At 70.5% G+C, this 452,693-nt stretch carries 443 protein-coding genes and 3 pseudogenes (1 of these 446 running past the window's edge); 281 read left to right on the top strand and 165 right to left on the bottom strand.

The annotated features are described in order from the left end of the window. Positions 1-24: 24 nt before the first annotated feature. From ACIP6U_RS15955 to ACIP6U_RS15980, 6 genes are all read left to right on the top strand, one after another. Positions 25-888, top strand: a complete 864-nt coding sequence (locus ACIP6U_RS15955) for a TIGR03619 family F420-dependent LLM class oxidoreductase (RefSeq protein ID WP_401717258.1) — start codon at positions 25-27, stop codon at positions 886-888. 201 nt (positions 889-1,089) lie between these two features. Further along, positions 1,090-3,291: a germacradienol/geosmin synthase Cyc2 gene (cyc2, locus tag ACIP6U_RS15960; RefSeq protein WP_401717261.1), complete on the top strand. Its 2,202-nt coding sequence runs from the start codon at positions 1,090-1,092 to the stop codon at positions 3,289-3,291. 105 nt (positions 3,292-3,396) lie between these two features. Continuing rightward, entirely contained in the window at positions 3,397-4,011 is a 615-nt protein-coding gene (locus ACIP6U_RS15965; RefSeq protein ID WP_401717264.1) for a PDZ domain-containing protein, read from the top strand. A gap of 98 nt (positions 4,012-4,109) precedes the next feature. Then, entirely contained in the window at positions 4,110-4,745 is a 636-nt protein-coding gene (locus ACIP6U_RS15970; RefSeq protein WP_401717266.1) for a LysE family translocator, read from the top strand. 117 nt (positions 4,746-4,862) lie between these two features. Beyond that, positions 4,863-5,990, top strand: a complete 1,128-nt coding sequence (locus ACIP6U_RS15975) for an aminopeptidase P family protein (protein ID WP_401717269.1) — start codon at positions 4,863-4,865, stop codon at positions 5,988-5,990. Between the two features lie 50 nt (positions 5,991-6,040). After that, a complete protein-coding gene (locus ACIP6U_RS15980; RefSeq protein ID WP_401718513.1) occupies positions 6,041-6,988 on the top strand; it encodes an aminoglycoside phosphotransferase family protein in 948 nt (315 codons plus the stop codon). Positions 6,989-7,032: 44 nt separating this feature from the next. Here ACIP6U_RS15980 and treZ read toward each other — a convergent pair whose 3' ends face one another. Continuing rightward, complete coding sequence (gene treZ / locus ACIP6U_RS15985; RefSeq protein ID WP_401717271.1) at positions 7,033-8,778, bottom strand: malto-oligosyltrehalose trehalohydrolase; 1,746 nt, start codon at positions 8,776-8,778, stop codon at positions 7,033-7,035. Positions 8,779-8,951: 173 nt separating this feature from the next. On the opposite strand from treZ, the gene ACIP6U_RS15990 reads away from it, so the two are divergent. From ACIP6U_RS15990 to ACIP6U_RS16000, 3 genes are all read left to right on the top strand, one after another. Further along, positions 8,952-9,503: an FHA domain-containing protein gene (locus tag ACIP6U_RS15990; protein WP_123996929.1), complete on the top strand. Its 552-nt coding sequence runs from the start codon at positions 8,952-8,954 to the stop codon at positions 9,501-9,503. A 214-nt stretch (positions 9,504-9,717) separates the two neighbouring features. Then, a complete protein-coding gene (locus tag ACIP6U_RS15995; protein WP_401717274.1) occupies positions 9,718-11,082 on the top strand; it encodes a M14 family zinc carboxypeptidase in 1,365 nt (454 codons plus the stop codon). Further along, entirely contained in the window at positions 11,079-11,495 is a 417-nt protein-coding gene (locus tag ACIP6U_RS16000; protein WP_401717276.1) for an SSI family serine proteinase inhibitor, read from the top strand. The genes ACIP6U_RS15995 and ACIP6U_RS16000 overlap by 4 nt, the downstream gene beginning before the upstream one ends. 45 nt (positions 11,496-11,540) lie before the next feature. On the opposite strand, the gene ACIP6U_RS16005 is transcribed toward ACIP6U_RS16000, so the two are convergent. The 3 genes from ACIP6U_RS16005 to glgX all read right to left on the bottom strand — a co-directional run bounded on the left by ACIP6U_RS16005 (position 11,541) and on the right by glgX (position 17,888). Beyond that, the gene (locus tag ACIP6U_RS16005) at positions 11,541-12,791 is read right to left on the bottom strand and encodes a M14 family zinc carboxypeptidase (RefSeq protein WP_401717279.1); all 1,251 of its coding nucleotides are present in this window, start codon (positions 12,789-12,791) and stop codon (positions 11,541-11,543) included. A 518-nt stretch (positions 12,792-13,309) separates the two neighbouring features. Next, complete coding sequence (gene treY, locus ACIP6U_RS16010; RefSeq protein ID WP_401717281.1) at positions 13,310-15,664, bottom strand: malto-oligosyltrehalose synthase; 2,355 nt, start codon at positions 15,662-15,664, stop codon at positions 13,310-13,312. 115 nt (positions 15,665-15,779) lie between these two features. Further along, complete coding sequence (gene glgX, locus ACIP6U_RS16015; protein ID WP_401717284.1) at positions 15,780-17,888, bottom strand: glycogen debranching protein GlgX; 2,109 nt, start codon at positions 17,886-17,888, stop codon at positions 15,780-15,782. Positions 17,889-18,071: 183 nt separating this feature from the next. Between glgX and ACIP6U_RS16020 the strand changes: the two genes are divergently transcribed. From ACIP6U_RS16020 to ACIP6U_RS16035, 4 genes are all read left to right on the top strand, one after another. Further along, complete coding sequence (locus ACIP6U_RS16020; RefSeq protein ID WP_401717287.1) at positions 18,072-18,887, top strand: Tat pathway signal sequence domain protein; 816 nt, start codon at positions 18,072-18,074, stop codon at positions 18,885-18,887. Positions 18,888-18,953: 66 nt separating this feature from the next. Further along, positions 18,954-20,273 (top strand): copper amine oxidase, encoded by a 1,320-nt coding sequence (locus tag ACIP6U_RS16025; protein WP_401717290.1) that lies wholly within the window; start codon positions 18,954-18,956, stop codon positions 20,271-20,273. A gap of 103 nt (positions 20,274-20,376) precedes the next feature. Further along, on the top strand, positions 20,377-21,615 hold the full coding sequence (locus tag ACIP6U_RS16030; RefSeq protein WP_401717293.1) for an SAV2148 family HEPN domain-containing protein: 1,239 nt from the start codon (positions 20,377-20,379) through the stop codon (positions 21,613-21,615). A gap of 111 nt (positions 21,616-21,726) precedes the next feature. Beyond that, on the top strand, positions 21,727-22,449 hold the full coding sequence (locus tag ACIP6U_RS16035) for a 3'-5' exonuclease (protein ID WP_401717296.1): 723 nt from the start codon (positions 21,727-21,729) through the stop codon (positions 22,447-22,449). A 42-nt stretch (positions 22,450-22,491) separates the two neighbouring features. Here the strand turns inward: ACIP6U_RS16035 and ACIP6U_RS16040 are convergent, their stop codons facing one another. Then, a complete protein-coding gene (locus ACIP6U_RS16040; protein WP_401717299.1) occupies positions 22,492-23,391 on the bottom strand; it encodes a phosphotransferase enzyme family protein in 900 nt (299 codons plus the stop codon). 186 nt (positions 23,392-23,577) lie between these two features. Between ACIP6U_RS16040 and ACIP6U_RS16045 the strand changes: the two genes are divergently transcribed. From ACIP6U_RS16045 to mgt, 5 genes are all read left to right on the top strand, one after another. After that, positions 23,578-24,486: a carbohydrate ABC transporter permease gene (locus ACIP6U_RS16045; RefSeq protein ID WP_123996918.1), complete on the top strand. Its 909-nt coding sequence runs from the start codon at positions 23,578-23,580 to the stop codon at positions 24,484-24,486. Further along, positions 24,483-25,316 (top strand): carbohydrate ABC transporter permease, encoded by an 834-nt coding sequence (locus tag ACIP6U_RS16050; RefSeq protein ID WP_401717302.1) that lies wholly within the window; start codon positions 24,483-24,485, stop codon positions 25,314-25,316. The genes ACIP6U_RS16045 and ACIP6U_RS16050 overlap by 4 nt, the downstream gene beginning before the upstream one ends. After that, the gene (locus tag ACIP6U_RS16055) at positions 25,316-26,620 is read left to right on the top strand and encodes an ABC transporter substrate-binding protein (protein WP_401717305.1); all 1,305 of its coding nucleotides are present in this window, start codon (positions 25,316-25,318) and stop codon (positions 26,618-26,620) included. The genes ACIP6U_RS16050 and ACIP6U_RS16055 overlap by 1 nt, the downstream gene beginning before the upstream one ends. A gap of 302 nt (positions 26,621-26,922) precedes the next feature. Then, the gene (erm, locus tag ACIP6U_RS16060; protein ID WP_401717307.1) at positions 26,923-27,702 is read left to right on the top strand and encodes an ErmE/ErmH/ErmO/ErmR family 23S rRNA (adenine(2058)-N(6))-methyltransferase; all 780 of its coding nucleotides are present in this window, start codon (positions 26,923-26,925) and stop codon (positions 27,700-27,702) included. An 88-nt stretch (positions 27,703-27,790) separates the two neighbouring features. Further along, entirely contained in the window at positions 27,791-29,029 is a 1,239-nt protein-coding gene (mgt, locus tag ACIP6U_RS16065) for a macrolide-inactivating glycosyltransferase (RefSeq protein ID WP_401717310.1), read from the top strand. Positions 29,030-29,050: 21 nt separating this feature from the next. On the opposite strand, the gene ACIP6U_RS16070 is transcribed toward mgt, so the two are convergent. Together ACIP6U_RS16070 and ACIP6U_RS16075 are read right to left on the bottom strand one after the other, a co-directional pair. Then, positions 29,051-29,911 (bottom strand): DUF1963 domain-containing protein, encoded by an 861-nt coding sequence (locus ACIP6U_RS16070; protein ID WP_401717313.1) that lies wholly within the window; start codon positions 29,909-29,911, stop codon positions 29,051-29,053. A 108-nt stretch (positions 29,912-30,019) separates the two neighbouring features. Further along, positions 30,020-32,281, bottom strand: coding sequence for an MMPL family transporter (locus tag ACIP6U_RS16075; RefSeq protein WP_401717315.1), 2,262 nt, complete (start codon positions 32,279-32,281; stop codon positions 30,020-30,022). Positions 32,282-32,702: 421 nt separating this feature from the next. Between ACIP6U_RS16075 and ACIP6U_RS16080 the strand changes: the two genes are divergently transcribed. From ACIP6U_RS16080 to ACIP6U_RS16095, 4 genes are all read left to right on the top strand, one after another. Then, positions 32,703-33,257, top strand: coding sequence for a DUF1697 domain-containing protein (locus ACIP6U_RS16080; RefSeq protein ID WP_401717318.1), 555 nt, complete (start codon positions 32,703-32,705; stop codon positions 33,255-33,257). A gap of 56 nt (positions 33,258-33,313) precedes the next feature. Continuing rightward, on the top strand, positions 33,314-34,336 hold the full coding sequence (locus tag ACIP6U_RS16085) for a ketopantoate reductase family protein (RefSeq protein ID WP_401717321.1): 1,023 nt from the start codon (positions 33,314-33,316) through the stop codon (positions 34,334-34,336). A 67-nt stretch (positions 34,337-34,403) separates the two neighbouring features. Then, positions 34,404-35,033 carry a DsbA family protein gene (locus ACIP6U_RS16090; RefSeq protein ID WP_401717324.1) on the top strand — a complete coding sequence of 210 codons (630 nt, stop codon included), beginning with the start codon at positions 34,404-34,406 and terminating at the stop codon, positions 35,031-35,033. Between the two features lie 124 nt (positions 35,034-35,157). Continuing rightward, entirely contained in the window at positions 35,158-37,764 is a 2,607-nt protein-coding gene (locus ACIP6U_RS16095) for a right-handed parallel beta-helix repeat-containing protein (protein WP_401717327.1), read from the top strand. A 129-nt stretch (positions 37,765-37,893) separates the two neighbouring features. Here the strand turns inward: ACIP6U_RS16095 and ACIP6U_RS16100 are convergent, their stop codons facing one another. The 21 genes from ACIP6U_RS16100 to ACIP6U_RS16200 form a co-directional block, all read right to left on the bottom strand. After that, complete coding sequence (locus tag ACIP6U_RS16100) at positions 37,894-38,631, bottom strand: sirohydrochlorin chelatase (protein ID WP_401717330.1); 738 nt, start codon at positions 38,629-38,631, stop codon at positions 37,894-37,896. Between the two features lie 8 nt (positions 38,632-38,639). Beyond that, positions 38,640-39,530: an ABC transporter permease gene (locus ACIP6U_RS16105; RefSeq protein WP_401717333.1), complete on the bottom strand. Its 891-nt coding sequence runs from the start codon at positions 39,528-39,530 to the stop codon at positions 38,640-38,642. Further along, positions 39,517-40,302 (bottom strand): ABC transporter ATP-binding protein, encoded by a 786-nt coding sequence (locus ACIP6U_RS16110; protein WP_401717336.1) that lies wholly within the window; start codon positions 40,300-40,302, stop codon positions 39,517-39,519. Before ACIP6U_RS16110 ends, ACIP6U_RS16105 begins: the two co-directional genes overlap by 14 nt. Before the next feature lie 31 nt (positions 40,303-40,333). After that, complete coding sequence (locus ACIP6U_RS16115) at positions 40,334-41,446, bottom strand: aliphatic sulfonate ABC transporter substrate-binding protein (RefSeq protein WP_401717338.1); 1,113 nt, start codon at positions 41,444-41,446, stop codon at positions 40,334-40,336. Between the two features lie 235 nt (positions 41,447-41,681). Further along, positions 41,682-43,019, bottom strand: coding sequence for a sulfate adenylyltransferase subunit 1 (locus tag ACIP6U_RS16120; protein WP_401717342.1), 1,338 nt, complete (start codon positions 43,017-43,019; stop codon positions 41,682-41,684). 2 nt (positions 43,020-43,021) lie between these two features. Then, positions 43,022-43,957 carry a sulfate adenylyltransferase subunit CysD gene (gene cysD / locus ACIP6U_RS16125; RefSeq protein WP_123996901.1) on the bottom strand — a complete coding sequence of 312 codons (936 nt, stop codon included), beginning with the start codon at positions 43,955-43,957 and terminating at the stop codon, positions 43,022-43,024. Further along, the gene (gene cysC, locus ACIP6U_RS16130) at positions 43,954-44,490 is read right to left on the bottom strand and encodes an adenylyl-sulfate kinase (RefSeq protein ID WP_401717345.1); all 537 of its coding nucleotides are present in this window, start codon (positions 44,488-44,490) and stop codon (positions 43,954-43,956) included. The genes cysD and cysC overlap by 4 nt, the downstream gene beginning before the upstream one ends. Positions 44,491-44,525: 35 nt before the next feature. Then, a complete protein-coding gene (locus ACIP6U_RS16135; RefSeq protein WP_401717348.1) occupies positions 44,526-45,236 on the bottom strand; it encodes a phosphoadenylyl-sulfate reductase in 711 nt (236 codons plus the stop codon). Beyond that, positions 45,233-45,412, bottom strand: coding sequence for a hypothetical protein (locus tag ACIP6U_RS16140; protein ID WP_123996898.1), 180 nt, complete (start codon positions 45,410-45,412; stop codon positions 45,233-45,235). Before ACIP6U_RS16140 ends, ACIP6U_RS16135 begins: the two co-directional genes overlap by 4 nt. After that, complete coding sequence (locus tag ACIP6U_RS16145) at positions 45,409-47,106, bottom strand: nitrite/sulfite reductase (protein WP_401717351.1); 1,698 nt, start codon at positions 47,104-47,106, stop codon at positions 45,409-45,411. The genes ACIP6U_RS16140 and ACIP6U_RS16145 overlap by 4 nt, the downstream gene beginning before the upstream one ends. A gap of 122 nt (positions 47,107-47,228) precedes the next feature. Further along, positions 47,229-47,312 (bottom strand): putative leader peptide, encoded by an 84-nt coding sequence (locus ACIP6U_RS16150; RefSeq protein ID WP_309486338.1) that lies wholly within the window; start codon positions 47,310-47,312, stop codon positions 47,229-47,231. A gap of 127 nt (positions 47,313-47,439) precedes the next feature. Further along, positions 47,440-48,012 carry a GNAT family N-acetyltransferase gene (locus ACIP6U_RS16155; protein ID WP_401717354.1) on the bottom strand — a complete coding sequence of 191 codons (573 nt, stop codon included), beginning with the start codon at positions 48,010-48,012 and terminating at the stop codon, positions 47,440-47,442. Between the two features lie 37 nt (positions 48,013-48,049). Continuing rightward, complete coding sequence (locus ACIP6U_RS16160; protein ID WP_401717357.1) at positions 48,050-49,327, bottom strand: hypothetical protein; 1,278 nt, start codon at positions 49,325-49,327, stop codon at positions 48,050-48,052. Positions 49,328-49,500: 173 nt separating this feature from the next. After that, positions 49,501-50,790: a GAF domain-containing protein gene (locus ACIP6U_RS16165; RefSeq protein WP_401717360.1), complete on the bottom strand. Its 1,290-nt coding sequence runs from the start codon at positions 50,788-50,790 to the stop codon at positions 49,501-49,503. Between the two features lie 297 nt (positions 50,791-51,087). After that, on the bottom strand, positions 51,088-52,722 hold the full coding sequence (locus ACIP6U_RS16170; RefSeq protein WP_401717363.1) for an acyl-CoA dehydrogenase family protein: 1,635 nt from the start codon (positions 52,720-52,722) through the stop codon (positions 51,088-51,090). Positions 52,723-52,787: 65 nt separating this feature from the next. Beyond that, positions 52,788-53,777, bottom strand: coding sequence for a 2,3-diaminopropionate biosynthesis protein SbnA (gene sbnA, locus ACIP6U_RS16175; protein WP_401717366.1), 990 nt, complete (start codon positions 53,775-53,777; stop codon positions 52,788-52,790). Positions 53,778-53,812: 35 nt separating this feature from the next. Beyond that, positions 53,813-54,841, bottom strand: a complete 1,029-nt coding sequence (gene sbnB, locus ACIP6U_RS16180; protein WP_401717369.1) for a 2,3-diaminopropionate biosynthesis protein SbnB — start codon at positions 54,839-54,841, stop codon at positions 53,813-53,815. Continuing rightward, positions 54,838-55,830, bottom strand: coding sequence for a TauD/TfdA family dioxygenase (locus ACIP6U_RS16185; protein WP_401717372.1), 993 nt, complete (start codon positions 55,828-55,830; stop codon positions 54,838-54,840). The genes sbnB and ACIP6U_RS16185 overlap by 4 nt, the downstream gene beginning before the upstream one ends. A gap of 15 nt (positions 55,831-55,845) precedes the next feature. Next, positions 55,846-57,927, bottom strand: a complete 2,082-nt coding sequence (locus ACIP6U_RS16190) for an amino acid adenylation domain-containing protein (RefSeq protein ID WP_401717375.1) — start codon at positions 57,925-57,927, stop codon at positions 55,846-55,848. Then, complete coding sequence (locus ACIP6U_RS16195; RefSeq protein WP_401717378.1) at positions 57,924-60,443, bottom strand: Pls/PosA family non-ribosomal peptide synthetase; 2,520 nt, start codon at positions 60,441-60,443, stop codon at positions 57,924-57,926. The genes ACIP6U_RS16190 and ACIP6U_RS16195 overlap by 4 nt, the downstream gene beginning before the upstream one ends. 30 nt (positions 60,444-60,473) lie before the next feature. Continuing rightward, positions 60,474-61,715 carry a heparan-alpha-glucosaminide N-acetyltransferase domain-containing protein gene (locus ACIP6U_RS16200; RefSeq protein ID WP_401717381.1) on the bottom strand — a complete coding sequence of 414 codons (1,242 nt, stop codon included), beginning with the start codon at positions 61,713-61,715 and terminating at the stop codon, positions 60,474-60,476. A gap of 498 nt (positions 61,716-62,213) precedes the next feature. Here ACIP6U_RS16200 and ACIP6U_RS16205 point away from each other — a divergent pair, with 498 nt between their 5' ends. Next, positions 62,214-63,368: a YihY/virulence factor BrkB family protein gene (locus tag ACIP6U_RS16205; protein WP_401717384.1), complete on the top strand. Its 1,155-nt coding sequence runs from the start codon at positions 62,214-62,216 to the stop codon at positions 63,366-63,368. Between the two features lie 61 nt (positions 63,369-63,429). Here ACIP6U_RS16205 and ACIP6U_RS16210 read toward each other — a convergent pair whose 3' ends face one another. Then, entirely contained in the window at positions 63,430-64,275 is an 846-nt protein-coding gene (locus ACIP6U_RS16210) for an NAD(P)H-binding protein (protein ID WP_401717387.1), read from the bottom strand. A gap of 80 nt (positions 64,276-64,355) precedes the next feature. On the opposite strand from ACIP6U_RS16210, the gene ACIP6U_RS16215 reads away from it, so the two are divergent. Both ACIP6U_RS16215 and ACIP6U_RS16220 read left to right on the top strand, forming a co-directional pair. Further along, complete coding sequence (locus ACIP6U_RS16215; protein ID WP_401717390.1) at positions 64,356-65,321, top strand: cupin domain-containing protein; 966 nt, start codon at positions 64,356-64,358, stop codon at positions 65,319-65,321. A gap of 55 nt (positions 65,322-65,376) precedes the next feature. Next, the gene (locus tag ACIP6U_RS16220; RefSeq protein ID WP_401717393.1) at positions 65,377-66,057 is read left to right on the top strand and encodes a helix-turn-helix domain-containing protein; all 681 of its coding nucleotides are present in this window, start codon (positions 65,377-65,379) and stop codon (positions 66,055-66,057) included. Between the two features lie 15 nt (positions 66,058-66,072). Here the strand turns inward: ACIP6U_RS16220 and ACIP6U_RS16225 are convergent, their stop codons facing one another. The 11 genes and pseudogenes from ACIP6U_RS16225 to ACIP6U_RS16275 form a co-directional block, all read right to left on the bottom strand. Continuing rightward, positions 66,073-66,468, bottom strand: coding sequence for a VOC family protein (locus tag ACIP6U_RS16225; RefSeq protein WP_401717396.1), 396 nt, complete (start codon positions 66,466-66,468; stop codon positions 66,073-66,075). Positions 66,469-66,544: 76 nt separating this feature from the next. Next, positions 66,545-67,174 (bottom strand): VOC family protein, encoded by a 630-nt coding sequence (locus tag ACIP6U_RS16230; protein ID WP_401717398.1) that lies wholly within the window; start codon positions 67,172-67,174, stop codon positions 66,545-66,547. Positions 67,175-67,281: 107 nt separating this feature from the next. Further along, a complete protein-coding gene (locus ACIP6U_RS16235; RefSeq protein ID WP_401717402.1) occupies positions 67,282-68,307 on the bottom strand; it encodes a DUF5954 family protein in 1,026 nt (341 codons plus the stop codon). A 144-nt stretch (positions 68,308-68,451) separates the two neighbouring features. After that, complete coding sequence (locus ACIP6U_RS16240; protein WP_401718516.1) at positions 68,452-69,471, bottom strand: LacI family DNA-binding transcriptional regulator; 1,020 nt, start codon at positions 69,469-69,471, stop codon at positions 68,452-68,454. A 184-nt stretch (positions 69,472-69,655) separates the two neighbouring features. Further along, positions 69,656-71,311 carry a family 43 glycosylhydrolase gene (locus ACIP6U_RS16245; protein WP_401717404.1) on the bottom strand — a complete coding sequence of 552 codons (1,656 nt, stop codon included), beginning with the start codon at positions 71,309-71,311 and terminating at the stop codon, positions 69,656-69,658. A gap of 32 nt (positions 71,312-71,343) precedes the next feature. Beyond that, positions 71,344-72,252, bottom strand: coding sequence for a carbohydrate ABC transporter permease (locus tag ACIP6U_RS16250; protein ID WP_401717407.1), 909 nt, complete (start codon positions 72,250-72,252; stop codon positions 71,344-71,346). Next, complete coding sequence (locus ACIP6U_RS16255; RefSeq protein ID WP_401717409.1) at positions 72,252-73,136, bottom strand: carbohydrate ABC transporter permease; 885 nt, start codon at positions 73,134-73,136, stop codon at positions 72,252-72,254. The genes ACIP6U_RS16250 and ACIP6U_RS16255 overlap by 1 nt, the downstream gene beginning before the upstream one ends. A 19-nt stretch (positions 73,137-73,155) precedes the next feature. Then, the gene (locus ACIP6U_RS16260; RefSeq protein WP_401717412.1) at positions 73,156-74,490 is read right to left on the bottom strand and encodes an ABC transporter substrate-binding protein; all 1,335 of its coding nucleotides are present in this window, start codon (positions 74,488-74,490) and stop codon (positions 73,156-73,158) included. Positions 74,491-74,741: 251 nt separating this feature from the next. Beyond that, positions 74,742-74,942, bottom strand: a pseudogene (locus ACIP6U_RS16265) (transcriptional regulator); the annotation flags it as partial. Between the two features lie 175 nt (positions 74,943-75,117). Further along, entirely contained in the window at positions 75,118-76,200 is a 1,083-nt protein-coding gene (locus ACIP6U_RS16270; protein ID WP_401717415.1) for a LacI family DNA-binding transcriptional regulator, read from the bottom strand. Between the two features lie 417 nt (positions 76,201-76,617). After that, on the bottom strand, positions 76,618-77,628 hold the full coding sequence (locus ACIP6U_RS16275; protein ID WP_401717418.1) for a hydroxyacid dehydrogenase: 1,011 nt from the start codon (positions 77,626-77,628) through the stop codon (positions 76,618-76,620). A 295-nt stretch (positions 77,629-77,923) separates the two neighbouring features. On the opposite strand from ACIP6U_RS16275, the gene ACIP6U_RS16280 reads away from it, so the two are divergent. The 7 genes from ACIP6U_RS16280 to ACIP6U_RS16310 all read left to right on the top strand — a co-directional run bounded on the left by ACIP6U_RS16280 (position 77,924) and on the right by ACIP6U_RS16310 (position 89,172). Further along, positions 77,924-79,273 carry an extracellular solute-binding protein gene (locus ACIP6U_RS16280; RefSeq protein ID WP_401717420.1) on the top strand — a complete coding sequence of 450 codons (1,350 nt, stop codon included), beginning with the start codon at positions 77,924-77,926 and terminating at the stop codon, positions 79,271-79,273. Next, positions 79,270-80,313: a carbohydrate ABC transporter permease gene (locus ACIP6U_RS16285; RefSeq protein ID WP_401717423.1), complete on the top strand. Its 1,044-nt coding sequence runs from the start codon at positions 79,270-79,272 to the stop codon at positions 80,311-80,313. Before ACIP6U_RS16280 ends, ACIP6U_RS16285 begins: the two co-directional genes overlap by 4 nt. Next, the gene (locus tag ACIP6U_RS16290; RefSeq protein WP_401717426.1) at positions 80,310-81,224 is read left to right on the top strand and encodes a carbohydrate ABC transporter permease; all 915 of its coding nucleotides are present in this window, start codon (positions 80,310-80,312) and stop codon (positions 81,222-81,224) included. Before ACIP6U_RS16285 ends, ACIP6U_RS16290 begins: the two co-directional genes overlap by 4 nt. Before the next feature lie 56 nt (positions 81,225-81,280). After that, a complete protein-coding gene (locus ACIP6U_RS16295) occupies positions 81,281-82,816 on the top strand; it encodes a glycosyl hydrolase family 28 protein (protein WP_401717429.1) in 1,536 nt (511 codons plus the stop codon). Then, the gene (locus ACIP6U_RS16300) at positions 82,813-86,172 is read left to right on the top strand and encodes an alginate lyase family protein (protein ID WP_401717432.1); all 3,360 of its coding nucleotides are present in this window, start codon (positions 82,813-82,815) and stop codon (positions 86,170-86,172) included. The genes ACIP6U_RS16295 and ACIP6U_RS16300 overlap by 4 nt, the downstream gene beginning before the upstream one ends. A 27-nt stretch (positions 86,173-86,199) precedes the next feature. After that, a complete protein-coding gene (locus ACIP6U_RS16305) occupies positions 86,200-87,450 on the top strand; it encodes an alginate lyase family protein (RefSeq protein ID WP_401717435.1) in 1,251 nt (416 codons plus the stop codon). 129 nt (positions 87,451-87,579) lie between these two features. Continuing rightward, positions 87,580-89,172 (top strand): carboxylesterase/lipase family protein, encoded by a 1,593-nt coding sequence (locus ACIP6U_RS16310; protein WP_401717438.1) that lies wholly within the window; start codon positions 87,580-87,582, stop codon positions 89,170-89,172. Here the strand turns inward: ACIP6U_RS16310 and ACIP6U_RS16315 are convergent. From ACIP6U_RS16315 to ACIP6U_RS16330, 4 genes are all read right to left on the bottom strand, one after another. Beyond that, complete coding sequence (locus ACIP6U_RS16315; RefSeq protein WP_401717441.1) at positions 89,054-90,928, bottom strand: glycoside hydrolase family 127 protein; 1,875 nt, start codon at positions 90,926-90,928, stop codon at positions 89,054-89,056. The two genes, ACIP6U_RS16310 and ACIP6U_RS16315, sit on opposite strands and share 119 nt — an antisense overlap. Before the next feature lie 128 nt (positions 90,929-91,056). Next, positions 91,057-92,112, bottom strand: coding sequence for a LacI family DNA-binding transcriptional regulator (locus tag ACIP6U_RS16320; protein WP_401717443.1), 1,056 nt, complete (start codon positions 92,110-92,112; stop codon positions 91,057-91,059). Positions 92,113-92,326: 214 nt separating this feature from the next. Beyond that, a complete protein-coding gene (gene mmuM / locus ACIP6U_RS16325; protein ID WP_401717446.1) occupies positions 92,327-93,274 on the bottom strand; it encodes a homocysteine S-methyltransferase in 948 nt (315 codons plus the stop codon). A gap of 99 nt (positions 93,275-93,373) precedes the next feature. Continuing rightward, positions 93,374-95,497 (bottom strand): autotransporter, encoded by a 2,124-nt coding sequence (locus ACIP6U_RS16330; protein WP_401717449.1) that lies wholly within the window; start codon positions 95,495-95,497, stop codon positions 93,374-93,376. A gap of 197 nt (positions 95,498-95,694) precedes the next feature. Between ACIP6U_RS16330 and ACIP6U_RS16335 the strand changes: the two genes are divergently transcribed. Both ACIP6U_RS16335 and ACIP6U_RS16340 read left to right on the top strand, forming a co-directional pair. Continuing rightward, a complete protein-coding gene (locus ACIP6U_RS16335) occupies positions 95,695-96,789 on the top strand; it encodes a family 43 glycosylhydrolase (protein ID WP_401717452.1) in 1,095 nt (364 codons plus the stop codon). Between the two features lies 1 nt (position 96,790). Continuing rightward, complete coding sequence (locus tag ACIP6U_RS16340) at positions 96,791-98,200, top strand: RICIN domain-containing protein (protein ID WP_401717454.1); 1,410 nt, start codon at positions 96,791-96,793, stop codon at positions 98,198-98,200. Between the two features lie 12 nt (positions 98,201-98,212). On the opposite strand, the gene ACIP6U_RS16345 is transcribed toward ACIP6U_RS16340, so the two are convergent. Continuing rightward, on the bottom strand, positions 98,213-99,880 hold the full coding sequence (locus tag ACIP6U_RS16345; RefSeq protein ID WP_401717457.1) for a rhamnogalacturonan lyase B N-terminal domain-containing protein: 1,668 nt from the start codon (positions 99,878-99,880) through the stop codon (positions 98,213-98,215). A 187-nt stretch (positions 99,881-100,067) separates the two neighbouring features. On the opposite strand from ACIP6U_RS16345, the gene ACIP6U_RS16350 reads away from it, so the two are divergent. The 4 genes from ACIP6U_RS16350 (at position 100,068) to ACIP6U_RS16365 (ending at position 103,918) form a co-directional block, all read left to right on the top strand. Further along, complete coding sequence (locus ACIP6U_RS16350) at positions 100,068-101,111, top strand: rhamnogalacturonan acetylesterase (RefSeq protein ID WP_401717459.1); 1,044 nt, start codon at positions 100,068-100,070, stop codon at positions 101,109-101,111. 194 nt (positions 101,112-101,305) lie between these two features. Beyond that, positions 101,306-103,018, top strand: coding sequence for a DUF2264 domain-containing protein (locus ACIP6U_RS16355; protein WP_401717462.1), 1,713 nt, complete (start codon positions 101,306-101,308; stop codon positions 103,016-103,018). Continuing rightward, positions 103,015-103,383 carry a VOC family protein gene (locus ACIP6U_RS16360; protein ID WP_401717465.1) on the top strand — a complete coding sequence of 123 codons (369 nt, stop codon included), beginning with the start codon at positions 103,015-103,017 and terminating at the stop codon, positions 103,381-103,383. Before ACIP6U_RS16355 ends, ACIP6U_RS16360 begins: the two co-directional genes overlap by 4 nt. Before the next feature lie 106 nt (positions 103,384-103,489). Next, a complete protein-coding gene (locus ACIP6U_RS16365; RefSeq protein WP_401717468.1) occupies positions 103,490-103,918 on the top strand; it encodes an NUDIX hydrolase in 429 nt (142 codons plus the stop codon). A 39-nt stretch (positions 103,919-103,957) separates the two neighbouring features. Here the strand turns inward: ACIP6U_RS16365 and ACIP6U_RS16370 are convergent, their stop codons facing one another. The 3 genes from ACIP6U_RS16370 to ACIP6U_RS16380 form a co-directional block, all read right to left on the bottom strand. After that, positions 103,958-104,689 carry a hypothetical protein gene (locus tag ACIP6U_RS16370; RefSeq protein WP_401717471.1) on the bottom strand — a complete coding sequence of 244 codons (732 nt, stop codon included), beginning with the start codon at positions 104,687-104,689 and terminating at the stop codon, positions 103,958-103,960. 40 nt (positions 104,690-104,729) lie between these two features. Continuing rightward, positions 104,730-106,082 (bottom strand): hypothetical protein, encoded by a 1,353-nt coding sequence (locus ACIP6U_RS16375; RefSeq protein ID WP_401717474.1) that lies wholly within the window; start codon positions 106,080-106,082, stop codon positions 104,730-104,732. Between the two features lie 141 nt (positions 106,083-106,223). Further along, positions 106,224-106,805, bottom strand: coding sequence for a TetR-like C-terminal domain-containing protein (locus ACIP6U_RS16380; RefSeq protein ID WP_401717477.1), 582 nt, complete (start codon positions 106,803-106,805; stop codon positions 106,224-106,226). A gap of 272 nt (positions 106,806-107,077) precedes the next feature. On the opposite strand from ACIP6U_RS16380, the gene ACIP6U_RS16385 reads away from it, so the two are divergent. After that, the gene (locus ACIP6U_RS16385) at positions 107,078-108,832 is read left to right on the top strand and encodes a PHP domain-containing protein (protein ID WP_401717480.1); all 1,755 of its coding nucleotides are present in this window, start codon (positions 107,078-107,080) and stop codon (positions 108,830-108,832) included. Then, on the top strand, positions 108,829-109,344 hold the full coding sequence (locus ACIP6U_RS16390; RefSeq protein ID WP_401717483.1) for a hypothetical protein: 516 nt from the start codon (positions 108,829-108,831) through the stop codon (positions 109,342-109,344). The genes ACIP6U_RS16385 and ACIP6U_RS16390 overlap by 4 nt, the downstream gene beginning before the upstream one ends. Before the next feature lie 29 nt (positions 109,345-109,373). Here the strand turns inward: ACIP6U_RS16390 and ACIP6U_RS16395 are convergent, their stop codons facing one another. The 11 genes from ACIP6U_RS16395 to ACIP6U_RS16445 form a co-directional block, all read right to left on the bottom strand. Continuing rightward, positions 109,374-110,174, bottom strand: coding sequence for an ABC transporter permease (locus tag ACIP6U_RS16395; protein ID WP_401717486.1), 801 nt, complete (start codon positions 110,172-110,174; stop codon positions 109,374-109,376). A 5-nt stretch (positions 110,175-110,179) separates the two neighbouring features. After that, positions 110,180-110,983: an ABC transporter permease gene (locus ACIP6U_RS16400; RefSeq protein WP_401717489.1), complete on the bottom strand. Its 804-nt coding sequence runs from the start codon at positions 110,981-110,983 to the stop codon at positions 110,180-110,182. A 1-nt stretch (position 110,984) separates the two neighbouring features. Continuing rightward, positions 110,985-111,986 (bottom strand): ATP-binding cassette domain-containing protein, encoded by a 1,002-nt coding sequence (locus tag ACIP6U_RS16405; RefSeq protein WP_401717492.1) that lies wholly within the window; start codon positions 111,984-111,986, stop codon positions 110,985-110,987. Beyond that, positions 111,983-113,170 carry an MFS transporter gene (locus ACIP6U_RS16410; protein WP_401717495.1) on the bottom strand — a complete coding sequence of 396 codons (1,188 nt, stop codon included), beginning with the start codon at positions 113,168-113,170 and terminating at the stop codon, positions 111,983-111,985. Before ACIP6U_RS16410 ends, ACIP6U_RS16405 begins: the two co-directional genes overlap by 4 nt. Further along, the gene (locus tag ACIP6U_RS16415; protein ID WP_401717498.1) at positions 113,167-116,043 is read right to left on the bottom strand and encodes a glycoside hydrolase family 2 TIM barrel-domain containing protein; all 2,877 of its coding nucleotides are present in this window, start codon (positions 116,041-116,043) and stop codon (positions 113,167-113,169) included. The genes ACIP6U_RS16410 and ACIP6U_RS16415 overlap by 4 nt, the downstream gene beginning before the upstream one ends. 34 nt (positions 116,044-116,077) lie before the next feature. After that, complete coding sequence (locus ACIP6U_RS16420; protein WP_401717501.1) at positions 116,078-116,944, bottom strand: carbohydrate ABC transporter permease; 867 nt, start codon at positions 116,942-116,944, stop codon at positions 116,078-116,080. After that, a complete protein-coding gene (locus ACIP6U_RS16425; protein WP_401717503.1) occupies positions 116,941-117,909 on the bottom strand; it encodes a carbohydrate ABC transporter permease in 969 nt (322 codons plus the stop codon). The genes ACIP6U_RS16420 and ACIP6U_RS16425 overlap by 4 nt, the downstream gene beginning before the upstream one ends. A 20-nt stretch (positions 117,910-117,929) precedes the next feature. Then, positions 117,930-119,195, bottom strand: coding sequence for an ABC transporter substrate-binding protein (locus tag ACIP6U_RS16430; protein WP_401717506.1), 1,266 nt, complete (start codon positions 119,193-119,195; stop codon positions 117,930-117,932). 258 nt (positions 119,196-119,453) lie between these two features. Next, on the bottom strand, positions 119,454-121,313 hold the full coding sequence (locus tag ACIP6U_RS16435) for a glycoside hydrolase (protein ID WP_401717508.1): 1,860 nt from the start codon (positions 121,311-121,313) through the stop codon (positions 119,454-119,456). A gap of 11 nt (positions 121,314-121,324) precedes the next feature. Continuing rightward, positions 121,325-122,572 (bottom strand): ROK family transcriptional regulator, encoded by a 1,248-nt coding sequence (locus ACIP6U_RS16440; protein WP_401717511.1) that lies wholly within the window; start codon positions 122,570-122,572, stop codon positions 121,325-121,327. A 184-nt stretch (positions 122,573-122,756) separates the two neighbouring features. Then, positions 122,757-124,001, bottom strand: a complete 1,245-nt coding sequence (locus ACIP6U_RS16445) for an FAD-binding protein (protein WP_401717514.1) — start codon at positions 123,999-124,001, stop codon at positions 122,757-122,759. 187 nt (positions 124,002-124,188) lie between these two features. Between ACIP6U_RS16445 and ACIP6U_RS16450 the strand changes: the two genes are divergently transcribed. From ACIP6U_RS16450 to ACIP6U_RS16465, 4 genes are all read left to right on the top strand, one after another. Next, on the top strand, positions 124,189-124,908 hold the full coding sequence (locus ACIP6U_RS16450) for a pyridoxamine 5'-phosphate oxidase family protein (protein WP_401717517.1): 720 nt from the start codon (positions 124,189-124,191) through the stop codon (positions 124,906-124,908). A gap of 69 nt (positions 124,909-124,977) precedes the next feature. Then, the gene (locus ACIP6U_RS16455; RefSeq protein ID WP_401717520.1) at positions 124,978-126,318 is read left to right on the top strand and encodes a radical SAM protein; all 1,341 of its coding nucleotides are present in this window, start codon (positions 124,978-124,980) and stop codon (positions 126,316-126,318) included. A gap of 63 nt (positions 126,319-126,381) precedes the next feature. After that, positions 126,382-126,819, top strand: coding sequence for an RNA polymerase sigma factor (locus ACIP6U_RS16460; protein WP_401717523.1), 438 nt, complete (start codon positions 126,382-126,384; stop codon positions 126,817-126,819). A 263-nt stretch (positions 126,820-127,082) separates the two neighbouring features. Then, entirely contained in the window at positions 127,083-128,576 is a 1,494-nt protein-coding gene (locus ACIP6U_RS16465) for a cellulose binding domain-containing protein (protein ID WP_401717526.1), read from the top strand. A gap of 28 nt (positions 128,577-128,604) precedes the next feature. Here the strand turns inward: ACIP6U_RS16465 and ACIP6U_RS16470 are convergent, their stop codons facing one another. Then, on the bottom strand, positions 128,605-131,577 hold the full coding sequence (locus ACIP6U_RS16470; protein WP_401717529.1) for a SpoIIE family protein phosphatase: 2,973 nt from the start codon (positions 131,575-131,577) through the stop codon (positions 128,605-128,607). A gap of 354 nt (positions 131,578-131,931) precedes the next feature. Between ACIP6U_RS16470 and rutA the strand changes: the two genes are divergently transcribed. The 6 genes from rutA (at position 131,932) to ACIP6U_RS16500 (ending at position 138,626) form a co-directional block, all read left to right on the top strand. Then, positions 131,932-133,005, top strand: coding sequence for a pyrimidine utilization protein A (gene rutA / locus ACIP6U_RS16475; protein WP_401717531.1), 1,074 nt, complete (start codon positions 131,932-131,934; stop codon positions 133,003-133,005). Between the two features lie 31 nt (positions 133,006-133,036). After that, the gene (locus tag ACIP6U_RS16480; protein ID WP_401717534.1) at positions 133,037-134,593 is read left to right on the top strand and encodes an MFS transporter; all 1,557 of its coding nucleotides are present in this window, start codon (positions 133,037-133,039) and stop codon (positions 134,591-134,593) included. Continuing rightward, a complete protein-coding gene (locus tag ACIP6U_RS16485) occupies positions 134,590-135,216 on the top strand; it encodes an isochorismatase family protein (protein WP_401717537.1) in 627 nt (208 codons plus the stop codon). The genes ACIP6U_RS16480 and ACIP6U_RS16485 overlap by 4 nt, the downstream gene beginning before the upstream one ends. Positions 135,217-135,449: 233 nt before the next feature. Beyond that, the gene (rsgA, locus tag ACIP6U_RS16490; protein WP_401717539.1) at positions 135,450-136,559 is read left to right on the top strand and encodes a ribosome small subunit-dependent GTPase A; all 1,110 of its coding nucleotides are present in this window, start codon (positions 135,450-135,452) and stop codon (positions 136,557-136,559) included. Positions 136,560-136,734: 175 nt separating this feature from the next. Beyond that, complete coding sequence (locus tag ACIP6U_RS16495; protein WP_401718522.1) at positions 136,735-138,135, top strand: bifunctional transcriptional activator/DNA repair enzyme AdaA; 1,401 nt, start codon at positions 136,735-136,737, stop codon at positions 138,133-138,135. Continuing rightward, positions 138,135-138,626: a methylated-DNA--[protein]-cysteine S-methyltransferase gene (locus ACIP6U_RS16500; protein WP_401717542.1), complete on the top strand. Its 492-nt coding sequence runs from the start codon at positions 138,135-138,137 to the stop codon at positions 138,624-138,626. Before ACIP6U_RS16495 ends, ACIP6U_RS16500 begins: the two co-directional genes overlap by 1 nt. On the opposite strand, the gene ACIP6U_RS16505 is transcribed toward ACIP6U_RS16500, so the two are convergent. From ACIP6U_RS16505 to ACIP6U_RS16515, 3 genes are all read right to left on the bottom strand, one after another. Beyond that, positions 138,623-139,006 carry a PPOX class F420-dependent oxidoreductase gene (locus tag ACIP6U_RS16505; protein ID WP_401717545.1) on the bottom strand — a complete coding sequence of 128 codons (384 nt, stop codon included), beginning with the start codon at positions 139,004-139,006 and terminating at the stop codon, positions 138,623-138,625. The genes ACIP6U_RS16500 and ACIP6U_RS16505 overlap by 4 nt on opposite strands. A gap of 93 nt (positions 139,007-139,099) precedes the next feature. Then, positions 139,100-139,582 (bottom strand): DUF456 domain-containing protein, encoded by a 483-nt coding sequence (locus ACIP6U_RS16510; protein WP_401717548.1) that lies wholly within the window; start codon positions 139,580-139,582, stop codon positions 139,100-139,102. A gap of 139 nt (positions 139,583-139,721) precedes the next feature. Further along, complete coding sequence (locus tag ACIP6U_RS16515; protein ID WP_401717551.1) at positions 139,722-140,711, bottom strand: helix-turn-helix domain-containing protein; 990 nt, start codon at positions 140,709-140,711, stop codon at positions 139,722-139,724. 459 nt (positions 140,712-141,170) lie between these two features. Here ACIP6U_RS16515 and ACIP6U_RS16520 point away from each other — a divergent pair, with 459 nt between their 5' ends. Together ACIP6U_RS16520 and ACIP6U_RS16525 are read left to right on the top strand one after the other, a co-directional pair. Continuing rightward, complete coding sequence (locus tag ACIP6U_RS16520; protein WP_401717554.1) at positions 141,171-142,643, top strand: protein phosphatase 2C domain-containing protein; 1,473 nt, start codon at positions 141,171-141,173, stop codon at positions 142,641-142,643. 83 nt (positions 142,644-142,726) lie between these two features. Then, positions 142,727-144,469, top strand: coding sequence for a pyruvate dehydrogenase (locus ACIP6U_RS16525; RefSeq protein WP_401717557.1), 1,743 nt, complete (start codon positions 142,727-142,729; stop codon positions 144,467-144,469). 18 nt (positions 144,470-144,487) lie between these two features. On the opposite strand, the gene ACIP6U_RS16530 is transcribed toward ACIP6U_RS16525, so the two are convergent. After that, positions 144,488-145,786, bottom strand: a complete 1,299-nt coding sequence (locus tag ACIP6U_RS16530; protein ID WP_401717559.1) for a helix-turn-helix domain-containing protein — start codon at positions 145,784-145,786, stop codon at positions 144,488-144,490. Positions 145,787-146,017: 231 nt separating this feature from the next. Between ACIP6U_RS16530 and ACIP6U_RS16535 the strand changes: the two genes are divergently transcribed. Next, positions 146,018-146,632, top strand: coding sequence for a hypothetical protein (locus ACIP6U_RS16535; protein WP_401717562.1), 615 nt, complete (start codon positions 146,018-146,020; stop codon positions 146,630-146,632). Positions 146,633-146,760: 128 nt separating this feature from the next. Continuing rightward, positions 146,761-147,231: a hypothetical protein gene (locus ACIP6U_RS16540; protein ID WP_401717564.1), complete on the top strand. Its 471-nt coding sequence runs from the start codon at positions 146,761-146,763 to the stop codon at positions 147,229-147,231. A 12-nt stretch (positions 147,232-147,243) separates the two neighbouring features. Here the strand turns inward: ACIP6U_RS16540 and ACIP6U_RS16545 are convergent, their stop codons facing one another. Continuing rightward, positions 147,244-150,279 (bottom strand): alpha-mannosidase, encoded by a 3,036-nt coding sequence (locus ACIP6U_RS16545; RefSeq protein WP_401717566.1) that lies wholly within the window; start codon positions 150,277-150,279, stop codon positions 147,244-147,246. Between the two features lie 271 nt (positions 150,280-150,550). Here ACIP6U_RS16545 and ACIP6U_RS16550 point away from each other — a divergent pair, with 271 nt between their 5' ends. Beyond that, positions 150,551-150,952 carry an ATP-binding protein gene (locus ACIP6U_RS16550; RefSeq protein WP_401718525.1) on the top strand — a complete coding sequence of 134 codons (402 nt, stop codon included), beginning with the start codon at positions 150,551-150,553 and terminating at the stop codon, positions 150,950-150,952. Between the two features lie 95 nt (positions 150,953-151,047). Here ACIP6U_RS16550 and ACIP6U_RS16555 read toward each other — a convergent pair whose 3' ends face one another. Further along, complete coding sequence (locus ACIP6U_RS16555; protein WP_401717568.1) at positions 151,048-152,094, bottom strand: DUF2637 domain-containing protein; 1,047 nt, start codon at positions 152,092-152,094, stop codon at positions 151,048-151,050. 304 nt (positions 152,095-152,398) lie between these two features. Then, positions 152,399-153,244: a (2Fe-2S)-binding protein gene (locus ACIP6U_RS16560; protein WP_401717571.1), complete on the bottom strand. Its 846-nt coding sequence runs from the start codon at positions 153,242-153,244 to the stop codon at positions 152,399-152,401. A gap of 157 nt (positions 153,245-153,401) precedes the next feature. Here ACIP6U_RS16560 and ACIP6U_RS16565 point away from each other — a divergent pair, with 157 nt between their 5' ends. After that, positions 153,402-154,199, top strand: a complete 798-nt coding sequence (locus tag ACIP6U_RS16565; RefSeq protein WP_401717574.1) for a GntR family transcriptional regulator — start codon at positions 153,402-153,404, stop codon at positions 154,197-154,199. Between the two features lie 127 nt (positions 154,200-154,326). On the opposite strand, the gene ACIP6U_RS16570 is transcribed toward ACIP6U_RS16565, so the two are convergent. Continuing rightward, positions 154,327-155,109 (bottom strand): hypothetical protein, encoded by a 783-nt coding sequence (locus ACIP6U_RS16570; protein ID WP_401717577.1) that lies wholly within the window; start codon positions 155,107-155,109, stop codon positions 154,327-154,329. A 137-nt stretch (positions 155,110-155,246) separates the two neighbouring features. After that, positions 155,247-156,917 carry a PucR family transcriptional regulator gene (locus ACIP6U_RS16575; RefSeq protein WP_401717579.1) on the bottom strand — a complete coding sequence of 557 codons (1,671 nt, stop codon included), beginning with the start codon at positions 156,915-156,917 and terminating at the stop codon, positions 155,247-155,249. A gap of 319 nt (positions 156,918-157,236) precedes the next feature. Here ACIP6U_RS16575 and ACIP6U_RS16580 point away from each other — a divergent pair, with 319 nt between their 5' ends. The 5 genes from ACIP6U_RS16580 (at position 157,237) to ACIP6U_RS16600 (ending at position 163,986) form a co-directional block, all read left to right on the top strand. Beyond that, the gene (locus ACIP6U_RS16580) at positions 157,237-158,127 is read left to right on the top strand and encodes an FAD binding domain-containing protein (RefSeq protein WP_401717582.1); all 891 of its coding nucleotides are present in this window, start codon (positions 157,237-157,239) and stop codon (positions 158,125-158,127) included. Continuing rightward, positions 158,127-158,711: a (2Fe-2S)-binding protein gene (locus ACIP6U_RS16585; protein ID WP_401717585.1), complete on the top strand. Its 585-nt coding sequence runs from the start codon at positions 158,127-158,129 to the stop codon at positions 158,709-158,711. The genes ACIP6U_RS16580 and ACIP6U_RS16585 overlap by 1 nt, the downstream gene beginning before the upstream one ends. Position 158,712: 1 nt before the next feature. Beyond that, positions 158,713-161,121 (top strand): xanthine dehydrogenase family protein molybdopterin-binding subunit, encoded by a 2,409-nt coding sequence (locus ACIP6U_RS16590; RefSeq protein ID WP_401717588.1) that lies wholly within the window; start codon positions 158,713-158,715, stop codon positions 161,119-161,121. A gap of 207 nt (positions 161,122-161,328) precedes the next feature. Then, positions 161,329-162,786, top strand: a complete 1,458-nt coding sequence (locus ACIP6U_RS16595) for an NCS2 family permease (protein WP_401717591.1) — start codon at positions 161,329-161,331, stop codon at positions 162,784-162,786. A 48-nt stretch (positions 162,787-162,834) separates the two neighbouring features. Further along, positions 162,835-163,986, top strand: a complete 1,152-nt coding sequence (locus ACIP6U_RS16600) for an XdhC family protein (protein ID WP_401717594.1) — start codon at positions 162,835-162,837, stop codon at positions 163,984-163,986. A 36-nt stretch (positions 163,987-164,022) separates the two neighbouring features. On the opposite strand, the gene ACIP6U_RS16605 is transcribed toward ACIP6U_RS16600, so the two are convergent. Then, a complete protein-coding gene (locus tag ACIP6U_RS16605; RefSeq protein WP_401717597.1) occupies positions 164,023-166,278 on the bottom strand; it encodes a PQQ-binding-like beta-propeller repeat protein in 2,256 nt (751 codons plus the stop codon). A gap of 118 nt (positions 166,279-166,396) precedes the next feature. Then, on the bottom strand, positions 166,397-166,837 hold the full coding sequence (locus ACIP6U_RS16610; protein ID WP_401717600.1) for an SRPBCC family protein: 441 nt from the start codon (positions 166,835-166,837) through the stop codon (positions 166,397-166,399). Between the two features lie 379 nt (positions 166,838-167,216). On the opposite strand from ACIP6U_RS16610, the gene urtA reads away from it, so the two are divergent. The 5 genes from urtA to urtE all read left to right on the top strand — a co-directional run bounded on the left by urtA (position 167,217) and on the right by urtE (position 172,029). After that, entirely contained in the window at positions 167,217-168,470 is a 1,254-nt protein-coding gene (gene urtA, locus ACIP6U_RS16615) for an urea ABC transporter substrate-binding protein (RefSeq protein WP_401717603.1), read from the top strand. Between the two features lie 74 nt (positions 168,471-168,544). After that, complete coding sequence (gene urtB / locus ACIP6U_RS16620) at positions 168,545-169,429, top strand: urea ABC transporter permease subunit UrtB (protein WP_124001598.1); 885 nt, start codon at positions 168,545-168,547, stop codon at positions 169,427-169,429. Then, on the top strand, positions 169,426-170,532 hold the full coding sequence (urtC, locus tag ACIP6U_RS16625; RefSeq protein ID WP_401717607.1) for an urea ABC transporter permease subunit UrtC: 1,107 nt from the start codon (positions 169,426-169,428) through the stop codon (positions 170,530-170,532). The genes urtB and urtC overlap by 4 nt, the downstream gene beginning before the upstream one ends. 26 nt (positions 170,533-170,558) lie before the next feature. Further along, positions 170,559-171,332, top strand: coding sequence for an urea ABC transporter ATP-binding protein UrtD (urtD, locus tag ACIP6U_RS16630; protein ID WP_401718528.1), 774 nt, complete (start codon positions 170,559-170,561; stop codon positions 171,330-171,332). Between the two features lie 4 nt (positions 171,333-171,336). After that, the gene (gene urtE / locus ACIP6U_RS16635) at positions 171,337-172,029 is read left to right on the top strand and encodes an urea ABC transporter ATP-binding subunit UrtE (RefSeq protein ID WP_401717609.1); all 693 of its coding nucleotides are present in this window, start codon (positions 171,337-171,339) and stop codon (positions 172,027-172,029) included. Positions 172,030-172,055: 26 nt separating this feature from the next. On the opposite strand, the gene ACIP6U_RS16640 is transcribed toward urtE, so the two are convergent. Further along, entirely contained in the window at positions 172,056-172,535 is a 480-nt protein-coding gene (locus tag ACIP6U_RS16640) for an Lrp/AsnC family transcriptional regulator (protein WP_401717611.1), read from the bottom strand. A gap of 79 nt (positions 172,536-172,614) precedes the next feature. Here ACIP6U_RS16640 and ACIP6U_RS16645 point away from each other — a divergent pair, with 79 nt between their 5' ends. Then, positions 172,615-173,682, top strand: a complete 1,068-nt coding sequence (locus tag ACIP6U_RS16645; RefSeq protein WP_401717614.1) for a Glu/Leu/Phe/Val dehydrogenase dimerization domain-containing protein — start codon at positions 172,615-172,617, stop codon at positions 173,680-173,682. A 45-nt stretch (positions 173,683-173,727) separates the two neighbouring features. On the opposite strand, the gene ACIP6U_RS16650 is transcribed toward ACIP6U_RS16645, so the two are convergent. From ACIP6U_RS16650 to ACIP6U_RS16660, 3 genes are all read right to left on the bottom strand, one after another. Then, the gene (locus ACIP6U_RS16650) at positions 173,728-175,062 is read right to left on the bottom strand and encodes an FAD-dependent oxidoreductase (RefSeq protein WP_401717617.1); all 1,335 of its coding nucleotides are present in this window, start codon (positions 175,060-175,062) and stop codon (positions 173,728-173,730) included. Positions 175,063-175,162: 100 nt separating this feature from the next. After that, positions 175,163-176,197, bottom strand: coding sequence for an amidohydrolase family protein (locus ACIP6U_RS16655; protein ID WP_401717619.1), 1,035 nt, complete (start codon positions 176,195-176,197; stop codon positions 175,163-175,165). After that, the gene (locus ACIP6U_RS16660; protein WP_401717622.1) at positions 176,194-176,862 is read right to left on the bottom strand and encodes a TetR/AcrR family transcriptional regulator; all 669 of its coding nucleotides are present in this window, start codon (positions 176,860-176,862) and stop codon (positions 176,194-176,196) included. Before ACIP6U_RS16660 ends, ACIP6U_RS16655 begins: the two co-directional genes overlap by 4 nt. A 144-nt stretch (positions 176,863-177,006) precedes the next feature. Between ACIP6U_RS16660 and ACIP6U_RS16665 the strand changes: the two genes are divergently transcribed. The 3 genes from ACIP6U_RS16665 to ACIP6U_RS16675 are packed head-to-tail and all read left to right on the top strand — an operon-like array spanning position 177,007 to position 180,466. After that, positions 177,007-178,575: a bifunctional 3-(3-hydroxy-phenyl)propionate/3-hydroxycinnamic acid hydroxylase gene (locus ACIP6U_RS16665; RefSeq protein ID WP_401717625.1), complete on the top strand. Its 1,569-nt coding sequence runs from the start codon at positions 177,007-177,009 to the stop codon at positions 178,573-178,575. Between the two features lie 8 nt (positions 178,576-178,583). Continuing rightward, a complete protein-coding gene (locus tag ACIP6U_RS16670) occupies positions 178,584-179,456 on the top strand; it encodes an alpha/beta fold hydrolase (protein ID WP_401717627.1) in 873 nt (290 codons plus the stop codon). Beyond that, entirely contained in the window at positions 179,453-180,466 is a 1,014-nt protein-coding gene (locus tag ACIP6U_RS16675; protein ID WP_401717630.1) for a VOC family protein, read from the top strand. The genes ACIP6U_RS16670 and ACIP6U_RS16675 overlap by 4 nt, the downstream gene beginning before the upstream one ends. Before the next feature lie 20 nt (positions 180,467-180,486). Here ACIP6U_RS16675 and ACIP6U_RS16680 read toward each other — a convergent pair whose 3' ends face one another. The 6 genes from ACIP6U_RS16680 to ACIP6U_RS16705 all read right to left on the bottom strand — a co-directional run bounded on the left by ACIP6U_RS16680 (position 180,487) and on the right by ACIP6U_RS16705 (position 186,641). Continuing rightward, positions 180,487-181,083: a helix-turn-helix domain-containing protein gene (locus tag ACIP6U_RS16680; protein ID WP_401717633.1), complete on the bottom strand. Its 597-nt coding sequence runs from the start codon at positions 181,081-181,083 to the stop codon at positions 180,487-180,489. 84 nt (positions 181,084-181,167) lie between these two features. Continuing rightward, positions 181,168-181,875, bottom strand: a complete 708-nt coding sequence (locus tag ACIP6U_RS16685) for an alpha/beta fold hydrolase (protein ID WP_401717636.1) — start codon at positions 181,873-181,875, stop codon at positions 181,168-181,170. A 155-nt stretch (positions 181,876-182,030) separates the two neighbouring features. After that, positions 182,031-183,290 (bottom strand): dihydrolipoamide acetyltransferase family protein, encoded by a 1,260-nt coding sequence (locus ACIP6U_RS16690; RefSeq protein WP_401717639.1) that lies wholly within the window; start codon positions 183,288-183,290, stop codon positions 182,031-182,033. A 15-nt stretch (positions 183,291-183,305) separates the two neighbouring features. After that, positions 183,306-184,262, bottom strand: coding sequence for an alpha-ketoacid dehydrogenase subunit beta (locus ACIP6U_RS16695; protein WP_401718531.1), 957 nt, complete (start codon positions 184,260-184,262; stop codon positions 183,306-183,308). An 8-nt stretch (positions 184,263-184,270) separates the two neighbouring features. After that, positions 184,271-185,407 carry a thiamine pyrophosphate-dependent dehydrogenase E1 component subunit alpha gene (locus ACIP6U_RS16700; RefSeq protein WP_401717640.1) on the bottom strand — a complete coding sequence of 379 codons (1,137 nt, stop codon included), beginning with the start codon at positions 185,405-185,407 and terminating at the stop codon, positions 184,271-184,273. An 82-nt stretch (positions 185,408-185,489) separates the two neighbouring features. Then, the gene (locus ACIP6U_RS16705; RefSeq protein WP_401717643.1) at positions 185,490-186,641 is read right to left on the bottom strand and encodes an acyl-CoA dehydrogenase family protein; all 1,152 of its coding nucleotides are present in this window, start codon (positions 186,639-186,641) and stop codon (positions 185,490-185,492) included. A 181-nt stretch (positions 186,642-186,822) separates the two neighbouring features. On the opposite strand from ACIP6U_RS16705, the gene ACIP6U_RS16710 reads away from it, so the two are divergent. From ACIP6U_RS16710 to ACIP6U_RS16720, 3 genes are all read left to right on the top strand, one after another. Next, positions 186,823-187,272: an Lrp/AsnC family transcriptional regulator gene (locus ACIP6U_RS16710; RefSeq protein ID WP_401717645.1), complete on the top strand. Its 450-nt coding sequence runs from the start codon at positions 186,823-186,825 to the stop codon at positions 187,270-187,272. A gap of 147 nt (positions 187,273-187,419) precedes the next feature. Continuing rightward, complete coding sequence (locus tag ACIP6U_RS16715; RefSeq protein ID WP_401717648.1) at positions 187,420-188,220, top strand: class II aldolase/adducin family protein; 801 nt, start codon at positions 187,420-187,422, stop codon at positions 188,218-188,220. 227 nt (positions 188,221-188,447) lie between these two features. After that, entirely contained in the window at positions 188,448-190,067 is a 1,620-nt protein-coding gene (locus ACIP6U_RS16720; RefSeq protein ID WP_401717650.1) for a purple acid phosphatase family protein, read from the top strand. 4 nt (positions 190,068-190,071) lie between these two features. On the opposite strand, the gene ACIP6U_RS16725 is transcribed toward ACIP6U_RS16720, so the two are convergent. After that, the gene (locus ACIP6U_RS16725) at positions 190,072-190,923 is read right to left on the bottom strand and encodes a helix-turn-helix domain-containing protein (protein WP_401717653.1); all 852 of its coding nucleotides are present in this window, start codon (positions 190,921-190,923) and stop codon (positions 190,072-190,074) included. A 217-nt stretch (positions 190,924-191,140) separates the two neighbouring features. Between ACIP6U_RS16725 and ACIP6U_RS16730 the strand changes: the two genes are divergently transcribed. Beyond that, positions 191,141-191,866 carry an alpha/beta fold hydrolase gene (locus ACIP6U_RS16730; protein ID WP_401717656.1) on the top strand — a complete coding sequence of 242 codons (726 nt, stop codon included), beginning with the start codon at positions 191,141-191,143 and terminating at the stop codon, positions 191,864-191,866. A gap of 33 nt (positions 191,867-191,899) precedes the next feature. On the opposite strand, the gene ACIP6U_RS16735 is transcribed toward ACIP6U_RS16730, so the two are convergent. Next, positions 191,900-192,901 (bottom strand): LacI family DNA-binding transcriptional regulator, encoded by a 1,002-nt coding sequence (locus tag ACIP6U_RS16735; protein WP_401717658.1) that lies wholly within the window; start codon positions 192,899-192,901, stop codon positions 191,900-191,902. A gap of 72 nt (positions 192,902-192,973) precedes the next feature. After that, entirely contained in the window at positions 192,974-194,371 is a 1,398-nt protein-coding gene (locus ACIP6U_RS16740; RefSeq protein ID WP_401717661.1) for a GH1 family beta-glucosidase, read from the bottom strand. A 260-nt stretch (positions 194,372-194,631) separates the two neighbouring features. On the opposite strand from ACIP6U_RS16740, the gene ACIP6U_RS16745 reads away from it, so the two are divergent. Beyond that, positions 194,632-196,884, top strand: a complete 2,253-nt coding sequence (locus tag ACIP6U_RS16745; protein WP_401717664.1) for a glycoside hydrolase family 9 protein — start codon at positions 194,632-194,634, stop codon at positions 196,882-196,884. Between the two features lie 16 nt (positions 196,885-196,900). Beyond that, positions 196,901-197,905, top strand: coding sequence for a glycoside hydrolase family 6 protein (locus ACIP6U_RS16750; protein WP_401717667.1), 1,005 nt, complete (start codon positions 196,901-196,903; stop codon positions 197,903-197,905). 34 nt (positions 197,906-197,939) lie between these two features. Here the strand turns inward: ACIP6U_RS16750 and ACIP6U_RS16755 are convergent, their stop codons facing one another. Both ACIP6U_RS16755 and ACIP6U_RS16760 read right to left on the bottom strand, forming a co-directional pair. After that, positions 197,940-199,898, bottom strand: a complete 1,959-nt coding sequence (locus ACIP6U_RS16755; RefSeq protein ID WP_401717670.1) for a DUF2264 domain-containing protein — start codon at positions 199,896-199,898, stop codon at positions 197,940-197,942. Beyond that, complete coding sequence (locus tag ACIP6U_RS16760; RefSeq protein WP_401717673.1) at positions 199,895-200,929, bottom strand: LacI family DNA-binding transcriptional regulator; 1,035 nt, start codon at positions 200,927-200,929, stop codon at positions 199,895-199,897. Before ACIP6U_RS16760 ends, ACIP6U_RS16755 begins: the two co-directional genes overlap by 4 nt. A gap of 257 nt (positions 200,930-201,186) precedes the next feature. On the opposite strand from ACIP6U_RS16760, the gene ACIP6U_RS16765 reads away from it, so the two are divergent. The 3 genes from ACIP6U_RS16765 to ACIP6U_RS16775 are packed head-to-tail and all read left to right on the top strand — an operon-like array spanning position 201,187 to position 204,561. Beyond that, entirely contained in the window at positions 201,187-202,674 is a 1,488-nt protein-coding gene (locus ACIP6U_RS16765; RefSeq protein ID WP_401717676.1) for an ABC transporter substrate-binding protein, read from the top strand. 9 nt (positions 202,675-202,683) lie between these two features. Continuing rightward, positions 202,684-203,679 carry a carbohydrate ABC transporter permease gene (locus ACIP6U_RS16770; RefSeq protein ID WP_401717679.1) on the top strand — a complete coding sequence of 332 codons (996 nt, stop codon included), beginning with the start codon at positions 202,684-202,686 and terminating at the stop codon, positions 203,677-203,679. Between the two features lie 12 nt (positions 203,680-203,691). Further along, positions 203,692-204,561 carry a carbohydrate ABC transporter permease gene (locus ACIP6U_RS16775; RefSeq protein WP_401717681.1) on the top strand — a complete coding sequence of 290 codons (870 nt, stop codon included), beginning with the start codon at positions 203,692-203,694 and terminating at the stop codon, positions 204,559-204,561. 60 nt (positions 204,562-204,621) lie between these two features. Here ACIP6U_RS16775 and ACIP6U_RS16780 read toward each other — a convergent pair. Then, positions 204,622-205,464 (bottom strand): annotated as a pseudogene (locus ACIP6U_RS16780) (MFS transporter); the annotation flags it as partial. Between ACIP6U_RS16780 and ACIP6U_RS16785 the strand changes: the two are divergent. Together ACIP6U_RS16785 and ACIP6U_RS16790 are read left to right on the top strand one after the other, a co-directional pair. Continuing rightward, positions 205,382-205,750: a hypothetical protein gene (locus ACIP6U_RS16785; RefSeq protein ID WP_401717682.1), complete on the top strand. Its 369-nt coding sequence runs from the start codon at positions 205,382-205,384 to the stop codon at positions 205,748-205,750. The pseudogene ACIP6U_RS16780 and the gene ACIP6U_RS16785 sit on opposite strands and share 83 nt — an antisense overlap. A gap of 119 nt (positions 205,751-205,869) precedes the next feature. Further along, a complete protein-coding gene (locus ACIP6U_RS16790; protein ID WP_401717685.1) occupies positions 205,870-206,949 on the top strand; it encodes an AraC family transcriptional regulator in 1,080 nt (359 codons plus the stop codon). A 34-nt stretch (positions 206,950-206,983) separates the two neighbouring features. Here the strand turns inward: ACIP6U_RS16790 and ACIP6U_RS16795 are convergent, their stop codons facing one another. The 3 genes from ACIP6U_RS16795 to ACIP6U_RS16805 are packed head-to-tail and all read right to left on the bottom strand — an operon-like array spanning position 206,984 to position 210,587. Further along, the gene (locus ACIP6U_RS16795) at positions 206,984-208,396 is read right to left on the bottom strand and encodes an aldehyde dehydrogenase family protein (protein ID WP_401717688.1); all 1,413 of its coding nucleotides are present in this window, start codon (positions 208,394-208,396) and stop codon (positions 206,984-206,986) included. Then, on the bottom strand, positions 208,393-209,271 hold the full coding sequence (locus tag ACIP6U_RS16800) for an SDR family NAD(P)-dependent oxidoreductase (protein ID WP_401717690.1): 879 nt from the start codon (positions 209,269-209,271) through the stop codon (positions 208,393-208,395). The genes ACIP6U_RS16795 and ACIP6U_RS16800 overlap by 4 nt, the downstream gene beginning before the upstream one ends. Then, the gene (locus ACIP6U_RS16805) at positions 209,268-210,587 is read right to left on the bottom strand and encodes a flavin-containing monooxygenase (protein WP_401718534.1); all 1,320 of its coding nucleotides are present in this window, start codon (positions 210,585-210,587) and stop codon (positions 209,268-209,270) included. Before ACIP6U_RS16805 ends, ACIP6U_RS16800 begins: the two co-directional genes overlap by 4 nt. 258 nt (positions 210,588-210,845) lie before the next feature. Between ACIP6U_RS16805 and ACIP6U_RS16810 the strand changes: the two genes are divergently transcribed. The 3 genes from ACIP6U_RS16810 to ACIP6U_RS16820 all read left to right on the top strand — a co-directional run bounded on the left by ACIP6U_RS16810 (position 210,846) and on the right by ACIP6U_RS16820 (position 214,667). Next, on the top strand, positions 210,846-211,475 hold the full coding sequence (locus tag ACIP6U_RS16810) for a TetR/AcrR family transcriptional regulator (RefSeq protein WP_401717692.1): 630 nt from the start codon (positions 210,846-210,848) through the stop codon (positions 211,473-211,475). 154 nt (positions 211,476-211,629) lie between these two features. Beyond that, the gene (locus ACIP6U_RS16815) at positions 211,630-213,870 is read left to right on the top strand and encodes an MMPL family transporter (protein ID WP_401717694.1); all 2,241 of its coding nucleotides are present in this window, start codon (positions 211,630-211,632) and stop codon (positions 213,868-213,870) included. Between the two features lie 2 nt (positions 213,871-213,872). Continuing rightward, entirely contained in the window at positions 213,873-214,667 is a 795-nt protein-coding gene (locus ACIP6U_RS16820; protein ID WP_401717697.1) for a class I SAM-dependent methyltransferase, read from the top strand. 41 nt (positions 214,668-214,708) lie between these two features. On the opposite strand, the gene ACIP6U_RS16825 is transcribed toward ACIP6U_RS16820, so the two are convergent. From ACIP6U_RS16825 to ACIP6U_RS16840, 4 genes are all read right to left on the bottom strand, one after another. Further along, entirely contained in the window at positions 214,709-215,899 is a 1,191-nt protein-coding gene (locus ACIP6U_RS16825; protein ID WP_401718537.1) for a hypothetical protein, read from the bottom strand. Positions 215,900-215,973: 74 nt separating this feature from the next. Further along, complete coding sequence (locus ACIP6U_RS16830; RefSeq protein WP_401717699.1) at positions 215,974-217,197, bottom strand: glycosyltransferase; 1,224 nt, start codon at positions 217,195-217,197, stop codon at positions 215,974-215,976. Positions 217,198-217,374: 177 nt separating this feature from the next. After that, positions 217,375-217,917, bottom strand: coding sequence for a hypothetical protein (locus tag ACIP6U_RS16835; protein WP_401717702.1), 543 nt, complete (start codon positions 217,915-217,917; stop codon positions 217,375-217,377). Positions 217,918-217,927: 10 nt separating this feature from the next. Beyond that, positions 217,928-218,434 carry a SigE family RNA polymerase sigma factor gene (locus tag ACIP6U_RS16840; RefSeq protein ID WP_401717704.1) on the bottom strand — a complete coding sequence of 169 codons (507 nt, stop codon included), beginning with the start codon at positions 218,432-218,434 and terminating at the stop codon, positions 217,928-217,930. 272 nt (positions 218,435-218,706) lie between these two features. On the opposite strand from ACIP6U_RS16840, the gene ACIP6U_RS16845 reads away from it, so the two are divergent. The 3 genes from ACIP6U_RS16845 (at position 218,707) to ACIP6U_RS16855 (ending at position 227,336) form a co-directional block, all read left to right on the top strand. Continuing rightward, on the top strand, positions 218,707-221,493 hold the full coding sequence (locus tag ACIP6U_RS16845) for a carbohydrate-binding protein (protein ID WP_401717707.1): 2,787 nt from the start codon (positions 218,707-218,709) through the stop codon (positions 221,491-221,493). Positions 221,494-221,729: 236 nt separating this feature from the next. Further along, positions 221,730-225,290, top strand: coding sequence for a choice-of-anchor D domain-containing protein (locus ACIP6U_RS16850; protein WP_401717710.1), 3,561 nt, complete (start codon positions 221,730-221,732; stop codon positions 225,288-225,290). Positions 225,291-225,362: 72 nt separating this feature from the next. Next, on the top strand, positions 225,363-227,336 hold the full coding sequence (locus tag ACIP6U_RS16855) for a discoidin domain-containing protein (protein WP_401717713.1): 1,974 nt from the start codon (positions 225,363-225,365) through the stop codon (positions 227,334-227,336). A gap of 27 nt (positions 227,337-227,363) precedes the next feature. On the opposite strand, the gene ACIP6U_RS16860 is transcribed toward ACIP6U_RS16855, so the two are convergent. After that, complete coding sequence (locus ACIP6U_RS16860; RefSeq protein ID WP_401717716.1) at positions 227,364-227,978, bottom strand: TetR-like C-terminal domain-containing protein; 615 nt, start codon at positions 227,976-227,978, stop codon at positions 227,364-227,366. Between the two features lie 144 nt (positions 227,979-228,122). Here ACIP6U_RS16860 and ACIP6U_RS16865 point away from each other — a divergent pair, with 144 nt between their 5' ends. Then, positions 228,123-229,193: an alpha/beta hydrolase gene (locus ACIP6U_RS16865; RefSeq protein WP_401717718.1), complete on the top strand. Its 1,071-nt coding sequence runs from the start codon at positions 228,123-228,125 to the stop codon at positions 229,191-229,193. Positions 229,194-229,238: 45 nt separating this feature from the next. Here the strand turns inward: ACIP6U_RS16865 and ACIP6U_RS16870 are convergent, their stop codons facing one another. Beyond that, complete coding sequence (locus ACIP6U_RS16870) at positions 229,239-230,399, bottom strand: magnesium and cobalt transport protein CorA (protein WP_401717721.1); 1,161 nt, start codon at positions 230,397-230,399, stop codon at positions 229,239-229,241. Positions 230,400-230,627: 228 nt separating this feature from the next. Here ACIP6U_RS16870 and ACIP6U_RS16875 point away from each other — a divergent pair, with 228 nt between their 5' ends. Then, positions 230,628-231,746: a winged helix DNA-binding domain-containing protein gene (locus tag ACIP6U_RS16875; protein ID WP_401717723.1), complete on the top strand. Its 1,119-nt coding sequence runs from the start codon at positions 230,628-230,630 to the stop codon at positions 231,744-231,746. Positions 231,747-231,762: 16 nt separating this feature from the next. On the opposite strand, the gene ACIP6U_RS16880 is transcribed toward ACIP6U_RS16875, so the two are convergent. From ACIP6U_RS16880 to ACIP6U_RS16895, 4 genes are all read right to left on the bottom strand, one after another. Next, positions 231,763-232,410 carry a LysE family translocator gene (locus tag ACIP6U_RS16880; protein ID WP_401717725.1) on the bottom strand — a complete coding sequence of 216 codons (648 nt, stop codon included), beginning with the start codon at positions 232,408-232,410 and terminating at the stop codon, positions 231,763-231,765. Between the two features lie 184 nt (positions 232,411-232,594). Beyond that, positions 232,595-233,386, bottom strand: a complete 792-nt coding sequence (locus tag ACIP6U_RS16885; RefSeq protein WP_401717726.1) for a S1 family peptidase — start codon at positions 233,384-233,386, stop codon at positions 232,595-232,597. A gap of 204 nt (positions 233,387-233,590) precedes the next feature. After that, entirely contained in the window at positions 233,591-236,473 is a 2,883-nt protein-coding gene (locus ACIP6U_RS16890) for an AAA family ATPase (RefSeq protein ID WP_401717729.1), read from the bottom strand. Positions 236,474-236,707: 234 nt separating this feature from the next. Next, complete coding sequence (locus ACIP6U_RS16895) at positions 236,708-237,544, bottom strand: response regulator transcription factor (protein WP_401717732.1); 837 nt, start codon at positions 237,542-237,544, stop codon at positions 236,708-236,710. A gap of 116 nt (positions 237,545-237,660) precedes the next feature. Here ACIP6U_RS16895 and ACIP6U_RS16900 point away from each other — a divergent pair, with 116 nt between their 5' ends. Together ACIP6U_RS16900 and ACIP6U_RS16905 are read left to right on the top strand one after the other, a co-directional pair. Continuing rightward, positions 237,661-239,334 (top strand): AMP-binding protein, encoded by a 1,674-nt coding sequence (locus tag ACIP6U_RS16900; RefSeq protein WP_401717735.1) that lies wholly within the window; start codon positions 237,661-237,663, stop codon positions 239,332-239,334. Next, positions 239,331-240,929 carry an AMP-binding protein gene (locus ACIP6U_RS16905; protein ID WP_401717738.1) on the top strand — a complete coding sequence of 533 codons (1,599 nt, stop codon included), beginning with the start codon at positions 239,331-239,333 and terminating at the stop codon, positions 240,927-240,929. Before ACIP6U_RS16900 ends, ACIP6U_RS16905 begins: the two co-directional genes overlap by 4 nt. A gap of 39 nt (positions 240,930-240,968) precedes the next feature. Here the strand turns inward: ACIP6U_RS16905 and ACIP6U_RS16910 are convergent, their stop codons facing one another. After that, a complete protein-coding gene (locus ACIP6U_RS16910; protein ID WP_401717741.1) occupies positions 240,969-241,685 on the bottom strand; it encodes a hypothetical protein in 717 nt (238 codons plus the stop codon). Positions 241,686-241,926: 241 nt separating this feature from the next. Here ACIP6U_RS16910 and gcl point away from each other — a divergent pair, with 241 nt between their 5' ends. Continuing rightward, entirely contained in the window at positions 241,927-243,711 is a 1,785-nt protein-coding gene (gene gcl, locus ACIP6U_RS16915; RefSeq protein WP_401717744.1) for a glyoxylate carboligase, read from the top strand. A 234-nt stretch (positions 243,712-243,945) separates the two neighbouring features. On the opposite strand, the gene ACIP6U_RS16920 is transcribed toward gcl, so the two are convergent. The 4 genes from ACIP6U_RS16920 to ACIP6U_RS16935 all read right to left on the bottom strand — a co-directional run bounded on the left by ACIP6U_RS16920 (position 243,946) and on the right by ACIP6U_RS16935 (position 247,372). Beyond that, entirely contained in the window at positions 243,946-244,185 is a 240-nt protein-coding gene (locus ACIP6U_RS16920; protein WP_401717747.1) for a hypothetical protein, read from the bottom strand. Between the two features lie 395 nt (positions 244,186-244,580). Further along, positions 244,581-245,474: a 2-hydroxy-3-oxopropionate reductase gene (locus tag ACIP6U_RS16925; RefSeq protein ID WP_401717750.1), complete on the bottom strand. Its 894-nt coding sequence runs from the start codon at positions 245,472-245,474 to the stop codon at positions 244,581-244,583. Positions 245,475-245,499: 25 nt separating this feature from the next. Next, positions 245,500-246,321, bottom strand: a complete 822-nt coding sequence (locus tag ACIP6U_RS16930) for a TIM barrel protein (protein ID WP_401717753.1) — start codon at positions 246,319-246,321, stop codon at positions 245,500-245,502. 169 nt (positions 246,322-246,490) lie between these two features. After that, positions 246,491-247,372: a helix-turn-helix transcriptional regulator gene (locus tag ACIP6U_RS16935; protein ID WP_401717756.1), complete on the bottom strand. Its 882-nt coding sequence runs from the start codon at positions 247,370-247,372 to the stop codon at positions 246,491-246,493. 203 nt (positions 247,373-247,575) lie between these two features. Between ACIP6U_RS16935 and ACIP6U_RS16940 the strand changes: the two genes are divergently transcribed. From ACIP6U_RS16940 to ACIP6U_RS16950, 3 genes are all read left to right on the top strand, one after another. After that, complete coding sequence (locus ACIP6U_RS16940; protein ID WP_401717758.1) at positions 247,576-249,015, top strand: MFS transporter; 1,440 nt, start codon at positions 247,576-247,578, stop codon at positions 249,013-249,015. 91 nt (positions 249,016-249,106) lie between these two features. After that, on the top strand, positions 249,107-249,358 hold the full coding sequence (locus tag ACIP6U_RS16945; protein ID WP_124001641.1) for a hypothetical protein: 252 nt from the start codon (positions 249,107-249,109) through the stop codon (positions 249,356-249,358). Then, on the top strand, positions 249,355-249,720 hold the full coding sequence (locus ACIP6U_RS16950; RefSeq protein WP_401717762.1) for a helix-turn-helix domain-containing protein: 366 nt from the start codon (positions 249,355-249,357) through the stop codon (positions 249,718-249,720). The genes ACIP6U_RS16945 and ACIP6U_RS16950 overlap by 4 nt, the downstream gene beginning before the upstream one ends. A gap of 148 nt (positions 249,721-249,868) precedes the next feature. Here the strand turns inward: ACIP6U_RS16950 and ACIP6U_RS16955 are convergent, their stop codons facing one another. Together ACIP6U_RS16955 and ACIP6U_RS16960 are read right to left on the bottom strand one after the other, a co-directional pair. After that, on the bottom strand, positions 249,869-251,152 hold the full coding sequence (locus ACIP6U_RS16955) for a tyrosine-type recombinase/integrase (protein ID WP_401717765.1): 1,284 nt from the start codon (positions 251,150-251,152) through the stop codon (positions 249,869-249,871). A 421-nt stretch (positions 251,153-251,573) separates the two neighbouring features. After that, positions 251,574-251,927: a helix-turn-helix domain-containing protein gene (locus ACIP6U_RS16960; protein WP_401717767.1), complete on the bottom strand. Its 354-nt coding sequence runs from the start codon at positions 251,925-251,927 to the stop codon at positions 251,574-251,576. A gap of 237 nt (positions 251,928-252,164) precedes the next feature. Here ACIP6U_RS16960 and ACIP6U_RS16965 point away from each other — a divergent pair, with 237 nt between their 5' ends. The 27 genes from ACIP6U_RS16965 to ACIP6U_RS17095 all read left to right on the top strand — a co-directional run bounded on the left by ACIP6U_RS16965 (position 252,165) and on the right by ACIP6U_RS17095 (position 265,125). After that, entirely contained in the window at positions 252,165-252,410 is a 246-nt protein-coding gene (locus ACIP6U_RS16965) for a helix-turn-helix transcriptional regulator (RefSeq protein WP_401717770.1), read from the top strand. Between the two features lie 65 nt (positions 252,411-252,475). After that, the gene (locus ACIP6U_RS16970) at positions 252,476-252,745 is read left to right on the top strand and encodes a hypothetical protein (protein WP_401717772.1); all 270 of its coding nucleotides are present in this window, start codon (positions 252,476-252,478) and stop codon (positions 252,743-252,745) included. 89 nt (positions 252,746-252,834) lie between these two features. Then, positions 252,835-253,389 (top strand): hypothetical protein, encoded by a 555-nt coding sequence (locus tag ACIP6U_RS16975; RefSeq protein ID WP_401717775.1) that lies wholly within the window; start codon positions 252,835-252,837, stop codon positions 253,387-253,389. Positions 253,390-254,009: 620 nt separating this feature from the next. Continuing rightward, positions 254,010-254,681, top strand: a complete 672-nt coding sequence (locus ACIP6U_RS16980; RefSeq protein WP_401717778.1) for a hypothetical protein — start codon at positions 254,010-254,012, stop codon at positions 254,679-254,681. Beyond that, positions 254,678-254,917: a hypothetical protein gene (locus ACIP6U_RS16985; protein ID WP_401717781.1), complete on the top strand. Its 240-nt coding sequence runs from the start codon at positions 254,678-254,680 to the stop codon at positions 254,915-254,917. The genes ACIP6U_RS16980 and ACIP6U_RS16985 overlap by 4 nt, the downstream gene beginning before the upstream one ends. Then, a complete protein-coding gene (locus ACIP6U_RS16990) occupies positions 254,914-255,345 on the top strand; it encodes a hypothetical protein (RefSeq protein WP_401717783.1) in 432 nt (143 codons plus the stop codon). Before ACIP6U_RS16985 ends, ACIP6U_RS16990 begins: the two co-directional genes overlap by 4 nt. 133 nt (positions 255,346-255,478) lie before the next feature. After that, complete coding sequence (locus ACIP6U_RS16995; RefSeq protein WP_401717786.1) at positions 255,479-256,006, top strand: hypothetical protein; 528 nt, start codon at positions 255,479-255,481, stop codon at positions 256,004-256,006. Further along, positions 256,003-256,170, top strand: coding sequence for a hypothetical protein (locus ACIP6U_RS17000; protein WP_401717789.1), 168 nt, complete (start codon positions 256,003-256,005; stop codon positions 256,168-256,170). The genes ACIP6U_RS16995 and ACIP6U_RS17000 overlap by 4 nt, the downstream gene beginning before the upstream one ends. A 2-nt stretch (positions 256,171-256,172) precedes the next feature. Continuing rightward, entirely contained in the window at positions 256,173-256,559 is a 387-nt protein-coding gene (locus ACIP6U_RS17005) for a hypothetical protein (RefSeq protein WP_401717791.1), read from the top strand. Then, positions 256,556-256,900, top strand: coding sequence for a hypothetical protein (locus ACIP6U_RS17010; RefSeq protein WP_401717794.1), 345 nt, complete (start codon positions 256,556-256,558; stop codon positions 256,898-256,900). The genes ACIP6U_RS17005 and ACIP6U_RS17010 overlap by 4 nt, the downstream gene beginning before the upstream one ends. Beyond that, a complete protein-coding gene (locus ACIP6U_RS17015; protein WP_401717797.1) occupies positions 256,900-257,106 on the top strand; it encodes a hypothetical protein in 207 nt (68 codons plus the stop codon). The genes ACIP6U_RS17010 and ACIP6U_RS17015 overlap by 1 nt, the downstream gene beginning before the upstream one ends. Continuing rightward, positions 257,106-257,279 (top strand): hypothetical protein, encoded by a 174-nt coding sequence (locus ACIP6U_RS17020; protein WP_401717800.1) that lies wholly within the window; start codon positions 257,106-257,108, stop codon positions 257,277-257,279. The genes ACIP6U_RS17015 and ACIP6U_RS17020 overlap by 1 nt, the downstream gene beginning before the upstream one ends. Then, on the top strand, positions 257,279-257,581 hold the full coding sequence (locus ACIP6U_RS17025; RefSeq protein WP_401717803.1) for a hypothetical protein: 303 nt from the start codon (positions 257,279-257,281) through the stop codon (positions 257,579-257,581). The genes ACIP6U_RS17020 and ACIP6U_RS17025 overlap by 1 nt, the downstream gene beginning before the upstream one ends. Further along, positions 257,581-257,880, top strand: a complete 300-nt coding sequence (locus ACIP6U_RS17030) for a hypothetical protein (RefSeq protein WP_401717805.1) — start codon at positions 257,581-257,583, stop codon at positions 257,878-257,880. Before ACIP6U_RS17025 ends, ACIP6U_RS17030 begins: the two co-directional genes overlap by 1 nt. Further along, entirely contained in the window at positions 257,877-258,032 is a 156-nt protein-coding gene (locus tag ACIP6U_RS17035; protein WP_401717807.1) for a hypothetical protein, read from the top strand. Before ACIP6U_RS17030 ends, ACIP6U_RS17035 begins: the two co-directional genes overlap by 4 nt. Next, the gene (locus ACIP6U_RS17040; RefSeq protein ID WP_401717809.1) at positions 258,029-258,397 is read left to right on the top strand and encodes a hypothetical protein; all 369 of its coding nucleotides are present in this window, start codon (positions 258,029-258,031) and stop codon (positions 258,395-258,397) included. The genes ACIP6U_RS17035 and ACIP6U_RS17040 overlap by 4 nt, the downstream gene beginning before the upstream one ends. Further along, positions 258,394-258,858, top strand: a complete 465-nt coding sequence (locus tag ACIP6U_RS17045; protein WP_401717812.1) for a hypothetical protein — start codon at positions 258,394-258,396, stop codon at positions 258,856-258,858. Before ACIP6U_RS17040 ends, ACIP6U_RS17045 begins: the two co-directional genes overlap by 4 nt. A gap of 110 nt (positions 258,859-258,968) precedes the next feature. Beyond that, complete coding sequence (locus tag ACIP6U_RS17050; protein WP_401717814.1) at positions 258,969-259,640, top strand: hypothetical protein; 672 nt, start codon at positions 258,969-258,971, stop codon at positions 259,638-259,640. 271 nt (positions 259,641-259,911) lie between these two features. After that, positions 259,912-260,748: a PD-(D/E)XK nuclease-like domain-containing protein gene (locus ACIP6U_RS17055; protein ID WP_401717816.1), complete on the top strand. Its 837-nt coding sequence runs from the start codon at positions 259,912-259,914 to the stop codon at positions 260,746-260,748. Positions 260,749-260,758: 10 nt separating this feature from the next. Next, a complete protein-coding gene (locus tag ACIP6U_RS17060; protein ID WP_401717818.1) occupies positions 260,759-261,736 on the top strand; it encodes an ATP-binding protein in 978 nt (325 codons plus the stop codon). A gap of 66 nt (positions 261,737-261,802) precedes the next feature. After that, positions 261,803-262,024, top strand: a complete 222-nt coding sequence (locus ACIP6U_RS17065) for a hypothetical protein (protein ID WP_401717821.1) — start codon at positions 261,803-261,805, stop codon at positions 262,022-262,024. Then, on the top strand, positions 262,021-262,479 hold the full coding sequence (locus ACIP6U_RS17070) for a hypothetical protein (protein WP_401717823.1): 459 nt from the start codon (positions 262,021-262,023) through the stop codon (positions 262,477-262,479). The genes ACIP6U_RS17065 and ACIP6U_RS17070 overlap by 4 nt, the downstream gene beginning before the upstream one ends. Next, the gene (locus tag ACIP6U_RS17075; RefSeq protein WP_401717826.1) at positions 262,476-263,237 is read left to right on the top strand and encodes a hypothetical protein; all 762 of its coding nucleotides are present in this window, start codon (positions 262,476-262,478) and stop codon (positions 263,235-263,237) included. The genes ACIP6U_RS17070 and ACIP6U_RS17075 overlap by 4 nt, the downstream gene beginning before the upstream one ends. Further along, positions 263,234-263,596, top strand: a complete 363-nt coding sequence (locus ACIP6U_RS17080; protein WP_401717829.1) for a hypothetical protein — start codon at positions 263,234-263,236, stop codon at positions 263,594-263,596. The genes ACIP6U_RS17075 and ACIP6U_RS17080 overlap by 4 nt, the downstream gene beginning before the upstream one ends. A gap of 103 nt (positions 263,597-263,699) precedes the next feature. Beyond that, positions 263,700-264,032 carry a hypothetical protein gene (locus ACIP6U_RS17085; RefSeq protein WP_401717832.1) on the top strand — a complete coding sequence of 111 codons (333 nt, stop codon included), beginning with the start codon at positions 263,700-263,702 and terminating at the stop codon, positions 264,030-264,032. Further along, positions 264,029-264,880 (top strand): hypothetical protein, encoded by an 852-nt coding sequence (locus tag ACIP6U_RS17090; RefSeq protein WP_401717835.1) that lies wholly within the window; start codon positions 264,029-264,031, stop codon positions 264,878-264,880. The genes ACIP6U_RS17085 and ACIP6U_RS17090 overlap by 4 nt, the downstream gene beginning before the upstream one ends. Further along, a complete protein-coding gene (locus ACIP6U_RS17095) occupies positions 264,877-265,125 on the top strand; it encodes a WhiB family transcriptional regulator (RefSeq protein ID WP_401717837.1) in 249 nt (82 codons plus the stop codon). The genes ACIP6U_RS17090 and ACIP6U_RS17095 overlap by 4 nt, the downstream gene beginning before the upstream one ends. Positions 265,126-265,184: 59 nt before the next feature. Here the strand turns inward: ACIP6U_RS17095 and ACIP6U_RS17100 are convergent, their stop codons facing one another. Beyond that, on the bottom strand, positions 265,185-265,358 hold the full coding sequence (locus tag ACIP6U_RS17100; RefSeq protein WP_401717840.1) for a hypothetical protein: 174 nt from the start codon (positions 265,356-265,358) through the stop codon (positions 265,185-265,187). A gap of 271 nt (positions 265,359-265,629) precedes the next feature. Here ACIP6U_RS17100 and ACIP6U_RS17105 point away from each other — a divergent pair, with 271 nt between their 5' ends. The 18 genes from ACIP6U_RS17105 (at position 265,630) to ACIP6U_RS17190 (ending at position 276,537) form a co-directional block, all read left to right on the top strand. After that, positions 265,630-266,553: a hypothetical protein gene (locus tag ACIP6U_RS17105; RefSeq protein WP_401717843.1), complete on the top strand. Its 924-nt coding sequence runs from the start codon at positions 265,630-265,632 to the stop codon at positions 266,551-266,553. An 18-nt stretch (positions 266,554-266,571) separates the two neighbouring features. Further along, a complete protein-coding gene (gene dnaB / locus ACIP6U_RS17110; RefSeq protein ID WP_401717846.1) occupies positions 266,572-267,909 on the top strand; it encodes a replicative DNA helicase in 1,338 nt (445 codons plus the stop codon). Beyond that, on the top strand, positions 267,906-268,157 hold the full coding sequence (locus ACIP6U_RS17115; protein WP_401717849.1) for a hypothetical protein: 252 nt from the start codon (positions 267,906-267,908) through the stop codon (positions 268,155-268,157). Before dnaB ends, ACIP6U_RS17115 begins: the two co-directional genes overlap by 4 nt. Further along, the gene (locus tag ACIP6U_RS17120; protein WP_401717852.1) at positions 268,154-268,984 is read left to right on the top strand and encodes a DUF5131 family protein; all 831 of its coding nucleotides are present in this window, start codon (positions 268,154-268,156) and stop codon (positions 268,982-268,984) included. The genes ACIP6U_RS17115 and ACIP6U_RS17120 overlap by 4 nt, the downstream gene beginning before the upstream one ends. Before the next feature lie 103 nt (positions 268,985-269,087). Beyond that, positions 269,088-269,789, top strand: a complete 702-nt coding sequence (locus ACIP6U_RS17125) for a DNA methylase (RefSeq protein WP_401717855.1) — start codon at positions 269,088-269,090, stop codon at positions 269,787-269,789. Continuing rightward, a complete protein-coding gene (locus ACIP6U_RS17130; protein ID WP_401717858.1) occupies positions 269,786-269,995 on the top strand; it encodes a hypothetical protein in 210 nt (69 codons plus the stop codon). Before ACIP6U_RS17125 ends, ACIP6U_RS17130 begins: the two co-directional genes overlap by 4 nt. A gap of 73 nt (positions 269,996-270,068) precedes the next feature. Then, positions 270,069-270,533 (top strand): hypothetical protein, encoded by a 465-nt coding sequence (locus ACIP6U_RS17135; RefSeq protein ID WP_401717860.1) that lies wholly within the window; start codon positions 270,069-270,071, stop codon positions 270,531-270,533. After that, positions 270,530-271,093: a hypothetical protein gene (locus ACIP6U_RS17140; protein WP_401717862.1), complete on the top strand. Its 564-nt coding sequence runs from the start codon at positions 270,530-270,532 to the stop codon at positions 271,091-271,093. The genes ACIP6U_RS17135 and ACIP6U_RS17140 overlap by 4 nt, the downstream gene beginning before the upstream one ends. Next, positions 271,093-271,302, top strand: coding sequence for a hypothetical protein (locus tag ACIP6U_RS17145; protein ID WP_401717864.1), 210 nt, complete (start codon positions 271,093-271,095; stop codon positions 271,300-271,302). The genes ACIP6U_RS17140 and ACIP6U_RS17145 overlap by 1 nt, the downstream gene beginning before the upstream one ends. A 472-nt stretch (positions 271,303-271,774) precedes the next feature. After that, positions 271,775-272,149, top strand: a complete 375-nt coding sequence (locus ACIP6U_RS17150) for a VVA0879 family protein (protein WP_401717866.1) — start codon at positions 271,775-271,777, stop codon at positions 272,147-272,149. 41 nt (positions 272,150-272,190) lie between these two features. Beyond that, positions 272,191-272,475: a hypothetical protein gene (locus tag ACIP6U_RS17155; protein ID WP_401717868.1), complete on the top strand. Its 285-nt coding sequence runs from the start codon at positions 272,191-272,193 to the stop codon at positions 272,473-272,475. A 77-nt stretch (positions 272,476-272,552) separates the two neighbouring features. Beyond that, the gene (locus tag ACIP6U_RS17160; RefSeq protein WP_401717870.1) at positions 272,553-273,746 is read left to right on the top strand and encodes a hypothetical protein; all 1,194 of its coding nucleotides are present in this window, start codon (positions 272,553-272,555) and stop codon (positions 273,744-273,746) included. Beyond that, positions 273,739-273,978 (top strand): hypothetical protein, encoded by a 240-nt coding sequence (locus ACIP6U_RS17165; RefSeq protein ID WP_401717872.1) that lies wholly within the window; start codon positions 273,739-273,741, stop codon positions 273,976-273,978. Before ACIP6U_RS17160 ends, ACIP6U_RS17165 begins: the two co-directional genes overlap by 8 nt. A gap of 232 nt (positions 273,979-274,210) precedes the next feature. After that, entirely contained in the window at positions 274,211-274,816 is a 606-nt protein-coding gene (locus ACIP6U_RS17170; RefSeq protein ID WP_401717875.1) for a hypothetical protein, read from the top strand. Between the two features lie 74 nt (positions 274,817-274,890). Next, complete coding sequence (locus ACIP6U_RS17175; protein WP_401717876.1) at positions 274,891-275,151, top strand: hypothetical protein; 261 nt, start codon at positions 274,891-274,893, stop codon at positions 275,149-275,151. Further along, the gene (locus tag ACIP6U_RS17180) at positions 275,136-275,321 is read left to right on the top strand and encodes a hypothetical protein (protein WP_401717878.1); all 186 of its coding nucleotides are present in this window, start codon (positions 275,136-275,138) and stop codon (positions 275,319-275,321) included. The genes ACIP6U_RS17175 and ACIP6U_RS17180 overlap by 16 nt, the downstream gene beginning before the upstream one ends. After that, positions 275,318-275,620 (top strand): hypothetical protein, encoded by a 303-nt coding sequence (locus ACIP6U_RS17185; protein ID WP_401717881.1) that lies wholly within the window; start codon positions 275,318-275,320, stop codon positions 275,618-275,620. Before ACIP6U_RS17180 ends, ACIP6U_RS17185 begins: the two co-directional genes overlap by 4 nt. Further along, entirely contained in the window at positions 275,617-276,537 is a 921-nt protein-coding gene (locus ACIP6U_RS17190; protein ID WP_401717883.1) for a hypothetical protein, read from the top strand. The genes ACIP6U_RS17185 and ACIP6U_RS17190 overlap by 4 nt, the downstream gene beginning before the upstream one ends. A gap of 143 nt (positions 276,538-276,680) precedes the next feature. On the opposite strand, the gene ACIP6U_RS17195 is transcribed toward ACIP6U_RS17190, so the two are convergent. From ACIP6U_RS17195 to ACIP6U_RS17225, 7 genes are all read right to left on the bottom strand, one after another. Next, positions 276,681-276,935: a hypothetical protein gene (locus ACIP6U_RS17195; protein WP_401717886.1), complete on the bottom strand. Its 255-nt coding sequence runs from the start codon at positions 276,933-276,935 to the stop codon at positions 276,681-276,683. A 218-nt stretch (positions 276,936-277,153) separates the two neighbouring features. Beyond that, entirely contained in the window at positions 277,154-277,438 is a 285-nt protein-coding gene (locus tag ACIP6U_RS17200; RefSeq protein ID WP_401717888.1) for a hypothetical protein, read from the bottom strand. A gap of 191 nt (positions 277,439-277,629) precedes the next feature. Continuing rightward, entirely contained in the window at positions 277,630-277,974 is a 345-nt protein-coding gene (locus tag ACIP6U_RS17205; RefSeq protein ID WP_401717890.1) for a hypothetical protein, read from the bottom strand. A 223-nt stretch (positions 277,975-278,197) separates the two neighbouring features. Beyond that, positions 278,198-278,512, bottom strand: coding sequence for a hypothetical protein (locus ACIP6U_RS17210; protein ID WP_401717892.1), 315 nt, complete (start codon positions 278,510-278,512; stop codon positions 278,198-278,200). Positions 278,513-278,792: 280 nt separating this feature from the next. Then, complete coding sequence (locus ACIP6U_RS17215; protein WP_401717895.1) at positions 278,793-279,203, bottom strand: NUDIX hydrolase; 411 nt, start codon at positions 279,201-279,203, stop codon at positions 278,793-278,795. Further along, the gene (locus ACIP6U_RS17220; protein ID WP_401717898.1) at positions 279,200-279,784 is read right to left on the bottom strand and encodes an NUDIX hydrolase; all 585 of its coding nucleotides are present in this window, start codon (positions 279,782-279,784) and stop codon (positions 279,200-279,202) included. The genes ACIP6U_RS17215 and ACIP6U_RS17220 overlap by 4 nt, the downstream gene beginning before the upstream one ends. A 129-nt stretch (positions 279,785-279,913) precedes the next feature. Then, positions 279,914-280,255, bottom strand: coding sequence for a hypothetical protein (locus ACIP6U_RS17225; protein WP_401717901.1), 342 nt, complete (start codon positions 280,253-280,255; stop codon positions 279,914-279,916). A 216-nt stretch (positions 280,256-280,471) separates the two neighbouring features. Here ACIP6U_RS17225 and ACIP6U_RS17230 point away from each other — a divergent pair, with 216 nt between their 5' ends. The 8 genes from ACIP6U_RS17230 (at position 280,472) to ACIP6U_RS17265 (ending at position 282,598) form a co-directional block, all read left to right on the top strand. Next, positions 280,472-280,924 carry a hypothetical protein gene (locus tag ACIP6U_RS17230; protein WP_401717903.1) on the top strand — a complete coding sequence of 151 codons (453 nt, stop codon included), beginning with the start codon at positions 280,472-280,474 and terminating at the stop codon, positions 280,922-280,924. An 8-nt stretch (positions 280,925-280,932) separates the two neighbouring features. Then, positions 280,933-281,172, top strand: a complete 240-nt coding sequence (locus tag ACIP6U_RS17235) for a hypothetical protein (protein ID WP_401717906.1) — start codon at positions 280,933-280,935, stop codon at positions 281,170-281,172. Further along, a complete protein-coding gene (locus ACIP6U_RS17240; protein WP_401717909.1) occupies positions 281,169-281,339 on the top strand; it encodes a hypothetical protein in 171 nt (56 codons plus the stop codon). The genes ACIP6U_RS17235 and ACIP6U_RS17240 overlap by 4 nt, the downstream gene beginning before the upstream one ends. Next, entirely contained in the window at positions 281,336-281,680 is a 345-nt protein-coding gene (locus ACIP6U_RS17245; protein ID WP_401717911.1) for a hypothetical protein, read from the top strand. Before ACIP6U_RS17240 ends, ACIP6U_RS17245 begins: the two co-directional genes overlap by 4 nt. Before the next feature lie 2 nt (positions 281,681-281,682). Further along, complete coding sequence (locus tag ACIP6U_RS17250) at positions 281,683-281,820, top strand: hypothetical protein (RefSeq protein ID WP_401717914.1); 138 nt, start codon at positions 281,683-281,685, stop codon at positions 281,818-281,820. A gap of 105 nt (positions 281,821-281,925) precedes the next feature. Then, the gene (locus tag ACIP6U_RS17255) at positions 281,926-282,135 is read left to right on the top strand and encodes a hypothetical protein (protein ID WP_401717916.1); all 210 of its coding nucleotides are present in this window, start codon (positions 281,926-281,928) and stop codon (positions 282,133-282,135) included. Further along, positions 282,135-282,332, top strand: coding sequence for a hypothetical protein (locus tag ACIP6U_RS17260; protein ID WP_401717919.1), 198 nt, complete (start codon positions 282,135-282,137; stop codon positions 282,330-282,332). Before ACIP6U_RS17255 ends, ACIP6U_RS17260 begins: the two co-directional genes overlap by 1 nt. 11 nt (positions 282,333-282,343) lie before the next feature. Next, positions 282,344-282,598, top strand: a complete 255-nt coding sequence (locus tag ACIP6U_RS17265) for a hypothetical protein (RefSeq protein WP_401717922.1) — start codon at positions 282,344-282,346, stop codon at positions 282,596-282,598. On the opposite strand, the gene ACIP6U_RS17270 is transcribed toward ACIP6U_RS17265, so the two are convergent. Continuing rightward, a complete protein-coding gene (locus ACIP6U_RS17270) occupies positions 282,559-282,834 on the bottom strand; it encodes a hypothetical protein (RefSeq protein WP_401717925.1) in 276 nt (91 codons plus the stop codon). The two genes, ACIP6U_RS17265 and ACIP6U_RS17270, sit on opposite strands and share 40 nt — an antisense overlap. A gap of 108 nt (positions 282,835-282,942) precedes the next feature. Between ACIP6U_RS17270 and ACIP6U_RS17275 the strand changes: the two genes are divergently transcribed. The 40 genes from ACIP6U_RS17275 (at position 282,943) to ACIP6U_RS17470 (ending at position 314,049) form a co-directional block, all read left to right on the top strand. After that, complete coding sequence (locus ACIP6U_RS17275) at positions 282,943-283,140, top strand: hypothetical protein (protein ID WP_401717928.1); 198 nt, start codon at positions 282,943-282,945, stop codon at positions 283,138-283,140. Positions 283,141-283,233: 93 nt separating this feature from the next. Further along, positions 283,234-283,440 (top strand): hypothetical protein, encoded by a 207-nt coding sequence (locus ACIP6U_RS17280; RefSeq protein WP_401717930.1) that lies wholly within the window; start codon positions 283,234-283,236, stop codon positions 283,438-283,440. A 22-nt stretch (positions 283,441-283,462) separates the two neighbouring features. After that, complete coding sequence (locus ACIP6U_RS17285; protein ID WP_401717933.1) at positions 283,463-284,758, top strand: hypothetical protein; 1,296 nt, start codon at positions 283,463-283,465, stop codon at positions 284,756-284,758. Positions 284,759-285,268: 510 nt separating this feature from the next. After that, complete coding sequence (locus ACIP6U_RS17290) at positions 285,269-285,856, top strand: hypothetical protein (RefSeq protein ID WP_401717935.1); 588 nt, start codon at positions 285,269-285,271, stop codon at positions 285,854-285,856. Between the two features lie 61 nt (positions 285,857-285,917). Beyond that, complete coding sequence (locus ACIP6U_RS17295) at positions 285,918-288,125, top strand: hypothetical protein (RefSeq protein WP_401717938.1); 2,208 nt, start codon at positions 285,918-285,920, stop codon at positions 288,123-288,125. A 206-nt stretch (positions 288,126-288,331) separates the two neighbouring features. Further along, the gene (locus ACIP6U_RS17300) at positions 288,332-288,733 is read left to right on the top strand and encodes a hypothetical protein (RefSeq protein ID WP_401717940.1); all 402 of its coding nucleotides are present in this window, start codon (positions 288,332-288,334) and stop codon (positions 288,731-288,733) included. Positions 288,734-288,757: 24 nt separating this feature from the next. Beyond that, the gene (locus ACIP6U_RS17305; RefSeq protein WP_401717943.1) at positions 288,758-288,925 is read left to right on the top strand and encodes a hypothetical protein; all 168 of its coding nucleotides are present in this window, start codon (positions 288,758-288,760) and stop codon (positions 288,923-288,925) included. An 88-nt stretch (positions 288,926-289,013) separates the two neighbouring features. Then, entirely contained in the window at positions 289,014-289,523 is a 510-nt protein-coding gene (locus ACIP6U_RS17310) for a hypothetical protein (RefSeq protein ID WP_401717946.1), read from the top strand. A 13-nt stretch (positions 289,524-289,536) separates the two neighbouring features. After that, positions 289,537-289,743, top strand: coding sequence for a hypothetical protein (locus ACIP6U_RS17315; protein WP_401717949.1), 207 nt, complete (start codon positions 289,537-289,539; stop codon positions 289,741-289,743). 432 nt (positions 289,744-290,175) lie between these two features. Further along, complete coding sequence (locus ACIP6U_RS17320; RefSeq protein ID WP_401717952.1) at positions 290,176-290,883, top strand: hypothetical protein; 708 nt, start codon at positions 290,176-290,178, stop codon at positions 290,881-290,883. Then, positions 290,880-291,266, top strand: coding sequence for a hypothetical protein (locus tag ACIP6U_RS17325; protein WP_401717955.1), 387 nt, complete (start codon positions 290,880-290,882; stop codon positions 291,264-291,266). The genes ACIP6U_RS17320 and ACIP6U_RS17325 overlap by 4 nt, the downstream gene beginning before the upstream one ends. Beyond that, a complete protein-coding gene (locus tag ACIP6U_RS17330; RefSeq protein WP_401717956.1) occupies positions 291,263-291,790 on the top strand; it encodes a hypothetical protein in 528 nt (175 codons plus the stop codon). The genes ACIP6U_RS17325 and ACIP6U_RS17330 overlap by 4 nt, the downstream gene beginning before the upstream one ends. Before the next feature lie 116 nt (positions 291,791-291,906). Further along, complete coding sequence (locus ACIP6U_RS17335) at positions 291,907-292,518, top strand: GIY-YIG nuclease family protein (protein WP_401717959.1); 612 nt, start codon at positions 291,907-291,909, stop codon at positions 292,516-292,518. Positions 292,519-292,646: 128 nt separating this feature from the next. After that, positions 292,647-292,952 carry a hypothetical protein gene (locus ACIP6U_RS17340; RefSeq protein WP_401717961.1) on the top strand — a complete coding sequence of 102 codons (306 nt, stop codon included), beginning with the start codon at positions 292,647-292,649 and terminating at the stop codon, positions 292,950-292,952. A gap of 118 nt (positions 292,953-293,070) precedes the next feature. Then, positions 293,071-293,361: a hypothetical protein gene (locus ACIP6U_RS17345; RefSeq protein ID WP_401717963.1), complete on the top strand. Its 291-nt coding sequence runs from the start codon at positions 293,071-293,073 to the stop codon at positions 293,359-293,361. Between the two features lie 88 nt (positions 293,362-293,449). Then, on the top strand, positions 293,450-293,575 hold the full coding sequence (locus tag ACIP6U_RS17350; protein ID WP_401717966.1) for a hypothetical protein: 126 nt from the start codon (positions 293,450-293,452) through the stop codon (positions 293,573-293,575). 126 nt (positions 293,576-293,701) lie between these two features. Then, complete coding sequence (locus tag ACIP6U_RS17355; RefSeq protein WP_401717969.1) at positions 293,702-294,109, top strand: hypothetical protein; 408 nt, start codon at positions 293,702-293,704, stop codon at positions 294,107-294,109. Between the two features lie 28 nt (positions 294,110-294,137). Beyond that, the gene (locus tag ACIP6U_RS17360) at positions 294,138-295,640 is read left to right on the top strand and encodes a hypothetical protein (RefSeq protein WP_401717972.1); all 1,503 of its coding nucleotides are present in this window, start codon (positions 294,138-294,140) and stop codon (positions 295,638-295,640) included. Further along, complete coding sequence (locus ACIP6U_RS17365; RefSeq protein WP_401717975.1) at positions 295,634-295,921, top strand: hypothetical protein; 288 nt, start codon at positions 295,634-295,636, stop codon at positions 295,919-295,921. The genes ACIP6U_RS17360 and ACIP6U_RS17365 overlap by 7 nt, the downstream gene beginning before the upstream one ends. Before the next feature lie 26 nt (positions 295,922-295,947). After that, positions 295,948-296,322, top strand: a complete 375-nt coding sequence (locus ACIP6U_RS17370; protein WP_401717978.1) for a hypothetical protein — start codon at positions 295,948-295,950, stop codon at positions 296,320-296,322. A gap of 11 nt (positions 296,323-296,333) precedes the next feature. Beyond that, positions 296,334-297,467: a hypothetical protein gene (locus ACIP6U_RS17375; protein ID WP_401717979.1), complete on the top strand. Its 1,134-nt coding sequence runs from the start codon at positions 296,334-296,336 to the stop codon at positions 297,465-297,467. Beyond that, complete coding sequence (locus ACIP6U_RS17380) at positions 297,464-300,430, top strand: glycosyl hydrolase family 28-related protein (protein ID WP_401717982.1); 2,967 nt, start codon at positions 297,464-297,466, stop codon at positions 300,428-300,430. The genes ACIP6U_RS17375 and ACIP6U_RS17380 overlap by 4 nt, the downstream gene beginning before the upstream one ends. Before the next feature lie 13 nt (positions 300,431-300,443). Then, complete coding sequence (locus ACIP6U_RS17385; protein ID WP_401717985.1) at positions 300,444-301,154, top strand: glycosyltransferase family A protein; 711 nt, start codon at positions 300,444-300,446, stop codon at positions 301,152-301,154. After that, complete coding sequence (locus ACIP6U_RS17390) at positions 301,151-301,744, top strand: class I SAM-dependent methyltransferase (RefSeq protein ID WP_401717988.1); 594 nt, start codon at positions 301,151-301,153, stop codon at positions 301,742-301,744. The genes ACIP6U_RS17385 and ACIP6U_RS17390 overlap by 4 nt, the downstream gene beginning before the upstream one ends. Continuing rightward, a complete protein-coding gene (locus ACIP6U_RS17395) occupies positions 301,741-301,980 on the top strand; it encodes a hypothetical protein (RefSeq protein ID WP_401717991.1) in 240 nt (79 codons plus the stop codon). The genes ACIP6U_RS17390 and ACIP6U_RS17395 overlap by 4 nt, the downstream gene beginning before the upstream one ends. 17 nt (positions 301,981-301,997) lie before the next feature. After that, on the top strand, positions 301,998-302,270 hold the full coding sequence (locus ACIP6U_RS17400; protein WP_401717992.1) for a hypothetical protein: 273 nt from the start codon (positions 301,998-302,000) through the stop codon (positions 302,268-302,270). A 19-nt stretch (positions 302,271-302,289) separates the two neighbouring features. Beyond that, entirely contained in the window at positions 302,290-303,156 is an 867-nt protein-coding gene (locus ACIP6U_RS17405; protein ID WP_401717994.1) for an NAD-dependent epimerase/dehydratase family protein, read from the top strand. A 21-nt stretch (positions 303,157-303,177) separates the two neighbouring features. After that, a complete protein-coding gene (locus ACIP6U_RS17410) occupies positions 303,178-303,405 on the top strand; it encodes a hypothetical protein (protein WP_401717997.1) in 228 nt (75 codons plus the stop codon). Positions 303,406-303,409: 4 nt separating this feature from the next. Further along, a complete protein-coding gene (locus ACIP6U_RS17415) occupies positions 303,410-303,607 on the top strand; it encodes a hypothetical protein (RefSeq protein ID WP_401718000.1) in 198 nt (65 codons plus the stop codon). Positions 303,608-303,884: 277 nt separating this feature from the next. Beyond that, positions 303,885-304,196 (top strand): HNH endonuclease, encoded by a 312-nt coding sequence (locus tag ACIP6U_RS17420; protein WP_401718003.1) that lies wholly within the window; start codon positions 303,885-303,887, stop codon positions 304,194-304,196. Positions 304,197-304,607: 411 nt separating this feature from the next. Then, a complete protein-coding gene (locus tag ACIP6U_RS17425) occupies positions 304,608-305,210 on the top strand; it encodes a DNA primase (protein WP_401718006.1) in 603 nt (200 codons plus the stop codon). Positions 305,211-305,238: 28 nt separating this feature from the next. Then, positions 305,239-305,682 (top strand): hypothetical protein, encoded by a 444-nt coding sequence (locus tag ACIP6U_RS17430; RefSeq protein ID WP_401718009.1) that lies wholly within the window; start codon positions 305,239-305,241, stop codon positions 305,680-305,682. 8 nt (positions 305,683-305,690) lie between these two features. After that, entirely contained in the window at positions 305,691-307,340 is a 1,650-nt protein-coding gene (locus ACIP6U_RS17435; protein ID WP_401718011.1) for a Terminase, read from the top strand. A 24-nt stretch (positions 307,341-307,364) separates the two neighbouring features. Beyond that, positions 307,365-308,753 carry a phage portal protein gene (locus ACIP6U_RS17440; protein ID WP_401718015.1) on the top strand — a complete coding sequence of 463 codons (1,389 nt, stop codon included), beginning with the start codon at positions 307,365-307,367 and terminating at the stop codon, positions 308,751-308,753. Between the two features lie 2 nt (positions 308,754-308,755). Then, entirely contained in the window at positions 308,756-309,559 is an 804-nt protein-coding gene (locus ACIP6U_RS17445; RefSeq protein ID WP_401718018.1) for a hypothetical protein, read from the top strand. 134 nt (positions 309,560-309,693) lie between these two features. Next, positions 309,694-310,320: a hypothetical protein gene (locus ACIP6U_RS17450; protein ID WP_401718020.1), complete on the top strand. Its 627-nt coding sequence runs from the start codon at positions 309,694-309,696 to the stop codon at positions 310,318-310,320. Positions 310,321-310,395: 75 nt separating this feature from the next. Continuing rightward, on the top strand, positions 310,396-311,346 hold the full coding sequence (locus ACIP6U_RS17455; protein WP_401718023.1) for a phage major capsid protein: 951 nt from the start codon (positions 310,396-310,398) through the stop codon (positions 311,344-311,346). Positions 311,347-311,418: 72 nt separating this feature from the next. Then, the gene (locus ACIP6U_RS17460) at positions 311,419-312,417 is read left to right on the top strand and encodes a glycosyltransferase family 4 protein (RefSeq protein ID WP_401718026.1); all 999 of its coding nucleotides are present in this window, start codon (positions 311,419-311,421) and stop codon (positions 312,415-312,417) included. Between the two features lies 1 nt (position 312,418). Beyond that, complete coding sequence (locus ACIP6U_RS17465; protein WP_401718029.1) at positions 312,419-313,033, top strand: hypothetical protein; 615 nt, start codon at positions 312,419-312,421, stop codon at positions 313,031-313,033. Further along, positions 313,030-314,049 carry a glycosyltransferase family 4 protein gene (locus tag ACIP6U_RS17470; RefSeq protein ID WP_401718032.1) on the top strand — a complete coding sequence of 340 codons (1,020 nt, stop codon included), beginning with the start codon at positions 313,030-313,032 and terminating at the stop codon, positions 314,047-314,049. The genes ACIP6U_RS17465 and ACIP6U_RS17470 overlap by 4 nt, the downstream gene beginning before the upstream one ends. Before the next feature lie 327 nt (positions 314,050-314,376). On the opposite strand, the gene ACIP6U_RS17475 is transcribed toward ACIP6U_RS17470, so the two are convergent. Next, positions 314,377-314,697: a DUF4429 domain-containing protein gene (locus ACIP6U_RS17475; protein ID WP_401718035.1), complete on the bottom strand. Its 321-nt coding sequence runs from the start codon at positions 314,695-314,697 to the stop codon at positions 314,377-314,379. Between the two features lie 32 nt (positions 314,698-314,729). Between ACIP6U_RS17475 and ACIP6U_RS17480 the strand changes: the two genes are divergently transcribed. The 16 genes from ACIP6U_RS17480 (at position 314,730) to ACIP6U_RS17555 (ending at position 328,820) form a co-directional block, all read left to right on the top strand. Then, positions 314,730-315,056 (top strand): HK97 gp10 family phage protein, encoded by a 327-nt coding sequence (locus ACIP6U_RS17480; protein ID WP_401718038.1) that lies wholly within the window; start codon positions 314,730-314,732, stop codon positions 315,054-315,056. Continuing rightward, the gene (locus ACIP6U_RS17485; RefSeq protein ID WP_401718041.1) at positions 315,056-315,436 is read left to right on the top strand and encodes a hypothetical protein; all 381 of its coding nucleotides are present in this window, start codon (positions 315,056-315,058) and stop codon (positions 315,434-315,436) included. Before ACIP6U_RS17480 ends, ACIP6U_RS17485 begins: the two co-directional genes overlap by 1 nt. A gap of 53 nt (positions 315,437-315,489) precedes the next feature. Further along, positions 315,490-316,092: a phage tail protein gene (locus ACIP6U_RS17490; protein ID WP_401718044.1), complete on the top strand. Its 603-nt coding sequence runs from the start codon at positions 315,490-315,492 to the stop codon at positions 316,090-316,092. Between the two features lie 207 nt (positions 316,093-316,299). Continuing rightward, complete coding sequence (locus ACIP6U_RS17495) at positions 316,300-316,611, top strand: hypothetical protein (RefSeq protein WP_401718047.1); 312 nt, start codon at positions 316,300-316,302, stop codon at positions 316,609-316,611. 59 nt (positions 316,612-316,670) lie between these two features. Continuing rightward, on the top strand, positions 316,671-317,018 hold the full coding sequence (locus ACIP6U_RS17500) for a hypothetical protein (protein WP_401718050.1): 348 nt from the start codon (positions 316,671-316,673) through the stop codon (positions 317,016-317,018). A gap of 22 nt (positions 317,019-317,040) precedes the next feature. Further along, entirely contained in the window at positions 317,041-321,450 is a 4,410-nt protein-coding gene (locus ACIP6U_RS17505) for a hypothetical protein (protein WP_401718053.1), read from the top strand. Positions 321,451-321,462: 12 nt separating this feature from the next. Continuing rightward, positions 321,463-323,688 (top strand): hypothetical protein, encoded by a 2,226-nt coding sequence (locus ACIP6U_RS17510; RefSeq protein WP_401718056.1) that lies wholly within the window; start codon positions 321,463-321,465, stop codon positions 323,686-323,688. Further along, positions 323,685-324,782: a DUF5047 domain-containing protein gene (locus ACIP6U_RS17515; RefSeq protein ID WP_401718059.1), complete on the top strand. Its 1,098-nt coding sequence runs from the start codon at positions 323,685-323,687 to the stop codon at positions 324,780-324,782. The genes ACIP6U_RS17510 and ACIP6U_RS17515 overlap by 4 nt, the downstream gene beginning before the upstream one ends. Continuing rightward, a complete protein-coding gene (locus ACIP6U_RS17520) occupies positions 324,779-325,417 on the top strand; it encodes a hypothetical protein (protein WP_401718062.1) in 639 nt (212 codons plus the stop codon). Before ACIP6U_RS17515 ends, ACIP6U_RS17520 begins: the two co-directional genes overlap by 4 nt. Positions 325,418-325,425: 8 nt before the next feature. Further along, positions 325,426-326,022: a hypothetical protein gene (locus ACIP6U_RS17525; RefSeq protein ID WP_401718064.1), complete on the top strand. Its 597-nt coding sequence runs from the start codon at positions 325,426-325,428 to the stop codon at positions 326,020-326,022. Between the two features lie 67 nt (positions 326,023-326,089). Next, a complete protein-coding gene (locus ACIP6U_RS17530; RefSeq protein WP_401718067.1) occupies positions 326,090-326,947 on the top strand; it encodes a peptidoglycan recognition family protein in 858 nt (285 codons plus the stop codon). After that, on the top strand, positions 326,944-327,522 hold the full coding sequence (locus ACIP6U_RS17535) for a 3'-5' exoribonuclease domain-containing protein (RefSeq protein WP_401718070.1): 579 nt from the start codon (positions 326,944-326,946) through the stop codon (positions 327,520-327,522). The genes ACIP6U_RS17530 and ACIP6U_RS17535 overlap by 4 nt, the downstream gene beginning before the upstream one ends. Beyond that, positions 327,519-327,860, top strand: coding sequence for a hypothetical protein (locus ACIP6U_RS17540; protein WP_401718073.1), 342 nt, complete (start codon positions 327,519-327,521; stop codon positions 327,858-327,860). The genes ACIP6U_RS17535 and ACIP6U_RS17540 overlap by 4 nt, the downstream gene beginning before the upstream one ends. After that, a complete protein-coding gene (locus ACIP6U_RS17545; protein WP_401718076.1) occupies positions 327,861-328,295 on the top strand; it encodes a hypothetical protein in 435 nt (144 codons plus the stop codon). After that, a complete protein-coding gene (locus ACIP6U_RS17550; protein ID WP_401718079.1) occupies positions 328,285-328,644 on the top strand; it encodes a hypothetical protein in 360 nt (119 codons plus the stop codon). The genes ACIP6U_RS17545 and ACIP6U_RS17550 overlap by 11 nt, the downstream gene beginning before the upstream one ends. A gap of 14 nt (positions 328,645-328,658) precedes the next feature. Further along, positions 328,659-328,820: a hypothetical protein gene (locus ACIP6U_RS17555; protein WP_401718082.1), complete on the top strand. Its 162-nt coding sequence runs from the start codon at positions 328,659-328,661 to the stop codon at positions 328,818-328,820. A gap of 75 nt (positions 328,821-328,895) precedes the next feature. On the opposite strand, the gene ACIP6U_RS17560 is transcribed toward ACIP6U_RS17555, so the two are convergent. The 3 genes from ACIP6U_RS17560 to ACIP6U_RS17570 all read right to left on the bottom strand — a co-directional run bounded on the left by ACIP6U_RS17560 (position 328,896) and on the right by ACIP6U_RS17570 (position 330,321). After that, complete coding sequence (locus tag ACIP6U_RS17560) at positions 328,896-329,384, bottom strand: hypothetical protein (protein ID WP_401718085.1); 489 nt, start codon at positions 329,382-329,384, stop codon at positions 328,896-328,898. 245 nt (positions 329,385-329,629) lie between these two features. Continuing rightward, on the bottom strand, positions 329,630-329,989 hold the full coding sequence (locus ACIP6U_RS17565; protein ID WP_401718088.1) for a hypothetical protein: 360 nt from the start codon (positions 329,987-329,989) through the stop codon (positions 329,630-329,632). Continuing rightward, the gene (locus tag ACIP6U_RS17570) at positions 329,986-330,321 is read right to left on the bottom strand and encodes a DUF6233 domain-containing protein (protein ID WP_401718091.1); all 336 of its coding nucleotides are present in this window, start codon (positions 330,319-330,321) and stop codon (positions 329,986-329,988) included. Before ACIP6U_RS17570 ends, ACIP6U_RS17565 begins: the two co-directional genes overlap by 4 nt. A 45-nt stretch (positions 330,322-330,366) precedes the next feature. Between ACIP6U_RS17570 and ACIP6U_RS17575 the strand changes: the two genes are divergently transcribed. The 4 genes from ACIP6U_RS17575 to ACIP6U_RS17590 all read left to right on the top strand — a co-directional run bounded on the left by ACIP6U_RS17575 (position 330,367) and on the right by ACIP6U_RS17590 (position 331,639). Beyond that, positions 330,367-330,558, top strand: coding sequence for a hypothetical protein (locus tag ACIP6U_RS17575; RefSeq protein WP_401718094.1), 192 nt, complete (start codon positions 330,367-330,369; stop codon positions 330,556-330,558). Next, positions 330,555-330,842 carry a hypothetical protein gene (locus ACIP6U_RS17580; protein WP_401718097.1) on the top strand — a complete coding sequence of 96 codons (288 nt, stop codon included), beginning with the start codon at positions 330,555-330,557 and terminating at the stop codon, positions 330,840-330,842. Before ACIP6U_RS17575 ends, ACIP6U_RS17580 begins: the two co-directional genes overlap by 4 nt. Positions 330,843-330,944: 102 nt before the next feature. Continuing rightward, positions 330,945-331,385, top strand: a complete 441-nt coding sequence (locus ACIP6U_RS17585) for a DUF6221 family protein (RefSeq protein WP_401718099.1) — start codon at positions 330,945-330,947, stop codon at positions 331,383-331,385. Further along, positions 331,385-331,639 (top strand): hypothetical protein, encoded by a 255-nt coding sequence (locus ACIP6U_RS17590; RefSeq protein ID WP_401718102.1) that lies wholly within the window; start codon positions 331,385-331,387, stop codon positions 331,637-331,639. Before ACIP6U_RS17585 ends, ACIP6U_RS17590 begins: the two co-directional genes overlap by 1 nt. A 199-nt stretch (positions 331,640-331,838) precedes the next feature. Here ACIP6U_RS17590 and ACIP6U_RS17595 read toward each other — a convergent pair whose 3' ends face one another. The 3 genes from ACIP6U_RS17595 to ACIP6U_RS17605 all read right to left on the bottom strand — a co-directional run bounded on the left by ACIP6U_RS17595 (position 331,839) and on the right by ACIP6U_RS17605 (position 332,937). After that, positions 331,839-332,042 carry a hypothetical protein gene (locus tag ACIP6U_RS17595; RefSeq protein ID WP_401718104.1) on the bottom strand — a complete coding sequence of 68 codons (204 nt, stop codon included), beginning with the start codon at positions 332,040-332,042 and terminating at the stop codon, positions 331,839-331,841. Between the two features lie 143 nt (positions 332,043-332,185). Then, entirely contained in the window at positions 332,186-332,329 is a 144-nt protein-coding gene (locus ACIP6U_RS17600; RefSeq protein ID WP_401718107.1) for a hypothetical protein, read from the bottom strand. A gap of 359 nt (positions 332,330-332,688) precedes the next feature. Then, complete coding sequence (locus ACIP6U_RS17605) at positions 332,689-332,937, bottom strand: winged helix-turn-helix domain-containing protein (RefSeq protein ID WP_401718110.1); 249 nt, start codon at positions 332,935-332,937, stop codon at positions 332,689-332,691. Between the two features lie 163 nt (positions 332,938-333,100). Here ACIP6U_RS17605 and ACIP6U_RS17610 point away from each other — a divergent pair, with 163 nt between their 5' ends. Beyond that, the gene (locus ACIP6U_RS17610; protein WP_401718113.1) at positions 333,101-333,448 is read left to right on the top strand and encodes a DUF6415 family natural product biosynthesis protein; all 348 of its coding nucleotides are present in this window, start codon (positions 333,101-333,103) and stop codon (positions 333,446-333,448) included. A 249-nt stretch (positions 333,449-333,697) separates the two neighbouring features. On the opposite strand, the gene ACIP6U_RS17615 is transcribed toward ACIP6U_RS17610, so the two are convergent. Beyond that, on the bottom strand, positions 333,698-334,216 hold the full coding sequence (locus ACIP6U_RS17615; RefSeq protein ID WP_401718116.1) for a helix-turn-helix transcriptional regulator: 519 nt from the start codon (positions 334,214-334,216) through the stop codon (positions 333,698-333,700). 490 nt (positions 334,217-334,706) lie between these two features. Between ACIP6U_RS17615 and uraD the strand changes: the two genes are divergently transcribed. The 5 genes from uraD (at position 334,707) to ACIP6U_RS17640 (ending at position 339,558) form a co-directional block, all read left to right on the top strand. Further along, a complete protein-coding gene (gene uraD / locus ACIP6U_RS17620) occupies positions 334,707-335,222 on the top strand; it encodes a 2-oxo-4-hydroxy-4-carboxy-5-ureidoimidazoline decarboxylase (RefSeq protein ID WP_401718119.1) in 516 nt (171 codons plus the stop codon). Further along, a complete protein-coding gene (gene uraH / locus ACIP6U_RS17625; RefSeq protein WP_401718122.1) occupies positions 335,219-335,620 on the top strand; it encodes a hydroxyisourate hydrolase in 402 nt (133 codons plus the stop codon). Before uraD ends, uraH begins: the two co-directional genes overlap by 4 nt. A gap of 2 nt (positions 335,621-335,622) precedes the next feature. Continuing rightward, a complete protein-coding gene (gene pucL / locus ACIP6U_RS17630; RefSeq protein WP_401718125.1) occupies positions 335,623-336,507 on the top strand; it encodes a factor-independent urate hydroxylase in 885 nt (294 codons plus the stop codon). A 48-nt stretch (positions 336,508-336,555) separates the two neighbouring features. Beyond that, entirely contained in the window at positions 336,556-337,929 is a 1,374-nt protein-coding gene (locus ACIP6U_RS17635) for an 8-oxoguanine deaminase (protein ID WP_401718127.1), read from the top strand. A gap of 225 nt (positions 337,930-338,154) precedes the next feature. Further along, complete coding sequence (locus ACIP6U_RS17640) at positions 338,155-339,558, top strand: nucleobase:cation symporter-2 family protein (RefSeq protein WP_401718130.1); 1,404 nt, start codon at positions 338,155-338,157, stop codon at positions 339,556-339,558. 49 nt (positions 339,559-339,607) lie between these two features. On the opposite strand, the gene ACIP6U_RS17645 is transcribed toward ACIP6U_RS17640, so the two are convergent. Both ACIP6U_RS17645 and ACIP6U_RS17650 read right to left on the bottom strand, forming a co-directional pair. Next, positions 339,608-340,222: a 3'-5' exoribonuclease domain-containing protein gene (locus ACIP6U_RS17645; RefSeq protein WP_401718133.1), complete on the bottom strand. Its 615-nt coding sequence runs from the start codon at positions 340,220-340,222 to the stop codon at positions 339,608-339,610. Between the two features lie 44 nt (positions 340,223-340,266). Continuing rightward, positions 340,267-341,064 carry a helix-turn-helix domain-containing protein gene (locus tag ACIP6U_RS17650; RefSeq protein ID WP_401718134.1) on the bottom strand — a complete coding sequence of 266 codons (798 nt, stop codon included), beginning with the start codon at positions 341,062-341,064 and terminating at the stop codon, positions 340,267-340,269. A gap of 96 nt (positions 341,065-341,160) precedes the next feature. On the opposite strand from ACIP6U_RS17650, the gene ACIP6U_RS17655 reads away from it, so the two are divergent. Further along, positions 341,161-342,105 (top strand): NAD(P)H-binding protein, encoded by a 945-nt coding sequence (locus ACIP6U_RS17655; protein WP_401718136.1) that lies wholly within the window; start codon positions 341,161-341,163, stop codon positions 342,103-342,105. A 92-nt stretch (positions 342,106-342,197) separates the two neighbouring features. On the opposite strand, the gene ACIP6U_RS17660 is transcribed toward ACIP6U_RS17655, so the two are convergent. Next, positions 342,198-343,628 (bottom strand): MFS transporter, encoded by a 1,431-nt coding sequence (locus tag ACIP6U_RS17660; RefSeq protein WP_401718138.1) that lies wholly within the window; start codon positions 343,626-343,628, stop codon positions 342,198-342,200. A 96-nt stretch (positions 343,629-343,724) separates the two neighbouring features. Between ACIP6U_RS17660 and ACIP6U_RS17665 the strand changes: the two genes are divergently transcribed. Next, complete coding sequence (locus ACIP6U_RS17665; protein WP_401718141.1) at positions 343,725-344,126, top strand: winged helix-turn-helix transcriptional regulator; 402 nt, start codon at positions 343,725-343,727, stop codon at positions 344,124-344,126. A gap of 110 nt (positions 344,127-344,236) precedes the next feature. On the opposite strand, the gene ACIP6U_RS17670 is transcribed toward ACIP6U_RS17665, so the two are convergent. The 6 genes from ACIP6U_RS17670 to ACIP6U_RS17695 all read right to left on the bottom strand — a co-directional run bounded on the left by ACIP6U_RS17670 (position 344,237) and on the right by ACIP6U_RS17695 (position 350,264). Next, complete coding sequence (locus ACIP6U_RS17670; protein WP_401718144.1) at positions 344,237-344,659, bottom strand: acyl-CoA thioesterase; 423 nt, start codon at positions 344,657-344,659, stop codon at positions 344,237-344,239. Between the two features lie 64 nt (positions 344,660-344,723). Further along, positions 344,724-345,362 carry a hypothetical protein gene (locus ACIP6U_RS17675; protein ID WP_401718147.1) on the bottom strand — a complete coding sequence of 213 codons (639 nt, stop codon included), beginning with the start codon at positions 345,360-345,362 and terminating at the stop codon, positions 344,724-344,726. 96 nt (positions 345,363-345,458) lie between these two features. Further along, the gene (locus ACIP6U_RS17680) at positions 345,459-346,058 is read right to left on the bottom strand and encodes a histidine phosphatase family protein (protein WP_401718150.1); all 600 of its coding nucleotides are present in this window, start codon (positions 346,056-346,058) and stop codon (positions 345,459-345,461) included. A 104-nt stretch (positions 346,059-346,162) separates the two neighbouring features. After that, positions 346,163-346,573, bottom strand: coding sequence for a hypothetical protein (locus ACIP6U_RS17685; protein ID WP_401718153.1), 411 nt, complete (start codon positions 346,571-346,573; stop codon positions 346,163-346,165). Positions 346,574-346,585: 12 nt separating this feature from the next. After that, positions 346,586-348,976 (bottom strand): hypothetical protein, encoded by a 2,391-nt coding sequence (locus ACIP6U_RS17690; protein WP_401718156.1) that lies wholly within the window; start codon positions 348,974-348,976, stop codon positions 346,586-346,588. Positions 348,977-349,055: 79 nt separating this feature from the next. Beyond that, a complete protein-coding gene (locus tag ACIP6U_RS17695; RefSeq protein WP_124001654.1) occupies positions 349,056-350,264 on the bottom strand; it encodes a pyridoxal phosphate-dependent aminotransferase in 1,209 nt (402 codons plus the stop codon). An 87-nt stretch (positions 350,265-350,351) separates the two neighbouring features. Here ACIP6U_RS17695 and ACIP6U_RS17700 point away from each other — a divergent pair, with 87 nt between their 5' ends. Next, positions 350,352-350,993 carry a winged helix-turn-helix transcriptional regulator gene (locus ACIP6U_RS17700; RefSeq protein ID WP_401718159.1) on the top strand — a complete coding sequence of 214 codons (642 nt, stop codon included), beginning with the start codon at positions 350,352-350,354 and terminating at the stop codon, positions 350,991-350,993. 88 nt (positions 350,994-351,081) lie between these two features. Here the strand turns inward: ACIP6U_RS17700 and ACIP6U_RS17705 are convergent, their stop codons facing one another. The 3 genes from ACIP6U_RS17705 to ACIP6U_RS17715 are packed head-to-tail and all read right to left on the bottom strand — an operon-like array spanning position 351,082 to position 354,700. Beyond that, positions 351,082-351,891: a hypothetical protein gene (locus tag ACIP6U_RS17705; RefSeq protein WP_401718162.1), complete on the bottom strand. Its 810-nt coding sequence runs from the start codon at positions 351,889-351,891 to the stop codon at positions 351,082-351,084. Further along, positions 351,891-353,156 carry a VWA domain-containing protein gene (locus ACIP6U_RS17710; RefSeq protein ID WP_401718165.1) on the bottom strand — a complete coding sequence of 422 codons (1,266 nt, stop codon included), beginning with the start codon at positions 353,154-353,156 and terminating at the stop codon, positions 351,891-351,893. The genes ACIP6U_RS17705 and ACIP6U_RS17710 overlap by 1 nt, the downstream gene beginning before the upstream one ends. A 44-nt stretch (positions 353,157-353,200) precedes the next feature. After that, positions 353,201-354,700 (bottom strand): IucA/IucC family protein, encoded by a 1,500-nt coding sequence (locus ACIP6U_RS17715; RefSeq protein WP_401718168.1) that lies wholly within the window; start codon positions 354,698-354,700, stop codon positions 353,201-353,203. A 102-nt stretch (positions 354,701-354,802) separates the two neighbouring features. On the opposite strand from ACIP6U_RS17715, the gene ACIP6U_RS17720 reads away from it, so the two are divergent. Further along, positions 354,803-356,401 (top strand): IucA/IucC family protein, encoded by a 1,599-nt coding sequence (locus ACIP6U_RS17720; RefSeq protein ID WP_401718171.1) that lies wholly within the window; start codon positions 354,803-354,805, stop codon positions 356,399-356,401. On the opposite strand, the gene ACIP6U_RS17725 is transcribed toward ACIP6U_RS17720, so the two are convergent. The 5 genes from ACIP6U_RS17725 to ACIP6U_RS17745 form a co-directional block, all read right to left on the bottom strand. Beyond that, on the bottom strand, positions 356,391-357,221 hold the full coding sequence (locus tag ACIP6U_RS17725; protein ID WP_401718174.1) for an SDR family oxidoreductase: 831 nt from the start codon (positions 357,219-357,221) through the stop codon (positions 356,391-356,393). The genes ACIP6U_RS17720 and ACIP6U_RS17725 overlap by 11 nt on opposite strands. A 44-nt stretch (positions 357,222-357,265) precedes the next feature. Then, a complete protein-coding gene (locus ACIP6U_RS17730) occupies positions 357,266-358,066 on the bottom strand; it encodes an alpha/beta fold hydrolase (RefSeq protein WP_401718177.1) in 801 nt (266 codons plus the stop codon). Beyond that, the gene (locus tag ACIP6U_RS17735; protein WP_401718180.1) at positions 358,063-358,653 is read right to left on the bottom strand and encodes an NAD(P)H-dependent oxidoreductase; all 591 of its coding nucleotides are present in this window, start codon (positions 358,651-358,653) and stop codon (positions 358,063-358,065) included. The genes ACIP6U_RS17730 and ACIP6U_RS17735 overlap by 4 nt, the downstream gene beginning before the upstream one ends. Positions 358,654-358,689: 36 nt before the next feature. Next, positions 358,690-360,093, bottom strand: a complete 1,404-nt coding sequence (locus ACIP6U_RS17740; RefSeq protein WP_401718183.1) for an ABC transporter permease — start codon at positions 360,091-360,093, stop codon at positions 358,690-358,692. A 79-nt stretch (positions 360,094-360,172) separates the two neighbouring features. After that, positions 360,173-360,889 (bottom strand): thioesterase II family protein, encoded by a 717-nt coding sequence (locus tag ACIP6U_RS17745; RefSeq protein WP_401718185.1) that lies wholly within the window; start codon positions 360,887-360,889, stop codon positions 360,173-360,175. A gap of 183 nt (positions 360,890-361,072) precedes the next feature. Between ACIP6U_RS17745 and ACIP6U_RS17750 the strand changes: the two genes are divergently transcribed. Continuing rightward, on the top strand, positions 361,073-361,756 hold the full coding sequence (locus ACIP6U_RS17750) for a TetR/AcrR family transcriptional regulator (protein ID WP_401718188.1): 684 nt from the start codon (positions 361,073-361,075) through the stop codon (positions 361,754-361,756). On the opposite strand, the gene ACIP6U_RS17755 is transcribed toward ACIP6U_RS17750, so the two are convergent. Both ACIP6U_RS17755 and ACIP6U_RS17760 read right to left on the bottom strand, forming a co-directional pair. Then, positions 361,680-362,735 carry a fatty acid desaturase family protein gene (locus tag ACIP6U_RS17755; RefSeq protein ID WP_401718191.1) on the bottom strand — a complete coding sequence of 352 codons (1,056 nt, stop codon included), beginning with the start codon at positions 362,733-362,735 and terminating at the stop codon, positions 361,680-361,682. The two genes, ACIP6U_RS17750 and ACIP6U_RS17755, sit on opposite strands and share 77 nt — an antisense overlap. 50 nt (positions 362,736-362,785) lie before the next feature. Continuing rightward, a complete protein-coding gene (locus tag ACIP6U_RS17760; RefSeq protein WP_401718193.1) occupies positions 362,786-363,427 on the bottom strand; it encodes an SRPBCC family protein in 642 nt (213 codons plus the stop codon). Between the two features lie 472 nt (positions 363,428-363,899). Here ACIP6U_RS17760 and ACIP6U_RS17765 point away from each other — a divergent pair, with 472 nt between their 5' ends. From ACIP6U_RS17765 to ACIP6U_RS17800, 8 genes are all read left to right on the top strand, one after another. Further along, positions 363,900-365,096 carry an aminotransferase class I/II-fold pyridoxal phosphate-dependent enzyme gene (locus ACIP6U_RS17765; RefSeq protein WP_401718195.1) on the top strand — a complete coding sequence of 399 codons (1,197 nt, stop codon included), beginning with the start codon at positions 363,900-363,902 and terminating at the stop codon, positions 365,094-365,096. A gap of 107 nt (positions 365,097-365,203) precedes the next feature. After that, positions 365,204-368,314, top strand: a complete 3,111-nt coding sequence (locus tag ACIP6U_RS17770) for an amino acid adenylation domain-containing protein (protein WP_401718198.1) — start codon at positions 365,204-365,206, stop codon at positions 368,312-368,314. Beyond that, entirely contained in the window at positions 368,307-371,054 is a 2,748-nt protein-coding gene (locus ACIP6U_RS17775) for a beta-ketoacyl synthase N-terminal-like domain-containing protein (protein ID WP_401718200.1), read from the top strand. The genes ACIP6U_RS17770 and ACIP6U_RS17775 overlap by 8 nt, the downstream gene beginning before the upstream one ends. Positions 371,055-371,058: 4 nt before the next feature. Then, positions 371,059-372,744 carry an aldehyde dehydrogenase family protein gene (locus tag ACIP6U_RS17780; protein ID WP_401718203.1) on the top strand — a complete coding sequence of 562 codons (1,686 nt, stop codon included), beginning with the start codon at positions 371,059-371,061 and terminating at the stop codon, positions 372,742-372,744. Next, a complete protein-coding gene (locus ACIP6U_RS17785; protein WP_401718206.1) occupies positions 372,744-373,880 on the top strand; it encodes an acyl-CoA dehydrogenase in 1,137 nt (378 codons plus the stop codon). The genes ACIP6U_RS17780 and ACIP6U_RS17785 overlap by 1 nt, the downstream gene beginning before the upstream one ends. Positions 373,881-373,908: 28 nt before the next feature. After that, positions 373,909-375,213, top strand: a complete 1,305-nt coding sequence (locus tag ACIP6U_RS17790) for an aspartate aminotransferase family protein (protein ID WP_401718209.1) — start codon at positions 373,909-373,911, stop codon at positions 375,211-375,213. A gap of 1 nt (position 375,214) precedes the next feature. Beyond that, the gene (locus tag ACIP6U_RS17795; RefSeq protein ID WP_401718210.1) at positions 375,215-375,679 is read left to right on the top strand and encodes a type II toxin-antitoxin system RatA family toxin; all 465 of its coding nucleotides are present in this window, start codon (positions 375,215-375,217) and stop codon (positions 375,677-375,679) included. Continuing rightward, positions 375,679-376,320, top strand: coding sequence for a hypothetical protein (locus ACIP6U_RS17800; RefSeq protein ID WP_401718212.1), 642 nt, complete (start codon positions 375,679-375,681; stop codon positions 376,318-376,320). Before ACIP6U_RS17795 ends, ACIP6U_RS17800 begins: the two co-directional genes overlap by 1 nt. Here the strand turns inward: ACIP6U_RS17800 and ACIP6U_RS17805 are convergent. Beyond that, entirely contained in the window at positions 376,301-376,603 is a 303-nt protein-coding gene (locus ACIP6U_RS17805; protein WP_401718553.1) for a hypothetical protein, read from the bottom strand. The two genes, ACIP6U_RS17800 and ACIP6U_RS17805, sit on opposite strands and share 20 nt — an antisense overlap. A gap of 31 nt (positions 376,604-376,634) precedes the next feature. Here ACIP6U_RS17805 and ACIP6U_RS17810 point away from each other — a divergent pair. From ACIP6U_RS17810 to ACIP6U_RS17835, 6 genes and pseudogenes are all read left to right on the top strand, one after another. Further along, positions 376,635-377,576 (top strand): annotated as a pseudogene (locus ACIP6U_RS17810) (phosphatidylglycerol lysyltransferase domain-containing protein); the annotation flags it as partial. Positions 377,577-377,647: 71 nt separating this feature from the next. Further along, entirely contained in the window at positions 377,648-378,601 is a 954-nt protein-coding gene (locus tag ACIP6U_RS17815; protein ID WP_401718215.1) for a VlmB-like protein, read from the top strand. After that, on the top strand, positions 378,601-379,485 hold the full coding sequence (locus ACIP6U_RS17820) for an alpha/beta fold hydrolase (RefSeq protein ID WP_401718217.1): 885 nt from the start codon (positions 378,601-378,603) through the stop codon (positions 379,483-379,485). The genes ACIP6U_RS17815 and ACIP6U_RS17820 overlap by 1 nt, the downstream gene beginning before the upstream one ends. 294 nt (positions 379,486-379,779) lie before the next feature. Then, on the top strand, positions 379,780-380,358 hold the full coding sequence (locus tag ACIP6U_RS17825) for a TetR/AcrR family transcriptional regulator (protein ID WP_401718220.1): 579 nt from the start codon (positions 379,780-379,782) through the stop codon (positions 380,356-380,358). A gap of 80 nt (positions 380,359-380,438) precedes the next feature. Next, positions 380,439-381,344, top strand: coding sequence for a HipA family kinase (locus ACIP6U_RS17830; protein ID WP_401718223.1), 906 nt, complete (start codon positions 380,439-380,441; stop codon positions 381,342-381,344). Then, positions 381,341-381,619, top strand: a complete 279-nt coding sequence (locus ACIP6U_RS17835) for a SelT/SelW/SelH family protein (RefSeq protein WP_124001663.1) — start codon at positions 381,341-381,343, stop codon at positions 381,617-381,619. The genes ACIP6U_RS17830 and ACIP6U_RS17835 overlap by 4 nt, the downstream gene beginning before the upstream one ends. Positions 381,620-381,640: 21 nt before the next feature. Here ACIP6U_RS17835 and aceB read toward each other — a convergent pair whose 3' ends face one another. Continuing rightward, positions 381,641-383,263, bottom strand: coding sequence for a malate synthase A (gene aceB / locus ACIP6U_RS17840; RefSeq protein ID WP_401718226.1), 1,623 nt, complete (start codon positions 383,261-383,263; stop codon positions 381,641-381,643). 146 nt (positions 383,264-383,409) lie between these two features. Beyond that, positions 383,410-384,009, bottom strand: a complete 600-nt coding sequence (locus ACIP6U_RS17845; RefSeq protein ID WP_401718227.1) for an NTP transferase domain-containing protein — start codon at positions 384,007-384,009, stop codon at positions 383,410-383,412. A 240-nt stretch (positions 384,010-384,249) separates the two neighbouring features. Here ACIP6U_RS17845 and ACIP6U_RS17850 point away from each other — a divergent pair, with 240 nt between their 5' ends. Further along, positions 384,250-384,543 carry a DUF5955 family protein gene (locus tag ACIP6U_RS17850; protein WP_401718540.1) on the top strand — a complete coding sequence of 98 codons (294 nt, stop codon included), beginning with the start codon at positions 384,250-384,252 and terminating at the stop codon, positions 384,541-384,543. Between the two features lie 55 nt (positions 384,544-384,598). Here the strand turns inward: ACIP6U_RS17850 and ACIP6U_RS17855 are convergent, their stop codons facing one another. Next, positions 384,599-385,432, bottom strand: a complete 834-nt coding sequence (locus tag ACIP6U_RS17855; RefSeq protein WP_401718229.1) for a helix-turn-helix transcriptional regulator — start codon at positions 385,430-385,432, stop codon at positions 384,599-384,601. 115 nt (positions 385,433-385,547) lie between these two features. Between ACIP6U_RS17855 and ACIP6U_RS17860 the strand changes: the two genes are divergently transcribed. Continuing rightward, the gene (locus tag ACIP6U_RS17860; RefSeq protein ID WP_401718231.1) at positions 385,548-386,612 is read left to right on the top strand and encodes an aldo/keto reductase; all 1,065 of its coding nucleotides are present in this window, start codon (positions 385,548-385,550) and stop codon (positions 386,610-386,612) included. A gap of 18 nt (positions 386,613-386,630) precedes the next feature. Here the strand turns inward: ACIP6U_RS17860 and ACIP6U_RS17865 are convergent, their stop codons facing one another. Further along, complete coding sequence (locus tag ACIP6U_RS17865; RefSeq protein WP_401718234.1) at positions 386,631-387,326, bottom strand: DUF6304 family protein; 696 nt, start codon at positions 387,324-387,326, stop codon at positions 386,631-386,633. Beyond that, positions 387,323-388,117: an IclR family transcriptional regulator gene (locus ACIP6U_RS17870; RefSeq protein WP_401718237.1), complete on the bottom strand. Its 795-nt coding sequence runs from the start codon at positions 388,115-388,117 to the stop codon at positions 387,323-387,325. The genes ACIP6U_RS17865 and ACIP6U_RS17870 overlap by 4 nt, the downstream gene beginning before the upstream one ends. Positions 388,118-388,367: 250 nt before the next feature. On the opposite strand from ACIP6U_RS17870, the gene allB reads away from it, so the two are divergent. Together allB and alc are read left to right on the top strand one after the other, a co-directional pair. Next, a complete protein-coding gene (gene allB, locus ACIP6U_RS17875; RefSeq protein ID WP_401718240.1) occupies positions 388,368-389,705 on the top strand; it encodes an allantoinase AllB in 1,338 nt (445 codons plus the stop codon). Between the two features lie 47 nt (positions 389,706-389,752). Beyond that, positions 389,753-390,910 (top strand): allantoicase, encoded by a 1,158-nt coding sequence (alc, locus tag ACIP6U_RS17880; RefSeq protein ID WP_401718243.1) that lies wholly within the window; start codon positions 389,753-389,755, stop codon positions 390,908-390,910. A gap of 149 nt (positions 390,911-391,059) precedes the next feature. On the opposite strand, the gene ACIP6U_RS17885 is transcribed toward alc, so the two are convergent. Then, a complete protein-coding gene (locus ACIP6U_RS17885; protein ID WP_401718245.1) occupies positions 391,060-391,818 on the bottom strand; it encodes an SDR family oxidoreductase in 759 nt (252 codons plus the stop codon). Positions 391,819-391,961: 143 nt separating this feature from the next. Here ACIP6U_RS17885 and ACIP6U_RS17890 point away from each other — a divergent pair, with 143 nt between their 5' ends. After that, on the top strand, positions 391,962-392,777 hold the full coding sequence (locus ACIP6U_RS17890; protein ID WP_401718247.1) for an AIM24 family protein: 816 nt from the start codon (positions 391,962-391,964) through the stop codon (positions 392,775-392,777). Positions 392,778-392,851: 74 nt separating this feature from the next. Beyond that, positions 392,852-393,478, top strand: coding sequence for a dihydrofolate reductase family protein (locus tag ACIP6U_RS17895; RefSeq protein WP_401718249.1), 627 nt, complete (start codon positions 392,852-392,854; stop codon positions 393,476-393,478). Between the two features lie 31 nt (positions 393,479-393,509). On the opposite strand, the gene ACIP6U_RS17900 is transcribed toward ACIP6U_RS17895, so the two are convergent. Next, positions 393,510-394,112, bottom strand: coding sequence for a hypothetical protein (locus tag ACIP6U_RS17900; protein WP_401718252.1), 603 nt, complete (start codon positions 394,110-394,112; stop codon positions 393,510-393,512). Between the two features lie 265 nt (positions 394,113-394,377). Between ACIP6U_RS17900 and ACIP6U_RS17905 the strand changes: the two genes are divergently transcribed. Next, the gene (locus tag ACIP6U_RS17905; protein ID WP_401718255.1) at positions 394,378-394,773 is read left to right on the top strand and encodes a ribonuclease domain-containing protein; all 396 of its coding nucleotides are present in this window, start codon (positions 394,378-394,380) and stop codon (positions 394,771-394,773) included. 64 nt (positions 394,774-394,837) lie between these two features. Here the strand turns inward: ACIP6U_RS17905 and ACIP6U_RS17910 are convergent, their stop codons facing one another. Continuing rightward, positions 394,838-395,038: a hypothetical protein gene (locus ACIP6U_RS17910; protein WP_401718258.1), complete on the bottom strand. Its 201-nt coding sequence runs from the start codon at positions 395,036-395,038 to the stop codon at positions 394,838-394,840. A 169-nt stretch (positions 395,039-395,207) separates the two neighbouring features. Here ACIP6U_RS17910 and ACIP6U_RS17915 point away from each other — a divergent pair, with 169 nt between their 5' ends. The 3 genes from ACIP6U_RS17915 (at position 395,208) to ACIP6U_RS17925 (ending at position 398,658) form a co-directional block, all read left to right on the top strand. Further along, positions 395,208-396,467: a sensor histidine kinase gene (locus ACIP6U_RS17915; RefSeq protein WP_401718260.1), complete on the top strand. Its 1,260-nt coding sequence runs from the start codon at positions 395,208-395,210 to the stop codon at positions 396,465-396,467. Between the two features lie 253 nt (positions 396,468-396,720). Next, on the top strand, positions 396,721-397,401 hold the full coding sequence (locus tag ACIP6U_RS17920; protein WP_401718263.1) for a response regulator: 681 nt from the start codon (positions 396,721-396,723) through the stop codon (positions 397,399-397,401). A gap of 72 nt (positions 397,402-397,473) precedes the next feature. Continuing rightward, entirely contained in the window at positions 397,474-398,658 is a 1,185-nt protein-coding gene (locus ACIP6U_RS17925) for a cytochrome P450 (protein WP_401718266.1), read from the top strand. A 69-nt stretch (positions 398,659-398,727) separates the two neighbouring features. On the opposite strand, the gene ACIP6U_RS17930 is transcribed toward ACIP6U_RS17925, so the two are convergent. After that, positions 398,728-399,750, bottom strand: a complete 1,023-nt coding sequence (locus ACIP6U_RS17930) for a Gfo/Idh/MocA family oxidoreductase (RefSeq protein WP_401718269.1) — start codon at positions 399,748-399,750, stop codon at positions 398,728-398,730. Between the two features lie 130 nt (positions 399,751-399,880). Between ACIP6U_RS17930 and ACIP6U_RS17935 the strand changes: the two genes are divergently transcribed. The 10 genes from ACIP6U_RS17935 (at position 399,881) to ACIP6U_RS17980 (ending at position 411,439) form a co-directional block, all read left to right on the top strand. Continuing rightward, entirely contained in the window at positions 399,881-400,618 is a 738-nt protein-coding gene (locus tag ACIP6U_RS17935; protein WP_124002276.1) for a GntR family transcriptional regulator, read from the top strand. Between the two features lie 186 nt (positions 400,619-400,804). Beyond that, on the top strand, positions 400,805-401,953 hold the full coding sequence (locus tag ACIP6U_RS17940; RefSeq protein WP_124001679.1) for an ROK family glucokinase: 1,149 nt from the start codon (positions 400,805-400,807) through the stop codon (positions 401,951-401,953). Further along, positions 401,950-402,543 (top strand): sugar kinase, encoded by a 594-nt coding sequence (locus ACIP6U_RS17945; RefSeq protein ID WP_401718272.1) that lies wholly within the window; start codon positions 401,950-401,952, stop codon positions 402,541-402,543. Before ACIP6U_RS17940 ends, ACIP6U_RS17945 begins: the two co-directional genes overlap by 4 nt. 98 nt (positions 402,544-402,641) lie before the next feature. Further along, entirely contained in the window at positions 402,642-405,458 is a 2,817-nt protein-coding gene (locus ACIP6U_RS17950) for an SNF2-related protein (protein WP_401718275.1), read from the top strand. Beyond that, a complete protein-coding gene (locus tag ACIP6U_RS17955) occupies positions 405,455-407,518 on the top strand; it encodes an SWIM zinc finger family protein (RefSeq protein ID WP_401718278.1) in 2,064 nt (687 codons plus the stop codon). The genes ACIP6U_RS17950 and ACIP6U_RS17955 overlap by 4 nt, the downstream gene beginning before the upstream one ends. Positions 407,519-407,579: 61 nt before the next feature. Next, positions 407,580-407,735 carry a hypothetical protein gene (locus tag ACIP6U_RS17960; RefSeq protein ID WP_401718281.1) on the top strand — a complete coding sequence of 52 codons (156 nt, stop codon included), beginning with the start codon at positions 407,580-407,582 and terminating at the stop codon, positions 407,733-407,735. A gap of 243 nt (positions 407,736-407,978) precedes the next feature. Continuing rightward, a complete protein-coding gene (locus tag ACIP6U_RS17965) occupies positions 407,979-408,452 on the top strand; it encodes a CAP domain-containing protein (protein ID WP_401718283.1) in 474 nt (157 codons plus the stop codon). Positions 408,453-408,686: 234 nt separating this feature from the next. Then, positions 408,687-409,892, top strand: coding sequence for a 4-carboxymuconolactone decarboxylase (pcaC, locus tag ACIP6U_RS17970; RefSeq protein WP_401718286.1), 1,206 nt, complete (start codon positions 408,687-408,689; stop codon positions 409,890-409,892). Between the two features lie 91 nt (positions 409,893-409,983). After that, complete coding sequence (locus tag ACIP6U_RS17975; RefSeq protein ID WP_401718288.1) at positions 409,984-410,619, top strand: MBL fold metallo-hydrolase; 636 nt, start codon at positions 409,984-409,986, stop codon at positions 410,617-410,619. Positions 410,620-410,656: 37 nt separating this feature from the next. Further along, positions 410,657-411,439, top strand: coding sequence for an exodeoxyribonuclease III (locus tag ACIP6U_RS17980; protein ID WP_401718291.1), 783 nt, complete (start codon positions 410,657-410,659; stop codon positions 411,437-411,439). 19 nt (positions 411,440-411,458) lie between these two features. On the opposite strand, the gene ACIP6U_RS17985 is transcribed toward ACIP6U_RS17980, so the two are convergent. After that, positions 411,459-413,246 (bottom strand): GDSL-type esterase/lipase family protein, encoded by a 1,788-nt coding sequence (locus ACIP6U_RS17985; RefSeq protein WP_401718294.1) that lies wholly within the window; start codon positions 413,244-413,246, stop codon positions 411,459-411,461. Between the two features lie 176 nt (positions 413,247-413,422). Between ACIP6U_RS17985 and ACIP6U_RS17990 the strand changes: the two genes are divergently transcribed. The 5 genes from ACIP6U_RS17990 to ACIP6U_RS18010 all read left to right on the top strand — a co-directional run bounded on the left by ACIP6U_RS17990 (position 413,423) and on the right by ACIP6U_RS18010 (position 417,148). Beyond that, positions 413,423-413,830: a DUF6278 family protein gene (locus ACIP6U_RS17990; protein ID WP_124001689.1), complete on the top strand. Its 408-nt coding sequence runs from the start codon at positions 413,423-413,425 to the stop codon at positions 413,828-413,830. Between the two features lie 126 nt (positions 413,831-413,956). Beyond that, a complete protein-coding gene (locus ACIP6U_RS17995; RefSeq protein WP_401718297.1) occupies positions 413,957-414,700 on the top strand; it encodes an amino acid ABC transporter ATP-binding protein in 744 nt (247 codons plus the stop codon). A gap of 17 nt (positions 414,701-414,717) precedes the next feature. Next, the gene (locus ACIP6U_RS18000; protein WP_401718300.1) at positions 414,718-415,632 is read left to right on the top strand and encodes a glutamate ABC transporter substrate-binding protein; all 915 of its coding nucleotides are present in this window, start codon (positions 414,718-414,720) and stop codon (positions 415,630-415,632) included. Further along, entirely contained in the window at positions 415,629-416,273 is a 645-nt protein-coding gene (locus ACIP6U_RS18005) for an amino acid ABC transporter permease (protein ID WP_401718303.1), read from the top strand. The genes ACIP6U_RS18000 and ACIP6U_RS18005 overlap by 4 nt, the downstream gene beginning before the upstream one ends. Further along, positions 416,270-417,148 (top strand): amino acid ABC transporter permease, encoded by an 879-nt coding sequence (locus ACIP6U_RS18010; RefSeq protein ID WP_401718306.1) that lies wholly within the window; start codon positions 416,270-416,272, stop codon positions 417,146-417,148. Before ACIP6U_RS18005 ends, ACIP6U_RS18010 begins: the two co-directional genes overlap by 4 nt. Positions 417,149-417,194: 46 nt before the next feature. On the opposite strand, the gene ACIP6U_RS18015 is transcribed toward ACIP6U_RS18010, so the two are convergent. Beyond that, positions 417,195-418,760, bottom strand: coding sequence for an alpha/beta fold hydrolase (locus ACIP6U_RS18015; protein WP_401718308.1), 1,566 nt, complete (start codon positions 418,758-418,760; stop codon positions 417,195-417,197). Positions 418,761-418,876: 116 nt separating this feature from the next. After that, complete coding sequence (locus ACIP6U_RS18020) at positions 418,877-419,635, bottom strand: hypothetical protein (protein WP_401718311.1); 759 nt, start codon at positions 419,633-419,635, stop codon at positions 418,877-418,879. Positions 419,636-419,764: 129 nt separating this feature from the next. Between ACIP6U_RS18020 and ggt the strand changes: the two genes are divergently transcribed. Next, positions 419,765-421,564 (top strand): gamma-glutamyltransferase, encoded by a 1,800-nt coding sequence (gene ggt, locus ACIP6U_RS18025; RefSeq protein WP_401718314.1) that lies wholly within the window; start codon positions 419,765-419,767, stop codon positions 421,562-421,564. A gap of 174 nt (positions 421,565-421,738) precedes the next feature. Here the strand turns inward: ggt and map are convergent, their stop codons facing one another. Further along, on the bottom strand, positions 421,739-422,506 hold the full coding sequence (gene map / locus ACIP6U_RS18030; RefSeq protein WP_401718317.1) for a type I methionyl aminopeptidase: 768 nt from the start codon (positions 422,504-422,506) through the stop codon (positions 421,739-421,741). Positions 422,507-422,538: 32 nt separating this feature from the next. On the opposite strand from map, the gene ACIP6U_RS18035 reads away from it, so the two are divergent. The 9 genes from ACIP6U_RS18035 (at position 422,539) to ACIP6U_RS18075 (ending at position 433,824) form a co-directional block, all read left to right on the top strand. Continuing rightward, positions 422,539-422,790, top strand: a complete 252-nt coding sequence (locus ACIP6U_RS18035; protein WP_124001697.1) for a helix-turn-helix transcriptional regulator — start codon at positions 422,539-422,541, stop codon at positions 422,788-422,790. A 169-nt stretch (positions 422,791-422,959) separates the two neighbouring features. Further along, a complete protein-coding gene (locus ACIP6U_RS18040) occupies positions 422,960-424,660 on the top strand; it encodes a hypothetical protein (protein ID WP_401718321.1) in 1,701 nt (566 codons plus the stop codon). Positions 424,661-424,839: 179 nt separating this feature from the next. Beyond that, positions 424,840-425,682 (top strand): nitrilase-related carbon-nitrogen hydrolase, encoded by an 843-nt coding sequence (locus ACIP6U_RS18045; RefSeq protein ID WP_401718324.1) that lies wholly within the window; start codon positions 424,840-424,842, stop codon positions 425,680-425,682. Next, on the top strand, positions 425,679-426,965 hold the full coding sequence (locus ACIP6U_RS18050; RefSeq protein WP_401718327.1) for an aspartate aminotransferase family protein: 1,287 nt from the start codon (positions 425,679-425,681) through the stop codon (positions 426,963-426,965). The genes ACIP6U_RS18045 and ACIP6U_RS18050 overlap by 4 nt, the downstream gene beginning before the upstream one ends. Positions 426,966-426,992: 27 nt before the next feature. After that, positions 426,993-428,558 carry a PucR family transcriptional regulator gene (locus ACIP6U_RS18055; protein ID WP_401718330.1) on the top strand — a complete coding sequence of 522 codons (1,566 nt, stop codon included), beginning with the start codon at positions 426,993-426,995 and terminating at the stop codon, positions 428,556-428,558. A gap of 155 nt (positions 428,559-428,713) precedes the next feature. After that, positions 428,714-429,556, top strand: a complete 843-nt coding sequence (locus ACIP6U_RS18060) for a nitrilase-related carbon-nitrogen hydrolase (RefSeq protein WP_124001702.1) — start codon at positions 428,714-428,716, stop codon at positions 429,554-429,556. 123 nt (positions 429,557-429,679) lie between these two features. Next, positions 429,680-431,083, top strand: coding sequence for a dihydropyrimidinase (gene hydA / locus ACIP6U_RS18065; protein ID WP_401718334.1), 1,404 nt, complete (start codon positions 429,680-429,682; stop codon positions 431,081-431,083). Between the two features lie 11 nt (positions 431,084-431,094). Beyond that, complete coding sequence (locus ACIP6U_RS18070) at positions 431,095-432,114, top strand: TIGR03842 family LLM class F420-dependent oxidoreductase (RefSeq protein ID WP_401718337.1); 1,020 nt, start codon at positions 431,095-431,097, stop codon at positions 432,112-432,114. A 165-nt stretch (positions 432,115-432,279) separates the two neighbouring features. Beyond that, on the top strand, positions 432,280-433,824 hold the full coding sequence (locus ACIP6U_RS18075; RefSeq protein ID WP_401718340.1) for an NCS1 family nucleobase:cation symporter-1: 1,545 nt from the start codon (positions 432,280-432,282) through the stop codon (positions 433,822-433,824). A gap of 28 nt (positions 433,825-433,852) precedes the next feature. On the opposite strand, the gene ACIP6U_RS18080 is transcribed toward ACIP6U_RS18075, so the two are convergent. The 3 genes from ACIP6U_RS18080 to ACIP6U_RS18090 form a co-directional block, all read right to left on the bottom strand. After that, entirely contained in the window at positions 433,853-434,530 is a 678-nt protein-coding gene (locus tag ACIP6U_RS18080) for a hypothetical protein (protein ID WP_401718343.1), read from the bottom strand. 143 nt (positions 434,531-434,673) lie between these two features. Further along, positions 434,674-435,270 carry a class I SAM-dependent methyltransferase gene (locus ACIP6U_RS18085; protein ID WP_401718346.1) on the bottom strand — a complete coding sequence of 199 codons (597 nt, stop codon included), beginning with the start codon at positions 435,268-435,270 and terminating at the stop codon, positions 434,674-434,676. Next, positions 435,270-436,268, bottom strand: coding sequence for a carboxymuconolactone decarboxylase family protein (locus ACIP6U_RS18090; protein WP_401718349.1), 999 nt, complete (start codon positions 436,266-436,268; stop codon positions 435,270-435,272). Before ACIP6U_RS18090 ends, ACIP6U_RS18085 begins: the two co-directional genes overlap by 1 nt. 166 nt (positions 436,269-436,434) lie before the next feature. Here ACIP6U_RS18090 and ACIP6U_RS18095 point away from each other — a divergent pair, with 166 nt between their 5' ends. The 3 genes from ACIP6U_RS18095 to ACIP6U_RS18105 are packed head-to-tail and all read left to right on the top strand — an operon-like array spanning position 436,435 to position 439,077. After that, positions 436,435-437,541, top strand: a complete 1,107-nt coding sequence (locus ACIP6U_RS18095; protein ID WP_401718352.1) for a sensor histidine kinase — start codon at positions 436,435-436,437, stop codon at positions 437,539-437,541. Beyond that, complete coding sequence (locus tag ACIP6U_RS18100; protein ID WP_401718355.1) at positions 437,538-438,200, top strand: response regulator; 663 nt, start codon at positions 437,538-437,540, stop codon at positions 438,198-438,200. Before ACIP6U_RS18095 ends, ACIP6U_RS18100 begins: the two co-directional genes overlap by 4 nt. A 40-nt stretch (positions 438,201-438,240) precedes the next feature. Further along, on the top strand, positions 438,241-439,077 hold the full coding sequence (locus ACIP6U_RS18105) for a class I SAM-dependent methyltransferase (protein ID WP_401718358.1): 837 nt from the start codon (positions 438,241-438,243) through the stop codon (positions 439,075-439,077). Positions 439,078-439,104: 27 nt separating this feature from the next. On the opposite strand, the gene ACIP6U_RS18110 is transcribed toward ACIP6U_RS18105, so the two are convergent. Continuing rightward, a complete protein-coding gene (locus ACIP6U_RS18110; RefSeq protein WP_401718361.1) occupies positions 439,105-440,097 on the bottom strand; it encodes a phospholipase D-like domain-containing protein in 993 nt (330 codons plus the stop codon). Positions 440,098-440,397: 300 nt separating this feature from the next. Between ACIP6U_RS18110 and ACIP6U_RS18115 the strand changes: the two genes are divergently transcribed. The 8 genes from ACIP6U_RS18115 to ACIP6U_RS18150 all read left to right on the top strand — a co-directional run bounded on the left by ACIP6U_RS18115 (position 440,398) and on the right by ACIP6U_RS18150 (position 448,947). Then, positions 440,398-442,230: a gamma-glutamyltransferase family protein gene (locus ACIP6U_RS18115; protein ID WP_401718363.1), complete on the top strand. Its 1,833-nt coding sequence runs from the start codon at positions 440,398-440,400 to the stop codon at positions 442,228-442,230. 120 nt (positions 442,231-442,350) lie between these two features. Next, positions 442,351-443,196 (top strand): inositol monophosphatase family protein, encoded by an 846-nt coding sequence (locus ACIP6U_RS18120; protein WP_401718366.1) that lies wholly within the window; start codon positions 442,351-442,353, stop codon positions 443,194-443,196. Positions 443,197-443,371: 175 nt separating this feature from the next. After that, the gene (locus tag ACIP6U_RS18125) at positions 443,372-444,784 is read left to right on the top strand and encodes a phytoene desaturase family protein (RefSeq protein ID WP_401718369.1); all 1,413 of its coding nucleotides are present in this window, start codon (positions 443,372-443,374) and stop codon (positions 444,782-444,784) included. A gap of 20 nt (positions 444,785-444,804) precedes the next feature. Beyond that, on the top strand, positions 444,805-445,341 hold the full coding sequence (locus ACIP6U_RS18130) for an O-acetyl-ADP-ribose deacetylase (RefSeq protein WP_401718372.1): 537 nt from the start codon (positions 444,805-444,807) through the stop codon (positions 445,339-445,341). Between the two features lie 14 nt (positions 445,342-445,355). Next, entirely contained in the window at positions 445,356-446,180 is an 825-nt protein-coding gene (locus ACIP6U_RS18135) for an alpha/beta fold hydrolase (protein WP_401718375.1), read from the top strand. Positions 446,181-446,345: 165 nt separating this feature from the next. Next, positions 446,346-446,816: a hypothetical protein gene (locus ACIP6U_RS18140; RefSeq protein WP_401718378.1), complete on the top strand. Its 471-nt coding sequence runs from the start codon at positions 446,346-446,348 to the stop codon at positions 446,814-446,816. Positions 446,817-446,934: 118 nt separating this feature from the next. Beyond that, a complete protein-coding gene (locus tag ACIP6U_RS18145) occupies positions 446,935-448,419 on the top strand; it encodes an AlkA N-terminal domain-containing protein (protein WP_401718381.1) in 1,485 nt (494 codons plus the stop codon). Between the two features lie 33 nt (positions 448,420-448,452). Next, positions 448,453-448,947, top strand: coding sequence for a methylated-DNA--[protein]-cysteine S-methyltransferase (locus tag ACIP6U_RS18150; protein WP_401718384.1), 495 nt, complete (start codon positions 448,453-448,455; stop codon positions 448,945-448,947). Between the two features lie 253 nt (positions 448,948-449,200). Here the strand turns inward: ACIP6U_RS18150 and ACIP6U_RS18155 are convergent, their stop codons facing one another. Then, on the bottom strand, positions 449,201-450,133 hold the full coding sequence (locus ACIP6U_RS18155; protein WP_401718387.1) for a LysR family transcriptional regulator: 933 nt from the start codon (positions 450,131-450,133) through the stop codon (positions 449,201-449,203). Between the two features lie 130 nt (positions 450,134-450,263). Here ACIP6U_RS18155 and ACIP6U_RS18160 point away from each other — a divergent pair, with 130 nt between their 5' ends. Next, positions 450,264-450,911 carry a dihydrofolate reductase family protein gene (locus ACIP6U_RS18160; protein WP_401718389.1) on the top strand — a complete coding sequence of 216 codons (648 nt, stop codon included), beginning with the start codon at positions 450,264-450,266 and terminating at the stop codon, positions 450,909-450,911. Positions 450,912-450,932: 21 nt separating this feature from the next. Here the strand turns inward: ACIP6U_RS18160 and ACIP6U_RS18165 are convergent, their stop codons facing one another. Beyond that, on the bottom strand, positions 450,933-451,667 hold the full coding sequence (locus ACIP6U_RS18165; RefSeq protein ID WP_401718392.1) for an SIR2 family NAD-dependent protein deacylase: 735 nt from the start codon (positions 451,665-451,667) through the stop codon (positions 450,933-450,935). A gap of 78 nt (positions 451,668-451,745) precedes the next feature. On the opposite strand from ACIP6U_RS18165, the gene ACIP6U_RS18170 reads away from it, so the two are divergent. Continuing rightward, positions 451,746-451,946, top strand: a complete 201-nt coding sequence (locus tag ACIP6U_RS18170) for a type II toxin-antitoxin system VapB family antitoxin (protein ID WP_401718395.1) — start codon at positions 451,746-451,748, stop codon at positions 451,944-451,946. Between the two features lie 91 nt (positions 451,947-452,037). On the opposite strand, the gene ACIP6U_RS18175 is transcribed toward ACIP6U_RS18170, so the two are convergent. After that, positions 452,038-452,532, bottom strand: a complete 495-nt coding sequence (locus tag ACIP6U_RS18175) for an NUDIX domain-containing protein (protein ID WP_401718398.1) — start codon at positions 452,530-452,532, stop codon at positions 452,038-452,040. A gap of 89 nt (positions 452,533-452,621) precedes the next feature. Further along, positions 452,622-452,693: the end of an ADP-ribosylglycohydrolase family protein gene (locus ACIP6U_RS18180; RefSeq protein WP_401718401.1), read on the bottom strand. The gene runs 1,002 nt beyond the window's last position; the window shows 72 of its 1,074 coding nt (coding positions 1,003-1,074); its start codon lies beyond the right edge, outside the window; its stop codon occupies positions 452,622-452,624.

Genomic DNA, 452,693 nt, shown 5'->3' on the forward strand with positions numbered 1-452,693 from the left:
CGCACCGAGGGAGTACCGAACGACATGCTGCGTATCGGAGTGGCACCGCACCGCCTGTGGCCCGCGCGGGAGGAGGAGGTCGACGGGGTCCTGGCGACCGCCCGCACGGCCGAGGAACTGGGCTTCGACCACGTCTTCGCGAGCGGCCACGCACTGGCGGGCGACTCCGGCGTGACCCCGGACCCGTTGGTGACGCTGGCCGCCGTGGCCGGGGCCACCGAGCGCATCGGCCTGGTCACCAGCATCCTCGTCCTGCCGCTCTACAACACGATCGTCCTCGCCCACCAGGCCGCCACCCTCGACCGGCTCTCCGGCGGCCGGTTCACCCTGGGCGTCGGCACCGGCTGGGACGCGTCCGAGTTCGCGGCCGTCGGCGTCCCGTTCGCCGGACGGGGCCGCCGCATGGACGAACAGCTGGGCACCGTACGGAAGTTGTGGCGCGGTGAGGGCGAGCCGCGGCTCGGGGTGCTGCCGCGCACCGAGGGCGGGCCGCAGGTGTGGGTCGGCGGAGGAAGCGACGCGGCGCTGCGCAGGGCGCTGCGGTACGGCGACGCCTGGCACGGGGCCGGGCTCGACGCCGCCGGACTGACCGCCGTACGGGAGCGTCTCGACGGCCTCGCCAAGGGGACCGGGCGCGATCCGGGGACGCTCGCGCTGACCACGGGCGCCTTCCTGGTGCCGCCGGGCTTCGCGCCGGCCGTCCCGATGCCCGGCCGGCCGCTGGGCGGCGCGGACCCGAGCGCCGAGAGCGTGCGCGACGAACTCGGCGCGCTGGCCGAGGCCGGGCTCGCCGCCTGCTCGCTGTGGCTGCTGGTCGCCACCGACGAACTGCCGGACGCGCTCGGCTGGGTGGCCGACGAGATCCTTCCGCACTTCGCCAAGGACTGACGTCACCGCAGAAGCGGCACGCGCGCGTGGAGGCCGCACGCGCGCGTGAAGGTGGACGTGCGCGTGAAGGCGGACGCGCGCGTGAACGTGACCGCCACAAGAGGGCACCACCGCACCGGACTTCGCCCCTGATTCACGCGATGGTGTGATCATGTGCCGCCGTGCGGATGCCCCCGGAGGGGCGCGGGTAGGGCCCCGGCCATGACGCAGCAGCCCTTTGAACTCCCGCACTTCTACATGCCGTATCCCGCGCGGCTCAACCCGCATGTCGACGAGGCGCGCGCTCACTCGACCGCGTGGGCGCGCGAGATGGGCATGCTGGAGGGGTCCGGGGTCTGGGAACAGTCCGACCTCGACGCGCACGACTACGGCCTGCTGTGCGCCTACACCCATCCCGAGTGCGACGGTCCCGCCCTTTCGCTGATCACCGACTGGTACGTGTGGGTCTTCTTCTTCGACGACCACTTCCTGGAGATCTTCAAGCGCACCCAGGACCGCGCCGGCGGCAAGGCCTACCTGGACCGGCTCCCGCTGTTCATGCCGATGGACCTGTCGACGCCGATGCCCGAGCCGCAGAACCCGGTCGAGGCCGGCCTCGCCGACCTGTGGACGCGGACGGTGCCGGCCATGTCCGAGGAGTGGCGGCGCCGTTTCTCGATCGCCACCGAGCACCTCCTCAACGAGTCCCTGTGGGAGCTGTCCAACATCAACGAGGGCCGGATCGCCAACCCGGTCGAGTACATCGAGATGCGCCGCAAGGTGGGCGGGGCGCCCTGGTCGGCGGGGCTGGTGGAGTACGCGACCGCCGAGGTGCCCGCCGCCGTCGCCGGAGCCAGGCCGCTGCGGGTGCTGATGGAGACGTTCTCCGACGCGGTGCACCTGCGCAACGACCTGTTCTCCTACCAGCGCGAGGTCGAGGACGAGGGCGAGCTGAGCAACGGCGTGCTCGTCCTGGAGACGTTCTTCGGCTGCACCACCCAGGAGGCCGCCGAGATCGTCAACGACGTACTGACCTCACGTCTGCACCAGTTCGAGCACACCGCGCTCACCGAGGTGCCCGCCGTGGCCCTGGAGAAAGGTCTCACCCCGGTCGAGGTGGCCGCGGTCGCCAAGTACACGCAGGGCCTTCAGGACTGGCAGTCCGGCGGCCACGAATGGCACATGCGCTCCAGCCGCTACATGAACGCACGCGCGCGTGCCACCACCCCCTGGCAGGCCCCGACCGGCCCCGGCACCTCCGCCGTCGACGTCGGCGCGCTGCTCGCGTCGGCCGGCGCCGAGCGGCTGCGCGCGTACACGCACCTGCCGTACCAGAAGGTCGGCCCGTCCCTGCTGCCCGACTTCCACATGCCCTTCGAGGTCGAGCTGAACCCGCACCTGGACGCCGCCCGGCCCCGGCTCACCGCGTGGATGCACGCCATGGGCATGCTGGAGGAGGGCGTGTGGGACGAGGACCGGCTCGCCGCCGCCGACCTGCCGTTGTGCGCGGCGGGCCTCGACCCGGACGCCTCGGCCGACTCCCTCGACCTCAGCTCGGGCTGGCTCGCCTGGGGGACCTACGGCGACGACTACTACCCGCTCGTCTTCGGCCACCGCCGTGACCTGGCCGCCGCCCGGCTGACCACCCTGCGCCTGTCGGACTGCATGCCCGTCGACGGGGAGGCGGTCCCGGTCCCGCTGAACGGCATGGAGCGCGGTCTGATCGACCTGTGGGCGCGCACCACGGCACAGATGTCTCCCGCGCAGCGGCGCACCGTCAAGGACGCGGTCGACAAGATGACCGAGAGCTGGGTGTGGGAGCTGTCCAACCAGATCCAGAACCGCATCCCCGACCCGGTCGACTACCTGGAGATGCGCCGCTCCACCTTCGGCTCCGACCTCACCGCGGGCCTGTGCCGCATGGGCCACGGCCCCGCCGTGCCGCCCGAGGTCTACCTCAGCGGGCCCGTCCGGTCCCTGGAGAACGCGGCCTTCGACTACGCGTGCCTGGTCAACGACGTCTTCTCGTACCAGAAGGAGATCGAGTACGAGGGCGAGATCCACAACGCGATCCTCGTCGTGCAGAACTTCTTCGGCATCGACTACCCGACCGCGCTCTCCGTCGTCCACGACCTGATGACCCAGCGCATGGAACAGTTCCAGCACGTCGCCGAGCACGAACTGCCGGTCATGTACGACGACTTCGACCTCACCGAGGAAGCGCGCGAGGTCATGGAGGGCTATGTGGCGGACCTGCGGAACTGGCTCGCCGGGATCCTCAACTGGCATCGGAAGGTGGACCGTTACAAGGCGGAGTACCTGGCCCGGCGCACGCACACCTTCCTGCCGGACCAGGTGCCGGCGCCGGTGTCGACGGTGATGTCGACGGGAGTGCCGACGGGGGTGTCGCTGCCGGTCGGCTGATGACACCGACCCGTCTTTCCCGGGTCAGTCTCACTCTTTCGTGGCATGTCGGGCGCCGGTGCCCCGGGTAGATCCCTTCCGGAGGCCGAACCACGGAGGCGATCCATGGCACAGACCGCGTTGCGTCCCAAGCCCATGCCCGGCCAGGAGCCAGGCGGCGGCGCCCCGACCGACCCCGCCCGGCGCCCGCATGCCGCGCGCCGGCGCGGGCGACGGGTCAGGGCCCTGCTGTTCGCCCTGTTCGTCGGCACGGTCCTGGTGCTGTCCGGGGTCGGCCTCGGCACCGTCGGCGCCACGGTGATCGGCATGAGCAAACTCGCCGACATGCAGCGCGAGGCGGCCCAGCAGGGGCCGAGGTCCCAGGCGGGCGCGGCCCCTTCCCACCCTGCGTCGAAGGCGACGCCGGGCTCCTCGGCCGCCTCGGGCTCGTCGTCGACCCCGGCACCGGCCACCCCTGCCGCCACCCTCGGCGTCGAGGCCGTGGACGCCGAGAAGACCGGCGCCCTGGTCGTCGGCGTCCACGTGCCGGGCCCCGGCTACACGGCGGGCCTGGTCCGCGGCGACGTACTCCTCAACCTCGACAAGACCCGCATCGACTCGGCGGCCGACCTCGCCCGCGCCGTCGCCGACGCCCGTCCCGGCCATGAGGTGACTCTGACGGTCCGTCATCAGAGCGGCAACTACCAGCAGTTGACGGCCGTACCCGGCATCGTGACCTGACCGCCCGGCGGCGGGAAACAGGAGGGGCCGGGCCGCCGGGCACGGCCGGCCGGGAAATCCGGTGGCCCAACCCCCGGACGCGGGCCACGATGAGCGCCATGCTGAGCACCCTTCTCGCCTTCCTCGGCGCCTGCACGCTCATCGCGGCCTCACCGGGCCCCAGCACCGTGCTGATCATCAAGCAGTCCCTGCGCAGCCGACGCTCCGGCTTCCTCACCGTGCTCGGGAACGAGACCGGCGTCTTCGTCTGGGGCGTCGTCGCCGCCTTCGGCCTGAGCGCCCTGCTCGCGGCCTCCCAGATGGCCTACGACGTGATGCGGATCGTCGGCGCGGTCGTCCTGGTCGGCTTCGGCGTCCAGGCCCTTCGCCAGGCGCGCCGGGCGAAGGGAACGGCACAGGGGACGACGGAGGACGAGTCGTCGGACGCGGCGGGGGAGAGCGGCCGGGCCGCCTACCGGCGCGGGCTGCTGCTCAACCTCGCCAACCCCAAGGCGGCCGTCTTCGCCCTCTCCTTCCTGCCGCAGTTCGTGCCCCAGGGCGCCCCGCACCTGCTCACGACGGTCGGCCTGGCCGCGCTCTGGGCGGTCTACGAGGTCGGCTACTACGGCCTGTACGTGTGGTTCGTGGGGCGCCTGCGGACCGTCCTGTCGCGTGCGGGAGTGCGCCGGCGTCTGGAGCAGGTCTCCGGCGGTGTGCTGGTGCTCCTCGGCGTCCGCCTCGCCCTGGAAGGCTGACGGCGGGTCCGTCGGGCGGGTACGAGACCCGCGAACCGGCTCGCGCGACCCCTTGTGTCCGGGCAGGATGCTCCCCGTAGGCCCCAGTGGTTCCCGCATCCGTCCAGGGAGGCCCGGATGACCGGCAGTACGCCCGCGCCCTTCACCGCCGACGACTACCGAGCCCGCATGGAGCGCGCCGCCCGGGCCGCGGCCGAGGCCGGTCTCGCCGGGCTCCTGGTGGCCCCCGGGCCCGACCTCGTGTGGCTCACCGGTTACGCGCCCACGGCGATCACGGAACGCCTCACGCTGCTGGTCCTCGCCCCGGGCCGGGCCCCCGTCCTCGTCGTGCCCACCCTGGAGGCCCCGGACGCCGCCAACGCCCCGGGCGCGCCCGCGCTGAACCTGCGCGACTGGACCGACGGCAAGGACCCTTACGCCGCCACCGCAGCCCTGCTCGACTCCACCGGCCGCTTCGGCGTCAGCGACAACGCCTGGGCGCTGCACCTGCTCGGCCTCCAGCGGACCCTGCCCGGCACCGCGTACGCCGCCCTCAGCGAGGCCCTGCCGATGCTGCGGGCCGTCAAGGACGCGGCGGAGCTGGACCTGATGGCAGCCGCGGGCGCGGCTGCGGACGCAACGTTCGAGGAGATCCGGAAGGTTCCCTTCGGCGGCCGCAAGGAGTCCGAGGTCAGTGCCGACCTCGCGGACCTGCTGCGCCGCTTCGGCCACTCCCAGGTCGACTTCACCATCGTCGCCTCGGGCCCCAACGGCGCCAACCCGCACCACGAGGTCGGCGAGCGCGTCATCGAGCGGGGCGACATGGTCGTCCTCGACTTCGGCGGCCTCAAGGACGGCTACGGCTCCGACACCTCCCGCACGGTCCACGTCGGCGAACCCACCGAGGAGGAGCGCCGGGTGCACGACCTCGTGCGCGCGGCCCAGGAGGCGGGCTTCCGGGCGGTGCGTCCCGGCGTCGCCTGCCAGGAGGTCGACCGGGCGGCCCGCGCGGTCATCGTGGACGCCGGGTACGGCGAGTACTTCATCCACCGCACCGGGCACGGCATCGGCGTCACCACGCACGAGCCGCCGTACATGATCGAGGGCGAACAGCAGCCCCTCGTACCCGGGATGTGCTTCTCCGTGGAGCCCGGCGTCTATCTGCCGGGCCGGTTCGGCGTGCGCATCGAGGACATCGTCACGGTCACCGAGGACGGCGGCCGTCGGCTCAACAACACCGATCGCGAACTGGTCGTGGTGGACTGACCGGCCGCATGGACACCCCCAGCACACCCCCGAGCGACAACGGCGCGACCATGACCCAGGCACCGACACCCACCGCGGACACCGTCCGCCGACTGGTCCGTTCCCTGCTCAAGGACGGCACCGACAGCGGCACGGGCCCCGCCGTGCGGCCCGTCGCCGAGAGCGGCGAGCACTCCACCTGGTGGGTCGGCACCCGCCATGTGCTGCGGCTGGCCCCCGACCGCGAGGCCACCGTCCGCCAGCGCCGCGAACTGCGCCTGCGCGACCTCGTACGCCCGCATCTGCCCGTGGCGGTGCCGACCAGCGTGGCGCACGGTGAGTGGTCGCCCGGGCTGACGTACACGCTCGACACCCTGGTACCCGGCGGCACGGCGGGCGAGCACGACGTGTCCGCCGTCGGCGAGGCCGACCTCGCTGGGCTGCTGACGGGGCTGCGTGAGGTGCCCGCGCGGCAGGCCGAGGTGTTCGGGGTGCCGAGGGTCGCGCCGCGTTCCCTGGAGGCGCTGCGCCGGATGGCGGTGCAGGACGCCGAACGCCTGGGCGCCGCCGACGAGTTCGACCCGGCACGGCTGCACCAGCTGCCCTCGCAGGCCGCCGTCCAGCTGGCCGCGGCCCAGCACGGCGGAGCGGTCCTCGTGCACCACGCCCTCAAGGGCGAGCACCTCGTGGTCAGCGCCGACGGCCGGGTGCGCGGTGTCCTCGACTGGACCGACGCGGCCCTCGGCGACCCCGCCGAGGACATCGCCGGACTCGCCGTCGCCGTCGGCTCACCCGCCGCCGTCCGCGCCGCCACCCTCGCCGGCTACGGCGCCCGCCCCTGTCTGCGCGGTCTGTGGCTCGCCCGCTGCGACACGGTGATCCGCCTCGCCGCCGCCCTGAAGGCGCACGACACCGACTCCCTGCCCCTGCTCGCGCTGCAACTCCGGCACGCCTGGGAGGCGATCCTGCTGGAGCGGGTCACGGAGCTGCGGGAGGACGGCTCGGACGGCGAGCTCTGAGGCCCCGGCACCCGGCCCTGCGGCCTCCCGGCGTCTCGCCGCCGCTACCCCTGGAGCAGCACCACGGCCGACTCCCCGGGCACGTTCAGCACCCCGTCCGCGCCCGGTGCCTCCACCGGCTCCCACGCGGCGAGCACGCGCGCCTGGCGTGGGCCCAGGGGGATCGCGGCGGGCTCCTTGGCGAGGTTCACGGCCACCCGGACGTCCCCGCGCCGGAAGGCGAGCCAGCGCTCGCCCTCGTCGTACGCGACCTTGGTGTCGGCGAGGTCGGGGTCGGTGAGGTCGGGCTGCTCCCGGCGCAGCGCGAGCAGGCGGCGGTACCAGGCAAGTACGCGCGCGTGGGGCTCGTCGTCGAGTTCGCTCCAGTCGAGGACGGAGCGGTCGCGGGTCGCCGGGTCCTGCGGGTCGGGCACGTCCTCCTCGGCCCACCCGTGCGGTGTGAACTCCCGCCGCCTGCCCCGCCGTACGGCGTCCGCGAGCTCGGGGTCGGTGTGGTCGGTGAAGAACTGCCAGGGCGTGCCGGCCGCCCACTCCTCACCCATGAACAGCATCGGTGTGAAGGGCGCCGTCAGCGTGAGTGCGGCCGCGCAGGCCAGCAGGCCGGGGGAGAGGCCGGCGGACAGGCGGTCGCCCTGGGCGCGGTTGCCGACCTGGTCGTGCGTCTGGCTGTAGCCCAGCAGGCGGTGCGCCGCCACGCGCACGCGGTCCAGGGGGCGGCCGTGGTGGCGGCCGCGGAAGCTGGACCAGGTGTTGTCGTGGAAGTAGCCGCCGGTGAGCGTCTTGGCCACCGCGGCCAGCGGGGCGCGCGCGAAGTCGGCGTAGTAGCCCTGCGATTCACCGGTCAGCGCGGTGTGCAGGGAGTGGTGGAAGTCGTCGTTCCACTGCGCGTGCAGCCCGAGGCCGCCCTCCGCGCGCGAAGTGATCAGCCGCGGGTCGTTCAGGTCGGTCTCGGCGATCAGGAACAGCGGCCGGCCGAGGTCGACGGCGAGGGCGTCGACGGCCGTGGACAGCTCCTCCAGGAAGTGCAGCGCGCGCGTGTCCGCCAGCGCGTGCACCGCGTCCAGGCGCAGCCCGTCGATGCGGTGGTCGCGCAGCCAGGACAGGGCGCTGCCCAGCAGATAGGCCCGCACCTCGTCGGAGCCCGGCGCGTCCAGGTTCACGGCCGAACCCCACGGTGTGTGGTGGGTGTCCGTGAAGTACGGCCCGAACGCCGGCAGGTAGTTGCCGGAAGGGCCGAGGTGATTGTGCACGACGTCCAGGACGACGCCCAGGCCCAGATCGTGCGCCCGGTCGACGAACCGTTTCAGCGCCTCGGGTCCGCCGTACGGCTCGTGCACCGCCCACAGCGAGACGCCCTCGTAGCCCCAGCCGTGTCTGCCGGGGAAGGGGCACAGGGGCATCAACTCGACGTGGGTGACGCCGAGTTCGGCGAGATGCCCGAGACGCTCGGCCGCCGCGTCCAGGGTGCCCTCGGGCGTGTACGTGCCCACGTGCAGCTCGTACAGGACCGCGCCCGGCAGCGGCCGTCCGGCCCACTCGACGCGCCACTCGTAGCGCCCCTGGTCGACGACCGCGCTCAGCCCGTCGGGGCCGTCCGGCTGCCGGCGCGAACGCGGGTCCGGCAGCACCGGGCCGTCGTCAAGGGCGAATCCGTAGCGCGTGCCGTCCCGCGCCTCCGCCTCACCCCGCCACCAGCCCTCGCGCCCCGGATCGCGCTCCAACGCGCGCGTGGTGTCGTCGCAATGGAGCGTCACACGGTCGGCCTGCGGTGCCCACACCTCGAACTGCACGGACGGTTCCCCTTCGTCTGCTCACCGGGATGTAGCCACACCATCGTGCTTCAAACGCGATCAATCCGCTTTTGGATCCGCCCTTTTGTGGTGGGTGTCGTCAGGTACGCACGCGTGGTGACCGTTTTCTCGTTTTCTGGACACCCGGAGTTCGCTGCCCGACAATCACGAACGTGACGTCGTCCTTCGAGTTCAACACGTACCCCGCGCGGCTGTCCGACGCGGAGCGCGACAAGGCGCTGAAGGTGCTCCGTGACGGCGTCGCCATGGGACGGCTGTCGCACGACACGTTCATCCGCCGGATGGAGGTGGCGCTGGCCGCCCGCCGCTCCGACGAACTGGCCGCGCTCACCGCCGACCTGCCCACCGAGAGCCGGGTCTCGCGCCTGGTGTTCGGCACCGTGGAGGCCGTCTCCGGCTTCACCGTACGGCTGCGCAGGGCCTGGCAGGCCGAGCGGCTGCCCAAGCTGCTGCTGCCCCACCCGGCGAGCGGCTACCCGCTGCGCATCGGCCGCGACCCGGCGAACGGGCTGCGCCTGACCCACGAGACGGTCTCCCGGGTGCACGCCGAACTGAGCCGGCAGGGCGGCATGTGGGTGCTGCGGGACCTCGGCTCGACCAACGGCACGACGGTGAACGGACGGCGCGTCATCGGCGCGGCCGTCGTCCGCGAGGGCGACCAGATCGGGTTCGGACGGATGACGTACCGGCTCGCCGTCGACTGAACGCTTCCGCGCCGCTTCGACGAGCTTCGGCCGCGGACGCCCGGCCGTGGACTTCCCGACCGCCGACTTCCGGCCATCATTGGCCTGAGCATGACAGGCTGTTGATCTGTTGCGGAGGGCCGAATCCCTTTCCCGGCAGCGGTGTTGACGTACCTCCCCGGCCGTGACTGACTGTGCGTACACCATGCACATCCGGTGAATCGGCGGTACCACTATGTGGAGGTGTGCCCTGGTACCCCTCCTCCGCTACCCGACCGTCGACGAACTCGGCGCGCGGGCGGCGGCTCTGGTCGCCCGGCGTCCCCAGGACGCCCGGCTGCGCAGGGTAGGCACCTCGCGCGCGGGCACCCCCCTGTGGCTCCTTTCCGTCGGACACGGCGTCAGACAGGCCCTCGTCGTCGCCGGACCGCACGCCAACGAACCCGTCGGCGGCGCCACCGTGCTGCGGCTCGCCGAACGCGCCCTCGCCGACCCCCGGCTCACCGAGGGCGCCGACGCCACCTGGAACCTGCTGCTCTGCCTCGACCCCGACGGACTACGCCGCAACGAGGGCTGGCTGCCGGGCCCGTACACGCTGGGCCGGTACTTCCGGAACTTCTTCCGGCCCGGCTTCATGGAACAGCCCGAATGGCTGCCCGACGGCGCGGCCGGCGCCGTACTGCCGGAGACCCGCACCCTCCTCGACCTCCAGGACGAACTGCGGCCCTTTCTGCAGTGCTCCCTGCACGGCGTCGACGTCGGCGGCGGCTTCGTCGAGCTCACCCACGACCTGCCCGGCCTCGCCCGCCGCGTCGCCCACACCGCGGCCCGCCTCGGCGTACCGCGCGAACTGGGCCCGTACGACACCCTGTACTGGCCCAGCCTCGGGCCGGCCGTCTACCGCATCCCGCCGCCGCAGCGCGGCGACCTGGCCGCGGCCATCACCGAGGCGGCCGTCGAGTCGACCTGGTTCCACCCCTACCGGCACGGGACCGTGACGGCGGTCGTCGAGGCGCCCATGTGGGCCGTCGACGCCGTGGCCGACGGTTCGCCGCCCGCCGACGGGGCCGCCGTCCTGCGCACGGTCAGCCACACCCTGCGCCACGACGCCCGGCGCCTCGCCGACCTCCTCGCACGCATCCGCCCGCACCTCGCGGGCGTGCCGGACGCGGCGCGCCTGCTCGCCCCGGTGGACGACTATTTACTGGTCTGCCCCGGCCTCGCCGACACCTGGGACCCCGACATCGCCGCCGGCGCGCGCCCGTTGCCGCCGCTCAGCACCGCCCACCTGGCCGCCCTGCGCATCGCCGGACGGCGCCTGGCGCTGCGCACCGCCGGACTGCTGCACCAGCTCGTGACGCGGGCGGGCCGCGACCAGGCCCGGGTGCGGGCGGACCTCGACCGCCTGATCGACGAGTGGTGCGCCGACTACCGGGACGGCTGCGGCGCGCGGTGGATCCCGGTCTCGCGCCAGGTCGAGTACCAGTCGCGGGTCGTGCTCGCGGCGTTCGAACTCGCCGGGCGGCACGCGTCCGCGCGCTCCCGTTCGGGTGAGCCGGGGTGGGGTTCCGAGGCCGCCGTGCCGATGCATCGGGAATGACTGCATCTGCTTCGACCGCGACCCGGGGAGGGCTGTTGTCGGCCGCCCTCCTGCTCCTCTCCTGTGCGGCCCCCGCGGTGGCGGCGCCCACGGACGCCTTCCCCGGCAACCACCTCTACCTCACCGTCACCAAGGGCGACGCCCGCTCCAGCGACACCCGCGGCACCCTGCTGCTGTGCGACCCGCCCCAGGGCCACCACCACGCGGCCGAGGCCTGCGCCGAACTCGCGGCGGCGGACGGCGACATCGCCGCGATCCCGGCCAAGGACGTGTTCTGCTCGATGGTCTACGCACCGGTCAGCGTGCACGCGCGCGGGGAGTGGCGGGGCCGCCCGGTCGAGTACGCGCAGACCTTCTCCAACTCGTGCGTGCTGGCGGCCCGGACCGGATCGGTGTTCGCGCTCGACGGCTGAGGACAGGAGACGGGGGTACGGCGACGAGCTGTACGCGTGCGTGCCTCACTCGGCCCGCTCGCGCGCGTACAGCGCCGCCGCCACGACCGTGCGGGACTGGTGCTCGACCTGGTGCTCCAGCGGGACCCAGCGGGCGCGGAAGCGGTCCGCGAAGGCGTCGCTCCACATCGCCACGAGCCGGTCCAGGCGCGCTGCCGCGAGGTCGTCGGTCTCCCGCAGGACCCGCAGCAGCATGGCGGCCGCGCGCAGCGGCAGCCGCCGGGCGAAGGCGTCCACGCTGCCGACGTACGCCATCGTGTTGTCGGCGGGCGGTGTGTGCATCCAGTCCGCGGCCAGGCCCGGTATCAGCTCCAGCGCCCACCTGGCGGCGCGCAGCAGCGGCCCGTCGACGCCCGCAAGGCGCGGCAGCGCCTCGGTGAGCGTCCGGTCGACCTCCGTGCCGTCCCGCAGCAGCCGGCGCGCCAGTTGACGGATCGCCGCGGCCGGCGCGGGATGCGGGGCCGCGTCGTCCACCAGGTCGCTCGCCCACATCGGCACCTCCACCACCGCGGTCAGGCCGCCGTAGCGATGGGCGTGGTACCAGGTGCTGTGGCGTGCGTCGTCCGGCATGCTCGGGTACGCGGCGCCCGCGCCGGGCGAGGGCATAACATGCACCCCGGGCCCGGACGCCGACCAGCCGGCCGCGTCCGAGGCGCCGGTCTCCACCGGGATGTGCAGCTCCGCCGCGGACTTCGCGAACGGCTCGGCAAGTCCGGGCAGGTCCTTGGTCAACTGCACCCAGCTGCCGCCCAGATCGGTGCCGTGCAGGGTCACCTGGAGGTAGGGGCGCAGTTCGTCGATGACCCGGGTCAGCGTCCGGGTCTCGGGCGGCAGCCGGTCCGGCGGCAGCACCGAGGGCGCCCACTCCGGCTGTTCCTCGGCGGCCGGCCGGAAGAAACCGCGGTGGTACTCGTACAGGCTGCGCGGTGCCGGTGTGACGTGCAGGCTCGCCCCGTCGGGGTCCGCGCAGAGCAGGAAGTGCCAGGACGTGTCGGAGCGCAACTCCCGTTCCTCCAGCACGCGTTCGGCGAGCGCGAGGACCGTGGCGCCGCCGGCGGGTTCGTTGGCGTGGGCTCCCGCGACGACGAGCACGGCGCGTCGGGCATGGCCCACGGACAGCAGGTGGAGGGGCCTGCCCGCGCGGGAGGCGCCCACTTGTCGCAGCGTGCACAGAGCCGGCCGACGTAAGGCCACATCCCGTGCGAATGCTGAGAGTTGGGCCACGGTGGGGTAGCGCAGCTGCGGCAGGAGACTCACCCCCGTCACGTCCGCCCGGCTTCGCATTCGCAGTACCCCATGGCGGTTCGGGGCCTGTCAAGGACGGCACGGGGGAGGCTCCAGGGGGCGCCCAGAGGCATTTACCGCCAGCGGGAAGGGCCGTTGCTGCCAGCGGGGGTGCGGTATCCGAGAGCCCGGGGGCGTGGGCACCGGCGTACGGCCGTCGGGGCCCACCGGATGCGTGCCGAACACCCGGTCGCCGGCCGCTATGTGGCGAACGGCGAGCGGATCGGCCCGATTCCGCCGCCGCCCGGCACCGGGAGGGCCGCGGGACGGTGGCGGGGAGCCCGGGCGTGCACCGGCCGTCGCCGCCCGGCACCGCGCGCCGGCCGTCCGGCGCCGGCCCCGGGAGCGCGCGCGGACACGAGCCGGTGGCCGGTACGACGGACCGGCGCGCCACGGGGTTCCGCACGCGGGTCGGAGCACTCGGAGTACTCGGAGAACGAGGCCGGGTGCCGGACCGCCCGTACCCCTCCTCATCAGGCGTCCCGCACCCGCTAGGCGTCCCCCACCCGCTCCAGCAGCGCCACCGGCAGTCGCTCGAAAAGCTCCTCCACGCGTGCGTGCCCCGTGAACTCCCGTTCCGGAGCCAGTACGTCGGCCCAGCGGCCCGGCGGCAGCGCGAGATCGGTGTCGCGCCAGCCGCCCGCCTCCGCGAGGCGCAGCGACAGGCGGGTCACGGCCGTGACGGTCTCACCGGAGCGCGCGAACGCCACGCAGTGGGCCGCCGCCGGGCCTTCCGCCTCCAGGGGCGCATAGGTCGCCGTGTCGCCGAAGACGCCCGGCCTGCGGGCGCGCAGCCGCAGCGCCGCCGCCGTCACCGCGTCCTTCTCGCCGGGGTCCGCCGCCGGGAACGGCACCGGACGCCGGTTGTCCGGGTCCACCAGGGCGCGGTACTCGCTCTCCGTGCCCTGATAGAGGTCCGGCACCCCCGGCATCGTCAGCTGGACCAGGGCCGTGCCCAGCACGTTCGCCCGGATGTGCGGCGCCAGCGCGCGGCGCAGGGCGGTGACCTGCTCGCCGGGCGGCCCGCACGGCCCCGCTGCGACGAACGCCGCCACGGCCTCCTCGTACGCGGGCTCCTGCTCGGTCCAGCTCGTGTACAGGCCCGCCTCGCGTACGTGCTTCAGCAGGGCCTGCCCGACGCGGTCCACGTCCGTCTCGCCGAGCCCGAACACCGTCTGCCATGCCGCCCACGCCAGCTGCGGATCCGGCACGCCCTCGCCCGCCGCGGTCACGTCGGCCAGGACGTCCGCCCACCGCTGCGGGCTCTCGGTGAGCACGGCCAGCGCGGCCCGCACGTCGGAGCTGCGCTTGGCGTCGTGCGTCGACAGGGCCGTCCCGGTCAGCGGCCAGTCGCGCTGCACGCGCGCGCAGTACGCGTGGAAGTCCGCCACGGACACCGCCGGGCTGCCCGGATCGCCGCCCACCTCGGTCGCCGACAGCAGCGGTACGTAGCGGTAGAACGCCGTGTCCTCGACGGACTTGGCGCGCAGCGCCGACGAGGTCTGCGCGAACCGGACCTGGAACTCGGTGAGCGCGGGCCCCTCACCGGCCCGCCCAAGGACCAGGTCGTGCACCACGTCGACCGCGCCCGCCTCCTCCGGCACCACGAAGGCGAGCCGGGCCTCGGCGGCGGCCTCCTCGGTGACGACCGCCCCCGCGTCACCGGAGGTGTAGGGCCGGTAGACCTCCATGCGGACCAGCAGCTCCTGGAGCGCCGTGCGCAGCGCCCAGGGCGCCCGGTCGCGCAGCGCGGGATCCGGCGAGGTCGCGCACAGCCGGGCGGTCACCCGGGTCAGCCGGTCGACCTCGGCGGCCAGCTCGTGCGTGAGCACCCGGTAGGCGGCCCGCCGCACGGTCGCCGCCCAGTCGCCGCCCCGGTCCTTCTGCGGGGCCGCGAACCGGCGGTACTGGCCGAGGAGTTCACCGAACCCGGCCGGGTCGGTGAAGATTCCGTCGACGTGTCGCAGGGCGTCGTAGCCGGTGGTGCCCGCGACCGGCCAGGAGGCGGGCAGGGACTCCCCGTCCGCCAGGATCTTCTCCACCACCGTCCAGCGCCCGCCGGTCGCCTCGTGCAGGCGGCTCAGATAGGCGTCCGGGTCGGCGAGCCCGTCGGGATGGTCGACGCGCAGCCCGTCGATCACGCCCTCGCGCAGCAGTTGGAGGGTCTTGGCGTGCGTGGCCTCGAACACCTCCGGATCCTCGACCCGCACCCCGATCAGCTCCGAGATGCTGAAGAAACGCCGGTAGTTGAGCTCGGTGCGGGCCAGCCGCCACCACAGGGGGCGGTACCACTGCGCGTCGAGGAGCTGCGGCAGCGGCAGCTCCTCGGTCCCCTCGCGGAGCGGGAACTCCTGGTCGTAGTAGCGCAGTACGCCGTCCTCGACCCGCAGGTCCGCCAGGGCCTCCCCGAGCGGCTGCCCGAGCACCGGCAGCAGCACCTGGCCGCCCTGCGCCTCCCAGTCGATGTCGAACCAGCGCGCGTACGGCGACTTGGGACCCTCCCGCAGCACCTCCCACAGGGCGCGGTTGTGGCGCGGAACGGCCGCCATGTGGTTCGGCACGATGTCCACCACCAGCCCGACACCGTGCTCCCGCGCGGTGCGCGCCAGCGCGCGCAGCCCCTCCTCGCCGCCCAGTTCCTCGCGTACGCGCGCGTGGTCCACGACGTCGTAGCCGTGCGCCGAGCCCGGCACGGACTCCAGCACCGGTGACAGATGCAGGTGCGAGACGCCGAGCGAGGCCAGGTACGGCACGGCCGCCGCCGCGGCCGCGAACGGGAACTCGGGCTGCAGCTGGAGTCGGTAGGTCGCCGTGGGCACCACGGGGTCGGGTCGCTCAGGTGTCATGCAGACCTACGTACCCGCCCCGCCGCCTTTCGTGTCATCGCAGCCGCCATGCGTGTGCCCGCGTGGGCCGGCATGCGGGTGCCCGCGTCGGCCGGCCCACGGCCGCGTGCCCGGCCTAGACCGGCCGTTGCAGCACCGTCATGCTCCGGTCCACCAGCGTCAGCCGGTCCCCGGCCTGCACCTTCGGCCCGTCGCTCGGTGGCACCCCGTCCGAGCGGGCGGTGTCGACCACCACCTGCCACTGCCGGCCGTGGTTGACCGGGACCACGAACTCCAGCGTCTTCGGCGAGGCGTTGAACATCAGCAGGAACGAGTCGTCGCCGATCCGTTCACCGCGCGAACTGGGCTCGGAGATCGCGTTGCCGTTCAGGAACACCGTCAGTGCCGAGGCCCGGGCCGAGTCCCAGTCCCGCTGGATCATCTCCTCGCCCTCGGGCGTGAACCAGGCGATGTCCGACAGCTCGTCGTGGGTGCCCTCCACGGGCCGGCCGTGGAAGAAGCGCCGCCTGCGGAAGACCGGATGGTCCTTGCGCAGCCACACCATCGCGCGCGTGAAGGCCAGCAGTTCGCTGTCCTCGGTGGGCCAGTCCACCCAGGCGACCTCGTTGTCCTGGCAGTACGCGTTGTTGTTGCCGCCCTGCGTGCGCGCGAACTCGTCGCCGTGACTGATCATCGGCACGCCCTGGGAGAGCATCAGCGTGGCGACGAAGTTGCGCATCTGGCGCGCCCGCAGTCCGGCGACCTCGGGATCGTCGGTCTCGCCCTCCGCTCCGCAGTTCCAGGACCGGTTGTGGCTCTCGCCGTCCCGGTTCTCCTCGCCGTTGGCCTGGTTGCGCTTGTCGTTGTAGGAGACCAGGTCGTGCAGGGTGAAACCGTCGTGACAGGTCACGAAGTTGATGGAGGCCAGCGGGCGCCGGCCGTCGTCCTGGTAGAGGTCCGAGGAGCCCGTCAGCCGGGACGCGAACTCCGCGAGGGTGCGCTGCTCACCGCGCCACATGTCCCGTACGGTGTCGCGGTACTTGCCGTTCCACTCGGTCCACAGCGGCGGGAAGTTGCCCACCTGGTAGCCGCCCTCGCCCACGTCCCACGGCTCGGCGATCAGCTTCACCTGGGAGACCACCGGGTCCTGCTGCACCAGGTCGAAGAACGACGACAGCCGGTCCACCTCGTGGAACTGCCGGGCGAGCGTGGCCGCGAGGTCGAAGCGGAAGCCGTCCACGTGCATCTCGGTGACCCAGTACCGCAGCGAGTCCATGATCAGCTGGAGCACGTGCGGGGACCGCATGAGCAGGGAGTTCCCGGTGCCCGTGGTGTCCATGTAGTACCGGGGATCGTCCGTGAGGCGGTAGTACGACGGGTTGTCCAGGCCCCGGAACGACAGCGTCGGGCCCAGGTGGTTGCCCTCCGCCGTGTGGTTGTAGACCACGTCCAGGATGACCTCGATACCGGCCTCGTGCAGCGCCCGCACCGCCGACTTGAACTCCAGCACCTGCTGACCGCGGTCGCCCCAGGAGGCGTACGCGTTGTGCGGGGCGAAGAAGCCGATCGTGTTGTAGCCCCAGTAGTTGTTGAGGCCCATGTCCACCAGGCGGTGGTCGTTGACGAACTGGTGGACCGGCATCAGCTCCAGGGCCGTGACCCCGAGCTCGGTGAGGTGCTCGATGATCGCCGGGTGCGCGAGCGCCGCGTAGGTGCCGCGCAGTTCCTCCGGCAGCCCCGGGTGGCGCATGGTGAGGCCCTTCACATGGGCCTCGTAGAGCACCGTCTCGTGGTAGCCGCGGCGCGGGCGCCGGTCGTCGCCCCAGTCGAAGTAGGGGTTGACCACGACCGATGTCATCGTGTGCGGCGCCGAGTCCAGGTCGTTGCGCTCCTCGGGCGCGCCGAAGTGGTAGCCGTACACCTCCTCGCCCCAGCCGATCGAGCCGCTGATGGCCTTCGCGTACGGGTCGAGCAGCAGCTTCGCCGAGTTGCAGCGCAGGCCGCGCTCGGGGGCGTACGGGCCGTGCGCCCGGAAACCGTAGCGCTGGCCGGGCATGATGCCGGGCACGTACGCGTGGCGCACGAAAGCGTCGCTCTCGCGCAGTTCCACCGCCGTCTCCGAGCCGTCGTCGTGCAGCAGACACAGCTCTACTCGGTCCGCGGCCTCCGTGAAGACCGCGAAATTGGTGCCGGCGCCGTCGTACGTGGCACCGAGCGGATACGCCTCGCCAGGCCAGACCTGCATGGTCACGACTCTTTCAGGTGGAGCGCGCCGTGGGAGGCGCCTTGGTCATGAGTCTCCCCGAAAGTGATGGAACCACCTATGACTTACGTCCCTCTTACCGATCGACCAGCGGGCATACGCGGTATGCCGACCATGTGGGGCAGACACGTACTCCCTGTGACAAAGGGGGAGTAGGGGGAAGAAGTGCGCAATCTAGTGCACCGCCATCTGGGCAAGGTGGTGGCCGGTGCGGCCATCGCGGTCGCCGGGACCGCCGTGATGATCGGGATCACCCTGCCGGGCACGGCCGGGGCCGACGAATCGGGCGACGGCAAGAGCGGCGGCGGTACCCAGGCCGCTCAACAGGCCGGGCAGGACGGGGCGGTTCAGCCGGGCGTCGTCCAGCAGGCGCCGGCCGAGGGCGACAAGGGCACGGGCGGCGACCCGCTCACCGACGACGAGACGAAGCGGGCCGAGCAGATCGCCGCCAACCGGCAGCTGCTCAACTCCACCGAGAACGTGACCGGTCAGCGCGGTCCGCAGCGGCTCACCGTGGACCTCGCCGACCCGGAGAACAACGAGACGGACGACCCGGACGCGCCCCGGCGCGCCGACGTGACGTTCTACGACTACAAGGACGACACCCTCGTCACCAAGACCGTCAACCTCGCCACGGGCAAGGTCGAACAGACCGGCACCCAGCACGGTGTCCAGCCTCCGCTGAGCCGTGCCGAGAACGTCGAGGCGGGCAGGCTGCTGATCGCCGACCCGCTCGGCGCGGGCCTGAAGGCCGACTACAAGGACGCCACCGGCAACGAACTCACCTCCCCGGACCAGCTGTTGTTCAACGGCGCGGTGTACCGGGCCACGCCGGGCGCCCAGCCCGCCGCACTCGACCAGTGCGGCGAACACCGGTGCGTGCGGCTGTTCCCGAAGGTGAAGAACGGGCCCTGGATCGACGCCCGTGAGCTCGTGATCGACCTGAGCACCCGCAAGGTCGCCCGCCTCGACCGTGGCTGAGTCTCCGCCCGCGGAACACCATCCACTTGTCCAACTGACACCTCCTGCAAGGGGAGTTACCTCGTCATGCGCGTGAACAGACTCAGCCGCGCCCGCACCCGTACGGCCGTCGGCCTCTCGGTGGCCGCGCTGGCGGCCGGCGCGACCACCGGCGCCGGACCGGCCGTCGCCCAGCCGAAGGCGGCCCCCGCGGCGGCCGCCGACTGCAGCGCCGCCTACAAGATCGAGCAGAAGCTCGCCACCGGCACCACCTGGCGGATGTGCTACCGCTACGACAGCAAGGCCGGCCTCGTCCTCGACAACGTCTCCTACCAGCCCAAGGGCGAGACCAAGCCGATCAAGGTCCTCAACAGCGCCCGGCTTGCCCAGATCGACGTCCCCTACGACGACGGCAGCGTCGAGTACGACGACCTGACCGGCTTCGGCTTCGCCCAGGGCCTGGTGAACCTGGCGCCCGGCGAGTGCCCCGGCGGCACCATCAAGACCGTCAAGGTCCCCGACGCCTGGGACCCGGCACACCCGAACGTCAAGGGCCTGTGCACCACGACGCGTTCGCGCGGCCACGCCTACCGCATGCAGGGCAACAGCGCCAACCAGGTCTACCAGGCCCAGGGCAAGGACCTGCTCGTCTACACGGTCAACCAGGTCGGCTGGTACGAGTACATGACCGAGTGGCGCTTCCAGGACGACGGCACCATCAACATGAACGTCGGCGCCACCGGCAGCCTCTCCTACGAGGACTACGACGCCGGCGACGGCCGCGGCTGGCCCATCGGCAAGGGTGCCAAGGCCTTCGCCACCAGCCACGCCCACAACGTCTTCTGGCGGCTCGACTTCGGCCTGGACGGCTCCTCCAAGGGCAAGGTCGAGCAGTACGACTCGGCCGTCACCGCGCCCGCGCCCGGCCGGCAGGCCCCGAGCACCAAGACCACCCGCACCAGCGTCACCAAGGAACTCGCGGGCGACATCAAGACCTACCGCTGGTGGCGGATGGTCAGCGCGACCGGCAAGAACAAGGACAACCACGCGCGCTCGTACGAGATAGTGCCCGGCACCACCACCAAGTACCCGGGGCGCAGCTTCACCAAGCACGACCTGTACTTCACCGAGTACAACAAGTGCGAGCAGTTCGCGAGCAACAACCCGGGCAACTGCCCTGCTCCGGCGGGCAAGTCGGTGGACAAGTGGGTCAACGGGCAGACCCTCACGCACCCGATCGTCTGGATGAACGTGGGCTTCCACCACATCGCCCGGGACGAGGACCAGCAGCCCATGCCGATCCACTGGCAGGGCTTCTCGATCTCCCCGCGCGACGTTACGGCTATGAATCCGCTCACTCCCGATGCCCTCGCGTCACAGAACGGCCACTGGCGACCGAGTAGTTGAGAAACGACCCTGTCCAAGCGGCTGCACCGCCGACCGCTCCCGGAGTACCCTTCCTTGATCGTTGACACGGAGAGTGCTCGGGGGAGCGGAAGGCGGTGCGCGGGTGGGCTCGGGAGGGCTGGAGCTGCCCCCTGGTGACGAGGGTCACGAGGGGAACTCCACAGACGTCCCGCCCGGCACGGTGTCCCTGGCCAGGCCCATGGAGACGAGTTCCATCGGGCCGGAGCTGGACTGGGACGCCGACGCCTGGCGCGAGGTGCGTACGCGCGCCCAGCGAGCCGGCCGGGCCTACATCTGGCTGAACCTCGTCGAACAGCGGCTGCGAGCTGTCGTGGCCGCTGTTCTGCGTCCCATCTACGAACCCGTCCACGCCGACGACTGGGTGGTCGCCGCCGCCGGACCGGCCGGTCAGGAGTGGGTGCAGCGGGCCGTCGCCGTCCGCGAAGTCAGCCGCCGCAAGGGCTACTTGCTCGACCCGGCCGACGACAACGTCCTCAGTTTCCTCACCCTGCCCCAGCTGCGCGAGCTGATGGTGCAGCACTGGCCGTGCTTCGAGCCCTACATAGACGACCGCCGGGACGTCGAACTCGCCCTGGACGAGCTGGAGGTGACCCGCAACGTCGTCTCCCGCAACCGGGCCCTGTCCGAGGCCGTCCTCAACCAGGCCGAGCGGGCCTCGGCGAAGCTCCTCGACGTCCTCGGCGCCGGCGGGGACGTGCCGTCCGCGCGCCGGCTGCCCGTGGACGCGGTCGAGGACCTGGTCGGCGACCGGTACGCGGACGTGGTCGCCGTACACACCGACCGGGTACGGCTGTTGCGCCAGTTCCCCGCCGAGGACATCTTCGGCGGCGCCCGCCGGCTGGACGCCGTCGGCATCGGCCTCAACCTGCTCGTGCAGAACTTCTCCGGGCGCCGTCTGGTGCGCCTGGCCGAGGCCGGCTGCCGGGTGCGGCTGCTGTTCCTCAACCCGGCCTCCAGCTCGGTCAAGCGGCGCGAGCGCGAACTGGGCATGAAGCGCGGCGAGTTGAGCCGCGCGGTCGAGATGAACATCCTGCACATGCGCCGGGTCCGCTCCCGGCTGCGCGACCCGGGCGCCTTCGAGATCCAGGTCTACGACGAGACCCCGCGCTTCACGGCCTACCTCGTGGACGGCGACGGCGCCGACGGCATAGGGGTCGTCCAGTCCTATCTGCGGCGCTCCAGAGGCATGGAGGGCCCGGTGTTCGTCCTGCGTAACGGGAACCGGGTGGTCAAGTCCGGCGATGTGGACGACACCGGCCTCTTCCCGACCTACCGCGAGGAGTTCGAGACGTCCTGGGCGGATTCGCGGCCCGTGTCCTGAAGTGTCGTGCACACCTCCGCCGGTAAGCGGAAGGCGGTCCTCTGATTGTCAGTGGCACATGGGATCGTGGAGACCACTGGGGGAAAGCACCACCAAGAAGGGGGGCCGCCGATGGGCTGGCACCAGGAGCTGCTGGTCGGCTTCGACCTGGAGACGACCGGGACGGATCCGCGTCAGGCGCGCATCGTCACGGGTGCCGTGATCGAAGTAAGGGCGGGCGAACCGGCCGGCCACCGGGAGTGGCTGGCCGACCCGGGCGTGGAGATCCCGGCGGACGCGGTCGCCGTGCACGGGATCAGCAACGAACGGGCGGCGGGCGAGGGCCGCCCCGCCGACCAGGTGGCGGACGCCATCGCGGACGTCCTCGTGGGGTACTGGAAGACGGGCGTCCCGGTCGTCGCGTACAACGCGGCCTTCGACCTGAGCCTGCTCTCCGCCGAACTGCGCAGGTACGCCCTGCCGTCCCTGCGCGACCGGCTGGGCGGCATCGACCCGGCCCCGGTCATCGACCCGTACACCATCGACCGCTGGGTCGACCGCTACCGCCGCGGCAAGCGCAACCTGGAGGCGGTCTGCACGGAGTACGGCGTCCCGCTCGACTCCGCCCACGACGCCTCGGCCGACGCCCTGGCCGCGGCCCGGCTGGCCGGTGCCATAGCCGACCGCCACCCCAAGATCGCGGCCCTCGGCCCGGCGGAGCTGCACCGCCGTCAGATCGAGTGGTACGCCGAGTGGGCGGCGGACTTCCAGAGCTTCCTGCGCCGCAAGGGCGACGAGACGGCGGTGGTGGACGGCGTCTGGCCACTGCGCGAGCCGGCCGACGAGACCGTCTGAACAGCCTTGTGTTACAAGGGGTCGGGCCTTGCGCCAAAGGGCTCAGAACGGATACCAGCGCACCGACTCGTCCCCGTCCCGCAGTGACGCCACCCGGCGTTCGAACTCGGCCAGCGCCTTGGGATTGCTCGGCGCGTGCTGGGCGACCCAGGCGCAGCTGGCCGTCTCGCGGGCACCGCGCAGTACCGAGCAGCCGTCCCACTCGCGCACGTCCCAGCCGTACGCCTCGGTGAAGGAGTCGTAGGCCTCGGCCGGCAGGCCGTAGCGGTCGCGGGAGAGGGCCATGACCACCAGGTCGTGCTCGCGCAGGTCGGCGGAGAAGGTCTCCAGGTCGACCAGGACAGGACCGTCCGGGCCGACATGCACATTGCGGGGCAGCGCGTCGCCGTGGATCGGGCCGGGCGGCAGCTGCGGAGTGAGTCCGGCCGCGGCCGACGCGAACCCGTCCCGGCGCTCGCGCAGATACGCCGCGTCCGCCGGATCGACCGCGTCGCCCGCCAGGCGCAGCCAGCGCTCCACCCCGTTCAGCAGCTCGCGGGGCGGGAGCTCGAGGGTGCCGCCGGAGAAAGAAGGGGCGGGGGAGGAGGGGGCGGGGGAGGGAAGGGCGTGGACGAGGCGTAGCAGTTCGGCCAAATCCCGGGGCTCGGCGGGGCGTACGGGATCGGGCATGCGGTGCCACACGGTCACCGGATGCCCCTCGACCAGCATCGGCTCCGGCCGCGCCGCGCGCACCGCGGGGACGCCCGACTCGGCGAGCCACAGCGCGATGTCCAGCTCGCGGCCCGCCCGGTCCAGGAGTTCGGCGTCGCGACCCACCTTGACGACCAGGTCACCGGCGGCGAACACCGCGTTCTCGCCCAGGGCGAGGAGCCGCGCGTCCGTTGCCGGCCCGGGCAGCACTTCCGCCGCGGCCAGTACGTCCCGGGCCCGTGCCTCGTCCATCGTCCGCCTCCGTGCTCGACCTCGCGTTGGCGTCGGGTTCTCGCCATCGGACGTTCAGTCTCGCATCCATACAGGTGAGACCTGGTGCGCACGCCCTTGACGGGGCGGTTGACCTTCACGACCATGGCCGGGTTTGGCCACGCCGAACAGCCGAACAGAGGAGAGCCGAACAAAGGGGAAGATTCCGTGGCGTTGGTGTCGAATGCCGGGAGACCGACCGCGCGCCCCGGCGAACGCACCGCATGGTTCCTCGTGCTGCCCGCGCTGCTGCCGATCCTCGTGCTGAGCGTCGGACCCCTGCTCTACGGCATCCTGCTGGCCTTCACCGACGCCCAGTCGGGCCGTACCCGCTCCACCCAGTGGATCGGCGGTCTCAACTTCCAGGACCTGCTGCACGACACCCTGTTCTGGGAGTCCTTCCGGATCGGGCTGGTGTGGGCGGTCGGGGTGACCGTGCCGCAGTTCCTCCTCGCGCTCGGCCTCGCCCTGCTGCTCAACCAGGACCTGCGGCTGAGATGGCTGGCCCGCGCCCTCGCCATCGTCCCCTGGGCCATGCCCGAGGTCGTCGTCGGCATCATGTGGCGGCTCGTCTACAACCCGGACGCGGGCGTCCTCAACGAGACCCTGCGCGACCTCGGCCTCGGCGACGGCCGGGACTGGCTCAGCGGCCTGGGCACCGCCCTGCCCGCGGTGATCGTCGTCGGCGTCTGGGCGGGCATGCCGCAGACCACCGTCGCACTGCTCGCCGGGCTCCAGAACACCCCGCGCGAACTCCACGAGGCGGCGGCGGTCGACGGCGCCGGCGCGTGGCGCCGCTTCCGCACGGTCACCTGGCCCGCCCTCAGACCGATCGCCCTCGCCATCACCGCGCTCAACCTGATCTGGAACTTCAACTCGTTCGCCCTGGTCTACGTGCTGACCAGCGGCGGCCCCGGTGGCCGCACCCGCCTGCCCATGCTGTTCGCCTACGAAGAGGCCTTCCGCTACGGCCAGTTCGGCTACGCGGCGGCCATGGGCTGCGTGATGGTCGCCGCGATCTCGGTGCTGCTCGCCCTCTTCCTGGTGGGCCGGCTCAGGGGAGGCGACGACGCGTGAGGACCCGCACCAGCGCCCGAGTCGGCCAGTACGCGGCCCTGCTCGCGTATCTCGTCTTCCTCGCCTTCCCCTTCCTCTGGCTCATCTCCACCGCGTTCAAGTCCCCGCGCGAGCTGGGCAGTCTGCACCCCACCTGGATCCCCGACCACCCCACCCTGGACAACTTCCGCCAGGCCTTCGACGAACAGCCCCTGCTGCACGCGGCGTTCAACTCCCTGCTCGCCGCGGCCGGTGCCGCGCTGGTCGCCGTGGTGATCGCGACCCCGCTGGCCTACGTCATGGCCCGGCAGCGCGGCCCGCTCACCCGGGCCGCGACCGGCTGGGTGGTGGTCAGCCAGGCCTTCCCGCTGGTCCTGGTGATCATCCCGCTCTTCCTGGTGCTGAAGAACCTGCGCCTGATCGACTCCCTGATCGGGCTGATCCTCGTCTACGTCGTCTGGGCGCTGCCGTTCTCGCTGTGGATGCTGGCCGGCTATGTCCGGGCGGTACCGGCCGAGTTGGAGGAGGCGGCGGCGGTCGACGGGGCCGGGCGGCTGCGGACGCTGGTGTCGGTGGTGGCGCCGCTGCTCATGCCGGGGATCGTGGCGACCGCGCTGTTCGCCTTCGTCACCGCGTGGAACGAGTTCTTCTTCGCGCTGGTCCTGCTGAAGACCTCCGACAAACAGACCCTGCCGGTGGTGCTCACCCACTTCATCGGCGCCGAGGGTGTGGCGGACCTCGGCCCGCTCGCGGCGGCGGCCTTCCTCGCGACCCTGCCCTCACTGGTCGTCTTCGCGGTCATCCAACGGCGGATCACCGGCGGCATGCTCACCGGGGCGGTGAAGAACTGATGCGCGGCAGGACAGTCGGTGGCGTCCCCGCGGTCACGGCCCTCCTGACCGTGCTGGCCCTGCTGTTGGCCGGCTGCACCAGCGGTGGCGGTGACTCGGCCGACGGCCGCGTCACCCTCCGCTTCCAGTCCCTGGCCTGGCAGGAGGAGTCGGTCAAGGCCAACAAGGAACTGGTCGCGGAGTGGAACAGGACCCACCCGGACGTCAAGGTCGAGTACGTGCAGGGCAGTTGGGACAGCGTCCACGACCAGCTCCTCACCTCCTTCGAGGGCGGTGAGGCACCCGACATCATCCACGATGCCTCCGACGACCTGGCCGACTTCGCCTACGGCGGCTACCTCGCCGATCTGCGCGAGCTGCTGCCCGAGCGGCTGAAGTCCGACATCCCGCAGCGGAGTTGGGAGACGGCGACCTTCGGGGACGGCGTCTACGGCGTGCCGTTCCTCCAGGAGCCGCGGGTGCTGATCGCCGACGCGACCTGGCTGAAGGAGTCGGGCGTACGCATCCCGACGCCCGAACACCCTTGGAGCTGGGCGGAGTTCAGGGACATTACCCGTCAGCTGAGCGGGGACGGGAAGTACGGGGTCGCCTGGCCGCTGAAGGAGCCCGTCTCCGCCACGCTCAACCTGTCCCTTTCGGCCGGCGGACAGCTCTTCCATCGGGGCGCGGACGGCAAGGTGACCGTCCGGTTCGAGCCGAGCGACGAGGTGGTGCCGCGCACGGTGCACGACCAGGTGAACACCGATGACAGCGCGCCGAGTTCGACCCTCGGCAGCGGCGGCTCGGACACCCTTCCCGGCTTCTTCGGCGGCAGGTACGCGATGGTCCCGCTCGGCTTCTCCTACCGCCAGCAGATCGTGCAGCAGGCGCCCAAGGGCTTCAAGTGGCAGGTACTGCCTGCCCCTGCCGGCGCCGACGGGCTGACCCAGGGCGTCAGCCCGCAGACCCTCTCCATCGCCGAGGACAGCCCGCACAAGAAAGAGGCCGTGGAGTTCGTCGACTTCCTGCTGCGGCCGAGCAACATGGTGCGGCTCGCCCTCGGCGACTGGATGCTGCCCACCGGCACCCAGGCCCTCAAGGACCCGGCCCTGCACACCGCCGAGAACGGCTGGGCCACGGGCACGGCCCTGGCGCGGTACCTGCGGCCGGCGCCCGCGCAGTCCGTGCGGGGCTATCCGGAGTGGAAGGACAAGGTGGCGACCCCCGCCTTCCAGGAGTACTACAGCGGGGCGATCGACCTCGACGAACTGCGCGAACGGCTGGAGAAGGACGGGAACCTGGTGCTCGCCCGCTATCAGCGCTGACGCGCCGGGCGGAAAATCCGTTGCCGGGTGGCGGTGGGCGCACCTAGCGTGCCGTTCATGGCAGCGTTCAACGCGATCTTCAACACCGGTCTCGGCCGGGGCACCACGCACTCCGTTCGGATGCGTCGTGGTCCCGGTGCCCTGACCGGTACGGGAAGCCACGCTGATCGCCACTGAAATCGGCTGACCTTCGCTGATTTCCTCGCGGTGCGGTCCGCGCCCCGTTCTTCGCTTTCGCCTGTCTTCCGGTCAGGGCCTTCGGCTGCCCTTTCCCCTTTCACGGAAGACAAGGACCGCAGGCCATGGCCCGCCCCACTCGGACTTCTCGCGCGCTCTCGCAGAACTTCCTCGCCGACCGCGCCACCGCCGAATACGTCGCCCGACTCGCCGTCCCGCGCGGACGACAGGTACCCCTCCTGCTCGAAGTGGGAGCAGGGAAAGGTGCGTTGACCGTGCAGCTCGCTCCCCGGTGCCGGGAGCTGCACGCCCACGAGATCGATCCCCGGCTCGTGCCCGGGCTCCGCACCCGCTTCACCGACACACCCCAAGTGCGTGTCGTCGCCGGGGACTTCATGGACACCCGGCCCCCACGCACGCCGTTCGCCGTCGCCGGGAACGTGCCCTTCTCCCGTACCGCCGCCATCGTCGACTGGTGTCTGCGGGCACCCGCCCTCACCGACGCCACGCTGCTCACCCAGCTCGAATACGCCCGCAAACGCACCGGCGACTACGGCAGTTGGACCCTGCTCACCGTCCGCAGCTGGCCGCGCTACGAGTGGCGGCTGGTCGGTTGCGTCGAGCGGAGGCGGTTCCGGCCGGTGCCGAGCGTGGACGCGGGGATCGTCCGGATCGAGCGGCGCGGCACCCCGTTGCTCGAACCGGATGTGTATGAGGGCTGGCGGCAGCTGGTCGAGCTGGGGTTCTCCGGCGTCGGCGGCTCACTGCACGCTTCCCTGCGACGGGCCTGCCCCCGGCGCCGGGTCGATGCCGCGTTCCGGGCGGCGGGGCTGGATCCGCGGGTGTTGGTGGGGGAGGTGTCGCCGGGAAAGTGGCTGCGGCTGCATGAGGTGCTGGCGAGGTAGGGACGGTGGGGCGCTGACGGTGCAGGGCGTGCCTGGCGTGCCGGTAATTGATTGGACGAGACGTCTCGTCTCGCCTACCGTCTCTCGTATGACCAGTCGCCCCCGCACCGCCGCTCCCGCCCGCACCACCACCCCCGCCCATATCGCCATGTTCTCCATCGCCGCCCACGGCCACGTGAACCCGAGCCTCGAAGTGATCCGTGGGCTCGTCGCCCGTGGCCACCGGGTCACGTACGCGATCCCGCCGGCGTTCGTGGAGAAGGTCGCCGAGACCGGTGCCGAGCCCAAGGTGTGGAACTCCACGCTGCCGGGGCCCGACGCCGATCCGGCGGACTGGGGCAGCACCCTCCTCGACAACGTCGAGCCGTTCCTGGCCGACGCGATCCAGGCGCTGCCCCAGCTGATCGAGGCGTACGACGGCGACGAACCGGACCTCGTCGTGCACGACATCACCTCGTACCCGGCGCGCGTCCTCGCCCACCGCTGGGGCGTGCCCGCGATCTCGCTCTCACCGAACCTCGTCGCCTGGGAGGGCTACGAGGAGGAGGTCGCCGAGCCGATGTGGGCCGAGCCGAAGAAGACCGAGCGCGGCCAGGCCTACTACGCCCGCTTCCACGCCTGGCTGGAGGAGAACGGGATCACCCGGCACCCCGACCCGTTCGCCGGCCGCCCCGACCGCTCGATCGTCCTGATCCCCAGGGCGTTGCAGCCGAACGCCGACCGGGTCGACGAGTCGGTGTACTCCTTCGTCGGCGCCTGCCAGGGCGCTCGCGCGGCCGAGGGGGAGTGGCGGCGGCCGGCCGGTGCCGAGAAGGTGGTGCTCGTGTCGCTCGGGTCGAGCTTCACCGACCGGCCCGACTTCTACCGGGCCTGCGCCGAGGCGTTCGGCGGGCTGCCGGGCTGGCACCTCGTCCTGCAGATCGGCCGGCACGTGGACCCCGCCGTCCTCGGTGACCTGCCGGCGAACGTCGAAGTCCACTCCTGGGTCCCGCAGTTGGCGATCCTCAAGCAGGCCGACCTGTTCGTGACGCACGCCGGTGCGGGCGGCAGCCAGGAGGGGCTGGCCACCGCCACCCCGATGATCGCCGTACCGCAGGCCGTCGACCAGTTCGGCAACGCGGACATGCTCCAGTCCCTCGGTGTGGCCCGCCATCTGCCCACGGCGGAGGCGACGCCCGAAACCCTGCGCGCGGTCGCCCTGTCCCTGGTCGACGACCCCGAAGTCGCCCGCCGGCTCAAGGAGATCGGTGCCGAGATGTCTCAGGAGGGCGGCACCCAGAGGGCGGTCGACCTGATCGAGGCGGAACTGCCGCCACGGACCGCCTAGTTGCTCTGGCGTCCGGCACTGTCAGGGATTCCAGAAGACCGTGGCGCACGTACGGTCGAAGCGCTGTGCGGCCAGGTCCTCGCGTTGGATCGCCCAGTGCACCGTGGCGCCCTCGATGCCGTCGATGCCGGGGTTCCAGTCGGCGAGCAGGACCCAGTCCGCGACATCGGCGGACACCGTCCCGCCGCCGGGCCACCGGCCCTCCTGCGCCGTATGCACCGCGCACTGCACGACGGTGGTGACCGGGTCGAGGTAGACGGCCTCCTCCGAGGAGTAGCCGCCGAGCTGGAGCGGTCCGTCGCCGGCGATGTCGTCGAGGGTGTCGTCCCACACGCGGACCAGGTCCTCGGAGCGGGGGTGGCCGGGGAGCGGTCGGCTGTAGGGGCTCTCCGGGATCTCGACCGCGCAGTGGTACGGCAGGGAGACGTCGGTGCTCGCGCGCAGTTCCTCCTGCGGGAACTTCTCGATCAGCTCCCGGAACTCGTCGACCTCGAAGAGGTCCCCGGAGTCCTTGTCCCGCTCCGTCACGGCCGTGCCCGCGGGTACGTACACGACCTCGCCCATGTTCTCGAGGCTGCCGTCGCCCTCGGGGAAGGCGAACAGGAGCAGGTGGCCGTCGGTCGGCAGGGGGAGGTCCGTCGCGTCGGCGGGCAGGGCCGCGAGGTCGATGGAGGCGACGAAGGGGAAGTAGGGGTCCGGGACGTCGGCGGGCAGCAGCAGGGGCCCGCCGAACCGGCCCACCACCGGCCCGTCCCCGTCCTTCGACAGGGTCGCGCAGGGGCGGGCGGTGTCCAGCCAGCGCTCCACGTCCTCGGCCGGGATGCCCCGGGCGATCGCCGTGTCACGGAAGGGACCTAATCTGTCCCGCAGTTCAGGAGTCATGCGGGGAACCGTAGTGCTCGGCTCCGACAACGGTACGGCGAGGGCCCGTTGGCTCCCCCGGGATGCCAACGGGCCCTCAGTACAAGGACGTTCAGAATCCGCGGAGGATCAGACCCGCACCCGCTCGCCCTCGTCGTCCCGCGTCACGGGCGGCGCGGCGATCTCCGCGGACTCGTCGTGCGTGAGGTCGGGCAGCCGGTTCATCCACTTCGGGAAGTACCAGTTGCGCTCGCCCAGCAGGGCCATCACCGCGGGGAGCAGCACGCCCCGGATGATCGTCGCGTCGATGAGCACCGCGGCCGCGAGGCCGACACCCATCTGCTTCATGGACTGCATGGACAGCGTTCCGAAGATCGCGAACACGGCGACCATGATGACCGCGGCGCTGGTGACGACACCGGCCGTGGTGACCACACCGTGCTGGATCGCGTCCCGCGTGGTGCGCCCGCGCAGCCGCGCCTCGCGGATCCGCGAGACCACGAACACGTGGTAGTCCATCGACAGGCCGAACAGGATCACGAAGAGGAACAGCGGCAGCCAGGTGATGATCGCGCCGACCCCCTCCGCGCCCACCAGGGACGCGCCCCAGCCGTGCTGGAAGACGGCCACGAGGATGCCGTAAGCGGCGCCCACGGACAGCAGGTTGAGCACGATCGAGGTGATCGCGATCGTCAGCGACCGGAACGACAGCAGCATCAGCGCGAAGGCGAAGACCACCACGAACACGAAGACCGGGACGACGGCGCCGCCGAGCTGGTCGTTGAAGTCCTGTGAACCGGCGACCTGTCCGGTGATCGGCGCCTGGACGCCGTCCACCTTGCCGAGGGTCGCGGGCCGCACCTCGTCGCGCAGCTTCTTCAGACTCGCGCCCGCCTTGTCCAGATCGGAACCGCCGACCAGCGGGACGTACACGTAGGCGATGTTCTGCGCGTTGTGCAGCTTGATCTCGACCGGGCCGCGCGAGGCGCCCGAACTGATTGCGCTTTCACGGAAGTCGGCGAGCGCGGACTTCACCTCGGGTGCGTTGATGTCCTTCGCCTGGACGATCACCTCGGCCGGCTCGGAGCCGCCGGGGAAGGCGTCGTTGACGCGGTTGTACGTCTGCACGATCGGCAGCGAGTCGCCGAACTCCTGGTCCAGCGTGAGGTTCTGGGTCTTCATGCCGAGCGCGGGGGCCGCGATCGCCAGCAGCGCGCCGGCCGCGACCAGCACGGCCACCAGCGGCTTGGCGAGCACCCCGCGCAGGACGGCGGTCCAGAACCGGCTCTCCCCGCCCGTGCGGGCGGCCCGCCGCTCCATCGCCTTGCGCAGGAAGGGGATGCGGCCCTTCTCGACCCGCTCGCCCAGCAGCGAGAGCACCGCGGGCAGCACCGTCACGGAGCCGACCATGGCGACCGCCACGACCATCAGCGAGGCCAGGCCCATCGCCTCGAACTCGGCGAGCCCGGTGAAGAGCATGCCCGCCATCGCCACGCACACCGTGACACCGGAGACGATGATCGCGCGGCCACTGGTGGCGGCGGCGATCTGCAGGGCTGTGCGGGCGTCGTGGCCCGCGGCGCGCTCCTCGCGCTCACGGCGCAGATAGAACAGGCAGTAGTCGACACCGACGGCCAGACCGACCAGCAGCATCACGGAGTTGGCGGTGTCGCTCATCGGCATCACATGGCTGACGACGCCCATCAGGCCCATCGTCGCCATGATCGCGGTGATCGCCAGAGCTACCGGCAGCAGCGCGGCCACCAGCGCGCCGAAGGCGATGAGCAGGATGCCGAGGGCCACCGGCACCGCGGAGAGCTCGGCCTTCTCGAAGTCGTCCCCGAAGGCGTCGTCGAAGGTCTTCTGCATGCTCGCGCCGCCGATCTCCTCGATCCGCAGCGTCTCGTGCTCCTTCTGCACCCCCTCGACGGCCTTCAGCACCGGCTCCACCCGCTCGCCCGCGGTCTCGGAGTCGCCGCGCATGTCGAACTGCACCAGCGCGCTGCGCCCGTCCTTGGAGATGGTGTCCGTGTCGTACGGCGACGTCACGTCCGTGACCTTGCCGGTCCCGTCGACCGCCTTGACGACCGCGTCGACCGCGGCCCGGAACTGGGCGTCGGTGGCCTTGATCCCGCCGCTCTTCGCCTGGACCAGGACCGTCTCACTGGCCGGCTCGTCGATCCCCGCGTCCTCGATGATCTTGGCGGCGGTGTGTGTCTCCCCCTTGAGCTGGTCGCTGTCCTTGACGTCGACCCGCCCCGAGGCCGAACCGAGCCCCATCGCCAGGACGACGAACAGCACCCATATGCCGATCGCCGCCCATCGGTGCCGAGCGCTCCAGCCACCGGCTCGGGCCGCTACGCCCCGCACCCGCGATTCTCCGTTCCCCATGACGGGCTTGCCCCCTCGTCACGGTGACGACCCCTGCCGCCACCTGTCCTTTCGAAGGTATGGGCCGGGTAAACGCATCTCATCGTGCTCGCCGGTGAGGTGTTCCGGCCGGGGTCCTCCCCACGACCCACCGGTAAACCCCCGGGTGTCACCGTCTGGGAGGACAAGGGGCCCCTACATCTATCCGGGGTACGGGGGCTCGGGAACAAGTGCGCGGACCGCCGGGGTGTCCGGTCCGTCGGGCAGGGTCCCGTTTGTGATTACGAAACCTTATTGAACAAGTCACAGCTGGGTGCAGGTGTTGCCCCCGGCCCGCCCATCGGCCAGAGTTTCGCGCAGCCCGCTCGCGTACCCCACCCCGCGCGGCCCAGGCCGTCGTGCCCACCCCCACTGGGCACGACGGCCGACTTATGGTGTGCCCATGACGACGACGTACGCGGCGCTGCTGCGCGGGATCAACGTGAGCGGCAAGAAGAAGCTTCCGATGGCCGAGCTGCGGCAGCTCATGGCCGGCCTCGGTCACGACGGCGTACGCACCCACCTCCAGAGCGGACAGGCGGTCTTCACCACCGGCCGCGGCGACGAGGAGGCGTTGGCGGCGGAGCTGACGGAGGCGATCGAGAAGCAGTTCGGCTTCCCGGTGGACGTGATCGTCCGCGACCACGCCTACCTCGCCGCGATCGCCGAGGCCTGTCCCTTCCCGGCCGCGGACCTGGAACCCAAGCAGCTCCACGTCACGTACTTCTCCACCCCCGTCGACGCGGACCGCTTCGCGGAGATCGACCGGGACACCTACCTCCCGGAGGAGTTCCGCCTCGGCGACCGCGCCCTGTACCTCTACGCCCCCGACGGCCTCGGCCGTTCCAAGCTCGCCGAACACCTCGCCAAGCCCCGCATCAACAAGGGCCTGATCGCCACGACCCGCAACTGGAACACCGTGGCCAAGCTGGTGGAACTCACCTCACCGGCAGCCTGACCGGGATTTCACCGAGCTTTGATGGACCTTACACATTGCTGTGCGAGGCTCGTGCCATGCGCTACATCATCATCGGAGCAGGTGCCGTCGGCGGCGCGATCGGCGGACGCCTGGCGGGGGCCGGACACGAGGTCGTTCTGGTCGCGCGGGGTGCCCATCTCGCGGCCTTGCGGGACGGCGGGCTACGACTGCGGGTGCCGGACGGCGAGTTCACGTACCGCCTGCCGGCCGTCGAGGGCCCGGACGAACTCGGCGAACTGCGCGCCGACGACGTGCTGATCCTCGCCGTCAAGGCGCAGGACACGGTCGCCGCCCTGGCGGCCTGGGGCCCGGCGCCGGTCGCCGGCGGCGGCACGGCGGCCGAACGCCTCCCTCTGTTCTGCGCCCAGAACGGCGTCGAGGGCCAGCGCCTCGCCCTCCGCGTCTTCCGGCACGTGTACGGCGTCTGCGTCTGGCTGCCGGCCACCTTCCTCGAACCCGGCTCCGTCTCCGCGGGCGGCGCGCCCCTCACCGGCATCCTCCACCTCGGCCGCCACCCGCACGGCACCGACGAGACCGCCCGCCTGGTCGCCGCCGACCTGGAGAAGTCCCACTTCGAGTCCCCGGTCGTCCCGGACGTCTCCCGCTGGCAGTACGCCAAGCTCCTGGGCAACCTCGGCAACGCGCTGGAGGCGGTCGCCGGCCCGGTCACCGGCGAGGCGGCGCAGGCACTCTACGAGCGGGTCCGCTCCGAGGGCGAGGCAGTCCTCGACGCGGCCGGAATCCCGTACGCGAGCCTCGAGGAACAGCGAGCCCTGCGCGGCCACAAGGTGGACCTGGTTCCCCTGGAAGGCGCCCCACGCGGAGGCGGCTCGACCTGGCAGTCCCTCACCCGCGGCACGGGCACGATCGAGGCGGACTACCTCAACGGTGAGATCGCCCTCCTCGGCCGGTTGCACGGCGTCCCGACACCGCTCAATGACCTGCTCCAGCAGCTGGCCAACACCTTCGCGCGCGAGCGCCGTGCGGCGGGATCGATGCCGATCGGGGAACTGGTCCGGCGGGCCGACGAGGCTGTCGCGTCTGTTCGGGAGTCCTGAATGGGTCAGTGAATAACTGATCGATTGGTTCAGGACGCCGGTCCAATCGGCACCTAATGTCGTCGGCATGACGAACAACGCATCCGCCGCCGCATCCACCCGCGTCGACTTCTGGTTCGACCCCGCCTGCCCTTTCGCCTGGATCACCTCCCGCTGGCTGCTGGAGGTCGAGCGGGCGCGTCCGCTCGACCTCCGCTTCCACGCCATGAGCCTGTATCTGCACAACGCCGGCAACGAACTCCCCGACTGGTACCGGGAGTTGGTCGACAAGTCCATCGGCCCCGTCCGGGTCGCCGTGGCCGCCGCCGAGCGGCACGGGGAGAAGGTCCTGCGCGATCTGTACACCGCGTTCGGCACCCGCATCCACGAGGACAAGGCCGAGGACTTCGACGCGGTGATCGCCGACTCCCTCGCCGAACTGGGTCTCCCCGCCGACCTGGCCGCCGCCGCGCACGAATCGGCGTACGACGATGCCGTACGCCGCAGCCACGAAGCCGGCGTCGAGCCCGACTCCGGCGGCTACGTGGGCACACCCACCATCCATGTCGACGGGACGGTGTGGTTCGGTCCCGTGCTGCGCGCGATCCCGCGGGGACCCCGGGCGGCCGAACTCTTCGACAGCTTCCGCGTCCTGGCCGGCGACCCCGACTTCTTCGAGCTCAAGCGCACGCGCACGGGGTCACTCCGCTTCGACTGATCGGATGAATCACGGTACGGAAGGAGGCGTTCTGGTCATTCTCTGTCTCTTTCATTGACTGGGGCACTCAAATGCTCCTACCTTTCCCGGCGTTGGGTTCAGGCTGATCCCACGGGAGGGGTATATGCCCACGCACCGAAGAGCCGCCCTCGTCACCCTTGTCACCGCTGTACTGGCCCTCGGGGTCCCCGGTCTCGCGGTCCCGGCCCAGGCCGCGGCCTCCGACCTCTACGTCTCACCGACGGGCGACGACCACGCCGACGGCAGCGCACGACATCCCGTCCACACCCTGCAACGCGCCCGCGACCTGGTCCGCACCCGGGCCGGCCGGCTGAGGTCCGATCTCACGGTCCACCTCGCCTCCGGCACCTACCGCCAGTCGGGTCCGCTCACCCTCGACACCCGCGACTCCGGCACCAACGGCCACCGGGTGATCTGGCAGGGCGCCGGGGACACGGAAGTCAGCGGCGGCCGCCAGGTCGTCGGCTGGCGCCAGGTCCCGGGCCGCAAGGGGCTGTGGTCCGCCCCCGCACCCCAAGGACTCACCGACACACGGCAGTTGTACGTCGACGGAGTGCGCGCCCAGCGCGCCCGTGGCGCCGTGCCCGTCCAACTGACGCAGACGGCGGCCGGCTACACCGCCTCCTCGGACACCATCGCCCACTGGAAGCACCCCGCGGACGCCGAGTTCGTCTACACCAGCGGCGAGGCCCTGTGGAACATCGAGCGCAACGGCCTCGGCCAGTGGACCGAGCCGCGCTGCCGGATCGCCTCCGCCGAGGGCACCACGATCACGATGGTCCAGCCCTGCTGGGACAACTCCAACAAGCGGGTCGAGTTCCCCGACATCCCCGGGCGCACGGTCGGCATGGTCGGCCCGGGGCATCTGACGAACAGCGGAAAGGCCACGTACGTCGAGAACGCCTACGAACTCCTCGACCAGCCCGGCGAGTGGTACCTCGACCGGAGCGCGCACAAGGTCTACTACCTGCCCCGCCAGGGCGAGAACCCGGCCCGCGCCGACGTCGAGGCCGCCGCGGCCGAGAAACTCGTCGACGGGCGGGGCACGGCCGACGCGCCCGTGCACGACATCGCCTTCCGCGGCATCCGGTTCAGCTACGCGACCTGGCTGACGCCCTCCCGGCCCGAGGGCTTCTCCGAGATCCAGGCCGGCTACACCGTCACCGGTGACCAGGGCTGGGCCACCCAGGGCCTGTGCCGGTACGTCGAGGGCGGCACGTGCCCGTTCGCGTCCTGGACGAAGATGCCCGGCAACGTGTCCTTCGCGTACGGGCAGCGCATCGAGTTCGCCGACGACGTCTTCGCCCACCTCGGCGCCGCCGGACTCGACCTGGGCACCGGGAGCAGGGACTCCTCGGTCCGGGGAAGCATCTTCACCGACATCTCCGGCAACGGCCTGGAGATCGGCGGAGTGGACGGCGGCACACCGGCCTCGGGCGTGCAGGTGACGGACAACCACCTCTACGGCCTGCCCCGCGAGTACCACGGCGGTGTCGCCGTCCTCAACGGCTACACCCGGCACAACACCATCGCCCACAACCAGATCGACCACGTCGGCTACTCGGCGATCTCGATGGGCTGGGGCGGCTGGCCCGACAAGATCGAGGACCCGGCCACCCCGAACGCGAGCCACGACAACACCGTGCGGGACAACCTCGTCCACGACTACATGCAGATGCTCGACGACGGCGGAGGCATCTACACCCAGGGGCTGACGGGGACGTCCATGACGGACGGCGAGAAGGTCACCGGAAACGTCGTCCACGACCAGTGGGGCCTGGGCAAGAACATCTACACCGACAACGGCTGCACCTACGAGACCGTCGAGGGGAACGTCCTCTACAACGCCTCCTACGCCAACGTCGCCTCCCGCCACACGGACTACCGCGACGCCCTCGGCAACAACGACCCGACCCTCGTCAAGGACAACTGGTGGGAGGAGGGCACGGCCGACGGCGACAACAAGGGGCTGGTGACGACCGGCAACAAGACCATGGCCGCCCTGTCCGACGTGCCGTCGCGGATCCTCGACAACGCCGGACTCGAACCCGCCTACCGGGGGCTGCTCGACCGCCGGATCGGAGCGGCGTCCGTCCCCGAGGCGCCGTCCCGGGTCGGGACCAGCACGGCGGGCACGGACGCGCTGTACGTCACCTTCAACCCGACCTTCGCCGACGGAGGTTCGCCGGTGCGGTCGTACACGGCACGGGTGTACGACGCCTCGGGCACACAGGTCGCCCGACAGGGCGTGCGGGCAGCCGATTTCAAGCGGACGGCGCTGCTGCGCATCGATGAACTGCCGTCGTCCGGCGGCCCGTTCACGGTGACGGTCACGGCGAGCAACGCGTACGGCAGCAGCGCCCCGTCCCTCGCCTCGCTGCCGCTGACCCCCACGGCGTCGGTCGTCCCGCCCGGCGCACCCACAAGTCCCAAGCTGCGCACGGCGGCCACGGCGGCCACCCTCGCCTGGACCCCGCCCACCGCGACCGGGGACGCGAAGATCACCGGCTACCGGGTGACCGTCTCCGACGGCCGTGACCCGATCGACGTCACCGGCCGGGACGTCCTGGTCACCCAGCCCTCCGCCAAGGGCATGTTCCGGGTGATCGGCGGCCTGGAGCCCGCGACCTCGTACACCGTGACGGTCGCCGCGGTGACAGCGGCCGGCATCGGGCCGACGGCCACGGTCAGGGCGACCACCAGGTCCTGAGGCCGCCAGGTCCGGCAGCCGGCACCTCGTCCCGCCGTGCCCCGAGCACGGCGGGACGGCACGACCCGGCTCGCGCGCAGGACGGGCGGGACGGTACGGGCCGGACGGGTACGGACCGGCCCCGCTCGATCAGGCGCCGACGGCCGCAAGCTGCGGCACTCGAGCCGCGTCGTACCGCTCCAGCAGCACCCGGGCCACCTCCGGCGCCGGACCGAGCACATCGGCGAGTACGTCCGCCTCCGCCGCGCCCCGCGCGATGCGGTCCGGCAGGAAGCCGGGGGCGAGGACGTAGGGGGCGACGGCCACCCGCGCGCAGCCCGACGCCCTGAGTTCCCTCACCGCGTCCTCGGTCCGGGGAAGGGACGCGGAGGCGAACGCGGGGCGCACGGCGCACCAACCGGTGTCCCGCCACTTCCGCGCGATGTCCGCGATCACCGCGATCGCCTCCGGGTCGGTGGACCCGGCCGACGCCAGCACAACCCCCGTCGACGACTTGTCCGCCGGCGTCAACCCGGCCTCGTACAGCCGTCGTTCGAGCGCCGACAGCAGCAACGGCGAAGGACCCAGCACCTCCGCCTGCCGAATCCGCAACCGCGCCGGCGCGGACGCCAGCACCGCCGGGATGTCCGCCTTCGCGTGGAACGCCCGCGTCAGCAGCAGCGGCAGGGCCACGACGTCACGGACGCCCTCCGCGTCCAGCGACTCCAACACCCCTTGCACAGAAGGGATGTTGAAGTCCAGGAAGCCGACCTCCACCCGCACCCCCGGCCGCGCCGCCCGTACCCGCCGTACCAGGGCGTGCACGGTCGCCGCATGCCGTGGGTCACGGCTGCCGTGGGCGATGACGAGGAGGACCGGGGAGCGCATGACGTTGTTCAGCCCTTCACCAGCAGGCCTCGGCTGCGCAGCACCCACCGCTCCAGCGGACTGAAGATCAGCAGGTCGATCGCGATGCCGACGAACAGGATGAGCAGGATCGCCTCGAAGACCATGGCCATGTCGCTGGCGGTACGCGCGTTCTCCAGCAACTGACCGAGGCCCACGCCGAGATCGGGGAAGCTGGCGATGATCTCGGCCGCCATCAGCGAGCGCCAGGAGAACGCCCAGCCCTGCTTGAGGCCGGCCACATAGCCGGGCAGCGCGGCCGGCAGGGTGACGTGCCAGATGCCCTTCAGCCCCGTCGCGCCCATCGTGCGGCCCGCGCGCAGGAACAGCGGCGGTACCTGATCGACGCCGGAGACAAGGCCGTTGGCGATGGAGGGGACCGCGCCGAGCAGGATCACCGCGTACATCATCGAGTTGTTCAGGCCCAGCCAGATCACGGCCGGCGGCACCCATGCCACCGACGGCAGGGACTGGAGCCCGGACAGGATCGGGCCGATGGCCGCGCGGACGAACTTCACCCGCGCCACGATCAGTCCCAGCGGGGTGCCGATGAGCAGCGCGAAGAAGAAGCCGAGCAGACCGCGCGAGACGCTGGTCCAGATGTAGCCGAGCAGATCGCCCTCGAGCCAGGCCTCCTTGAAGGCGCTGCCCACGGCGCCGGGGGAGGGCAGCTTGGAGGGGTCGTCCACGATCGGGTAGAGGATGAACCAGACGGCGAGGACCACCCCGAGCGCGATGATCGGCGGCAGGATCTTGCTGACGAAGGTCTGCCGGAAGGTCGGGCGGCCGGTGGCCGTGGTCTCCAGCGCGTCCAGGCCCGCCTCGACGCTGCCGTTTCCGGCACCGGCGTCCTGGACCCGTGTCGTCTCAGTGCTGGCCATGACGGCGGATCTCCCCACGCAGGACTTCGGTGATCTCAAGGGACAGTTCGGCGACGGGCGCGTCCTCGATCCGGCGCGGCTGCGGGATGTCGACCGTCCACTCACGCGCGATCCGGCCGGGCCGGGAGGACAGCAGGATCACCCGCTGCGCGAGCCGCACCGCCTCGCGCACGTTGTGGGTGACGAACAGGACGGAGATCCCGGTCTCCGCCCAGATCCTGGTGATCTCGTCGTGCAGCACGTCCCGGGTGATGGCGTCGAGCGCGGCGAACGGCTCGTCCATCAGCAGCAGGTTGCTCTGCTGCGCCAACGAGCGGGCCAGCGCCACGCGTTGGCGCATACCGCCGGACAGTTCGTGCACGCGCTTGCCGTACGCGCCCTTCAGGCGGACCAGTTCGAGGAGCTCCTCGGCCTTGCCGCGCCGTTCGGGCTTGGGAACTCCCCTGAGCTTCAGGGCGAGTTCGATGTTCTTGCCCGCGGTCAGCCACGGGAAGAGGGCGTGCTCCTGGAACATCAGGGCCGGGCGCCCCTCCGTCGTGATGGAGCCGCCGGTGGGCTGGTCGAGCCCCGCCACCAGGTTCAGCAGCGTGGACTTGCCGCAGCCCGAGGCGCCCAGGAGGGTGACGAACTCGCCCGGAGCGACATCGATGCTGATGTCGTCCAGCACGAGCTGCTGCCCGCCCGGCGTCGCGAAGGACTTCGAGACATGCTCAAGGCGTGCGGCGTACTCGACGGACTCGTCGGCCTTGGCGAGTGTCGTGGTCGTGGCCATGGTCGTCACCTCCTGGGACTCGTCGGGTACGTCAGCTGGTGCCGAGGCCGGCGGCGTCGACCGGGCTCTCACCCGCGGCCTTGAGGACCTTGTTGAGGAGCGTGAGGTCGTAGATGCCGTCGAGGTTCGGCTTCTCCAGCAGACCGGCCTTGACCGCGTGCTCCGCCTCGGAGTTGAGGGTGGAGGCCAGCGGGTCGTCGGTGATCTCGATCGACTTCCACGCGGGGTCCAGGACGTCGGCGGGCAGCGCCTTGCCGGAGTCGATCTCCAGCTGCTTGTTCGCCGAGGCCTTCGCCTCGTCCGGGTTGGCGTTGATCCACTTGTTGGTCTCGACGGAGGCCTTCAGCACGGCCTCGACGGCCTTGGGGTGCGCCTTGAGGAACTTCTGCGACACGATGATGTTCGTGATCACGAACTTCTTGTCCGGCCACAGGTCCGACTCGTCGAGGAGCACCTTGGCGCCCTCGGCGACCAGCTTGGACGCGGTCGGCTCCGGCACCCAGGCGCCGTCGACGGAACCGGCCTTGTAGGCGTCCGGCGTGATCTTGTTGTCGGTGCGGACGACCGTGACGTCACCCTTGCCGCTCTGCGCGTCGACCTTCCAGCCCTGGTCGGCGGCCCAGTTGAGGAACGCCACGTCCTGCGTGTTGCCCAGCTGGGGCGTCGCGATCTTCTTGCCCTTGACGTCCTTCAGGGTCTTGATCTTCTTCGGGTTGACGACCAGCTTCACGCCGCCCGAGGCCGAACCGCCGATGATCTTCAGGCTCTTGCCGTCGGACTTGGTGTAGCCGTTGATCGCCGGGGAGGGGCCGATCCAGCCGATGTCGATGGAGCCCGCGTTCAGCGCCTCGATCTCCGAGGGTCCCGCGTTGAAGATGGCGGGCGCGACCTTGGTGGCGCCGAGTTCCTTCTGGAAGAAGCCCTTCTGCACGCCCACGAGCGCGGTGGCGTGGGTCAGGTTGCCGAAGTAGCCGATCTTGACGGAGTCGAGGCCGTCGATCTTCTTGGACCCGGCGGCGACCTTCGCACCCGAGGTGTCGTCCTTGGAGTCCGACCCGTAGCCGCAGGCGGCGAGTGCCAGCAGGGGAAGTGCGGCGACCACGGCGACGCCGCGGCGGAGGAATATTGAGCGGTTGGCAGGCACGGGAGGCGTTCCTCTCGTTGGCCCGGCGGGTCACGGTCTCTCAGGTCGTGGCCGGGAAGTTCGGCAAGGGTCTTCGTCGTGTCCGGGACGTCGGGTGGGGGGAGTGGGCGCGCAGGCGGTGCGCGTACGTCAGCACACACATCGCGCGACTCCGCCCTGCCCGCTGCCGAGGGCGCCGCTGCCGACGCGGCCGCCCTCCTTCGCGAACGTGGAGTAGAAGTCCTGGGAGTTCATCTCAGAAGTCCCAACTGTCGTCGTCGGACTCGTTCTTGACCGGCTCCGGGGACGCGAACGACTCGCCGACCATGCCGGCGGTGAGCGTGGTGCCGTCGTTCGGGTCGATCAGGATGAACGAGCCCGTGCGCCGGGAGTCGGCGTACGAGTCCACCGGCAGGGGCTCCGCGGTGCGGATCTTCACCCGGCCGATGTCGTTGGCGACGAGCTGTCCCGGGTGCGGGTGCAGGGACAGGTCGTCGAGTGTGAGACGGGACGGGATGTCCTTGACGATCGCCTTGACCGTACGGGTGCCGTGCTTGAGCAGCACCCGGTGGCCGACGGTCAGCGGCTGGTCGGCGACATGGCACACGGTCGCCTCGACGTCCTGCGTGGTCGCCGGGGCGTCCTTGCTGGGCACGATCAGGTCGCCGCGCGAGATGTCGATGTCGTCCTCCAGCAGGAGGGTCACCGACTGCGTGGTCCAGGCGGCGTCGACCGGCTCGCCGAGCAGGTCGATCGCGGCGATCCGGGAGGCACGGCCCGAGGGCAGTACGGTGACGGGCTCGCCGACGTGGAAGCTGCCGGCGGCGATCTGGCCCGCGTAGCCCCGGTAGTCCGGGTGCTCGGCGGTCTGCGGCCGGATCACGTACTGCACGGGCAGCCGGGCGTGGCAGTGGCTCAGGTCGTGGGCGACCGGGACCGTCTCCAGGTGCTCCAGGACCGTCGGGCCGCCGTACCAGTCCATGTTCGCGGACGGCTCCACCACGTTGTCACCGGCGAGCGCCGAGATCGGGATCGCGGTGACCTCCGGGACGCCCAACTCGTGCGCGTACGCCGTGAATTCCTCGGCGATCGCCGCGAAGACGGACTCCTTGTACTCGACCAGGTCCATCTTGTTGACGGCGAGCACCGCGTGCGGGACGCGCAGCAGGGCGGCGATCGCCGCGTGCCGACGGGTCTGCTCGACCACGCCGTTGCGGGCGTCGACCAGGATCACCGTCAGCTCGGCCGTGGAGGCACCCGTCACCATGTTGCGGGTGTACTGCACGTGGCCGGGGGTGTCGGCGAGGATGAACCGCCGCCTGGGCGTGGCGAAGTAGCGGTAGGCCACGTCGATGGTGATGCCCTGCTCGCGCTCGGCGCGCAGACCGTCCGTCAGCAGCGCGAGGTCCGGGCCCTCGGCGCCACGGCTCGCCGAGGCACGCTCCACGGCCTCCAGCTGATCGGTGAGGATCGACTTGGAGTCGTGCAACAGGCGCCCGACGAGCGTGGACTTGCCGTCGTCGACCGAGCCTGCCGTCGCGAACCGCAGCAGGGTCGTCTCGGCGAGTCCGGTGAGTTCCGTGGTGGTGCTCATGCTTAGAAGTACCCCTCGCGCTTGCGGTCTTCCATCGCGGCCTCGGACATCTTGTCGTCGGCCCGGGTCGCGCCGCGCTCGGTCAGCCGGGAGGCGGTGATCTCGGCGATGACGGTGTCCAGCGTGGTCGCGTCGGAGTCGACGGCGCCCGTGCAGGACATGTCGCCGACGGTCCGGTAGCGGACCTGCCGTTTCTCCACGCTCTCCCCGGACTTGGGGCCACCCCACTCGCCGGCGGTCAGCCACATGCCGGCCCGCTGGAACACCTCGCGCTCGTGCGCGAAGTAGATCTGCGGCAGCTCGATGCCCTCGCGGGCGATGTACTGCCAGACGTCCAGCTCGGTCCAGTTGGACAGCGGGAACACGCGGACGTGCTCGCCGGGTGCGTGACGTCCGTTGTACAGGTTCCACAGCTCGGGCCGCTGCCGGCGCGGGTCCCACTGGGAGAACTCGTCCCGCAGCGAGAACACCCGCTCCTTGGCGCGGGCCTTCTCCTCGTCCCGCCGACCGCCGCCGAACACGGCGTCGAACTTCTCGGCCTGGATCTTCTCCGTCAACGGCAGTGTCTGGAGCGGATTACGGGTCCCGTCCGGACGCTCCTTCAGCACCCCGCGGTCGATGTAGTCCTGCACGGAGGCCACATGGAGCCGCAGCCCGTGCTTCTCGACCGTGCGGTCCCGGTACTCAAGTACCTCGGGGAAGTTGTGGCCCGTGTCGACGTGCAGCAGCGAGAAGGGCACCGCCGCCGGCGCGAACGCCTTGAGCGCCAGGTGCAGCATGACGATGGAGTCCTTGCCGCCGGAGAAGAGGATCACCGGTCGCTCGAACTCGCCCGCCACCTCGCGGAAGATGTGCACCGCCTCGGACTCCAGCGCGTCCAGGTGGGAGAGGGCGTACGGACTGGCCGTACCGTCCTCCGTCGTGGCGACGGTCGTCATGCCAGTCCCCTCTCGGTGAGCAGCGCGTGGAGTGCGGCCGCGGACTCCTGGACGGTCTGGTGCTGGGACTCGATGCGCAGGTCGGGCGACTCGGGCGCCTCGTAGGGGTCGTCCACCCCGGTGAGCCCGCTGAGTTCGCCCGCCGCCTGCTTGGCGTACAGCCCCTTCACGTCCCGCTCGGAGCACACCTCGACCGGGGTCGCCACATGCACCTCCAGGTACGCGGCACCGCTCTCCTGGTGGCGCTTGCGCACCTCCTCGCGGCTGTCCGCGTACGGCGCGATGACCGGGACCAGCGCCTTCACGCCGTTGCGGGCGAGCAGTTCGGCGAGGAAGCCGATCCGCTGCACGTTGGTGTGCCGGTCCGCGCGGGAGAAGCCGAGGCCCGCGGAGATGAACTCGCGGATCTCGTCGCCGTCGAGCACCTCGACGCGGTGGCCCTCCTCGCGCAGCCGGCCGGCCAGCTCGTAGGCGATGGTGGTCTTGCCGGCGCTCGGCAGACCCGTGAGCCAGACGGTGGCTCCGGTCGTCACGTGTGTCTCCTGTATCTCCTGAGTGGTCGTCATGGTCAGCCGTGCAGCCCGCACTCGGTCTTGTTGCGGCCCGCCCAGCGCCCGGCCCGGGCGTCCTCGCCCTCCAGCACACGACGGGTGCAGGGGGCGCAGCCGACGGACGCGTAGCCGTCCATCAGCAGGGGGTTGGTCAGTACGCCGTGCTCGGCGACGTAGGCGTCCACGTCGTCCTGGGTCCAGCGGGCGATCGGCGAGACCTTGACCTTCCGGCGCTTCTCGTCCCAGCCGACGACCGGGGTGTTCGCCCGGGTCGGGGACTCGTCGCGGCGCAGCCCGGTCGCCCAGGCGGTGTACTTGGTCAGGCCCTGCTCCAGCGGCTGGACCTTGCGCAGCTTGCAGCACAGGTCGGGGTCGCGGTCGTGCAGCTTGGGACCGTACTCCGCGTCCTGCTCGGCGACCGTCCGGCGCGGGGTGAGGGTGATGACGTTGACGTCCATCACGGCCTCGACGGCGTCCCGGGTGCCGATGGTCTCGGGGAAGTGGTAGCCGGTGTCGAGGAACACGACGTCCACGCCGGGCCTGGCCCGGGAGGCGAGGTGGGCGACCACCGCGTCCTCCATGGAGGAGGTCACGCAGAACCGCTTGCCGAAGGTGTCGACCGCCCACTGGAGGACCTCCAGCGCGGAGGCGTCCTCCAGGTCGCGGCCCGCCTGCTCCGCAAGGGCCTTCAAGTCGTCGGTCGTGCGGTCTTCCTGAACGGTGGTCATATCTCGTCCCCTCCCGTTTCGGTGCGCTGAAGCCCCCGGGACAGCAGCCCGAGGAACTTCAACTGGAAGGCTCGATTGCACGCTCCGCATTCCCACGCGCCGTGGCCCTGCTCGCTGGGACGCAGGTCCTCGTCGCCGCAGTAGGGGCAGTAGAAGGGGGCCGCCCGCTCGCTCACGACAGGGCCTCCTCGGAGGCGCGGGTGGCCCAGGTCGCGAACCGCTCGCCGTCCTCGCGCTCGGCCTGGAACCGCTTCAGGACGCGCTCGACGTAGTCGGTCAGCTCCTCCGAAGTCACCTTCAGGCCACGGACCTTGCGGCCGAACCCGGCCTCCAGACCGAGCGCGCCGCCGAGGTGCACCTGGAAGCCCTCGACCTGCTCGCCCTGGTCGTTGAGGACCAACTGGCCCTTGAGACCGATGTCCGCGACCTGGATACGGGCGCAGGCGTTCGGGCAGCCGTTGATGTTGATGGTGATCGGCTCGTCGAACTCCGGGATCCGGCGCTCCAGTTCGTCGATCAGCGCGGCGCCGCGCGCCTTGGTCTCGACGATGGCGAGCTTGCAGTACTCGATGCCGGTGCAGGCCATGGTGCCGCGCCGGAACGAGGAGGGCTTGGCGGTCAGGTCGAGTGCGGCGAGGCCCTCGACCAGCGAGTCGACCTGGTCCTCCTCGACGTCGAGCACGATCATCTTCTGCTCGACGGTGGTACGGACCCGGCCCGAGCCGTGCGCCTCGGCCAGCTCGGCGATCTTGGTGAGGGTGGCGCCGTCGATGCGGCCGACGCGCGGGGCGAAACCGACGTAGAAACGCCCGTCCTGCTGGCGGTGGACGCCGACGTGGTCGCGCCAGCGGGCCACCGGCTGGGCGGGGGCGGGGCCGTCGACGAGCTTGCGCCCCAGGTACTCGTCCTCCAGGACCTGGCGGAACTTCTCCTGGCCCCAGTCGGCGACGAGGAACTTCAGGCGGGCGCGGGTGCGCAGGCGCCGGTAGCCGTAGTCGCGGAAGATGCCGATCACGCCGGCCCAGACGTCCGGGACCTCGTCCAGCGGGACCCAGGCGCCGAGCCGGACGCCGATCTTCGGGTTGGTGGACAGACCGCCGCCGACCCACAGGTCGAAGCCGGGGCCGTGCTCGGGGTGCTCGACGCCGACGAACGCGATGTCGTTGATCTCGTGCGCCACGTCGAGCAGCGGGGAGCCGGAGATCGCGGTCTTGAACTTGCGCGGCAGGTTGGAGAATTCCTTGGTGCCGATGTAGCGGCCGTGGATCTCGTCGATGGCCGGTGTGCCGTCGATGATCTCGTCCTCGGCGATGCCGGCGACGGGCGAGCCGAGGATCACGCGGGGTGTGTCACCGCAGGCCTCGGTGGTGGAGAGCCCGACGGCTTCGAGCCGGTTCCAGATCTCGGGCACGTCCTCGATGCGGATCCAGTGGTACTGCACGTTCTGGCGGTCCGTGAGGTCGGCCGTGCCGCGCGCGAACTCCTGCGAGATCTCGCCGATCACCCGCAGCTGGTCCGTGGTCAGCCGGCCGCCGTCGATGCGGACGCGCAGCATGAAGTACTTGTCGTCCAGCTCCTCCGGCTCCAGGATCGCGGTCTTGCCGCCGTCGATCCCGGGCTTGCGCTGGGTGTAGAGACCCCACCAGCGCATCCGGCCGCGCAGGTCGTTCGGGTCGATCGAGTCGAAGCCGCGCTTGGAGTAGATCGTCTCAATGCGTGTCCGCACATTGAGACCGTCGTCGTCCTTCTTGAACTGCTCGTTGCCGTTGAGCGGGGTGAAGTGTCCCGCTGCCCACTGACCCTCACCGCGGTGACGGCTCACCTTGCGTCGGGGCGCTGCGGCACCAGGGTTCTGCGGGGTGGCGGCCATGTTGGAGGTCCTCCGGGACAGACGGGAGCGGCTCTTACCTGCGGGTACGGGCGCATGGGTCTACGTGCGCGTCGTTGCGCGGGATGAGACGTATGCAGGAGATGTCGGTGTCGCTGCGGCTCTCAGCTCGCCGGACAGATGGCGCTGGACATGCGGCCGAGATCGACGTGCCGCCGACTCACCAAGGCAATTCCAGTTCCGGACATGACGGAAGCGTGTCATGGCGATCTGGACACAGTCCAGCTTCGTCCGACATGCGGACACCCTGGTCTCGAAGTGCGAGACGCGGGTGTCATCGGTCACATGCGCCGCACGCGGTCTTGTCCGCGCAGGTCAGGCGGGGTATGCCCCGGGCCAGGGGCCGGGCGTGGTCACCTCCCGCTCCTCCTCGACCTTGGTGTCGAAGAGCGTGAAGCCCCGGCGCAGATAGTTGTCCATGGCGTGCTCCCCGTCCTTGCTGCATGTATGCAGCCAGACCCGCTTGGTGCGGGCGAGACCCGGCCACCGGTCCGCGAGGTCCCAGGCGCGGGCGGCGCCGTACGCGAGCAGATGGCCGCCGATCCGGCGGCCCCGGAAGGCGGGGATCAGCCCGAAGTAGGCGATCTCCACCACCCCGTCGTCCTGCGGGTCCAGCTCCACGAACCCGGCGGGCGTCCCGCGCTCGTACGCGACCCACGTCTCCACGCCCGGCCGGTCCAGATACTGCTCCCAGCGCGCGTACGGCCAGCCGAGCCGGTCGGTCCAGAGGATGTCGCCGCCGACGGAGGCGTACAGGAAACGGCTGAACTCGGGGGAGGGCAGCTCGGAGCGGACGATCCGGACGTCCCCGTCCGGCGCGGCGGCCGGCAGCAGGTCGGTCGGGGCGGTCTGCTCCAGGGACCAGGTGGTCACGGGGAAGGTGCTCATGCCCGCCAGGGAATCATCCGGCCCGGAGGCTTGTCGATTACCGGCCGGCGGACTTGTCGATCGAGGACAGCGGCAGCGCGTACAGCATCCGGCCGGACTGGGACCAGACCTCGCCGGTCGCCGCCCAGTAGGAGAGCGAACCCGCCCGGCCGCTCCAGCACTGGTGCGAGGCGTCCGAGCCGCACTCGGTGGTCTTCGCCTCGTCCGCGTTCTGCCGCCAGAGGGTGCCGTGGTCGCCCGCGGTGTCGGCCGCCCGGTCCAGATACCAGGTCGAGTCGAGCGAGAGGACGCCCGCGACGCCGGTCACCTTCGTCTCGTAGGCCGCGTCCGCGACCGCGTTCCCGGCGGAGTCCGTGGCCAGGAGCCCGGCCCGTGCCGGGTCCGAGCTGAACGCGTAGCGCCACAGCCGGGTGCGCAGATCACCGTCCACGGGCACCCGCTCGCTCGCGACCAGGCTGTCCGGCGCGGTGCTGCGGTCCAGGGAGATCGCCGTGGGACGGGGGGACCCGCCGCCGAGCGTGTACGAGCCGATCGCCGGCAGCACGTACCGGTAGCCGTACGCCGCCCAGCCGCCGCGCACCTTGCCGACCTTGAGGCTGTCGACGGTGGCCCGCTGTACACGGCGCATGTCGTACGCGTAGAGGCCGGTGGCGGTGGTGACCAGCAGCTTGCCCTGGTACCAGACCATGCCGGAGACCGCGGAGGGCAGACCTCGGTAGTCGCGTCCGCCGTCCACCGGGACCGCGAGGACCGCCCAGGTGTACGTCAGATGCGCGGGATCGTCGGCGTTCACGAAGGCGACCCGGGCGATGCCGGAGCCCTTGCCCCGCGCGGTGTCGTGGCTCCAGCCGGACAGGATCACCCGGTTCTCGCCCCAGTGACCGTCGTCGTCCGCGTCCCCGGAGGTGGTGACCGCGCCGGCCTGCCAGCCGCTGCTGTCGGCGCTGTCCCAGCAGTAGGCGCGCGTGGCCGCCGGTTCGACGGGCAGGGTGCCGCGCTCGGAGGTGGTGCAGTCGGCCGCGTCGCGCAGGGTCCGGTCGCTGTCGTCGAGGACCGCGCGGACGCCGACCGGCTTGCCCATGGCGGCGGAGAGGCGGTCGAGGGTGCCCTGGGGGACGAGGTGCTCCTGGAGCCGGAGGTCGGCCCCCTTGGCGTCTGCGGCCAGCGGCTTCAGACCGCCGGGAGTGTCACTGACGGTGGCCTGAGAAGCGCTGATCATGGTGGCGGCCGCGGTGAGGGCGAGCGCGGTCCCGGCCAGGAAGCCGCGCACCGCCTGGCCGCGCCTTTGCCTGCGGTGTCTGCCGCGTTGCTTCATCGAACCTCCCGAGGCGAGCCAACTGCGGTGGTTGGTCCGAGCGTTGACCAAGGAGCAGGTGGGGTGGCCCGTAGTGGGATGCTACGGCAGGCGAGGGCCGCGGGGGACGAAGACCCTGCAAATATGCGGAAGATGCCGTCACTCGGGCACGCACGGTGACGGATCGGGCATATTCAGGGGGTCTCGGTCGGAGTCCGTCCCGCCGTCAGCGCGGGGGCCGTCGAGTACGGCAGCAGGTCCAGCGGGTCGTCGGGGAGGAGCACCTCGACCTCGGCCTGCTCGCGGAACCGGTAGGGCCGATGCTCCAACAGGCCGCCGAGATACCGGCGTACCCGTGACATCTCGGCCCGTACGGTCACCGTGCGGGCCGCGTCGCCGAACACGTCCTCGGCCAGGCCCGCCGCGCTGCGCCCGTTTCGGTGCAGCGCCAGCAGATAGAGCAACTCGGCGTGCCGGGGGCTCAGTTCGCGGCTCCAGGAACCCGCGCACTCCGACACCGTCACCGTCCAGCGGCGCGGACGGGTCAGATCCAGCACGACGCGGGTGGCGGCGCGCGGGGTCGGCTCGTCGGACGCCCTGATCAGCCAGCCGCCGGCCAGCGGCTCCACCGAGCAGGGCCCCAACGGCGGCAGCCACCGGCGGCCCGGCGCCAGGGACTTGGGCAGCGCGATCCGGCCGGGCGCCGGCAGCCCGGTCACCGCGGCGGTCCAGCCGTTCCGGTCCACCACCAGGGCCCGCCCCGACAGCCGGGCGAGGACCGGGGCAGCCACCGCGCGCAGCCGCTCCAGCGAGGTCATGTGCAGCTCGCGCAGCCGGGCCTCGGCGAGCTTGGCCACCGAGTCGACCCAGGCGAGCGTGGCCGGGTGCATCGTCTCCAGCGGTCCGCTGACGTCCACCACCCCCAGCAGCCGCCCGTCGCGCGGGTCGGTGATGGGGGCGCCGGTACAGGTCCAGGTGGCCAGTGAGCGCACGAAGTGCTCGGAGGCGAAGATCTGCACGGGCCGGCGGACCACCGCCGGGGTGCCCACGCCGTTGGTGCCGACGACCTCCTCGCGCCAGTCGGCGCCGACCTCGAAGCCGAGACCGTCGGCCCGGCGCAGCACCGGTGTGCTGCCCTCCCGCCACAGCACCCGGCCGTCCGGGCCCGCGACCACCATGATGTGGTGGGCGACGTCCGCGACCGACAACAGCCCCTCGCGCAGCACCGGCAGCACATGCCGCAGCTCCGTCGAGTCCCGGCGCCGCCGCACCTCGTCGGCGTCCAGCACCCCGGCCCGCAGGTCCCGTTCGGGATCGACGCCGCTGCGCAGGGTGCGCCCCCAGGACTGCTCGATCACCGGCCGCGGCGCGACGGGCGCCCGCTGCCCCGCGAGCGTGGCGGAGCGGACCTCGCTGAGCACCCGCGCCGCGCGCGTGGTGTCGACCGCGGCGAACTGGGTGACGTCCGTCGGCGAGAGCGCCACGGGACCTCCAGGGAGAAGGGGTCGGGACCGCCGGACACACCGTCGCGATTCGGCCACGGAGCCGGCAGTCCGTTGACTGACCGTCTCATAGTGTCGTTCCCGCCTGAGGGACGTGCACGGTCCAGCCACAGAAAGCAGCAAGTTGCAACCCTCTGCAACCCTGGTGAACTGCCAAACCCTGGTTGAAACTTGAGCAACGCCGTCCCGAGCGGCGTACCAGGCCTGTCTACGGGCCACTGGGCGGGGGTGGTGCCGTGTCGGCGCAGCACCACCCCCGCGTCCGGCCCTCCCCGCAGGTCAGGACAGTGGTCGGGCCCGCTCCACCACCGACGCCAGGTCGAGCGTGGACGGCAGTGTCCCGAAGGTCGCACCCCCGTCGCTGCCCAACCGCCCGGCGCAGAAGGCGTCCGCGACCTCGGATGGCGCGAACCGGACCAGCAGTGACCCCTGGAGCACCAGCGCGAGCCGCTCCACCAGCCGCCGCGCCCGTCCCTCGACGCCCTCCAGATCGGCGAGTTCGGTCAGCACACCCTTGATCGCCCCGTCCAGCCGGTGGTCCGCGCCCCGCGCCCGGCCGACCTCCTGGAGATACGCGTCCAGCGCGGCCGGCTCCCTGCGCAGCGCCCGCAGCACGTCCAGTGCCTGGACGTTGCCCGCGCCCTCCCACACCGAGTTGAGCGGCGACTCGCGCACCAGCCGGGGCAACCCCGACTCCTCGACATAGCCGTTGCCGCCCAGACACTCGGCGGCCTCGACCGCGACCGGCGAACAGCGCTTGGTCACCCAGTACTTGGCGGCCGGCACCGCGATCCGCAGCAGCGCCCGTTCCTGCTCGCCCCCGTCGTCGTAGGCCGCCGCGAGCCGCAGGGCGAGGGTGGTGGCCGCCTCGGACTCCAGCGCGAGGTCGGCCAGCACGTTGCGCATCAGCGGCTGGTCGACGAGTCTGGCGCCGAACGCCTCGCGGTGGCCGCAGTGATGGACCGCCTGTGCGACGGCCTGCCGCATCAGCCCCGCCGACCCGATCACGCAGTCCAGCCGGGTCGCCGTCACCATGTCGATGATCGTGCGCACCCCGTGCCCCTCCGCACCGACCCGGCGCGCCCAGGTCCCGTCGAACTCGACCTCGCTCGAAGCGTTCGACCGGTTGCCCAGCTTGTCCTTGAGCCGCTGGAGCAGGAACACGTTCCGGGTGCCGTCCGCCAGCACGCGCGGCACCAGGAAGCAGGTGAGTCCGCCGGGAGCCTGCGCCAGCACCAGAAAGCCGTCCGACATCGGCGCCGAGCAGAACCACTTGTGCCCGGTCAGCTCGTAGGTGCCGTCCTCGTCGAGCGGCCGCGCGGCCGTGGCGTTCGTCCGTACGTCGCTGCCGCCCTGCTTCTCCGTCATGCCCATCCCGAACAGCGCCCCGGCCTTGAGGTGGGCGGGGCGCAGTTCGCGGTCGTAGACCGTCGACGTCAGTCGCGGCTCCCACTCCGCGGCCAGGTCCGGGTCGGCGCGCAGGGCGGGCACCGCCGCGTGGGTCATCGACAGGGGGCAGCAGTTGCCGGCCTCGACCTGCGTCCACACCAGGAACGCGGCGGCCCGGCGGACATGGCCGCCGGGCCGGTCCCAGGCGGCCGTCAGCCCCGCCGCGACGCCCTTGCCGAGCAGCCGGTGCCAGGCCGGATGGAACTCGACCTCGTCGATCCGATGCCCGTGCCGGTCGTGCGTCCGCAGTCGCGGCGGGTTCTCGTTGGCCTGCACCCCCCACTCCTGCACCTGCGCCGACCCGGCGGCCCGCCCGAGGGCGGCCAGTTCGGCACCGGCCTTCTCGGACAGCGCCGGATCGAGATGCCGCTCGACCGCCTCCGTCAGGACGCGGTCGGCGGAGTAGACGTCGTACCCGGTCAGGGGCGGGGCCTGGTTGGTCACGGTGTGGGTCGTTCGCGCCATGCCCGCGAACCTACCGCGCACCGACCTGCCCGGAAGCAACCGTCAGGCCCGCGCCCGTCACCCCGTCAGGCCGGGCGGGCCATCGCCACCGCCTCCTCCGTGTCGAGGGTGGCGACCGTCTCGGTCGGCGTGAGGGGCCAGTCCTCGTGGTAGACGGTGTCGAGGTAGCGTTCGCCGAGGTCCGGGGCGATGGCCACCGAGGTGAGGCCGGCCCGGCCGTTGCGGGCCAGCCACTGGCCGGCGCCGCTGACGACCGTGCCCGTCGAGCCGCCGAACAGGAAGCCGCGGGCGGCGAGGCGACGGCAGGCGAGCACGGTGTCGGTCTCCTCGACGCGGACCACGTCGTTGACGTAGGACTCGTCGAGCATGGGCGGCGGCACGCTCGTGCCGAGGCCGGGAATCATCCGCGGTCCCGCCGGGCCGCCGAAGCTCACCGAGCCGACGCTGTCGACGGCGACGATGTGCACCCGGCGCCGCCACTGCCAGAACCAGCGGGCGCAGCCCATCAGGGTCCCGGTCGTGCCGGCCCCGACGAACAGGACGTCCAGGTCCGGGAAGCGGCGGGCGATGGCCGGCGCGGTGGTGCGGAAGTGCGCCCGCCAATTGCCCTGGTTGGTGTACTGGTTGAGCCACACGTACCGGTCGTCGGACGCGCACAGCGCCCGTACGTACGCGATCCGCGCGCCCAGGAACCCGCCGTGCACGTCCGGTTCCCTGATGACGTGCACCCGGGTGCCGAGCGCCTCCATCAACCGGATCGTCGGCAGGTTGCAGCGCGAGTCGGTCACGCACAGGAACCGGTGGCCCCGGCTCGCGGCGATCACGCTCAGGGCCACGCCCAGGTTCCCGGACGACGACTCCACGAGCACCGAGCCGGGCCGCAACAGGCCCTGCCGCTCGGCGGCGTCGACCATCTCGGTCGCCGCCTTCAGCTTCACGGAGCCGGCGAAGTTGAATCCCTCACACTTCAGGTAGAGCGGGAGCCCCAGTGCGGCCCGAAGGTCGACATAGAGCTCGTCCTCGTTGAACTGTGCCGGTTCAGAAATTACGGGCATGACGCCCCCCTCCTCATGCGCCACGTGCATGGCCGTCAGCCGTACCGGCGCAGCTCGTGGAAGAACCCGTCGACGACGTGCAGCCCGCCCCTTCGGGCCACTTCGTCATGGACGAACCTGCCGACCGCCAGGTCGAGCACCCCCAGTCCGAACGGCGAGAACACCACCGTCCGGTCACCCGGGACGGTGGCCCGCCCGGTCAGTACGTCGTTCAGCGTCCCGTCCAGGAACTCCCGCCCGCCGGTGAGCTGTTCGGCCAGGTGCGGGGAGGTCTCGGCCTTCAGACAGTGCTCGACGTCGTCGACGAAGTTCGCCGAGTCGAGCAGGATCTTCGGGTCGAGGTCCCGCAGCGACACGTGCAGCACCAGCGGATGGTGGGCGAACCAGGACGGGTCGTGGATGTACGGCGCGGACGCGACCGTCGCGAAGACCACCAGGTCCGACGAACGGATCAGGGACTCCGGATCGCCGTGCACGGTGATCCGGCCCTTGGCATCCGACCGTTCCAGATAGCCGCGGAACCCGGCCGCGCTGTCGGCGTTCAGGTCGTGCACGCCCGTCTCCTCGAACTCCCAGCCGGTGCCGGTGAGATGAGTGTGCACATAGCGTGCGATGAGCCCGGTGCCGATGAAACCGACCCGCGTCGGACGCGTCCGCGTCCGGCTCAGCCGGTCCGCGGCCAGCGCCGCCGAGGACGCCGTCCGCGTCGCGCTGATCACCGAGCTCTCCAGACAGGCGAACGGATAGCCCGTGTCGGGGTCGTTCAGGATCAGCACCGCCGACGCCCGTGGCAGCCCCGACTTGGTGTTCTCCGGAAAACTGGAGATCCACTTCAGCCCGTCCACCGGCAACGGCCCGCCCAGCGAGGCCGGCAGCGCGATGATCCGGGACGACGGCCGGTCCGGGAAGCGCAGGAAGTACGACGGCGGGTTCACCGAGTCGCCCTCCCCGTGCAGCCGGTACACGGCCTCGACGAGTTCGCCGATCTCGGACTCCCGTCCGCTCAGCGCCTGTTGGACCTGCTCGCCGGAGATGACGGCGAAGTCCGGTGCGACCGTGCTCATACGCCGCTCACCTCGCACTCGGTGCGCCCCACCGGGTTCCCGAACGCCACCAGCACCTCGCGCGGTCCGTCGAACGGCTCCCGGCCGTGCGCGGTACGGATGTTGTCCACCAGCAGCAGATCCCCCGAGCGCCACGGCTCGCGCACGGTGTGCGCCGCGTAGGCCTCGTTGATCTCCAGCACCACGTCCTCGCCGATCGGATCACCGTCGCCGAAGCGGGTGTTGAAGGGCAGTCCGTCGGAGCCGTACTCGTCCACCAGGTAGTCGCGCACTTCGGGTTCCATGGTCCATTCGTTGAGGAAGGCGATCTGGTTGAACCAGCACCGCCGCCCGCTCACCGGATGGCGCAGCACCGCACTGCGCCGCTGCCGGGTGCGCAGCGAACCGTCGCCCTGCCAGGCGAACTCGATGCCCTGGGCGCGGCAGTAGCGCTCGACCGCGCCGCGGTCGTCGGTGCCGAAGGCCTCCTGGACCGAGGCCCCGATCTCGTCGTTGTACGAGCGGGTCAGCAGCCAGCCCTCCCACTCGAACCGCTCGACCAGCGCCGCGGGCAGGGTCTCCAGCACCGCCGACGCGTCGGCGACCGCGGTCGCGCCGCCGGACTCGGGCGCCTCCAGACCGGCGAACAGCAGCAGGCCCGGGAACTCCAGGCCGTAGCTGACCTCGTGGTGCATGCACATCTGCTGGTTCGGCGGCCACTTCGTCGACGAGTACACGCCGTCCGCGTAGCCGCGCCGGGGCGCGAAGGGCTCCCGGTCGGACATCAGCCGGTCGGTCAGCCGGCGGGCGACGGCCTCGGTCGCGTCCGGGTCGGCGAGGCCAAGGCCGCGGACCAGCACACAGCCGTGCTCAAGGAGGACCGCGTGCAGCGCGTCCCGGTGGGCGGCGACCCAATTGGCCGGGTGGAGATCGGACTTGGCGTGCAGCAGAGGTGGAGCGCCGGGCGCGAGTTCCAGGCCCGGAAGCGTGGCTTCAGAGGTGTACGACATTGCGGGTTGTCCCTTTCAGTGATGCTGGTCGAGCAGCCCGGCCAGGTCCGCGAGGACCGGGTGCCGGGTGACGTCCTTGAGGGTGATCGCCCGGTCCAGGACGATCGCGAGCTTCACGGCGGACAGCGAGGTGCCGCCGCGGTCGAAGAAGTGGTCCCGGCGGCCGATCCGCTGCTCCGGGATGCCGAGCACCTCCGCCCAGGCCGCGGCCAGCCGCCGCTCACCCGGTGTGTCCGGGGTGCCGGACCCGGCGGCGTCGAGGTCCTCGGCGAGCGCGGTCAGCGACTTGCGGTCGGTCTTGCCGTTGGCGGTCAGCGGCAGGACGTCCCGCCAGTGCACCAGGGACGGGACCATGTAGGCCGGGAGCGAGGCCCCCAGCACCTCCCGTACCTTCTCGGCGTCCACCGGGTGCGGCCCGGTGCAGAACGCCACCAGGCGCACACCGCCCACGACCACCACCGCGCCGTCCCGCACACCGGGCACCCGCAGCAGCGCGTTCTCGACCTCGCCGAGCTCGACGCGGAAGCCGCGGATCTTCACCTGGCTGTCGCGCCGGCCGAGGAACTCCAGCTTCCCGTCGGGCCGCCAGCGCCCGTGGTCACCGCTGCGGTACAGCCGCTCGCCGGGCCGGTAGGGGTCCTCGGTGAAGGCGGCCCGGGTGCGCTCGGGGTCGTTGACGTAGCCGCGCCCCACACAGACCCCGGAGAAGACGATCTCGCCGGGCGCGCCCAGCGGTACGGGCACCAGGTCCTCGTCGACGACGTACACCCGCACATTGCGGATCGGCCGCCCCAGCGGCACCCGGTCCCCGGCCGGCACCTCGTGCATGACCTCGTGGTTGGTGTCGTCCGAAGTCTCCGTCAGGCCATAGGCGTTGACGAGCCGGATGCCGGGCATCGCGGTGAACCAGCGCTGCACCAGCTCCTGCTTGACCGCCTCGCCGGTGACCGACACACAGCGCAGGTCCGGCAGTTCGCGTGGGCGCTGCTCCAACTCGGCCAGGATGGCCTCCAGATACGACGGCACGATCTGGACCACGTTCACCCGGCCGCGCGCGATCGTGTCCACGAAGGCCGACACGTCGAGGATGGTCTCCTGACCGACCAGCAGCGTGCGCCCGCCGACCAGCAACGCCGAGACCAGTTGCCACAGGGAGATGTCGAAGCACTGCGGTGCCGTCTGCGCGACCGTGCCCCCGGTCTCGAAGCCCAGGTCCTCGATCTTGGCGAGGACGTGGTTGACGAACCCGGCGTGCTCGCACATCGCGCCCTTGGGCTCGCCCGTGGAGCCGGAGGTGAAGTAGATGTACGCGGCCTGGTCGGCGGTGACGGACACGCCCAGATCACCGTCGGCGTGGTCCTCGGCGTACGCCGTCTCCACGAACAGCCGGTCGAGCGACTCCAGGTTGGTGTCGCTGCCCCGCTCGGTCAGGACGAGGCCGCAGCCGGCCCGGCCGAGGGTGCGGGCGATGCGGTCGGCCGGGAAGTGCGGCTCGACTGGCAGGTACACCCCGCCCGCCTTGAGCACCGCGAGGACGGACGCGAGCCAGTCCAGGTTGCGCTCCATGACGACGGCGACCACGCCCTCGCGTTCCAGACCGCGCGCGAGCAGCGCCCGACCGACGCGGTTGGCCCGGGAGTTGAGCTCCCGGTACGTCCACTGCCGGTCGCCCTGCACGGCCGCGACGGCGTCGGGGTGGGCGGCGACCCGCTCCTCGAACAGCTCGTGCACCCGTCGGTCCGGCAGGTCCCGGACCGCTCCCGCCAACTCGTCGAGCTGGAACCGGAGTTCCTCCTCCGACAGCAGCGTGGGCCGGTCGGGTTCGGCGAGCGCGGTCAGGTGGTAGCCGGCGATCCGCGCGGCCGCCTCGGCGTCCAGGACGTCGGTGCGGTAGCGCAGCCGCAGCACCCCGTCCGTGACGCTCACGTCCAGGTCGTCGTCCTCGGCGCCCGGCTCACCGGTCAGCGCGGCCAGCACCTTGGCGTGCGCGGACGCGAGCGCGGTCGGCCCGGTCCGCTGTCCCGGCGGCAGCGGGACCTCGTACTCCGCCGTGCCCGGCACCGGAGTCAGCGTCCAGTGCGGGATCGGTTCCCTCATGTCTTTCCCCCCTTGGCGGGCACCCCGTTGCGGGACGCCCCGTTCACAGGCACCGCTCGCGCGGACCCCCCTGTCACCGGCGCCGCCGTCACGGGCACCGCCGGATTCCCGCCCCAGTGCGCCGCCGCCGGCATCTCCTCGCCCTTCATCAGGAAGGAGTCGGGTGCCAGCAGGGCGCCGTCGCCCATCGAGACGCCGTAGTGCACCAGCGCTCCGGTGCCCAGCGTGCAGCCGGCGCCGATGGTGATGCGCTCGGACTTGTAGGTGCCGTCCTCCTGGGAGTGGGCCTGCACCTTGGTGTGCGCGGCGAGCGTGCAGTCGTCGCCGATCGCGGTCAGCGTGCGCTCGGTGATGTAGGCGCCGTCGTCGAAGACCCGACGGCCCATGCGGACGCCCAGCAGCCGCCAGACGAGGTTCTTGTACGGCGTCCCGTTGAAGACGACGAGGTGGTTGTCCGGCACCTTCCACAGGCGCTCCTGCCACCAGAACCACGGGTCGTAGATCGAGCACAGCGTCGGCTCCAGCGACCTGAACCGGCCGATCATCCGCTCCACCAGCACGTAGTAGCCGGTGCTGAACACCAGGCCCGCCATGAGCGAGGCGCCGATCAGCAGACCACCGAGGGCGCCGCTCGCGCCGTAGAGGTCGACGGCGGCGAAGCCGAGGACCGTCATCGCGAACCAGTGCAGCCAGCGCACGAACAGGAACAGGCCCATCGAGCGCAGGTTGTAGCGGTTCTTCGCGGCCAGCCGGCGCGCCAGTTCGGGGCCCTCGCGCAGGTGGTCGAAGCGGGAGTCGCGCTCCACCGAGCGCGGGATCTCGAAGGAGGGCGAGCCCAACAGGCCCACGCCCTCGCGGAGTTCGCCGTCCAGCGGGACCATCACCTTGGTCGCGAGCAGGCAGTTGTCGCCGGTGCGGCCGCCGCTGGGGTAGGCGATGTTGTTGCCGAGGAAGTTGTGCGGTCCGATCGTCGCCCGGGTGACCCGGAAGGAGGTCGCGGAGAAGTCGGCGTTCACGATCGACAGACCGTCCGCGACCATCGTGCCGCTGCCCACGGTCGCCAGGTACGGCGTCTCGTGCGACACCTCCGTACCGAAGTTGGAGCCGGTCTGCTCCACGTGCGAGAGGTCGTAGCCGATGGCCCGCAGGTAGTGGACGATGTACGAGCTGTCGCCGCACAGCCACTTGAAGAACTTGATGTTGGTCATGCGGGCGATCGCGCGCTGCACCGAGTAGTGGAAGCCGTAGAGCGGATAGACCCGGTCCGGGCGCAGGAACGGCTTCAGCAGGCGCGGGATCAGCGTCACGACGGCGAGGCCGACGAGGACGGAGGCCACGAACAGGCCGACGGACAGCCCCAGTGCCTCGCTGTAGAACTCGGCCGAGTCCAGCTGCTGGGTGGTCGGGTCGAGCAAAGTGTCCAGGGCGGGCACCAGGGTGAGCAGCAGATACGAGCCGCCGACCGCGAGCGGGACGTACACGAACACCGTCTGGAGCAGTCCGCCGAGTCCGAACAGGGTCCGGCGCAGAGTGGTGCAGCGGGCCGGCGGTACGCGGACGTAGTCGACGTCGGTGCGAACGGACGGGGAGCCGTGCCAGCGCTCGCCCGCCGGCACCGCGGCACCGCCGTACAGGGCGGAGGAGTGGCCGAGTTGGGCGCCGTCGCCCATCGTCGTGCCGATCTCCAGGACGGTCTTCTCACCGATGTACACGTCGCTGCCGAGCGTCACCCGACCGGTGCGGATGCGGCCGGCCTCCGCGCGGTAGCAGAGCAGGTAGGAGTCCTTGCGGAGCACCGTGCCGGCGCCGACCGTCAGCAGGTCGGTGCAGACCGGCACCGAGTGGGTCAGGATCGTGACGCCCTTGCCGATCCGCGCGCCCAGCGCCCGCAGGTACAGCACGTACAGCGGGCTGCCGGTGAACAGGATCAGCGGGTTGGCGTGCAGCAGTGCCTTGACGGTCCAGAAGCGGACGTAGGCCAGGCTCCAGACCGGGAACTCCGTCTCCTTCCAGCGGCCCACCAGCAGCCACTTCGCGACCACCGGCAGGACGCACGCGCCGGCGAACACCGCGGCGCCGAAGACCAGCGACCGCAGATAGACCGAGACCACGGCGTCGGTGGCGGAGATCCACTCGTAGCCCTTGCCCAACACCAGTCCGGCGAGCAGGCAGTAGGCGGTGAAGACGAGCAACTGGAGCGCGCCGCACAGGAGATAGCGCGGGGTGCTGCCGGGTGGCGGGGCCGGGGCCACGACCTCGGCGGCCGGCGCGGCGGCCGGTGCGGTGTCGAGGGCCGCGGCCAGGCGGCGGATCGTGGGATGACCGTAGACGTCCTTCATCGACACCGACGGCAGATCCGCGCGCTTCCTGACGCGGGCACAGAAGTGGGCCATGACAAGGGAATTGGCGCCGAGATCGTCGAAGAAGTGGCTGTCGACCGGTATGTGTTCCTTGCGTACTACACCGGCCAGCACCTCCGCGAGGACGCTCTCGGTGACAGTGTCGGTTTTTCCCACCACGTGTGCTCCTTACTGGTTTTACATGCTTTACGAGCTTTGTGAGCTCTGCGGTTCCACCGACGGCCGGGTAACTTGACGCGCCTTTCCGGCGATCACGGCGATGCCGGCCTCCAGCGGTCCGCGGCCCACCGCGCGCCGCCAGCAGACGGCGAAGAGCAGCGAACCCGCGGCGAGTAGGCCGTACAGGAGGTCGGGGGAGTCGCCCAGGGCGCCCGTGGCGAGGAGCAGGACGTGGGCGCAGTACAGGGTGAGCGGCATGGTGCCCGCCGCGGTGAGGGGGCCGAGCAGCCGGCGGGTGGGGGTGAGCCGGGTCAGCAGGAGGGCGGCGCCGAGCAGGGCGCACGCCGAACCGAGGGTCTGGAGCAGGTCGAACGGTGAGGTCGAGTGCGGGGCGCGGGAGATGAGCGACCACCAGGTGGAGTCGTCGCCGGTGTCCCACAGCACCTCGGGCCGCGCCTCGCGCCACGGAGTGTCCGCGAACTCGGCCCGCCACAGGTGCCACAGCCCGCCGAACTGCGTGAGCCAGGCGGTGGCGGTGAGCCAGGCACCGGCCGCCAGGGCGAGCCCGCCCAGCAACAGCCGCCGTGCGATCCGTACGGACGTCAGGTCCAGCCGGCCTACGGCGAGTCCCGCGCACAGATACGTCATCCATGCGACCACCGGGTAGTTGCCGTGCACCAGCAGGTCCGAGAGCAGCCCGAGCGGATCGGTGACCACGTCGGTGGGGACGGGGTCGCCGTCGAAGGCCGGCTCGGGCAGCACACCGCGCAGGAGGTGCACGGCGACGGGACCCGCCAGGGCCAGGGTGAGGGAGAGCGCCGCCAGGGTGCGGGGGCGCAGGCGGAGTAAGGGGATCGAGAACAGGAACAGCAGGGCGTAGAACGCGAGGATCACGTCCACGCCGAGGTCCGCGGCGCGCGAGGCATGGCCCAGCAGGAGCCCGGTGAGCCCGATCAGCGCCGCCCGGGTGGCGACCGCCGCGTACTGCGGTCGCCCCACGACCGGTCGGCGCCCGCCGGTGGTGAACGCCAGGCCCACCCCGGCCAGCAGCGCGAACGTGGCCGCGGACCGGCCGCCCGCGAGCATCCACGCCGGGGTGGGCGAACCGTCCGACGCGAAGGCGCCGTACACATGTACGGAGAACATCCCGAGCAGTGCGAGACCACGGGCGGTGTCCACCCCGACGATCCGCGGCGCGGCGGAGTCCGCGCCGTCCGGCGGGGCCGGTGGCGGCGGTGGTGTGCGCGTCAATGGATACGGAACAGGCATACGAATTCCCCGGAAATAAGTACGAAGGAATTCGCTCCGCTGTTCAGGGCAGGGCGAAATTCCAGAACATTGGGAAAGGGTTGGATTCGAGTTCAGAATGGTGCGGATGTGTGTCGAGTGGTCGCGTGAAAATGGCGCAGGGCAGCACGGCGCGATCCGCATGGATCCCATGCGGACCACGGGTAACGCGACTGGATCGGGTCCTGGTCAGAGACCCTCGATGTCCCCCGTGTCGTGTGCGTCTGAGTCGTCCTCAGCGAACGCAACGAATGCAAGGCGGATTCTTTCGGAAACTTCACGAATGGTTCAAGGGGGTTTCGGCCATTGGCTTGTTTCTGACCCTCTGGAATTCGTGATCAAGTCGCCGACGTGTGACGTTTACAGAAATGACCGATTGAGCGAGCGAACAAACCGGCCATCACGGTCATGACAGAAAATTCGTTCGTTTTTGCCGGGCCGAGGATGAGTGCACGCAGCCACGGCGGATACCTTTAGGTCGTGCAGCCAGCAAGTGACTCCCCACAACGGCCCTCCGGCCGTCTCCACCGGGCGCGTGCCCTCTATCGGAACGTCTCGAAGCGCCGGACCGCCTGGCTGTTGCTCAAGGACACCGTCAACTCGTGCATGGAGTACCGGATCCTGGGCCTCGCCGCCGAGGCCGCGTTCTTCACGCTGCTGTCCGTGCCACCGCTGCTGCTCAGCCTCATCGGTCTGCTCGGCTACGTCGACGACTGGACCGGCACCGACACCATCACCAGCCTCGAGAACAACATCCTGGAGGCGTCCCGCACCGTCCTGTCCGACAAGGGCGTGGCCGAGATCGCCCAGCCGATCCTGCACGACGTGGTGAAGGGCGGCCGGCCCGACGTCATCTCGGTGGGCTTCCTGTTCGCCCTGTGGTCGGGCTCCCGCGCGGTGAACGTCTTCATCGACACCATCACCGTCATGTACGGCCTCGACGGCGTCCGCGGCATCGTCAAGACCCGCGTGATGTCGTTCCTGCTGTTCATCGTGGGCCTGCTGATCGGCTCGGTCGCGCTGCCGCTGATGGTCGCGGGGCCCGACGCGGTGGTGGGGGTCGTGCCGTGGTCGGAGACCCTCGTACAGGTCCTGTACTGGCCCGTGGTGATCGTCCTGTCCGTCGTCTTCCTGACGACGCTCTACCACGTGTCCGTGCCCGTGCGTTCGCCCTGGATCGAGGACGTGCCGGGCGCCCTGGTGGCGCTGGGCATGTGGGTGCTGGGCAGCTTCCTGCTGCGCATCTACATCACCAGCACCATCGAGGGCGCCACCATCTACGGCTCGCTCGCCGCGGCCGTCGCCGTGCTGCTGTGGATCGGCGTGTCCGCGTTCGCCGTCCTGGTCGGGGCCGCGGTCAACGCCGCGATCGACCGGATCTGGCCGACCGCCGCCACGGCCGCGGCCCGCGCCTCCAACGAGCGGCTGCGCGAGGCGCAGGTCGCCGAGTACGCGGCCCGGGCCGCCGCCGTCCGCGGCCCCGACCACGATCCCGACCATGACCCCGAGGACCCGGACATGCCCTCGGAGTTCCCGGAGCGCTGGTCGCGCTTCCTCCCCCCTGAGGACGTGACCTCACGCCTGCGCACCCACGCCAAGAGCACGCATCCGCCCCGCAAGCGGGAGGGTTCCTGAGGGGTCCGCGACCGAGGCGGGAGGGTTCGTGGGCCGCCCGTCGGCCGAGCGGTCCGTCGGCTCAGGCCTTCCAGGTACCGGCCGCCGCGGCCTCCCGGGCGAAGTCCGCGAAGTCGCGCGGCTCGCGCCCGAGGATCTCCTGGACGCCGTTCGACAGACGGGAGTTGCGGCCGTCCAGCAGCGTCCCGAACACCTCCACCAGGAACTCCGCCTCCGGCTCCGGCACCCCGAACCCGGCCAGGCGCGCCCCGTACTCGCGCGGCGACACCGCCCGGTACGTCAGCTCACGCCCCGTCGCCCGCGCGATCTCCGCGACCCCGTCCCCGAAGGTCAGCAGCCGCGGCCCCGAGATCTCGACCTCCTTCCCCACGTACCGCTCGCCCGCCGTCAGCACGGCCACCACCACGTCCGCGATGTCCCGCACGTCGATGAACGGCTCCCGCACCGCACCGCCGGGGAACACCAACTCCCCGCTCCGGCGCAGCTCTTCGACCAACGGCCCCTCGCTGAAGTTCTGCGCGAACCACGCGGCCCGCACGACCGTCCAGTCCGCGCCGGACTCCTTCAGCCCCGCCTCGGTGGGCCGCGCCTGGTCCTCGCCGCGCGCCGACAGCAACACCAGCCGCCGTACGCCCAGTTCCACCGCCTCGCGCGCCAACAGCCCCACGTCCCGGGCCGCGTCCGGCGATCCCACATCCGACGGATAGGCCAGATAGGCCGCGTCCGCGCCGCGCAGCGTGGCGGCCCACGTCGACCGGTCCTGCCAGTCGAAACCCTGCGCACGCGACGCCGCCCGCACCGTCAGACCCGCCGCCTCCGCGGCCTGCGCCACCCGGCTCCCGGTCCGCCCGGAGGCCCCCGTCACCACGACCGTCATACCCTGCTCGCTCTGCGTGTTGTCTGTCATGCGGCCAGTCAACTGCCGCACTTCACAAGGAACCATCGCTGAACGGCTCATTCCCATAATCGCGCGTCTACGCTGACTTCATGGACGCACTCGCAGGCCTTTTGGAGGGCCCACGCGCGCGTGGCGCCTTCATGATCCGTGCGTGCTTCGACCCGCCCTGGGCGATCCGGGTCGAGGACCGCTCCCCGCTCACCGTGATGCTGATGGTGCGCGGTGACGCCTGGATCACCCCGGACACCGGACCTCCGCTGCGGCTGCACGCCGGCGACCTCGCCATCGCCCGCGGCCCGGACCCGTACACCTGCGCCGACGACCCCGCCACGCTCCCGCAGGCGCTGATCCTGCCGGGCGCGGAGTGCTCCTACCCCGACGGCCGCCCCCTCCAGGGCTCCATGGACCTCGGAGTGCGCACCTGGGGCGACCGGCTCGGCGGTTCCACCGTCATGCTGATCGGTACGTACCTGATGCAGGGCGAGATCAGCGGCCGTCTGCTGGACGCGCTGCCGCCGCTGCTCTCCCTCACCGGCGACGTCTGGGAGTGCCCGCTCACCACGCTCCTCATGGAGGAGATCGGCCGGGACGAGCCCGGCCAGGAGGTCGTCCTGGACCGCCTCCTCGACCTGTTGGTCATCGCCTCGCTCAGGGCCTGGTTCTCCCGCCCGGAGGCCGCGGCACCCGCCTGGTACCAGGCCCTCGCGGACCCCGTGGTCGGCCGCGTCCTGCGCCTCCTCCAGGACGACCCCGCCCACCCGTGGACGGTCGCGTCCCTCGCCGCCAAGGCCGGTGTCTCCCGCGCGGCCCTGGCCCGCCGCTTCTCCGAGCTGGTGGGCGAGCCCCCGATGACCTACCTGACCGGCTGGCGCCTGGCCCTGGCCGCCGACCGCCTGCGCGCCTCCGACGCCACCCTCGACAGCATCGCCCGCCAGGTCGGCTACGGCAGCGCCTTCGCCCTGTCCAGCGCCTTCAAACGGGTCTACGGCGTCAGCCCCCAGGAACACCGGGCCCGCGCCGCGGAGGACGCCCCGCTGATCGGCGCGGGCTCCTGACGCCCGGAACGGAACGTCGGCGCCCGCCCTTGGCGCCGGGCGTAGCCTGATTCACGTGTACACGGAACATGCGTCCCGGCTGACCGGCGCGGTCGTGTGGACGAACACGCCGTCCCCGGCCGCACCGGGACGGGTGCTGCCCGACGGCTGCATGGATCTGCTGTGGCACGAGGGGCGACTGCTGGTCGCAGGACCCGACACCCGTGGATACGTCACCGAGGGCGCCCCCAGCCCCTGGGCGGGCGTCCGCTTCTACCCCGGCACCGCGCCCGTGCTCCTGGGCGTGCCCGCGCACGAACTGCGCGACCGGCGCGTGGAGCTCACGGAACTGTGGCAGGCCGCCCGCGCACACCGGCTCACCGCACGCGTGAACGCGGCCCCCGACCCGGCGCACGGACTCGACGAGGCGGCCCTGCGCCTGGCGGCGGACGCCGACGCCCCCGACCCGCTCCTCGGCCACCTGGTGACGGCACTCGACGCGGGCCGCCCCGTCGCCGCCGCCGCCGACGAACTCGGCCTGGGCCCCCGCCAGTTGCACCGACGAGCCCGGTCCGCCTTCGGCTACGGCCCCAAGACGCTGGCCCGGGTCCTGCGGCTGCAACGCGCCCTGCGGCTGGCCCGCCGGGGCATGCCGTTCGCGGACACCGCGGCCGCGGCCGGCTTCGCCGACCAGGCCCATCTGGCGCGGGACGTCAAGGAGTTGGCCGGACTGCCGCTGGGCGAGCTGCTGCGGTAGCGGCGCGCGGGCGGGCTACTGGGGCAGGGGCGCGAACAGGTCGACGCCGTTTCCGTCCGGGTCGTGCACCGTCGCGTACCGCTGCCCCCAGACCGCGTCCCACGGCTTGAGCTCCCCGTGGTACCCGGCACCCACCAACTCCTCGTACACCGAGTCGACTTCGGCGGGCGCCGCACACCGGAAGGCGAGCGCGACCCGCCCACCGCCGACCGGCGCCTGCCACCCGGCGTGGAACGAACGGATGGTCTCCTCGGTGTCCAGGGCCAGCTTCAGCCCACCGGGCAGTTCGGCCTCGACATGGGGCAACTCCTCGACCCCGTCCGGGAAGACGAGCCCGAGCCGACGGTAGAAGGCGAGCGAGGCGGTCAGGTCGGAGACGACGAGGCCGATCACGGAGAATTGTGGAGTCATGCGAGCACCGTAGGCAGGCCGCGCCCGCCGGGTCTTGAAGGAATCGGACACGCGGGCCCGACCCTCGCCGCCGCCCTCAGAAGGTGACCGGCCCCCGAGGTGTGTCCACGGTGAACGAGAGACCGAACGGCCCCTCGGACAGGGCGAGTTCGGCCTCCACCGCGGCCAGCAGCGGCCGGATCTCGTCGGGGTCGGGCGCCGTCGCGGACAGGGCCAGCAGGGGAGTGGCGGGCAGAGCGGACGCCGTCGGGTGGTCAGAGGCCTGCCAGTCGATGAGGAACGGCACAAGCCCGGACGGATGCGCGGTGTCTCCGTCGGTCAGCCGCCACTCCAGAAGGGTGCCGTCGGGCCGGCGCCGGCTCATCGGGTGGATGCGCCCGGGATCGTAGCCCCGCGCACGGGCACCCGCGACCGCCGCGTCGAGGTCGGGCGGGCTGACCGCCCAGGTCACCGTCCGTGCGGTGGCCAGCTCGTCGACGTCGAAGGGGCGGGGACCGCTCGGCTCCGGCTGTTCCGGGTCGGGTCCGATGATCTCCAGATAGCTGCGGCCGCCCAGCGACACGAGGTAGTTGCGGGTGCCGAAGCCGACATGGACACCGCCGGGCGCGGGCGCCACACCGGTGCGCCGCGTGAAGTCGGCGACCGTCGCGGCCAGATCGGGGGTCGCGAGGACGAGATGGTCCAGTCGCGCGGGAATGGCGTTCATCGCAGCAGAGGCTACGGGGCGCGGTGGCCTGAATGGAACACCTGTGTGGCAGGGAGGGTGAGGCCTGGGGAGGTTGCTCGCTGGGCCGTTCTCGTCCCACCGCCCGATCAGTCCCCGTGCGTGAGCGTGCCGTCCTCCGACATCCTGGGGTGCAGCTTCATGGGGCCGTACGCGTCCACGTCCGAAGGGCGCGGGGACTCCGGGCCGTTCGGGCCGGTGCGCAGGATGCGCTCCACCCGGCAGATCCGGAAGAGACGGTCGTCGACGCGGAACTCGTCCGCACGCCCGAGAGCGCGGAACTCCTGGGCCGCCGCCGCGTACCTGGCCTTGGTCCGGTCGTCGAGGCCGAACAGCAGCGCCCACATCTCGGCCAGGCCGTCGTACAGCATCCGGCGGGCCGCGTGCGGGGTCGGTGCCAGGACGCCGAGCGGTCGCCAGCCGCCCTCGGGCTCGACCCGCTCGACCACGCCGAAACCGGTGGGGAGCAGGACCGGCTCCGGATGGGTGGCGACGGACTTCTCGGAGTCCGTGCGGACCTCGACGGGGAAGTGGGCACCGGTGTACGTGAAGGCGCGCAGCCCGAGTTGGATCGCCCCCGCGGACGGGCCCTCGGCGAGCCCGGGGTCGATGGTGAAGCCGATGTCCCGGAGTTTGTGGTCGCGTGCCTGCCGGTCCCACAGCCGGATCGTCGGCTCGGGATCGGTGGGCCGGGGCGGCTCCGGGCCGCCGTCCCCGATCCGCGCGAACTCGTCGCCGCGCACGACGCGGTAGTGCACCCCGCACGCCGACACCTCGTCCACCCGCTCGCGCTCCAACACGGCGACACCCGCCAGCAGTTCACGCCGTACGGCCCGGTCGTCGGTGTCGTCCTTCGCGGTGAAGAACAGGTACGACTGCAACCCGTCCCGCGCCATCTGCGGCACCCGGTCCACGACCGGCTTCAGCACCCGCCACCGGGGCCCCACCGCCGGATCCTGGGCGGCGATCCCGAACACCGGTCCCCGCAGGGCGAGTCGGGGATAGCGCCGGGCACCCTCCATCGCGTCGGCCTCGCGCACCCAGGCGGCGGGGTCGTCACGACGGATCAACTCCTCGTGGAGCGCGTCGATCTGTTGCTGCCAGTCATCGGACATGAACGCATTGTGTCGAGTCCGCCGGGCGCGGACACCCGAACCGACGCAACTTCCGCCGAGGTTGGACAGGAACCCGGCACGGAAGCCGGGAAGAGGGTAAAGAGCGTGCCGACGTGACAGGTGTCGGCGGAAGTCGGCGACGAGTCACGCCCGCGGGCGTGCCGTACTGCTCCGTTCCACCAGCCGCGTCGACAACTCCGTACGCGTGCTCTCCGGGCGCTCGCCCTCCATCATGCGGACCAGCAGCCGCAGGGCCGTCGCCGCCATCTCGGCCAGCGGCTGGCGGACCGTGGTCAGGGCCGGGGCGATCCAGCGGGACTCGGGCAGATCGTCGAAACCGACCACGCTGACGTCGTCGGGCACGCTCAACCCCCGTTCCGCCAGGGCCTCGTAGACACCCAGCGCCATCCGGTCCGAGCACACGAACACCGCCGTCGGCGGCTCGCGCAGATCGAGCAGGTCCAGCATCCGCCGCCGGGCCGCGCTCTCGTCGAAGCCGGCGTGCCGGACGTACTCGGGACGGTGGCGCACCCCGGCCGCCGCGAGCGCCGAACGGTAGCCGGCCACCCGCGCGCTGCTGCACATCTTGTGCTGATGGCCCGCGACGACCGCGATCCGCTCGTGGCCGAGGGCCATCAGATGCTCGGTGGCGGTGACCCCGCCCTGCCAGTTGGCCGCCCCCACCGACACCACGCCCGGCGGCGGTTCGAGCACCGGGTCGATCAGCACGTACGGGATCCGGCGCTGCTCCAGCCAGGAGTACTGCGCCGGAGTCAGCTCGGCCAGGTTGAACAGCACCCCGGACGAACCGCGCACGACCAGCTTGTCCAGCCAGCCGCGCTCCGGATGCCCGGTGCGGGTCCGGTTCAGCGCCGCCGAGACCACCACCTCCAGGCCCGCGTCGTGCGCCGCCGCCTCCACGCCGTGCAGCACGGCCCCCGACCAGGAGGTGTCGAGCGCGTGGACCACGAGGTCGACCAGACCGGGCACCTTCGACGTGTCGAAGCGGGGTCTGCGTACGTAACCGAGCCGGTCGAGCGCCTCCGTCACGCGGCGGCGCGTCTCGGGCGCCACGTCCTCCCGCCCGTTGACGACCTTGGACGCGGTCGGCACGGACACCCCCGCCTCACGGGCCACGACCGCCAGCGTCGGCCCGGCGGCCACGCTCGCATTCCCCGTACGGACCATCGGGAACCACCTCTCCGGCCCGCCCGAGGGCCAGCGAAAATTTCGACCAGCGACGAAGCGGTAAGCGCTTCCTACCCTAGGTTCACCGCAACGCACCGGGAAGAGGTTGGACTTCGCAGGCTTGGAACGTCCCTGACTTTCGAAACTTCGAACAGGGTGGCTACCGACAGTTGAGCCGAAACCCGGTGAAGTCGGCGGTGAACGCGGCGTCGACGAGGTCCACGGCGTGGATGCCGACCATCGCGCCCGTGAAGCGCAGCTTGGTCCCGTGGTCGTCGGAGAGCTTGCTGAAGTCGAGCACGGGTCCCACGGGGGTACGCGCCGCGCGCTCGACGCGAGTGCCCGCCTCGCCCTCAACTGCCGTGCGCGCGCTGCCCCCGACGGCGTACCAGAAGCGCGCGTCCACGCCGTCCACCGTCACCCCGAGAGTGAGCGGCCCGTGCACGTCCGCGCCGATGTCGACCACGGCAGCCTGCCGGGTGGCGGACTCCTCGCGCTCGACGAGACGGAGAACGGTACGACCCCTGCCCTGCCACTGCTGCCCGTGCTGCTCCTCGCCTTCCGGCTCCGCCCACGTCACATCGAGGCTCACATGGGCCTCGGTGCCGTAGAAGAGCAGCAGCCCCGCGGCCTGCGTGAACGTCCGTGGCCGAGCCTCGACGGTGACCTCGGCCTCCGCCCGATGCTCGGTGATCCGCTGAGCAAGGAGACTCTGCGCCCACCGCGACTCGGGCCCGTGCCGACCGCGCAGCCGGATCCAGCCGGGGCGGGTGTGGCCATCGGCCCAGGACGGATCGGGATATCCGCGCGGGGAGCTCCACGGCCAGCCCAACTCGCCAAAAGGCAGGCCTGTCGGCACATCAGGGCGTGCGGAAGAAGCGCGAGGCGTCGGTACGTCGACCTCGACCGCCGGATGATGGCCGCCCTGCCGAAGCCGGGGCCACCCCTCCGCGTCCCACACCACCGCCTGGACCGCGGTCTCCCGCCCGAGCGGACAGCGCGGCCCACCACCGGTGTCCAGCGGACGAGCCGTCAGATGGCTCAACACCCAGTCCCCGCCCGGCAGTTGGACCAGTTCTCCGTGCCCCGCCTTCTGCAACGGCAGCGAGGGATCGTCCCGGGAGGTCAGCAACGGCCGGTCGTCGAGCGTGTACGGACCCGTGAGCGAGCGGCTCCGCGCCACCCGCACGCCGTGCTCGAACCCCGTACCCCCTTCCGCGAGCAGCAGGTGGTACCACCTGTCCCTGCGCACCAACTTGGGTCCCTCGATGAGGCGTTCGTGCTGGACCAGCAGATGCGTACCGCCGATCGGAGCCAGCGTCTCGCGGTCCAGCTCGCTCACCACGATGCCGGCGAACCGCCGTCCGCCCGGGCGGTGGTCGTTCTGCAGATTGAGCAGCCACAGCCGGCCGTCCTCGTGGAAGAGCGCGGGGTCGAAGCCGTGACCGGCCACCCGCCGGGGAGCGCTCCACTCGCCATCCACCTCAACTGCCGTGCTGACGTACACATCCGCGTCGAAGTACGCCGTCCCCACCGACCGCACGACCGCGTACACCACCCAGAACCGCTCGCCGTCCCAGCTCAGCGAGGGCGCCCAGATGCCGCCCGAGTCGGGTACCCCGGCCAGCGAGTCGCCGGGTACGGCGCCGCGCACATGGCCGGCGTACTCCCAGTGCGCGAGGTCGCGGGAGCGGTGGACGGGGATGGTCGGGAACCACTCGAAGGAACTGTTCGCCACGTAGTACCAGTCACCGACCCGCACCATGGAGGGATCGGGGGCGAAACCGCGGAGAACGGGGTTGCGCAGCAAGGTCACTTGAGAACGTGGCTCCTGGCTCGCCTCAGGGCTCACTTGAGTGCTCCCAGGGTGACTCCGGTGCGCCAGTACCGCCGCATGGCGACCATCATGATCGCCATCGGGACGATGGAGAGCAGCGCGCCGGTCAGCACCAGGCTGGTGAGGTCGACGCCGGACTCCAGGCGTTTGCCGGACCAGTTGTACAGGCCCAGGTTGAGCGTCCAGTTCTCCTCGCCGCGCAACACGGTGAGCGGCAGGAAGAAGGCGTTCCAGGTGTTGACGAAGGCCAGCAGGAAGACGGTCGCCCCGCCCGTCGTCATCATCCGCAGCACGATGCTGAAGAAGATCCTGAGCTCACCGGCCCCGTCGATCCGGGCGGCCTCCAGCAGCTCGAAGGGGATGGTGGCCTCGGTGTACACCTTGGCGAGATAGACGCTGAACGGGTTGATCAGACAGGGGATCAGCATCGCCCACGGGGTGTCGACGAGCCCGATCTCCGAGAACATCAGATACAGCGGCAGCGTCAGCAGGGCGATCGGGATCAGGAACGACCCCACCACGCACGCGAACACCAGGTTCCGTCCCGGGAACTGGAAGCGGGCGAGCCCGTACCCCGTGGCGAGGGCGAGTAGCGTGCCGCCGAGGGAGCCGACACCGGCGTACAGGAACGAGTTGGCGGTCCAGCGCAGGAAGATCCCGTCCTCGTAGGTGAACAACTGCCGCAGATTTCCCCACAGATGCCACCCGGAGAACCACAGCCCGTTGCTCTGATAGAGCCCCGTACGGTCCTTCGTCGAGGCGACGATCAACCACCACACCGGGAACAGGCTGTAGACACTCGCCAGCACCAGCCCGACGAGCAGGAACCGCTGCCCGCCCCGCGAGCGCGAAGCGCGGTCCGGCGTGCTGATCCTGCCCGACTGCCGTACTTTCGCGCGCGGTTCCTCGGTGATCGTCATCAGTCGACCTCCCTCGAAGTGAGCCGGTAGAAGAGGAAGGAGGCCATGCCGAGGATGAGTGCCAGCAGGACCGACAGGGCGGCGGCGTAGTGGTAGTTGCCGGCGTTGAACGCCTGGTTGTAGATGATCATGATCGGCGTGAAGCTGTCGCTGACCGTCTGCGGGGTGATGTTCCGGAACAGCGCGGGCTCGTTGAAGATCTGCAGCATCTGGATGACGGAGAGCATCCCGGTGAGCACCAACGCGCCCCGCACATAAGGGATCTTGATGCTGAGGGCGATCCGCGGCTCCGAGGCCCCGTCCAGCCGGGCGGCCTCGAACAGCTCACGCGGGACGCCCTGGAGCGCCGAGTAGATGATGACCATGTTGTAGCCGATGCCGTGCCAGGTCAGCAGGTTGCCGATGGACGGCCACACCATGGAGGGCGCGAAGAAGTTCCAGTCGAAGCCGAACACCTCGCCGAGCGGGGTCAGCGGACCGACGGCCGGGCTGTACAGGTTGATCCACACGAGCGCGGCGACCACACCCGGGATCATGTACGGCACCAGCAGCACGATCCGGAACCGGCTCGCGGCCCGGGAGGCGAGCGCGTCCAGGAACAGCGCGAGCAGCAGACTGATGACGAGCATCACCGGGATCTGCACACAGGCGAACAGCGCCACCCGCAGCACGGACCCCATGAACGCCGAATCGGTCAGCCCCTGCCGGTAGTTGTCGAACCCGGCGAACTTCTCGGTCGACCCCCCGAGCCCCAGCCCGGACTGCTGCTCGCGGAACAGCGACTGATGGACGGCATACCCGATCGGGAGCAGATACAGAAAGACGAAGCCGAGCTGGAAGGGCACCGTGAAGGCGGTGCCTTTCCAGCGCAGTGAGCGAGTCATCGTCGATCGACCTCAGCCTCTAACCCTCGACACTGATGCCGCGGGACTTCAGGTCCTTGACCGTCCACTCCTGCATGTGCGCCAGCAGATCGGTCACCTTCTGCTCCTTGCTCACGACCTTGGCCCAACCGGCCTGCATCTCGGTGAACATGGCGGTCCAGTCGGGCCCGAAGGTCCAGTCGGTCGTCACGGTCCCCAGGCTCTCGGTCACCACCTTCTGCGCGGCCTGGTAGTTGCTCCCGAGCAGCTTCTCGGAGACCGCCTCACCCACGTACGACTGACTGTCGGCCAGCGCCGGCATCACGCCGTTGCCGGTGGTGGGGGAGGCCATCGTCTTCACGGCACCGGCGTCGGTGGACATCCACAACGCGGCCTCCGCGGCCTGCCGGACGTTCTTGCACTGCTTGGTAACCAGCGTCACGCTGCCGGTCAGGTTGGTCCCCGCGGGCGTCTTGGCGGCCTCACCGGCATACGTCGGCCACGGTGAAAGGGCCCACTTCCCGAAGGACTTGGTGAAGTTCTGCACCATGCCGGCCATCTGCCAGGTCGAGATCTGCCGGGTCGCCGTCCCGCCCTCGTCGTAGTTGCGCTGCACGGCGGCGTAGTCGGCGAAGGACAGCTTGGAGTTCAGATCACCGTCGATGATCTCCTGAATCACCTTGGCGGCCTTGAGACTTCCCGCGTCCTGGAAATCCACCTTCCAGGAGTTGCCGTCGATGGCGTACCAGTGCGCGCCGGCCTGCATGGCGAGCACCTCCAACGTACTCGGGTCCTCCCCGGCGAAGTTGGTGATCTTCACCCCGTGCTTCTTCAGCACCTTGCCGGCGGCGATGAAGTCGTCCCAGGTGGCCGGCGCGTCGATCCCGTACTTCTTGAAGAGATCGGTCCGGTAGATGGTGAAGTTGGGGGAGGAACTCGTGGGCACGCCATACGACTTGCCCTGCACCTGAGCACTGGCCCAGGCACCGCCGTTGAACTTGCCCTTGCTGCCGTCCACGTACTGGCTGATGTCGGCGAGCGCCCCCTGCGAGACCCAACTGGTCACGTACTCGGCGGTGTTCTGCACGAGACAGGGGGCGTTGCCCGCCTTCACGGCGTTGGTCAGCTGCTTCTGCATGGTCAGCTGGTCGGTCACCTTGGTGTACTTGAGCTTGACGTCCTTGTGGGCGGCGTTGAAGGCCTTGACCACCGCCTCCTGACCGTTGGCCCAGCCCCAGAAGGGCAGGGTGACCGGACCGGACGACTTGGTGCCGCCCCCCGAGTCCGACCCGCCGCAGGCGGCGAGCAGACCCGTCAGCGCGATTCCGGCGACGGCGGCGTGGGCGAACCTTCTCCGGGAGCTGGTGAAGTTCATCTGACCGTGATCCTTCGGGGATTGGGCGTTCTCAGCGGAAGGGGGACGCTGCGGAAGTTGTAGAAAGCGGTTGTCGTGAAGGTAGGTGGGCAGTCGGGCCCGTAGCAAGAGGTGTGCGCGAACTTCTTCGCTGAGGTTGGGATATGTGCTGGTAGAACGCGGAAACCGGTTACGAAACGATGGCGCAACCGGTTCCCGAAACTTGGCGCGGCCCTGCGCCAGTCCGCTCCTCTCGGACCGGCGGGGAGGGGCTAGTGATCCGCGTGCTGCCTTTGCTGCCCCTGCGGGGTCTCGGGCCGCCGGATCCACGCGTCCAGCAGCCGCAGAGCCTCTTCGGAGCCGGAGTCTGCCGCGGCGGTGTAGACACTCAGCCGCTGGTCCGGGTCGGCGGGCGTGGTGAGGGACTCGCAATTGAGGATGAGCGGACCGACGACCGGGTGGTGGAAGTGTTTGCTCGTCCTGCATCCTCGGGGCCCGTCAGGATGCCCCCGACCGGAGCGCCGCCCTCAGCCGTCCTGCCGAGCACGCTGTCGTCGGGTCCTGGACGCCGACGGCCCCGGACCGCCCGACGATGTCGCCGCCGTCGCCCTCACCAGCGGCGGAAGAACAAGCTCAGCGCGGACCGCCCTAGCCGGCCGGCGGCCGCACCGAGTTGCGTACGACGACATGGGTGCCCAGCACCACATGGTCGCCGTCACCTCCCTTGCGCCGCCCCGAGCCGCCCTCGCGCCGGTCGGCCACCGCGCGCAGGGCCACCCGGCCCATCTCCTCGTACGGGACGTGCACGGTGGTGAGTTGAGGGGTCAGCTGGGAGGCCAGCGGGATGTCGTCGTAGCCGACGATCGAGACGTCCTCCGGCACCCGCAGCCCCGCCGCCCGCAGCGCCTGCATGGCACCCGCGGCGACGACGTCGGTCCCGGCGAGCACGGCGGTGAACTCCAGTCCCGCCCCCAGGCTCTCCTCCACGGCCTCGTACCCGTGCTCGTAGTCGTAGGGACCGTGCCGCACCATGCCCGGCTCGAAAGGCACCCCGTACGCCTCGAAGGCCCGCTGGGCGCCTCTCAACCGCCCTTGCGCGGTGGTGAGTTCGGCGTGCCCCGGCAACACGAGCACCTTCCGGTGACCGGCCGACAACAGATGGCTGGCCATGGCGTAGGCGCCGCCCTCGTTGTCGTAGTCGACGGTCGTGGCCGGCACGTCGCCCTCCAGCGGAGGCCGGCCCACCAGCACCAGATGCGAGCCCGCGGCATCCAGGGACCGTGCGAACCGGGCCATGCGCAGCTGGTACTCGTCGTAGTCGTAGGCGCCGCCCAGCAACACCACGGCTGCGACGCCCTGTTGCCGCATGAGGTTGACCAACGCCAACTCCCGCTCGGGGTCGTCCCCGGTGGTACCCACCAGCGACAGCCAGCCCCTCAGCGTCGCCGCGCCCTCAACTCCCTTGGCCACGTGGGCGAACGCGGCTCCGGTGATGTTGTTGATGAGGATGGCGACGGTCGGGGTCCCGCCGCCCGCCAGCGACCGGGCATGCGCGTTGGTGACGTAGTCGAGATCCTTTACGACCTTCATCACCCGCCGCCGCAGCTCCTCCGACACCGGATAGTTCCCGGACAGCACCCGGGAGACGCTCGCGACGGAGACGCCGGCCCGCTCGGCCACGTCACGGATGGTGGCCCGCCCGACATCACCGGCAGCCTTGCGCTGACTCACGGCCAGGACTCCTCGAACTCACTGCATCCCCACCGGAACAGATCAGTCACCGGCGCGGAAACCGTATCCCATCCAAACCTCCGTCCCCCCAAGCCACCACAGGCAGACGGCAAGGGCCCACCAACGGCTCGTGTGCCAACGCGCCGGCCGCGAGAGAGCCGTAGGGGCGTGCCGGTGTCGAGAGACCGAACGCGCGGAGGCGCGAAGCGCTGAGCACGATCGGGCTCTCGACACCGGCATAGAGCGCCCCGGAGGCGACCGAGCAAGACATTGTGCACGGCACATGTAGAAGTCACCGCCAAATGCCGTTCCCGCAAACCCAGTTCACCCACCGTCATCCAGCTCACCCACCCCTTGCTCAAACCACTTCAAGCCAAGCCACCCCAACCAAACGCACCCAGCTCAAACGCACCCAACTCAAGCCACCCGGACCAAGTCCACATACCGCACCTCATGCCCCAACCCCACCCCCTCCGCGACCCGCTCCAACTCCTCCACCACGATCAGTCCGAGTCGCTCCAGCTCGTTCCCGAGGGACCCGGCGATGTGAGGCGTGAGAAAGACATTGGGCAGCCGGTACAAGGGCGACTCCCCAGGCAGCGGCTCAGGCTCCGTCACATCGAGCACCGCATGCAACCGCCCGGAAACCAACTCCTCCACCAGTGCATCGGGATCGACCAACGCCCCCCGAGACGTATTGATCAGCACACCCCCGTCCCGGATCAGCGCGAGCCGCGACGCGTCGAGCATCCGATACGTCTCCGGGATGTCCGGCGCGTGCAGCGACACGATGTCACTCCGCCGCAGCAACTCCTCCAACCCGACCAACTCGGCCCCGAGCACCTCTGCCTGACTGACCGTCACAAACGGGTCGTACAGCAGCACCGAGAAGTCGAACGGCCGCAACAGCTCCAGCAGCCGCCGTCCCACCCGCGACGCCCCGATGACCCCGACCCGGCGCCCGACGTTGCCCGTGCCGGCGGTCTCCGCATGCGACGGGTGCCGGTGCTCGGCGCGGAAGCGCTCGCGGTGGGTGAAGGCGTCCTTCCCGGTGAGCAGGATCATCGCCAGCGTGTACTCCGCGACCGGCAGCGCGTTGCCGGTCACCGCGCTGGAGACGGTGATCCCGCGTTCCCACACCGCGTCCCCGACCAGCGAGCGGACGGAGCCGGCGGCGTGCAGGACGGTGCGCAGCCGGGGCGCGGCGGCCAGGACGTCGGCGTCGAGGCGGGGACAGCCCCAACCGGTGATCAGGACCTCGGCCTCGGCGAGGGCGCCGGCCACCGCCGGGTCGGCGAAGTCCCGTACCACGAGCGTGGGATCGAGATCGGAGGCGTGCGTCAGCCGACCCATGAGCGGCGGCGGGAAGAGCAGGGGAAGATGCACGGGATCCATCGCGAACACGGCCCTGGGCTGCGGGTTGGGCATGACTCTCCTGACCACGAGATCTGAGCACGGGATGGAAACATTTTCAGAAAGCGCCTTCTACCGTAGATCTACCGTAGGTCTCCCGAGAAGGGCCGGTCAATCACTCCGACCGAAGGCCAACCGGTTGCCGAATGCACGGCGAACGCGAGGCCGCGTTCCCCACCTCCCAGCACCCCCAGAGTTTTCGAAACTTGGTCATCCCTCTTGACGGCCCCAGCGGCCGGAAGGAAGCTCCCTCCACTGCCTGTAGAAACCGGTTCCCGAAAACTTCTCAGCGCAGAGACTTGGAGGGTTCATGCACACCCAGGCCGGTGCTCCGCCCAGCCGCCGCCGCTTCCTCGCCCTGTCGGCGGGGGGCGCCGCGGTCGGCGCGGTGGCGTTGAGCGGCTGCGCCCTGCACGTGGCCGGTGCCGCGACCGGCGGCGGCGAGCGCGTCACCGTGATGGCCAAACTCGACGACATCGCCCCGGAGTTGATCCAGCAGGCGCAGCAGGAACTCGGCATCGGGATCACCGTGGTGCAGGACGACATCACCCGGCTGATCGCGATGCTCACCAACGGCAGCCCGCCGGACCTGGTGCGCGGCAGCGGCGCGCTCGACACGCCGTACTTCGCCGCTCGGGGCGTGGCCGAGAACCTCGACCCGTACTTCGCGAAGTCCACCGTCCTCAAGGTGGACGACCTGGCCCCGGCCAACGACCTGTGGCGTTACGACGGCCACACCCAGGGCAAGGGCCCCCGCTACGGCATGGCCAAGGACTTCTCGCAGGACGCGATGTTCTGGTACAACGCGGCGCTCTTCGACAAGGCGGGCGTCGACCACCCGCCCGACACCGAGCCGACCACCTACGAGGCCTGGCTGGAGAACGCCAAGCGGCTCACCCAGGTCAAGAACGGCCAGACCACCGTCTACGGCGGCAGTTACAACGGGCTGGGTCTCGGCATCCTCTTCACCAACCTCACGGCCGCCGCCGGCGGCAGCCTCTTCTCCGCCGACTTCGGCCGCGTCGACTTCACCACCCCCGAGGCCCGCAAGGCCCTTGCCTGGTACGTCGACTACGCCAGGGCCAGGGTCGGACCGAGCCTTGTCCAGCCCAACCCGGACGGCTGGGACGGCCCCACCTATGTCGCGAACCGGATGGCCATGTCCGGCAGCGGCTACTGGCTGGGCGGCATGATCAACGCCGAGCCGAAGCTGGCCGAGGTGTCCCGCCTCGCACCCGCGCCCGTCTTCGAGGGCGGCCCACGGCTCAGTTCCTGTCAGGGGGCCACCGGCATGTGGATGCCGAAGAAGGCACGCAACAAGGACGCGGCCTGGCGGGTCTTCGAGTGGTTCTTCGGCGAGGGACCGGCCAGGGCGCGCGCCGAGGGCGGTTGGGGGATCCCGAGCCTGAAGTCGCTCCAGCCGCTGATGCCGCACAAGGAGGACTACCAGCAGCGCGTCATCGAGGTGCAGCAGGCCGAGTCGAAGCACTTCTCGGTGACTCCGTTCACCCCGTACATCAAGTGGGACGCGCTGGAGGCTCTCATCAACCAGGTCATTCCGGCCGCGATGAACGGCCGGATCTCCGTCGACACCCTCGCCGGACGCCTCACCTCGGTCGTCAACGAGCAGCTGAAGCGCGGTAAGGAGCAGGTGGGATGACAGCCGAACAGATCCCCGAAGCCGTACGGCGGCCCCGAACCGCCGCGCCCCCCGGCACCGGACGCACCACCTCCGCCCACACCACCCCCACCCGCACCGGCGCGGGCCACTCCACCCACCTGCCCCGCACCTCCATGACGGCCCGCAGGCGCCGGGCGTTCTACCTGTTCACCTCGCCCTGGATCATCGGGTTCGCGCTGCTGACCGTCGGTCCGATGGCGTACGCGCTCTGGCTGAGCTTCACCACCTTCGACGGCATCTCGCCGCGCTGGCGCTACGTCGGCCTCGGCAACTACCGCGAGCTGCTGTCCGATCCGGTGACCTGGGACTCCCTGGGCCGGGCCGGGGTGTTCGCGCTCACCTCCGTACCGCTGTCGATCGTCGCGGGACTCGCCCTCGCGGTCCTGGTCAACCGCCCCATCAAGGCGCGCGGTCTGTTCCGCACGCTGCTCTATCTGCCGGCCGTGGTGCCGCCGGTCGGCGCGGGGCTGATCTTCAAGCAGCTCTTCAACCGGGACTCGGGTGCCGCCAACGGTGTCCTGCACGTCTTCGGCATCGACGCCCTCGCCTGGCTCGACGACCCGTACGCCCGCTACGTGATCCTGATGGCGGTGCTGTGGGGCGCCGGGAACGTCATGATCATCTCGCTGGCCGGCCTCCAGGACGTACCCCGTGAACTCCACGAGGCGGCCCGGATCGACGGCGCGAGCGCGTGGCGGACCTTCCGCAGCATCACCGTTCCGCTGCTCTCGCCGGTGCTGTTGTTCCAGGCCGTGACCGGGATGATCGCGTCGGTGCAGACGATCATGCCGCTGCTGATCGCGCCCATCTCGACTCCCGCCGGAGTCACGGGGATCCCGCAGACCAACTACATGTACATGATGCACGTGTTCGCCCAGTACTTCGCGATGGGCCGCTACGGCTACGCCTCCGCGCTCCTGTGGGTGCTCTTCGTCCTGATCCTCGTCGTCACCGGGATCGTCTTCAGGGCCACGTCCGGAGTGGTGTTCTACAACGTCGATCCGGAGGCGAAGAAGTGACGTCGACGAGCCTGTCCCCGAAGGGTGCGTCCCCGAAGCCCACGGATGCGAAGCCCACGGACGCGAAGTCCGCGGAAGCCGCCGGCGTCCGTATCCGCGTGAACCGCCTCGTCCTCTACACCGTCCTCGTCGTGATCACCGGTCTGATGCTCGGCCCCTTCGGCTGGCTGATCGTCACCGGCCTCAAGACGACCCCCGAACTGGCCGCCTCCCCGGTGCACTGGCTGCCCGACCGGATCCAGTGGCACAACTTCGCCGACGCCTTCACCCAGATCGACTTCTTGGGCTACGCCCGCAACTCCCTCATCATCGCCCTGATCTACGCCACCCTGGTCACCCTCAGCTCCGCCTGGGTCGGCTTCGGCTTCGCGCGCCTCAACGCCCCTGGAAAGAAAGCCCTGTTCGGGGTGCTCCTCGGCTCGATGATGCTGCCGCAGATGATCACGCTGTTCCCGACCTACCTCATCTTCGCCAAGCTCGGCATGGTCGACACGTACTGGCCCTGGGTGCTGTGGGGCCTGGCCGGCGCCCCCTATCTCGTCTTCCTGTTCCGGCAGTTCTTCGCCGGGATGCCCAGGGAGCTGGAGGAGGCGGCGATCGTCGACGGCTGCGGGTACGCGGGGATCTTCTGGCGGATCTTCCTGCCGCAGTCCTGGCCGGTCCTGGCCGCGAGCTTCGTGATCGCCTTCACCTGGAGCTGGGGCGACTTCATCGCGCCGATGCTCCTGCTCTCCAACGACCGCACCACGCTCTCCGTCGCCCTCATGACCTCGTACGTCACTCCGGGCGGCCTGCCCGTGAACAACCTGCTGGCCGCGGGCTCGGTGATGTACGTCGTGCCCGTCCTGCTCATCTTCCTCGTCGCCCAGCGCGGCTTCGTGGCCGGCATGTCGACGACCGGCCTCAAGTAGCCCCTCTCGTAACCCCTTTGGCAGCCCCTTCCGCACCACCTCGCAAGGAGTCGCAGATGAACACGCCCCTGTCCCGTCGTACCGCCCTCCAGGCGGTCGGCGCCACCACCCTCGCCGCCGGTCTGGCGGGCGGTCTGCCGGCCACGCCGGCCCAGGCCGGCGACCACGGCCACAACCCCCGTCCGAAGCTGGTCACTTACCCCCGCCCGGCCACCATGCCGACCAACACCTCCTTCAAGGTGCGGGCCCGCACCGCCCCCGACGGCGAGTGGCAGACGCTCGACATCTGGCGGCCGCAGCTGGAGGAGATCAACGCCACCACCGGCTCCGGCAAGGTCTACAACTCCTCGATGGTGTACTTCGACTTCCGCGGTTCCGTGGAGCTGGAGGTCACCTACCTCAAGGGCGGCACCACCAAGGCCCGGGTGAGACCGGACGCGCTCGGCATCACGCCCGAACTCCTCGGCGACACCCTGCGGTTCACCCTCGACGAGCCGCGCGACATCGTCGTACAGATCAACGACGAGATCTTCGACTGCCTGCACGTCATCACCAACCCCCTTGAGAAGCACGCCCCTTCGGCCGACGACCCGGACGTCATCTACTTCGGACCCGGCGTGCACACCGTCACCGGCAACGTCCTGACCGTCCCCAGCGGCAAGACCGTGTACCTCGCGGGCGGCGCGGTGCTCACCGCCCAGGTCTACTTCAAGGACGTCGAGCGGGCCCGCCTCACCGGACGCGGCGTGCTGTACAACAACCCCGGCGGCGCGATCCTCTGCGAGGGCAGTAAGAACATCCGCGTCGAGGACGTGATCATCCTCAACCCGGCCGGTTACGCGGGCACGTTCGCCGAGAGCAAGCACGTCCGTATCACCAAGGCGCGCGCGTTCAGTTCGAAGGGCAACGGCGACGGTTTCGACGTCTTCTCCTCGACCGGGATCACCTTCGACGGCTGCTTCATGCGCAACTCCGACGACTGCATCGCCATCTACTGCCACCGCTGGGACTACTACGGCGACACCCGCGACATCACCGTCAAGAACTGCACCCTGTGGGCCGATGTCGCCCACCCGATCAACGTCGGCACGCACGGCAACTCCGACGCGCCCGAGACGATCGAGAACCTCGTCATCAAGAACATCGACGTCCTCGACCACCGCGAACCCCAGATGAACTACCAGGGCTGCATCGCCCTCAACCCCGGCGACTCCAACCTCATCAAGAACGTGCGGATCGAGGACGTACGGATCGAGGACTTCCGCTGGGGCCAGGTCATCTACATGAAGGTCATGTACAACACGAAGTACAACACCTCGGTCGGACGCGGGATCGACGGCGTCTACGTCAAGAACCTCACCTACACCGGCACCCGTGCCAACCCGTCCCTCCTCCTCGGCTACGACGCCGACCACGCGATCAAGAACGTCACCTTCGAGAACCTGGTGATCAACGGGCTGGTGGTCGCCGACTCGATGAAGAAGCCGACCTGGTACTACACCACCGACTCGGTCCAGTGGTTCTCCAACGAGCACGTGACGAACCTGAAGTTCCTCACGACCGCCGAGGCCGAGGCGGCCGCCGCGTCATGACCGTCCCGACTCCCGTGCCCGTTCCCGCTCCCGTCACCCCGAGCCGCCGGGGCTTCCTCGGCGGTACGGCCGCCGCCCTGCTGCTGGCGTCGGGCGCGAGCGGCCTGCTCGTGCCCGGCCGGGCGGTGGCGGCCGGCGGCGACTCCGAGGTGACCTTCTCCCACCCCGGCCTCCTGCACACCGCCGCCGACCTCGCCCGGATGCAGGCGGCAGTCGCCGACAGACAATCCCCGGTCCACGACGGCTACTTGGCGCTCGCGGCCCACGCCCGCTCCTCCTCGTCGTACGTCGTCCAGAACACGGGCCAGATCACCTCGTGGGGCCGCGGCCCCGCCAACTACCAGAACCAGGCGGTCGCCGACTCGGCCGCCGCCTACCAGAACGCCCTGATGTGGTGCGCCACAGGGGAGCGCACCCATGCCGACAAGGCCCGCGACATCCTGAACGCGTGGTCGGCGTCCCTGACGACGGTCACCGGCGCCGACGGACCGCTCGGCGCGGGCCTCCAGGCCTTCAAGTTCGTCAACGCGGCCGAACTCCTGCGCCACACCGGCTATGACGGCTGGGCGCCGGAGGACATCGCCCGCTGCGAACGGTCGTTCCTCGACGTCTGGTATCCGGCGGTGTCCGGCTACATGCTCTACGCCAACGGCAACTGGGATCTGACGGCCCTTCAGACCATCCTGGCCATCGGCGTGTTCTGCGAGGAACCGGTCCTCTTCGAGGACGCCCTGCGCTTCGCCGCGGCCGGCGCGGGCAACGGCAGTGTGCTCCACCGCATCGTCACCGACGCCGGCCAGGGCCAGGAGTCCGGCCGCGACCAGGGCCACGAACAGCTCGCCGCCGGCCTGACCGGCGACCTCGCCCAGGTCGCCTGGAACCAGGGCGTCGACCTGTGGTCCCTCGACGACCACCGCATCCTCGCCAACTTCGAGTACGCCGCCCGCTACAACCTCGGCGGCGACGTCCCCTTCACCCCCGATCTCGACCGCACCGGCAAGTACATCAAGACGTCCGTCTCGGCCGTCTCGCGCGGCACCCTGCCGCCGATCTACGAGATGGCGTACGCGCACTTCGCCGGCGTGCGCGGCCTCGACGCCCCGTACACCAGGGCCGCCGTCTTCCGCGGCACCGGCGGCGCCCGGGTCGTCGAGGGCAGCAACGACGACCTGCCCAGCTGGCGCACCTTCACCTGCGCCGGCACCACCGCCCCGGCACCGACCGCGCCCACCGCCCCGGCCGGCGTCACCGCGACCGGAGCCGACGACTCCGTCACCGTGGCCTGGCTGCCGTCCAGTTGGGCGGACACGTACACCGTCCGCCGCGCCACCCGACCCGAGGGCCCCTACGAGAAGATCGCCACCGGAGTCGTTCAGCCGACCTACCGCGACCGCCGGGTTCGGCGGGGACGGACGTACCTCTACACCGTCCGCGCCACCAACTCCCAAGGCAGCAGCGGTGATTCGCCCACCGTCTCCGCCATCGCCGGCCTCCCCGGACCCTGGTCCACTCAAGACCTCGGCGACGTACGGATCCCCGGCTCCGCCGCCTTCGACGGAGAGCGCTTCGTCCTGGAGGCGAGCGGCACCGCCGACACCTACCGGCTCGCCCACCTCCCACTGCGCGGCGACGGCACGGTCACCGCGCGGATCGTGTGGCCGCTCAGCTCGCAGTACTCCAAGATCGGCGTCACCGTCCGCGCCTCGCTGGACGCCGGCGCGCCGCACGCGGCCATGCTGATCCAGGGGCTGCCGCTGCACACCTGGAGCGGGGTGTTCTCCACCCGGCCCGCTACCGGCGCCGAGATCTCCGCGACCGGCAGCACGTCCGTGCCGCCCGCGCAGCAGCAGGCGATTACGACGTCGGCCGCCTTCCCGATCTCCGACCTCGGCACGCTGCCCGAGTCGGCCACCCCGCTCGAAGCCCCGTACGTCGAGGGCGCGGGCGACGGCTACCGGTTGCGGGCGCCCTACTGGGTGCGGGTCGCCCGCAGGGGCCGGCGACTGACCGGCGCGATCTCCCCGGACGGCATCCGCTGGACCCAAGTCGGCTCCACCGAGGTCGAGTTGGGACGCACGGCGTACGCCGGCCTGGTCCTCACCTCCTGCCTCGGTGTCGACGCGGAGTACGCCGAGACCGGCACCGGAGCCTTCGACAACGTCAGCGTGACCTCCGCGTCCGGCGAGGTGTGGTCCGTGCCGCGCCCCGCCCGCACCGTTACCGACCTGCGGGCCGAAACCGGTGCCGACGCCGTCGAGTTGGCCTGGACCGACCCCGACCTCGCCGCCCGGTTCACGGTGCTGCGGGCCGCCCGCGCCGACGGCCCGTACCGCACGATCGTGACCGGTGTCGGCGCGGTCGGCTTCGGCACCCGTGTCCGGTACGCGGACGCGACGGGGGCGCCCGGCTCGACGTACCACTACGTCGTCGTGAAGACCAACACCGCCGGCCGCGGCCCGCGTTCGCGGTCCGCCGCGGCGGCGATGCCCACGCCCACGGTTCCCCGGCTCACCTCGGCCACCACGCTCTTCGCCAACAAGGACGTGCCCTTCCGGTACCAGCTGCGTGCCGCTCACGAGCCCGTGCGCTTCACCGCGGACGGCCTGCCCGAGGGGCTGCGCGTCGACCGCCGTACCGGCCTGATCTCCGGAACGCCCACCGGGACGGGCGAGTTCACGGTCACTGCCGGTGCGGGCAACGCGGCCGGTGTCGGCTCCGGCACCCTCGCCCTCACCGTCGGTGCCGCGCCGCCCGCGCCGTGGACGTACGGCGACCTCGGCGACACCGTGCTCGACGACCGTGCCTTCGGGACGCTGGGCGTGGTCGCGATCACCACGCCGGGCAGCACGTCGTACGCCGGCGGGGTCTTCACCGTGCGGGGCGCGGGAGTCGATCTGAACGCCAACGGCCAGGGGATGACAGGGCAGTTCGTGCGGCGGCCGGTCAGTGGTGACTGCGAGGTCGTCGCCCGGATCGTCTCCCGCGGTGGCGTGAGCACCGACCGCGTAGGGCTGCTCATGGCGAAGTCGCTGTCGCCGTTCGACCAGGCGGCGGGGGCGATCGTCACCGGCGGGAGCACCGCTCAGCTCATGCTCCGCAGGACCGTGGCCGGAGCCTCCGCCTTCACCGGTGGCGCGCCCGTCACCCTCCCCGCCCTGCTGCGGCTGAAGCGCGTCAGGACCGCCTTCGGCGCAGCCCTGTCCACCGATGACGGCGTCACCTGGACCCCCCTCGCCGACGGAGTGATCCCCGGCTTCGGTGACGCCCCCTACTACGTCGGACTGGTCGTCTGCTCGCGCAGTCAACTCGTCCGCTGCACCGCCGAGTTCGACGAGGTGAGCATCACGCCCACCTGAGCCGTCATGGATTGGAGATGCACAGGAATGAGCCGCACATCCCCCCACGAGCACCTCCGCACAACCGAGTTGAGCCGCCGCGGTCTCCTGAGGACCGCCGGTGGCCTCACCGCCGCCCTCGCCCTGGGCGGCACCACGGTGGCCACCGCCGCGCACGCGGCTCCGGCGACCTTCACCCACCCCGGCATGCTGCACAATGCCGGCGACATCAACCGGGCCAAGGTCAGGGTCGCTGCGGGAACCGACCCCTGGCTGTCCGGCTGGAACCGGCTGACCGCCAACTCCCACTCCCAGTCCACCTGGACCAACCGGGCCACCGCCACGATCATCCGCGGCGGCACCGGACAGAACTACAGCCTGCTCTACAACGACATCGCCGCCGCCTACCAGAACGCGCTGCGCTGGAAGGTCGGCGGCACCGAGGCCAACGCCGTGTGTGCCGCGAACATCCTCAACGCCTGGTCGTCGACGCTGACCTCGGTCACCGGGAACGCCGACCGGTTCCTCGCGGCCGGCCTGTACGGCTGGCAGTTCGCCAACGCCTGCGAACTCATGCGGGACTACAGCGGTTTCGACCTGGCCGCCGCCCAGGAGCTGCTGGCCAACGTCTTCTACCCGCTCAACAACAGCTTCCTGACCAACCACAACGACGCCTGCATCACCAACTACTGGGCCAACTGGGACCTGTGCAACATGGCCTCGATCCTGGCCATCGGGATCCTCAACGAGGACAGCGCCAAGTACGACCAGGCCGTCACGTACTTCAAGTCCGGGGCGGGCAACGGCTCGATCGCGCACGCCGTGCCGTACCTGTACACCGACTCCGACGGCTACGCGCTCGGCCAGTGGCAGGAGTCGGGTCGCGACCAGGGCCACACCGTCATGGGCATGGGCCAGATGGGCGCGATCTGCGAGATGGCCTGGAACCAGGGCGACGACCTCTACTCGTACGACAGCCGTCGCTTCATGAAGGCCGCCCAGTACGTCGCCAAGTACAACGCGGGCAGCGACGTGCCCTTCACCACCTACACCTGGGGCACCGGGCAGAGCTGCGCCCAGTCGTCCCAGACGGTGGTCTCCGCCGCGTCGCGCGGCCAGATCCGGCCGGTGTGGGCGATGCTCCACTTCCACTACAACCGCCGGATCGGCCTCGACGACAAGTACATCTCCGCCATGTACTACAACCTCGTCGCCCCCGAGGGCGGGGGAGGTGACTACGGCTCCGACAGCGGCGGCTACGACCAGCTCGGCTTCGGCACCCTGATGTACGCCAAGTAGGGACCCTGGCCAAGCAGCGCCCTGTACGCCAAGTAGCCGTCTCACCGCGCTCTGCACCGGAATACCCGAGCGATCTGTGGTGCTCTGTTGTTCACGGTGCGGTAGCGCGGTGGGAAGGCTGGTGGGCAGATGACAGCAGTCGGGGCAGCAGTGCAGACGGACCCCGTGGCGGGCACGCCGTATGGGGCCGTGCGCGGCCGGTACGAGCACGGGATCGCGGTGTTCCGGGGCATTCCCTACGCGGCGCCTCCCTTCGGTCCCCGCAGGTTCCGGCCGCCCGTGCCGCCCGAGCCCTGGGACGGGGTGCGGGACGCGGGCGCCTTCGGGTCGACGGCGCCGAAACCGCCGTACTCCGAAGCCTTCGCGAAGCTGCTCGCCGACCCGGTCGTGCCCGGTGACGACTGCCTCAACCTCAACGTATGGACCCCCGAGCCGGGGCCCGGCGCCAAGCTCCCGGTGCTGGTGTGGCTGCACGGCGGCGCTCTGACCAGGGGTTCCTCCGCCGTGCCGGTGTACGACGGGCACACCTTCGCGCGGGACGGCGTGGTCTTCGTGTCGGTGAACTACCGATTGGGCGTCGAGGGCTACGGGCTGTTCCCGGACGCTCCCGCCAACCCCGGGCTGCGCGACCAGCTGGCCGCGCTGGAGTGGGTGCACCGGGCGATCGGCGCGTTCGGCGGCGACCCGGACCGGATCACCCTGGCCGGACAGTCCGCGGGGGCGATCAGCATCGGCGCCCTGCTCGCCGCCCCGCAGGCGCGGGGCCTGATGCGGCGGGCGGTCCTGCAGAGCGGGCCGCCCGAGGCGTTCGACCGGGACAAGGTACGGCGGATGGTGCGCCGGATGGCCACCCGGCTGAAGGTCCCCGCGACCGCCGCGGCCTTCGCCGAGGTCGACCGCGAGCTGCTGCTGCGGGTCCAGGCCGACGTCGGCCGGCTCAGCAGCCCGGTGCTCGGCGGCCCCACCTTCGGGCTCGTCGTCGACGGCGACCTCGTCCCGCGCGACCCGCTGGAGGCGCTCGTCGACGGCGACGCCTCGAAGGACGTCGACCTGATGCTGGGCTGGACCCGCGACGAGTACCGCCTCTGGCTGGTCCCCGGCGGACTCCTGGAGCGCGTCGACCGGCTCGGCGCGGTCGCTCTGGCCGGGGCCATGGCCCGCTGCCACTGCGGTACCGAGGTGCCGCGCGGCTACCGCGCCCTGCACCCGGAGGCCGGTACCGCCGAGATCGTCGGCCAGCTCGTCACCGACCACCTGCTGCGCCTTCCGCTGCACCGCCTGGCCGAGGCCCGCCCCGAGCGGAGCCACGTCTACGAGTTCGCCTGGCCCTCCGGCCTGCCCGACCTCGGCTCCTGCCACGGCCTGGAGCTGGGCTTCGTCTTCGACACCGGCGACGTGCCCGAGTCCCGCAGACTGGCCGGCGACCACGCCCCGCAGGAGCTGGCCGACGCCATGCACGGTGCGTGGGTGCGGTTCGCGACCGACGGGGACCCCGGCTGGCAGCGCTGGGACGACTCGCACCCCGTTCGGATCTTCGACGCGGGCGAGCCGCGCACCGCGTACGGGCCGCGCGACGCCGAGTTCGCCCTGTGGGCGGCCGACGTCACTCCCGCGGAATCCACACCCGCATCGGTCCCGCCCCTCGGTTCGCCCACACGTGGTACGGAACTGCGGTCAGTGGTACGACGTCTGCGCCTGCCCGGCTCCGTCCGTCGGCCGTGACCACGGTGACGCCGCCCAGCAGCTCCGGCTCGTGCCGGGCGCTCAGGTGGGCGTCGTGCGGGAGGGTGAGCTCCTCGAACGGGATGCCGGCCCGCTGGTCCTCGCCCTCCAGACAGTGCACCAGCGGGCCGCGCTCGATCGCGACACAGCCGCGGACGCCGTCCACACGCGCGTCCGGCAGGGTCAGCCGGGGGCTCAGGTCCAGGTCGACGGTGAGCGAGTCCCCGGGGTGCCAGCGCCGGCGCAGCCGCAGCCAGCCCGGCACCGTCTCGGCGGGCGAGTCCCCGTTCGGGGCGGTCGCCGTGAAGTCCGGGCACCAGGACGGGATGCGCAGCGACAGCGTCCAGTCCGCGTCGGCGGGCGCGGCCTCGACGGTCACCTCGATCCGGCCCCGCCACGGATAGTCGGTCTCGACCCGGACCCGGCCGCCGCCGGCCTCGTACACACCCGTCGCGTACTGGTGCAGTTGCAGCCCCTCGGCGTCGCCGCTCGCCATGTAGTGGGGGAGCGAGGCGAGCAGCCGCATCACGTTGGGCGGGCAGCAGGCGCAGCGGAACCAGGGCGTGCGGCGCACCGAGTCGTCACCGCCGAACTCCTCGTGCGCCTCCCGGACTTGAAGCGGATTGACGTACAGCCAGCTGTCGCCGTCCAGGCCCACGCCGGACAGGAAGCCGTTGAACAGCGTCCGCTCGACCAGGTCCGAGTACTTCGCCTCGCCCGTCAGCAGCGCCATCCGCCAGGACCACTGGACGGAGGCGATCGCGGCGCAGGTCTCGGCGTAGGCGCGGTCCGGGGGCAGTTCGTACGGGTCGCCGAAGGACTCGCCGTCGTAGCGGGCGCCGAGCCCGCCGGTGAGGTAGGTCTTGGTGCCCGCCATCGCGGCCCAGATCCGCTCCAGCGCGGCCCGCAGCCCAGCGTCCCCGGCCTCCACCGCGAGATCGGTCGCCCCGGCCAGCAGATACAGCTGTCGTACGGCATGACCGGTGACCGTCGTCGCCTCGCGCACCGGGACGTGGTCCTGCCAGTAGCCGGCGCCCGGGTCGCGGCCTGCGCCCTCGCCCAACAGGCCCTGCCCGCGCCGCTCGACGAAGTACGCGGCGAGGTCCAGCCAGCGCTGCTCCTCGGTCTCCCGGTACAGCTCCATCAGCGCGGTCTCGATCTCCGGATGCCCGCACACGCCGTCGATCGCCCGGTCCGGCCCGAAGAGCGTGTCGACGAGCACCGCGAACCGCACGCCGATGGCGAGGAGTTCGAACTTCCCGGTCGCCCGATGGTGCGCCACGGCCGCCTGGAGGAGATGGCCCGCGCAGTACAACTCGTGCCCCCAGCGCAGGTCCTGCCACCGCTGCTCGGGCCGGGCGAGCCGGTAGTACGTCTGCAGATAGCCGTCAGCCTCCTGGGCACCGGCCAGCAGGGTAATCAACTCGTCGACGTGCGCGGTCAGTTCGGAGTCGCTGTGGGTTTCACTGTCGTCATCGGCGCGGTCGGCGAGTTGCCAGGACGCGGCCTCCAGCCACTTGTGCACGTCAGAGTCCTGGAAGGGGTAGTCGCCGACGAAGGCGCCCTTGCCGTCGGCGGCGGCTCGGAGGTTGGCGAGATTCCCGGCCGCCTCCAGCCGTTCGGGACCCTGCGGGATGCTGACCTCGGCGTTCGTACGGCGCCACGCGGCCCAGAAGCCGCCCGTGATCCGCGCCGCGGAGGCCGGACGCAGGGCGGTGGACGCGCGGCCGGTGGGACGGATCGGGCCAGTGCTCATACTGGGCGCTCCGGGATGAGAAACCGTTTTCCGACGGCGCGAGCCTAGGAAACGGGACCGATGCGGACAAGGGGGCGCTCGGGGTGACGGGGTTGCGCGGGCCGCCCGCTTCGAGCTGCCCGCCGCCGCTATTCCTTGAGCGGGGCCACCGAACCGCGCACCACCACATGCGTGCCCAACAGCAGGTGCTCGTCCGGGGTTTCGGGGGTCCGCCCCAGAGCCGTGCGGACGGCCAGCCGGCCCAACTCCTCGTAGGGGACGTGGACCGTGGTCAGCGCGGGATGCAGATCGCGGGCGAAGGGGATGTCGTCATAGCCCGCCAGCGAGACATCGCCCGGCACGTCCAGACCTCCCTCGCGCAGGGCGGTCAGCGCACCGGCCGCGACCATGTCGGTGGCGGCGATCACGGCCGTGAACTCCAGGCCCTGCTTCAGCGCCCCGCGCATGAGCCGGTGGCCCGAGTCGCGGGTGAAGTCGCCGTGCAGGAGGAGCGCCGGGTCCGGTTCCACCCCGCGGGCGCGGTGCGCGGCGAGATAGCCGCGCTCCCGGCCCAGGGCGGTGGTGTGGTCCGGCTTGCCGCCGAGGAACAGGATCCGCCGGTGGCCCTGCGCCAGGACATGGGCGACCAGGGCGTACGCGCCGCCCTCGTTGTCGTACTCGATGACCGTCACCGGCGCGCCGGGCCCGAGCGGCGGGCGACCGCACAGGACGAGCCGGGAGCCGGCCGACGCGAGCAAGTCGGCGATACGGCGGGTGCGCTCGCGGTACTCGGCGGTGTCGGCGGCGCCGCCCACCAGGATCACGGCGGCGGCGCGCTGGGCCCGCATCATCTCGACGAACTCCAGCTCCTGCCGCACGTCACCCTCCGTGCCGCACACCAGGCACAGATGCCCGAGCCGCGTCGCCTCGCGCTCCACGCCGTACGCCATGTGCGCGAACGACGGACCGGTGATTTCCTCGAGCACGAAGGCCAGCGTGGGCGTGCCGACCCCGGCGACCGCCTTGGCGCGCGCGTCGGCGACGTAGTCCAGGTCCCGGACCGCCCGCTCCACGCGCGTACGGGTCGCCGCGCTGACCGGGTACACCCCGCCGAGCACCCGCGACACCGTCGACGCGGACACGCCCGCGCGGGCGGCCACGTCCCGGATCGTGCTCCGCCCGACGTCCTCGCTCTTCCGCGTCATCCTCGCCCGCCCTTCTCCCGTCCCTGTCGCCCACCCTCGGGAACTGCGACAACACGGGTGGCAACCGGTTCCGGGTGCGGAGGCTAGCAGGGGGGTGCGGGCGGCGACAGGAGGGCGGAGGCGGGTGATCGGGGGCGGGAGGGGGAGTGCGGGTGCGGGGGTGGCGGGCGCGCGAGTGTCGTACGCCCCCTGCGGGCGCTCTCGGGGAGGTCGGCTACGCCCCCGCCAGCACCTTCCTGATCCCCGAGATCCCCTCCGGCCCCACCCGGCAGCAGCCGCCGATCAGCCGGGCGCCGGCGTCCCGCCAGCCCGTGACCTGCTCCGGCGCGAACGTGGCGCGGCCGTTCCAGGCGCGTGCCTCGGCGTCCCAGGTCTCGCCGCTGTTGGGATAGGCGACGACGGGCTTGCCGGTGACGCGGGCGGCGGTCGCGACGGCGTTGTCGACGTCCTCGGGGGCGCAGCAGTTCACGCCGACCGCGATCACCTGGTCGGCGTCGGCGGCCAGGGCGAACGCCTCCTCCAGGGGCTGACCGGCGCGGGTGCGGTCGCCCGCGATCGAGTACGACAGCCAGACGGGTACGTCGAAATCGCGCACCGCCCCGAGCAGCGCCTCGGCCTCGACGGTGTCCGGGATCGTCTCCAGAGCCAGCACGTCGGGACCGACCGCGGCCAGCGCCTCCAGGCGGGGCCGGTGGAAGTCGGCGAGCTCGGCCACGCTCAGCCCGTACCGGCCCCGGTACTCGGAGCCGTCCGCGAGCATCGCGCCGTACGGGCCGACCGAGGCCGCCACGTACAGGGGCCGGTCGACTCCCCGCCGCCACGCCTCGGTCGCCGCGTCCAGGGCCAACTCCACGCTGAGGCCGATGAGTTCGAGCGCCTTGTCGCGCTTGACCCGGCGCCGCGCGAAGCCCTCGACGGTGGCCTGGTAGCTGGCGGTGATTGCCACGTCCGCGCCCGCCTCGAAGTAGGCGAGGTGGGCCTCGGTGATCGACTCGGGCGAGTCGGCCAGCAGCCGCGCCGACCACAGCTCGTCGCTCAGGTCGTGCCCGGCGGACCTCAGCTGGTTGGACATACCGCCGTCGAGCACGAGCGGTCCGGCCGCGAGCGAGTCGGCGAACGAGCGGGAGAGATGGGCGGGCGGGAACGGGGTGTCGCTGGTCATGCCCCGACGCTAGCCGAAGGGGCAGGCGAGAGCGGAGTCTGTCCGATGAGTGAACGAATCGCCCAGTATGTGGGATGCCGGGGGCCCGGGCTCGGTTGCCTACGGGTGCGGCGCCGCGTGCCGACCGCCCCCACCTCCTCGGCGGCCTCCGCGCCGCACCGCCGGTATCACCAGCCCGATGAGCAGGCCCACCGCGAGGACGTACGGCCACCAACCGAGCCTGGCGCTCGCCGTGTTGGCGGTGTGGAGGGTGGCTGCGGTGGTCGGGCTCCCGGCAGCCGTGTCGGGGTGGTTCGCCGCCGGTGCGGGAGTGGCCGTGGTCGCGGCGAGGACGACGTCGTTGCCGTCGCCACCCTGGTAGCTGACGCGGTACGTCGTGTCGGCGAGCTTCAGGCGGGCGCCCTCCTTGAGGCCCTTGAAGGCGCCGGTGGTCTTCGCCCTGCCGGTGTGGTTCAGGACGGTGATCGTGCGGGCGGGTGCGGTGCCGGCGGCGGAGAGGTCGAGGTCGCCGGCCAGCCGGACGGCCCCGCTCACCTTCAACGGCCGTTGCGCGAGGACCAGTTCGCCCTTCGCGCTCTGCGTGTAGTCCCCGGCGACGGTGACCCCGCCCGCGACCACACCGGCGTTGGTGACCGCCCCCTTCACCGTGCCCGTGCCGCTCAGCGAGGTCGCCACCCGCAGCCCGGCCGGCCCCGGGTCGAGACGTGCGCTCGTCGACGTGAGCCGAATGGCCGAGCTGCGGGCGAGAGTTGCCCCGTCGCGCAGCGCCAGCGTGCCCTTGGTGACCGTCGTCCTCCCCGTGTACGTCACCGCACCGCCCGTCAGTGTCGTCGTCGCGGCGCCCGACTGGACGAGCGAGCCGGAGCCGCCGATCCGGGACAGGGAGAGGGGCGTGGAGGCGTTCCGCACGACCAGGGTTCCGTCGTTCACCACCCGGCGGCGGTCCGTCCCCGTCATCAGGGAGCCGTCGCCCTGGGCCGAGGTCCCGAGCCCCAGCCGCAGCACGGCCCCCTTCTCGACGGTGGTCGAGCCGTCGTAGTACTGCTGCGCCGCGAACGTCACGTCGTTCCCGCGCGTCCCCGCGATGACGACGTCCCCGGCGCCGGGCGCGGCCAGCGTGTCGTGGTAGCGGCCGCCGCCGATCGGCGCCCCCAGCGTCACCGGGCCGTTGTAGTCGAAGGTCAGCCTGGAGCGGCGCCCGCTCGCCTCGTGCAGGTTGATGTAGACGGTGTCCTTCGTGCCCGGCATGAAGATCTGGTGCGTGGTGCCGTCTCCCCAACGCACGTCGGCGCCCTCGATGTTGGTGCCGCGCTTGTTCAACTGGTGGGCGACGGAACGCCAGTTGAGATTCGGGTCGCTGAGCGAGGGGTTCGTGTCGCCGCCCCGGTCGCTGTAGCTGTACTGACCGGTGAGCACGACCTTGCTGCCGGGCCGGGTGTGGACGTTGACGTCACTGCCGTACGCGCGCTGGTAGAAGTTCTGGCGCAGGGTGATCGTCCGGTACAGCGGGGTGTCGATGATCCAGGAGCCCTGGTTGAGGATCGCGCGGGTGTCGGGCAGGGCCACCGGGTACTCGGGGCGGCCGACGGCCATGCCGGTGCCGTTGTCGATCACCCCGGAGAACGGGTGGGTGCCGGCGAGGTCGAGGGTGCCCCACATGTTGCGCGGCTGGGTGACCAGGCCCGAGCCGCTGATGGTGCCGATGTTGAAGGTGCGGGTCAGGGAGAGGCGGAGGGTCCCGTCGACCCGGACGTTGAGCTGGTTGAGCTGATAGCCGGGGGTGTCGTACGGGAAGTGCCCGATGAGGCCGGTGCCGCCGCCCGTGCCGTACTGGAGGGTCGCCCCGCGCTGGACCGTGATCGCCGGCGGGTCCGGATGGGTCACCGTGGTGTACGGGTGGTTGCCGCCCTGCGTCCTCACGACCTGCCGCTGCCGTGCCTTCGGGAGCGTGAAGTCGCTGTCCTTGCTGAGGACCAGCGTCCCGCTCCCGCGCACGGTGAGCGTGCCCTCACCGCGCAGGACACCGTCGTACGTCGTCGTCCCGGACGGCACGGTGACCACCGTGTCGCCGGTGAGGGAGACGTCCCGGTCGGCGAGGACGTCGGCGGTCACGTCCCGAGGACCGGTACCGGCCGCCGCGGCCGGGGGAGCGGAGGCGAGGAGGGCGGCGACCGCGGCGAGGGCGCCGACGGCTGCTGCTGTGGTGTGGATATGGCTGCGCACGGGAGTGGAGACGGATCGGGGTACCCCTGGATAACAGAAAATCCGGCCGGAGATGAAAGAGCGGGGGAAAGCGCTCTCTCTTTGTCGCGTCGGACCCGTTGACCTCGTGCTGGCACACCCTTACCTTTTCGGCGTTCGAGCTGTTCGTAATGACAGATGGCGTTCGCCATCTCGAACGTCCCCCGAGAGGCAGCCGTATGAGCCGCAACGACGACCTGCCGCATGTCCCCAGCCGGAGGCTGATGCCTGCCCCCAGTCGGAGGCTGATGCTGAAGGGAGCCGCCCTGGCCGCGGGCGCCCTGGCCATCGCCCCGCCCCCGGCGACCGCGTCCCCGAAAGCAGCCCCGTTCGTGAACCCGCTCGTCCGCCAACGCGCCGACCCGTACATCCACCGGCACGCCGACGGCCACTACTACTTCACCGCCACCGTCCCCGAGTACGACCGGATCGTCCTGCGCCGCTCCCGCACCCTCAACGGCCTTGCGACGGCAGCCGAGTCGGTGATCTGGACCAAGCACGCCACCGGCGTCATGGGCGCCCACATCTGGGCACCGGAGATCCATCGCATCGGCGGCAAGTGGTACGTCTACTTCGCCTCCGCGCCCGCCGAGAGCGTCTGGGACATCCGCATCTGGGTCCTGGAGAACGCCAACCCCGATCCCTTCCAGGGCACTTGGGTGGAGAAGGGCCAGCTCAAGACCGCCTGGGAGACCTTCTCCCTGGACGCCACCACCTTCACCCACCGGGGCACCCGCTATCTCGCCTGGGCCCAGCACGAGCCCGGCATGGACAACAACACCGCCCTGTGGCTGTCGAGGATGGCGAACCCGTGGACCCTGACGGGCCCTCAAATACGCCTGTCCACACCGGAGTACGACTGGGAGACCGTCGGCTACAAGGTCAACGAGGGCCCGGCCGTCATCGCCCGCCAGGGCCGCCTGTTCCTGTCGTACTCGGCCAGTGCCACCGACTGGCACTACTGCATGGGCCTGTTGAGCGTCGACGCCAACGCCGACCTGATGGACCCCGCGAACTGGTCCAAGTCGCCGACCCCCGTCTTCACCAGCAACGACACCACCCGGCAGTACGGCCCGGGCCACAACTGCTTCACGGTCGCCGAGGACGGCCGCAGCGACGTCCTCGTCTACCACGCGCGCCAGTACAAGGAGATCACCGGCGACCCCCTGAACGACCCCAACCGCCACACCCGGATCCAGCGCCTCGGCTGGCACCCCGACGGCACCCCCGACTTCGGCGTCCCCGTGGCCGACACGGTGAAGGAGAGTGTGTGAGATGAGACGTGCGTACGCCGTTCTGCTCGCTCTGGTCTGCGCCCTCGCCGCCGCCCTGGTGACGGCGGGTCCGGCCCAGGCCGTCGCCCAGACCGTTCCCAACGGCACCCAGTTCACCGACACTTCGGGCAACGTCGTGCACGCCCACGGCGGCGGGGTCATCAAGGTCGGTTCCTACTACTACTGGTTCGGCGAGGACCGCAACGCCGACAACACCTTCAAGTACGTGGACGCGTACCGCTCCACCGACCTGAAGACCTGGGAGTTCAGGAACCACGTCCTGACCCAGTCGAGCGCCGCCGAACTCGGCACCGCCTACATCGAGCGGCCCAAGGTCATCTACAACGCCTCCACCGGCAAGTTCGTCATGTGGATGCACAAGGAGAACGGCGTCGACTACAGCGAGGCCCGCGCGGCCGTCGCCGTCTCCGACACCGTCGACGGGACCTACACCTACCAGGGCAGCTTCCAGCCGCTCGGCCAGTACATGTCCCGGGACATCACCACCTACGTCGACACCGACGGCACGGCGTACATGGTCTCCGCCGCCAACGAGAACTACGACCTGCACATCTACAAGCTCAACTCCGCCTACACCGGCATCGACAGCCTGGTCGCCAACCCCTGGGCGGGCGGCCACCGCGAGGCCCCCGCGCTGTTCAAGCGGGGCAGCGTCTACTTCATGCTGACCTCCGGCGCGACCGGCTGGAGCGCCAACCAGCAGCAGTACGCCACCGCCACCAGCCTCGCGGGCCCCTGGACGTCCTTCGCGAACGTCGGCGACTCCACGGCGTACAACTCGCAGACCGCCTACGTCCTGCCGGTGACGGGCACTTCGGGCACCTCGTACCTGTACCTGGGCGACCGCTGGGGCAACTCCTTCGGCGGCACCGTCAACGACTCCCGGTACGTCTGGCTGCCGTTGACCTTCCCGACCTCCACCACGATGTCCATGTCCTGGTACCCGGAGATCACCGTCGACACGACGGCCGGGACCATCGGCGGGACCAGCGCCACCTACAACACCCTGATCGCCCGCAACAGTTCGAAGTGCGCGGACGTCCCCAACCAGTCCCTGTGGCAGGGCGTGGCGATCAGCCAGTACACCTGCAACAGCGGCACCAACCAGAAGTGGTGGTTCAAGGACCTCGGCACCGGCTACTACGAACTCGTCGGCCGGGGCAGCTCCTTGTGCCTCCAGGAGAACGCCACCAATGTCACCCAGGAGAACTGCACCGGCGCCACCGCCCAGCAGTGGAGCCTGACCACGTCCGGCAGCTACGTCCTCGTCAAGGGCCGCGCCAGCGGCGAGTGCCTCGACGTGAACGGCGCGTCCACCGCCAACTCCGCCGCGATCATCACGTACACGTGCAGCGGAGCGACCAACCAGCAGTGGACGCGCGAGACCTGACGGTCACTCGGGTCAGGACAACAGGTCGATCGTGTCGATCGCCGTACCCGCACTGAGGAAGGACGTCGAACCCGAGCCGCTCGCCACGTAGATCTTCAGCGTGTTGTACGCACCGGTGTCCGTCAGCCAGGCGGACGCCGGGACGCTGTAGGTGAACGTGTAGTTGTTGCCCCGGTAGGAGCCCACGGTCAGCGACCGGGTGCTCGGCTGGGTGGGCGGCGAGGGGACGGCGGAGGTCCAACTGTCGTTCACGACGACCTGCGGCCGGCCGTTGGCGTAGGCCGTCGTCACGCCGATCCGCAGGGTGTGCGCGGCGGCGGCCTGGGCGGCGGTCAGCTTGAAGTACACGATGATCCCGCTGTTGACGTCCTTCCAGAGGTAGCAGGGGAACGCCGAGGTCTCGGTGCCGCTTCCGATGACCACATTGCCGGTCCAGGCCGCGGCCCGGACGTCGGACGGATGGGCGTACGTCATCAGGGCCGCGTTCTTGAAGCCACCCGGTGTCCCGTCCCAGTCGTTGATCCGCCAGATCGCGCTCGCGTTGGACGGGTCGTTCGAGGACGGGATCGCGATCGTGTTCAGGGTGGTCGTGCCGCCGGCGGTAGCGGTCACCGACGTGCTGTAGACGGCGAGTTCACCCTTGAAGACGGTCAACGTGTACGTCCCCGGAAGGACTTGGCCGATGGAGAAGTAGCCGTCCGAGGCGCGGGCCGAACCCCAGTACTGAGCGGCGGAGTTGGCGAGCCCGACCGTGTACGCGTACGCCGTGTTCCGGCCGCTGATCCCGACGCCCGCGACCCGGCCCCGGCCGCTCGCGGAGACGTAGCCGGAGATGCCGAGCGCGTCGGCCCAGGAGGTGGTGAGGTTGGCGTGGTACAGCGCGGAGGCGGGCGCGCCGCCGTCCGTGAAGGCGATGACGTACGGGCCCTGGAGACCGAAGCGTTGGGCCTCCGTCTGGTTCTCGCCGTAGTACAGGATCTCGTACAGACCACCCCCGCCGGTGCTCTGGTGGCGCAGCAGGGAGCGGTAGAACGGGCCGCCGGAGGCCTTCTCGTGGTTGGAGCGGACGACGTAGAGCCCGACGCTGCCGGTGCTCCAGCCGATGTAGTCGTAGTCGGCGACCCGCAGCTTCGCGTAGTGCTTGGAACGGGTCTGGCCGTCGGACTTCTCGAAGACGTCCGAGGCCTCGATGGTGGTCGGCGCGTAAGTGTAGGAATCCGGCTCGTCGTTGAGGAACAGACCGGCCTTGACGCGCACGATGTAGCGGGTCGCGCTGACCGAGGTGTCCGCCTTGTTGGTCCACAGGTAGACGTTGTTCTCGCCGCTGCGGGCCGCGTAGTAGTGCTTCAGCGTGCCGTGCGTGACGGAGATCAGGATGGTCGTGCCGGACTGCGCGAGGGTCACCGTGGAGGTGCCGAGGCCGGACTCGATGTGCGAGTTCATGCCGCCGTAGCCCTGGTACTCCGTGCCCTTGTAGACGAGCGAGGTCAGGTCGCCGTTCGTCTTGCTGACCTTGAACACGAGGCTCGCGCCGGTGTCGACGACGTAGTTCGAACCGTCGTCGCTCCAGCCGAAGCCCGCGGCCGAGGCTGTCTCCGCGAGCGCCGCCGTACCGGCGACAGCAGCCGTGCCGAGGACGAAGGTGCGGCGACGGACCGGTCTGTTCACAGAACCGGACATGGGGGTGCCTCCTTCGGGAGGTGGGGGTGCGGGTGCTTTGGAGGGTGACAGTTGAATCGATTTCGCGAAAGGGCTTTCGCGACCCTGGAGTTGGTAATGAGGCGAAATTTGACGCGGGACTAGAAAGCGCTTGTCCGGAGCGGTACGGTCCACCGCCAGGCCTTGTCGTCGGACGGAGGAGCCACGGATGAGACGTTTCAACATCGCCCTACTGGCCGCGGTGACCCTGAGCACCGCCCTGTCGACCGCACCCGCGCAGGCCCACGACCGCACGCCCCCGCTCGGCATCGCCAACTGCACCGCGACCGCCTGCCACTTCGACGTCCCGCCCGGCACCTACGACGTCACGGTCCGCCTCGGCGGCGAGGCGGCGGCGAGTACGGCCGTCACCGGTGAGACCCGGCGCTCCCTGCTCCCCGAGACGGCCACCGCCGCCGGGCGGACCGTGACCCGCGGCTTCACCGTGAACGTCCGCACCCCGGAGGGCGAACCGACCGGCCCCGACGGCACACCCGGCCTCGACCTCGTCCTCGGCGGCACGGCCCCGGCCCTCGCCGACATCAGCGTCACGCCCGCCCGGCACGCCCGGCAGATCCTGCTGGTCGGCGACTCCACCGTCTGCGACCAGCCCGGCGACCCCTACTCCGGCTGGGGCCAACAGCTGCCCCAATACCTGCGCGCGGGCCTGTCCGTGGCCAACTACGCGGACTCCGGCGAGAGTACGGTCACCTACCTGGGGAACCCGCAACTGTGGGGCACGGTGCGGCCGTTGATCCGCCCCGGCGACCTCGTCCTGATCCAGCTCGCCCACAATGACAAGACGACCGACGAGGCGACGTACCGTGCCAACTTGGAGACACTGGTGGCGGGCGTACGGGAGAAGGGTGGACGGCCGGTGCTGGTGACACCCATCGTGCGGCGCTGGTTCAATGCGGACGGCACCCTGAACAACGACACCGCGCTTCTGGTCAACGGGCTCGGCGTGAACCATCCTGCCGTCATCCGCTCGATAGCGGACGAACAGGACGTTCCGCTGATCGATCTGACGGCCAGGACGAAGACTCTGGTCGAATCCCTCGGCGTGGAGGGCTCCAAGGCGATCTACTTGTACAACGAGAAGAGAGACAACACCCACACCTCCGTGCACGGCGCCACCGTGTACGCGGGCCTGGTGCGCGACGAACTCGTCGCACGGCATCTGGTGCCCGCGGCCCTGGTGCGGGTGGGCTGAACCCTGGGGCGTCCCGACCGGAACCGGGGCGCCCCAGGCCTCGACCGCGGCTCCCGCGCGGCGAGTCCCGGTGCGGCGCGCAGGGCCCGAGTGCGAGGCCCTGCGCGCGGAGCCGTGGTGAGGACCGCCGTAGAGAGCCGTAGTCGAGATCCGTCGTAGAGAACCGTCGTCCAGAGCCGTCGTAGAGAGAGCCGATGCAGCTGCCCGCCGAAGACCGCGCCCTCAGCCCGCGCACCGGCTACACCCGCGCCCACTGGGAGGCCGCCGCCGACGCCCTGCTCGCGGCGGTCGAGCCGTACGCGGTCGAGGGCGGCGCGCTCTACGACCTCCCCGGCGAGCACACCAGTTGGTCCGGTCGGCTCTCCGACGGCCTTGAGGGGTACGCCCGTACGCTGCTCCTTGCGGCCTTCCGCCGGGACGAGACGGCCCTGGAGCGGTACGCCGACGGACTCGCGGCCGGCGTGGCGGGCGTCTGGCCCCGCATCGAGGACCGCAGTCAGCCGCTGGTCGAGGCGGCGTCCATCGCCCTCGCCCTGCGCCTGACCCGCCCCCTGCTGTGGGACCGGCTCGACGAGGGCGTACGGCAGCGGGCGGCGGCCTGGCTCGGCGACGCCCTGACCGCCGAACCCTGGCCCTGCAACTGGGAGTTGTTCCCGGTCACCGTCGGCGGCTTCCTCCAGGAGATCGGCCACGAGCCCGACGAGTCCCGCAAGGCGATCGACCGCGGTCTGGAACGCATCGAGGACTGGTACGTCGGCGACGGCTGGTACACCGACGGCGACGGCCGCAAGTTCGACTACTACAACGGCTGGGCGATGCACCTCTACCCGGTGCTGCACGCCTGGCTGGCCGACGACCCCCGCCTGCTCGCCCACTACGGCGACCGCCTCTCCCGCCATCTCGCCGACTACGCCCGCCTGTTCGGCGCCGACGGCGCACCCATGCACCAGGGCCGCTCCCTCACCTACCGCTACGCGACGACGGCCCCGCTGTGGCTGGGCGCGCTGGCCGGCCGTACGCCGTTGCCGCCGGGGGAGACACGGCGGCTGGCGTCGGGCGCGCTGAAGTACTTCCTGGAGCGGGGCGCGGTGGACGACCGGGGCCTGCTGACCCTCGGCTGGCACGGCCCCGATTCATCCCTCCTGCAAGGCTATTCGGGCCCCGCCTCCCCGTACTGGGCCAGCAAGGGCTTCCTCGGCCTGCTCCTCCCACCGGACCACGAGGTGTGGACGACACCGGAGGAACCGGGCCCGGCGGAACGAACGGACGCGGTGACTCCGATCCGCCCCGCCAACTGGCTCCTCCAGTCCACGAGTTCGGACGGCCTGGTCCGCCTCCACAACCACGGCAGCGAGGACGTCCGCTACGACCCGTACTACACGCGGCTCGCGTACTCGACGTCGACGGAACCTTCGTCGTCGTACGACAACAGCGTGATCGTGGCCGAGGATCCGAGCCGCACGCAGATCGAACCGCTGGGCGTGGGCGACGGCTGGGTGGCATCCCGGCATGTCGCGGGTGGGGGAGCTCGGGTGACCAGCGTGGTGCTGGCTCGGGGGGCTGTGGAGGTAAGGGCGTTCTTGGTTTCCGGCGCCGAGGTCGGGACGGCGGTGCGGGTCACCGGTTGGGCTGCGGACCGGGACGGCGTACGGGCCGAACTGCGCCCCGCCTTCGGCCTGTCCGACGCTCTCACCGGGGTGACCGGGGACGGGGACACGCTGTTCGTCGCGGTGGCGCGGTTGACCGGGGAGACGGATCCCGGGCCGTTGGAGGAGACCGTGAGCGTACGGGCGGACGGGCCCGGGGAGTTGGCGGTGCGCTGGGCGGACGGACCTGACGTGCGGGTTCGGCTGGACGGGGCCGAGATCGTCGTCGTACAGCCGCGTCGGGCAGAATCCCTTCCATGACCTCCGCCATCCGCCACGTGACCATCGACTGCGCCGACGCCTACGCGGTCGCCCACTTCTGGTCCCAGGTTCTGGACCTGCCCCTCGCCGAGGAGGACCGGCCCGGTGACGCGGAGGCGCTCATCGAGGACGCGGGTCTGCTCTTCGTCACCGTTCCCGAGCGCAAGACGGTCAAGAACCGCGTGCACTTCGACCTTCAGCCCGACGACCGCACCCGAGACGAGGAGGTTCAGCGCCTTCTCGCTCTCGGCGCCACGGTCCTCGACGACCAGCGCACGGGGGACGGCGAGGGGTGGGTCGTTCTGGCCGATCCGGAGGGTAATGAGTTCTGTGTGGAGCGCAGTGCCGCGGAGCGCGGGTACTGAGGGAGCGAGCTGTCTCACAGCGCTCCGATGGGCCATCCTGGTAGAGTCGAGACTTTCTTGGGTATCAAAACCTTTGGACTCATCACCGGCGAGGGACCGAGGAACCATGGACATGGAGATCCCCGGCGACAGGCGCCTCGCGGCGGCCGTCGTGATGGACGACGACGACCAGGTGCTGCTCGTGCGCCGGAGCGAGAAGGAACGGTTCCTGCCACGGGTGTGGGGTGTTCCCTGCGGCAAGCTGGAGCCGGGGGAGAGTCCCGAGGGCGGTGTGCTGCGCGAGCTGAAGGAAGAGACGGGGCTGCGTGGCGAGATCGTCGCCCGGATCGGTGAGTCCTCCTTCGTGAGCGAGTACCGCGGGCACGAGATCAAGAACTGGCAGCAGAACTTCCGCGTGCGCCTGCTGTCCGACCCCGGCGAGATCAAGCTCCCCGAGGCCGACCAGGACAGCAAGTGGCTCAGTCTGCAACGGTTGACCGAGGTCGACATCGACGACTACAACCTCGACGTCGTCCGCCAGGCCTTCTCGTACTGACGTATCGCCGCCTTCTCGTACTGACCTGTCGCGCGCTCCTCACGAGGTCCTGAGCAGCTCGGCCAATCCCCGCAGCGCTCCCAGGTACTCCTCCGCGTCCAACGGCACCTTCGGCACCGCCCCCGGATGAGGTCCCGCCGACGTGAACACGTCGGTGTGCTCCCGGCGTTCGCTGCCCGTCTCCAGGAACAGCGTCACCGTCGGCCCGTCCGTCTCGCACCAGGCGCGGTGCAGGGTGTGCGCGGGAAGGGCGTAGGAACTGCCCGCCGCGTACTGGCCCACGTGGGTCAGCCGCAGCCGCGCCGGACCGGTCGGTTCCAGCAGCCAGTCCGCCGAACCGTGGTCCAGGGACTCCTCGTAGCGGGCGGCCGTGAAACCGTCCCCGTCGCCGCGCTCGACCTCGTACAACTCCATCGCGAGCCGGCCCAGCACGATGTACGAGGCCAGCGGTGAGCGGTGGTTGTGGATGTCCTCCTCGCCGACCGCGCCCGATCCCCGGTGCCACAGATGGGCGCGGAGCATATGGCACGGTCCGCCGTCGATCAGCAGGAGTTTGTCGAAGCCGAGGACATGGCGGTACGACAGCCGGGCGCACTGTTCGGGATCGCCCTCGCCGCAGGCGAGTTCGGCGATCAGCTCCAACAGCCGTTCCCGCATGCCCAGTTCGGCCACGACCGAGCGGGCCGCGGCGGCCAGCCGGTGTTCCGACAGCTCCCCGTCCAGCGTCTCGGTCAGTAATCGCCGTGCCGCCAGAACCTGCCGACCGCCCATGCACTCCTCCTCAACGACCGCCCCCGTGCGCCGAGTTCGGTCAACTGGTCTCTTCCTGCCGATATACCCATACGGCATGTGCGCGCAGCGCCGACAGTCCTTGGTAGGTCATCCACATCGGATGGCGCAGTTCGTTGTTCTCGATCCGCCCCCAGGACCAGATGCCGTCGGTCTGCGCGGCCCACACCGTCGCGGCGGCGCGCTCCAGCAGTTCCCGCCACGCCGTTTCCAGGCCGTCCTGCTCGGCGACCTCCCTGGCTCCCGGGGTCATCAGCGCGCGCAGGGTCCAGGAGGCGGTGAAGTGCCGTACGTTCAGCACCTCGTGGCGGGAGGGGTCGTCCGGGCGGGGCCGGCGCACCTCCTCGCGCAGGTTCCGCAGGTCCTGGGCCGGGTCCGGGCAGGCCAGCAGCCAGCGGACGCCGTCCTCGCGGGCGGCCTTCGCGGCGGTGCCCTCGCCGAGGATCTTGGCGGTGCGGTCCAGGGCGACCACGGCCTGCGCGGTGTGCAGCGCGGAGGGCAGTCCGTACGGCGGGTCGAGCCGGTAGCTCCAGCAGCGCAGGTGGTCGCGGCGCGGGTCGCTGACGGCGCCGTCGACGAGGGACTCGCGCAGCCGGGGCAGGATGTCGGAGTGGGGCGCGGCGCGCAACAGTCCGCGCAGCACGGTCGTCACGACGTGGGTCGACTCCCGTCCGGGGCGGTCGAGTTCATGGGTGAAGCCGGCCGTGCACCGGCCCACCTCCGCCGCGACCCGTTCGCTGGACGCGCCCGCGCGGGCCAGTACGCCCAGGACGAGTGCCGTGATCTCGGGGCGGGGGTCGGTCCCCTGTGAGCGTGCCGACCAGCCGCCGCCGGGCAGCCGCAGCCGCCACAGGGTGTCCACCAGGTCGCCGGTGCTCAGCCGCCCGTCGGGTACTCCGAGGTCGAGCATGATGTGCAGGCCGTACGCGGTGCCGAGCGCGGTGGGGCGGGACGGGGCGCTCTCGCCGAGGGAGTGCGTCCAGCCGGTGAGCAGGCCGCGGGCCGGGTCGTCCACGACGGACACCTGGGTGACGAGGGCGTGGTGGGCGGCGGCGAAGATCTGGGGGAGCGGGCCGGGTGCGCTCGGGGCCGGGGGCGCGGGGGCCGCGGTGCCGGTGTCCGCCCGGCCCGCCGCCGCTCGGGCCCGGACCAGTGCCGCCGCCAGCCAGGCCGCCGCGGCCGTGCCGATCCCGCTGACCCCGGAGATCAGATACCTGGCCGCGTCCCCGCCGAGCGAGTCGGGCAGCAGACCGAACAGGAACTGGAACACCACGTACCCGGCGGTCGCGCAGCCGAGACTGCCCAGCCAACCCACGAAGCGCGCGGCCTCACTTGAGCCGCCCGGCTCCGGAGCGGTGCTGTCGTCGGATCTCAAGGGACCGCGTCCCAGCTGCTGTTGAGACAAGGCGCGCTCCCTCCCCCGGGGCGGCACGTGACCATCGCGAAGATTCCAGTCTAAGTGGTCAACGGGACGGCTGTGGCATCGACCGGAAGCGCCCCCTCGACATGGTGAACTTCAGCGGTTCGCCTGCTCCCGCGGCCAGTTCTCCAGTGCGATGTGCAACGCCGCCACGGCCTTGTCCCACGACCTCCGGACATCGCGCGGAGCGCCGAAACCGCCGCCGGCCTCCAGGGCGCAGTAGCCGTGGAAGGTGGCGCGCAACAGGCGGACGGCGTCGGTGAGATCGGGTTCGTCGAGACCGTAGGCGCGGAGCATGCCGTAGGTGATCTCGGCGGTGCGGCGGAAGGCGGGGGTGTCGGCGATGAGGTCCTGGTCGATCCGCAGCTGCGTGGCGGCATAGCGGCCCGGCCGCTCCAGGGCGTACTCCCGGTAGGCGTCGGCGAAGGCGGTCAGCGCGTCCTTGCCGGCCCGGCCGGCCACGGCCTCGGCGATGCGGTCGATCAACTCGCCGCCGGCCAGGAGGGCGACGCGGGTGCGCAGATCCTGGGCGTTCCTGACATGGACGTACAGGCTCGCGTCCTTCACGCCGAACCGGCGGGCCAGGGCGGACAGGGTGACGTTCTCGAAGCCGACCTCGTCGGCGAGGTCGGCCGCCGCCGCGACGACACGCTCGGTGGTGAGCCCGGCTCGGGCCATGCGTCACTCCCTGTGAACCTAGGAATCCCAGGCCGGAGCCTACTGGGTGCAGGTCATATCGGGCTCAAGGCGCATCCGGCCCACGGCATCTCGTCCGGAACGAGGGAGAGTTGAGGCAAAAGGTAAGAGAGAGGTGAGACGCCGTGCGGGAGACTCCCCGCGATCATCCCGCGGTCGCCGGCAGTTCATCTCCCCCCTCAATTCTCCTCACGCGACGTGGTTGCGTCGCGGAAGGCAGCCGCTCGGTCAGGCAGCGGCATCGGGAGGGTTCCATGGGGCACGGGCACATACACGGACCGCACGGCCACGGGCATGACCACGGTCATGACCACGGGCACGGTCACTCGCACGACGGGGCGACGGCTCCGCTGCCCGCCGCCTTCGACACCTCGGTGCCCGACGAGGCCCTGTCGCCCGAGCAGTCCTCGCGCCGCGCGATGCTGCGCCGCGCGGGTCTCCTCGGTGCGGGTCTGGCCGCGGGGAGCGTGATGGCAGGCGCCGCGGGTGCCGCGCCCGCGTACGCGTCGTCCGCTTCCTCCGCTTCCTCCGCCTCCAACTCCCGCCGCAAGAACGGCTTCCTGTGGCTGGCCGGCGACCACCACATCCACACGCAGTACAGCAGCGACGGCAAGTACCGCGTCGTCGACCAGGTCCGCCAGGGTGCCCGGCACGGCCTGGACTGGATGGTCATCACCGACCACGGCAGCGTGGCGCACGCCAAGATCGGCGTGGACAAGGTGAACCCGGACATCCGCGCCGCCCGTGACGCCTACGACGACACCCTCGTCTTCCAGGGCCTGGAGTGGAACATCCCGGGCGCCGAGCACGGCACGGTGTTCGTGCACCCCGGCGCGAACGAGGTCTCCGTCCTCAAGCAGTTCGAGAACGACTACGACGGCAGCGTCAAGAACGCCTCCGGCTCCTCGCCCGCCAACGAGGCCCTCGCGGTCGCGGGGCTCGCCTTCCTCGGCGACCAGGTCAAGCGGCGCAAGGTCAAGGACGCGCTGATGCTCGCCAACCACCCGGCGCGGCGCGGTGTCGACTCCCCGCACGAGATCCGCGCCTGGCGCGACGCGACCTCCGCGGACCACCAGATCGCCGTCGGCTTCGAGGGCGCGCCCGGCCACCAGGCGGCGGGTCTGCCCGCGCCGCTCGGCATGGGCCGGGCCCGCGGCATCTACGACAACAACCCCAGCGTCGACTCCTTCGCCGGCTACCCGCCGGAGAGCTACCGCACCTGGGGCGGCTTCGACTGGATGACCGCCACCGTCGGCGGCCTCTGGGACAGCCTGCTCGCCGAGGGCCGGCCCTGGTGGATCACCGCCAACTCCGACTCGCACCAGATCTACGCCGACACCGCGGCGCGCGGCACCGGCGGCAACTTCGACGCCGACGGCCGCCACCCCGCCCCGGTCTACAACGGCCAGATCGACGTCACCCAGGGCGACTTCTGGCCCGGCCACTACAGCCGCACGCACGTCGGCTCCGACGGCTTCTCCTACGGCGCGGTCATGGACGGCATCCGGGCCGGCCGCGTCTGGGTCGACCACGGCCAGCTGATCAGCGGCCTCGACGCGCGGCTGTCGGGCGGCAACCGCTGGGCCACGCTGGGCGGCGCGCTGCACGTCCGCAAGGGCACCCGCGTCACCCTCACCGTGGACGTGGCGCTGGCCGGCGGGCCCAACTGGGCGGGCTTCCTGCCGAAGTTGGCCCGCGTCGACGTCATCCAGGGCGATGTGACGGGCCCGGTCGCGGACAAGGACACCTTCACCGCGCCGACCGCCAAGGTCGTCAAGACGTACGAGGTGAACAAGTCCACCGGCACCGTCCGGCTCAGCTACGACCTCGGCCGCGTCGACACCCCGCGCTACGTGCGGCTGCGCGGCAGCGACGGCAACCGGTCCGCCGTCGGCGCGCTGGGCGCGGCGGTCGACCCGGCCGGTCCGGCGATCGACGTCGTCGGCTCCGCCGACCCGTGGCTGGACCTGTGGTTCTACTCCAACCCGGTGTGGGTCCTGCCCTCGTGACCTCGTACGCCCTCACGGTGGACGCCGGCCTGCGCGACCTCCCCGCCGCCGACCACCTGCTCCACACGCTGGCCGCCGAACTCGCCCTCCCCGAGGGCGTGTTCGGCTGCACGCACCTGATCCGCGACGACCGCCCACGGGTCGCCGTGTCCCTCACCCTGCCCTCGGAGCCACTCCTGCGCACCGCCCTGGAGCGGCTCACGGGGGCGGGCCGCGAGGTGACCCCGGGCACCCCGGACGACCTGGGCCGCGCGGTCCTCTTCCCCGGCGCCGCGACCCTCACCGGCACCGTGACGATCGCGGACCTGCTGTCCACAACGGCGATCGACCGGGTCACGGTCCTGGGCACCCCGGGCCAACCCGCCCCGGACACTCGCCTGGTGACACGGGATCACGTCCGCCCGCAGTGGACACCGTCCGGGGACCTGGTCCTCACCGCGATGCCGGCGGCGGGCGACACACTGGTCCCGTTCGAGGTACCGGATCCGACACCCTGCTGCGCGGATCACTGAACGTGACGACGCCGGAGCCACCGGCGCCGTCATCCGTTCACCCCCGTGTAGTGGTTCAGGCTCCAGCGCCACAGGACCCGCCCTGCCAGATACGCGACCAGGCCCAGCAGCGGGGACGCCGCCGCCAGCCAGTACGGCGTTCCGGTGGAGTGGCCGTGGCCCGTGAGGACCGCCGCCGGGAAGTAGGCGACGAACGCGAGTGGAAGGCCGTAGGTGAGGAAGTTGCCCACCGCCCGGGGCAGGACGTTGAGCGGGTAGCTGCCGAAGGTGCCGAGGAGTTCCTCCAGCCAGCGGCCCCAGTAGTCCGCGGCCGGGAAGCGCAGGGACGCGGCCGCCACCACCGTGAACAGCGCCGCCTCCAGGAGCATCCCGCCGAGCACGGCCGCGATCAGGTACGAGATCCGGCCCGCCGTCCAGTCCAGGTCGCTGCGGCTGATCGCGCCCACCATCAGGCCGGTCGCCACGGTCAGGTCGCCGATCGCGTTGGTCGGGAAGTACTGGAGCTGGATCTGGCGGTACACCGGCATCGGGCGGAGCAGGTAGGCGTCGATCTTGCCTTCCTGGATGTGCCGGCCGAGGCCGTGCACCCGGCCCAGGAGCAGGACGAACAGGCCGTGCGCCAGCATCCGGGTGGCCGGGATGAGCAGCACGTCCGAGCTGTCCCAGCCGCCCATCCCGGTGAACCGGGTCAACAGCACGGTCGCGAAGACGATCACCGAGACCTGCCAGATCGCGCCGATCGCGATCATCATCAGGAACTCGGTGCGGTACTCCAGCTGGGCACGGAAGTTGAGACGCGTGATGCGCCACATGATCCGGACGGGGTTCATGGGCCTCAACCTCCCTGGGAGACGACGCGGCGGGCGGCCCGCCGCCACAGGAACCGGGTGAGCAGGCCGAGGATGACGACCCAGGCCGCCTGCAAGGCCAGTTGGGCGCCCGCGTCGGACAGCGGGATACGGCCCACGTACAGCGACAACGGCACGCTGAGCGTGGCCTGGAAGGGCAGGAAGGCGCTCAGGGTGAGGAACCAGTCGGGGAAGAACCACAGCGGCGCGTACACCCCGGACAGCAGGTTCTGCGCGAAGATCAGGATCATGATCGCGGCGTCGTTGCGCAGCGTCCAGAAGCACAACTGGTCGATGAGCAGCATGACGTAGTGCAGCACCCACTGGCCGAGGAGGAGGCTGAGCGCGAACACCCCGGTCACGGCCGCCGACTTGGGCGGTTCGACGACCCCGGCCGCCAGGCAGATCACGTAGCCGATGAACGCCCAGGCGAATCCGTACAGTTGCTCGCCCAGCGCCCGCAGCGCGTAGTAGCGGTGCGGTGGGAGCGGGCGCAGGTACCAGTAGACGATCGTGCCGTAGTGCAGGTGCTGCACGACCGTGTCCCGGGCCGCGTACTGGTCCAACTCCCGCAGCCGGGAGGCGAGTACGGCCAGCACGGCGTACGTCACCGCCTGGTCGCGGGTCAGTCCGGCCGTCGTGCCGGTGTGCGCGTACAGGCCGTGCCACAGGGACGCGACCAGCACGATCTGCACGGTCAGCCGCAGCACGGCCGCGGTGATCCGGGGCGGTGTGTACAACTCGCCGAGCGGGGTGACGCGCATCGCGCGCCAGGCGTAGAGGCTCGCCATGTCAGACCGCCTCGGCCCGGGCCTGCACGTACGCCGCCCGCATCACGTCCTCCAGGTCCGCCTCGTCGACGGCGACGCCGGTCACCTCGTACCGCTCGATGACCAGCTTCAGCGCCGTGTGGACCGTCGGCGCGGCCGGCCCGTCGGGGCCGAAGACCACCTGCGGGCCGTCCCGGCGCACCAGCGCGATGCCGGGGAGCGGGCCGACCGGTGTGTGCGGGTCGGCGAGCGTCGCCCGCACCTGCCAGGTCGAGCCGAACCGCTGCCGGATCTCGTCGAGCGTGCCGTCGAGCACCAGCCGCCCGTGGTTGATCAGCACCACCCGCTCGGCCAGCCGTTCGACCTCCGTCATGTCGTGCGTGGTGAGCAGGACCGTACGCCCGCGTTCCTCCACCTGGTGCCGAAGGAACTCCCGCACCTGCTCCTTGACCACCACGTCCATGCCGATGGTCGGCTCGTCGAGGAAGACGACCATCGGGTCGTGCAGCAGCGCGGCGGCCAGGTCGCAGCGCACCCGTTGGCCCAGGGAGAGATGGCGGACGCGGGTGTCCCAGAAGGCGGACAGTTCGAGGATGTCGTCGAACTCCCTCAGCCGGGCTGCGTGTTCGGCCCTGGGCACCTCGTAGATGTCCCGCAGGATCGCGAACGATTCCCGCACCGGCAGGTCCCACCACAGCTGGGTGCGCTGCCCGAACACCGCGCCGATGTTACGGGCGTTGCGTTCCCGTTCCTGGTAGGGCACCACGCCCGCGACCCGGGCCTCGCCGGAGGTGGGCGTGAGGATGCCGGTGAGCATCTTGATGGCGGTGGACTTGCCGGCGCCGTTCGGGCCCAGCAGGGCGAGGAGTTCGCCCTGGGCCACGTCGAAGGTGATGTCGGAGACGGCGTGTTTGACGGCCCGCTCCGGATCGACCAGGGAGCGGAGCGCGCCCGTGAAACCCGGGCGGCGGACGGTGGTGTGGAAGGTGCGGGACAGCCCGCGGACCTCGATGCTGCCGATCACTCGACGAACCTCCGGGTGAGCTGGATCAGCCAGACGGTGGCCGCTAGCGAAGCGGCGGAGAGCGCGGCAAGCAGCCAGGGGACCGCGTGGATGCCCCAGGCCTCGATGCCCACGCCCAGCAGTGGCGGCGCTGCCACTCCGCCGATCATCGACGCGGCGATGACCCAGGCACCGGCACGCTTCGCCTGGGGAAGCGCCCTGTTCAGCCAGGGCAGGCCGGTCGGGAAGACCGGCGCGATGAACAACCCAACACCCGCGTACGCCACGGGCGCCACTCCTTTTATCAGCGTCAGGAGCAGGCACACCGTCATGCCCGTCGCGCAGATCGTCAGGATGCGCTCGGGGGAGTACTTGAGGGCGAGCGGTACGACGAGGAAGCGGCCCACCGTCATCATCAGCCAGTACACGGAGGTCGCCGAGGCGGCCGCCGTCGCGCTGTGGCCGACGGTCTCCAGATGGGTGGGTTCCCAGCCGCCGACGCCCAGCTCCACGGCGACGTTGAGGATGTAGAGGGCGAGAAAACCGACGAGGACACGGGAGAGACCGAGGCCGGGACCGCGACCGGGTACCGTCCCGGCGGCCGGCACCGTCCCGTCGACCACCTTCGTGCGTACGCCGCTCGAGCCCGGCACGATGAGCGCCGCCGCCAGCACCGCGCACGCCCCGAAGGCGTACGGGTACGAGTCGGGCCCCAGCCACGCCACCACCGCCGGACCGAGCACCGCCCCGATGCCGAAGTGGGCGTTCAGGACGTTCAGCATGGCCGTGGAGCGGTCGCCGAAGCCGGCCGCGAACAGCAGGTTGAGGCCGTAGTCGATCCCGCCGAAGCCGAGCCCGCCCAGGAAGGCGGCGGCCAGCGCGAGCGGCCAGTCCGGGGCGAGCGCGAAACCCGCCGCGCCCAGCGCCATCAGGACGTAACTCACCGAAAGGAGCGTTCTGTTGCTGATCCGGGAGTGGATCGCGTTGAAGACGAGGACGCCGGCGACCCCGCCCGTGAAGTGCAGGCTCAGACCGAGCCCCGTAGCCGACGGGGACAGCCCGAACTCCGCGCGCAGGCCCGGCACGGACGGGCCGTACAGCGACTGGAACATGCCGATGAGGACGAAACCGACGCAGGACGCGGCCGCGGCCGGCCGGGTGAAGAGCCGGCCGGCCGCGGGGGCTATGAGGCCCCTGTCGCTCAACTGGGTTCCGAGAACACGAAGGAGAACTCGGCGGGCTCCGCACGCAGGTAGTACTGCGGCAGCGGGCCCGGACCGCAGGACTGCGAACCGATGCCGTGCAGCCCGTGGTCGAGGTTCACCCACACCGTGTCACCGGGCGTGAGATCCGGGAGGTGGGTCGCCGCCGCCAACTGCTCGGTGGTCCAGCGCCTGGCGGTGAAGGAGAACTCCGGGTCGCCGTCGATCCGCAGCCCGCCGATCTCGGCCCACCGGACGTCGGCCCGCGCGCCGTTCTCCTGCGGCCGCACGTACGGCGTCTGGAGTTCGTCGACGGTCGCGTCCCAACGGGCGAGCCGCGAGGCCGACTTGGTGTCCGGGTAGCCCTCGCCCGGACCGCCGCCGAACCACCGCACCCGGTCCGCCGAACCGTCGATCCCGAAGCGCACGCCGAGCCGCGGCAGCGGCACGGTCCAGTCGCCCTCGGGCCCCACGGACACCGTCAGCCGCAGCCGGTCGCCGTCCGAGGTCCAGCGGTACACCGTGCTCAGGCCCACCTCCCAGGCGGCCGGCGCGACCCGGGTGCGCACGGTCAGTGCGTCCTCGCCGACCTCCACCGCGTCCAGCCGGTGCCGCATGCGGTGCAGGCCGAACTTGCGCCACAGCAGCCCGTAGCGCGTGTCCGACTGCCACTCGGCACCGTCGTCGTTGTCCGTCGGGGCCCGCCACACGTCCAGCCTCAGGCCGGTCACGTGCACCCCGCCGATCGTGCGCAGTTCGCCGGTGCGCGCGTCGAAGGTGGCCGGGCCGAGGGTGATCAGCCGCTCGCCGACGACCGGTGCGTCGGACGCGGCGACCGCGGGCAACGGCCGTGCGGCGACGGCCACCTGGCCCCACGCCACCTCGTGCCCCTTCGGCGCCCACAGGGTGTCCTCGGCGAGCACCGCCCGTACCGTCCACCCCGTCTCGGCGCCCCGGCCGTCCGGCGCCCCGGGCAGCTTGACGTCCGCGGACTCGCCGGCCGCGAGCTCGGGCACGGACAGACTGCCCAACTCGACCGTTTCGCCGTCCACTTGGTAAGACCACTCAAACGCGAACGCGGACAGATCGGCGAAGTCCTGCTTGTTCGTGATCCGTACGGTGCCGTCCGAACCGTCGCCCTCGATGCCGACCGGCTCGATGACCTTCTTGAACTCGACGAGCCCCGGGGAGGGTTGCCGGTCCGGGAAGACCAGGCCGTCGCAGACGAAGTTGCCGTCGTGCAGCTCCTCGCCGAAGTCGCCGCCGTAGGCGAAGCCGTACCGCTCGTCCTTGATGCCGTGGTCGATCCACTCCCAGATGAAGCCGCCCTGGAGCCGCTCGTGGGCCTCGAACAGCCGCTGGTAGTCGGCGATCCCGCCGGGACCGTTGCCCATGGCGTGCCCGTACTCGCACAGGATGAAGGGGAGCCCGCGCCGCTTGTGCGTGCCCCCGTCCAACTCCCGCCCGATCCGGTCGACTTCCTCGTGGAAGGCGTACATCCGCGAGTACATGTCGGTGTCACGGCAGTCGATGTCGCCCTCGTAGTGCACGAGCCGTGAGCGGTCACGGTCGTGGATCCACTCGGCCATCGCGGTCAGTCCGCGACCGGTGCCGGCCTCGTTGCCCAGCGACCAGATCACGACCGAGGGGTGGTTCTTGTCCCGCTCGACCATGCGGGCGGCGCGGTCGAGGAGGGCCGGGGTCCAGCGGTCGTCGTCGACGGGGTTGTCGCGCCAGGCCTGCTCCACGAAGCCGTGGGTCTCCAGGTCGCACTCGTCGATCACCCACAGCCCGTACTCGTCGCACAGGTCGAGGAAGGCCGGGTGCGGCGGGTAGTGCGAGGTGCGGACGGCGTTGAGGTTGTGCCGCTTCATCAGCAGCACGTCCGCGCGCATGGTCTCCAGGTCGAGGGCGCGGCCCTGCTCGGGGTGCCACTCGTGCCGGTTGACTCCCTTGAACAGCAGGGGAGTTCCGTTGACCTTGATCAGCCCGTCCTCCAGCACGACGGTACGGAAACCGACGCGCAGCGGCACCCGCTCGCCCTCGGTGACCAGCTCACCGTCGTACAGCACCGGGCTCTCGGCGGTCCACGGGCGGACCGGCACCGTGACCGTCTCCCCGGTCGCGACATCGATGTCCAGACCGGGTACGGACACCCGTCCGTCGACGTCGGAGTCGACGCGCAGGGTGCCCTCGCCCGCGACATGGTCGTAGGAGGCGTGCACGAAGTAGTCGAGGACGGAGCCCGCCGGGCGGTGCAGCAGCGTCACGTCACGGAAGATGCCCGGCAGCCACCACTGGTCCTGGTCCTCCAGGTACGAGCCGGCCGACCACTGGTGCACGCGGACGGCGAGCACGTTGCCGCTCGGCCTGAGCAGATGCCCGACCGCGAACTCGTGCGGCAGCCGGGAGCCCTTGAACTCTCCGATGTCCGTGCCGTTGAGCCAGACCCGCGCGCAGGACTCGACGCCGTCGAAGCGCAGCACGACCCCGCCCTCGGACAGGTCCGGCCAGTCCGCGGGCAGGTCGAAGACGCGCAGGTGGTCGCCGGTCGGGTTCTCCGTCGGCACGTGCGGCGGGTCGACCGGGAAGGGGTAGAGGTGGTTGGTGTAGATGGGCGAGCCGAACGCGCCGTCGCCCTGGAGGACCCAGTGACCGGGGACCTGGACCTCGGCCCAGTCCCCGGCGTCGAACCCGGGCTCGGCGAACGCGTCGTCCTCGGCGTCGGCGGTCGCCGACACCCGCAGGCTCCACGCGCCGTTCAGGGAGAGGGACGCGGCGTCCGAGGACGCGTACCAGGCGCGGGGCGGGAGGGCGCCGTTGCCGGGCGACACGTCCTCGACGTACTCGACGGCCGTTGTTGTGCGGAAAGACATCGGACTCCAGGTCTTGGGTCTTGGGACGGGTGTGTCAGCCCTTGATACCGGTCTGCGCGATCCCCTGCACCAGCCAGCGCTGGAGGAAGAGGAACACGAAGACCAGGGGCAGGATCGAGACGGCGGTGGCCATGAAGATCAGATGGAAGTTGACGGTCTGGTTGGTCATGAACGAGGAGAGCGCTATCTGCACGGTCCAGGAACTCGGATCCTGCCCGATGACCAGCGGCCAGAGGAAGGCGTTCCAGCCGCCGATGAAGGTGATCGTGGCGATCGCCGCGAAGAAGTTCAGCGAATTGGGTACGACGATCCGCCAGTACGCGCCCCAGTAGCCGAGCCCGTCCACGCGTGCCGCCTCCTCCAGTTCCTTGGGGAACCCCAGGAAGTACTGCCGGAACAGGAAGCAGGTGAAACCACTGAAGAGGCCCGGGATGATGAGGCCCCGGTAGGTGTCGACCCAGCCGAGGGACGAGACGAGAACGAAGCTCGGCACGAAGGTGACGGCCGTGGGAACCATCAGGGTCGCGAGGACCGCGTAGAAGACCTTGTTGGCGTGCCGGTAGGGGATGCGGGCCAGGCCGTAGCCGGCCAGCGAGCACACCAGGAGGGTGCCGACGGTCATCAGGACGGCGACGACGGTCGAGTTCCACAGGGCGCGGCCGAACTGGACGGTCTGGTCGTCGAACAGCTCGGAGACGTTGCCCCACTGGAAGGAGGGAAGCAACTTCCAGTTCTCGCCGGTGATCTCCGGGTCCGTGGAGAGGGCGTTGCGGAGGATCAGGTAGAAGGGGATGAGGAAGAGCAGGGCGGCGATGCCGACGGCGAGGTACAGGCCGGTGTTGCCGAGAATGCCGCCGCGCTTCTTTCGGCCCTTGCCGACCTGCGGTGCGGTGGTGGTCACTTGGACTCCTCCCCCCTTCCGAAGCCCATGATCTTGCCCTGGGCGAGGGTGACGACGCAGATCAGCAGGGACAGGATGACCGCACCAGCGCTGCCGGCGCCGTAGTCCTGGCTGGTGCCGAGAGCGGTCTTGTAGAGCTCCATGAGCGGGGTCTGCGCCCAGGTCGCCTTGGTCCCGATGATGTTGAAGAACTCGTCGAACGCCTGGTACGCCGCGACGAGCAGCAGCAGGACCACCGCCGTGGAGGTGGCGCGGAGCTGGGGCAGCGTGATGTACCGGAAGGTCTGCCAGCCGGGCTTGGCGCCGTCGATCTCGGCGGCCTCGTACAGCTCGGCCGGGATGTTCTGCAGGGCCGCCAGGAACAGGATCATGTAGAAGCCGGCCTGGATCCACAGGCGCAGGGTCACGATGACCAGCCAGTACCAGGGCGGGCTCGGGTCGGCGAGGTAGGCGATGTTGTCGACGCCGAACCAGCCGAGGACGGTGTTCATCAGGCCGAAGCGGACGCCGCTGAAGATGGACATCTTCCAGATCAGCGCGGCCGCGACGTAGGAGACGGCGGTCGGCAGGAAGAACACCGACCGGAAGAACGCCCGCATGAACCGCAGTCGGTTGACCAGCAGCGCCAGACCCAGCGACAGCGCCCAGGTGGTCGGCACGATGAACGCGGCGAACACCGTGAACGTCAGCAGCGACTGGGGGAAGTTGCTGTTGGTCAGGATCTGCTTGTAGTTGTCGAAGCCGATGAAGTGGCTCGGCGTGACGGTGTAGCGGGCGTCGAAGAAGCTGAGCCAGACGCTCCAGCCGATGGGGACGAAGACGAAGATCACCAGGCCGATGAGGAACGGGCCGGTGAAGAGCCAGAAGTTCAGGGTCGCGTTGCCCCGCAGCCCGCGCCGCGGCCGGGCCTGGGAGGCCTTGGCCGCGGCGGGCTGGGCGACCCCGCGCGTGGTGGTGGTCGACATGTCGGGTTCCGTCCGCCGGCCTATCCGAACAGCTTCTTGAGCTCGACGTTGACCTTCTTGTCGCAGGCGTCGAGCGCCGCCTCCGGGTTGCCGTTCTTGCGGACGGAGTTGGCGATCACGTCGCCGAACGCGGTGAGCATGGTCTGGTCGAAGCCGATGTTGTCGAAGTGCCCGTAGTCGGTGAAGAGCTTGACGCCCTCGGCGGGGAGGCCGGACTTGAGCTTGGTGGCGCCGGCGGCTATCGAGGACCGGGGCGGGATGTGGAAGCCGTAGGACAGCGCCCAGTCCTCCTGGTACTTCTTCTGGTCGATCCACAGCCACTTGACGTAGGCCTTGGCCGCCTCGACGTTGTCGCCCTTGGCGTTGACGAACATCGACCAGCCGCCGTTGTAGACCGACTGCTTGCCGCTGCTGCCGATGCTCGGGAAGGGGAAGACACCGAGGTCGTCGCCGAGTGCCTGCTGCATGGCCGGCATGGACCACATGCCGCCCCACTGGATGGCGCACAGGCCCTGGTTGAGCGAGGACGGGTCCCAGAAGTCGGTCGGGGCGTCCAGGAGCACATGACCGCTGGTGAACAGCTGGCGGAGCTTCTTGAGGCCCTCGACGACGCCGTCCGTGTGGTAGGCGATCTCGTTCTTGTCGTCGAGGGTGTCGGCGCCGGCCGACCAGATGATCGGGTTCTGGATCGCGGTGAAGTCGTTGCCGAGGAAGGCGCCCTTGACCTTGCCGGTGGTGAGCTTGGCGGCGGCCTCCAGCAGCTCGTCCAGCGTGGTCGGGACCTCGACCTTGGCCTTCTCCAGCATCGACTTGCGGTAGTAGAAGAACTGCGGGTCGTCGATCATCCGGACCCCGTAGATCTTCCCGTCGACCGTGTGCGACTTGATGTCGGCCGGGTTGAAGTCGTCCTTGACCGGATCGATGATGTCGCTGAGGTCGGCCACCTGACCGCTCTTGACCAGCTGGAGCTGCGGGTGGAACTCGAAGACGTCGGGCGCCTGCTTGGTGAGCAGGGACGAGAACAGCTTGGCCTCGAAGTTGCTGCCGGTGATCCAGTTCGTGGTCACGTTCGCCTTGGAGTACGCCTTCGCGTACCGCTTGATGGCCTGCTCGGTCCCGGCCTCGCCGTACGCGTGGAAGTACTGGACGAGCTGCTCGCCCGAACCGGAGCCGCCCCCACGCCCGTTGTTGCCCCCGCACGCGGCCAGCGTCCCCGCCGCCGCCATGCCCGCGGCGGCCCGGAAGATTGATCGACGGGACCAGTTGCTGTTGCTCATTGCCGACATGCTGACGTCCTTGTCTGTCGAGTGCGGCTGCGGCTCCACGGCTCAGCGGCCAGGTGGCTGAAATCAGGTGCGGTGCGGGACGTTAACCTTCGGCTAAGGCTTCGGCAAGGGGTTGGACGAAGTCTGTTCGAAGCGTTGTGCGCGGTTCGGGATGCCGAACGCCGGGGTGGGGCGAGGAGGTTGAGGGCCGCCGGGTCGCAGGACGTCGGCGGCCCTCTGAACAGGGAATATGGAGTGCCCGAGGACTAGAGCAAGGGGCTAACCGCTCCTGGTCCAGACCTCGTTGGACCCGCCGTTGCAGCTGTACAGAATCACCTTGCCGCCGTCGCCGGTCGCCTGCCCGCTGACGTCCAGGCACTTGCCGGACGCCTCGCTGAGAACCTGCCCGTTGGCGTTCAGCAGCCAGCGCTGAGAGGCGTCACCGGTGGCGTCGACGGCCGTGGTGAGGCCACCCGAACCTCCCGCCGTCAGATAGCCGTTCACGCCCTTCAGACGGCCCTTCGCGTCGTACGACCACGACTGCCCGGCGTCACCGGTGCAGGTACCGATCGCGGCCCCGGAGACGTCCGCGAGCAGGCACTTGCCGGACTGCTTCCCGACCAGCGAGCCCGTGACCGCCGCACTGCCGTGGCCCTTCTGGTCGAGGACGTACGTCGTGATCGAGCGGCCGGCGAGCGTCGCGGAGGCCGTGCCCGAACTCACCGACGGCTTCGCCACCTTGGCCCAGTCCTCGGTGGCCGAGGTCCGCACGGCCTGTGAAGCGCGCACCGGAGTGCGGCTGTTGAAGTGCAGACTCAGGGGCGTGTCCGTGGCGTTGTGGTTGTTGACCACGACCACCCACTTGCCGTCCCGGTCGTACGTCGACACCTCGACGCCGTCCGGCACACCGGTCACGTTGTGCGCGACCGAGCCGGGTTTCACAAACCGGCTGTACTGGCCCAGCGCGTAGTACCGCTTGGTGAAGTACAGCGACTGGTTGCCGTCGGTCGCGTAGTCGGGGTCGTAGTAGATCAGGCCGTCGTTCCAGCCCTCGTCGTTCCTCGTGTACGGGTCGCTGCCGTAGCCGCTCGCGAGCGCCACCCACCACTGGAAGGCGGAGTCGTGGGAGCTCGCGAAGTCCTTGTAGACGATCCGGGACATCAGCAGGGCGTTGTCGATGCCCGGGTCGTACTCCTGGTTCCAGCCGGTCGTGCCCTTGCCGAAGCAGCAGATCTCGGTGGCCCAGGAGGTCTTCCCGACCGACTTCGCCGTCTCGTAGACGTTGCCCAACTGGCCGTCGTTGGGGTTGTTGTACGTGTGGTGGGCCAGCTTGTCGACGTACTGGGCGGTGTCCGGCTGGGAGATCCACTGCGGGACCTCGGTGCTGAACTGGACGGTGCTGCTGGACTCGTCGGCGATGATCCCGGTCCGCTGGTGCCGGGCCCGCTGCTCGGCGCCCAACGCCCGCACGATGTCGTCGCGTTGGTCGACGGTGACCTGCATGCCCTCCTGGCCGCAGGAGCCGAAGTCGTTGTCGGGTTCGTTGAAGGGGCTGATGTAGTCGAACCTCGCGCCCTGCTGGGCGAAGTGGGCGGTCACGTCGGCCACGTACTCGGCGAAGTCCTGCACGTGCTCGGCCTTCAACCGCCCGCCGCAGCTCTGCCCGTTGGTCGTCCACTCGGCGGGCGCGCTGTTGACGAAGCCGATGAGGTCCCGGACGCCGTACTTCGCCGCGTACTTCAGGAACGTACGGCCGCCCTTGTCCTTGCTCCAGTCGTAACTGCCGTCGGAGTTCAGGAAGTCCTCGGCGGCGCGGGCCGGGGTGGTGACCGCGGCGCCGCCACCGCCGATGTTGTAGCGGTACGAACTCAGGTCCAGGCCCTGCTCGGAGAAGAGCAGCTTCGCCACCCGGGCCTGCACCTCGGGCGAGAAGTGCTGGAGGTCGTTGACCCACCAGGCGCCGGACGCGCCGATGTCGTCGATGGTCTGGGCTGCGTGCGGGGAGACCTGAGCCGGTGCGGTGGCGGCCGAGGCGGGCGGGGCCGATAGGAGAGGCCCCGCGACGGCGAGTGCGGCCGCCGCCGTCAGCAGGAACGGTCTCCTGGGGTGGGGGCGCGGGTGGGGGTGAGTCATGTGCATCCCTTCCGTTGTCATGAAGGCGGTGCGGTACGGCTCCTTGCGGGAGTGGTGCGTTTGGTGCCGGTCCTCTGCCCCACCGACTGAAGGGCCCCTTCGAGCGCGAACGTGGCCGCGCCCAGGCAGACCGGGTCGGTGGGGATGGGGGAGAGGACGATCTCGGTGGCGGCGAACGGGCGGGGCAGCGCGTGCCGGGCGACGGCCTCGCGCACCTCCGCGACCAGGGGTTCGCCGAGCGCGGCCGCGACCCAGCTGCTGAGCACGACCACTTCGGGGTTGAACAGGTTGACCAGGTCGGCGACGCCCGCGCCGAGGTACTTGACGGTGTCCCGGATCGCCTTCACCGCGATCGGGTCCCGCGTGCGCAGCCCCTCGGCCAGCGCGGCGATGGTGGCCGTCTGGTCCTCCGGGTGCAGCAGGGTGCTGTCGGGGCTCAACTGCCGCAGATTCAGCATGATTCCGGACGCGCCGACATAGGCCTCGACGCAGCCGTTCTTGCCGCAGCGGCACAGCCGGCCGTCCAGCACGATCGTGGTGTGGCCCCACTCGCCCGCGCTGTTGCTCACGCCCCGGTGCAGCGCGCCGCCCAGGACGAGCCCGGCGCCCACACCCGTGCCGAGGTTGACCACCACGGCGTCCCCGCGCCCGCGCGCGGCCCCGAACCAGAGCTCGGCGACCGCGGAGGCGCGCAGCGGGTTGTCCAGGTAGAGCGGGTAGGCGATGTGCTCGGTGAGCAGGTCGAGCAGGGGCACGTCGTGCCAGTTCCAGTTCGGCGCGTACTCCGAGAAGCCGGTCTCACGGTCGACCTGACCCGGCACGCTCACCCCGACGCCCAGCACCCGGGCGCCCTCGATGCCGGCCTGCGCGACCACCGAGCCGACGGCGGCGGCGACATGGCTGACCACCTGCTCGGGCAGGCTCTCGCCGGGGCGCATGTCCTCGTCGGCGCGGGCCAGCACGTTCAACGCCAGGTCGAACAGCTCGACATGGACGTACGTCTCCGCGATGTCGACGCCGATCAGCGCGCCCCCCGACGCGTTGACGGCGACCAGGCCCCGGGGTCGGCCGCCCGCCGAGTCCTCGAACCCGACCTCCGTGATCATCCGCAGGTCGAGCAGCTCGCCGACCAGCGTGGCGACCGTGGCCAGGCTCAGCCCGGTGGCGGCCGCCAGCTCCTGCCGGGAGGTGGGAGATGCGGCGATGATCTGGCGCAGCACCTCGTATCGGTTGGCCGTACGGATGTCACGTGACGTGCGCTTCACCGAGTCTGTCCCCCGTCCCTTCGCTCCTGCGGACCGGGACACGACGGCACCGGCGCGGCGCAAGGCTATGGGCTGCCGGTGACTTTCGACAAGGGGTTAGGAAAGGGGCTTTATAAAGTCCCGGTCCAAGCGGTCCGCGGAGTTCCGGCCCAAGCCTTCGGCAAGTCCGGGTCCGGACAGCGGCTCAGTCGCCCAGGACGTCCCGCACGAAGGCGTTGGCGAACTTGCCGTCGGGGTCCAGCGTACGGGCCACCTTCCGGAAGTCGCCGAGCCGGGGATACCGCTCGCGCAGCACCGGCGCCGGCGTCGTGAACACCTTGCCCCAGTGCGGCCGCGCGTCGAAGGCGTCCAGTGCCGCCTCCACCGCGCCCACCACCGGCAGCACGGCCGCGGTGTCGTCGACCCAGGTGAAGTGCACGGCCACCGTGTCCCGCCCGTACGCCGGGCTCAGCCACTGCGCGTCGGCGGCCACCGTGCGCACCTCGCAGACCTGGAGCAGGGGCGCGACCGTCGTCCGGATCGCGTCGAGCGCGTGCAGGGCGTCGAGGGCGTACGGCCGCGGCAGCAGATACTCGGACTGCAGCTCGGAGCCGCTGCTCGGGGTGAACTCGGCCCGGAAATGCGGGAGTCGCTCGTGCCAGGGGCCCGGTACCCCGAACTGCTCGGTGCAGTTGAGGGCGGGCATCCCCGGTACCGGGTGCAGCTTCTCGGTCGCCGGGGCGGCCCACGGGAAGTCCGCGAGCGGCTGGTCGGTGCGCCGCTTGAGCCACACCTGCCGGAAGCCCGGCGCCCGCCAGTCGGTGAACAGACTCACGCTGTACGCCGTCGCGGCGACCGTCTCGAAGTCCAGCCCCGCGAGCGGGAGTTCGGTGAAGACGTACTGCTCGACGTCGAAGCTCGGCTCCAGGTCGAGGGTGAGGGTGGTGACCACGCCCAGCGCGCCCAGCGAGGTGACGGCGCCGTCGAAGCGGTCGTCGCCGCGTCCGATCGTCACGGTCGAGCCGTCCGCGGTGACGAACTCGACCTCGCGCACGACCGACGCGAGCGAGCCGTTGGCGACCCCGGAGCCGTGGGTGCCGGTGGCCACGGAGCCGGCCACGGAGATGTGCGGCAGGGAGGCCATGTTGGGCAGGGCGAGGCCGTGGGCGTGCACGATCCGGGCGAGTTCGGCGTACCGGACGCCGCCCGAGACCCGTACCGTGCGGGCCGTGGTGTCCACGTCGATCACCGGCGGCAGTCCGGCGGTCGACAGCAGGACGCCGTCGGTGCCCGGCTCGGCGATCTCGTTGAAGGAGTGCCCGCTACCCAGCACCCGCACCTTCGCGCTGCCGGCCACCAGGGCCGTGAGCGCGTCGAGCGAGTGCGGTCGGTGCAGCTCCTTGGCGGCATAGGTGATGTTGCCCGCCCAGTTGGTGACGGTCCCGGTCATCCCGTTGTCCCTCCCCGTGGCATCGAGAGCCACGACCTCACAGGGGGAACCTACCTCGCGGGTGCGGAGCCCGCGCGGCCGGTACCAGGGGCTGCGATACGACGGATTTCGTTGCAGTAGGCGTCCATGGCAATGGATCTGACCTCCCCCTATCCATCCTGGGTGCGTTTTCGTTAGCTTTGCGCCCATGACGTCCAGCCCGCCGCCCGACCCGTCGTCCGCCCGGCCGCCCGCTCCGTCGGCCCTGCCCGCCCGCCTCCCCGAGACCGACCTGACCCGCCACCGCCGGCTGCGCGAGCAGGGCAGCCTCGACCGGGCCGACCTGGACGCGATCCTGGACGCCGGGTTCGTCTGCCACCTGGGCGTGCTGGTCGAGGGCCGGCCCCTGGTCGTGCCGACGGTGTACGGCCGGGACGAGCGGCAGCTCTACCTGCACGGGTCCGTCGCCGGCCGCAGCCTCGCCGCAGGCACGCCGGTCTGCGTCACCGTCACCCACGTCGACGGCCTGGTCCTGGCCCGGTCGGTCTTCGAGCACGGCGTGAACTACCGCAGCGCGATGATCCACGGCGTCCCGCGCAGGATCACCGACCCCGACGAGAAGCTGGCCGGCCTGCGCACGCTCACCGAACACGCGACGCCCGGGCAGTGGACGTACGCCCGCCTCCCGAACCGCAAGGAACTCGCCGCCACCACCCTCCTCGCCCTCTCCCTGGAGGAGGCCTCGGTCAAGATCCGCACGGGCGCTCCGGACGACGGCGACGGCCCCGACGCGGACCTGGGTCTGTGGGCGGGAACACTGCCGCTGACGTCGACGTGGGGTACCCCGGTCCCGGACCCAGTATTGCCGTCGAACACCCCCGTACCGGGACACATCGCACGCCGTGGAGGGACCCGGCACGGGGGATGAACGAGCGGGGGCATACCGTGAAGAGTCGTACGCCTTAAGCAGGGCGCCTGAGCCGGGAGGAGATACGGGATGGGCAGCCGCACCGCGCTGGTCGAGGATCTGATGGAGCGCTTTCCGCATGTGCCGCGGGAAGCCGTCTTCAAGGAGGACCTGCTGCGCGGCGGTGTCGCCTTCGACCCCTCCGCGCTGAGCGACAACGAATCGGGTGACGTCAAGCCGAAGTCGTACTTCATCTTCTCCTTCGACCACGGCACCCTGCCGGAGCTGGGCGAGGCCGCGCTGCGGCGGCCGCCGGAGGAGATCATCCTCACCGGTGGCCCGTACGACCTGCGCCGGACCGTCGTGTCCGTGCGCGTGAACCCGGCGTCCCCGTACCGCGTGGCCTCCGACGACGACGGCGTCCTCGGGCTCTACCTCGACGGCAAGCGCATCGCCGATGTCGGTGTGCCGCCGATGCCGGAGTACTACAAGCACAAGCTCGCCAACGGGAAGTCCGTGATGGAGGTGGCCCCGACCATCCAGTGGGGCTACCTGATCTACCTCACCGTCTTCCGCGTCTGCCAGTACTTCGGTGCCAAGGAGGAGTGCCAGTACTGCGACATCAACCACAACTGGCGCCAGCACAAGGCGGCCGGGCGGCCCTACACGGGCGTCAAGGACGTCGAGGAGGTGCTGGAGGCGCTGGAGATCATCGACCGGTACGACACCGCGAAGACCTCCACCGCCTACACGCTCACCGGCGGCGCGATCACCAAGACGGTCGCCGGGCGCGACGAGGCGGACTTCTACGGCCACTACGCCAAGGCCATCGAGGAGCGCTTCCCCGGCCGCTGGATCGGCAAGGTCGTCGCCCAGGCGCTGCCGAAGGACGACGTCCAGCGCTTCAAGGACTACGGCGTGCAGATCTACCACCCCAACTACGAGGTGTGGGACGAGTATCTGTTCAAGCTGCACTGCCCGGGCAAGGAGCGGTACGTCGGCCGCGCCGAGTGGCACAAGCGCATCCTCGACTCCGCGGAGATCTTCGGCGCCCGCAACGTGATCCCCAACTTCGTGGCGGGCGTGGAGATGGCGGAGCCGTTCGGCTTCAAGACCGTCGACGAGGCCATCGCGTCGACCACCGAGGGCCTGCGCTTCTTCATGTCGAAGGGCATCACGCCCCGCTTCACCACCTGGTGCCCCGAGCCCACCACCCCGCTCGGCAAGGCCAACCCGCAGGGCGCCCCGCTGGAGTACCACATCCGCCTGCTGGAGGCCTACCGCGCCACCATGGAGGACTTCGGGCTCCAGTCCCCGCCCGGATACGGCGAACCCGGCCCCGGCCGCGCCGTCTTCTCCGTCAGCTCCTTCATGGACAGCCTGCCGGCCCGCGAGGACAGTCCTTCCGCACCGGAGCCGACCCAGGTGTAACTCCCGCCGCCCCGCCGGACACAGAGGGATGTCATCGCGGACGGCGGACGGAAGGGGGCAGGTGTGCCGGAGGACGGAACACCTGAGGGAACCGGGGGAGCGGGCGGCGAGGAGAGACTCCGCGCGCTGTACGCGGCGCACTACGGGCGGGTGTTGAGCTTCGCCCGGCGCCGCGCATCGGACCCGGAGACGGCACAGGACGTGGCGGCCGAGACCTTCCTGGTCGCCTGGCGCCGCATCGACAAGGTGCCCGACGGGGCCGACGGGGAACTGCCCTGGCTGTACGCCGTGGCCCGCAACATCCTCGCCAACCACCTGCGCGGACAGCGCCGCGGCGGCCGCCTGACCGCACGGCTGGGCCGTACGGCACCCGTGGGTCGCGATCTACGGCCGGGCCCCGAAGGGAGCCGTCACGGTCAAGATCGACTGGCAGGGCAGGAACATCGTGGGACCGATCGATGTCGGCCGGGATCGATACTTCCTGACGTTCCTTCCGTATAACTCTCGTAGCAACGAGGAGTGGTTCCCGGAGTACAGGACACAGGCCTTCGACGCGCACGGGCGGGTCGTGGGCGTCGGGTACTCCGAGCACGAGCGGTGAGGTGCACCGGGGGTCGTCGTCGGGCGACCGCCGGTAACCGAAATTGAAACGGGCGCTTGTCAGTTGTGTCGACGACGTGAAAGGCTCGGGCCCTGCCGCGAGGCTCCCCACAACTCCGTTGCCAATATGGTGAGTTGACCTCGCTTGTGGATGCAGGAGACCCATGCCCGACCTGCCGACCCCGAAGGACGCCGCCGAGGCCGCGCTGTTCTCGGAGTGCTGGGACGCCGTGCTGTCCTACGCCGATCTGTGCACCGCGGGTTCCACCGCGGCCACACAGTTGGCCACGGAGGCATTCGCGCTCGGCATACGCGAAGCACGCGCCGCCGAGAGCGGCAATGCCAGGAGCACCGGCCGCCGCGCGCCCAACCTCCCCGTGATCCCCCTGCTGCTGACCGCCGTACGCACCACCGCGGCGGCCTGGGAAGCGGGTGGACAGGGTCACGACCTCGACTCCGATCTGCGGCTGTGGCTCAACTCCGACAAGGCCGCGCGCTACACCGGACCGCCGCTGCTGCGCCCGATCGCCCTGCGTGGTCTGCGTGACCTCCAGGAGGCGGACGCCGCGCTGCTGTGGCTGGCCGAGGTGGAGGCGCTGCCGCTGCCCGTGGTGGCCCGCCGTCTCGGTCTCGACGCGGCCCTCGTCGCCGACGAACTCGCCCAGGTGCGCGGCCTGTTCCGGGACCGCTGCCACCGCAACCACGTCGACACCCCGATGGACGCGCAGTGCCGCAGTTATGTGCGGCTGCTGGACGCGGTCACCCGGTCGCCCACCGCCGACATCCCGGACGACCTCTCGCACCACCTCGCCCGGTGCGTGGCCTGCGCGGAGGCCGCCGCCTGTCTGCGGCCCAACAGCGGCGGGCTGCCCGTCGCGCTGGCCGGCGGAGTGATCGGCTGGGGCGGCCTCGCCTACCTGGAGCGCCGCCGCCGGGCCGCCGAGGTGCGGATGGGCGCCGGACGCCCGGAGCTGACCGCTGGCATGGGCGGTGAGCCGCAGGACGCCGCCAAGCGGGCGAAGGCCCTGCGCAACGGTCTGCTCGTCGCCGCCGTCCTGGTGTCGCTGCTGGCGCTGGCCGTGTCCATGATGCCGATGGGCGGTGGCATGGACGACGACGCGTCGGCCTCCGGCGACCCCTCGGCCGGCACCAGCCCGGTGGCCGCGCCGCAGCCGTCCCTGCCGTCCTCCATACCGCTCCCGAAGACGGCCTCCCCGACCCCGTCCGCCACCACGACGGCGACACCGACCGGCCAGGGCAAGAAGGCGGACCCGGACCCGGAACCCCAGGGCACCTCCTCGTCCACGGCCGACGGCAAGCCGTCCCCGGGCAAGAGCGCCTCGCCCACCTGCGCGTTCGCGTTCGACCTCGTCAACCAGTGGCCCGACGGCTTCCAGGCGACCATCAGCGTCACCACCGAGAAGGCCCTCGGCGACTGGCGGGTGGCCTGGTCCTTCAAGGACGGCCAGCGGGTCGGCCAGATGTGGGACGCCAACTTCGCCCAGAACGGCTCCCGGGTCACCGCCACCGCGGCCGACTACAACAAGTCGGTCCCCGCGAACGGCACCTTCTCCTTCGGCTTCATCGCCACCTGGTCGGGCAAGAACTCCCCGCCGTACGACGTCACGCTGAACGGGCAGAGCTGCGCGAAGTCCTGACCTCGCGACACCCTCCGGACGAGGACCGCTAGCGGTCCTCGTCCCCCAGGAGCAGGGCGTCCAGGTCCCCCGCGAACTCGTCCGTGTTCAGGAACATCAGGTCCAGGGCGTCCGACGCCGGCTCCGGTCGGTTCTCCGGTGTGAACAGCGACTGTTCCGTCCAGATGCACTTTCCCGTGGTCGTGTACCGCGTGCCCCAGCGCTGGGAGAGGGCCGTGATCAGCTGCAGGCCGCGACCGCCCTCGTCCGTGTCCGTCGCACGGCGGATCCGGGGCATCGTCAGGCTGCCGTCGAAGACCTCGCAGATCAGCTCGGCGCCGTGCAGCAGGCGCAGCCGCAACGGGCCCCTGGCATGGCGGATCACGTTGCCCACCATCTCGCTGGCCAGGAGCTCCGTGGTCGGGATCAGATCGTCCAGGCCCCACAGGGCGAGCTGCTCACGGACGTGGCGGCGGGCCTGACCGGCCGCCCGCGGGTCCTCGGGCAGCGCCCAGGACGCCATCCGGTCGCCGGTGAGGGCGTGCAGCCGGGCGACCAGCAGGGCCGCGTCGTCCGTCGTCGCGCTCTCGGCGGGCAGCAGCCCCGCCGTCAAGGTGTCGCAGAGGCGTTGCAGGTCCAGCTCCGTGCCCGGATCGGCCTTGTGCGCCTCGTGCAGCAGACGCGCCAGGTCCGCCATGCCCTCTTCCATCTCGCGCTTGGACGACTCCACCAGACCGTCGGTGTAGAGCACCAGCAGACTGCCCTCCGGAACCTCCAACTCGACCGTCTCGAACGGGGGTTCCGCCGCGCCCAGCGGAGGGTCCGCCTCCAGCGGCGGGAAGTGGACCGTGCCGTCGGGGTGCACCACCGCCGGCGGCGGATGGCCGGCCCGCGCGATGGAGCAGATCCGGGAGGTCGAGTCGTAGAGCGCGTACAGACAGGTCGCGTACGACTCCTCGCCCATGCCGGCGACCAGGTCGTTGAGGTGGCTCATGATCTCGTCGGGCGGGAGTTCCAGGTCGGCCAGGGTGTGGACCGCCGTGCGCAGGCGGCCCATCGTCGCCGCCTCCGGCAGGCCGTGGCCCATGACGTCGCCGACCACCAGGGCGACCTGGCCGCCCGAGAGCGGGATGATGTCGTACCAGTCGCCGCCCACGTCCATGCCCTGGCCCGCGGGAAGGTAGCGGGCGGCCGCGGTGCAGGCGGGCAGATCGGGCAGGTCCCGGGGGAGCAGACTGCGCTGGAGTTCGCGGGACCGGGTGTGCTCGGCGTCGTAGAGCCGGGCCCGCTCCAGGGCCTGGGCGACGAGGGCGCTGATCGTGGTCAGCAGCGTGCGCTCCTCGTCGGAGAGCCGGCGGGAGCGCTCGAAGGCGACGACGCAGACGCCGAAGGTGTTGCCGGACGCCGTCAGCGGCAGGAACGCCCACGCCTGCTTCTCGGCCCGGGCCGGTCTGCCGGTCAGGGCGGGGTAGCGGGCCGTGTACTCCTCGACCGAGGAGAGGAACAGCGGCACTCCGGACTCGATCACGTCCCAGGACGGCTCACCGGATGTCCGGGAGTGGCCGTCGACGATGGCGAGGAAGTCGTCCGGGTAGCCGTCCGCTCCCACGGTGTGCAGCCGGTCGCCCTCGACGGCCTGCACCAGCAGGCCGGCCGCGGCGAACGGCGGCAGCACCCGGCGGGCGACCGCGGCCACCACGTCCTGCGAGGTGGTCGCCTTGGCCAGGGCCTTCGTCAACTCGCCCATCCGGGCCGCGCGTTCGACCGCGGCGCGCTCGGACGCCCGGCGTTCCTCCTCGTGCTGCCGCTTCTCGGTGACGTCGGTGAAGTACAGGGTGCGGCCGTCGGGACCCGGCACCAGGCGCACGTGGTGGCGCCGCCCGGTGTCACCCATCCGCACGTCGAACCCGACGGATCTCTCCTCGGCCGCGGCCTCCCGGCAGCGGCTCTCCATGCCGGGCACCTCGCGGGTGGCGGGCAGCTCCCACAGCAGCTGCCCGAACAGCTCCTCCTCGGAGAAGCCCAGCGTGCGCTCCGCCTCCAGGTTGGCGAAGGTGATCCGCCACTCGTCGTCCACCGCCAGGAAGCCGTCGCTCATGTGGCGCAGGGCGCGGCCGAGCGCGTCCCGGGCGGACCGCGACTCGTTGCTCTCCCAGCCCACGCCGATCATCCGGTGGGGCTCGCCGTTCTCGTGGTACGTCACCCGGGCGCGGGCCTGCGTCCAGCCGTACGTCCCGTCCAGCCGCCGTACCCGGTACTCCGCCTCGAACACGCCGTGGTCGCGGATCGCCCGGTCCACCGCGTCCAGCGTCGGCGCCAGGTCGTCGGGGTGGACGCACACCATCCAGTTCTCGACCCTGGCGGTGTAGTCCTCCGGCCGGAAGCCGTACAGCTCCATGGCCGCCTCGTCCCACAGCAGCTCGCCGCCCTGGATGTCCCAGTCCCAGGAGCCGACGCTGACCTCCTTGAGGGCCTGCCGCAGGCGGTCGCGGGAGCCGGTCAGCTCCGTCCGGGAGGGAGTGGAGGGCGGCGCGGCCTGGCTCATGCGCTCCTCGGTCCAGGCGACCAGGTCCTGGAGGAAGTCCCACTGCCGCGAGGTGGGCTCGCCCCGGTCGCCCGCCAGCACCGTGAGTGCGCCGATGCTGCGGTCGCCGCCGAACAGCGGCAGGGCGGCGAGGCCGGTGCCGGGCCAGCTGAGGTCCGGGGCCGACGCGGCCACGGGCGCGGGAGCCGACGCGGCCACGGGCGCCGGCTCCAGCGGCAGCCACACACCGCGGCCCTGGTGCAGGGCCCGGGCCTGGGCCGACGGACCCTCCTGGTCGATGATCTCCCAGGAGCGGGCGAGCGCGGGGGGCAGGCCGGTCGACGACACCAGGCGCAGCATGGACATGGGGCCGCGCAGGTGAATCGTTCCCCCGAGGGCGCTCAGCTCGCCCACGGCGTGCTGGAGCGCCAGCCGGAAGACCTCGCTCTCCGCCACGCCGGGGTCCACCGTGCCGAGGAGAGCCAGACGCGCGTTCATACTCTGGACTTTACCGTTCCGGTCTCAGGTGACGTACAGCTTCGCACGATTCCCACCAGCGACTCCGACCATCGACACGCGCTCAACTGACGTGAATTCAGGGCCAGTTGTGAATGGATCACGCTGGGGTGATGATCGGTGACGGTGCGTGTCGCGCCGGCTCGCCGCGCGGCGAGCCGGCCGCCGTGCGTAGCGCCGCGTTCACAGATCGGGACGAGGGTAGTAATGATCGACGCATACGTTCGAGGCCGGCCCGGAACTCCCCCTGGAACCAGCGGAATTCGCGGAACTCTCCGATCATGCAAGCTCGTTGTCACCCCGTCGGATTCACCCCACCCGTCAGCGAGGAGCGGTATGGACATCGGCGTCTTCATCCCCATCGGCAACAACGGCTGGCTCATATCGAAGAGTTCACCCCAGTACCTGCCGAGCTTCGAGCTGAACAAGGCCATCGTGCAGAAGGCGGAGGAGCACGGGCTCGACTTCGCGCTGTCGATGATCAAGCTCAAGGGGTTCGGCGGCGAGACGGAGTTCTGGGACCACAACCTGGAGTCGTTCACGCTGATGGCCGGCCTGGCCGCCGTGACGGAGCGCATCAAGCTGTACGCCTCCACCCCGATCCTCGCGCTGGAGCCCGCCATCGTCGCCCGCATGGCGGTGACGATCGACTCCATCGCCCCCGGCCGCTTCGGCATCAACATCGTCACCGGCTGGGCCCCCGGCGAGTACTCCCAGATGGGCCTGTGGCCCGGCGACCAGCACTTCGGCAACCGCTATGCCCGCGCCGCCGAGTACGTCACCGTGATGAAGGAGCTGTGGAGCGAGGGCGTCAGCAACTTCAAGGGCGAGTTCTACGAGATGAACGACTGCGTGCTGTCCCCGCGCCCGACGGACGGGCACATCGACATCGTCGCCGCCGGCCAGAGCGCCACCGGCATGAAGTTCGCCGCCGAGCACGCCCAGTACAACTTCATCCTCGGCAGCGGCGTCAACACCCCGCTCGCGCTCTCGGGCACCACGGCCGGCCTCGTCGAGGCGGCGCGCGAGACCGGCCGTGACGTCGGCGCGCTCTCGCTCTTCATGGTCATCGCCGACGAGACCGACGAGGCAGCCCACGCCAAGTGGCAGGACTACCACGACAACGCCGACCGCGCGGCGCTGGCGTACATGGCGGGGGAGACGGCCACCGACACGACCTCCGACGGCACCTCGACCGCCCGGACCATCGCGCTGCCCGAGGGCGCGGTGAACTTCAATATGGGCACGCTGGTCGGGTCGTACGAGACCGTCGCGAAACTGCTCGACGAGGTCGCCGAGGTCGACGGCACCAAGGGGATCATGCTCGTCTTCGACGACTTCCTCGAAGGCCTGGAGAATTTCGGCACGCGCATCCAGCCGCTGATGAAGTCGCGCTCAGTCCCGCGGTGACCACCGACCCCGTGACCGATCCGCCGGACCTGTGGCCGGCCTGATGTCCGGGGCGCGGCCCGCCGTCCGTGACCCGCGGTGGGTGTTCGCCGCCACCGCCGTGGGCGTGGTCGCCGTGTTCCTCAACATGAGCGGTCTCGCCGTCGCCCTGCCCACGATCGCCCGGGAGCTGGGGGCGGGCCCCGGGCAGGCCGACTGGATCCTGCTCGGCTACATGTTGGTCACCACCGCACTGATCCTCGTCTTCGGCCGGATCGCCGACCTGGTCGGCCGCCGCCGGCTCTATCTCGCCGGACTCGTCGTCTTCACCGCCGCGACCGGGCTCGCGGCGCTGTCCCCGACGGCGGAGCTCCTGATCGCGGCCCGGGTCGCGCAGGGGGTCGGGGCCGCTGCCGTGATCACCAACAACACCGCCCTGCTGACCGACGTCTTCCCCGCACGGAGCCTGGGCCGGGCCCTCGGCTGGAACGTCACGGTGGCCGCGCTGGCCCAGATCGCCGGACCGCTCGTCGGCGGCACGGCGACCCAACTCCTCGGCGCGCACGGGCTGTTCGTCGTCTGCGTGCCGATCGGGCTGCTCGCGATCATCGCCTCGGCGCTGGTCGTCCCGCGCACTCCGTCGACCGGAGGCGACACCGTCCGGCGGTTCGGCGGGGCCCGCGAACCCTTCGACCTGCCGGGCGCGCTGCTGTCCACCGCGATGCTGACCGCGCTGGTCCTCACCCTGACCCCGGGCGGCACGGCCACCGTCGCCGGCTGGCTGCCGTGGGTCTGCGCCGGCGCGACCCTCGCGCTGTTCACGGCCTTCGTCGTCGTCCAGGCAAAGCGGTCGCACCCCCTGGTCGACGTGGCGTTGCTGCGCACCCGGGCGATCGCCCTGGTGCTCGTCGCCGTGCTCGCCAACGCGATCGGCTCCTACGCCGTCGTACTCCTGGCCTCCCTGCACGAGCAGGCGGTGACCGGTGCCACGTCTTTGCAGGCGGGGGTGTTGGTGACGCCGGTCGCGGTCGGCACGCTGATGACCTCGGCCGTCGCCGGTCCGCTGTGCGACCGCTTCACCCCGCGAGCGCTGACTACGGCGGGCACGGCCATGACGGCGTGCGGACTGCTGGGCTTCTCGCTGACGCTCTCGACCACGGCGGTACCGTTCCCGGAGGTGGCCCCGTTCCTCTTCCTCGTCGGGGCCGGCACCGGGCTGTTCATGACACCCAGCACGAGCGCCCTGATGCTCAGCGCACCGGCGGACCGGCGCGGGATGGCCAACGGCCTGCGGTCGACCACACAGAACGTGGGTTACCTGCTCAGTACGGCACTCGCGCTCGCGTTCACCACGACGGGACTGAGCGAACCGGCCCGGCACGCCGCGTACGACGGGACACTCGGCAAGCTGAACGTGCTCGCGTCGGGCGAGTTGAGCCGCTTCGTCGCCAACATCCGCGTCACGGGGTTCGTCCTCACGGGCATCCTCGTGGTGGGGGGAGCGATCTGCCTCGCGTTCCCGACCTCGCTGCGAGCGCCACGTACGACCGACGCGGCCGTCGCCAACGCCCGCCCGGAGTCCGCCACTTCACGAAGGACATCGCCATGACCGGTTCCCGGCAGGAGGACTACGAGCAGGCCGGATTCGGCGGCCGGCTCACCCCCGGCACCTCTCCGGCGCTCCTCCTGGTGGACCCCGCCCGCGCCTACGTCGACCCGGACTGCCCGCTCTACGCGGGCGTCGAACCGGCGGCCGAGGCCATGAGGCTCCTGCTGGCCGACGTACGCCGGGCCGGGATCCCGGTGATCGTCACGCGGGTGCTGCTGCGGGCGGACGGCAGCGACGGCGGCCTCTTCTTCCGCAAGGTGCCCGTCCTGCGGGCCTTCGTCGAAGGCAGTCCCTTCGGCGACTTCATCGACGGGCTGGCCCCGGCGGCGGACGAACTGACCGTGACGAAGCAGTACCCGAGCGCCTTCTTCGGCACCGGCCTCGCCGCCCACCTCACGGCGAACGGCATCGACACCCTGTTCATCGGCGGACTGTCGACGAGCGGCTGCGTCCGCGCCACCGCCCTGGACGCCATGCAGTACGGGTTCGTCCCCATCGTGGTCGAGGAGGCCGTGGGCGACCGGGACGCCGACATCCACGCGGCGAACCTCTTCGACATCAGGCACAAGATCGGCGAGGTCTGGCCGATGGGGCGGGTCCGGGAGTATCTCGGTGCGCTGTGACGCGGTGCGCTGCCATGTGGGCCGCCGTAATTCGGTGGCGCCGTGGCCCGAGTGTCTCTAAGGTCGTGCTCGTTCCGATCGTGTCCGTTCACGAGGAAGACCTGGGAGGTGTTGACCGATGACTGTCGTTGCGCCGGGCGCTGCCCGCATCCGCGAGTTCATCAAGTCCACCTCCCTGGCAGCCGGCTGACCTCAACTCCTTCGGCCGGGGCCGTCCTTGTGAAGGATTCCCCTTGACTTCCAGCAGTTCCAGCTCTGTTACCGCTGCTTCCTCCGCGCTCGCTCCCTACGGCTGGGACGACGCATGGGCCGACGCGTTCGCGCCCTACGACACCCAAGGCCTCCTGCCCGGGCGGGTCGTCCGCGTCGACCGCGGCCAGTGCGACGTGGTCACCGCCGACGGGACCGTACGGGCCGACACCGAGTTCGTCGTTCCCCGTGACCCGATGAAGGTCGTGTGCACGGGTGACTGGGTCGCCGTCGACCCCGCGGGCAGCGACCCGCGCTACGTACGGACGTATCTGCCCCGCCGTACCGCCTTCGTCCGTTCCACCTCCTCCAAGCGGTCCGAGGGGCAGATCCTCGCGGCCAACGTCGACCACGCGATCGTCGCCGTACCACTGAACGGGGATATCGACCTCGGTCGGATCGAACGGTTCCTCGCGCTCGCCTGGGAGTCCGGTGCCCAGCCCGTCGTCGTGCTCACCAAGGCCGACCTCGTGCCGGACGCGGTGACGCTGTCGTATCTCGTCCAGGACGTGGAGACGGCGGCGCCGGGCGTGCCCGTGGTGAGTGTCAGTGCCGCGACCGGGGAGGGGATCGACGTCCTGGCCGCGGTCGCCGCCGGTGGTACGTCCGTGCTGTTGGGGCAGTCCGGCGCGGGCAAGTCGACGCTCGCGAACGCGCTGCTCGGCGAGGACGTGATGGACGTCCAGACGACGCGTGACGTGGACGGCAAGGGCCGGCATACGACCACCACCCGCAACCTGCTGGTCCTGCCCGGCGGCGGGGTACTGATCGACACCCCGGGACTGCGGGGCGTCGGACTGTGGGACGCGCAGGCCGGGGTCGGACAGGTCTTCGCCGAGATCGAGGCACTGGCGGCGCGGTGCCGTTTCCACGACTGCGCCCATGCCGCCGAACCCGGCTGCGCGGTGCTCGCCGCCCTCGACTCCGGCGAGCTCTCCGAGCGCCGGCTCGACAGCTACCGCAAGCTCATGCGCGAGAACCAGTGGATCGTCGCCAAGACCGACGCCCGGCTCCGGTCCGAGCTGCGCCGCGACTGGAAGCGGAAGGGAGCGGAGGGCAGGGCGGCGATGGAGGCGAAGCGCGGTCGGTGGTGACCGGGGTTGTCGTGGCCGTCCGGGGGCTGCCGCCCCCAGGCCCCCGCTGTCGGCCCTGAAGGGGCCTCGTCCTCAAACGCCGGACGGGCTGAAGATCGACGAACCCGGAGTGTCCGGCTTGACGTCTGATTTCCGCTAGCTCGGCGGCTTCTCCCGGCGGAGACTTGGTTCCGTGATGGACGACGACAGCAGGTACGAAGCCGTGCGGAGCAGGGACGGGCGGTTCGACGGGGAGTTCTTCTTCGCCGTGCTGACCACCGGGATCTACTGCCGGCCCAGCTGCCCGGCGGTGACGCCCAAGCGGCGGAACGTGCGGTTCTTCGCCACGGCCGCCGCCGCGCAGGGGTCGGGGTTCCGGGCCTGCCGGCGGTGTCGGCCCGACGCCGTGCCGGGGTCGGCGGACTGGAACGTGCGGGCGGATGTGGTGGGGCGGGCGATGCGGCTGATCGGCGACGGGGTCGTCGACCGGGAAGGGGTCGCCGGGCTCGCCACGCGGCTCGGGTACAGCGCTCGGCAGGTGCAGCGGCAGCTCACCGCCGAGCTCGGTGCCGGGCCCGTCGCGCTCGCCCGGGCCCAGCGGGCGCACACCGCGCGGGTGCTCGTGCAGACCACCGACCTGCCGATCACGGAGATCGCGTTCGCGTCCGGGTTCGCGAGTGTGCGGCAGTTCAACGACACCGTGCGGGCCGTGTACGCGGCCACGCCGAGTGCCCTGCGCGCCGCCGCGCCCCGGACCGGGAGGGGCGGGCTGCGGGAGGCCGCTCCGACCGCCGGGATTCCCCTTCGGCTCGCCCATCGCGGGCCCTATCAGGCCGGTGCCGTCTTCGATCTGCTCGCGGCCGAGGCCGTGGCCGGTGTGGAGGACGTGGAGGGGGTGGTCGGGCGGCGCGTGTACCGCCGTAGCCTCCGGCTTCCGCACGGCACCGGCATCGTCGCCGTCGACGAGCGGGGCGGTACCGTCCGGTCCGCGACCGGCGCTCATCCCGGTGGGTGGCTGGATGCCCGGCTGCACCTCACCGACCCCCGCGATCTGACCACCGCCGTGCAGCGGCTGCGGCTGCTGTTCGACCTCGACGCCGATCCGTACGCCGTCGACGAGCGGCTCGGCGGTGATGAGCGGCTCGCGCCCATGGTCGCCGCCCGGCCGGGGATACGGTCGCCCGGTGCCGCCGATCCGGCCGAGCTGGCGGTGCGGGCACTGGTCGGGCGGGACGCGGCCGAACGGCTCGTCCAGCGGTACGGCAAGGCGCTCGACGCGCCCTGCGGGAGCCTCACCCACCTCTTTCCCGAACCGGCGGTCCTCGCGGAGGCCGAACCGCACGGCACCCTGGGCGCGCTCACCGCCGCCCTCGCCGACGGCGCCGTACGCCTCGATGCCGGCGTCGACCGGGACGACGCGGCGGCGGCCCTGCTCGCGCTGCCCGGCATGGACGCGGCCACGGTCGCCACGATCCGCGCCCGCGCCCTCGGCGACCCCGACGTCGCACCGCCCTTCCTCGACGTACCCGACAGCTGGCGCCCCTGGCGCTCGTACGCCTTGCAACACCTGCGTGCCGCAGGGGAGTTGGAGTTCTGATGAGTGGCCCTGTGCGCTATGCGAGTGTCGACAGTCCGGTCGGGCCGCTGCTCCTCACCGCCGACGGCGAGGACGGCAGGCTCACCTCCCTTTCCGTGCCCGGGCAGAAAAACGGCCGTACGGTTCAGGAAGGTTGGCTGCACACGCCCGACCTCTTCCGCGCCGCCGGCGAACAGCTCGCCGCCTACTTCGGTGGCGAACTCAAGGAGTTCGAGCTGGAGTTGCGCAGCGAAGGCAGTGAGTTCCGGGAGCGGGTGTGGGGTGCTCTCGGGTCCGTGCCGTACGGGGAGACCACGACCTATGGTGCGATCGCCGCGCGTATCGGGGCCTCCCGTGCCGCCGTGCGGGCCGTCGGTGGTGCGATCGGCGCCAATCCCCTTCTGATCGTGCGGCCTTGCCATCGGGTGATCGGCGCGGACGGCTCCCTGACCGGGTATGCCGGTGGTCTGGAGCGCAAGACCGTACTGCTGTCCTTGGAGGGCGTGCTCTAGGCCTCCGTGTCCACCTCGTCCAGGCCCCAGCTGTGGATCCGGCGTGGGTGGACGCGGATCACCTCCTCACTGAAGTGCGGGCCCAACTCGTGCGGTCCGGTGAGGAGTTCGGCCTCGCCGCGGATGTCCACGCCACGTACCCGCCACGGACGCAGGCTCGCGATGTCGTCCACGACCAGGGCGGCCTTCGGGTTCTTCAGGAGATTTCTCCATTTTTTTGTGGTGCCCATCGCGTACCCGCCGATCAGGACGGTGCCGTCGTCCTGGAGGAAGAAGCCGACCGGGTTCGCCTGCGGCTGCCCGTGCGGGTCGACGGTGGCCAGCCGGCCCAGCCGCTGCGACTTCAGATACGTACGCTCGGCCTCGGTGAATTCGGTCATGGCGGCAAGCCAAGCACCCGCCGTCGGCCCGCGCATCGGCCGCACGGACCAGGACCGCGGGCCTACGTCCCGTCCAGGGACCAGGCCGTGCCGTCAGCCCCAGATCACCGCGCCCAGCCACGCCCCGGTGATCAGCAGGCAGGTGAACAGTTCCGCCAGCACGCTGGACCCGCCCGAGCGCATCGCCGTCCGCAGGGCCGCCCGCGCCTCTCCGTGCCCGCCCAGACGGAGCCGTTCGCCGACGTAGATGCCGCCCATGAAGCCGGGTATCGCGCCCAGCACGGGGACGAGGACGAAGCCCAGAAGCGCGCCTGTCCCCGCGTACACGCCCATTCGGGGGGTGGCGCCGCTCGCGCGCAGCCGTCTCGGGGGCAGCATCCAGCGCACCACCTGGCAGACGAGGAGCGCGATGGTGGCACCCACCAGCACGCCCCATGCCACCGGCTGCGGGTCCTTCAGCGCCCACCACAGAACCGCGGCCCATACGAGCCACGATCCCGGCACCCCGGGCACGAGTACTCCACACAGGCCGAGCAGGAGGACCAGGCCGACCAGCAGGAGGTCCCACACTCCCATCTGACCAGAGTGCCGGAGGGGAGACGAAGCCGCAGATCAGGCGTGGCCGGTAAGGGCCGGTCGGGCGTGGGGCGGGAGCGGTGAGCGGTCGCGGGTCGGGCTGAGTCGGCGCGGGTCGGAAGGGCCCAGCGCGCGGCGGTCAGAAGGACCCGTCCCGGGTCACCCAGCCCCGTTCGTACGCGTGCCAGCCCAGCTGGAGGCGGGTCGTCACGCCGGTCAGTTCCATCAGGCGCTTCACCCGGCGCTGCACCGTCCGCAGGCCCAGGTCGAGCTGTTTGGCGACGCTCGCGTCGGTCAGGCCGGCCAGCAGCAGGGACAGCACCTCCAGGTCGGTGGTGTCGGGGCCGTCCGGGGACTCCTCGGTGACCCCGGACGCGCCGAGGCGCAGCGGCAGCGCGTCCCGCCACACCGACTCGAACAGGCCGGAGAGGAGTTCGAGGAGGCCGCTCGCGTGGACCACCAGCGCGGCGGGTTCCGCGGTGTGCGAGGTGAGCGGCACCAGGGCCGTCGTCCGGTCGGCCACCACCAGTTTGGTCGGGACCCGTTCCACCACCCGGATCCGCTCCTCGCGGGCGAGCGCGGCGGACAGTTCGGTCATGCCGTCCGGCAGGTCGAGGACGGACCGTTCGACCACCACCCGGTAGACCACGCCCCGATCGGTGGCCTGCTCCTCCGCCTCGTTCTCGACGCCGGAGACGACGGCCGGATTGCCGGTGACCAGCGCGCACACCTCCTCGCTCGCGCCGAGCTGGAGCTGGAGGAAGCGCTGGGCGACCGCCGCCGCGCCGATCACCACCTCGACCAGGTCGTGCACGGCGGGCTCGGCCGCCGTCGCCCGGTACTCCTCCGCCAGCAGGGCGGCCGCCAGTTCCGCCTTCTCCAGTTCGTGCCGCTGCTGGGTGAGCAGCGCGCCCAGGGCCACGCCGGGCGGGGCTGCGACCCAGCGGCCGGGGCGGGCCGAGGACTGGGCGGCGAGGCCGTGCCGTTCGAGGCGGCGCAGGGTGCGTTCCGTGTCGCGTTCGCCGAGCGTCAGCCGCCGGGCCAGGTCGGACACGTCGGCGGCGCCCACGGACACGAGGGCGCGGTACGCCGACTCGTGCGTCTCGTCCAGTCCCAGCACTTCCAGCATCAGCTGTCGCCCTCCCCGTCGAACCAACCTCGCGCGTGTCCGCATGTGGCGGATGGCGGAAAACAGCCATGGCGCAAACCCGCCTCGGCACATCATCGCTCTACCACCCGGCACTCTGCCAAGGTGGCGCCACCGCGGACGCATTCCTGAATCACAGCTGGTCTTCAGGGTGCGGGGGCACAATCAGGCCGGTCCGGCAGGCGCGGGGCGGGACGCGGTCACTCAGATCGTGATCAGGGTCCGAGACGTGTCGCCGGCACGCAGGGGATCCGGGCCCGGGTCACCTCGGTGTCGCCGGGCGGTTCTCCCGTGGGGGGTGGAACCGTCCGGCGGCTTCAACTCGCCACTCCCGCATCACTGTTCGACAGGTAGCTCGACACGCCGTTCGATGCGCCATGTCGCGCCGGTTTTTCCTGATGCCCCGTTTTCATCCAGCCCGCGCGGTGGACAATTAGGGGCATGAGCCAGCAGGGGGCAAGTCCCACCGGTCACGAGGACGACTGGTGGGGACAGCTGTACGACGACTCCACCGAGGACACGGGCCCGGCGGGCGCCGCCGACTCCCTCGACGACCGTTTCGCGTCGGCGACGGAAGCGGTGACGGACGGTTCAGGTGCGAGTGCCGGCGGTCGTGCGGGGACCGGCGTTCCCGCGCAGCGTCCGGTGATCGCCGACACCCCTGAGCCGCCTCGCGCGGGGCCCGTCCGGGACCGCGTTCCCTGGGAACCGCCGGTCGCCGCACCGCAGAGTCCGGAACCCCTGTCGGCGGCCCCGCCGGCCCCCACGGCACCACCCCCCGAACCCCGTACGCCGCCCGGTACCCCGCCGACCCCGCTCGGGCCCCCGCCGGCCGGGTTCATCGCTTCCGTCCAGGACGCCCCACCCGCCCCACCTGTCTCATCCGCCCCGTCCACCTCCCCGGTCCTCCGCACCGCCACCCACCTGGACCTCCCCACCCTCCCCCCGCCCAACGTCGACTACGTCGGCTCCGGACCGCCCACCTACGACGCCGAACCCACCGCCCTGCCGCTCGCCGACCCGGACGACCTCGACGATCTGGTCGCGGACACCGTGCTGGACGGCGCCCGGTACGGGGCCTGCACGCTGCGGGCCGTGTCCGTGCGCGGGGACTCCGCGAGGTTCCGGGGCGAGCCGCGCCGCGACTCGTTGCTCACCGCGCGGTTCGGCACCGGTGAGCACGCGCTGGTGCTGGTGGCGATGGCGACCGGTGCCCGGGCCACGCCGGGCGCGCACCAGGCCGCCGCCGAGGCCTGCCACTGGATCGGGCGGGCCGTCGGCCGCAGCCATGCCCGGCTCGCGGAGGACATCAGGTCCGGCCGGCGCGGTGACCTGAAGTCGGGGCTGCACCGGCTGACCGACCGCAGCCTCGGCAAGCTCCGGGCGGGCGCCGCCGAACAGGGCATCGACCCGGAGGAGTACTCCGCGACCCTGCGCTGTCTGCTGCTGCCGGCCGACCCCGAGTGCCGTACGCGCGTCTTCTTCGGCGTCGGCTCGGGCGGGCTCTTCCGGCTCAGGGGCGGCGAGTGGCAGGACATCGAACCGCGGGTCACCGATGTCACCGGCGACGCCGTCGTCGGCTTCGGCTCGCTGCCCTCCGAGACGCCCGAGGGCGACCGGCTCACCATGGACCTGGGCATCCCGACCCCGCCGAGTCCGTACGAGCCCGCCCCCGAGCCGCCCCACGAACCCTTCCGCTTCCGCGCCTCGGTGGCCCAGCCGGGTGACACGCTCCTGATGTGCACCGGAGGTCTCGCCGAGCCGTTGCGCGGCGAACCCGACCTGTGCCGGTATCTCACCGGCCGGTGGTCCGGGGGCGACGCCCCCGGGCTCGCCGCCTTCCTCGCCGACACCCAAGTCAGGGTCAAGGGTTACGCGGACGACCGGACCGCCGCGGCCGTTTGGGAGGCGTGAGGCTTCGGGCTGTGAATTCATGGAACCCAGGGGGACCGGAAGACCGCGGAGATCCAGCGGAGACCTAAGGGGCGCCCAGAACCATGGCCAAGCAGAACGTCGCCGAACAGTTTGTAGACATCCTCGTCCGCGCCGGAGTCAAACGCCTCTACGGAGTCGTCGGCGACAGCCTCAACCCCGTCGTGGACGCGATCCGCCGCAACTCCGCCATCGACTGGGTGCACGTGCGCCACGAGGAGACCGCCGCCTTCGCGGCCGGCGCGGAGGCCCAGATCACCGGCAGGCTCGCGGCCTGCGCCGGTTCCTGCGGACCCGGCAACCTCCACCTCATCAACGGCCTGTACGACGCCCACCGTTCCATGGCTCCCGTGCTCGCCCTCGCCTCGCAGATCCCGTCCAGCGAGATCGGCCTGGGCTACTTCCAGGAGACCCACCCCGAGCGGCTGTTCACCGAGTGCAGCCACTACAGCGAGCTGATCTCCAGCCCCAAGCAGATGCCGCGGCTGCTCCAGACCGCGATCCAGCACGCCGTCGGGCAGTCGGGTGTCAGCGTCGTCTCCCTCCCCGGCGACATCGCCGCCGAACCCGCCCCCGACAAGGCAGTCGAGACCGCCCTCGTCACCTCCCGGCCCACCGTCCGGCCCGGCGACGCCGAGATCGACAAGCTCGTCGACCTGATCGACCGGGCCGAGAAGGTCACCCTCTTCTGCGGCAGCGGCACGGCGGGCGCGCACGCCGAGGTGATGGAGTTCGCGGAGAAGATCAAGTCGCCCATCGGCCACGCGCTGCGCGGGAAGGAGTGGATCCAGTACGACAACAAGTTCGACGTCGGCATGAGCGGTCTGCTCGGCTACGGCGCCGCCTACGAGGCCACCCACGAGTGCGACCTGCTGATCCTGCTCGGCACCGACTTCCCGTACAACGCCTTCCTCCCCGACGATGTGACGATCGCTCAGGTCGACGTCAGGCCCGAGCACCTGGGGCGCCGCTCCAAGCTCGACCTGGCCGTGTGGGGCGATGTGAAGGAGACCCTGCGCTGCCTGACCCCGCGGGTGAGGCCCAAGGAGAACCGGCGCTTCCTCGACAAGATGCTCAAGAAGCACGCGGACGCGCTGGAAGGGGTGGTCAAGGCCTACACCCGCAAGGTCGAGAAGCACACCCCGATCCACCCCGAGTACGTGGCGTCCGTACTGGACGAACTCGCCGACGAGGACGCCGTGTTCACGGTCGACACCGGTATGTGCAACGTCTGGGCCGCCCGCTACATCACGCCCAACGGCCGCCGCCGCGTGATCGGTTCGTTCTCCCACGGCTCGATGGCGAACGCGCTGCCCATGGCGATCGGCGCCCAGTTCACCGACCGGGAGCGGCAGGTCGTGTCGATGTCCGGGGACGGCGGGTTCTCCATGCTGATGGGGGACTTCCTGACGCTGGTGCAGTACGACCTCCCCGTGAAGGTCGTCCTCTTCAACAACTCCTCGCTCGGCATGGTCGAGTTGGAGATGCTGGTCGCCGGACTGCCCTCCTACGGCACCACCAACAAGAACCCCGACTTCGCGGCCGTCGCCCGCGCCTGCGGTGCCTACGGCGTGCGGGTGGAGAAGCCCAAGGACCTGGCGGGCGCCCTGAAGGACGCCCTCAAGCACAAGGGCCCGGCCCTCGTCGACGTCGTCACCGACCCCAACGCCCTGTCCATCCCGCCGAAGATCAGCGCCGAGATGGTGACCGGCTTCGCCCTGTCCGCCTCGAAGATCGTCCTGGACGGAGGCGTCGGCCGCATGCTCACGATGGCCCGCTCCAACCTGCGCAACGTGCCCCGGCCGTAAGGGCGGTCCGACCGCTTCCTAGTAGCGCTCGGTCGGCACCCAGGCCCGCGCGCCGGCGTCGTTCGTCCCGTACCAGTAGCGCGGCAGACCCTTGGCGCTGGTGGTACGGAACGGGCTGCCGTGGTCGTCGATGCGGACGGTGCCGGTGCGGCCCTCGGAGGACCACTCCAGCTCCAGGTACCAGCTGCAGTCACAGGTCGCGGTCGTCGCGTCGACCAGCAGCACCTCGGGGTCCTGGGCGGAGACCTTGTACGGGAACTTCACCGCCGGGATCGGCGACCCGGTGTCGTTGCCGGCCTGCGCGCGGGCGACGGGGCGGTCCTTGTCGAGGTTCACCGCGAAGTAGCGCGGGGTGAGCCCGCCGCCGCAGCCCTGGTCCATGGCGTAGTCGATGCCGGCGATCGGGGCGGCGCGGCCGACGACCCGGACCCGCAGGCCTTCGAGGACCACCGCGGTCGAGGACCGTCCCTGCACCGTGATCTGCACCTTGGTCAGCCGCCCGTGCACCGCGCCCTGGGTCGCCGCCCACACACCGGCGTCCTGCTGGGCCGGCGGCGGCGGGACCTCGGTGATCGGCTTGTCGATGACGTAGTCGTGGCCGCAGGTCCCCTCCCAGATCTGGTCGTCGGCCGTCCAGGTCAACGGCGTACCGCCGCCGCCCGAGGCGGGCCCGCTGGTCCCCTTGCCCGCCGGCCCCTCCTTCTTGGGGGTCGGGGACGCCGAGGACTTCTTGCCCGAAGACGACGACGGAGACGACGAGGCCGAGCGGCCGGCGGACGGGCTGCCGCTCGGGGTCGCCGAGCGGGTGGCGGTGCCGGCCTCCGTCGTACCGGCCCTGTCCGGCGACTGGGCCGAGCGGGACGGCGGACGGTCGTCCGACAGGGCGGACAGGCTGCCCAGCGTGAGCATCAGGACGGAGGCCGCGGCGGCGCCGACCAGGATGCGGCGCCGGCGGTACCAGGGGTGGCCCGACGCGGGCGCGGAGTCCGGGCCGGGCAGCCCGCCCTCGGCGTTCGCGATCACTTCGGTGTCCTCGGCCGACGCCGCCTCGGCGGCGCGCGGACGCTGCCGGGCCGCCACGGCGAGCAGCCACAGCCGGTGCAGTTCGTGCCGCTCCTCGGGCGTGGCATCACAGAAGGCGGCGAACCGCTCCACGGGCGCGAAGTCCGTCGGCACCGCTTCGCCCGCGCAGTAGCGGTGCAGCGTGGAGGTGTTCATGTTCAGCCGCCGGGCCAGCGAGCCGTAGCTCCGGTCCGTGCGCGCCTTCAGCTGCCGCAGCAGCGCCGCGAACTCCTCGACGTCGTCCCGAGTCGACACCGTACCCCCGTCAATATGTCGGATCCCAGGCTCGGACCCGTATCCCAGGCACTCCATATACCTGCACGTCAGATGGGCTGGGATGGTTCCATCATGGCGCATCGGGCGGCGGCGCTTGCGGTCGGCCGAGGTGACGGCCGATGCTCTTGGTGTCGCACCGACCAGGGCCGGACCGACCATCCGCCGCCGGTACGACTCCGACACCCATGCACTCACCCACGGGGGACACCCATGCCCAAGCGCAGCAAAGCCGGCGCGCTCACCGTACTCGCCATCGCGGGTCTCGCTCTCGGTACCTCACTCGCCGCACCGGCGAGCGCGGCTCCGAAGGCGCCCGGCTTCCTCGCGGCCAAGCAACTGCCGCCGCATCCCAGCTCCGCCTGGACGGCCGACAAGGTCACCGCCGGCGTGCCGGAGGAGACGGAGTGGGACACCTGCCTGCGGGCCCTGCCGGGCCAGAAGAACGCCTGGCACCGTGACTTCCGGACCGACCTCGACACGAACGCCCGCCAGATCTCCGTCACCCTGGCGAACACCAAGGCGGCCAAGGCGCTGGTCTCGAAGCTGAACAAGGACCTCAAGTCCTGCCCGGCCCGGCTCGACGCCGACCCGGACATCAAGGCCTCCGGCAAGGACTACGGGACGCTCGCCGTCGAAGAGGGCGCCCACGTCTACGGCGTGCACACCGAGACCTCCTGGGGCGCCAGCGACGTCCGTCTCGTCTCGGTCGGCCGGGACGGAAAGACGGTCACGGTCGTGAACTGGGCCCAGATGGGCGACCTCAAGGACGCGCCCGTGAAGGCCTTCAAGAAGACGACCGTCACGGCGGTCAACAAGCTCCACTGACCGCCGCCACCAGCTGGGGCCGCCCTCCCGCACGGGGGTCGGGCGGGCGGCCCCATACCTCTCATCGCACGCAGAGCACGACAGCGACGCTCGACCAGCGGCGCACGACAAAAAACGGGGAAACAGACATGAGCAGCAAGCAGAGCATCGCCCGCCGTTCCACCGTGGCCGCCGGCCTCGCCCTGGCCCTCGGCCTCGGCATCACCGCCCAGGCCTCCGCCGGGGCGCCGCGCAGCGTCAGCGGGACGCCGTCCGACAACATCACCCGCATCGCCGACTTCTACGGCGCCTACATCGACGCTGTGACCGACGAGGGCAGCGGCGACCTCGGCAACACGCTGCGGGGGCACTACCTGACCCCCGCCTACCAGAAGCAGCTGTCCGCCTGGGAGGACAGGGAGCACGCCGACGGCGTCCTGCGCGCCCAGAACGTCCCGCTCTCCTGGAAGGTCACCGACAACGGCTCCACGAAGAAGTACACGGAGGCCGTGGTCACCCTGACCTGGAGCAAGAACAGCACCACCAAGGTCGTCGTCGACATGGCCCGCGACAGCCGCGAGATCTACCACATCGGGGCGAAGGGCCTGGCGAAGAAGTAGACCAGGAGGCGGTCACTCCGGGCGCAGTCGCAGGGTGAGGATCTGGAACGGCCGCAGTTCGATGGCCAAGTCGCTGTCGTGCAGCGGCCGTTCCAGCAGGTCCGTCACCTCGGCGCGGGCCACCGGGAACCCGGCGCTCAGTGTGGCCCGCGCCCGGCCGCCCCGGGATTCGTAGAGCCGGACCACCACATCGCCGCTCCGGTCCTCCGCGAGCTTGACCGACTCGACGGTCACGCCCGGGTGGTCGACCTGTACGAGGGGTGCCACGACCGGTCCCTCGGCCACCCGCAGCGGCAGGTTCAGCGCCAGCCCCTCGGCGACCGCGTGCACGACGTCCCCGCCGGGCGACAGGGCGTAGGAGAAGCGGTGCTGTCCCAGGTCCGTCTCCGGGTCCGGGCTGTGCGGGGCGCGCAGCAGGGTCAGGCGTACGGTCGTGCCGAGGCCGTCGGCGTGCGGGGTGCGGGTCACGTCGTGGCCGTACGTCGAGTCGTTGAGGACCGCGACGCCGTACCCCTCCTCCGCGACCCGGATCCAGCGGTGCGCGCAGATCTCGAAACGGGCCGCGTCCCAGGACGTGTTGGCGTGCGTGGGACGGTGCACGTGCCCGAACTGGATCTCCGCGGTGGAGCGTTCGGCGTGCACGTCCAGCGGGAAGGCGGCCTTGAGCACCTTCTCCGACTCCTGCCAGTCCACGTCCGTGACGACGTCCACCCGGCGGCCGGCCGCGGCCAGCCGGATCTCCTGCGTGATCCGTGACGTCCCGAACGTCCGCGTCACCCGCACCGCCGCGAGCAGCGGACCGTCCGCGACCAGCTCCACCGACTCGACGTCCGTCAGGTCCGTGTGCCGGCGCCGGTAGTGCCGGTCGATGTCCCAGGCGTCCCAGGCATTGGGGTGGTCGGGATGCAGCTGGAGGAGATTGCCGGGACCGGACAGCACCTCGCGGTCGGCCCGCAGGTCCCGCACCGAGGTGAGCAGACCCCGTGCGTCCACGGTGACCCGGAGCCGGGAGTTCTCCAACACATGGGTGTCACCGACCTGTTGGGCCCGGACGCTCTCGTCCGCCGTGTCCGGCACCGGCGCGCTGCCCAGCCCGGGCACGGTCACCAGACCGTCCCCCACGACCTCGGTCCGCGCGTACGGCGAGGCGTTGAAGACGCTCCGCCCCTCACCCGACGTACTGCCCGGCCCGCCGGCCGACCCCAGCGCGGTCACCGCCGCGGCCGTGATCTCCTCGACCTCCGCCAGCACCCGCGCGTACGTCTCGCGCGCCTCCCGGTGCACCCAGGCGATCGAGGAGCCGGGCAGGATGTCGTGGAACTGGTGCAGCAGCACCGTCTTCCACAGCCGGTCGAGCGCGTCGTACGGGTAGGCGTACGAGGGATCCCGCACGGCGGCCGTCGCGCACCACAACTCCGCCTCGCGCAGCGCGTGTTCGGAGCGCCGGTTGCCCTGCTTGGTCTTGGCCTGGGTGGTGTAGGTGGCCCGGTGCAGCTCCAGATACAGCTCGCCCGACCACACCGGCGCCTGGGGACCGTACTCCTCCTCGGCGGCGGCGAAGAAGGCGGACGGTGTGCCGACCGTGACTCGCGGTGAGCCCTCCAGGGAGCGCAACCGCCGTGCCTTCTCCAGCATGTCGCGGGTCGGACCGCCGCCGCCGTCGCCCCAGCCGAAGGGGACCAGTGAGCGCGTCGCCCGGCCCTTGTCGGCGAAGTTGCGCTCCGCGTGCGCGAGTTCGCGACCGTGCAGTTGCGAGTTGTACGTGTCGACCGGCGGGAAGTGGGTGAAGACGCGGGTGCCGTCGATGCCCTCCCACCAGAAAGTGTGGTGGGGCATCCGGTTCGACTGGTTCCAGGTCAGTTTCTGGGTCAGGAACCAACGGATTCCGGCCAGTTTCGCGAGCTGCGGGAAGGCGGCCGTGTAGCCGAAGGAGTCCGGCAGCCAGACCTCCTCGGTCTCGGTGTCGAGCTCCTCGGCGAAGAACCGCTTGCCGTGCACGAGTTGCCGGGCCAGTGCCTCGCCGCCGGGCATGTTGGCGTCCGACTCGACCCACATCGAGCCCACGGGCGCCCAGTTGCCGTCCCGCACGGCCTTCCTGATCCGCTCCCAGATGTGCGGCTGGTGCTCCTTCACCCACGCGTACTGCTGGGCCTGGGAGCAGGAGAAGACCAGCTCGGGGTAGTCGGCGGCGAGCGCGGTGACGTTGGCGAAGGTGCGCGAGGCCTTGCGGACCGTCTCGCGCAGCGGCCACAGCCAGGCCGAGTCGATGTGCGCGTGTCCGGTCGCGAAGACCCGGTGCGCGCTCGCCGACGCCGGCCGGGACAGCACGTCCGTGAGGGCCGCGCGGGCCGCCGGCGCCGTGCCGGACACGTCGTGCAGGTCCAGCGCGTCGAGCATGTCCTCCAGGGCGCGCAGCACCTCGTGCCGCCGGGCCCGGTCCATCGGCAGCTCGTGCATCAGCTCCGACAGCACCTCGATGTCGAGGCCCAACTGCCACACCTCTTCGTCGAGTACGGCCAGGTCGGCAGCCCGGAATCGGTAGATGGGCGCATCGCCGGCGGTCAGGACGTCGCCCAGGTGCGTAGGTTCGAAGCCGTGCAGTACGGCCGGATTGGCGGCCGCCTCCAGGAGCAGATGCACCGGTTCGCCTCCGCTCGCCGGGGCCCCGAGGGTCAGGTGGCGGTTGCGGGGGTGAATGCCTTTGAGGGGGACGCCCGCGGCGTCGTACAGCAGTCCCTCCGCCTGGAAACCCGGCCCGTCGCCGGTGAATCCGGGGTCGATCACCGCCTCGACCCGTCGGCCCGCCCACTCCTCTGGCACCCGCCCGGTCAACCGGAACCAGCTTGTCGACCAGGGCTTTCCCCACTCCGTGCCGGTCGTGAAGGGCTCGTAGGCGGCCTGCAGCGCCTGGTCCACCGGCACCGGCTCGCCCGGCACATGCCACACGGACAGAGCCAGCGGCACGCGCGCCCCGTACCGCGCGGGCTGCACGAACTGCCGTACCGCGCGCTCCAGTCGGGCCTCAACCAACAGTCGGTCGTCGTGCACGGCGGCTCCTTCGACGCTCGGACGGCTCGGTCCAGGGTGTCATCCACCCGACGGGCAGCGCCGTATCCGTGGCCGAACACCTGGTCGTCCAGGATTGGACATGACTGGCGCGTGTCCCAGAGGGCATGGATCCCCGTGAACGTGTTCGACAAGGAGGGGAACCGACATCGGCACGCAGGCGGGGGTCATGAAGAGGTACGCACGAGGGGGCGGTCCTGTGGCGATCGGGGCCTCCTCGGCCAGGACAGTGGAGGAAGAGGACGACAGTGCCATGGAGCAGGCGCGGTCGCCACAGCTTCGGCGCCGACTCGGGCGCGCCGATCTGAAGGAAGTGCCCGAGGCACGACGGGCGTTGCGCGAGCTGCTGCGGCAGTGGGGCAGGCCCGGACGATCGGAGATAGCGGAACTGCTCACCAGCGAGCTCGTCACCAACGCGCTCATCCACACCGACCACGACGCGGTCCTGACGGCCACCGTCGGACCACACGGACTACGGGTGGAGGTACGGGACTTCGTGGCTCGCAGGCCGCGGCTGCGGGTGCCGAGCGCCGACGAGGGCACGCACGGCAGAGGCCTGGTCCTGGTGCAGTCCCTCGCGGACGCCTGGGGCGTGCGGGCACACGCGGTGGGCAAGGCGGTGTGGTTCGAACTGGACGACGCCGAGATCGCCTGAGGCCCGCGGGCACGCGATCGACATGTCCGGGCACGGCGGAAGGGGCGCGACCCGTGTGGGTCGCGCCCCTTCCGCCGTTGCAAGAGCCCGCTCGGCTAACCGAACTGCTGCTCCAGGTCCTTGAGCTTGCGCTCCAGGGAGTCAAGGCGCGGCAGGGCCATTGTGTCGTCCTCCGCGGTGAGGTCGACGGTCAGCGACTCGGCGCCGGCCTTGCGGACGGGCTGGAGCGAGGGCCGCGAGCGGACGGGCAGCGGCTCGGGCGCCGATATGGCGGTCTCCGCGGAGGCCGGCGCGGACGCCCGCTCCAGGGCCTCCATCTGCCGCCCGCCGTTGCCGCCGCCACGGCCGACGAAGCCGCGGTGGCCCCGGCTGATGGCCTTGAGCTGCGCGCGCTCCAGACGGTCCTGCTCCCGGCGGCGCAGCCGGTTCTGCTCGTGCTGGCGCTTGTCCTCGCGCACCTCGTCGACCGCCTCGTCCAGGCTGCGCACGTTCTCCAGCAGCATCAGCGACCAGGCCCTGTAGGTCTCACGAGGGGCACGCAGCCAGCGCACGATACGGATCTGCGGCAGCGGACGCGGCACCAGACCCTGCTCGCGCAGCGCGGCCCGGCGGGTCTGCTTCAGCGCGCGGTCGAACAGCACGGCCGCGGACAGCGACATGCCGGAGAAGAACTGCGGAGCGCCGTCGTGGCCGAGACCCCTGGGCGCGTGCACCCAGTTGAACCAGGCCGCGGCACCCGCGAACGTCCACACCAGTATCCGGGAGCCGAGCGCCGCGTCACCGTGGCTGGCCTCGCGCACCGCGAGGACGGAGCAGAACATGGCCGCGCCGTCCAGGCCGAACGGCACCAGGTACTGCCAGCCGCCGGAGAGGCTCAGGTTCTCCTCACCGAAGCCGACCAGGCCGCGGAAGGAGAGGGCGGCCGCCACCGCCGCACAGCAGAACAGAAGGACGTAGGAGGCGGTGCCGTATATGGCCTCCTTGCGCCTGCGGCGCTCCTCGCTGCGCTCCCACGAGTCGTCTTTCGCGTGCTCCCCGCCGGACCGCTTGCTCCGCGCGAGCACCGCTACCGCTGCCAGCATGCCCAGGAGCAGTACGGCGCCCGGAAGCAACCAGTTCAGCGATATGTCGGTCAGTCTCATCTAGGGGTCCCTTGCATTGGGATAGGGCGTAACGCCCGCCATAGTGGCCCAATCCCAACGGCCCTCAGGCGTTTTCGGGGCAAGAGGCCGCCAAGGAAGTGCAAGGGGATGCCCAGGGCGGCGTTCTGCTCGAACTGCCGCATGAGGGGCGGGAGTTGAGTTCGAATAAGACTACCCGTACGGGTGGTTCCACGGAAAGTTCCTGCGGCAAGTGAGGAAATTGTGAATCCCCTGTAACCCGCCGGAAGCCTAGTTCGCGGGTGATCTTACGGGACGGCTCGCGGGCCCTGCGCCTGAGGGTCCCTCAACTCGCCTCTGCCAGCAGCCTGGTGACCCGGTCGGCGTCACAGGTGCGCGGGCAGGTGGCGCAGGTGTCCTCGGAGACCAGCGTGTAGGACAGGCAGCAGCTCGCCCGGTCCCGGGTGGGCAGCGACTCCCCTCGGGGGCCGGTGAGTTGACGGAACGCCGCCGAACCGACGTAGGGCCGGGTCGCCCCCGGCAGCAGCGCCTCCAGCTCGCGCTTGGCCCGCTCCTCCTCGCCGACCAGATGGCCGACGTACCAGAGCCCCTCCACGATCTCGTCGGTCGCCATGCCCCACAGGGCCCGTCCGCGCCGCCGCATGCGCGGGCCGAAGCCGGCGAGTACGGGTTCGAGGTGCTCGGCGACGGCGGCCCGCACCTCGGCCCGCAGCGCCTCCTCGTCGGCGACCACCCGGGCGCCGGGCAGCGCCGCCGCCGGATCGCCGGGCAGGCAGGCGAAGCCGTCCGCCCGCACCGACAGGCGGCCCATGCCGAGATCCGGCACGGTGCGGTCGTACGAGACGTGGGTCACGGGGTAGCGCGGCACGCGGCGCAGCAGGAACCACGGCACGGTGATCAGCAGACAGGCCGGCCAGGCGTACCGGTGCAGTCCGAAGCTGGCCACGACATCAGGGCGGGCGCGCTGTCCGTAGTCCCGCACCACCTGGTCGTCGTCCCAGGTCAGGAACGTCTCCAGCCCTTCGTTGCCCGCCGCGAGCGAGTCGGCGGCGACCCAGCCGGCACCCCGCGGGGCCGGCTCCCCGGCCGACCGCTCCACGATCTCCAGGTCCGGAAGGACCCCGGTCAGGCGGGTGTACGCGGCAGTGAGCGGCGAGCCCGGCACCGGCATGCGAGGACCACCCAATCCGCGATCGTCTAGAGGTAAGGCTTACCTTACCCAAGATCATCGGTATTTGAACTGACGGCTTGTGCCCTTATGGTGCTTGACGGACGAGTAACATCGCGCCGTTAATGACCCCAAGTACCGAAACGTCCGAGGAGGACCCGTGAGGCAGAGCACGCAGAGCTCCGCGGAGACGGGAATCCCTCAGACCTGGACCGGCGCGACCCGGGTGCCGCCGCAGGCCGGCGCGCCCGACGTGCGGCGGGAGCGGGCCGTCGCCGCCGGCACCACCCGCGGCGAGCACACCCACAGCGAGCTGCCGATCCCGGGCCCCCGCCCGATCCAGCGGGCCTCCGTCCGCGGCCAGATCCTCGACGCCCTGCGCACCGCACTGGTCGCCGGCGACCTGATACCCGGCGAGGTCTACTCGGCCCCCGCCCTCGGCGACCGCTTCGGCGTATCGGCCACACCGGTCCGCGAGGCGATGCAGCAACTGGCCCAAGAGGGCGCCGTCGAGGTCGTCCCCAACCGCGGCTTCCGGGTGATCGAACGCGGGGCGCGCGAGCTGGCCGAACTGGCCGAGATACGCGCCCTCATAGAGATCCCCGTCATGCTCCGCCTCGCCCGCACGGTCCCGCCGGAACGCTGGTCCGACCTGCGCCCCCTGGCCGACGCCACGGTCCGCGCCGCCACCTCCGGCTGCCGGGCCACCTACGCGGAATCCGACCGCACCTTCCACCGCGCGGTCCTCTCCCTCTCCGGCAACGACCAACTGGTCCAGCTAGCCGACGACTTGCACCGCCGAGCCCAGTGGCCCCTGGTAGGCGGCCCCCCGACCCGAGGCCGAGCCGACCTCCTGGCAGACGCGTCGGAACACACGGTCCTGCTGGAGGCGTTGATCGCCAGGGACGTGGAGGCGGTCAGGGGCTTGGCGGGGGAGCACTTCACGGGGATGTCGTAGGCGGGCAGGGCGCCCACGCCTTGAGAGGCGCGAGCGCCAACGCCTTTGGGGGCGCGGGGAACTGCGCGACCAGCCACGATGGCGCAGCACCAAACAGACAACCCGGCGTGGCACTACCTCTGAACCTCTAAGCAGTTGCCGCATCCGGCGTAGTAGGTGCCAACTGCCGTGCCAACCACGTCGGTACCCCACCCAGCAACCGGAACAACCGCCGAGCCTCCTCCCGCAACCGAGAAGCCTCCGGCTCGGACTCCGCATCGGCCAGCGAGACAAGAGCGGGCGCGGTACCCACGAGGTACCCCAACTCCTCCCGGATCCTCAGTGATTCGGCGAAGCCGTGCCGCGCCTCGACCAACTCCCCGTCCCGCAACGAGAGTCCGGCCAGGTGTCGCCACGTGAACGACAGCAACAACGGATCCCCCAACGCGGTCGCCCCCGCATGCGCCCGCCGATAAGCAGCGCGCGCGGACTGCGGAGACCCGGTCAGATTCTCGGCAAGCAACCCACGCCGAAAGTCCAACAGAGCCCGACCGGAAGCCCCCGGAGGGATCAGTGCCGCAGCCCGCCCCAGCGCGGCCCGCGCCTCGTCGGCCCGGTCCCGCACGGTGTGCAGCGTCGCCGCGTACGCAAGGTACCCGCGTTCACAAGCGGCAGCGCCCCGCTCCTCGTCGGCGTGGGCCAGCGCCTCCGCCGTACGCAGCGCGTCCTCCGCGTCCTCCCAGCCCTGCTCGGTGTACAGACACCGTTCGACCAGCAGCGACGCGCGCTGCAACGCGGCCGGTGCCGTGACCGGTTGGAGCAGGGCCGCCGCGTCGGCCCAGCAGGCCCGCGAGCGCAGCCGCCATACCGCGGTCTGGAGGGGATCGTCACCTGCGGTCGTTCCGGTACCAGACATGGCGGTATGCGCCACGTTGCCCTCCCCGAGCACGCCATCGAGCTTTGAGTGGTGGCCGCATCTCAGCACGAATCCAGGTACCGGGCCAAGGGGGTAGGTGAAGGATTTCACAAAGTCGTGGGTGTCGGCGGAGCCCAGGGCCCTGCCCGAGATCAGCTCATCCGCAGTGCCAGGAAGAAATCCAGCTTGTCCTCAAGGCGGGAGAGATCACGGCTCGTCAACTGCTCGATCCGGCCGACGCGGTAGCGCAGCGTGTTGACGTGCAGGTGGAGCCGGGTCGCGCAGCGGGTCCAGGAGCCGTCGCAGTCCAGGAAGGCCTCGAGGGTGGGGATCAGCTCGGCGCGGTGGCGGCGGTCGTACTCGCGCAGCGGGTCCAGCAGGCGGGCGGTGAAGGCGCGGCGGACGTCGTCGGGGACGAACGGCAGCAGCAGGACGTGCGAGGCGAGTTCCTGGTGGCCGGCCGCGCTGACCCGGCCGGGGCGGGCCGCGGCCACCCGGCGGGCGTGCCGCGCCTCCTCCAGGGCGCCGCGCAGACCCTCCGCCGAGTGCACGGCCGCGCTGACGCCGAGCGTGACCTGTCCGTCGTCGTCGAGACCGGCCGACAGCGGCTGCCGTACGGACTCCAGGAGCGCGTCGGCGACGATCCCGGACTCCGAGCCGTCGTGCTCGGTGGAGACGGCGGGCAGCGGGACCAGGGCGACCGCCTCGTCGCCGGTGTGGGCCACGGCGATGCGGTCGGAGGGCTCGGGCCCGGTGGCGAGCGGGTCGACCAGGATCTCCTCCAGGAGGGCCTGCGCGACCGGGCCGGGCTCGATGTCGGTGCCCGCCCAGTCGACCCGCGCCACGACCACCTGCCAGTGCGGGGCCGCGCCCAGGCCGGGCAGCAGTACCGGCGCCGCGACTCTCAGCCGGGCCGCGATCTCGCCGGGGGCCGCGCCGGCCTGGACGAGTTCGAGGACCTCCTGGGCCAGGCGCCGGCGGACCGTGCGCGCCGCGTCCCGGCGGTCCCGCTCGACCGAGATCAGCTGGGTGACGCCCTGGAGCAGGTCGAGCCGCTCGGCGGGCCAGTCGCCCGCGTCCGCCTCGACGGCCAGCAGCCAGTCCGACAGCACCGTCTCGCGCACGTCCCGGCCGGCCTGCGCCGGACGGCCGGTGCTGCGGATCGGGAAGAGGCTGTACGTCGACGGGCCGAGCGTCACCCGGTGGGGGCCGCGCCGGCCGGTGCGGGCGGCGGCGAGCTGTGCGCCGGCCAGCTTGGCGCAGGTGTCCGCGGGCAGCGCGCCGCTCACCTTGGGGCCGGCGATCAGGCGGCCGGTGGGGGACAGGACCCAGGCCCGCAGGTCCAGGTCGGAGCCGAGCAGGTCGAGGACCACGTCGGGACCGCCGCCCGTCGGGCCCGAGGTCATCATCCGGCGGTGCCGGTCGACGACCGCCGCCAGGTCCCCGGCGCGCTCGCCGCTGACCTGCCGTACGACATGCTCGGTGATCGTCGCGAAGGCAACGGACTCGTGCACCGCGAACAGCGGCAGCCGGTGCTGGGCGCAGGCCGTCACCAGGTCGTCCGGGACGGCCCCGAGCTCGGCCTCGCCGGCCGCCAGGCCCGCCACCCCGGCCTGCGACAGGAGCCGTACGAACGGCTCGGAGTCGGTGGCGTCGTGGCGCCAGGCCAGACCCGTGAGGACCAGTTCGCCGCCGGACAGATAGCGGCTGGGGTCCCTGAGGTCGGTGGTCATGACACCCCGGACGGTGCGATCCAGCTCGTCCGCACCGCCGAGCAGCCTGAGGCCCAACGCATCCGTGTCCAGAAGCGCGCGCAGCCGCATCTCGTCGCCGCCGTTCCGTGTCTCGAAAACTACGATGAATCCTGAGGGGCCGTGGGCGCGGGACCGTGTCCCACGTTTCCACAGGAAATCCGAGAGGTTGCTGATGACCTCCATTCATACGAATCTACAAGATGCCCGCGTTGGCCAGCCAACTCCTTCATGGTTTCGGTGACTGACCCTGGTGGAGTACGACGCTGTGTACTGAGCCCACTCCGCGTAAACAGCACATGAACGAGCCGGGGCCGCCGCACACGATCTGGCTCATTCCGTACGACGCGTACGACCCGTACGACCCACGAGACGAAGAAGAGAGCCGGTCATGGACTTCCTTCGCCCCGCCAGCTGGGAGGAGGCGCTCGCCGCGAAGGCCGAGCACCCCACCGCTGTGCCGATTGCGGGCGGCACCGACGTGATGGTTGAGATCAACTTCGACCACCGGCGGCCCGAGTACCTGCTCGACCTGACCCGCGTCGCCGACCTCTACGAGTGGGAGACCGGCGAGGACAGCGTGCGGCTCGGTGCCTCCGTCCCGTACACCAGGATCATGGAGCACCTGCGGGCCGAGCTGCCGGGGCTCGCTCTCGCCTCGCACACGGTCGCCTCCCCGCAGATCCGCAACCGCGGCGGTGTCGGCGGCAACCTCGGCACCGCCTCCCCGGCCGGCGACGCCCACCCCGCCCTGCTGGCGGCCGGCGCCAAGGTCGAGGCCGAGTCGGTGCGCGGCACCCGACTGATCCCCATCGACGCCTTCTACACCGGCGTGAAGCGCAACGCGCTGGCGCCCGACGAGCTCATCCGCGCCGTCCACATCAAGAAGGCGGACGGCCCGCAGCAGTACTCGAAGGTCGGCACCCGCAACGCCATGGTGATCGCCGTGTGCGCCTTCGGCCTCGCGCTGCACCCCGGGACCCGCACGGTCCGCACCGGCATCGGCTCCGCCGCCCCCACCCCGGTGCGCGCGAAGACGGCCGAGGAGTTCCTGAACGCGGCCCTCGACGAGGGCGGCTTCTGGGACAACGGCAAGGTCATCACCCCGTCCGTCGCCAAGCAGTTCGCGGACCTGTGCGCCGCCGCCTGCAACCCGATCGACGACGTCCGTGGCACGGCGAGCTACCGCCGCCACGCGGTCGGCATCATGGCCCGCCGCACCCTGACCTGGACCTGGGAGTCCTACCGCGGCGCCCGCCGCGCCTCGGAGGGAGCTGCGTAATGCGCGTCAACTTCACTGTCAACGGCCGCCCGCAGGAAGCGGACGACGTGTGGGAGGGCGAGTCCCTGCTGTACGTCCTGCGCGAGCGGATGGGCCTGCCCGGCTCCAAGAACGCCTGCGAGCAAGGCGAATGCGGCTCCTGCACGGTCCGCCTGGACGGCGTGCCGGTGTGTTCCTGTCTGGTCGCGGCCGGACAGGCCGAGGGCCGGGACGTGGTGACCGTCGAAGGTCTCGCGGACTTCGCCAAGCAGCGTGCCGAGCACGGGAGTTGTGGAACGGGATCCTGCGGTACGTCACTCGACGAGGCCAAGGGCTGGCAGGCGAAGCCGCTGGACTCGCAGACCGGCGAGGGCGTCGAACTCGCCCCCATCCAGCAGGCTTTCATCGACGCCGGCGCCGTCCAGTGCGGCTTCTGCACCCCCGGTCTCCTCGTCGCCGCCGACGAGATGCTGGAGCACAACCCGAACCCGACCGACGCGGACATCCGCGAGGCGCTCTCGGGCAACCTGTGCCGTTGCACCGGCTACGAGAAGATCATGGACGCGGTGCGCCTGGCGGCCGCCCGACAGGGAGAGGCGGTCTGACATGCCCGGCAGCTCCGCAAAAGGCGCCCCCATCGGCACTCCCACCAAGGTCACCCAGGGTTCCCAGACCAAGGGCGGCATCGGCGAGTCCACGCTCCGCCCGGACGGCACCCTCAAGGTCACCGGCGAGTTCGCGTACTCCTCGGACATGTGGCACGAGGACATGCTCTGGGGCCAGATCCTGCGTTCCACGGTCGCGCACGCCGAGATCGTCTCCATCGACACCGTCGAGGCGCTCAAGACCCCGGGCGTGTACGCCGTCATGACGTACGACGACCTGCCGACCGACGTGAAGAACTACGGCCTGGAGATCCAGGACACCCCCGTCCTCGCCCACGGCAAGGTCCGCCACCACGGCGAGCCGGTCGCGATCGTCGCCGCCGACCACCCGGAGACCGCGCGCCGTGCGGCTGCGAAGATCAAGGTCGAGTACCGCGAACTCCCGGTCATCACCGACGAGTCGTCCGCGACCGCGCCGGACGCGATCCTCGTCCACGAGGGCCGCGACGACCACCACATCGGCCACGTCCCGCACCCGAACATCGTGCACCGGCAGCCGATCGTCCGCGGAGACGTGGAATCCGCCCGCGAGCGCGCCGACTTCATCGTCGAGGGCGAGTACACCTTCGGCATGCAGGACCAGGCGTTCCTGGGCCCGGAGTCCGGTCTCGCGGTGCCGGGCGAGGACGGCGGCGTGGACCTCTACATCGCCACCCAGTGGCTGCACTCGGACCTCAAGCAGATCGCGCCCGTCCTCGGTCTGCCCGAGGACAAGGTCCGGATGACGCTGTCCGGCGTCGGCGGCGCGTTCGGCGGTCGCGAGGACCTGTCGATGCAGATCCACGCCTGTCTGCTGGCCCTGCGCACCGGCAAACCCGTGAAGATCGTCTACAACCGCTTCGAGTCCTTCTTCGGCCACGTCCACCGCCACCCCGCCAAGCTCCACTACGAGCACGGCGCGACGAAGGACGGCAAGCTCACGCACCTCAAGGCGCGGATCGTCCTGGACGGCGGCGCCTACGCGTCCGCCTCTCCGGCGGTCGTCGGCAACGCCTCCTCGCTCGGCGCCGGCCCCTACGTCGTCGACAACGTCGACATCGAGGCCATCGCCCTCTACACCAACAACCCGCCCTGCGGCGCGATGCGCGGCTTCGGCGCGGTCCAGGCGTGCTTCGCCTACGAGGCCCAGATGGACAAGCTCGCCGACAAGGTGGGCATGGACAGGGTCGCGTTCCGTCAGCTTAACGCGATGGAGCAGGGGACGGTGATGCCGACCGGGCAGGTGGTCGACTCCCCGGCGCCCGTCGCCGAACTCCTGCGCCGCGTCCAGGCGATGCCCATGCCGCCCGAGCAGCAGTGGCTCGCGGCCGGCGAGGCCGCGGACGTACGGCAGTTGCCGGGCGGCCTGTCCAACACCACGCACGGCGAAGGCGTCGTACGAGGTGTCGGCTACGCGGTCGGCATCAAGAACGTCGGCTTCTCCGAGGGCTTCGACGACTACTCGACGGCCAAGGTCCGTATGGAGGTCGTCGGCGGTGAACCGGTCGCGACCGTGCACACCGCGATGGCGGAGGTCGGCCAGGGCGGCGTCACCGTCCACGCGCAGATCGCCCGCACCGAACTGGGCGTCACGCAGGTGACGATCCAGCCGGCGGACACCCGGGTGGGCAGCGCCGGTTCGACCTCGGCGTCCCGCCAGACCTACGTCACCGGTGGCGCCGTCAAGAACTCCTGCGAGCTGGTCCGAGAGAAGGTCCTGGAGCTGGGGCGCCGCAAGTTCGGTACGTACCACCCCGCTTGGGCCACCGCGGAGCTCCTCCTGGAGGGCGGCAAGGTCGTCACCGACGGCGGCGAGGTCCTCGCCCACCTGGTCGACGTGCTCGACGGGGAGGCCGTCGAGGTCGAGGCGGAGTGGCGGCACCGGCCGACCGAGCCCTTCGACCTGCGGACCGGACAGGGCTTCGGCCACGTTCAGTACACCTTCGCCGCGCACCGGGCCGTCGTCGAGGTCGACACCGAGCTGGGCCTGGTCAAGGTCATCGAACTGGCCTGCGCCCAGGACGTCGGCAAGGCGCTCAACCCGCTCTCCGTCATCGGCCAGATCCAGGGCGGCACGACCCAGGGCCTGGGCGTCGCGGTGATGGAGGAGATCATCGTCGACCCGAAGACCGCGAAGGTCAGGAACCCCTCCTTCACGGACTACCTCATCCCGACCATCCTCGACACGCCGACCATCCCGGTCGACGTCCTCGAACTCGCCGACGACCACGCCCCGTACGGGCTGCGCGGCATCGGCGAGGCGCCGACCCTCTCGTCGACGCCGGCGGTCCTGGCCGCCATCCGCAACGCGACGGGCCTGGAGCTGAACCGGACGCCTGTGCGTCCAGAACACCTGACAGGAACCGCGTAACACCCGCCGCCGCTGCGGGCAGTCGTGCCGCTGGGGCGGCACGGGTGGGCGCAGCGGCACCCCGACGCCGGGCAACTGTTGATCGACGTTGCCCCCGACTCGGCAAATCTGTTCGTCTCGGGCCGTCCCCCGGGTCGTGCACATCCCAAATCCCGCTGAACGCAAGGACGTTCACGGGTGCACCTTTGAACCTTGGGAGACGGCACCATGACCCAGCAGTCCCTGGAGCCCAGGACCACGGCCGAAGACGCGGGCGAAGGCACCCGCGTCCCGGCCGGCAGGTCCTGGCTCGACCGGTACTTCCACATCACCCAACGCGGATCCTCCGTCGCACGCGAAGTGCGCGGCGGCGTCACCACCTTCATGGCGATGGCGTACATCCTCCTGCTCAACCCGCTGATCCTGTCCGGGAAGGACGTGGCGGGGCACACCCTCGGCCAGAACGCGCTCATCACCGCGACCGCGTTCGCCGCGGCCTTCACCACGCTCCTGATGGGCTTCTTCGGCAAGGTGCCGCTCGCCCTCGCCGCCGGCCTGTCCGTCTCCGGCGTGCTCTCCTCGCAGGTCGCCCCGCAGATGACCTGGCCGCAGGCCATGGGGATGTGCGTGATGTACGGCGTGGTCATCATGCTGCTGGTCGTCACCGGCCTGCGCGAGCTGATCATGAACGCGATCCCGCTGGCGCTGAAACACGCGATCACCATGGGCATCGGCCTGTTCATCGCCCTCATCGGCTTCTACAAGGCCGGTTTCGTGCACCAGGGCAAGGCGACCCCGGTCACCCTGGGCCCGACCGGTGAACTGGCGGGCTGGCCCGTGCTGTTGTTCGCCGTGACCCTCCTCGCGATCTTCATGCTCCAGGCGCGCGGCATCCCGGGCGCCATCCTGATCGGCATCGTCGGCGGCACCGTGCTCGCCGTGATCCTGAACGCCGTCGGCGCCATCGCCCCCAAGCAGTGGGCGAGCGGCGCGCCCGAACTGCACGGCAGCGCGGTCTCGATGCCGGACTTCTCGATCTTCGGCAAGGTCGAGTTCGGCGGCTGGGGGCAGGTCGGCGCGATGACGGTCGGCATGATCGTGTTCACGCTCGTGCTGGCCGGCTTCTTCGACGCGATGGCGACCATCATCGGAGTCGGCACCGAGGCCAAGTTGGCCGACGCGCAGGGCCGGATGCCGGGCCTGTCCAAGGCGCTGTTCATCGACGGCGCGGGCGGTGCGATCGGCGGTGTCGCGGGCGCCTCGGGGCAGACCGTGTTCGTCGAGTCGGCGACCGGCGTCGGCGAGGGGGCCCGTACCGGACTCGCCTCCGTCGTCACCGGCCTGTTCTTCGCGGCCTGTCTCTTCTTCACCCCGCTCACCGCGATCGTCCCGGGCGAGGTCGCGGCCGCCGCCCTGGTGGTCATCGGCGCCATGATGATGATGAACGCCCGGCACGTGGACTGGGCCGACCGGGCCACCGCGATCCCGGTCTTCCTGACCGTCGTGATCATGCCGTTCACCTACTCGATCACCGCGGGTGTCGCGGCCGGTGTCGTCTCGTACGTCGCCATCAAGATCGCCCAGGGGCGGGTGCGGGAGATCGGTGCCTTCATGTGGGGCCTGACAGTGATCTTCCTGGTCTATTTCTCCCTCAACCCCATTGAGAGTTGGATGGGCGTGCACTAGCGCCCTGCCAACGACCCTTCGCGCAACCGCTGTTAAGGAGACCGAGAGATGCTGGACATCGCCGAGGAGCTGAACCGCTGGGTCGAGCGGGGCCGCGACTTCGCCGTGGCCACCGTCGTGGCCGTCGGCGGCAGCGCCCCCCGTCAGCCGGGCGCCGCCCTCGCGGTGGACGCCGACGGCACGGTGATCGGCTCGGTCTCCGGCGGCTGTGTGGAGGGCGCGGTGTACGAGCTGTGCCGGCAGGCCCTCCAGGACGGCGAGACCGTCCTTGAGCGCTTCGGCTACAGCGACGAGGACGCCTTCGCCGTCGGCCTGACCTGCGGCGGCGTCATCGACATCCTCGTGACCCCGGTACGGGCCGGCGATCCCGCCCGGCCGGTGGTCGCCGCCGCGCTGGCCGCCGCCGCGAGCGGTGAGGCGGCGACGGTCGCGCGGATCGTCTCCGGCCCGGCGGACCTGACCGGCCGCGCGCTCGTGGTCCGCCCCGACGGCTCCTACGAGGGTGGCTTCGGCGCCCATCCGGAGCTGGACCGCACGGTCGCCGCCGAGGCCGGCGCCTTCCTGGACGCGGGCCGCACCGGCACCCTGGAGATCGGCGAACAGGGCTCGCGGTGCGGGGCGCCGCTCACACTCCTGGTGGAGTCCTCGGTGCCACCGCCCCGGATGATCGTCTTCGGCGCGATCGACTTCGCGTCGGCGCTGGTCCGCATCGGCAAGTTCCTGGGCTACCGCGTGACGGTGTGCGACGCGCGTCCCGTCTTCGCGACCGGCACCCGCTTCCCGGATGCCGACGAGATCGTCGTCGAGTGGCCCCACAAGTACCTGGAGCGGACGCGGGTGGACGGACGCACCGTCCTGTGCGTGCTCACCCACGACGCGAAGTTCGATGTCCCGCTGCTCGAGCTGGCGCTGCGGCTGCCGGTCGCCTACGTCGGCGCGATGGGCTCCCGCCGCACCCACCTGGACCGCAACGAGCGGCTGCGCGAAGTCGGCGTGACCGAGATCGAGTTGGCGCGGCTGCGCTCGCCCATCGGCCTCGACCTGGGCGCCCGGACGCCGGAGGAGGTGGCGCTGTCGATCGCCTCCGAGATCGTCGCCGACCGGCGCGGCGGCAGCGGGGTCTCCCTCGCCGGCGCCCACACGCCGATCCACCACGACCCCACGTCGGCGCCACCCCGGCGGATCGGGTCGGTGGCCTGAACGGGCTTCGCTGACAAAGGCGTTGGGCAGGGCCGGTCACTTCGCGACGGACTTCGGCCTGTCCGGTCGTACCGAGAAGGCCGTGTCGCCCGCCACGGCCACGATCGCGTCCTTGACGAGCAGGACCGACGGCACGGTGTCGCTCGCGGAGTCACCGGGGTCCTGGAGTGCGGAGGTGCGCCAACGCACCACACCGGTACGGGCGTTCAGGGCGAGCAGCCGGCCGTACTGGTTGGCGAGGTACAGCGTGTCGGACTTCGCCGAGTACACCGGCGTGGAGAGGTTCTCGATGTCCGTCTCCCGCTGCCACAGGCGCTTGCCGTCGCTCACCCGCACGGCGGTGACCGTGCCGTTGGGACGGACGAAGTGGACGACATCCCCGACCAGCGTGGGCGTGCCGCGTGTCGTGCCGGGCAGCGGGATCCGCCGGCCCCCGCCGAGGGGGTCCACCGCCATCAGGGTGGTGTACGGCTGGTCCTCGCCGCTGCCGAAGGAACCCTCCGCCAGTTTCGGTACCGCGAACAGCGGCCGTCCGTCGGCCGTGCCCAGCGGCACGGCCCCCGTGGGCAGGGTGGCGATCTCCTTCGCCGTGCCGTCGACGGGGTCCAGGTGCACCAGGGCGACCTCGCCCTTGGAGGGATCGTCCGCGGGTGTGCACAGGCCGTACGGGGTGCCGCCGAGGACCGCCGGGGTGCAGGCGTCGCCGACGCTCGACGAGGCGCGCGTGGTCCACAGCAGATGGCCCGTCTCGTCGTAGGCGACGTACTGCGTCGCCTTCTCGTCCATCGCCAGGACCCCGCTGTCGAAGAGGACGGCGTCACGGTCCTCGCTGACCGGGTGTGCCCACAGTTGGGCGCCGGTCCCCGCGTTCAGGGCGACCAGGCGCCGGGGGATGTAGGTCTCGGTCGAGTCCGGCTTGACGTAGGTGTAGACGCGGCCGTCCCGTACGCCCACGGGGCGCGAGGTCTCGGGGCTGGTGCCCTTCCGCCACGCGACCCGGCCGGAGGCGGCGTTCAGCCGGACGGTCGTGAAGCCGGTGCCCGCGCAGTACACGGCGGTCGAACCGCCCGCCACGCAACCGGGCTTGAGCTCGTCGAGGGGGTCGCCCTTCTTCGCGGAGAGCAGGCTCGCCCGCCAGGGGCGCCAGTCGGCGGGCAGGCTCACGGCGGGAGCGGCCGGGCTCGCGGAGGCGTCCGAGGAGGCCCCGCCGGTTCCGCCGCTCGCTACGAGGTGCGCGGTGGTGATGCCGATCGCGGTCACCGCCAGGGCCGCGCCGACGCCGAGCAGAACGCGCCGCGTCCGACGGCCGCGTCCCGTGATCGCTCCGGATCCCGTGTCCGTCGCGGTGTCCGCCTGGTGGGCCGCCGGTCCGGGGCGCGGGCGGGAGCTTCGGCGACGGCCGGACCCCGGCTCCGTCGTGCCGTCCGGCACGGTGAGGTCGGAGGCCAGGTCCGGCAGGGACTCCGCGGACTCGTCCACCGGCAGTGTCAGCAGGTCGCGGTGGAGGTCCTCCAGACCGGGCCGGGCCGCCGGGTCCTTCTCCAGACAGCGGGCGGCGAGGGAGCGGAGGGGCTCGCGCACCCCGTCCAACTTCGGTGCCTCGTACATCACCTGATAGCCCGTCAGGTACGGACTCCCGCCCTCGAAGGGGCGGTTCCCGGTGGCCGCGTACACCAGCAGCGAGCCCAGCGAGAAGACGTCCGAGGCGGCGGTGACGTCCCTGGGGGAGGAGAACTGCTCGGGCGACATGAAGGGCGGGGTGCCGATCAGCCGGCCGGTGACGGTGAGGTCCTCGTTGTCGGCGGCGCGCGAGATGCCGAAGTCGATCACGCGCGGACCGTCCTCCGCGATCAGGACGTTGCTCGGCTTCAGGTCCCGGTGCACGACCCCCGCCCGATGGATGTCCCGCAACGCCTCGACCAGGCCCAGCGCGAGGGTACGCAGCCGACGCCCGCTCAACGGGCCCTGTTCGGCGACCACTTCGGTCAGCGTCCGGCCCGGCACGTACAGCGTCGCCATCCACGGCTGCTCGGCGTCGGGATCGGCGTCCACGACCGGCGCGGTGAACGCGCCGCTCACCCGTCTCGCCGCCGCGACCTCCTGCCGGAAGCGGGCCCGGAACTCCTCGTCGAGCGCGTACTGAGCGTGCACGACCTTGATCGCGACCTGTCGCCCCGAGGCCGAGAGCCCCAGATGCACCACGCCCATGCCGCCGCTGCCCAGTCGGTCGATCAGCGTGTAGCCGGCTATGGACGCGCCCGTGGACTCGGCATTTCCGGAGCTCAGCGACATGCGCCGGTCACCTTTCCCCATTCTCTCGCCTGGACGGACCACTCAAGGGGTTCACCCTAGGGCGTCGGTTCGCGGGCCGGTGCACCGACCGAGGAACCGACCGGTCGGTCACCTTCGGTCACTCCATCCTGAGCAGCCGGTTGACCGCCCGCCCGAACACGAACCGGCCCGCCCGCACGAGCACCGGGTCGAAGAGCCCCGGCAGCAGCCGCACCCCCAGCTCCTCGCGCCATACCACCCGGCTGCGTCCGCCGGGGCCCGGCCGCACCTCGATCTCGGCCCAGCCCCGCACGACCCGCCCCCGCTTCTCCAGCCGGCACAGGCCGGGTTCGTCGTCCGACGGGGGCTGCCAGAGCGTGACCTCCATCCGGTCGTCGAAGCGGAGCGGGCCCAGTCCCGAGCGGGCCACGAACACCGTGCCCACGTGCGTCGGGGAGGGCGTGGCCACGATGACCCGGGTCAACGGGACCACCTCACCGTGCCGGGGCCACTCGGTGAGGCGGCGCCATGCCTCGGCCAGGGGGAGGGGTGCCGTGCGTTCGAGCTCGAAGGTGACCACGACACGATCGTAAGGAATCGCGGCTGCTCAACGGCGTGTTCGCCCGCCCGCCACGCACTTGGCCCAGTGGCGCGACCGTCGAAAGACGCAGCCCGGTCGGGGAGCCGCTCACTTAGTCCGTGAACAGGATACTTTCCGCAGGAAGCAATAATTTCCCTTACCGAGATGTCGCCGACCGCGCATCCGCGGCCGCCTGTTGATTCTTTTGCCGTGCGTCAAGCGCAACGGTTCATCAATCGCCGCGAAACGCGAAGGAAACAGGCCCGGCGCAGTCTGTGGTCCGCGCTTCCGCAGCTCAGGCCGCCAGGTCGGCGGTTCGTATTTCCCTTCCCGAATTTCACGATCTCTTTTCATCTGCCTTCGGGCAAGGAGGTATTGCATGTCCGGGTTCAGCATCAGCCGACGTGGTCTGCTGGTCGGCGCCTCGGCCGTCGGCGCGTCCGCCGCGCTCAGCGCCTGTGGCGCGAAGACCGGCACCGAGACCTCGTCCGGCGCCGGCGCCAAGGCCGACACCTCCGGCAGCACCGTCAAGGTGGGCCTGCTGAACTCGCTCTCGGGCACCATGGCCATCAGTGAAGTGACCGTCCACAACGCGCTGCTGCTCGCCGTGAAGGAGATCAACGCGGCCGGCGGCGTGCTGGGCAAGACGCTCAAGCCGATCAGCCAGGACGGCGCCTCCGACTGGCCGACCTTCGCCGAGAAGGCGGAGGCCCTGATCAAGGACGACAAGGTCGTCGCCACCTTCGGCTGCTGGACCTCGGCCAGCCGCAAGGCCGTCAAGCCGGTCTTCGAGCGCTACAAGTCGCTGCTGTTCTACCCGGTGCAGTACGAGGGCCTGGAGCAGTCGCCGTACATCTTCTACATCGGCGCCACCACCAACCAGCAGATCGTGCCCGCCCTCGACTACCTCAAGAAGCAGGGGCTGACCCGCCTCTACCTGGTCGGCAGCGACTACGTCTTCCCGCGCACCGCCAACAAGATCATCAAGGCGTACGCGAAGGCCAAGGGCATGACGGTGGTCGGCGAGGACTACGCGCCGCTGGGCTCCACGGAGTTCAGCACCATCACCAACAAGGTCAAGAGCGCCGGCGCGGACGCCGTCTTCAACACCCTCAACGGCGACAGCAACGTGGCCTTCTTCAAGGAGTACAAGTCCGCGGGCCTGACCGCCAAGAGCCTCCCGGTGCTCTCCGTCTCGATCGCCGAGGAGGAGGTCAAGAGCATCGGAACGCAGTACCTGGAAGGCCAGTTGACCGCCTGGAACTACTACGAGACCACCCCGGGCGCCGCCAACACCACGTTCGTGAAGGCCTACCAGGCCGCCTACGGCAAGGACAAGCCGACCTCCGACCCGATGGAGGCCGCCTACATCTCCCTCTACCTGTGGAAGGAGATGGTCGAGAAGGCCGGCTCCTTCGACGTCGCCAAGGTCAAGGCGGCCAGCGACGGCATCCTCCTCGACGCCCCCGAGGGCAAGGTCACCGTCGACGGCGCCACCCAGCACGTCTACAAGACGGCCCGCATCGGCAAGGTCGGCTCCGACGGCCTCATCGAGGAGGTCTGGAACTCCGGCAAGCCCATCAAGCCGGACCCGTACCTGAAGGGCTACTCCTGGGCGAGCAGCCTCTCCTGACTGCCCGTCACTTCCTGGTCGCCCCCACCGGCACCCGCACCCCCGTCCCCTCCCGGAGCCCCCGGAGCCGCTTCATGACGGTCGTCCTCAACCAGTCGTTCACCGGCATCAGCATCGGTGCCGTCCTGCTTCTCATCGCCCTCGGACTCACCCTGACGTTCGGTCAGATGGGCGTGATCAACATGGCCCACGGCGAGTTCATCATGGCCGGCGCCTACACGACGTACGTCCTCCAGAAGTCCATCAGCAGCGCCGGCGCCTCCCTGCTCGTCGCGCTGCCGCTGGCCTTCCTCGTGGCCGGCGCCATGGGCGCGCTGCTCGAATGGCTGCTCATCCGGCGCCTCTACACCCGCCCCCTGGACACCCTGCTGGTCACCTGGGGCGTCTCCCTGATGCTCCAGCAGCTGGCCCGGGACGTCTTCGGCGCCCCCAACGTGCAGACGGCCGCGCCCGATCTGCTCACCGGCAACATCTCGGCCGGCGGGGTCACCTTCGCCAACAACCGCCTGTTCATCCTGGGGTTGGCGCTCCTGTGCGTCCTCGGCCTCACGCTGGTCCTGCGGTTCACCCCGCTGGGCCGCCGCATCCGGGCGGTCGTGCAGAACCGCGACCTCGCCGAGGTCTCCGGCATCGCGACAGGACAGGTCGACCGGATCACCTTCTTCATCGGCTCGGGCCTCGCGGGCGTGGCCGGCGTCGCGCTCACCCTGGTCGGCCCGATCGGCCCGACGATGGGCACCAACTACATCGTCGACGCCTTCCTCGTCGTGGTCGTCGGCGGCATCGGACAGCTCAAGGGCGCCGTCATCACGGCCTTCGCGCTCGGCGTGCTCCAGTCGGTCCTGGAGTACTCGACCACGGTCAGCGTCGCCAAGGTCGGCGTGCTCGTGGCGATCGTCGCCTTCCTCCAGTGGCGGCCCCAGGGCCTGTACACCCTGCGCACCCGGAGCCTGGCATGACGACGACCCTCACCCGCCTCCGGGTCCCGGGCGCCTTCCTCCTCGGCGCCGTCCTGCTCCTCGGCGTCGCCCCGCTCGCCCTCTCCGACTTCCGTCTCTCCCTGTTCGCCAAGTACCTCTGCTACGCCATCGTCGCCGTCGGCGTCAGCCTCGCCTGGGGCCGCGGCGGTCTCATGGTGCTCGGCCAGGGCGTCTTCTTCGGCCTCGGCGGCTACGCCATGGCCATGCACCTCAAGCTCACCGACGCGGCCGCCACCGGCGAGAAACTCCCCGACTTCATGCAGCTGTACGGGACTTCGGACGCGCTGCCCTGGTGGTGGGAGCCGTTCACCAACCCGCTCTTCGCGCTCGCCATGACCGTGCTGCTGCCCATGGCCGTCGCCGCGGTGCTCGGCTTCTTCGTCTTCCGGCGCCGGGTGAAGGGCGCGTACTTCGCGATCCTCAGCCAGGCGCTCGCCGCCGCCCTGTCGATCTGGCTGATCGGCCAGCAGGCCACCACCGGCGGCACCAACGGACTCACCGACATCCAGGGCTTCTTCGGCTACTCGCTGGACGACCCGGTCAACCAGCGGATGGTGTACTTCATCATCGCCGCCGTGCTGCTCGCGCTGATGGCCCTGGCCCGCCAGCTGTTCGTCAGCCGCTACGGCGAACTCCTCGTCGCGGTACGGGACTCGGAGGAACGGGTCCGCTTCCTCGGCTACGACCCCGCCAACGTCAAGCTCGTCGCGTACGTCGTCGCCGCGGGCATGGCGGGACTCGCGGGCGCCCTGTTCGTACCGGCCGTGGGGATCATCTCGCCCGCGCTGATCGGGATCGTGCCGTCCATCGGCTTCGTGATCGGCGCGGCCGTCGGCGGTCGGGCCTCGCTGGTCGGCGCCGTGCTCGGCGCGATCGCCGTGGCCTGGGCGCAGAGCACGCTCTCCGACGCCTTCCCGGCCGCGTGGACCTACCTCCAGGGCCTGCTGTTCGTGCTGGCGGTCGGCTTCCTGCCGGGCGGACTCGCGTCCCTGTGGGTCGTCCTGCGCAGGCGGCGTACGCGTCCGGCGCCTGTGACCCGTACGGAAGAACCGGTTGCTGTGACGGTGGGGGAGACGGCATGAGCGGCGAGGTACTCAAGAGCGAGGGCATGAACGGCGGGGGCCTGACCGTCCGCGACCTGCGGGTCACCTTCGACGGATTCACCGCGGTCGACGGTGTCGACCTGGACATCCGCCCGGGCGACCTGCGTTTCCTCATCGGCCCCAACGGCGCCGGCAAGACGACGCTCGTCGACGCGGTCACCGGCCTGGTCAAGGCGACCGGATCCGTGCGCTTCGGCGGCGACGAGCTGCTGGGCAAGCCGGTGCACCGGATCGCCCGCCTCGGGATCGGCCGTACGTTCCAAACGGCCACGGTCTTCGAGCAGTTGACGGTGCTGCAGAACCTGGACATCGCCGCCGGCGCCGGGCGCGGACCCCTGACCATGCTGCGTCGGCGCACGGGCGTACCGGAGTCGGTCACCAAGGCGTTGGAGACCACCGGCCTGACCGAGCTGCGCGACCGCCCGGCCGGTGTTCTCGCGCACGGGCAGAAGCAGTGGCTGGAGATCGGCATGCTGCTCGTGCAGGACGTTCAACTCCTGCTGCTGGACGAGCCGGTGGCGGGCATGAGCCACGAAGAGCGGGAGGCGACGGGCGAGTTGCTGCGCCGCGTCAGCGCCGAGCGGACGGTCGTCGTCATCGAGCACGACATGGACTTCATGCGTTCCTTCGCGCGCAGTGTGAGCGTCCTGCACGCCGGCAAGGTGCTCAGCGAGGGCACGGTGGCCGAGGTGCAGGCCGACGCGAAGGTGCAGGAGGTCTACCTGGGGCGGGCCTCGGAGCCAGAACCCGCCGCTGTTGCTGTCACCGAGGAGGCGTGACGCCATGCTGGAGTTGAGCAACGTCCGGGCCGGTTACGACCGCAGCCCCGTCCTGCACGGCGTGACCGTCTCCGTCCCCGAGGACGGTGTCGCGGCCGTCCTCGGTCACAACGGCGCCGGCAAGAGCACCCTGTTGCGTGCCGCGATGGGCCTGTTGAAGCCGAAGTCGGGGACCGTACTGCTGGACGGCGAGGACATCACCCGCCTCGCCCCGCACCAGCGGGTGGCCCGCGGCATGGCCTACGTGCCGCAGGGCCAGCAGTCCTTCCCGCACCTGACCACCGCCGAGAACCTCCAACTCGTCGCCGACGGGCGGCCGGACGGGAAGGAGGCGATCGCGGAGGCCCTCGACCTCTTCCCCGTGCTGCGTGAACTCTCCGGCCGCCGGGCCGGGTTGCTCTCCGGCGGCCAACGCCAGCAACTCGCCCTCGCCCGCGCCCTGGTGACCCGGCCGAGGCTGCTGCTGCTCGACGAACCGACCGAGGGCATCCAGCCCTCCGTGGTCGCCGAGATAGAGGAGACGATCCTGGCGCTGTCCCGGCGCGGCGGTCTGTCGGTCCTGCTCGTCGAGCAGCACGTCGGGTTCGCCATGCGCGCGGCCCAGCGGTACTACGTCCTCGAAGCGGGCCGGGTCACCTCCACGGGCGCCGGCGGCGCGGAGTCGGAACAGGCGGTGCGGGAGGCGCTCAGCGTGTGAGGCGCGCGGCGGGAGGCACCCCGCGCTCAGCGATTGAGGTCGGCCCCGGGGACCGGCAGCGGCTCCAGGACCGGGTTGGCCAGATGCTGGTAGATGATCATGGTGCGGAAGCTCAGGATCTCGCGGCGGTTGGTGAACCGGTCGAGCAGGAACGCGTGCAGGTGCTCGATGTCCTGGACCGCGACATGGACCAGGAAGTCGTCGTTGCCCGCCATCGTGTAGACGGACAGCACTTCGGGCAGCCGGGACACCGACTGCTCGAAGGCCGCCACCACCTCCCGGCTCAGCGGCCGGACCGTCGCCGCCACCATCGCCTGCACCCCGCGGTTCAGCGCCGACAGCCCGACCTGCGCGCGATAGCCCCGGATCACCCCGCGCTGCCGCAGCAGCCGGATGCGCTCCAGACAGGTGGAGGGAGCGATGCCGACCTTCTCCGCGATCGCCCGATTGGGTTGCCGCGCATCCTCCTGCAGATGCCGCAGGATCGCCGTATCAAGTTCGTCCACGATCGCCTCCGTGCGGGCGTTGCCGAATTTCGTTCGGGATCTTCACCACAGTCCGGAACATCACCCTAGCTTCTCGACCATGACGCAAACATTCGAGCACGAAGAGGTGACCCTCCGTCGTGGCCCCCGCTCCGGGCTGCCGATCATCGTCGCGATCCACTCACGGGCCCTTGGCCCCGCCGTCGGCGGCTGCCGGATGCGGCGCTACGGCAGTTGGCGCGACGGACTCACCGACGCGCTGCGGCTGTCCGAGGCCATGACCTACAAGTGCGCCGCGTCCGGCCTTGACTTCGGCGGCGCCAAGAGCGTTGTCGCCCTCGACGAGCGCACCGAACTCACCCCGGAACTACGGGAGTCGGCACTGGCCGACCTGGGCGAGGTCATCGCCTCCTTCGACGGCTCCTACCTCGCGGGCCCCGATGTGGGCACCACGCCCGACGACATGGTCGTGCTGCGCCGCTCCTCCCCGTACGTCTTCTGCCTCCCCGAGGAGCACGGCGGCACCGGCGACTCCGGTGTCCCGACCGCCACCGGTGTGCTCGCCGCCCTGCGGGCCGGTGCGGACCACGTCTTCGGGAAGCCGTCCCTCGCCGGCCGCACCGTCCTGGTCAGCGGCTTCGGCTCGGTCGGCGGCCGGGTCGCGGCCGGCCTCGCCGCGGACGGCGCGCGGGTGCTGGTCTCCGACGTGGACCCGGCGAAGCGGGCGGTCGCCGCGCGGTCCGGCCTCGACTGGGTCGATCCCGACGCGGTGCTCGACACGCCGGCGGACGTCCTGGTTCCGGCCGCCGTCGGGGGAGTGCTGAGCCCGCGGACGGCGCCCCTGCTCGACGTACGACTCGTGGTCGGCCCGGCGAACAACCAGCTCACCGACGACTCGGTCGCCGACCTCCTCGCCGAGCGGGGCGTCGTCTGGGTACCGGACTTCGTCGCGAGCGCGGGTGGCGTCGTCTACACCCTCGGCCGCGAGATCGACCGGCTCGACCGGGAGGAGGCGGTACGCCGGGTCGAGGGCATCGGCGACACGGTCACCGTGCTGCTCGACGCGGCCCGCGGGAACGGCACGACTCCGCTGCGCGAGGCTCAGCGGCTCGCCACGGAGAGGCTCGCGCCGCGTGGAGGGAGGGTCACTGTGGGCCGGGGAGCTTGAGCGGACCGCCCTCTCGTCAGCTGACCTCTTGTCGACTGACGCCCCTCAACAACCCTTCGGCTCCCAGATGTTGGTGTCCCAGTCCAGGTGCCGGACGAGGTCGTCCTCGCCCGGGCGGGACGGGGGCGCGGGCGGGCCGGGGCGAGTCGGCGGTGCGCCCGGGTCGGGCCGGTTGGGCGGCGCGGCCGTGTCCGGTCGGGACGGAGGGGCGCTCGGGCCCGGTCGGGGCGGCGGCGCATCGGCGCCCGGCCGGGACGGGGTCTGCGCACCTCGGGAGATGTTTCCGCTGACCGTGATGTTGTGTTCCACGCGCGGACGGCGGAGTGTCTCGTAGCGGCTGAGCGCGGAGTCGGTGTCCGGAGCGTCGCGCAGGCACTTGGCGAGGATGACCGCGTCCTCCATGGCCATCGACGCGCCCTGCCCGGTCGCGGGTGAGGCGGCGTGGGCGGCGTCGCCGATGAGCAGGGTCCGGCCGGAGCGCCAGCGGGTGCCCGTGGGGATCTCGGTGGCGTTGGTGACCATGAGTTCGTCGGCGGTGGCCGCGACCAGGTCGGCGGCAGGCGTGCTGTCCTTGCGCAGCAACGGCACGAGCAGCTCGCGCCAGTCGGCGGGCGTGCCCTGCGCCAACTCGTCGGCGGACAGCGGATCACCGCCCACGCGCGCGAACCAGAACGTCTCCCCGGCGGGCGACACCGTGTATCCGAAGGCGACGGAACTGCCACGCACCATGGTGATGCGGGCGTCCTCAGCGGAGGCGGGGGACGGCGAGGTGGCGGATGAGGGGTCCGCCGAGGGCTCGGCCCCCGCCCCACCCCGGCCGCCCACATAGCCGTAGAACACCCGCTGCCCCGCGTAGACCGGCCGCACCTCCGGGGCGAACGTCGTGCGGACCGTGGAGTTCAGGCCGTCCGCGCCGATGAGGAGGTCGCCCGTGGCCGTGCTGCCGTCGGTGAAGCGGACCGTCACTCCGGCCGAGCCCTCCTCGACGCCGGCGAGCCGTGTGCCGTGCCGGATGTCGATGCCCCGGCGCCCCGCCTCCGCCTGGAGCGCGGTGTTGAGCTCGCCGCGGCGCAGGCACCGGTATCTCAGCGGCGGGTCGTTCGCCTCGCCCAGGGGCACCTGTGCCAACTGCGCACCGCTGTCGTCGAGTACGCGCATCGAGGTCAGCGGGAAGCCGGCCGCGCCGACCGCCGCCGACGCGTCGAGCTGGGCGAGGGCCCGCATGCCGTTGCTCGCCAGGGTCAGGAACGCGCCGATGTCCTCGGCCGAGTCGGGGTGCGCCTCGTACACGACGACGTCGAGTCCCGCCTTGCGCAGGGCCAGCGCCGTCGTCGTACCGGCGATGCCGCCGCCGATGACCAGTACCCGTACCCGTGCCATGTAGCTCCCCGTTCCGGCTCCACCACGACCGTCCTGATGACTCCTGACGACCTCTGATGATCCAACGCCCGACCCGCCGTCCGGGTTCCTCGTTCGGTTCTCAGCCGGTGCCGGGCTGGACGAGCTTGAACAGGAGGCGGGCGGCCGCTCGCCGAGCGGTCTGCCGCAGCTGGACGCGAGGAGTGGGGGCCGGTGTGCCGCCCAGGCGGGGGAACAGGGTTTCGGCGTTGGCGCGGTTGACGGCGTGCAGGAGTTCGGGCGGCACGCCGGTTTCGAGGCCCTGGGCGAAGTACTGGCCGGCGGGCACGGGCGCGAACGGCCAGTCGCTGCCGAACAGCACGTGCCCGGGCCGGGCGAAGGCCAGCAGCGTCGGCAGCGCGGCCGGGCTGGAGGACAGCGCGGTGTCGAAGTAGAAGCTCCGGAAGTCGTCCAGGGTGTCCAGCGGGCTGCGCCCGATGTCACCGGCGAGGGAGATGGCCATGCGGTGCGAGGCGTACGGCACGAACCCGCCCGCGTGGCTCAGGATGAACCGGATGTTCGGGTACGTGCGCACAATGCCGTTGCGTACGAGGAGGTAGGCGGCCCGCGTGGTGTCCAGGAGGAAGTCGGCGGCGAACGGGGGGATGCCGTCGACCGCGGGGGCGGGCAGCTCGGCCGGGTGGACGAACACCACGGCACTCCGCTCGTCCAGGGCCCGCCAGAGCGCGTCCTGACCGTCCGCGCCCAGGTAGACCCCTTGGTTGTTGGCGAGCAACGTGACGCCGTCGGCGCCGAGTTGGTCCAGCGCCCGTACGGCCTCCGTGGCGGAGGCGGCGACATCGGGCATCGGCAGGGTGGCGAAGTACCCGAAGCGGCCGGGGTGTTGGGCGGAGAGGGCGGCGGAGTGGTCGTTGAGCCGGCTCGCCACGTCGGCCGCCTCGGCCGGTGAGTCCAGGAAGGCGGTGCCCGGCGTGGAGACCGACACGAAGGCCGTCTCCGTACCCAGCAAGTCCATTGCCTCCAGCGCCGATTCGGCACTCCACGCCGGCAGCGCCCGCCCACCGGCCTCGGTGAGCCCCGCCTTGGTGAGCAGGTCGCGGTAGAAGGGCGGTACGACGTGCTGGTGGACGTCGATGCGACGGGCGGCGGCGGTCATCCCTGGTTCCTCTCGGCCGTGCTTGCCGTGTCTGTCGTAGCTGCCGTCCTCGCCATGCGGACGGCCGCGTCGTGGACCAGCCGGGCGTGCAGTTCGAACATCGCCACCAGGTCGACGGAGTCGCCGTTGATCTCCCGGTGCACGAAGAGGCCGTCGGCACCGGCGATGGCGTAGGCGGTGAGCGTCTCCACGTCCTTCGCGCCCAGGTCGGGGAAGAGGCGTGCGGTCACCGCGGCGATCCGCTGCCGCGAGATCTCACGGACCTGGAGGAAGACGGTGCGTCCGCGCGGCTCGGTGGGCCGGCGTTCGAGCGCGAGCATCAGGCCGAGGCGGAGGAAGTCCGGTGCGTGCAGCAGTGAGTTGGCGATGTTCGCGGCCATGACCAGGACACGTTCGAGAGGAGTTCCGGTGTCCTCGTCGGGCAGCTCGACCGCGGTCAGCCAGGTCTCGAAGCTGCGCTCGATGACGGCCGCGATGAGATCGTCCTTGTCCTTGAAATGCCAGTAGATGGAGCTGGCGGGCAGTCCGCACTTGGCGCTCACCGCCGCGATGGACGTGCCCTCGTAGCCGCGCTCGCCGGCGATCTCGACAGTCGCGTCCAGGATGCGCCGCCGCGACTCCACCCCGTTGGCGCGCTGCTTGCGCGTGGCGTTCCCGCTGGTCATGGGATGCGCCCTCCCGTCCTGCTCAGCTCCCGCCCGGCCCTTGACCGGCTCTGGCGACGAGCTTACCGTATCGACCACTCCAATTGGAGTGAGCGTTACATCAATGAGCCGCGGCAGTACAGCACGACCACAGTGAGGTGGCTGATGGACACAGACGGTGCCTATGACGTGGCGGTGATCGGCTACGGCCCCACGGGCGTCACCGCCGCGAACCTGCTCGGGGCGACGGGCCTGCGGGTGGTCGTCCTGGAGCGGGACGCCGAGGTCCACTCCCGCGCCCGGGCGATCTCCACCGACGAGGAGGTCGTACGGATCTGGCAGCGCACGGGCCTAGCCGAGCGGCTGAAGCGGGACATGCTGGCCGAGCGGCCGGTCGACTTCGTGGACGCCCGGGGCCGGTCCTTCCTCAGCGCCCGCCCCACACCGCGCGGCCACGGCCATCCGCCGCAGATGTTCATCTACCAGCCGGCGTTGGAGCAGGTCCTGCGCGAGGGCGTCGACCGCTACCCGAACGTGGAGGTGCTGCTGCGGCACGAGTGCCTGCGGCTGCGCCAGGACGCCGACGGCGTGGAGCTGACCGTGGTCTCCACCGACGACGACGCGGTACGACGGATCCGCGCCGCCTACGTCATCGCGGCCGACGGCGGCTCCAGCCTCACCCGCGCCCAGTTGAACGTCGGGTACGAGGGACGGACGTACGAGGACCGCTGGGTCGTCATCGACACCGAGATGCTGAAGCCGTGGCCCGGCCACGACCGGCTGCGGTTCCGCTGCGACCCGGCCCGGCCCGCGGTGGACTGTCCGACCCCGCTCGGCCACCACCGCTGGGAGTTCCCGATCCTGCCGGGCGACGACGAGAGGCGGTTGACGACCGACGACGCGATCCACCGGCTGCTCGCGCGGTACGGGATCGGCAGGGACGACGTCAGGATCCAACGGGCCGCGGTCTACAGCCATCACGTCCGCTTCGCCGACCGCTTCCGGGTGGGCCGGGTCTTCCTCGCGGGCGACGCCGCGCACGCCATGCCGCCGTGGATCGGGCAGGGGATGGCGGCCGGGGTGCGCGACGCGGCCAACCTGTGCTGGAAGCTCGACGCGGTGCTGCGGGGCGAGTTGGGCGCGGACGTGCTCGACAGCTACGAGGCCGAGCGGAAGCCGCATGTCAAAGAGGTCACCAGGAGAGCGGTGTTCGTCGGCCGGGTCATCACCGAGCGGCGGCGGGCGGTGGCGGCCGCGCGCGACAACGGGCTGCGCGTCCTCGGACGGGTGCCCGGCTTCGGCGACCGGTTGCAGGACTCCCAGTGGATACCCGTCGCGCGCTACGCGGCCGGCTTCCAGGCCCGGCCGCGCACGAAAGCGTCCGGCAGCCAGATCCCCCAGCCCTGGGTGACCGCACCCGACGGGACGCGCGTCCGGCTGGACGACGTGCTCGCCGGCCGTTGGCTGCTGCTGCACGCACGCACCGCCACGGCCCAACCCCGTTGGAACGTCCCCGCGTTGACCGTCACGCCCGCCGGATCCCGCCCCGCCGAGGGCACGGTCGTCGACAGCGACGACGTACTGCTGCCCTGGCTGGCCGAGCACCGCGCGACCGTCCTCGCCCTGCGCCCGGACGGCTACGTCTACGCGGCCGCACCCGCGGGGGCCCAACTCCCGCACCCGCCCGCCGGGTTCACCCCGGCACCCCTTACTACCGTCACGACCTCGGGATGAGGACCGCCATGACCACGCGCACCGAACTGCCCGCCATGCAGGAGTACGTGCTCGACGTCTCCGGCAAGGAGATCTTCGTCGCCGAGACCGGTGACGGCCCACCCGTGGTGCTGCTGCACGGCGGCGGCCCGGGCGCCTCCGGGGTCGCCAACTACGCACGCAACATCGCGGAGTTGGCGAAGAGGTACCGGGTGATCGTGCCCGACCTGCCCGGCTACGGCCGCAGTACCAAGGGCGTCGACGCCGCCGACCCCTTCGGATACCTGGCCGACGCGCTACGCGGTGCGCTGGACCGACTCGGCCTGGACCGCGCCCACTTGGTCGGCAACTCCTACGGTGGCGCCTGTGCGCTGCGGCTCGCCCTGGACACTCCCGACCGGGTCGACCGTATGGTCCTGATGGGGCCCGGCGGTATCGGCACCACGCGGGCCCTGCCCACGCGAGGCCTGAACAGCCTGCTCAACTACTACTCCGGGGACGGGCCTTCGCGGCTGAAGCTGGAGAGGTTCATCCGGCAGTACCTCGTCTTCAACGCGGCCGACGTGCCCGACAGCGTCATCGACGCGCGCTACCGGGACAGCGTCGACCCGGAGGTCGTCGCGGCACCGCCGCTGACCCGCCCGTCGGGCCCGAACGCGCTGCGGACGCTGTGGAGGATGGACTTCACGCGCGACGAGCGCCTGTCCCGGCTGCCCGTGCCCACCCTGGTCCTGTGGGGCGCCGCCGACCAGGTCAACCGGCCCTCCGGCGGCCGCATGCTGGCGGAGCGGCTGCCCAACTGCGATCTCTACCTGGTCGCCAACACGGGCCACTGGGTGCAGTTCGAGCGCGCCGACCTGTTCAACCGCGTGTGCGCCGACTTCCTGGCGGGCCGGCGATGAGCGCCCCGGGACCGGCGTCCGTCTTCGGCGCGGTGCACCTCGGCTACCTCGTCGTGGAGACCCAACGCCTCACGGACTGGCGCCGCTTCGGCGCCGACGCCATCGGCATGCACCATGACGCCCTCGACAACGGCCTGATGCGGTTCCGCCTCGACGACCAGGAGTGCCGTTTCCTGCTGCGGCGCGGGCCGGCCGAGGACGTCGTCGCCACCGGCTGGCACATCGACGACCACGTCACCTTCGAGCGGATCGAGGCACGGATCCGGGCCCATGGCGTTCCCGTCACCCAAGGGACCGCGGAGGAGGCGCAGTTGAGGGGAGTCGAACGCCTGCTGCGCTTCCCCGGTCCCAAGGGCATCGCCCAGGAGATCTACACGACCCCGCTGACCTCGCCCGAGCCGTTGCGCATGCTCGCGTCCGGCTTCGTCACCGGCGACTCCGGCATGGGGCACATCGCGCTGACGTCCACCCGACCGGAGCGGATCCGCGGCTACTTCACCACCGTCTTCGACGCTCGACTGACCGATTACATCGACGAGACGATCAGTGGCGTCAAGCTCAGGATCCGCTTCCTGCGCGTCAACGAACGCCACCACTCCATCGCGGTGGCCGCGCTCAAGGGACTGCCCGTCGACCCGGTCCGCACCCGCGTCCAGCACCTCAACATCCAGGCGGCCACCCTCGACGACGTGGCCCGCAGCTACCAGCGGGTGCACGAACTCGGCTTCGACATGGCGCTGTCCGTCGGCCAGCACACCAATGACAAGGAGCTGTCGTACTACGCCGTCACCCCGTCGGGCTTCGAGTGGGAGGTCGGCTGGAACCCGGTCGTCGTCGACGAGTCCACCTGGCAGCCGAGTACCCACCAGGGCATCAGCATCTGGGGCCACACGCCGGTCGGGCAGACCATCGTCGACCGACTCGCCCAGTTCCGCCTCGGCGCCCGCTCCCTCGCCCGCACCGAGGAGACCGTCAGCGCGCTGAGCGGCACCGGCGTACCCGACGACTGAGCGGGACGGTCACGGCGTGATCAGCCGGCCGCGCCGCGCCGGGACGCGGGGATGGGGTGGCGCATAGGGACGGTCGCGGCCGTGGAGGCGATCAGGACGGTGGCGTCGGCATCCTCGTCGTTGAGGACACGGTGCTCCTTCGACGAATCGAAGTGCACCGAGTCGCCCGCCGCCAGGTCCAGCGACCTGCCGGAGATGTCGAGCGTGATCGCCCCCGAGAGCACGTGCAGCCACTCCTCGCCGACGTGCTTGGCCATCTTGGTGTGCTTGCCGGACTCCAGCACCACCCGGATCACGGACATCGTCTCGCGCGGACCGCTCAGGACCGTGTACCGGCCGTCCTGGCCGTCGCGGGTCATCGCCGCGTCGGCGCGCACCAGATGGAAGTCGTCCGCGTCCGGTTCCTGCACCAACTCGCTGATGGAGACGCCGTAGACGCGGGCGATCTGGAGCAGGCTCCCGATGGACGGCTTGCGCAGCCCCTTCTCCAGGCGCGACAGGTGCGCCGACGAGATGCCCGTCTGCTCGGCCAGCGTCGTCAGGGTGATGCCACGCTCGCTGCGCAGATCCTTGAGGCGCTGGGCCACCCAGAGATCCGCGTCGTCCTCGATCGACATTTCGGCACGATAACACGCCTGTGAGGCAATTCGAGGCGCCTGTCGGGTACGGTCGGTCGGCGTCCGTCCTCCGTCTGTCGGCCGTCAATCCGCCGCCGGGACCAGGGCCAGCAGCTCGTCCGCGAGCGTCCGCGGCTCGGTCAGCAGGCCGATGTGGTTGATCCCGGTCAGGCCGACGATCCGGAACCCGCGACTCTGCGCGGAGGGGATCAGGTCCGCGAAGAAGCCCTGATCGGCACAGTGGAAGTAGCTGACCGGTTTCGCGGCGAGCACCTGTTCGCTGCCCGGTCCGAGCGGTTCCTGGTGGGTGCGCAGGGGCATCGGGGTCAGCCTGCCGGCCAGCCAGGCGGCGCCCTCCTCGTCCGCGCCGAGAAGGGCGGGATCCAGCGGTGCCACCTCCCACTCCACCGGCGCGGGCGTCTCGGCGAACGCCTTCTCCAGCCAGGGCACCAGGGAGAACGCGGAGTCGCCGGTCGTCGGGGAGAAGGCATCCACGTACACCACCTGCCCGACCCGGTCGGGGACGAGCGCGGCCGCCGCCGTGATCGCCATACCGCCGTAGCTGTGCCCGACCAGGATCACGTCCTCCAGCCGGTCGAAGGCCAGCAGCTCGGCGATGTCCTGGCCGTGGGCACTGACCCCGACGTCCGGTGCGGAGAGATGGTGCCGTTCGGCGAGACCGGTGAGGGTGGGCGTCAGCACGGTGTGGCCCGCCTCCTCCAGCAGCGGCCGCAGCCGGTCCCAGACCCAGCCGCCGCCCCACGAACCGTGCACGAGTACGAAGGTCGCCATCGCTTCCACTCTCCCTGAGGTCCGACCCGGACTTCGACGGCCCGAGATCCCACGGCCGCCCGGCCGATGCCTACAGGATCGTGGGCCGACTCCACCCGGGTCAACCTGATAGGCAATATTTGTTGCCTATCAGGCTTGGTTGGTGTGAGGTGCGCCTACAGCAGAGCCAGCCCCGGCTCGTGCAGCACGGCCGCCACATCCGCCAGCAGCTCGGAACCCTGCTTGCCGTCCATGAGCCGGTGGTCGAACGAGAGCGCCAGTTGGGTGACCCAGCGCGGCTCGATGCACTCCTCGCCGCGGTCGTCCTGGACCACCCAGGGCATACGGCGGATGGCGCCCACGGCGAGGATGGCGGCCTCGCCCGGGTTCAGGATCGGCGTGCCGGTGTCGACGCCGAAGACGCCGACGTTGGTCAGGGTGACCGTGCCGCCCTGCATGGCTTGCGGAGACGTGCGGCCGGAGCGGGCCGTGGCGGTCAACTCCGCGAGCGCGTCCGCGAGTTCCCGCAGGGACATCCGGTCCGCGTTCTTGATGTTCGGCACGACCAGACCGCGGTCCGTGGCCGCCGCGACCCCGAGGTTGACGTAGTGCTTCAGCACGATCTCCTGCGCGCCCTCGTCCCAACTGCTGTTCGCCTCGGGGGTCTTGGCCAGGCCGATCAGGAGAGCGCGGGCGAAGAAGAGCAGGGGAGTGACCCGTACGTCCCGGAACTCCCGCCTGCCCGCGACGAGTTCACGCAGCCGCATCGTGGCGGTCACGTCGACCGTGATGAACTCGGTGACATGCGGTGCGGTGAACGCCGAGGCGACCATGGCGGCGGCCGTGTGCTTGCGCACTCCTCGGATTGGGACGCGGGTCTCGGCGGCGGGCTCGGCTGCGATGGGTGCCGTTGGTGCCGTTGGCGTGCGTTCGGCGGCCCGGTGGACGTCGTCGCGGGTGACGGTTCCGCCGGGGCCGGTGGGGGAGACGGTGGCGAGGTCGACTCCGAGGTCCTTGGCGAGCTTGCGTACGGGGGGTTTGGCGGCGGCTCTGGGAAGGCCGTCGTTCTTTGCTTCCGGTGAGGGAGCCGCAGGCGCGCCGCGCCGACGTCGGGTGCCCTGTTCCTGTGGCCCGTATCCGACCAGGAGTGCCGCCTGTTCCGGGTCCGACTGCTGCTGCGCGGGCGCCACCGCTGCGGAGCCGATCGTGATGAGGGGCTTGCCGACGTCGAGGGAGTCGCCCACCTCGGCGTGCAGGGCGATCACCACACCGGCGTACGGCGAAGGGAGTTCGACCACGGCCTTGGCCGTCTCCACCTCCACGAGGACCTGGTTGACCTCGACGGTGTCGCCGGGCCGGACCGACCAGGTGACGATCTCCGCCTCGGTCAGGCCTTCGCCGACGTCGGGGAGCAGGAACTGCTGCGGGTTCGACACGGTGACGGACCCTTCCTAGTAACTCAGGCTGCGGTCGATGGCGTTGAGGATCCGGTCGACACCGGGGAGCCAGTCCGACTCCAGCCGGCTCGGCGGATAGGGGGTGTCGTACCCGGTCACGCGCACGACGGGTGCTTCGAGGTGGTAGAACTCCTCGTCCTGGAGCCGGGCGGCGACCTCCGCGCCGAACCCGTGGGAGCGGGCGGCCTCGTGGACGACGACGGCCCGGCCGGTGCGCCGCACGGACGCGCGGACGGTGGCGGTGTCCCACGGGGAGAGGCTGCGCAGATCCACCACCTCCACGCTGCGCCCCTCCTCGGCCGCCGCGTCGGCCGCCTTGAGCGCGACGGGGACGGTGGGGCCGTAGGCGATGAGCGTCACGTCGGTCCCGGCGCGTCGGATCTCGGCCCGGTGCAGGGGGAGTTGGACGTCCTGGCCGACCTCGCCCTTGGCCCAGTAGTGCCGCTTGGGTTCGAGGAACACCACGGGGTCGTCGTCGCTCACCGCCTGCCGGATCATGTGGAAGGCGTCGTGCGGTGAGGAGCAGGTGACCACCTTCAGGCCGGCCGTGTGCGCGAAGTAGGTCTCCGGCGACTCCGAGTGGTGCTCGATCGAGCCGATGCCACCTCCGTACGGGATACGGATCGTCACGGGCATCGACAGCAACCCCGCCGAGCGGTGCCGGAGTTTGGCGAGCTGGCTGACGATCTGGTTGACGGCCGGATAGACGAAACCGTCGAACTGGATCTCGCAGACCGGCCGGTAGCCGCGCATCGCCAGACCGATGGCGGCGCCGACGATGCCCGCCTCGCCCAGCGGGGTGTCGATCACTCTCAGGTCGCCGAACTCCTTGCGCAGCCCGTCCGTCACGCGGAACACACCCCCGAGCCGGCCGATGTCCTCGCCCATGAGGAGCACTTTGGGGTCGTCGCGCAGAGCCTGGCGCAGGCCGTCGTTGAGGGCTCTCACCATGGACACGGTCACTGTGGGCCTCCGTCCTGCTGCCCGAGGGCGACGAACTCCAGGTGGTCGTCGAGCTGTTGGCGCAGCTCGGCCGGCATCTCCGCGTACGCGTGCTCGAAGGGGGCGGCCGGATCCGGTTCGGGCAGGGCACGGCAGCCGGCGCGCAGCCGTTCGGCCAGTTCGCGCTCGCGCTGGTCGACGCCCGCGAAGTACTCCTCGTCCACGGCACCCACCGACACCATGTGGGCGCGGAGCCGGGCCAACGGGTCACGCGCGGCCCAGTCCTCGGTCTCGGCGGCGTCGCGGTACCGGTTCGCGTCGTCGGCCGTGGTGTGGGCGTTGATCCGGTAGGTGACCGCCTCGATCAGCGTGGGACCGCCGCCCGAACGGGCCCGCTGGAGCGCCTGACGCGTGGCGGCCAGACAGGCCAGTACGTCGTTGCCGTCGACCCGTATGCCGGGAAAGCCGTACCCGGCCGCGCGCCGGGCCGCCGGGACCGGACTCTGCACGCTGTAGGGGGCGGAGATCGCCCACTGGTTGTTCTGGCAGAAGAAGACCACCGGCAGACTCTGCGCGGCGGCCCAGACGAACGCCTCGTTGGTCTCGCCCTCGCTGAGCGCGCCGTCACCGAGGAACGCCAGCACCGCCGTGTCGCGGTCGGCCCGCCCCGAGCCGGTGCGGTCGTCCCGGAACAGGCCCATCGCGTACCCCACGGCGTGCAGGGTCTGGGCCCCGATCACCAGCGTGTACAGGTTGAAGCGATGGGCGTACGGGTCCCAACCGCCCAGCGTGGTGCCCCGGAAGAGCCCCAGCAGGGACACCGGGTCCAGGCCGCGGCACCAGGCCACGCCGTGTTCGCGGTAGGTCGGGAACACCATGTCCTGGCCGCGCAGTGCGTGCGCCGCGCCGACCTGCGCCGCCTCCTGACCGCGCAGCGACGGCCACAGCCCCAACTCGCCCTGCCGTTGCAGGGCGATGGCCTCGGTGTCCAGGCGCCGGGTGAGCGCCATGTCCCGGTACAGGGCGGGGAGATCGACGGTCGCGGGGTCCAACTCCAGCCGGGGATCGGTGCGGAGCGCTCCCGCGGGGTCCAGGAGTTGCAACGGCGGGTCGGCGGACGCCACTTCGGGATCCGGGTGTTCGGGGTGTGCCATGTGAGGTCTCTTTCCGGGAGTGCTCTGCGTCGGACGGGTCGCCGGAACGGGCGCCGGCTCAGGCACCGGTTCACTCACCGGCTCACGCACCGGCCAGATGCCGGCTGATCACCAACCGCTGGATCTGGTTGGTGCCTTCGAAGATCTGAGTGATCTTGGCTTCCCGCATATAGCGCTCCACCGGGTGCTCCCGGACGTACCCCGCCCCGCCGAGCACCTGCACCGCGTCCGTGGTCACCGACATGGCCGTGTCCGAGGCGATCAGCTTGGCGATGCTCGCCTGCCGGCTGTACGGCTGCCCGGCGTCCTTGCGGCGGGCGGCGGCCAGATACGTGGCCCGGGCGGCCTCGGTCCGTGCGGCCATGTCGGCCAGCAGGAAGCCCACTCCCTGGTGCTCGATGATCGAGCGCCCGAACGTCCGCCGCTCACGGGCGTATTCGACGGCGTGGTTCAGCGCGGCCTGCGCGATGCCCACGGCCACGGCGGCGATGCCGAGCCGGCCGGCGTCGAGTGCGGACAGGGCGATCTGCAGCCCCTGCCCGGGCTCACCGATCAGCCGGTCGGCGGGGATCGCCACGTCGTCGAAGTGCATGACCGCCGTCGTCGAACTGCGCAGGCCCATCTTGCGTTCCGGGGCGCCCGCGCTGAGCCCGGGGGCGGTGGCGTCGACCAGGAAGCAGGAGATTCCGCGCCGGGCGTCCGGGGAGGTCCGGAGGAAGACGGTGTAGAAGTCCGCCTGTCCGCCATGGGTGACCCAGGCCTTGGTGCCCCGGGCCAGCCAGCGGTCCTCGTCCTTGTCCTCGTCGGCGACGGCACGCAGAGCCGCGGGATCGGAGCCCGCGTGTTCCTCCGACAGGCAGTAGGCCCCGAGGGCGGCACCGCTCAGCTGCCAGGGCAGCAGCTCCTTGTGCTGCGCCGCCGACCCGAAGGCCGCGACCGGGTGGCAGGACAGGGTGTGCACGCTGACCCCGACCGCCACGGCGGCCCACCGCGCGGCCAGTTCTTCGAGGACCTGGAGATGGACGACGTAGGGCTGGCCGCCGCCGCCCGCGTCCTCGCTGTAGGGCAGCGTCAGCAGTCCGGCCTCCCCGAGCAGGCCGAACACCTCGCGCGGGAAGCGTTCCGTCTCCTCGAACTCGGCCGCGCGGGGCGCGAGTTCACGGTCCGCGATGTCGATCGTCAGCTCCAGCAGCTCGCGGGCTTCGCTGGAGGGCAGTTCGCGCTCAACCTTCACCGCTGGGCCCCTTGTCTTCTGCCCCCGTCGTCCGGGGGTCGGCTGCGGGCGGATGCAGACAGTGGAGCCCGCGCTCCGAGGGCATTGCAATTAAGTGGCGGACATCTTGCGCACGACGCAAGGAACTCCGACGATGAGGCGACTCCAAGCAAAGAAGATGCACGTACGACCGAGGTGACACATGAAAGACACGGAGCTGATCGACGGCGTCGACCGGGCCATCCTCGACCTGCTCGTGGAGGACGGCCGCCGGACCATGACCGAGATCGCCGACCGCGTAGGGCTGTCCCCCTCGGCGGTCAAGCGGCGGGTCGACCGGCTGGAACGGGTCGGGGTGATCTCCGGCTACACCGTCCTGCTGGACCACGGCAAGCTAGGCACCGTCCTGGAGGCCTTCGTCGAGCTCCGGTTCGCCGGGGACGTCAAGGTCGAGACGATCGCCATGGCCGCCGCCAGCGTCGCGGAGGCCCAGGAGGTGTTCACGGTGGCCGGCGACCCCGACGCCCTGGTGCGCGTCCGGGTCACCAACGTCCAGCACCTGCGCGACGTCATCGACCGGCTTCGGCGTACGGGCGCGGTGATCGGCACGAAGACGCTGATGGTGCTGGGCACCTGGCGGCGGGGGGACTGACTCGCCGGCGTCCTGTGAGCCGGCGTCCTGTGAGTAGCGTGCCGAGTTGCCTAATAGGCAAGCGATATTGCCTGGGAGGTTGACGCGTGGAGGGGGATGGTTGCAGTCTGAACGGAACTTCACTTCGGCGCATGGGAGGACGGAACAATGGCCGTCACCGCTCAAAGCAACACCACTGACGACGTCCAGGAGCTGGACATCCCCCAGCTCGCGGAGGCGCAGGACAGCGTCGAGGCCGAGCGGGCGCACCGGAAGCGGCAGCTCGCGGTGGCGTTCCGGATCTTCGCCCGTTACGGCTACGACGAGGGCATCGCGGGGCACATCACCGCGCGGGACCCGGAGTTCCCGGACCGGTTCTGGGTCAATCCGTACGCGGTCCACTTCTCCAAGATCCGAGTGAGCGACCTGCTGCTCATCGACGAGGAGGGGCGGGTGATCGAGGGGGAGCGCCGGACCAACAAGGCCGCCTTCTGGATCCACTCCTCCATCCACCACGCGCGCCCGGACGTCGTCGCGGTCTCCCACGCCCACACGATCCACGGCCGGGCCTTCGCCTCCCTGGACAAGCCGCTCGCGCCGATCGTCCAGGAGTCGTGCGCGTTCTACGACGACCACGTCCTGTTCGACGAGTACAAGGGCCTGGTCCTGGAGAAGTCCGAGGGCGAGCGGATCGCCGTCCGTCTCGGCGGTCGCCGGGCGGCCATCCTCCGCCACCACGGGCTGCTGACGGTCGGCCGGTCCGTGGAGGAGGCCGCCTGGTGGTTCATCACCATGGAACGCGCCTGCCAGATGCAGCTCCTGGCCGACGCCGCGGGCACACCGCGCGTCATGAGCGAGGAGGAAGTGACGCTCGCGCACCGCCAGTTCAGCAACGCGAACATGGCCCGGCACAACTTCAACCTGCTCGCCGACCTGGTCGTGGAGCAGGAGCCCGACGTCCTGAAGTAGCCGGCCCGCCCTCCCGTGAAGTAACCAACGAGCCCTCCCGGCACGCCGGTTTGCCCCCGGTCGTGCCAACAGCTGGGCGACCGCAGGCAAAGGCAGGGGCAAGGTTCTCCTACCCCGCCCGTCCCACGCGGCGCAACGACCAACTGGCAACGCAACGTTCACTCAGGGGCCTTTGTGGCCCGCCAGGGTGCGGTCGTTCAGCTCAACTGCTCGTCAGGGAGGGCACCATGACCGCACATGCGGGGACATCGGACGGGTCGACCAGTACATCCGAATCTTCCGAGGGGTTCAGCCGTCGGCACGCGCTGGGTCTGCTCGGCACCGCGGGGGCCGGCGCCGCCGTCACCCCGTTGCTGGGGGCGGGCACCGCGGAGGCGGCTCCGCTCGCCGACCCGGCCTTCCACCTCACCGCCGACTCGTCCGGCGCACCCCCGGTCCAGGGGCTGCACCTGACCTTCGGGGCCGATCCGCGCACCCAGATGACGGTGTCGTGGATCACCGACAGACCGGTGTCCAAACCGCTGGTGCGCTACGGCACCCTGGAGCACGGCTTCGGCTCCAGCGCGAAGGCCCGGACCGTCACCTACGTCGACGGCACCTCCAACCGCACGGTGTACGTCCACCATGCCGCGCTCGACCGGCTCACCCCGGGCACCGACTACATCTACCTCGCCACGCACGAGGGCACGACCCCCGACAGCGGCACGTTCCGCACGGCACCGCGCGGACGCAAGCCGCTCACCTTCACCAGCTTCGGCGACCAGTCCGCGCCGCAGGTGACCTGGGCGGCCGACGGCACGGTCGCGCTGGACGCGAACTCCACGCCCGCGACCAAGGACATCGTCACCGGCATCGAGCAGGTCGCCCCGCTCTTCCATCTGCTCAACGGCGACCTCTGCTACGCCAACCTGGACGTCGACCGGGTGCGCACCTGGAACAACTTCTTCACCAACAACACCCGTTCGGCGCGCTTCCGCCCCTGGATGCCGGCGGCCGGCAACCACGAGATCGAGAAGGCCAACGGCCCGATCGGCCTGGGCGCCTACCAGACCTACTTCGACCTCCCCTCCACCGAGACGGACGCCGAACTCGCGGGCCTCTACTACGCCTTCACGGCCGGGTCCGTCCGGGTGATCGTGCTGCAGAACGACGACAACTGTCTCCAGGACGGCGGTGACGTCTACATCAGCGGCTACTCCGGCGGACGCCAGCTCGCCTTCCTGGAGAAGGAGTTGAAGGCCGCGCGGGCCTCCCGTGACGTCGACTGGGTGGTCGTCGCCATGCACCAGGTGATGATCAGCTCCTCCGACGCCAACGGCGCCGACCTGGGCCTGCGCCAGAAGTACGGCCCGCTCTTCGACCGCTACGGCGTGGACCTGGTGCTGTGCGGCCACGAGCACAACTACGAGCGCTCACTGGCCGTTCGCGGTGTGGTCAACGGCAGCGAGACCCTGACCCCCAACCCGGTCTCGCACGCCACCGACTCCATCGACACCGGCCTCGGCACCGTGCACATGATCCTCGGCGGCGGAGGCGTCTCCGGCACCACCAACCAGGCCTTCTTCAAGGACGGCACCGGCAAGGTGATCACCGCCGTGTCGGCGACCCCCGGCTCCAACGGCAAGCGCACCTCCACGTACGTCAAGGAGGAGGCGGTCTGGATCGGCGTCCGGGACACCGAACACCCCTACGGCTTCGCCGCGTTCACCGTCGACCCCGGCCGCCACCCGGGCGACACCACCCGTATGCACGTCACCTACTACAACGTGAACAAGCCGCACGGCGAGCTGTCGGTCTTCGAGAACTTCACCCTCCACCGCAAGCGCTCCGACGGCCACGGCAGGTAGTACCTCAGACGGATCCGGCGCCGGCGGCTGGTGTCTGCACGGCTGAGGCGAGCAGCGTCAGTCGGTCGGCGCTGTCGGTGCCGGGGTCCGGGTGGTAGACGACGAGCGTCTGGCCGGCCGCGCCGTCGATGCTCAGCCGCTCCCGGTTCAACCGCAACCCGCCGACCTGCGGGTGGTCGATGTACTTGGGCGCGGCCTCGCAGGCCAGTACGTCGTGCCGGGCCCAGAGCCGGCTGAACAGGGGGCTGGCGAGGGAGAGTTCACCGACCAGCTCGATGAACCGGGGGTCGTCCGTGTCGGTGCCGACCGACTCGCGGAAGCCGGCGACCATGCCCCCGGCCGCGCCTTCCCAGTACGGGTAGAGCGCCTGCTCGGCCGGGTCGAGAAACAGGGACCGCAGCCGGTTGGCGCCCTCCGTGAAGCGCGGTGACAGAGCCGTCGCCAGGGAGTTGGCGGCGAGCACGTCGAAATAGCGGCCTTCGACCAGCGCGGGGAGCGGGAGCGTGGCGACGAGCTTGGCGATGCCCGGCGGGACCGTCTCCTTCCGCGGCCGGGACTTGGCGCGGTGCCGTCGGGGGCGGTCGGCGCCGAGCAGCAGCAGGTGCGCCGTCGCGTCGGCGTCGAGCTGCAGCACGCGCGCGATGGATTCCAGGACCTGCGCGGAGGGGTTGCGGTCGCGGCCCTGCTCCAGGCGCAGGTAGTAGTCGGCGCTGATACCGGCGAGCATCGCGACCTCTTCCCGGCGCAGCCCCGGCACCCGTCGTACCCCGATCACGGGGATACCGACCTGCTCAGGCGTGACGAGCTCGCGGCGGGCGCGCACGTACTCGCCCAGCGGATTCGGTTCGTCCGGCATCTCCCCACTGTAAGTCGCGTGGTCGCGGGCCTGCCTGGTCCTGTCACCCCCAGGATCGAGGGGGCCCTGGCTCGGGCGGAGCCCCGGCGGCAGCGTGACCGGTGGCCGGCCGAGGGCGTGCCGATCAGCGGCGCCGACCACTCCCGCCACGACGAGGCGCCGGCCACCCCACCACGACGAGGCGCCGGCCACCCCACCACGACGAGGAGCGACAGCCATGTCCACGTATCTACTGGTCCACGGTGCCTGGCACAGCGGACAGGCCTGGGACCGGGTGGTCCCGCTGCTGACGGCGGCCGGACACCGGGTGCTCGCGCCGTCGCTGACCGGCCACGGCGACAAGGCACACCTGCTCGGCCCCGAGGTCGGCCTCGACACACATGTCGACGACGTGGTCGGCCTGATCGTCGAGGAGGACCTGACCGACGTGGTTCTCGTGGGGCACAGCTACGCGGGGCTGGTCGTCTCGGCCGCGGCGAACCGAGTCCCCGAACGCGTCGCCCACCTGGTCTACCTCGACGCCATGGTCCCGCGGGACGGCGAAAGCGCGGTCGACGTCATGCCCGTGACGCAGACGCTGATCGACCTCGCCGCGCGGTCCGGCACCGGCTGGCGGATTCCGCCGCTGCCCGAATTCCCGCCGCCCGGCGGCCTGTTCGGGGTCACCGACCCGGCAGACATCGCCTGGCTGCGCACGACGCTTTCGGACCAGTCGGCGCACTGCCTCCAACAGCCGGTCCGCCTGGACAACCCCGGCGCGAACGCCGTCCCCCGGACCCACATCCACTGCGTGGGCAGCGAGCCGGAAGGCTTCGAACGGCGCCCCGTCCCCGCGACCCAGCCCAACGGCACCCCGGCCCAGGTGTGGGAACTGACCGCAGGCCACGACTGCATGATCACCACACCGGCCGAACTCACCGACCTGCTGCTCAAGCTCGCTTGACCGCCCCGCACGCCGCCGTGTCGACAGACCTCGTTACGCCGATCCCCTGATCACCAGTTCCGTCGGCAGGATCAGGGGCGTCGGCTCCTCGCCGTCCAGCACACGCACCAGCATGCGGGTCATCTCGCGGCCGAGGGCGACGATGGGCTGGTGGACCGTCGTCAGGGCCGGCTGGGTGTGCCGCGCGGTGAGGACGTCGTTGAACCCGACGACCGCGATGTCCTCGGGGACGGCCCGGCCGCGCTCGCGCAGCACCTGCAGAGCACCCGCCGCCATGGCGTCCGAGGCGACGAACACCGCGTCCAGATCGGGGTGTTCGTCGAGGAGCCGGGCGGTCGCGGTGGCGCCGCCCACCTCGCTGAAGTCGGCGTGGACCACGCGATGGTCCGACAGACCGGCCAGCGCGACCGCCTCGCGGAAGCCCAGATAGCGGGAGACACCCGCGTGCAGGTCCTGCGGACCGGTGACGGTCCCGATGGCACGGCGGCCCGTCGAGATCAGATGCTCGACGGCCTGGCGGGCACCGCCCCGGTTGTCGGCGTCCACGTACCAGCGCGGGGTCCGGTCCAGGGAGCGGCCGCCGTGCACGACGGGCACGCCCCCCGCCTCGGCCACCTTCGCCAGCGGATCGTTCTCGCGCAGGGCCAGCAGCATGACGCCGTCCGCGCCCCGGGACCGGAGAATGCGGGACAGCCGGGTCCGGCCACGCTCGGAGGCGGCCAGGACCAGCAGCAGTTCGAGGTCCGTCTCCTCGATGACCGCGTTGACGCCGGTGATCACCTCCGCGAAGAAGAGGTTGGCGAAGAGCGCGGGGTCGTCGCTGGAGATCGCCAGCACCACCGCGCCGCGACGCTGCGAGGCGAGCGAACGCGCCGCCATGTTGGGCACGTAGCCCAGCTCCGCCACGGCACTCTCCACCGCCCGGCGCGCCTTCGTGCTCACGTGCTGCCGGTTGTTGATCACCCGCGAGACCGTCCCGATCGACACCCCGGCGCGCAGCGCCACCTCGTCGAGCGTCGGCGGCCGTCTGGTCATGTGGGGCGGCTCCTGTTCCTGCGGACGGGACGGGCGGTAGCAGCACTGTAAGCGCGAACGGAGTCCGCGGTGTCACAGGCCGCCGCGCCGGATGACCTCCGCGTACCAGCGCGCGCTGTCCTTGGGTGTGCGGCGCTGGGTCGGGTAGTCGACGTGCACGATGCCGAAGCGGGGCGCGTAGCCGAAGGACCACTCGAAGTTGTCGAGGAGCGACCAGACGAAGTAGCCCTTGAGCGGCACACCGAGGTCGATCGCCGCCGCGCAGGAGCGGATGTGGCCGTCCAGATAGGCCACGCGGTCCGCGTCGTGCACCCCGTCGTGCGCCACCACGTCCTCGAAGGCGGCCCCGTTCTCCGTGATGTACAGCGGCAGGGCCGGATAGTCGTCCTTGATCCGCAGGAGCAGGCGCAGCAGTCCCCCCTCGTCTATCTCCCAGCCCATCGCGGTCCTGGGTCTGCCTCCGTCGGCGACGCGGACCAACGGCGAGCCCACATACGCGGTTTGGGTCGGCGTCGCACTGCCGGCGACCAGCATCGGCGCGTAGTAGTTGATGCCGAGGTGGTCCGGCGGGGCCCCGATCCGCTTCAGGTCGCCGTCGTGGATGTGGCCGGCGTCGGTGACCTCGCGGAGGTCGTCGAGTACGTCGGCGGGGTAGGCGCCGCGCAGCAGCGGATCGAGGAAGAGCCGGTTCTGCATGCCGTCGATGCGGCGGGCCGCGTCCAGGTCGGCGGGTTCGGTGGAGAGCGGGGTGACGTGCGTGAGGTTGAGGGTGATGCCGGCGCGCGTGCCGGCGCCCCGGATCGCCTCGGCGGCCAGGCCGTGGCCGAGCAGCAGGTGGTGGGCGGCGCGTACGGCGGCGGCGGGTTCGCGGCGGCCCGGGGCGTGCCGGCCGGTGGCGTAGCCGAGGAACGCCGAGCACCAGGGCTCGTTGAGGGTGGTCCAGTGGGTGATGCGGTCGCCCAACGCGCCGTGCGCGAGAGCGGCGTACTCGGCGAACCGCTCGGCGGTGTCCCGGACCGGCCAGCCGCCGGAGTCCTCCAGCGGCTGGGGCAGGTCCCAGTGGTAGAGGGTGGGCCAGGGCTGGATGCCGTGGTCGAGGAGGGTGTCGGTGAGGCGGCGGTAGAAGTCGAGGCCGCGCCGGTCGGCCGGACCGGAGCCGGAGGGCTGGATCCGGGGCCAGGCGAGGGAGAACCGGTAGGCGCGCAGGCCGAGTTCGGCCATCAGCGCGATGTCCTCGGGGAAGCGGTGGTAGTGGTCGGCCGCGACGGCTCCGGTGTCACCGTCCCGGACGGCGCCCGGGGTGGCCGCGAAGGTGTCCCAGATGGAGGGACCCCGGCCGTCCTCTGCGACCGCGCCCTCGATCTGGTAACTCGATGTGGCGGCACCCCACAGGAAGCCGGGATCGAACGTGCTCACTGCGGTGGACCTCCGTCTGCCGAAATCCGAGAGCGATAACAGTCGGAGTCCCATCGACCCGGACGTGACTTTCGCTTCTGAACAGGGGTGAAGCTGGGTTGACGCCACAGCTCGGCCGGTACCTGCGTGATGCTTCCCGTCAGAATTGGAAGCGCTTACAGTCGCAGAGTAGGAGCGGTGGGTTCAGTCTGTGAAGGGTCCGGACGCGGAAAAGGCTCCTGTGTGTGAAGTCTTGACAGCCTCGTCGCCCCCACCCACCATCTGGCACTGACGCCGCACCGAGCCGGGAACCCTGTCACCGAGAAGGGCCCGGTATGTACCGCAGGACCAGACTCCGCAAGCACAGATGGGGCGCGGTGTTCCTCGCGCCCGCCCTGACCGCCGCCACCCTGGCCGCGACCGCCACAACGCCCGCGCACGCCGCGGAGGCACCCTACGAACGCGTGCTCAACGGCACGTTCGACAGCGTGAAGACCCCGTGGTGGAGCAGTGGCAACACACCGTCCACCGTCGACCTGGGCCGCCTGTGCGCGAACGTCCCCGCGGGGACCGTCAACGTATGGGACTCCATGATCGGCCAGAACGACATCCCCCTGGAGGCCGGACAGCCCTACACGCTCCGCTTCACCGCGTCCGCCACCCGGGACGTGTCGATCCACGCCGTACTGCAGGTGCCCACCGCTCCGGTCACGACCACCCTGAACAAGACGGCCGCCGTCACCACCACACCCAAGACCTTCCAGTTCACCGGCACCTCCACGCGCGCCGACCTGCACGCCCAGCTCTCCTTCCAACAGGGCGGCGCCACCCAGCCGTTCACCCTCTGCCTCGACGACGTCTCCCTCACCGGCGGCGCGACACCCCCGGGCGGCGGACGCGACTTCGGCTCCCCGGTGCGGACGAACCAGTACGGCTACGCGGTCCACGGCCCCAAGAGGGCGTCCATCGTCAACTCCTCGGCGAAGCCGGTCCGTTGGCGCCTGCTCGACGCCTCCGCCGATGTCGTCAGGACCGGACGCACCCACGTCCAGGGCACGGACACCGCCTCCGGCGACCACGTGCACATCGCCGACTTCAGCTCGGTGCGCAAGGCCGGTACGGGATACACGCTCGCGGTCGGCGACGCGACCAGCTACCCGTTCGCCATCGCGGACAACCCCTACACCTCCCTGCGCAAGGACGCGTTGGGGTATTTCTACGATGTCCGCAGCGGCACCCCCATCGAGGCCCAGTACGCGGGCGACGCCTACGCCCGGCCCGCCGGTCACGTCGGCGTGGCCCCGAACAAGGGCGACACCGACGTGCCTTGTCCGCCCGGCACGTGCGACTATTCCCTGGACGTCCGGGGTGGTTGGTACGACGCCGGCGACCAGGGCAAGTACGTCGTCAACGGGGCCCTCGCGGCATGGCAGTTGATGGACTCCTACGAACGCTCCCGCGCCCAGGGCGATTCCGCAGGTCTGCGCGACGGACTGCTGAGCATCCCCGAGCACCACAACGGCGTCCCGGACGTGCTCGACGAGTCCCGCTGGGAGACGGAGTTCCTGTTGAGCATGCAGGTGCCCGCGGGCGAGCCGCTGGCCGGCATGGCCCACCACAAGATCCACGACCTGGCCTGGAGTGCTCTCCCCACTCGGCCCGACCAGGACTCCCAACCCCGTTACCTGCACGCGCCGTCCACGGCCGCCACCCTCAACCTGGCCGCCGCGGGCGCCCAGTGCGCCCGGGTCTGGGCCCGCTACGACGCGGCCTTCGCCCGCACCTGCCTGACCGCCGCCGAGACCGCCTGGAAGGCCGCGCTCGCCCACCCCGACGTGTACGCCCCGAGCAGCGACAGCGTCGGCGGGGGAGCGTACGCCGACACGGACGTGACCGACGAATTCTCCTGGGCTGCAACGGAGTTGTACGCCACCACGCACGACCGTGCCTATCTGTCCCGGATCGACACGAGGATGACCTCGGCTGGGTTCTCGTGGCGGGACACCGGCGCGCTCGCCGATCTCACCGTCGTCCGGCTGCCGAACCGCTTCCCCGAGCGCATGGTCGCCGCCGCCCGCAAGCGGGTCCTCGCCGTCGCGGACGGGTTCGTCCGGGACGAGCGGTCGCAGGGCTACCCGAACCCCAGCCTGCCCGCCGACGGCGCCTACGCCTGGGGCTCCAACAGCGTCACCGCGAACAACGCCATGGTCATCGCGACCGCGTACGACCTCACCCACCGGGACGTCTACCGCGGCGCCGTCCTGGAGTCGCTGGACTACCTGCTCGGCCGCAACGCCCTGAACCAGTCCTTCGTCACCGGCTACGGCACCCGGTTCAGCCACAACCAGCACAACCGCATCTGGGCCCACCAGATCGACCCCGAGTTGCCGAGCCCGCCGCCCGGTTCACTGGCCGGCGGCCCCGACTCGGCCCTCCAGGACCCGGTCGCGCAGCAGAACCTGGTCGGCTGCGCCCCCGCCACCTGCTACATCGACGACATCTACTCGTACTCGACCAACGAGATCGCCATCAACTGGAACTCCGCGCTCGCCTGGGTGGCGACCTTCGCCGCGGACTCGGCCCGCTGAGAGGAAGGGATTCCCCATGCGCTGGAAAGCCCTGCTCAAAACCCGCTCGCTCAAGACCGCCTCACCTAAAACCGTCGCGCTCCGAACCGCCCTGATCTGTCTGCTCGTTGCGCCGCTGCCGCTCCTGTCAGCCGGTTCGGCGGCCGCCGCCAGTCCGATCTCCCTGACCAGCGGCTTCTACTCCAACCCCGACTCGGGCCCGGCCGTCTGGGTCCGGAACAACCCCTCCGACACCCGAGCCGCACGCATCCAGTCGGCCATCGCCTCGCAGCCGATCGCCCGCTGGTTCGCCGCCGAGAGCGGGGGCATCGGGCCCGCCGTCTCCAGTTACGTCGGCGCGGCCGACAGCCACGACAGACTGCCGGTCCTCGTCGCGTACAACATCCCGCTCCGGGACGCCTGCGGCGGTCACTCCTCCGGCGGCGCGGGCAGCGTGGCCGAGTACCGCACCTGGATCTCCACCTTCGCGGCGGCGGTGGGCGACCGCCCCGCCGTGGTCGTCATCGAGCCGGACGCCCTGTCGGACTTCAGCTGCCTGACGACCGCGCAGATCGGCGACCGCCTCGCGATGCTCGCCTACGCCGCCCAGATGTTCCAGCAGAAGGCACCCAACACCTGGGCCTATCTGGACGCCGGGCACACCAACTGGGTCGCCCCCGCGACCATGGCGAGCCGGCTGAGGTCCGCGGGCGTCGCCACCGTCCGCGGCTTCGCCGTGAACGTCTCGAACTTCTACACCACCTCGTCCTCGGAGACCTACGGCACCTCGATCAACTCGGCGCTCGGCGGCGGCTCCCACTTCGTCGTCGACACCAGCCGCAACGGCAACGGCTCCAACGGCGAGTGGTGCAACCCGGCCGGGCGCAGACTCGGCGTCACCGCGCGCGTGGGCGGCGCCGAGGACCTGCTGCTGTGGGTGAAGACACCGGGCAACTCCGACGGGCAGTGCGGCATCGCCCCGACGGTCCCCGCCGGCCAGTTCAGCCCAGCGATCGCGGTCCGGCTCATCGACGGCACATGATCGAGACGTACGGCGCCTGATCCCGGCGCACGGGTCAACTCGGCGGCTCCAGCCGGACGTTGTCCTCGGTGCCGTCGGGCCAGCTGACGGAGGCGAGCGCGGTGCCGTCACCGTCGTACGCGACCTCCAGACGTACCGCTTCGGCGGCACCCGGGCCTTCGACCACTCCGGAGAGACAGACCAACGCGGCGTACACCGCGCCCGGTTCGACCTCCTCGGTCGTGGCGAGCCAGGGTGTCGCCGAGTACGGGCCGAAGGCGTTGGCGTCACGCGCCGTGGTGATGCCTGCTCGGTCGAAGCCGCGCAGACCGACCACCGTGCTGCACAGGCCGGTCGAGCGGCTCACCCACGCGGCAGGCCCGGTCTCCTCGTGCGCGAGCGGCGGCTCGTCGGCGGCCAGACAGTAGCCGCCGAGCCGCAGCCGGAGCGGTTCCTGGAACGGGCCGTCGACGCGTGCGAGCCGCACCTCCAGCGGGCCGTTCAGCACGGATGCCGTCGTGAGCCATGGACCCGTGCGGAAGGCGGGCGCGGGGTCGTGGGCGTACGGGGCGGGTACCGGGCCGAGCGGCCAGTGGGCGCGGTGGCGGGAGACGGCGGTGCGCACACCGAGGTGCAGCCGGGTCAACGGGCGGCGGTGGGAAGGGCGTTCGTCGGCGTCGAGCAGCGCGAAGTGCGAGTCGAGCGGGTCGTTCAGGCTCGCCTCCGTGCTGTCGGGGGCCGCGTGGGTGGCGTAGGCGAGGCGGGTGTACGTCGGGTCGTCCGCCTCGACGTCGACGCCGTCACCGAAGGCGTGGTCGCTGCCGTGGTTGACGACGCGTACGACCCCGTCCGCGGCCGTGCCGGAGACGAGCCACCCCGGGGCGGTCACCGTCCGCCGCACGTCCCGGGTCTCGATCGCCAGGGCCTCCTCCTTCTCCGTCCACACCGGGTGTTCCGGCGGCAGCACCAGTCCGGCGAAGCCCTTGCTCGACCAGTACGGCGAGCCGGGCCCGGAGTAGGGCTGTCTGATGGCCGTGAACTCACCGTGCCAGCCCAGCGGTTGGAGCCCATGCTCGTCGAAGCAGCCGGCTTCGGTGAAGTGCCGCAGCACTCCGCTCGCCAGGCGGCGGGTGCGGCCCGCGGGCAGGGGAGTGGCGTCGAAGACGGCGCCCACCCACAGCGGGCAGAGCGTCGCGTAGCGGTAGGTGAGGGAGCGGCCCTGGTACAGCGGGGCGCCGTCGGCCGCCACGAGGTGCTGGACGTCGTCGAGGTAGCGGCGCAGCCGGGCCCGGTAGCGGGGGAGCAGGTCAGGGTGCGCGGCGGTGCCCGAGATGCGGCAGTACCAGAGCGGGTAGTACTGCATGGCCCAGCCCGAGTAGTGGTCGAAGTGCCGCGGCGTGCCGCCGGTGCCGCCGTCGGAGTACCAGCCCTCGCCCGCGTACCAGTCCTCCGTCCGCGCGATCGCGTGGTCGATGTCCGGCGCGCTCCACGGGGCGCCGACCGAACGCAGGAACGCCGACGTGATCGCCCTGAACCAGACCCAGTTGTTGTCCGGCACGTCACTGCCGAGCAGCTCCGTCATCCAGGCGACGATCCGTTGTCGTACGCCGTCGTCGAGGCGGTCCCAGATCCAGGGCCGGGTCTCGTGCAGCGCGATCGCCACCGACGCGCACTCGACCTTGGCCTGTCTGCACTCGCGCATGCTCGGCCAGTGGTCCGGGGAGCTCGGGTCGGTGCCGGCGGTCAGGCCCTCGGCGTACCAACTCGCGTGACCGCCCGGGTCGTTGTCGCCGGAGTGGGCCAGGCGGAACCCGGCGAGCAGGAAGGTGCGGGCGAAGCCTTCGAGGCCGTCACTGTGCCGGCCGGAGCGGCTGGCGGGGCCGGGCAGGTGGAGGAGGGCGTGGTGGTCGGTGGCGTACGGGCGGACGGCGGCCAGCTGGGCGTCGGCCAGCGCCTCCCAGTGCGTACGCGTCCAGCCGGTGTACGGCGAGAGGAGCCGGTCTTCGGATGTCAACTGTCCGCCTTTCCGACGGTGTTGAGGCGGGCCGGGGGTGCCACCGACCGGCGTACGACGACGTGCGAGCCGAGCACCACACGGCGACTGGGCGGATCCGTGGGGCGGCGGTGCAGGGCCAGACGGGCGGCGGAGCGGCCGAGTTCCTGCTGGGGGACGTGCACGGTGGTCAGGCGCGGGTAGAGGTCCTCGGCGAGCGGGATGTCGTCGAAGCCGACCACGGAGAGCTCGTCGGGGACCGAGCGGCCCAGGTCGCGGGCGGCGGCGATGGCGCCCGCCGCGCTCATGTCGCTGGCGCAGAAGATCGCGGTGGCATCGGTGTCGGTGAGGAGGCGGGCGGCCGCCTCGTAGCCGGACTCGCGTGTCATGTCGGTCTCGGCGACGAGTGCCGGGTCGGGCTTGATGCCGTGTGCGCGCAGCGCCCGTTCGTATCCTTCGAGGCGCTGGCCGGCCACGCTGAACTCGTGCGGGCCCGCCAGGTGGGCCACCCGGGTGTGGCCGGCGGAGAGCAGATGACTGGTGGCGGCGAAGGCGCCGGCCTCCATGTCGCACTCCACCACGTCCACCGGCGCCTTGGTGCCCTTCCACGGCCGGGCGCAGAGCACCAGGCGGGCGCCGGCCCGGTCCATCCCCTCGGCGGCGGCGGCGAGTTGGGTGAGATGCTCCTCGGTCTCGGCCATGCCGCCGACCAGGATGATCGCCTCCGCGCCGCGCTGGCGCATCAGGTTGATCACCGACAGCTCACGCTCCGGGACCCCCTGGGTGGAACAGACCAGGCAGACCCGGCCGTCGGCGACGGCCTGCTCCTCCACCCCGGAGGCGACGTTCATGAAGAACGGCGAGGTGATGTCGTTGACCACCATCGCCACCAGCCCCGAAGTCGTGCTGAGGGTGCGGGCGTTGGTGTTGACCACGTAGTCGAGGTCGCGCACGGCCTGCATGACCCGCTCGTGCGTGGCCGGAGGCGCCGTGTACGCCTCGCTGAGGATCCGCGACACGGTGGCGACGGACACGCCCGCGCGCGACGCCACGTCACGGATCGTCGCCCGACCTGCGGAACCCCGACCTTGAGTCATGCGCTGCTTCTCCTTGCCCCGGTGAACGGCCGATGTAAGTAACACCGATGAAAAAGTTACACAACCGGCGCGGGAATCTCTACGCCCAGGTGCGGGTGCCTGTCCGGAGTTTCCCCAGCATTGCCGAACCTCTTGACGGCTGTGGAGCGCCCCCTTAACGTCCCCGTTACTGTAAACGGTTCAGTGAACGTTACATGCCGGAGGAACACCAGATGACTTCGTCGAACGTCTCCAGACGCGCCCTCCTGCGCACCGCCGCACTCGGCGCCGGCACCCTCGCGGTGGGCGGCGGCCTGAGCGCCTGCGGCTCCGGCTCGTCCTCCTCGTCGGCGGACGCGCTCACCTACTGGGACTGGTACGTCACCCAGGCCCCCTGGGTCGACAAGGAGATCGACCTCTTCGAGAAGGGGCACAGCGGGGTCGGCGTCAAGAAGACGACCCAACAGAACGCCAAGTACGCCGACTTGGTCGCGCTCGCCAACCGCAGCGGCAACCCGCCGGACGTCTTCATGATCCCGCAGGTGCCCAGCATCGCCGAGCAGGTCGCCAAGGGCTGGCTGCACCCGCTCGACGAGTGGGCGACCCCGAAGTGGCAGGCGCGCTTCCCCGAGGGCACCTTCCTGGAAGGCGCCAACGTCTTCGACGGCAAGGTCTATTCGGCCCCGCTGAAGGGCTCGGGCCCGCAGTACCAGCTCTACGTCCACAACGGTGTTTTCAAGTCCGCCGGCCTGACGAACCCGGACGGGAGCGTGAAGGTGCCCAGGACCTGGGACGAGGTGACCAGCGCCGCCCAGACGATCACCAAGAAGAGCGGCGGCAAGTCGTACGGCCTCGGATTCGGCAACGCCGACGGCATCGGCGTACTCGCCTGGTGGCTGGACCTGTTCGTCCGCGGCGCGGGCGCACCGGGCGGCGCCCCCACCCTCCCCGGCGCGGGCCTCGACCACCGCGTCGGGAAGTGGACCTTCGCCACCGACCGGGCGTACGCCGACTTCCTGGAGCTGTTCGTCGAATGGAAGAAGCGCGGCTTCTTCCACCCCAACTCCGTCAGCCTCTCCGACGAAGCGGCCCGCGCGTTCTTCGAGCGCGGCAAGTTCGGCATGACCGTCGGCGGCGTGTGGAACCAACCCGAGTGGACCCAGCACAAGTTCACCGACTACAGCCTGGTCACCCTGCCCTCGCCCACCACGACGCCGAAGGGCTACTACTACGCCGACCCGGTCGGCAACGGCTCCTTCGCCGCGGTCTCCGCCAAGACCAAGAAGGCGCACGAGGCCTTCCAGTGGCTGGACGCGCTGACGTCCCCCGCCGCCGGGCGCCGCTGGGTCGAGGACCTCAACGGCGTCTCCGCGCACCCCGCGAACAACAACCCGGACGGCATCGACTCCAAGCCCTTCGCCGCCTTCGTCGGCATGACCGAGCAGGTACTGAGCGGCCCGGTGCCCCTCGTGCGCAACCCGGCACTGGCCGCCGTCGCGCCCAGCGTCCCCAAGCCGGACATCAGCGACGTGGTGACCGGCGTCTACACCGGCCAGATCAAGGACGTACAAGGTGAGTTGAGCAGCCTGGCCGACAAGAAGTTCCAGCTCCTGTCCGACGCGGTCGCCGCCGTGGCCGAGCAGGGCAAGAAGGTCAGCACGTCCGACTACGTCTTCGCGGACTGGGACCCCACAAAGCCGTACACCACGAAGAAGGCCTGAGCCGCCGCCATGTCACTCCTCGCCACCCGCCGGCGCGAACTGTCGCCCCGCACCGCACCACCGGTCGCCCCCCGGCCCGGCCTCGGCCGCCGCATCCGCGCCGCCACGTGGTCGTACGTCTATCTCGCCCCCATGGCCGTGCTGTTGCTGGCCTTCGTGATCTACCCGATCATCGCCTCCTTCGGCTACACCTTCTACCGCTGGAACGGCATCGGTGAACCCGGCGACTACGTGGGCCTCGCCAACTTCCGGCAGATCCTGCACGACCGCATCTTCTGGGGCGCCGTCGAGCACACCTTCGTCTACGCGTTCGTGCTCGTCCCGGTGCAGCTCCTGCTGGCGTTGGCGCTCGCCCTCGTACTGAACAACCCGAAGCTGAAGTTCGCGCTGTTCTTCCGGACCGTCTACTTCATCCCCGTCGTCACCTCGGCGGCGGTCGTCGGCGTCGTCATCCAGCTCATGCTCGCCAACTTCGGTGACTCGGCGGGCAGTCTGCTGGCCAAGACCGGGGTGACCGACGGGCGGATCGACTGGCTCGGCGACCCGCACACCGCCCTGGCCGTGATCATCGCGATCGGCATCTGGCACACCCTCGGCTACAACCTCGTCTACTTCCTCGCCGGACTCCAGACCATCCCCGCCGAGCTGTACGAGGCGGCGAAGCTCGACGGCTGCGGGCCGGTGCAGTCCTTCTTCCGCATCACCATCCCGATGCTGCGCCAAGTCGGCGTCGTCATCGTGGTGTTGGCGTTCATCGGCAGCTTCCAGGTCTTCGACCTGGTGCAGGTGCTCACCGGCGGCGGCCCGTACTTCGCCACCGAGGTCGTCAACACCTACATCTACCACCTGGCGTTCGGCGGCTCGGCCGGTGCCGCTGCGCAGCCGGACGTCGGCCTGGCCTCCGCGGCCTCGTTCCTCTACGGACTGCTCCTCATCGTCTTCTCCGCGCTACAGGTCCTCGCCCTGCGCCGGCTCACCCGTCGGCGCACGGCCGCCAACCAGTAAAGGGTCACGTCGATGTCCACACTGTCCCAACGTCCCCGCCTCCGAACGCGGTTGAGCCTGCGCCGAGGCCGACGCGGCCTGCTCTATCTCGCACTGCTCGGCGGCGGCCTCGTCTGGCTCTATCCGTTCCTGTGGGCGCTGGGCAGTTCACTCAAGAGCACCGACGGCTTCTTCTCCGGCGGACTGAACCCGATCCCGGACGAGTTCCACTGGTCCAACTACAGCGAGGCCTGGACACAGGCCGACTTCAGCCGGTTCTTCGTCAACACGGTCCTGTTCGCCATGGGGACGGTCGTCGTCACGCTGCTGGCCACCTCGATGGCGGGCTATGTCCTGGCCCGCACCGACTTCCCCGGCAAGAAGATCTGGCTGGGCCTGGTCGGGGTGACGCTCTTCCTGCCGCACGGCTACACGATCATCCCGGTCTTCGACCTGATCCAACGCCTCCATCTCCTCAACACCCTCTGGTCGGTGGTCATCGTCCAGTCGGCGGGCGGGATGGTCTTCGGCACCTTCCTCTTCATGGGCTACTTCACGACGATCGACCGGGGCCTCGAGGACGCGGCCCGCGTGGACGGGGCGAACTTCCACCAGATCTTCTGGCGGATCATGCTGCCGCTGTCCGGGCCGATGCTGGCGACCGTCGGCCTGTTCGCCTGCATCACCGCCTGGAACAGCTTCTTCATCCCGCTGGTCTTCACCCTCTCCCGCCCCGAACTGCACACGCTGTCGGTGGGCATGTTCAACTTCATCGGCCAGAACTCCACCGCCTGGACCCTGGTGTGCGCGGGGTCGGTCATCACCCTGCTGCCCATCGTCGCGATCTTCATCGTGTTGCAGCGGTTCTTCATCAACGGACTGGCCGGCGCGGTCAAGCAGTAGCGGGGTGAAGTGGCGGGCCGCGATCAGGACGAGCATCGCCAGGGCGGCCGGTGCCGCGTAGGCCAGGCGGAACTCGCCGGTGGAGCCGAGGAGTCCGCTCACGGCGCCGCCGGTGACGACACCGGCGTAGTTGAAGAGGTTCAGGCGCGCCAGGACGGCCTCCGCGGCGCCGGGCCGCAACCGGGCCGCGGTGGCCAGACACAGCGGGGCCAGCACGGACGCCCCGAGCCCCACCGCCCCGGCCGCGAGCACGGCGAACGGCCAGGTCGGCGCGGCGGCCATGCCCGCCAGCGCACCCGCGACCAGCACGGCGGCGGTGCGTACGACGGCCACCGCCCCGAACCTCCGCACGAGACGGTCGGTGGCGGCACGGCCGGCGACCGTGCCGGCCTGGTAGGCCGCGTACGCCATCGGCGCCACGGCGAGGGACGCGGCGAGGTCCCGGCGCAGATAGACCGCGGACCAGGCGGAGACCGTCGAGTCCACGACGTAGACGACGAGGAGGACCAGGCCGAAGGGGAGGAGCCGGAGCCAGAGGCGGCGGCCCAGGGGCGGCTGCGCCGACGGGGACGACGATTCCGCGGCGGCGGGCAGGGTGTGCGTGCGCAGGCAGCAGGCGACGACCAGGAGGATGCCCGCCTGCACGGACAGACCGCCGGACACGGGCCGGCCCAGCCGGGCCGCCCCGGCGGTGAGCAGGGCCGAGACGACCCCGCCCACGCTCCACGCCGCGTAGAAGGAGCCGAAGACGCTGCGGCCGTAGGCGCGTTCGATCGCGGCGGCCCGGGTGTTGATCCCGACGTCGAGGGCACCGATCGCGATGCCGAAGACGACGTACGCGCAGACCGCGGTCGTCCGGCCGGGGGCCACTCCGATCAGCGTCAGCGCGGCGGCGGCCGTCACCAGGGCCCCGCGGATCGTCGGGACGGGACCGGCGACGCGGACCGCGGCCAGGCCGAGGAAGCTGCCGGCGCCCGCCGTCAGAGCCACCGCGACCAGCGTGACGGTCGTCAGGAGCGGCGGCAGCCGCAGGTGTTCGGTGACCGCCGGAACGGTCGTGTACACGGCGGCGACGGACACACCCTGCGCGGCGAACGCGAGGGTCGCCGACCTGCTGGCACCGGCCTTCGCGGCGGGTCGCCCGGCCTGGACCCGACCTGGAGCGCTGAGGGACATGCACGGACCGTAGTCAGCCGTGGCGGGGCGGACGCAGGACGTCGGGGGCCGTTGAGGGGACCTGGGCGGCCAGGGCCGGCGTCCCCCGGCGCCCGGGTGCTTACGGTGGGCGCACACGAGAAGGTGAGTGCGATGCTCCCTGCCCCCACCCCGCCGGACCCGTCGGGGACCAACCGCAGCACGTCGGCGACGATCCAGCCGAACATCCTGCGCTACCTCGTCATGGTCGCCGACGAACGCGGCATCGACCTGCGGCCCCTGCTCGGCCGGGTCGGCCTGGACGAGACGCTCATGCGCTCCGCCGCGCTGCGGGTGTCGTACCGGCAGGGCAGCGCGGTGATCAAGCGCGCGCTGGAACTCACCGGGGACGAGCGGCTGGGCCTCAAGGTCGGCGCGACCCAGCACCTGACCGCGTGGGGGCTGCTCGGTTTCGCGCTGCTGGCCGCCGACACGCTGCGGCACGCCATCGAGACCGGGGTGAGGTACCAGAACATCTCCGGCGCGATGACCGTGTGGTCGACCGGCGTGCACGAGGACGGCGCCTTCGTCCTGCGCGCCGACCTGCCCGACCCCGCCATCGACCCGAGCGTGGCGTCCTTCCTGATCGAGGAGGGGTTCGCCTCCGTGGTCACCCTGTCCCGACTGGCCGTCGGCCCGGACTTCGTCCCGCGCGTGGTGGAGTTCTCCGCGCCGCCGCCCCGGCAACGCGAGCTGTACGGCGCCCTGTTCGGCTGTCCGGTCCGCTTCCGCGCCCCGGCCGACCGCATCGTCGTCGACCCCGCCTGGGCCGGCGCCCGGATGCCCGGCCGCGACCCGGTGACGTACGCCGCCACCCTGGAGACGCTCGACGCCCAACTGGCCGCCCGCACCGACCAGCAGGACCTCCTGGAGGTGCTGGAGATCTCCGTCGCGCAGAGCCTCCCGGTGATCCCGTCCTTCGGCGAACAGGCACGACGGCACGCGACGAGCGAGCGGACCCTGCGCCGCAGGCTCGCCGACTGCGGCACCACCTACGAGGCACTCGCCGAGGGAGTACGCCGGGAGCGCGTCGAACAGCTGCTGCTGCGCCCGGAGTTGACGCTGCGTGACATCGCCCACCGGGCGGGCTTCTCCGACGAGCGGGCCCTGCGCCGCGCGGTGCGCCGCTGGCACGGCACCTCCCCGGTCCGACTGCGGGAGGAACTGCTCCGGGCGGCGGCGCACCGCGAGTGACGGACGTGAACGGGGTCGACGAGCGGTGACGGGATCAACGGGTGCGGATCCAGACCGTCTTCTCCCGGGTCCACTGGTCGAAGGCGTTCGTGGACTTCTCCGCGCCACCGAATCCGGACTGCTTCCAGCCGCCGAAGGGGGTGGTGATGTCGCCCTCGCTGTAGGCGTTGACGGAGACCACGCCCGCCTCGATGCCACGGGCCAGCCGCAGCGCGGTGTCGAGGTCGCGGGTCCAGACGGAGGCGGCGAGCCCGTACTCCGTGGCGTTCGCCATCCGTACCGCCTCGTCCTCCGATTCGAAGGTCTCGACGGTGACCACGGGGCCGAACAACTCCCTTGTGAGGACGGCACTTTCGGCGGGGACGCGGGTGATCACGGTGGGCGGGTAGTAGGCGCCGCGCGGAGGCAGCCCGTGGGGGAGTCCCGCCGTGTGGATCTGGGCTCCGTCCGCCCTGGCGGCGTCCACGGCACCCGCGACCCGGTCGAAGGCGGCGCGGTCGATGAGCGGTCCCTGCTGGGTACGGGGGTCGGCCGGATCGCCGATGACGAGCTCCCGCGCCGCCGCGGTGAACCGTTCCACGACCTCCTCGGCGATGGCGCGGTGCACCAACACCCGTGAACCGGCGGTGCAGTTCTGGCCCATCGTCAGGAACGCGGCCTCGATCATGTCGGCGATGAGGTCGTCACCGTAGGAGAGCGCATCGGCCATCAGCACCTGCGGGCTCTTGCCGCCCATCTCCAGGGAGACGCGCTTGAAGTTGCTGTCGGCGGCGGCCTTGAGGATGCGGCGGCCGGTGGCGGTGGAGCCCGTGAAGGAGAGTGCCCGTACGAGGGGATCGCGGGCGAGGGCCGCTCCGGCCTCCTCGCCGTGGCCGGGCAGGACCGTGAGCACGCCGTCGGGCAGGCCGGCCTCGGCGGCGAGGACGGCCAGGTGCAGGGCCGAGCGCGGGGTCGCCTCCGCGGGCTTGACCAGCAGACAGTTGCCCGCGGCGAGGGCCGGGCCGATCTTCCAACTCGCCATCGCCAACGGGTAGTTCCACGGAAGGATCGCCGCGGCCACACCGACCGGCTCGCGGGTGACGAGACCCAGGCCGTCGGGTCCGCCCGGCGAGACCCGGCCGAAGACCTTGTCGGCGGCCTCGGCGAACCAGCGGATCGACTCGATGGCCCCCGGTACGTCGCCCGTACGGCACTCCGTGATCGGCTTGCCCGCGTCCTCGCTGTCGAGGCGTGCGAGGGTCTCGGCGTCGCGTTGCATCAAGTCGGCCAGGCGCAGCAGTACGGCGGCTCGCTCGCGGACCGGCAGCCGGGACCATTTCCCGGTGTCGTAGGTGAGTTGGGCCTGTTCGGCGGCCTTGGTGACGTCGGCGGCGCTCGCGGCGGGGAGGGTGGTGATCGGTTCGCCGGTGGCGGGGTTGACGATGTGCAGCGTCTCGTTCCTGGTCATGCCTCCTCCACCAACTCCCAGCGCCCGTCGGTCTGTCGGGCCAGTCCGCGGCGGCGGAGCTCCTCCAGATAGCGGGCCATGCCGCGGTCGCCGCGCCTGCGGAACAGGGGGAAGAGCCTGGGCAGCAGGTTCGGTACGAGCATCGCGAACCGCACGAGCCGGGACTCGCCGGCCCGCGGATAGGCCTCCAGGCGGGGCCTGTCCAGCAGGCTCACGACGGCCGCGACGACGTCGGCGGGCTGCTGCGGCGGTTCCTGGAATTGCATGGAGTTCCCGCCGTCCACCGCCTCCTGGCGCAGCATCCGGGTGTCGGTCGCCGACGGGAGCACCGACCCGGCCAGGATGCCCTTGCTCCGCAGATCGAGCCCGATGGCGAGCATCGCGCCGCGCAGCCCGAACTTGGACGCCGTGTAGATCGGGGTCTCGCCCAGCGGGAAGACCCCGCCGAGGGACACCGTGGTGACCACCCGGGCGTCCCGGGCCGCCTTGAGCAGGGGGAGCGCGATCCTGGTCGCGACCAGCGGGGAGATCAGGTTGAGGCTGATCTCCTGCTCGATGCTGTCGACGCTGCGGACGTCGAAACGCTCCGAGCTGGTCATGCCCACGTTGTTGACGAGCACGTCGAGGCGGCCGTAGCCGTCGGCGACCTGCCCGAACAGCCGCTCCAGCTGGGCGCGTTCCGACAGGTCGCAGCCGATGCCCGTGTGCCCGGCGCCCGGCAGCTCCGCGGCCACCTTCTCGGCCCGGACCCCGTCGATGTCGACGACGACACAGCGGGCGCCGCCGGCGGCGAAGCGGCGGCACAGCGCACTGCCGATACCGCCCGCGCCACCGGTGACCAGCACGACCTTGTCGGTGAAGTCGAACCGGCTCATGCCGTCGCCTCCACGCGCCGCGGGGAGCGCGCCCGCGGTGCCCGGCCCTCGGTGCGCCAGCCCATCTGCCGTGCCACCTTGCCGAGGTACTTCACGAACGCCCCGCTGTCGACGTAGCCCGTGTGCCGGGGCGAGGCGACGAACTTCAGCCCGCCGGACAGGTCCGGACGGTCGGCGCGGACCAGCTGCGCGAACCGCTCCGCGTTCGGCAGCCGGTGCCGCGCGTCGTGCAGATACCCGGCGATCAACTGGGCCTGCGCGTCGAAGAGTTGATAGGCGCCCGAGTTGGTCTCGATGAACCCGATGCCGAACAGGCCCTCGTGCTCGCGCGAGAACGACGACAGATACAGGTCGGGATGCTGCTCGTCGCCGAAGTACCGCTGCGCGACCGGCACTCTGTGGACGTAGCCCGTCGCCAGCAGGACGAGGTCGAAGTCGTCGCTCGTGCCGTCGGTGAAGTGCACGGTGCTGCCCTCGACGCGGGCGATCCCGGGCCTGGCGGTGATGTCGCCGTGCTGGAGGTGGTGGATCAGCAGGGAGTTGATGGCCGGGTGGGTCTCGAAGAGCCTGTGGTCCGGCTTCTGCAGCCCGAGGCGCGTCGGGTCGCCGTTGACGATCCGCAGCAGGCCGCCGAAGACGCGCTGCGCCAGCCACATCGGCAGCTGGGGACCGCTGTCGGCGATGGTGTCCACGGGCCGCCCGAACAGGTGCTTCGGAATGAACCAGTACCCGCGCCGCATGCTGATCACCGCGCGGTCGGCCGTGCGGGCCGCGTCGCACGCGATGTCGCAGCCGGAGTTCCCGGCCCCCACGACCAGGACCCGCCTGCCGCGCAGCTCCTCCGCACTGCGGTAGTCGACGGTGTGCCGGACCTCCCCGTCGAACTCCCCCGGCAGCTCAGGGATGTTGGGGTGCCACTGCGCACCCGTGCACACCACGACCTGCCCGTGCACGCTCGCCCGGCCGTCGGCCCGGGTGACGGTCCAGGTGCCGTCCGCGTTCTTCTCGACGTCCGTGACCTCCACGCCGTACTCGATCCGGTCGGTCAGCCCGTAGGCGTCGGCGAAGGACCGCAGGTACGACAGGATCTGCCGGTGCGGCGGGTAGTCCGCGAAGTGGTCGGGCATCGGGAAGCCGCCGAAACCGGACAGGGTCCTGCTGGAGATGAAGTGGGCCGACTCGTACATCGGACCGCCGGGATTGTCGATGTCCCAGATACCGCCGGGCCCGGTGTGCCGCTCCAGTTGCGTGTACGGCAGATTCCGCTCCGCCAGGGCCCTGGCGACCGCCAGCCCGGCAGGTCCGGCGCCGATCACACACGTATCGAGCTCACTGTCTTGACTCACGGGTCCGCCTCCTCGCTCGTCCCGCTGCACGGAGCGGGTGGTGGAGGAAACGTATGCAGCCGCCGTCCGGCGGGAACTGACCCGCGCGGCCAAGGACCGGACCCCGGCGGCCGCGGCGCGATCAGTGTGCTCGTCCTGGGCGTCCGGCCGGGGCGTTCGGCTGCGCGCGTACGACTTGATCGAATGACTTGTTCGTGGGACTGAGTCGCCCTGGCTATAGTCGGTGCCATGGCTCATGTCTCCGCGGCCGAGCGCCGTCCTCAGCTGATCAAAGCGGCCATCGACTTCATGACCCGGGAGGGGGTCGCGGCCGGCAGCACCCGGGCCATCGCCGCCGAGCTGGGAGTCGCCCAGGCCACCGTGCACTACACCTTCGGTACGAAGGAAGGGCTGTACCTCGCGGTCATGGAGCAGCTCACGCAGGATCTGGTGGCCCAGGTCGAGGGGGCCGCACCGGCCGACGGAGGGTTCGAGGAGACGGCGAGCGCGCTGGTGACCGCGCTGTGGCGGACGGTGCTCGAACAGCCCGAAAGTCATCAACTCCTCACGGAACTGACCATGTTCGCGCTCCGCTCGCCCGCTCTGAGCGAGGCCCTCGAAGCCCACTACCGGGGGGTGACCGAGGTGACCGCGCGACTGATCACCGAGGCGGCCGAACGGACCGGCCGACCCCTCGCCCAGCCCGTGGACGCGATCGCGCGGTTCTTCCTGGCCGGCTTCGACGGGCTCACGCTGCAACACCTCGCGCTCCCCGACGAGGAGGCCGAGCACACCTGCCTCCAGGCCTTCGTGTCGGCGGTGGTGGCGATGGCCGGCGGCCGGCTGGACCTGGTGGCCGTACCCAGGCCGTGCCCCTGAGTCGACGCGGTCAGTACAGGGCGCCCTCGTGTCTCACGAGGGCGCCCTGACCTGTTTGTGCGGTCCCTCGCACGCGTTACGGTCCATGGACTTGGTCGCTCGACTTGAGCAGGTGATAAAGTCGGGCTATCGACACCGTTCGAGGGAGTTCGTCATGGCCGTCCTGCTGCACCGGCTGGGCCACAGTGCCTACCGACACCGAAAGCTCGTCCTGGGCATATGGCTCTTCGTCCTGGCCGCGCTCATCACCTGCGTCAGCGTCTTCGGCGGGAAGCTCGACGACCGCTTCTCGGTGCCGGGCACCGAGTCGCAGCGGGCGTTGGACAGCCTGAGCAAGACCCTTCCGGAGGCGTCGGGCGCGAGCGCCCAGATCGTCTTCAGCGCACCCGAGGGGCGCCGGGTCACCGAGGCGCCCTACGCGAGGGTCATCGCCCGGGCCGTGGCCGAAGCCGAGAAGGCGCCACAGGTCGGCGAGGTCGTCGACCCGCAGTCCTCCGGCGCCGTCTCGGCCGACCGGACGACGGCGATCGTCCAGGTCCAGTACCCCGTGCAGACCGCGGAGGTCCGTACGTCGTCCGTGGACGCGCTCAAGGACGCGGCCCGCGCGGCGGAGAAGGACGGGCTGCGGACATCGGTGGGCGGATCCGTCTTCAACAGCAACGGAGTTCACGTCGGTCCGTCGGAGATCATCGGCGTGGCCGTGGCGCTGCTCGTCCTCGTCGTCACGTTCGGATCGCTGCTCGCCGCCGGTATGGCGCTGCTGCCCGCGCTGATCGGCGTGGCCACAGGACTGGCCGGGCTGCTCGCCCTCGCGCCCGCGGTCAGCATCTCCTCCACGGCCGTCACGCTCGCCCTGATGCTGGGCCTGGCCGTCGGCATCGACTACGTCCTGTTCATCCTCTCCCGCCACCGACAACAACTCGCCCGCGGCGCCGACCCCAGGGAGTCCGTCGCGCTGGCCGTCGGCACGGCCGGCAGTGCCGTCGTCTTCGCCGGCACCACCGTGATCATCGCGCTCGCCGCGCTGAGCGTCATCGGCATCCCGTTCCTGACCACGATGGGCCTCGGGGCCGCCGGCGCCGTCCTCATCGCCGTACTGGCCGCCATCACGCTCGTCCCCGCCATCGCGGGATTCGCCGGTACGCGGCTCGCTCCCGAGCTCGGCAGCCGCGCCGCCCGACGCGCGACCGACGCGGACGGCACCACCGGCCGCACCACCCTGGGTACCCGCTGGACGAAGTGGGTCATCGCCAAGCCGCTGCTGACCGTGCTCGCCGTCGCGGGCATCCTGATCACCCTCATGCTGCCCGCCGCCGACCTGCGCCTGGCCCTGCCCGACAACGGCTCCGCCCCGCACGCCTCCACCCAGCGCACGGCCTACGACACGATCGACGACAAGTTCGGCCCCGGCTTCAACGGCCCCCTGCTCATACTGGCCGAGACCAACGGCGGTACGGCGGCGGAGAGTTCACGAGCCGGTGCCCAAGTGGCCGCGAAACTGGGGACCTTGAAGGACGTCAAGGCCGTCCTGCCGGCCCAGCCCACCAGCGACCCGACGCAGAGCGTCATCACCGTCCTGCCCGCCTCCGGCCCCGACAGCGTCCGCACCGATCAACTGGTCCACGAGATCCGGGACATCGCGCCCGGACTCCGCGACACCACCGGCGCCTCGATCGCGGTCACCGGCACCACCGCCGTCAACATCGACGTCTCCAACCGGCTCAGCGACTCCCTGCTGCCCTTCGTCGCCATCGTCGTCGGCCTCAGCCTGCTCCTGCTGATGATCGTGTTCCGCTCCCTGGTCATCCCCGTCAAGGCGGCCGTCGGCTTCCTTCTCTCGGTGGGCGCCTCGCTGGGTCTGGTGGTCGCCGTCTTCCAGTGGGGCCGGCTGGCCGACGCCCTCGGTGTGCCGCACAGCGGTCCCGTCGTCAGCTTCCTGCCGATCATCCTGATCGGCGTGCTGTTCGGACTGGCCATGGACTACGAGGTGTTCCTCGTGTCCGGGATGCGCGAGGAGTGGGCCCGCACCGGCCGGGCCCGTCAGTCGGTCGTCGACGGCGCACGGCAGAGCGTGCGGGTCGTCACCGCCGCCGCCCTGATCATGTTCACCGTCTTCGCCGGGTTCTTCCCGCTGGACGACTCCCTCATCAAACCCATCGCGTTCGCCCTGGCCGTCGGCGTGGCCATCGACGCCTTCGCCGTCCGCATGACCCTCGTACCGGCGGTCCTCGCGCTCGCGGGCCGGGGCGCCTGGTGGCTGCCGGCCTGGCTGGACCGGATCCTGCCGGACCTCGACGTCGAAGGGAGCAGCCTTCAGAGCGCCGGCCTTGAGGAAGGCCTCCGCGATGGCGCGGCCGATACTGCAAGGGTCCGCTTGGCCGAATCAAGGAGTTGAACGTGCAGGACGACATTGTCGTCGACCCTGTCGCCCACAATCGGGCGGCCTGGGACAAGGCTGTCCAGGACGGCAACGAGTGGTCGAGGCCGGTGAGTACTGAGGATGTCGAGCGCGCCCGCACGGGCGACTGGTCGATCGTTCTCGTCGGGCATGAGCCGGTAGACCGCTCCTGGCTGCCGACGGACCTGACCGGCAAGGACGTGTTGTGCCTGGCCTCCGGCGGTGGCCAGCAGGGTCCGATCCTCGCCGCCGCGGGCGCGCGGGTCACCGTGTTCGACAACTCACCCCGCCAACTCGGCCAGGACCGGATGGTGGCGGCGCGCGACAACCTCGAACTGCGCACCGTCCTGGGCGACATGAGCGACCTCGGCGCCTTCGGCGACGCGGCGTTCGACGTCGTGTTCCATCCGGTATCCAACCTGTTCGTACCGGACCTGGCACCGGTGTGGCGTGAGTGCTTCCGCGTCCTGCGACCGGGCGGAACTCTGCTCGCGGGCTTCCTCAACCCCGATGTGTACCTGTTCGACCACGAGGCGCTCGACGAACGCGGCGAGCTGATCGTCGTGCACAAACTGCCCTACAGCGATGTGACGCAGTACTCCGCGGAAGAACGCGCCACGAAGTTCGGCGCGGACGCCCCTCTCGAATACAGCCACACCCTCACCGGCCAGATCGGCGGGCAACTCGCCGCGGGGTTCGTCCTCACCGGCTTCGCGGAAGCACCGCACCAGTCCGACGCGTCGGCTCAATACCTGTCGCATTATTTTGCGACGCTGGCGGTCAAGCCGGGCTGACCCGACCGTGGGGCCGGCCGGGACGACCGTCCGGACCCCACCTACGGGACCCCCACCTCGAACAGCACGTATCCGGCGTACGACCCCGACGCGACGGCCGCGATGCCGAGCAGCAGGCACAGCGTGGGCAGGCCGAGAGTACGGAGTTTGATCGCCAGGGGAATGAAGAGGGGGAAACACGGGAGTAGATAGCGGGAGACGTTCCCGAATATCTGCCGGCTGCCCAGGACCAGGGCGATGGTGAGCACCGTGTGGACGATCAGGACGGCCGGCGGGCGCAGCCGGATCAGGAGGGGGAGCAGGAGCACGGTCAGCAGGACGACGGCCACGCCGATGACGTCCTCGAGGGGATACGCGAACAGGTAGTCGAAATGGCCGGTCGCGATGGAGCCGAACACGTCGACGGTGTGCTCGCCGTAGTCGAAGGTGTGCGCCCAGGCGCCGGTCTGGAGCTTGAAGTAGCCGCCCAGATCGCCCATTCGGTCGCCGACCCAGAGCAGGTAGCCGAGCAGCCCGAGCGGTGCGATCGCCATCGCGATCCACGGGCCCGTGAGGTTCTCCCGACTGCGGTGCAGCGTCCGCAGCGCGGCGACGGTGAGGGCGGCGATGAGCGCGACCGCGGTGGGGCGGCCCAGTCCCGCGGCGAAGGTGAGGACGCCCGCGGTGAGCCAGCGGTCGGTCATGATGGCGTGGCAGGCCCAGACGGCAAGGGCGATGTAGAGGGAGTCCGAGTAGGCCGACCACTCGGTGCCGGAGCCGGGCCACACAGCCCACAGTCCGGCCGCGGCCAGCCCGGCCCGCCGGCCGCCGAACCGCGCGGTGACGGCGTAGATGCCGAGCGCGGCGGCGAACGAGGCGACGACCGAGACCAGCAGGCCGGAGCCGTACAGACCCAGGCCCGTGCAGTCGGAGACCAGTCGCATCGTCGCCGGATAGAGCGGGAAGAAGGCCGCCGAGTTGCCTTCGAGGGTGATCAGTCCGGTCGCGCCGGGGATCCGGACGAGCGCGGGGTGGTAGCCGTGCGCGGCGATCTGCTGGTACCACCAGCCGTCCCAGGTGGCCAGTACGTCCCAGACGTGGGCGCCGCCGCCGAAGCGCGGGTCCTTCGTCCGGAAGCCGCCGTCGGAGTCCAGGAGGTACATGAAGACGGCGAAGCCGATCAGCTTCAGCACGCCGTACAGCGCGAGCACGGGGCCGTAGTACCTGATCGTGTGGCGTAGACAGGCGCGGATGTCCTTGTAGGGAACGGCAGTCGAGGCTTCGCGCGCGCCTTCCGTGGCGGGCGGGGTCAAGGTCGTCGTGTCGCTCACTTCGCGGTCTCCTCCGCCTCGCGGCGGCGCCTGGCGGGGAACACCCAGGCCCGGAAGAGCAGGAAACGTACGAGAGTCGCGGCGAGGTTGGCGGCGACCAGGACCCCGATCTCCGTGCTGCGCGCTGGAGTTGACACCGTGCGGTGCAGGAGCGTCAGTGCACCGCTGGTGAGGGCCAGACCGACCGTGAAGACCACGAGGCCCTGGGCCTGGTGACGCAGTGCGCCGCCGCGGCCGCGCAGACCGAAGGTGAGGCGGCGGTTCGCGGCGGTGTTGGCGAGGGCGCAGACCAGCAGGGCCAGCGCGTTGGCGGCCTGTCCGCCCGTCTGCGGGCGCAACGCCAGGTACAGCAGGACGTATCCGGCGGAGCTCACCGTGCCCACGGCGGCGAAGCGCAGCAGTTGGCCTGCCAGACCGCCCGAAGATGAACCGTCCGTGCCTCGGCGCAGTGCCGCCGTCGGGAGCGTGCCGCGCGCCAACTCCCTTCCTATGCGGGCGATTCCGCGCAGGTCGGCCAGTGCCGTGGACAGGATGTCGACCCGGCTGTCGGGGTCGTCCACCCAGTCGACCGGCACCTCGTGGATGCGCAGTCCGGCCCGTTCGGCGATCACCAGCAGTTCGGTGTCGAAGAACCACCCCGAGTCCTTCACCAGGGGCAGCAGCCGCTCGGCGACATCACGCCGTACCGCCTTGAAACCGCACTGCGCGTCGGAGAAGCCGACGGCGAGCGTGGAGCGCAACAGGGCGTTGTAGCAACGGGAGATGGCCTCCCGCTTGGGGCCGCGCACCACCCGGGAGCCACGGGCCAGCCGGGTGCCGATCGCGATGTCGGAGTGGCCGGAGATCAGCGGGGCGACCAGCGGGAGGAGCGCGGCGAGGTCGGTCGACAGGTCCACGTCGACGTAGGCGAGCACCGGTGCCCGCGACCCGGACCAGGCCGCGTGCAGCGCCCGGCCCCGGCCCTTCTCGTCGAGCCGCAGCCACTCCAACTCGGCCAGTTCGGCGGCCAGTCGGGCCGCGATGCGCGGGGTCTCGTCGGTGCTGGCGTTGTCCGCGACGGTGATGCGGAACGGGTACGGGAACGTCTCGCGCAGGTGTGCGTGCAGCCGTCGTACGCTCCGCTCCAGGTCCTTCTGCTCGTTGAACACGGGGACGACCACGTCGAGGACGGGTTCGCGGTGGTGGGCCGACACCGGTGTGCGGAACGGCAGTTGACTCATCCGGCTCATCCCGCTCGGCCGGCTCATCGGGCTCGTCCGGCGTATCTGGCTCGTCACTGTTGTCACGTTCTGTCCATGTCTGTGGGCTGTCGCGGGGCATGCCGATATCGCCTGAGGGCGGTGCCGCGGTCAGGGAATGCGGGTGGGGGGCTGGTGGTGGGGTGGGGGCGGGACGGGTTACCCGGAGCCCGCCGTGCCCACGCTCGCGGACGTCTCCGTCGCCGGCGGTGTCGTGATCGAACCCGTCGCGGAGTTCCGACCCGTGGGCGCGCCGGTCGTCTCCGAGCCGGACGGCGGCGCCGCCGAGTCGGTCACGGGCGGGTCCGAGGACCCGCTGCTCGAACTCCCGGTCGGGGTCGAGGTCGGGGTGCTGGACGACCCGACGGACGACCCGATGGTGTCTGTCGGTGTCGGGCTGGTGGTCGTGCTCGGGGACGAGTCCGGTGTCAGGGTCGGGCCGGGGGTCGGGAGCGTCGGGCTCACGGCGGGTCGGGGCAGGGGGGACTGCGGCCTGTCGTCCACCCGCGCATGGGGTACCAGGAAGAAGCCGAGGCCGATTCCTGCGACGGCCAGGACGGAGCCGACGGCCCGGCGCGCCGCGCGCACCCGGCGCCGGGCCTGCACACCGGACCGCAGACGGATCTGGTGCCTGGGCTCGAAGGGGGTCGTTTCCTGGGCGTCGCGCATCATCCGCGCGAGCTCCCGCTCGAAGTGGTCCATCAACGCCCCCTCATCCCACTGTCTCGATGACATCGCCGAGGATCCGGCGCAGCCGCGCCACGCCCCGTGACGCATGGGACCGGGCGGTGCCGACCGGACACCCCAGCACTTCGGCGACCTGCTTGTCGGGCAGGTCCTGGTAGTAGCGCAGGACCACGGCGGCCCGCTGTGCCGGCGACAGCTGGGCCAGTGCCGCCTCCAGCCGTGAGCGCTCCACGACGGCCGCGGACACGTCGTCCACCTGCGCGAGGTCGGGCAGCTGCTCGACCGGGCGCTCACCCCACCAGCGCCGCCGCGCCGATCGGGCCGCCGCCCGCGCCAGGATCTTGCGGACGTACGGCTCCGGTGCCTCCTCGCCGACCTTCGGCCAGGCGAACCAGAGCTTGACCATGGCCTCCTGGAGCAGGTCCTCGGCCCGGTGCCGATCGCCTCCCGTGAGCAGACAGGCCAGATGGAACAGCGTCGACCAGCGCGCTGCCACGAAGCCGTCGAACCCCTCGGCCCGACTCTGTTCCATCCGTACCGTCCACCGTCCCCGTGCGGGCAAAGCCCCTTACACAGAGAGAAAGGCTCTGTACCCCGCACCGCGCTGCACTTCAGGGCTGTGATCCGGGTTACATCCGCGCGCCGGGAGGTCGGTCTGTGTCGTTCAGTATTTGCGTATTTCTAGCAAGAAACTTGCAGTGACTTGCGCGGCACATTCTTTACTTCGTCGGAATCTAGCGGGGTGGATGAGGTCTCAGTACGGTACGGGCGCCGGTCTCCCCCCACTCCGTGAAGGAGCCCCACATGCTGACGATCCCCAGACCCCGGCGACTGGCGGCGGTCGTCGCCGCCGTCACCGCGGTCGGCGCGATGTGCGTGTCCGTTCCACCGGCCGTCGCCACACCGGCCGTGTCCGCTGCCGCACCGACCGCGGCCGTGGGCGCGACCACGCCGTTCAAGATCTACGAGGCCGAGGCGGGAACGCCGGCCGGGGGCGCGGCCGTCCGGTCGCTGACCTCGGCGCCGACGACCCAGTACTCGAGCTTTGTCCTGGAGGCCTCGGGCCATTCCTATGTCCACCTGGCCGACACGGGCCAGTCGGTGCAGTGGACGAACACCACCGGGCAGCCGATCTCCTTCCTCAACGTCCGCGCGAGCCTCCCGGATTCGGCGTCCGGCGGCGGCATCACCGGAACGCTGAACCTGTACGTCAACGGGGTGTTCCGGCAGGCCCTGAACCTCAACTCCAAGCAGAGCTGGGTGTACGAGGGCAACGGCAACTACAACACGAGCGACAACCAGAACCCGGCCGACGGCGACCCGAGGGTCTTCTGGGACGAGTCGCACACCTTCGTCACCGGCGCCCCGATCCCTGCCGGTGCCACGTTCTCGCTGCGCAAGGACGCCGCCAACAGCGCGTCCTTCTACGACGTGGACTCCGTCGACGTGGAGAACCCGCCGGCGCCGCAGCCACAGCCCGCGAACTCGATCTCGATCACGAGCTGCGGCGCGGTGGCGTCCAGCGCCCCGACCAACGGCGCGGCCGACAGCCAGTCGGTGGACAGCCGGGCCGCCATCCAGACCTGCATCGACCAGGCCGAGGCGCAGGGCAAGACCCTGTGGATCCCGCAGGGCACCTTCTATGTGAAGGGCACCGCGGGACTGACCGCGCAGGGCATCACCATCGCGGGCGCGGGGCTCTGGTACAGCACGGTCTACCGTGACGTCCCGGTCCCCAACAGCACACCGCTGGCAGACCTGTTCGACCTGACGTCCTGCACGGTGCGTGACTTCCACATCGACGCCAACGCCGTCAGCCGCAGCACCATCGGCGGGGACGGCGGCGCGATGGACACCACCGGCACCGACTGGCTGGCCGAGGGTATCTGGACCCAGCACACCATGTCCGGCTTCTGGGCCTCCGGTACCGGCGGGACGGTGAAGAACAGCAGGCTGACCTCGATCTGGGCGGACGGGATCAACGTCAACAACGTGTCGCTGAACGCGGACACCGGCAACGACCTGACGGTCACGAACAACTTCGTCCGCGGCACCGGGGACGACGCGATCGCCATCAACTCGGTGAACTACAACACCAACGGCGACGGTTCCCAGACCTTCTACCACCCGATGGCCGATGTCACCGTCAGTGACAACACCTCGATCGCACCCTGGGGCGGCAAGGGCGTCGGGATCTACGGCGGCAGCGGCCACCAGGTCAGCAACAACTACATCAGCGACACGGCCCGCTACATCGGCCTGGGCGCCGGGCGCTTCGGGGTCAACGGCAGCGACCTGCTGTCCGCGACCGTGACCGGCAACACCGTGGTCCGCTCCGGCGGCAACGCCTACAGCCAGGGCCAACCCGCCCTGCACATCGGCAACGGCGGCGACGGACAGAACACCGGGATCGTCGACCAGGTCACGGTGACCGGCAACACCGTCACCGACTCCCTCTACGACGGGATCGCCTTCTCCACCTCGACCAACACGCTGCTCCAGGACAACACCGTCAACAACCCGGGCCGCAACGGCATCGCGATCTCACCGTCGTTCTACCCGGCGCCCACTGGTTCCGCGACGATCACCGGCAACACGGTCACCGGGCTCACCGCCGGCTCCTCGGCCTTCGTCAACAACTCCACCGGATTCACGGCCACGTTGAGTGACAACCACTGGCCGCCGCCGGCTCCGGAAGCCCCGTACGGCGGCACCCCGGCCGCCGTGCCCGGCACGGTGCAGGCAGAGAACTACGACACCGGCGGCCAGGGGGTCGCGTACAACGTCACCTCCGTCAACGGCAACGCCAACTCCTACCGCGCCGACGGCATCGACCTGGACAACTCCTCGGACACCGGCGGCGGTTACAACCTGGGCTGGACCGGCGCAGGACAGTGGTTCCGCTACACCGTCGACGTCGCCACGGCCGGCACCTACACCGTCGACCTGCGCGTCGCCGCCCCGGTCGCCGCGCCCGGAGCACTGCACCTGTCGGACGCCTCCGGTACGAACCTCAGCGGCGCCGTCGACCTGCCCGCCACCGGCGACTGGCAGACCTGGGGCACCGCGACGACCCACGTGACCCTGCCCGCCGGCCGGCAGATCCTGACGGTCCATCAGGACACCGGCGGCTGGAACATCAACTACCTGAACTTCACCGGGGGTTCCGACATCCCGGCCACCAATCTCGCCGCGGGCAAGCCCACCAGTGAGTCCAGCCACACCGACGTCTACCCGTCGTCGAACGTGACGGACGGCAACCAAGGGTCCTACTGGGAGAGCGCCCACCACAGGTTGCCGCAGTGGGTCCAGGTCGATCTCGGCGCGGCCCGCAGCGCCTCGCGCGTGGTGCTGCAACTGCCCGCCGGCTGGGGCGCCCGCAGTCAGACCCTCACGCTCGGCGGCAGCACGGACGGCACCACCTTCACCACCCTGAAGTCCTCGGCCGCCCACACCTTCGACCCGCGCACCAGGAACACCGTCACGCTCACCTTCCCCGCCACCACCCAGCGCTACTACCGCGTCACCGTCACGGCCAACAGCGGTTGGCCCGCGGGTCAGGTCTCCGAGTTCCAGATCTGGGCCGTCTGACCCCACGCTCCCCACGGTGCCGCCGGACGCTCCGTCCGGCGGCACCGTCATGTGTGCGGGCGCCTTAGATCTTGCGGGCTTCATTTTTATTTGTTGCAGAGTTCTGTCTTGTTATTGCGTGATCATGCCAACGATATTACGGTCCCCCATGCATCGTCACCAACCCCCTGTCTCCCCTCCCTCCCTGGCGGCGCTAGCGGGACGGTTCCGGCATTTGGTTACGTAAGGAGTGGCACGTGTTCCATTCCATCCGAGATCTGAGACGCGTCCTCGTCTGGGCGGTGAGCACCGTGATGCTGGCCGCCGTCGGCGTCGTCGTGCTGGCCGTCCAGCCCGCCGTGGCGGCGTCCACCGCCACCGGCGGCAGCGGCGCGAGCCTGCCCTACGTCGAGGTGCAGGCGGAGAACTCCGACACCAACGGCACGAACATCGGCCCGAGTTACACCGCGGGCCAGTTGGCCGACGAGGCGTCGTACCGCAAGGCGACGACCCTCCAGGGCACCGGCAAGTACGTCACGTTCACCACGCCGGTGGCGACCAACTCGATCAACTTCCGCTACAGCATCCCCGACACCTCGAACGGCTCGGTCTACACCGCGGCCCTGTCGCTCTACATCAACAACGTCAAGCAGCCCGACTTCACCCTGACCAACGCCTACAGCTGGTACTACGGCAGCTACCCCTTCACCAACACGCCGGGCAGCAACCCGCACCACTTCTACGACGAGGCCCACCGCCTCTTCTCCACCACGTATCCGGCGGGTACGACCTTCAAGTTCCAGGTCGACGCGGGCGACACCGCCTCCTCGTACACGATCGACTTCGCCGACTTCGAGCAGGTCGGCGCCGCCCTGGCCGCGCCCTCGGGTGCGGTGTCGGTGACCAGCAAGGGCGCCGACCCCACCGGTGTGGCCGACGCGACCAGCGCGTTCAACGCCGCGATCAGCTCGGCCGGACCCGGCGGCACCGTGTGGATCCCGCCGGGCACCTTCAACATCCCCGGCCACATCAGCGTCAACAACGTCACGATCGCCGGCGCCGGCATGTGGTACTCGACCGTCATCGGCACGGCCCCCGGCTTCTACGGCAACTCCGCGCCCAACGCGAGCACCGGTGTGCGCCTGCAGAACTTCGCGATCTTCGGCAATGTGCAGGAACGCGACGACAGCGCCCAGGTCAACGGCATCGGCGGCGCGATGAGCGATTCCACCGTCGCCAACTTGTGGATCGCCCACATGAAGGTCGGCGCCTGGATGGACGGGCCGATGGACGGTCTGACGCTCACCGGCCTGCGCATCCGGGACACCACCGCCGACGGCATCAACTTCCACGGCGGCGTCACCAACTCGAAGGTGACCAACAGCGACATCCGCAACACCGGCGACGACGGCATCGCCACCTGGGCGGACGCCGCCATCGGCGCCGACGCCAACGACACGATCTCCAACAACACCGTGTCGCTACAGATCCTCGCCAACGCCATCGCGATCTACGGCGGCCACGACAACACCGTCAGCGGCAACCGCGTGGTGGACACCGGCCTCGCCCAGGGCGGCGGCATCCACGTGGGGCAGCGCTTCACGTCGACACCGGTCGGCCTCACCACGATCTCCGACAACACCATGATCCGGGCCGGCAGCCTCGACCCCAACTGGCAGTTCGGGGTAGGGGCGTTGTGGTTCGACGGCAGCCAGGGGGCCATCAACGGCCCCATCAATGTGACCAACGCACTGATCCAGCAGAGCCCGTACGAAGCCGTCCAGTGGGTCGAAGGCACCATCAGCGGCGTCAACCTCAACAACGTCACCATCGCCGGCACCGGCACCTTCGCCCTCCAGGAACAGACCGGCGGCGCCGCCAAGTTCACCAACGTCACAGCCACCGGCGTCGGTTACTCCTCCCCGGTCTACAACTGCTCGGGCGGCAACTTCGTCGTCACCGACGGCGGCGGCAACTCCGGCATCAGCGGCACGCCGTACTGCGGCGGCTGGCCGGCCCCGGTCTTCCCGCCCTACCCGCCCGAAGGCGTGACGGCGACTCCCGGCGCGCTCAACTTCGGTTCGGTGGCGACCGGTTCGACGAGCGCCGCGCAGACCGTGACGGTCTCCAACCCGACCAACACGGCCGCGTCCGTCTCGTCGATCTCCGCCGGCGGCGACTACTCCCAGACCAACACCTGCGGTTCGTCGATCCCGGCGAACGGCTCGTGCACCGTCAGCGTGAGGTTCGCGCCGACGGCGACCGGCAGCCGTAACGGCACGCTGACCGTCACCGCGGGCGGCACCACCAACACGGTCAGCCTCTCCGGCACCGGCACCGCGCCGGGCCCGGTGCTGAACACCGACCCGGCGAGCCTGTCCTTCCCCGCCACGGTGGTCGGCTCGTCCGCCACCGCGCAGACGGTGACGGTGACCAACTCGGGCACCGCGTCGGCGACCGTCTCGGCCGTCGCCGCGACCGGTGACTTCAGCCAGACCAACAACTGCTCCACCCTCGCGGTCGGCGCGTCCTGCACGGTGACCGTCGGCTTCAAGCCCACCACGGGCGGCACCCGCAACGGCAACCTGACCGTCACCAGCAACGCCAACAACAGTCCGACCACCGTTTCCCTGACCGGCAGCGGCATCGACAGCACCACCAACATCGCCGCCGGGCGCCCGGCGACGGCGAGTTCGGGCAACAGCCCGTACGTCGCGTCCAACCTCACCGACCCGGACGCCTCGACGTACTGGGAGGGCACCAACGGTGCGTTCCCGCAGTGGGCCCAGGTCGACCTCGGCCAGAACCACAGCGTCGGCAAGGTCGTGCTCAAACTCCCGCCGGCGACCGCGTGGTCGGCCCGCACCGAGACCCTGTCGGTACAGGGATCCACGGACGGCTCCAGCTTCTCCACGATCAAGGCCTCGGCCGGGTACACCTTCGACCCGAACGCCAACAACAACACCGCGACCATCACGTTCAGCGCCGCCACGGCGAGATACGTACGGGTGAACATCACCGCCAACACGGGCTGGAACGCTGCCCAGTTGTCGGACTTCGAGGTGTTCCCCAGCGGCGGCGGCTCCTCGCCGGCGACCCTGTCGGCCGACCCGACGTCACTGTCGTATCCCACCCAGGCGCTCAACACCGACAGCAGCGCGCGGACGGTGACGGTGACCAACACCGGTACCGCCGCCGCGACCGTCTCCGGCGTCACCGTCACGGGCGACTTCGCGCAGACCAACAACTGCGGTACGTCGATCGCGGCGGGCGCCTCCTGCACGGTGAACGTCACGTTCAGGCCCACCGCGTCCGGCACCCGCACCGGTGATCTCAGCATCGCCAGCAACGCGTCCAACGGCACAACCACCGTCGGGCTCACGGGCGTCGGGGCCGGCACGGTGAGCCGGAACCTGGCGGCCGGCGCGGCCACCACCGAGTCCAGCCACACCTCCGTCTACCCGTCCTCGAACGTGACGGACGGCAACCAGGGCACCTACTGGGAGAGCGCCAACAACGCCTTCCCGCAGTGGGTCCAGGTGGACCTCGGCTCCGCGCAGAGCGCGAGCCGCGTGGTCCTCCAACTCCCCGCGACCTGGGGCGCCCGCAACCAGACGCTGTCCGTGTCGGGCAGCACCGACGGCTCTTCCTTCAACACCCTCAAGTCGTCGGCGACGTACACCTTCGACCCCACCACCAACAACACGGTCACCATCACCTTCACCGCGACCACCCAGCGATACGTCCGGGTGAACATCACGGCGAACAACGGCTGGCCGGCCGGTCAGATCTCCGAGTTCCAGGTCTGGAACACCTGACCTGCCCCTGAAGGTGCCGCCGAGCGCGAACGTGAGCGCGCTCGGCGGCACCGACCACCGAAAGGAGTCGAGATGGGTGTCACACGCAGAGTCTTCCTGAGGGCCGCGGTCGCGGCCGGCGCGGTGGGAAGCGTGGGAGCGACCGGGACCGCACTCGCCCCGAGCGCGTCGGCGGCCAGTCCGCCGGGCGACGTGGTCGGCAAGATCACCGTCGGCTACCAGGGCTGGTTCGCCTGCATCGGCGACGGCGCGCCCATCAACGGCTGGTGGCACTGGACCCAGAACTGGGGCCAGCCGCCGTCCCCGACCAACACCGGCATCAGCTGCTGGCCCGACGTGCGCGAGTACACCAACACCTACCAGACGTCGTACGCGGCCCTGGGCAACGGCCAGCCCGCCAGACTCTTCTCGTCCTACGACCAGCAGACCGTGAACACCCACTTCCTGTGGATGCAGCAGAACAACATCGACACGGCAGCCCTGCAACGCTTCAACCCCACCGGCGGCGAGGGCCCCACCCGCGACGCCATGGCGACCAAGGTGCGCAGCGCGGCCGAGTCGTACGGCCGGAAGTTCTACATCATGTACGACGTCTCCAACTGGACGAACATGCAGTCCGAGATCAAGACGGACTGGACGAACAAGATGTCCGCCCACACGGCGAGTTCGGCGTACGCGAAGCAGAACGGCAAGCCGGTCGTCTGCATCTGGGGCTTCGGCTTCAACGACCCCAACCACCCCTTCACCCCCACCGCCTGCCTCGACGTCGTCAACTGGTTCAAGAGCCAAGGGTGTTACGTCATCGGAGGCGTCCCGCGCGAATGGCGGACCGGGACCGGCGGCTCGCAGCCCGGCTTCCTGGGCGTCTACCACGCGTTCAACATGATCTCGCCGTGGATGGTCGGCGCCATCGGCAATGTGGGCGAGGCCGACAACGCGTACAACACCTACACCGTCCCCGACCAGGCCGACTGCAACGCCAACGGCATCGACTTCCAGCCCTGCGTCCTGCCCGGTGACGTCTCCGGCCGGCAGCGCGCGCACGGCGACTTCATGTGGCGGCAGTTCTACAACATGGTGCGGGCCGGGGTGCAGGGCATCTACATCTCGATGTTCGACGAGTACAACGAGGGCAACCAGATCGCCAAGACCGCCGAGACCCAGGCGTGGGTGCCCACCAACTCCGGCTTCCTCGCCCTCGACGAGGACGGCACCGCCTGCTCGTCCGACTACTACCTGCGCTTGACCGGCGACGGCGGCCGCATGCTCAAGGGCCAGATCGCGCTGACCGCGACGCGCCCCACGCAGCCGGTCGTTCCGGGCGGCGGCGACACCACACCACCCGCCGCGCCGGGTGCCCTGACGGCCACCGGACACACCAGCAACTCGGCCTCGCTGTCCTGGAACCCGTCGACGGACAACGTCGGCGTGACCGGTTACCGGATCCGTCAGGTGTCCGGCTCGACCAGCACCCAGGTGGGCACGAGCGGCTCAACCACCTTCACCGTCACCGGACTTGGCGCGTCGACCGCGTACACCTTCGACGTCGTGGCCGTCGACGCGGCGGGAAACGTGTCGCAACCCTCCAACCGGGCGACCGTCACCACCGACCCCCCGTCCAGCACCACCAACCTCGCCCTCCACCGCCCCACTTCGGAGAGCAGCCACACCCAGGTCTACGGCTCGGGCAACGCGACCGACGGCGACACCAACACCTACTGGGAGTCCGCGAACAACGCCTTCCCGCAGTGGATCCAGGTCGACCTGGGCGCCGCCACCGGCATCAAACGGATCGTCCTCACCCTCCCGCCGGCCACCGCCTGGTCCACCCGCACCCAGACCATCTCGGTCCAGGGCGGCACGGACGCCGGCACCTCCACCCAACTCCTCGCGCCGGCGACGTACACCTTCAACCCGGCAACGGGTAACACCGCGACCCTCACCCTCCCCGCCACGACCACCACCCGCTACGTCCGCCTCACCTTCACCGCGAACACCGGCTGGCCGGCCGGGCAGGTCTCGGAGTTCCAGGTGTTCGGCGCCTGACGGACAAGGGGCTCGGCGTGGTCGTCCTCAGCCGGGGCCCTGTCCGGTCAGTCCGCGCAGCAGCGTGTCGACCGTCCGCTCGATCCAGTCCTCCTCGATGGGTTGCCGGATGAGCAGCGCCCTGAAGTGCAGCGGCGCGACCAGCAGTTCGAGAGCGAGCTGGTGGTCGGTGTCGGCCGGCAGTTCATGGCGGTCGACGGCGCGGTCGACGATGACGCGGACGGCGTCGTAGCGGGCCTGCCAGAACTGGGCGCGGCTTTCCGTCAGTTGAGGATCGTCCTCGGCCGCGGCCAGCGCATGGGCCAGTGCGGCGCCCAGGGGGGTGTTCAGGTAGGCCGCGATCAGTCGGGCCAGTGCGACCATGTCGGCGCGGAGGCTTCCGGTGTCGGGGACCGGCAGTTGTTCCTGGCTGTAGGTCAGCAGCGCGTCGAGGATCAGGTTCTGCGGGCCGCCCCAGCGCCTCTGGATCGAGGTGGCGTGCACCCCCGACCGCCGTGCGATCTCGCTCATCGTCAGGCCGTTCGGGCCGTTCTCGGCGAGCGTCTCCAGGGTCGCCCGCAGGACATCGGCGCGGACCCGCGCGGACCGGCCGCCCGGCCGGCGGGATGCCTCTGCCTGGTCGTTCGTCTCGTTCTTGCTCACGGCATCACTCTCACGGCATCACGTTAACGCACAAATCTTGCGTTTGCGTCCGGCGGGGCGTAGCGTCCACTAATGCAGAATATCTGCGTTAGCGACTCTGTCGTGGAAGGACCAAGAGCCGCGGAAGGAACGGGAGGAGCCGTCATGCCCTACCAATGGCCGCTGGACGCATCGGAGTTGTTCGGCGAGCGGTATCCGCAAATGGTCAACACCGGACTGCCGGCGGCCGTCGTCGACACCGTGCGGGCCGCGGTCAGCGAGATGTGGGCGGACGCTCCGGGCGGCTGGGTCCATGAATGGTCGAAGCTGGCAGCGGCCTACGCCGACGCGGGATCGCACGAGCGGGCGGCGCTGGCCTACGGCTGGGCGAAGTTCCCCACCCTGGCCGACGAGAGCAGGCGCGTCGCGCTTGCCAAGCAGCTGGAGCAGTACCAACTCGCCGCTCCCGGCTTCGGGGTGCGGTTCGAGCGATACGTACTGGAACTGCCGTACCGAGGGGGCACGACCACCGTCCCGGTCCACCTGCTCGCGCCCTACGACCTTCCCGCCGACCGGCCGGTGGTGCTCGCCAGCGGAGGCGTGGACAGCTGGAAGATGGACATGCACGGGCTGATGGTCCTCCTCGCCACCCGTCTGCGCGCCCCGGTGCTGGTGTTCGACATCGCGGGAACCGGCGAATCGACGGTGCCGATGACGGGTTCCGGCGGCGCGGAATTGGTCAGCGGCCTGATCGAGCATGCTCGGTCCCTCGGCAACGGCGTGGTGGCGCACGTGGGCATCTCGATGGGCGGGTATTTCTCGGCCCGATCGGGTCTCGGCGGTGAGGTCGACGCCGCCGTGGTGCTGGGCGGTCCGGTCGAGGCGGCGTTCACCGACGCGCGCAAGGACGCCTTCGGGATGGACGGGATTGTCGGCAACGCGCTGGGCTTCGACGCACCGCCCGACCCCGAGCAAGTGGCGCTCCGCACGGCCGAGTTCTCCCTCCGTCCGCTGCTCGACCAGGACCGCAACGGCCCCATGCTGGTGGTCAACGGCGCCGACGACGTCCATGTGCCCCAGCACGACACCCTGGTGTTCCAGGGCCGCCGCGACACCGTCGTGGACCTCGTCCCCGACACCGGCCACTGCGCGGTGAGCAAACTGCCCGAAGTCTTCCCGACGATCATCGGCTGGCTGGACCGCACCTTGACCGCCACTGCGGGGACGGGCCGGTGACCTCACGTCGTGCGCCTGCCCGGAGTGCTTCCCGTGGGTGGTTCCTCAGAGCCAGTCCCGGCGCTTGAAGATGACGTACAGGCTGGTGCACACGACCGCCATCAGGACGATCGCGAAGGGGTATCCGAGCGCCCAGTGCAGCTCCGGCATGTGCCGGAAGTTCATCCCGTAGATCGTGCCGACCAGTGTCGGCGCGAACAAGATCGCCGCCCAGGAGGAGATTTTCTTGATCTCCTCGTTCTGTTCGAAGCCCGCCTCCGCCAACGCCCGCATCTCCGCGTTCTGTTGCTGGGTGACCAGGGTCGCGTTCACCGTGAGGATGTCCGAGAGGGCCTGGCGGAAGACGTCGACGCGTTCGCTGGTGTGGGTGACGTGGTCGGCCACGTCGCGCAGGTAGCGCTGGAGTTCCTCGTCGGTGTCGTACTTGGAGAAGCCGGCGATGAGGCCGTGCAGCATGCCGACCAGGGGGCGGGTGGCGCGCTGGAACTCGACCATTTCGCGGGAGAGTTCGTAGATGCGGCGGGAGACCGCCGGGTCGCCGCGGAAGACCTCCGTCTCGATCTCGTCGATGTCGTTCTGGACGCCGGAGACGACGGGCGCGTAGCCGTCGACGACCGCGTCGAGAATGGCGTAGAGGACCGCCTCGGGGCCGAGCTTCAGCAACTCCGGCGTCTCCTCCATGCGTTGGCGCACCGCCGAGAGATCGGGGGCCGCGCCGTGCCGGACCGTGATCACGAAGTCGGGGCCGACGAACACGTGCAGTTCGCCGAAGTCGACCTCCTCCAGCGCGTCCAGGTAGCGCGCTGCCCGCAGGACGACGAAGAGGGTGTCGCCGTAGCGCTCCAGCTTGGGGCGCTGGTGGGCCTCCAGCGCGTCCTCGACCGCGAGCGGGTGGAGGTCGAACTCGGCGGCGAGGGAGAGGAGTTCACCCTCCGTCGGGCGGGCCAGGCCGATCCACGCCATGCCGGACGACTGCTCCCGCAGTTCGCGGAAGGTGTCGGCGAGGGAGTCCGGGGCCGAGACGCGCACACCGTCGCGGTACAGGGCGGCCTGCACGATGCTGTCCGGCTCGGCCGGGTCCTGGGGTGCCGGTTCGGCCGACGGCGGAGACGGCTGCGCCTCGGGCGGTTGCGGCGGGGTCAGGGCCCGGCGCCAGGCCGACTTCACCGGGTTCCTGGAGGCGGGGCGGGCGCGTCGCTCGGACATACGGCTGCCTCTCGGGTCGAGCCCGCGGCTGCGGGACGCGGGACGCGGGGCCCGGGGCAGGTCGGGCCGGGACGGAGCGGGTCAGGAGGGGGCGGGTCGGTGCGGGCCGGGGCTGGTGTGATCAACGGCAGGATATACGCGACATACGGCGCTCGGGTGGCCGGCGGATCCGGATTCGGTGAGAGTTGCGGACCGTACCTGTCCGCGATCGCCGTTAGCGTGCGGGGTATGACGAAGACGACAGGGACGGCCGCGGCGACGGCTCCCGTACTCGGCATCCGTGAGCTCAACCGCGCGACCCTGGACCGGCAGCTGCTGCTGCGCCCCGCCCGGCTCGGCGCCGCCGCGGCCGTCGAGCACCTCCTCGGTCTCCAGGCCCAGAACGTCAAGCCGCCGTACTACGTGCTCGCCGCCCGCCTCGACGGGTTCGCCCCCGAGGAGCTGTCCGGGCTCATGGCCGACCGCGAGGTCGTCCGCATCGTCACCATGCGCTCGACCATCCACACCCACACCGCCGACGACTGCCTCACCCTGCGCCCGCTCGTCCAGGCGGCCCGGGAACGCGAACTCACCATGTTCCGCAAGGGACTTGTCGGCGTCGACCTCGACCGCCTCGCCGCCCTCGCGCGCGACCTCGTCGAGACCGAGCCGCGCACCCTCAAGCAGCTGCGCGAGGCGCTGCTCGTCGAGTGGCCGGACGCCGATCCGCAGGCCCTCGGCATCGCCGCCCGCTGCCGGCTCCCGCTCGTCCAGGTCACCCCGCGCGGACTGTGGGGGAGCAGCGGCCAGGTCGCCCTCACCACCGCCGAGCACTGGCTGGGCCGCCCCGCAGAACCGGCGCCCGCCCCGGACGCCACGGTGCTGCGCTACCTCGCCGCTTTCGGCCCCGCCTCCGTCAAGGACATGCAGACCTGGGCCGGCCTGACCCGGCTGCGCGAGGCCTTCGAACGCCTCCGCCCGCAGCTCGTCACCTTCCGCGACCCGAACGGCGTCGAGCTGTTCGACCTCCCCGACGCCCCGCGCCCCGACGCCGACACCCCGGCCCCGCCGCGCTTCCTCCCCGAGTTCGACAACCTGCTCCTCTCCCACGCCGACCGCACCCGCGTGGTGCCGTCCGAGTACCGGGGCCGCAGCTGGCTGGGCAACTTCGCCTACTCCACCTTCCTGGTCGACGGCTTCCTCGCCGGCGTGTGGAAGCTGACCGAGGACGCGCTCGTCGTCGAGCCCTTCGGAAAGCTGACCAAGGCCGAGCGGGCGGACGTGGTAGAGGAAGGCGCGCGGATGCTCGGCATCATGCATCCGGGGACGTCGTACGACATCCGGTTCGGGACCGTCGTAGGACAGTGAGCGTGCCTGCGCGGGCCTAGTCCGCTCTGCCCGTCACCGCCACCGTCACGCCCAGGCCGATCATCGTGAAGCCGCCCGCGCCGCCGATCATGGACAGGCGGCGGTCGGAGCGGGCGAACCAGCCGCGGGCGGCCGAGGCGGTCAGGCCCCACAGGGTGTCCGTGACCAGGCCGATCGAGATCGGGATGAGGCCCAGCACCAGCATCTGCAACGGAACGTGGCCCGCCGAGTGGTCCACGAACTGGGGGAGCACGGCGGCGAAGAACACCACGCCCTTGGGGTTGGTGATCCCGACGAGCGCGCCGTCGAGCACCGTGCGGAGGTCTCCGCGGGCCGGCTGCGTGGAGTCGGTCGCCATCGCCGATGCCCTCAGCTCCTTGCGGTGCCGGAAGGCCTGTATGCCCAGGTGGACGAGGTAGGCCGCGCCCGCCAGCTTCACCGCCAGGTACAGCGTGACCGACCGCTCCACCAGCGAGCCGATGCCCACGGCGACCGCCACCACCAGCAGATACGAGCCGAAGACGTTGCCGACCGCCGTCGCGACAGCGGTGCGGCGGCCGTGCGCCAGGGCCCGGCCGATGACGAACAGGACACTCGGCCCGGGTATCACGATCACCAGCAGCGACATCGCCGCGAAGGCCAGGAAACGGTCCGTGGACACCATGCGTATCAACTCCCTCGGCCGCATTGAAACAGGCGGAGGGCACGCTCCTCTAGGACCCTTCTGGAACCTTTCCCGAGGTGAGCCCATGGACACGGACATGGATAGGGGGCGTTGCGAGCTGCTCGTGGAAGCTCGCAACGCCCCCTGGTATTTCACCTGAGGGGTGCTCAGGAGACCTTCTGGGCTACGAGTTGACCTGCGCGGTCACCAGGCTGGAGAAGGTGGTCAGCCGGGTGTAGACACCCGGGTAACCGGCCTGCGCGCAGCCCTCGCCCCAAGAAGTGATCCCTGCCAGGACGCCCCCGATGAGCAGGGGACCGCCGCTGTCGCCCTGGCAGGTGTCTACGCCACCGGATGTGTACCCGGCGCAAACCATGTCGGTCGCGACGTAGTCGGAACCGTAGGAGGAACGGCAGCTGGAGTCGGACACGGTCGGAACCGTCGCCGTCCGCAGCTGGTTGGAGGAGCTGCCGTTCGAAGAGGTGGTGCCCCAGCCCAGGACGCGGGCCGTGGTGCCGGCCGCGTACACACCGGTCTGGGAGGAGGAGACGTAGGAGGCCGGGGTGTACGACATCGACGTCGAGAGGGTCAGGACGGCCACGTCGTCGCCGTTGGTGGCGTCCGTGTAGTCCGGGTTGATCCAGATCTTGCTGACCCGGCTGACCGTGCCGTTGGTGCCGTTCAGGTAGGTGCGGCCGCCGACGACTCTGACGCTGCTGGTGGTCTCGCCGACCATACAGTGGGCCGCGGTGACGACCTTGGTCGCCGACACCAGGGTGCCGCCGCAGAACTGGTTCTGCGAGGCGTCCGTGATCTGCATCATGAACGGGTACGTCGTCGTCGTGGTCGTCGTGCCGCCCACGATGGGCTGGGGGGCTGCCACAGCGGTGGGGGCGCTGAGCAGTGCGGTCGCCGCGGCGGCCGCGGTCGCCGCGAGCACGGCGGCGGTCTTCTTGGCGCGGTTGAGCCCGAACATGAGTCTCCTCAGTGGGGGTTGCCGGTGGGGGTTCGCGCGGGTGTGGGGGTGGTGCACGGGGGCCGCGGGACCGGCCCCCGTGTGCCCGGGCGAGCGGCACGTCCTCACGCTAGAACCCGGCACACCTCGCGCCCAATGAGGGAACCCCCTAGGGGAGTTGGGCAGGGAAAACCCTCGGTCGCCCTCAGTAAACCCGGGCCGGCCTCACTTCGTACGGCGCCCCGCCGCCAGCCGGACGATGTCCACCCGGGAGCGGATCCCCAGCTTGCGGTAGACCCGCGTGAGCGTCGCCTCGACCGTCTTGACGCTGATGAACAGCCGTGCGGCGATCTCCCGGTTGGTCGCGCCCTCCATGACGAGCGCGGCGACCTGACGCTCCATCGCGGCGAGCCCGTCCAGGGCGGCGAGTCCCTCCGCGCCCTCTGACGCGGCGGAGGGGGTGATCGGTTCCCTCGTCCCCGCAGCCGCCGCCGTGTCCACCTGACGCAGCCACGGCAGCGCCCGGCAGCGCCGGAACAGCCGGGCCGCCTCGTCGTACGTCGTCGGTCCGGGCACGAGGGTCCCGCCCGGTCTCGCGAGGTCGCCCGGTCCGGCGAGGCCGAGCACCTGCGGGTCGGTGCGCAGGGCGGCCAGCGCGAACGCGGCGCGCGCCTCCTCAAGGCCGTAGCCCAGCTTGGCGAGCCGGTCCTGAACCGACGTCAGCTGAGCGAGCGCGGCCTCGTGTTCGCCGCGCGCGGCCCGCACCAGCGCTTCGGCCCGGTCCAGGACGGCCAGCACGCTCTCGCGGCCCAGGCGCAGCGCGTGCTCGCGGGTCACGGCGACCAGTTGACGCGCCTCCTCGATCTCGCCGATCCGGACGAGGGCCTCGGCGAGGTCGCCCTGCCAGCGTCCGCGCGCCGGGTCGGTGATGCCGAGGCCGTGCTCCAGCTCCCGCACCCGGCGCAGCGAGCGCGCCGCGCCCTCGGCGTCCCCGGCGACCAGTTGGGCGAATCCGAGCGCGGTCAGTCCCCGGGAGACGTACATCTGGTCGCCGACCTGCTCGGCCTGCTCGACGGCCTCGTGGGCGAGGGCGAGGGCGCGCTCCGGGTCGCCGCCGGAGGCCTCGGCGAGGGAGTTGAGGACGGCCGAGGGGATCTCGCCGATGCCGGAGTCGCGGGCCAGCCGCATGCTCTCGCGGGCCAGGTCGAGGGCGCGTCCGCAGTGCCCGGAGCGCAGTTCGGTCTCGGCGAGCAGCCGGACGAAGTGCACCTCGCTCTCGACCATGCCGCGGCGGCGCGCCTCACGCAGCAGCGCGGTGACGGTCGAGCGGGCGTCCGGCAGCTGGTCGCTCATGATCAGCCAGCGATACCGGGCGGCGCCCGGGCCGTTGTGGTGGCAGGAGATGGCGGGATCCTGCGGTTCCTTGAGCGCGCGTTTGATGGTCGCGGGGGCGTCCGGGTGACCCATCAGGTTCTCGGTCTGCGCCTGGAACGAGAGCGCGAGCAGCTCCGTGCGCCGGTCGCCCGCCCGGGCCGCCAGCTCCGCCGCGTGCGCGGCCTCCTCCCGGCCGATGGCGAAGTCGCCCTCCACCACCAGTCCCCGCCAGGCCAGTTGGTAGTGGACCAGGCCGAGCAGCCGCGGGTCGTCGCCCGCGTCGGCCAGCACCTGCGGGTAGACGGTGTCGACCTCGCCGATCGCCTGTCCGGCCGCCTCGATCACCACCATCCAGGCCCGCACCCGGTCGGCGGCCGCGGTCGCCCGGGTCAGCACCTCGCGCGCGATGTCCCGGGCGAGGTCCACCTCGCCCGCGGTGATCGCGTCCTCGGCCGCCTGCAACCGGTGTTCGTCGGGGCCCGGGGTGTCGTCGGCCGGGGTGTGCCGGGCGGCTAGCAGGCCGAGCGAGGCGGCCACCGAGGGCGCCCCGCGGTCCCGGGCCAGCGCGGCGGCCTCGGCGAGCCGGGCCGCGGCCTCCGGGTCGGTGCCGGTGGTGGCGAGGGCGAGATGCCGGGCCCGCTCGATGGGGTCGGAGGCCGCCGTGGACAGCGCGGCGTGCGCGGCCCGCCGCTCCTGCGCGGGTGCCTCCGCGTACAGCGCGGCCGAGATCAGCGGATGCGCGAAGCGTACGGCGGGGCCCTCGGGTTCCGTGGCGAGGAGCCCGAGTTCGGCCGCCTGCGCGGTCTCGGCCTCGGCGTTCTCCCGTCCTGCCGCGTGCAGCAGGGCCAGGGTGGGACGGGCGCCGGCGCTGGCCACCAGGAGGGTGTGGCGAGCCGCGGCGGGGAGCATGTCCAGCCGGTTCAGGACGAGGGCGCGCAGCGAGGTCGGGACCGGCAGCGGCTCGCCGGGGCGCGGTGGGGTGGGGTTCTCGGCCAGGGCGCGGCCCAGTTCGAGGGCGAAGAGCGGGTTGCCGGCGCTGGTGCGGTGGATGTCGCGGACCGTGGAGCGGGGCAGACCGGTGTAGCCGCGGTGGTCGAGCAGCGCGGAGACCTGGGCGCGGGAGAGCGCGCCGAGCCGGACGGCGAGGGTGTCCGGCGGGGACGCGCGTAGATGACGGTCGTACTCCTGCCCCTCGGTCCGTACCGCGCACAGCACCTGCACGGGGGTGTCGCCGAGGCGGCGGGCGGCGAAGCCGAGCAGCTCCGCACTGGCCGGATCCAGCCACTGGAGGTCGTCGGCGACGATCAGGACGGGGCCCTGGGCGGCGAGGGCGCGCAGGGTGGACAGCACGGCCAGGCGCAGGGCGAGACCGTCGCGTTGCAGAGTCGATTCGCCGCGGCCGGTGAGCGCCGATTCCAGGGCGGTGCGCTGGGCGGCGGGCAGCCGCTGGGAGACCTCGTCGGCGACCAGTCCGAGCAGGTCGGCCAGGGCCAGGAAGGGGAGATGGGATTCGGACTCGGTGGCCGAGCAGCGCAACACGGTACGTGCATGCGCCCCGTATTCGGTGGCCAATGCCCGCAGCACGGTCGACTTTCCAATTCCGGCGGGGCCGTGGAGCAGCACACTGCCGCCGTGGGCGAGCTGCTCGCGCGCCGCGCCGAACAGCTCCTCCCTGCCGATGACCAGGTCGGAGCGGCATCTGGCAGGCTCCTTGAAGTCCCGTGGCACGGTCACCGCTCCCCTCCGTGTGTCGTGTCCGGGCCAAATTCTAGGCAACATCTCATTGAAATTCGGACGGACCAGGTGGTGAGGGATATAACAACAGCGGGGCATAAGCAAATTCAAAGCGTGGCTGAATGAATAGATTGCCCACCCCGCAGCCCTGGCACACCTGAGGCCGCCCGCCGGACAGTCCCAGGGAGGCAGTCCCGGCCAAGGCGAAAGCCTTGCCCAGGGCAGCAGTCCCGCTTAGGGCAGCAGTCCCGCGCGCCGCGCCGACGCCACCGCCTCTCCCCGGGTGTGGGCACCCAGCCTGCGCATCGCAGAGCGCAGATAGCTCTTCACCGTCTCCGGCCGCAGCCCCAGCCGCTCGGCCGCCGCCGCGTTGGTCGCGCCCGCCGCCAGACACGCCAGTACGTCCAACTCCCGGGGCGCGAGCCGCACTTCCTCGGCCGACGTCCCCGACGCCAACAGCTCGCAGGCGTCGAGGAGTTCGGCCCGCAGCTGGGGGTCGGTGATCCGCGGCGCCAGCGCCCGCAGCGCCGCGTGCGCCTGTCGTACCTGCTCCACCACGGCCCCTCCCGCCGGGTCCCGGTCCGGCTCGGTCCGCGCGGCCACCGCCATCAGACCGCGCACCTCCTCCTGGACGACCAGCGCCTGCTCCACGTCCCGCGCGGCCTCCATCGCCAGGCTCAGCGTCCGGTCGCCCAGCGGCTGGGCCGAGCGCAGGGCGCCGTACAGCACACCGCGCACCCGGCGCCGTACGACCACCGGCACCGCCAGGATCGAGCGCAGCCCCTCGGCGGCGACCGGGGCGTCGTACTCGTGACTGATCTGCGCCGAGGACGAGTAGTCCGCGACCGCGCACGGGCGGGCCAGCGCGACCGCCCGGCCGCCGAGGCCGTTGCCGGAGGCCACCGCGAGGGCCATCAGGGCGGGCGTGGCGGTGCCGCTGAGCTCGCTGATACGCACCTGTCCGCGCCCCGCCTCGACCAGGCCGCCGAAGGCCACCGGCAGCCCGGTCAGGCGCCGCATCCGCAGCAGCGCACCCCGAATCTCCACCGACCCCGCAGCGTCCGCCGTCACCTGATCGCCCTTTCCCGCAGCGCACACCCCCGTTCGGGGGTAGTGAGACCTGCATCACGGATTACACGATGGCAGAGAGCCGCCCGGCAATGGTCCGGTAACGAGGAGGACGCAAGATGACGACGGCGACGGAGCTCTTCCGCGGCGCGCGGGACTTCCTGCTGGAGCACCGCGAGGACTACGCGAAGGCGTACGAGGGGTTCAGCTGGCCCCGGCCCGAGCGGTTCAACTGGGCGCTCGACTGGTTCGACGTCATCGCGGACGGCAACGACCGGACCGCCCTGCACATCGTCGAGGAGGACGGCACCGAGGTCCGGCTCTCCTTCGCGGAGCTGTCCGAGCGCTCCGACCGGATCGCGAACTGGCTGCGCGACCGGGGCGTCGGCGCCGAGGACCGCATCCTCGTCATGCTCGGCAACCAGGCCGAACTGTGGGAGACCGCGCTCGCCGCGATGAAACTGCGCGCCGTCGTCATCCCGGCCACCCCGCTGCTGGGCCCCGCCGACCTGCGCGACCGCGTCGAGCGCGGGCACGTGAGCCACGCGATCGTGCGCGCCGAGGACACCGCCAAGTTCGCCGACGTGCCGGGCAGTTACACCCGTATCTCCGTCGGCGGACTGCCGGAGGAGGGCTGGGAGCCGTACGAGGACGGGTACGTCGCCCCCGCCGAGTTCCTCCCGGACGGGCCCACCCTCGCCGACGACCCGCTGATGCTGTACTTCACCTCGGGCACGACCGCCCGCCCCAAACTGGTCGAGCACACCCACACGTCGTATCCCATCGGCCATCTCGCCACCCTGTACTGGATCGGCCTCAAGCCCGGCGACGTGCACCTCAACATCTCCTCGCCCGGCTGGGCCAAGCACGCCTGGTCGAATCTGTTCGCGCCGTGGAACGCCGAGGCGACCGTCTTCATCCACAACTACACGCGCTTCGACCCGGCCCGGCTGATGTCCGAGATGGACCGCGCCGGCGTCACCACCTTCTGCGCCCCACCGACCGTCTGGCGCATGCTGATCCAGGCCGACCTGACCCAACTGCGCACCCCGCCGCGGGAGGTGGTCGCCGCGGGGGAGCCCCTCAACCCCGAGGTCATCGAACAGGTGCGGCGCGCCTGGGGAGTCACCGTCCGGGACGGCTTCGGACAGACCGAGACCGCCGTGCAGGTCGCCAACAGCCCGGGCCAGCCGCTGAAGTCCGGTTCGATGGGACGGCCGAGCCCGGGCTACCGGGTCGAACTCCTCGACCCCGTGACCGGCGCCCCCGGCGTCGACGAGGGCGAGATCTCCCTCGACCTGTCCGCCCACCCGGTCGGCCTGATGACCGGCTACCACGGCGACCCCGACCGTACGGCGGAGGCGATGGCCGCCGGCTACTACCGCACCGGCGACATCGGCTCCCGGGACGCGGACGGCTACATCACCTACGTCGGCCGGTCCGACGACGTCTTCAAGGCCTCCGACTACAAGATCAGCCCCTTCGAGCTGGAGAGCGCGCTGCTCGAACACGAGGCGGTGGCCGAGGCCGCGGTCGTGCCCGCGCCGGACGAACTGCGCCTGGCGGTACCGAAGGCGTACATCGTCCTCGCCGAGGGCTGGCAGCCGGGTCCCGACACCGCGAAGGTGCTCTTCGAGCACTCCCGCGAGGTCCTGGCCCCCTACAAGCGCGTCCGCCGCCTCGAGTTCGCGGCGCTGCCCAAGACCGTCTCCGGCAAGATCCGCCGGATCGAGCTGCGCGAGGCCACGGCCGCCGGCTCCGCGGACGAGTACCGCGAGGAGGACTTCCGGTGACCCCACCACCCTCGTACACCCACGGCACGAGCGCGACGACCCTGCTCGGCGACACCATCGGCGCCAACCTCGACCGGGCCGTCGCCGCCTGGCCCGACCGCGAGGCACTGGTCGACGTCCCCTCCGGACGGCGCTGGACGTACGCCGAATTCGCCGCCGACGTCGATCGGTTGGCGTCCGCGCTGCTCGCGAGCGGGGTCGCCAAGGGCGACCGGGTGGGCATCTGGGCGATCAACTGCCCGGAGTGGGTGCTCGTTCAGTACGCCACCGCCCGCATCGGCGCGATCATGGTGAACATCAACCCCGCCTACTGCACCCACGAGGTCGAGTACGTCCTCAAGCAGGCCGGGATCTCGCTGCTGGTGGCCTCCCTCAGCCACAAGAGCAGCGACTACCGGGTGATGGTCGACGAAGTGCGGGGCAGGTGCCCCGAGTTGCGCGAGGTCGTGTACATCGGCGACCCGAGCTGGGAGGTGCTGGTCGGGCGCGCGACGAGTGAGGTGGCGTACCCGGAGCTGTCCTGCGACGACCCCATCAACATCCAGTACACCTCGGGCACGACGGGCTTCCCCAAGGGGGCCACCCTCTCCCACCACAACATCCTCAACAACGGCTATTTCGTGGGCGAGTTGATCTCCTACACCGAGCAGGACCGGGTGTGCATCCCGGTGCCCTTCTACCACTGCTTCGGCATGGTGATGGGCAACCTCGCGGCCACCTCGCACGGCGCCTGCATGGTCATCCCGGCCCCGTCCTTCGACCCGAAGGCCAGCCTTGAGGCGGTCCAGCAGGAGCGCTGCACCTCCCTGTACGGCGTACCGACCATGTTCATCGCGGAGTTGAACCTCCCCGACTTCGCGAGCCACGACCTCTCCACCCTGCGCACCGGCATCATGGCGGGCTCGCCCTGTCCGGTGGAGGTGATGAAGCGGGTGGTCACCGAGATGCACATGGCCGAGGTCTCCATCTGCTACGGCATGACCGAGACGTCCCCCGTCTCCCTCCAGACCCGCAGGGACGACGACCTGGAGCACCGCACCGGCACGGTCGGCCGGGTCCTGCCGCACATCGAGGTCAAGGTGGTCGACCCGGCGACCGGGGTGACCCAAGCCCGGGGCACCGCGGGGGAGTTGTGCACCCGCGGCTACAGCGTGATGCTCGGCTACTGGAACGAGCCCGAGAAGACCGCCGAGGCCGTCGACCCCGGCCGCTGGATGCACACCGGCGACCTGGCCATGATGCGCGACGACGGCTACGTCGAGATCGTCGGCCGCATCAAGGACCTCATCATCCGCGGCGGCGAGAACATCTACCCGCGCGAGATCGAGGAGTTCCTCTACGCCCATCCGAAGATCGCCGACGTCCAGGTCGTCGGCGTCCCGCACGAGCGCTACGGCGAGGAGGTCCTGGCCTACGTCATCACCCGCGACCCGGCCGACCCGCTGACCCTGAGCGAACTGCGCGCCTTCTGCGACGGCCGGCTCGCCCACTACAAGATCCCGAGCAGGCTGCACCTGCTCGACTCCTTCCCGATGACGGTGTCCGGGAAGGTGCGGAAGATCGAACTGCGGGAGAGGTACGCGGACGGTTCCTGAGCCGCTTGCCGAAGGGTGGCCGGTTCCGGAGTGAGCCGGTCACGCGCCCGCCGCGTCCAGGTCGTCGGCGAGGGTGTTGACCGGCTGCGGGGTGCCCGTGAGGTCGAGGACGAACAGGGGCATGCCGAGGGAGTCGGCGCAGGTGCGGGCGTCGGTGTCGTACCCCGCGAGGGAGAAGTAGACGCAGGCCGACGACTCCGTCATGGCCGTCAGCCACAGGCACTCCACGTCCCGCAGCGCGGCCGGGCGGACGGTCGGGTCGACCTGGGCCAGCAGGCCCTTGGCGGCGAGCCCGATGCCGGACGGGGGTCTCTGGTCGGCCCGGCGGATGTCCTGGTAGCCCAGCCAGCGCAGATACAGGGCGGCGGCCGTCACCGCGTCCCGCGCCGTACGGATCGTGACCGGCTGGAAGGCCCGGCGGGCCGGCGTCCCGCCGACCGGCACCTCGGTGGGGGCCGGCCGCGGCACCCGCTCCAGGGGCGCGGACCGGCCGTCCGCCTGGGCCACCGGGATCCGCAGCAGGGTCCCGCAAGGGCAGCCCAGCTCCGGGTGCGGCCACTGGTCCAGGCGGTCGCAGGAGGCGCAGCGCACACCGACCCACTCCTCGTCCCAGACCCGGTGCGTGACGGCCGTCGGCACACCGCCCGGGTCCAGCGGCGGAGTGACCGGCGCCCCGCACACGCACGGATAGGACGGTGCGGTGTAGCGGTGCTCGCGCCGGCAGGCCGGGCAGCGCACCGGCACGCTCTCGGGCATGGCCACTCCAAGGCGTCGCATCGGGACGGCGGTCCCATAGTGCTCCTGCGCACCCGCCCTTGTCCGACGCTTCGCGTGGGCCGACGGACGGGCGTGCACTGCGCGCCGCTCTCTTGACGGCCCCCGCCCCTCCACCTACATTGCTTCCAGATAGTAGAAAACAGTTTCCGTATTACGGAAGAGCTACTCGCGGCGGGGCGCGACGGGAGTGCCATTCCGACAGCCGAAGCAGGAGTACGCAATGGCTCGAATGACCGCTGCCCGCGCGGCAGTTGAGATCCTCAAGCGCGAGGGCGTCAGCAACGCGTTCGGTGTGCCCGGCGCGGCGATCAACCCCTTCTACGCGGCGCTCAAGGCCTCCGGAGGCATCCACCACACCCTCGCCCGCCACGTCGAGGGCGCCTCGCACATGGCCGAGGGCTACACCCGCACCCACCCGGGCAACATCGGCGTCTGCGTCGGCACCTCGGGCCCGGCCGGCACCGACATGATCACGGGGCTGTACTCCGCGATCGGCGACTCCATCCCGATCCTGTGCATCACCGGCCAGGCCCCGACCGCCGTGATCCACAAAGAGGACTTCCAGGCCGTCGACATCGCCTCGATCGCGGGTCCGGTCACGAAGATGGCGGTCACCGTGCTGGAGGCGGCGCAGGTCCCGGGCGTCTTCCAGCAGGCCTTCCACCTCATGCGCTCGGGACGTCCGGGCCCGGTCCTGATCGACCTGCCGATCGACGTCCAGCTCACCGAGATCGAGTTCGACCCGGAGACGTACGAGCCGCTGTCGGTCTACAAGCCGGCCGCGACCCGTGCCCAGATCGAGAAGGCGATCGGGCTGCTGAACGCCTCCGAGCGCCCGCTGATCGTCGCCGGCGGCGGAGTCATCAACGCCGATGCGGCCGAACTCCTGGTGGAATTCGCGGAGTTGACCGGCATCCCGGTCGTGCCGACCCTGATGGGCTGGGGCGTGCTGCCCGACGACCACGAGTTGAACGCCGGCATGGTCGGCCTGCAGACCTCGCACCGCTACGGCAACGCGACCTTCCTGGAGTCCGACTTCGTCCTCGGCATCGGCAACCGCTGGGCCAACCGCCACACCGGCAAGCTGGACGTCTACACGGCCGGCCGGACGTTCGTCCACGTCGACATCGAGCCCACCCAGATCGGCAAGATCTTCGCCCCCGACTACGGCATCGCCTCCGACGCGAAGGCGGCCCTGGAGCTGTTCGTCGAGGTGGCAAGGGAGTTGCAGACGGCGGGCCGCCTGCCCGACCGCTCGGCCTGGGCGGCCTCGGCGCAGGAGAAGAAGGCGACCCTCCAGCGCCGTACCCACTTCGACGACATCCCGATCAAGCCGCAGCGCGTCTACGAGGAGATGAACAAGGCCTTCGGCCCGGAGACCCGGTACGTCTCCACGATCGGCCTCTCGCAGATCGCCGGCGCCCAGATGCTGCACGTCTTCCGGCCGCGGCACTGGATCAACTGCGGCCAGGCGGGCCCTCTCGGCTGGACGATCCCGGCCGCGCTGGGCGTCGCCAAGGCCGACCCCGAGGCGTCCGTGGTCGCCCTGTCCGGCGACTACGACTTCCAGTTCATGATCGAGGAACTGGCGGTCGGCGCGCAGCACAAGATCCCGTACGTGCACGTGCTGGTCAACAACGCCTACCTGGGCCTGATCCGCCAGGCGCAGCGCGCCTTCGACATCGACTTCCAGGTCAACCTGGAGTTCGAGAACATCAACTCGCCCGAACTGGGCGCCTACGGCGTCGACCACGTCAAGGTCGCCGAGGGCCTTGGCTGCAAGGCGATCCGGGTGACCGACCCGGCCGAACTCGGCGCCGCCTTCGAGCAGGCGAAGAAGCTCGCCGCGCAGTTCCAGGTCCCGGTCGTCGTCGAGGCCGTCCTGGAGCGCGTCACCAACATCTCCATGTCGACCTCGAACGACATCTCCAACGTGGTCGAGTTCGAGGAGATCGCGACCGAGCCGGGGCATGCGCCGACCTCGATCAGGACGCTGAAGGTCTGACGTCCGACCCGCCCCGAACGGCACAAGAGCGGCTCACCCTGCGGTGAGCCGCTCTTTCGGTGCGCGTGAGGCCCGCCGCCCCCGTGCCGACGGGCTTCACGCGTGACCGGAATGTGCCCACCCGTGAGGGTGGTTGAAGCATCTTGAATTATATTCAGTGCTTGATGCGAGCATAGCGTACCCGTCCTACGTCTCCAGGTGGGACGTCCTACGGCCCGCGGTGTACGCGCGCGGTCATGCCCCCTCGTGGTGCTCCGACAGCCCCGGCCAGTCCTCGGGACCGCCGCCCTGCCAGTCGATGAGGTCGGTGTCCTCGACGTCGGTGACGTAGTGGTCGGCCAGGCGCAGGATCTCGGCGACGTCGTCGATGTGGGTCGCGATGCCCAGCGTCTCGTCGCCCGAGGTCACGCGCCGGGAGCCGTCCAGGGCCGGCGCGTGGACCACGATGTGCGGGTTCTCGGTTGGATGTGCCATGCCCCCAGCCTGCAACGGCGAAGGCGCCGGATGCGGGATCTTCCGCATCCGGCGCCTTCGCGCTCCTCGGTCGTCGTTCATCGGGCTGGGACCGCGGCGGAGGCGACGGAACCGGGGCGCTCCGCCCCTCTGGTCGAGATGGAGCTCCGGGTCCTTCACCACCGCACTGGCTCGCACTCCGCCGCGGTCCTCGCCCTACCCGCACCGTGTCCCCTCCCGTACGACCACCCCTCATCCGGGCCGCCGGGTGGGACACGGCCGGGGGCTCGGTCCTCACACGCTTCTTCGATTGGTTTCCGGGCGGCGCCTCGCCTGGGCGCGACAGGACAGTTGTCGGCGTCGGCGCCGCCCGGAGCTTGTGCGGCCGGCCCCTGGCACAGGGCTCGGCCCCGGTGTCAGACCCGGTCGCCGGAGAGGCGCTCGACGGCGCGCAGCAGCGCCGAGTGGTCGAGGCCGCCGTCGCCCTGCGCGCGCAGGCTGGCGACCAGTTGGGCGACCACGGCGCCGACCGGCAGGGCCGCGCCGACGTTGCGGGCCGCGTCGGTGACGATGCCCATGTCCTTGTGGTGCAGGTCGATCCGGAAGCCCGGCTTGAAGTCGCGGCTCAGGAAGTTGTCCTTCTTCCGCGTCAGCACGGTGGAGCCCGCGAGCCCGCCGTTGAGGACGTCGAGGGCGGCGGCGAGGTCCACGCCCGACTTCTCCAGGAAGACCACGGCCTCGGCGCACGCCTGGATGTTCACGGCGACGATCAGCTGGTTGGCGGCCTTCACGGTCTGCCCCGAGCCGTGCGGACCGCACAGCACGATGGTCCGGCCGAGCGCGTCGAAGATCGGCTCGGCCTCCTCGAAGTCGGACTGCCCGCCGCCGACCATGATGGACAGCACGGCCTCGATCGCGCCCGCCTCACCGCCGGAGACGGGAGCGTCGAGCACGCGGATCCCCTTGTCCCGGGCGGCCGTTGCCAGGTCCACCGAGGTCTGCGGGGTGATCGAGGACATGTCGATCAGCAGGGCGCCGGAGCGCGCGTTCTCCAGGATGCCGTCGGGGCCGTACGCGATCGCCTCGACCTGCGGGGACGCGGGCACCATCGTGATGACGACGTCGGCGTCCCGCACGGCCTCCGCGATCGAACCGGCGGCCGTGCCGCCGGCGGCGGTCAGCCGGTCCAGCTTGTCCTGCTCCAGGGTGAAGCCGGTGACGTCGTAACCCGCCTTGATCAGGTTCTCGGACATGGGGGAGCCCATGATGCCGAGGCCTATCCAGGCGATCTTGGGGAGTGCGTTGCTCATGGGTGGGGGCCTTTCGGGAAGGGGATCAGCGGGGCAGCCAGTCGAAGGCCTCGGCGCTCGGGCGGTCGCCGGGCTTGTACTCCAAGCCGACCCAGCCGTCGTAACCCGCCTTCTTCAGCTGGTCGAGGAGGTCTTCGAGGGGCAGCGACCCCGTGCCCGGCGCTCCACGCCCCGGGCTGTCGGCGATCTGCACATGTCCGGTCTTCGCCGTGAACTGCTCGATCACCGAAGGGAGTTCCTCGCCGTTCCGCGCCAAGTGGTAGAGGTCCATGAGGAACTTGGCGTTGCCGAGGCCGGTCGCGGCGTTCACCTTGTCGACGACCCCCACGGCGGCGGGGGCGCTGACGAGTGGATACAGCGGCGACTCGGGCTTGTTGAGCGCCTCGATCAGGAGGATCGCGCCGATCCTGTCGGCGGCGCGGGCCGCGAGGACCAGGTTCTCCAGCGCGAGCGCGTCCTGCTCCGCCGGGTCGACGCCGTCGACGCGGTTGCCGTAGAGCGCGTTGAGCGCCCCGGCGCCGAGGGAGTGGGCGAAGTCCGCGGCCACGTCGATGTTCGCGCGGAACCGCTCCGACTCCTCGCCGGGGATCGACAGGGCACCGCGGTCCGGGCCCGGCAGCTGTCCGGCGTAGAAGTTGAGGCCCGTCAGCTGGACGCCCGCGTCCTCGATCGCCCTCTTGAGGGCGTCGAGTGCGGACCGCTCGGGGGTGGGGGAGTCGACCCAGGGCCACCACAGCTCGACCGCCGTGAAGCCGGCCGCGGCGGCGGCAGCGGGGCGCTCCAGGAGGGGGAGTTCCGTGAAGAGGATCGACAGGTTGACGTTGAAGCGCTGGTCTGCGAATCCCATGGGGGCCGCGCTCCCTTCCGTGTCGAGGTCTAAAGCAAGATTCCGTATTGTGGAATATTGTTTCTGCTTAATGGAAGATTGCCGTCGAGGGGCGAGGCTTGTCAAGGGGGCGGGGCGCACGAAGGCGCCCACGTCAGGGAAGCCGCGGGTCGTTGTACGAGGTGGTCGGTCAGGTCCGGTCCGCGGTGGCCGCGGGCGCGGCGAGGCTGCTCAGCAGGCGCAGTGCGGCTTCCGAGGGGGAGTCGGGGGCGGTCGTGTAGGCGATCAGCCGCTGCCCTGCGGCGCCGGGCATGCAGAGGTTCTCGAAGGCGAGCTCCAGCGCGCCGACCATCGGGTGGTGCAGCCGCTTGGTGCCCGAGGTGCAGGTGCGGACCGGGTGCCGGGACCAGAGGGCGGCGAACTCGGCGCTCTGGATGGACAGTTCACCGACCAGCGCGGCGAGGGCGCGGTCGTCGGGATGGCGCCCGGCCACCAACCGCAGCGAGGCGACGGCCAGTTCGGCCTCCGAGTCCGGGTCGTCGTACAGCGCCCGGTACCGCTCGTCCAGGAACAGCATCCGCACGAGGTTCGGCCGCGCTCCCGGCCGGTCGGGCCCGTCCGGCGCCAACTGCCCGGCGAGCAGGGCGTGTCCGAGCCGGTTCCAGGTGAGCACGTCGCCCCGGCGGTCCAGGACGAGAGCCGGTACGTCGGTCATGGCGGCGATCAGCCGGCGCGCCGAGGTGCTCGCGTGTTCCGCGCGGGGCGGTGCGGGCGGCCGGGGCGCGGAGGCGTCGGCGGGACGGGCGAGGGCGAGCAGGTGGGCGGTCTCGTCGGCGCCCAGTCGTAGGGTGCGGGCGATCGCGTACAGGACCGAGTCCGAGACGCCCTTCGCGCGGCCCTGTTCGAGGCGGGTGTAGTGGGTGATGCTGACGCCCGCCAGCGTGGCCAGCTCCTCGCGCCGCAGGCCCGTGACCCGGCGGCGGGTCGGGTGCGGGGTGAGCCCGAGTTCCTCGGGGCGCAGCGCGGCACGCCGGGATCTGAGGAACTCGCCCAGCTCGGACCGGGTGTCCATGCCTGCCTCCTCGGTGCGGTTGCCGCCTCTCCATCATGCCGGTGGCCGCCCGCGAACGGGATCCGTGAGGGTGGTCATGCCGTGACCACCCTTGCGCCGCCTGCCCAACTCCGGGTGCTGGCTGGGCGTTCGGAGGCGGACGAGCCTTTCCTCCAGCACCGCGCGATCAGCGCGAGAGCACCGTGAGGAAGGAACACGACGTCATGACCGTCACCGACACGAGGGCGGCCGGCAGCGGCCCGGCCGCCCTCACCCCCAGGCTCCGGCTGGTCCTGGTGCTGCTGCTCGCGGCCCAGTTCATGCTGGCGGTCGACTTCTCCATCCTGAACGTGGCGCTGCCCGTGATCGGCGACGGCCTGGGCTTCTCGCTGGCGCACCTCCAGTGGATCGGCACCGCGTTCGCGCTGTGCGCGGCCGGGTTCACCCTGCTCTTCGGCCGGGTCGCCGACCTCTTCGGGCGCCGGCGGATCTTCCTCGGCGGTCTCGCCGTGCTCGCCGCCGCCTCACTGCTGGGCGGCCTCGCGCAGAGCCCGGAGACGCTGATCACCGCCCGCGTCCTGCAAGGCCTCGCGACCGCGGCGGTCACCCCGGCGGGCCTGTCCCTGCTGACCACCGCGTTCCCGGAGGGGCCGCTGCGGGCACGAGCGCTCGGCCTCAACGGGGCGCTCATGTCGGCCGGGTTCACCACCGGGGCGATCCTGGGCGGCCTGCTCACCGACCTCCTGTCCTGGCGGTGGTCGTTCTTCCTCAACGTCCCCGTCGCCCTCGCCGTCCTGGCCGTCGCCCCGGCGGTCGTCAAGGAGTCGCGGCCCGTCGAACGCCCGCGGCTCGACCTGCCCGGCGCAGTCACCGTCACGCTCGGCCTGCTGGCCGTCGTACTCGGCATCACACAGGCCGGCGAGCGCGGCTGGGGCTCGCCGCTCGCGCTGGGGGCGCTGGGCCTGGGCGCGGTCCTGCTGCTCGTGTTCCTCGCCGTGGAGCGCCGGGCCCCGGCCCCGCTGGTGCCGCCGAGCGTGCTGCGCCGGCGCTCCGTCGCGTGGGGCAACGCCACCGGGCTGATCGCCTTCCTGACCGAGACGTCCCTGGTCTTCCTGCTGACCCTCTACCTCCAGGAGGTGCTCGGCTTCTCCCCGCTGGCCGCGGGTCTGAGCTTCGGCGTGCTCGGCCTCGGCACGGTCCTCGGCGGTCTCGCCGCGCCCCGGGTCATCGGCCGGTTCGGCAGCCGGCGGACCCTGGTCGCCGGCGGTCTCGTCCAGGCCGTGGCGACCGCCGCGCTGCTCGGCCTCGGCGCCGACCGGTCCTGGCTGTGGCTGCTCCTGGCCGGCACGTTCCTGGGCGGGGTCGGGAACATGCTGGCCATCGTCGGCTTCATGGTCACCGCCACGTCGGGTCTGGCCGACCGGGAACAGGGGCTGGCCACCGGGCTCGCCACGATGACCCAGCAGATCGGCATCACCGTGGGCACCCCGGTGATGAGCGCGGTGGCCACGGCGGCCATGACGGGCACCGGCGCCGCGGCCGTCCTCGGCGGCCTTCGGGTCGCCATCGCGGTGAACGCCGGTGTGGTGCTTCTCGGGGTGATCGGCAGCCTCGTGTTCCTGCGCAGTGAGGAACCGGCCGCTGTCGTGTACCCGGCGAGCTGATCCCCCGGTCCGTTAGAGTCGCCCACGGGCGGACCGACCGGCGTCGCCGGTGCCCGGAGTCACGCAGGTCAGGAACGTGTCTGGGGGCAGTATGCGACTGAGAGTGGAGTTCACCACCGAACCCTTCGACCTCGACGAGGCACCCGCGCACGCGGTCGTCGCCCGTGAGGTCATCGAGGCCGGTGAGCTGGACGCGGTGGACGTCGGGCCGTTCGGCAACACGGCGGAGGGCGCCTCCGACGCCGTACTCACCGCCGTGGACGCGCTGCTGCGCAAGACCCTGGAAGCCGGCGCCACCCGGATCTCGCTCCAGGTCAACGTGATCGGGGAGGGCGACGCGTGACCGGCACCGGGGACGAGCCCTTCATCACGGCGGTGAAGCCGCTGGTCGACGCCATGGGCGGGGAGATGGTCCCGCCGGACGAGGCGGGACCCGACGACGTCGTGCTCGCCTGGGAGGGCGTGGACGTGGTCGCCGTACGCCTGCCGCAGCTCGCCGACTCGCTGGACCACATCCTGGCCGCGATGGAACGCAAGCAGGGCAAGCCGCTGGCGGAGCTGGACCGCAAGGCCAAGCAGGAGGTCGTACGGATACTGGAGGCGCGCGGCGCCTTCTCGGTACGGCACGGTGTGGAGACCGTCGCGAGCGCGCTCGGGGTCAGCCGGTTCACCGTCTACAACTACCTGAACCGGGAGAAGGGATAGTCGATGTGGAGCGCGCGTCCACACTGGTGGAAGGCTCGAAGGGTAAGAAGTGCCAGGTCAGGGCTAACCCCCAACCCTCCTCTTTCGCATGTAGGTGAATGTGTGTGCACGTAGTGCTGTGGACGTGTTGTGGACTTTCCGCGGACCGCTAGACCACGCGCCGCAGCCCGGCACCGTCCAGGGCTGCGCGCACACTCGACACCGAGTCCTTTCCAGCGTGCGTGTACAGCCAGGTGATCTTCGCGCCCCGTTCGTGCCCCAGGATCCGCTGCGCATCTGCTTCCGGCACGCCCAGTTCGTGTAGCCGCGACGCGAACGCGTGGCGCACGTCGTGAAAGTGCGGCCACCGTTCAATCCGACCCGTCGCCGGGTTCTCCACCTTTCGCGAGATCCCGGTGCCGTCCGTCGCACGGTTCCACTTCTGCCAGAACCCTGCCCGATCCATCACGCCGTCGAATACCGGCCGGCCCTTCACCTTCCGGCCCGCCCACGGGGAGCGGAACACCAGCTCCTCCGCATGCATGCCGCTGCCCGGCGCCGTCCGCGTCGCTTGGGCGGGATTCCTGTCCAGGTGCGCTCTCAGGACGTGCGTGGCGCGTGCCGTCAGCGGAACCGTGCGGCAGCCAGCCGCCGACTTCGGGTAGGCCTTCCGCTGCATCCTGCCGCGCACCTGGATGACGGTCTCGCGCACCTGGATGCTGGCGTCGTCGAAGTTCACCCAGCAGCGGCGCAGTCCCACCATCTCGCCCCATCGCAGGCCCGTCTCCTCAGCCACGATCAGGAAGGCGTGGAAGTGCTCGTCGAACTCCCCGCGAATCTCGGCCAGCTGGTCATAGGTGGGCGGCATGAGGTCATCCGGATGCTTCGGCTGCTGCTTTGGGAGCTTCACGCCTTCGCATGGATTGTGCGCCACGCGACGGTCCTTGAGGGCGGCTCCCATCATGCCGTCGAGCATCTGGTAGGCCTTGTCGATCGTCGCCTTGCCGACCCGAGTCGTCAGCTTGGCAACCCACGCTTCGACATCCAGGTTGCCGATCGACACCAGGGGCCACGATCCAAAGTGCGGCTGCACGTGGTTGAGCCAGACGCTGTCAGCCGTCTCTCCGGTGTTGGCTGCGATACGTCGTGTCGGCGTCCACTTAGCGTGCCACTCGTCGATGGTGATTTGCCCGCGGTCGAGGTCCACAAAGGACCCGGATCGAACCTGGTCGCGGGTTTTGTCGAGGAACCCCTCGGCCTTCTTCTTGGCGTTCTCGCCGGAGAACGTCTTCGCGCGCTGCTTGCCGGCCGGGTCGCGGTAGCGGGCTTGCCACGGCCCGGTGCAGTTCCTGCGCGTGTGGTCCTCGTCGGGCCGGAACTTGGTGGTGCAGGCCTTGCAGCCGCATGACTTGATGCGGATCTGTCTCGGGTTGTTACTGGCCTTGCGGGGCATGGCGGGCCTCCTCGCTCCGGTGGACGGTTCGCTGGGCGGGGACGCGCGCCTGCCGTGGCACGGACACGTATTCACCGCACCAGCACGTCGCACCAAGACCAAGCTGAGGGGCGCCAAGGTATATGAGCATGGCCCGGACCTGCTTCAGAGCGGTGAAGTAGTCGAGGTTCTGACCGATGACGATGGCGACCCGGTCACGGTCCCACCGTGGCGCGATCGGGTTGATGGTCTCCACGATCACGGTTGCGCACATACGACCCCCCATGGCCGACAGTCTGGCTCAACTGACCCGGCCGCAGGTGGAGGTACGGCGGAGCTCCGAACGTACCGCCGACCACTACCGTTCGTGAAGCACACATACGAGATCAGTGAGAGAAATGTGGGCAACTGAAAAGGTTGTACGTCGATCAGGCGATTCTCGTCAGGACCGGGACTTCTGACGCACGGTCATCGCGGCCATGGTCGCCTCGATGACGCGCCGGTCCTCGCCGTCGAGGGTGCGGAAGAGGTGAAGGAAGCGGCGTTCCTCTTCGTCGTCAATGGCTGCGGGCACATGGCGGCCGGCAGCTTCGAAGACTTCGGCGATCGTGAGGCCAGCGCCGTCGGCGAGTTGGCGGAGCTTGTCCGGGTTGGGGCCACGACTTCCGGTGGCGCGGTCGCCGCTCTTCCAACTGTGGAGAGTGGAGACGGACAGGCCGGATCGGCGGGCGAGGGTGGACAGTGTCCAGTCTCTGTCCCGCATCACGCGGTCGATCAGGCTCGCAAGGTCATCCACATGTAGAAGCATCGGGCATCGTCCACATGATCTACAAGTCGGCCCGTGGCATCTGACCTGCTTTGATTTCCACATGCGGAAGAAGTGGCATATTCAGAAGCCCTGGCCAAGGCTTCCTGGCACGCCAGATGCCTTGACATGCATCCACATTCGACATTGAATGTGGAAACGAAGCCGCCGCCCGGCCTTCCACATTCAGCCACGGCGACATCGCTCTCGGCCACGAAAGGGCACCCCATGCACAGACTGGACAACGGCCAGCCGATCCGTGAGGCCATGGCGGCGGCCGATCTGTCCATCGAGGACCTCGCCGAGAGGACCAGGACGATCGACGGGTACGGCATCAGCCGCTCCACCATCGGCCACATGGTCTCCCAAGGATCCAGTGGCCGTAGCGAGTTCGAAGACCGCTCCTGTGGCCTCGTCGCGAAGGCACTCGACAAGCCCCTCGGGGAACTGTTCAGCATCGACGCCCCCATGTGACCTTTCCATGCCAGCAGTTTCCACATTCGCCGGAAGATTTTCCGCAACAGATGAAAGGAGGAATCGTGCCGCAGCCCCTCACCCCCACACAGCTGCATCCCGAAACCCCCCTGCTCCTTACCAGGCCCGAACTCCTCAAGTGGCTGAAGGTCAGCCGCACATGGCTCGACATGCGCCTCGCCGACGACCCCCAGTTCGTGAAGGCGTGCGTGATCGACATAGCCACCCCGGGGAGCAGTCACCGCAAACTCCGCTTCCCCGTCCGGGCTGTCGCCGAGTACCTCGGCATCCCCGAATACGCGACGCCGAACGCACCAGCCCGCGCCGCCGCATGAGCGGCAAAGAGAAGGCCGGCCACCAGAGGCGACCGGCCGGAACGACCCACCTGAACTCACCACAAGAAAGGAGGGGCCGCGTGTCCAGTGTGACAGACCGCGACTTCATCGCCGAGATGGCCGAGGCGGTTGAGGGAGCGATTCCCGCAGGCGACTACGTGGCGTCGGTGGTTGCCGCCGATCTGGTCGAGCGCCTTCGAGGCGAGGATCCGGAACTGCTGGCCGGCTGGCTGGACTTGAAGGCGGCCGTGATCCTCGCGGACGTCGTGGCCCGCAAGTCGAACAGTAAGCGGCAGGCGGCCCGGATTGGCGCCCCGCGTAAGGCGTTCGCTGAGGCGGCCCGCAGTTTCGCTGACGGCGACGTCACGGCGTTGCATCCGTTCGCCGCCGAGTACGTGGTCGACGAGGACAACACCCGCCGGACGGTGGCGAACATGACCGCTTCCGACTGCCGCTTCGTCGCCTCGAAGTATGAGGACGCGGCCCGGATCTCGAAGTTGGAGGCAGCGTTCCATCGGGCGGTCGGCAAGAAGATCGGCGCCCGCGTGGTCGGTGAGGTCTTCACCGAGGCCCAGTACCTGGACATGTACCGCTCCGTCACCCAGCAAGGTCCGCGATCCGTACCGCGGGCAGCGGCGGCATGACGAAGAGCACCGGCCGACACATCGCGCCCCACACCGACTCTTCAACCCAGTACTCCGCATGCCTACTCGTGTCGACTTCCCGACGCTACGCGACCTCGCCTCGTCCCTTCTCTTGCCGACGATCCGCGACTTCTCTGCCCGTGAGCCCCGTACCCGCCCGCATCGACTGCGCATGCCTTCGCCACCCGAGCCCACCCGACCGACATACCGAAGCGCGTCGCCACCCCCTCACCCGCTCACTGCATCCCGACTACTCGTCACATGCCGCCTCACGCAATGCGTCCCGACCCTGCCGACTAGCCGTCGCCCCGCCAAGCAACCCCACCCTGTCGACGTCCCAAGTCCAGTCGCATCACGCCGTGCCGACTACCCAACGCATCTCGGCACCTGCCGACCCTGCCCGTGTCGACTTCCCAATTCGGCCCGTCACCGCACCATCCGGGTCAAGTCTGACCGACTACCCAGTCCGGCCCGCTCTCTCGCCACACACCACGACCCGCTCCAGTCGACATGTCATCTCGATTCGCCTCGATTCGATTCCGCCCGCAGCGACCGCCCGACACCAGTCGCTTCCGACCCAACCCGCATGACCGTCCAGGTCACCGAAAGGAACTCACCACATGACCAGCATCTTCGCCAGTTTCACCGACAAGGCGTGGCCCCACCGCTTCCACGGCGCGATCCGCGTGAAGAACATCGCAGGCGGCACCCCCACCGATCCGAAGGTCGCCGAGGGCTGGCTCCGGACGAAGCTCGCAGACAAGGACGACCTGATCCGCGAGATGGTCGCGCAGACCATGGTCGACCGGGGCGTCACCGCCGACGAAGCCGCCAAGCTCGTCGACACCAACAAGCACCTCAACGGCTTCCGCCGCGACGAGAACGGCCTGTATATCGAGGGCCGCCAGTTGAAGGCCGCGGTGAAGGAAGCCGCCTCCGTCGCGCGCTCCGTCGACAAGCTGAAGTCCCGCTGGGGCTCCACCAACAAGGGCGTTCAGGGCTTCGTCGCCGAACACATCATGGTCGTCGAGGACAAGTTGCACCTCGGCGTCACCGAGCCGACCGGCGTCCTCCAGTCCTTCCCGAAGAACCCGCGTACCGGCCAGACCGGCATCCAGTACACGGAGTTCATCGAGACCGCCGAGTTCGACTTCACGGTCATCTCCGACTACGCGTTCACCGACGAAGAGTGGGCCATGCTCTGGCTCACCGGCGAACAGCAGGGCGTCGGCGCTTCCCGCTCGCAGGGCTTCGGCCGCTACGAGGTCATCAAGTGGGAGGCCGGCGCATGAGCGACCAGGCCCCCAAGCCCGACGACCGCACGGCCGTCATCAAGCACCTGTGCGCCGAGCTCGGCATCAACACGGTCACCTACGCGGACGCCGACGGCGAGATGCGCGTCGAGATCGACGTGGTCCACGTCGCCAGCCTAATTGAGGCCGGCATCCTGCCCGGCCGCGCCGAAGACCACCCGCCGTTCATCGAGTTCGCCCGGCGGTATGGCGTTGAGATCGGCGGTGCCGCATGACCGACAACCGAATGACGCCGGAGCGTATCGCCGAGATCAAGGACTTGCTCAAGTACGAGTCGTCGATCGCCTTCTACAGCCACCGCGCGAAGGAGTCGATACTCCTGCTCGTCGCGGAGGCCGAAGAGGCCGCGCGGCTGCGCAAGCAGGCGGCGATCGTCGAGACGTTCGTCGCGGACCGCGCCGACTACATCACGGCGATCCGCAACTGCCACCCAAACAACGGTCACGACTACAACCGCTGGCAGGGCCACGCCGAGTCGCGCCGCCAGCTCGCCGAACAGCTGGGCCTGCCCGTCGCATGGCCAGCCGAGGAGGCGGCCGCCCCGCAGCACTACGACAAGGTGCCGGACCCGGTGGACGGATGCCACTGGTGCGCTTGTGGCAACCGCTGGCCCTGCAAGGACGCCAAGGCGGTGACCGCGTGATGGCCGAGCCGAAGAAGCCGCAGCCTGCTCAGCCGGATCCGCGTGTGGGCCAGAACCCGACGGGTCGCCCGCGCCGTTCATCGGCCGCGAGCCGCCGGAAGCATGGCCGACGCGACGGTCGGGGTGAGGCCTCGTGAACGCCAAGACTTTCAACCGCCTTCACCCGGTCGGCACTCGGGTGTTCGCCTACCCGGGAGCCCGCCCGGAGGACGTCCCGGACACCCGCCGCCTCGTGACCCGCACCCGCAGCAAGGCCGAGGTGCTTGGCGGCCACACGGACGTCGTCTGGGTCTATGGCTACAGCTCCTGCATCGCCCTCGATCATGTCGACGTGGTGTCGGAGGCCGAGTGGGAGGCTGCGGTCGCCACTGGCGGGGCCACCGAGTCGTTCGCGTCGCTGGATGACCGGGGCGTTCCGGAGCCGTCGGAGACGGAGGAGAAGCGGGCCCGCCTGTTCGGGTTCATCGAGGCTGGCGCCAGTGAGGGGGACTTCCCTTCGTTCGCTGCCGCGCTCGACGAGTACGTGGGCGCGGTGCTTGCTGAGGCGATCAGTCGAGTCGAGGACCCGGAGGAGCGCGCGAAGACACCGATCGGGCTTGGGCTCGGCTGGGAGTCCGCGCGAGAGGTGCTGCGCCGGATGCGGGCGGAGGTCATGTCATGACCCGCCCGATCTCCGACCTGGATGTGCCGTTGCCGCGCCTGGAGCAGCAGATCCGCGATCTGGTCGCCCGTCAGAACGAGCAGCGCGCCGACGCCTCCGCCGACCGGCTGCGCAACTTCCTCACACCCACCGACACCCACACCGCGCCCGAGGAGGGCAAGTGAGCATGTACAGCATTGCGGTCGGTGACGGCCACCAGGACGCCCGGGGGGTCGTTCTCCTTGCCGCTCTGGGCAATCCGGACCCGGGCCGCTTCCGGGACGCCTGGGTGGAGAAGGGCGACGGCGGCCTGCCGGTCATTGCGATCTACACCCGCAATGGCGGCGGCAACCGCGAGTCTTACGAGGACGTCATCGCCGGCCTTCAGAGCCACCCGCTGTACCTGCGGGATGCGGACGACGACTTCGACTCCACCTACGCCACCTTCTACTTCAGCACCCCCGCCGAGTTCGTCGACACACTCCAGCCGCTCGCACAGGAGCCGGTGGACACGAGCGAGCGCTGGCAGGCCGCCATCGCAGCCCTGTCCGGCAAGGCGGGTGAGGCGAAGTGACTACCACCCAGGCGTGGCCGTTCGGTACCGACGCCATCCAGCACGACCCGCTGACGGCCTTGCGCATCCCGGTCGTCACCAGCTTCAACCCGATGTGGAAGTACGTCGCCGCCTACATCGACGTGGACCGCAGCCGCTTCAGCTGGGGGAGCCAGGAGCGGCCCACCGACGCCGAGGCCTCGATGCTCGCCTCGTTCATCGAGGAGGACAGGCATCCCGGGCCGCTGCCGCTGGAGCAGGTCATGGACCGCCGCCACACGATCTGCGACGAGCCGATGGCCCACTGGCTGGCCTGGAAGGCCGATCACCCCGACATCTTTCCCGCCCGTAAGGAGGCGTGATGGACCTCGCCATGGATCCCGCGCTGACGGCCCGCCTCGAAGCCGTCCGTAAGGCGCACGCCCCGATCGACGACGCCATCAACAAGGGCGAGCGGGTCGACATCCCGTCGCTCGGCACTCTCGCCGGGGCCGTCGGCGCCTTCCTCGACGCGGTCGACTCCTACCTCAAGCCGCTGCCCGCACTGGACGCGAAGGAGGCGGCGTGATGGCCTCGCCGATTCGCCTCGCTGACGTCGTCGAGGAAGCCCTCATTCAGGTCTGGACGGAAGCCCACCGCGAGTTCGGCCCGGACGAGCGCGAGTGGACCCCGGACCAGATCCGCCAGTACGAGCTGAACCTCGATGCCGCTCGCGTCGACACCGGCTGGGTGGTGGCGTGATGGTCACCCTCTCGCTGACCCGCTCCCGCATCGCAGCCGTCCTCGCCGACGCCGCCACCCTCCTGGAGGCAGACGGCTGGGACCCGCACACCAACCGGCTCATGGGCGCCATCGACCAGGCCGCCGGCTTCACACCCGGCAGCGGAAGCACCGACGCCGAACAGGCCACCCTCAACGCCTGGGAGACGCTGACCCGCCACCTCAACGTGGACTGCGTTTCCGCGTGGGAGCAGGCGCCCGGTCGGACAGCGCTGCAGGTCCTCTCCGCCCTGCACGGGGCTGCGGCGAAGGCGGTGGCGTAATGGGCGGCCTCGAACTGAAGGTGACGCTCGGCCCGGTCGACGTCACCGCTACGCAGGCACTGCACGTCGCCCGGCACGTCGCCGACCGGATCGGCGCCGAGCACCCGCACGCGCTCGACGAAGACATGCCGCGCCTCGCCGGCCGGCTCACCGGCCGTGACCCGGACGCGGCAGACGAACTACGCGAACTCCTCGCCGCACTCGGACTGCCCACCAACGCCCGGCAGTTGCGGGCGATCAAGGCCCGGGCCGCCTTGGAGCAGGCCGCCGCCAACCGCAAGTCCAAGGAGCGCACGTGAGTACCGGCATCGCCCTCTGGATCGCTGTCGCCGTCCTGTGCTGCGGCTGGCTGCTGATCGTGGCCCGCGAGGTCCGCTACCTGTCCCAGGCGGTACCCGCGCAGCCCGCACCCGCCCCGGCCGACAACCGCACCGACGTGGAGGGGCCGTGACCACCTCAACCACCGTGACCGACGAACCGACCGACACCGAGATCGCCGACCTGTGCGACAAAGCTGCCGACGTCATCGACACCAACGGGCACTGCAAGCGGGACCTGTACGACCACAAGCAGGCCGCCAACGGCACCAAGCCAGCCAACTGCCGCGTCGACCTGATCGGCGCCCTCAACATCGCCGACCACGGCGTACCCATCTACACGGGCCGCTCCGTTCTGGTGTGGCGGGCCGAGCAGGCGCTCCTTGCCCGCATCGACCAGGCCGCGATCGTCACCTGGAACGACGCCCGCGGCCACGGCAAACGCGAGGCGGCCAAGCTGCTGCGCGACACCGCGGCCAGCCTGCGGGAGGCGTCATGACCCTCACCCTCATCGCGGGCGGCCGGCACACCGGACGCTTCATCAACACCCGCCTGCGCCGCCAAGTCCGCGAACTCGACGACCACAACGCCCACTTGGTCGCCGGCGTCGAGCAGCGTGAGGCCGACCTGTATACGGCGCTGCTCCGTGGCTGCCAGGACGCCATGCTCATCGCCCAACTGCGGGCCGAGAACGAGGCAGTCAAGGCCGCCAACGAGGAACTGCGGCACACCGTGATCCGCGCGAAGGCCGAGCAGGAGCGGCTACGCCGCGCCGTCATCAACGCCCGGCCGAAGATCGGCGTCGCCGTGCAGCAGCTCGACCGGCCCTACGTGTCCCACACGCAGATCCCTTACCCCGTACCCGTCGGGCAGTCCACCGCCAACGACGAGACGCAGCAGTTGCCCGTCATCGACCGGCCCGAGCCCGCGCCGCAGGCGTGGCCCAGCTACACCCACTGACCGCCGGCGCGGGCGATGACCCGCTCTCGCCTCGCCGGCGCCCAACGCAAGAAGCCCCGAGCGCTAGAGACGCCCGGGGATCCGACACCAGCATCCCACCGGAGATCACCATGAGCTTCTTCCGCAAAGACACCGCCACCGCTCCCGCGCTGACTCCGGCGCCCGCCCAGGGCGTCAGCCTCACCAAGGGCGGCGCCTCCCACATCAGCCTGACGAAATCGGACCCGACGGTGCAGATCACCGCCCACCTCGACTGGGACGGCGGCAGTGCCTCCCGCCGGGCGCGCGGCGCCGATCTGGAGCTGTACGTCCTGCACGTGCCCGCCTCCGACGTGGCGGCGGGCGGCAGGCGCGGCATGCCCAAGCCGGGCGGGGCCGTCTACTACCGCAACCTCGGCTCCCTCGACCGTGCGCCGTACATCCTGCACCACGGCGACAGCCTCACGCCGGGACGCGAGACCGCGACGATCGGTCGCATCAGCGAGCAGGGCTACGCGTTGATCTGCGCCTACTCGGCGGTCGGCAACGGGGTCGGCTCGTTCAAGTCGTTCGGCGCGAAGGCCATCGTCACCGACGGCGCCGGGCAGACCGTCACGGTGCCGCTGTACGACAACAACCCGAACGCCTACTGGGTGGCCATCGCGCTCGTCGACTTCACGCACGACAACCCGCTGATCCGGCAGGTCGAGAGGTACTCCCGCCGCGGCTCCGAAGCCCGGCCGGTCCTCTACTCCGACGGTCGCTTCGAGATGGATGCCGGGCCCGTCGAGTTCAAGCGCTAGTCCGCACCGCCTGACCGACAACCCCATAGACGGCCGCGTCGAGTCCCCCCAACTCCGCGGCCAGCCGAGGCCTCGCCGCCCCAACCACCCCCCGGTCGCGGGCGGCGAGGCCCGGCACCTCCTACCTGAAAGCGAGTCACATGAGCACCGAAAGCACCACGAAGCAGGTCGCGCCACTCCGGTGCGCGCGCTGCCGCGACGAAGACGGGCCCTTTACCGACGACGGACTGTGCGAGCCGTGCGCCCGCCCGATGCCGCTGGAGAACGTCGCGTGACCGCCGCGGTAGAGGCGCCGGTCGAGGTCGAGCCTGGCCTGTACGACATCGACTCCGAGACCTACCACTCGGATCCGATCCCCGGCGGCAGCCTCTCCTCGACCGGGGCGAAGAAGCTGGCCAGCCAGTGCCCGGCCAAGTTCAAGTACTGGCTCGACAACCCGGAGTCGCCGAAGAAGACCCTCGACCTTGGCACCGCCGCCCACCGCCTTGTTCTCGACGATGGGCCCGACCTCGTCCTCGTGGATGCCCCCCGATGGGACACCAACGCCATCAAGGCCGAGGTAGCCGCCATCCGAGCGGAAGGCAACATCCCGCTCAAGCGGCCCGAGCTGGAGCAAGTCGAGGCCATGGCCGCCGCCCTGCGGCAAGACCCGGACGCCGTCCGCCTACTGGAGCCCGGGTCCGGGGTCGCCGAACAGTCCGCCTTCTGGGAGGACGGCAACGTCTGGCGTCGGGCCCGCTTCGACTGGCTGCGCCACGACGGGCAGATCGTCGACTACAAGACCGCCAGGTCATGCCGCCGCGAAGACCTGGAGAAGGCCTTCAACGAGCACAGCTACATGCAGCAGCAGGAGTGGTACATCGACGCCGGCGCCGCCCTCGACGTGGCCGACCCGGAGAAGCCGTTCCAGTTCGTGCTGCAGGAGAAGGACCCGCCCTACCTGGTGGTCGTCACCACCTGCGACCCGATGGCGCGTGAGATCGGACGCCACCTCAACCAGGTCGCCCTCAACGCCTACGCCATCTGCCGCGAGACCGGCGAATGGCCCGGCTACCTGCCCAACCCGATGACCGCGCTGCCCTCGTGGGTCGAGCGCCAGTACGCCTAGGAGAACCTGAATGAACCAGCCTCTTGGTCAACCCGTCCGCGCAGGACGACAGCAGCAGCCGCAGACCAACGAGTACGACGACGGCCCGTTCACCTTCCGGCCAGCCACCAAGGACGGCGCTAAGGCTCGCGTCGCCATCCAGGGTGTGTCCGGCTCCGGCAAGACCTGGACGTCCCTGTCCCTCGCCCACGGCCTCGCTCTAGGGGAACGGTTCGCGGTCATCGACACCGAGCGCGGCTCGGCCTCTCTCTACGTCGGCGAGCGCGGCATCCAGTTCGACTCGCTGCCGATGCACCGCTACGACCCCCGCGACCTCGGCAAGGCACTCGCCGCCGCAGCGAAGGCCGAGTACCCAGTCGTGGTGGTCGACTCCCTGTCGCACTACTGGAAGGGCCCCGACGGCACCCTCGACCAGGTCGAGAAGGCCAAGTCGAAGTATGGCGGCAACAGCTTCGCGGGGTGGAAGGACGGCACCCCGATGCAGAACGAAATGGTCGAGGCCCTCCTCGCCTACCCGGGCCACATCGTCGTGACAATGCGGTCCCAGACCGAGTGGGTGTTGCAGGAGAACGACCGCGGGCGCAAGGAACCGACCATGGTCGGAATGCGCGCTGAGCAGCGCAAGGGCATCGAGTACGAGTTCGGTGTCGCAGCCGAGATGGACATCACCAACCGGCTGCGCTTCCTCAAGTCCCGCTGCCCCGCCCTGCATCAGCAAGTCCTCGACAAGCCTGACGGTGCCCGCGACATCGCAAAGCCGCTCCTGGACTGGCTCAACGCCGGCGGCAAGCCCGTCGATTCCAGCGCCTGGGTGGATGCCGCATTCGCGGAGAACGCCACCGCCGAAGGGTTGCTCGCCCTGTACCGCGAGGTCGAGTCCCACAGTGCGCTCGCCACGCCACTCCTGCACCCCCAGACCGGTCAGCCGACCAGCCTCGGTGACGCCATCAAGGAGCGCGGCATCGCGCTCAAGAACGCCCAGCAGTAGCCCGCACACGCGAAGGCCGGCCCGCGGGTATCGGGCCGGCCGTTCACCCGACAAGGAAACCACGCCATGAATGGACCTCAGCACTACCTCGAAGCCGAACGCCTCACTGAAGTCGCAAAGACCGGCACCGCGGAGCAGCGAACAGCCTGCCTGGCCGCCGCCCAGGTGCACGCCACCCTCGCGGAGGCCGCAGCAACTGCCCTCGGACGCACCCACACGGGCTCGATGCCCGCCGCCGATTACGAGGCATGGCGCGCCGCCGCTGGATACAAGGTGGCCGGAGGATGACCACCCCGTACACCGACGACGACCTGCGCACGGAGGCGGCCCGCCAGTACGCGGAAGTCCTGCGCGCCCCCGACCGGCTGGAAGTCGGCGACGAAATGCGGGACCAGCCCGTCCCGTCCCAGAACGGCAGCGTGCGCTGGGGCCAGCTGTCCTGCGATGACTTCCACGACGCCCGCAACGAGGTCCACGAACTCCTCGACAGCGCCGTCGACATGTCGGCCTGGTCCGTGAACCTCGGCGCCCGCCACCTCAAGACGACCACCGAACTCGCCTGGGGCCGCGGCGGTGACGCCTGGGATTTGGCCGTCCAGATCGCCCACCGGCCCGGCCTGTCGACGGAACTCCGCGACGCACTCACCACCGCCATCCGCGGCGCCGTGAACCTCGTCCTCGACAACCGCGAACTCAACGACACCCACCTCCTGCACGACAGCAGCAAGGAGACGGCCCGATGAGCCGCTGGTACGTCCGTCAGCACACGAAGCACGGCGGCATCCACCCGCCCCGGACTTCGATCAACCGCGGCTACGAGCCGTCGTCCGCGATGCGTCGCCAGGAAAACCGCATCCACGACAAGCAGATCCTCGCCAACTACGTGCAGCTCAAGCCCGGCATCCTCGTGATCTGGGACCGGCAGCCACACAGGGTCGTCGAACTCGCCGAACGCCCCATCGACCTGTGGGGCGAGAAGCACGAGATGCGGTACGCCACCGCGCTCGAACGCTGGGAGCGTCTCGGACAGCGGGGCGACCGGCCCGAGAAAGCCACTTGGGACGGGCGTCCGTTCGCGTTCATCCTCCAGCCCGACGGCAAGCCGCACGAGAAGCCGATCCACCTCATCGGCCCGGCTGACACGTCGTGGGACGTGCTGCCCGAGCACTACGCGATCTGCTCGGCCTGCGGTGACCTCCCGCCCTGCCGCGACGAACTGAACGAACGCGAGGCCGACCAGCAGGCAGCGAAGGCGGACGTCCTCATGGACATCCCGCCCGGCCACTGCCTTGGCTGCGGCGAGTTCGTCACCACCCGCCAGAACGCCGCCCGCTTCCCCGGCCCCAACCTGTGGCGGCCCGACCTCCCCGAGAACTCCGCGGTCTTCCACGCCCGCCAGGAGTGCTCCGGCGAAGTCGAACGGTACCGGCGCCAGTGGGAAGCCCGCGGCAACAACGACCCCCAGCCCAGCCTCTTCGCTGACGAGGAGAACGCCTCATGACCCTGACCCCCGAGCAGGCCCGGATCGACGCCAACGAGGCCCTCGCCGCCCTGTATGCCAACGTCACCGACTGGGACGAGGCCGTCCTCAACCAGGCCATCGACGCCATCGGCGGCGACGGCAGGCCCTTCTCCGCCAACGACCTGCGGGCCGTCCTGCCCGAACTCGCCCACGGCGCGGCCGGCCTGTTCTTCCACTCGCTGGTGCGGCGCCGCAATCCACGGCAGGTCGTCGTGATCGGCGAGGAGCCGTCCACGGCCGAGTCCACCCACGGAAAGCCGATCAAGGTGTACCGACTGTCGGCCGAACGACTCGACGCCATCGCCGCCCGCATCGAGCAGCGGAAGGCGGCTGCCTGATGGATCACCTCACCGACTCCGGCCTGTGGTGGATCGCCCCCGTCTGGATCTTCGTCGGCCTCGTCGCCGCCATCATCGGCGCCTTCATTCGCAGGAGGCGGACGTGAACCCCGACCTGTACGACGCCTGGGTCACCGCCGGCCTCAAACTCCAGCCGGTCGGGCACTGGGTGGCCGGCAACTGGTGGTGGATCACCGCCGCTTGGGGAGCCGTCTTCGCCGTGTGGGCGATCCGGCGATGCCTACCCCACGACGACTACCGCAGCCGCAAAGACCGCGCCGCAGCCTGGCGCGCCACCTGCGACCCCCGGCCCGAACCCGCCGGACCCGGCACCGATACGGGACTCCTCCTCGACTGCATCGCCATCTACGGCGACCGCGCCGAACTCGACCGCCTCCGCGACGCCATCAACCAGACCCGGAAGGAGAAGCCGTGACCGCCGCCAACCGTCTGGCACCGCACCACGAAACGCTCACTTGCTACACCGACTACTCCTGCCGGCGCACCGAATGTGTTCAGCGCTACAACACCTGGCAGAACAACAGGCTCCGCTCCGTCGCCGAAGGAACCTGGCAGCCCTTCATCGACGCCACCCCCGTCCGCGAGCACCTTCTCAAGCTGTACGCCGCCGGCCACACCCCGCACGGCGTCTCCATCCGCACCGGCATCGACTGGAACACGGTCCGCCTCTACACCCACGCCGCACCCAAGCAGCGGCGCGGCATGATCCGCCAAACCACCCCCGAAACCGCGGCAAAGATCCTCTCGATCCCGATCCAGTCCGGCATGCCCGGCCGGGTCGACCCCACCGGCACCCGCCGACGCATACAAGCCCTCTCCGCCATCGGCTGGCCGCTGAAAGAACTCGGCCCGCACCTCGGAGTCCAGCCGGACAATGTGCGCCGCATCCTCGTGCGCGGCCAGAAGGTGTACGGCGCCACCGCCCAGGCCGCCATTGACGCCTACGACCAGCTCCGCAACAGCCGCCCGCGCCGCCACGGCGTGTCCGACATCGGCGTTGCCCGCGCCCTGCGCAACGCCAAGCAGCACAAGTGGGCGCCCCCCAAGTACTGGGACCAGCACCCCGGCGCCATCGACGACCCTCATTTCGAGCCCATGTACCGGGTCACGAAGCGGGAGATCGTCGCCCAGGACGCGCACTGGATCATGACCACGGTCGGCCTCAACAAGGCAGAAACCGCGGCACGCCTCGGCGTCGACAAGTCGTACATCGAACACGCCTTCCGCGACCACCCCCAATACGCCGTGACGGCAGCCGCATGAGCGCCGACCAGTACGCCTGGATGGACTCGGGACTCTGCGCCCAAGTCGACCCCGACACCTGGATCGAACTGCCCGTCGGCGCAGGCAGCCGGCTGCCGAAACGCATCTGCGGCGGCTGCCCCGTGCAAACCGAATGCGCGGCCCACGCCCAAGCCCTCCACGACTACGAGGGACTCGCACCCGACGGGGTGTGGGGCGGACTCAGCCAGAAGCAGCGAAAGAACCTGCGGCGCGCCGCCGCCTAGCCCGCACACGACAACGGCCCCGCAGAGGCGGGGCCGGAAAGGAAGGAGGAGGGGTGACGTCAGTCGGAAGCGGCCTCACGGAGCCGGCGCTTATGTGCGGCGATCTCGCGGTTGATGTAGACGCGCAGGTCGGCGGCACGCGACAGGCCTTTGGCCTCGCACACCTCGGCGTAGGCGTCCCACGTCTCCTTGTCGACGCGGACCACACGTCCGGTCGTTCCCTTCGTCGTCATGCGCACAGAGTAGCTGACCGTGCAATCGACGGGCACCCCACTCCTTCTAGGTGCCCATCACATGCCCATCGCTGCGATGGGCACCTTGAGGTAGGGTGGACCCATGCGAACCACGGTGATCGGGACCGTGTGCCGCCGTAGGTCGCGCACGCCTTCATGCCTACGGACCAGCACGAACCCCCGAGAGAAGGAATCGCGTGATCCCCAACCGAATGCACACGGCGCGTGTCGTTGCGCGGGCTTCCGTCGTGCACCGAACGGCGGTGCAGTAGTGGGGATCAAGCGTGTTGTCGAAGTACTCAAATTCGCCCCTGCGGACCTCACGCCGGCCGAGCGCATGGTGCTCGTCGCCATCGGCGAAAACATCCGCGACGAAGACCCCACGCGGGAGACGTGGGCTGACTTCAACGCGTCCATCCTTGCCCAGCGCGCCGGACTCGCCGGTTCGGGCAGCCTCAAATCAGCTCTCCAGCGGCTGGCGAAGCGCGGCCTTGAAGTCCGCATCCCCATCGCTCACGGCAAGGACGGGCGAGCCCTGTACGCGGTGCCGGGGAAGCAGTGCCGCTACCGATTCCCCATCCTCGCCAAAGGGGAGGTCACAACCTCCCCTTACGACCAGCAAGGGGAGGCCACAACCTCGGCAGGGGAGGTCACAACCTCCCCTAAGGGGAGGTCAGGGCCCCGCCAGGCGGGGTCAGAACCTCCCCCTACCCCTCACCCCTCTACCCCTCAGCCCTCAGCAGGCGGCGAGACCCGCGCAGCGCCGTGGTGTGTCGCCGAAGGAGAGCAGCAACACGACGAGGTCCTCGCTGATGCTGTCGCCTTCCTCGAAACGCTCCCGGCTCCGTGGACCATCGGTCCGAAGACCGCCGCGCTGATGGCCCCCGAGCTCGCACAGATGACCAGCAAGCAGGGATGGGCCCTGGACGACGAGCTGATCGCCAAACTCACCGAGAAGGCGGCCACCGTCAGGAACCACTCCCAGATCCTGCGCATCCGGATCGGGGACCTGCCGAAGCGAATCCGGCCCGCCCCCCGGAAACCTCGCGGCCCACTGCCGCCCTGGTGCGGTGAATGCGCCGACGGCGCCAAAGCCGCCGAACGCGAAGGCCACCTCCGGCAGATCTACGACGACCGCGGCAACGCCCGCCCCTGCCCCAAATGCCATCCCACCCAGACCGCCCACGCAGCCTGATCAGAAACGGAGACCCCAGTGGAAGACGAGACCTTCGACCGCATCCCCCCGCAGGACCTGCATGCCGAACAGTGCGTCCTCGGCGGAATGCTCCTCTCGAAGCGGGCCATCACCGAAGTCCTCGAAGTCGCCGCCGACGACGACTTCTACCGCCCCCAACACGAAACCGTGTACCGGGCCATCGTCGACATGTACGGCCGCAATGAGCCCGCCGACCAGATCACCGTCGGTAACTACCTGCGCGAACTCGGAGTCTTCAGCAAGATCGGCGGATCCGCGTACCTCAGCCAGCTCGTCCAGACCGTGCCCACCGCGGCGAACGCCGAGTACTACGCCGAGATCGTCCGCGACTGCGCCATCCGCCGCCGCATCGTTGAAGCTGGCACCCGCATCACCGAGATCGGCTACAGCGGCGAAGGCGACGCCACCCACGCCAACGATGCCGCCCAGGCCGAACTCGCAGGCGTCATGAAGATCCAGGAGACCGCCGACTCCGCGCTCCTCGGCGAAGACCTCCCCGACGTGGTCGCCGAGCTAGAGAAGCTGCAAAGCGAAGGCCGCCAGTCCGGACTGTCCACCGGCTTCCTCGACCTCGACGCCCTCACCCACGGCCTCCACGGCGGCCAGATGGTCATCGTGGCCGGCCGCCCTGGACTCGGAAAGTCCACACTCGGCGTCGACTTCCTCCGCGCCTGTTCCCTCCAGCAGCACCACCCGTCGGCGTTCTTCAGCCTCGAAATGTCCCGCCGCGAGGTCCAGCACCGCATCATCTCCGCCGAAGCGAAGATCGGCCTCCACAAGATCCGCGGCGGCCAGATGACCCCCCTGGACTGGGCCTCCTTTGCCAACCACATGCAGCGGCTGACCATGGCGCCGCTCACCATCGACGCCACCCCCAACCGCACCGTCAACCAGATCAAGGCCCGCTGCCGTCAGATCAAGATGAAGACCGGGCTGTCCCTCGTCGTCATCGACTACTTGCAACTCCTCGACACCCACGGCAAGAAGCGCCCCGAGAACCGGCAGGTCGAAGTCTCCGAGATGAGCCGCGGCATAAAGCTCATGGCCAAGGAACTCGACGTTCCCGTCGTCGTCCTCTGCCAGCTCAACCGCGGACCCGAGCAGCGCACCGACAAGAAGCCCATGCTCGCCGACCTCCGCGAGTCCGGATCGCTTGAGCAGGACGCCGACATCGTCATCCTCGTCCACCGCGAGGACGCCTATGACCGCGACTCCGCCCGCGCCGGGGAGGCCGACCTGATCGTCGCCAAGCACCGCGCCGGCCCGCTCTCCACGATCACCGTCGCCGCGCAGCTCCACTACAGCCGCTTCCGCGACATGGCCCTGCCGCAATGACCGACCACTTCCAGGCCGAAGACCTCGAAGCCGTCATCGCGGAGGGCTCCCTCGTCGCCCTCTTCACCCAGCTGGCCGGCAGGCAGATAGCCCCGCTGGAGCCAGCAGCCGAAGACGACAGGCCGAAGTACCACATCCCGCGAAAGGGGGCGTGGCCCTGCGGCACAGCCCCCTCCGGGCCCACCCCACCGCCCTGCGGCAGCTGCCCACCCGGCACCCTTCGCCACGACCACGAGGAAACCCAGTGACCAACATCGAGTGGACCGAGCAGACGTGGAATCCCACCACAGGCTGCGACCGGATCAGCCCCGGATGCGACCACTGCTACGCCCTCACCATGGCTAAGCGCCTCAAGGGTATGGGTCAGGCCAAGTACCAGACCGACGGCGACCCCCGAACTTCCGGCCCCGGCTTCGGCATCACCGCCCACCCCGACACCCTGACCGAACCGCTGCGCTGGAAGAAGCCCCGCAAGGTCTTCGTTAACAGCATGTCCGACCTGTTCCACGCCCGGGTCCCGGTCGACTTCATCACCGACGTGTGGCGCACCATGCAGGCCACCCCGCAGCACACGTACCAGATCCTCACCAAGCGGGCGGCACGCCTCCCGCGTGTTCTCGACCGGGTCCACGAGGCACTCGGTCTCGATGACCCGCTGCCCAACGTGTGGCTGGGCACCAGCATCGAGACTGACGACTACGTCCGCCGGGCGACCGCCCTGCGCCACTCCATGGCCGCAGTACGGTTCATCTCGGCCGAGCCGCTCCTCTGCCCCCTCCCGTCCCTCGACCTCGACGGCATCGACTGGCTGATCATCGGTGGCGAGTCCGGCCCCGGAGCGCGTTCTATCGAACCTTGGTGGATAGCCGACCTGATCCATGAGGCCCGGCAAACCGACACCGCCCCGTTCGTGAAGCAGCTCGGTTCGGCGTGGGCCCGCGACACCAGCTACGCGGGCAAGTCCGTGGCCGCGTGGGGCGACACCAAGGGCGGCCTCCCCAGCTACTGGCCGACCGACCTGCGGGTGCGGGAGTACCCGAAAGGGAGTGTCGAACGTCGGGGGGCCGCTGCGTGACCGCCTCCGGCCCGACCCCGGCACATCAACGCGCCAACCGGGAACGGCTACTGGCCGCACTCAGGGACCCCGCCGCCACCCACCGCCAGGAAGGAACCGCAGCGTGAGCATCGACCTGTTCGCGAGGCCCCGCGTCCTTGCCGCGTTCTGCGGCGTGGGCGGCTGCACCCGCGGCTACCAGTTGGCTGGCTTCCACGTCACCGGCGTCGACATCGCACCCCAACCGCGCTACTGCGGCGACGACTTCGTCCAGGGCGACGCCATCGAGTTCATCCGCGCCCACGGCCACGAGTTCGACCTGATCCACGCCGGGCCGCCGTGCCAGCACGACTGCACGCTCACCGCGGGTACGAACGCCGGGAAGTTCCAGTACCCGGACCTGATGGCGCCCACCCGAGAGGCTCTGGCCGCGACCGGCCGGCCCTACGTGATCGAGAATCCGCCAGGCCGGGCCGCGAAAAAGATGCGCGTCGACCTGACCCTGTGCGGCGAGATGTTCGGGCTGGCCGTCATCCGTCACCGCAACTTCGAACTCGGCGGCTGGTCGATGCCGCAGCCCGCACACCTGAAGCACCGCGGGCGGGTCGCCGGAATGCGGCACGGCGAATGGTTCACCGGCCCGTACTTCGCCGTGTACGGCGACGGTGGCGGCAAGGGCACGGTCGCCCAGTGGCAGCAGGCCATGGGCATCGACTGGACCGACGTCCGCAAGGAGATAGCCGAGGCGATCCCGCCCGCCTACGCCGAGGCGATCGGTCTCGCTTTCGCTGCGCAGTTCTCCCTGGGCAGCGAGGTGGCCGCATGACTGCCGACGCCTACCTCGTCATCCGCTGCGACAGGGCGGACCAGGCCGAGTTCGACGGCCGCTGCGGCACGGAAGGCAGCTGGCCTGTCCGGTTCGAACCGCACACCCACCGCGAACTGCGCCGGCTGTTGAAAGGCCGCGGCTGGCGACGGACCAGGGACGGCCGCGACCACTGCCCGAACCACACCCAGGACCCCGCGCCGTAGAGGGACCGGTGGTCTGAAAATCCGCCTGCCTGCCCCGCCACCTGCACCAACACCCGACCCGAAGGAGAACTTGATGAGCGTCACCGATGACCACCGGCCCGAGGCCGACCCGCTTGCCTACGGCCCAACCGGGATCCGCTGTGGATGCGGCAAGGACGCCCATTCCAACCTCGTCCCCTGTCGGTCCGACGAGCCCACCCGAAAGTGGACGGACATCGATCCGAAGGACGCGGGCGACATCGACCTGGTCCTGCGGCTGGACATCACCGCCCCGCTCAACGAGAACGGCGAGCGCTGCCCGTGGCCGTGGGAGCCGCAGCAACTCGTCGGCGCGCCCATGGGTCAGTTCCACTGTTCGTACTGCGGCGCCATGGTCATGGCTGGCCTGCCACACATCGACTACGCCCCGTGTGGACGCTGCAACGACACCGGCGTCGACCCGGAGCGTGCGGCGTCGGAGAGCTACGGCGATGTCGTCCGCGAGGTTCCCGTGCCGTGCATCGCCTGCCAGTTGACCGACGGCGAGGCGACCCGATGAGCGTCACGATCCCGCCCGTCGTCACCGAGCCCGAGTTGACCGCCTGGCTGGTTGAGGCTCTCGGCGAGCACGTGCAGGGCGACTACGAGGCGACGCGCCTGCTGCTCGCCACGTTCGACCTGGCCGCGAAGGAGGGCCACAGTCTCAACAACCCGCACGAGGTCGCGAACTGCATCGCCTCCACGCCCAGCGAGAGCGGCCCGTGGGGGCCCGTGGAGACGACGGGCGCCGCGAAGCTCCTGCATGAGGCGTACTGGATCACCCGCAAGCCGGTCGGCTGGGCGCTGCGTCTCGTCGAGTTGCCGATGCCGGTGGTGGTCAGCCGCCACCAGTGCCCCTTCTGCCGCCGCTTCACCCGCGCCGACATCCGGGCCGTGCAGGACCACATGGGCCGCTGCTGGCAGAACCCGGGCCTGCGCTGCTGCAAGACCTGCGACCACCACCAGGACGGCAGCCACCCGGAGGACGACGAATCGTGCAGGCATCCGGGCGGGCCCGAGTGGGAGGACTACCGCTTCCCGGTCCTGCACTGCCCGCTCTGGGAACGGAAGGCCGCCTGATGCCTGACCGCACAACGCCCACCGCGACCCCGACTCGCCGCCCTTACGCCCGCAAGTACCTGTCCCCCACGGCTGAGCGGATCATCGCCGACTGCTACCCGGGCCAAGTCCTGTCCGCGGTCCTGGAGCGGGCGGTGCGTCAGATGGCGGTGCGGGACGGCCTGTTGACGGCGAAGACCGGCAAGCCGCGGGCGAAGGGCGGCTCGTGATGGCCGGCCGCGCATGGCTGCGGCATCCGGCTGTGCCGCCGCGGGCTGCCCGCTCGTGCCCGTCGGGGCTGCCCCGGTTCGCGTCGATCGCCTTTGCCCGGGAGGCGCTCATCGCCGGGCTCTCCTCGGTCGGCCTGGCCGCGTCCGGCTGCGAGTTGTGCGGCGGTGCGCATGTCCGGCCGGTGGCGGTTGCGGGATCCGAGTCACCACCGGTGGGCCCGTCCGGCGTCCAGGGCGCGCCTCAGACGGCCTCGGGGGCTGTCGAGGGCGCCCGGGAGCGCCGGGAGGCTCCTGGCGGCTCTCAGGGCCACACAGAGACGCGCGGCGGCGAACAGTCCGCGGCCTGCCCCGACCCCGCCGCCTAACCGATCACCAACACGCGACCACACCCCACCCCACACATGGCCAACCCACCCGCACCCAACCACCCCAAACCGGCCACACACCACCACCACACCCGAAAGGCACACCAATGACCGACACCCAGACCCGCGAACTGACCCAGGCCGAACTCATCGCCGAGGCCACCGAACGCTTCGGATCCGACCCGCTCAAGTGGGCATTCCGCTGCCCCTCCTGCGGAGACATCGCCAACGGCGAGGACTTCCGCCAGGCCCTGGCCGAGCACCCGCGAACGAACCTCCGCACCGACGAACCCCTCATCGCCTCGGACATCGTCGGCCGGGAGTGCATCGGCCGCACTCTCGGCGCCCTCGCCAAGGCGCGCAGCAAGTACACCGGTCGCGGCTGCGACTGGGCCGCCTATGGCCTGTTCGGCGGCCCGTGGACGATCACCCTCCCCAACGGCCACACCATGCGCGCCTTCCCGCTCGCGCCCGCCGTGTGAGGCCCGTCCCACTCCCGCACACCCCACCACCAGGAGACACCATGACCCGCCTCAACCACCTCGGCGCCGACCAGGCCGCCACCATCCGCGTCCTCGCCGCCCGCCTCGCCGAGATCGACAACCTGCGGGACACGAGCTCGCTCCGCGAGGTCCTCCTCGACCTGAGCTACGCGCTCGCCAACCTGGCCGGGCCGATCGGCGCACTCACCGACCAGTGGATCGTCGAACGCGACGGCGTGGACGTGCCGCCCGCCGACGAACTGCCCGATACGGAAGCCCTGCTGTTGATCGCTGCCGCAGTCCGGCACCTCGCCGACAACACATGACCACGCACACAGGCCGCCCGCGCTGGTATCGCGGGCGGCCGGCTTTCACACCCTAGGCCGCACAACCGGAGGAACTCATGACCGAACAGCCCGAGACCATCCGCAAGAGCCTGTTGCCCTGCATCCCGCCGCCCGAGTGGGAGTTCCACACCGTCCTCGGCGCCCGCGCCGACTCGGAAGGGTGCGCACTGTTCCCCGGCGACACCGGTCCGGTCGTCGTCCGCCGTCTGCGTACCTACGGCGATTGGGAGCCGGTATGCCCGGACCGATGGGCGCCTGAGCCTCCGACCGCCGGCGCGCCTGCCGTGTCTGCCGGGGTGGCGCCCGCCACCGACGAGGCCTCACCGTCCCGCCGTGCCGGACTGCACGACGAGATCGCCGCCGCCCTGTACGAGAACCTGCACCCGGGCTCGCACTGGTCGGACACCTCCATGCCAGCTGACTGGCGCCCCACCTATCTCGAAGAGGCCGACGTGGTCCTCGCGGTCTTGTACCGGGAGTGGCCGTGGCTCCGCGCAGAAGCCGAAGACGCCGCTGTGCTGCCCGCGAGCGTCGACCGAGCAGACGCACTCCGCGAAGAGGCCGCCGAGCCCGCGCCCATCGACCGGGCCGCCCTGTCCGCGAAGCTCTGGGAGATCGCCGAGCAGCACATCGTCGCCGAGTGGATCTGCTGCGAGCCGCTGGAACCACGGCACACGCTCTGCGCCAAGGGCTACGCCGCGCTCGGCATGGCCCGCACGCTGCTCGTCGACAGCCCGGAGGCATGGAACCCGGAGGCGCCGCTCCTGAACGCGGTCGTCGCCGAGCTGCGTCGTGTGGCCGCCGACACCCCCAACACCACCAAGACGCGCACCTGCGACTGCCCCACCGAGGACGCCCCGGAGCACATGTTCAGCGCCGACGGCTGCACCTGCCGCCCCTGGACCCGCCAGACCACCCCGCCGCGCTACCTCGACCAGCCCGGCGACACCGTCGACATGGTCAGCGGCTGGGAGCGAGGCGCCGACTGCCCGCACCACGCGCCTGCTGGTGGGGCGCCGCAGCCGAAGGAGACCGACGACCCCTGGGCCGCCGGCGAACGCCTCGCCCAGACAGGGATCGACACCCCCGGCTGCGACTGCGGCCACGACGGCATGGGCGAGAGCTGGCACGGCGACGGCTGCGGGTGGAAGTCGATCCCGCCTTGCGACCACTGCGGTGTGCGCGGCCACTCCTTCGAGGACTGCCCCAGCACCGACCAGCCGCAGCCGAAGGAGGCCGACCGTGGCTGACGAACTTGCTCGCCGATTCGTGACACGCCAACTGCAGATGGCCGCCGAGGAGTTGGAACGTGAAGCCGAACGCCTTGCCGTCGCCGCCCGCGTATACGCCGACGAGATCGCAGCCGGACGCCACGGGAGCGCCCATCGACTGGCACAGGACGCCGCCGCGCTGGCTCTGGCCGAACGCCGCTTGGCAGGGATGCGCGACATCGCTGGGCTGATGGGCGAGGACCCCTCGTGACGGGGCTGCTGGTGTACGTGGCGGCCGTGGTCGCGTCGGCGGCTGTCGTGTGCGGGCATCACGGGGAGCGGTGGCCGATACGGCTGGGAGGGGCCAGGAAAGCCGTGAGGGCCCGTCTCGCGGCCTTACACCCACTCAAGGCAGTCCCGGAGGTTCAACCGCCCCGGGAGGCCTCAGGCGCCCACACAGCCCGCCCCGCCCCATCGTGGGCCCGAACCGACAAGGACACCGCATGACCAACCTCCGCACATGGCTGGCCAACCGAATCGCCCGCCCCCAGCTCCGCAAGCGCAACGCCGAGATCCGCAACCTCGACGAAACCTGCATGCGGCTCCGCGCCGAACGCGACGAAGCCCAGGCCGCCGTTGCCCGAGCACGTGCAGAGACAGCCCGCATCCGCGCCATCACACGCACCTGGGAACCCGTCGCCAACCTCATCGACGCGGCCCTCGACGGGCCGATTCGTGAACAGCAGGAACGACCCACCCACCCCGACGGAACGCCGTACCGCTTCCACGAGATCGAAGCCGAAGGGTGGGGCTACTGCGACGGCTGCCGTCTGTGGACCACTGGCACCACGGCTCGCCCGCACCAGTGCGCGAATACGGACACGCAGGAAGAGCAGACTGCGCCGGTCGACTGGCAGGCCATCGCCGAACGACGCGAGCGCGAACTGAAGACCGTCGGCGAGGCGCGCCGCGAAGCCGAGGCGCGGGCCAGGGCTGCGCTCAACGTGATCCACGAATGGCAGCGCGACGGCGAGTCGAACGACTACCTCACCCGCGTACACCGCGCCCTCAACCCGCCCGTCTCCGGGAACAGCACCAGCTCGAACTGACCCAGCCGCCCCGTGCCGGGTCTTCACCGGCCCGGCACCCTCACAACAACCCACACCACCAGCAAGGACAGCCCATGACGCTCGCCGAACTCCGCGCCCAACTCGACGCCCTCAACCTCCCCGACGACACACTCGTCGTCCTCGCCAAGGACGCCGAAGGCAATGGCCACTCGCCGCTCGTCGAGGCCGAGCACGCCATGTACCTCGCCGACACCACCTGGTCCGGCGAGCGCTACATGACCGAAGAGCAGCGCCTCGCCGAAACCGAGCCGGACGAATACAGCGAAGCCCCCGACGGCTCCGTGCACGCGGTCTTCCTGTGGCCGACGAACTGACCGCCGCTCCCGCCCCCGTGCAGCTCACCTGGGATGAGTCCTGCGACCTCGGCGCCGAATGGCACGACCAAACCATCCCGCCCTTCCACCAAGACCTGTGCGGACAGAGAGCCACCGCCGAACAGATCAGCCACATGACCGACATACCGCTGACGGGGAGCTACCTGTGACCGACGAGCCGTTCACCCACGACTTCGGACCCGGCCGCCGCTACTGGGGCCACGACTACTCCCTCAGCAGGGTGACCGACGGCGGCCAGCGCGTGCGCGCCACCGGCTGGGGACACGGCGGGCGCCTCATCAAGGAGGGCGACTACCTGCTCCTGGAGTCCAAGGGCGGAAATCGCGCCACCCGCTACCGGGTGGAGAAGATCCAACACCTGATGGACCCGGATGACATGTGGCACGCCGACCTCGCCTTCGCGCCCCACACCTATGCCACCCAAGCCGAAAAGGACGCCACCCGATGACCGACCAGATCCCGTGGTGCTGCACCGGACCCGGCTACGTCGCCGAGTGCCCACTGTGCCCCGAATACGGCACCAGCCTCCTCGAACCGTGCCCCGGACACGAGGGCAGCGAGGCGAATCAGAAGCGAGTCGCCGAGGCCCGGCTGCACGCCGAACGCCGGCACCCCGGATTCGAATACGCCACCACCCGCGGCCCGCGGAAACAGTGGAACGACCCTGAGCGGCCACCCGCCGGCGAGAACGCGGACCCCGACTACACGTGGCAGCCCAACCCGGACGCCGGCCGGCCCGGTCAAGGTTGGGACCGGTTCGACTACCACGAAGAGGCGTATTGGCGGCGGCCGAGGGAACGTCCGACAGGACCCCAGGAAGTGGACAACGCGGCGGACATTCCGGCGGACAAAAACGGGCCCACAATCCCGAACCGCCAGGTCAAGGCGGGTGAGTTGGTGGACAACCTGGCGGCCACTCTCGTGGTCGACCCGCGCCAGCTGGCCTACGACGCTGTGTATGCGTACATCCGCTCCACCAGCCGCATGCCCGGCGATCTCGCCTACCGCAACGCCATGATCTGGCGTGCAGTGAACGCCGCCCTCGACGCGGCAGGAGTCCCGGGCCGCAGCAACGGAGCCGCCGTTCGGGAACTCGCCGTCGACCTCCTCAACAAGGGCCGCGAATACACCAACAGCAGCATCGACAGCAGCGAATGCCAGGCCAAAGCCCAAGGCGTCATCGACGCATCCTGGGTATTCGCCGAAGCCGCAGGCCTGCCCGAAGACTTCGACCTCAGGCAGATCCGCGACGCCGCCGCCGAGATGGCTGGCGAACCCAAGGCGCGCCTCGACGACGGCCCCAGCATCCGGGAAGCCGCAGCCAACGACCGACCCTGGTTCGACAGCGAACGGGACGGCGAATGACCGTCTGGCTGGTGCCCGCCGCCGCGATCGGACTCGCCGTCGCCGTCAACGCGGCGTTCGCCGTGACGCGGCGGCGGCGACTAGCCCGGAGACGGAAAGACGCACGGACGCCCCAACCTCACTGAGGTCGGGGCCTTCCATGATCAGAAGATGTGGTACTTGACCAGGCAGATCGTCGACGCGTTGTACTTCGCCAACTCGCCCTCATACGTCCGCTGCTGGCCAGCCATGAACGCACTCCACACCAGGCCGACCACCGCAATCCCCACCCCGATCAAAATGCCGCCGGTGACCGCGACGACGATGCCGAACACCACCGCCAGCAGCGCCCACCACACCTCTCCAGGCGGCTCATCCGGCGGGGCATACTTACCGCGATGCGAGGACTCGGACGGCAAGGACTCCCAGTACCCGCGTAGCTGCTGGATGTTCGATTCGCCGCACAGTGGACACGCCATCCCAATCCCCCAAGGCCAAACGGTAGTTGACCGGGGGAGTGTCGGCGGAGGTTCCGATTCAAGCAAGCAGCCGGCAGGCGGTGTGAGAGGGCTCACCGAGGGGGCGCAACGGGCGGGGTCTGCGGGGCGTCAGTTCACCGATCGCAGCAGGAAGTGCGTCACCCGGCAACGGTGATGTAGCCAGCCGCCTCCAGCTCGCTCAGCAGCTCGTCGACGTCCTCCGGCTCAAGCCCCGTGGACCTCCGCTCCAACTCCTGCGCACGCGCGGCTTCAACGTCGAAGTCGCCTTCGGTTGCCGCCAGTTCCAGCAGCAGCCCGAGCGCCGAGAGGCTCACGTCCTGCCGGTGGATCAGTTCGTTGGGGAAGTAGGTCATGTCCTCGAACGGGTCCCGCAGCACGCTGTCGAGGATGTCCGGCCGCACTCGAACGATCTTCTTCGTCATCGCCTTCCTTTCGATACGCCTCGCGCGCACGCGCTAAGGCCGGGCCTGCGGCCCCGCGTATTAACGATGGAGGCGGGAGCCGAAGTGTTGGCCAGCCAGTATTAGGTAACACGTGTTCGTCTTTTAGGGCTCGACTGGTGAACTGTTCCGGGATGAACTGTTCACGCTTGAAGGGTTCACTACTGGCACCTTCACGGAGATCGTCTCTGCGGGGTGTCGTACACGGTCAGGATTGTCACGAAGTCCCCACCGTTCGGTTGCCCCCTCGGCACCCGTGTCTTCTCGCGCGTCATGTAGCCGGCAGCCTCCAGCTCCTGGAAGGCTCGACGGTAGGCACGCTTGCTCTCCGCCAGCGGGCCGCGGTGTCGGTCGGCCGTCTCCCACATCTTGGCGGCATTGGTCTGCCAGCCTGGCCGGTGGGCAAGGATCTGGATCAGAACGAGCCGGGCGAGCGCGGTCAAGCTCTCGTCGTACACGAGCTCGTTGGGGATCTGAGCGAAGTTCTTCTTCGGCTTCGACCGCTCAACTATCAGCATGCGACCACCCGCCGGTGGCGACATTGCGGCGTCATCGGTATCGTCATACGTGTTGCTCGGCCTTCTGGAGATGGTCGGACGGCAGGTGATGGCGGCGGGGATGGTGCCCCGCTCAAAGCGAGAACGGCCGGAGGGATTGAGCCCCCTCCGGCCGTCGCCGTTTGTGCGCAATTTTAGTTGACCATTGCGCCTGAAGTGGCTTATTCCGCCCGGGATTTCACCCCTACATCACCGTCGTCTCGAACGGTTCTGGTAGTTGCGGCAGGTCGACCCTGAAGGCCTGCGCGATGAGGTACCGCGCGACCGTGTCGTGCTCCAACTCGCTACGCCCCGACGGCATCGTCAGGTACATCTCACCGGTCTTGCACTGCACGACCGCACCGAAGAAGCCGGCGTCCGTGATCGAGCTGTCGATGACCTCGACCGCGAGTTCGGCAAGCAGGACGTCGAGCGGCGCGTCCAACACGCGCGAGGGCGACAGGGCGGGTGTGGCGTATGACGCAGGCGCGTGGGCAGCCTTGCGCAGTAAGGTGTTCATCCAAGCCTCTTCTCTAGCGGGGAGTGGGTTGGTGATCGGCGAGTTCGCGCTCGCCGGTGGAACGAGCCCGGTGTTCACGCACCGGGCCGTTCGCGTTGTTGGGGTACACGCTAGGCCGGAACCGGCTACCTACCGCAGGGCGGGCGAGCCGATCCGGACCTTGCGTCACATACCCATTGAGCTGCGAGAATCGCGGGTTTGACGGGTCCGATAGGATTCGTCGCGCCTCCGTCCCGTCGCGCGGACATATCGACTCCCGGGCAACCGTGGCCGGAACTCGTCAGTGCGGCAGTACGTCGTCCAAGTACTCCTGCACCGGCTCGTACAGGCCGTAGGGGACGTACTCGGGAATCTCTCCAAGGGAGACCCAGGCGATCGCATCTAGCTCCTCGGCATCCGCTACGCGGGCCTCGCCACTCACGACCTCGCAGGCCGTGTAGGACATCAGCCGGCCGGTGTTCGGGTGCACGCGCTCACCGAGCAGTCGGATCGCCTTGACGGTGAGGCTGGTCTCCTCAAGCGTCTCCCGGACCGCGGCCTCTTCGGCAGCCTCGCCGTCCTCGATGCCGCCGGCCGGGAACTGCCAACTGAGCTTCCCCTCCTTTACAGCGCGGCGCACCATCAGGACTTTGCCGCCCTGCGTGATGATCGCGGCGGAGATGCCGGGCTTCTCAGTCGTCGTCTCGGTCATACGGTGGCCTCCAAGGCGCTCAGGATTGGCGGGTAGATCTGGGCGTGTGGAATGAAGCGCGTGACCGCGGCGCGGGGAACCCACGCCACATCCACGTTCTCCAGCGAGTCACGATTTGTGGCCTCGCCGGCGAGATAGTCGCAGAGGTGATATTCGGCGATCACGCCCGTTACGGGGTGAATGCGTTCCCCCAGGTGTTGGCGGACCATGCAGTGCACGCCGGTCTCCCCGTGTGTCTCCTGCACGGCGACCGTCTCGCCGTCCGCCCCGGGCTTGACCATGCCGGCGGGAAACTGCCAGCGCAGTTCGCCATCCCCGCGTCGGCAGACCAGCAGCACATCGTCGCCTCGCAGCACGACGGCTATCGCTACCCGAAGTGCCTGCGCCTCCATGCGTGGCTCCGGGGGGCGCAGCAGGAGCGCGAACCGTCGGTGCACTGTTTCGTCCGCCTCCTCGTATGCGATGTCCAGGATCTGTTGAACCTCGGTCCGGTGCGTCATGTCGGGGCTGGAGTGCCATCGAGTGATCGTTCGGGCGGAGATTCCGAGGCGTTCAGCGAACGCCTCGTTCGTCATTCGCATGGCCTCCTGGAGGAGGCATGCTGTTTGGCCGGTCCACGTGCCGACGAATTCCACTGTGAGGCTCCCGTGCTCGCTGCGCTCGGGTCTGGCGGGGCGACGGCTAGCTCATGTCGCCGCGGTGTCTAGGTGCTACTGATCTGGCGTTCCGGTGTCGGGGGAGTGTCCTTCTGCCGCGCCCGCGCGAGGCGTTGACTCGGCGTCATGGTCAGACTTGCCGCGCTTCGCACTCCGCCCTTTGGCGATGGCTTCCGCCCAGCCGTAGCTGCGGCCGAACAGATAGCCCACTTCGGCCCACGTGCGCCCTGGTCGCAGTCCCTGTACGGCGGCCCGCTCGATCGCGTAAAGGGCTTGGTCGCTCTCCGCCAGCTGCTTGCGGGCTTCGAGAGCGGCCAGGCCCTGCGTCAGCAGGTCGTCTATGGCTGCGACTTCGGCGACTTTCGCCTCCAGGGACTCCGTGAACGCATCTGTCATGAGGTCAGCGTAGGAGTCAACACGCCAGTTCTCAAGACGGTGTTGACATCTACTCAGATAGGTTTCAGGATGGTGTTGAAGCAAAGGGCGCTCCACCGCCTGAAGCTCCAGCAGTCGCTCCACCGGCTGCGCCCCACAAACGAAGACGGCCCCAGCCGAGGGACTCCACTCCCTCAGGCCAGGGCCTGACCAACAGGTTCTGTCTAGGAGACCACGTTGGCTACCACCGATCTTATCGGCACGCCTGAGCCTGCCGATCACCCCACCGCCCCGCTTCCGCAGCTGGCCGCGACCGCGCTGGCCCGCCTGGAGCTGTCGCTTCTCCCGCCGCATGCCGCTGACGCCGTGTCCCGCTACGAGGCGGCGACCGCCCGCTACGACGCTCTGGTGTCCCGCCCGCTGGAGACTCTGTCGCAGCCCGAGCTGGACTCGTTCTTGGACGCACAGCAGGTGATGGCCGACGCGTTCGGTGTCCTCGCCGGGCTGAAGCGCCTGGACTTGATCGGCCCGGCGGAGACTGCGGCCCGGTACCGGCAGGCGTCGGCGCACTGCGCCGAACTCGCGGCGCGCGGCGACATGGACGGCTGCTGGGATGTTCAGGACGAGATGCGCATGTGCCTCTGCCGTCTCCAGGCCGCCGGCCGGCTCGACCTCGTCGGCGGTGCCTGATGCGAACCGTGAAGCGTCTCGCGGTTGCCGTCGCCGTCGCGGCTCTGGCGTTGACGGCCTGCCAGCCCGCGCAAGGCCCGGCCGGAACGGTGGTCGACAAGGACCGCACGTACTGGTCGGCGACGAAGCAGTGGACGTACAAGCTGACCGTCGAGAAGGCGGACGGCAGTACCGCGCAGTTCAAGGTGCTGCGCGGCGCCTACAAGGCGTGCAACAAGGGCGAGGCCTACCCGGGGTGCGCGTCGTGAGCGCCCGCCAGGTCCTGGAGCGTTTCCCGGCCGGCGCCCCGCGCGGTTCGTGGCCGGCGGAGGAGTTCGCTGCCGCCCGCCGCGTCGAGGGCCTGAACGTTGAGGTCCGGATGGACATGGACTCGGATGCGTTCCTCGTCATCACGAACGGCGGTGAGGAGTCGTGAGGGAATCCATCTTCGACCGTCGTCGGCAGCGGGACGCCAACCGGGCCCTCGGGAAACTGCTCGCGGTGAAGAGCCTGCCGGTCATCTCGTGGACGATCCCGGTATCGGGTGCCCTGGTCGGCGACGTCGACTCGCTGACGTCGACGCCGGACGAGCAGCGTGCCGCGTTCGACGCCTGGATCCGTCACCTGAACGCTGAGGCTGTTCCGGATCGTGTCGCCGGCGACGGCAACTCCTACCTGTACGCCAAGTTCCGTATGGCCGAGGGCTTCGGTGTGGGCGGCGCTATCCGCGCCACCATCTACCCGCACATGAGCGACGAGGCGGGTGAGGAGTCGTGACGGTGACGTGGATCGAGATTGCCTGCCAACTGTTGGCCGCGCTCGTGCTGGGCGGGTTGGCGGTGCGCGTCGGCGCCATCGACATCCCGCATTCGCTGGCGGAGATGGAAGACCCGCCGGACCCGTACCGGGGCGGCTGAACCCGAAGACCGCCGCGGGTGGCGGTTGAACGCCCCCGTCCCGCCACCCGCGGTGCCCAACCCCGCACCACCCTCACCGTTCCTGCTGCCCTGAAGGGTCCCGCCATGTCTCCGTTCCTGTTCTCCGCTGACCACGCCACGTTGTCGGGCGGCTCCGACCGCGCTTTGGCGTTGGTACCGACGGCGCTGTCGATCTCCGACTTGTTCGCCGAGTACGCCGCCGCCAGCCGGGCCCGTCGGGCGGAGATTCGCCTCGCCGCCGACCCGGACCTGCTGGCCGAGCTCGACGGCTTCGACTACCCGGCCGCTGCGTGATGCCCCGCTTCACCGTCACCCGCCGCGGCATATCCGGCCCGGGCGAGGGTGGCCAGTACACGTACAGCACCCGCGCCGACAGCGCTGAGGAGGCCGTCGCGAAGACCGCTGCGAAGGCCGATCGCCCGCATCACCGCATCAACCGGGGCGGCACCGTCCTTGACCCGGAACCGACCGACATCTCCCGCATCGACTGAAGGAGAACGCCATGTCCAAGCCTTCCTGGCTGCCGAGTCAGCTCGCCGACCGCGCCAGTGCCGCCGATGCCCTAGGCGCCGCAGCCGATCAGTCCAACCTGTGCCGCTCCATCGCGGACGGCCTGCACACCCAGGGTCGCGACCACTACGGCGACCCGACCCATACGGCGGCGGTCGTCGAGAGCCACCGGCTGGGTGACATCGCTGAGGCGCACGGCTTCAACGGTCAGGACGTCATGGACGAAGCCGCCCGTCGGCGCACCTGACCGCCATCGACCGGCTGCACACCGCCACCGCCGACCGGCTGCTGCTGGACACGGTCGAGGAGGCGCGCCAGCTGGCCGTCGCCCTCGGGAACGCCGCACCCGCCGACGGGCCGGTCGACGACGCCGCAGTCACCCAGTTCGGCGGGCAGGCCCGCGAGGTCCACACCAAACTCCGGCAGGCCGCACACCACGCACTGCACCACTGACCCCCACGCCAACTCGACAGGAGCCCCCATGGGAAAGATCGCCAACTTCGTTCTCGGTACCCCCGAGCAGCGCGAAGAAGCCCCGCAAGTCGAAGCGCAGCTGACCGGCTGCCCGACTTCAAGCCGAGAGGAGCCCTGATGGGCCTGTCTAGCCGTAAGCCCGAGACCGAGAGCCAGGAGTACGCCCGACTGGTCCGCGAGCAGGAGAAGCGCGACCGCAAGAACCGTCGCCTGTACGGGCCGCCCACCGAGCCGGACGACGACAACCCGATCGTCGGAATCGTCGGTGGGCCCGGCGCCAGCACCACTTTCTACAGCGCCTTCTTCGGAGGCTGACCGGCTGCCCGCGTCGCCCGGCCCACCGCCGGGCGGCAAGGAGAACCGACGCAGCACCACCCCACCCCGTCCGTTCCGACCAAAGAGGTCGTCATGTTCCGCATCATCGCCTGGCTGCTGCTGCTGGTGGCCTTCCTGATCGTCGTCGGCCTGTGGCCTGCGGCTGCCGCTCCGGTGGGCCTGGCGTTCGCCGGGCTCGCCGTCATCGTCGGCGCGATCCCCGGGCCCGTGTGGCTGCTGGTCGCCGGCGCCGTCTGGCTCAGGTTCCGCCACGCCCCCGCAAAGCCCGCCACCGCCTGACACCCGAAAGGACTGATTCCCCGTGACCGCCACGTCTGTCGAGAAGGTTAACGGCCACGCGCCGGGCTTCGACCCGCGTGCGCTGGCCGAGGCGGAGGCGATCCGTACCCGAGCCGCCGCCGAAGCCGAAGCCCTTCGCATCGAAGCGCAGGGCAAGGCCGACGCCGAACGTGCACTCGCCGCCGAGCAGGCCGAGGAACTGCGCATCGCCAACGAGCGCAAGCGGATGCGGCTGGAGAAGGACCAGGCCGACCACCAGGCCCACCTCGCCAGGAAGGCCGCCGAGACCGCCAAGTCGGAAGCCGACAAGGAGAAGTCCGAGAAGGCCGCCGCCGACGAGGAGGCCGCCGAAGCCAAGCGGGACGCGGAGCAGCGACGATCCGAGAACTGGTGGAAGTGGGGTGCACGCGGCATCTACGCCGTCGGCCTGGTGATCGCCGCCCCCGTTCAGTTCATGCACTTCTGGGACCCCAAGCGGCCGTTCCTCATCGCGGCCCCCGCCCTGCTCGAAGGCCTGGCCCTGGTCCTGGCGTTCGGCGCAGCCTGGGCGACCGCCCACCGCCGGGACGTCGCCCCGTACCGGGTCGGCATCATGATCGGCGCCGCGATCGCCGCGGGCATCAACATGTACGGCGGCGTGACCGACGAGGCGATCGGCTTCAACGCCGGCCTCATCGGCGCCATCGCCTCCCTCGGCGGCCCGATCGTGTTGATGGCCTACGAGCACGGCATCGCGCAGAAGGCTGATGGAATCCCGTCCTGGCGGGAGCGCCGCGCTGCCGAGAAGGCGGAGCAGGAGACGGCCGCCGCTCGCGAGATGGCACGCGCTGAGAAGCGGGCTGCCGAGGTGAAGACCACCGCGGAGAAGGCGGCCCGGGAACAGGCCGCCAAGGAGGAGCAGGCACACCGCGACGCCGGCCGCCAGGCGAAGCACCCGGACGTGTGGGAGGTCGCCGATGCACTGCGCTCCGCCCGCGGTTCGATGTTCGTCACCGAGCAGATCTGGGCCGAGTCCTGGCTCCTCGTGACGGGCTGCAAGACGGTCGGGATCCGCCCAGAGATCGAGGCTCAGTCGCGGGCTGCACAGGCCCACATGCGGACCGTCACTGACATGCCTGTCATGGGCCCTGCGTCCCTGATCAGTTCCCAAATCAAGACCCGCCAGAAGAAGGATCCCGACACCCCAGATGGGCGCCGCAACAACGGCGGCACCCCGCCCGTTCGCCGGCCCGGCGACACCCCTCGCTACAGCGAAGTCGCCAAGCGCCAGATCGGCCGCGAGACGGCCGCCCGGAAGACGGGGGAGGCGATCGAATGACAGGCATTACCTATGTCCTAGTCCACCGCGGATATCAGTCCGTAAAGATCGGTTACACGACCCCCTCCGCGAACCGACTCCGGGAGTTGGCGCGACGAGACTGGAAGCCCCACCGGCTCCTCCGTTCCGAGTCGGCGAGACAGGCCAGGGAGATAGAACAGGCCGCCCTCTTCGACATCCGCTTCCGGCTCTATGTCCCGGCCCACCTGTCCAGGGCACAGCTGCGCGGTGTTGACGGATGGACTGAGACGTCGAGCCTCGCACTGATCAGCGCAGCGGAGGTCTGGGACATCGTCTGTCAGCAGGCGGGGCTGATCCAGCTGGATCCCATCGTTTGTGGGCCGCCGGACGGTCGCCGGAACAACGGTGGAACCCCACCTCGCCGGGTAGCTGGCCAAACCCTGCCCTATAGCCGCATGGCGCGCAGACAGGCCCGTCATGAACAGGCCTTCCGCTCCTTCAAGAGCCCCCGCCCGAACGACAACTAACCCACCCTCAGGAGAGAGAACGATGACCACCACCTTCCGCCAGCTCGCCGTCACGGGCGGTACGGCCGCGCTCCTCATCGGAGGCGCCGCCGCAGTCACCGTCGCCGTGCCGAGTCCCGCCTCTGCCGCCACCCAGCACGTCGCCGCACGTGCCGTCACCGCCCCCGTGAACCTGCCCGACGGCCGCACCCTGCGGATCACCGGCATGGGCGGTTACGGCCACCAGGCCACCGGCCAGCACATCGCCACCGTCGCCGCGTTCAAGACCGACACCACCCCGGGCGCGGACCCGAGCCTCGGCACCGGCCTCACCCCCAACGGAGGCGCCGGCGCCCAACTGCAGAACCCCGTCAACGGAACCCAGACCGGATACAACCAGCAGGTCACTACCCAGGCGTCTGGGGCTGCCATCAGCGTCACCGTGGCCATCGGCATCGGTCTCCTGATCGGCGTGATCGTCATGGTGCGACGGGGGACCGTGAAGTTCGTTCCTGCCTTCGCCTGCGTGGCTCTCGGTGTCTACCTGGCCCCGACCATGGTCGGTCCGATGATCACCAACCTGGGCGGGTCCGTCGGCGGATCCCTCGGAAACCTCTGGGCCGGCTTCTAAGCCACCCCTCCGACGGCGCCCAACCCGGGCGCCGCCCCAACTCCCCGAAAGGACACGGCCAGTGGCCACCGAGGCAGAGTCTCCCGCCGTCGAGCAGCAGCCCAACATTCCGCCCATGCCCACCCAGCCGCCCGCCAGCCCGGAGCCCAGCCGCGGCGACAAGGTCAAGGCCGCGTTCGCCACCCAGAAGGGCCACGCCACCGCCCGCACGAAGGACTGGCTGGCCGCCGGCGACCTCGACCCCGTCGACATCATCCAGATCGCGGCGCAGCGCAAGCAGGCCAAGCACGACCAGACCGTCGCTCACCAACAGGGCCTCGTCGCCGACCTGCACGCCAAGTTCGGCGAAGCCAGGCTCAGGATGGAAGCCAGCGGAGGCAGCAGCGGAAGCGGCCAAGTGTCCGCCTACGCCCGCCGCCTGGCCTCCGAAGAGTCCAAGCTGGAGGCTCTGCGCGCCCAGATGGTGATGCCACCCACCGACCGGGAGATCGAGAAGGTCCGCGCCGGCAAGAAAGCCGGCCGCGCCCTCCTGCTCGCCGGCGGGGGACTCGCAGCCCTGCCCGTGACGGGCACCGTGATTGAGCAGGCCGCGCACGGCCAGCCCATGCTGCTGGCCTTCCTCGGAACGGCCGGCGCCTACGGCTGGTACCTCGTGTCGCGCCCTTTCGTCGACGGCCAGCCTGCACCTGCCCCGATCACGGAGCAGCTGGCCGCCCCGGTGAGCATGGTGAAGCAGGAGCAGCCCGGGGGGCGGGACTTCAACGCCCCGCCACCGCCCGCGCTCACGGTGTCGCAGCTTGAGGAGGCGCTGCGCGCGATCGGTGAAGTGCGCGGCGAGGAGCAGCTCCAAATCCTGGCCGTGCCCCAGCGTGACAAGGACGGCAACACCACCGTCGTCTTCGATCTGCCACCGCGTACCACCGTCGCCGAGCTGAAGAAGAAGCTGCCCAAGCTGGCTGGCGCCCTCGGCCGCGACGTGTCCATGGTCGACATCGAGAAGGCGGGCACCGAGGTTCGCACCTCCCTGTGGATGACGGACCGGGACGCGTTCGCGGATACTCGCCCGTCCCCGCTCCTCAAGGCGCCCAGCCAGATCGACGCCTGGAAGGACGGCGTACCCGTCGCCTGGAACAAGCGCAGCATCTCTGTCCGGCTGGCCATCAAGGACCAGTCCTTCGTGATCGCAGGCAGGAGTCGCTCCGGCAAGGGCGTCGGCGCATCCAACCTGGTCGTCGGTACCGGCTTCGACCCGCGCATCAACCTGCGGATCGTTGCGGGCAAGAACAACGGCGAGTGGGATCCCTACGCCAAGACCGGGGTGGCCTCCACCTACTTCAAGCCCAACCCGGAGCGCCTGCTGGCCCTGTTGAAGGCGTTGCTTGCCGACAAGGACCGGCGCGAGGCCGACCTCGGCGCGCTCGGCAAGAGCAAGATCGTGGCCCCGGTCATCGAGCAGGTCGGCGGCCTGGAGTTGCTGGTCATCGACGAGCTTGCCACCTATACCCGGCCGGGCAAGCGGCTTCGAGAGGAGATCCTTGAAGCACTCATCGAACTTTCTGCGGTCGGCCTGAGCTCGGGCATCTTCATGATCCTGATCACTCAGTATCCGGAGGCGGACGTCATCCCGCAGGCGCTGGCTATGAACTGTGGCGCACGCTGGGCCATGGCCGTGGAGAACGCAACCCAGTCCAACGCGATCCTCGGCGGCGGCCAGGCCAGCGCGGGCCGCGACGCCTCGAAGTTCGACCCGCCGCGCCCCGGCTTCGGTTGGCTCGTCAACACGTCCGCCGGCGTCACCGACCTGGCTCGGTCGTTCGACCTCGACGAGGACGAACGGGGCGAGATCACCATGCTGCTGGAGAAGGCCGCGAAGATCCGCGAGAAGGCGGGTCGGTTGGCCGGGCAGTGGGACGACCCGATCGAGCGGCACCTCCTCAACGCGACAGGCCTGTCGTCGGCAGCCGGCGGGCCGAAGCGGGACGGAGTGCCCGGCCGCAACGTGCTGAACCACACGCCGGAACAGCGCATGCAGATGGATGCGCTGCGCGGCTGCATCAAGGCCATGGATGTGCTCGACAGGGACGTGGCCCAGCTTGACGAGATGGCGCAGATCATCGGCGGCGGCATGACGAAGGAGCGTCTCGGTGACCTTCTCCGGGCCGGCGGCGCAGGAGGCGTCACGAAGATCGTCATCGAGGGGCGCGGGCGCACCACGGGCTATGAACGCGCCGACATCGCCGACGCATTGAAGCTCATCGAAGGCCAGTAGATCGGCCCGTTATATGCCTTAAGTCCTATCCATCCAGTAGGACATCGCCCGAAATGCCCAAGACTGCGCGGTAGGACACCTCACCACCGCCAGGACAGTGTCCGGACAGAGTCCTACCCCTGTCCTACCTGTCTTGGGGTGCAGTCCTGGGCAAATCATGCCAAGTCCTACCCGACAAGCTTCCTAAACACCACAAAGGAGACGCCATGCCCGCGTTCGAGCCCACCCCGAGGGGTGTCCGGCAGCTCACCGACTACATCAAGAAGAAGGGAAAGGGGGTGACCGTCTACACCGTCCACGAGATCAAGGACTGGGGGATCGGCGCCGAGAAGGTCTACAACTCCCACACCTTCGACAACCGGCAGCCCATCACCGGCATCTGGCAGGCCGGCACCGACAGCGCCGGGATGATCCTGGCCCGCAGCGGCCGGGTCTACACCGAGCCGCCCCGCAACATGCGATTCATCGGCGACCCCGCCCCGCAGGTCGCCGGTCCGCTCGGGCACGGCAACACCGGCGATCACAGTACGGAAATCGACGAGGGCGAGATCCGCGGCCTCATGAAGCGGCTCCGCGGCGCCCCAGACCCGCGCACACGTCGCGTCTGACCGAACCAATCAACAGGAGGGCTCATGCCGCACCAGACATCGAACGGCTCCCTCGTGGTCGTCACCGCCGGAGCCCACCTCTCCCACATCACCTGCTACGGCTGCAACGAACGCTGGACGGTAAAGAACGCCGAAGCCGATCAGCTCGCCGAACGGCACGCAGCCAACTGCCGCCCCCACGCCAGTCGATAGCCAAGCCGGGGCGCCCCTTCCAGCCTGCCAGCGATCAGGGGCGCCCCATCCACCTACCACGCGCGAACGCGCAGACAGGCACGCCCACATGACCACGACCCTGCTCGCCCCGGCAAGCCCGCCCCCCGTCCTCAACCTCGAAGCCAGGCTCGCGATCGTCGACGCCGCCATGACCATCCGCCTCGAACGAGCCGCCGTGGCCTTCGAGGTCAACACCGCCCACCTTGGCGGCGCCGACCCGGTTCCTACGATCACCGAAGTCGTGCCGCTCACACCTACCCTCACGCCGACCGTCGACCCTTACAGCACGCCGCTCGCCTCCGTTCTCCACCGGGCGCGCGCCGTCATCCTGCGGGAGGGCTGGTGCAAGGAAGCTTTCGACGACGCTGGCGCCGTCTGCCCCATCCACGCCATCCGCCGCGCCACCCACAACCGCCACCAGGCCGACGACGCCTGCGTACTCCTCCTCGAAGCCATCCAGCGAGACTTCCGGGATGCCGAAACCATCCCCAGTTGGAACGCCGGTCAGACCAGCGCGACGCCCGTGCTCCTCGCATTCGACCGCGCCGCCCAACTCGCCCACCGCCGCGGCCTGTAGAGAAGGGACGCCCATGTCCAGCCTCACCGAAACTGCCGTCGACCTGCACGTCGCCTACGAGAAGGCGCGGCGCGCCGGATCACCCACCGACGAATTCCTCACCAAGACCGTCATCCCCGCCACCGACCGTGCCGTCGCCGCGGGCGCCGACTTCGACAGCATCCACGCCGACGCCGACCGCAAGTACGGGCAATGGCTCATCGACAACGCGGGGGAGTAGATCTCTGCTGCGGATCAGCCCACAAAGGAGCCCCGGCCGAAGTTCCGGCCGGGGCTTTCGTGTCGGGTACGGCACGCGCCATCCATCGCTGGTCGGTCAGCTCGTGAGGCGGTATCAGCTCCCGCAGGCCCAATGGCAGTAGCAGCCGACGGGCATCCTGCTCCTGGGGAAAGCTGAGGCGACGAGGAGGCATTGTGAAGCCGATCAGGAGGATCGCGGTAGAGGCGTGGGCGGTCATCCGCTACCTGGCGACTGGCCGCACGCGCAGCAGGCGTGACCGTCAGGCGCTTTCCGACTACCAGCGATACGCGGCAGCGAGTCGCGACGGGGAGGACGGCTGACTGTGCCATTGGCCGTGAGTGTCAAGCGCATGCGGCACCATTGGCCTAGTAGTGCCCTTGTTCCCCGTTCCAACGCCGGAGGAGCTGCACCATGCACGACCACACCGACGACGGCGCCGAATACGAATGGCCGGTCTGCGTCACCCCCCGCTGCAACCGTCGGCTGTGGGTCGCGGAGGCCGACAGGTGGGCTTGCCGCCCGTGTGAGGACGTCACGGCGTCGCGCATCGCCGAACTGCCCGCCCTGTTCCGCCGCTTGGACACGACGGCCGCCCTGATGCGGGGTGCGCGCCGTCCGGGCGCCGGGTCGTCGGGCAGTAGGACGCCGCCGATCCCGCCTCGTCTGGAAGTCCTCACGCTGGTCGGCCCGGGTGGTGTGGCGGCGCGTTTGTCGGCGATCGAGGATGCGTGGCGGCAGACGCTCGGCTGGACGGTCGCCTCGTGGCGTGGTTCACCGGCTCAGGCGATGCCTCAGCTGGTCGCGTTCCTCGCCAACAACCTGCTGTGGGCGTGCGGCAGTTACGAGGAGGTCGGGCAGGACATCGACGAGTTGCGACGCCTGCACGGCGAGATGAAAGCCGTCGCCGACGACGAACGACGGCCCGGGCGGGTGCAGATCGGGAACTGTCCCGTGCGGGTTGACGACGGGCTGTGCTGGACGCCGCTCACCGCGTCCGCCGCCAGCCACCGAGTACGGTGCGGCGGCTGCGGAACGCGGTGGGAGACGATCGGGGAGTGGCGGGAACTCCGGGCCGCACAAGAGCAGGTGCTTTCTGAACTGGCAGGAGTCGCCGCATGAAGCTCAAGCACAAGATCAACCATGGGTGGCAGCGGCCGTCCGAGGAGGTCACCGACTCCTACCAGCGTGAAATCGATGCCTCGCTCCGCAAGGCAGAGAAGGCGTGGCGGAAGGCACAGAAGGCTGCCGAGCGCGCCGAACGGATGGCTCGACAGAAGGCCAGTCCAGAAACCATCGCGGCCCGCGACGAAGCCAGGCTGCTCGTGCTTCAGCGCCTCGACGATTTGCGTCAGATCGAAGAACTCATGCGCACGCCAACCCATGCGCCAACGTCAGCCGTGCACCGCACCGGAAGGCAAGATCGACTCGAAGTCGGGACCTACGTCAAACCCAAGAGGAAGCGCCAGCCGAAGGCGCCCGTCAAGAGCCGGAGGAAGCCGTGAGGGGCAAGCACGGAACCGCAGCGCAGAACCGCCGCGAGCGCGCCGAGTTGGAACAGCGAGCGACAAAGGCAGAGCAGCGGGTGGAGCGACTTGAGAAGGAACTTGCCACCCTTCGTGAGAGCAGCCAGCGCCAGATCAGCGGCCTCCGAGGCGAGCTTGGGCAGGTGGCGAAAGAGCGAGACGAGGCTACATCGCCGGAACTCGCCAAGGCGCAGGAGCAGATCGCCAAGCTGGCGCGCGAGCGGAATGACGCCAACGAGTACGTGGACAAGATGAAGATTCGTTGGGGGCTCGCCTTCCAGCAGCTCAAGGAGAGCCTCGTCGCAGTTGGCTTGACTGAGACCGAAGTCATGGAGATCTTCGCAGGGGCCATGGACGGTTCGCCGAAGACGGTGACTGCCGGGATCCAGGGGAGCTACGACCAGAGTGACGCAGACCGGGACCGGATCAGGGCGATCCAACGTGCGCGTGGAATACGTGGGCCCAGGGAGCGGCTAGTCCAGGCCGAGGCTGATACTGCCTGACCTGCCCGAATCCCGCCGAATGGATCTAAAACGCGGTAGAATTGGGGCAGTTGAGACCCCGGCGAGGTGGCTAGACCTCCCGGGGCGCGGCCGACCGCACCCGAGAGCGAGCCGACATGGTCAAGCCTTCCAGATCACGCGCCAAAGTGCACAAGCCGTTTGCCGTCAAAGGCCTCTCCGAGAACCGAGGCTGGCACGGAATGCCCGGCGCCAAGCTCATCCCGCCCGTAGGCGACCCGAGGCTCGTGCCCTTCATTTTCATCACCAAGACGTGGGTATCTGCTGGCATAGAGATGACAGAGGAGCTCGTCGAAGCGGCCCTCAAGCTCGCCCAGGTCCAGGTGGACAAGGGGCGTGAAGAAGTCCGCAAGACTGAGGAGAAGCGCAAGCAAGAGGCCGAGCGACTGGCTGCCGTCTCGCCCAACCTCTACGGCGACGCCGAACATCCGGTCGTGTACTACATCAGACGCGGCAAGTACGTGAAGATCGGCACTACGGCGAACTTGCGCGAGCGCATGCGAGACCTGATGCCTGATGAAGTTCTAGCGGTCGAACCGGGCGGTCGTGCGCTGGAACAGCGGCTGCACCATCACTTCGCGCGCATCCGCTTCTCTCGTGATCGCGAGTACTTCAAGCTAACCGATGAACTGCAAGAGCACATCGACGCTGTCGTCCGGAAGCATGGTCAGCCGCCGCCAGATCTCAGCACGCTGGATCAAAGCGCCTGACCTGCTTGTGTCAACAGGCCCTGCCCTTGTAATCTCAAAAACTGTTGGATGCCACATCCGACACTGATCCCCCTAAAGCCCCTGCCGAGACAATCCCGGTGGGGGCTTTCGCGTGCCCGGGAGGTGCCATGGCCGACCCCCAGGACAAGGCCCGCTGGGAAGCCCTTGAAGAAGTCCGCGCGAACGGCGGCAACGCAACCGGCATACTCGGCGATCTCTTCAGGGCCGCCGAAGCCGCCAAGGTCATGCCCGGCACCCTCCGCGTCTGGATGAGCCGAGGCAGACTCCAGCCGCTCTTCGGAGAGCCCGGCAAAGAGATCTTCCACATCCCCACCGTCGTCGCCCTCGCCGAAGCCGGACGTGAATCGCGGAAGAAGAAGAGCGAGAGGCGCAAGCCACCGCCCTCCTTCGACCACGGCCGGATGGCCGCCTAGACCCCTGCGCGCGGTGGCAGTAGCGCAGGCAGGCCCTTGAAGCGCCACGCGCTCGGGCCACCCGCCCGCCCGGTCCTGTGGGGGTCCGGGCGGGCAACAACGACCGGGGGAGGCGGCGATGCGGGTGAGCAACAAGTTCCAGGACGCTCTCCGGCGGGCGATCTACCGCTACGAAGTGCCCGTCGACGACCGCTGGCACCCCCTCCAACTCTCCGGGCGCATAGTCCACGTCGCCTGCCGCAACACGCGCGCCGTCGAAGTGTGGGCCCTCCACAGTGGCGGCCCCCTCGTAACGCGGAGCTTCCGCGTGTACGGCACCGGCCACGAACTCCCGCCCGACATCAAGCACGTCGGCACCGCCCTCGCGCCCGGCGGACAGCTCGTCTGGCACCTCATGGAAACCGCCTGAGCCAGGGTCGGCCGCTCACTCCGGGCCCTGACGTCCCGCCGCGCGGAACTACGCCCCAGGCGGCGGGACTTGAACAACGGAGGCCGCCATGCGGCGAGCGCTCATCCTCACCCTCCTCGTACTCGCCTGGACGATCGGGCCCGTCGCCCGCGTCCAGGACGGCCCCGTGACGCCCGCGCCGGAGCCGACGAACACCCTCACCACCAGCCGCTAAGGAGGCGTCCATGTCCGACGAGTACATGCTGCGACTGGAGGCCTCCGGCGAGGTCACCCCAGCCCAGCCCCCCATCGACGCCGGCGAATCCGAGCCCGCAGGGACCGCAGCCGAGGAGGCAGAGAAGTGACCGCAGGACTCGCACCGAGCCTCGTCTCCGGCTGGCTCAACACACTCCGCACCACCGGAAACGGCGGCGCCGCATACAGCGCCGTCGCCGGGACTTTCATTCAGTTGCACACCGGCGACCCCGGTGCGGCAGGCACCTCTAACGTGAGCGTCGGTTCCACGACCCGCAACAGCTTCATCTTTTCCAGCTCGTCGTCCGGTTCGGCCCTGTCGCTGGGTACACCGCCGTCGGCGTGGACCAATGGCGGCACCAGCGAAACCCTCACTCACATTTCGGTGTGGACCGCCAGCACCAGCGGGACGTTCCTGGCGTCCGTGGCGCTGACGACACCGAAGGCCTGGGCTTCCGCCGACACGTACACGCAGCTCACGCTCACCGCGGCCCTGACCCCACAGTCAGTCTGACGACTAGCGGCTGGAGCGGGAGGCCGCCGTGACGACCTTCACCGATGACTTCAACCGCGCCGACTCCACCAGCCTCGGCGCCAACTGGGTTGAGGTCAGCGGCGACTGGTCGATCATCTCGAACCGGCTCTCGTCGGGGTCCGCAGGCGGCACGATCATCCTCCGTGCTGCCGGGGCGATGGCCACCAACGACAACTCGGCCCAGGCCACCATCGCCGTCACTGCCGCAGTCAGCCACGGCGTGTGGTGCCGCGGCAACGCCAACATCACCTCCGGCTACCTGTGGCGCAACGACGGCACCTCGTGGAACCTCTTCAGCGTTGTCGGCGGCTCGTTCACCTCCATCGGCAGCTTCGCCGGAGCCGCCGCAAACGGTGACGTCGCGAAAATCCAGGCCGTCGGTTCGACGATCAAGGGCTTCGTCAACGGAGTCCAGCGCGTCTCCGTCACCGACACCGCCGTCACCACCGGCACCAGCGTCGGAATCCGCGCCGAGTCGGTCGGCACCCTGCGCTTCGACGACTTCACCGGAGCCGACGTCACCACCGGCACCACGGGCGACGCAGCACTGTCCGGCGCAGCAACGCTGACCGCGGTCGGCCAGCGAGCCACCGCCGGTAGCGCTGCACAGACGACCACGGCCACCCTGACCGCCAGCGGCATCCGCGCCACAGCCGGGAACGCAGGCCTGGCCGCCACCGCCAGTGTGACGGCGGCCGGAGTACGGGCCGCGACCGGCGCCGCAACCCTGTCATCCACTGCGACTCTGGCGGCGGACGGCACGCGCGCCACCACTGGCGCCGCCGCCCTGGCTCCCACAGCCGCTCTCACAGCCGCAGGCCTCCGGGCGACAACCGGCGATGCGAGCCTCGCACCCACCGCAACCCTGACAGCAGACGCCACCCGCAGCACATCGGCGGCAGCTGGCCTCACCGTCACGGCGCCCCTCACAGCTGACGGCACAACAGCAGCCACCGGCACCGCGGCGCTGAACGCAACCGCAGACCTGACCGCCGCCGGGCAGACGGCAACTGTTGGCGACGCCCCGCTCGCCGCCACTGCAACGCTCGTCGCGGCCGGCCAGCGAGGCGCCGCAGCCGATACCGGCCTCGCCGCCACGGCAGGCCTGGTCGCGCAAGGACAGGCCGCATACAGCGGTGCAGCCGACCTCACAGCCGCGGCTGCACTGACAGCCGACGGAACCATCGGTACGCCACCCGTACTCGCAGACGCCGCCCTGAGCGCGACCATCACCCTTGCAGCGGCAGGCAACCGTGCGGCAGCCGCAGGCGCCGCACTGGACGTCGCAGCGGTACTGGCGGCGTCAGGGGCCAAAGCCTCCACCGTCGCCGCGGCGCTCACCGCTACGGCGACGCTCACGGCCGCAGGAACCACCGTCTCCACCCACGACGACATCGACGTCACCGTCGGCGCCCCCTACAGCCCATGGACAGCGGGGGAGCCGCACGCCGACCCGTGGCACGCCGGCGAGCCGCAGGACACCGGCTGGAAGGTGGGCACAACGTGGTGATCCCCGCCTCCTCCACCGAATACCTGCACGTGCCCGCCACCCTCCCGGCCGGTGTCGACACCGGCAGCACCCCGGTACGGATCGCTGTCGTCGCCCACCGCAACGACCCCGACGACGACGAATGGCACACCGCGGACTGGGTCGACGGCGCCGCACGCATCCTCATCGGCCCCGACAGCAGCCTCGAACTCGCCGCAGGCGACTACCGAGTGTGGATCAACCTCGACCCGCCCGGCGTGGAGAACGTCGTCCGCAAAGCCGGAATCCTCTCCGTCACCTGAAGGGGGCGAGTCCCATCGCGGACAGCTTGAGCAATACCGCCGAGAACCTGATGCTCGACTGGATCGACGGAGTGGGAACGCCGACCCGCCCCACCACCCCGCTCAAGGTTGCGCTCGTCACCGCCAACGGAGACGACGCGACCGCAGGCACCGAGGTGACCGGCGGCTCCTACGCCCGGCAGTCCCTCACCGTTGCCGCCGCCTCCGGTGGCGCCACGAGCAACTCGGCGGACCTCGTGTTCTCCGGCATGCCCGCCTGCACTGTGGTCGGCGTCGAGGTGTGGGACTCCGCCGGCACACCGGTCCGCCTCTGGTACGGGGCGCTCACCGCCTCCCGCACCGTCAACGCGGCCGACGACTTCAAGCTCTCCGCAGGCGAACTCGATCTAGCCCTGACATAGGGGAGGCGCGCGTGCCGTCCCTGTCGACACTCGTTGACAACTTCAACGATGGAGTCATAGGCCCGGACTGGGGCAACTCCTACGGCGTCTCGGAGTCCGGCGGCCTCGCCCACGTCCCCTGCATCGCAGGCTCCTACGCCGGCTATCAGACCTCCTACACGTGGACCCTCGCCGGCGCCGGCTTCTTCGTGAAAGTCGTCTCCGTGCCCGCCGCATCCACCGCCACCGAGGCCTACCTGTCGGTCTTCACCAACGCCCCAGGGATCGGGGTACCGGGCGGGCCGCAGGAGGGCTACCGCATCGGCTTCGTCATCAACACGGTGACAGGCCAGTTGAGGTGCAAGAACGACACCGGCTACTTCGACGCCGGGTCCGTCGACATCACCTACAACGCGACCACGCACGCCTTCCTGCGACTGCGCGAGGACGGCACCAACGTCTACTGGGACACCTCGCCCGACGGATCGACGTGGACCAACCGTCGGACCCTCGCAACCCCGGCGTGGGTGACCGCCGAAGTCGGCACGTGCGCCGTCGACCTGAGCGCCCACCGCGACCTCGGAACCACAGACGAAGCCACACTCGACCTGTTCAACACGCTGTCCAACGGTGCCGTCGTCACCGGATCGGCAAGCCTCAGCGCCGACAGCAGCCTTACCGCCGCCGGGAAACTCGTCGCGCACGGCACCGCCGCCCTCGCAACGGACAGCGCCCTCGCGGCCTCGGGAACGTTGACGGCGCACGCCGCCGTCACGCTCACCGCCGACGCCACCCTGACCGCCGACGCGACCAGCCAGGGCATCCCGGAGGTGGCGCAAATGGCCGCCGGAGACTGGGACCTGCGCATCGAACAAGGCTCCACGTTCATGCAGACCTACACGGTCAGCGACCCCGGCTTCACGTGGGACGGATGGTCGGCCCGCGCGCAGATCCGGTCCGCGCCCGCCGACTCCGGCGAACTCCTCCTCGACCTCACCCCCTACCTGACGGTGGCCGGGGCGCAGGTCATCCTCGCCGTCCCTGCCTCGGTCACGCAGACCCTCACCCGCAACGGGCGATGGGATCTGGAGATGTACCAGGGCTCCGTCGTGGTGCGGATCCTCAACGGGCGGGCCGTCGTCTCCAAGGAGGTGACCCGCCCGTGAAGATCCTCGTCGAAGGCGAAGAGGCAGCAGACGGCATCACCGTCACCGGCGGCCAGCAGTCCCGCGTCATCGAGGTCAACATCGGGTCCGTGTTCGCCGTCAACGGACAGACCGGCAACGTCAACATCACTGGCGTCACGGACTGGCTCAACGTCACCCTGCCGCCCTACGGGGCAGCCGGAGACGGCCTGCATGACGACACCCCCGCCCTTCAGGCCGCGATCAACGCCTGTCAGCCCGGAGGAACCGTCTACCTGCCCCGAGGCGTGTACAAGACCACGGAGACGCTGGACCTGGGAAACGGCGTGACGCTGCGCGGCTCGCACGCCAACCTGATGGTCGGCCCAGGCATGACCGGCAGCGAATACCCGTCCTACATTCAGCCCGCGGCCGGGTTCACCGGTGCCAGCGTCATCCAGATCGTCGGCGACGCAGACGGCACCCACCCGAACATTTCCGGCGAGCAGCGCCTCATCGACCTGACGCTCGACGGCTCCAAACTCGGCGGATCCTCCATCGACGGCCTGTTCGCCCGCGGCAACGTGCAGAACGTCGTCCTCGACAACGTCTGCATCCGACAGATGCCGAACAACGGCATCGTCACCGCCAGCCGCACCGACGGCACGTTCCCGTACTCGTGGCGCCTCCACCACGTCATAGTCGACAACTGCCACGCGAACGGCGTCCTGCTCACCGGCTGCACCGACGTCACCCTCGACGACGTGCAGGTCATCGGCTGCTGGGCGCAGGGCATCGTCCTCACCAACTGCACCAACGCCCAGCTCCTGGCTTGCCGCACCGAATGGAACGGCAGTCACGGCTACCACATCACCGGCGCCTGGGGCGACTGGCAGGGCTCCGGCGGCATGCAGATGACCGGCTGCAGCACCGACCGCAACGGCCAGCACGGCGTCCTCGTCGACGCCACCGGCAACACCCCGATCATCATCACCGGACTCCAGACCCGCCGCGACGGCCGCAACGGCGGCGCCGGCGGCGGGGGATACGCGGGCCTCGCGGTCATCGGCGCCACCGTGCCCGTCACCGCCAGCGGCGTCGGCTGCTACCCGGGGGTCGACGACAGCGGGTCGACCACCAACTCCCCGCAGTACGGTGTGCGCCTGTCCGGCTCAGCCACGGTCATGCTCGACGACGCCTACCTCCACGCCAACACCGCAGGCCTGCTCGACGACGGCACGAACACGCTGGTGTCGCTCGGCACCAACATCACCACCGCAGCCGGCGCCACCACGTCCGCGGTCCGCACCCCGGGCGGCGTCTCACCCAAAGGACTCGCGGGCGCGCGGTACGTGGCCTCAGTCGGCGCCTCGGCCCGGGAGAAGGCCCGCGCCGACTACGTGTGCGACGGCGTCGCCGACCAGGTACAGATCCAGGCCGCGATCGCCGCAGTGCAGTCCGAGGGCGGCGGCGTCGTCCAGCTGTCGCCCGGCAACTTCAACATCGCCGCCACGATCACGGTCAACGGCACGATCGACGAGAATGACCCGAAGACCGTGATCCTGCGCGGCTGCGGCCAGCAGGTATCCGAACTGACCGTGGCGTCGGGCGTCAACGGAATCACGATCTCCAACTGGGCGCAGATTCACCTGTCGGACCTGGGCATCTTCATCTCCGGCTCCGGGATCGGCATCAAGTCCGTCGGCGTGGACAATGCGGGCCACAGCAACAACGTCTCGTTCTGGCACAGCTCCTTCCGCAACCTGCGGATCAACGGCGGGTTCGTGGCCACCGACACCGTGTGGGGCATGGAACTCGGCATGCCCTGGCGCTCGACCTTCGAGAACATCGAGATCGAGGGCTGCCGCAACGGCATCAAGGTCATCAACAACGCGACCATGCAGAACGCCGGGGACTGCGTCTTCTCCCGGTTCTTCGTCGAGATCGTCGGCACCGGCGGCTACGCCCTGTACGTCGACTCCATCGACGGCAACATGAACCAGAACACCTGGATCGACTTCGAAGCAGGCGCCAACTCCACCGGCTGCACAGGCATCTGGCTCGGCGGCACCGCAGGCACCGCGAGCCAGCGGTTCATCGGCAACCTGAACCTCGAACAATTCCAGACGCTAATCAACGTCGCCAACGGCAACTCGAACGTCTTCGACGCGAACTACATCACCTGCGACACCGGCGGAGCCACCAACAAAGGCTTCATCACCGGCACGAACAGCTACAACAACACGTTCCGGGCCGCGTACTTCAACATCGCCGCAAGCGACTCCGTGAAGGTCATCGAAGACGCCAACACGACATCGAACGCGCCGAACATCTTCGAACGCATCCGGCTGGAGAACAACACCGGCGGCACAGTCACCTACTCGACCACATCGAGCACGGTCCTGCGGGACATCACGACCTTCAACACCGGCAATGCGATGCCGGCCGGGCTGCTCCAATACCCGCTGAGCAACGTCAACGATGCCACCTTCAAGGCCGCCGATCACGGCCTGCTGACCTGGACGCACGACCCGGCAACGCTGAGGTCTGCCGCCGAACGCATCACCAGTGGCTCGGTATACCTGTGCAAGATCAAAATAGTCAACCGGTCCACCGTGGTAAGCAACATCCACTACGGGGTTGTCGACGCAGGAGCGACTCTCACCTCCACCCAGAACCTCGTAGGCCTCTACGACAGCTCCGGAACCCGCCTCGCAGTCAGCGCCGACCAGACCACTGCCTTCGGGTCGGCCGGCGCCAAGACAGCAGCCATCACCCCGCAGACTCTCGCCGTGGGGACGTACTACGTGGCAATCCTCTCCGTCGGTACCACACCGCCATCGTTCGCCCAGGGCAACGGCGCTTCGAGCGTCCTCAACACCGGGCTGGCCACAGGCACCAGCCGATTCCTGGTCGGACCGACCGCACAAACGTCGCTGCCGACGTCCATCACCCTCGGCTCGCAGACGCCGACCAACGGCGCCCGATGGGCTGCCCTCAGCTAGAAGGACCCGCGCCATGGCCGACGATCTGCTCGTCATCATCCCCACACGCGGACGCCCCGGAGCGATCCCCGAGATCATGCAGGCGTGGGACGACACCGGGGCCACCGCTGACGTGCTGTTCTGCGTCGACAAAGACGACCCGGAGTTGGCCGCCTACAAGGCGCAGGCGAAGGTCTACGCGGACGACGCCCGGGTGCGGTTCGTGTACTGGGCGCGGAAGCGGCTCGTCGGCACGCTGAACCAAGCCGCCGTGAAGAACGCGGGCGACTACCAGTTCCTCGCCTTCCTCGGCGACGACCACCGGCCCCGACCGGGCGCCATGCCGTGGGACGAACGCATCCGCATCTGCCTGTCCGGCGGGCCGGGCATCGTCTACGGCAACGACTTGCTGCAAGGCGAGGCCATGGCCACCGCCGTCGCAATGACCTCCGACATCGTGCAGACCCTCGGCTACATGGCGCCACCCGCCATGGTCCACCTGTGCGTGGATCTTGTATGGCTCGACTGGGGACGCGGCATGGGGCGGATCACCTACCTCGACGACATGGTCATTGAGCACCTACACCCTGCGGCAGGGAAGGCCGAGCTCGATGCGGGCTACGAAGAGGCCAACAGCGAGCAGCAGGTGTCCGCCGACTCGGCCGCCTACTACGACTACCGCGACAACGGCGGCCTCCAAGCCGACCTCGACAAGCTGCGCGCGCTGATCGGGGGCCAGCAGTGACCGCCGCCGACATCATCGAAGCCTGGGACCAGGCCGACCCCGCCGCAATCCACCCCACCCGCGCCATCGACGAAGACGCCTACTGGGGCAGCGGACGCGACCAAGCGTCAGACCTCGCGACTGTCCTCCCGACTGGCTGTAAGGTCGTCGACTTCGGCTGCGGAGACGGACGCGTCGCCATCCCCCTGCGCCAACTCGGCTACGACGTGACGGCCGTCGACGCCTCACCGACCATGCTCGACCGGCTGCACCAGCACGACTCCGACATGCCGACCGTCGTCAGTGACGGCACCGACCTGTACGCGGCTCTCGGCAAGAAGACCGATGCCGTCGTCGCGCTCGCCGTCCTCATCCACCACAGCTACGCAGACTGCTTGGCCCTCCTGGCTGGGCTCCGGCAGGCGGTCAAGCTCGGCGGGATCCTCGTCCTCGACTGGCCCGTCAGCGACGAACCCGTCGAAGGGCAGAGCTGGCTGGAGGTCACCACCTGGAGCCAGCAAGCCCACGACGACGCCTGCGCCCGCATCGGCCTCAAGCCCGTCGACGCGCAACTGCCGTGGGGCGTCTACAAGGCGGTGAAGGCTTCGTGAGTACGACCGCAGACAGCACCCGCTACCTCAAGACCGTCTGGCGCGGTGAGAAGTCCTGGGAGTGGAAGGCGCTCTACGTCGGCCATGCGCAGCCTCGCGGCTACCGCACGTTCTGGCGCCACAGGTTCTTCTGGCAGCTTCATCTGACCCCATTCCACCTGCACCGCGACGGTCAGAAGTGGGAGATCGGCGTCTGCCTCGGCAAGCGCACCTTCTACCTCAAGACCCACCGCTGAGTAAGTCGAGGATCCACATGCAGCCCACCGTTGGCGCCACCGTCCACTACGTCAGCTACGGAACACCCGGCGGCGAGTACAGCAAGGAATGCCGGGCCGCGATCGTCACCGAGGTCTCGCCGGAGAGCAAGGGTGAAGGGCAGGAGATCGTCGGTCTCGCAGTCCTCAACCCGACCGGCTTCTTCTTCAACCGGGGCTGCGTGCGCCACGAGGCGGATCCCCACTTGGCCAACTCGAACCCCGCCGTGAACCATCCCGGCGGCACATGGCACTGGCCCGAAGGGGTCTGAACCCGGCGAGGAGGCGACCATGCGCGTCCTCCTCACGGGCCACCGGGGATTCGTCGGCCGTCACCTGCATGCCGCGCTCGAAGCCCGAGGCGACGACGTCACCGGCATCGACCTCGCCGACGGCAACGACGCCCTCGACTTCTTCCGCACCGACAACCAGCGCTTCGACCTCGCGTTTCACTGTGCGGCGGTCGTCGGCGGCCGGGCCAGCATCGACGGGTCGCCGCTCGGCGTCGCCACCAACCTCGCACTCGACGCCTGGTACATGCGCTGGCTCATCCGCACCGGCACCCCGCGCGCCGCCTACTTCAGCTCGTCCGCCGCCTACCCGGTCGCGCTTCAACAGCCTGGCGACGTGCGGCGCCTGTACGAAGAGGACATCAACCTCCGGTACATGGAAGAACCCGACGCCACCTACGGCTGGGCGAAGGTGACAGGGGAGAAGCTCGCCGCCTACGCCGAAGCCGAAGGCTGCCGCATCCTCATCTGTCGCCCCTTCTCCGGCTACGGCGAGGACCAGGACGACGCGTACCCGTTCCCCGCGTTCATCGCCCGCGCCAAACGGCACGACGACCCGTTCGAGATCTGGGGCGACGGCAACTCCACGCGTGACTGGATCCACATCGACGACCTCGTCGGCGCCACCCTCGCACTCCTCGACGCTGACGTCACTGGGCCCGTCAACCTCGGCTGGGGCAGAGCGACCAGCTTCGACGACCTCGCCCGCATCGTGTGCACAGCCGCCGGCTACCAGCCGCAGTACAAACACCGGGCCGACGCACCCCGAGGCGTCCACCACCGCGTCAGCGACCCCAGCCGCATGCTCGACCACTACGTACCCGCCGTGACCCTCGAAGAAGGCGTGCGGCGGGCGCTCGCAACCTGAACCCACGGAAGGCCCGCGCCCATGGCCGCAGAGATCACGGCACCCGTAGAGGTCACCACTTCCCTCCCTGGAGCAACCCCGATCGGAGGCCAGATCGGGACCCTCACCGTGGCCCTCCGCGGTGACACACTCCACGCCGAAGACGTCTACCGGGCCCTAGGGCAGACCCTCATAGAGGCAGGCACCTATCTCATCGAACGCGCCGCACTCCCCGATACGGGAGACGCCGAACGCATCTCCGAGGAGTAGCGCGGTGGCCGCCTACCTCGTCATCCACCCGCGGGAACAGCACCGCGACGACCTTCGCATCCAAGCCGACGACCTCACTCTCACCTTCCAAGCCGGCTGGGCCATCCTCGCCGACAGCGACGGCGTCTGCCTCGCAATCCCATCCGGACAAGGTGCCAGCATCCAACGCGACGACCACCCAGCCGACTCAGCCGAGCAGTAACGAGGAGGTGATCCCCATGGTCGACGAGACCGCGAAAGCCCCCGTATCGACCGAACGCCTCATGGAGTACTGGGCGCACGGTCCGGGGGCTGCTTGACGCCAAGATCCAGTGGGGAGTTCCGGGAGACTTTGACAGGTGTGTCGCTGAACTCGGCAGGCATGTCAGTCCCGGCATGGTGAAGGGCCTCTGCTCCAACCTGCACATGCGCGCAACAGGTGCACGGCCAGGCCACGCCCCAGGCGAGGAAGCCGCGCACAGAGCCAAGGGTGATGGCTGATGCCCAGCCAGGGCCGACGATCAGCGCCACTGCCCAAGGGCTGGGACCGCATCCGCCGGCGCATCCTCAAGCGGGACGGTCACCACTGCCAGTGGCTACTTGACGCGGGCGGCATCTGCAACGAGCCGGCCAGCGAGGTCGACCACAAGAACCCCGCGTACATGGGATACGACGATCACAGCGACGACAACCTGTGGGCCCTGTGCTCGTGGCACCACGCCCGTAAGACCGGGCGGGAGGCGTCGGCTGCGGCCCATGCCCTACCACCCAGGGCGCGGCCGGCTGAGGCGCACCCGGGCCTGCTGCCCTAGGGGGTAGGGCGTGAGGGGTGAGGCTCGATGGACGGGTGGCGCATGATCTTTCATGACGATCACTAGCGGTGTTCGAGCGTTCGAACGGCCGTGGTCGCCGACCCGGACTGGCGCGCGTGATCATCTCTGCAAGATCATCGGGGCCATGAAATCGAAGATCAATCCGATCGATCCTGGATGATCACCCCCCTGGGGGGAGCCTCTAGATCATCTCGGATCCCCGGATCGGGCACGTTAGCCCCTCGCGGTCCGCGTGACACTGGGGATCTGATGATCAAGCGCTGACCTGCAAGAACGGGCGCGTGAACTCTCGGCCCGTGTGGGCTGGGAGTTCACGCGAAGACGTCACAGGATGACATCGGTCCAGCTCAGAGCAGCTATTGCCGTCACTCACCTTGCTATCCTGGTGTCATGAAGACGAGGCGCTGCGCACAATGCGGGGATCACCTTGCTGCTCGCCATGCGCACAACGCGCGCTTTTGCTCCGGCCGTTGCCGCATGGCCGCGCACCGCGCCAGCCGCAAGCGGACCGATCCGGTGCCGTCCGCGATGACTCGCCGGCATCAGTGGGTGCGTCGCACAGACCGCAAGGTGCCGCTGTCAGTCGCTGGCCCCAAGATCTGTCCCGCTTCGTCGACCGATCCCGAAACGTGGGCGAGCTACAGCGCCGTCAACCGCTCGTCGGCCGGCTCGGGCATCGGGTTCGTGCTCAGCGCGATGGACGGCCTGGCGTGCATCGACCTGGATCACGCCCTGCTGGACGGCGAGTTGCGCCCGTGGGCTCGCAGGATCGTCGACGGCTTGCCCGCGACATACATCGAGGTCTCGCCTTCTGGCACGGGCCTGCATATCTGGGGCTTTGGATCCGTAGGGCAGGGGCGTCGCATCCGGCGCGGAGGGTCTTCAGTTGAGGTCTACGACCGGGGCCGCTACATCACGGTGACCCGAGAGCCGTTCGAGGATGCCCCGTCGAGGCTGGCCGATCTGACGCAGGTGATCGCCGACTTGCTGTGAGGGGGTACCCCTTATGGCCGGTCGCGGTATGGCACCGAAGGCGACGCGCTCTCGGGCGCGGGACTCGAAGGCGCGGGATGCCGAGCTGAATCGGGTCGAGTTCGACGACGAGGTCCGTGGCCCGGAGCTTCCGGAGGGGGTTCTGCCGGACCAGGAGTCGTGGCATCCGCGGACTGTGCAGTGGTGGGAGACCTGGCGGCGCTCGGCGCAGGCGCAGGTCTTCATCGACACCGACTGGGACTTTCTGCTCGACACGGCACTTCTTCATCACGTGATGTGGACCAAGGGGCGCTGGGAGTTCGCGTCGGAGGTTCGGCTGAGGGCCGCGAAGTACGGGGCGACTCCGGAGGACCGGATGCGCCTGAAGTTGAAGATCGAGACCCCGGCGGACCGTCAGACGCCTTCTGAGACGCCGCGGTCGACGTCGGACCGGCGCAAGAACCTGCGGATCGTTTCGGAGGATGCCGGGTAGGGGGTGCCATGCCGTGGCGCGGCGCAGCCTATGAGGGCGAGTTCCCCTCCTTGGGGCACCAGATCGTCGAGCACATCGAAGAGTTCCTCTGCCACGGCCCTGGCGATGTGGTTGGCGAGCCGATCGAGTTGGACGACGAGTTCTACGCGTTCATCGTCAAGGCCTACCGCATCGACCCCGATACGGGTCGCCGCATGTACCGGCGGGCGTTCCTGTCGCGGGCGAAGGGGCGTGCCAAGTCGGAGATCGCTGGGATGTTGGTGTGTGCAGAGGCCCTGTTCCCTGTGCGTTTCGATGGCTGGGATGCGAACGGGGAGCCGGTCGGCCGCTCGGTGAAGTCACCGTTCATTCGCTGCCTGGCGACGGAAGAAGGGCAGTCGGGCAACACCTACGACAACGTGTCGACGATGTTGGAGTACCTCGTCGAGAATCACGGTGACGACTTCCCCGGCATCGACATCGGAAAGTCGGCGCAGTCATCGAGCCGGATCGTCCTGCACCACCAGCGCGGCGAGATCACCCCGTCGACGGCATCGTCAGCGGCGAAGGACGGCGGCAAGGAGACCTTCGCGGTCTTCGACGAAACCCACCTGTACGTGCTGCCCGAGTTGCGGCGCATGCACAGCACGGTGCGACGGAACCTGCGGAAGCGCAAAGAGGCTGAGCCGTGGTGCCTTGAGACGTCGACGATGTACGAGCCGGGCCAGGACTCGGTGGCCGAGGCCACGCACACCTACTTCAAGGCGATTAAGGAGGGCAGGGTCCGGGACGCTGACGCGGCCGGCCTGCTCTTCGACCACCGGCAAGCCGCGGATGGCACTGATCTAGCCGACCGGGATGCTCTGCTGGCCGGCCTGCGCGAGGCCTACGGTCCGGCTGCGGCTTGGATGGACCTGGACGGCATTATCGCCGAGATCTGGGATCCGCAGTCGGCGCCCTCGGACTCGCGCCGGTACTGGCTTAACCAGCCGGTTGCTGCAGAGGATGCCCTGCTGGATCCCGCCGAGTGGGCGAAGTGCGCGTCAGATCTGCGGCTCGACGACGGCGACGATGTCGTTCTCGGCTTCGACGGCGGCAAGTCGGACGACGCGACCGCGCTGATTGCTATGCGTGTATCGGACCGCCTGGTGCAGCCGCTGGGGATCTGGGAGCGCCCGGAGGGTCCCCTGGCGAAGGGCTGGGAGGTCGACCGCAAGCAGGTCTCCGACCTCGTAGCTCACGCCTTCGGACGGTACGCGGTGCGGGCGTTCTTCGCCGACGTGAAGTTGTGGGAGTCGTACATCGACGAGTGGGCCGAGACGTATCGCGACGAGCTGGTCGTGAAGTCTTCGCCGAAGTCGCTGGTCGGCTACGACATGCGTGGCAGGCAGCAGGAGTTGACGCTGGCCACCGAGGCGCTGGTGCAGGCGATCCGCGACGGGAAGGTCCCGCACGCTGACCATCCGACGTTGAACCGCCATGTGGGCAACGCGCGGCGCCGGCCGAACCGGTGGGGCGTCAGCTTCGGCAAGGAGTCGCGTGAGTCTCCGAAGAAGGTCGATGGCTTCGCGGCGATGCAGTTGGCGGATATGGCGCGCCGGGCGCTGCTGGCGTCTCCGGAGTGGGCGAAACGGTCGAAGAAGCGGCAGCGCACTGGGCGCGTGTACGGGTTCGCGTAGCGAGGGGGTGGGTGGCGCGTGGTGATGTCTGCCGATGAGGCGACTTTGATGGCGCGTCGCCTGCTGAAGCTGCGCGAGGACGAGCAGGCGCGATTGGACCGGATCGCGGCCTACATGTGCGGCGAGCATTCGAGCGTGTACGTGCCGGCGGGTGCACGGGCGGAGTACCGCTGGCTGATGGACCGCGCCAAGGTCAAGATCCTGCCGCTGATCGTCACGGTGGTCGCGCAGAACTTGTACGTGGACGGGTACCGGCCGAGGGGTTCTGACGACAATGCGGAGCCGTGGGCGGTGTGGCAGGCGAATCGCCTGGATGCCCGCCAGCATGGCGTGCACCGTGCGGCGTTGACCTATGGGGCGGCGTATGCGGTGGTGATGCCGGGCAAGCCTGTGCCGGTGATCACCCCGTTTTCGCCGCGGCGCATGACAGCCCTGTATGCGGATCCGGTGAACGACGAGTGGCCGCTGTATGCGATCGAAGACCGTGTCGAGAACACGGCGAAGGGTCAGCGCAGGGTCATCCGCATCTATGACGACCAGGCGCGCTACACGCTGGCAGGGCAGGTCGACGGCAGCCAGCTGAAGCTCGACGGCGACGGGGCGATTCAGTCCCACAATCTGGGCGTGTGTCCGGTCGTCAGGTTCGTCAACACTGACGACCTGGACGGCGACGGCGTGCTGGGCGAGGTCGAACCACTGATCGACGCCCAGGATCAGCTGAACATGACGACGTTCAACTTGCTGATGGCGCAGCAGTACGCGGCGTTCCGTCAGCGCTGGGTGACCGGCATGGCGCCGCCGATCGACTCGAACGGCAACCCGATGGAGCCGTTCAGGGCCCGCGTAGATGGCCTGTTCGTCGCGGAGGACGCGGACACGAAGTTCGGCGAGTTCGGTGCGACCGACCTCAAGGGGTATCTCGACTCCCGCGAGTCGACCATCCAGCACATCGCGACCTTGTCGCAGGTGCCGCCCTATCACTTGCTGGGCAAGCTGGTGAACCTGTCCGCCGAGGCGCTGGCCGCTGCTCGGGACGGCCTTGACCGCAAAGTTGGCGAACGCGAGAGCCTGTTCGGTGAAGCGTGGGAGCAGACTTTGCGCCTGGCCGGACTCGCCGCGGGAGACAAGGCGGCGTGGGAAGACACCGCAGCCCAGGTGGTGTGGCGGGACACGTCGGCCCGGTCACTGGCGCAGACGGTGGACGCGCTGGGCAAGCTGGTGACGATGCTCGGGGTTCCGCCACAAGAGCTGTGGGAGAAGATCCCCGGGGTCACGCAGACCGACGTGGGTCGCTGGAAGCTCGCCGCGCATGAGGGCGACGCGATGAATCGGCTGAACGGCATCATCGAGAAGCAGATGCAGCCCGCGGCGATCTCCCAGGTCCCGGCAGCGCGGCCTGCTTCGGTGGCCTGACGGTGGCGGGGCAGGCGCAAGCGGCGCAGACCTTCCGGCGCACTCAGGCGCTTCTGGCTGCACAGATGGCGCGCCAGATTCTGCACGTGTGGCGCGACCTCATGGACCCGGCGAAGGTCGACGCTTCGTGGCCCGCGGTGCGGGCGGCGCTGATGCCGATCGTTCAGCAGGCGCGGACCCATTCGGCCGCGCTGGCCGCTGCCGCCTACATGGATGCCCGCCGTGCGGCGGGCGTGCCCGATGGGGGCTTCGACCCCGCGGGGCCGCTGCAACTCGCCATCGCACGACTGGAGTCGTCGCTGGATGTGACGGGCCCCGTCGAGTTCAAGAAGGCGATAGCCGCCGGACGATCGCCGCAGCAGGCGATGGATGCCGCTGCGGTGCGCATGGTGGGTTCGACGCAGTACCTGGCGCTCGAAGGCGCCCGGTCGGTGATCAGCAAGTCTGTTGATTCCGACGATCAGGCGACGGGCTGGTCGCGGGTCACCGACGCTGATCCGTGCGCTTGGTGCGCCATGCTCGCTTCGCGCGGGCCGATCTATAAGTCGGAGCGCACCGCCGGGCGCGACCAGAACGCGCGATTTGAGGGCGATGGGGCGTTCAAGTACCACGATCACTGCGCCTGCCAGGCGTGGCCAGCGTTCACGCTCGACGAACCGTTCATCGGCATCGCCGAGAAGCTGTACGACGACTGGCTCCGCGAGACACGCGGCACCGGTGGAAAGCGTGCGGTGAACGCGTTCCGCCGCTGGTGGGAGGCGGAAGGCCGAAGCGCCTACGCGACGGCAGGGCAATCTGCCGGATAGCCCATCAAGCGCTGCCGCGAGGCGGCATCCAGACCTGTCAACCCAAGGCGCGTGCCGACACGGTGCGCGCCTTCGTCATGCCCGATCCGCGCCAGCCGTCAGGCGGGCGCATGTCCCGACATGGGAGCAGCCGTATGTCCACGCCCACCCCGGATCCCGCTGGCGGCACGCCGGCCGTTCCGACCCCCGCCGAGGCCGTTGCCGCCGGACAGATTCCGGCCCAGACCCCGGCGCCTCCCGCGTCACCGGCGCCCCCTGTGCAACCCACTGGCAACGGGAGCCCGGCGGAGCCGACTGACTGGGAGGCCGAAGCCGTCAAGTGGAAGGCCCTGTCCCGCCAGCACGAGAACAAGCACTTGGCCGCGCTGGGCTTCAAGTCCAAGGACGAGATCGCGCAGCTACGGGAGGCGGCCCAGAAGCAGGCCGACCTCGAAGAAGCGCAGAAGACCGAACTCCAGAAGGCCACTGAGCAGGCGAAGACCTACGAGCAGCAGATCGCCGACATGCGGTCGACAAACGCTCGCCTCCTGGCGGCAGCGACACACAACATCCCCCCCGACCTGATCGACCTCCTCGGGTCCGGCACGGACGAGGAGATCAACACCCGGGCCGGAATGCTCGCCGAACGACTCAAGGCGGCAGTGCCGCCTGCACCTCCGGCATCTCAGCGGCCGGTGGAGTCGCTGACGCCTGGCGCAGCCCCGCCCAGCGCCGCGCCTGCGGATGCCGATGCGTGGATCCGCAAGATGGCCGGCCGGTAACCCCAACCCCTTCGCAGCACCGGAATCACCCATGTCCACGGGGCCGGGGTCGCTGCACTTCCGAAAGGAGACCCCGTGGCCACGTACAACTCTCTCATCAGCCGGGACGCCAGCAACGACCCGCTCGTCCCGACGCCGGTGTCGGCGCAGATCATCGAGGAGATGCCGGCGGCGTCGGCGATCCTGCAGCGCGCCGCGCAGGTGCCGATGTCGACGAAGACGCAGCGGCAGCCGGTTCTCGACGTCATGCCGATCGCCTACTTCGTGGGCGGTGACACCGGCCTGAAGCAGACGTCGGCGCAGGACTGGAAGAACGTCGACCTCATCGTCGAGGAGATCGCGGCGATCATCCCGATCCCCGAGGCGTACCTCGACGACGCCCAGATGCCGATCTGGGACCAGGTGCGCCCCCGGCTGGTGGAGGCCATCGGCGCGAAGCTCGACGGTGCGGCCCTGTTCGGCCTCGACAAGCCGTCGACGTGGCCGACAGCGGTCTACCAGTCCGCTGTCGCCGCCGGTAACGCCGTCATTGCGGGAACGGGCGACGACTTCGGTGTCGACGTGGCGTCCGCCGCGGAAAAGGTCGCCCTCGACGGGTTCGCCGTCAACGGCTTCGTGTCCCGGCCCGGCCTCACGTGGAAGCTGAACGGGATCCGGTCCGACCAGGGCCTTCCGATCTATCAGCCGAACATGCAGGGCACGCCGGGCGGCACCCTGTACGGGTACGGCATGTCGGAACTCACCAACGGCGCCTGGGACATGTCCGAGGCGGAGCTGCTGATGGGCGACTGGCGCAAGGCGATCGTCGGCCTCCGCCAGGACATCAGCTTCAAGCTGTTCACCGAGGGTGTCATCTCCGACGACGACGGCAAGGTCATCCTCAACCTGATGCAGCAAGACTCCGTCGCGATGCGCGTCGTCATGCGCGTCGCGTTCGCCACGGCCAACCCGGCGACCCGCCTCAACACCAACTCGGCGACCCGGTCGCCGTTCGGTGTCGTGCAGTCGACGACCGCCGCGTCCTGACCGTCTACGGCCGGCAGCTCACTGCAGTTGCCGGCCGTCGGCAGATCGGAGTTCCTGTTGCGGGTTCTGGCGATGCTGCACGCCTACCCTCCAGCCCACAACGCGGGTGCCGAATGGGCCGCGCACAGCCTGCTGCGTGAGCTTGTCACCCGCGGCCACGACGTGGATGTTCTCCTGTCGGATCCGCGGTCCGCGGATGTCGCATACGAGATCGATGGTGTCGCCGTACACCCTCACCGGGGCAAGGCTGATCCGTCCCGATGGATGCGTGGTGACGGCCGGGCGCAGGCGATCGTGACACATCTGGAGAACACACCCAGGGCGTCGGTATTGGGTGAAATCAACCGGATCCCGGTCGTTCACCTCCTGCACAACACCTTCGAGAAGTCGAAGTCGTGGCTGGTGAAGGGCTCCCCATCGCTGGTCGTCTACAACACGGTGTGGATGAAGGCAGACGCCGAGGCGTGGTGGCGCGTTCATCGCGGCGACCGGCCGATGCCGTGGGGTGTCACTGTGCATCCACCGGTTGCCGTCGAGGACTACCAGGCCACACCCGGCGACCGCATCACCCTGATCAACTTGACGGAGGAAAAGGGCGCGAAGGTCTTCTACGCCCTGGCGGAGCGGATGCCGCGCCGCAAGTTCCTCGGAGTGATCGGCGGCTACGGACATCAGATTGTGCGCGAGAACCTGCCGAACGTCGAGATCGTGCCGCACACGCCCGGCGACCGCATGGCCAAGGACGTGTACGCGCGCACGCGGGTTCTTCTGACCCCCTCCTCCTACGAGTCCTACGGCCGCGTGGCCGTCGAGGCGATGTGCTCCGGCATCCCGGTCGTCGCCCATCCGACCCCTGGCCTCATGGAATCCCTGGGTGAGGCGGGCATTTTCGCCGACCGCAACGACGTGGACGCCTGGGAAGCAGCAGTCAAGAGGCTGTTCTCCCCGAAGGTCTTCCCGCAGGCATCAAAGGCTGCCAAGGCCCGCGCCGCGGGCCTCGATCCGGCCGCCGAACTCGACCTGTGGGTCACGGCAATGGAGGGGGTAGCGAAGCGTGGAGCCACTCGCTAGCTTGACGAACCTCTCAGACCGCCTCGGCCGCCCCCTGACCTCCGGCGAGGAGACACGCGGCCAGGCGCTCCTCGCGGATGCCTCAGCGAAGGTCCGCTCGTACACGAAGCAGTCCTTCACCCGCACCGACAACGAGAGCGTCGTAGTGCGGGCACAGCAGGGCGAGATCCGGCTCCCGCAGCGGCCGGTCCTCAGCGTGGCCTCCGTGGTCGCTATCGGTGCAGGCGGAGCCCCGGACCTTCCGGTGGTGGGTTGGTTCTGGGACGGGCTCGACATCATCCGAGTCAGTGCGGACAGCCCGAGCATCAACCTCCCGGAACGCTGGTACGACGAAGACGTCGACGCCTACCCGGGCACCTACCGGGTCGTCTACAGCCACGGCGCCGTACAGGTTCCCGACGACATCATCGGCATCGTCGCCCGCATGGCACTGCGCACCCTGACAGCCCCGACTATGGCCGGTGGCGTGACCGGGGAGACGATCGGCCCCTACGCCTACCGCACCGACGGATCAGGCATCGGCACCGCAGTCGTCATGACCGACGACGACCGCCGCGAACTCGCCGACGCCGGCTACCGGCCGAAGGCCGGCATGTCGATGGTGAGGTACCGGTGACGCGCCCGCGGCGGATCGTCGCCCGCGTCCACGCCATGCCTCCCGAGCACAACGCCGGCGCCGAACACATGCTGGTCGGCATGCTGCGCCCTCTGGTGGAGCGTGGCCATGACGTGCAGGTGTGGCTGTCTCAGCACGGTGCAGCTCACAAGGTCTACGACTACCGGGGCATCCAGGTGATTCCGCTGGAGGCGCGGCTCACCTTCTCTGCCGCGGTCCGCAACGCGGATGTTGCCCTGTCTCACCTGGAGGGTGTTCCCTCCACGTCTTCACTCGCCCGCGGTTTCGGGAAGCCGATGGTGGTGGTCTGCCACAACACGTACCGTCCGTCGTTTCGCGACATGGCCGCGGGCGGCACGGCGTTGGCGGTCTACAACAGCCGGTGGATGCAGGCCGAGGCGGACCTGTTCTTTGCCGAGTATCCGAAGTCGGTTCACCCCGGCAAGTCGATGATCGTCCGGCCGCCCGTGTTCGCTTCCGACTATGCGACGAAGCCCGGCAGCGCTGTGACGCTTGTCAACTGCAGCCGGGAGAAGGGCGGCGAGCTGCTCGAAGCCCTCGCCCGCCGCATGCCGGAGCAGCAGTTCCTGGCTGTGCGCGGCGCCTACGGGGAGCAGATGCTGCCGGACTTGCCGAATGTCGAGATCGTCGAGCACGTCGATGGCTGCGACATGCGGCAGAGTGTGTACGCGCGCACGAAGGTGCTGCTCATGCCGTCCGCCTACGAATCGTGGGGACGCGTCGGAATTGAGGCGTTCGCCTCCGGGATTCCCGTCCTCGCGCACCCGACGCCCGGACTGTGCGAGTCCCTCGGGGAAGCCGGGATCTTCGCCGACCGCAACGACATTGACGGTTGGGAGGCTCTCCTGGGGCGGCTCCTGAAGGAGCCCGCCGAGTACCGTCTGGCCGCCAAGCGGGCGAGAGCCCGCAGTGCCGAACTCGATCCGACGCCGGATCTCGACGCCTGGTGCGACATGGTGGAGGAGGTTGCCAGTGCACGCTCTGCCGCAGGGTGACACCGTCACCATCCTGCGGCCCGGCCCGGCCACGCAGGACGACTACGGCAATGACGTCCCTGGCGCTCCGACGGAGATCCCCGTCGCTGGGTGCGGAGTTGCCCCACGTGACAGCACAGGCTCGGCGTCGAACGAGCTCACCGACGCCCGCGACACGGTCATCTCCGGGCTCACCCTGTACGCCCCCTACGGTACGGACATTCGCGCCACCGACAGAGTGCGTGTGGGCGGCCAGCTGTATGAGGTCGAGGGCCTCCCGGGAAGCTTTCGGTCGCCGTTCACGGGCTCAACAGGCCCTGTGGTCGCCTCTCTTGAACTGGTGACTGGCTAGCCGCGGGCCTGCTCGACGGCGGCAACTAGCTTCTCAGCGGCGTCGTTGCTCTTGCGCGGGATGGACAGGCTGTTGGGGTCCTCGTAGGACGGCCGGCCGCCGAAGGCGACGCCTGTCCGCTCTCCGCTGGCGGTGCTGCCTGGGAACACGAACTGCACGTAGCCGTGGAACAGCCTGGTGGCCGGCTTGTATCGGGTTCCGGTGAGGTCTGCGGCACGGATGCGCGCCGGTGCCGGTTTGGGTCCGGCGGGCGTCTTCGTGATGGTGATCCATTCCCCGTCGAAGGTGATCGTGCCAAGCACGCCCTTCACGTCCATGCCTGCCCCCTGATGCGTTGCTGGAGGTGGCTATGGCAGCACGGTTCACGATGAAACGTAAGGGCGTCGGCGAGATGCTCCGCACGCCGAGCATGCAGGCCGAGATGCTGCGCCGCGCCGAAAAGATCAAGACGATCGCCCAAACCACCTCCCCCGTGGACGCGAACAGTCCGCATCTCGTCCACTACAAGGAATCGTGGGAGACGGACAGTACGAGCCGCGGTGGTCGGCGGCGAGACCGTGCCGTCGCCTATGTCCGCAACCCCGCCTACTACGCACGATGGGTGGAGTACGGCACCGAGAAGGTCCCCGCCCATCATGTGCTGCTGCGGGCAGCGCAGAGTGGTGGAGGGAACTGATGTGGCCCGACATCGAGATCGAGCTCGTCGCATTGCTCGCAACCGCCTTGGGTGTGCGCCACTGCACCGACCTGCCGGCCAACCTCGTCAGCGAACTGCCGCTCAACCAGGTTCAGCGGGTGGGCGGCGACGATGACGGCTTTCGCCTCGACCGCGCCTTGATCAGCCTGGACAGCTACGGCGCCACCCGCGAGGAAGCCTCGGTACTAGCCCGCCAGGCACGCCACGAACTGGTCGTAAACCTGCGCGGCGTGAAGACGGCGACCGCCGTGATCGGACGCGTCGCGACATTGAGCGCCCCCGCATGGCGGCCCTACGAGAACCCGAACCTCCGGCGCATGGGCGCCACCTACGAGATCTACTTCCACCCGGTCGCCTGACCGGTTCTGGGCCCGCGCCGGACCCTTTCCCTGCCCGTGCGCGGGCTTCTCGCATGTCTGGAGACATCATGGTCAACATCACCCGCGCCGCGGATCTCGCAGTGGTCGGAGCAAACGGCGGGGTCTGGGTAGCGGCGGTCGGTAGTACGGCGCCGACGTCCCCGCTGGATCAGCCTGTTTCGCCGTGGGAGCCGCTTGGCGCCCTGTCGGACGACGGCCTCACCTACGGCTTCGACGAGGACAGCCAGGAGTTCACGCCCTGGGGTCTGACTTCGCCGTTCCGCACGCAGATCACCAAGTCGGTGCGCACTTTCGGGTTCACGGTGTGGGAGACCAGCCGTGTCGTCGTGGAAAGCCTGCAGTACCGGCTGGACGCGGCGGACCTCGTGCCGGACGGCGAGGGGCTGACCCGGTACGCGGAGACCGCTTCGCCGAGCCCGGACCGCCGCGCCTTCTGGTTCCTCGTCATCGACGGGGACGCCTACAAGGGCTTCTACGTCCCGCAGGGCGAGATCAACGACCGCAGCGATGTCACCTACAAGCAGGACGAGATGTCCGGCTACGAGTGGACGATCACCACCTACCCCGACGAGGCGGGCAACACGGTGTACCACGTCGACAAGGTGCCGGCGACGCCCGTTTACAGCGGGTCGTGAGACGGGTGGGCGGGCCGCTCGTCGGCGCGGGCCCGGCCCGCCCACCTTTGAACTCGCCGCCCGCGCCGATCAGTTAAGGAGGCCCGCGCCGTGGCCACTACGCGCACATCCACCAGCGGCAGCCGGAAGCCGGCTGCTCCCCGCGCTACACCCCGTCCCTCCACCTCCCGCTCTTCCGCTCGCCAGACGGGCGTCGAAGAGTCGGAGGTGACCCCTGCCGAGGCGCAGGAAGTCGAGGCGGAGGGCCAGTACATCACCGTCGAGCTGTGCGAGGAGGATGTGCAGATCATCCCGCCGACGGCGTGGCGCACGTCCTGGCAGCGCCTGCTGAACAACGGGCAGATCGACGCGTTCGCCGAGAAGATCTTCCACCCGGACGACTACGAGCTGTTCATGGAGCTCGACCCGACGATGGAGGAGTGGGTCGACTTCACCGATCGGGCGTCCCGGCTGGCCGGTGAGAGCCTGGGAAACTCGCGTGGACCCGCTCCGTCGTCGAGGCGCACGCGGAGGCGGTAGAAGCCGACCTGGCCCACTACTACCCGGGCACGGATCTGCTGGATGTGCACCGGGGCCGGATGTCGTGGCGCAAGGTGCGGGTCCTGATCCAGCATCTGCCGCCCGAGTCCGCAACGTGGACCGCGCTGCGCAATGGCCTGGCGGACGAGGATCTGGCCGAGCAGGCGGAGAAGGGCGAGCCGGAGAAGGCCCGCTGGTCACAAGGGGAGCAGCTTATCGCCCAGGTCGCCGACCGGGTCGCCGAGTTGACCTACGTGTTCTCGCTGGCCAACTCCGGTAAGGGCAGGAAGCCGAAGCGTCCTGAGCCGATCCGGCGCCCGGGCGTCAAGCCTGTGAAGCCCAAGCAGAAGCTCACTGAGGCGCAGGCGAATCACCTGTGGTCGATGTTGACGAGTAGCGCCGCGTAGTGGCGCCGGGGGGAGGCCCTCGGTGCCCGCTATCTCCGTCGGTTCAGTCGAAGTCGATGTTCTGCCAAATGCGCGCGGCATCGAGGGCCGGCTGCGGGCGGCGTTGGTGCCGCCCGCGTCGCAGATCGGCGACGAGGTCGGGCGGATCATTGGCCGGCAGATCGCGGCGCAGATGGCGCCGGCGATCCGGGATGGCATCAACAACGGCGCCCGGATGGCGCGTCCGGCCGCGGTCCGGCAGGGCGATGAGACCGCGGGCGCGTTCTCGCGATCGCTGAAGGCGCGGTTGGAGGCGGCGTTCCGGTCGCTGCCGAAGGCCGACGTCACACTGTCGACGACCGGCTTCGACGCGGATATGGCCCGACTGCGGGCCCGCTTGGAGACCCTGTCGAACAAGCGCATCGGTATCGACATCGATGCGGCGACCGCCTTGGCGGAGATCACAGATGTTGAGGCGCGCCTGAAGCGCCTTGGTGCCGAGCACCCGAACGTACAGGTACGCGCTGACACGGCTGCGGCTCTCGCACAGCTGGCTGCCCTGCGCGCCGAGGTGGACGCCGTCGACGGCAAGCGTGTCGACCTGGACACGAGCCTGGCGTCGATCGCGTTGGGCAACCTTGCTGCTGCGGCCGTGGCATTCGGTCCTGCGATCATCCCGGCGCTGCCGGTGGTGGCTGCCGGGCTGGGGGCGATCGCCGCCGCCGCGACGGCGGCAGGCGTGGGTCTTGGCTCGGTGGCGCTCGTGGCGATTCCCGCGTTCAAGGGGATCGGTTCCGCGTTGCAGGCACAGAAGGCCGCGCAGGATGCGGCAACGAACTCGACTTACAGCGGCGGGCAGGCCAATTCGCAGGGCGCGTCGAAGGCTCTGCAGATGGCCGGGGCACAGCAGGCGTTGGCGACGGCGGAGCGCAACGGTGCCCGGCAGATCGCTCAGGCTCAGCAGCAGGTCAAGCAGGCGAAGCAGGCCGCGGCGGACGCGGTGTCTCAGGCGGCACAGCAGAACGAGCAGGCCGCCCGGCGGGTGCTGGACGCGGAGAAGTCTCTCGCGGACGCGCAGAAGTCGGCACGGCAGGCCCAACTGGATTTGACGGCCGCCCGCAAGGAAGCCGCACAGGAGCTGGAAGACCTCAATAACCAGCTCACCGACTCGGTTCTCTCGCAGCGGGACGCGGAGATCGCCCTCAAAGAGGCGGCGGCCCAGAAGAACGCCGTCCTCGCCGATCCGAAGGCGTCGGCCCTCGACCGCCAGAAGGCGATCCTCCAGTACGACCAGGCGAACCAGCGGCTCAAGGAGCAGACGGAGCAGACCAAGCGGCTGAAGTCGGAGACGACTGCGGCGAACAAGGCCGGGGTCAAGGGCACCGACACCTACAAGAGCGCCCAGGACCGGCTGGCCCAGGCCCAGTCGAAGGTCGCCGACCAGCAGCAGGCCGTCAAGGACGCCCAGGCGGATGCGGCCCGCACCCAGTTGCAGACTGCCCGGCAGGTCGCGGACGCGCAGCAGCGGGTGTCGGAGGCGACCGCGAATGTGGCGGTGGCCCAGCAGAACGCCGCCGACTCGGTTGCTAGTGCTCAGCGGCAGATTGCCTCCGCGTCGCAGTCGGCGGCCGGGGGTGTCGATCAGGCTGCCATCGCACAGGCCAAGTACCAGGCAGAGCTGGCGAAGCTGACGCCCGCCGCGCGGGCCACGATGAACGCCTACCTGGATTTGCGGGGCGCGTTCTCGGCCTGGTCGAAGTCACTCCAGCCCGCGGTGATGCCCATCTTCACGCGGGCGCTGGTGTCGCTGCGGAACACTCTGCCGACGTTGACGCCGTTCGTGCTGGGTGCGGCGCGTGCGATCAAGGTGCTGCAGGATCGGGCCTCGGCGTCGGTGAAGCGGCCGTTTTGGCAGGGCTTCAAGAAGGATCTGCAGACCAGCATGATCCCCGCGGTCGTCGGCCTCGGCGTCGCCTTCGGGAACGTCCTGAAGGGCATGGCAGGCATCATCGACGCCTTCCTGCCGCACATGGACGGGATCAGCTCCCGCCTGCAGCGCATCACGGGCCGGTTCGCGAACTGGGGCGCCAACTTGAAGGGGAGCCCCGCGTTCGAGCAGTTCCTTCAGTTCGCGGCAGACAAGGGGCCGATCCTCGCGGAGACCTTGGGGAAGGTCGCGTCGGCATTCTTCAAGGTCGGCCAGGCCCTGTCTCCGCTCTCGGGGCCGCTGCTGCAGATCGTCGGATGGTTCGCGAACTTCATCGCCGTGGTCGCCGACAAGGCCCCGTGGTACATCCTGCTGATCTACGGGATCATCGTCGCGATCAAGCTGTGGACGATCGCCCAGGCCGCCCTCAACTTCGTGATGAGCGCCAACCCGCTGGTCCTGATCGGCCTTGCAATCCTGGCTGTGATGGCGATCGTCATCTACGCCTACAACCGCTTCGGCTGGTTCCGTGCGGGCGTCCAGGCCGCCTGGGACGGCATCAAGACGGGCGCCCTGTTCCTGTGGAACGTGGTCCTGAAGCCCGCCTTCAGTGGGATCGTGCTGGCCCTGCAGACAGTGGGCCACTGGGCAATGTGGCTCTGGAACACGGCCATCAAGCCCGCCTTCGACGGGATCGCGCTGGCGGCGAAAATCTTGCTGACGGCGATCGTGGTCCTGGCGATCCTGCCGATCATCGCCGTCATCAAGATTCTGGGCGCGATCGGCGGCTGGCTGTGGATGCATGCGCTGAAGCCTGCATTCGCCGCGATCGGCGCCGCGGCCATGTGGCTGTGGACGAAAGCGTTCCGGCCGGCGTTCCAGTGGATCGGCGACAAGGCCACCTGGCTTTACAGGAACGCGATCAAGCCAGCGTTCGATCTGGTCGTGGCGAGCGTGAAGGCGGCTTGGCAGACCTATCTGCGGCCTGTCTTCAAGGCGATCTGGGGTGGCCTGCAGACTGTCGGTGGCTGGGCGAAGTGGCTGTACGACAAGGCCATCAAGCCTGCCTGGAACGGTGTCGTGTCGGCGACCAAGACGGCCTACAACGTTGGCATCAAGCCGATCTTCGACCGCTGGTCGAAGATCGTGAAGGGTCTTGGTGGCCTGTTCCACGATGCGGTCGGCGCAATCAAGACCCAGTGGGACCGGCTGCAGTCCGTCACGAAGAAGCCCGTCCAGTTCGTCGTCGACACCGTATACAACAACGGCATCCGCGGCGTCTGGAACAAGGTTGCCAGCGCGTTCGGGGCGCCGAAGCTGCCCAAGTACAGCTTCGCGTCCGGTGGCATCATGCCTGGCTACACGCCGGGCCGGGACGTCCACAAGTTCATGTCCCCGACCGGTGGTGCACTGGAACTGTCCGGCGGCGAGTCCATCTTCCGTCCGGAATTCACGCGGGCGGTCGGCTCCGGCTTCGTCGGCGCCATGAACTCGATCGCCAAGTCCCGCGGCGCGCAAGGCGTGAAGGCCGCGCTCGCGCCACTCCTCGGCGGCAGCGCCCCGGTGTCCACCGACCGCTCCTCGCGGTATGCGGGTGGCGGCGTGGTGCAGCGGTTCGCGGACGGCGGCATCTTCGGCTGGATCGGCAAGGCGGCCTCCTCGGTCGCGGGCGCCGGTTCGGACGTGTGGAACGCCGTGAAGAAGGGCGCGAGCTGGCTGTCCGACACCTTGGAAGCCTCGGCGCGGGCGGGCGTGAAGAGCGTCGTCAACCCACTGCTGAAGAACTTCCCGGGCATGGACACCGGGTTCGGCAAGATGATCCGCAACATCCCCAACAAGATCCTCGACGCCCTGTTCGGCTACAGCAAGAAAGCCGACAAGAAGGGCGCCGGCGGCATCGGCGGCCCGCGCATCCAGGCCGGGCTGAAGTGGGCGAAAACCCAGAACGGCAAGCCCTACCAGTGGGGCGGCAACGGGAATCCCAGCTGGGACTGCTCCGGGTTCATGTCGGCGATCGAGTCCGTCATCCGCGGCCAGAAGCCGCACAGGCGCTGGGCGACCGGCGCGTTCTCGGGTAAGACGGCTCCGCCCGGCTGGGTGTATCACGGCGACTCCGCATTCAAGATCGGCATCACGAATGCGGGCGTCGGACACACTGCCGGAACGCTCGGCAAAACCCACGTCGAATCCCGGGGCGGTGCTGGCGTCCTCGTCGGCTCCCGCGCCCGCGGCTACAACGACAAGCTGTTCGGCTCCTGGTACGGGTTCAAGCCGGGCAGCTACGACTCCGGCGGCTACCTGCAGCCCGGCATGAACCTCGCATTCAACGGCACCGGCAGGCCCGAGCCCGTGTTCACCACGGCCCAGGCCAACGCGCTGTCGTCGCTGGCGGCTCGTGGCGGAGATGGGGCTCAGCAGCCGGTTGTTGTCGAACTGCACGCCAAGGAAGGCGAGCTCGGCCAGTTCATCGACGTCCGAGTCCTCGACCATCAACAGCACCTGGTTCAGGTGCTCGAAGCGAGTTGAGGGGAGGTTCCCTTGCCGATTCCCGGGAACTTCCTCTCGGCGACCACCGAGTCCATCGATCCGAACACGTCGGGCTGGACGCCCAAGCTGAACTGCACGATCAGCAAGGGCGTCGGCGGCCGTAACGGTGACGGCTGCTTGTCCGTCAAGTCGGTGGCCGCGGGCGAGATGCAGGCCCGCACCGTGTCCTCCTATCCGGTCACCGCGGGCACCGTGTACTACGCGTTCGCCGACACGGCCGGAGTGGTGGGGGAGCGGATCGGGATCCGCTGGCTCAACGCCTCGGGCGGCGAAGTCGGCGTCGCCTACTCGGCGACCACGATGGCGGCCTCGTCGGCGTGGCACCGCGTGAGTACCGCGGGTGTTGCCCCCGCCGGTACGACGCAGGCGCAGGTCATCCTGTCGTCGACAGAGGTGGGCGCGACCGTCTCCCACTACTGGGAGAACGTCTACCTCGGCCTGCCGCTGCGCACCCAGGGCAACCTGCTGCCCTTCAACACCGAATCCACCGAGGTCGACGCCACCGGCTGGGCGGCGGTCGTCAACGCGACCGTCACCCGCCAAGTACCCGTCATACAGTGGGCCGTCGACAACTACCTGGCCGGCGGCCACACGTTGGCGATGACGGCGGTCGCCGCGGGTAACGCGTCGGTGCTGGCCGTGGACCGGCCGGCGGTGATTCCCGGCGTCGAGTATCTGGCCTACGCCTACTTGCAGCCGCCGGTTCTCACCTCGCAGGCGTGGATCGAGCTGCGGTTCTTCGACGTCAACGGCAACCAGGTTGCCGCGCAGCGGTCGACGTTGGCGCCGCCGGCGACGACGGGCATGTACCGGCAGCGGGCGTCCATGGTGGCGCCGGTGAATGCGGCGACCTGCTCGGTGGCGGCCGGCTTGGACAGTGCGTCGGCCGGGCAGGTGCTGCGCCTGGAAACCGTCGTGGTGACGGTGGCGCCCCAGTTGCAGGCCGGTTCGGTGATGCCGTATGCCGACTCCAGCTTCGAGCAGGGAATCGCCGGATGGACGGTGCCCTCTGGTGTGGCGACGCTGGCGCGCACCACACCGTGGGGTGCGAGCTTCTTCGACGGCTCCTACGCTCTCGCCATCACCTCGGCGACAGCGACGGCATCCACGGTCCGCTCGGCGAAGTTCCCGGTCACCGAAGGCGACAACTGGCGGGCGCAGACGCTGGCCCATCCGGCGGCCGGCACCTGGTCGAGTGTCCGGGTGCGCGTCCACTGGTACGACGTGGCCAACGGGGATCTAGGCACGTCGACGGGCATCTCGTATGTTCTGCCGGGCTCCAGCTGGTACGTGCTGGCATCGGATGCGATCGCCCCTGCGGGCGCCACTCAGGCAGCGTTCGAGATCGTGGCGACAGCCTCGGCGACATCGAGTGTCCTGCACGTCGACCAGATCGCGTTGTGGCAGGTGCTGCCGCTGACCGAGGTGGAGACCGTCGACGGCGACGGCTACATCAAGCTGACGTTGCGCGAACTGACCCTGGACTACGAGTTGGTGGTGTCCCGGGTGGCGTCGGACGGATCCCGCGTCCTGGTCCGCGGCACCTCGGGGCTGATCGACCACCAGCTCATCACCTCGGACCTGATGGTCATCGAGGATCATGAGGCGCCGCTGAACACCCCCGTGTACTACATCATCGAGCAGTACCCGCCGGGCTCGCTCGTCAGCAGCGGACGCGTCAGCGACAGCGTCACGCTCACCCTCGCCGACATCAACCTGGCCTGGCTGAAGGACCCGTCGAACCCGCAGCGGAACTGCCTGGTGATGGTGGCGAAGGCCCCGGACTGGCAGCGGCCGATCGACCAGGCCGCCTATGTCGTCAAGGGCCGCCGCAACAAGGTGACTCACAGCGGTGTCCGGCAGGGGCTCGAAGGGGATCTCGCGATCGCGACCCGCTCTGACGGGGAGCGCGCCGCCCTGAACCTGCTGCTCGACTCCGGCAACACCCTGCTGTGGCAGGCCGTGCCGGGCATGGGCGTCTCCGACATGTACGTGGCCGCAGGCCAGAGCAGCGAGGCCCGCACTGGCGGCCTCGCTCAGGACGTGTGGCGGAACTGGACGCTGCCGCTGGTGGAGGCCGACATGCCGGTCACGGCCGGGGTGAACGGGTCCGCGGGCCGCACCTGCCAGGACGTGGTCACCGAGTTCGACACGTGCGCTGATCTGCTTGCCGCCTACCGGACCTGCGAGGACTTGCTGCTCGACCGGCGGAGGTGACCTTGTATCCCGTCTCTGACCGGTTTCTGCAACGTCTCACCGAGAACTATGCGCCGGTCACGGAGGTGCTGCTGTTCTACACCGACGGCCGGGTCATCGAACTCCCGCACACCGGGGGCAGTGTGACGGTGGACCGGTCGCAGGCGATCCGCCGCACCTGCACGGTCACCATGGCCGACCCGACGCTGATCCCGCGCTCCCCGTCGGATCAGCTAGCCACCTACGGGGCCCGGCTGCGCATCAGCCGCGGCGTCGACTACGGCGACGGGTCCACGGAGTTGGTGCCCCTGGGGGTGTTCCGCCTCGACAGTGTGAGCGGAGACGTCTCCCAGGGTCCGGTCACACTGCAGGGGAAAGACCTGTCCGCGGTCGTCGCAGACGACAAGTTCACGGCCCCGTACACGGTGAGCGGCACCCTGCTCAGCGCCGTCGGGGAGCTGATCCGCCGCAGCATCCCGGCCGCCGAGATCGTCGCCGGAATCTCCGACGTCACCATCGGGACCCGCACCTTCGATGTCGAAGGGGATCCGTGGGCGGGCGTACAGGAGATCGCCGCAACCGCCGGCGCCGAGGTGTACCCAGATGCGGACGGCGTGTTCCGCATCTCCACCCTGCCTGATCTGACGACTGCTACTCCCGTATGGGAGATCAACGCGACCGAGGGCGGCGCCTACATCTCCGCCAACCGGGCCATGAGCAGCGACAACGTCAACAACGGGGTGCTGGCCCGCGGCGAGAACACCTCCGACAACATTCCACCCGTCTCCTACCTGGCCGTCGACAACGACCCCAACTCGCCCACCTACTGGTCCGGACCGTATGGGCACCGCCCGATGTTCTACTCGTCGGCGACGCTCACCTCCACGGTCGCCTGCCAGCAGGCCGCCATCCTGAAACTCGCCCAGGCCAAGGCGCCCAACGCGTCCGGCGACGTGTCGTCCCTGCCGAATCCGGCGCTGGAGCCGGGTGACGTGCTGCGGGTGATGCACGAGGACGGCAGCCGCGAACTCCACCAGGCCGCCTCCTTCAGTGTGCCGTTGGACGTCGGGGGCGACTTCCCGATCTCGACGATCAGCGCCAAGGAGGACGCGTGACCAGCCGTCCCGCGCTCGCCGTCCACCGAGACCTGTCCGCGGCCCTCAAGTCGCAGGCCAAACGCACCGGCGAGCAGTCCCCGTCGGTGCGCGGCTCGGACTGGCGGCTCGCCACCGTCACCGCGGTCAACACGAACGGGACCGTCGACGCAGACGGCATCCCGGCGATCCGCCGCATGGACACCTACCAGGCCCCCGCGGTCGACGACGTCATCGTCATCTCCCAGTCCAGCAGCGGCAACTGGATCGCCGAGGGCCGCACCGCATCCGCCACCGACCCGGTCGGGGCATGGACAGCGATCCCTCTCGCCAGCGGGTTCACCAGCACGCACACCGTGTTCGGGCCAGCCCAGTACCGCATCGTCACCGCCCACGGCAGCAGGCGAGTCGAACTCCGCGGCTCCGTCGACTGCACCTCGTCGGTGACCGCCCAGACCAACTTCAGCACGGCCCTGCCGACCGCGGCCCGCCCATCGGTGGCCCGCAGCTGGGTCGGCCGCCGCAACTACTCCGCGAACACCAACGGCGTGATCGCCATGGAGATCACAACCGGCGGCGTCATGAACGTCTTCGGATCAGCCAGCCCCAGCCAGACCGACTGGTTCGCCCTCGACGGCTGCCACTACGAGCTCTAGGAGACGCGGTGACCACCACGGACGCCTACGGGCAGAACATCGGCCTGTGGGCGATGACCGATGCCCCATCGATCCCGGACGCCATCAAAACCCTGGCGGACGGCGTCATACCGCGCGGCGTGATGCGCTTCGCGTCCGCCTCCGCCCGGGGCGCCGCACTCGCCGGCGCCACCGCGCCCGTGGAGGGCATGGCCTGCTACCTGCTCGATGTGAACCGCTTCGAGGTGTACGACGGCGCGGCGTGGGTGACCCCGCCGCAGACCCTGACCAGCACGGCCAGCGGACTCTCGGCGGCCAGCGGATTCTCCGTCAACGCCTTCGCCGGTTACCGCGAGGGCCGAGTCATCGCCATCGACGCCTACATCACGCGCACCGGCGCCACCCTCAACGAGTCGAACGGCAACGTCGTCGACACCGCATGCTGCACCCTTCCGGCCGGGTGGCGGCCCACCCACCAGACCATCAACGGCGACTGGGACTCGGGTGTCGCCGGCGGCGGTTTCGTGGTCGGCACCGACGGCATCTGCACGCTGCGCTCCGCCACCGGCGACATCAGCAACGGCAGCGCCCTGCGCCTGCACGTCGTGTTCATCAAGACCACCTGACCTCCGCCTTGCTGTCCGCCCCGCGCCGTTGGCCGGGGCGTTCCTCATGCCCAGAAAGGGGGTCGTCTTGAAGCTCGTCACCAGAGCACAACTGGGCTGGCCCGCATCGGCCGCGCCGACACAGATGTCCACGAAAGGCGTCAAGGTCCACTACGAGGGCAGCCCCGTCTCGACGAAGCTGCTGTCCGACCACGGCGCCTGCATCGCCGAGTGGAAGGCCATCCGCAAATCGCACCTGGCGAACACGGCTGAGGGCTACTCGGACATTGCCTACAACTACGGCGCCTGCCCGCACGGCTACCTCCTTGAGGGCCGCGGCCTAGGCAAGCGCACCGGCGCGAACGGCAACCAGCCGTTGAACACCGCGCACTACGCGATCGTCGGCCTCGTCGGCAGCGAGGGTCTGACCGAGCCGACGGACGCCATGCTCGGGGCGATCCGCGACGGCATCGAACTGCTGCGCAAGCACGGTGCCGGAACCGAGATCAAGGGCCACCGCGACGGCTACGCCACCGCCTGCCCTGGCGGGCCGCTGTATGCGTGGGTACAGAAGGGGGCTCCCCGCCCAGCAGGCACCTCCGAGCCGCCGAAGACCACCACACCCCAGGAGGACCCCATGGCGGGCATGACCAAGCAGGATGTCTTCGACTCGGTCTGGAAGTGGGACGGCATCCCGGCCCCGGCCGACGCTGCTGACATCAAGACCAACCCGAACTGGCAGGCCCTGAGCGTCTTGCGCGACATTCAGGCCCGCGTCCGCGCCAACACCGCCGCGGAGGCGGCGCAGACCGCGGCGATCACCAAGCTTGCGCAGCTCATCGGCTCCGACGTCGACACCGCCCAGGTCGTCGCAGCAGTCCAGAAGGCGATCGCTGACGCGGTCGTCAAGGTGTCTGTCGATGTGAGCGGGCCGGAGGGTAAGTGACTGGTCTCGACTACGACTGGGAGTTTCTGGAGGACGGCCGGACCATCGAGCCGATCTCGGTCGGCATGGTGTCCGACGACGGCCGCACCTACTACGCCGTCAATGCTCGGCTTGCCGCGCAGGGTTGGAAGGGTCGGCGCCTCCGGCGACGGGTGCGCAAGCACGAGTGGCTGATGGAGAACGTCATCCCCAACCTGCCGCAGCCGCACGGGGACTGGCGGCTCCACATGCCGGGGCGGTGGTTGTTCAACTACCTCGACCCGGCCGTGAAGCCCATCGAACAGATCGCTTCCGAGGTCGCCGAGTTCGTTCGCGCCACCGATGACGTGGAGCTGTGGGCGAACTATGGCGCCTACGACCATGTCTGCCTCGCTCAACTGTGGGGCCGCATGATCGATCTCCCCGAGGGTGTCCCCATGTTCACCAACGACATTCAGCAGGAAGCCCGCCGTCTCGGCATCGGCTGGGACCAGCTCCCGAAGCAGGAGGGCGCCGAGCACAACGCGCTCGCGGACGCCCGCCACAACCAGACCGTCCGGCGCTGGCTCGCCGAACAGGAAGCGAGAACGTCATGAAGATCTTCGGGCGTGATCCGGTGCTGTTCCTGAACAGTCTCTCCGGCATCCTCGGACTCGTCGTCACCTTCAACGTCGGCCTCACCGAGAACCAGGCGGGCTGGCTCGTCGCAGGCATGTCCGCCGTTCTCGGCGCCATCGCCGCAGCGATGACCCGGCCGATCGCCGTGCAGGCCTTCACCACGCTCGTCGCCACCGTCGCTTCCGCGGTCGCCGCGTTCGGCTACGACGTGGCACCAACCACGACAGCCGCCATCAACGGTCTGGTGCTCGCCGTCATCATGTTCATCACCCGCGGACAGGTGTCGCCCGCCAAGCCCGGCGCCCCGGCGGCCTGAGTGGTGTGTCGTACAGTCCGGCGCCTGGCCCGGACCCTCGGCCGGAGGGGCGCGTTCCTGCTGGCGTTCGGCACCGTGTGGGCGCTGATCGGCTACGGCCAGATCACTTCGCCGCAACCGGACCAGCGAGGCCTGCACCTGCTGCTGAACAAGGTGCCGTTGGAGGTGTGGGGCTGGCTGTGGATCACAGCCGGGCTGGTGGCGATCGCGTCAGCGTGGATGCGGCAGGGCAGCGACAGGTTCGGGTTCTTCGCCCTGTCCCTGATCGTGCTGCCGTGGATCGTCTCCTACTTGGCAGCGTGGGGGCAGGGGGACTTTCCACGCGGGTGGGTCGCCTCAGCCCTGTACGGCGGACTCGCGATCGGAATCATGGTGGTGGCCGGGTGGGGGGAGCCTCCGAGGCCCAAGAGAGAAGAGCCTCCGTATGACTCCTGACGTCAACACCATCGCCTCGATCCTGGGGACGGTTGCGACTGGCGGCCTGGCGGCCTGGGCCGCACGCTCAGCGAAGCGGACGAAGCCGCAGGAACGGCGGGACGACTTCACCACAGTCAAGGTCGCGCTCAACGAACGCATCGACGATCTCAAGGAAGACATCGTCAGCCAGCAGGCCCAGATCACCGGACAGCAGGAGCAGATCACCGGACAGGGTGCGGCGATCTCGTGGCTGGTCGTGGACCGGCGCAGTCTTGTCCACACCATCCGCACCGCCGGGCTGAAGCCGCCCATCCCGCGGCCCATCCCGGATCGGGCCCGCCCATACCTCGACTCTATCGACGTGTGAGAACTGGAGTGCGAATGCCTGAACCGCCCGTGGCACGCGAACCCCGCCGTGACACCACGGCGGCCGACGCCGGCTCGCTGGAACGCATGGGCCGGCTCGACGAGCAACCCATGCCCGCGCCGGCGGCCGACCCGCTCCTCGAACCCGACCTACCGCCGGCGCCCGCCGACCGGTGACCGCACGACGACGCCCCCGCTCTTCTCGCTGCCATTCGGCGGCGGGGGAGCGGGGGCGGCTTCGTGTTGAGGCGGTCAGTCGACAAGCCGCATCTGGTATTTGGTGCCGCGGTCGTCGGCCAGCGCGGTCGCAGTGAACACTCGCACCGCGACTTCGCCACCCTCTTCGATTGTGTGCGGCATGCCAGGGTTGAGGACGAGCCGCGGGGCGGACACCCGGTTGTACGGCAGACCTTCACCGCCGAGCCCCGCTTCCAGGGAGAAGTCTCGCCGCGAACCGAGGGTTGGCAGAGGTGCGCCGAGGCTCTCGGCTACACGCCGGGCTTCCGCCTCGCAGCGCTGCGCTACCCACCCAGGGTCCTCGTCAGTATCGGTCAGCACCAGGTCGACGGTGAACCGCATCTTCGGATCGGGGCCGCGAGTCAGCGGATCCAGGTAGCCGTCGTATTCGACCGGGTCGACGAGCAGGCGCGGCTCGATACCCGGCGACCGAGCGAGCTCGATCTCCTCACCACCGATCGTGAGGCGAATCCATTCCACGGACACGGGCGCTGCAGTCGTCATGCCACGACGGTAGCGCGGCCGGACCAGGCCACGTCGTCGTACCCTGGCGGCAGCCGCCGGCCTGAGAAGCCCGTGCGCCGGACGCATCCACGGCCCGGCGCGTGACGCGGCGAGTGGACAGGAGGGCCGGAGCCGACGGGCAACGGCCCTCCGCGAAGAAGCCCCACCCTCTTCGGAGGGTGGGGCTTCGTTGTGCGGCTATCGTTCGGGGAGGTCCCCGCCTGGTAACGACAGGCGGGGACCGCTCACTCGTCGGGGTCGGTCCAGGTGAGGCCGTAGTTCTGCATGGTGGTGGTCATGGGTTCATCTTCGCCGACGGGGCTGACAGGGCTGTCGCGGTGGGGTGCGCGGCGGAGTCCGGGTTGGGGCCACCGGTAGGTGCGGTGGATGGTGTAGCCGGGTTGTGGTGCGACGTCGACTTGGTAGACGAAGGTGCCGTCGCCCCAGTGTTGCCGGGCGATGGCGCGTGCGGGGTGCCATGTGCCGTTGATGCGGATGTCGAGGGCGGGGAGGTTCCGGTGTGGGTAGACGTGGACGGCGGGCTTGGGGCCGTCGCTGGGCTGCCAGGGCTGCTGCTGGATCGCGTCCGGGATGTTGTCGCTCATGAGTCGCCGGCTTTCGCGGTCCCGAGTGCGATGTCGGGCCGGCAGTGCGCGCAGGGATGCATGAAGGTCGGGTCGCGGGTGAGGGCCTGCCGGGCGTCCGTATCGCTGATGGCGGTGACGGCCTGGCCGATGCGTGGGCAGTCGGCGATGTGGATGGTGACGCCGACTCCATTTCCGGCGTGACGTTCCTGTTCGGTGACGTAGCCGTGCGTGGTGCGCGCCTGCTCTGCGACTTGCTCGATCTTCCGCCGCGTGTCCCGGAGCTGCCAGTCCAGCCACTCCTCCAAGGCCCGCAGTTTGGCGAGGCGCTCGAAGGGCGAAAGCTCGGACATGTGTTCGAGTGTATGGGTGTTGGAGGCGGCTGGCATCCTAGGGGTGTGCCTGACCGCTACCACCTCACCTTGACCGCCGACGGCCGGCCCGCCATGCACGGCTGGTGGGCGGACGAGACGGTAGCCCGCAGCAAGCACGGCCGCTGGATCGGCGTCTACGGCCGGCCCGGCTTCCACATCACCCTCGTCGACGAGACGACCGGCGAGACGTTGACGGAGTGGCCCGAGAAGGCGTGACCGTCTGGGATCGTGGCGGCATGACCTTGGATCCGCGTTCGCCGTCGATGAATCTGTGGCACCGCCTTCTCGCTGCCGGCGTGAGCGAGGAGGAGGCGACGACTCTGATGCACGGCTACGCTCACGAACTTGCCGATCGACAGAGGGCGTGGATCGAGGAGCGGGCTGACATGCCGTGGTGGGTCGACGAGATCCCCGACATCATCGACCCGGAGGCGCAGCGGCCTCCCGTCGGCGAGTACCGCTTGTCGTCGCGCCCCGGCGTTGTCGGTGCCGATGGATAGGGTGACCGCACCAAGCATCCGTTGCGATCAAGTCGGGGATGCTGCTACCGCCTCGCCCGACGTGGAACCCCGGGCGGGGCGTGCTGCTATCTGGGAGGCGCAGTGGACAGGCTGATCGAATGGCTGGGTGAGCAGCTCGGTGAGGACGAGCGGATCGCGAAGGCCGCGACCCCCGGCCCCTGGTGGCACAACCCCGGCAAGCAGTGGCTCGGCCCGGAGGCGTTCGAGAAGTACGACCTGCGACAGGGCGAGGAGTTCGTGGGCTACGGCGGCCCGCACCCTTTCACGGGAGCCGTCGCATCGACCGGTCCGGCGAGCAACATTCAGGGCATGAAGGACGCGGCGTTCATCGCCGGGCACGATCCGGCACGGGTCCTGCGGGAGATCGACAGCAAGCGGGATCTGCTCGCCTTCGCCAAGGGCATCCATGACCACCACGACACGTTCACCACTGGTGTCGCCGCCCGGTTGGAGCAGACTCTGCGCCTGCTCGCTCTGGCCTACGCGGACCGTCCCGGCTTCCGTGAGGACTGGCGGCCGTGATGCGCCGCTTGCTCCGCTGCTTCTTCCGTGGCTACGCCCAGGGTGGCGAGATGCCCGTCTACCGCCCGCGCCCGGGTGAGCGTCTGATGATGCTGTCGCCGGGCCGCCGGATTGATGATCCGGATGAGGCGGAGGCGCTCGGGATGACCGCCGACGCGAAGCGCATGCGACGCCAGGGGGAGCCGTCATCGGCGAAGGAGGGCCGGTTTCCGCCCGGCTTCATCGACCGCATCAACCAGGGGAGGCGGCTATGAGGCTTCTCGCTCGACTGTTCCCCGGGCACCCCTTGGGCGACTCGCAGGTTACTTGGGGCGATGGCGAATCTGTGCGGCGGGTGGACTGGGATCGGCGCGTCGACTGGTTCATCAACGGCACCCCCGCTTCTAGGGAGACGGTGAGGGAATTCATCTCGGCCAGGGATCAAGCGTCGCGCGAGTTCCTGCTGCCTGGCGGCTAGCCCTTGGCAGGCTCCGGGTGCCGCACGGCCTTCTTCAGCGCCATCTCTGCCTCGTACCTGCCGATCCCGGCGGCGACCGCGTACTCGCTGACGGCGGCTTGTACGGCGGCTGCGGTGTCGACGGTGAGCGTACCGGCCTGGATCTCCTCCCAGGCGGAACGTTCCAGCGCGATCAGGTTCTCAGGCAGGTCGATGGTCACCGGGGGATCCTACGTCGGGCATGAGAGCGCCCCCGGGCACCACCCCGGGGGCTGCTGGACCGGCCAGGTTCAGCGTCAACGACACGACAGTAGCGGCGCGCGAGTGTGGCGTCTCCCCAGGGATGGGGAATCCGGCACAGTCCCTACGCCGCCTCGGTCACGTCTCCGCGTTCAACCTCCCGCAGCGTCGCCAGCAGCTGCCCGTACTCTTCCCGCTGCGCATCGGTCAGCCCCACCGCCGGATGACCTCCCGGGCCGGTCCAGAACGCGCGGATGCGTTCGTTCAACTCGGCAGCCGTAGGCCGCGCGGGACCCGGGCAAGGGGGAGTGGGGGGCATGGTCAAAGTCTAGGGCGACGGTCTGACTGCGGACTACAGGAGTTGTGTCGTCTGTCCTAGGTGAAGCCCACGACGAACGGAGTAGACGATGCCCAAGCCGCCCCTGAACTGCGCCCTGTGCGGACTCTCTATCTGGAATGAGCCGCCCACCGTATGGAGTCCAGAGCCGGGCCGTGAGCCCTTCTGTGGCGATGACTGCTGCGCCACTGCCAGCGCCGTCACGTACTCCATCTCGCCCGCTATCGACAGGGCCGTCCGCCGGGACCACGGCTTGTGCGGGAAGTACCCGTGCTCCGACTGCCGTTGAGTCAGCTCGTCGTGGGCGGTTTCGGCAGCTCAGTCACGAACGTGCCGATGCCCGGCTGCATCTCCGCGAGGCCCGCCTTGCGCAGCTCCGTCAACACGCGTTTCGCGGTCACCTGGCTGATCCCGAACTCGTCGCAGATCGCCATCGCGGACGGGAGTCGGCCGCCGGGCTCGTAGGTGCCGTCGACGATCCGCTCCGACATGACGGCGTACACCTGCCGCCAGCGCGGCACATCCGGCTCCCACTTCATGATCCAGACGCTAGGTGGGCTTAGCCAGACACGCGAGACGAGTCGACCTAGACGGGCTATACCACCTATCCCGCAGGGGTATCGTGCAATTTCACGACCCGACTAGCGCCCCGGGGCCGCGGCCCAGCAGCCCCGAGGCAGCCGACGACAGGACCGTCGACCAATGGCCCACAGTACGGAGCACCACAGCGCAACGCAGCAACACAAACTCGACGAGCTCATCTCCGAGGCCTACGCCGCCACCGGCATCCTCCCCACCATCGACGACTGCCGCCGCCTCAACGAGCAACTACGCGCCGCCATAAAGGAACTCGCCGACGAGGTAAGGCGGCGACGCGATCAGATGCCGGCGCGCAGCCGCGACTGGTACCGGTGCGATCGGCTCCTCGCCGACACCGGACCCCTCCTCGCCGAAGACATGGGTGCCGGCCTGTTGTCTGCCGCCATGCATGTGGCGGAGCTTGGCCGGCACTGCCAGATGCTGCGGGACTGCATACGCGAGGCCCGCTGACTCCCGGCCGTCGTGGACGGTGCGGCGGCCGGGTTCGCGGGGGAATCGGGGTGACTGACCCGTGCGGCTGTGGCCAGAGGGTGAGCGGGTGGTTACACATTCACACGGGGCGTACATCATCCGCACAGGTATATGCAGCGGGCACCTTCCGTGATTGGCGACGTCCGCCGTTTACTGCATGTCTAGGCATGCACGGTGCGCTCAACAACAGCTTCCCGTCCGTCCCGCAGGGTGGAGCCAGCGGGGCGGTCAGGGGCGATCCCCGAGGAGGTCGGCCAACGGTGTGTCAAGAACTCTGGCGATCCGCAGTAGCCAGCCGATCCGGGCATCGGTTGCCCCGGATTCGATGCGCTGGACGGTGAGGCGGGTAACGCCGGATCGGTGACCGAGTTGCTCCTGACTGAGGTTGGCATGCTCCCGGCCGACGCGGACGCGGTCGCCGATTACGCGACGTCTTTGGATGATCCAGTCGGGCTCTGGTTCGCGGGGCACTCGACAAACGCTCAGCCCGCGACGATCATGAGTCAGCCTATGAGGGCATACATTTTTCGATCTTGAATGAGAGAGACTTGGCCGGCGCCCAGACCCTGCGGCGGCCACCCGTCCGTCGCCGCTTCGGCCACCCTCCGGCGCGACGGACGAGGGCGGCGACCGTGCGTAGGTGCATCCGCCGGTCGCCGCCCAGGCTTGAACGCGAGTCAGAAGTAGAACGCCCCGATCTCTTTTCGAGTCGGGGCGCTCTACTGTCAGCACGACGCCCCCCGTCACTTAGCGACGGGGGGCGCGCCCAGTGGAGTCAAGGCTCCACCGGCAGGGCCGAAGCCCCACCTACCTTTTCCCCACCGGTCCTCGCGTGGGGGTGCATCGAGGGGGCCGCCGAAGCAAGCCCCTCCCCAGGTGATCGACAGGGTAGGTCAGTGACTGCCGCGTGGGAACTGGGCCTGCGGCACCCTCACTCCATTGGATTAACCCTCACGGCGCGAGGTTGTGGACGGGATGTGGATTTTTGGCCTTCCGCGTCGACGCGCGAGAGGGTATCCAGCTTCTCCATGTGGACGTTGAGCTGCGTATATGTGCGCCTTGTTGATCAATGACTACACCGTCTACAACTACCTGAACCGGGAGAAGGACTCCTGACCTGGGCCGCCAGGTGACTCCGGGGCTTTGTTACCCGGAATTTTCAACAAAGTGTTGACGTGGTGGTGGCGAGGGCGTTAGCTACAGCCAGCCCGTTCAGCACTCAGCCACGGAGGCTCCGGTGACTTCGACTTCCACGCCGCCGGACCTCGCCCGGTTCAACGTTCTTGAGGAGCACGCGGCGTTCGCCGTCCTCCTCGAGGCGTGCGCCTCCACGGCGTGGGCGAAGCGGCTGTCGGCCGCCCGTCCGTATGCCGGCCCCGAGGACCTGTACGCCGCGAGCGACGCGGCGATGGCGGACCTGACCGCCGAGGATCTTGCCGAGGCGATGGCCGGACACCCGCCGATCGGACGCCCCAAGCCCGGCGACCCGACCTCCAGCCGGGAACAGCGCGGCATGGCGGGCGCCTCCGAGGAGCTCAAGGCGGAGATGCTGGAACTGAACCTGGCCTACCAGGAGCGGTTCGGTCATGTCTTCCTCATCTGCGCCACCGGCCGGACCGGCGAGCAGATGCGGGACGCGGTCAAGGAGCGGATCGGGAACTCGCCCGAGCAGGAGCGCGAGATCGTCCGCGTCGAACTCGGCAAGATCAACCGCATCCGGCTCGGCAACCTCGTACAGGAAGAGCAGGCATGAGCACGAGCACCACCGCCTCCGTGTCCACCCACATCCTGGACACCTCCGTCGGCCGCCCCGCCGAGGGCGTCGCCGTCCAACTCGCCGCGCGCAGCGGCCTGTTGGGGGAGTGGCAGCCGCTGGGTGGCTCCGCGACCGACGCGGACGGGCGGTGCAAGGACCTGCCGGCGCCGCCGGAAGGAACCACACACGTACGGCTCGACTTCGCCGTGGAGCCGTATTTCGAAAAGAAGCAAGCCGATGCGCAGCAGGACGCCCCCGCGAATCGGGACAGCGGTGCGAGCACCGGAGTGTTCTTCCCGGAAGTGGCGATCACCTTCGCCGTACAGCCCGGCGAGCACTACCACGTACCGCTGCTGCTCAACCCGTTCGGCTACTCCGTATATCGAGGGAGCTAGCTATGCCCACCATCCTGGGACAGAACCAGTACGGCAAGGCCGAGAACCGAGTCGTCAAGATCACGCGGGACGGTGCCACCCATCACATCAAGGACCTCAACGTGTCCGTGTCGCTGAGCGGCGACATGGACGAGGTCCACTACTCCGGCTCGAACGCCAACGTGCTGCCGACCGACACCACCAAGAACACGGTGTACGCGTTCGCCAAGGAGCACGGCATCGAGTCCGCCGAGCAGTTCGGCATCCACCTGGCCCGGCACTTCGTGACCAGCCAGGAGCCGATCAGGACCGCGCGCATCCGCATCGAGGAGTACGCCTGGGAGCGCACGGTGGGAGGTCACTCCTTCGTCCGCAAGGGCCAGGAGACCCGGCTCACCCAGATCACCTACGACGGCCGGAGCTGGGAAGTCGTCTCCGGGCTCAAGGACCTGACGGTGCTCAACTCGACCGACTCCGAGTTCTGGGGCTACGTCAAGGACAAGTACACGACACTGCCCGAGGCGTACGACCGGATCCTGGCGACCGAGGTGTCCGGGCGCTGGCGCTTCAACTGGTCCGACGACGCACAGGAGATGCCGGACTGGGAGCAGTCCTACGAGCAGACCAGGCAGCACATGCTCCGGGCCTTCGCCGAGACGTACTCGCTCTCGCTCCAGCAGACCCTGTACCAGATGGGTTCGCGGATCATCGACAACCGTGACGAGATCGACGAGGTCCGCTTCTCGCTCCCCAACAAGCACCATTTCCTTGTGGACTTGGCGCCGTTCGGGCTCAAGAACGACAACGAGGTGTACTACGCCGCCGACCGGCCCTACGGCCTGATCGAGGCGACGGTCCTGCGGGACGGCGTCGAGCCGCGGATCCCGGCGGATCTCACCAACCTCTGACGCGAACCCGGCCCAGAATCAAGGAAGTTGAGACGAACGATGGTAACGATGGTTCAGCGCGTCGTCATCGAGAACTGTTCGATCGCGACGGTCGACGCCGCCGACACCGAGTACGCCACCGGGTACGTGGTCATCGCCGGCAACCGTATCGAGTCGCTCGGCGCGGGCAAGGCGCCCGAGGGGCTCACGGACGTGGTCCGGCGCATCGACGCGACCGGTCACCTGGTCACCCCCGGCCTGGTCAACACGCACCACCACTTCTACCAGTGGATCACCCGGGGGCTGGCCACCGACCACAACCTCTTCAACTGGCTCGTCGCGCTGTACCCGACCTGGGCGCGCATCGACGAGCCCATGGTCCGCGCCGCCGCGCAGGGTTCCCTCGCGACGATGGCCCGCGGCGGTGTCACCACCGCGCTGGACCACCACTACGTCTTCCCCGAGGGCTCCGGCGACCTCTCCGGCGCCATCATCGGGGCCGCCCGCGAGATGGGCGTCCGCTTCACGCTGGCCCGCGGCTCCATGGACCGCAGCGAGAAGGACGGCGGGCTGCCGCCGGACTTCGCCGTGGAGACCCTGGAGGGTGCCCTCGCCGCGACCGAGGCGACGGTACGGGAGCACCACGACGCCTCCTTCGACGCGATGACCCAGGTCGCCGTGGCGCCCTGCTCGCCGTTCTCCGTCTCCACCGAACTCATGCGTGAGGGCGCCGAGTTGGCCCGCCGGCTCGGCGTACGGCTGCACACGCACGGCTCGGAGACGGTCGAGGAGGAGCAGTTCTGCAAGGAGCTGTTCGGCATGGGTCCGACCGACTACTTCGAGTCCACCGGCTGGCTCGGCGAGGACGTGTGGATGGCGCACTGCGTCCACATGAACGACTCCGACATCGCCGCCTTCGCCCGCACGAAGACCGGTGTCGCCCACTGTCCCTCGTCCAACGCCCGGCTCGCGGCCGGTATCGCCCGCGTCCCCGACATGCTCGCCGCCGGCGTCCCGGTCGGTCTCGGTGTCGACGGCACCGCCTCGAACGAGTCCGGCGAACTCCACACCGAACTGCGCAACGCCCTCCTGATCAACCGTCTCGGCGCCCACCGCGAGGCCGCCCTCAACGCCCGCCAAGCGCTGCGCCTCGGGACCTACGGCGGTGCCCAAGTCCTGGGTCGCGCCGCGGAGATCGGCTCGCTCGAACCCGGCAAGCTGGCCGACCTGGTGCTGTGGAAGCTGGACACCCTCGCCCACGCGTCCATCGCCGATCCGGTGACCGCGCTGGTCTTCGGCGCGGCGGCCCCGGTCACCGCGTCGTTCGTGAACGGCCGTCAGATCGTCGAGGCGGGCCGCCTGTTGCATGTCGACGAGGACGCCATCGCCCGCTCCACGCGGGAAGAGGCCCAGCGCCTGGCGCGGATCGCCGCGCGGGGCTGACCGGTTGGCCGGCCGACCGGTCGGCGGGCCGTTGTTCAAGATCTCCGGTCGAGGGGGACGGCCCTCGTCCGGTGGCCGTGGCCGGGGCGTGCATGCACTTTGTGCGCCCCGGAACGGCCCTGCCCATCCCTTTTGTTGGGTTCCGTCCCCCGGTCCCGCACGACCGCGCATCACCTCCTGAAACCCACGTCAGAGCCGACGTGTTACCCGCACGGAGGAGCCGCCGTGACCACCCGACCCGTCACCGATGCCGTGACCCGACCCGTCGTCCATCCGGTCGACGAGAAACTCCCCGCACTCAAGATGGCCACCACGGGCCTGCAACACGTGGCCGCCATGTACGCGGGAGTCGTCGCCCCGCCGCTCATCGTAGGGGCGGCCATCGGCCTCTCCGCCACCGAACTGACCTTCCTCACCGGCGCCTGTCTCTTCACCGCGGGACTCGCCACCTTCCTCCAGACGCTGGGCATCTGGAAGATCGGCGCCCGGCTGCCGTTCGTCAACGGCGTCACCTTCGCGGGTGTCGCCCCGATGACCGCGATCGTCGCCTCCACCGAGGACAAGTCCGACGCGTTGCCGATCATCTTCGGCGCGGTCATGGTGGCGGGCGTGCTGGGCTTCATAGCGGCGCCCTTCTTCAGCAAGGCGATCCGCTTCTTCCCGCCGGTGGTCACCGGCACGGTGATCACGCTCATCGGCGTGTCCCTGCTGCCCGTCGCCTTCGGCTGGGCGCAGGGACCCAACCCCGCGGCGGACGACTACGGTTCGACGAAGTTCCTGGGCCTGGCGGGCCTGACCCTGCTCATCGTGCTGCTCCTGCGCCGCTTCACCACCGGTTTCGTCAAGCAGATCGCCGTGCTGCTCGGCCTGGTCGCGGGCACGCTGGTCGCGATCCCGTTCGGCGTCACGGACTTCGGGCCGGTGACGGACGCGGACGTGGTGGGCTTCCCGACGCCGTTCCACTTCGGGGCCCCGCAGTTCCAGCTCGCCGCGATCGTGTCGATGATCGTGGTGATGGTGGTCTCGATGACCGAATCCACCGCGGACATGCTGGCGTTGGGCGAGATCGTCGAACGCCCGGCGGACGAACGGACCATCGCCGCGGGCCTGCGCGCCGACACGCTCGGCTCGGCCCTCAGCCCCCTCTTCAACGGCTTCATGTGCAGCGCCTTCGCGCAGAACATCGGCCTGGTCGCGATGACCCGCATCCGCAGCCGGTTCGTGGTCGCGACCGGCGGTGCCTTCCTTGTCCTGATGGGCCTGTGCCCGATGGCTGCCTCGCTGATCGCGGTCGTACCGCGCCCGGTGCTCGGCGGTGCCGGTGTCGTCCTCTTCGGCTCGGTCGCCGCGAGCGGCATCCAGACCCTGGTCCGGGCCGGCCTCGACAAGGACAACAACGTCCTGATCGTCGCCGTCTCCCTGGCCGTCGGCATCGTCCCGATCACGGCGCCGGACTTCTACCACGCCTTCCCGGAGACCGTACGGATCGTCCTCGACTCCGGCATCTCGACGGGCTGCGTGGCCGCCGTCGTACTGAACCTGCTCTTCAACCACCTGGGCAGGCAGCGGGACGCACAGGACGTGACCCATCCGATGGAGGCGGGCGAGGAGATCGCGGCGGCGCACTGAGCGCGGCGGGTCACCGCGGGGCGTCGGTGCGGCGCTTCAGTGCGCGTCTTCAGTGTGGGGCGGTGGGTGAACCGCCCTGCCACGCCATGAGGTTGGCCAGCAGCTCGGCCTGCTCGACGGCGTCGTCCAGGGCGTGATGGGTGTGCCGGCGCCGCGACAGCAGATGGCGCGGCATCGTGCCCTTCGCCACCGCCCGCAGCGGCACCCCCGCCTTGGTCGCGTACAGCGTCTTCATGTCCAGGCACCCCGAGTGCCCGAAGGGACTCGAACCGGTGAAGCGGATCAAGTACCAGTACAGGAAGGTCCAGTCGTACGACGCCGGATAGCCGCACATCACGGGCTGCGCGCCGGTCTCCGCGGCCACCTCACGGACCCACTCGGTGAACTCGCCCAGTGCGACGGCCGGTTCGGCGCCCTCGGTCCGCAGCCGCTCCCGGTCGAGGCCGCTGACCGCCAACGCCTCCGGGACGAACTCCTCGCTGATCGGCCGCAGTTCGCGATAGAAGGTCCGCCGCTCCGGATCCGCGGCCGTGAACCCGTCGGCGTCCTGCACCCCGGCGACGGCGGCACCGAAGCTGAGCATGGAGTACGGGCCGGGGATCGGGCCGTCGGCCTCGATGTCGACGGAGAGGTAGAGACTTGCCTTGACGCGTCGTGCGGACATGATCCGGAGCATCCCAGCCGCCCGGCCGTCCCCGCAGCCGATTTTCAGCGCCGCGGGAGCACTTGGCAGGGCGTGGCCTGGGGCAGCCGGCCGGTGAAGTACGAGCGGGGCGGGACGCCCATCAGGGTTCGGAAGTCGGTCGTCATGTGCGCTTGGTCGTAGTAGCCGGTGGCGGCGGCGAGGTCGGCCCAGGAGCGGGTGGTGGCATGGTCGAGGACCGTCCGGACGCGGCTGATGCGGGCGTAGTGCTTGGGGGAGAGGCCGACGCCCTCGGCGAACAGGTTGCGCAACTGCCGCTCGCTGACGGCGAGTTCGCGAGCCACGTCACCGACGTGCGCGGGGACGTGCCCGGAGCGGATGGACATCGCGTCGACGCCCGCGCGTACCAACTCGGTCCGCGCCCGGTCGGCGGTGGAGGCGAGCCGCTCGGGCAGCGCCCGGGTGAGGTGCGCCAGCGACTCCTCGGGGTCCAGCCGGCGCAGTTCCGTGGCCAGTTGGCGCGCGGTGACACTGGGCAGATCCCCCAACGGCACCGCACGGCCGACGAGTTCGACCGCCTGGATGCCGAGCAGGGGGCGGACGGTGCCGGGGGCGAGCCGCAACTCCACGCAGGAGATGAAGCGTTTGCCCCGGTGGTACGAGGCACGGGCGCGCGGGCCGACGACCAGGATGCTGCGGTTGCCGCTCGCCTCGCCGCGGATGACCACCTTGGTGGCGGCCTCCGGGAGATGGATGAACGTCTCCGTCGGCACATCGTCGACCGTCACGGTCCCGATGCCCGCGACCCACGGGCGCAGCGTCTCGGGCGTGGGCAGGACCTGGCGGGACACGGCATACGTCACCCCTCCACCGTAGGCGCCCCGCGCACCCTCGAGGGCCGTGGATCCGTGCCGGAATCTCCAAGAGATCCGGGGCGTCCGCCGCCCACCGTTGTGTACATGATCCTTGTGACCGGTGCCACGGGCACCATCGGCAGTGAAGTCGTACGACAGCTCGCGGCGCGCGGCGAGAAGGTGCGCGCCCAGAGCCGGGACCCGGCGGGGGCCCGGGTGCCCTCGGGTGTCGAGACCGCGCCTGGCCATCACCGCGACCGGGCCTCGGTCGAGGCGGCGATGGCCGGCGCGGAGGCCGCGTTCCTGGTGGGCGTGTTCGGACCGGACGACGTGGAGCACGACCGGGGACTGGTGGCGGCGGCGCGGGCGGCGGGCGTCCGGCGGATCGTGAAGCTCTCCGCGATCGGCACGGGTGACCCCCGTCTGGGTGCGGGTGATCCTCAGTCGGGCGAGGGCGAGGGCGAGGGCGAGGGCGAGGCCAAGGCCGAGGCCGAGGGTGAAGGCGCCCCGCGCGTCGGCGGGTTCGGCACCTGGCACCTGTACGGCGAGGAGGCGGTCAAGGCGAGCGGCCTGGAGTGGACGATCCTTCGCCCCTCCAACTTCGCGTCCAACACGCTGAGTTGGTCGCAGACCATCCAAGAGGGCACGCCCGCGCTCAACATGATGGGCGGCGGGAAGCAGGGCGTCGTCGACCCGCGGGACGTCGCCGAGATCGCCGTGGCCGCGCTGCTCGACCCACGGCACTCGGGACGGACGTACACCCTGACCGGTCCCGAGACGCTCTCCGCGCACGAACAGGCCGCCGTCCTCGGCGAGATCCTCGGCCGCCCGGTGCGACTCCGCGACCTCTCGCCCGAGCAGCGGCGTGAGCAGTTGCTCGCCGCCGGGCTGGGCGAGGCGTACGCGGACGCTCTCGTGATCGCCGCGCGCTTCATCCAGGACGGCGGGAGCGATGTCGTCACCGAGGATGTGCCGGAGGTGCTGGGGCGGCCGGCGCGGACGTACCGGGAGTGGGTGGTGGATCACCGGGAGGCGTTCGGGGTGTCGTGAGCCCCGCGCGGTTCGTGGACGGCGGCGGACGCATGCCGGAGGGGCGGCGGGAACGGGGGTCCCGCCGCCCCTCCGGCGCGGTGCCGCGCAGGTCAGTCCCGCCGCGGTCGCAGCACCGCCGTCGCGAGCACCAGCGCACCCGCCGCGAGCGCGGCCCCCACGCCGAACGCCAGCCGGTAGCCGGCGGCCGTCGCCGCGACCAGTTCCTCGCCCCGGCCGAGGAGCGTGTCCGTGCGGTCGGCCGCCAGGACCGACAGCACCGCCAGACCGAGCGAACCGCCCACCACCTGCGTGGTGTTGAACAGTCCCGACGCGAGCCCCGCGTCCTCCTCCAGGGCATCCGACATGGCGAGCCCGGTCAGCGCGGGCATCGCGGCGGCGAACCCGGCGGCGAGCAGCAGGAGCGCCGGCAGTACGTCGACGGCGTACGAACCGTCGGCGGGGGCCCGGCTCAGCAGCGCCATCCCGGCGACGACGAGGACGAGCCCGGCCAGCAGCACGCGGTACGGTCCGAACCGGCCGATGGTCCGTGCCGACAGGCCCAGCATCAGCACGCCGATCGCGATCGGGGCCGGCAGGAACGCCGTGCCGGTGAGCAACTCGCCGAGGCCGAGGACGCGTTGGACGTAGAGCGCGCCGATGAACTGGAAGCCGAACATCGCCGCGATCATCAGGATCTGCACGGCGTTGGCGCCGCTCAGCAGCCGGGAGCGGAACAGGCGCAGCCGCAGCAGCGGGCGGGCCGCGCGGGCCTGGCGGAGCGTGAACGCCAGCAGCAGGGCGAGGGCCAGGGCGCCGAGGAGGAGCGTGGTGGTGAGCGAGCGGTCGCCGGAGCCGACGATCACGAACACGGCCAGCATCAGTGCGCCGGTGACCAGCACGGCCCCCGGGTAGTCGGCGCCCTTGCCGAGACCGGCGCCCTGCTCGGGGGCGAGGACGCGGAGAGCGGCGATCAGGGCGACGGCGCCGATCGGGAGGTTGATCAGGAAGATCCAGTGCCAGTTCAGGGCCTGGGTGAGCGCTCCGCCGAGGAACGTGCCGAGCGCTCCGCCCGCCGCGCCGACCGCGCTGAACACCGCGATGGCGCGGGCCTGTTCGCGCGGTTCGGGGAAGAGCGAGACCAGCATGCCGAGCACCACGGCCGCCGTCATCGCGCCGCCGACACCCTGCACGGCACGGGCCGCGATCAGCATGCCCTGGCTGGTGGCCACCCCGCACAGCACTGACGCGGCGGTGAACACGGCGAGCCCCGTCGCGAACATCCGCTTGCGGCCCACGAGATCGCCGAGCCGGCCGACCAGCAGGAGGAGTCCGCCGAAGGGGATGAGATAGGCGTTGACGACCCAGGCGAGACCGGGGCCCGAGAAGCCGAGGTCGTTCTGGATGGCCGGCATGGCGACGGTGACGATGTTGCCGTCCAGGATCGTCATCAGCGTTCCCGCGCACAGGACGACGAGGGACGCCCAGCGGGAGTACGTTCGTGACGGCACGGCCGGTGCCGTCGACTTGATCGCGGTCGACATGGCCTTCGCTCTCCTCGCGGATCGGTAACTGAGTGCACGACTTGTAACTGGGTGCATCGTGAGTGACCATGAGGAGAGGCGTAAGGAGGCAGTCCGATGTCCCAGAGGAACACCGGTGTAACCGTCCAGGCAGTGAACGCGCACGCGTGCCCGGTCCGTGAAGTTCTTGACAGGGTCGCCGGCAAATGGAGCGTCCAGATCCTCGTCGCGGCGGCCCACGGCCCCATCCGTTTCACCGAGTTGGAGCGCGGCATCGAGGGCATCAGCCGCCGCATGCTGACCCTCACCCTGCGCAACCTGGAGCGCGACGGCCTCGTCACCCGCACCGTCCACCCGACCGTCCCGCCCAAGGTCGAGTACGAACTCACCCCGGTGGCCCTCGAGTTGCACGAGACCCTCCAGCGCCTCACCGACTGGGCGGAACGCAACCGCCACTACGTCGCCGACGCCCGCGCCAAGTACGACACCGAGCACGCACCGGAGTTGGTGGACGGGTAGGCCTCCGGCGGTCCAGCAGGGGTGCGACGTACGCTCCGGCCATGAAGAGGATCGCCACCTGGCCGACACCGCCGCTCGACGCGCGGGTGCGCACGGACCGACGGCCGGTGTCAGCGGCTGAGCAGCTTCGGATCCTCCGCCAGTTCCTCCAGGACCTGTCGGGGGTTCGGCACCAGTCGCCGCGCCTCGAGGTCGATCAGGCCGCCCACCGCCGTTATCTCGGCCGCGACCGTGCCGTCCGTCTTGCGGATGGTCTGCTCGACGCGGAATGTCTTGCCCTCGCCGAAGACGAAGACACACGTCACCTCGACCTCGTCGCCCGCGAGGAGTTCGCGCCGGAAACGGATGGTCGTCTCCAGGGCCACCGGACCCACGCCCTGGCCTACCAGGCGCGCCTGGCTGATTCCGGCCGCGTGCAGCAACGACCAGCGCGCGTGCTCCCCGTAGTTGAGATAGACGCTCTGGTTGAGGTGTCCCTGGACGTCGGTCTCGTATCCGCGGACGGTCACCGGAACGGAGAACGGTTCACTCACGGCTTCCCTCTCTGGTCGTGGACGTCTGCCACGGCCGCCTGACCGACCGATCTTGGCATGTCCCTCACACGCGGCGCGGGGAGGCCAGCAGGTAACGGGCCCTCGTCCGCGGTTCCGTGTACGCGCCGACCTGCCATCCCGCCCCCTCCAGCGTGTCCGCGCACGCCCGCAGTGCCTCGGGATCCGGCTCGTGCACGGCGACGGCCTCGGGCTGCGGGGTCGCGCGCACCCGGTAGCCGGCCCCGTCCGCGCCCGCCGGACGGTGACCCGCCGCCTCCAGGGCGAGCGCGGCGGCCGGCACCAGATGGCTCCGCTCCCAGCCGCACGGCCGGTCCGTGGCCCCGTCCGGATTGGTCATCCGGCGCAGCTCCAGCAGCCCCTGCCAGGCGCTGTGCACCTCGCGGGTGCGGGCGGGCGAGGCGAGCGCGCCCTCCGGCTCACCGCCGACCCGCGCGGCGAACACACCCGTGGCGGCGGGCGCCTCGGGCTCGGCCGGCGGGGACGGAGGCGCGGTCGGCTCCGACTCCCGTATGCGGTGCCCGGCCGGGGTGAGGAAGTGGTCGTGCGGCGGCCTCGGGTGGCGGAAGGCGAGGCCGTACTTGACCAGGGTCGCGAGCTGCGTCTCCGTACCCCTCAGGCGTCCGGTGACGGGATCGGCGGCGTCGATGACACGCCGCTGGGCGGCGGTCGGCGGGCGTGTCACGGCGTGCTCCTCCCCGGGGGTCCGTCATGGGTGGACCGTCGGGAGACGGCCCATTCGAAGCGTACGACCGAGGTCTGACAGTGCGGCCGGCGGCGATTACGACGGGGGCCGGACGTTCCACCCCGAGATCACCGGTCGCCCGTGCTCCGTGCCCAGTCGGCACACCGTCCCGGTCGCCAGCTGGAACAGCGCCCCGGCCGACGGGGCGAGCCCCAGCCGCCGGGCCGTGAGCACCCGCAGGAAGTGACCGTGGGCCACCAGCAGGACGACGCCCTCGGTGTTGGCGTGTGCCGCGTCCACCAGGGCCAGCACCCGGTCGGCGCGTGCCCCGACCTGCTCCGGGGTCTCCCCGGGATGGTCCGGCGGGCCCGGCGCGACCCCGTCCGTGAACAGGAACCAGCCCGGACGGGTGCGCTGGATCTCGACGGTCGTGATGCCCTCGTACCCGCCGTAGTCCCATTCGCGCAGGTCGACATCGACCCGGGCGTCGTGCACCCCGATCAGTTCCGCCGTCTCCCGCGCCCGCTGCAGCGGGCTGACGAAGGCGGCGCCGATGCGGTGCGAGCGGATCAGCGGGACCAGCCGCCGCGCCTCCTCGCGCCCGTGCTCGGTCAGGGGCACGTCCGTCGAACCCGTGTGCCGGCCGGACCGGGACCACTCGGTCTCCCCGTGCCGGACCAGAAAGAGATCACCCACGTCCGCGCCCTTCCCGCTCGCCTACCGGCACCGTGCCACAGGGTGCCGGAGACCCGCAGGACGGGCTGGGCCGGACGGCCGTCCCAAGGGCCGCCCTTCGGGTCTCAGTGCCCCGACAGTCCCGGCAGCCCCTGTACCGACTGGGTGAGCTGGCCGACCGCCACGACCAGCGGGGTCACCGGCTGGACGAACGCGTTCAGACGGTCCAGGGCGCGCTGGAGGACCGACGGCTGCGGTTCGGGCTCCTCCAGCTCCTCGCGCAGGCGTCGCAGCTCCCTGGTGGTGGCCTCGGGGTCGGCGAGGGCCGCGCGGTGCTCTGTCAGCAACTGCTCGACGTAGGCGAGGAGTTGGGTGGTACGGGCGGACTGCTCGGCGTCCTGCGGCTGGAAGGAGACCGAGCCCGAGAACGCCTGGGCGCCGTGTCCCACGGCCTGGTTGCCCACGTACTGCGTGCCGCCGTTGATCACGACACCGTTGTTGACGGGAGGCTCGAGTCGGCCGTCGTCGCTCTGCATGATGAGGACCCCCTACTTGTTCGTGCCGCCGGAGCCGCCGGCGCCGCTGAGGGCGGTCGCGCCGGGCTGCTGCGGGATGTTCTGCGTGGCGGTCGCGCCCGTGCCGATCGCCTGGTTGCCGATGATGCTCGTCCCGCCCTGCTGGATGAGGCCCTGGTTGAGGATGGTCTGCTGCTGGGCGCGGAAGTCGTTGGTGTCGTAGCCGTGCGCGTCGAGGAACTCGCGGATGGCGGCGAAGGTGTGGCGCTGCACCAAGGACGTGATCCGCTCGGCGTCCACGACCTGGAAGTAGTTGTGGTAGTCGGGGCTCAACGCCGTTTCGCGGATGCTCAGTCGGGCGCCGTAGTCGTAGACCGGGTCCTGCTCCATGGCCTTGATCTCGTCGGACATCCGCCGGTTGTGGCGGGCCTCGAAACGGGCGTGGCGCAGGGCCCGGAACGGCGCGGCGAAGAACGCCGGGGCCGTGTGGAAGAGGGCGGTCACCAGCAGGCCGCGCTGCCGCTCGGGCGTGAGCGGGTCGCGCAGGCGGTCCACGACGTGGTACGCGGCGCTCACCGGGCCGAGCACGTGGTTGTCGATGTGCAGGTGCAGCGTCCTGCCCAGGGTCGAGAAGTGCAGGAAGACGCTCGGTACGACATCGCCGCCCCACAGCGGTACATGGATCGCGAGATAGTGCCGGACCGTGCCGCTCGGACGCAGCATGATCCGCTCGACGGCCTCGGGCGACAGGCGGGCCGCCGGGGCGAGCGTCGTGCTTCTGATGAACCGGTCGTCGTCACCGATGGTCGTGCCGCTCGCGAAGATCCGGTCCTCGATGACGAGGGAGCCCAGGGACTCCCCGCCGGCCGAAGCCGACGTCGGGCCCGGGACAGGCACCGGGGCCGGGTCCGTCGGCGTTCCGTCGGCGCCGTCGCGCACGGCCACCAGGCGGAGCTGTTCGCGTACGTGGCCGACGAGTTCGGCGACCGTGAACGGCCGTGGCTCGGCGGGGCGTCGGCTCATCCCGACGGGGTCCTCGGCGGGCAACAGCGGTACGGCGACGGTCCACTTGGAGCTGGTCGCCGAGTAGCCGATGAAGGGGCTGTAGCCGCTGTACACGGTGACGTTGCCGTCCCGCGCCTCCTTGATGGCCGCCAGCCGTGCGGCGATCCACTTGCGCCGGGGAACGGTCGGGCGGGGCTGCCGGGCGAAGGTCTCGCGGGTCATCGTGGTGCGCAGCAGCCGGTCGACGTCGAGGTCGTGCCGTACGACGGTCGCGTACGCGAATCCCGCGGCGCCGACGGACGCGAGGACGGCGGGCACCCCGGCGAGGTAGGAGCCGAGCAGCCAGCTCACGAAGCCGCCCACGGGCAGAGACGAGAAGACGACACCGAGGTAGAAGGCGAAGATCACCACCACCCCGACCGTCACGGCGGTGTTCACCAACGCGCGGCTGCCGGGCTGGCGTTGGCCGCGAGTGGCGAAGCTCTGCTGTACGCCGCCCCGTTGGGCGACCGACAGGAACACCATGACGAAGACGAGCCACAGCGGCGCCAGGAGGGCCACGGCCCCGAAGGCCGTCGCCAGACGCAGATCACGCTGGTAACGGAGGTCCTGGGCCGACAGACAGTGGCGCGTCACCGCCACCAGATCGACACCGGGTGAGGGAGCCACGGCGCTGGCCTCGTCGGCCAGGACACCCTCCACCACCCGGTCGGCGAACCCCTCGTCGACGTAGGCCGCGGCGCACAGATAGCGGGTGACGTCACCCGGTGCGCTTCCGACCGGCATGTAGCCCGGCGCGGTCGTCATACCGAGCCCTCCCTTGTTCCTCCGACGGAGTGACGCCTTCGTGACGTCAACTGGCTTGGCGGCGTGCGATCTTGGCGAACGGGCGGTGAGGAGGGCGAGCAGTACGCCGACCGCAAGCCCGAAGATGAGGCCCGAGCGCAGCAGGTTCTTCGTCAGCTCGCCGGAGAACGCCAGGTCCCAGGAGTCCGGAACGAAGGCGCCGGGCAGGGCGCACTGCAGCAGGGCCACGAACTCCGAGGCCAGTACGCCCGCGAGGAGACTGCCGATCACCCCGGGTCCTCGGCGGGCCGACAGCCGCAGGGTGAGGAAGACGATCCCCGCCAGCAGCAGCACGGTGGCGACGTCGTTCACGAGCAGGTAGCCGACGCCGCCGAAATTGTCGGGGGAGTAGCCCCAGCCCGGTACGAACACCGCCTGGACGAACCAGCGTCGGGGCCCGTCGTCGATCAGCAGGGCGTAGTAGCGCCGGAAGTAGTAGTCGCTGACCGGCCGTTGCACCCACGGGCTGCCCACGACGACGAGAAGCAGGACCAGCAGAGCGAGCCGGTTGCGTAAGCCCGACGGCGTGCGCGAAGCACGCCGAGGAGACATGAACATCTGGGGTTCCCCCATCCCCCGATCCCCGAGATCAGTGGCGGCACTCTATGGCATCCCCCCGCGCCGCGACCGCGAATCGGCAAACAGGCGGCGACTACTGCCGGTATCCGCTCAGGAACCGCCCGATCCGGCCGATGGCCGCTTCCAGGTCGTCCGCGTACGGCAGCGTGAGGATGCGGAAGTGGTCGGGGGTCGGCCAGTTGAAGCCGGTGCCCTGGACCACCTGGATCTTCTCCCGCAGCAGCAGGTCCAGGACGAACTTCTCGTCGTCGTGGATCTTGTGCACCTTGGGGTCCAGGCGCGGGAACGCGTAGAGCGCGCCCTTGGGCCGTACGCAGGACACACCGGGGATCTCGTTCAGCTTCTCCCAGGCCACGCTGCGCTGTTCGTTCAACCGGCCGCCCGGCGCGGTCAGTTCGTGGATGGACTGGCGGCCGCCGAGCGCGGCCTGGATGGCGTACTGGGCGGGCGCGTTGGCGCACAGCCGCATGGAGGCCAGCATGGTCAGGCCCTCCAGGTAGTTCTTCGCGTGCTGCTTCGGTCCGGTGACCACCAGCCAGCCCGAGCGGAACCCCGCCACGCGGTACGTCTTCGACAGGCCGCAGAAGGTGAGGACGACCAGGTCGGGGGCGAGCGCGGCGGCCGAGTGGTGCACGGCGTCGTCGTAGAGGATCTGGTCGTAGATCTCGTCGGCGAAGACCATCAGGCCGTGCCTGCGGGCCAGGTCGAGGATGCCCTCGATGATCTCCTTCGGGTAGACCGCGCCGGTGGGGTTGTTCGGGTTGATGATGACGACGGCCTTGGTGCGGTCCGTGATCTTGGCCGCCATGTCGTCCAAGTCCGGGTACCAGTCGGCCTGTTCGTCGCAGAGGTAGTGCACCGCCTTGCCGCCGGCCAGGGTGGTGACGGCGGTCCAGAGGGGGAAGTCCGGGGCGGGGATGAGGATTTCGTCGCCGTCCTCGACCAGCGCCTGTACGGCCATGGAGACCAGCTCGGACACGCCGTTGCCGAGGAAGACGTCGTCCACCCCGACCTCCAGGCCCCGCTCCTGGTAGCGCTGGGCGACGGCGCGGCGGGCGGAGAGGATGCCGCGCGAGTCCGTGTAGCCGTGCGCCTGCGGGAGCATCCGGATCATGTCCTGGAGGATCTCCTCCGGCGCCTCGAAGCCGAACAGGGCGGGATTGCCGGTGTTCAGGCGCAGCACGCTGTGGCCCGCCGCCTCCAACGCGTTGGCCTGCTCGATCACCGGGCCGCGGATCTCGTAACAGACCTCGCTGAGCTTGTTCGACTGCCGGAACTCCATGCGCGCTCGCCCCTCCGGTTACGTGTGTTGCTTGGTTTTACCAAGTTCGAGCTTGGAAAGTCCAACGACATGTCTAGACTGCGTCGCATGTCACCACGCCGAAGCTACGACCAGTACTGTTCCGCCGCCCGGGCCCTCGACGTCGTGGGCGACCGCTGGACCCTGCTGATCGTCCGGGAACTGCTCGCAGGACCGCGCCGCTACACGGACCTGCACGCCGACCTGCCCGGCGTGAGCACGGACGTACTCGCCTCCCGGCTGAAGGACATGGAACGCGACGGCCTCACCACCCGCCGCCGACTGCCCCCGCCCGGCGCGGCCTACGTCTACGAACTCACCCCGCGAGGCCGGGAGTTGCTGCCGGTGCTGCAAGCACTCGGGGCGTGGGGGCAGGCGGAGTTGGGCGAGCGGCGCCCCACGGACGCGGTACGCGCCCACTGGTTCGCTCTGCCCGTGCTGCGCTCCCTGCGTGAGCTGGGCGACGTGGGGGAGGGACTCGTCGAAGTCCGGCTGGAGGAGGGGGACTTCCACCTGTACGTCGGTGCCGAGGACGGCCCGGTCTACGGCGACGGACCCGCGCCCGCCGAGCCCGACGCCCGGCTGGTCCTGGACACCGGGACCTGCGTGGCCGTCGGCGGCGGGGAGCTGAGCGTGGCCGACGCGGTGCGGGACGGGCGGATCGAGGTGACCGGCGAGGGCATGCTGGCGAAGGTGCTGCGGGATCTCTGAGGACGCCGGGAGTGCTGCGGACCGTGGAGCCTCCGGACATGCAGGAGGCCCGCCGTACCCCAGGTTCGGCGGGCCTCCTGACGTACCGTCAGGCGCCGGGCGGCATCCGTGACGGACGTCCCGAACCGCGCGTCAGCGCGTATCCGCCGACGCCGGCCAGCGCGGCCAGCACGCCGCCCAGCGCGGTCCACACCCAGCGGTCGGACCACCAGCCGGAGGACCAGCCGTCATCGGGCTCGATGCTGGACAGCACGGCGGACGCCGACGAATCCTCTTCGCCGTTCTCGGAGTCGGACTTCACCGCGATGCCCGGCACCAGCGGCTTCGCCAGCGAGCCGTCCACCGCCGCCGAACCGCCGATGTCCTTGGAGTCGACCCGTACCTCGGTGCTCACCGGCAGCCCCAGGTCGGCCGTGGCGAGGTTCACCGCGGTCAGCCGGAGGTAGTACGTGCCCGGCAGCGGGTCGTTCGCCCAGGTCTCCGACCAGGCGCGGACGGTCCGCAGCGTGCAGGACAGGTCGACCGAGGTCGCGCCCTGCGCCGCGGTGCGGGTCTGCGCCCCGTACTGGCAGGCCTGGCGGCGGCGCAGTCCGTCGTACACGTCGAGCTGCCAGGTCTGGGCGGCGTGCGCGTCCGGCAGCTTCACCGTCGCCTTGACGGTGGGGCGTTGACCGGCGTCCGCGGGGAACGACCAGTACAGGTAGTCGCCCGTGGAGGCACTGGCGGTGGCCTGCTGCCCTTGCTCGAACTCGGCCGCCGTACGGAACGACGTGCCCGCCGAGGTCGGCGCCGAGGTGTCGTCCGACGCGCTCGGCGACGGGGTGGAGTCGGCCGCGGCCGGCCAGGCGGCAAGGCCCAGCGTCAGCAGGGCCGCGCCCAACACTCGTGTGATCCGCATCAGTTGGTCCTCCAGACCGCGAGCCGCCAGCGGGACAGCCAGCCCCAGAGCACACCGGCCAGGAAGCCGACCAGCACCAGCAGCCCGAGCAGCCACCAGCCGCGTCCGAGGCCGAAGGAGGCCACGTCGCTCGCCTTCGAGGGCGCGTCGACCACGTCCACCGTCAGCTCCACCGGCATACCGGGCGTGGTCTTCACCCCGGCCGCCGCCGAGTAGGAGTTGGTGACTTGGATGCACACGGCCTCGGCCGGGGCGTCCTCGTCGTCGCTCTCCGCCTTCGGATAGCGCAGCCCGGTCGAGATCACGTCCGTGCGGCCGGTGCCCGAGGCCTCGCCGCGCACGATCTCCCGGCCGTGCGTCGTGACCGCGCGCAGCAGCACGCCGTAGTCCGGGTTCATCGCCCGGTCCGCCGACACGCTCACCGAAGTGCGCAGCTCCTGACCGGGGTTCACGTCCACCCGGTACCAGCGCTGCTGCCCGAACTCCTCGCGGTCCGTGTACAGACCGGACTTCAGCGTCGGCGCCTTCGCGCAGGAGTCGGCGCCCTCGGTGGCCACCGGCGTCACCACCGGGTCGGCCGCCCGGTCCACCAACTGGTTGACCTTGTCGGTGAGTTCGTCGGTGTGCTCGACCGAGGTGTACGTCCCGCCGGTCGCCTCGGCGATGCAACTGAGCTGCTTGCGCAGCTTGGTGCTCGGCACCAGGCCGAGGGTGTCGATGGTCATGCCGATGCCCTTGGCCGCGATCTCTCGGGCCACCTCGCACGGGTCGAGCGGGGCGCAGGTGTCCTCGCCGTCACTGATCAGCACGATCCGCTTGGAGCCCGCGTCCTCGCCGAGATCGTCGGCCGCCTTGAGCAGCGCGGGACCGATCGGCGTCCAGCCCGTCGGCGACAGGGTCGCCACCGCCGTCTTCGCCTCGGTGCGGTCCAGCGGACCGACCGGGTAGAGCTGCGCGGTGTCCTTGCAGCCCGTCTTCTGGTCGTCGCCCGGGTAGTTGGCGCCGAGGGTGCGGATGCCGAGCTGGACCTCCTCGGGCGTCGCGTCGAGCACCTCGTTGAACGCCTGCTTCGCCGCCGCCATCCGGGTCCCGCCGTCGATGTCCCGGGCCCGCATGGACCCGCTGACGTCGAGGACGAGATCGACTTTCGCGACGCTCTCGCCCGTGGGTTCGCCGGCGGCTGCCGCGGCCGGGAACGCGAGCCCGGCCGCCATGGCGGCGAGCAGGGCGCACACTCCTGCCGCCAGCCGTTGAGTTCTGATCATCGGCGGATCTTATTGATCAAAGGTGCCGTGCTCCAAAACGGCGGTCAGTGAAGGGGGTTGGGCAGCTCCATCCACTGGTCCCCGGGAGTGCCCGGCGACAGCCGCATGAGTGTCAACGCCTTCGCGGGCAGCGGCTCTTCGAGCAGCGCGGCCACGTCGGGGGTGCGCGGCAGATGTCGTACGGCACTCTCCAGCGCGGTCCGCAACGCCGGTGCCGAACCCGCGGTGGCCGCGAGCGCCCCGGCCACCAGGGACCCGAACAGCTTGCGGCGCAGAGACGTTTCGTCGTCGGTGACGACCCGGCCGGTCAGCCCGGGGTCCGGGATGCCCTGCCGGGCCAGCCGGACGGGGCTGACCCGGATGTCGGCGAGGTCGCGGTAGACCAGGCGCAGGGGGGCACCCGAGTCCGACAGGACGACCAGGAGGTTCTGGCCGTGTGCCTCAAGGGCCACGCCCTGTTCCAGCAGGCGCAGACCGACCGTGAGGGTGAGGCGGGTGAACTCGGCGAGCCAGGCGGGGGAGTCGGGCAGCTCGGTGGTGGCGAGCGCGGCCACCGGCACCACCCGCTCGCCGCGTTCCGTCGCCGCGTACGTCTGCGGCGACTCCCGCAGTACGGCCGCGAGGTCGGGGGAGTCCGCGGTGGCCGCGCCCAACGTACGGGTGACGTGCAGCAGCCCGTCCGAGCGGGCGGCGAGGGATTCCGCGAACGCGGACAGGGTCGCCGACATGCCGATCGAGTAGACGGAGATGTCCCGCACCGAGGAGGTCAGTCGGGCGCTCAGTGCCGTCTTGACGTGCGGGCCGTCCTGCATGGCGAGCGTGCGCAGCGACATCAACGGGTGGGCGCGCGGACCCTCGTTGCGGGTCCGCTTGAGCACGTGGTGCGCCTGCCAGGGATGCACCGGCAGCAACAGCCGCTCCCCGTCCCGCATCTCGGCCGGCCAGACGCCCGTCACCAGGCACTCGCGCGCCGGCAGGGAGGCCATGCCCAGCTCGACGACCGGCCGGTGCTCGGGCCCGTAGGCGAGCTGCTCGGCCACCGAGAAGCCGGGCCGGGAACGGCAGTTGGGATGGTACGGATGTCCGTCGACCACCCGCTGCTCCCACTCCCAGTCGCTCGCCGGCCACTCCTTCGCGGGCTCCCCCTGGTCGGCCCGTGACAGCGCCAACGAGGCCACACTGTGCGCCAGTTCGGTCGCGAAGCCGGTGCCGTGGGGTACGCCGAGGTCGGTCATCAACCGCGCCGGATGGTCGTAGGCGCTGTCGTCGAGTCGTACGACGGTGACGTACCCGGACGTGGCGTGCGGGTCGGCGAGCGGCCCGTGCAGCCGGCGGCCGTCGCGCAGGCGCAGGGTGGTCCCCTCGGGGCCCGGCGCGCGCCCGGTGATCCACGGCAGCGGCTCATGGGCCAGCGCCCGCCACAGCCGGGTCAGCACGGCCGCCCGGGCGCCCGGCAGCTCGGCCGCGTACCGTGACAGGAGGTCGGGACGTACGACGGCCAGCTCGTCGGCGACCACGGCCTCCGTGGGGTGGGGACGGTGCACGGGCGGGCTCCTCGGGTACGGGTAGGGCGTCACGAACGGGGAGTGACGGCATACATACTGATCATCTTCGCCTGTACGGACCTCTGGGCACGAATGGATCGAGTGGATCGCGTGGTTCTCATCCCCCCGGCCGCCGGTGACGACGCCGATGTCCCGGCCCGCGCCGACGCGTACGCCGCCGCACCGCTCCTGAACTGCCTGCTGCGCGAGGTGGCCGAGCCGCTCACCGAGCGCGGCGGGCGCCACGAGTACCGTCTGCCCGGCGTGAATCGTCTCCTACGCGTGCGTGGCGAGCGACGCCCGGCCGAGCCCGAGGTGTACGCGGCCGGCCGCTGGCACCGCGTCGGCCACACCGAGCTGGTCAAACTCGTCGCCGAGGAGCTGCGCCGCACGACGGGCCTGTCCAACCACGAGCTGCCCGCCGAGATGGCCGACAGCCGGGACGCGGTCGCCGCGCTGCTCACCGCCCGCGCCGGGGCGACGGCGCCCGAGGACCCGTATCGGCGCTCCGAGCAGTCGCTGATCACCGGACACCCCTACCACCCGGCCCCCAAGGCGCGCGGCGGTGGCCCGGTGGCCGGCTGGCTGCCGTACGCCCCCGAGGCGTACGCCGACTTCCCGCTGACGCTGCTCGGGGTGCGCGCGGACACCGTCGTCGAGGAGGGCGACACCTCGGCGCTCGACACCCTCGGCGAGGCCCCGCCCGGCTACCGCCTGCTGCCCGCCCACCCCTGGCAGCTCGATCTGGTCGGCGCCGACCTCGCGGCGGCCTTCGCGGACGGCCGGCTGATCCGCCTCGGCACGACCGCCTTCGACACCTGGCCGACGGCCGCGATCCGCACGGTGTACGCCCCCGAGCGCGACCTGTTCCTGAAGTTCAGCCTCGATGTGCGCATCACCAACGACATCCGCCGGCTGTGGCGCCACGACCTGCTGGAACTGCGGCGCACGGACGCGGCGGTGACCTCGGCGTTCGCCGCGATGGACAAGGGTGCCGGGGTGACTTCGGCGTTCGCATCGGTGGACGAGGGCGCTGCGGTGGCTTCGGCGTCCGCCGCGACGGACACCCCGGCGGCCTGGTTGAGCGACCGCGGCTACCGCACCGCCGACTTCGCCTTCGAGGAGCTCGCCGTCCTCGTGCGTGACGGGCTGCGCGGCCATCTGGCGCCCGGGACGACACCGCTGCTCGCGGCGGGTCTGGTGGAGGGCTTCGAGGGCAGTCCGACGGCCGCCCTGTCGGATCCGGCGGCCTGGTGGGAGGCGTACCTGCGGGCCGTGGTCCCGCCCTGCCTGACGGCCTTCGGCGAGTACGGCGTCGTACTGGAGGCGCATCTGCAGAACACGCTGGTCGCGGTGGACGCCGACGGCACCGCGGTGCAGGCGCTCTTCCGGGACGCGGAGGGCGTGAAGCTGCTGTCGGACGTGTCGCGGGAGGCCGGCTGGGAGCGGCTCGTGTACTGCCTGGTCGTCAACAACCTCATCGAGGTCGCCGGCGCGCTGGCGGAACCGCGGCCGGGATTCGACCCGTGGCCCGCCGTGCGCCGTGAGTTCGCCCGGCACGACCTGCCCGAGGCCGCCGCCCTCCTCACCGCGCCCCAACTGCCGGGCAAGACCAACCTGTTGCTCCGCTGGACGGGCGCGGACGGCGCCGACGCGCGCTATCTGCCGCTGCCCAACCCGGTGCGCAAGGTCAGGAGTTAGGGCCGGACTTCCTGACCGCTCTGACCCTTCGGTCGAACTCCCGGTTGAGCAGAGGCGTCAGCACGCTGCCGAACCTCGACAGCGCGCGGGTGCCCAGGTCCGGGCAGATCAGGAAACGTCGACGATCGATGCCCTTCACGATCGCCTGCGCGACCTGCTGCGCCGGGATCGGCTTGATCGTGCCGCCGACCGCCCGGGTCTCCGCCGGCTTCCAGCGGTTCTCCTCGGCCAGTTGGGGGGTGTCGACGTCCGGCGGGAAGACGACACCGACGTGGATGCCGCACGGTGTGAGCTCGGCCCGCAGCGACTCCATGAGCCCGCGGACCGCGAACTTGGCCGGTCCGTACGCGCTGTAGCCGTAGATGCCGAGGAGGCCGGCGGCCGAGGACACCGCGACCACACTGCCCCGCCCGCGCTCGACCATCCCGGGGACCACGGCCCGCAGGACGTGCAACGTGCCGAAGTAGTCGACGTCGATCATCTGCCGGAACACCTCGTCCGAGAGCTCCAGGAACCGCCCCGGACGGGCGAGCCCGGCCGAGCTGATCAGGACGTCGCAGGGCTGCCCCTGCTCTTCCTCCAGTTCGGCGACGGCCCGCGTCACGGCCTCCCGGTCGGCCACGTCGGCGGGGCGGGCGGCGACGTCGGCCGGGCGGGCGACGGCCGACAACTCCTTTGCCGCCGCGGCCAGTCGCTCCTCGCCCCGCGCGATCAGGGACACCTTGGCGCCGCGCTGCGCGAGCAGCCGGGCCGTGGCCAGCCCTATGCCGCTCGACCCTCCGGTCACCATCACGTGGCCGAGGGTCCTCGTCTCTCTCATCGCCGTGCTCCTGTCCGCTGTGGCGTTCCCTGCGGGCGCGCCCGTCACTGACGTTCCGTCAATTCCCGGTGGGCTGTCGAGACCAGGGCCACGAACACGTCCGGATCCTGCATGGGGAAGAGGTGACTGCCGCGGACGTGGCGGAGCCGTACCGGCGCGCCCCCGCGGCGCAGGGCCCTCACGAAGGCGCGCTCGTCGGCGCGGAAGACGAGGTCGGAGCGGCCGTTGACGACGAGGGTGGGGCGGTTCAGACGGGCGGCGAGGGCGAGGAAGTCGACCTGCCGCAGTTCCCGGACCGCCTCTCCGAAGGCGCGCATGGCCAGCCCTCCGGCGAGGACGGCCGCCGCGCACTCCGGGGTGGTGTGCCGGCGGAAGAGCCGTTCGTCCCGGGCGGCGCCGCGCTCCGGTCCGATGAAGTCGTTCAGCCGGGCCGCGGCCCCGTAGGCGAGGCCCTTGAGGCCGCGGGGCTGGGCGGTGGCGCCGCACAGGACCAGGGCGGCGGCGTGGCCCGGGAACCGTGCCGCGTGGGCCATCGTCGTGAACCCGCCGAGGGACATGCCGACGACCAGGGGCTTGCGACCCGTCGATTCCGTCGCCTCGCGCACCGCGTCGTCCAGTTCCGCCGCCGCGCCGGCCAGCGTGAACGTACGGTCCCTGAGCGCTCCGTGCCCCGGCAGGTCGACGGCGCTCACGCGGAAGTCGGGCGCGAGGCGGCGGGCGTGGGGTGTCCACATGGCTGCCGAGACGCGGACTCCGTGCACGAGCACGATCGGCGGCATGGTGTCTTCGCCGTAGACCCGCAGACCGGGGCGGACGGTTCGGCCGGTCTCGGACCCGGGCGTCATGCCGCCCTCTTCTCGGGTCGGTTGGCCGCCGGGGTGCACAACCGGTCGACTGCGGCGTCGAGTTCGCGCCCGATGGCCTCATGCGCGGTGACCTCATGCGCGGTGACCTCACGCGAGGTGGCCTCATGCGGCGGATTTTGTAGAGCCCGCGCGGTGCGGCTGGGCACGAAGCAGCGCTCTGCCGGTGTGCTCGCCCCCATGGAGGCCAGGACGGTGTCCAACGCCTCGTGGGTCAGCCGACCGTCGGCGGGGGAGTGCCCCACCACGAGTTGCAGAACGCGCCGTCCGGCCAGGCCCGTTCGGGGCATGACGTCCAGGAACGTCTTGAGCAGTCCCGAGTAGGCGGCCTTGTAGACCGGAGTCCCCACGACGATCCCCTCGGCCGCGCCGAGGAGTTCGGCCGCGTGCGTCAGGCGGGGGTGGTGGAGATGCCCCAGGAGCAGGGCCGCGGCGGGCAGTTCCCTGAGGACGAGGTGTTCGGTCCGGTGTCCGGAGGTGACGAGCCGGGGTGTGACGTGCTGGGACAGGACGTGATCGGTGGCGGAGCCCGGTGCGGGGCTGCCCGAGATCGTCAGGAACGTGGCCATGGGGTGGTCTTCACCTTCGAGGGGCGGGCGGCGGCGTCACGACAGGGCCGGCTCGGGCTGGGCGGCCGGCTGGAACTCGTGGGCCCTGGCCCGGTGGTAGCCGCGGCGGTCGTACCAGTGGCTGAGTCCCAGTCCGACGACGACCGCTCCCGCCGCGTAGGCGGCCAGTACGGCCCAGGCCCGGGAGGACCGGATGCCGTCGTCGTCGAAGAACATCAACGAGCGGACTCCGTCCGCGACATGACGGGCCGGCAGCAGACCGCCCAGCGTGTCCAGGGTGCCCGGCAGCGCCTCCACGGGGATGGCGCCGCCGGACAGCGGGATACCCACCAGCGTGATCAGCAGCAGTGCCAGGACCTGGCCCGGCATCCCGAAGACGGCGAACAGGGCGAGGGTGACCAGGGCCGTCGCGGCGCAGGCCGCGCCGCAGAAGAGGACCAGTTCGGCCTGCGCCGGGGTGTCGATGCCCGTGCTGGACAGGCCCACCGCGGCGACCACGGCCCCCGCGGCGAAGCCCATCACGGTGCCGAGCAGCGCCTTGGCGAGGAAGGTCGCCGAGCGCGAGATGCGGACGACGGGCCGCAGCAGCCGACGCGGTCCGATCTCCAGCGGCAGATAGCCGAGCCGGGCGTCCACCAGCATCGTCAGGAGGGTGGCGGGCAGCAGTCCCGAGATGAGCAGGGCGACGGTGAAGTAGAGGGGAATCGTGCCCGACGTGGACCCGGCGGAGCCGCCCGCTGTCTGTTGGACGGTGGCCTTCACCTCGACGGGGTCGCGGAGGAGGGCGAGGAAGCCGGGGGCGGTCGGGGCGGTCGGGGCGTTCTTGGCGGCGGGCTGTGCCGTCTGAGCGTCCTTCGTGGTGGACTCGGCCGCCCCGGTGTCCTTCGTGGCGGGCTCCGCCGCCTGGGCGCTCTGCGCGGCGGAATTCGCCGCCTGGGTGCTCAGTTGGGGCCCCACCTGCTGGGATACGGCCGCCGCGGCCTGCCGTACCGCCTTGTCCGCCATGGACGCGGCCATGGGTCCGACACCCCGGTGGCTGAGCACCTCCAGGACCGGGCGGCGGACGTCCTGTCCGGCGCCGAGCAGGGAGAGGGACCGGCGGCTGAAGTCGCCGGGCACCACCAGCGCGGCGTAGGCGTCCTCGCGCGCCAGGGCCTTCTCGGCGGCGGCGCGCGTGGGGACCACGGTCCACTCGACCCGGTCGTCCCGGGCGTCGGCAGCGGTGACCTTCTGCGTGACCTGTCGGCCGAGGTTCATCGCGCCCGTCGGTCCGGTGGCACCCGCGTCCTCGCTGACGAGGACCAGGGGCAGGCCGTGCAGGTGCCCTTCGGGGTCCGCGGCCGGGCCCAGATAGCTGACGGTGGCCAGGGCGGCGAGCAGGGAGCCCAGTACGACCACGATCCAGGCACGGGGCTGTTTCCACACGGTTGTGGCCCGCATCGGGTGCCACCTCTCCTTCGCTTCCCGGACGTTGTTGTCGGCGGTGTTCCTGCCGGTGTGCACGGGCTGTGTTCGGTGTTCAAGGACTGTGTGCTGTAAGGCACTTGGCCGGGTGCGCGAGGTCGGCGAGGAGCCGGGGCACGGCGTCGCCCTGCCAGGGGAAGAAGTGGTCGCCGGGCAGGACGCGCAGGCCCTGCCAGCGCGCCGCGTGCCGCTCCCACTGGGCGACCTCGTGCGGCGGATGCACCGGGTCCCGGTCCCCGGCGAGGGCGTACAAGGGCACGGAGACCGTCCTGGCGGGCGTCCGAGGAGCCGCGGCGAGCAGGCGGAAGTCCGCCTGGAGGGGGCGCAGCACCAGGGCACGCATCGCTGGGCTGGCGAGCACTTCCGGCGGGGTGGCACCGAGCCGGGCCACATGGGCGAGGAGCGCGTCCGCGTCGTCCGCCAACTCCCTTTCCGCGCGCAGGACTTCGGGCGGGCCGAGGGCGGAGAGGACGAGTGCGCGGGGCGGTGTGCCGTGGGCGCACAGGGTCTGGCACAGCTCGTAGGCCAGCAGCGCGCCCATGCTGTGCCCGAACAGGACCAGCGGGAGCGCCGGGTCGCCGAGCCGGGGCAGCAGGTCCGCGACGATGGCGGCCGGTGTCTCCAGCGGCGTCTCGGGCAGTCGGCGGCCGTGCCCGGGCAGGTCCGGCGTGAGCAGGTCGCAGCCGTCGGGCAGCCCGGCCGACCAGGGCCGGTAGGCGTCGGCCGAGCCGCCCGCGTAGGGCAGACAGACGAGTCGGGTGGTCGGGTTCATGCGATTCCCCCTGTTCACAGTGGACCCGAAAACGCAACGCAACGGTGCGTTGCAATAGTAGAAGGCGGATAGGATCCACCGCAACACAACGTTGCGTTCGGTTCGGTCTCGGGCCGGCGTCGGCATGCGAGGCGACGGGATGCGAGCAGACGGGATGCGAGCAGACGGGATGCGAGGACAGGGATGACGGCGAAGGAGAAGCAGGCGGGCGAGAAGCAGGCGGACGAGAAGCGGCCAGGTGCGGGCAGGACGAGCACGGACGCCACCCGGAACGCGCACACGCAGAGCGGCCCCCGGCGCCGCGACGAGATCTTCACGGCCTGTCTCGACCTGCTCGCCGCCCAGGGCTACGACCTGCTGACGATCGAGGGCGTCGCCCAGCGCTCCGGCGTCAACAAGACGACCATCTACCGCTGGTGGCCGTCGAAGTCGGAGCTGCTGCGCGACGCGCTGCTGCACTCGGGCACCCTCGCCTTCGAACTCCCCGACACCGGCAGCCTTTCCGGCGACCTGACCGCGCTCGCCGCGCGGGTGCGCGACCTGCTCGCCGACGAGCACCGGCGGGCCGTGGTGGAGGCGGCCCTGGTGGGGGCGGTACGGCATCCGGCGATGCGCGAGCTGGCGACGTCCTTCCTGGAGGACCGGCTCGGCCGGCATCAGCCGCTCTTCACGCGTGCCGTGCAACGCGGTGAGCTGCCCGCCGACTTCGACCCCGCGCTCCTGGTGGACGCGCTCACCGGCGCGCTGTGGATCCGCATCCTGGTCCGCCGCCGGCCCGTCGCCGAGGACTTCAGCGCCCAGCTGGTCCGGTTGCTGCTGGACGGGGTGCGGGCGATGGGCGACGGAGCCGCTCGACCTCGCGGGTGACCCCGGCGAGATGCGCCAGCACCTCGCGGTAGGAGCGGAAGGCGCCCACTTCGTAGTAGGGCAGGCCGAGTTCGGCGCAGTACGCCATGACCAGCGGCCGGCAGCGACGCAGGTGCGGGCGGGGCATGCCGGGGAACAGGTGGTGCTCGATCTGGTAGTTGAGCCCCCCGTACAGGAAGTCGTGCAGCCGTGAGCTGCGGATGTTGCGCGAGGTGAGGACCTGGCGGCTGAGCCAGTCGGGCTCCTCGCCGTCGTGCACCGGCATGCCCTTGTGGTTCGGGGCGAAGACGCAGCCCAGGTAGAACCCGAACAGGCCCTGGTGCACGGCGACGAAGGCCACGGCGGTGAGCGGGGCGAGCGTGAGGAACACCACGGCGAGATACCCGACGGCGTGCACGGCCAGCAGTGCCAGTTCCAGGCGCGGGCGGCGCGGCACCCCGCGCCTGATCGCGATCACCGAGCCGACCCGCAGACCGACGGACTCGAGGCCCAACAGGGGGAAGAACAGAGCCGCCTGACGGTGAATCACAAAGGCGCGCAGCCGTGAGACCCCGTCGGCCTGGCGCGGGGAGAAGGCGACCACCCGGCGCAGGATGTCCGGGTCGAGGTCCAGGTGGTTGGGATGGTTGTGGTGTTTGGTGTGGTGGCTCATCCACCAGCCGTAGCTGAAGCCCAGCGCCAGGTTTCCGTGCAGCAGGCCCAGGACCTCCATGGCCCGGCGGCTGCGGGTGACCTGCTGATGGCCCACGTCGTGGCCGAGCAGACCGGTCTGCCCGTAGGCGAAGGCGAGCAGCACGGCCGTGGCGAGCTGCCACCACGAGTCGCCGAGCAGGGCGAAGACGGCCCAGGAACCGGCGAGCAGCGCCGTGTTCACGGTGAACTTCACGGCGTAGTAGCCGGTGCGCCGCTGGAGCAGGCCGGCCGCGCGGATGCGCTGTTGCAGGGGAGCGAAGGAGCGTATGTCCGTCGTGGACTCCATGTCCGGAGTGCCTCTCTTCTCGCGGGTCGGGCCTCGGCTCTGATGGCCGGTCAGGCCTCGACGGCGGTCTTGATGCGCTGGAGGGTGCTGCGCATGCCGGCGCGGTTGACCTCGGCGCGGTCGGTCGGCCGGGTGCCCGTGAACACCCGTCCGAGCAGTTCGGTGAGCCGTGCGCCGGGGCCGGTGCGCAGGTCGCGCCAGTACTCGGTGACCCGGGTGCCGGCTCCCTCCGGCTCCAGCCGGTAGCCCCACAGCGCGACGGGCAGCCCGAACGTGGTGACCTTGAAGGCGAACTCGGCCGGCGCGTCGGCGACCACGACCCGGCAGGTCGTGAACCAGACGAACAGGCCCCTGCGGTTGAAGCCCACGAACCTCGCCCCCGCGCCCGCGACCGGTCCGCGGTGCCACACCGCGAAGCACTCCGGGCTCCAGCTCCCGATGTTCCGGACCCGGGAAATCGCGGCGTAAAGGTCTTCTCTTCCCGAATTCACCAGGGCGCTTTCCTGAATCTCCCACAGGCGTCCCACAGATTTTCCCCCGATTCGGATTCGGCCGCATTGTGCGGGCGTGGAGCGTCCGGACCATAACCGGCCGTACGACGGCTTGTCCAACAACTGCTCGAAATCATAAACGGAGTCAAGGACTCCCCTTTGAGGTTTAGTTGAGCATGAAACTGTTAAACCGAATGTCACTTGACTCAGCCACGACCGCGACTCTAGCTTGGAACGAGTCGGATCGTTCTGAGTGCTCCCGGAGGGTCATCGCCGGAGGTGCTCGCATACCGACCCACCAGCACATTCACGGGGGATGTCGCTGCGGGCGTCGACGAAGTCGACCGCTGCGCCATGCCCTATGGCCATGCCAGGGGGACACGTGTACAAGATCGCGAGCGTTGTCGGGACTGTGGTCTGCGACATTGCCTCGGTCATTCAGCTGCTCTGGAACAGCTGGGACAGAGCCGGTCGATGAAGGAGTTCCGCGACATCCACGCGGAACGTCCCACCTCACTTATCTCGCTCCATTCCGAGTGGCCGGCAACGACGCCGTGCCCGGAACCGACCTCGTTTTCCAGCATTCTCGACATGGTCGTTCGCGAGATGGCAACAAGAATTCCGCTTCCGAGCTCAGCCATGCCTTCGTACGGTTCTCAGAAAGGGCAATCCAGTGAGTCTTCTGCTTGAGCGGTGCGCGTCCTACACCAGGGCGCGGGACGCCAGGAACGCGGGCCTGTACCCGTACTTCCTCAACTTCGACGGCCGCGACGCCGGCACCGCCCGCATGGCCGACGGACGCGAGGTCGTCATGTGCGGCTCCAACGACTACCTGGGACTGAGCACCGATCCCCGGGTGGTCGCCGCGGCCGCCGAGGCCTCGGCCCGCTACGGCGCAGGCTGCACCGGATCCCGCTTCCTGAACGGCAACCTCGACCTGCACGACGAACTGGAGCGCGAACTGGCCGAGTTCTTCGGCAAGGAGGCCGCCCTCGTCCTGACCACCGGCTACCAGGCGAACCTCGGCGCGATATCCGGCCTGTGCGGCCCCGGCGACCTGATACTCGTCGACAAGGAGGCGCACGCGTCCCTCATCGACGGTGCCCGGCTCAGCCGCGCCAAGATCGGGTGGTTCGCGCACAACGACGTCGACGACCTCGCCGACAAACTGGCCCGGCTGCCCCGCCGCGGCGGCGTCATGGTCGTCGTCGACGGCGTCTACAGCATGGAGGGCGACCTCTGCCCGCTGCCCCGACTGGTCGAGGTCTGCCGGGAGTTCGGGGCGACCCTGCTGGTCGACGACGCACACGGCGGCGGTGTCCTGGACAAGGGGCGCGGCACCAGCGCGCACTTCGGGCTCACCGACGAGGTGCCGCTCATCACGCTCACCTTCTCCAAGGCGTTCGGCTCCATCGGCGGCGCGGTGCTCGGCGACGCGGACGTCATCGACTACCTGCGCCACCACGCCCGCGCCCTGATGTTCTCGGCCAGCGCCAGCCCCGCCAACACGGCCGCCGCGCTCCAGTCCCTGCGCATCCTGCGCGAGGAGCCCTGGCGATGCACCACCGTCGCCGACAACGCCGCCTACATGCGCCGCGAACTCAGCGCGCTCGGCTACGAGGTGGGCGCCGGCTCCACCCCCGTCGTCCCCGTCGAGACGGGCGACGAGCTGAACACCCTCAACGCCTGGAACCTGCTCATCGAAGAAGGGGTGTACGTCAACGCGGTACTGCCGCCCGCCGCTTCGCCCCGGCTGCGCACCAGCTACACGGCGGTCCAGACCGAGGAACACCTCGGCCGCGCCCTCGCCGGGTTCGCCGCCGTCCGCGATCGTGTCCTCGCCGTACCCGTCGTACCGGCCGTCGCGTGAGCCGTCCTGCCCCGCGAGCAGCCACCACCGCACCCGGCATCCGTTCGTCGTCGGTCCGCACCGGCACCCGCAGCTGAGCCTCGAGAGCCTGAAGAGGAATACCCCGCATGACTGAGAGCCAGTCGGCCCGCCCGGCCACCCCGGCGCAGCTGAAGCTCCACACCCACGCCCAGCTCTTCACCAACAACGCCGCCTTCAACCTGGCCGGCGCCTACCGCATCACCGGCGACGTCGACACCGACCGGCTGCGCACGGCGCTCGCCCGCCTCAGCGGTGGCATCCGCGCCCTCAACACCGTCTTCGTCCAGCGCGACGGCCGCGTCCTCGCGGTGGACCGGCCGCCCCGCTACCCGTCTCCGACGGACATCCCGCTGGTGCGGCTCGCCGGTGACGCCCGGGAGGAGGTCGCGCGCCGGCTCGCCCAGCTCGCGGACACCCCGCTGCCGCCGGACGCGCCGGAGCAGTACCACTTCACGCTCTACGAGGACGACCACGCGGTCTACGCGGCGATGCTCTTCTCGCACATCGTTCTCGACGGCTACGCGTACTTCAACTTCGTCGAGGAGCTGGAGCGGCTGTACGCCGACCCGGACGGGCCGCTGCCCGCGTCGGCCGCAGACGACCCCTCCGAGCTGGTCGCGGCAACCGCCCCGCGCCCGGCGGCGATCGAGCACTTCGCCGAACAGCTCGGCCATCTCACCTCCCTGACCGACGACCGACTGCTGGGCCGGCGGGCCCCCGACGGCGGGCTGCTCGGCGAGGAGCGCCGGCTGGAGCTGGACGCCGAGACCAGCGACCATCTCCGGCTGCTGGCCAAGGAGTTGGGCTGCACGCCGTTCTCCTTCTTCCTGGCCGCCTATCTCGTCGCCTACAGCCGCTGCACCGGCAACCGGCAGTCGGTGACGGGCCTGCCGCTGGCCAACCGCCGAGGGCTGCGGCAGCGCAGGGCGTTCGGCTACTTCGTCAACACCCTGCCGCTGGCGGTCGACCTGACCGAGCACGACACCTTCGCGGACCTGTGCCGTGCCGTGCAGTCCCGCAGCACCGGCATGCTGCGCCACCAGGACTTCGACCTGGCCGCCGCCGCCCGCGAGGTGTGCCCGGGTGTGACCGGCGGACCGCTGAGCACCGACACCACGTTCACCTACTACAAGCAGCCGCTGGACATCCGCCTGGACAGCTGCGCCGTGGACTCCCTCGACCTGCCGCGCGGCCTGGTGAAGTACCCGCTGTCGATGAACGTCGAGGACTTCGGCACGTCCTTCACCGTCAACGTCGAGTGCTCCCACGAACAGTGGGCGACCGACCCGCTCGGCGTGATGCGCACGGTCCTCGACGCCGTCGGCCGCGACCCCCACCGGCCGGTGACCTCGATCCCCGCGCTGTCCGCCGACGCCGAGGCCCGCCTGCACCACCTGGTCAACCCGGGGGCGGCCCGCCCGCCGTTCCCGGTGGAGGCCTCCCTGTCCGTGTGGTTCGAGCAGACCGCGCGCCGTCACCCCAACCGGGTCGCCGTCAACCTCGGCCCGGACAGCCTCACTTACGCCGAGCTGGACCGCAGGGCCGACGCCGTCGCCGCCCGGCTCGCCGAGCGGGTGTCCGGCCGGCACGTGGGCGTCGCCCTGCGCCGGGGACCCGGCCTGGTCGCCGTGATCCTCGGTGTCCTCAAGGCCGGCAAGGCCTACGTGCCACTCGACCCGTCCTCGCCCACGGCCCGGATCGGCCAGATCCTGCGCAGCTTCCCCGAGGGGCTGCCCGTCGTCGAGGACGAACCCCGCTGGCCCGACGCCGAAACGGTCCGGCTGCCGGCCGCGGACCTGCTGGCGCCGGGGGAGGCGAGCGCGCTGCCGGTCCTGCACGACCCGGACGCGGACGCCTATGTCATCTTCACCTCCGGCTCCACCGGCCGGCCCAAGGGCGTCCAGGTCACGCACCGCAACGTCATGCGCCTCATGCGCTCCACCGAGGAACTGTTCGGCTTCGGCCCGCGCGACGTCTGGAGCCTGTTCCACTCCTACGCCTTCGACTTCTCCGTCTGGGAGATCTTCGGCGCGCTGCTGTACGGCGGCCGGCTCGCGGTCGTGCCGGAGACCACCGCCAAATCCCCGGACCAGTTCAGGGAGTTCCTCCTCGGCGAGCGGGTCACGGTGCTCAACCAGACGCCGTCGGCGTTCGGCCAGCTGCTGAAGGTGCTCCGACCGCGGGACCGGGACGAACTCGCCCTGCGCCACGTCGTGTTCGGCGGCGAGGCCCTGCGCTACGCGGCACTGCGCCCCTGGTTCGAGCTGATGGGCTCGCGGACCCGGCTGGTGAACATGTACGGCATCACCGAGACAACCGTCCACGTCACCCACCACCCGGTCACCGCCGAGGACGCCCGCTACGAGACCGTGTCGGCCATCGGCCGCCCGCTGCCCGACCTCAACGTGCGTGTCGTCGACACCGACGGCCATCCCTGCCCGCCCGGTGTGCCCGGCGAGCTGGTCGTCTCGGGCGCGGGCGTCACCCGCGGCTACCGCGAGCAGCCGGAACTGACCGACGAGCGGTTCCCCGTCCGGGCCGGCGAGCGGGTCTACCGCTCCGGCGACCTGGGGCTCGTCCGCCCCGACGGCACCCTGGTGCACCTGGGCCGCATGGACAAACAGATCCAACTGCGCGGCTTCCGCATCGAGTTGGGCGAGATCGAGTCGGCGCTGCTGTCCCTGCCGGGCGTGCGCGAGTGCGCCGTACGCCTCGACGAGCGGGACGCCGGGCATCCGGCCCTCGTGGCCTTCGTGTCCGGCCGGGACGTCCCGTCGGACGCCGCCGTACGCGAGTCGCTGCGTTCACTGCTGCCCTCGTATATGGTCCCCGCCGCGCTCGTCCGGGTGGCCGGACTGCCACTGACCGTCAACGGCAAGGTGGACGAGGCCGCGCTGCCCTGGCCCGAGCGCACGGACCGGAGCCCGGCCGTGCCGCCGACCGGCCCGACCGACCAGGCCTCCACGGTCGACGCCGTACGGGACGTATGGCAACAGGTGCTGCCCGGCGCGGAGTTCGGTCCCGACGACAACTTCTTCGACGTCGGGGGTTCCTCGATGCACGTCGTCGAGGTGCACCGCCTGCTGAGCAGCCAACTCGCCGTCGACGAGCTGGAAATGATCGAACTCTTCACGCACACCACCACGCGCAAGCTCGCCGCGCACATCGATTCCATACGGGGGAACACGCATGACTGAGCGCACCGCACCGCACACCGGACCGATAGCCGTCGTCGGCATGGCCGGGCGCTTTCCCGGCGCCGACTCGGTGGCCGGACTGTGGGAGGAGCTGGTGCACGGAGCGGAGGCCGTGCGGCAGTTCACCCCGCAGGAGCTGACCGAGGCCGGTGTACCCGCCGCCCTCGCCGGCTCACCCACGTACGTCCCCCACGGCGCCGACCTGGCCGACGCCGACCTCTTCGACGCCGAGTTCTTCGGCGTCACCCGGCGCGACGCCCGGCTGATGGACCCGCAGCACCGCGTCTTCCTCACCTGCGCCTGGCAGGCGCTGGAGGACGCGGGACTCGCCCCCGACGCCCAGGACAACGTCGGCGTGTACGCCGCGACCAGCCTCAGCACGTATCTCCTCTTCCACGTGCTGCGCTCCGCCGAATACGCCGACTCGGCGCTGACGTATCCCGTCCTGCTCGGCAACGACAAGGACTTCCTGGCCACCCGCGCCGCCTACAAGCTGGGCCTGCGCGGCCCCGCCATGACCGTGCAGACCGCCTGCTCCAGCTCCCTGACGGCCGTGCACCTGGCGTGCCGGGCCCTGGACGCGGGCGACATCGACGCCGCGCTGGCGGGCGGGGTCAGCATCACGCTGCCGCAGACCGCCGGTTACGCCTACCAGGAAGGCGGCATCCTCTCCCGCGACGGCCACTGCCGGGTCTTCGACGCCGAGTCGTCCGGGACCGTCAAGGGCAACGGCTGCGGGGTCGTCGTCCTCAAACGCCTGGCGGACGCCGAACGCGACGGCGACCGCGTGTACGCCGTGATCCGCGGCACCGCGATCAACAACGACGGTGCCGCGAAGATCGGCTTCACCGCGCCCGGTCCGGCGGGACAGCGCGAGGTCATCGGACGCGCGCTGGCCGTCTCCGGCATCCCCGCCCGGGACATCGGGTACGTCGAGACCCACGGCACCGGCACCGCCGTGGGCGACCCGCTGGAGCTGAGCTCGCTCGCCGCCGCCCACCGGGACGCGGGCGGCGTCGCGGCCGGCTGCCTCATCGGGAGCGTCAAGGCCAACCTCGGTCACCTGGACGCGGCGGCCGGTGTCACCGGACTGATCAAGGCGGCCCTCGCCCTGCACCACCAGACGGTGCCGCCGCAGATCAACATCGGCGAGCCCAACCCGTTCCTGCAACTGGACCGGACGCCCTACGACGTGCCGCGCGAGGCCGTCCGCTTCACCGAGGAACCCCTGCGCGCCACCGCGGTCAGCTCGTTCGGCATCGGCGGCACCAACGCCCACTGCGTCCTGGCCCGCGCCCCGCGGCCGCAGGAACGCCCCGCGCCTGCGGAAGCGACCCCTCTGCCGATCGTGCTGACGGCCAAGGACGCCGACGCGCTGCGGGAGTCGGCCCGCCGGCTGCGCGCCCGGCTGGCCGCCGCGCCCCGGACCGACGTGGCCGACCTCGCCTACTCGCTGTTCACGGGCCGCTCCCGGTTCCCGGTGAGCCACACCTTCACCGCGACCGACCTCGCCGAGGTGACGGCGGGACTCGACGCCCTGATTGCGGGCGCGCCCAACGGCGAACTGCCCGACGCCGTATGGCCGTTCACCCCCGCCCACAAGATCTCCCTGCCGGGTCACCCCCTGCGGGAGGAGCGCCACTGGATCGAGCCGGACATCGACCGGCCCGTACCGGAGCGACCGGCCACCGAGCCGGTGCGCGGCGCTGCCACGGCGGTCCCCGAATCCCCCGCGGGGACCGCCGTGAACAACGACGCTCAGGTGCTGGACCGGGTCGTCGCCGTACTCGAGGAGCACCTCGGGGTCCCGGGCATCGGCCCGGACGACGACTTCCGTGACCTGGGCGGCGACTCGATGGCCGCCGTGGAGATCGTCAGCGACTTCCGCGACGCCTTCGGCGTGGTGCTCGACCTCGACGACTTCGGCCTGCTGCGCACCCCGGCCCGGATGGCCGACGCCCTGCGGGCCCGGCTCACCCACGGCAGCCGCCCCAGCGGCCTGGTCACCGTGCGCGAGGGCGAGGGACGGCCGCTGTTCCTGGTCCACCCGGCCGGCGGCACCAACCTGCTGTACTTCAAGCTCGCCGAGTACTCCGGCTCGGCCCTGCCGCTCGCGGCCCTGTCGTTCCCGTCCGCCGCCGACACCCTGCCCGGCACCCTGCGCGAACTCGCCGCGCTCTACCTCGACCGCATCCGCGCCGTGCAGCCGGCCGGCCCCTACCGGCTGGGCGGCTACTCCTTCGGCGGCAACGTCGCCTTCGAGATGGCGCTGCAACTCCAGGCCGCCGGCGAGCAGGTCGAACCGCTGATCATGCTCGACTCGCACGTCCCCGAGAGCTATGTCGGCGGACGGCTGGACAGCGAGGCCTTCGAGGGCGCCTTCGAGGTGCTGGCCCGGCAGTCGACGCTGCTGGCGGGCGTCGACGTCGGCGTCCTGCGCGAGGAGGGCTTCCTCGCGGTGTGGCAGGCCAACCACGACTGGCTCAAGTCGTACTACCCGGACCGCCCCTTCGACGGCGACATCCTGCTGCTGCGCGCCGAGGAGGCCGAGCCCGAGGAACTGCTCGACGCGCTGCACATCAACGAACGCGACAAGTCGCTGTGGCAGGACCACATCACCGGGCGGCTGCGCGTGCGCAAGGTGCCCGGACACCACTTCTCCATGTTCGACGACGGCGAGCGGATCACCGCCCTCGCCGCCGCGTTCGACCACGCGGTCTCCCGCCTCGGAAAGGACTGACGACGTGCTGAGTCTCGGTTCCTACATAGGCGGCGTCGAACAGCCCGGCCGACGCTGGGTGTACACGCTGCGCAGCTCGGCCATGCTGAGCGACTTCTTCGGCGCCGTCCGCGTCAAACGCGGCCTGGAACGCGGCCGGTTGAGCCCCGACGAGGTCGGCACCGACGTCATCGGGCGGTGCGCGGTCGCCGACCGCGACGACATGGAGGCCGCCCTCCAGGCCGCGGCACGCGCCGTCGACACCTGGGCCGGGGCCGCGCCGGCCACCCGGATGCGGGTCGTCGAGGAGTTCCACCACCTCGTACGGGAGAAGCAGGACGCGCTGGTCGACCTGATGATCGCCGAGGGACATCCGCGGTCACTGGCCCGCTGGCAGGTCGCGGGCATGCTCGCGGCCACCGGCGCCGCCACCCGGGACTTCCTCGCCGGACAGCTGGAGTACCGAGTGCGGGACGGCGCACGGGAGTTGCGGGTACGCCGGGTCGCCGACGGCGTCGTCTGTCTCAACCCGCCGCAGAACGCGACCGTGTCCAACGCCCTGCTCGGCATCTGGGCCCTCGCGGCCGGCAACGCCCTGGTCGTCCGGGCGCCGCGGAGCGCACCGCTCGGTGTGATGTACGCGCTGCGCGAGCTGGTCGCGCCCGCCCTGGAGCGGGCCGGCGCCCCGGCCGCCGCACTGTCGGTGCTGTGCTCGGACGCCGGTGCCACGGTCGAACAGTGGCTGGCGAGCCCGCTGGTCGACGACATCATGTACTTCGGCGGCAGCGAACAGGGCATCGCCTTCGGCGCCCAGTGCACGGCCCGCGGCAAGAAGCCGGTCCTCGAACTGGCCGGCAACGACATCTGCGTGGTGTGGCACGACGCCGACCTCGACCTCGCGGCGGAGGCGCTGGCCGAGGCCTTCTACGGCTCCGGGCAGATCTGCATGGTCCCCAACTGCGCGGTCGTGCACCCGCGCGTCGCCGACGAGTTGCTGGCGAAGCTCGCCGCGCGCGCCGCGGCCATCCGGCCCGGACCGCCCGAGGCGCCGGACGCACTCCTGTCGCCCGTACTGCGCACGGACCGGTTCAACGACGTGCTGCGCCAGGCCGTCGAGGCGGGCGCCGAACTCGTGTGCGGTGGGCGCCGGTTGGACGTGGACGGCCGTCCCGACGACGTCCGCGGCCTGTTCCTGGAACCCACGGTGATCCGGGTGGACGGCCTCAAGGGAGCGCGGGAACTGGACGCCGTACGCCACGAGACGTTCTTCCCGCTGCTGCCGGTCGTGGTGCCGGAGGAGCTGCCCGACGACGAACTCCTCACGCTGGTCACGGAGTTCGTCAACAGCAACGAGTACGGGCTGCGCAACTCGCTGTGGACCGGCGACGAGGAGACCGCGGAGCTGTTCCTGCGCCGGGTGCGCAACGGCGGCCTGCTCAAGGTCAACGACTCGCACATCGGCTTCCTGCCCGTCCTGCCGACCCACGGCGGCACCGGCCTGACCGGCGGCCCCGGCGGCGAGGCCAACTACCCCTTGCTGCGCACCTCTCACCTCCAGGGAGTGAGCGTCGCTCACGGGGTGCGGCCCGCGGACGCCGTGTTCGCCCAGCCCGCAGACGACGACCGCCTCGGTGGCGACGGCCGCTTCAGCGACGAGAACCGCCTCGGCGACGAGAACCGCCTCGGCGGCGACAAGGAGGTACCCCTCTGATGCGCGGTATGGACACGGCCCGCGAGGCACTCGACACGCTGCTGCCCGGACTCGCGCCGACCCTCTCCGACGTACCCCTCCAAGTGCTGGAGTCGCCCGGCGGTCCCGGACTCGACGCGTTCCGCAAGAGCGGCGGTCCCGGGCTGCTGGTGCCCGGCGCGTACGGCGGCGCGGGCGCGGGAGCGCTGCGGGCGACCCGCGTGTCCCGGGCGCTGGGCGCGCTGTCCCCCTCCCTGGGGGTGGCGACGGCGATGCACAACTTCTCGGTCGCGAGCCTGGTCGCCCTGGTGGCCTCCGCCGACGCCTCCGGCCTGGAGTGGATGCTCATCGAGGGCATCGCCCGCGACCGGCTGCTGGTGGCCTCGGCGTTCGCCGAGGGCCGCCCCGGCGCCGGGATCCTCGACTCCGCGGTCAAGGCCCGGCCCGCCGAGGGCGGTTGGCTGGTCAGCGGCAGCAAGAAACCGTGCAGCCTCTCGCAGTCCATGGACCTGATCACCGCGAGCGTCGCCCTGACCGGGGCGGACGGCACGACCGAGCTGGGCGTCGCCCTGGTCCCCACCGCATCACCCGGCATCACCCGGCGCCCCTTCTGGGGCGCACCCTTCCTGGCCGGCGCCGAGAGCGACGAGGTCGTCCTGACGGACGTGCACGTGCCGACGGAACTCATGCTGCGCCCGCAGGTCGAACTGGGCACCGGACTCGACACGTTGCAGACGATCGGCTTCGTGTGGTTCGAGCTGCTCGTCACCAGCGTCTACACCGGCGCGGTCGCCCGCCTCGCCGAGAGCGCCCTGGACGCGGGCAAGGGCTCCGCGACCGACCGCGCCGCCGTGCTGACACAGGTGGAGGCCGCGATCGCGCTCGCGGAGAACACGGCACGGGTGGTGGACGCGGGCCCGGTGGGCAACGACGAGTTGGCGATGGTCCTGACGGCCCGTTACGCGGTGCAGGAGCTGCTGGTCTCGGCGGCCGACCGCGCCGCCGAACTCCTCGGCGGCCTGGCCTTCGCGACCAGCTGCGACATCGGCCATCTGCTCGCGGTCAGCCGCGCGTTGGCCTTCCACCCGCCCTCGCGCGGCTCGAGCGCCCAGGCCCTGCTGGACCACCACGCCGGCGCCCCGCTGCGGCTCGCGTGACCACACGGACGACGGAAGGGAGACGGCCATGCGACAGACCCACGGCACGACGACGGACGCGGGGACGTCCCCGGGCCAGGACGTGGCCCGCCGGTACAAGCAGCACCTGAGCCGGGGGAGGGGCAAGCTCGGCGAACTGTTCGGCGGGCAGGTCGAAGTCGCGTCCTACGGCAGCACGGTACGGACGGCCGACGGACGGGAGTTCCTCAACTGCGGCGGCTACGGCGTGTTCCTGGCCGGCGCCTGCCATCCGCGGATCGTCGCCGCCGTCGAACGGCAGCTGCGTACGCATCCCTTGGCCACCCGGATGCTCCTCGAACCGAAGGCCGCCGACGCGGCGGCCGCGCTGACCCGGGTGGCGCCGGCCGGGTTGGAGCGGGTGCACTTCACCAACTCCGGTGCGGAGGCGGTCGAGACGGCGCTGAAACTGGCCCGCGCACACGGCCACCGGCGGATCGTGTCCACCACCGGCGGCTTCCACGGCAAGACGCTCGGCGCGCTCTCGGCGACCGGCAAGCCCCTCTACCGCGATCCCTTCCTGCCCTTGCTGGAGACGGAACACGTGCCCTACGGCGACGCGGCCGCCCTGCGCGAGGCGCTCGGCGCGGACGGCTCCGACGCCGTGGTGATCGTGGAGCCGGTGCAGAGCGAGGCCGGCGTCCTGGTGCCGCCGGCCGGCTACCTCAAGGACGTGGCGTCGGCCTGCGCGGACACGGGCGCCTTCTTCGTGCTCGACGAGGTGATGACCGGCCTCGGCCGGATCGGCCACTGGTGGGGTGCCGACCGGGAAGGGGTGGTGCCCGACGTCCTGCTGGTCGGCAAGGCGCTCAGCGGTGGGGTCGTCCCGGTCGCGGCGGCGATCGCCACCGCGCGGGCGTTCGCGCCCTTCGACCGCGACCCGTTCCTGCACACCTCGACCTTCTCGGCGGCACCGATCGCGATGGCGGCGGCCGAAGCGGCGGTCGAGGTCGTCGAGGACGAGCAACTCGTCGACCGGGCAGCCCTGTTGGGCGGACTGCTGCTCAACTCGCTGCGGGACACGGTGGCCCGGCACTGCCCGCATCTCGTCTCCGAGGTGCGCGGGCTCGGACTGCTCATCGGCGTGGAGTTCCAGGACGCCGGCCTGGCGGGCGAGTTCCTGCTCGAACTCCTCGACCGGGACGTGATCGCCAACCACTCGCTCAACGCGCAGTCGGTCGTCCGGCTGACACCGCCCGCGGTGCTCGACGAGGCCGGGACGGACCGACTGACCGAGGTCCTGGAAGGCGCCGCCCAGGCGCTCGCCCGGCGCTTTCCCTACCCCTGTCCGGGGCCCGGTACCGAAAGGAACTGACATGCGTTCGGTTGAACTCGACTACAGCGGGGACGGATTGACTCCCCGTCAGGCATACGACCGGATCCGGGACTTCGCCCGCTATCCCGACCTGGTCGACGTGGTGCGCAGCGTGACGGTCCGGCCGTCCGAGGCCGCCTCGGCGGTGCTCAGCGACTGGGAGGTGGACTTCCGCAACGGCGTCCTCGCGTGGAGCGAGGAGGACGTGTTCGACGACGCGGCGCTGCGCATCGAATTCCGGCAGACCGAGGGGGACTTCGAGTCCTTCGAGGGCCGCTGGGAGGTGACTCCGACCGCGCGGGACGGGGCCCGGGTGCGCTTCACGGCCGCGTTCGACTTCGGTCTGCCGAGCCTGGCCGGGATCATCGACCCGGTCGCGGAGCGGGTGCTGCGCGAGACCATCGAGGACATCCTGCGCGCGCTCCTGGACGACGGGCCGGCCGGGGCGGACCGGGTGGCGGCCTGATGGACGCCGTCAACCGCTTCGAGAGCCGGGTCACCTACCGGCTGCTGCGGGCCGAGTACTGCGTCGGCCTCGCCCTGTCCGCGGGCCTGTTCCTCGCGCACTGGGACGAGGTGCGCTGGCCGGTGGCCGTCGCCCTGTTCGCGTACATCGACGTGATCGGCTACGTCCCCGGCGCGCTGGCCCACCGCCGATCGGCCACCGGACAGCTGCCGCGCGTCTACTACGTCCTCTACAACACGTTGCACAGCTGGCTGACGGCCGGCGCCGTGGTCGCCCTGTGGGCCTGGCTGATCGGCCCCGAGTGGGCGTTGCTCGCGGTCCCGATCCATCTGTGCGGCGACCGGGGCCTGTTGGGGAACTTCCTCAAACCGTTCGCGGTCCCGTTCGAGCCGAAGCCCCATCCCGCCTTCGTCCGCTTCGAGCAGAGCCTGGCCTTCACCGCGCGGCTGCCTGCGGGCGCGCAGGGTGCGCAGGGCGCGAATGGGGTGGAGGGCGCGAATGAGGTGGAGGGCGCGGGGGCTGCGGTGGGCACGGAGGCCGCGAGGCTCGCGAAGGTCGGAGGGCTCGCGGAGAGCCCGGAGGCCGCGGGGATCGCAGAGGGCACGGACGCTGGCCGGGCTGTCACGGGCGGGGCACGATGAGCCCGCCGAGCCCGAAGGGCCCGTCGAGTCCGCCGGATGCGTCGAGCTTGCCGAGTAGGCCGAGCCCGCAGAGCCCGCCGAGCCCGCCGAGCCCGCCGGGCGCGCCGAGCCCGCCGAATCCGCCGGACGCGCCGAATCCGCCGGACGCGCCGAACCCGCCGGACGCGCCGAATCCGCCGGACACGCCGAACCCGCCGAATCCGCCGGACGCGCCGAACCCGCCGGACGCGCCGAATCCGCCGGACACGCCGGACGCGCCGAATCCGCCGGACACGCCGGACACGCGCGACGCGACCGTCGTCCTCCGCGCATACGCCGATCACCCCAGCGCATTCCTGGCCGTCAACGCACGCACCCGCCACCACCATGGACGCCAGGTGCCCGGCCTGGTCGCGCATCTGCCCGGCCGACGCCACCACCTCCAGTTCGCCGGCCCACTGGCACCCCCGAACGCGCGCGGGCCACTGCTCGACGAGTACCTGGCGTCCCTGCGCGGACGCGGACTGCTGACGGCTGTCCAAGTACGTGCGCAGGACGTGGACTTGTACGCCGAACGCGGCTTCACGGTCAACCAGATCGGCAGCACCTACGGCATCGACCTGAGCCGGTTCACGCTCCGCGGAAAGGCACTGGCCAAGATCCGGCAGAACGTCTCCCGCGCCCGCCGTGAAGAGGTGACGGTGACGGAGGCGGGCCCCGACGACCCGGTCGACCAGGAAGCCCTGGACCGCATCGACCGCGAGTGGCTGCGCGCCAAGGGCCGCCACGTACGGCAGTTGGCGTTCCTGGTCGGTGAACGCGGTGGCCCCGGGCGGCCGTTGCGCCGCACCTTCCTGGCTCGGCACCAGGGCCGGATCGTCGCGTACATCACCTACTCGCCCGCGTGGGGCAGCCGCCCGGGCTGGCTGTACGACCTCACCCGCCGTGCTCCTCAGGCCCCCGTCGGCACCATCGAACTGGTCAACCTCACCGCCCTGACCCGCTTCACCGAGGAGGGCGCGGGCTGGCTGCACCTGGGACTGACCCCGTTCGCCGGACTCGCCGACGAGCACGAACCGCCCTGCGCCTCACCGTCGTTGATCCGGGCGCTGCGACTGGTGGCCCGGCACGGGAGCGCGGTCTACCCCGCGCGCACCCAGGAGGTCTTCAAGCTCAAGTGGGACCCCCACGTGGTCGAACCCGAGTACGTGGCCTTCCAGGACGGAGTCCGCCCCGGTGCCGTGTGGCGCCTGCTGCGGGCCACCGGCGCGGTCTGACCATCCCTGGACACACCCCTCACCCTTCACCCCTCCCTCCGATTCACCCTCACCGAGCTAAGGACGACACCATGGCAGCACTTCCCCTGGAAGCCGACTGGGACCGGGCCCCGGGCGTACTCGAGGGCGCACGCGACCTCGAACTGACCGTGCGGGACTGCGACTTGCCCTACTGGCTGGAGCACGTGGCAGGCACCATGCTGCGCCGCCTGTCGGACGGCACGGTGACGGCCCAGGCCCCCACCGACGCCGTACGCCGTCCGGGCCCGCTGCACGACGCGCTCGTCGAGGAGTTCACCTTCCGCACGCTCGCGGAGGAGAAGGCCACGCGGGCCCTGTCCTTCCTGGTCCACCAGGCTCCGGACACCGACTGCCTGGAGTTCTTCGCCACCCAGCTCGTCGACGAGGCCCGCCACGCCCGCGTGTTCCGTGAGCACCTGGTGGCGGCCGGGGTGCCCGCGGCCGAGGTGGCGTCCGCCGTCGCGCGGACCGCGGCCGCCTCGGGCGCCGCCGTCCTCGACCCGCTGGAGGAGTTCGGCCTGCAAGTCCTGCGCGACCAGGGCGACTTCTACGGCGGTGTCCTCGTCCTCACCGTCCTCGTCGAGGGCGTGCTGGCGCCGGCGGCGGAGCTGAGCGAGCGCAAGTGGAAGGTGTTCGACCCGTCGGCGGCGCTGGTCGAGCGCGGCGCGAACATGGACGAGATCCGTCATCTCGCGGTCGGCTCGTCGATCATCCGCACCCACCTGACCGCACACCCCGAAGAGCGGGGGCGGCTGCTCGAACTCATCCACGAGGGGCGGCGGTTGTGGGAGAAGCTCCCGATGGTCGAGGTGCTGTTCCGCCGGGAGACCCTGTTCCAGGAGGGTCTGGCAGAGCACGGGGACCTGCTGGGAGACTACGAGATCTGGCCGGGACGCCGGCTGGTGGACACGGGGATCGAGGAGCGTATGGAAGCCGCGGAACGGTGGTCGCGGGAGACACAGGACACCCGGCTCGCGTACATGCTGCTCGACGGGTCCCACTGATGGCCGACGAGGACGTCTGGCGGATCGCCCTGCCCGGCGGCGGCGATCCGGCACGGCCCGGCGAGGCCCATGTCGCCGCGCTGGTCACGCTTCCGCAGGACGCGCCGAGGGCGGTGGTGCTGCTGTGGCCCGCGCTCGGCGTGACCGCTTCGTACTACGCGCCGTTCCGCGCCGAACTCGCCGCCCAGGGGATCGCCGTCGTCGCGGCCGACCTGCGCGGACAGGGGAACAGCACGCCGAGGGCGGGGCGCGGCAGCCGCCACGGCTACCACGAGCTGGCCGGCCGGGACTGGCCCGCCCTCGTCGCCGCCGCCCGGGAGCGGTTCGGCGCGGAGATCCCGCTGTTCCTGCTCGGGCACAGCATCGGCGGCCAGGTCGGTGTGCTGTACGCGGCCCGTGAGCCGAAGGGCGTGGACGGTCTGCTGCTGGTGGCCGCGGGATCGGTCGACCAGCGCGGCTTCAGCGGAGCCGCCCGGCTGCGCGTGCTGGCCGGTACGCAGTTCGTCGCGCTGGTCGCCTCGCTGTGGGGGTACTGGCCCGGGCACCGGCTGGGCTTCGGCGGCCGGCAGCCCGCCCGGCTGATGCGGGACTGGGCGCGGATCTGCCGTACCGGGCGGTTCGAGCCCGCGGGCGCCGACCTCGACTACGAGGCCGCGTTCGCGTCCGTGACGCTGCCCGTGCTGGCCGTGTCCCTCGCGGGCGACGGACTCGCCCCGCGCGCGGCGGTGGACCGGCTGTGCGCCAAGCTTCCCCGGGCCGAGGTGCGGCGCGTGCACCACCGCCCCGAGAACGGCGAACGGATCGACCACGTGCGGTGGGCCAGGTCCGGCGCGGGCATCGCCCGGGAGATCTCGGACTGGATCCGGGAACCGCGCGGAACCTGACGCTCCACGGCCGCGCCGGAATACCGTCGAGGTACCGGCGCGGCCGGGTCGCTCCCTTGCCCGCACGCCTCACACGTCACGCGTTGTGATCGTGCACAGGTGTGAACGTGATTGTTTCGCAAGATACTTGAGCATTTACCCAACAGCCCCCACCATAAGAACGATACGACTCGTTCCACGGAGATCTCACCCCCCGCGGCTACGCGTGTCACCAAGTCGCACGACCGGAGAGCCGACCTGCACATGGGCCAGAAACGATCACTCACTTCTGTCACCGTCGAGGACGGTCAGCGCATGCGGGACCTCGAAGCCCGCGACCGCATCCTCGCGGCGACACTGAAAATGCTAGGTGAGCTCGGGTACACACGGCTGACGATCGGCGGTATCGCCATCGAAGCCGGAGTCGGCAAGGCCACGATCTACCGGTCCTGGCCGAACAAGGCCGCACTCACCCTCGACGCCGTACGCACCCAGCTGCCGGACATCCCCGTCGACGACGTCGGCGACAGCAGACAGGAGGTGTTCGCCGTGGCGGACACGCTCGCCGCGCTCTACGGCTCGCCCAAGGTACGGCTGGTTCTGCCGGCCCTGGTCTCGGACGCGGCCGCCGACCCCGAACTCGGCCGCCGCCTGCGCGAGGAGCTCATCCAGGACCGTAAGCGGCAGTCCGCGACCGTGCTGCAGCGCGCGGTGGACCGGGGTCACATGCCCAAGGACACGGACATCTCCACGGTCCTCGACATGTGGGCAGGGCTCATGCTCTTCCGCAGCCTGTTCTTCGACCTCACCTTCGACGACCGGGCCATCCGCAACCTCGTGGCGGCGACCCTCGACTCACCGCCCCGCGTCACCGAGGGGCCGGAGGCCGACTGACCGCCGCCTCGCCGACGATCACCCCCGGTTACTATGGTCACTTCGGGCCGGCAGCCGGAAAGAGGGGGTGACCTGAGGGAATGCTGAGAGAGGTCACCGCGACCCACTACGTCGCGCCCCTGACGTCCGGCGGTTCCGTCCCCGGTGTCGTCGAGGCCGACGACCTGGGCATGTACGTCGTGAAGTTCACCGGCTCCGCGCAGGGCCGCAAGGCGCTGGTCGCCGAGGTGATCGTCGGCGAACTGGCACGCGCGCTCGGGCTGCGCTTCCCGGAACTCGTCCTGGTCCACTTCGACCCGGCGATCGCCGACAGCGAGCCGCACCAGGAGGTGCGCCACCTGCACTCCGCGAGCGCGGGCGTCAACCTCGGCATGGACTACCTGCCGGGCGCCAAGGACTTCACCCCGGACCTCGCGAAGCACTTCCGCGTCGACTCCCTGGAGGCCGGCCGGATCGTCTGGCTCGACGCCCTGACCGCCAACGTCGACCGTACGGTCCACAGCTCCAACCTGATGGTCTGGCCGACCTTCGGCACCGCGCCCGCCCGCCTCTGGCTGATCGACCACGGCGCGGCCCTCGTCTTCCACCACCGCTGGGACGCCTCCGACCCCACCAAGGTCTACGACTTCCGCAACCACGCCCTCGGCCACTACGCCCCGGACGTGCGCGCCGCCGACGCCGAACTGGCGCCCAAGGTCACCGAGGACCTGCTGCGCGCGGTCGTCGCCGAGGTCCCGGACGCCTGGCTGACGGAGTTCGGCACGCCCGACGACATGCGCGAGGCGTACGTCGGCTACCTCCACGCGCGCGTGCGGGCGTCCGCCGCGTGGCTTCCCACGGACTTCCCCACCCGGGAGGAACTCGCCGCCGAGCAGGCACTCCGCGCGGTGCAGACAGAGCGAGGCCGGCCCAAGTGGCTGAAGCGGGTCCCCGACCTGCACGGCAAGCCGGCCGCGGAACAGGATGGGTCGGTGCACTTCGAATGAGTGGCCGTGTCGAGATCGAGTACTGCACGCAGTGCCGCTGGCTGCCCCGCGCGGCCTGGCTGGCCCAGGAACTCCTGACCACCTTCGAGACGGAGCTGTCCGAACTCGCCCTCAAACCGGGCAAGGGCGGGGTCTTCATCGTCCGCGTCGACGACGAGGTGGTCTGGGACCGCCGCGACCAGGGCTTCCCCGAGCCGACGGCGGTTAAGCAGGTCGTACGCGACCGAGTGGCCCCGGGAAGATCCCTGGGCCACTCGGACAAGCCTGCTTCCTGACCTGCTTTCTGCCGGCCCTTGTCAGCCCTTGAGCTGCTCGTACGCCGGCAGCGTCAGGAAGTCCGCGTAGTCGGCGTCCAGGGACACCTGGAGCAGCAGGTCGTGGGCCTGCTGCCAGTGGCCGGCCGCGAAGGCCTCCTCGCCGATCTCCGCGCGGATGTTGGAGAGTTCTTCCGCGGCGACCTTGCGGGCCAGCTCCGGGGTGGCGAGTTCGCCGTTCTCGAACTCGACGCCCGCGTTGATCCACTGCCAGATCTGCGAGCGGGAGATCTCCGCGGTGGCCGCGTCCTCCATGAGGTTGAAGATGGCGACCGCGCCGAGACCGCGCAGCCAGGCCTCGATGTAACGGATGCCGACCTGAACGGCGTTGACGAGACCGGGGTACGTCGGCTTCGCCTTCAGCGAGTCGATCGCGATCAGGTCGGCGGCCTCGACGTGGACGTCCTCGCGCAGCCGGTCCTTCTGGTTCGGCCTGTCGCCGAGGACCCGGTCGAAGGACTCCAGGGCGATCGGGACCAGGTCGGGGTGGGCGACCCAGGAGCCGTCGAAACCGTCGTTCGCCTCACGATCCTTGTCGGCGCGTACCTTCTCGAAGGCGACCTTGTTGACCTCGGCGTCCCGGCGGGAGGGGATGAAGGCGGCCATCCCGCCGATCGCGTGCGCGCCGCGCTTGTGGCAGGTACGGACGAGGAGTTCGGTGTACGCCCGCATGAACGGGGCCGTCATCGTCACCGCGTTGCGGTCCGGGAGGACGAACTTGGTGCCGCCGTCACGGAAGTTCTTCACGATGGAGAACAGGTAGTCCCAGCGCCCCGCGTTCAACCCCGAGGCGTGGTCGCGGAGTTCGTAGAGGATCTCCTCCATTTCGTACGCGGCCGTGATGGTCTCGATCAGAACGGTCGCGCGGACGCTGCCCTGCGGGACGCCGACGTAGTCCTGCGCGAAGACGAACACGTCGTTCCACAGCCGCGCTTCGAGGTGCGACTCGGTCTTGGGGAGATAGAAGTACGGACCCTTGCCGAGGTCGAGCAGGCGCTGGGCGTTGTGGAAGAAGTACAGCCCGAAGTCGACGAAGGCGCCCGGCACTTGCTCGCCGTCGACCTGGAGGTGCCGCTCGTTCAGGTGCCAGCCGCGCGGACGCATGACGACGGTGGCGAGCTCGGTCTCGTCCTTGAGGGCGTACGACTTGCCGGAGCCCGCGTCCGTGAAGTCGATGTTCCGCGTGTACGCGTCGATCAGGTTGACCTGCCCCAGGATCACGTTCTCCCAGGTCGGCGCGGAGGCGTCCTCGAAGTCCGCGAGCCACACCTTGGCGCCCGAGTTGAGGGCGTTGATGGTCATCTTGCGGTCGGTGGGGCCGGTGATCTCGACCCGGCGGTCGTTCAGGGCCACGGGGGAGGGGGCCACCCGCCAGGAGTCGTCGGCGCGGATCGCGGCCGTCTCCGGGAGGAAGTCGAGCGTGGAGGTGCGGGCGATCTCGGCGCGGCGCTCGGCACGGCGGGCGAGGAGTTCCGCGCGGCGCGGTGAGAACCGCCGGTGCAGCTCGGCCACGAAGGCGAGGGCCGCGTCGGTGAGGACCTCCTCCTGCCGGGGCAGGGGCTCGGCGTCGACGATGGCCAGCGGGGACGGCGCTGGTGCGGACATGAGCTGTCACTTCCTTCTCAACGTGTTTCTGAGCAGTGGATACTAGTTTCCTCATTGTGGAACTTCAATGGTTTGTTGATATCGAGATTCTTCGGATCGAGGGAACGTGGCGCTCAGTGCCACCGTGATCACTCAAGGTGGGCCGCTCACTCAAGGTGGACCAGGTCGGCCTCGGTGTCGATGTCGTACGGCTCGGCCACGTCCCCGCACTCGACGAGCGTGATCGCTTCCTCGTGCGCCTTGAGGTAGGCGCGCGCACCGCGGTCCCCGGTCGCGCTCGCCGCGACACCGGCCCAGTGGGCGGCCCCGAACAGCACGGGATGGCCGCGCGCACCGTCGTACGCCGCCGAGACCAGCGACGTACGGTCCCGGTGGGCCGCCAGCACACGGGCGACGGCCGCCGGACCGATCCCGGGCTGGTCGACCAGTGAGACCAGTACGCCCGACGCGCCCGTCCCGGCGAGCGAGTCGAGCCCCGCCCGCAGTGAACCGCCCATGCCCTCGGCCCAGTCAGGGTTGTCCACCAGGACGCAGCCCGACAGATCGGCACGCGCGCGTACGTCCGCCGCCCGCGCGCCGAGCACCACGTGCACGCGCGCGCAGCCGGCGGCGCGCAACACCCCGACCGCGTGTTCGACGAGCGGCCGGCCCCGGTGTTCGAGCAGCGCCTTGGGCCGCCCGCCGAGCCGCCGGCCGCCGCCCGCGGCGAGCAGAAGTGCGATCACGCCGTCTTCTTTCTCCGTCATGCGTCCTGCATACCCGAGGCCGTTCCCGACCCCCTACCCGACGCCCGCGCGAGTGCCCGGTTTCCAACGGTTGAATTTCGGTCCGCGCAGTGGCGCGCCCCGCATCGGGTGGCGTTTACTGACCCGCGTCTCCCGGCGCCCGACCAACGCCACGGGGGAGCTCGGCAGGACCACGACGTAGAGGCGCACAACGGCGTGCGCGGGGGGAGAGCTGTGTTGCGGAGCTTGGGGCAGAGACCAGTGACCGGCAGCGGTGAGGACCCGAGAGTGGCGGGACTGCGGACCGCCGTGTCCCGGCTGCGCCGCCAACTCGCCACGCACCCCGCGGAGTTCCCCGACCGGGGCATCGCCGAGGACGAACTCGCCGCCCTCGCCGCGATGACGATCGACGGCACCCCCGAGATCCCGCGGCTGCGCCGCTCCCTGTTACTCATCGCGGGATCGATCGGATCGGTCAGCGCGCTGGCCCGGGGACTGTCGGACGTACGGGACGCGGTGGAGCTGTTCGGCGAGCCGCCGCGCGGGCGGGACTGAGGACCGTCTCCCGGGTCACCGTACGCGTGCCCCGGTCACCGTGCGCCTTCCCCGGTCACCGTGCGCGCAGCCGGTCCAGGGCCGACTGGCTCTCCTCGTCCGCGGCGCGGTAGATCACCAGCAGCTGGTCGGGGTCCTGGAGCGGCTTGAGGGTTTCGAACTGCACGGTGATCACACCGACTTCGGGGTGCCGCATCACCTTGCGTCCGCGCCCGCTGACCTTGACGTCCTGCTCGGCCCACAACCGCGCGAAGTCCTCGTCACCGGCGCTGAATTGGGCGATGAGACCGGTCAGCGCCCGGTCGTCCGGGTGTGCGGCCCACGCGGCGCGCAGATGGGCGATCCCTTCGCGCACCACGCGTTCGCGATCGAGGTAGAGCTCACGGACCCGCGGGTGCATCAGGCACAGCCACATCGAATTGCGCTGCGCCCGCGGCAGGGTGTCGAAATCCACCAGCAGTCCCGCCATTTCGCCGTTCCAGGCCAGGATGTCGTAGTGGTGGTTCAGGAGCATGGCCGGCAGCGGTGACAGGTCGGCGACCAACCGGGCCAGCGGCTGTGCCGCGGCGGTGGCGAGCCTGTCGGCGTCGCGCGGGCGCCGCACGGTCAGGTCGAAGAGGTAGGCGCGCTCGTCGGGGGCCAGGCGCAGCGCCCGGGCCAGCGCCTCCACCACGTCCGCGGAGGGCCGCAGCCCACGCGCCTGTTCCAGCCGTACGACGTAGTCGACGCTGACCCCCGCCAGTTCGGCGACCTCCTCGCGGCGCAGCCCCGGGGTCCGCCGGGACCGCCGACGCGCCGGCAGCCCGAAGTCCCGCGGATCCAGGCGTTCCCGCCGGGTTCTCAGGAACGCGGCCAGCTCCTGGTTCCTGTCCACCGTGGAGATCGTCATGATCGGTCCAACAGCCAGGGTAGGACGGCTCTTCCCAGGATCGTCCTTCCCTTACCCCTGCCTCGCCGCGGTCACAGACTCGCTGTCGACAACGGATCACAAGCAGGAGGACACGATGTCGCTCACTCTCGACAGCCACCGGCTGCTCGGCCGCTCCGGGCTGCGGGTCTCACCCCTCGCGCTGGGCACGGCGACCTTCGGCACCGAGTCCGGCTGGGGCGCCGACAAGGACGAGGCACGCAAGCTGTTCGACACCTACGTCGAGCGCGGCGGCAACTTCCTCGACACCGCCAACACCTACACCGACGGCAGCTCCGAGCGTCAGCTGGGCGAGTTCACCCGCGACCACCGCGAGAGCCTTGTGCTGGCGACGAAGTACACGACGCTGCGCCGGCCCGGCGACCCGAACTCCGCGGGAAGCCACCGCAAGAGCATGTTCGCCTCGGTGGAGGCCAGTCTCCGGCGGCTGAACACGGACTACCTCGATCTTCTCCACCTGCATGTGTGGGACTTCGCCACGCCGGTCGAGGAGATCCTGCGCGGCATGGACGACCTGGTCCGGCAGGGCAAGGTCCTGTACGTGGCGATCTCCAACACGCCGGCCTGGCAGATCTCGCGCATGCAGGCGATCGCCGACCTGCGCGGCTGGTCGCCGCTGGTCGGACTGCAGATCGAGTACAACCTCGTCAACCGGGCCGCGGAACGCGATCTCATCCCCATGGCACGGGAGATGGGGCTGGGCGTCACGCCGTACTCACCGCTGGCGGGCGGCCTGCTCACCGGCAAGTACCGCCGCGCCGACCTGACCGCGACGACGGCCGCGCCAGGGGAGAGCACCCGCAAGAGCTTCAACGCCGGCCTGGGCATGGTCACCGAGCGCAACCTCGCGATCGCCGACGTGGTGAAGGAGATCGCCACGGAACTGGGCCGCACACCCGCGCAGGTCGGGCTCGCCTGGACCCTGCGGCAGCCGGGCGTGACGGCACCGATCATCGGGGCCCGCACCGTCGAGCAACTGGAGGGCAATCTGGGCGCGTTGGAGGTCGAGTTCACCGCCGCCCAGTCGGCCCGCCTCGACGAGGCGAGCGTGATCGAACTCGGCTACCCGCACGACCTGCTCGCCAGTGATCACATCCGCAGGGTGACCCGGGGCGACCTGAAGATCGAAGCCCGCGGCTGACACCCGACCGAGCCGGTCTCAGAACCTGCGGCCCGGGAACCGGCCCCGGTAGCCCGGGTTTCCGGTCCGATGCTCGAACTCCCCGCAGAGCCAGGTCTCCTGGACGAACTCGGTGCGCGACTGCCAGACCGTGAGGATGCCGTGCGGCCCGTGCTTGCCGTCGACCAGCCGGTAGAGGTCCTTGACATCACGGAAGCAGGCGAGCCCGCCCATCAGGCTGTGGCCGACGGGGTGGTAGTCGGACCACGCGCACGAGACGCACGCCTTGAGCCGTGCCGCGCGCGGCAGTTGACGCTGGACCTCGTGCAGCGCGTCCTCGAAGTCGTCCTGGCCGTTCGCGTTGCGGTACTCGCGCCCGTCGAGACGCAGCGTGGTGGTCAACGTCTCGGCGTCCAGGCCCTTCCCCGGTCCGGCCGGCGCCCCGAGCCGCAGTGCGCAGTGCAGCACCGCAGGGCGCACCCCGCTGCCTCTGACCTCGACCGGTATGGGCACCTCCCACTCCAGGAGGCACTCGCACAGCCCCCCGTCGAAGAACGAGAACGCCTGCTCGGGCGGCTCGCCGCTCAGCGCGCCCAGGTCGGCCACGCTGTCGCTCTCGAAAAGGACACCCCGGATCGTCGTACGGATCATGTCCCGGCCGTCCGACTCGAAGACGATGTCCTCCGAGCCGTGCCGGTCGGTGTACCGGCCGGGCCAGTACGCCGGTTCGGTCATGCCTGGGCCTGGCTGGCCAGCGCCTCCGACAACTCCCCGGCCACCTGCTGGAGCACCGGCACGATCTTGTCCGTCGCCGCCTCTGTGACCCGGCCCGCCGGGCCCGAGATCGAAATGGCGGCGGCGGTGGGGGAGTTGGGCACGGAGACCGCGAGGCAGCGGACGCCGACCTCCTGCTCGTTGTCGTCGACCGCGTAGCCGAGGTCGCGCACCTCCGCGAGGGCGGCCAGGAAGCCGTCGGGCGTCGTGATCGTCTTCTCCGTCGCGGCGGGCATGCCGGTACGGGAGAGCAGGGCGCGCACCTCGTCGTCGGGGACGTCGGCGAGCAGGGCCTTGCCGACGCCCGTGGAGTGCGGCAGGACGCGCCGGCCGACCTCGGTGAACATGCGCATCGAGTGCTTGGACGGCACCTGGGCGACGTAGACGATCTCGTCCCCGTCCAGCAGCGCCATGTTCGCCGTCTCGCCGGTCTCCTCGACGAGGCGGGCCAGATACGGGCGGGCCCAGGTGCCGAGCAGGCGCGAGGCGGACTCGCCGAGGCGGATCAGACGCGGACCGAGCGCGTACCGGCGATTGGCCTGCTGGCGGACGTAACCGCAGGCCACGAGCGTCCGCATGAGACGGTGGATGGTGGGCAGCGGCAGCCCGCTGCTCGCGGAGAGCTCGCTGAGCCCGACCTCGCCGCCCGCGTCGGCCATCCGTTCCAGCAGATCGAAGGCGCGCTCCAGTGACTGGACCCCACCGGTCGTGGACTTGGTGGAGTCGGTGGTGCTGGCGCTGGACGTCGGCACGGCGCGTTCCTTTCGGGACTGGCAGGAAGGGCTGAAGCCTACCCGTCGGTCGGTTGACTCCCTGGTGGTGCGTAGCTACGTTCTGCTTTCCGGAAGTCTAATTCCGCTTTGTGGAAACGTCCAGAGTGTGCGCCCAGGCATCCTTGTCGACAAGTGTGCCCTTGACGGCTCGGGAGCGGGAGTGAAGACTCCTTCAACAGAAAGTTGAATTCCGTTACGCGGAAGTAAACGCCGGCAGAGAGGGGCCCGGGTGTCCGACGTAGAACTGGTGCTGCGCTCGACGCGCGTCATCACACCCGAGGGGACACGCGCCGCCTCGGTCGCGGTCGCCTCCGGCACGATCACGGCCGTCCTCCCGTACGACGCCGAAGTGCCCTCCGGCGCCCGGCTGGAGGACCTCGGCGACGACGTCCTGCTGCCCGGCCTGGTCGACACGCACGTGCACGTCAACGACCCCGGCCGCACCGAGTGGGAGGGCTTCTGGACCGCCACGCGCGCGGCGGCGGCCGGCGGCATCACCACCCTCGTCGACATGCCCCTCAACTCCCTCCCGCCGACCACGACGGTCGACAACCTCCGTACGAAGCAGGCGGTCGCCGCCGCCAAGGCCCATGTCGACGTCGGCTTCTGGGGCGGCGCCCTGCCCGACAACGTCAAGGACCTGCGCCCGCTGCACGAGGCCGGCGTCTTCGGCTTCAAGGCGTTCCTGTCGCCGTCCGGCGTGGACGAGTTCCCGCACCTGGACCAGGAGCGACTCGCCCTGTCCCTGGCCGAGATCGCCTCCTTCGGCGGCCTGCTCATCGTGCACGCCGAGGACCCGCACCACCTGGACGCGGCCCCGCAGCAGGGCGGCCCGAAGTACGCCGACTTCCTCGCGTCGCGGCCACGGGACGCGGAGGACACGGCGATCGCCCAACTCATCGCCCAGGCGAGGCGGTTGGACGCACGCGTGCACGTGCTGCACCTGTCCTCGTCCGACGCGCTGCCCCTGATCGCCGCCGCGAAGGCCGACGGCGTGCGCCTCACCGTCGAGACCTGCCCGCACTACCTCACCCTCACCGCCGAGGAAGTCCCGGACGGGGCCAGCGAGTTCAAGTGCTGCCCGCCCATCCGTGAGTCGGCCAACCAGGACCTGCTGTGGCAGGCGCTGGCCGACGGCACGATCGATTGCGTGGTCACCGACCACTCGCCGTCCACGGCCGACCTGAAGACCGACGACTTCGCGACCGCCTGGGGCGGCATCTCCGGGCTCCAGCTGAGCCTCGCGGCGGTGTGGACGGAGGCCCGCAAGCGGGGTCACGGCCTGGAGGACGTGGTCCGCTGGATGTCGTCAAGGACGGCCGGACTGGTGGGACTTGACCGCAAGGGCGCCATCGAGCCGGGCCGCGACGCCGACTTCGCGGTCCTCGCACCCGACGAGACGTTCACCGTGGACCCGGCGGCCCTCCAGCACCGCAACCGCGTCACCGCGTACGCGGGCAAGACCCTGCACGGCGTCGTGAAGTCCACCTGGCTGCGCGGCCGACGCATCGTCACGGACGGCGAGTTCACCGATCCGAAGGGACAACTGCTGACCCGTACCCCCTGATTCACCGCACCCGCAGCGGCCGACCCTCGAAAGGACACCAGATCATCGTGACGGCGCAGAGCCAGTCTTCCTCGGCTTCCTCGACTCACTTCACCGGCGACGCGAACCCCTACGGAGGCGGCGACCCGTACGCGGACTACCGCACCGCCGACCTCCCCTTCACCCAGTACGCCAACCTCGCCGACCGGCGGCTCGGTGCCGGTGTGATCGCCGCCAACGACGAGTTCTTCGCCCAGCGCGAGAACCTCCTGGTGCCCGAGCGGGCCGAGTTCGACCCCGAGCACTTCGGGCACAAGGGCAAGATCATGGACGGCTGGGAGACGCGCCGTCGCCGTGGCGCCTCGGCCGAGCACCCGTGGCCGACGGTCGAGGACCACGACTGGGCGCTGGTGCGCCTGGGCGCGCCGGGTGTCATCCGCGGGATCGTCGTCGACACGGCCCACTTCCGCGGCAACTACCCCCAGGCCGTGTCGGTCGAGGGCGCGTCCGTGGCGGGTTCCCCGTCGCCGGAACAGTTGCTGTCGGACGACGTGAAGTGGACGACCCTCGTGCCGCGCACGCCGGTCGGCGGGCACGCGGAGAATGGTTTCTCCGTCTCGGCCGAGCAGCGCTTCACCCACCTCCGTGTCAACCAGCACCCCGACGGGGGCATCGCCCGCCTGCGCGTGTACGGCGAGGTCGTCCCGGACCCCAACTGGCTTGCCGTCCTGGGCACGTTCGACGTCGTCGCCCTGGAGAACGGCGGCCGGGCCGAGGACGCGTCGAACCTCTTCTACTCCCCGGCGAGCAACACCATCCAGCCGGGCCGCTCGCGCAAGATGGACGACGGCTGGGAGACCCGGCGCCGCCGCGACCAGGGCAACGACTGGATCCGCTACCGCCTCGCCGCCCAGTCCCGGATCCGCGCGATCGAGATCGACACGGCGTACCTGAAGGGCAACAGCGCGGGCTGGGCGTCGGTCTCGGTGCGGGACGGCGAGGGCGGCGCGGAAGGCGGGGACGACGGCTGGACGGAGATCCTCCCGCGCACCCGCCTCCAGCCCGACACCAACCACCGCTTCGTCCTATCGACCCCGGCCATCGGCACCCACGCACGCGTGGACATCTATCCCGACGGCGGGATCTCGCGGCTGCGGTTGTTCGGGTCGCTGACGGATGCGGGGGCGACGAGCCTGGCGGCCCGCCATCGGGAGTTGGGCGGCTGACGGGTGTCTCTCAGACGCTGGCCGGCATCTTTCAGCCCGTCCGGCGTTTGAGGACGAGGCCGTCCAGGCCGAAGCGGGGGTCTGGGGGCGGCAGCCCCCAGAAGGCGGCCACCGCAACGCGGGCCGTACCCCGGCCGACCGCCGGAGGCTCACGCCGCGTGCCCTCCGTCCACCGAGAACTCCGCCCCCGTGACATAGTCCGCCCCCGCCAGATACGCCACCGTGGTCGCCACCTCGTCCGCCGTCCCGAAGCGGCCGAGGGCCGTCATGGCGGCCTGTGCGGGGGCGTACGGGCCGTCGGCCGGGTTCATGTCGGTGTCGGTCGGGCCGGGGTGGACGATGTTCGCGGTGATCCCGCGGGCGCCCAGCTCGCGGGCGAGGGCCTTGGTCAGGCCGATCAGCGCCGACTTGCTCGTCGCGTACAGGGTGCCGCCGGGACCGGGGACCCGCTGCGTCATGCACGTGCCGATCGTGATGATCCGGCCGCCCGCCGGCATCCGCGCGGCGGCCGCCTGCGAGGTCAGGAACACGCCCCGGACGTTCACCGCCAGCACCCGGTCCACGTCGGCGAGCGAGAGGCCCTCCAGCGGGCCCAGCACGCCCACGCCCACGTTGTTCACCAGCACGTCGAGCCCGCCCAGCTCCTCGGCCGTACGCTCCACCGCGCCGGCCGCCTCCGCCGGATCCGCCGAGTCCGCACGCAGGGCCACCGCCCGCCGCCCGAGCGCCTCGACCCGTCGTACGACGTCCTCGGCCGCCTCCTTGCCGCTCACGTAGGTCAGGGCCACGTCCGCGCCCTCCCGCGCGAGCCGTACCGCCGTGGCCGCGCCGATGCCACGGCTGCCGCCGGTGATCAGGGCGACCTTGTTGTCGAGGGTTGCGTGAGCCGTGCTCTGTGTCGTCGTCATGAGTCCATCCCAGCCGTCCCGAGCCCCTGGTACCGGCGGCCAACGGACACCGAGGTCGCGCGGCCGGAATCGTATGGCCGGGACCCGACGATCGAAGCCGTATGGGCGGAACCATTCGCTCCACCTCACGCGTTGTGAGGGGCGTGACTCTTCAGCAAGAGATTGTCGGCAACGCCATGCAGATGGCGGTCGTCAGCCTGCGCCCCGGTCAGACCGTGTACTGCGAGGCGGGCAAGTTCCTGTTCAAGACGACGAACGTGACCATGGAGACCCGCCTCTCCGGTCCGTCGAACAGCGGCGGCGGTCAGCCCCAGGGCGCCGGCGGCGGCATGGGCGGCATGCTCCGCCAGGCCATGGGCACGGCCATGCAGGTCGGCCAGCGCGCCCTCGCGGGCGAGTCGCTGGCGTTCCAGTACTTCACCTCCCAGGGCGGCGAGGGCACGGTCGGCTTCGCGGGCGTGCTGCCTGGCGAGATGCGCGCCCTGGAGCTCGACGGCACGCGCGCGTGGTTCGCCGAGAAGGACGCGTTCGTGGCGGCCGAGTCGAGCGTCGACTTCGGCATCGCCTTCCAGGGCGGCCGCACCGGCATGAGCGGCGGCGAGGGCTTCGTCCTGGAGAAGTTCACCGGGCAGGGCACGGTGATCATCGCCGGCGCGGGCAACTTCATCGACCTCAACCCGGCCGACTTCGGCGGCCGTATCGAGGTCGACACGGGCTGCGTCGTCGCCTTCGAGGAGGGCATCCAGTACGGCGTCCAGCGCGTCGGCGGCCTCAACCGCCAGGGCCTGATGAACGCCGTCTTCGGCGGCGAGGGCCTGTCCCTGGCGACCCTTGAGGGCAACGGCCAGGTGATCCTGCAGTCCCTCACCATCGAGAGCCTGGCCAACGCCCTCAAGAAGGCGCAGGGCGGCGACAAGCAGGGTCCGACGGGCGGCCTCTTCTCGACGCACGCCGGCTAGGCCGATGAGTTGCGGGGGTCCGCGGGGTCTGAGGTGATGACAACAGACCCCGCACCAGGAAGCAGGCACCAGCCATGGGCAAGCTCGTCTCCACGATCTTCGTCACCCTCGACGGCGTCTACCAGGCTCCCGGCGGCCCCTCGGAGGATCCCCGGGGCGGCTTCGAGCACGGCGGCTGGAGTTTCCCGTTCGGCGACGACGACTTCGGCCGGTTCGTCACCGAGGTCTTCGAACGCCCCGGCGCGTTCCTCCTCGGCCGCCGCACGTACGACATCTTCGCCTCGCACTGGCCGAAGGTGACCGACCCCGCGGACCCGATCGCGGCCAAGCTCAACGCCCTGTCGAAGTACGTCCCCTCGTCCACCCTGACCGACCCCGCCTGGTCCGGCACCACCGTCCTGGACGGCGACCTCGCCAAGGAGGTCACGGCCCTCAAGGAACGCACCGACGGCGAGGTCCAGGTCCACGGCAGCGGCGCCCTCGTCCAGTCCCTGCTCGCCCTCGACCTGGTCGACACCCTCCACCTGCTGACCTTCCCGGTCGTCCTCGGCTCCGGCTTCCGCCTCTTCGCGGAGGGCGCGCTACCGACGAGGTTCACGCACACGGGCGGCACCATCACCACGACCGGCGTCTCGATCCAGTCCTACGACCTGGCGGGCCGCCCGGAGTACGGCTCGTACGAACTCCCGGACAACGCCTGACGGCGACCTGGGGCGATGCCCGCGGGCCGTGTCAGTCCCAGCCGCCGAGCAGCCCGGAACTCAGCTGCGCGGTGCACAGGTTGTACCCGCCGGACGCGTGCCCCTTCTTCGAGTGGCCCTCGACGGTGACCGAGCAGTTGATGTCACCGGAGCCCTGGAGCTGGGCCGTGACGTTGTAGTAGAGCGCGTCCTTGTTCAGGGGCAGCGTGGCCTCGAACTTGCCGTTCGCGAACGTGCCCTTGCGGTTGTCGGAGTCCGAGCCGTAGGTGATGTCCAGCGGACCGAGGGCACCGGCGGGTGCGGTACCCCACACCTTGAAGACGACGACCTGATTCTCGGCCTTCTTCTCGTTGTTCTCCGCCGTGTTCGCAGCCGCCGGCTTGTCCTTCTTCGGCGTGGAGGCGGTCGGCTCGACGTCGTTGGAGCCGCTGGAGTCCTTCGAATCGGAGCCGTTGCTGAGCAGCGCTCCGATGACGCCGAACAGGACGATGACGCCCACCAGGCCGAGGCAGCCGAAGCCCACGATCTTCCCCACCCCTCTCTTCTTCGGCGGCTGCGGCTGGAAGGGCGGCTGCCCGTACGGCTGCTGCGGTCCGCCCCATCCGGGCTGCTGTGGGTCCTGCGGGTGGCTCATGGTTCCTCCTGGCACATGCCGCGTTGAATGCGAGGTGTGTGACATGCGGAGGAGCCGTGTGGTTGCCGCGAATCGGTGCCAGCCACTCGATCGTGTTGAAAAGGCCCGTATCCACCCCGTGGCGTCAAGACGAGAGGATGCTTGTGGGGGCCGTATGGGGACCTGCGGCACCACGTTAACTCGCGGAAAACTCATCGGACTTGACGGGAAAATCTCCGGAGTTGTCATTGACATGCCACTGTCTACGCGCGTCATCATGGAGGGCATGAGATTCCCCCCACGAATCACCCGCATCGGTGCCGCTGCCGCCGTCCTGTCCGCACTTCTGGTCGGCGGCACGGTCTCCGTCACCACGGCGGACGCCGCCGCGGCCTCGGTCGGCAGCATCTGCTACAGCGACCTGCCGTCCCAGGCGTACGACACGCTGGACCTGATCGACGCGGGCGGGCCCTTCCCGTACTCGCAGGACGGCACCGTCTTCCGGAACCAGGAAGGCGTGCTGCCCAGTCAGTCGTCCGGCTACTACCACGAGTACACGGTCAAGACGCCGGGCTCGTCCACCCGCGGAGCCAAGCGCATCGTCACCGGTCAGCGGTCCCAGGAGGACTACTACACCGCGGACCACTACGTCACCTTCGACCTGATCAACTTCGGCTGCTGAGCGACTTCCCCCGCTCGGCCGTCGTCGAGGGAACAGCGCGACCGGCCGGCAGCCCGGTCCGCGGTCAGCCGGACTTCCGACTCTCCGCGGCGGCGAACAGCGCGATCGCCAACACCACCAGTGCGACGCTCGCGTAGACCCCGTAGCCGTCGAGGAAACCGAGCTTCTGCACGAGGCCCACATGCCAGTGGGTGAACTCGTGCAGCAGGCCCATCACACCCTGCACCAGCGCGAGAAGACCGAGAAGTTCCAGCAGCTGTTTCATGGCACCACCCTCGCCCCGCGGTCCCCCCACCCACATCGGCCGCGGGGCGAGGCATGTCCGCCGCAGGATGGTCCTTGACGCCGACGGGCGCGCCGAAAGTCCATGGTGGCGAGACTTTGGTCGCCGATCTCGTACGGAAGGCGGTGGCCCGGCCCCACCGCGCATAGATTTGTCGACTGTGAGTTCAGACAAGCCGGCCCCCGCACCGCAGACGATCACCGGCCGCAGATGGCTGTTCCCGTCCGCCGTGCTCCACGACCTCGATCCGGACGCCACGGCGGCAGGGCGCCGACCGCGGCGCACGGCACGCGACTGGGTGGTCGACTTCAGCTCCTTCCTGCTTGCCGCGGCGATCGGCATCGCGGGCGCGCAGAGCGTGGCCGACGACCCGAGACTCTCGTCCGGCCTCATCGCCCTCGACCAACTGGTCGGCGCACTCGCCTGCGCCGCCCTCTGGTGGCGCAGGCGCTGGCCGGTAGGCCTCGCCGTCGCCATGATCCCTGTGGGCCTGCTGTCCAACACCGCGGGCGGCGCGTCCATGGTCGCGCTGTTCACCGTCGCCGTGCACCGGCCGTTTCGCTATGTGGCCTGGATCGGCGGCGTTCAACTCGTCCTGATCCCGTTCTTCTTCTGGCTGCGCCCCGACCCCGACCTGCCCTACGCGGGCATCGTCGCCTTCACGACCCTGCTCACCGTCACGGTCATCGGCTGGGGCATGTTCGTACGGTCGAAGCGGCAGCTGATGGTCAGCCTGCGCGACCGCGCACAGCGCGCCGAGACCGAGGCACGACTGCGCGCGGAACAGGCGCAACGCCTCGCGCGCGAGGCCATCGCGCGGGAGATGCACGACGTCCTCGCCCACCGGCTGACGCTGCTGAGCGTGCACGCGGGCGCCCTGGAGTTCCGCCCCGACGCACCCCGCGAGGAGATCGCGCGGGCGGCCGGTGTCATCCGGGAGAGCGCCCACGAGGCGCTGCAGGACCTGCGGGAGATCATCGGTGTACTGCGCGCGGGCGAGAACGAGGAGAGCGGGCGGCCCCAGCCGACGCTCGCCGCGATCTCCGCGCTCGTCGCCGAATCGTGCGAGGCCGGTATGAAGGTCGTCCTCGACAACCGCGTCGGCGACCCCACCGCCGTCCCCGCCTCCGTCGGCCGTACCGCGTACCGCATCGCCCAGGAGGGCCTGACCAACGCCCGCAAGCACGCGCCCGGCACGGAGGTCACGGTCTGCGTCACCGGCGCGCCGGGGGAGGGGCTCGCGGTGACCGTGCACAACCCCGCCCCCGAGGGCGACGTACCGGCCGTCCCCGGCTCGGGACAGGGCCTGATCGGCCTCACCGAGCGGGCGACGCTGGCCGGCGGACGGCTGGAGCACGGGACCGGGGAGGACGGCGGGTTCCGGGTGCGGGCCTGGCTGCCGTGGGGGTGAGGGCGGTCCCCGAGAGGGGCATGGAGCGCGGAATGCGTTCCCGGAGGGGCATGGAGCGCCGAACGCGGTCCCGGAGGGGCATGGGGCGCCGAATGCGGTCCCGCCGAGCCGGCGTCCGCCTTCCCGGCGCGCATCCACCCTCCGACCTCGCGTCCACTTTCCAAACCCGCCTCCACGCGCGCGTGTTGACCGGAGCGGTGGTCCCGTCCACACCCGTGCCCTGCGCCCGGCGCAACCGTGATTACGTAGGCCCATGACTGCGATCAGACTGCTCCTCGTCGACGACGACCCGCTGGTGCGGGCGGGCCTGTCCCTGATGCTGGGCGGCGCCGACGACATCGAGGTCGTCGGCGAGGCCGCGGACGGCAGCGAGGTCGAGGCCCTCGTCGACCGCACCCGGCCGGACGTCGTCCTCATGGACATCCGGATGCCGACGGTGGACGGGCTCACGGCCACGGAGCGGTTGCGCACCCGCAAGGACGCGCCGCAGGTCATCGTCCTCACCACCTTCCACGGCGACGAACAGGTGCTGCGTGCCCTGCGCGCGGGCGCCGCCGGATTCGTCCTCAAGGACACGCCCCCCAAGGAGATCGTCGAGGCGGTACGGCGGGTCGCGGCCGGCGACCCCGTCCTGTCGCCCGCCGTCACCCGCCGGCTGGTGGAGCACGCCGTGGGGAACGCCGCCGACACCCGCCGCGCACGCGCGCGTGAACGGATCTCCGTCCTCAACGACCGCGAACGCGAGGTCGCCGTCGCCGTCGGCCGGGGTCTCTCCAACGCCGAGATCGCCGCCCAGCTCTTCATGAGCGTCGCCACCGTCAAGACCCACGTCTCCCGCATCCTCGCCAAGCTGGACCTCAACAACCGTGTGCAGGTCGCGTTGCTGGTGTACGACGCGGGACTCCTGGAGGAGTCGGGAGAAGGCGGCAACTAGCGGACAGGGACGGCGAGGTGGGCACTCGCGGCGGACCCCGGACGTTCTCGTTGCGGAAGGACGGGGGAGCCCATGGTGGAAGTGATCGACCTGGGGGAGTTCGGGGACGGGTTCCGAAGCGACCCGCATCCCGTGTACGCGCGGCTGCGCGAGAGCGGACCGGTGCACCGGGTGCGGCTGCCCGTGCCCGACGAGCACCACGAGACCTGGCTGGTCGTCGGGTACGAGGAGGCGCGCGCGGCGCTCGCCGACCCGCGGCTCGCCAAGGACGCCACCAGGATCGGGGTGCGGTTCCTCGACGAGGAGCTGATCGGCAAGAACCTGCTGACCACCGACCCGCCCCAGCACACGCGCCTGCGCTCGCTGGTCTCCCGGGCCTTCACCATGCGCCGGGTGGAGGAACTGCGGCCCAGGATCCAGCAGATCACCGACGAACTCCTCGACGCGATGCTGCCGCTCGGCCGGGCCGACCTCGTGGACTCCTTCGCGTACCCGCTGCCGATCACCGTCATCTGCGAGCTGCTCGGCGTGCCCGAGATGGACCGCACCGCGTTCCGGAAGATCTCCAACGAGGCGATCGTGCCCACCGATTCGGGCAGCGAGCACGAGGCGTTCGTACGGCTCGCCGACTACCTCACCGAGCTGATCGAGGACAAGCGCTGCGCGGGGCCGAGCGGCGACCTGCTCAGCGACCTGATCCGCACCACCGCCGAGGACGGCGACCGGCTCTCCCCGAGCGAACTGCGCGGCATGGCCTTCGTGTTGCTCATCGCGGGCCACGAGACGACGGTGAACCTGATCACCAACGCCGTGCACGCCCTGCTCACCCACCCGGACCAACTCGCCGCGCTGCGCGCCGACATGAGCCTCGTCGACGGCACGGTCGAGGAGACGCTGCGCTACGAGGGACCGGTGGAGAACGCGACGTTCCGTTTCGCCGTGGAGTCCTTCGACATAGGCGGCACGCACATCGAGAAAGGCGACGCGGTGATGGTCGGCCTCACCGCGGCCGACCGCGACGGACTGCGCTACCCCGCCCCCGACCGCTTCGACATCCGCCGCGACACCCGCGGTCATGTGGCCTTCGGCCACGGCATCCACTTCTGCCTGGGCGCTCCACTGGCCCGCCTGGAGGGCCGTACGGCGATACGGACCCTGCTGGAACGGGCCCCGGACCTCGCCCTCGACGGCCCGCCCGGCGAGTGGCTGCCGGGAATGCTGATGCGAGGGGTGCGCAGCCTGCCGGTGCGCTGGTAGGGCTCCCGGCACGGGCGCGGGGTGGTTGCGACGAGCGGCGCCCGGCTGCCCACCCGACCCCGCTACGGATCACCTGTACGCCGACTCGGTCCAGCCCGGGATCTCCGCCAGGACGACCTGTCTGCGGTCCCGTCTGGACACCTCGCAGGCCTCGGCGATGCGCAGCGCCTGGAGGGCCTCGCGCCCGTCGCAGGGGTTCGCCCGGCGCCCGAGCACGACCTCGACGAACGCGGACAGCTCGGCCTCGTAGGCGGGTCCGAAGCGCTCCAGGAAGCCGGCCCACGGCTTGTCCGCGGCCGGTGGCCCGGTCGGCTCCGTGGAGGCGATCGGTGTCCGGTCGTCCAGCCCGACGACGATCTGGTCGAGCTCCCCGGCCAGCTCCATGCGGACGTCGTACCCCGCGCCGTTCAGCCGTGTCGCGGTGGCCGTGGCGAGTGTGCCGTCGTCGAGCCGCAGCAGCGCGGCGCCGGTGTCGATGTCGCCCGCCTCGCGGAACATCGAGGGACCGGCGTCGGACCCGGCCGCGTAGACGTCGACGACCTCGTGGCCGGTCACCCAGCGCAGGATGTCGAAGTCGTGGATCAGCGTGTCCCGGTACAGCCCGCCGGACAGCGGCAGCCACGAGGCGGCGGGCGGGGCCTGGTCACTGGTGAGCGCCCGGACGGTGTGCAGCCGCCCGAGCCGCCCCGAGCGCACGGCCTCCCGCGCGCCCGTGTAGCCCGCGTCGAAGCGGCGCTGGAACCCCATCTGAAGAATCGTCCCGGCGGTTTCGACCTCGGCGATCGCGCTTAACGTGCCGGGCAGATCGAGCGCGATCGGCTTCTCGCAGAACACCGGCAGACCCGAGCGCGCCGCCCGGCCGATCAGTTCGGCGTGCGCCGACGTCGCCGTCGTGATCACCACGGCGTCCACGCCCCACCGGAAGATCTCGTCCACCCCCGGCGCCGCGGTCTCCCCGAGGCGGAACGCGAGTTCCTGGGCCCGTGCCGGATCCACGTCCGTGAGGATCAAGGAACCGACCTCGCGATGACGGCTGAGCGTGTTCGCGTGGATGGTGCCGATGCGGCCCGTACCGATGACCCCGATGCGCATGGAACAAAACATGGGGGTCAGGACCGTACGCTGTCAATGCGTATGTCCGGACAATCGAACTACACAACTTCCCGTCAACAACGCACAGAGCTACGCTCGGCCCGTGCCGAAACCAGAAGTGGACCCCACCGTGTCGCTCGACCTCAGCGTGGACCGGAGTTCCCCGGTGCCGCTGTACTTCCAGCTGTCCCAGCAGCTGGAGGCCGCGATCGAACACGGAGCGCTCACCCCCGGCAGCCTGCTGGGCAACGAGATCGAGCTGGCCGGCCGGCTGGGGTTGTCCCGGCCCACCGTCCGCCAGGCCATCCAGTCGCTCGTCGACAAGGGTCTGCTGGTGCGCCGCCGAGGCGTCGGTACGCAGGTCGTGCACAGCCAGGTCAAGCGCCCGCTGGAACTGAGCAGCCTCTACGACGACCTGGAGGCGGCAGGACAGCGCCCCGCGACGAAAGTACTGGTCAACGCCATCGTCCCGGCGACCGCCGAGATCGCCGCCGCCCTGGGCGTGGCCGAGGACAGTGACGTGCACCGGGTGGAGCGGCTGCGGCTGGCGCACGGCGAGCCGATGGCGTACCTCTGCAACTTCATCCCGCCCGGCCTGCTCGACCTGAACACCGACCAGCTGGAGGCCACCGGCCTCTACCGCATGATGCGTGCCGTCGGCATCACCCTGCACAGCGCCCGCCAGACCATCGGCGCCCGGGCCGCCACCGCCGCCGAGGCCGACCGCCTGGCCGAGCCGGAGGGCGCCCCCCTCCTCACCATGCAACGCGTCACCTTCGACGACACGGGCCGAGCGGTGGAGTTCGGCACCCACACGTACCGCCCGACGCGCTATTCGTTCGAGTTCCAGTTGCTCGTGCGGTCCTGAGGTCGCCCTATGCCCTGCGGTTAGTTCTAATGTCAGTACATTTGAGCGCCGTCGGCTGTATGCCGAGAAGGGGCGCGGGGAACTGCGCGACAAGCCACGACGAACCGGCACCCGGCACACCTCGCGCACCCCCCATCGCTCCCCCGTACAGCACTGTGAGTCACGGTGAGGCAGAATCAGGCGTTGATGAGCACCTACGGCAACTTCACCGCCCCCATAGGCTCCCGCCGCGCGCCGGCGCTACGCACGGTCGGCACCAGGGAGCGCAGGTCACACCTGACCGCCCCCCGCGTCCCCACCGTCGGCATCGACATCGGTGGCACCAAGGTGATGGCCGGCGTCGTGGACGCCGACGGCAACATCTTGGAGAAGCTCCGCGCGGAGACGCCGGACAAGTCCAAGAGCCCCAAGGTCGTCGAGGACACCATCGTCGAACTGGTCCTGGACCTGTCCGACCGCCACGACGTGCACGCGGTGGGCATCGGCGCGGCCGGCTGGGTCGACGCCGACCGCAACCGCATCCTGTTCGCGCCGCACCTCTCCTGGCGCAACGAGCCGCTGCGCGACCGCCTCGCCGGCCGCCTCGCGGTGCCCGTCCTGGTCGACAACGACGCCAACTCCGCCGCCTGGGCCGAGTGGCGCTTCGGCGCCGGCCGTGGCGAGGACCACCTGGTCATGATCACGCTGGGCACCGGTATCGGCGGCGCCATACTGGAGGACGGCCAGGTCAAGCGGGGCAAGTACGGCGTCGCGGGCGAGTTCGGCCATATGCAGGTCGTGCCCGGCGGCCACCGCTGCCCGTGCGGCAACCGCGGCTGCTGGGAGCAGTACAGCTCCGGCAACGCGCTGGTCCGCGAGGCCAAGGAGCTGGCCGCCGCCGACTCCCCGGTCGCCTACGGGATCATCGAGCACGTCAAGGGCAACATCGACGACATCACCGGCCCGATGATCACCGAGCTGGCCCGCGAGGGCGACGCGATGTGCATCGAGCTGCTCCAGGACATCGGTCAGTGGCTCGGCGTCGGCATCGCCAACCTGGCCGCCGCCCTGGACCCCTCCTGCTTCGTCATCGGCGGCGGCGTCAGCGCGGCCGACGACCTGCTGATCGGCCCCGCGCGCGACGCGTTCAAGCGCCAGCTCACCGGCCGCGGCTACCGCCCCGAGGCACGCATCGCCCGCGCCCAGCTGGGCCCCGAGGCCGGCATGGTCGGCGCCGCCGACCTGGCCCGCCTGGTCGCCCGCCGCTTCCGCCGCGCCAACCGCCGCCGGGTCGAGCGGCACGAGCGCTACGAGCGTTACGTCCAGGCCCGCCGTTCGACCAGGGACACCGCGTGACGGCATCGCTGCCGCGTCAGGCGGCACCCCCCGACGAACCGTCCGGACCGGTCGAGGACCGCCGCCACAAGATCCGTCGGCGGGCCATCACCCTGCTCATCATCGTGCTGCTGATCGGCGTCCCGGCCGGCTACCTGGTGATCTCCGCCGACCAGAGCCGGCAGAGCGGCAAGGACAAGGAGGCCAAGTACTCCGCGACCGGCCTCACCGAGGGCTGGCCCTCGAAGGTCCAGCGCCGCCTGTACGAGGTACCGATCCCGCACCCGTCGAACCAGGTCGCCTACTACGAGACGAACAACTGGAAGACCAGCCGTCTCTACGCCCAGTTCCAGACCACGAACGCGGGCCTGGACGCCTTCCTCCAGGAGATGGGCGTCGCCCGCACCGACCTGAAGAAGGGCGACGTCACCATCGGCGCCCGCGACCGGAAGGTCACCGGCTGGAAGTTCTCGGGCCCCGGCTCCCGCGGCGGCGACTACTTCGGGCTCGTCCACCGGCAGAAGAACCCGAAGCCGACGCAGGACGTGGTCGTGAACACGTACAACGCGACGTACCCGATGGTGTACGTCGTCTCCCGCGCGGTGCCGTAGCCCCCGGGCCCCGGCCGGTCGCCGGGGCCGATTGTCAGAGGCCGCCCGTAGAGTCGAAGACGTCTGATCCGACACACGGGCGGGAGGTGACAGGTCGCATGAGCGACACGGCTGCGGTGGCCGAGCGGACGGGGGCGAAGATCCCTCTCCGGCTGGCGGCCGTCTTCCTGCCCGCACCCCTGCCGCGCGACGGACGGGTCGCCTTCTGGGACCCGGAGGGCGGCGAGCTGCCCGCCGCCGCGGACACCGAACTCACGGTCGTACGACCGCACGGCGCGAGCGTACGGCGCAGGACCGCGCCCGCCCTCACCCTCCCCGTCGGCGAGGCCCTGCCCCTCCTCGTGCGGGCCCGGCGCGACCCGGCCGCCCACCCCGCCACCGCCTGCTGGGGCGCGGCCACGCTGCACGCGCTGCGGCTCACCGCGCGCGGCCGGCTGCTGCCCGGGCTGACGGCCACCGGTCATGACGCCTGGCGGGCGGGCCCCTTGGACCAGACCGACATCGCGCACCTCAGGGCGGTCGCCGCGGCCCTGCCGTACGAGGGCCACGCGGTCCCGTTGCCCGGGGCCGGCCCGCTTCGGCTGCCCGAGCCCGAGGCGCTGATGCGCTCCTTCCTGGACGCGGTCGCGGACACGCTGCCCCGCACCCCCGCCGCGCCGTACGTCTCCGGCCGCCCCTTCGCGGACCGCCGCCCGCAGCGCCTGCCGGACGCGCTGGACTGGGCCGCCGAGGTCGCCGCCGGCATGGACGCGGGCGTGCGCGTCTCGCTCCGGCTCGACCTGTCCGCGTACGAGCTGTTCGACGGGGGCGAGCGGGTGCGCACCGCGGGCGCGGCGATCGTCCAGGTGCACAGCCTCGCCGACCCCACCCTCGTCGTCGACGCGGCGGCGCTGTGGGCGGGCGAGGCGGACGCGGCGTTCGGGCCCCGCGCGCGCGTGGACGCGGCCCTCGCCGTGCGGCGCGCGGCCCGCATCTGGCCGCCCCTCGACCGGCTCGCCGAGCAGGACGTGCCGGCCGTACTGGCCCTGTCCGACGAGGAGTTGGGCGACCTGCTCGGCGTGGCGGCGACCCGGCTCGCGGCGGCCGGCGTCGCGGTGCACTGGCCCCGGGACCTCGCGCAGGACCTCTCGGCGGCCGCGGTGGTCCGGTCGGCCCCCGGCTCGGCGACCGACGGCACGGGCTTCTTCGAGAGCGAGGAACTCCTCCAGTTCCGCTGGCAGTTGGCCCTGGGCGGCGACCCGCTCAGCGAGGCCGAGATGGACGCGCTGGCCGAGGCGCACCGGCCGGTCGTGCGGTTGCGGGACCAGTGGGTGCTCGTCGATCCGGCCCTGGTCCGCAAGGCCCGCAAGCGCGAGCTGGGCCTGCTCGACCCGGTCGACGCCCTCTCCGTCGCGCTCACCGGCAGCGCCGAGGTGGACGGCGAGACCGTCGAGGCGGTGCCGGTCGGCGCCCTGGCCGCCCTGCGCGACCGCCTGACGACCGGGGTGCTCCCGGCCGAGCCCCCGCCCGGACTCGACGCCCGGCTGCGGGACTACCAACTCCGGGGCCTGGCCTGGCTGGACCTCATGACCACCCTGGGCCTCGGCGGCTGCCTCGCCGACGACATGGGCCTCGGCAAGACGATCACCCTCATCGCCCTGCACCTCAAACGCGCGCGCAGCGAGCCGACGTTGGTGATCTGCCCGGCCTCCCTGCTGGGCAACTGGCAGCGGGAGATCACCCGTTTCGCCCCCGGCGTCCCCGTCCGCCGCTTCCACGGCCCGGACCGCTCGCTGGACGAGGTGACCGGCGGCTTCGTCCTGACGACGTACGGCACCATGCGCACGGCTGCACCGCGGCTTGCCGAGCAGCGCTGGGGCATGGTCGTCGCGGACGAGGCGCAGCACGTCAAGAACCCCTACTCGGCGACGGCGAAGGCCCTGCGCACGATCCCGTCCCCCGCGCGCGTGGCCCTCACCGGCACACCGGTGGAGAACAACCTTTCCGAACTGTGGGCCCTCCTCGACTGGACGACCCCGGGACTCCTCGGCCCCCTGAAGTCCTTCCGTGCCCGGCACGCGCGCGCGGTGGAGAACGGCGAGGACGAGGAGGCGGTGACCCGCCTGGCGCGTCTGGTCCGTCCCTTCCTCCTGCGCCGCAAGAAGTCCGACCCCGGCATCGTCCCCGAACTGCCGCCCAAGACGGAGACGGACCACCCGGTGCCGCTCACCCGCGAACAGGCCGCCCTGTACGAGGCGGTGGTGCGGGAGTCCATGCTGGCCATCGAGACCACCGAGGGCATCGCCCGCCGCGGCCTGGTGCTGAAGCTCCTCGGCGCGCTGAAGCAGATCTGCGACCACCCCGCGCTGTACCTGAAGGAGGACGCGCGCGTCGACGGACTGCTCGCCCGCTCCGGCAAACTCGCCCTGCTCGACGAGCTGTTGGACACGGTGCTGGCCGAGGACGGCTCGGCGATCGTCTTCACGCAGTACGTCGGGATGGCCCGGCTGATCACCTCCCACCTGGGCGCCCGCGCGGTCCCCGTCGAGCTCCTCCACGGCGGCACGCCGGTGCCGGAGCGCGAACGCATGGTGGACCGTTTCCAGGACGGGGCGACACCGGTCCTCGTCCTGTCCCTCAAGGCCGCGGGCACCGGCCTGAACCTCACCCGCGCGGGCCACGTCGTCCACTTCGACCGCTGGTGGAACCCGGCGGTGGAGGAGCAGGCCACCGACCGCGCCTACCGCATCGGCCAGACCCAGCCCGTCCAGGTGCACCGCCTCATCACCGAGGGAACGGTCGAGGACCGCATCGCCGAGATGCTGGAGGCCAAGCGCGCCCTGGCCGACGCGATCCTCGGCTCCGGCGAGTCGGCCCTCACGGAACTGACCGACCGCGAGCTGTCCGACCTGGTGTCCCTGCGGAGGCCGTCATGACCCCCAGCCCCGCCGACAAGGTGCGGATCGCGCTGCGGGCGGCGCGCGAGGAGCGGGAAGCGCGGGAGGCGGCCCCTTCCGAGGAGCCCCAGCCGCAGCCCCAGCCGCCGCCCCAGTCGCAGCCCGGGACGGAGCCGGAACCGGTCGCTCCCGACCCCGCTCCGGACGCCGAGGCGGCACGGCCCGGCGCCGCCGCCCGGGAGGCGCTGCGGCAGGCGGTCTCCGCCAAGCGCGGCCTGGGGGAGGGCGATCCGGAGTTGGTCGCGGACGCCGACGGCGATGCCGACGCCAACGCCGCGGAGTCGACCGGTGTGGAGGCGGCCGACGCGGAGGTGGCCGTCGTACCGCCCCCGACCTCGGACGCCTCGGCCGGCAGCCCCACGCCGGCACGCGCCCCGGGTACGCGTCCCGCCGATGCCGTGCGCGAGGCCCTTCGGGCCGCCCGCAGCGAAGCGAAGCAGGCCCGGATGGAAGCCGGGCAGACGGGAGCCGAGATCGCCGCGCGTCGGCAACGTCATCCCGCGCCCCCGTCCACGAGCCGCCGGTCCACCGGCGTACAGGCGCGTGATGTGCGGGAGTTGCTCGCCGGGGCCTTCCGTATGCCCGATGACGAGCCGGAGTACGGCGACGGTGAGACGGAGCGCGACTCCAACGACCGGACGGACAGGGCGAGTTCGGAACTCCGACAGGACCCGGACCGTGCCGCGCCCCCGCCCGAAGCCTTCACCTCCAACTCGGCCGCACCCCTCGCTCCCGACCCCGCCGCACCCCTCCTCCTCCGCTCGATGGCCGCCCCCACCCGCGACGGCGACCTGCGGCGCACCTTCCCGGCGCTCCCCAACCGCCCTGAGGTCGAGGCCGGTACGGGCGCCGGCTTCGCGGAGACGTGGTGGGGTAATGCGTGGGTCACCGCCTTGGAGGAGGGCGCGCTGGACGTCAAGCGGCTGGTGCGCGGGCGGGGTTACGCCGCGCAGGGGCATGTGGACGCCATCACCGTGACGCCAGGGCTCGTCCTCGCGTACGTGCAGGGCAGCCGGCCGCGCCCGTACCGCGTGCAGGTGCGGCTGCGCACGCTGTCCGACCAGGACTGGGAGCTGTTCCTGGACGCCGCCGCCGAGCGCCCGGGGCACATCGCGGCGCTGCTGGACAAGGAGTTGCCCCACTCGCTCGCCGACTGCGGGGTGCCGCTGCTGCCCGAGGCGGGCGATCTCGAACCGCACTGCAGCTGCCCCGACCGCGGCCACCCCTGCAAACACGCCGCCGCCCTCTGCTACCAGACGGCCCGGCTGCTCGACGCCGACCCCTTCGTTCTGCTCCTGCTGCGCGGGCGCGGTGAGCGCGAGTTGCTCGACGCGCTCTCCCGGCTGAGCGCCACCCGGGCGGCCCGTGCCGCGCGGGAGCAGGAACCCGCACCCGTGCCCGGCGTGCGCGCCAGTGAGGCCATTGCCCGGCGCGAACTCCCGCGTCTGCCACACCCGTTGCCCGGGCCGGCGCATCCCGAACAGCCCCCGGTCTATCCGGCGGCACCGGGCGGCCCGGACCCCTTCGCGCTGGACCAGTTGGCGACCGACGCGGCAGCGCGCGCCCATGCCCTGCTCAGCACCGGCCGCGACCCGGTGGCGGAGCTGACGCTGTGGCAGGACGCGGTCCGGCTGGCCGCCGCCCGCCCCGGCTCCGGCCTCACCGCGGGCACCCGCGCGCTCTACGCCTCCCTCGCCAAGGCCGCCGACCGCACCCCGGCCGACCTGGCACGCGCGGTCGCCGCCTGGCGGCAGGGCGGGCTCGAAGGACTCGCCGTCCTGGAGGAGCCCTGGGACCCACCGGCCGGCCGCTTCGACCGGGCCCGCCCCCTCCTCCTCGCCGCCGACCTCCCCGCGTTCCGCCCGTGGCACAACCACCTCACCCATCCCCGCGGCCACGTCCAGCTCCGCCTGGGCCGCGACGGCCTCTGGTACGCCTACGAATCCGAACCGGGCGACGACGACTGGTGGCCCCGAGGCACCCCCGACCTCGATCCGGTGGGCGCGCTGACGGGCCTGGGCTCACCGAACGACCTCTGACCGGGTCCCTGGTGACATCGACGAAGCGGCATGGACGATAAGCAGTGCGGCGGCCACCACCGTGCCCCCGCGCCACCAGGACGACCGGGTGTTCCGCGCGCGCAGAGACGGGCCGGGATTCCGGGTGGAGGAATCCGGACCGGAGCCCCGGGAGTACGCCCTCGACACGCTCGACGAACTGGCCCGTCACGTCGTCGAGTTCTTCACCTCCCGCTGACCCGGTCCTGTCGGTCGAGTGAGCACGAAGGCCCCACCGGAGCGACGTCCACGTCACTCCGGTGGGGCCTCCGGCATGGTGCGACGCAAGGGAACCCGAAGAGGATCACATAGCGTCGGTCGACGGCCTCATGGCGTCGGCCGCGGGCATGGTGCGCTCAACATCCGTTCCTGTTCGGCCACTTGCCCCGATCGCCTCCCTGCGACGTCCGATACTCGACGCACCGGACAGACGGGGAGCCGCATGACGAATCCGTACAGGAAGCACGGCCGGACAGCAGCCGTGGCTTTGACGGCCTTCGTGGCCGTGGTCGCTCCGACCGCGACCCCGGCCGCCGCGGCAGGTGACCTCAGGACCCTGGTCTCCCTCGTCAACAGCGAGCGTGCGAAGGCCGGTTGCGCGGCGTTGACGGTCGACCGGAAGCTCGGCAGGGCCGCCCGGGGCCACAGCAGGGACATGGCCGCGCACGGGAGGCTCTCCCACCGTGGCTCCGACGGGTCGACCCTGGTGGACCGGTACGCACGGGTCGGCTACGCCTGGAGCGCGGGCGGCGAGAACATAGCTTCCGGCTATCCCACGCCGCAGGCCGTCATGGCCGGCTGGATGGACAGCGACCGGCACCGGGCGAACCTGCTGAACTGCCGGTTCAAGGAGATCGGCGTCGGCCGTGCCGGCCCCGGCGACTACTGGACACAGGACTTCGGCACGGCCCGCTAGGACCCGAAGCCGTGGTGAACGGCTCCTCCACGGCGGCGTACAGGATCTTCGCGAGCCCGCCACAACATGGGATGCCTTGCGCGGGGTTGCGACCCAGGCGCGTGAGAAATCGTGAGATATGAGAGCGTGAGTCGAGTGAGTGACACGACTGCCGCGCCCTTGCAGTACCGCTTTGACGGGCCAGAAGAAGCTCCGGTCCTGATCTTGGGGCCGTCGCTCGGTACCACCTGGCACATGTGGGATCGCCAGATCCCCGAACTGGTCAAGCAGTGGCGCGTGTTCCGCTACGACCTGCCCGGACACGGCGGAGCGCCCGCCTACCCGGCCGGCTCGGTGTCGGAGCTGGCCGCCCGGCTGCTGGTCACCCTCGACGGGCTCGGTGTGCAGCGCTTCGGCTACGCGGGCTGCGCGTTCGCCGGTGCGGTCGGTATGGAGCTGGCGCTGCGCCACCCGGAGCGGGTCGCCTCGCTCGGGCTGCTCGCCGCCTCGCCGCGCTTCGGCACCGCCGACGAGTTCCGGCAGCGAGGGGTGATCGTGCGGACCAACGGGCTGGATCCCATCGCCCGTACGTCTCCCGACCGTTGGTTCACCAGCGGGTTCGCCGCCGCGCAGCCCGCGATCACCGACTGGGCCGTACAGATGGTGCGGACCACCGACCCCGGCTGCTACATCGCCGCCTGCGAGGCGCTCGCCGCGTTCGACGTACGGTCCGAGCTGTCCCGGATCGGTGTGCCGACCCTGGTCCTGGTCGGCTCGGACGACCAGGTCACCGGCCCCGCCGAGGCCCGCACGCTGGTCGCCGGCATACCGGACGCCCGGCTCGCCGTCGTCCCCGGCGCCTCCCACCTGGTCCCGGTCGAACAGCCCGCCGCGGTCACCGACCTCCTGGTCCGGCACTTCTCCACCGCCTGGCAGCCCGCCTTCGACTCGTCCACCGGCCAGACGGCCATCCCGCCGGTCCCGGTCAAGCCCGTCCTGAGCGCACCGCCCGTACAGGCCACGCCGATCGCCGAGATCGCCCCCGTCGTCGTACCGCCGCAGGCATATCCGATGGGACGGCCCGATCCGTACGACGCCGGGATCAAGGTCCGCCGGGAGGTGCTCGGCGACGCGCATGTCGACCGGGTGCTGGCGCAGGCCGACGAGTTCTCCGGCGACTTCCAGGAGTTCATCACCCGGTACGCGTGGGGCGAGATCTGGGACCGGCCCGGACTCGACCGGCGCTCCCGCAGCTGTGTCACCCTCACCGCCCTGGTCGCGGGCGGCCACCTGGACGAGCTGGCCTTCCACACCAGAGCCGCCCTGCGCAACGGTCTGACCCCCGTCGAGATCAAAGAGGTGCTCCTCCAGGCGGCCGTCTACTGCGGAGTGCCCGCCGCCAACAGCGCCTTCAAGGTGGCGCAGCAGGTCATCCGCGAGGAGACGACTCCGACGGAGTGACGGGCCCCTCCGCTGCCGGGAAAACAGCCTGGCAGCGAAGGCATCAGCCTCGACCGCCCACCCCCGCGCGCGAAGCGGCAGGATGGGAACCATGAAGCTCACGAAGAAGTCGCACGCGTGCGTACGCCTCGAAAAGGGCGGTCGGACGCTCGTCCTGGACCCCGGAGTGTTCAGCGAGGAGGACGCCACCGCCGGCGCGGACGCGATCCTGGTCACGCACGAGCACCCCGACCACTTCGACGAGGGCAAGCTGCGCGCGGCCCTGGACGCCGACCCCGCCGTCGAGATCTGGACCCTCGCCTCCGTGGCCCAGCAGCTGTCGGCCGCGTTCCCGGGCCGTGTCCACACCGTCGGCCACGGCGACACCTTCACCGCCGCCGGCTTCGACGTCCAGGTCCACGGCGAACTGCACGCGGTGATCCACCCGGACATCCCGCGCATCACCAACGTCGGCTACCTGGTCGACGGCGGCCAGGTCTTCCACCCCGGCGACGCCCTCACCGTCCCCGACCAGCAGGTCGAGACGCTGATGCTCCCCGTGATGGCGCCCTGGAACAAGATCTCCGAGGTCATCGAGTACGTCCGTGAGGTGAAGCCGCAGCGCGCGTACGACATCCACGACGCCCTCCTCACCGACCTGGCCCGCCCGATCTACGACCACCAGATCGGCGCGCTCGGCGGCGCGGAGCATCTTCGACTCGCGCCGGGGGCCTCCGCGGAGGTCTGAGACCGGGTTGTCAGACCCGCCCGGTAGGTTGTGAGGCATGCGTATCGCGACCTGGAACGTGAACTCGATCACCGCCCGCCTGCCGAGGCTGCTGGCCTGGCTGGAGAGCAGCGGCACGGACGTGCTGTGCCTCCAGGAGGCCAAGCTGGCCGAGGCGCAGTTCCCGTTCGACCAGCTGCGCGAGCTGGGCTACGAGGCGGCGGTCAACGCGACCGGCCGGTGGAACGGCGTGGCGGTGCTCTCCCGGGTGGGCCTGGAGGACGTCGTCAAGGGCCTGCCCGGCGGCCCCGAGTACGACGGCGCCGAGGAGCCCCGTGCCGTCTCGGCGACCTGCGGCGGGGTCCGCGTCTGGTCGGTGTACGTGCCGAACGGGCGCGAGGTGGACCACCCGCACTACGCCTACAAGCTCCAGTGGTTCGAGGCCCTGAAGGCGGCCGTCGCGGACGACGCCACCGGCAGCCGCCCCTTCGCGATCCTGGGCGACTACAACGTGGCGCCGACGGACGACGACGTCTACGACGTGGCCGCCTTCGAGGGCCTCACCCACATCACCGAGCCCGAGCGCGCCGCCCTCGCCGCCCTGCGCGAGGCCGGCCTGTCGGACGTCGTACCGAGGCCCCTGAAGTACGACCACCCGTACACGTACTGGGACTACCGCCAGCTCGCCTTCCCCAAGAACCGGGGCATGCGCATCGACCTGGTGTACGGCAACGAGCCGTTCGCCAAGGCGGTCACCGACTCCTACGTGGACCGCGAGGAGCGCAAGGGCAAGGGCGCCTCGGACCACGCGCCCGTGGTGGTCGACCTCGACGTGCCGTAGCAGGACAGGCGCCGGGCCGTCACAGGAGCGTCAGGTCCACCGCCCCCGCCAGCGCGGCCAGCCCCGTCTCTCCCGGATGCAGGTGGTCGCCGCCGTCGTACGCGGGCAGCAGGCGGGCCGGCTGCGCGGGGTCGCGCAGCACCGCGTCGAAGTCGACGACGCCGTCGAACACGTCGTTGGCCCGGATCCAGGTGTTGACGGCGACCCGCTGGGTGTCGACGGCGGCCGTGCACCGCACCTCGCCCGCGCAGGGCAGGATCGTGGCCACCAGCATCCGCAGCCCCCGCTCGTGGCCACGCTCCGCGATCTCCCGCAGCCCGGCGACCACTTGCGCGGCCGTCGCCTGCCAGCGCACGTCGTTGACGCCCTCGAAGACGATCACCGTCCGCACCGAGGTCTGGGCGAGGACGTCCCGGTCGAGCCGGTTGAGGGCGTCGACCCCGGTGGAGTCCGTGGAGATCCCCTCGCCGTGGTAGATCTCGGCGACCACGCGGTTGCCGGAGATCCCCTGGTTCAGCACCCCGTACCGCGGCACCGCATTCTGCGCGAGCAGCCGCGTGGCCAGCGCGTTGGGCCACCGCCGGTTGGAGTCCGTCGTGGACCCGGCGCCATCGGTGATCGAGTCCCCGAGCAGCACCACGGACCCGGGCCCGCCGCTCACGACCACACCGGTCAGCAGCGGCCAGGTGGTCAGGGTCGTGGTGTACGCCGTCGAGGCGCTGTCCGCCGTGTGGTCGCCCGGTGTGCTCAGGTACGAGCGCTGCTTGGCGAGCCGGTGCTCGGCCACCGTCGCCACCGTGTCCGGCAGATGGAAGCTCACCAGCAGATTGGTGTCGGCGGGCACCTCGAAGCCGAGCGGATCGGTGAACGCCTGCGCCCCGGCCGGGACTTCGACACCCGCCGCGCCCCCGAAGGACAGTGCGACCGGCACGTCCCGCGCGGTCGCCCCCGCCGACTGCACGGCCACGGTGGCGCCCCCGATCCGTACCGGCGCCGCCGCGAAGGTGTTGTCGAACCGCAGCCGCACCCGCGGGCCGCCCACCGAGGTGTGCACCACGAGCCGCAGCGTCCGGTCGGTCCACGGCCCCACCGCCGGATACCCGGACGTCGAGGCCGTCCAACTCCCCGTCCAACCGGCGGACTTGGCGCGCACCGACAGTGCGAACACATGCAGCCCCGCCGCACTCGGCAGCCGTACTGAGACGACCTCGCGCCCGGGTGTGATCGGCACGGTGACGACGTACAGCCGTGCCTGCGAGGTGAGTTGACCGGCGGGAGTGTTCACGTGGGGGAGGGTGACGGCCTTGGTGGCGAGGGCGCCGGTGCGCCAGTCGGGGGCGGTCAGTCGGTACGCCGATGAGCTGCCGTCGGCGTACGAGACCGTGCCCGAGCCGGTGGCCGCCCTGCCGCCCGTGGCCGTCGCCAGGAAGGCGAGCGCGTCGCCGGTGCCGGTCAGGAGGACGGACTGGCCGGCGGCGGTCGCGTTGTCCGGCTCGCCGGGTTGTCGGTCGGGCCAAGTCAGGTCGGCGCCCTGCACGGTCAGCGTGCGGCCGGGTGTCCAGCCCGCGGCCGTGAGGTCGCGCGCCGACAGCGAGGCGCCCGAGCCGTCGAAGTCGGCCTGGCCCGGGAGGGCGTCGTCGCTGACGGCCGTGTTGTCGAAGAGCTGCTCCAGCGGGAGCGGTTCCTCGGCCCGGGTCCTCTCCACGTACCCCGTGGCCTGCGCGCTCGCGGGCCCGGCCGCCGTGACCAGACCGAGCAGCACGACCGCGGCGGCGGTGATTCTTCGTCCCAGCGACCGTCGACGCACGCCCGGTCTCCCTTCGCACAGTGATCACTGACGTGCAGACGGTAAGGGGAGGTCACAGCGATGCGCGGGCGACACTCGCGGGCCGGGCGCCGCTCGGCGGCACGCCCTCCTTCTTGCCGAATCCATGGCCCGCGCGCCTGTGGTGCGTGGGCGGTACCCGGTGCGAGGCTGAACGTATGAACATCCCTTTCCTGGGCAAGCGTCGCGAGGTCCCCCCGGTGCACAACTCGGAGGGTGTCGGTGAGCTCCTCTCCGAGTGCGAACTGCTCCGCTCACAGGCGTCCCAGGAGGGCGTCCGGCTCGACGACACGGTCGCCTCGCTGGAGGCCCTGGACCAACTGCTGCCGCGCTGGCGCGACGACGCGGAGACGCTGCCGTGGCTCGGCAACGACGCCGGCCTCTATCTGGGCACCGTCATCGTGCGCACGGTGGCCGGCGCCGCCTGGGAGATCCGGGAGGACGGCCAGCCCGTCGTCCGGCTCGAGTCCGGGCGCGAGTTCGACGTCGTCGAGTCGGGTCACGACTGGGCCGACACCGGAGTTCCCGAACTCTCCCAGCTGTACGCGGAGGTCGCCGAGGTGTGAACCTTTGACTCGTAGTTCGACGTAAATACGGCTAATGCCCGAAAAGTGCGTGTCGTGCGTTAACTCCTCTCCGGTGTGGATAGTTTGCGGCAACCACGACACAGCTGACAGTGAGTAGGGCTGCGAATGGCCGTCGATCCGTTGATCGAACTGCGTGACGTCAACAAGTACTACGGGGAGCTGCATGTCCTGCAGGACATCAACCTCACCGTCGGCAAGGGGGAGGTGGTCGTCGTCATCGGCCCTTCGGGGTCGGGGAAGTCGACACTGTGCAGGACGGTCAACCGCCTCGAGACCATCCAGTCCGGCACCATCCTGCTGGACGGACGGCCGCTGCCCGAGGAGGGCAAGGCGCTCGCCAGGCTCCGCGCCGACGTCGGCATGGTCTTCCAGTCCTTCAACCTCTTCGCCCACAAGACGGTGCTGCAGAACGTCTCGCTGGCCCAGACGAAGGTGCGCCGCCGCAAGCGGGAGGACGCCGACAAGCGCTCCCTCGACCTGCTCGACCGCGTCGGCCTCGCCTCCCAGGCACCCAAGTACCCGGCGCAGCTCTCCGGCGGCCAGCAGCAGCGCGTGGCCATCGCCCGCGCCCTCGCCATGGAGCCCAAGGCGCTCCTGTTCGACGAGCCCACCTCCGCCCTCGACCCCGAGATGATCAACGAAGTCCTTGAAGTCATGCGGCAGTTGGCGCGCGACGGCATGACGATGGTCGTCGTCACCCATGAGATGGGCTTCGCCCGCTCCGCTGCGCACCGCGTCGTGTTCATGGCCGACGGCCGGGTCGTGGAGGACCGCACCCCCGAGGAGTTCTTCACCGACCCGCGCAGCGAGCGCGCGAAGGACTTCCTGTCAAAGATCCTCAAGCACTGAGCGGGGGAGCGCGATCCATGTTCCGTACCACACGTGTGCGCACGGCCCTGGCCGTGTCCGTGGCGCTGCTCGCGGCGGCCTGCGGCAAGGAGGGCAGTCCGCCCGGCAAGGGCCCGGCGGCCGACAAGCTGCCCGACTACCGGGTGGCGCAGGGCTTTCAGCTGACCTCGTCCAAGACCTGGAAGCGGGCGGAGAAGCGCGGCCACTTCGTCGTCGGCGCCAAGGAGGACCAGCCCTACCTCGGCGAGAAGGACCCGGCGACCGGCACCTACTCAGGCTTCGACATCGAGATCGCCAAGATGATGTCGGCCTCCCTCGGCCTCGCCCCGACGTCGGTCCGCTTCAGGACCATCGCCTCCGCCAACCGCGAAACCGCCCTCCAGAACGGCCAGATCGACTACTACGTCGGCACCTACACCATCAACGACAACCGCAAGAAGCTCGTCGGCTTCGCCGGTCCCTACTACATGGCGGGTCAGTCCCTCCTGGTGCGCACGGACGAGCACGACATCCACGGCCCCGGAGACCTCGACGGCAAGCGCGTCTGCTCGGCGGCCGGCTCGACGCCGTACCAGCGCATCAAGGACGACTACCCCAAGGCCGAACTCGTCGCCTACGACACCTACTCGGTCTGCGTCGACAACCTGCTGACCTATCAGGTCGACGCGGTCACCACCGACGACGCCATCCTCATCGGCTACGCGGCGAAGGTGCCCGACGAACTCAAGGTCGTCGGCAGGCCGTTCTCGAAGGAGCCGTACGGCATCGGCGTCCCGCACTCCGACAACGCCCTGCGCCTCGCCCTCGACGACGCCCTCCAGGCCCGCGAGAAGAACGGCGACTGGAAGAAGGCGTACGAGGCCACGCTCGGTCTGTCCGGCGTCCCCGCGCCGACCCCGCCCGCGATCGACCGCTACCAGGCCGGCTCATGAACGTACTCACGGACAACTTCTCCACCTACGGCGACGGCTTCCTCGGCACGGTCGAACTCACCGTGTACTCCTCGGTGTTGGCCCTGGTCCTCGGCTTCGTCATGGCGTCCTTCCGGGTCGCCCCCGTCGGGTCCTTCCGGGTCTTCGGCACCGCGTGGGTGACCGTCCTGCGCAACACTCCGCTCACCCTGCTGTTCTTCGCGGTGCTGCTCGGCCTGCCGCGCTTCGGACTCGTCCTGCCCTTCCAGGTGTTCGCGATCCTCGCCCTGGGCTGCTACACCTCGGCGTTCATCTGCGAGGCGCTGCGCTCCGGCATCAACACCGTGCCCAGGGGGCAGGGCGAGGCGGCCCGCAGCCTCGGCATGACCTTCGGGCAGACACTCGCGCTGGTCGTGCTGCCGCAGGCGTTCCGCTCGGTGATCCCGCCGGTCGGCTCCACGCTCATCGCGCTGGCCAAGAACTCAGCGATCGCCGGCGCGTTCAGCGTCACCGAACTGCTCGGCACGTACAGGACGCTCAGCGAGCTCGGCTACAACATCGTCTGGACCTTCGTCTGGATCGCCGTCGGCTACCTGATCATCACCCTCGCCATCAGCGCCCTGTTCAACGTGCTGGAGCGGAAGTGGGGTATCGCCCGATGACCGAAGCCTCCGCCCTCTACGACATCCCGGGCCCCAGGACCCGCCAACGGCACCTCGCCTACGGTGTCCTGTCCACCGTCGTGATCCTCGGCCTGCTGGGCTGGATCCTCTATCTCCTGTTCGACACCGGCCAGTTCACGTACACGAAGTGGATGCCCTTCGAGTACAAGGGCATCCAGGAGCTCCTGCTGCGGGGCCTGGGCAACACACTGAAGGCCTTCGCGATCGCGGGCGCCCTGTCGCTGGTGCTCGGCGGACTGCTCGCGGCCGGGCGGCTGTCGGACCACCGTCCGGTGCGCTGGCTGGCCACCGTGCTCGTGGAGTTCTTCCGGGCCATGCCCGTCCTGGTCATGATCTTCTTCGTCTTCGTGGCGCTGAAGGTGCAGCCGCTGCCCGCGCTGGTCGCCGGACTCACCCTCTACAACGGCTCGGTGCTCGCCGAGGTCTTCCGCTCGGGCATCGGCAGCGTCGAACGCGGCCAGCGGGAGGCCGCGTTCGCGCTCGGGATGCGCAAGTCCCAGGTCATGGCCCATGTGTTGGTGCCACAGGCGGTGCGGGCGATGCTGCCCGCCATCATCAGCCAGTTGGTGGTGGCCCTGAAGGACACCTCCCTCGGATACCTCATCACCTACGAGGAGTTCCTCCATGCCGGCAAGCTGATCGCCTCCAACCTGGACTACGATTTGCCGTTCATCCCCGTGGTGCTGGTGATCTCACCGATCTACATCGGGATGTGCATGCTGCTCTCCTGGTTCGCGGGATGGGTGTCCCGGCGGGAGCAGCGCAGTCCCAAGACCGAGGCCGTGGACGTCACCGCGGCCGCGCCCGGAACGCTGCTGCCGGGTGGGGATCCCCCCACGGCCCCTGGACCGTAAGGGGGCAGCAGTCACAGAGCCATACCCGCCCGGCGTCGGCCGGAGATCACTGCTCGCGCAGCGGAATCGACACGTACGACGGGTCGTTCGCCGGTGAGGAGAAGGTCAGCCGCGCGCCGGACGGGTTGTGCTCGATGTAGAGCGGGTCGACCGTGTCGACGACCAGGGCCAGCCGGTGCCCTGCCGGAACGTCGTAGGCCGTGGAGTACAGCTCCAGGTCCACGCCGAACGGCTTGCCGGGTGTCAGCCCGTGGAAGGTGTACGGCGCGTTGCTGACCAGCTTGCCGAGGCCGAGCGGCCCCACGTCGTACAGGTAGGCGACGAGGGTGCCGCTCTCCTCGGTCGGAGTGAGAGTGGTGTGCAACTTCGCGGTGCCGCGCACGTGTTGGGCGTCGGCGTACTTCTCCGACTGCCACACGGCGGCCCAGCGGCGGGGGAGCAGGGGGATCGAGGCGATCGGGGGCACTTGCGCCACCTGGTCGAGGATGCTGGACAGGAAGATGATCCCGCCGTCCGCGCCCGAGTCGACGTTGGTGTGGATCGTGGTCGTTCCCCCGAGGGCGATCTTCCGCTCGGTCGCGGCGACCGACTTCCAGTCCGGATAGCCCTCGTAGCCGCCGCTGGAACGGGACTTGAGCCGCACCGGCTGCTCGCGGTCGACGCCGTTGTCGGCGCCCTTGAGGTAGTGGTCGAACCAGCGCTCGGTGTCGGTCCACACGTCGTTGGGCAGGCCGAACAGCCCGGTCAGCTCGGCGGTGGCGTGGTCGCCTGGGCGCAGCTCCAGCCGCTTGGGTCCGGTCAGCTTCTCGTAGAAGTCCGCGTACGAGTTGGGCGGGAAGATCGTGTCGCCCCACGCGTTGGCCATCATGACCGCCGCGCCGTTCTTGTTGAGTTGATCCACGTATGTGGCGGCCGAACGTTTCTTCCCCCAGTTGATGATGTCCTGTTCCCGGGACAGGTCGGAGGCGTAGAAGTCGTCGAAGATCGACCGGATCTCGGGGCTCTGGCGGCCGGTGACCAGGCTCGCGCCGTCCAGCAGGGCCGCGGCCTGGACGTGCTGGGTGCGGCCGGAGTAGATCGAGCCGATCAGGTCGGACCAGCCGCTGAGCGAGGCAACCGCCTTGATCCGCTGGTCCTTCGCCGCCGCGAGCAGGCTGATGCCGGCGCCGTAGGAGACGCCCGCCATGCCGATGTGCTGGGCGTCGGACGGGGTGTTGGCCAGTGCCCAGTCGATGACCTTGGACGCGTCGGCCGTGTCGGCGGGGCCCGCCACGTCGATCTCGCCGCCCGACTGCCAGAAGCCGCGGACGTTGTAACTGACCACGACATAGCCGGAGTTCGCGAGCTTCTGGGCCTGGGCGAGGTACTCGATCTGGGGCAGACCCCAGCTGGTGGGCAGCACCAGCAGCGGGTAGCGGTGCGTGCCGTCGGCGCCGGTGGGCGTGATGACGTTCGCCTTGAGGACGGTGCCGCCGTCGCCGCTGATGTCTACGAAACGGACAGCGTCCGCCGCTTGGGCGGCAGGGGTGAGTCCGAGGGCGCTTCCGGCGACCAGAGTCGCGGAGACGGCGCCCACGGCGGTCGTACGCAGGGCCTTGCGAGGGAGTCCCACGGGTCACTCCTCACTCGTGTAAGTGGAAAGTGACCCGACGGTAACCGCGGTCGCTTACCGCAAGTAACCCGTCGGTAAGTTACGTGCGAGTAACGATTGTTGAAATGTGTGCGACCTCAGGAGGCGCGGTGGGAGTTGGGCGTAGGGGTGGGTGTCGGCAGAGGGGCCTGGGCCGCCCGGGTCACGTCCGCGACCAGCTCGGCCACATCGGGGCCGTACGCCTGCGAGTTGACCACCTTCAGCAGGAGGACGAACGTGCTGTTGCCGTATTTGCGGGCCAGCCGTTCGTGGTTGCGGGCGAGATAGCGGGTGGCGGCCTGGTTGGTGATCGCGGTCTGGCCGCTGAAGAGGAACACGGGTCTGGTCATGCCGGGCTGGCCGGCCGTGAGCCGGGCCAGCAGCACGTGTTCGGCCACGCCCTTCTCCATGCGGTAGCGCTCGCTGCCGATCTGGAACGCCAGCTTGTCCGGGCCCGGTTCCGGCGCGATGTTCACGCGCACCCCGGGCAGCATCGCCTGCATGTGGGCAGCCATGCGCCGGTTCGACCCCGGGCCGCCGACGCAGAACTCCGTCCGCTCGCCGAAACCCTGCCGGGCCACGTCCTGCGTGATGACCTCGGCGTGGGCCCCGCAGTCCTTGATGAGTGCCGACAGCTCCAGCAGGGCGAACACGTCGTAGCGGTGCACCGACAGATCGGGGCTGCCCGCGTCCCGGTTCACGACGAGCAGCGACTCGGAGTTGTCGGGCAGCCCGAAGAAGGCCTGCTTGCGGCGGAGTTTCCGCTTCCACAGGTACGTACGGGCCAGCCAGCCGAGCGCGGCACTGATGCCGGCCGCGAGCACGCCCAGGACGATGTTGCGCACGTCGTCATTCATGGGCGCGCATGCTAGCGGGCCCGGGCAAACCCGTGTTCGAGCCATGGTGTCGGCCATGCTTCCGCGCGCTCCTGACGTGGGCATGGTGATGGCATAGGCTGCGCGGACGGCCTTTTACTGGAGGTACGGATGCGTCGCCCTGTCGCACGGAAACTGTCGGTCCTGGCGGTCTCGGCCGCCGTGGTGTCGGTGGGGGCGGCAGCGCCGCCGGCCGCCCAGGACACCACTGCTCGGAAGGTCCCGGTGGCCGTCGGCTACGGCGGCGCGGTCTCCAGCGTCGACGCCGACGCCTCGGCCGCCGGCATCGAGGTCCTGAGGAAGGGCGGCAACGCGGTCGACGCCGCGGTCGCCACGGCCGCCGCCCTCGGCGTCACCGAGCCCTACTCCTCCGGCATCGGCGGAGGCGGCTATTTCGTCTACTACGACGCCAAGTCCCGTACCGTGCGCACGATCGACGGCCGGGAGACCGCGCCGCTGACCGCCGACTCCGGCCTCTTCCTGGAGAACGGCAAGCCGCTCGCCTTCGCCGACGCCGTCAGCAGCGGCCTGAGCGTCGGCACGCCGGGCACGCCCGCCACCTGGCAGACGGCGCTCGACAAGTGGGGCAGCAAGAGACTCGGCACGGTGCTCAAGCCCGCCGAACGGATCGCCCGCGACGGCTTCACCGTGGACGACACGTTCCGCTCGCAGACCGCATCCAACGAGACCCGGTTCCGCTACTTCCCGGACACCGCGAAGCTCTTCCTGCCGGGCGGACAGCTCCCCGTCGTCGGCTCCACCTTCAAGAACCCCGAACTCGCCCGTACCTATGAGGAGTTGGGCAAGAAGGGGGTCGGGGCGATCTACCGCGGCGACCTCGGCGAGGACATCCTCGACACGGTCAACAACCCGCCGGTGGACCCGGGTTCCGGCTGGAACGCCCGCGCCGGCAAGCTCTCCGCCAAGGACCTCGCCGCCTACCGCGCCAAGCTCCAGGCGCCCACGGAGACCTCGTACCGCGGTCTCGACGTCTACTCCATCGCGCCCTCCTCCTCCGGCGGCACGACCGTCGGCGAGGCGCTCAACATCCTGGAGAAGACGGACCTCTCGAAGGCGAGCGAGGTCCAGTACCTGCACCACTTCATCGAGTCGACCCGGATCGCGTTCGCGGACCGCGGGCGCTGGGTCGGCGACCCCGCCTTCGAGGACGTACCCACGAAGGAACTCCTCTCGCAGAAGTACGCCGACTCGCGCGCGTGCCTGATCAAGGACGACGCGGTGCTCACCAGCCCGCTGGCGCCCGGCGATCCGCGGCACCCGGCGGCCTGCGGGGCCGGCGGCACGGCGGCACCGACGACGTACGAGGGCGAGAACACCACGCACCTCACGGTGGCCGACAAGTGGGGGAACGTCGTCGCCTACACGCTCACCATCGAGCAGACCGGCGGCAGCGGGATCACGGTCCCCGGGCGCGGGTTCCTGCTCAACAACGAGCTGACGGACTTCTCCTTCGCCCCGGCCAACCCGGCCGTGCACGACCCGAACCTGCCCGGGCCCGGCAAGCGCCCGCGCTCGTCGATCTCGCCGACGATCGTCCTCGACAAGCACGACAAGCCGGTGGTGGCACTCGGTTCGCCCGGTGGCGCGACCATCATCACGACCGTGCTCCAGACGCTCACCGAGTTCCTCGACCGCGGCCTGCCACTCGTCGACGCCATCGCCGCGCCGCGCGCCAGCCAGCGCAACGCGGCCAAGACCGAACTCGAACCCGGCCTCTACAACAGCGACTTGAGGACGCAGCTGGAGGCCATCGGGCACTCCTTCACGCTCAACCCCGAGATCGGAGCGGCCACGGGCGTGCAGCGACTGCCGAACGGGAAGTGGCTGGCCGCCGCGGAGACGGTACGGCGGGGTGGCGGCTCGGCGATGGTGGTGCACCCGGCGCCGTAGCCGGCACGGACACTGTGCGGGGAGCCGGGGCGGACTCACAACCACTCCGCCCCGGCGGCCCTGCGGGCCTCGGCTCGGCGGGTCCGCCCCCACTCGGTGGGCTCCGACTCTCCGCTCGGCGGACACGCCCCCTGGCGCGCAGGGCTCGGCCCTCCCGCTCGGCGGTTGCCCCGCTCAGCGGGCCGTCAGGATGCGGGGGCCGTTGTTCGTGATCGCCACCGTGTGTTCCACGTGCGCCGCGCGGGAGCCGTCGTTCGTGCGCAGGGTCCAGCCGTCGGGGGCCGCGTGGTAGTCGTCGCCGCCACCGGCGATCAGCATCGGCTCGATGGCGATGGCCATGCCCTGGCGCAGCGGGAAGCCGCGGCCGGGGCGGCCCTCGTTCGGGACCCCCGGGTCCTCGTGCATGCGCCGGCCGATGCCGTGGCCGCCGAAGCCCTCCGGGATGCCGTAGCCGCCGGCCCGGCAGACCGTGCCGATCGCGTGGGCGATGTCCCCGATCCGGTTGCCGACCACGGCCGCCTCGATGGCCGCCGCGAGTGCCCGCTCGGCCGTCTCGATCATGCGCACGTCCGCCGGGCGCGGCTCGCCGACGATGAAGCTGATCGCCGAGTCGCCCACCCAGCCGTTCAGTTCGGCACCGAAGTCGGCCGAGACCAGGTCGCCGTCGCGCAGCCGGTAGCCGGTCGGGATGCCGTGCACGATCGCGTCGTTCACCGAGACGCACAGGACGGCCGGGAACGGGGTCGGCGCGAAGGAGGGGCGGTAGCCGAGGAAGGGCGAGCCGGCGCCCGCCGCGCGCAGTACGCCATGCGCCACCTCGTTCAGCTCCAGCAGGGAAACGCCCACGTCAGCGGCTTCCCGTACGGCCGTCAGGGCCTGTCCGACGATCTGTCCCGCTGCGTACATGGCGTCGAGCGATGTGTCTGTCTTGAGTTCCACCATGCCAATTACTATACCGGTATTAGAATGACGGCATGGTACGCACCCCTCTCACCACCGAAGAGCGCGAACGCGGCGAGCGTTTCGGGCGGCTGCTCCGCGAGGCCCGCGGCGGGCGCAGCATGACGGACGTGGCCGCGAGCGCCGGCATCTCCGCCGAGACCCTCCGCAAGATCGAGACCGGACGGGCCCCGACGCCGGCCTTCTTCACGGTCGTCGCGCTGGCCCGCGCCCTCGGTCTGTCGATGGACGAACTGGCCACGCGCTGCGAGTTGGTGATCGTCTGACCCGGGCCGGCCGTCCATGGAACGCGGGTTGGTCGCGCGCCGGTCGCACATTGGTCAAGATCCCGCAATGAGGTGGCTGCGCGCCGACTGAAAACCTAACGTAGCAACCCCGTAACACGGCTGGTGTTGCCTACGAACCGGAGTGCTCCGGTCTGGCGGGAGTTGGGCGATGGCTGTGGATCAACTCCCGGGGAGGGTGCGGGAGTTCGCGAACTACCTGAACGGCCTGGTGGCGCGTCTCGACCAGGCCGGCGGTTGGTGCGCGGTGTTCTGGCAGCGGGATCCCGACGGCATGCAGGCCTGCCTCGACGGGCGTGAGATACCGCCCTGGGACGTACTGGAAGCGCTCCTCCAGGATTTGGCCGCGGCATACGGCCCTCGCGCCGCCGCCCAGGAGCAGGAGCGGATCCGCGCCCTGCACTCCGCCGCACTCCTCGACCACGACGCCCGGCCCGGCGCCCGCGACGCCCTCGGCGACCGCCTCGACGTCATGCTCCGCGAACAGCGCTACGCGGCCGAACGGCAGGCGGAACTGAGCCGGTTGCTCGCCTCCGCGGCCACCCGTGAGGAGGCCGACGCCCTCCGCCTCGACCTCGCCTGGGCCCACGACGACCACGAACGGGCGACCGCCCGCTGCGCCGAACTCCACTCCCGCATGGCCGAGTTGGACCGGCGCACGACCGGCGGCCGGGCGGAGGCGACGCACCGCGGGCAGGCCGGAGAGGGACAGGCCGGAGAGGGACAGGCGGGAGAAGGGCACGCCGGTCAGGGGCCCGTGCGCTGGGTCGACGACACCTCCGCCGGGGGCGAGGGATGGGGTGCGCGCGAGGCCTCCGCCGGCGACGAGGGGTGGGACGCCCGCGACACCGGGTTCCCGCGGCAGCGGGGTGCGTACGAGCCCGAGTGGGAGGCTCCCGCCCAGGAACAGCCTGCTCAGGGGCGGCCCGGCCATGACTGGCCCGCACGGGACGAGTCCTCCCAGGACCGCTCCGCCCACGACTGGCACGGCGAGGACGAGTCCGGGCAGGACTGGCCGGCCCAGGAGCAGCCCGCTTTCGACGATCCGTTCGCCGAGCAGCCGGCCCCCGCCGATCCGTCCCCCGCGGAACCCGAGCCCGCGCCCCCTGCCCAGAAGCAGCGCAAGCGGCGCCGGGGCAGTGCGCGGTTCGCCGGGATGGCCGAGGCGGACGCCGCCCCCGTCGTCGTACCGCCGACCGCCCAGCCGAGCCCGCAGGCGCCGGCCGCGACCGGCCGCAGGACCCCCCGTGGCGCGCGATTCGCCGGGGCCGCCGCCGGGAACGAGCGGGTGAAGGCGCAGGGGAAGAGCGAGTCGGTGGACGACGGGGCTCCGCTGGAGGTCGTCGAGGCCGTCGGGCGGCTGGTGCGGCTGCGTGCCGAGGGCCGCAGCGGCGAGGCGCACGCGCTGCTCGTCGAGGCCGCCTACTGGCCCGCCGCCCGGTTCCCCATGCTCGCCGCCGAACTGCACCGCGCCGGGCTCGGCGCCGACTGGGCGACCCTGCTCTGGGAGGCCGCGTCCCTGCCCGCCGACCGGCTCGTCGCGGCGGCCGACGCCCTGGTCGCCGCGGGCCGCGACACCGACGGGGAGCAGATCCTGCGGCAGGGCGTGGCACGGCCCGCCGTCGAGGTCGGACAGGCCGTTCTGGAGCTGGTGGCGCAGGGGCGCCGGCGGGAGGTGCGCGCCCTGCTGGACGCGTACGTCCGCGTCCGCACCCCGGAGGAGGCGGCCCGCAGCGCCGAGCCCGACCCGCAGGCCCTCGCTCCGCTGCTGCTCGAAGCTGCGCAAGGTGTGTCCGAAGAGCGACACTGGGACCTGGTGCACGCCCTCCGGGTCGCCGGTTTCTCGGCCTGAGGCATCCCCGTCACCCCGCTGACCGGCCGCGCGGCTCACCCACCGGAGTGTGAAACGTGATCGACTCCGCGGGTTAACGACGATGGTCTTGGCAAGGCTCTCCCGGAGGCTTACGTTCATCCCTCTACGGCCTGTTCTACGGGCGTAGAGAGACGGACGTCCCGTCGAAGGAGCAGCTCATGGCCAACGTCGTACGTGCCGCTCTGGTCCAGGCCACCTGGACCGGCGACACCGAGTCCATGGTGGCGAAACACGAGGAGCACGCCCGCGAGGCGGCCCGCCAGGGCGCGAAGATCATCGGGTTCCAGGAGGTCTTCAACGCCCCCTACTTCTGCCAGGTCCAGGAGCCCGAGCACTACCGCTGGGCCGAGCCGGTGCCCGACGGGCCGACCGTGGTTCGTATGCAGGCGCTGGCGCGCGAGACCGGCATGGTGATCGTCGTGCCGGTCTTCGAACTGGAGCAGTCCGGCTTCTACTACAACACCGCCGCCGTGATCGACGCCGACGGCACCTTCCTCGGCAAGTACCGCAAGCATCACATCCCGCAGGTCAAGGGCTTCTGGGAGAAGTACTACTTCAAGCCGGGCAACGCCGGCTGGCCCGTCTTCGACACCGCCGTCGGCAGGGTGGGCGTCTACATCTGCTACGACCGGCACTTCCCGGAGGGCTGGCGGCAACTCGGGCTCAACGGCGCCCAGTTGGTGTACAACCCGTCGGCCACCTCGCGCGGTCTGTCGGCCTATCTGTGGCAGCTGGAGCAGCCGGCCGCGGCCGTCGCCAACGAGTACTTCGTCGCCGCGATCAACCGTGTGGGACAGGAGGAGTACGGGGACAACGACTTCTACGGGACGTCGTACTTCGTCGACCCGCGCGGACAGTTCGTCGGCGAGACCGCCGGCGACAAGGGCGAGGAACTCCTCGTCCGTGACCTGGACTTCGACCTGATCGACGAAGTGCGACAGCAGTGGGCGTTCTACCGGGACCGCCGACCCGACGCGTACGAGGGGCTGGTGCAGCCGTGACCAAGGACCTGCTGGGACGCCACCGCGCGGTGCTTCCCGACTGGCTCGCCCTCTACTACGAGGACCCGCTGGAGATCACCCACGGCGAGGGCCGCCACGTCTGGGACGCCGCGGGCAACAAGTACCTCGACTTCTTCGGCGGCATCCTCACCACGATGACCGCGCACGCGCTGCCCGAGGTGACCAAGGCGGTCAGCGAGCAGGCCGGGCGGATCATCCACTCCTCGACCCTGTACCTCAACCGGCCGATGGTCGAACTCGCCGAGCGCATCGCCCAGTTGAGCGGCATCCCGGACGCCCGCGTCTTCTTCACCACCTCCGGCACCGAGGCCAACGACACCGCCCTGATGCTCGCCACCACCTACCGGCGCAGCAACACGATCCTGGCGATGCGCAACAGCTACCACGGCCGCTCCTTCAGCTCGGTCGGCATCACCGGCAACCGCGGCTGGTCACCGACCTCGCTGTCACCGCTGCAGACGCTGTACGTGCACGGCGGCGTCCGCACCCGCGGCCCGTTCGCCGCCCTCAGCGACGACGAGTTCGTGGCGGCCTGCGTCGACGACCTCAAGGACCTGCTCGGCCACACCCGCCCGCCCGCGGCCCTGATCGCCGAGCCCGTCCAGGGTGTCGGCGGCTTCACCTCGCCGCCCGACGGCCTGTACGCCGCCTTCCGCGAGGTGCTGCACGAGCGCGGCATCCTGTGGATCGCCGACGAGGTGCAGACCGGCTGGGGCCGCACCGGCGACCACTTCTGGGGCTGGCAGGCACACGGCCGCAGCGGCCCGCCGGACATCCTCACCTTCGCCAAGGGAATCGGCAACGGCATGTCCATCGGCGGTGTCGTCGCCCGCGGCGAGATCATGAACTGCCTGGACTCCAACAGCATTTCGACGTTCGGCGGTACCCAGATCACCATGGCGGCGGGCCTCGCCAACCTCACCTACCTGCTGGAGCACGACCTCCAGGGCAACGCCCGGCGCGTCGGCGGCCTGCTCATCGAGCGACTGCGGGCCGTCGCCGCGCACCTGCCGTACGTCCGTGAGGTGCGCGGACGCGGGCTGATGATCGGCATCGAGCTGGTGAAGCCGGGCACCGACCAGGCCGATCCGGACGCCGCGTCCGCCGTGCTCGAAGCGGCCCGCGCAGGCGGCCTGCTCATCGGCAAGGGCGGCGGCCACAACACCAGCGCCCTGCGCGTCGCGCCACCCCTGTCCCTCACGGTCGCGGAGGCCGAGGAGGGCGCCGCCATCCTCGAAGACGCCCTGGGGAGCCTGCGCTGAGCGCGGAATGAGCAAGGGAACACCGCCATGACCACCACCTTCGGAACCCTGGAACCCGCCCTGTCGGTGCGCCAGGTGCTGACCATGGAACGGGTCCTCGCCGGGGAACCCGAGGTGGTGGCCGGCGCGGCCCAGCTCGACCGGGCCGTGCGCTGGGTGCATGTCGCCGAGGCACCCGACGTGGGCGTGATGCTCACCGGCGGCGAGATGGTCCTCACCACCGGCGTGCTCCTCGCCGGCGACGAGGAGAAGCAGGCCGAGTACATCCGCTCGCTGCACCGCGCGGAGGCCGCCGCCGTCGTCCTCGGCCTGGGACGCGCTTTCCCCGCGCCGCCGGACGTGATGCGCCGGGCGGCAGAGCGATGCGGACTGCCGATGATCGTGCTCCACCGCCCTTTCCCCTTCGCGGAGTTGACCGAGGAGGTCCAGGCCCGTCTGGTACGGCGCAAGTTCGCCGCCGTCAGCCTGTCGGAGTCCGTGCGCACCGCCCTCACCGGGCTCATCACCGCGGACGCCCCGCTGCAACGCCTGCTCGACGAGATCGCGTCGCACAGCGCCTGTCCCGTCGTCGTCACCAACCTCGCCCACCGCGTCCTCGCCACCGCGGGGGAGCGGCCGGCCGTGGACGACGTGCTGCGCGACTGGGAGCGCATCTCCCGGCAGGCCGGCGGCAGCGAGGGCGACGGCTGGATCCGGGCCGAACTCGCCGGGCGCGGTGAGCGCTGGGGCCAGATCGTGCTGTGCGGCTACCGGGGCGACACCACCACCGGACGCCTGCTCGCCGACCGGGGCGCCGAGGCCCTCGTCCTGCACCGCATGCTCGCCGGCAACTCGGCGCACACCTGGGAGGAGCAGTCCGCCGAGAGCCTGCTGACCGACCTGGTCTCCGGCGTTGTAGCGGCCCGGCAACTGCTGCCCCGCGCGCGGGCCGCCGGACTGCCGGTGAACCGGCGCACCTTCGTGCCGCTGGTCGTACGCGAGGGCGAGGCCGCCCAACTCGACCGCGTGCTGAGGATGTTGGGCCTGCCCGGACTGGTCGCCGAGCTCGCGGACGGCGCTACGGCAGTGCTGCTCAGCCTCGCCCGCGACCAGGACGCCGAGGCGCTCACCGCGCACTTCGCGGCGCGCCTGCGCAGTGAGTCCGGCTCGCTCAAGGCCGTGGTGGCAGCGGCCGATCCGCGCACCGCCTGGGACGACGTACCGGCGGGACTGCGCGAGGCCCAGCACGTGGCCGACGCCGTCGCGGACCACTCGGCCGCCCTCGACCTGCCGGCCGTCGTACGCCTCAAGGACGTACATCTGCGCGGCCTGGTACGGCTGTTGCGGGACGACCCCAACGTCCAGTCGTTCGCGGAGCGGGAGTTGGACGGACTGCTGTGCGCGGCCGACGAGGATCTGCTGTCCGTGCTGCGGACCTATCTCGCCACCGGGCGCAACAAGTCCCGCACCGCCCAGCTCCGCCACGTCTCGCGGCCCGCGCTCTATCGCAGGCTGGAGGCGATACAGGGCCGGCTCGGGGTGGACCTCGACGACTTCGAACAGGCCGCCTCGGTGCACATCGCGCTCCTCGCACACGATGCGCAACAGGGGTGAAACATGCGACGACCTGGGAAAACGGTGGTGAAACATGGGGCGAGCAAGGCGTGACACGGTGGCACGCCGTGCGCCCGCAGACGTGACACCGTGCAACTCAAAGGCCGCTTCCGGACTTCCTAGCCTTCTGGCACACCGAGTGACCGGAGGTCCCGATGAGCAGAGTGATTCGCGCCGCCCTCTTCCAGACCGCGTGGACGGGCGACAAGGAATCGATGATCCAGGTACACGAGCAGGCGGCCCGCGACGCGGCCGCGCAGGGTGCTCAGGTCCTGTGCTTCCAGGAGCTGTTCTACGGACCGTACTTCTGCCAGGTCCAGGACAAGGCGTTCTACGAGTACGCCGAGCAGATCCCGAACGGGCCGATCGTCAAGCGCTTCCAGGCGCTCGCCAAGGAACTGGGCATCGTCCTGATCCTGCCGATGTACGAGGAGGAGCAGCCCGGCGTCCTCTACAACACCGCGGCCGTGATCGACGCGGACGGCTCGTACCTCGGCAAGTACCGCAAGCACCACATCCCGCAGGTGGCCGGCTTCTGGGAGAAGTTCTACTTCCGTCCCGGGAACAGCGGTTGGCCGATCTTCGAGACCGCCGTCGGCAAGATCGGCGTCTACATCTGCTACGACCGCCACTTCCCGGAGGGCTGGCGGGCGCTCGGCCTCGCGGGTGCCGAGATCGTCTTCAACCCGTCGGCGACCTCGCGCGGTCTGTCGGCCTACCTCTGGCAGCTGGAGCAGCCGGCCGCGGCCGTCGCCAACGAGTACTTCGTCGGCGCCATCAACCGGGTCGGTGTCGAGGAGTTGGGCGACAACGACTTCTACGGCACGACGTACTTCGTCGACCCCGAGGCCCAGTTCGTGGGCGAGGTGGCCAGCGACAAGGAGACCGAACTGGTCGTCCGGGACCTCGACATGGAGAAACTGCGCGAGGTCCGGGACCGCTGGCAGTTCTACCGCGACCGCCGCCCGGACGCCTACGAGCCGCTGACCGCACCGTAAGACGGGCAGGGCACCCGCGCCCCGCTTTCAGGGGCGCGGGGCAGCGTCCATCAGCGGCTTCGCCGCGGGGCGCGACCAGCCCCCACCGACCCGCACCAGACCACAATCCAGCGGAGTCAAAAAATGAGCACCCGTACCGTCATCCGCGGCGGCCTAGTCATCACCGCGTCCGACGAACTCCACGCCGACGTCCTGATCGAAGACGGCCGCATCGCAGCCCTGGCCACCTCCGGTACCCCGACGGCCGACGCCTGGACCGCCGAGCGGGTCATAGACGCCACCGGGAAGTACGTCATCCCCGGCGGCGTCGACGCCCACACCCACATGGAGATGCCGTTCGGCGGCACCAAGGCCGCCGACACCTTCGAGACCGGCACAAGGGCCGCCGCCTGGGGCGGTACGACGACCATCGTCGACTTCGCGATCCAGAGCGTCGGCGGCGCGCTGCGTGAAGGCCTCGACGCCTGGCACGCCAAGGCCGAGGGCAACTGCGCCATCGACTACGGCTTCCACATGATCGTCTCCGACGTCAATGAGGACACCCTCAAGGAGATGGACCTGCTGGTCGAGGAGGGCGTCACCTCCTTCAAGCAGTTCATGGCCTACCCGGGCGTCTTCTACAGCGACGACGGCCAGATCCTGCGCGCCATGCAACGCGCCGCCGACAACGGCGGGTTGATCATGATGCACGCCGAGAACGGCATCGCCATCGACGTGCTGGTCGAGCAGGCGCTGGCCCGCGGCGAGACCGACCCCCGCTACCACGGCGAGGTCCGCAAGTCCCTCCTCGAAGCCGAGGCCACCCACCGCGCGATCAAGCTCGCGCAGGTCGCCGGTGCCCCGCTGTACGTCGTCCACGTCTCCGCGATGGAGGCGGTCGCCGAGCTGGCCAAGGCACGCGACGAAGGACTCCCCGTCTTCGGCGAGACCTGTCCGCAGTACCTGTTCCTCTCCACCGACAACCTCGCCGAGCCCGACTTCGAGGGCGCGAAGTACGTGTGCAGCACGCCCCTTCGGCCCAAGGAGCACCAGGCCAAGCTCTGGCAGGGCCTGCGCACCAACGACCTCCAGGTCGTCTCCACCGACCACTGCCCCTTCTGCTTCGTGGGCCAGAAGGAGCTGGGCCGGGGCGACTTCTCGAAGATCCCCAACGGCATGCCGGGCGTCGAGAACCGCATGGACCTGCTCCACCAGGGCGTCGTCGACGGGCACATCAGCCGCCGCCGCTGGATCGAGATCGCCTGCGCCTCCCCGGCGCGGATGTTCGGCCTCTACCCGAAGAAGGGCACCATCGCCCCGGGTGCGGACGCGGACGTCGTCATCTACGACCCGAACGCCGAGCAGACCGTCTCCGCCGAGACCCACCACATGAACGTCGACTACTCGGCGTACGAGGGCAAGCGCCTCACCGGCCGGGTCGAGACCGTCCTCTCGCGCGGCGAACCCGTCATCACCGAGCGGGAGTACACCGGGCATGCGGGCCACGGCGTCTACACCCCGCGCTCCACCAGTCAGTACCTCAACTAGGAGTGGCGACAATGGACTTCGGACTCGTCCTGCAGACGGACCCGCCGGCCTCGAAGGTCATCAGCCTGATGAAGCGGGCCGAGCGCAACGGCTTCACCTACGGCTGGACCTTCGACTCCGCCGTGCTGTGGCAGGAGCCGTTCGTGATCTACAGTCAGATCCTGTCGAACACCACCAAGTTGACGGTCGGCCCGATGGTCACCAACCCGGGCACCCGCACCTGGGAGGTCACCGCCTCCACCTTCGCCACCCTCAACGACATGTTCGGCAACCGCACGGTGTGCGGCATCGGCCGCGGCGACTCCGCGATGCGCGTCGCCGGCCGCACGCCCAACACGCTGGCCCGGATCAGCGGTGCCATGAAGGTCATCCGGTCGCTGGCCCGCGGCGAGGAGGCCGACCTCGGCGGCACGGTGATCAAGTTCCCGTGGATCAAGCCGGGCGCCGAACTCCCCGTCTGGATGGCCGCGTACGGCCCCAAGGCCCTCAAGATGACCGGCGAGGAGGCCGACGGCTTCATCCTCCAGCTCGCCGACCTCTACCTCACCGAGTACATGGTGAAGGCGGTCAAGGACGCGGCCGTCGCCGCCGGACGCGACCCGTCCGAGGTGAAGATCTGCGTCGCCGCCCCGGCCTACGTCACCGAGGACGACTCGCCCGAGGCGCTGGCCCACGCCCGCGACCAGTGCCGCTGGTTCGGCGGGATGGTCGGCAACCACGTGGCCGACCTCGTCTCCAAGTACGGCGAGCACTCCGCCGCCGTACCCGACGAACTCACGGAGTACATCAAGGCCCGTGAGGGGTACGACTATTCGCACCACGGTCGGGCCGACAACCCCGACACCCAGTTCGTGCCCGACGAGATCGTCGACCGGTTCTGTCTCATCGGCCCGGTCGAGAAGCACATCGAGAAGCTCAACGCCCTGCGCGAGCTGGGCGTCGACCAGTTCGCCGTGTACGACATGCACGACGCGCAGGAGAGCGTGATCGACGCGTACGGGGAGAAGGTCATCCCGGCGCTCAACGCCTGACCCACCCACACCGGCGCTGCTCGACTCCCCGCCCCCCACTCCGGTACCGCTCGACTCCCCGTCCCCCCACTCCAGTTCTCCCCCTTCCCCGCCGTCCCGGGGGAGGGGGGCCGGAGCCACCCGCACGGCCTCTCCGGATCCGCCCCTCGTTTGATTGGCCTGCCCATGACCGACACCGCTCCCACGGCCATACCGCCGACCTCTCAAGTCACCCTGGCCGACGGCCGGGTGGAGATCGCCCCTGGTTCGCCGCAGCCCAGCGGCCCCTACGCCAACGAGGACCTGCTGCCGGTCCCGGTGGAGAAGCGCACCTGGACCACGTACAACTTCTCCGCCCTGTGGGTCGGCATGGCCCACAACACGGCCTCCTGGACCCTGGCCTCCGGTCTGATCGCCGTCGGCATGGACTGGAAGCAGGCGGTGTTCACCATCGCCCTGGCCAACCTGATCGTGCTCGTGCCCATGCTGCTCACCGGGCACGCGGGACCGAAGTACGGGATTCCCTTCCCGGTCTTCGCCCGTGCCTCCTTCGGGGTGCGGGGCGCCAACCTGCCCGCTGTCGTACGGGCGTTGGTGGCGTGCGGCTGGTTCGGCATCCAGACCTGGATCGGCGGTGAGGCGATCTACTTCCTCGCCGGGAAGCTGATCGGCAACGGCTGGAGCGACGCCGGGAAGATCGGCGGGTACGCCTGGACGATGTGGCTGTCGTTCGCGATCTTCTGGGCGATCCAGGTCGCGATCATCTACCGGGGCATGGAGACGATCCGCCGCTTCGAGAACTGGGCGGCGCCCTTCGTCATCGTCGGCGCGGTCGTCATGCTGATCTGGATGAGCAACAAGGCGGGCGGTTTCGGCCCGTTGCTCGACCAGCCCTCCAAGCTCGGCTGGGGCGGCGACTTCTGGAAGCTGTTCTGGCCCTCGCTGATGGGCATGATCGGCTTCTGGTCCACGCTGTCGCTGAACATCCCCGACTTCACCCGCTACGGCAAGAGCCAGAAGGCGCAGACCTGGGGGCAGGCCCTTGGGCTTCCCACGACCATGACGCTGTTCGCGCTGCTGTCGGTGATGGTCACCTCCGGTTCGCAGGCCGTGTACGGCGAAGCGGTCTGGGACCCGGTCCAGTTGGCCGCGAAGACCGACAACGTGGTGGGCCTGCTCTACGCGTTGGTGACCGTCCTGGTCGCGACCCTGTCCGTGAACATCGCGGCCAACCTGGTCTCCCCGGCCTTCGACTTCTCCAACATCGCGCCCCGGAAGATCAGTTTCCGGGCCGGCGCGCTCGTCACCTGTGTGCTCGGTGTGGTCATCTTCCCGTGGAAGCTGTACTCCGACCCGCAGGGCTACATCTTCACCTGGCTCGGTCTGGTCGGCGGTCTGCTCGGCACGGTCGCGGGCATCCTCATCGCCGACTACTGGATCCTGCGCCGCGGCAAGCTCGACCTCACCGACCTGTACCGCGCGGGCGGCCGCTACTGGTACGACGGCGGCTGGAACTGGCGGGCCGTGGTCGCCTTCGTGGTGGGCGGCGTACTCGCCGTCGGCGGCGCCGACTTCCATCCGCTGATCGACGGCCGGCCCATCCCGGCCCTGTCCTCGCTCGCCGACTACGGCTGGGCCGTGGGCCTGGGCACGTCGATGCTGCTCTACGTGGTGCTGATGCTGCTGCGCGGAAAGGACCCGGAACCGGCGCCGGAGACCGTCAAGGCGTAAGGCGTCGGCGGGCGGAGGGGCGGTCCGGCTAGCTGGCCAGGCCGCCCTTCAGCGCGGTGACCGCCTCCTTGGCGGCCTTGATGGCGCCCTTGTTGATCTCGTCCGTGCTCGGGGCCTTCTTCGACTCGAAGTCGCTGCCGTTGTAGGTGACGACCACCAGCGCGTTGGACACCTGGGCCACCACCTCGCCCTCGCGCGTCTGCTGCTTGTCCTCGGTGGTCAGGTTCACCACCGAGTAGGCGGCGTCGCCGAGTCCGGGAACCGCGCCGCCGCCGCTGTTCTCCGTGAGCCGTTCCTTGTACGACTTCTGCGCCGCAGAATCGGATTCCATGATCTCGAAGGACACGTCGAGCCAGCGGTAGTCGAAGCCCTTGAGGGCGTTCCACGAGCAGGTCCGGCGGATCTTCGCGTCCGTGGACTTGATCTCCTTGCCGGCCGTCTTGGCGCCGGGCACCAGCGAGGTGATCGTCTTCTTGGCCAGGCTGCCGCAGGGCGCGGGTGAGGCCCCGTACGACTTGGACACCGCGGCCGTCGCGGGCGCGGACGGCGACTGCGTGCTCGTCTGCCCGCTCTCCTGCTTGTTCTGGGAGTCGGCGGACGACGTGGTGGCGAACGGCCCGGACGACAGGGCCCAGCCGGCCGCGGCCAGCACGACGACAGGGGAGAGACGCGCCGTCAGAGCGAGCGGCAGAGGAAAATCGCGCACGGCACACTTTTCGGTGGGGGACGGTGTGCGGACGGGTCCGCACTGCGGACGGGGGCGCCAGTTTCACACGAGTCCCTGTGAGACGGAAGTGCCAACTCGCTCCGTACGCGGCCGATCACGCAGGCCTCACGGCTGACGGCCCCTCAGCGCGGGCGTTTCGCGGTGACCAGCCAGACATCTCCCCGTGGTCGCCCGCCGCCGGTGTCCGTCGTGTCGCCGCGCCACGCCGTCGCCACGGGTACGGGCCTGACCGTGATGTTCTCGTAGCTCCGCAGGATCTCGCGGATGCGGTCCGGGTCGGAGAGGGACCGCGGGCACACGAACGCCAGCCGCCCGCCCGGCAGCAACGTCCGCCACAGGTTCCCGAATCCGGCCACGGGGTCGGTGAAGAACATCACGGCGCCCCGGCTCACGACGACGTCGTACCCGGCGCGCGGGAACGGATGGACTTCGGCATCCGCCTGCATGTATGCGGCATTTCGTATCTTTTCCTCGTCGGTGCGCTTACGCGCGCTGCGCAACAGCGGCGCATCCGTGTCGACGCCGACGACATGACCGCGGGCGGCGAGCCGCGCGGCGATCCGGGTGGTGGCCCCGGTGCCGCAGCCGACGTCGAGGACACGGTCGGCGAGTTTGACGCCGGCGCCCGCGAACAGGGCGTCGTGCGCGCCGCTGCCGAGAGCGTCGTGGCGTTCCTGTCGGACAGCGGTGGTTCGGGGTACTTCAGCTGTTTTGTGCATCAGGTCTCCCGGGCGATCGGCAGGGCGAGTGCGCTCTCGATGCGGTCCACGGCGGCGAACGCGCCGTACGAGACGAGGCGGACCAGGCAGTGGTCGGTGTGCACCGGTCGCCGCCAGGCCGTCACGTCCGCGTCCGTGATGCGGTACGGCGCGAGCGCGGCCAGCAGCGCCAGGCGCGCGCCGGGACGCTCACGACGGTCGGGGATCCCGGGCAGGTCGAGCGGCGGATGCGAGCCGTCCCACCCGCGCACGGTCCGCCGTACGAGGGCCTGGTCGTCGGCGTCGAGCAGGCCCGCGCCCGCCAGCGCGGCCTCGCGCAGGGCGCCGTAGGCCGGACCGACCGCCGTGCCCGCCGCCCAGGACGGTCCAGGGGGTGGGGCGTCGAGCAGCGGGAGGGCCGCGCCCGGTACGGCGGTACGGCGTACGGTCCCGGCCAGCGAGCGGCCCGCCAGACTCCGGACCGGCCGCAGGCGCTCGGCGTTGCCCGGCAGCAGCCGTTCGGTCAGCAGCGCCGACACGATCCGGTTGATGAAGTGGAAGGCGAACGCCGTGCCCAGGTAGGCGGGCGCGTGCTCGCGAGGGAACGGGTACGGCGTCAGATCGGCGCCGGGCACGCGCGTGTGCTCTCCCCAGTGGAGCACACGCGCGTGCCCGTCGTCCTCCGGCCGTTCCCCGCGCGCCAGTTGCTCGGCGAGCGTGTGGTCGCCGGTGGCGTGCAGCAGGACGGTGTGCGCGGACACGCAGAACGGGCACCGGTTGGCGCGGGACACCCCGTAGGCGGCCAGCTCCTTGCCGGTGCGGCTGCCCGCCCCGGCGATCAGCGACTCGCGCATCAACGCCCAAACGGGGGCGAGGAGTTCGGGCGCAGAGGAGAGGACCACGAAGGTGGTCGCCTTGTCGATGCCGAAGTCGTGGGCGAGTTGCGCGTACACCTCGGCGACGCGTCCGGTCGCCGTCCTGGGCGCCGGCGGATCGGTGAAGCGGAAGGCTGTGGGCATGGCAGCAGCGTGCGCCCCGGGGGCGCCCCCGGTCGTCGTACGGCCGAAGGGTGTTCGCGGGACGCCGAGGGGGTGTGCCGGGGGCGCGGACTACTGCACCGGGAGTAGCCCCAGAGCCGTCCACAGGGCTGACGCCGGTGTCGGCGGTGCCGTCTACTGTGCGGACATGGGGAGTGGAAATCCGGTCGTACGCAGGAACCTTGCCGACGCGGCCCTCGCGGTCGTCGTCGGCGCGCTCGTCGTGACCACGGCCGCCTTCGACGCGGACACCGCGCCCGTCGACTACGCGCTCATCGCCCTGGCGTCGGCCGCCCTGGCGTTCTACCGCACGGCACCGCGCGCGGTGCTCGCCGTCGCCACGGTCGCCGGCGGGGCGTACGTCGTGCACGCGCACCCGGGCCCGCTGGCCGCCCTGCCCGTCCTCGCCGCCGTGCACACCGCCTCCCGCGCGGGACACCGGGGATACGCGGCGGGCGCGGGCGCGGCCTTCCTCGCGGCCTACGTCGCCACCGGTCCGACGACCGAGGAGGTGGCCGAGAAGGCCGCGCTGCTCGCGGGCTGGTTCCTGTGCGCCGTGGTCACCGGCCTCGCCGACCGCAACTGGCAGGCGTACCTGCGCCAGACGGAACAGCGCGCCCTGGAGGCGGAACGCACCCGGGAGGAGGCGGCGTTGCGCCGCGCGGGCGAGGAACGCCTGCGCATAGCGCGGGAGTTGCACGACTCGCTCACCCACAGCATCTCCATCGTCAAGCTCCAGGCGGGCGTCGCCGTCCACCTGGCCCGCAAGCGCGGCGAGGAGGTACCGCCCGCCCTGCTCGCCATCCAGGACGCGAGCGGCGAGGCCATGCGCGAACTCCGCGCCACGCTGGAGATCCTGCGCACCGACGAACCCACCGGCACGCCCGCGCTGTTGGTGGAGCGTGCCTGCGCCGCGGGCCTCGCCGTCGAACTCACGGTGACCGGCGAGGAACGGCCGCTGGCGGCCACGGTCGACCGTGCCGTGTACCGCATCGTCCAGGAGGCGCTGACCAACGCGGCCCGGCACGCGGGCCCGGCCAAGGTGAACGTGCAACTCGCCTACGACGAGGCCGACTTGACGATACGCGTCGAGGACGACGGCGCCGCCGACCCCGGCCGCCCGCCGACGCCCGGCGTGGGCCTTACCGGCATGCGTGAGCGCGTCGCGGCCCTCGGCGGCACCCTGGACGCCGCCCCGCGCACGGAGGGCGGCTTCGCGGTGCGGGCCCGGCTGCCGTTGGGGGAGACGGGATGATCAGGGTCGCGCTGATCGACGACCAGGCGCTCATGCGGGCCGGTTTCCGGGCGCTGCTGGAGGCCGAGGACGCCGTCGAGGTGGTCGGCGAGGCGGCGGACGGCGCGCAGGGCCTGGCCCTCGTCCGCGCCGTCGTACCGGACATCGCGCTGATCGACGTACAGATGCCCGTGATGACGGGCATCGAGACGACCCGCCACATCGCCGCGGACCCCGCCCTCGCGGCCGTGCGCGTCGTGATGCTCACCAACTACGGCCTCGACGAGTACGTCTTCGAGGCCCTGCGCGCGGGCGCCAGCGGCTTCCTCCTCAAGGACACCGAACCGGCCGACCTGCTCCAGGCCATCGAGGTGGTCGCAGGCGGCGAGGCCCTGCTCTCCCCGGCCGTCACCCGCACCCTGATCGGCGAGTTCGTGTCCCGGCCGCCGGACCGGGCGACGGCGCCCGGCCTGGACTGTCTGACCCGCCGCGAACGCGAGGTGACGGCCCTTGCCGCGCGGGGCCTGACCAACGAGGAGATCGCCGCCCACATGGTCATCAGCCCCTTCACGGCGAAGACCCACATCAGCCGCGCGATGACCAAGCTGGGAGCCCGGGACCGGGCCCAACTGGTCGTGTTCGCCTACGAGTCGGGGCTGGTGGTCGCCCGCGGCGCATAACCCTTTGCGCGCGGCGGCGGCAGCTCAGCACGCTGGTGCCATGACGGAGACGACACGCGCACAGGACCCCACAGTCCAGGACCCCGCCGTCCGCGAGGAGATCCTCGCGTACTACGCCCGTGGCGAGGAGGACGGCCGCCTCAGACAGGGCGGCGCCGGGCGACTGGAGTTCTGGCGCACGCAGGACGTGCTGCGCCGGGTCCTGCCCCCGGCTCCCGCGCGCGTGCTGGACGTCGGCGGCGGCAGCGGGGTGCATGCCGAGTGGCTCGCCCGGGACGGGTACGAGGTCCACGTGGTCGACCCCGTACCGCTGCACGTCGAGCAGGCCGCCCGACTGCCCGGGGTGACGGCCGGGTCCGGGGACGCGCGGTCGCTGCCCGCGGCCGACGTGGCATACGACGTCGTGCTGCTGCTCGGCCCGCTGTACCACCTGCCCGAACGGGCCGACCGGATACGGGCGTTGGCCGAGGCGCACCGGGCGGTCCGTCCCGAGGGGCCGGTGGTGGCCGCCACCATCAACCGGTTCGCGGGCCTGCACGACCTGCTCCAGCAGGAGCTCTATTTCGACCCCGTGAGGCGCGCCCGCACCGACGCGGTCGGCGACCACGGCCGGCACGGACCCGAGAGCGGGGTGTTCACCACCGCCTACTTCGCCCAACCCACCGAAGTCCCCGGCGAGTTCACCGACGCGGGCCTCGTCCCGGAGGGGCAGTACGGACTGGAAGGCGTCGCCTGGCTGATGGGCGGCCTCGACGCGTGGCTCGACGACCCCGACCGCCGGGAGGCCGTCCTGGCGGCCACCCGGCGCATCGAGTCCGAGCCGACGTTGATCGGTACGAGCGGGCATGTGCTCACGGTGGGCAGACGGCGGTCGTGACGGACCGGTCCCGCACTGACCGAGGGATCAGGCGGCCGTACCGCCCGCGTAGTCGCTCTTGAACGTCGTCTCGACGGTCGTGGCCACCGACTGGGCCACCCCCGTGCCCGTGAGGATGATCCCCAACTCCCGGTTGTTGGAGAGCGAGTTGCTGCTGATGTTCATGGAACCCGCCTCCACCTGCTGGGTGGACAGGCCGTAGTCGGCGACCATGGCCTTGGCGTGGATGTAGAACCCGTCCGGGTCGGAGTAGCCGACGACCGTGCCGCCCGCCGCCTCGATGGCGGCGACCTGGCTGGAGTAGCTCGACGGCGTCTCCAGGACCACCCGCACGGTCACGCCCGCCTTCGCCCGCGCCACGATGGCGTTGACCACCGTGCTGTCGCTGAACTCCAACTCCTCGACGTCCAGCGTCTTCGTGGCGGCGTTGATGACCGACACCAGCCGGCTGCGCGAGTCCGTGGGGGACCAGAGCAGGTGGTCGCCGTCGGTCGGGGTCACCGAGGTGCCGGCGTAGTCCGCGTTGAACACCTTCTCGATCGCGGCGACGTCACGGGTGTCGTCCGTGAACACTCCGTAGTCGCGGCCGGTCGAGTAGTACTGCGAGGTCAGATTGCCGGTCAGGACGAGCGACTTGGTGCCGTCCACCGTGATCGTCTTCTGGTGCGTGTAGACGAAACTCGACGGTGACCACACGACACCCACGCCCGCGTTCGTCAGGGCCGTGTACGCCGAGCTGTTGGCGGACTGGTGCGCGCGGTCCAGGACCACCCGCACGGTGACGCCCTTGTTCTTGAGAGCTATCAGGTCGTTGACCGCGGTCGTGTCCTCCAGCTCGTACATGGTCATGTCGAGCGAGGAGGTCGCCGAGTCGATGAAGTCGTAGATGGTGGGCTGGCTGCCGCTCTGCGAGAAGGCGAACGCGGTGTAGCTCGCGGCACTGGCGGGGACGGAGGTGGCGAGCGCGGCGGCGCCGGCCGCCAGGGCGACACCCGCGCGCACGAGGACCTTCCTCAACATGTGTGACTCCTGGTCGAGTTGACGCCCACCTGGGGGGCGTGGGCGCGTGCATGACACCACGCGCGTAGAACGTCGAGGAAGGGAAGCCCGGTGAACTCGGGATCACCGAGCCTCCCGCCAACCGGGCAAAGGGGACTTCACGCAGGTGGGAGGCCGTTCATGGGATGCCCGCGAGTTCGCAAAACCTTCGTAGCACGCCCGAGTGGGCATAGCCTGCTGCAAGATCCGGAGCGCAGATCGGGCCGACGAGCGGACCGGCGGTCGGACCGACCGAGGCGCGCGACCAGCGAGAGGTGAGAGATGCCGTTCACCACCCGGCCGACCCTGCAAGGCACCTTCGGCATGGTGTCCTCGACCCACTGGCTGGCCTCGCAGTCCGCGATGGCCGTCCTGGAGGACGGCGGCAACGCCTACGACGCCGCCGTGGCGGGGGCGTTCGTCCTGCACGTCGTCGAACCGCATCTGAACGGCCCCGCCGGTGAGGTGCCGATCCTGCTCGCCCCGGCGGGCGGCGAGGTGCGCGTGCTGTGCGGCCAGGGCGTCGCCCCGGCCGGAGCGACGGTCGCGCACTACAAGGGGCTCGGCCTCGATCTCGTCCCCGGCACCGGACCGCTCGCCGCCGCCGTGCCCGGCGCCTTCGACGCCTGGATGCTGCTGCTGCGCGACCACGGCACCAAGTCCCTTGCCCAGGTGCTCAAGTACGCCATCGGGTACGCCGAGGACGGCCACGCGCCCGTGGAGAACATCGGCGCCACCGTCGAGGCGGTCAGGGAACTCTTCGAGACGGAGTGGACGTCCTCCGCCGAGGTCTACCTGCCGGGCGGAAAGGCTCCGCGCCCCGGCGAACTGCTGCGCAACCCCGCCCTCGCCGCCACGTGGAAGCGCCTGCTCGACGAGGTCGCCGGGGCCGGGGACCGGATCGCCCAGATCGAGACCGCGCGCGAGGTGTGGCGCTCCGGCTTCATCGCCGAGGCCCTGATACGGCAGTCCGGGCGCCCCACGATGGACACCAGCGGCCAGCGCCACACCGGCACCCTCACGGCCGCCGACCTCGCCGGCTGGTCCGCGACCTACGAGGCGCCGGCGACGTACGACTGGCAGGGCTGGACCCTGTGCAAGGCCGGACCCTGGAGCCAGGGTCCGGTCCTGCTCCAGCAACTCGCCCTGCTCCCGACGGAGTTGTCCGAGCTGCCGGAGTACGGCTCCGCCGACTACGTCCACCTGCTGATCGAGGGCTGCAAGCTCGCCATGGCCGACCGGGAGGCCTGGTACGGGGACGCGGACGGCGCGGAGCGGGTGCCGCTCGGTGAGCTGCTGTCCGCCGACTACAACGCGGCCCGGCGCCGGCTCGTCGACGACAAGGCCTCGTACGAACTGCGGCCCGGGAGTCCGGGCGGGCGCGCCCCGCGACTCAGCACGCACGCGTGCGTGGTCGCCGTCGACGAGCCCGGCTTCGACCCGATGGGGGCCGGGGAGCCCACGGTGGCGAGGGCGGTGGGGGAGCCCGAGGTCGGGGCCGACGGTGCCACCCGGGGCGACACCTGCCATCTCGATGTCGTCGACCGCTGGGGCAACATGGTCGCGGCCACCCCGAGCGGCGGCTGGCTCCAGTCCAACCCCGTCGTGCCCGAACTGGGCTTCCCGCTCGGCACCCGGCTCCAGATGACCTGGCTGGAGGAGGGCCTGCCGAACTCCCTCACCCCGGGCCGCCGCCCCCGCACCACCCTCACACCGTCCATCGCCCTGCGCGACGGCGTCCCGGTCCTGGCCTTCGGTACGCCCGGGGGAGACCAGCAGGACCAGTGGCAGCTGCACTTCTTCCTGGCCGTCGCCCTGCGCGCACCGGTACGCGGCGGCCTCGACCTCCAGGGTGCGATCGACGCCCCGAACTGGCACAACGACAGCTTCCCCGGGTCGTTCTACCCGCGCGGGATGCGGCCGGGGAGCGTGACCGTGGAGTCCCGTACGGACCCGGAGGTCGTCGCGGAGCTGCGGCGGCGCGGGCACGACGTGACCGTGGGCGACGCCTGGTCGGAGGGACGGCTGTGCGCGGTCGCGCGGGATCCGGCGACAGGTGTTCTGTCGGCGGGGGCCAACCCGCGGGGGATGCAGGGGTATGCGGTGGGGCGCTGACGGGGCGCCTTCTGTGTGGGGAGCGCCGAGAGTGCCGGGCGTGCCGGGATTTCATGCCGATTCCACCCGGAGTGCACCGGGCGGGTGGGGATTGTCAGTGGCGCGTGCTCTCATGGAGGCATGATCGAAGACACGGAAACCATCGAAGAGTTTCTCGCACAGCACTCGGCCGACGTCGAGCAGGCGGTCCGTGAGGCCGTCGCGAAGGAGATCACGCCCCGCTTCCGCCGGCTCGCCGCGCACGAGGTCGACGAGAAGGCAGGACCGCACGACCTGGTGACGGACGCCGACCGCCTGGCCGAGAAGTACCTGACGGGGGCGCTGAGCGCCCTGCTGCCGGGTTCCGTCGTGGTCGGCGAGGAGGCCGTGCACGCCAACCCGGCGACGTACGAGGCGATACAGGGCGAGGCGCCGGTCTGGATAGTCGACCCGGTCGACGGGACCCGACAGTTCGTGCACGGCGACCCCGGATTCTCCACGCTGGTCGCCCTCGCGCACCACGGAGTCCTGCTCGCCTCCTGGACCTACGCCCCGGCCCTCGGCCTGCTCGCCACGGCCGTGAAGGGCCAGGGCGCCTACCTCAACGGCGAGCGGCTCCATGCCGGCCCGCCCAGCGCCGGCCGTGATCTCGAAGTGGCCACCTCCCACCCGGACTACACGACCGACGAGCAGAAGCGCGCCCTGCTGGGCCTGTGGACCGAGGGCGTCGCACCGCGCGCGTGCGGCTCGGCCGGACTGGAGTACCTCGCCATCGCCCGCGGCGAGTTGGACGCGACGGCGTTCTCCTGGGAGGCCGCCTGGGACCACGCGGCGGGCATCCTGCTGGTCGAGGAGGCGGGCGGCACCCACCTCACGATCACCGGGGAGCCGTTCCGCGTCACGGGCGGCAACGCCCTGCCGTTCACCGCGGCCCGCGACGCCGCCACGGCGCGCCGGATCGTGGGACTGCTGTCGGGCACGGCCTGACCGGGAGGACCGAGGAGACCAAGGAGGTCGGGGACGGTCGGGGGCGCCGTCGGGGGCACGCCATCTCCCGATGACCGCCCCAAAGTGCAGCACCCATGGCCCATGGGTGTCAGTGCCCCGTCATATCCTGACCCCGCAGGCCATCGGCTGACGAAGGGGTCCGAAGGTGCCGTCGATGCTCGATGTGGTCGTGGTGGGAGCGGGGCCCAACGGGCTGACCGCGGCCGTGGAGCTGGCCCGTCGCGGCTTCTCCGTGGCGGTCTTCGAGGCCCGTGACACCGTGGGCGGGGGAGCCCGTACGGAAGAGCTCACCCTTCCCGGCTTCCGCCACGACCCCTGCTCCGCAGCCCACCCGCTCGGGATCAGCTCCCCGGCGTTCCGCGCCCTGCCCCTGGAGCGGTACGGCCTGGAGTGGCTCCAGCCCGAGCTGCCCATGGCGCACCCCTTCACCGACGGCACCGCCGCAGTGCTGTCCCGGTCGGTCGCCGAGACGGCCGCCTCCTTCGGGCCCCGGGACGCGGGACCGTACCGCAGGCTGGTCGAGCCCTTCCTCCCCAAGTGGAACACCCTGGTACGCGACTTCATGTCGCTGCCGCTCACCGCGCTCCCGCGCGACCCGGTGACCCTCGCCCGCTTCGGCCTCGTCGGTCTGCCCCCGTCCACCTGGCTGACCCGCCGCTTCCACGACGAGCGGGCCAAGACCCTCTTCGCGGGCCTCGTCGCCCACGTCATGGCCCCCCTCTCCGGCTTCGCCACCGGCGCCATCGGCCTGGTCTTCGCCCTCGCCGCGCACGCGCACGGCTGGCCGGTCGCCCGCGGCGGCTCGCAGTCCATCTCCGACGCGCTCACCGCCTACCTCAAGGACGTCGGCGGCACGGTCCACACGGACTACGAGGTCAAGCGCCTCGACGACCTGCCGCCCGCCCGCGCGTACGTCTTCGACACCTCGCCGACCGCCCTGGCCCGGATCGCGGGCTTCGGCCGCTACTACGAGGGCTACCGGTACGGCCCCGGCGTCTTCAAGGTCGACTACGCGCTGGACGGCCCGGTGCCGTGGACCGCCGAGCAGGCCCGCCTCGCCGGCACGGTACAGATCGGCGCCGACAGCGGGGAGATCGGCATCGCACTGCGGGCGGCCTCCCGGGAGGGCCGGGCGCCCGACCGACCGTTCCTGATCACGGTGCAGCCCGGTGTCGTCGACCCCGGCCGCGCACCCGAGGGCAAGCAGGTCTTCTGGGCGTACGGACATGTCCCGAGCGGCTGGACCGGCGACCTCACGGACGCGATGGAACGCCAACTGGAGCGCTTCGCCCCGGGGTTCCGCGACCGCGTCCTCGCCCGCGCGATCGCCGGACCACCCGAACTCGCCGCGCGCAACGCCAACTACGTCGGCGGCGACATCGGTTCCGGCGCGGTCTCCGGCCTCCAGACCCTGCTGCGCCCCAAGCTCTCCCTGTCGCCGTACACCACCCCGCACCCCGCCGTCTTCATCTGCTCCTCGGCCACGCCGCCGGGGCCGGGTGTGCACGGCATGTCGGGACACAACGCGGCGAAGGCGGTCTGGCGCAGGCTGCGCGAGCAGTCCTGACCTGTTCTGGAGGTGTCCGTATGACCCCCACCATCACCCTCGTCCAGGGCGACATCACGCGCGAGAGCGTCGACGCGATCGTCAACGCGGCCAACTCCTCCCTGCTCGGCGGCGGAGGAGTCGACGGCGCGATCCACCGCCGTGGCGGCCCCGCGATCCTTGAGGAGTGCCGCAGGCTGCGCGCCTCCCACTACGGCAAGGGGCTGGCCACCGGCCGCGCCGTCGCCACCACGGCGGGCGACCTGGACGCCCGCTGGGTGATCCACACGGTCGGCCCGGTGCACAGCACGAGCGAGGACCGCTCGGCCCAACTGGCCTCCTGCTACCGGGAGTCGCTGCGGATCGCCGACGAACTGGGCGCTCGTACGGTCGCGTTCCCGGCGATCTCCACCGGCATCTTCGGCTGGCCGATGGACGACGGTGCCCGGATCGCCGTGGAGACGGTCAGAGCCACGGACACCGCGGTCGAGGAGGTCAGGTTCGTCCTCTTCGACCGGCCCGCTCACGAGGTGTTCGCGGCGCAACTGGACCGGCCGGCACCGCGGTTCGGTCCGTGAAGGGGAATGGTCGTATGCCACTGGTCGAAGTGAACGGCGTGGGTCTCTACCGCGAAGTCGTGGGCGACGGCGACCCGTTGGTCCTGGTGCACGGCTCCTGGGACGACCACTACGCATGGCTGCGCGTCCGCGACGCGTTCGCGGAGCGGTTCCGGGTCCTGGTCTACGACCGCCGTGGGCACAGCCGCAGCGAACGCCCGCCCGGGCAGGGGACCCGCTTCGAGGACGAGGAGGACCTGGCCGCGCTGATCACGGCGCTCGGGTCCGGGCCGGCGTACGTGGCGGCCAACTCCTTCGGCGCGTCCACCGCACTCGGCCTGGCCGCCCGACGCCCCGAACTCTTCCGGGGGCTCACCGTGCACGAGCCGCCGCTCCTGGACGTCGTCGCCGACGATCCCGTACCGCTGCCGATGATCACATCGGTCCGGCAGGAACTGGCCGCCGTCCTCGACCACTTGCGGGCGGGCGAGGACCTGGAGGGAGCGCGCCGGTTCATGGACGGGATCGCGCTGGGCCCGGGGGAGTGGGACAAGCTCCCCGACAAGGCTCGCGACACCGTGGTCGCCAACGCCCCCACCTTCCTGGACGAGCACGGCGACCCGGCATGGGCCGCCCTCGATCTCGACCGCCTCGCGGGCCGGGCCGTTCCCCTCCTGGTCACGCACGGCACGACCAGCCCCGCATGGCTGCACCCGATCGCGGCCCGGCTGACCGAGACGCTGCCGCAGGCCCGGGCCCACGTCTTCGAGGGCTCCGGGCACGTCCCTCATGTGACGAGTCCGGAGGAGTACGTGGATGTCGTGACCGGCTTCGTGGAGGAGATCCGGCGGGCGGGCTGATGTAGGCGTGGGCTGTGGCGGATGACCTGGGCTTCTTCGAGTCGTCCGGGCCGGCCGAGCACCTCTCCCGTTCACCCGTTCGGCGTAGTCGGGATGGCGGCCCCCAGCCGTCGGCCGAAGGCTCGGTCCCAGTGACAGCGGGGGCCTCAGAAGGGACCAGCACCCATGAGCCAGCAGGCAGCGCACCCGACCGGCACGCCCGCCGGCACCCCGTCCGCCCCGCGTTCCGCGCACCCCGGAGGGGGCGGTGACGGCTGGGCGTCCGGCGGTGTCGTCTTCGCCGGCGTGCTGATGCTGTGCAACGGTGTCCTGGCCGTTCTGGAGGGCATCGCGGCGATCGCCAAGGACGACGTCTACGGCCGGGTCGGCAGCTACGTCTACGAACTCAACCTCACCGGCTGGGGATGGATCCACGTCATCCTCGGCGCGCTGGTCGCCGTGACCGGCTGGGGCGTGCTCAGGGGCGAGTCCTGGGCCCGGCTCACTGGCATCTTCCTGGCCTCGTTGAGCCTGGTCGCACAGTTCCTGTTCCTGCCGTACTCGCCGCTGTGGTCCCTGATCATGATGGCCATCGACGTGTTCGTCATCTGGGCGCTGGCCTCGCAGCAGGAGACGGCGGGCCGCAAGGTGGCGTGACGTGGGTCGCGGGGGCGGTGAGTAGGGTCGCCCTGGCGATCCGAGGTGCCCCAGGGCACGCAAGGCTGATGTCGGATTCCCGCCAGCCCCGCCCCCGCACATCGTCGATGCTGGACGCATGCAGAACGGGATGCACACCGACCGAGAGCGCTGCGTACGCGCCGTCCAGTCCAAGGACGCGCGCTTCGACGGCTGGTTCTTCACGGCGGTCCTGACGACCCGGATCTACTGCCGGGCCAGTTGCCCCGTGGTCCCGCCCAAGCCCGAGAACATGGTCTTCTACCCCAGCGCGGCGGCCTGCCAGCAGGCCGGGTTCCGGGCCTGCAAGCGGTGCCGGCCCGACACCAGCCCCGGTTCCCCGGAGTGGAACCAGCGCGCCGACCTCGTCGCCCGCGCGATGCGGCTGATCGCCGACGGTGTCGTGGACCGCGACGGCGTCCCCGGCCTCGCCGCCCGCCTCGGCTACAGCACCCGGCAGGTCGAACGCCAACTGCTCGCCGAGCTCGGCGCCGGACCGCTCGCGCTCGCGCGGGCCCAACGCGCCCAGACCGCACGCCTGTTGATCGAGACGACCCCGCTCCCGATGGCGGAGCTAGCCTTCGCGGCCGGCTTCTCCTCGATCCGCACCTTCAACGACACCGTGCGCGAGGTCTTCGCCCTCTCGCCGACCGAACTGCGCAACCGCCGCCCGAAGAGGGCCACGGCGGCCCTCACGCCCGGCGTGCTGACGCTCCGGCTCCCCTTCCGTGCCCCGCTCAACCCCGACAACCTCTTCGGCCACCTCGCGGCGACCGCCGTACCCGGGGTGGAGGAGTGGCGGGACGGCTCCTACCGCCGCACGCTCCGCCTCCCGTACGGCCACGGCATCGCCGCGCTCACTCCGGCCGCCGACCACATCGCCTGCCGCCTCACCCTCAGCGACCTGCGCGATCTCACCGTCGCCATCAGCCGCTGCCGCCGGATGCTCGACCTCGACGCCGATCCGGTCGCCATCGACGACCAGCTGCGCACGGACCCGCTGCTCGCCCCGCTCGTCGACAAGGCCCCCGGTCGACGCGTCCCGCGCACGGTCGACGAGGCGGAGTTCGCCGTACGCGCCGTACTGGGCCAGCAGGTCTCCACCGCCGCCGCCCGTACCCACGCGGCCCGCCTGGTCACCGCGCACGGCGACCCGGTGGAGGACCCCGAAGGCGGCCTCACCCACCTTTTCCCGACCCCCGAGGCGCTGGCCGCGCTCGACCCGGAATCCCTGGCGATGCCCCGTAGCCGCCGCACCACTTTCACCACACTCGTAAGCCAACTGGCCGACGGCACGCTCCACTTGGGCCCGGAGAGCGACTGGCCCGAGACCCGGACGGCCCTCCTCTCCCTCCCCGGCTTCGGCCCCTGGACGGCCGACGTCATCGCGATGCGCGCCCTCGGCGACCCCGACGCCTTCCTCGCCACCGACCTCGGAATCCGGCGTGCCGCCCAGGAGTTGGGCCTCCCGTCCACCCCGTCGGCCCTCACGGCCCGCGCGGCGGCCTGGCGCCCCTGGCGGGCGTACGCGACCCAGTACCTGTGGGCGACCGACAGCCACCCGATCAACTTCCTCCCGGTATAAGCGCTTTCGTAGATGTAAGGGCATGCGCAGAAAATGAAGCAGCACACCGTCATCCCCAGCCCCTACGGCCCCCTCACCCTCGTCGCCGACGACGGTGTCCTATGTGGCCTCTACATGACCGAACATCGCCACCGCCCGCCCGAGGAGACCTTCGGCTCGCGCGACGACGCGGGTTTCGGTGCGGCGGAGGAGCAGCTGGAGGCCTATTTCGCGGGCGAGTTGAAGGAGTTCACCCTCGACCTGAAGCTGACCGGCACCCCGTTCCAGCGCCGTGTCTGGGACCAACTCGCCCTGATCCCCTACGGGGAGACCCGCTCCTACGGTGACCTGGCCGAAGCCCTGGGCAACCCGGGCGCCTCGCGCGCGGTCGGCCTGGCCAACGGCAAGAACCCCATCAGCATCATCGTCCCCTGCCACCGGGTCATCGGCACGAGCGGCAGCCTGACGGGGTACGGCGGCGGGTTGGACCGCAAGCAGCGACTGCTGGCGTTCGAGGGCGGGTTGGAGAGCGGGACGACTCTGTTCTAGCCGCTCCGTTCCCATACGCGTTTGCCTGCAGTCGAGTTGCGCGGTAGTGATCGTGTGCGGCATCCACTCCGCTGGCCAAGTTATGGGCACCACGATCGCCGCGATACCCGCCAGGCGTGTCATGATCGCCGCCGACGACAAGGTGATCTTACGGACCAGACCAAGGTCCCCGCAAAGGTCGTAGCGGTGCAGATCGACCCTTAATTCACCTGCTCGTACGGTGACGGCTCGGTGTTGACGGACCGTGCCTTCCTCAGCGTGGATCAGCGCTTGTGCTGGATCGATTGACCGGATCCGGCTCTCCTGTCCGCTCCCGGTCCGTTCCTCGCGCCTGTGCCGTCAGGATCTCGATCAGCGCCGCCGTGGCCGGCGGGTCCGGTGGGTCGCCGTAGGTGGCGGCGTAGATGCGGCGGGCGTTGCCGGTGAGGCGGGTGGTGTGGATGCCCGGTGCCCGGTGGGCCCGAAGGGCGAGTCCGTTGAGGATGGCGACGCCCATTCCGGAGGCCACCAAGGCCTGGGAGACGACCGTGTCGTCGCAGGAGTAGGCGATCCGCGGTGCGAAGCCCGCACCTTCACAGGCCGTGATCGTGGCGGCTCGGCAGCGTTCGCAGCCGCCGACCCAGGGGGAGTCGCGGTGGTCCCCCAGACGCGGACGGGGTCGGTCGCTGATGAGGTAGAGCGGGTCGTCCAGCAGGTGGGTGAGCCGGAAGCCCTCCTCCTCCAGTGGGGTCTCGGTGTGCCGGAAGATCAGGGCGATGTCGACGTGCCCCGCGCGCAGCATCTGCAAGCCCTCGACCGGGTGGGCGTCGACCAGGTTCAGCTCGATTCCCGGGTAGGTCCGGGACAACTCGGTGGCCGCCTTCGGCACGAGGGTGCTGAGGACCGTCTGGAAACCGGCGAGTCGTACCCGTCCGGCACGGAGGCCCACGCGGGCGGCGAGCTCGACGGACGCGGCGTCGACCCGCCCCAGGATCTCCCTCGCCCGGCGCGCCAGGAACTCGCCCTCGGGGGTGAGCCGGATACCGCGGCCCACCCGCTGGACGAGCTTCGCGCCGCTGGCCGCTTCGAGCCGGCCCAGGTGGTGGCTGACCGACGGCTGGGAGTAGTGCAGGTCCTTCGCCGCCTCGGTCACCGATCCGAGGCGGGCGACCGCGTCCAGGACCTTGAGGTGTGTCAGGTTCAGCATCGATCAAGTTTATCTATGAGTCATGAAGAGAAGTGGCATTGGACGTCATGACTGCGGCGTGACCATCATTTCTGCGAGACCGAGTCGATTCGACGAAACTGGACCGACAGAAGGAAAGGAATCGCCGCCCATGTCACTTGCCCGCGTTCACAACTTCTCCATCTCGCTCGACGGCTTCGGCACCGGTGACGTCCAGAGCAAGGACGCGCCGTTCGGTCATGCCGGTGAACGGCTGCACCAGTGGATGTTCACCACTCGGTTCTGGCACGACATGACCGGTGGTGCCGGTGGCACCGGCGGTATCGATGACGCCTTCGCCCAGCAGTTCGCGCCCGGAGTCGGTGCCGAGATCATGGGCGCGGGGAAGTTCGGGCCGCCCGGCTGGCACGAGGACCCGGAGTGGAAGGGGTGGTGGGGGCCCAACCCGCCGTTCCACACACCGACGTTCGTCCTCACCCACCACCCGCGCCCGTCGATCGAGATGGAGGGCGGCACGACGTTCCACTTCCTCGACACGTCCCCCGACAAGGCGCTCGAGACGGCCCGCGAGGCCGCGGACGGCCAGGACGTACGCATCGGCGGCGGAGTCACCGTCGTCCGCGACTTCCTCGCCGCCGGCCTCATCGACCGTATGCACGTCGTGGTGGTGCCGATCCTGCTCGGCCGGGGCGTACGCCTCTGGGACGGACTGGAGGACGTGGAGAAGGACTACGAGGTCGAGGCCACCTCGTCGCCCACTGGAGTCACGCACGTCACCTTCACCCGCGCGGGCGCCTGAACAGGCCCGCCGAGGGAGCCGTCACTCCTCCTCCGTGCCCAGCCGGCACAGGAGTGCCGGCAGGGCGGTGCCGATGGGTTCCCGTACGACCTGGTCGGCCCGTTCGTCGTACGGGGTCGGCTCGGCGTTGACGATGACGAGCCGCGCCCCGTGGTCGGCGGCGACCCCGGCCAGTCCCGCCGCGGGGTGTACCTGGAGGCTGCTGCCGACGGCGATGAACACCTGGCAGGCCTTGGCGATCGCGGCGGCCTCGCCCAGGACGACCGGGTCGAGGTGTTCGCCGAAGAAGACGGTCGCGGACTTGAGGATGCCTCCGCAGTCGAGGCAGGGCGGGTCCTCCTCGCCGGCCTCGACGCGGGCGATCGCGTCCTCCATCGGCCCGCGCGCGGCGCACTTGGTGCACACGAAACTCCGTGCGCTGCCGTGCAGTTCGAGCACTTTGCGGGCGGGCATGCCGGCCCGCTGGTGCAGTCCGTCGACGTTCTGCGTGAGCACTCGTACCGGCACGCCGTCCCGTTCCAGCTCGGCCACCGCCACGTGCGCGGCGTTCGGTTCGGCCGTCAGCGTGCGGTTTTTCCGCCGCATCTGCCATGAACGGCGGCGGATCTCCGGGTCGTTCATGTAGTACTCGTACGTGACGAGCTTCTCGGCCTCGGGGTCATGGCGCCACAGGCCGTTGGGGCCGCGGTAGTCGGGGATGCCCGAGTCGGTGGAGATACCCGCGCCGCTGAGAAGGGCGACCAGTGGTCTGCTCATGGCGTCGAGCGTAGGTCGGCGTGTCCGTGCGCGGCCAACGGATATCGCGGTGGTCCGGTGCGGTGTTAGCGTCCCGGCATGGCCAAGGTCAACATTTCGCTGGACGCCGCGCTCGTCGTGGAAGTCATGGTGCTCTCGGGCGTCGGCAACCCCCAGGACGCCGTCGAGCTCGTCGTACGCGACTACATCGAGCGCGGTCACCGGACCGAGGCGCGGGTGGCCGCCCGGGACGAGGTCCTGCGCGAGGTGGACGGCAAGCCGAGGGATGTCGAGGGCTGATCAGCCGACCCCGACCCCGACCCCGACCCCGACCTTGACCTCGACGTCGACCTTGACCTCGGCGCCGGTCCGTGTCGGCAGGAGACCCTCGTCAGCCGACCCGCTGCCCGTTCTCCAGTTCCGCCGGGCCCGAGCCCTCCGTCAGGACGTCCAGGGCGATCAGGACGCGGTGGCCGAGGGGGCCCTGGAGGTACTCGGTGAGCTGTTCGGGCTCCACCAGGCGCCAGGACAGCAGCTCCTCCTCCTGGAGGCGGATCGCCTTGAAGTCGTCCTCGGTGAGGACTCCGCCGTCGTACAGGTACGCCACCAGCGGCGGCCAGGTCGGCTTGTACACCCAGTCCACCGCGAGCAGTTGACCGAGTTCGCGGTCGAGGCCGATCTCCTCGAGGGTCTCGCGGCGCGCGCCCTGGCGCGGGGTCTCGCCGTCGTCGGACTCGATCGTGCCGCCCGGAAGCGCCCAGCCCTCACGGTAGTTGGGCTCGACGAGCAGCACCCGGCCCGCGGCGTCACGGAAGAGGGCGGCGGCCCCGGCGAGCACCCGGGGCAGGCCGGCGATGTACGCGGCGAAGTCTTCGGAGGTCGTCATCCAGGAAGGGTAACCAGCCGGAACGACCACGCCTCGAACTCCCCGTGCAGTCGAGCCCCGGACTCCCTACCCGGCCGAACAAGGACGGATCAGGCGTCCACCTCCGCCAACTGCACCGTCCGCTCCGCCAGTTCACTGATCCGGGCCCGGTCGAAGCCGAA

The sequence above is a fragment of the Streptomyces sp. NPDC088794 genome (assembly GCF_044750545.1).
Taxonomy (GTDB): Bacteria; Actinomycetota; Actinomycetes; order Streptomycetales; family Streptomycetaceae; genus Streptomyces.

Bases quoted from the DNA above. Each gene is read 5' to 3' on its own strand.
- ACIP6U_RS16535 (WP_401717562.1), top strand. From the start codon at position 146,018: ATGCCCAAGCGCAGCAAAGCCGGCGCGCTCACCGTACTCGCCATCGCG.
- ACIP6U_RS18135 (WP_401718375.1), top strand. From the start codon at position 445,356: ATGCCACTGGTCGAAGTGAACGGCGTGGGTCTCTACCGCGAAGTCGTG.
- ACIP6U_RS16770 (WP_401717679.1), top strand. From the start codon at position 202,684: ATGTCACTCCTCGCCACCCGCCGGCGCGAACTGTCGCCCCGCACCGCA.
- ACIP6U_RS17705 (WP_401718162.1), bottom strand. From the start codon at position 351,891: ATGCGGATCACACGAGTGTTGGGCGCGGCCCTGCTGACGCTGGGCCTT.
- ACIP6U_RS16935 (WP_401717756.1), bottom strand. From the start codon at position 247,372: ATGGACACCCGGTCCGAGCTGGGCGAGTTCCTCAGATCCCGGCGTGCC.
- ACIP6U_RS17490 (WP_401718044.1), top strand. From the start codon at position 315,490: ATGTCTGGAGACATCATGGTCAACATCACCCGCGCCGCGGATCTCGCA.
- ACIP6U_RS18040 (WP_401718321.1), top strand. From the start codon at position 422,960: ATGGCTGTGGATCAACTCCCGGGGAGGGTGCGGGAGTTCGCGAACTAC.
- glgX (WP_401717284.1), bottom strand. From the start codon at position 17,888: ATGCAGGTCTGGCCTGGCGAGGCGTATCCGCTCGGTGCCACGTACGAC.
- ACIP6U_RS17420 (WP_401718003.1), top strand. From the start codon at position 303,885: ATGCCCAGCCAGGGCCGACGATCAGCGCCACTGCCCAAGGGCTGGGAC.
- mmuM (WP_401717446.1), bottom strand. From the start codon at position 93,274: ATGACCAGCGACACCCCGTTCCCGCCCGCCCATCTCTCCCGCTCGTTC.
- ACIP6U_RS16260 (WP_401717412.1), bottom strand. From the start codon at position 74,490: ATGAACTTCACCAGCTCCCGGAGAAGGTTCGCCCACGCCGCCGTCGCC.
- ACIP6U_RS17345 (WP_401717963.1), top strand. From the start codon at position 293,071: ATGCGGGTGAGCAACAAGTTCCAGGACGCTCTCCGGCGGGCGATCTAC.
- ggt (WP_401718314.1), top strand. From the start codon at position 419,765: ATGCGTCGCCCTGTCGCACGGAAACTGTCGGTCCTGGCGGTCTCGGCC.
- ACIP6U_RS16930 (WP_401717753.1), bottom strand. From the start codon at position 246,321: ATGGGATTCGCAGACCAGCGCTTCAACGTCAACCTGTCGATCCTCTTC.
- ACIP6U_RS17745 (WP_401718185.1), bottom strand. From the start codon at position 360,889: ATGAACCCGACCACCCGACTCGTCTGTCTGCCCTACGCGGGCGGCTCG.
- ACIP6U_RS17080 (WP_401717829.1), top strand. From the start codon at position 263,234: ATGACCCTGACCCCCGAGCAGGCCCGGATCGACGCCAACGAGGCCCTC.
- ACIP6U_RS17990 (WP_124001689.1), top strand. From the start codon at position 413,423: ATGAACATCCCTTTCCTGGGCAAGCGTCGCGAGGTCCCCCCGGTGCAC.
- ACIP6U_RS18085 (WP_401718346.1), bottom strand. From the start codon at position 435,270: ATGCACAAAACAGCTGAAGTACCCCGAACCACCGCTGTCCGACAGGAA.
- ACIP6U_RS16980 (WP_401717778.1), top strand. From the start codon at position 254,010: ATGACCAGCATCTTCGCCAGTTTCACCGACAAGGCGTGGCCCCACCGC.
- ACIP6U_RS17475 (WP_401718035.1), bottom strand. From the start codon at position 314,697: ATGGACGTGAAGGGCGTGCTTGGCACGATCACCTTCGACGGGGAATGG.
- ACIP6U_RS17965 (WP_401718283.1), top strand. From the start codon at position 407,979: ATGACGAATCCGTACAGGAAGCACGGCCGGACAGCAGCCGTGGCTTTG.
- ACIP6U_RS17555 (WP_401718082.1), top strand. From the start codon at position 328,659: ATGCCTGAACCGCCCGTGGCACGCGAACCCCGCCGTGACACCACGGCG.
- ACIP6U_RS17130 (WP_401717858.1), top strand. From the start codon at position 269,786: ATGACTGCCGACGCCTACCTCGTCATCCGCTGCGACAGGGCGGACCAG.
- ACIP6U_RS17435 (WP_401718011.1), top strand. From the start codon at position 305,691: ATGCCGTGGCGCGGCGCAGCCTATGAGGGCGAGTTCCCCTCCTTGGGG.
- ACIP6U_RS17820 (WP_401718217.1), top strand. From the start codon at position 378,601: ATGGCCGACGAGGACGTCTGGCGGATCGCCCTGCCCGGCGGCGGCGAT.
- ACIP6U_RS15975 (WP_401717269.1), top strand. From the start codon at position 4,863: ATGACCGGCAGTACGCCCGCGCCCTTCACCGCCGACGACTACCGAGCC.
- ACIP6U_RS16300 (WP_401717432.1), top strand. From the start codon at position 82,813: ATGACCGTCCCGACTCCCGTGCCCGTTCCCGCTCCCGTCACCCCGAGC.
- ACIP6U_RS16650 (WP_401717617.1), bottom strand. From the start codon at position 175,062: ATGGCACGGGTACGGGTACTGGTCATCGGCGGCGGCATCGCCGGTACG.
- ACIP6U_RS17215 (WP_401717895.1), bottom strand. From the start codon at position 279,203: ATGACCGAGACGACGACTGAGAAGCCCGGCATCTCCGCCGCGATCATC.
- ACIP6U_RS17155 (WP_401717868.1), top strand. From the start codon at position 272,191: ATGACCCGCCTCAACCACCTCGGCGCCGACCAGGCCGCCACCATCCGC.
- ACIP6U_RS16595 (WP_401717591.1), top strand. From the start codon at position 161,329: ATGACCCAGCAGTCCCTGGAGCCCAGGACCACGGCCGAAGACGCGGGC.
- aceB (WP_401718226.1), bottom strand. From the start codon at position 383,263: ATGTCCGCACCAGCGCCGTCCCCGCTGGCCATCGTCGACGCCGAGCCC.
- ACIP6U_RS16955 (WP_401717765.1), bottom strand. From the start codon at position 251,152: ATGCCCCGCAAGGCCAGTAACAACCCGAGACAGATCCGCATCAAGTCA.
- ACIP6U_RS16285 (WP_401717423.1), top strand. From the start codon at position 79,270: ATGACAGCCGAACAGATCCCCGAAGCCGTACGGCGGCCCCGAACCGCC.
- ACIP6U_RS16790 (WP_401717685.1), top strand. From the start codon at position 205,870: ATGCTCCCTGCCCCCACCCCGCCGGACCCGTCGGGGACCAACCGCAGC.
- ACIP6U_RS17045 (WP_401717812.1), top strand. From the start codon at position 258,394: ATGACCCTCACCCTCATCGCGGGCGGCCGGCACACCGGACGCTTCATC.
- sbnA (WP_401717366.1), bottom strand. From the start codon at position 53,777: ATGCCCGTAATTTCTGAACCGGCACAGTTCAACGAGGACGAGCTCTAT.
- ACIP6U_RS17405 (WP_401717994.1), top strand. From the start codon at position 302,290: ATGCGCGTCCTCCTCACGGGCCACCGGGGATTCGTCGGCCGTCACCTG.
- urtC (WP_401717607.1), top strand. From the start codon at position 169,426: ATGACGACGACCCTCACCCGCCTCCGGGTCCCGGGCGCCTTCCTCCTC.
- ACIP6U_RS16170 (WP_401717363.1), bottom strand. From the start codon at position 52,722: ATGGCGCGAACGACCCACACCGTGACCAACCAGGCCCCGCCCCTGACC.
- ACIP6U_RS17275 (WP_401717928.1), top strand. From the start codon at position 282,943: ATGGGCCTGTCTAGCCGTAAGCCCGAGACCGAGAGCCAGGAGTACGCC.
- ACIP6U_RS16110 (WP_401717336.1), bottom strand. From the start codon at position 40,302: ATGGCCACGACCACGACACTCGCCAAGGCCGACGAGTCCGTCGAGTAC.
- ACIP6U_RS16215 (WP_401717390.1), top strand. From the start codon at position 64,356: ATGGACGCACTCGCAGGCCTTTTGGAGGGCCCACGCGCGCGTGGCGCC.
- ACIP6U_RS17430 (WP_401718009.1), top strand. From the start codon at position 305,239: ATGGCACCGAAGGCGACGCGCTCTCGGGCGCGGGACTCGAAGGCGCGG.
- ACIP6U_RS16525 (WP_401717557.1), top strand. From the start codon at position 142,727: ATGGCCAAGCAGAACGTCGCCGAACAGTTTGTAGACATCCTCGTCCGC.
- ACIP6U_RS16670 (WP_401717627.1), top strand. From the start codon at position 178,584: ATGACCACGCGCACCGAACTGCCCGCCATGCAGGAGTACGTGCTCGAC.
- ACIP6U_RS16730 (WP_401717656.1), top strand. From the start codon at position 191,141: ATGTCCACGTATCTACTGGTCCACGGTGCCTGGCACAGCGGACAGGCC.
- ACIP6U_RS16885 (WP_401717726.1), bottom strand. From the start codon at position 233,386: ATGTTCGGGCTCAACCGCGCCAAGAAGACCGCCGCCGTGCTCGCGGCG.
- ACIP6U_RS17385 (WP_401717985.1), top strand. From the start codon at position 300,444: ATGGCCGACGATCTGCTCGTCATCATCCCCACACGCGGACGCCCCGGA.
- ACIP6U_RS16910 (WP_401717741.1), bottom strand. From the start codon at position 241,685: ATGCCCGAGAGCGTGCCGGTGCGCTGCCCGGCCTGCCGGCGCGAGCAC.
- ACIP6U_RS16190 (WP_401717375.1), bottom strand. From the start codon at position 57,927: ATGAGGGAACCGATCCCGCACTGGACGCTGACTCCGGTGCCGGGCACG.
- ACIP6U_RS17645 (WP_401718133.1), bottom strand. From the start codon at position 340,222: ATGTCCGCACGACGCGTCAAGGCAAGTCTCTACCTCTCCGTCGACATC.
- ACIP6U_RS17310 (WP_401717946.1), top strand. From the start codon at position 289,014: ATGACCACGACCCTGCTCGCCCCGGCAAGCCCGCCCCCCGTCCTCAAC.
- ACIP6U_RS16740 (WP_401717661.1), bottom strand. From the start codon at position 194,371: ATGGGACTCCGACTGTTATCGCTCTCGGATTTCGGCAGACGGAGGTCC.
- ACIP6U_RS17485 (WP_401718041.1), top strand. From the start codon at position 315,056: ATGTGGCCCGACATCGAGATCGAGCTCGTCGCATTGCTCGCAACCGCC.
- ACIP6U_RS16340 (WP_401717454.1), top strand. From the start codon at position 96,791: ATGAGACGTGCGTACGCCGTTCTGCTCGCTCTGGTCTGCGCCCTCGCC.
- ACIP6U_RS17075 (WP_401717826.1), top strand. From the start codon at position 262,476: ATGAGCCGCTGGTACGTCCGTCAGCACACGAAGCACGGCGGCATCCAC.
- ACIP6U_RS16830 (WP_401717699.1), bottom strand. From the start codon at position 217,197: ATGAGTCAACTGCCGTTCCGCACACCGGTGTCGGCCCACCACCGCGAA.
- ACIP6U_RS16675 (WP_401717630.1), top strand. From the start codon at position 179,453: ATGAGCGCCCCGGGACCGGCGTCCGTCTTCGGCGCGGTGCACCTCGGC.
- ACIP6U_RS16305 (WP_401717435.1), top strand. From the start codon at position 86,200: ATGAGCCGCACATCCCCCCACGAGCACCTCCGCACAACCGAGTTGAGC.
- ACIP6U_RS15980 (WP_401718513.1), top strand. From the start codon at position 6,041: ATGACCCAGGCACCGACACCCACCGCGGACACCGTCCGCCGACTGGTC.
- ACIP6U_RS16925 (WP_401717750.1), bottom strand. From the start codon at position 245,474: ATGAGCAACGCACTCCCCAAGATCGCCTGGATAGGCCTCGGCATCATG.
- ACIP6U_RS17770 (WP_401718198.1), top strand. From the start codon at position 365,204: ATGACTGAGAGCCAGTCGGCCCGCCCGGCCACCCCGGCGCAGCTGAAG.
- ACIP6U_RS15970 (WP_401717266.1), top strand. From the start codon at position 4,110: ATGCTGAGCACCCTTCTCGCCTTCCTCGGCGCCTGCACGCTCATCGCG.
- ACIP6U_RS16505 (WP_401717545.1), bottom strand. From the start codon at position 139,006: ATGACCGAATTCACCGAGGCCGAGCGTACGTATCTGAAGTCGCAGCGG.
- ACIP6U_RS17070 (WP_401717823.1), top strand. From the start codon at position 262,021: ATGACCACCCCGTACACCGACGACGACCTGCGCACGGAGGCGGCCCGC.
- ACIP6U_RS17900 (WP_401718252.1), bottom strand. From the start codon at position 394,112: ATGAGCCACCCGCAGGACCCACAGCAGCCCGGATGGGGCGGACCGCAG.
- urtA (WP_401717603.1), top strand. From the start codon at position 167,217: ATGTCCGGGTTCAGCATCAGCCGACGTGGTCTGCTGGTCGGCGCCTCG.
- ACIP6U_RS17795 (WP_401718210.1), top strand. From the start codon at position 375,215: ATGCGTTCGGTTGAACTCGACTACAGCGGGGACGGATTGACTCCCCGT.
- map (WP_401718317.1), bottom strand. From the start codon at position 422,506: ATGGTGGAACTCAAGACAGACACATCGCTCGACGCCATGTACGCAGCG.
- ACIP6U_RS18130 (WP_401718372.1), top strand. From the start codon at position 444,805: ATGACCCCCACCATCACCCTCGTCCAGGGCGACATCACGCGCGAGAGC.
- ACIP6U_RS17835 (WP_124001663.1), top strand. From the start codon at position 381,341: ATGAGTGGCCGTGTCGAGATCGAGTACTGCACGCAGTGCCGCTGGCTG.
- ACIP6U_RS17270 (WP_401717925.1), bottom strand. From the start codon at position 282,834: ATGGGGGCTCCTGTCGAGTTGGCGTGGGGGTCAGTGGTGCAGTGCGTG.
- ACIP6U_RS17160 (WP_401717870.1), top strand. From the start codon at position 272,553: ATGACCGAACAGCCCGAGACCATCCGCAAGAGCCTGTTGCCCTGCATC.
- pcaC (WP_401718286.1), top strand. From the start codon at position 408,687: ATGTGGGATCGCCAGATCCCCGAACTGGTCAAGCAGTGGCGCGTGTTC.
- ACIP6U_RS16025 (WP_401717290.1), top strand. From the start codon at position 18,954: ATGCGCGTGAACAGACTCAGCCGCGCCCGCACCCGTACGGCCGTCGGC.
- ACIP6U_RS16775 (WP_401717681.1), top strand. From the start codon at position 203,692: ATGTCCACACTGTCCCAACGTCCCCGCCTCCGAACGCGGTTGAGCCTG.
- ACIP6U_RS16345 (WP_401717457.1), bottom strand. From the start codon at position 99,880: ATGTCCGGTTCTGTGAACAGACCGGTCCGTCGCCGCACCTTCGTCCTC.
- ACIP6U_RS17700 (WP_401718159.1), top strand. From the start codon at position 350,352: ATGTCACCACGCCGAAGCTACGACCAGTACTGTTCCGCCGCCCGGGCC.
- ACIP6U_RS18005 (WP_401718303.1), top strand. From the start codon at position 415,629: ATGAACGTACTCACGGACAACTTCTCCACCTACGGCGACGGCTTCCTC.
- urtB (WP_124001598.1), top strand. From the start codon at position 168,545: ATGACGGTCGTCCTCAACCAGTCGTTCACCGGCATCAGCATCGGTGCC.
- gcl (WP_401717744.1), top strand. From the start codon at position 241,927: ATGGCTCGAATGACCGCTGCCCGCGCGGCAGTTGAGATCCTCAAGCGC.
- ACIP6U_RS17865 (WP_401718234.1), bottom strand. From the start codon at position 387,326: ATGACCGAACCGGCGTACTGGCCCGGCCGGTACACCGACCGGCACGGC.
- ACIP6U_RS17740 (WP_401718183.1), bottom strand. From the start codon at position 360,093: ATGCGGGCCACAACCGTGTGGAAACAGCCCCGTGCCTGGATCGTGGTC.
- ACIP6U_RS17610 (WP_401718113.1), top strand. From the start codon at position 333,101: ATGGCCCACAGTACGGAGCACCACAGCGCAACGCAGCAACACAAACTC.
- ACIP6U_RS17260 (WP_401717919.1), top strand. From the start codon at position 282,135: ATGCCCCGCTTCACCGTCACCCGCCGCGGCATATCCGGCCCGGGCGAG.
- ACIP6U_RS17480 (WP_401718038.1), top strand. From the start codon at position 314,730: ATGGCAGCACGGTTCACGATGAAACGTAAGGGCGTCGGCGAGATGCTC.
- ACIP6U_RS17570 (WP_401718091.1), bottom strand. From the start codon at position 330,321: ATGTCCGAGCTTTCGCCCTTCGAGCGCCTCGCCAAACTGCGGGCCTTG.
- ACIP6U_RS16255 (WP_401717409.1), bottom strand. From the start codon at position 73,136: ATGACTCGCTCACTGCGCTGGAAAGGCACCGCCTTCACGGTGCCCTTC.
- sbnB (WP_401717369.1), bottom strand. From the start codon at position 54,841: ATGAGCACGGTCGCACCGGACTTCGCCGTCATCTCCGGCGAGCAGGTC.
- ACIP6U_RS18060 (WP_124001702.1), top strand. From the start codon at position 428,714: ATGAGCAGAGTGATTCGCGCCGCCCTCTTCCAGACCGCGTGGACGGGC.
- ACIP6U_RS16900 (WP_401717735.1), top strand. From the start codon at position 237,661: ATGACGACGGCGACGGAGCTCTTCCGCGGCGCGCGGGACTTCCTGCTG.
- erm (WP_401717307.1), top strand. From the start codon at position 26,923: ATGGCCCGCCCCACTCGGACTTCTCGCGCGCTCTCGCAGAACTTCCTC.
- ACIP6U_RS18000 (WP_401718300.1), top strand. From the start codon at position 414,718: ATGTTCCGTACCACACGTGTGCGCACGGCCCTGGCCGTGTCCGTGGCG.
- ACIP6U_RS16700 (WP_401717640.1), bottom strand. From the start codon at position 185,407: ATGGCACACCCCGAACACCCGGATCCCGAAGTGGCGTCCGCCGACCCG.
- ACIP6U_RS16430 (WP_401717506.1), bottom strand. From the start codon at position 119,195: ATGTCGGCAATGAGCAACAGCAACTGGTCCCGTCGATCAATCTTCCGG.
- ACIP6U_RS17350 (WP_401717966.1), top strand. From the start codon at position 293,450: ATGCGGCGAGCGCTCATCCTCACCCTCCTCGTACTCGCCTGGACGATC.
- cyc2 (WP_401717261.1), top strand. From the start codon at position 1,090: ATGACGCAGCAGCCCTTTGAACTCCCGCACTTCTACATGCCGTATCCC.
- ACIP6U_RS16765 (WP_401717676.1), top strand. From the start codon at position 201,187: ATGACTTCGTCGAACGTCTCCAGACGCGCCCTCCTGCGCACCGCCGCA.
- ACIP6U_RS18140 (WP_401718378.1), top strand. From the start codon at position 446,346: ATGAGCCAGCAGGCAGCGCACCCGACCGGCACGCCCGCCGGCACCCCG.
- ACIP6U_RS17175 (WP_401717876.1), top strand. From the start codon at position 274,891: ATGACGCTCGCCGAACTCCGCGCCCAACTCGACGCCCTCAACCTCCCC.
- ACIP6U_RS17020 (WP_401717800.1), top strand. From the start codon at position 257,106: ATGGCCTCGCCGATTCGCCTCGCTGACGTCGTCGAGGAAGCCCTCATT.
- ACIP6U_RS18100 (WP_401718355.1), top strand. From the start codon at position 437,538: ATGATCAGGGTCGCGCTGATCGACGACCAGGCGCTCATGCGGGCCGGT.
- ACIP6U_RS16470 (WP_401717529.1), bottom strand. From the start codon at position 131,577: ATGAACGCGCGTCTGGCTCTCCTCGGCACGGTGGACCCCGGCGTGGCG.
- ACIP6U_RS17300 (WP_401717940.1), top strand. From the start codon at position 288,332: ATGCCCGCGTTCGAGCCCACCCCGAGGGGTGTCCGGCAGCTCACCGAC.
- ACIP6U_RS18170 (WP_401718395.1), top strand. From the start codon at position 451,746: ATGGCCAAGGTCAACATTTCGCTGGACGCCGCGCTCGTCGTGGAAGTC.
- ACIP6U_RS16500 (WP_401717542.1), top strand. From the start codon at position 138,135: ATGAGTGGCCCTGTGCGCTATGCGAGTGTCGACAGTCCGGTCGGGCCG.
- ACIP6U_RS17930 (WP_401718269.1), bottom strand. From the start codon at position 399,750: ATGCGCATCGGGGTCATCGGTACGGGCCGCATCGGCACCATCCACGCG.
- ACIP6U_RS16945 (WP_124001641.1), top strand. From the start codon at position 249,107: ATGCGACTGAGAGTGGAGTTCACCACCGAACCCTTCGACCTCGACGAG.
- ACIP6U_RS16135 (WP_401717348.1), bottom strand. From the start codon at position 45,236: ATGACCACCGTTCAGGAAGACCGCACGACCGACGACTTGAAGGCCCTT.
- ACIP6U_RS17255 (WP_401717916.1), top strand. From the start codon at position 281,926: ATGTCTCCGTTCCTGTTCTCCGCTGACCACGCCACGTTGTCGGGCGGC.
- ACIP6U_RS16105 (WP_401717333.1), bottom strand. From the start codon at position 39,530: ATGGCCAGCACTGAGACGACACGGGTCCAGGACGCCGGTGCCGGAAAC.
- ACIP6U_RS16070 (WP_401717313.1), bottom strand. From the start codon at position 29,911: ATGACTCCTGAACTGCGGGACAGATTAGGTCCCTTCCGTGACACGGCG.
- ACIP6U_RS17815 (WP_401718215.1), top strand. From the start codon at position 377,648: ATGGCAGCACTTCCCCTGGAAGCCGACTGGGACCGGGCCCCGGGCGTA.
- ACIP6U_RS17190 (WP_401717883.1), top strand. From the start codon at position 275,617: ATGACCGACCAGATCCCGTGGTGCTGCACCGGACCCGGCTACGTCGCC.
- ACIP6U_RS16275 (WP_401717418.1), bottom strand. From the start codon at position 77,628: ATGCCCAACCCGCAGCCCAGGGCCGTGTTCGCGATGGATCCCGTGCAT.
- ACIP6U_RS16250 (WP_401717407.1), bottom strand. From the start codon at position 72,252: ATGACGATCACCGAGGAACCGCGCGCGAAAGTACGGCAGTCGGGCAGG.
- ACIP6U_RS17050 (WP_401717814.1), top strand. From the start codon at position 258,969: ATGAGCTTCTTCCGCAAAGACACCGCCACCGCTCCCGCGCTGACTCCG.
- treY (WP_401717281.1), bottom strand. From the start codon at position 15,664: ATGACACCTGAGCGACCCGACCCCGTGGTGCCCACGGCGACCTACCGA.
- ACIP6U_RS17860 (WP_401718231.1), top strand. From the start codon at position 385,548: ATGTCGCTCACTCTCGACAGCCACCGGCTGCTCGGCCGCTCCGGGCTG.
- ACIP6U_RS17460 (WP_401718026.1), top strand. From the start codon at position 311,419: ATGCTGCACGCCTACCCTCCAGCCCACAACGCGGGTGCCGAATGGGCC.
- ACIP6U_RS16785 (WP_401717682.1), top strand. From the start codon at position 205,382: ATGCCGAAGACGACGTACGCGCAGACCGCGGTCGTCCGGCCGGGGGCC.
- ACIP6U_RS16090 (WP_401717324.1), top strand. From the start codon at position 34,404: ATGACGAACAACGCATCCGCCGCCGCATCCACCCGCGTCGACTTCTGG.
- ACIP6U_RS18115 (WP_401718363.1), top strand. From the start codon at position 440,398: ATGCCGTTCACCACCCGGCCGACCCTGCAAGGCACCTTCGGCATGGTG.
- ACIP6U_RS17710 (WP_401718165.1), bottom strand. From the start codon at position 353,156: ATGATCAGAACTCAACGGCTGGCGGCAGGAGTGTGCGCCCTGCTCGCC.
- ACIP6U_RS16365 (WP_401717468.1), top strand. From the start codon at position 103,490: ATGGACATGGAGATCCCCGGCGACAGGCGCCTCGCGGCGGCCGTCGTG.
- ACIP6U_RS17980 (WP_401718291.1), top strand. From the start codon at position 410,657: ATGCGTATCGCGACCTGGAACGTGAACTCGATCACCGCCCGCCTGCCG.
- ACIP6U_RS17730 (WP_401718177.1), bottom strand. From the start codon at position 358,066: ATGACGCCCGGGTCCGAGACCGGCCGAACCGTCCGCCCCGGTCTGCGG.
- ACIP6U_RS16080 (WP_401717318.1), top strand. From the start codon at position 32,703: ATGACGACGACGTACGCGGCGCTGCTGCGCGGGATCAACGTGAGCGGC.
- ACIP6U_RS16145 (WP_401717351.1), bottom strand. From the start codon at position 47,106: ATGGCCGCCACCCCGCAGAACCCTGGTGCCGCAGCGCCCCGACGCAAG.
- ACIP6U_RS17400 (WP_401717992.1), top strand. From the start codon at position 301,998: ATGCAGCCCACCGTTGGCGCCACCGTCCACTACGTCAGCTACGGAACA.
- ACIP6U_RS16875 (WP_401717723.1), top strand. From the start codon at position 230,628: ATGACGAAGACGACAGGGACGGCCGCGGCGACGGCTCCCGTACTCGGC.
- ACIP6U_RS17340 (WP_401717961.1), top strand. From the start codon at position 292,647: ATGGCCGACCCCCAGGACAAGGCCCGCTGGGAAGCCCTTGAAGAAGTC.
- ACIP6U_RS16520 (WP_401717554.1), top strand. From the start codon at position 141,171: ATGAGCCAGCAGGGGGCAAGTCCCACCGGTCACGAGGACGACTGGTGG.
- ACIP6U_RS17690 (WP_401718156.1), bottom strand. From the start codon at position 348,976: ATGGGGGAACCCCAGATGTTCATGTCTCCTCGGCGTGCTTCGCGCACG.
- ACIP6U_RS17115 (WP_401717849.1), top strand. From the start codon at position 267,906: ATGACCGACCACTTCCAGGCCGAAGACCTCGAAGCCGTCATCGCGGAG.
- ACIP6U_RS18165 (WP_401718392.1), bottom strand. From the start codon at position 451,667: ATGAGCAGACCACTGGTCGCCCTTCTCAGCGGCGCGGGTATCTCCACC.
- ACIP6U_RS17975 (WP_401718288.1), top strand. From the start codon at position 409,984: ATGAAGCTCACGAAGAAGTCGCACGCGTGCGTACGCCTCGAAAAGGGC.
- ACIP6U_RS17895 (WP_401718249.1), top strand. From the start codon at position 392,852: ATGGGCAAGCTCGTCTCCACGATCTTCGTCACCCTCGACGGCGTCTAC.
- ACIP6U_RS16435 (WP_401717508.1), bottom strand. From the start codon at position 121,313: ATGCACATGACTCACCCCCACCCGCGCCCCCACCCCAGGAGACCGTTC.
- ACIP6U_RS17060 (WP_401717818.1), top strand. From the start codon at position 260,759: ATGAACCAGCCTCTTGGTCAACCCGTCCGCGCAGGACGACAGCAGCAG.
- ACIP6U_RS17635 (WP_401718127.1), top strand. From the start codon at position 336,556: ATGGTTCAGCGCGTCGTCATCGAGAACTGTTCGATCGCGACGGTCGAC.
- ACIP6U_RS17030 (WP_401717805.1), top strand. From the start codon at position 257,581: ATGGGCGGCCTCGAACTGAAGGTGACGCTCGGCCCGGTCGACGTCACC.
- hydA (WP_401718334.1), top strand. From the start codon at position 429,680: ATGAGCACCCGTACCGTCATCCGCGGCGGCCTAGTCATCACCGCGTCC.
- ACIP6U_RS16495 (WP_401718522.1), top strand. From the start codon at position 136,735: ATGGACGACGACAGCAGGTACGAAGCCGTGCGGAGCAGGGACGGGCGG.
- ACIP6U_RS16840 (WP_401717704.1), bottom strand. From the start codon at position 218,434: ATGGAACAGAGTCGGGCCGAGGGGTTCGACGGCTTCGTGGCAGCGCGC.
- ACIP6U_RS16445 (WP_401717514.1), bottom strand. From the start codon at position 124,001: ATGACCGGGACCGTCACCAACTGGGCGGGCAACATCACCTATGCCGCC.
- ACIP6U_RS17450 (WP_401718020.1), top strand. From the start codon at position 309,694: ATGTCCACGCCCACCCCGGATCCCGCTGGCGGCACGCCGGCCGTTCCG.
- ACIP6U_RS17790 (WP_401718209.1), top strand. From the start codon at position 373,909: ATGCGACAGACCCACGGCACGACGACGGACGCGGGGACGTCCCCGGGC.
- ACIP6U_RS16150 (WP_309486338.1), bottom strand. From the start codon at position 47,312: ATGTCCGGAACTGGAATTGCCTTGGTGAGTCGGCGGCACGTCGATCTC.
- ACIP6U_RS17590 (WP_401718102.1), top strand. From the start codon at position 331,385: ATGCGCCGCTTGCTCCGCTGCTTCTTCCGTGGCTACGCCCAGGGTGGC.
- ACIP6U_RS17920 (WP_401718263.1), top strand. From the start codon at position 396,721: ATGACTGCGATCAGACTGCTCCTCGTCGACGACGACCCGCTGGTGCGG.
- ACIP6U_RS16400 (WP_401717489.1), bottom strand. From the start codon at position 110,983: ATGGCGAGCCTCTACGCCTGGCGCGCGATGCGCGTCACCCCGCTCGGC.
- ACIP6U_RS16465 (WP_401717526.1), top strand. From the start codon at position 127,083: ATGCCCGACCTGCCGACCCCGAAGGACGCCGCCGAGGCCGCGCTGTTC.
- ACIP6U_RS16725 (WP_401717653.1), bottom strand. From the start codon at position 190,923: ATGCCGGACGAACCGAATCCGCTGGGCGAGTACGTGCGCGCCCGCCGC.
- ACIP6U_RS16870 (WP_401717721.1), bottom strand. From the start codon at position 230,399: ATGTCCGAGCGACGCGCCCGCCCCGCCTCCAGGAACCCGGTGAAGTCG.
- ACIP6U_RS17305 (WP_401717943.1), top strand. From the start codon at position 288,758: ATGCCGCACCAGACATCGAACGGCTCCCTCGTGGTCGTCACCGCCGGA.
- ACIP6U_RS16185 (WP_401717372.1), bottom strand. From the start codon at position 55,830: ATGTCGTACACCTCTGAAGCCACGCTTCCGGGCCTGGAACTCGCGCCC.
- ACIP6U_RS17735 (WP_401718180.1), bottom strand. From the start codon at position 358,653: ATGGCCACGTTCCTGACGATCTCGGGCAGCCCCGCACCGGGCTCCGCC.
- ACIP6U_RS16485 (WP_401717537.1), top strand. From the start codon at position 134,590: ATGACCGGTTCCCGGCAGGAGGACTACGAGCAGGCCGGATTCGGCGGC.
- ACIP6U_RS16745 (WP_401717664.1), top strand. From the start codon at position 194,632: ATGTACCGCAGGACCAGACTCCGCAAGCACAGATGGGGCGCGGTGTTC.
- ACIP6U_RS17695 (WP_124001654.1), bottom strand. From the start codon at position 350,264: ATGGAGTTCCGGCAGTCGAACAAGCTCAGCGAGGTCTGTTACGAGATC.
- ACIP6U_RS17950 (WP_401718275.1), top strand. From the start codon at position 402,642: ATGAGCGACACGGCTGCGGTGGCCGAGCGGACGGGGGCGAAGATCCCT.
- ACIP6U_RS18045 (WP_401718324.1), top strand. From the start codon at position 424,840: ATGGCCAACGTCGTACGTGCCGCTCTGGTCCAGGCCACCTGGACCGGC.
- rutA (WP_401717531.1), top strand. From the start codon at position 131,932: ATGGACATCGGCGTCTTCATCCCCATCGGCAACAACGGCTGGCTCATA.
- ACIP6U_RS16750 (WP_401717667.1), top strand. From the start codon at position 196,901: ATGCGCTGGAAAGCCCTGCTCAAAACCCGCTCGCTCAAGACCGCCTCA.
- ACIP6U_RS16040 (WP_401717299.1), bottom strand. From the start codon at position 23,391: ATGGACGAGGCACGGGCCCGGGACGTACTGGCCGCGGCGGAAGTGCTG.
- ACIP6U_RS18150 (WP_401718384.1), top strand. From the start codon at position 448,453: ATGAAGCAGCACACCGTCATCCCCAGCCCCTACGGCCCCCTCACCCTC.
- ACIP6U_RS18035 (WP_124001697.1), top strand. From the start codon at position 422,539: ATGGTACGCACCCCTCTCACCACCGAAGAGCGCGAACGCGGCGAGCGT.
- ACIP6U_RS15955 (WP_401717258.1), top strand. From the start codon at position 25: ATGCTGCGTATCGGAGTGGCACCGCACCGCCTGTGGCCCGCGCGGGAG.
- ACIP6U_RS16360 (WP_401717465.1), top strand. From the start codon at position 103,015: ATGACCTCCGCCATCCGCCACGTGACCATCGACTGCGCCGACGCCTAC.
- ACIP6U_RS17095 (WP_401717837.1), top strand. From the start codon at position 264,877: ATGAGCGCCGACCAGTACGCCTGGATGGACTCGGGACTCTGCGCCCAA.
- ACIP6U_RS16425 (WP_401717503.1), bottom strand. From the start codon at position 117,909: ATGTCGACCACCACCACGCGCGGGGTCGCCCAGCCCGCCGCGGCCAAG.
- ACIP6U_RS16455 (WP_401717520.1), top strand. From the start codon at position 124,978: ATGGGCAGCCGCACCGCGCTGGTCGAGGATCTGATGGAGCGCTTTCCG.
- ACIP6U_RS17145 (WP_401717864.1), top strand. From the start codon at position 271,093: ATGCCTGACCGCACAACGCCCACCGCGACCCCGACTCGCCGCCCTTAC.
- ACIP6U_RS16585 (WP_401717585.1), top strand. From the start codon at position 158,127: ATGCGCGTCAACTTCACTGTCAACGGCCGCCCGCAGGAAGCGGACGAC.
- ACIP6U_RS17750 (WP_401718188.1), top strand. From the start codon at position 361,073: ATGACGGCGAAGGAGAAGCAGGCGGGCGAGAAGCAGGCGGACGAGAAG.
- ACIP6U_RS17135 (WP_401717860.1), top strand. From the start codon at position 270,069: ATGAGCGTCACCGATGACCACCGGCCCGAGGCCGACCCGCTTGCCTAC.
- ACIP6U_RS17855 (WP_401718229.1), bottom strand. From the start codon at position 385,432: ATGACGATCTCCACGGTGGACAGGAACCAGGAGCTGGCCGCGTTCCTG.
- ACIP6U_RS17665 (WP_401718141.1), top strand. From the start codon at position 343,725: ATGTCCCAGAGGAACACCGGTGTAACCGTCCAGGCAGTGAACGCGCAC.
- ACIP6U_RS16810 (WP_401717692.1), top strand. From the start codon at position 210,846: ATGGCTCATGTCTCCGCGGCCGAGCGCCGTCCTCAGCTGATCAAAGCG.
- ACIP6U_RS18020 (WP_401718311.1), bottom strand. From the start codon at position 419,635: ATGAATGACGACGTGCGCAACATCGTCCTGGGCGTGCTCGCGGCCGGC.
- ACIP6U_RS16645 (WP_401717614.1), top strand. From the start codon at position 172,615: ATGACGCAAACATTCGAGCACGAAGAGGTGACCCTCCGTCGTGGCCCC.
- ACIP6U_RS16555 (WP_401717568.1), bottom strand. From the start codon at position 152,094: ATGAGACTGACCGACATATCGCTGAACTGGTTGCTTCCGGGCGCCGTA.
- ACIP6U_RS17200 (WP_401717888.1), bottom strand. From the start codon at position 277,438: ATGACGAAGAAGATCGTTCGAGTGCGGCCGGACATCCTCGACAGCGTG.
- ACIP6U_RS16990 (WP_401717783.1), top strand. From the start codon at position 254,914: ATGACCGACAACCGAATGACGCCGGAGCGTATCGCCGAGATCAAGGAC.
- ACIP6U_RS16225 (WP_401717396.1), bottom strand. From the start codon at position 66,468: ATGACTCCACAATTCTCCGTGATCGGCCTCGTCGTCTCCGACCTGACC.
- ACIP6U_RS15965 (WP_401717264.1), top strand. From the start codon at position 3,397: ATGGCACAGACCGCGTTGCGTCCCAAGCCCATGCCCGGCCAGGAGCCA.
- ACIP6U_RS17725 (WP_401718174.1), bottom strand. From the start codon at position 357,221: ATGAGAGAGACGAGGACCCTCGGCCACGTGATGGTGACCGGAGGGTCG.
- ACIP6U_RS17440 (WP_401718015.1), top strand. From the start codon at position 307,365: ATGTCTGCCGATGAGGCGACTTTGATGGCGCGTCGCCTGCTGAAGCTG.
- ACIP6U_RS16580 (WP_401717582.1), top strand. From the start codon at position 157,237: ATGGACTTCCTTCGCCCCGCCAGCTGGGAGGAGGCGCTCGCCGCGAAG.
- ACIP6U_RS17205 (WP_401717890.1), bottom strand. From the start codon at position 277,974: ATGCTGATAGTTGAGCGGTCGAAGCCGAAGAAGAACTTCGCTCAGATC.
- ACIP6U_RS16855 (WP_401717713.1), top strand. From the start codon at position 225,363: ATGGGTGTCACACGCAGAGTCTTCCTGAGGGCCGCGGTCGCGGCCGGC.
- ACIP6U_RS16985 (WP_401717781.1), top strand. From the start codon at position 254,678: ATGAGCGACCAGGCCCCCAAGCCCGACGACCGCACGGCCGTCATCAAG.
- ACIP6U_RS18155 (WP_401718387.1), bottom strand. From the start codon at position 450,133: ATGCTGAACCTGACACACCTCAAGGTCCTGGACGCGGTCGCCCGCCTC.
- ACIP6U_RS17335 (WP_401717959.1), top strand. From the start codon at position 291,907: ATGGTCAAGCCTTCCAGATCACGCGCCAAAGTGCACAAGCCGTTTGCC.
- ACIP6U_RS16155 (WP_401717354.1), bottom strand. From the start codon at position 48,012: ATGAGCACCTTCCCCGTGACCACCTGGTCCCTGGAGCAGACCGCCCCG.
- ACIP6U_RS17150 (WP_401717866.1), top strand. From the start codon at position 271,775: ATGACCGACACCCAGACCCGCGAACTGACCCAGGCCGAACTCATCGCC.
- ACIP6U_RS16320 (WP_401717443.1), bottom strand. From the start codon at position 92,112: ATGACGCGGAAGAGCGAGGACGTCGGGCGGAGCACGATCCGGGACGTG.
- ACIP6U_RS16660 (WP_401717622.1), bottom strand. From the start codon at position 176,862: ATGACCAGCGGGAACGCCACGCGCAAGCAGCGCGCCAACGGGGTGGAG.
- ACIP6U_RS17325 (WP_401717955.1), top strand. From the start codon at position 290,880: ATGAAGCTCAAGCACAAGATCAACCATGGGTGGCAGCGGCCGTCCGAG.
- ACIP6U_RS16385 (WP_401717480.1), top strand. From the start codon at position 107,078: ATGGGGCACGGGCACATACACGGACCGCACGGCCACGGGCATGACCAC.
- ACIP6U_RS17655 (WP_401718136.1), top strand. From the start codon at position 341,161: ATGATCCTTGTGACCGGTGCCACGGGCACCATCGGCAGTGAAGTCGTA.
- ACIP6U_RS17605 (WP_401718110.1), bottom strand. From the start codon at position 332,937: ATGAAGTGGGAGCCGGATGTGCCGCGCTGGCGGCAGGTGTACGCCGTC.
- ACIP6U_RS16845 (WP_401717707.1), top strand. From the start codon at position 218,707: ATGCTGACGATCCCCAGACCCCGGCGACTGGCGGCGGTCGTCGCCGCC.
- ACIP6U_RS16680 (WP_401717633.1), bottom strand. From the start codon at position 181,083: ATGTCGATCGAGGACGACGCGGATCTCTGGGTGGCCCAGCGCCTCAAG.
- ACIP6U_RS16665 (WP_401717625.1), top strand. From the start codon at position 177,007: ATGGACACAGACGGTGCCTATGACGTGGCGGTGATCGGCTACGGCCCC.
- ACIP6U_RS18125 (WP_401718369.1), top strand. From the start codon at position 443,372: ATGCTCGATGTGGTCGTGGTGGGAGCGGGGCCCAACGGGCTGACCGCG.
- ACIP6U_RS16280 (WP_401717420.1), top strand. From the start codon at position 77,924: ATGCACACCCAGGCCGGTGCTCCGCCCAGCCGCCGCCGCTTCCTCGCC.
- ACIP6U_RS17425 (WP_401718006.1), top strand. From the start codon at position 304,608: ATGAAGACGAGGCGCTGCGCACAATGCGGGGATCACCTTGCTGCTCGC.
- ACIP6U_RS16920 (WP_401717747.1), bottom strand. From the start codon at position 244,185: ATGGCACATCCAACCGAGAACCCGCACATCGTGGTCCACGCGCCGGCC.
- urtD (WP_401718528.1), top strand. From the start codon at position 170,559: ATGAACGGCGGGGGCCTGACCGTCCGCGACCTGCGGGTCACCTTCGAC.
- ACIP6U_RS17005 (WP_401717791.1), top strand. From the start codon at position 256,173: ATGTACAGCATTGCGGTCGGTGACGGCCACCAGGACGCCCGGGGGGTC.
- ACIP6U_RS16695 (WP_401718531.1), bottom strand. From the start codon at position 184,262: ATGGTGAGAGCCCTCAACGACGGCCTGCGCCAGGCTCTGCGCGACGAC.
- ACIP6U_RS16590 (WP_401717588.1), top strand. From the start codon at position 158,713: ATGCCCGGCAGCTCCGCAAAAGGCGCCCCCATCGGCACTCCCACCAAG.
- ACIP6U_RS17265 (WP_401717922.1), top strand. From the start codon at position 282,344: ATGTCCAAGCCTTCCTGGCTGCCGAGTCAGCTCGCCGACCGCGCCAGT.
- ACIP6U_RS16200 (WP_401717381.1), bottom strand. From the start codon at position 61,715: ATGCCTGTTCCGTATCCATTGACGCGCACACCACCGCCGCCACCGGCC.
- ACIP6U_RS16085 (WP_401717321.1), top strand. From the start codon at position 33,314: ATGCGCTACATCATCATCGGAGCAGGTGCCGTCGGCGGCGCGATCGGC.
- ACIP6U_RS17995 (WP_401718297.1), top strand. From the start codon at position 413,957: ATGGCCGTCGATCCGTTGATCGAACTGCGTGACGTCAACAAGTACTAC.
- ACIP6U_RS18145 (WP_401718381.1), top strand. From the start codon at position 446,935: ATGCAGAACGGGATGCACACCGACCGAGAGCGCTGCGTACGCGCCGTC.
- ACIP6U_RS18175 (WP_401718398.1), bottom strand. From the start codon at position 452,532: ATGACGACCTCCGAAGACTTCGCCGCGTACATCGCCGGCCTGCCCCGG.
- ACIP6U_RS17550 (WP_401718079.1), top strand. From the start codon at position 328,285: ATGACTCCTGACGTCAACACCATCGCCTCGATCCTGGGGACGGTTGCG.
- ACIP6U_RS16540 (WP_401717564.1), top strand. From the start codon at position 146,761: ATGAGCAGCAAGCAGAGCATCGCCCGCCGTTCCACCGTGGCCGCCGGC.
- ACIP6U_RS17015 (WP_401717797.1), top strand. From the start codon at position 256,900: ATGGACCTCGCCATGGATCCCGCGCTGACGGCCCGCCTCGAAGCCGTC.
- ACIP6U_RS16160 (WP_401717357.1), bottom strand. From the start codon at position 49,327: ATGAAGCAACGCGGCAGACACCGCAGGCAAAGGCGCGGCCAGGCGGTG.
- ACIP6U_RS17755 (WP_401718191.1), bottom strand. From the start codon at position 362,735: ATGGAGTCCACGACGGACATACGCTCCTTCGCTCCCCTGCAACAGCGC.
- ACIP6U_RS18095 (WP_401718352.1), top strand. From the start codon at position 436,435: ATGGGGAGTGGAAATCCGGTCGTACGCAGGAACCTTGCCGACGCGGCC.
- ACIP6U_RS18010 (WP_401718306.1), top strand. From the start codon at position 416,270: ATGACCGAAGCCTCCGCCCTCTACGACATCCCGGGCCCCAGGACCCGC.
- ACIP6U_RS16295 (WP_401717429.1), top strand. From the start codon at position 81,281: ATGAACACGCCCCTGTCCCGTCGTACCGCCCTCCAGGCGGTCGGCGCC.
- ACIP6U_RS16210 (WP_401717387.1), bottom strand. From the start codon at position 64,275: ATGACAGACAACACGCAGAGCGAGCAGGGTATGACGGTCGTGGTGACG.
- ACIP6U_RS16735 (WP_401717658.1), bottom strand. From the start codon at position 192,901: ATGACCAGACGGCCGCCGACGCTCGACGAGGTGGCGCTGCGCGCCGGG.
- ACIP6U_RS16800 (WP_401717690.1), bottom strand. From the start codon at position 209,271: ATGAGCCGGTTCGACTTCACCGACAAGGTCGTGCTGGTCACCGGTGGC.
- ACIP6U_RS17290 (WP_401717935.1), top strand. From the start codon at position 285,269: ATGACCACCACCTTCCGCCAGCTCGCCGTCACGGGCGGTACGGCCGCG.
- ACIP6U_RS16370 (WP_401717471.1), bottom strand. From the start codon at position 104,689: ATGGGCGGTCGGCAGGTTCTGGCGGCACGGCGATTACTGACCGAGACG.
- ACIP6U_RS16605 (WP_401717597.1), bottom strand. From the start codon at position 166,278: ATGTCGCTGAGCTCCGGAAATGCCGAGTCCACGGGCGCGTCCATAGCC.
- ACIP6U_RS16380 (WP_401717477.1), bottom strand. From the start codon at position 106,805: ATGGCCCGAGCCGGGCTCACCACCGAGCGTGTCGTCGCGGCGGCGGCC.
- ACIP6U_RS18160 (WP_401718389.1), top strand. From the start codon at position 450,264: ATGTCACTTGCCCGCGTTCACAACTTCTCCATCTCGCTCGACGGCTTC.
- ACIP6U_RS16865 (WP_401717718.1), top strand. From the start codon at position 228,123: ATGCCCTACCAATGGCCGCTGGACGCATCGGAGTTGTTCGGCGAGCGG.
- ACIP6U_RS17830 (WP_401718223.1), top strand. From the start codon at position 380,439: ATGCTGAGAGAGGTCACCGCGACCCACTACGTCGCGCCCCTGACGTCC.
- ACIP6U_RS16415 (WP_401717498.1), bottom strand. From the start codon at position 116,043: ATGTCTTTCCGCACAACAACGGCCGTCGAGTACGTCGAGGACGTGTCG.
- ACIP6U_RS17210 (WP_401717892.1), bottom strand. From the start codon at position 278,512: ATGAACACCTTACTGCGCAAGGCTGCCCACGCGCCTGCGTCATACGCC.
- ACIP6U_RS18070 (WP_401718337.1), top strand. From the start codon at position 431,095: ATGGACTTCGGACTCGTCCTGCAGACGGACCCGCCGGCCTCGAAGGTC.
- ACIP6U_RS16035 (WP_401717296.1), top strand. From the start codon at position 21,727: ATGGGCTGGCACCAGGAGCTGCTGGTCGGCTTCGACCTGGAGACGACC.
- ACIP6U_RS17100 (WP_401717840.1), bottom strand. From the start codon at position 265,358: ATGACGACGAAGGGAACGACCGGACGTGTGGTCCGCGTCGACAAGGAG.
- ACIP6U_RS16880 (WP_401717725.1), bottom strand. From the start codon at position 232,410: ATGGTGTCCACGGACCGTTTCCTGGCCTTCGCGGCGATGTCGCTGCTG.
- ACIP6U_RS16510 (WP_401717548.1), bottom strand. From the start codon at position 139,582: ATGGGAGTGTGGGACCTCCTGCTGGTCGGCCTGGTCCTCCTGCTCGGC.
- ACIP6U_RS16095 (WP_401717327.1), top strand. From the start codon at position 35,158: ATGCCCACGCACCGAAGAGCCGCCCTCGTCACCCTTGTCACCGCTGTA.
- ACIP6U_RS16835 (WP_401717702.1), bottom strand. From the start codon at position 217,917: ATGGACCACTTCGAGCGGGAGCTCGCGCGGATGATGCGCGACGCCCAG.
- ACIP6U_RS17845 (WP_401718227.1), bottom strand. From the start codon at position 384,009: ATGACGGAGAAAGAAGACGGCGTGATCGCACTTCTGCTCGCCGCGGGC.
- ACIP6U_RS16395 (WP_401717486.1), bottom strand. From the start codon at position 110,174: ATGAACCCCGTCCGGATCATGTGGCGCATCACGCGTCTCAACTTCCGT.
- ACIP6U_RS17775 (WP_401718200.1), top strand. From the start codon at position 368,307: ATGACTGAGCGCACCGCACCGCACACCGGACCGATAGCCGTCGTCGGC.
- ACIP6U_RS18055 (WP_401718330.1), top strand. From the start codon at position 426,993: ATGACCACCACCTTCGGAACCCTGGAACCCGCCCTGTCGGTGCGCCAG.
- ACIP6U_RS16100 (WP_401717330.1), bottom strand. From the start codon at position 38,631: ATGCGCTCCCCGGTCCTCCTCGTCATCGCCCACGGCAGCCGTGACCCA.
- ACIP6U_RS16715 (WP_401717648.1), top strand. From the start codon at position 187,420: ATGGCCGTCACCGCTCAAAGCAACACCACTGACGACGTCCAGGAGCTG.
- ACIP6U_RS16795 (WP_401717688.1), bottom strand. From the start codon at position 208,396: ATGACCAGGAACGAGACGCTGCACATCGTCAACCCCGCCACCGGCGAA.
- ACIP6U_RS17315 (WP_401717949.1), top strand. From the start codon at position 289,537: ATGTCCAGCCTCACCGAAACTGCCGTCGACCTGCACGTCGCCTACGAG.
- ACIP6U_RS16310 (WP_401717438.1), top strand. From the start codon at position 87,580: ATGACAGCAGTCGGGGCAGCAGTGCAGACGGACCCCGTGGCGGGCACG.
- ACIP6U_RS16235 (WP_401717402.1), bottom strand. From the start codon at position 68,307: ATGTCCGATGACTGGCAGCAACAGATCGACGCGCTCCACGAGGAGTTG.
- ACIP6U_RS17225 (WP_401717901.1), bottom strand. From the start codon at position 280,255: ATGACAGATGCGTTCACGGAGTCCCTGGAGGCGAAAGTCGCCGAAGTC.
- ACIP6U_RS17910 (WP_401718258.1), bottom strand. From the start codon at position 395,038: ATGAAACAGCTGCTGGAACTTCTCGGTCTTCTCGCGCTGGTGCAGGGT.
- ACIP6U_RS17025 (WP_401717803.1), top strand. From the start codon at position 257,279: ATGGTCACCCTCTCGCTGACCCGCTCCCGCATCGCAGCCGTCCTCGCC.
- ACIP6U_RS17825 (WP_401718220.1), top strand. From the start codon at position 379,780: ATGCGGGACCTCGAAGCCCGCGACCGCATCCTCGCGGCGACACTGAAA.
- ACIP6U_RS15995 (WP_401717274.1), top strand. From the start codon at position 9,718: ATGTGGAGGTGTGCCCTGGTACCCCTCCTCCGCTACCCGACCGTCGAC.
- ACIP6U_RS17320 (WP_401717952.1), top strand. From the start codon at position 290,176: ATGCACGACCACACCGACGACGGCGCCGAATACGAATGGCCGGTCTGC.
- ACIP6U_RS16355 (WP_401717462.1), top strand. From the start codon at position 101,306: ATGCAGCTGCCCGCCGAAGACCGCGCCCTCAGCCCGCGCACCGGCTAC.
- ACIP6U_RS16710 (WP_401717645.1), top strand. From the start codon at position 186,823: ATGAAAGACACGGAGCTGATCGACGGCGTCGACCGGGCCATCCTCGAC.
- ACIP6U_RS17685 (WP_401718153.1), bottom strand. From the start codon at position 346,573: ATGCAGAGCGACGACGGCCGACTCGAGCCTCCCGTCAACAACGGTGTC.
- ACIP6U_RS16550 (WP_401718525.1), top strand. From the start codon at position 150,551: ATGGAGCAGGCGCGGTCGCCACAGCTTCGGCGCCGACTCGGGCGCGCC.
- ACIP6U_RS17800 (WP_401718212.1), top strand. From the start codon at position 375,679: ATGGACGCCGTCAACCGCTTCGAGAGCCGGGTCACCTACCGGCTGCTG.
- ACIP6U_RS17410 (WP_401717997.1), top strand. From the start codon at position 303,178: ATGGCCGCAGAGATCACGGCACCCGTAGAGGTCACCACTTCCCTCCCT.
- ACIP6U_RS16685 (WP_401717636.1), bottom strand. From the start codon at position 181,875: ATGGCGACCTTCGTACTCGTGCACGGTTCGTGGGGCGGCGGCTGGGTC.
- ACIP6U_RS17065 (WP_401717821.1), top strand. From the start codon at position 261,803: ATGAATGGACCTCAGCACTACCTCGAAGCCGAACGCCTCACTGAAGTC.
- ACIP6U_RS16230 (WP_401717398.1), bottom strand. From the start codon at position 67,174: ATGAACGCCATTCCCGCGCGACTGGACCATCTCGTCCTCGCGACCCCC.
- ACIP6U_RS17925 (WP_401718266.1), top strand. From the start codon at position 397,474: ATGGTGGAAGTGATCGACCTGGGGGAGTTCGGGGACGGGTTCCGAAGC.
- ACIP6U_RS17560 (WP_401718085.1), bottom strand. From the start codon at position 329,384: ATGACGACTGCAGCGCCCGTGTCCGTGGAATGGATTCGCCTCACGATC.
- uraH (WP_401718122.1), top strand. From the start codon at position 335,219: ATGAGCACGAGCACCACCGCCTCCGTGTCCACCCACATCCTGGACACC.
- ACIP6U_RS16335 (WP_401717452.1), top strand. From the start codon at position 95,695: ATGAGCCGCAACGACGACCTGCCGCATGTCCCCAGCCGGAGGCTGATG.
- cysD (WP_123996901.1), bottom strand. From the start codon at position 43,957: ATGACGACCGTCGCCACGACGGAGGACGGTACGGCCAGTCCGTACGCC.
- ACIP6U_RS17540 (WP_401718073.1), top strand. From the start codon at position 327,519: ATGAAGATCTTCGGGCGTGATCCGGTGCTGTTCCTGAACAGTCTCTCC.
- pucL (WP_401718125.1), top strand. From the start codon at position 335,623: ATGCCCACCATCCTGGGACAGAACCAGTACGGCAAGGCCGAGAACCGA.
- ACIP6U_RS18120 (WP_401718366.1), top strand. From the start codon at position 442,351: ATGATCGAAGACACGGAAACCATCGAAGAGTTTCTCGCACAGCACTCG.
- mgt (WP_401717310.1), top strand. From the start codon at position 27,791: ATGACCAGTCGCCCCCGCACCGCCGCTCCCGCCCGCACCACCACCCCC.
- ACIP6U_RS17905 (WP_401718255.1), top strand. From the start codon at position 394,378: ATGAGATTCCCCCCACGAATCACCCGCATCGGTGCCGCTGCCGCCGTC.
- ACIP6U_RS17565 (WP_401718088.1), bottom strand. From the start codon at position 329,989: ATGAGCGACAACATCCCGGACGCGATCCAGCAGCAGCCCTGGCAGCCC.
- ACIP6U_RS17000 (WP_401717789.1), top strand. From the start codon at position 256,003: ATGACCCGCCCGATCTCCGACCTGGATGTGCCGTTGCCGCGCCTGGAG.
- ACIP6U_RS18110 (WP_401718361.1), bottom strand. From the start codon at position 440,097: ATGTTGAGGAAGGTCCTCGTGCGCGCGGGTGTCGCCCTGGCGGCCGGC.
- ACIP6U_RS16560 (WP_401717571.1), bottom strand. From the start codon at position 153,244: ATGCCGGTGCCGGGCTCGCCGCTCACTGCCGCGTACACCCGCCTGACC.
- ACIP6U_RS16075 (WP_401717315.1), bottom strand. From the start codon at position 32,281: ATGGGGAACGGAGAATCGCGGGTGCGGGGCGTAGCGGCCCGAGCCGGT.
- ACIP6U_RS18105 (WP_401718358.1), top strand. From the start codon at position 438,241: ATGACGGAGACGACACGCGCACAGGACCCCACAGTCCAGGACCCCGCC.
- ACIP6U_RS17955 (WP_401718278.1), top strand. From the start codon at position 405,455: ATGACCCCCAGCCCCGCCGACAAGGTGCGGATCGCGCTGCGGGCGGCG.
- ACIP6U_RS16000 (WP_401717276.1), top strand. From the start codon at position 11,079: ATGACTGCATCTGCTTCGACCGCGACCCGGGGAGGGCTGTTGTCGGCC.
- ACIP6U_RS17220 (WP_401717898.1), bottom strand. From the start codon at position 279,784: ATGCGAATGACGAACGAGGCGTTCGCTGAACGCCTCGGAATCTCCGCC.
- ACIP6U_RS16655 (WP_401717619.1), bottom strand. From the start codon at position 176,197: ATGACCGCCGCCGCCCGTCGCATCGACGTCCACCAGCACGTCGTACCG.
- ACIP6U_RS18075 (WP_401718340.1), top strand. From the start codon at position 432,280: ATGACCGACACCGCTCCCACGGCCATACCGCCGACCTCTCAAGTCACC.
- ACIP6U_RS16815 (WP_401717694.1), top strand. From the start codon at position 211,630: ATGGCCGTCCTGCTGCACCGGCTGGGCCACAGTGCCTACCGACACCGA.
- ACIP6U_RS17280 (WP_401717930.1), top strand. From the start codon at position 283,234: ATGTTCCGCATCATCGCCTGGCTGCTGCTGCTGGTGGCCTTCCTGATC.
- ACIP6U_RS16350 (WP_401717459.1), top strand. From the start codon at position 100,068: ATGAGACGTTTCAACATCGCCCTACTGGCCGCGGTGACCCTGAGCACC.
- urtE (WP_401717609.1), top strand. From the start codon at position 171,337: ATGCTGGAGTTGAGCAACGTCCGGGCCGGTTACGACCGCAGCCCCGTC.
- ACIP6U_RS17500 (WP_401718050.1), top strand. From the start codon at position 316,671: ATGTCGTGGCGCAAGGTGCGGGTCCTGATCCAGCATCTGCCGCCCGAG.
- ACIP6U_RS16965 (WP_401717770.1), top strand. From the start codon at position 252,165: ATGCACAGACTGGACAACGGCCAGCCGATCCGTGAGGCCATGGCGGCG.
- ACIP6U_RS16720 (WP_401717650.1), top strand. From the start codon at position 188,448: ATGACCGCACATGCGGGGACATCGGACGGGTCGACCAGTACATCCGAA.
- ACIP6U_RS17785 (WP_401718206.1), top strand. From the start codon at position 372,744: ATGCGCGGTATGGACACGGCCCGCGAGGCACTCGACACGCTGCTGCCC.
- ACIP6U_RS17170 (WP_401717875.1), top strand. From the start codon at position 274,211: ATGACCAACCTCCGCACATGGCTGGCCAACCGAATCGCCCGCCCCCAG.
- ACIP6U_RS16600 (WP_401717594.1), top strand. From the start codon at position 162,835: ATGCTGGACATCGCCGAGGAGCTGAACCGCTGGGTCGAGCGGGGCCGC.
- ACIP6U_RS18090 (WP_401718349.1), bottom strand. From the start codon at position 436,268: ATGCCCACAGCCTTCCGCTTCACCGATCCGCCGGCGCCCAGGACGGCG.
- ACIP6U_RS16055 (WP_401717305.1), top strand. From the start codon at position 25,316: ATGCGCGGCAGGACAGTCGGTGGCGTCCCCGCGGTCACGGCCCTCCTG.
- ACIP6U_RS16315 (WP_401717441.1), bottom strand. From the start codon at position 90,928: ATGAGCACTGGCCCGATCCGTCCCACCGGCCGCGCGTCCACCGCCCTG.
- ACIP6U_RS17940 (WP_124001679.1), top strand. From the start codon at position 400,805: ATGAGCACCTACGGCAACTTCACCGCCCCCATAGGCTCCCGCCGCGCG.
- ACIP6U_RS17885 (WP_401718245.1), bottom strand. From the start codon at position 391,818: ATGACGACGACACAGAGCACGGCTCACGCAACCCTCGACAACAAGGTC.
- ACIP6U_RS16450 (WP_401717517.1), top strand. From the start codon at position 124,189: ATGACGTCCAGCCCGCCGCCCGACCCGTCGTCCGCCCGGCCGCCCGCT.
- ACIP6U_RS16575 (WP_401717579.1), bottom strand. From the start codon at position 156,917: ATGCGGCTGCGCGCGCTTCTGGACACGGATGCGTTGGGCCTCAGGCTG.
- ACIP6U_RS16515 (WP_401717551.1), bottom strand. From the start codon at position 140,711: ATGCTGGAAGTGCTGGGACTGGACGAGACGCACGAGTCGGCGTACCGC.
- ACIP6U_RS17660 (WP_401718138.1), bottom strand. From the start codon at position 343,628: ATGTCGACCGCGATCAAGTCGACGGCACCGGCCGTGCCGTCACGAACG.
- ACIP6U_RS16940 (WP_401717758.1), top strand. From the start codon at position 247,576: ATGACCGTCACCGACACGAGGGCGGCCGGCAGCGGCCCGGCCGCCCTC.
- ACIP6U_RS17140 (WP_401717862.1), top strand. From the start codon at position 270,530: ATGAGCGTCACGATCCCGCCCGTCGTCACCGAGCCCGAGTTGACCGCC.
- ACIP6U_RS16120 (WP_401717342.1), bottom strand. From the start codon at position 43,019: ATGAGCACCACCACGGAACTCACCGGACTCGCCGAGACGACCCTGCTG.